Genomic DNA, 461,373 nt, shown 5'->3' with positions numbered 1-461,373 from the left:
ACTGACTTATGCTGGTAACCGTGCCAACATTGAAGAAATTCTAGGCGACCGCGTGGAGTTGGTTGTTGGAGATATTGCAGATGCAGCAATTGTTGATCAAGTAGCTAAGAATGCGGATGCAATTGTTCACTATGCGGCAGAAAGCCATAATGACAATTCGCTAAATAATCCTCGTCCATTTATCGATACGAACTTTGTTGGAACTTATACGCTTCTTGAAGCAGCTCGTAAATACGACATTCGTTTCCACCATGTGTCGACTGACGAAGTTTACGGAGACCTTCCTCTTCGTGAAGATCTTCCGGGGCATGGTGAAGGACCAGGCGAAAAATTCACCCCAGAAACCAAATACAATCCAAGTTCACCTTATTCGTCAACCAAGGCAGCTTCTGACTTGATTGTCAAAGCTTGGGTACGCTCTTTCGGTGTCAAGGCAACTATTTCTAATTGTTCAAATAACTATGGACCATATCAACACATCGAAAAATTTATTCCGCGCCAAATTACCAATATCCTTTCAGGCATTCGTCCAAAACTTTATGGTGAAGGAAAGAATGTTCGTGACTGGATTCATACCAATGACCATTCATCAGGGGTTTGGACCATTCTCACAAAAGGGAAAATCGGTGAAACCTACCTAATTGGTGCAGATGGTGAGAAGAATAACAAAGAAGTGCTAGAGCTCATTCTCAAAGAAATGGGACAACCAGCTGACGCTTACGACCATGTAACAGACCGTGCGGGTCACGACCTGCGCTATGCTATTGACGCTAGCAAGTTGCGTAATGAACTAGGCTGGAAACCAGAATTTACCAACTTTGAGGCTGGATTGAAAGAAACAATCAAGTGGTACACGGATCACCAAGATTGGTGGAAAGCTGAAAAGGAAGCTGTCGAAGCCAACTATGCCAAGACTCAAAAAGTATTAAAATAAAAAGTAACTATTGAAGTTTTGTCTTAAAAGGAGAATCATGAAACATAAAATTTTAGTAACAGGTGGAGCCGGATTTATCGGAACGCATACCGTTATTGAGTTAGTCAATGCTGGACACGAAGTTGTTATTGTTGATAATTTAGTGAACAGCAGCAAAAAAAGTGTAGAAGTTGTAGAACGAATTGTTGGTCAGAAAGTTCCATTTTATCAAGTGGACATTCGTGATAAGAAAGCCTTGTTGGAAATTTTTAAAGACGAACAACCGACAGGCGTTATTCATTTTGCAGCCTTGAAAGCAGTTGGTGAATCTACACAAATTCCACTGACTTATTACGAAAACAACATTACAGGAACCTTGACATTGCTACGTGTTATGGAAGAAGTCAATTGCAAAAATATCATTTTCAGCTCTTCTGCAACTGTCTATGGAGACCCTCATACCGTTCCGATTTTAGAAGACTTCCCTCTGTCAGTCACCAATCCTTACGGACGTACAAAACTAATGATTGAAGAAATGCTGACGGATATTTACAAAGCTGATTCAAGCTGGAATGTTGTCTTGCTTCGGTATTTTAATCCAATTGGTGCTCATGAAAGTGGTGATTTGGGTGAAAATCCAAATGGTATTCCAAATAATCTCTTGCCATATGTGACACAAGTTGCAGTTGGAAAATTAAAAGAAGTGCAAGTATTTGGCAATGACTATCCTACAGTTGACGGTACTGGTGTTCGTGACTATATTCACGTGGTAGATTTGGCAAAAGGACATGTGGCTGCTCTGCAAAAAATTGAAGGAACTGCTGGTCTAAATATCTATAACCTTGGTACCGGTAAAGGATACTCTGTTTTAGAAATTATCCAAAATATGGAAAAAGCAGTCGGCAAACCAATTCCTTACAAGATTGTTGACCGCCGCCCTGGTGATATTGCCACTTGTTATGCTGACTCTACAAAAGCAAAAGAAGAGCTTAGTTGGGAAGCACAATTTGATATTACGCGTATGTGCCAAGATGCTTGGCATTGGCAAAGCAAACATCCAAATGGATTTGATGACTAAATAAAAAATATGTCAAATAGTAGACGAGGCTGGGATGGTAGTTTCTTAGCCTCGCTTTTTAAATAGAAATAAGTCTGACGATTAGTAGTTGATTGTTCAAAACATTGCGTTGAAGTTGCGAATAATGCTTGCGAGGTAAGGTTAATTTTGTTTCCTAGTCACACTCGTAAGAAGTACCTAATCAACCTTATGGAAGTTGACTGAAATTCGCTGTTCTGATGTTTTTGCGTGATGTAGGATTTGGAAGTAAGTTTACTAAAAAAATAGAAAACCAGTTAAGCATTTTTCTGGTGGAATAATGTTCTTTGTGTTAAACTAAAAATATGGAACATCATTTTAATCATAAGGCAGAATCATTCGATTCTCCCCAAAATAGATTTATTGCCGATCTCATTCGTCAAGAGTTGGAAAAGCAAGTTGTAGATTTTTCTGACAAGCATATTTTAGATTTTGGCGGTGGTACCGGATTGGTGAGCCTGCCATTGGCAACTCAATCCAAGTCAGTCATGCTTGTTGATATTTCTGACAAAATGCTTGAGCAGGCTCATCTAAAAGTAAAGAAGCAAGCCATTAATAACGTTCATTTATTGCAGCAGGATTTACTGTCAACTCCATTAAATCAATTGTTTGACATCATTTTAGTCAGTCGTGTTCTTCATCATATGTCAAATATTGAAGAAACTTTGAATGTGTTTAGAAATCATCTTGCTGATGACGGACAACTTTTTATTGCTGATTTTGTCAAAACAGATACAAATCATCATGGTTTTCATCTTGCTGATTTGGAAGGAAAACTGTCTCAAAGCGGTTTCTCATCAGTCCAATCTCAGATTATTTATAGTGCAGATAAACTTTTTTTAGGAAATTATGCGGAGCTTTTCTTGACACTAGCACAAAATCACTCGTTTGCATGATGAGTGATTTTAGTTTGTCTTTATAGTAAATTTCTTGATTCTTTTATGGAAATAGTAGAAAATGCCGCGTGGATATAGTATAATGGGGTTATATAATTTTTAAGGAGAATGAGATTAAGTGAAATCTTCGGATTTATTGATTATTATACCTGCCTACAATGAAGAAGGCTCTATTGAGAATGTTGTCAACAATATCATCAGGAATTATTCACAATATGATTATGTGATTATCAATGACGGTTCAAAAGATAGAACATCAGCCATTTGCCATGCAAACAGTTATAATATTGTGGATTTGCCGGTCAATTTAGGATTGGCAGGCGCATTTCAAACAGGACTTAGATATGCTTATGAGCAAGGCTATAAAAAGGCAGTGCAGTTTGACGCAGATGGTCAACATTTGCCTGAGTATATCTCAGTTTTAGAAGCAAAAATGAACGAAGGCTATGAAATGGTTATCGGATCTCGTTTTGTGACAGAAAAGCGCGAAACGTCTTTGCGGATGATGGGGAATATTCTCATTAGTGCAGCCATTAAATTAACCACAGGAAAGACAATCAACGATCCAACCTCTGGTATGCGGATGTTTTCTGAAGGACTTATCAAAGAATTTGCTCTCAATATCAATTATGGACCTGAGCCAGATACCGTCTCATATTTAATTCGTCATGGTGTGAAAGTAGCAGAAGCCCAAGTGCGAATGGAAGAGAGACAAGCTGGTGAGAGTTATCTGACACTTTCTCGCTCTATTCAATATATGACGCACATGTTTGTATCTATCTTGATTATTCAGAATTTCAGAAAGAGAGGGTAGACATTAAATGACTATTTGGTTTCAAATTGTATTGATTTTTGTCTCTATTATGACTTGTGCCTTTATTTTACGTAGCATTCGAAAATCACAAGTTCAAATCAACGATGCTATATTTTGGGTATTTTTCTCTTTAATTTTATTAGTATTTAGCATTTTCCCAGGTCTAGCAGAAACTATTGCAAGTGCATTAGGAATTGTATCAGCAGTCAATTTTATCTTTTTATTTGTCATTTTCTTATTGCTCATCAATCAATTCCAACTCACTCTTAGATTATCTAAATTAGATACGAAATTTAAAAATTTAGTTCAAACAATCGCACTGAGGGAGAAAGATGAAAATAAAAACTAATCCTTCTGCTAAAGAGATTTATTTTTGGAATTTACTGGGGAATTTAGCGGCAGCGGCAGTATCAGTTATTTACCTTTTAATCGTAACTAGATTGCAATCAGCAAAAATTGCTGATCAGTATAGTTTAGCAATGTCAATTGGTAATTTATGGGTTATTATTGGACTATTTCAAGTTAGAAATTATCAAGGAACGGATGTGAAAAAACATCATTCTTTTGATAGTTATTTCTTAACGCGTATGTTGACAATACTTATAATGATTTTGACAATTATTCCGTATTTGCGTTTAGTTCATTATGATATGTCTTGTCCCTCTTTGTTAATTATGCTATTACTACTTTTATATAGAATCAGTGATGCATTCTCAGATTTATTTCAAGGGCTTTTTCAGCAAGAGGAAAGACTAGATATTGCTGGGAAATCAATGGTTTATAGATACAGTTTAAGTATTATTATCTTGTTTGTTGGTCTTTTATTTTCTAAGTCATTGATTTTTTCATTATTAATATTGGGGTTATTCAATATTTTCTTTATTATAATATATGACTATCAATTTTCAAAAAATTTTGTAAAAATAAACCTTAGTTCATTATTTGTATTAGATAATTTAAAAAATTGTTTTCAAATAATAAAAATATGTTTTCCTTTGTTTTTTTATGGATTTGTATTGAATCAAATCTTTAACGAACCACGTTTGGTCATTGCATTAGAACTTCAAAAAGGTCTTTTAAAAAGTGGCCTTCAAAGAGATTACAATATTTTATTTATGCCCGTTTTTTTTATGAGTTTGTGTGTATTGGTGATACGTCCTCTTATTACCGAATTATCGAAATGTTGGTATGAAAAGAATTTACAAAAATTTGATAGTATAGTGAAGAAACTGTTAATTATGTTATTAGGACTTGGAATAATTGTGACAACTGCAGCTTTTTTCATTGGTGTGCCCATTTTAAGTTTAATATTTGGTATTAATTTGTCTGATAATACTTTAGCATTAACTATTCTTGTTTTCTCTGGTATACTCTATTCTGTTGCTTTAGTGTTTGAAAATATTTTAACAATATTTAGAAAACATTCTTATTTAATAGTTGTATATATTTTGATGTTCATTGTTTCTAAATGTATTACAAAATTTCAAGTTGAAACGAATGGAATATTAGGAGCAGCGATAAGTTTTATGATAGTCATGTTTATTTATATGTTAGGTAGTTTTGGAATATTTATTTGGATAAGAAAAAGGAAAATATAATGACAAATAGCTATGATAACCATACATTTGTAATATGTGCTTATGGAGAAAGTTCTTATTTAGAAGACTGTATTCAGTCGTTACTAAATCAGTCACTTCGTACAAAGGTGATTTTGTATACATCTACACCAAATCAGACTATTCAAAATCTTTGTCAAAAGTATAACCTCCCTTATTATCATAAACAAGGCGGTTCAATTGGTAAAGATTGGAATAATGCTCTGTCATTTGTTGATACAAAATATGCAACTATTGCTCATCAAGATGATTATTATAATCCAGAATATATAAAGTTAGTTTTGGAAAAAGCTCTAAAAAAAGAAGATACACTAATTATTTATTCTGATTATTTTGAAGAGAAGGATAGGCAGAAGGTTGCAACAACAACTAATTTAAAAATTAAAACTGCTATGCTGACTATAATGAATTTGTTTCCTAAATCTGTATTTTGGAGAAGAAGAGTTCTTTCATTTGGAAATGCTATTTGTTGTCCGGCTGTCACTTATAATTTAGATAGATTAACTGATTTTCGTTTTGATGAGACTTTAAGAGGAAATCTCGATTGGATTGCTTGGTATCAAATCGCTCAAATGAAAGGACATTTCATCTTTGTAAATGAAAAACTGATGTGTCATCGTATTCACAGTGAATCAGAAACTTCAAAAACAATTGCAGATAACACTCGAACTAACGAAGATTTAGAGACATTAAAATTATTTTGGCCTAATTGGATTGCTAAGTTGATTATGAGATTTTATGTTAAAAGTCAAAATACTAATGTTTCTTAGAAAAGCACAATTATGATTATGTTAGTAAGAATATAGGAGAGAAAGTTGATGAAAAGAATAAAAAGATTTTTAAATATATCTAGCAATAAGTATGCTGTAGCAGTTGTTGTTTTATTGTCAGCTTCATTTATTATAGGCTTGTCATCGGTTTTTTTCCGTTATCCAATGTCGTGGTTTGACGAACAAGTGCATTATGCTAGGGTAATGACTTATGCAGACAATCCTTTGTCTATTACTAGAGGAAAAGTTACAAAGGATGAACAAACTTTTATCCAAAAGCCAATGAAAAAAATTGCTCAATCATTAGGACAACCTACGACTGAAATTATTAGCTCTGATTGGCAAAAGGAATTTGATGGATTAGGTAAACATCAAGAAAGAATTTCTACCAAAGATGCAACAGCAGCTGCTATTTATACTCCGTTTGTGTATACTCCTTACATTGTTGCAGCATGGATTGGAAAAACCCTACATTTAAATGTGGTAACAACATTTCTTTTAATGAGATTATCAGGTTTTTTGCTGGTATTTACAATGTTTATATTAGCGATTAAGAAGATACCTTTTGGAAAACTAACTTTAGCAATTATAGGAAGCTTACCACCAGTTGTTATTTCTTTTGCTGCTATTTCGGCAGATGAATTAAGTTATGGATTTAGTTTTTTGTTTATATCTTATGCTCTTTCTCTTTATTTAGATATAATTAAAAATAAAAAATTGAGTGTTAAAGATATTTGTTTATTTATTATACTTTCGTTTTGTGTTGTTCTGACTAAAATACCAGCGTTTTTAATTTTAGGATTATATTTACCAATTTTATATGCAGGATTTAAAACGAAAGCGATTAATAAAAAAGGCCTAATTACCTTGTCTGTAGTCTTATGCATTTGCGCTATCATCACTATAGGTTGGTATATGATTGTAAGAAATATGAATGGAAATGTAGAATACTATGGCCGTGAAAATGTTGACCAAGTAAGACAAATTAAATTTATGCTTTCACATCCTTTGAGAACACTGAGAATTTTTGCTGATAATATTTTGAGCTACCCATATAATAGTATGCAATTAGGGTATTCAGATTATACAAAAACAATGTCTGTTCCAGCAGGTTTGACGTTACTTCCTTTTGCTGGTTTGGTTCTTAGTATTTTTATAAAGGATAAGGATGATGAACTTAACTTTACTGACAATCAGCTAGCAATGCTTTACAATTATGTTTCTAGATTATTGTTTGTGGGGGCTATTTTATTAATATTTATCATTTTTTATCTGCAGAACTCAGAAGTAGGTTCAGATACGGTAGTAGGGCTGCAGCCAAGATACTTTTTACCGTTCTTACTGTTATTACTTCCGTTTACAAACAGAACTTTGGAATATAATGCACGATTTATGACTGGTTTAGTGATTATTTCAGCCTCTCCCTTAATTTATTATAGTGCAATTTTTATCTTTCAATTATTGAATTAATAAGACAACTATTTTTTAATTACCATTATATGAATTCTTATTTTGGATTTTCTTTAGCTTTGATTATTAAAATGTACAAAACTATTTAAAGTTAGGCTTTATTCCTAACTTTTTATTTTTATGTTAGAATATATTTAACGACATAAGGAGGCTAAAATGACAATTTCAATCATCGTTCCTTGTTTTAACGAGGAAGAGTCGCTTCCGTTGTTTTATGCGGAAATGGAAAAAATTAAATTTCAGCTAAATGATCATTTTGAATACATCTTTGTCAATGACGGCTCAAAAGATAGAACCTTAGCTATTTTACGAGAACTCAATCAGAAAAATAATAGTGTTCGTTATCTTTCTTTTTCGAGAAATTTTGGAAAAGAAGCAGCTCTGTATGCGGGTCTCAAACATGCAACTGGTGATTTAGTGACTGTCATGGATGCGGATTTGCAAGATCCTCCGGAACTTTTACTTACAATGAAATCCATGCTGGAGAAGAATCCAGATTTGGATTGTGTGGGGACACGACGGACAACGCGTGATGGAGAACCTCCAATTCGTAGCTTTTTTGCTAAGATGTTTTATAAATTGATCAATAAAATTAGTCAAGTTGAAATGGTGAACGGTGCGCGGGATTTCCGTCTCATGCGCCGACAAATGGTAGATGCCATTTTAGAAGTTTCTGAGTACAATCGTTTTTCCAAGGGAATATTTGCATGGGTTGGATTTAGAACGGAATATTTGGAATATAAGAATGTAGAACGAGTTGCAGGAAAAACCAGTTGGAGTTTCTGGCAATTATTGAATTATTCTTTAGAAGGGATTATCAACTTTTCAGATGCCCCTTTGACAATAGCTTTTTTGGGAGGTGTTGCTGCCTGTTTATTGGCATTCTTCCTTATCATGATTGTCATTGTTCGTACGTTGATTTTTGGCGATCCAACATCTGGCTGGCCTTCTATGGTGTCGATTATTCTTTTTCTAGGTGGTTTTCAGTTGTTGACAATTGGCATTCTTGGTAAATACATTGGGAAAATTTTCATGGAAACCAAAAAAAGACCAATTTACGTGATTAAAGAGAAGAGCGAGTAGAAAGCAGATTTTTTCTGCTTTTTTTGATATAATGAATTTATTGAATGTTTATTATTCAGAAAGGAATTTCAAATGATTTTAATTACAGGAGCTAACGGACAGCTTGGGACAGAACTTCGTTATCTTTTAGATGAACGCAACGAAGAGTATGTGGCAGTTGACGTGGCAGAAATGGATATTACCAATGCCGAAATGGTTGAGAAGGTCTTTTCCGAAGTGAAGCCAAGTCTAGTCTATCACTGTGCTGCCTATACAGCAGTTGATGCGGCGGAAGATGAAGGAAAAGAATTGGACTATGCAATCAATGTTACAGGAACTGAGAATGTTGCTAAAGCAGCAGAAAAGCATGGTGCAACACTTGTTTATATATCTACTGACTATGTTTTTGCTGGAGATAAGCCAGTTGGTCAGGAGTGGGAGGTAGATGATCAACCAAACCCTCAGACAGAATATGGTCGTACGAAGCGTATGGGAGAAGAACTTGTTGAGAAATATTCTAGTCGTTTCTATATTATTCGCACCGCTTGGGTCTTTGGAAATTATGGAAAGAACTTCGTTTTTACCATGCAGAATTTAGCCAAAACACATAAAACCCTAACAGTTGTTAATGATCAGCATGGTCGTCCAACTTGGACGCGTACGTTGGCTGAATTTATGACGTACTTAGCAGAAAATCAAAAGGAATTTGGCTATTATCATTTGTCAAATGATGCTACAGAAGATACGACTTGGTATGATTTTGCAGTGGAAATCTTAAAAGATACAGATGTCGAAGTTTTGCCAGTAGACTCTAGTAAGTTTCCAGCGAAAGCGAAGCGACCACTCAATTCTACCATGAGCCTAGCTAAAGCTAAGGAAACCGGCTTTGTCATTCCAACTTGGCAAGATGCCCTCAAGGAATTTTATAAACAAGGAAAGAAATAAGGTAGAAGCAGCCGAAAGGTTGCTTTTCTATTTTATGTTACACAAACGATTTATAAAGTGATATAATAGATTAGATTGCAAAATCTTGAATTGAGGGAAATCATGAAACATGTATTCATCATCGGAAGTCGTGGCCTTCCTGCTAAATATGGTGGGTTTGAAACCTTTGTTGAGAAATTAGTGGAGAACCGTATATCTCCTCAAATCCAATACCATGTAGCTTGTTTATCAGATGATGAAGCCTATCATCATTTTGATTACAAAGGCGTAGATTGTTTTACGATTAAAGCACCAAAACTTGGTCCAGCTCGTGTTATTGCTTATGATATGATGGCAATTAACTATTCTTTGAAGTTAGTGAACAATCACAAAATTGCTCAACCGATTTTCTATATTCTAGGAAATACAATCGGCGCTTTTATCGCACCTTTTGCTCGAAAAATTCACCATGCTGGTGGTATCTTTTATATCAATCCTGATGGACTTGAGTGGAAACGTGCTAAGTGGTCTAAGCCCGTTCAAAAGTACCTCAAATATTCTGAGAAAGTGATGGCTAAGCATGCAGATTTGGTGATTTCGGACAATCAAGGAATTGAAAGCTATATCCAGAAAGCTTATCCGTGGGCTAAAACCACCTTTATTGCCTATGGGACCGATTTGCGCTTGTCATCTTTAACTGCTCAGGATGAAAAAGTTCGACACTTTTTTGACACGTGGGCAAGTAAGGAAAAAGATTATTATTTGATTGTTGGGCGTTTTGTTCCAGAAAATAACTATGAAATCATCATTCACGAGTTTATGAAGTCACAGACGCAGCGAGACTTGCTGATTGTCTGCAATCATCAAGGTAATGCTTATTTTGAAGAACTACGACAAAAAACAAATTTTGACCAAGATGAGCGGATTAAGTTTGTCGGTACTGTTTATGATCAAGATTTATTGAAGTATATTCGCAATCAAGCGTTTGCTTATATCCATGGTCATGAGGTCGGCGGCACCAATCCTGGACTGCTAGAGGCACTAGCTCAGACAGATTTGAATTTGGTCTTGGGTGTTGACTTCAACAAACAGGTGGCGAGAGAGACAGCCCTCTATTGGGATAAGAAAGAAGGCAGCCTAGTTGATCTCCTTCATCAGGTAGATAAACAGTCCGACTTTTCAGACCTAGGTCAAGCTGCGAAAGAAAACATGAAAGAACACTACACTTGGGAAAAAATTGTGGGTGAATACGAGGGATTATTTTTATCATGAAAGTGACTATTCTCATGTCCACCTACAATGGTGAACGGTTTTTAGCAGAACAAATTGAAAGTATTCGGCAGCAGACCCATACAGACTGGCAGCTGTTAATCCGAGATGATGGTTCTAAAGACAGGACGCGTGAGATTATTCAAGATTTTTGTCAAAAAGATAATCGCATTCATTTTGTGAATCCTGATAGCGTTGAAAATCTTGGTGTTATCAAAAGTTTCTTTTATCTTTTGAAATATCAAGAGTCAGATATTTACTTTTTTAGCGATCAAGATGATGTCTGGCTACCTGAGAAAGTAGAAATGCAGCTAAAAGAAGCGATTAAGCATGATGACAGTCAGCCTTTACTGGTGTATACGGATTTAAAAGTTGTAGATCAAGAGTTAAATGTCGTACATGAAAGTATGATTCGTACACAGTCTGACCATGCAAACACGGAACTGCTCCAAGAATTAACAGAAAATACTGTTACAGGCGGCGTTTCGATGATTAACCAAGCTCTGGCTGACTTATGGACAGGCCAAGAAGCTCATGATCTTCTCATGCATGACTGGTATTTGGCTTTGTTGGCAGCAGCTTTTGGTCATTTAGTCTATATAGACCAACCAAGTGAATTATATCGGCAACATTCCAATAATGTTTTAGGTGCAAGAACCCTCAGAAAAAGAATGCAGAATTGGATTCGCCCGCATATTCTCTTCGCAAAATATTGGAAATTGATTCAAGATAGCCAAGAACAAGCAAGGAATTTATTAGCTTTGCCTTTGGCTACTCAAAATAAAGAACTGATTGAAAATTTTGTGACAATCATGGAAGTCCCGTTTATGGAACGCTTGCGTCGTCTTCAAAAATATGGTTATCGAAAGAATCGTGCCTTCCACACTTTTGTCTTTACAACACTCATTCTTACAAAATTTGCTTATAAGGAGTAATGATGGACTTATTTAGTCGAAAAAATATGATTCTCTTACGCGAGATGATTAAAACAGATTTTAAATTACGGTATCAAGGGAGCTTGATTGGCTATCTTTGGTCAATTTTAAAGCCCCTTCTAATGTTTACAATTATGTATTTTGTTTTTATTAGATTTCTTCGTTTAGGTGGGAATGTACCTCATTTTGCAGTAGCTCTTCTTTTAGCTAATGTTATCTGGTCTTTTTTTTCAGAAGCGACTTCAATGGGCATGGTTTCAATTGTTACCCGTGGAGATTTACTTCGTAAGCTGAACTTTTCTAAACATATTGTTGTCATTTCAGCAGTAGCAGGGGCAGCCATCAATTTTTCAATTAACCTTATAGTTGTTTTGATTTTTGCGCTTGCTAACGGGGTTCGCTTTACCATTTCTGCTTTATGGCTTCTTCCGTTATTTGTAGAATTATTTCTCATTGCAAGTGGTTTAGCCTTTATCTTAGCGACTCTTTTTGTTCGTTTTCGTGATTTATCTCAAATTTGGGAAGTCATGTTACAAGCTGGATTATATGCAACCCCCATTATTTATCCAATTAGTTTTATTGCAGATAAAAATCCTACGGCTGCAAAGCTTGTCATGATGAATCCATTAGCTCAAATTATTCAGGATATGCGCTATTTTCTGATTGATAAGGCAAATACTCCTATTTGGCAAATGATAAATAATAAGTTTATTGTAGCTATTCCATATTTATTGCCATTTCTTATCTTTATAGTTGGCTTTTTGATATTTAATAAAAATGCTAAAAAATTTGCGGAGATTTTATAATGTCAGATAAAAAAATTGCAGTAAAAGTTGATCATGTTAGCAAATATTTTAAACTACCTACAGAAGCAACCAATAGTCTTCGTACAACCTTAGTGAATCGCTTCAGGGGCATTAAGGGGTATAAAGAGCAGCATGTTTTAAAAGATATCAACTTTGAAGTTGAAGAAGGTGACTTCTTTGGGATTGTTGGTCGTAACGGTTCTGGGAAATCAACACTTTTGAAAATTATTTCTCAGATTTATGTTCCTGAAAAGGGCAAAGTCACGGTAAACGGGAAAATGGTTTCCTTTATTGAACTTGGTGTCGGCTTTAACCCAGAATTAACTGGACGTGAAAATGTTTATATGAATGGTGCACTTCTTGGTTTTAGTACTAATGAAATTGATAATATGTATGACGGTATTGTTGAATTTGCAGAACTCGAAGAATTCATGAACCAAAAATTAAAAAACTACTCCAGCGGTATGCAGGTCCGCTTAGCTTTTTCTGTTGCTATCAAGGCACAAGGTGATGTCCTGATTTTGGATGAGGTATTGGCAGTAGGTGATGAAGCTTTCCAACGCAAGTGTAATGATTACTTCATGGAACGTAAAAAATCAGGCAAGACGACCATTCTGGTCACTCATGATATGGGTGCAGTTAAGAAGTATTGTAACCGTGCGGTGCTTATTGAAGACGGTTTAGTTAAAGCCTACGGGGAACCCTTTAATGTTGCCAATCAATACAGTTACGACAATACTGAACAAGTCATTGAAGACTCTGAAACTGATGATAAGATGGAAGAAAAGGCGGTTCAAGTTGAAAATGTTAATGTTGAGCTTCACTCTCCAACTCGTATGACACCAAAAGAGAAAGTATCTTTCACCGTTTCTTATGATGTTCTTGAAGACGTTCAAACCTACATTGCTCTGTCTTTAACTGACATTGACCGCAATATTTGGATTTATAATGATAATTCAATGAATTTTCCAACATCTGGAGCAGGGCACAAGCAGGTAACTTATGAGTGTTTGTTGCCAAATGTTAACGATTTGAAAATGAAATTAGAGGTTACTGTGCGTGATAAAGCAGGACAAATGCTTGGTTTTGCTGATAGTATACAGACACCGATTATTTGGATTAACCGTGATGATATTGCGCCAGATGACAAATCTGCCTTGGATTCTGCTAGTGGTTTAATTCAGCGAAATGGAAATTGGATCTTTAATGATTAAAAGTTGAGGATATAAGCATGCCAAAAGTATCTGTTATTTGTACAAATTACAATAAGGGAAAGTGGATAGCAGATGCTATTGATAGTTTTTTGCGCCAAAAAACCAATTTTGAATTTGAAATTATTCTGGTTGACGATTGTTCTACAGATGAGTCAGTTGATATTATCCGCAATTATGGACAGCGCTATCCTGATAAAATTCGTACTTTTTTCAATTCTGAAAATCAAGGGATTGCCAAAACTTGGGTTGCTATTTGTAAGGAAGCTCGCGGTCAGTATATTGCCCGTTGTGATGGGGATGATTACTGGATAGACGATGAGAAGTTACAAAAACAGGTTGACTTGTTGGAAACTACACCAAATTCTAAATGGTCTAATACAGAGTTTGATATAGTGGATTCCTTTGGTAGAACAACACAGGCAGATGTCTTTAAAAACCAAGTTATTCCACTATTGACTTCTTACGAAGAGATGCTTGTCTTGAAGGGAATGACCATGGCTTCAACTTGGCTGGTTGACACTGATCTGATGCGAGAAGTTAATGACCTCATTGATGTTAACACTGCGGACGATACTTTTAACATCCAACTAGAATTATTTCGACGAACGACATTGAGTTTTTTGCCAGATTCGACTACGGTCTATCGAATGGATCCAGAGTCGGATTCACGTACTCAGGATGATGCCAAGCTTCAACGGCGTTTTGAGCGTTTATTACAAACACAGTTGGAATATTTAGAAAAATATCCTTGCGACTACCAGCGTGCGCTTGAGCTATTACTTAAACAAGATAATCGTTTTGAAATTGCTCTGTCTCAGAAAAGTAATCTGGTATCACAGGTTGATAAGCAGTATGTGACGATTTATTTTTCAGGTGATGATGAAGAGTTTAGCCAAGAGCGAGTGCTGGAAATCCCTATGAAGTATCAGGATAGTTTTTCATTTGATTTGCCAGAAGATACAGTGCGGTTGCGAATTGACCTTTCTGAAATTGAAAGCTTTTATAAACGTGTTTCCTTGGTTGCTAATGATTATCAAACAGAAATCCTTCCAAGTTTAACTAATGGCAAGTTAGTTGGTGACTATGTCTTTTTCAATCAACCTGATCCACAATTGATTTATGATATTTCGAAAATTAGAAAGAAAGATTTTACATTAAACTATTCAATGTTTAATGTAGATAATATTACTTCAAATGACTTTGTGGCAAAACTTCTGGCTAATGATCTTTTTAAAGTATCACAAGAACTAAAAGAACTTAGTTCTTATAAAATTCAGTTTGAAATAGTTAACCAAGAGCGTCTGCACTACAAGCGAGCTCTGGAAGAAATGGTTGTTCGCTACGATTCGGTTACCCATTCACGTCGTTGGATGATTCCAACAAAAATTATCAACTTTTTTAGGAGAAGAAAATGAAGCGTCTGCTTTTATACGTGCATTTTAATAAATATAATCGTGTGAGTTCGCATGTTTATTATCAACTGAAACAAATGCAACCACTGTTTTCAAAGGTTGTTTTTATCTCAAATAGCCAAGTTAGCGAGCGTGATTATCAGAATTTAGTTGATTTGCATTTGATAGATAATTTTATTCAACGTGAAAATGTCGGTTTTGATTTTGCAGCTTGGCGTGATGGCATGACTCATGTCGGCTTTGATGATATTACAACCTATGATGTTGTTACTATCATGAATGATACTTGTTTTGGTCCTCTTTGGGATATCAAAGATTATTATCTCAATTATGAAGCCAACGACCAAGTTGATTTCTGGGGCTTGACCAATAATCGTAGGACAAAAAAATCTCGTCAGACGCAGGGCTTTCCTGAGCATATCCAAAGTTACTTTATCACTTTTAAAAAACCAGTTATTGCATCTTCGGTTTTTAGAAATTTTTGGGAAAATGTGAAAAATCATACAGATGTCCAAGAAGTTATCAATGATTATGAAACCAAGGTAACAACGACCTTTTTGGCTGCTGGTTTCCGCTACCAGACGGTCTTTGATACAGTTAATGAAGATACAACAGGCATGCTTCATCCTGACTTTTCTTACTATAATCCAACGGCTATTTTAAATCACAAGGTTCCTTTCATAAAGGTTAAAGCGATTGATAATAATCAGCACATAGCCCCCTATCTCTTGGAAGAAATTGCTAAAAAGTCAGATTATCCAGTGGATTTGATTGTTTCACATATGTCTGAAATTAATTTCCCTGATTTTAAGTACCTTTTAGCACGCAAATATATTCAGACAACGGCCCCTACTTCTTTGTCAAACAAGAAAATTGGAGTGCATCTGCATGTCTTTTATGTTGATTTGTTAGAAGATTTCCTAAAAGCATTTGAAAACTTCCATTTTGCTTATGATTTATTCATTACGACTGATAATGATACTAAGAAATTAGAAATTGAAGCAATTTTAAATCAGAATCATAAAAATGCTCATATTTTTGTGACAGGTAACATTGGTCGTGATGTTTTACCAATGTTGAAATTGAAAAAATATCTGTCAACTTATGATTATATTGGACATTTTCATACAAAGAAATCTAAGGAAGCTGATTTCTGGGCAGGCGAATCTTGGCGTAACGAATTAATTGATATGTTAATCAAACCTGCTGATAATATCCTTGCTAATTTTGAAAATGATAAGCTAGGCCTTGTTATTTCAGATATTCCAACCTTTTTCAGGTATAATAAAATTGTAGACGCATGGAATGAACACTTAATCGCTCCTGAAATGAATGATTTATGGTACAAAATGAAGATGACTAAGCCAATTGATTTTAATACTTTTCATACTTTTGTTATGAGTTATGGAACTTTTATTTGGTTTAAGTATGATGCATTGAAACCATTATTTGATTTAGATTTGACAGATAAAGATGTTCCTATTGAACCATTACCTCAAAATTCAATTTTACATGCTATCGAAAGATTAATAGTTTATGTTGCATGGAATGAACATTATGATTTTAGAATTTCTAAAAATAAAATTGAAATAACACCTTTTGTCGATAATAAATTATACAATGAACGTGGCGATAGCGTACCACACACTTATGTGGATTTTACATACATGGGTGGCATAAAAGGAGCCTTCAAATATATCTTTATTGGACCAGCCAGAGCGATTAAATATATTATTAAAAGAATTCTAAATAAAAAGAATTGAGAGTGCTATGAAAAAAATTAAAATTGATTATATCTATTTGGCAGTTATATTTTTTCTTTTTTATATTTTAGAAAATTATAGTTTGATAAGAAGTGATCAAGGAAGTTTAATTACTCGAAAAGTAGAATTTTTTTCTGGAATATTACTTGAAAGTTTATACTATTTTTCCATTTTGATATTGGGTCTTTGTGTATTCTTTTGTAAATTTCGTAAAAAATTTTATTTCAAATTAGTACTTATTCATATTATCTATTGTATATTCTCTTATCTTGTTACCATATCAATGAATATTAATAATCCAAACTTTAATATTTGGAGCTTTAACAAAAATCATTTACTGCAATATAAAGCTTTGCTTCCAGTTCTTTTAATTTTAAGTATTTCTATTTTAAGTACATTTATTTATAGGATGATAAGTCCAGGGAAGAGAGGCAAGAAAATAATTGATGTTGATAAACTTACATTTTTATTTTCTACTAATTCACTCTATGAGAATTTTTTCCTTTCTCAATTTTTCCTTTTATTTTGTATTAATGATAGTAAAATAACTTGGGTTATTTCAAATGATGGAATCTTTAATCAGTTTGGAACGGTTTCTTATTTTTTTGAAACATCGTTAGCTATGGTTTTTGTTCTTTTTATCATATATTTGAGTATTCGTGGTATTGAAGATATTGTAAACAATAGAGGGACAGTTTATTCATCAATTGTGGTTAGTATTTTCTTTGGCTTGTTTTTTAATGTACTTATACAAATGAGTATGGGATTGGGTGTTGGTGATTATTGGGGACTTTATACGTTGCCGGGTTCGACTAGTTTTCAAATTATAACAATAGCATTACTATCTTTATTTATTTATTTTGTACTCAATAGATTTTTACTAGCTAGCATATTATTAGTTACTATACTTTCAATTTTTACTTATGCTAATTTTTTGAAATTTAGTATGCGAAGCGAACCAATTTTACCGAGTGATTTAGCTTGGTTGTTATCGCCTAAAGTGCTTTTATCTTTTGTTAGCACAAATAACATAAAATATCTTGTAATTGTATTATTAGTAGGAGCAAGTCTTTATATTGGCTTGAGAAAATTTCTTTTTAAACAAAATATTTTTTCATCAAAAAGATATCAAATAACATCATTGACTATGATTATTTTAGCATGCTTGTTTGTTCATTTAATATTCTCAAATAAAAAAGATAATAAAATTGTAAATGGTATTCCAATTTTATCTAAAATTAATAATAATCAAGATATTACATGGATGGGAAATACGACTCATGCTCATTTTAAATCTCTAAGTTTTGTTTGGCTTAATCAGCTTACAACCCAAAATATGCAATATCCCAAAGGATATAATCAAGAAAAAATTAAAAGTATTGAAAAAAAATACAAGTCTTTGACTAATATCATGAATCAATCTCGTAGTGAGGTTATTGAAAAGCAAACAGTAATTTATGTTTTAAGTGAAAGTTTTGCCGACCCTAGGCGCATAGATGGTGTATCTGTTAGTGAAAATCCGATTCCAAATACTGAAGGAATTAAAAATAACGTAACTAGTGGTCTCATGAAATCGGATGGCTATGGTGGTGGAACAGCAAATATGGAGTTTCAGACCTTAACAGGTTTGCCTTTTTATAATCTCTCTCAAAGTGTATCTGTAATCTATACTGAAGTTGTTCCAAAAATGAATAAATTTCCTTCGATTAGTGATCAATATAATAAAAGTAATAAAATTGCTATCCATTTAGAAAGCTCAACAAATTATGCACGTAATGTTATTTATGAAAAATTAGGTTTTAAATATTTTATTACACAAGATACCAAAAACATTAAATATGAAAATGAAGGTTATCATCCTAGTGATGCCTCAACTTATCAATTTGTTTTAGATAATATGAATGATAACGGCCAATTCTTTTCTGTTATTTCAATGCAAAATCATTCGCCATGGGCTGAACAAGAACCGAGTGAATTAAAGGCAAGCAACGATAGTTTCTCTAGTGATGTAAACGATCAATTAACTAACTATACTCGTTTATTATACCACACAGATGTAGCCACAAAGGATTTTCTTGATCAACTTTCAAAAATAAATAAAAAAATTACAGTTGTTTTTTATGGAGATCATTTACCAGGGCTTTATCCACAGTCAGCTTTCAAAAATAATCCAGAGAGTCAATATTTAACAGACTATTTTGTGTGGAGTAATTATGAAACACCTAAATTGGACTATCCGATTGTAAATTCAAGTGACTTCACAGCTCTATTGTTAGAACAAACCAATTCAAAAGTATCACCTTATTATGCTTTATTAACAGAAGTTTTGCATAAGGCAAGTGTTGATAAAAAAGATTTGGATGCAGAAGGGCAGCAAATTGCAGAAGACCTGAAGTTGATTCAGTATGATATGGTGGCAGGTAAAGGCTATTTGTCAAAAGATTTTTTTAAAGTACATAGTGAATAAAAAGCTGTAATAAGTAGCTCTACAAATCTCTATAGTTTGCTAAAAATTCAACTATGGAGTTTTTTCTTATGAAATGAGTTATGAATAGAATATAACAATATGTAAAATTGATTCTGTCATTACTTTTTGTCGAAAAGAATTCTTCATTTTTTTATGACATGAAAAGAAATTGGCATCAAGAACAATAAAATTTTCTTTGGTATGTTAAAAGTTAAGATGCTTTATAGATTTAAAAACAGATTTAATTACTAAACGAGTTAATTAGTTAATTCGATGATTACAACAAAGTTAGAGTTCAAAATAAAAAGAACCAAAACCAATACAGGCTTCAGTCCTTAAATCAACTATTTTAGCTTCTTTTTCAGTATTTTAATCAAAATAGAGTAAATCTTTGCTTGTACTTGTAAAGACTTCAAAGCCATTTTTGGTGACATGACCGCAGTCTTCGATACGAACGCCAACTTTTCCTGGAATATAAATTCCAGGCTCAACAGAGAAGCACATACCTTCTTCGATAACCATATCGTTTCCTTCCATGATAGATGGAAATTCATGTACGCTCATACCGATACCATGTCCCAGACGATGATTGAAATAATCACCATAACCGGCTTTTTCGATGACTTCGCGTGCTGCGCGGTCTACTTCATGAGCTGTTACTCCGGGCTTGATGAAGTCAAGAGCTGCCCGTTGAGCTTCAAGCGTTAGATTGTAAATGTCTTTTTTAAACTGATCTGGTTTTCCAACAGCAACTGTCCGTGTCATATCGCTGGCATAACCATTGACCATACAGCCAAGGTCAAATAGAAGCAGGGCATTGTTTTCGACTTTGTTTGCACCCGGAATGCCATGCGGATTAGCAGCATTATCACCTGTCAAAACCATAGTCTCAAAGCTCATCTCATAGCCGAGTTGTTTGATACCAAAGTCAATTTGAGCAATAATATCTGTTTCTGTTTTATCGAGAGAAATAGTATCAAAACCAATCTTAACAGCCTTATCTGCATATTCTCCAGCAACAAACATTTTCTTAATTTCATCGGATGATTTGATGAGACGCATACGATTGATACAAGGTGTTAAGTTTGTAAATTCAGCTTGTTCAAAAACAGTACGCAATCCATTGTATTTTGTCAAAATCAAGTTATCAAATTCAACAGCAATTTTGCGGGCGCTGTCCGCTGGCAAGGCTGCTTTGATTTTTTCCCAAGGATTTTCAGAGTCAATATAGCCCACAACCTTAAAATCAACAATCGCACTAGCACGTTCTACTTCAAGAGCAGGAACAAAGAGTAGTGGTTCATGATTTGTGAAAATAAAAAGAAACATCTGACGTTCATGAGGGTCGCTATAAAATCCTGTTAAATAATTAATCGTGACAGGATCAGAAACTACGGCAACATCTGCTTTTTCTGTTTCCAGATAAGAAATAATTTGATTTATTTTGGTCATTCTAGTACCTTCTTTCTACCCCTCTATTTTTGCAAAAAAATAGGTAAAAATCAAGAGGACAGTAAGAACTTTTTTTCACTTCAGAAATTTTACAGATTGGGTACATTTTTCTTGTAAAATCATTGGTAAAATTGCTAAAAATTTGCCTAAAAAACAAGATTTTTCAAAAAGTTATCAAAATGCTTGAAAGTGTTTCCAATAAGTGATAAAATGAGTTTGGTAGGAATGTGAAAACGATATTTTCAATATAGAAAGGAAGAAGCATGAACACAGACGATACAGTAACCATTTATGATGTCGCGCGTGAAGCGGGAGTTTCAATGGCAACCGTTAGCCGTGTGGTAAATGGAAATAAAAATGTAAAGGAAAATACAAGAAAAAAAGTCTTGGAAGTGATTGACCGCTTGGATTACCGACCAAATGCGGTAGCGCGTGGTCTTGCTAGCAAAAAGACGACGACTGTTGGAGTTGTCATTCCAAATATCACAAGCAGTTATTTTGCAACGCTTGCAAAAGGGATTGACGACATTGCAGAGATGTATAAATACAATATTGTTTTAGCAAATAGTGATGAAGATGATAACAAGGAAGTTTCTGTTGTCAATACTCTGTTCTCAAAACAAGTAGATGGTATCATTTTTATGGGCTATCATTTGACAGAAAAGATTCGCTCCGAGTTTTCTCGTTCGCGGACGCCAGTTGTGCTTGCAGGTACAGTTGATGTCGAGCATCAATTGCCAAGTGTGAATATTGATTACAAACAAGCAACTATAGATGCAGTTGAACGCCTTACGAAAAATAATCAAAAAATTGCTTTTGTAAGCGGACCTTTGGTGGATGATATCAATGGTAAGATTCGTTTAGCAGGCTACAAAGAAGCTTTGAAGAAAGCTAAACTTACTTATAGTGAAGGATTGGTTTTTGAGTCAAAATATAGCTATGATGATGGTTATCAATTAGCAGAACGGGTCATTGCTTCTAAAGCTACAGCAGCTTTTGTGACTGGTGATGAGCTGGCGGCTGGGCTGTTAAATGGTTTATCAGACAAGGGTGTAAATGTACCAGAAGATTTTGAAATCATCACTAGCGATGATTCGCAGGTAGCACGCTTCACTCGTCCAAATTTGACAACTATTGGTCAACCTTTGTATGACCTTGGTGCAATTAGTATGCGCATGCTGACTAAGATTATGCACAAGGAAGAGCTGGAAGAACGCGAAGTAGTATTAGCTCATGGTCTTATTGAGCGCCGTTCAACAAGAAAGTAAGTAGAGTTAGACAGAACTTGAAATTTTCAATTTTAAGTTTGTTGTCCAATCATTTTGCTACTCGTTTATTATGAGAGTAGTTTATGTCTGAGATACTAGTGTCTCGGACTTTTTTGTTTTCAAAAGGCTCTATACCTTTGTGGTTTTATTTTTTCTATCTTTTGGGTATAATAGAAGACATGAAAGTATTACTGTATTTAGAAGGTAAAGCGGTTTTGGAAAAATCAGGCATTGGACGAGCTTTGCAACATCAGATGAAAGCCCTAGATTTGGCTGGGATTCCCTACACGACCGATCCTTCAGGAGATTATGATGTGGTTCATATCAATACTTATGGGCCTAGAAGTTTGCGACTTTTGCACAAAGCAAAAAAACAAGGGAAAAAAGTGATTATGCATGGGCATTCGACTAAAGAAGATTTTCGCAATTCCTTTATCGGGTCAAACTTTTTTGCGGCAACCTTTGGAAAATATTTAGCTCACATGTACCAAATGGCGGATTTTATCATTACACCGTCTGAGTATTCCAAAAAGTTGATTCAGGGCTATGGCGTGACAACACCAATTGTGGCGGTTTCTAATGGGATTGACCTTCATAAATATCAAAAAGATCCACATAAAGAAGAAGTGTTTAGAAAACATTTTCATATCCAAGAAGGAGATAAGGTGGTTGTCTGTGCGGGACTTTATTTCAGACGCAAGGGAATAGAAGACTTTGTAGAGGTAGCACGCAGAATGCCAGATGTTCGCTTTATTTGGCTGGGTAGTATTAACAAGTGGATCATTCCTCGGAAAATCAGAAATCTTGTACTTTTTGATCATCCTAAAAATGTTGAATTCCCGGGTTATTTTAAAGGTGCCGTTTTTGAGGGAGCTATGAGTGGTAGCAGTCTTTTCTTTTTCCCAAGTTATGAGGAGACAGAAGGGATTGTAGTGCTAGAGGCGTTGGCTAGTCATCAACATGTCGTTTTACGGGATATTCCTGTATATGAGGGCTGGATTGATGAGCAATCAGCTGAATTGGGGCATAATGTAGATGAATTTGTAGACTCTATCCAAAAGATTTTGGATGGTAAAGTAGATAAGCGAGAAGCTGGCTATAAGGTGGCGCAGAGTCGTTCAATTGATGATGTGGCTTATAAACTTGTGGATGCTTATCAAGAAGTATTGGAGATGTAGCATGCGAATTGGTCTTTTTACGGATACGTATTTCCCTCAGGTTTCAGGGGTGGCAACTAGTATTCGCACTTTAAAAACAGAATTAGAAAAGCTTGGACATACTGTTTTTATTTTTACAACGACAGATAAGGATGTCAATCGTTATGAGGATTGGCAGATTATTCGAATTCCCAGCGTGCCGTTTTTTGCCTTTAAAGATCGGCGAATTGCTTATCGCGGTTTTTCAACGGCTTTAGAGATTGCTCGCCAATATCAATTGGATATTATCCACACCCAGACTGAATTTTCTTTGGGTCTGTTGGGTGTTTGGATTGCGAAAGAACTGCGGATTCCAGTTGTTCATACCTATCATACACAGTATGAAGATTATGTACGTTATATTGCTAAAGGCATGGTCATTCGTCCTAGCATGGTCAAATACATCGTTCGCGGTTTTATGAGTGATTTAGACGGTGTGATTTGTCCGAGCGAGATTGTTTATGACTTGCTCATGAAATACAAAGTAAAAGTAGAAAAACGTGTTATTCCGACTGGAATTGAGTTGGCTAAATTTGAACGTCCAGAAATTACTAGTGAGAATATTGCTGATTTACGGGAAAAATTAGGCATTTCAAATCAAGAAACTATGTTGCTTAGTTTGTCACGTGTTTCGTATGAAAAAAATATTCAGGCAGTTTTAGCTGCTCTACCGGCTGTTTTGGAAGAAAATCCAGATGTGAAATTGGTGGTGGCAGGAGATGGACCCTATTTGTCTGACTTAAAAGCGCAAGCCAAACGGTTGAATATTACGGATGCAGTGATTTTCACAGGAATGATTGCACCCAGTGAGACAGCCTTGTATTATAAAGCAGCGGATTTCTTTATTTCCGCTTCAACGAGTGAGACGCAGGGCTTGACGTATTTAGAAAGCCTAGCTAGTGGCACTCCGATTATTGCGCATGGGAATCCTTATCTAGACAATGTTATCAATGATAAAATGTTTGGAACGCTTTATTATGAAGAACGTGATTTGGCGGGAGCCATTTTAGAAGCTGTTATTGCAACACCAGACTTGGATGAAAAGAGTCTTGCTACAAAATTATACGAAATCTCTGCTGAAAACTTTGGACGTCGTGTCTATGAATTTTATTTGGATTTAACCATTTCAAAAGATTTCAACAATGATTTATATCCGGAGGAGTCTGTTAGTAAGCGATTAGCGAAATCTGTCATTTATCTACCCAAAAAAGCGATTGCCCTTCCTGTAAATGGATCAGCGCGAATGTTTAAAGCATCTAAACGACAAATCAAAAATATACAGAAATACCTGGAATAAAATTCCAAAACTAGCGAGGTGGGAAAATGAAACGCGATATTCCTTTTTTAGCCGTACTACTCTTTTTCTATTTGTTATTTTATGGAATTGTTTACGTGATACCGATGGACGAATTGTTACGAAAGGGATTGGTGGTGAATAATGTTTTGATATATTCACCGCTGGCAACATTCCTTGTGGCAACTGTCTATGCTGGGCTATATGGTTTTTCTTACCATTTTTTGCTTTTGGCAACGCTTATGTTCTTTGTGACGATTATGATCTTTGGTGAATGGATTTTACTGTATCATGTAGCCTATTTTATCTGTTTATTGTTGGGGACGCTGTTAGGTTATGGGATATTTCGCTGGAGAAAGACAAGTAAATAAACATCAAGCAGTTCAGAGCATTTGCTTCTTTAGAAAGTTACTACAGTAACAGTGGAAAGTGAAGACAATTCAAGTGTGTCTTGTAATTTTCAACTAAAAATTTAATGGATGGTCTAAGATTTTTGTCTTGACCTTTTTTGATATTCAAAAGCCTATCTTCACGAAGAGAATGTGTTATATTTTGAACATATTTGTTCTAAAGTTGTAAAGTAAAGAAATGATGTTTTATAGGTTAAATTAGTAAATTTTAAGGAAATTTTGGTATAATAAAAAGATAGAAAAAGGTGAATAGAATGAAAAAAATATTAGTTGTAGATGATGAGAAACCAATCTCAGATATTATAAAGTTTAACATGGTAAAAGAAGGTTATGAAGTAGTGACTGCCTTCGACGGTCGCGAAGCGTTAGAAATGTTTGAAGCAGAACGTCCAGATATTTTGATTTTGGACTTAATGTTGCCTGAAATGGACGGCTTAGAGGTGGCGCGAACGATTCGGAAAACGAGCAATGTGCCAATCATCGTTCTTTCTGCCAAAGACAGTGAGTTTGACAAAGTTATTGGTCTTGAGATTGGTGCAGATGACTATATGACAAAGCCTTTCTCTAATCGTGAGTTGCAGGCGCGTGTCAAAGCTATTTTGCGTCGCACAGATTTGACAATTGAAAATCAAGAAGCAGAAGCTGCTCCGACAGAAATTGTGATTGGAGATTTGCAGATTTTGACCGATGCTTTTGTCGTGAAAAAGCATGGCGAAGAATTGGATTTAACACACCGTGAGTTTGAATTGCTGCACCATTTGGCAACGCATATCGGACAAGTGATGACGCGTGAACATCTGCTAGAAACGGTGTGGGGTTATGATTATTTTGGAGATGTGCGGACTGTTGATGTGACAATTCGTCGTTTGAGAGAAAAGATAGAGGATATTCCTAGCCGACCAGAGTACATTTTAACGCGGCGCGGCGTTGGATATTACATGAGAAACAATGATTGATAATATTAGACAATTTATTGTATCAAAAGACTTTGTATTTGTTTTACTTATTTTAGGGTTCATCTTGGTGATTACCTTGCTTTCCTTGGAAAATAGGCGAGACAATATTCGTATTCGCCAATTGAATCAAAAAGTAAAAGATTTAATTGCAGGCAATTACTCAGAAATTTTAGATGTACAAGGTGGTCCAGAAATTACGGATATTACCAATAGTATCAATGATTTATCTGAGGTAATCCGTCTAACGCATGAAAATTTAGAGCAAGAAACTAAGCGCCTGTCGAGTATTTTATCCTATATGACGGACGGTGTTCTTGCGACCAATCGTCGTGGGCAGATTATCATGATCAATGATATGGCGACCAAGCAGTTGGGGGTCAAAGAATCCGAAGCACGAAAGATGAATATCTTAAAACTGCTAGATATCGAAGACGAATATGACTTACGAGACTTGATTACGAAAGTTCCAGAGTTGACCATTGATTCGCAGGATGAAAATGGAGAGTTTTTAAGTTTACGTGTCCGATTTGCCTTGATTCGTCGAGAATCTGGCTTTATTTCAGGGCTGGTTGCGGTGCTGCACGATACAACGGAGCAGGAAAAAGAGGAGCGTGAGCGAAGACTGTTTGTTTCGAATGTCAGTCACGAATTACGTACTCCCTTGACCAGTGTCAAGTCTTATCTGGAAGCACTAGATGAAGGTGCCTTATCAGAACCAGTCGCACCGGATTTCATCAAGGTTTCATTAGACGAGACCAATCGGATGATGCGCATGGTTTCGGACTTGCTGAGTTTGTCACGTATTGACAATGCAACCAGTCATTTGGATATTGAATTGACGAATTTTACAGCTTTTATCACCTTTATTTTGAACCGTTTTGATAAAATCAGAAGCCAGAATGATGATAAAAAGTACGAAATTATCCGAGATTATCCGATTAACTCTATTTGGGTCGAAATTGATACAGATAAGATGACACAGGTGATTGATAATATTATCAACAATGCCATTAAATATTCTCCTGACGGTGGTAAAATTACGGTCAGTATGAAAACGACGGATACCCAAATGATTTTGTCGATTTCAGATGAAGGCTTAGGAATTCCTAAAAAAGATTTGCCGAAAATTTTTGATAGATTTTATCGTGTAGACAAAGCAAGAAGTCGCGCACAAGGTGGATCCGGACTGGGCTTAGCCATTGCCAAAGAGATTATCAAGCAGCATAACGGATTTATCTGGGCAAAGAGCGAGTACGGCAAAGGCTCGACGTTTACAATCGTTCTGCCATATGACAAAGAAGCTGTCAAAGATGATGATTGGGAAGAAGATGAATTAGAAGGATAGCATGAGCGAGAAAGGATTTAAGTATAGTATTTTGGCATCGGGTTCTACCGGTAACTGTTTTTATTTAGAAACTCCAAAGAAGAGGTTGTTGATTGATGCGGGCTTGTCTGGGAAGAAAATTACCAGCTTATTGAGTGAGATTGACCGCAAGCCAGAGGATTTGGATGCTATTTTGGTGACGCACGAGCATAAGGATCATATCCACGGTGTGGGCGTTTTGGCACGGAAATATCATTTAGACATCTATGCGAACCAAGAAACATGGAATGCTATGGAAGTAGCGCTTGGGAAGATTGATGTCAGTCAGAAGCATATTTTTGAAATGGGAAAAACCAAGACATTTGGCGATATTGACATTGAAAGTTTTGGTGTTAGTCATGATGCGGTTGCGCCGCAATTTTACCGATTGATGAAGGATGATAAGAGTTTTGTTCTACTGACGGATACTGGCTATGTTAGCGATCGTATGGCAGGGATTATTGAAAATGCGGACGGGTATTTGATTGAGTCTAACCATGATATTGAAATCCTTCGTAGCGGAGCTTATCCTTGGAGTCTGAAGCAACGGATTTTATCTGACCAAGGACATTTGTCGAATGATGACGGGGCAGAAACCATGATTCGTACGTTGGGTTATCGCACTAAGAAAATCTATCTAGGTCATCTTAGCAAAGAAAACAATACCAAAGAATTGGCTCATATCACAATGATCAATCAATTAGCACAGGCTGATTTGGCGGTTGAGCATGATTTTCATATTTGTGATACATCGCCGGATACGGCGACACCTTTAACAAATATTTAGGAGAAAGAATGCGAATTTTTTACTTAATGATTGGTTTTATTTCAGTAGGATTAGCCCTTTTGGGAGTTGCTTTACCGCTATTACCGCCCCCCCTTTTTGCTGTTGGCGATTGCATGCTTTTCACGCTCTTCCAAACGATTTGAAAAATGGCTATACCATACTAAGTTGTATCAAATCTATGTGGCGGGCTTTTGCGAAACAGGTGCTATTGCTCGGGAGCGTAAAAGAAAAATTCTTATTTCCATTTATATTCTAATGGGAATTTCTATCTTCTTTGCACCTCTTATCTAGGTGAAGTTTGCTTTAGCTGCCTTAACTCTTTTTATGACGTATTATTTATTCAAAGTCATTCCAGATAAAGAATGAAAATTCATTTCATCTCTGGTGAACTTTTCCTATCAAATTCTTGGTATCGTTGGAGTATCAAGGATTTTTTTGATATAATAGTAGAGAATTTGTTTTCATTTTATATTCTGCGAAGATCTCTTCAAACTTCGTCGGATTTCACAGTCACAGTCTGGGTGACTGTGAGAGGTGGCAGAGAAGGAAAGCGAAGCTTTTGTCAACCTTGCTGTATTCTTTGTTGCTGATTTCGTTGATTGCACCAGCAACTTCAAAAGCTCAAGTAGAGTTTTTGCCTCACACGCATTTGCTTTCTAGTTCCAATTGTCTGGGAGACAGCTGAGCTGGAGGTGATTGTTAAATTTTTGATGTTCATTAAGTATTAAAAGAAAAAGTTCTTCTTGAAAGGAGAAAAAATGAGAGATTTATATAAAGTTTTGAGTCAGCAATTTGGAATTGTCTTCCAAGATGAAAAGTTGCTGGAGACAGCTTTTACACACACTAGCTATGCCAATGAGCACCGCCTCTTAAACATTTCACACAATGAGCGCTTGGAATTTTTAGGAGACGCTGTTCTGCAATTATTGATTTCAGAATATCTGTATAAAAAATATCCGAAAAAACCAGAAGGGGACTTGTCAAAACTTCGCTCAACCATTGTACGTGAAGAGAGTTTGGCTGGTTTTAGTCGAGATTGCCAGTTTGATCAATTTATCAAATTAGGTCGTGGCGAAGAAAAGTCAGGTGGGCGTAATCGGGATACCATTCTTGGGGATTTATTTGAAGCCTTTTTAGGAGCTTTGTTGCTAGATAAGGGAGTGGAAGCGGTCAAAAACTTCCTGTATCAAGTCATGATTCCAAAGGTAGAAGTTGGAGACTTTGAGCAGGTGGTTGATTACAAGACCAAGCTACAAGAACTGCTCCAAGTCAATGGTGATGTCGAGATTGTCTATCAAGTCATCTCTGAGTCCGGTCCAGCTCATGCCAAAGAATTTGCTGTAGCGGTATCTGTTGATGGCAGAACGGTTGGACAAGGTCAAGGACGCTCGAAAAAATTAGCAGAGCAGGAAGCTGCTAAAAATGCATTTGAAAAGGAAAGTCATTCATGTATTTAAAAGAAATTGAAATTCAAGGTTTCAAATCTTTTGCAGATAAGACCAAGGTAATATTTGATCAGGGAGTGACAGCAGTCGTTGGACCAAATGGCTCAGGAAAGAGTAACATTACTGAAAGCCTGCGTTGGGCACTGGGAGAGTCCAGTGTTAAAAGTCTTCGTGGCGGGAAAATGCCAGATGTCATTTTTGCGGGGACTGAAACTCGCAAACCACTGAATTATGCTTCTGTTGTTGTCGTTTTGGACAATAAAGACCGTTTTATCCAGCAAGCTGCAGATGAGATTCGTGTGGAGCGTCATATTTATCGCAGTGGGGATAGCGAGTATAAAATAGACGGTAAAAAGGTACGTTTACGAGATATTCATGATTTGTTTATGGATACAGGGCTCGGACGAGATAGTTTTTCCATTATTTCCCAAGGAAAGGTGGAAGAAATTTTCAATAGCAAGCCAGAGGAGCGCCGTGCCATTTTTGAAGAAGCGGCTGGCGTACTGAAATACAAGACGCGGCGCAAGGAGACTGAAAGCAAGCTCAGCCAAACACAAGATAATCTAGATCGGCTGGAAGACATTATTTATGAGCTCGATAGTCAAGTGAAGCCTCTTGAAAAGCAAGCTACGACAGCTAAGCAGTTTTTGAAATTGGATGAGGAACGCCGTGCTCTTTATTTGGATGTATTGATTGCTCAAATAAAGGGAAATAAAACACAGCTGAATGATACTGAAGAACGGCTTGTGGGGATTCAGCAATCTTTGTCTGCTTATTACAGCAAACGTGACCAGCTAGAGCAAGAAAATGCTCTTCTGAAAGAAAAACGTCATGATTTGCAAAAACAAATGGCAGATGACCAAGCGAGTTTGCTTGAACTAACACGCCTCATCAGTGACTTAGAACGCCAAATCGAAGTTTCCAAATTAGAATCTAGTCAAGCTGCCAGCAGTCGGAAGGAAAATGAGGAACGCCTGAAAGGATTGACAGAAAAATTAGAGGCGGTTCAAACAGAATGGCAGGGAAAAGACGAGCAGTTGACTGATTTTGCTGTAAAATTGGAACAAAATCAACAAGCGATTCATAAATTAGAAGCTGAAATTGAGGCATTTTCGGATGATCCTGACCAGATGATTGAAAAATTACGTGCTGAATTTGTCCAATTGATGCAGGAAGAAGCGGACTTGTCCAATGACTTAACTGCTTTAGAAAGTCGCTTAGCCAACGAATTACAATTATCTGAAAGCAAACAAGCAGAATTTGCTAAGTTAAAAGAAAATTTAAAGAATCTTCAAATCAACGAGCAAAGTCAACTGGAAGATTTAGAAACAGCTCGGCAGTCGGTTCAGCAGTTACTGGCAGATTATCAGGCACAGCTAAAGCAAGTTCAAACTGTAAAAACGAATTATCAGCAGAACCAAACGGCAATGTTTGATTTAATGGATGATGTAAAAAATAAGAAGGCGCGTGTTGGTAGTTTAGAAGCTATTCTGAAAAATCACAGTCATTTCTATGCTGGGGTGAAAAGCGTTCTTCAAGAAGCAGAGCGCCTGGGCGGTATTATCGGTGCTGTTAGTGAAAAATTGAGCTTTGATTCGCATTACCAGACAGCACTTGAAATTGCACTTGGAGCAAGTAGCCAGCATATTATCGTAGAAGACGAACAAGCTGCGACACGAGCAATTGAATTTCTGAAACGCAATCGAACAGGACGGGCAACTTTTCTGCCACTGACAACGATTAAAGCGCGGCATTTACCAGATCATCATCGAGCAAGCATTGAAAAAAGCACTGGTTTTCTTGGTCTAGCTTCGTCTTTGGTGCGCTATGATAAGAGTTTAGAGCATATTTTCCAAAATTTGCTAGGTACAACAGCCATTTTTGATACGGTAGAAAATGCGCGAGCAGCTGCTCGCAAAGTTCGGTATCAAGTACGAATTGTCACGCTGGATGGAACAGAATTGCGGACAGGCGGTTCTTATGCAGGTGGCGCTAATCGAAATAACAATACGATTTTCATCAAGCCGGATCTGGACGCTTTACAAAAGGAACTTTCTGAGAAGAATGTTACATTAGCCGAACAAGAAAGGCAAGTGGAGGATTTGCACACACAGCTAAGCCAAGCCAACAATCTGTTAGAAGAAATAAAAGTAAGTGGTGAGGAAGCACGATTAGCAGAGCAAAAGGCTCAAATGGCTTATGAGCAAACGCACAAACAGGTTGAAGACTTATCTGAGCTCTTAGTGCTGCAAGAAAGAGAGTTATCTCGTGAAGTTCTTCCTGATATGGCGGAGCAAAAAGAAAAGTTAGTCAATCGCCTTGCAGAAATTGAGCAAGAGAAATCCGAAACAGAAGCTGAGATTGAGCAGATTAAGTCGGATAAAGATGCTGTTCAAGCACGTTTAGACAAGCTAACAGCCCGCTTATCTGAGCTTCGTTTGGCTCGTACCGAGCTGACGGGGCATCAGCGTTACGTTCAGACGGATCTCACGCGTTTGTCCAATGAAAAATCTGAATTGGACAAAGAGATTTCAACTTTGCAATTTTTAATGGAGCAAAAGGAAGAGACCGCTTCAAAAGTGGATATTGCTGTTTTAGAAGAGCAATTAACACAGGCAGAGCAGGAAAAGACAGCTTTGAACCAAGCCAATATTCGGTGTCAGTTTGAACTGGACGATTTGGAAGGGCAAGCAGAAGATCTTACCAGTCATCTGGAACAAGCCCGCCAGCAAAATGAGGATCTGATTCGCAAACAGGCAAAAGCAGAAGCTGAAAAAGATAAGATTGCAGATGTTCTTCGTCGTCTTCTGACGAATTTAACAGATGATTATCAAATGTCTGTTGATGAAGCTAGTAAACAGGCTCGTCCACTAGAAAATCTTGCGGTTTCTGAAACTAAGGTCAAGGATTTAGAAAAAGCTATTCGGGCACTGGGCCCAGTCAATCTTGATGCGGTAGAGCAATTTGAAGAAGTCAGTCAACGACTGCATTTCCTCAATACTCAAAGAGATGACGTACTCTCTGCGAAAAATTTGCTTTTGGAAACTATCGAAGAAATGAATGATGAAGTAAAAGAACGCTTCAAATCAACCTTTGAAGCGATTCGTGAGAGCTTCAAAGTGACTTTCAGACAGATGTTTGGCGGCGGTTCAGCTGATTTGATTTTGACCGAAGGTGATCTTCTGACCGCTGGGGTAGAAATCTCAGTACAACCACCTGGTAAGAAAATTCAGTCGCTCAATCTGATGAGCGGAGGAGAAAAAGCTCTGTCAGCTTTGGCATTACTCTTCTCCATTATCCGTGTCAAAACGATTCCATTTGTCATTTTGGATGAGGTGGAAGCTGCACTTGACGAAGCCAATGTCAAACGTTTCGGAGACTATCTCAATCGTTTTGATAAGGACAGCCAGTTTATTGTGGTGACCCATCGTAAGGGAACAATGTCTGCAGCGGATTCTATCTATGGAGTGACCATGCAAGAATCTGGTGTGTCAAAGATTGTTTCCGTTAAATTAAAAGATTTAGAAAGTATGTAAAATGAATATAAAATTAGTTGCGACAGATATGGACGGCACCTTTTTAGATGACAAAGGTCAGTTTGACATTGTTCGACTGAAGCAGTTGTTGCTCCGTTTTAAAGAAAAAGGCATCTATTTTGCAGTCGCCAGTGGACGCGGTTTGCTGTCATTAGAAAAGCTATTTGAGGATGTGCGAGATGAGATAATTTTTATTGCTGAAAATGGCAGTCTGGTAGAATTTCACGGAGAAGATCTTTATGAAGCAACTATGTCCAAAGATTTTTATCTGTCAGCTTTTGAGAAATTGAAGACATCTCCTTTCATCAATACCAGTGAATTGCTTCTAACAGGTAAAAAAGGCTGTTATGTCTTGGAAACGGTTGATCCAGCTTATTTAGCTTTTAGTGCGCACTATAATGAAAACATCCAAAAAGTAGCTCGCTTGGAGGATATTACAGATGAAATTTTCAAATTTACAACCAATTTTTCTGAAGAAACAGTAGCTGCTGGTGAGGCCTGGGTCAATGAACACGTTCCTGGTGTCAAAGCCATGACGACAGGTTATAAGTCAATTGATATTGTCCTAGACTATGTGGACAAGGGCGTTGCCATTGTCGAATTGGCGAAGAAATTAAATCTTGAAATGGATCAGGTCATGACATTTGGTGACAATTTGAATGATCTACACATGATGCAAGTAGCAGGTTATCCCATTGCCCCTGAAAATGCTCGTCCAGAGATTTTGGAAGTAGCCAAAGAGGTCATTGGGCATCATGCGGCGCATTCAGTTATGACGTATATGGAGGGCTTATAATGGCAGATATAAAATTGATTGCCCTAGATTTAGATGGGACTTTACTAACTTCTGAGAAAAAAATTTCAGAGCGAAATTTGGCAGCTCTTAAGATGGCTCAAGAGCAGGGAATGAAGATTGTTTTGACGACCGGTCGCCCTCTAAAAGCAATGGAGCTTTTCTTAAACGAATTAGGCGTTGCTAATCAAGAGGATGAATACACCATTACTTTTAATGGTGGTTTGGTGCAACGCAACACAGGGGAAATTCTTGATAAAACAGTTTTTGCTTATGACGATGTGGCTCGTATTTTTGAGGAAACAGAAAAGTTAGGTTTGCCGTTGGATGCGATTTGTGAAGGAACTGTCTACCAAATCCAGTCAGATCATGAATCGCTTTATCAAACTTGCAATCCTGCTTTAATATTTGAGTCAGTTTCATTTGCAGATTTATCTAGCCAACAAACGTATAATAAATGTGTGACAGCTTATGCACCAGCTCCGCTTGATCGTGGTATTGCTCAACTTTCGTCCGATTTATTTGACAAATATGAAATTTTTAAGTCGCGCGATATGCTGTTAGAATGGTCTCCGAAGAATGTCCATAAAGCAAATGGCTTAGAAAAATTGATCGCTCATTTAGGAATTGAACAAAGTCAAGTCATGACTTGCGGAGATGAAGCAAATGACCTATCTATGATAAAATGGGCAGGACTTGGTGTAGCTATGCAAAATGCAGTAGCAGCAGTCAAAGAAGTTGCCAATGTGGTGACGCCGATGACCAATGATGAAGATGCTGTTGCTTGGGCTATAGAAAAATATGCACTGAAATAAAGGAGGGATTTAATGGGGTTATTTGATCGCCTTTTTGGTCGCCAAAAAGAAGAAAAACCAGTTGAAAATATTCCTGAAGGAGCTGTAGAAACAGCATCAGAGGATCATCAAGGAGAGAAGCTAGAAACAGCAGAGGCAGCTCCTATAGAGAATGCGCAATCAGAGAATCTAGATAAACAAACATTCCAAACAGAGCTGAAAGAACGCCTTGCTGAGGATGAAGCACGTCTTGAAACCATTCAAGAAAAAGTAGAAGAAATGGAGCCAAAGTTGGCTGATATAGTAGCAGATGCAGAGTCAGCTGAAAATGATTCGCAAGCTCCAGAAAATCATATATTACCAAATGAAGCTGTAGCTGTTCCGCAAGCTGATGAAAAAGTTCTTTCACCAAATCCAACTCACCAAGCAGGTGCTGCTACAGATTTACAGGAACGTCTAGCAGAAGCTAGAAGACAGCAGGCAGAACAAGAAAATATGAGGCAGCTGGACGAAGCGAACGCATGGTCAAGCTCAGCAGAGTCAACTACGGTAGAGAAGACTATTAGCGAATCAATTGAAGCAAGTTCATCTATTCAAAAAGAAACGGTTCAGGAAAAGTATGACCGTAGTCTTAAAAAGACACGGACAGGTTTTGGAGCGCGGCTTAATGCTTTCTTTGCTAATTTTCGTTCGGTAGATGAGGAGTTTTTTGAAGAGTTAGAAGAACTCTTGATTACGAGTGACGTGGGAGTGCAAGTCGCTTCTAGTCTGACAGAAGCCTTACGTCAAGAAGCTCGCCTTGAAAATGCCAAAAAGCCAGAGGCTCTTCGTCGGGTCATCATTGAAAAGTTAGTAGACATCTATGAGAAAGATGGTCAATTTAACGAAAAAATTAATTTACAAGACGGTTTGACAGTCATGCTTTTTGTGGGTGTAAACGGAGTTGGGAAAACCACTTCGATTGGGAAATTGGCTTATAAATATAAGCTGGCTGGCAAGAAAGTCATGTTAGTTGCGGCTGATACTTTCCGTGCAGGAGCTGTTGCTCAGTTGGTGGAATGGGGACGTCGAGTAGATGTTCCGGTTGTGACAGGTCCAGAAAAGAGTGATCCAGCTAGCGTTGTTTATGACGGTATGGAGCGTGCAAAGGCTGAAAATGTGGATATTCTCATGATTGATACAGCCGGGCGCTTGCAAAACAAAGATAATCTAATGGCAGAATTAGAAAAAATTGGACGGATTATCAAACGGGTAGATCCTGCTGCACCACATGAAACTTTCTTGGCACTGGATGCATCAACTGGCCAAAACGCCCTTGTTCAAGCTAAGGAATTTTCAAAAATTACGCCAGTAACAGGAATTGTCTTAACAAAAATCGACGGAACTGCGCGTGGTGGTGTCGTTCTTGCAATCCGTCAAGAGCTGGATATTCCAGTTAAACTGATTGGATTCGGAGAAAAAATTGACGATATTGGAGTATTTAACTCTGAAAACTTTATGAAAGGGCTCTTAGAGGGCTTGGTATAAGAAAAAAGACTTGCAATTCATTCATTTTGCAAGTCTTTTGTATATATTTACTTTACCCCAATCGTCCTTCTTTGCGATAGGCTTCGTCTGGACGCCAATTCCAATCAGCTTCAAATTGGTTAAGGAGCTCAAAGCTGGCTTCGGGTCCCATAGTACCTGATTTGTAATGATGAAGTGGAACTTCTTTATTTGCCCATAAGGCTTCAATACGGTCAATCAATTCCCAACTAGAGCGAACTTCGTCCCAGTGGCTAAAATTGGTTGAGTCATTGTTTAGCACATCGTAGATGAGCTTCTCATAAGGTTCTGGTGACGCACCAGAAGCTGTTGCATCTGTACGATAATCAAGTGTCAATGGAGCTAAGTTAAATTGCTCGCCCACCTCTTTGCCGTTCATGCTAAGAGAAAATCCTTCAGTTGGCTGAATGTAAATCGTCAGCACATTTGGTTGAAGCGAGGAGCCGAAAATGGATTCCATTTGCTTGAAGACAATGTTGACATGGGTTCCCTTGGCAGTGAGACGTTTTCCAGTACGGAAGAAAAATGGCACCCCGCGAAATCGGTCACTATCTACAAAGAATGCACCAGAAGCAAAGGTTTCTGTGGTAGATTCTGGGGCAACATTTGGTTCACTACGATAGGAAATGTACTTTTTCCCGTCCACTTTGCCAGAAGTGTATTGACCACGAATGAAGAGCTTTTTCAAATCATTATCGGTCGGCTTGTGTAAGTGTTTGAAAACCTTAATCTTTTCAGCACGAATATCATCTTTGGTAAAAGTTTTGGGTTTGTCCATAGCAAGCAAAGACAGGAGTTGAAGTGTGTGATTTTGCACCATATCGCGCAGTGCACCTGAATGGTCGTAATAACCACCACGTTCTTCCACACCTAACTTTTCAGCAAAGGTAATCTGTACATTGTCAATATAATCACGATTCCAGACATTTTCAAAAAGAAGATTGGCAAAGCGAATGGCAAAAATACTTTGAATCATTTCTTTGCCGAGATAATGGTCAATCCGGAAAATCTGTTCTTCGTCAAATGTTGCCAACAAATCGTCGTTCAGTTTGCTAGCAGAGGCAAGGTCTGTGCCGAAAGGTTTTTCTACAATTAAGCGTTCGAACCCTTTCCCGTCTACAATTTGCTCGGATTTGAGGTGTTTAGCAATCGTACCAAAAAACTGAGGAGCCATAGACAGGAAGAACAGTTTGTTATGTTCTGCTTGATATTGCTCATCAAGGCTGTTTTGTAGCTTCCTTAATTCGATATAATGTTCAGTATCTTGGACGTCATGACTTTGATAATAGAAATGGCTAGCAAATTCTTGCGCTTGCTCAGGGCTATCAGCGAGATCTGTGATAGACTCGACCACGACAGATTCAAAATATTCCTTGCTCCAAGGCCTGCGAGCTGTACCGATAACGGCAAAATGCTTAGACAGATTGCCAGATTTATACAATCTAAAAAGAGAAGGATAGAGTTTTCTTTTTGCCAAATCTCCACTGGCACCAAAAATTGTAATAATCACTTTTGAAGACATTTTGAACACCCATTTTCTAATATTTTATTTATTTTACCATAAATTGATTAAAATTTCTGATTTTTGATAACTCGAAATAAAGAGTAAAAGAGATAAAAAATAAGGATAACAAGGAAGAAAAGAAGTAGAAAGACAAGATGCACACCTGTTGTAGTATTAGGAGCTTGATTGACCATGATAGCAGCAATCGCCGTTCCTAAAGCTCCAGCAAATGTTTGAGCCATTTGAAAGAGAGCAGTGGCATCTGGCGACTTCTCACGACCAATTTGTGAAACAGACAAAGCCATCGTGTTATTGAACGCCATATTGCGCCCAATCGTGAAGAAAATATAAAAAAGGATGATGAGTGGTAATGTTAAGGCTTTTGTAAAGAATGCAAAAATAGAAACAGCTAAGAAAAAGAGGAGATTCCCACCATATAGAGAAAGTTTGGGTCCCTTGGTATCATACAATTTTCCAAAGAAAGGTGCCGAAAAAGCTCCTAACATTGTTCCAGGAAGCAGTGCAAAACCAGCGGCAGAAGTAGCCTCGTGTTTTACTAAAACTAAGAAATTAGGAATCAGAAAATTGGCTGATAAATTTGAAAATTGGTAGAGAAAGAAAGGAATAATTCCTAGTAAAATAACTGGATTTTTCAAAATACGAATATCTAAAAAAGGATGCTCTACCGTTAAACTTCGCCAAACGAAAAGGACAAGTGATAATAAAAAGATGATGACAAAAGTCCAATTAAAGCTACCTTCTTCTAAGCTAGAAATGGTCATAATAGAAAAAGTAAGCGAGAGGGTAAGGAGTAAGAAAGAAATCCATTCAAAAGGGCGTTTCTTTCTATTGGGAGTATTTTCTAAAAAGAAAAATCCTAAAATGAAAGAGATGATCGGAATCGGCATGATGAATGTGTAAATCATATGCCAATCAAACAAACTAATCATAAAGCCGCCATAAGTGGGACCAATCGCAGGAGCTAGGCTTATAACGAGTCCAGACAGTCCCATGTAAAACCCGATTTGATTGCGCGGAATACGTTCTACGATAAGATTAAACATAAGTGGCGTGGCAATTCCAGTTGCAGAACCTTGTAAAATGCGGCCTAGCATGAGTAGGGCGAAATTTGGCGCAAGCATCGCTACACCGTTTCCTACTGTAAAAATAGCTAGGCTGGTAAAGAGAATTCTACGTTCAGACCAGTTGTGTGCTAGTGTGGCTCCTAGTGTAATTGTAATGGAGACAGCGAGCAGGTAACCTGTTGTAATCCATTGCAATGTGCCAAGGTCTGTATGAAAAACTTTCATAAGGTGCGGAAAGGTGACATTCATACTGGTTTCAGACAGAATTCCAGCAAAAGCAATGAGTGCTGTAGCGAGAATAGAGAGCAAGTTTTTCCTTGAAACGGGTTGGTTTTGATGTGACATAATACCTCCTAAAAATATAAATTTCTCTTATTTTATCATAATTACTTATAAAAGAGCATAATAGGAGACCTAGAGAAATACTTCTCAGGTCTTCTTTTGCTTATTTAATGTTGTTTAAAATACGCGGTAAACATACGGATTGCTAGGTTTTTCAACTTTCTTGAAACTATCTACTTCAAGCGTTGGCAAGCTTTGTCCTAGTTGCTTATGGTAGCGAATAGTGATTTTTCCACTCGCTCTTATCCAAGTATTATTGTCAAAATGCTCTGTATTACCAGTTGTCAGAAGTCCATAAACTCCCGAATCTGCGATACAGTGGATAATACCGAAACGGAAAAGAAACTGGCTGTTTTTATCGCTTGGGTCGTTGTAGACAAAGCCAGTAAATTCCAAGCGTTTCCCTGCAAATTCATCTGGATAATCATAGAGGACTTCCATGACTTCCATATAATTTTCCGTCGTAACGGAGATGACATCTTTTTTCAGATATTTTTTTGCAGCTGCCCGCATTTCCTTCTCGTAAGCACTTTTAGTAAAATAGGTACTGGTATCAGGTTTCAGGTATTGATTAGTAGTGCCTTCATCAGCCTGAATGCTCTTTGAACTACCATCAGCTAGTGGAAAATGGTAGCCCTTAGCAGAAACGGTTGTAGAGTCCAAATTGACCGTTGGAAAGAAGAGAGCAACGATAAGTGGTACAACAAGAAAAGCAATGCTAGCAAATTTTGCTGAGCGGCTCGTCAAATGGCTGTGTACTTTCATTTTTTTCATCCAGACGATGAGCTGCACAATAGCTAGCACAAAAGAAAGTATCATGGAAATATATGCCAAATAAGAAAAATGCATGTTGATGTATTGATTGAGCTTGCCAGAAAGTTGCAAATACATGGTGATTTCAAAGTAACCAGCTAAAATTAGAAAACGAATCATAGCACCACCCCCACAAGCCAAGAGTAAATGACAACAACTAAACTAACAATTCCAATGAATTGCCAGATGAATCGTACTTTGAGGTAATTTTTCATCATGAGGATATTTTTCACATCTAGCATTGGTCCAATGACGAGAAAAGCCAGAACTGGCGCTAAACCAAAGCTAGAAATGAGCGAACTGCCGATAAAGGCATCTGCTTCACTGCAAAGTGAGAGAAGAAATGCAAGCAGCATCAATAGCAAAATAGCCATAAGCGGTGTTGCACTAATGGAAGTCAGAATGCGTGTAGGCACGTAGACTTGCACTAGACTGGCAAAGAGACAACCAAAGACTAAGTAACGACCTGTATCAAAAAATTCGTCAATAGACTGCACAAACACTTGAAATACTTTCTTTGGCTGACTTAAATGAGAGAAGTCGTGTTCATGCTGAATAACTCGATTCTCTTTTTGAATAGTTGCCGTGTTGAGAAAGCCAAAGAAAATTCCTAAGATGATTGCAACAACAATAGAGCCAAGGGCTCTGAGTAAAGCCATTTTAAATGAATTCCCGAAGGCAGAATAGGTCGCAAAAAGAACGATAGGATTGATAACAGGTGCTGTCACCATAAAAGGAACAGCTGTGTAACTTGGTACTTTCTTTTCCAAAAAGCGATTGATAATAGGGACAATTCCGCACTCGCAAGAAGGGAAAATAAAGCCAATAAAAGTACCAAAGAAAATCCGACCCCATTTATTCTTAGGCAGATAGCGATAAACTTTGTTTGGTGTAATATAAACCTCTATAAAACCTGAAATAATACTCCCAATTAGCACAAAAGGTAGTGCTTCGATAATAATGGAGAGGAAAATCGCACCAGCTTGTAGCACACTAGGTGGCAGTTGATTAAAAAAGCTCATGACTTTTTAGCCTTTTGCTCTTTCTTGGTCTTTTTTTCTTTTTCATCAGGAAATTCTACCTTTTCGATTTTAGGTAACGTTGCAAATTCTTCAAACATTTTGTCCAAATCATCTGAACGCGTAAATTTAATAGCCATAACAGCCTCCTTTTCCTTTTTAACTATTATACTATCATTTTGAAAATTATGGTGAAATAAAGTCAGCAGAATAGTAATTAGCTTGTGAAAGAAGGAGATGAATGTGGTATAATGTTCTTTATGGAAATAAATATTATCGAACTATCGCAAAGTTTAAAGATTAGTCAGAAGCAAATTGAAAAAGTATTGGAACTGACAGCAGAGGGCAACACGATTCCGTTTATCGCTCGTTATCGGAAAGAAATGACAGGTAATTTGGATGAGGTAGAGATTAAGGCTATTCTTGATTTGGATAAAAGTCTGACGAACCTCAGAGAGCGTAAGGCAACGGTGCTGGCAAAGATTGAGGAACAAGGAAAGCTGACGGACAAATTGCGTGCGGCCATTGAAGCAGCTGAAAAGTTGGCTGATGTGGAAGAACTTTATCTTCCTTACAAAGAAAAACGTCGGACAAAAGCTACGATTGCACGTGAAGCAGGACTTTTTCCTTTGGCACGACTCATATTACAAAATGCTGCCACTCTTCAAGAGGAAGCAACTGCCTTAACTAACGAAACATTTCCGACGACAGAAGCAGCTCTAGCTGGAGCTGTAGATATTTTAGTGGAAGCCATTTCAGAAGATGTACAACTGCGTGCTTGGACTTATCATGAAATGCTGACAAATTCAAGCATTGTTTCAACTTTAAAAGATCAAGATTTGGACGAAAAGCAAGTGTTTCAAATCTATTATGACTTTTCCGAAAAAATCGCAGATATGCAGGGGTATCGCACCTTAGCACTGAATCGTGGTGAAAAGCTAGGTGTTCTCAAAGTTAGTTTTGAGAATAATGTAGATAAGATTATCCGCTTCTTTGAAGTGCGCTTTAAGGTCAAAAATGACTACATTCATGAAGCAATCCAGCAAGCTGTGAAAAAGAAAATCATTCCAGCTATGGAACGTCGGATTAGGGCAGAATTGACCGAAACTGCAGAAGACGGAGCGATTCAGCTTTTTTCAGATAATCTGCGAAATCTGCTCTTGATTGCGCCACTCAAAGGACGCGTGGTACTAGGATTTGACCCAGCTTTTCGGACAGGAGCAAAATTAGCAGTCGTAGATGCAACTGGAAAAATGCTGACAACTCAGGTTATCTATCCTGTTCCACCGGCAAAAGCAGCGCAAATTGAAGCTTCTAAGCAAGATTTGTCAGACTTGATTGACCAATTTGGTGTTGAAATCATTGCTATTGGGAATGGAACAGCTAGTCGTGAAAGTGAAGCATTTGTCGCTGAAGTATTGAAAACTCATCCAAACGTCAGCTATGTTATTGTCAATGAAAGCGGTGCGTCTGTTTATTCTGCTAGCGAATTGGCGCGGCATGAGTTCCCTGATTTGACCGTTGAGAAACGTTCGGCTATCTCTATCGCACGTCGACTGCAAGACCCTCTTGCAGAGCTAGTTAAAATTGACCCAAAATCAATCGGTGTCGGTCAATACCAACATGATGTGAGCCAGAAGAAATTATCTGAAAGCTTGGATTTTGTCGTAGATACCGTTGTTAACCAAGTCGGCGTTAATATCAATACCGCAAGCCCATCTCTTCTATCGCATGTGGCAGGGTTAAACAAAACGATTTCTGAAAATATTGTCAAATATCGTGAAGAAGAAGGCGTGATTCGCTCGCGTGAGGAGATTAAAAAAGTTCCTCGTCTAGGTGCTAAAGCATTTGAACAGGCGGCAGGGTTCTTACGGATTCCCGAAAGTGATAATGTTTTGGATAATACAGGTGTTCACCCAGAGAGTTATCCAGCTGTTGAGAAATTGTTCCAAACGCTTGCAATTACGGACTTAGATCAAGCCGCTCAAGAAAAATTGCAGTCTTTAGATGTCAAAAAAGTTGCTGCAGATTTGAACTTGGGAGAAGTTACCCTCAAGGATATCATTGCAGACTTGCTCAAGCCAGGACGTGATATGCGTGATTCATTTGATGCACCAGTTCTGCGTCAAGATGTCCTTGATATAAAGGACTTACAAATTGGGCAAAAGTTAGAAGGCGTTGTCCGCAATGTTGTTGATTTTGGTGCTTTTGTCGATATTGGCATTCACGAAGATGGCTTGATTCACATTTCTAAGCTCAGCAACAGCTATGTCAAACATCCGAGTCAAGTTGTTTCTGTTGGTGATTTGGTAACCGTTTGGGTAGACAAATTGGATATAGAAAGAGAAAAGGTCAATCTTTCCTTGGTGGCACCGCGTGAATCTAACTAACTATGTCAGACAAGTCTCTTTGGAAGATTTTGGCAAAGAATTTCGACATACGGCTTCTTGGAATAAGCGTCTTCGCTCAACAGGTGGACGCTTTTTTCCAAAGGATGGTCATCTCGATTTTAATCCTAAAATCTATGAACAGTTTGGTTTGGAAACTTTCCGAAAAATTGTGCGGCATGAGTTGTGCCATTATCATCTTTACTTTGAAAAGAAAGGTTATCGACATAAGGATCGAGATTTCAAGCAATTATTGAAATCCGTGGACGGTTTGCGCTATGCGCCTACTTTATCAAGCCAATCATCTGCAAAAATGCTTGTTTATCAATGCTTGCATTGTCGTGCACAATATCATAGAAAAAGACGAATCAATACTGAGCGGTATTGCTGCGGACATTGTCAAGGGAAACTCATTTTTATCAGACAGTTGCAGTCTTAATGACTATTTTCGCGAAACAATCAGAAATCCGCCTAGGGACGGATGGCATGATGACTGAAATGTGCTACACTAGATTTAGTATCAATGAAAGAGGCTAAATGATTATGAAAACAAAATTTTATAAATTACGCCGAAATAGCGCTGTATCAGGAGTCTTGGCTGGTTTGTCGGACAAATTTGGTTTAGATGTAGGGCTTGTTCGCTTTTTATTCGTTTTATTTACCATTTCTAATTTGGGCTTAGGGATTATCATCTACATCATTTTATCATCTGTGATGCCTTACAAGGAAGACGTAGAAGAAGAAATGTATGGAACAGGACCTCGTAAGCGCAAAGAAGCAGAAGCAATCAAAGAAGATGACGGCTGGTTTTGGTGAGTGTGTTGGAAAAAGCGTTTGGTTATATATGCTAGAAAGGAGTTCGGACAATGGACTCCTTTATTTTGGGAGGAGGAGAAATGGAATATTGGGATGCTTATAATGAGCAAAGAGAGCGACAAGGAAAGTTTCTAAAGAGAGGTCAACCAATTGCGGAAGGGCAGTATCACCTCTGTGTCAATGTCTTCGTTCGTCATATAGATGGGGAATTTCTCCTGATGCACCGCAGTCCAAAAAAAGAAATTCATCCTAATTATTATGAGTTTGGTGCAGGAGGGAGTGTGTTGGCTGGTGAAGATAGCATGACCGCAGCCTATCGTGAATTGCAGGAAGAAACTGGGCTGATTCCTAGAAAAATACAACTGATTGAGCAGACGACTTCACCTAAAGATCACTGCCATTTTGATTTTTATGAGGCAATCGTCACAGAGAAAGACGTGAAATATCAAGAAGGTGAAACGGATAGCCACATCTGGCTGAAACCTAGTGAACTCCGTTATTTTATGAATCGTTATCCTTTATTTCAAAATCAAAAACAAATTGTAGAAAAAATGCTCCAGTCAGAGAAGTAGTAAATGCTATATATTATATATGGTTGCATCCATTTTCTTTGCAAAATCAAGGATGAAACTCTCCTTTAATCTCAAAATTTGCTATAATAGAAAAAGAAACTATCAAAGGGGAAGAATATGACTGTAAAGATCAAAGATCTATTAAAAAAAGTCAGATTAAATGTGGTTTATGGCGATGAGAAAATGTTGGAAAGAGAAATTACGACCTCTGATATTTCCCGCCCAGGACTTGAAATGACAGGTTATTTTGACTATTACACACCAGAACGTATCCAGCTAATGGGAATGAAAGAATGGTCTTACTTGATGAAGATGACCTCTCACAATCGCTATCAGGTTTTACGGAAAATGTTTGAACGAGACACTGTTATGATTGTGGCGCGTGATCTGAAAGTACCTGATGAGATGTTGAAGGCTGCAAAGGAAAATAAAATTGTTGTTCTCAGCAGCCGCACCCCAACGAGTCGTTTATCCGGTGAAATTTCTAGCTATCTAGATTCACGTTTGGCTGAGCGAACCAGTATTCATGGGGTTTTAATGGATATTTACGGAATGGGTGTCTTGATTCAAGGAGATAGTGGAATCGGAAAAAGCGAAACTGGTTTAGAACTGGTGAAACGGGGACATCGTTTAGTTGCGGATGACCGCGTAGATATCTACGCAAAAGATGAAATGACTCTCTGGGGCGAGCCAGCGGAAATTTTGCGCCATTTACTTGAAATACGCGGTGTTGGGATTATTGATGTCATGAGCCTTTATGGAGCTAGTGCTGTCAAGGATTCATCACAGGTTCAATTGGCTGTTTATCTGGAAAATTATGATGTCAATAAAACATTTGACCGTTTGGGAAATAATGGTGAAGAGTTTGAAGTATCAGGTGTGTCCATTCCAAGGATTCGTATTCCTGTGAAAACGGGTCGCAACATTTCGGTGGTGATTGAAGCAGCAGCGATGAATTACCGTGCTAAAGAGATGGGCTTTGATGCCACGAAGACTTTTGAGGAACGCTTGACCAATCTCATTAGTGAGAATGAGGTGTCTCATGATTAATCCAATTGCATTTAAAATAGGACCTCTAAGTATTCGCTGGTATGCGATTTGTATTGTAACAGGTTTAGTTTTAGCTGTTTATCTGGCTATGCGTGAAGCGCCGCGAAAGAAAATCATTCCAGATGACATTCTTGATTTTATCCTCATTGCGTTTCCCTTAGCAATCGTTGGAGCTCGCATTTATTATGTCATTTTTGATTGGGGCTATTATGCTAAAAATCCTGCTGAGATTTTTGCCATTTGGCACGGAGGAATTGCTATCTATGGCGGTTTAATCACCGGAGCGATTGTCTTGTATTTTTTCTCACAAAGAAAGCTTATCAATACGCTAGACTTTTTAGATATTGCGGTTCCAGGAGTGATGATTGCCCAAAGTCTTGGACGCTGGGGAAATTTCTTCAATCAAGAGGCTTACGGAGCGGTTGTTAAAAGTCTAAATTACTTACCAAGTTTTATGCGCAACCAAATGTACATTGATGGTCATTACCGACAACCAACTTTTCTTTATGAGTCGGTTTGGAATTTGTTAGGATTTGCTTTAGTGATGGTTGCGAGAAGAAAGAAAAATTTTCTCAAACGTGGGGAAATGACTGGATTTTATCTTATTTGGTATGGAATAGGTCGCATGGTGATTGAAGGTATGCGAACAGATAGTCTCATGTTTGCGGGCTTGCGTGTGTCACAATGGTTGTCTGCTGTTCTAGTGGTTGCAGGAATCATTCTCGTCATTTACCAACGCAGAAAAAAAGATACCCCTTATTATTAAAAAGTTAGGAGAAGAAAAATGCTTGAAATTGCTTATAGTCTAGTTGCCCTCGCTTTGATTGCTTTGATTGTTTATACGATTTTTTTGGTTAGGAAAATCTCAAATGTCGTTGATGAAACAGAAAAAACAATTCAGGTGTTGACGACAGATGTCAATGTGACACTTTATCAAACCAATGAATTGTTAACGAAAGTGAATGTTTTAGCAGATGATATTAATGGAAAAATGACAACCATTGCCCCGCTTTTCACTGCAGTTGCAGATTTATCTGAGTCCGTTTCGGATTTGAATGATTCTGCTCGTCATTTGAGCAAAAAAGCTGCTGCAGCAGGAAAAAATAGTGTCAAAGCTGGTGCAACTTTATCGGCTTTACGTATGGTTACTAAACTATTTAAAAAATAAGAAAGAAGGTTTATTATGGGTAAATTTTCATCTATCCTTTTAGGAACAATCTCTGGTGCGGCTGCAGCGGTATTTCTCACAAGTAAAAAAGGAAAAGAAGTGACAGCTAAGGTTTCTGATTTCATGAATGAGGTCAAAGAAAATCCAGATGATTTTAAAGATCAAGTAGTACAAAAAGCCAATCATTTCTCTAATCAAGCTGCAGAAGCAGTCAACCAAGCCAAAGAAAAGGTTGAGAGCGGAGAAATTACAGGTGAAACAATTCTTGACTCTGTGAAAGAAGCAACGAAACAAGTAGTTGACTTCTCACAAGAGAAAATGCAAGAATGGAAAGAAAAAATGACACCAGAAGGTATCTCTCCAGAAGATTTCAAAAAAACTGAGCAAGAACCAGTTGATAAAGAAACCACATCGGAGGATATTGTCATTGATTTGACAGAAGAAAACCAAGAATCGGAAAATGAAGACAAAAAAATTGAGGACTAGCACCTCAATTTTTTTAACTTTTTAACATCGATTTTACATCACAACGAATCACAACAATTCACGACAAAAATAGTGCCTGTTTGCAAGGCGCTTTAATTTCAAAACTATTTATTTCTTTTCTGACGAATAAATGCTTGCTGCATTTTAATGCAAACTAAACTAACACCAATTGCTAAAGCAAAAGCTAAGAAAGTGTTTATTTTAATAGACAAGAATAAAAAGCTAAACAAAGCTGTCAAGATACAAAATGTAGCAATATTCACGAAAAATAGTAATTCTTTCAGATTTGGATTCGTTTTTGCTTCAGGAATGTAATCTTGATAAAGGGGATATTGTTCTTGTTCTAATTCTGGATAGGTGTAGTCCTCTTGATAGGGCTGATATTTTCTTGCAGTCATGTTCTCTCTCCTTACAGTACTCTCTTATTTTATCATGATTTTAATTAGATAAATATTACATAACGGTTACAAAAAGGCTAAAAATGCTTTTCAAATTAAAAAATAGAAGAGAAATCAAAAATATGTTATAATTTTGCTATGAAAAAGATTATCATTACAGCGACAGCTGAGAGCGTTGAACAAGTAAAAGAGCTTTTAGAAGCAGGCGTAGATCGCATTTATGTAGGTGAAAAGGAGTATGGTCTTCGGTTACCCCATACTTTTTCTTATGATGAATTGCGGCAGATTGCAGCCCTTGTACATGAGGCGGACAAAAAGTTGACAGTTGCTGTCAATGCTTTGATGCATCAGGAAATGATGAATAAAATCAAGCCATTTCTTGATTTTTTAGTGGATATTCAGGCGGATTATATTACTGTGGGAGATGCCGGTGTCTTTTATGTGTTAAAACGCGATGGTTATCCGTTTAAGACGATTTATGATGCCTCGACTATGGTTGCTAGCAGTCGTCAAGTGAACTTCTGGGGGCAAAAAGCTGGCGCTTCTGAGGCTGTTTTAGCACGGGAAATTCCATCGGCAGAATTGTTTAAAATGCAGGAAGTGTTAGAAATTCCTGTTGAGATTTTAGTTTATGGTGCTAGCGTCATTCATCACTCTAAGCGTCCGCTTTTGCAAAACTATTATAATTTTACTCATATTGATGACGAAAAGAGCCGTGAGCGTGATTTATTCCTTGCAGAGCCGAGTGACCCAGATAGCCATTATTCTATTTTTGAGGACAATCATGGGACGCATATTTTTGCAAATAATGATTTGGATATGATGACGAAACTTGGAGAGTTGGTAGAACATGGCTTTACACATTGGAAATTAGAAGGCATTTACACGCCAGGACACAATTTTGTTGAAATTGCCAAACTCTTTGTGCAAGCGCGTGAGCTGATTGAGACCAATCAATTTACACATGATCAGGCTTTCCTTTTGGATGAGCAGATTCATCAATTGCATCCCAAAAATCGTTTCTTGGATACTGGATTTTATGAATATGATCCAGACCAGGTGAAATAAGGAATACAGATGGTCGCGAGTTGTGACTGCTTGTTTAACATTCACAATCTGCTATCTTTAGTTTGCTTTCAAGCCCTTTTTGCTATAAAATAAAAAGGCTAAGTATTAGAATTTAGAAAAGAGCGAGAATATGACAAAAACTTTGAAAAGGCCAGAGGTTCTGGCGCCTGCTGGAACGTTGGAAAAATTAAAAGTCGCCATTCGCTATGGAGCGGATGCTGTTTATATTGGTGGACAAGCCTATGGTTTGCGCAGTCGTGCTGGAAATTTTACATTTGAAGAAATGGAAGAGGGCGTTCAATTTGCTCGTGAACACGGCGCTAAAGTCTATGTGGCTGCAAATATGGTGACCCACGAAGGCAATGAAGAAGGAGCTGGAGAATGGTTCCGCACTTTGCGGGATATTGGTATTTCTGCTGTTATCGTATCTGACCCAGCTTTGATTGCCATTGCTTGTACAGAAGCGCCAGGTTTGGAAGTACACTTGTCAACACAAGCTAGCGCGACAAACTATGAAACATTGGAATTTTGGAAAGATTTGGGGTTGACACGTGTCGTTTTGGCGCGCGAAGTTTCCATGGAAGAATTGGCAGAAATCCGCAAACATACCGATGTTGAGATTGAAGCCTTTGTTCACGGCGCTATGTGTATTTCCTACTCAGGACGTTGTACTTTGTCCAATCATATGAGCATGCGGGATGCCAATCGTGGGGGCTGCTCTCAATCTTGTCGTTGGAAATATGATCTCTACGATATGCCTTTTGGACAAGAGCGCAAGAGCTTAAAAGGCGAAATTCCAGAAGAATTTTCTATGTCGGCTGTGGATATGTCCATGATTGATCACATTCCAGATATGATTGAAAATGGGGTGGACAGCTTGAAAATTGAAGGGCGCATGAAGTCTATTCACTATGTATCTACTGTTTCAAATTGTTACAAGGCGGCAGTAGATGCTTATCTTGAAAGTCCTGAAAAGTTTGAAGCAATCAAGCAAGATTTAGTAGATGAAATGTGGAAAGTTGCGCAACGTGAGTTGGCGACAGGATTTTATTATCATACACCGACTGAAAATGAGCAGCTTTTTGGAGCACGCCGCAAAATTCCGCAATATAAATTTGTGGCAGAAGTGGTGGCTTATGACCCTGATACGCAAACAGCGACTATTCGGCAACGAAATGTCATTAATGAGGGCGACCCAGTTGAATTTTATGGTCCTGGTTTCCGTCATTTTGATGCAGTCATTACAGATTTACACGATTCAGATGGAAATAAAATTGATCGGGCTCCTAATCCGATGGAACTGTTGACGATTTCCTTGCCACATCCAGTTTATCCAGGTGATATGGTACGTAGTCGTAAAGAAGGTTTGATAAATCTTTATAAAGAAGACGGCACAAGTGTCACAGTACGGGCATAAAAATCTACATTGAGAAGAGGTTTGAATGGTTAATTCTGCCTCTTTTCATTTGTAAAAAATATTTAAAAAAAATGAATGTAAACGCTTGCTTTTTTAAAAAAGAAGGTGTACAATATAATTAAAGAAAGATAAGAAAGGGCTGATTCCAATGGGTGTCGGAACGTTCATATTTTAAATCGTTTATGATGTATTAGTTTCTATTTGCTAATTGTTTTTCTTAATTGGAGGTATTTGATAAATATTTCTGAAGATGTCATGTAGTGGTTTGTAGAATTGCATCGCGTATAAAGAACGCAAAGTAAGAATAAATAAGAATGTTATTTGATGCAGTCGGTAGAAGCTTTTTAATGATTTTCACGCTTTGGTATAAAACCGCTATTGTTTTAGATGAAAAAACTTGTTTTTGATATATTGTGGACAAGAAAATCATTCTTTAATAAAATAACGATGGAATCATCATAAGAATCTCTTTTCAGATAATTACTTTCTGAAAGTCTATCTATCACTTATTAGCAAATAGAGACGGCTCCTAGCTTTCTGTAGGTATACAGTAACTAGGAGTTTTTTGTATGCTCTGTTCTTTGAAAAAAATCATGAAAAGTAGTATAATAAATTGGATATACAAAAGATTTGCAAAACTGTAATTCGACTTGGGATTCCAAGGACCGTTAGTAAAAAAATTTGAAAAGGAGAATCAATGAGCAATATTAAATTGATTGCTTTAGGTGGCGTACGTGAGAATGGAAAAAATCTTTACATCGCTGAAGTGGATGAATCTATTTTCGTCCTGGATGTCGGATTAAAATATCCAGAAAATGAACAGCTTGGTGTGGATTTTGTTATTCCAAATATGGACTATTTGTTTGAAAATAAGGACCGTATTGCAGGGGTCTTTTTGACACACGGGCATGCAGATGCAATTGGTGCCTTGCCTTATTTACTTGCTGAAACGAAAGTTCCTGTGTTTGGCTCAGAATTGACGATTGAGTTGGCTAAGTTATTTGTCAAAGGAAATGATACGGTCAAAAAGTTCAATGATTTTCATGTGATTGATGAAGACACAGAGATTGATTTTGGAGGTACAGTTGTATCTTTCTTTAAAACAACGCATTCCATTCCGGAGAGTTTAGGGATTGTTTTGAAAACGTCTGAGGGAAATATTGTTTACACAGGTGATTTCAAGTTTGACCAGACAGCTAGTCAGTCTTATGCAACAGATTTTGCTCGCTTGGCGGAAATTGGTCGTGAAGGTGTTCTAGCTCTTCTTAGTGATTCTGCAAATGCAGATAGTAGTATTCAAGTGGCGAGTGAAAGTGAAGTCGGCAAAGAAATCACCGATACGATTGGTGATTGGAATGGACGCGTCATAGTTGCAGCGGTTGCAAGCAATCTTTCTCGTATTCAACAAGTTTTTGAAGCTGCCGCTAGGACAGGTCGTCGTGTTGTATTGACTGGATTTGACATTGAAAATATCGTTCGTACTGCTATTCGCTTGAAGAAATTATCACTCGTGGACGAACGTTTGCTAATCAAGCCAAAAGAAATGTCCAAGTTTGAAGATCATGAGTTGATTATTTTGGAAACTGGGCGTATGGGTGAGCCAATCAATGGCTTGCGCAAGATGTCTATCGGACGTCACCGTTATGTAGAAATCAAAGAAGGCGATTTGGTTTATATTGTTACAACACCGTCTATCGCAAAAGAAGCCTTGGTGGCACGTGTAGAAAACATGATTTACCAAGCAGGTGGTGTTGTCAAACTAATTACGCAAGATTTACGAGTATCTGGACATGGAAATGAGCGCGATTTGCAATTGATGTTAAACCTCTTGCAGCCGAAATTCTTGTTCCCAATTCAAGGAGAATATCGCGAATTGGCAGCACATGCTAAAGCTGCCATGGCAATTGGTATGTTGCCAGAGAACATTTTTATTCCAAAACGTGGTAGCATTATGGAATATGAAAAGGGTGATTTTGTACCTTCTGGTGCGGTATCTTCTGGTGATGTCATGATTGATGGAAATGCGATTGGTGATGTCGGAAATATCGTTCTTCGTGACCGCAAAGTTCTGTCTGAAGACGGTATCTTTATCGTAGCTATTACGGTGAACCGTCGTGACAAGAAGATTATTTCCAAAGCCAAGGTTCATACGCGTGGATTTGTTTATGTCAAGAAAAGTCGTGACATTCTGCGTGAAAGTGCTGACTTAATCAATAAGACAGTTGAAGATTATCTTGCAAAAGATAATTTTGACTGGGGTGAACTGAAGGGAGCTGTGCGTGATAATCTTGCGAAATATCTCTTTGAGCAAACCAAACGTCGTCCAGCAATTTTACCTGTTGTAATGGAAGTGCGTTAAGAAAATAAATAAGTAAGTACATTTAACCTATAGTAACAAAAATAGTGGGGTCAGGACGTTTGTTCCAACCCCTTTCTTACATTTATATGAAAAGGAGAAAAAATGGCATTTTTTGAAATAGAGTATCATTCAGCAGTGTTGGAAATGGAGCGTCGTGTCAATGTCATCTATCCTGATGCGGATGCAGTAGCTCCCAGTCAGATAGCAGATACGGATATTCCCGTTCTTTACCTTTTGCACGGCATGGGCGGCAATGAAAATTCGTGGCGAAAACGGACGAATATTGAGCGTTTACTGCGCCATACAAATTTAATTGTCATTATGCCGTCAACAGATCTTGCTTGGTACACCAATACTGCTTATGGATTGAAGTATTATGATGCCATAGCAAAAGAATTGCCTGAGGTTATGCATCGTTTCTTTCCTAATATGAGTCGGAAACGAGAGAAAACCTTTATTGTAGGTCTGTCAATGGGAGGTTATGGGGCTTATAAAATAGCCTTGACGACAGATCGATTCTCCTATGCAGGGTCATTTTCAGGCGCTATTGGGCTCGGTTTGGATGATGTGGACATAGAAGAACTTCCTGGCGGTACGCTCAACTATTGGCAAGGTGTGTTTGGTGATTTGAAAGCAGCTGATGTCAAGCAGCATTTTTTAACAACAATGGCAAAGAAGTCAGATAAAAAGACTAAATTTTATGCTTGGTGTGGGGAGCAAGATTTTCTTTATCAAGCAAATGAAGTAGCTGTTAAACAATTGCGCGAATGTGGCTTAGATATCACCTATCATCATAATTCGGGAAAGCACGAGTGGTATTATTGGGAAAAACAATTAGAGGAATTTCTGAAATGGCTGCCGATTGATTTTGAAGTAGAAGAGCGCTTATCCTAAAGTTGCTTGAGAGATGCCCTTTTTGACAGAAATTTACATTTTTTTGTCAATATTTTATTCTTTCTTTTACAGTTCTCTATGTTAAGAAATTTTTAAGCGAATCTCATTATACTTACTCTTTACATTTGAGATTAGGAGGGAAGTATGAGGTTTATATTTCGAATATTTTCGGCGCTGTTGCGCTTGATATGGCGTTTAGTTTATAGCCTTGCATTAACAGCACTCTTTTTAGTGGGAATCTTGTATGTCATTAGTCCTTCTAAAAGCAATTTTTCGACAACACTTCAGCAAGATGTCAGTCAAATTTATCGATATGTAAGTGGACAGGATAGTCAGCTAGGTGTCGGGCAAAATGTGAAAGACCTGACCAAACAGCTATCGGACAATCATGGTCACCAAGCGTCTGGTGTCCGATGGGACACAGCGAGTGCTACGGTTTATATAGATACACAAGACGAGACATTTCGCTCAGCTTATCAGGAAGCTATTCGTGCCTGGAATCAAACGGGTGCCTTTACTTTCCAGATTGTAAATGATAAAAATCAAGCCAATATTGTAGCTACAGAGATGAATAATAGCACTGTCAGTGCGGCAGGCGAAGCAGAATCCAAAACCAATTTGCTGACCAAGCGTTTTACAAATGTAACTGTTCGACTAAATCGTTATTATCTATTAAACAGTCAATATAGCTACTCTTATGAGCGAATCGTAAACACAGCAGAGCATGAACTGGGACATGCGATTGGATTGGAACACAATGAAGAAAAATCTGTTATGCAATCCGCTGGCTCGTTTTACGGGATTCAAGCAGTAGATGTTCAAGCAGTAAAGGAGTTGTATCAAGCATAAAATGATAAGAAATATCTTTAAAATCATCAGATGTTTCCCAGAGCAAGTTTTCTTGTTTGTCTTTAATTCCAGCATTTTTGCCTGGCTTTGGCAAAGTGGTTCTGATATTGCCGATCGTATCGGTGTGACAGCTGCATGGCAAGAACATGTTCCGGCACCCATTCAGAATTTCTTTGGTCAAAGCAGTCAAGCTGTTCAAGGCTTTTTCAATCATTCAGCCGTGATGTGGTTGATTGGTTCGATGATGATCCTTTGGGTGATTCGTTTTGTAAAAGGAATCATCAAATTAGGGCTTTTTGCTTTGATTATTCTATTAGGTGTTTACCTTGTGATGCAAAATCAAGAAATTTTAAGTAGTTTTAAATGAAAATGCGGTCAAAATGAACCGCATTTTTGTTTTCTAAGATAGCAGTTAGGATAGGAATCTGCTATAATAGGTTTATGATTATTTTACAAGCAAATAAGATTGAACGCTCTTTTGCAGGGGAGGTTCTTTTTGATAATATCAACCTGCAAGTGGATGAACGAGATAGAATTGCCTTAGTCGGTAAAAATGGAGCTGGGAAGTCAACCCTGCTCAAGATTTTAGTGGGTGAGGAAGAGCCTACTTCTGGTCAAATCAATAAAAAACGAGATCTTTCCCTGTCTTATCTGGCTCAGGACAGCCGCTTTGAGTCGGAGAATACCATCTATGACGAGATGCTGCATGTTTTTGATGATTTACGTCGGCAGGAGCAGCGATTACGACAGATGGAGCTGCAAATGGGAGAATTGGCAGGAGAAGAGCTGACTGCTCTCATGACTCAGTACGATCAGCTGTCAGAGAATTTCCGTCAGGCAGGTGGCTTTACCTATGAGGCAGATATTCGTGCAATTCTCAATGGTTTTAAGTTTGATGAGTCTATGTGGCAGATGAAGATAGAAGAGCTTTCGGGCGGGCAGAATACTCGATTGGCTTTAGCGAAAATGCTGTTGGAAAAGCCAGATTTATTGGTACTGGATGAGCCTACCAACCATTTAGATATAGAGACGATTGCTTGGCTGGAGAACTATTTGAGCAACTATAGCGGAGCTCTCATCATCGTCAGTCACGACCGTTATTTCCTAGACAAGGTAGCCACTGTGACGCTGGATTTGACCCAGCACTCGTTGGATTGCTATGTGGGAAATTATTCTAGCTTTGTTCAGCAAAAGGAGCAGAAGCTCTTGACAGAGGCCAAGAATTATGAAAAGCAGCAGAAGGAAATTGCTGCTTTGGAGGATTTTGTCAATCGCAATCTGGTTCGGGCATCTACAACCAAACGCGCTCAATCCAGACGCAAACAGCTGGAAAAAATGGAGCGTCTTGACAAGCCAGACAGAGGCAGTCGTTCTGCTAATATGACCTTTCGCTCAGCTAAACCTTCTGGAAATGTCGTCCTAACGCTGGAAGATGCGGCTATCGGTTATGATAACCAAGTGTTGTCCGAGCCTATCAATCTGGATATTCGTAAATTTAACGCAGTAGCCATTGTCGGACCAAATGGTATTGGCAAAACAACTCTTATCAAGTCGCTTGTAGGACAAATTCCTTTTATCCGTGGTCAGGAGCATCTGGGAGCAAATGTGGAGCTGGGCTACTATGACCAGACCCAAAGCCGATTGACACCGAGCAATTCAGTCTTGGACGAGCTTTGGAATGATTTTAAACTAACACAAGAAGTGGAAATCCGCAATCGTCTGGGTGCTTTCCTCTTTTCAGGTGATGATGTCAAAAAGTCTGTCAGTATGCTGTCAGGTGGGGAACGAGCGCGGCTTTTACTGGCTAAGTTGTCTATGGAAAACAAGAATTTTCTGGTGCTGGACGAGCCAACCAACCACCTAGATATTGATAGCAAAGAGGTGCTGGAGAATGCCTTGATTGACTTTGACGGTACTTTGCTCTTTGTCAGCCATGATCGCTACTTTATCAACCGGGTTGCCACGCAGATTATCGAGCTTTCTGATACTGGATCTACTCTTTATCTGGGCGATTATGACTATTATCTGGAGAAAAAAGCAGAGCTGGAAGCTTTGAGAGAGGAGAAAGCTACTGCGGCAGAGCCCGCTCAGTCTCAGCTAGTCACCAACTATCAACTCCAGAAAGAAACACAGAAAGAAGCTCGAAAATTAGCTCGCCGTTTGGAGCAGCTGGAAGCTGAAATTGAAGAGCTGGAGATGCAAACGACCGAGTTGACTACAGCTATGCAGGAAACCAATGACGCAAGCGAACTCATGGAGCTTCAGCAAAAGCTAGACCAGCTGACTGAACAGCAGGAAGCAGCCATGACAGAGTGGGAAGAAGTGGCAGAACAGGTGTGAGCGAGCTATTTTTAAGTCAAGAAATTTCATCCGAAGCGAAGAAATTCTTCCCTGAGACCAAATCCCGAACGTTTCAAAAGGGGATGAGAGTTTTTTGAGCAAAAAACCTCATCCTTCATGAAGGATGAGGCAACTTTTAAGTAATTTGCCATTTTCCATATGCGGACGAGAAGTTTTAGAGGAAAATAGCTTTGTCCAGTTTTCGGAAGGAAGTTTTTGGAACAAATTCCGAACATTCTTGTTTCGGACAAAGCTTTTTTGAAAAAATAATGTCGGCCGATTTTCGGACAAGAAGATTTTGACAAAAAAAGACGTGTCCGAAAGTAAAATCCGAACATTTGAGACGGAATTACCCATATCCCATTTTTTCTAGTAAGGTTATTTTGCTCGCCCGTTTGAATGAAGGAACTTTTAGGGCGAAGAAAGAATTTGATTGACGGGGAAAGTCAGGGGAAGTGTTCCATTTACTTGCTTTATCAGTAGTCCCCAGTCTTTTGAGGGCGATATATGGAAGTAGCAATCTTTGTAGAAGAGCAGATGAAATGCCTGTTGACCTAGAGGTTCAAATACTAGATTTGAAGTAGTACAGCTTTAATGTAATATCTGAAAAGACTAAAAATTGTGAAAGGAGTTAATGGTGAAGTAATGGAAGCTTTAGGCAAGGTGTTTCGTGATTTTCGCTTAAATGGTAATTATTCTCTTGCTCAGGCAGCGGGGGATCAAGTATCAACTTCTCAGCTGTCCCGTTTTGAGCGAGGAGAGTCTGAGTTGACAGTGGATAAGTTCTTAGCGGTTCTGGATAATATTCAGGTCAGTGTGGAAAATTTTATGGATGCAGCTAGAAACTATCAACGAGCTGAAATTGTTGAATTTATGTCCCACATTGTCCCGCTCTATTATGCTAAAGATATTGAAGGTTTTCAGAAGTTGCAGCATCAGGAGAGAGAAAAAGCTAGACAGCGACAGGATAGCCTCATTCATGAGCTCAATATTATCTTGGTACAAGGACTAATTTGTCAGCGAGATAATCGTTATGAGATGAAACCGACTGACCTAGAGCGTGTGGCGGATTACCTTTTTCAGAGAGAAAATTGGGGAATGTATGAGCTGATTTTAATCGGAAATCTTTATTCGTTCTATGAGGTGGACTATGTTTATCGGATGGGTAAGGAAGTTTTAGAGCGTGAATATTTTTATGAAAATATCAACAAGCATCGTCGGTTGGTTTTGATTTTGGCTCTGAATTTTTACCTGCATTGCTTAGAGGGAAAGGATTTTGAGAAAGCAACGTATTTCAAGAACGCAGTTGCTAAAATTTTAGATAAAGAAATTAAGCTTTACGAGCGGACAATTTTTCTCTATGTCAAGGGCTTTGAAGCATATCAAAAAGGTCAGCAGGAGCAAGGTATTGCAAAAATGAAAGAAGCTATTCAGATTTTTGAGACCTTAGAATTACCCGAACAAGTTGATTATTATCAAGAACATTACCAGAAATTTATTACACAAAAAATATAAAAAGAGAGACACTTTTCCCAAATACGGGAAAAATAGTGCCTTTCTTTTTTTATTTGTTAAAATATAAAAAAAGAATTTGGAGGTTTCTTTATGAACAAACAAGCGGTACAACTCATTGCACGCGGAGCTATCAACAAGATTGGCAATATGCTCTATGATTATGGAAACAGTATTTGGCTAGCGTCGTTAGGAGTTATAGGTCAGACCGTTTTAGGAATTTACCAATTGTCCGATTTAATAACAGCTATTTTATTCAATCCTTTCGGCGGTGTTATCACCGATCGTTTTTCTAAACGAAAAGTCTTAATGACAACTGACTTGATTTGTTCTCTCCTGTGTTTAGGAATTTCCTTTATTACTCATAAACAGTTGATGATTGGAGCTCTCATTTTCGCCAATGTGGTGCAAGCTATTGCTTTTTCTTTCTCACGACCAGCAAACAAATCCTATATCACCGAGATTGTAAATAAAGAGGAAATCGTAGCTTACAATTCTCATTTGGAGGTGGTTTTGCAGTTAATCAGTGTGTCAGCTCCTGTCCTCTCTTTCTTAGTCATGAACTATGCCAATCTGCGGATTACTTTGCTTTTAGATGCACTGAGTTTTTTCCTCGCCTTTATTTTGGTTTATTTCCTACCTAACAAAGAACCAGAAATGAAATCAACTGGTAGGCTGACAATAAGAGCAATTTTGGAAGATATGCGAGAAGGAGTGCTTTATATTCGACAACAAAAGGAAATCTTCTTTCTACTCGTAGTAGCATCTAGCGTTAATTTTTTCTTTGCAGCTTTTAACTACCTCCTACCTTTCACTAATCAGCTTTTTCAGCAAAAAGGAGCTTATGCGACCATTCTGACAATGGGAGCTATCGGCTCTATCATTGGAGCACTCTTGGCAAGTAAGATTAAGGATACTATGGAGAATTTGCTAACCACCCTTTGTCTGACAGGTTTAGGAGTTGTAATAATAGGGAGTTCTGCTATTTTTCCTGTTCCTGCTTATCTAGCTTATGGCGGTAATTTTCTTTGTGAGTTATTCATGACAGTTTTTAACATTCATTTTTTCAGCCAGGTGCAAACCAAGGTTGACAATCAGTATTTAGGTCGAGTATTCTCTGCTATTTTTACACTGGCTATTCTTTTTATGCCGCTTGCAACAGCAATTGTGACATTGATTCCAAGCGTACACCTGTTTTCTTTTATTGTCATTGGCATTGGAGTGATGAGTCTGGCTGTTTTCTCAATTTTTTATCAAAAATCATTGCAAACAAAAGGAAGCTGAGACAAAAGTGCTCAGCTTCCTTTGCTTATATAGTCAGAATGATAAGACGTAGTAGTTTGGAGAAGCTCTATTGACTTTAGTCAATGTAGAGTTTCCAATGCACAATTGATTAGGCACTTTAGTGCCAATCAAACACTGCTGAGTGGACTCTAATGCGTTGATAAATCAACTTTTACATCCCCACTCTCATTTTATACCCTATTCAAACTCTGCCTTGCTCTTGACGTCGCCGTATTCTTCGGGGACTTCTTGCGCTAGAATGTCCTCGTAGTTGGCGAGTGGAGTATCTTGGCCATATTTATTCTTCAGGGCGGTTGTCACTAGGCGGTAAGCTAGATTGGCATTGCGGGATAGGATAGGACCGTGGAAGTAAGAGCCAAAGACATTCTTGTAGTGCACGCCTTCGCTTTGGTCTTCCTTGTTGTTTCCATTCCCATAAATAATTCTGCCGAGCGGTTTTTCGTCTTCAGATAGGAATGTCCGTCCTTGGTGATTTTCAAAACCATAATAGGTTTCGTCAAATTCATCGTTATGAATCTTAATGTCGCCGATGTAGCGGTTATTTTTTTGATTGAGAGTGTAATGTCCCATAATTCCAAGTCCCTCAATCCGCCGACCAGAAGCTTCAATGTAATATTGACCTAGAAGCTGAAAGCCACCACAAATAGCTAGTACCACGCCGTCATGATTGATAAATTCTTCCAAACTATCTTTTTTTGCAGGCAGATCTCGTGCCACAATGGTCTGCTCGTAGTCTTGCCCTCCGCCGAAAAACGCCAAATCATAGTAATCTTTGTCAAACTTATCTTCAAGTGAGACAATATCAATCTGAACGCGAGCACCTAGCTTTTCAGCTACATATTTGAGCATGAGAATATTGCCATTGTCACCGTAGGTATTCATGAGATTGCCATAGAGATGAGCAATCTTCAAATCATAAGTATAATCCCGATTTTCAGGAGAAGTTAGTGATGTATAAACCATTAGTTCATCTCCTTTCTGACGACTTGATGAGAAGCCAGCAATTCGCGAAACTCTAGCATGGCGGTGTAAGTAGCTAGGATATAGGCATGCTTGGTTTCTTGGTTTTTAATTTTTTCAAAGACCTGGCTTAAATCAGCTACTTCACTGATTTGTTCAGCATTATAGCCAGTCACCCGCAAGCGTCGGGCAATCTCAGAATGACGAACCCCGCCAGCAATCATATGCGGGATATCCATGTTTAAAACCTGCTCAAAATCTGCATCCCAGATCCAGCTCGTATCGATACCGTCCGCATAATTAGCATTGAGCAGAACTGACAAGCTAAATGGATAAGGAGCTAGTTTAATCATTTCTAGAGCTTGCGTAGCTCCAACAGGATTTTTAATGAGAACTAGCGTACACTCCTTGTCGCCAATCTTGAAAGTTTCCTGACGTCCGAAAACAGCTCTGCTCTTGTCAAAACCAGTCTTGATAGTAGTTGGCTCAACTCCAAAGAATTGAGCAACGGAAACGGCAGCTAAAGCGTTGTAGATATTGTAGAGGCCACCGATATTGATGTGATAGCTTTGACCGTCAATGACAAAATCCGAACTGTTGTGACGAAGACTGGTCAATTGGGTTAGTTTGTAGTCTAATTCAGGGCGCCTAAAGCCACAGTGCTCACAAATATAATCGCCTAGATTGGCATAAGTGTTGAGCTTGTATTTTAGAATGTGCTGACATTTAGGACAGAGAATACCCTCCGTATTGTAATGAGCTAGTTTTGGCTCTCCTTTTTCTGTATCAAAACCATAATATTGAACCGGATTTTTGAGAGTAACAGAGTTAAACAGCGGACTGTCTCCATTTAGCAAGACGGTTGCCGTAGGAACCTTTTGAGCAGCATCCAAAATCATTTGGTAGGTCGTGTAAATTTCTCCGTAACGATCCATTTGGTCGCGGAAAATATTGGTAAAGACAAAAAGGCTCGGTTTAATGTAGTCGCAAATGCGTGAGAGGCTAGCTTCATCAATTTCTAGTATAGCGATATTCTTGCCGGTTTTTCCTTTTTTAGCGGTCAGAAAAGTCGTCGCAATCCCGCTAATCATATTGGCTCCGCTGGGATTGGTCACAACTTCGCCAAAAGCCTCTTTGAGGATTCCAACTGTCAGAGCAGTAGTCAGAGTTTTACCGTTTGTCCCTGTAATCACCACTACTTCGTAATCACGAGCTAGTGTGTTTAAAATGTCGTTGTCAAATTTCAGAGCAAGTTTTCCAGGCAGAGTTGAACCACGTCCCAGTTTGCTTAAAACAAAATGGGAGGATTTCCCTGCAAGAGTGCCCAACATAGTATTTATCTTCATAAGAAATATTTTATCATAAAAAAGTAAAGAAGGTTACAGAAAAATATCTTGAAAAGTGATATAATAGTCAAGAACGTTTTTAGGTTGAGAAAGAGAGGACACTGAAAATGAATTTTCAGCAATTGTCCAATCTCCAATATTGGTCTAGTTTATTTTCTAGCCCTTGGAGTATTGTTACCAATATTATAGATATTGCACTGGTTGCTTGGATTTTATTTTATTTTACAAAAGCAATCGCTGGTACTAAAATTATGATTCTCGTTCGAGGGGTTTTAATCTTTGTGCTGGCTCAGATTCTTGCCAATGCCATTGGTTTAACAACGGTTTCTTGGTTGATTAATCAAGTTATCACCTATGGGGTTATTGCGGCAGTTGTGATTTTTACACCTGAGATTCGTACAGGTCTGGAGAGGCTGGGGCGTGCTACCGATTTGTTTTCTACAGCACCCATTAGCTCAGAAGAAAGAATGGTGCAGGCATTTGTCAAAGCAGTGGATTATATGAGTCCTCGGAAAATTGGGGCTCTCGTTGCTATCCAAGGTAGCAGAACCTTGCAAGAATACATTGCAACAGGGATTCCGTTGGACGCTGATGTATCTGGTGAGTTGTTAATCAATATCTTCATTCCCAATACACCGCTGCATGACGGTGCTGTCATTGTAAGAGACAATAAAATAGCTGTTTCTTGCGCTTATCTTCCGCTCACAGAAAACACAGGGATTTCTAAGGAATTTGGAACACGTCACCGCGCGGCAATCGGTCTGTCAGAAGTGTCCGATGCCCTTACTTTTGTAGTATCGGAGGAAACTGGAGGTATCTCTATTACACATAATGGAGTTTTCAAGCATAATTTGACATTAGAGGAATTTGAAGCAGAATTGCGGAAAGTGCTGATCTCAGATGAACAACCAAAATCACCATTTAGAAATCGTGTGCTAGGAGGTTGGAAACATGAAAAATCGTAAACAGATTTGGTACATCATTTCTTCCATCTTTTTTGCGGGTGTTTTATTTATTTACGCCACCACGACAAATTACCAAAATAATTCAAATGCTAGACAAACAACTTCTGAAACCTATACCAACACCTTGCCTAGTGTACCAATTGACATTAAATACGATAGTGAAAAGTATTTTATTAGTGGGTTTTCATCTGAAGTGTCAGTGGTATTAACTGGTTCTAATCGTGTGACTCTTGCTAGTGAAATGCAAGAAAGTACACGAAAATTCAAGGTTGTGGCAGATTTGACAAAAGCTACAGAAGGAACGAGAGAAGTACCTTTGGCGATTAAAAATTTACCAAGTGGGTTGACTGCGACTGTCACACCAGCTAAGATTACAGTGAAAGTTGGCAAGAAAGCAAGCAAGACAGTTGAAGTGAAAACAACTATCAGTTCAGCCCAGTTAGCAGATGGGTTGATGGTTGATCGCGTGACGGTTGGTGACAATAAGGTAACTGTTACAAGTGACGAAGATACGCTGGCTAAGGTCGATCATGTAGAAGCGGTAGTGCCAACTAGTGAAAAAATATCAGCTAACTATTCAGGAAATGCCCCACTACAGGCAGTTGATGCAAATGGCACAGTTTTGCCAAGTGTGATTACTCCTTATGAGACAACCATAAAAATTACTGTTAAATCATCAAGTTCGTCTTCGAGTTCGACGAGCTCATCCAAATAAAAGTATTGAAAGGATTTTAGAAAATGGGAAAATATTTCGGAACGGACGGAGTTCGTGGAGAAGCAAATGTGGAGTTAACACCAGAGTTAGCTTTTAAATTAGGGCGTTTTGGTGGTTATGTATTAAGCCAGCATGAGAAAGATGTACCCCGTGTCTTTGTAGGGCGTGACACACGTATTTCAGGAGAAATGCTGGAAAGTGCTTTAGTAGCTGGACTTCTGTCTGTTGGGATTCGTGTTTATAAGCTTGGGGTTATTGCGACACCAGGTGTAGCTTATCTGGTGAAATCTGAGAAAGCAAGTGCGGGTGTTATGATTTCAGCTAGCCACAATCCTGCACTTGACAACGGTATTAAATTCTTTGGTGGCGATGGCTATAAATTGGACGATGAGCGTGAATTGGAAATTGAAGCTCTTCTTGATGCCAAAGAAGACGATTTACCGCGTCCAAGTGCGGAAGGTTTAGGAACTCTTATGGATTATCCAGAAGGGTTGCGCAAATATCAACAATATCTCGTGTCCACTGGTCTTGATTTAGAGGGAATGAAAGTTGCCCTTGATACAGCAAATGGTGCTGCTTCAACGAGTGCTCGTCAGGTATTTGCGGATTTGGGAGCTAGATTGACGGTCATCGGGGAAAATCCAGATGGGCTAAATATCAACTTGAATGTTGGCTCTACACATCCTGAAAAATTGCAAGAAACAGTTCGTGAATCAGGCTCAGCACTTGGTTTGGCATTTGATGGAGATAGTGATCGCTTGATTGCGGTAGATGAAAATGGTGAGATTGTTGATGGTGATAAAATCATGTACATCATTGGGAAATATCTCTCTGGAAAAGGTTTACTAGCCCAAAATACAATCGTAACAACTGTTATGTCAAACCTAGGTTTCCATAAAGCTTTGGATCGTGAAGGTATTAATAAAGTGATTACAGCTGTTGGTGACCGTTATGTCGTAGAAGAAATGCGCAAATCGGGTTACAATCTTGGTGGTGAGCAATCAGGGCATGTCATTATCATGGATTATAATACGACGGGTGACGGTCAGCTGACAGCCGTTCAATTGACAAAAGTAATGAGAGAAACAGGTAAAACTTTATCTGAATTAGCTTCAGAAGTGACTATTTATCCGCAAAAATTGGTTAATATCCGTGTTGAAAATACTATGAAGGACAAGGCCGTGGAAGTTCCTGCTATTAAAGCTGTGATTGAAAAAATGGAAGAAGAAATGGCTGGAAATGGTCGTATTCTTGTTCGTCCAAGCGGAACAGAACCACTTTTACGAGTCATGGCAGAAGCACCAAGCCATGAGAAAGTAGATTACTATGTCGATACAATTGCAGATATTGTGCGTGCTGAAATCGGTATTGAATAAAGCAAAGAAGCTCTTGTTTGTATAACAAACAGGGCTTTTCTTTGTCTTTATATTGTAACTTGTTTTGTCAATCAATTTTTTATATAATACAAGCAATATATGAGGTGATGATGTGAAAACAAGAGGATTATTGGTACTGGATGTAGACAGTACCTTGATTAGAGAAGAAGGAATTGATTTGCTAGGTGCTGCAGCAGGAGTTGGTGAGCAAGTCGCAGCCATTACAGAACGGGCTATGCAAGGGAAATATGATTTTGAGACAGCTTTGATAGAACGCGTGGCCTTGCTCAAAGGACTTCCTGAAACAATTTTTAAACGAGTTTTTAAGCAAATTCATTTTACCAAAGGTGCTCAAGAGTTGATAGAGGAAATGCATCAGCGTGGATACAAGGTTGGCGTTGTATCAGGAGGATTTCATGAAATGGTAGACGAATTAGCAGAGAAATTGAATGTAGATTACATAAAAGCTAATCGTTTGGAAGTGAAAGACGGTAAGCTAACAGGTAGAGTTTTAGGAACAATTGTCACAAAAGAAGTCAAAAAAGTCATGTTAAAGCAGTGGGCAGAGGAAAATAATTTGACTCTGTTTCAAACCATTGCTGTAGGAGACGGTGCCAATGACCTCCCGATGATATTGACGGCAGGAATCGGGATTGCTTTTAACGCCAAGCCTCTTGTGAGAGAACAAGCGCCGTATCAAATCAATCAAACGGACTTGTATCACGTTGTAAAACTTTTAGAGGGGATAGAAAGCGAGGACTAAGTCATGCATGTTTTAATTGCACCGGATTCTTTTAAGGAAAGTTTATCAGCTCAAAGTGTTGCAGAGGCTATAAAAGCAGGTTTTTCCAAGGCACTCCCTGAAGCAACATTTGACTTGCTACCCATTGGAGATGGTGGTGAGGGAACAATGGCAGCTCTAACTGCAGCCTTGCAGTTAGACACTTATACTCACATCGTAACTGGGCCTTTCGGAGAACCTGTTTCGATGAAATATGCTCGCAAAGGCGATCTAGCTCTCTTTGAAATGGCTGATTTGGCTGGTTTAGCCTCTATTTCGCCAGAAAAAAGAAATCCTCTGAACATTGAAACTAGAGGTTTGGGAGAGTTAATTTTGTATCTAGCCAAGGAAGGTGTGCGGCAAATTTATATTGGCGTAGGGGGCTCTGCTACCAATGATGGTGGAATTGGAATGGCAGCTGGGCTGGGTTATGAATTTTTTGATAAAGACAATCATTTGCTTCAAGCAAAAGGTGCGTCTTTAGGTCGTGTGGCTCGCATTTCAGCTGATAATGTTCCTGCAATTTTGGAAAATCTGGACATTCAGATTTTGACAGATGTCACGAATCCTCTCTGTGGTGAAAACGGCGCCACATACGTCTTTGGAGGACAAAAAGGTTTGCCCGCTCTGCTATTTTCTCAAGTGGATCAGGCAATGGCGACTTTTTATAAACAGGCTAATCCAACAATTTTTTCGCTAGCTGGTGCAGGTGCCGGAGGAGGAATGGCGGCTGGTCTGGTGACATTTGCTCATGGAAAAATTGTTTCAGGAATTGACACTTGTCTTAACTTGCTTGATTTTGATAATCGTGTCAAAAGGGCTGATTTAGTCATCGTGGGTGAAGGACGAATGGATCAACAAAGTTTGGCAGGCAAAGCCCCGATTGGATTGGCAAGAAGAACACCAAGGAATGTCCCCGTTATCGCTATTTGTGGGAGTCTAAGTGATGACTTACCTGCTTTTCCAGTAGAAAACATTCAAGCTGCTTTCCCAATCATTTCTCAAGTCGAACCTCTAGCTATTATTCTAGCCAAGGCAGAAGAAAATCTCATCCGAACAGCTCAAAATATTGGAAATCTATTAAAAATGAAAATATAAGATTTAACTCTATCGGCTGAATCTTGAGAAAGTGGAATTTGACCTATTTGCATTTTCGTTGAGGCGATTATCTCTATCACATCTGCCATTTTCGACTAATTTAATAAGGGATTAGAGCTAGTATTCTTTCACTTCCTTAATTTTTTCTTTTGTTGTCCAATCTCACTCCCATTTTTCTTTTTTTTATGATAAACTATATAAGAGGGGGTGTAGACATGATAAAGATATTTGGTCAGTTGCGCTATCATTGGCAACCAGATCTTTCTCTTCTAATCATTTATTGGTCTTTATCGGTCATTCCGATTTTTATAGGTTTTGCATTTTTATTTGAGAGTTCAGAAGTTCCGTTTTTAGTTCTTTTCTCTTTCTTTCTCTTTATGGTCTTATTAGGGATTGGCGTACATAGATATTTCACTATATACGATGACGGGATTTTGAGAATTACTACGGCAAATCCATTCACACCTTCAAAGATTGAAATTTCAACAATTCGTAAAGTAGAAGTGACAAAAACTTCTATCACTCTTTTCTTTAATGGCAAAGAAAAAGGCCGTACGTTTTGTATGCGTAAGTGGCCTAAGAAGTATTTTGTAAATGCTTTGGCTTTGAATGACCATTTTAAAGGTGAAGTTGAACTAATGGACAACTTCACCCACGTAGACTATTTTGAAACCTATTATGCTCATCCTAAAAAAACTACTCTTTCTTAAGAGCTTTTGTAGGACAGTTTTTGATAGCTTCAATAACATCAGGTGTTTCAGGAATTTCTTTTTCCAGAAGTTCATCTTCTTGATGAAATTTAACAATGCCATTGTCATGATAATCAAATAGTTCAGAATAAGTTTGGCAAAGCCCGCAGGCAATGCATCGTTCAGGAATGAGTGTAACTTTCATACTCATATTGTAATCGGAATTTTAAAAAAATACAAGGAGGAAGTCATGGCAAAGGAACCATGGGAAGAAGATATTTACGACAAGGGAGAAAAAGAATTGACGAGAAGTAAAAAAACGAGCGATGTAGTGGCCAATCGTGTGTTGACAATTTTAGCGGTTATTTTTTTCATCATGGTGATTACAATTGTAGGTATGATGATTTATTTATCAACTGGCGGAAGCAGCAAAAAAGCAGCAACACAGGGCTTTTATAATACTAAGGCTACCAGCAAACCAAGTGAAAGTTCTAGCGTTCCAGAGTCTTCTAAGGCAACAAGTGATAGCAGTCAAACGCAATCATCTGAAGGAACGCTTACCGTTCAAGCTGGAGAAGGTGAGGCGGCCATTGCTGCGCGTGCAGGGATTTCGATTGCTGAATTGGAGCGTTTAAATCCTTCTCACATGACGACAGGTGCTTGGTATGCCAATCCAGGTGATGTGGTGAAAATTCGATAGGAGTGTAGAATGAAACAAATTCAAATTGCCATTGATGGTCCGGCTTCAAGCGGAAAGTCAACGGTTGCTAAGATTATTGCGAAAGATTTCGACTACACTTACTTGGATACAGGCGCTATGTATCGTGCGGCGACTTACTTAGCTTTAAAGAATGATTTATCGGCAGAAAAGTGGTCTGAAATTGTCGCATTATTAGACACTTATCCAGTTAGTTTTGGGCGTGATAAAAATGGGGAGCAGCTTGTTTTTGTCGGAGATGTAGATGTGACGCATCCGATTCGTGAAAACGAAGTGACCAATAATGTCTCTTGGGTATCTGCAATTCCAGAAGTACGAGAAAAGTTGGTGGATTTACAACGAGAAATTGCTGCTCAAGGTGGTATCGTCATGGATGGTCGTGACATTGGAACGGTTGTGCTACCTCATGCGGAATTAAAAATTTTTCTCGTAGCTTCAGTTGACGAAAGAGCTGAGCGCCGTTATAAAGAAAATCTTGAAAAAGGCATTCCGACGAACTTAGAAACTTTGAAAAAAGAAATTGCAGAGCGGGACTATAAAGACAGTCACCGAGCGGTTTCTCCTTTAAAACCAGCAGTTGATGCCATTCATTTTGATACAACGGGTATCGGAATTGCTGAAGTTGTGGCTTTTATCGAAGAAAAAGCTAAAAAAATCCTTGACAAATAATCTGAAACTTGATATTATATAAAAGTTGAGAAAAGCAGAAGTGAGAGCTTCTCGCCTTGCGACTAACGTTGTCTGGTTCTACGGATTAAGTTTCAGAAATGAAATACTATCATGTAGTGCGGGCTTGCGTTAGCAAGTCCGCTCTTGTTTTTCTCTAAAAATAAAAAAGAGGTGAAAACCATAGCAAAACAAGACTTATTCATCAATGATGAAATTCGTGTACGTGAAGTTCGTTTGATCGGTCTTGATGGTGAGCAATTGGGCATTAAACCACTTAGCGAAGCGCAAGCGATTGCTGACGATGCAAATGTGGATCTTGTTCTGATTCAACCACAAGCTAAACCGCCTGTTGCAAAAATTATGGACTATGGAAAGTTCAAATTTGAGTATCAGAAAAAACAAAAAGAACAACGCAAAAAGCAAAGTGTTGTTACCGTGAAAGAAGTTCGTCTCAGTCCAACGATTGACAAAGGTGACTTTGATACAAAACTTCGCAACGCACGTAAGTTCCTTGAAAAAGGAAATAAAGTGAAGGTTTCTATTCGCTTTAAAGGGCGGATGATTACTCACAAAGAAATCGGAGCTAAAGTATTAGCCGACTTTGCTCAAGCAACGCAAGACATTGCGATTATTGAACAAAGAGCTAAAATGGATGGACGTCAAATGTTCATGCAGTTAGCACCAATCCCTGACAAAAAGTAATCTGTCAGAAGTTAGAAAAAGGAGAAAAATATCATGCCAAAACAAAAAACACACCGCGCATCAGCTAAACGTTTCAAACGTACAGGTTCTGGTGGCTTGAAACGTTTCCGTGCTTACACTTCTCACCGTTTCCACGGAAAAACTAAAAAACAACGTCGTCATCTTCGTAAAGCAGCAATGGTGCATTCAGGAGATTTTAAACGTATCAAAGCAATGCTGACAGGTCTTAAATAAGAGACTTTGTAGCAGATTATTCTAGGAAATATTGGAGGAAATATAAATGGCACGTGTTAAAGGTGGCGTTGTATCACGCAAACGTCGTAAACGTATTTTAAAATTAGCTAAAGGTTACTATGGTGCAAAACATATCTTGTTCCGCACAGCAAAAGAACAAGTAATGAACTCTTACTACTATGCATACCGTGACCGTCGTCAAAAGAAACGTGATTTCCGCAAATTGTGGATTACACGTATCAATGCGGCAGCTCGTATGAATGGTTTGTCATATTCACAATTGATGCACGGTTTGAAATTGGCTGAAATTGAAGTCAACCGTAAAATGCTTGCGGACTTAGCTGTCAACGATGCAGCAGCTTTCACAGCTCTTGCAGATGCAGCTAAAGCAAAATTAGGTAAATAATGAAAATAGGCTGGGAGAATGTTTCCGGCCTTAAATTATACTGTGTCATAGACCAACGACGCAATGGTTGGTTGTTCAAAGAAGAGCCTTGAGATTGCAAGATAGAATGTGCGAAACAAATCTCAAGGCTATTCGTTTTTTTAACTCAGCAACTTTATAGGAGCGGGATGGGACTAAATTTTTGTTTAGTTCGATCCCACTCCTTATTTTTTTAGCTAAAACTGGAGAAAATTCGTGATTTAGGATATAATGGAAAAAAGCAAAGGAGGATGTTATGGCTTCTAAAATGTTGCATACGTGCTTGCGAGTGGAAGATCTAGAAAAATCTATTGCATTTTATGCAGATGCATTTGAATTTAAAGAATTACGGCGCAAGGACTTCCCAGAACATCAATTTACAATTGTTTATTTGGGACTTGAAGGTGATGAGTATGAGTTGGAATTAACTTATAATTATGGACACGGGTCTTATGTGATTGGTGATGGATTTGCTCATGTGGCTTTGAGTACGCCTGATTTGTTGCAGCTTCATGCTGAACACACTGCTAAAGGATATGAGGTTACACAGCCAAATGGACTTCCTGGAACAAAGCCGAATTATTACTTTATTAAGGATCCGGATGGTTATAAAGTTGAAGTGATTCAAGAAAAAACTTTATAAGTTTGTAAATAATTGCAAATGAAAGGCTTGAAACTATTTTAGCCTTTTTTAGTAGGTAAAGTCTTTTTTAAACGAAAGAGACGAGATAGAAAGGTAGTGTAGTGAAAAAAATACTTCTCATTGTCCTAAATGTCGCTTTTTTAATGATTATTATTTTTGGGAGTTTTCGGATTAGAAAATTGCTACAAGAAAGAAAATTAAATCGACAAATTTCACAAGTTCTGAAAAGGGCAGATACCAAATATCATCATGGTTCAGTACGAAAGCAGACAGGACGTGTAGGAAGTCGGCTCATTACGTCTTACTATCCATTAATAGAGAGTAAGCAAGATATTGGTGTTATTAAAGAGAAAATCAATGCCGATATTCAGAAATTTTCAGATAAACAAAGTCAAGCATCGCAATACGATAACCTTATTTTTTATGTGAGTTATTTTACAGAGACAAATTTTTCTGGAGTAAAGCAAGTTGAAATCAAGCGAATTTCTTATCCAGTATTGACTACGAAAGTTGGAAAGGCTAGAGAAGAAGTTTTGGACTCACTTTACATGTCGTCTGATAATAAATTGTTTAGCTTAAATCGACTTTTTAAAAATACTGAGCAAGCCAAAAAGTTATTGCTAGAAGAAATGCAGCAGCAAATCACCGCTCTCCATAAAACAGAAGGACAGAAGATTCTACAAGCATTTCAAACAAGAGATATCTCCCAATGGACATTCAGTTATGAAAAAGGAAAACTCAATCTATTTTATAAAAACAATGAGCGAGTTTCAAAGGTGGAAATCGCCTTACCAGCCTTATATGAGGTAATTGATGAGCATTATTTAAAGGAAGAGGATTTGGCAGCATATCAGTCCTATCAAGCTAAAAAACAGCAAAAATTAGTAGCTTTGACGTTTGACGATGGTCCTAATGCAGTAACGACACCGCAGGCTTTGGATATTTTAGCCAAATACCATGTCAAAGGAACTTTTTTCATGTTGGGGAAAAATGTAGCTGGAAATGAGCAACTTGTCAAACGTGTTCATGATGAGGGGCATGAGATTGGCAATCATAGTTGGAGTCATCCACAATTACCAACTCTTGCTCTTGAGCAAGCAAAAAAACAGATTGAGGATACACAAGCAGCACTTCGGGCTGTTATCGGAGAGAGTCCAAAAATGATGCGTCCACCCTATGGAGCTAGCAACGATACAATCCGAAATGCTGTTGATATGTCTTTTATCATGTGGAATGTGGATAGCTTGGATTGGAAAAATCGCAATACTGGGTCTATCATGGAGCAAGTGAAAAAGCAGACTTGTCCAGGATCAATCATTTTAATGCATGATATTCATCAAACAACCATTAATGCCTTGCCGAGTGTGATTGAATATTTGCAAAAGAATGGGTACACTTTGGTTACAGTTAGTGAACTTCTGAATCATCAATTGGAAGGACATCGGCTATATTACGGTGCAAATTAGATAGAAAAAAAGGATAGAAATGATTGTTTCCTATCCTTTTTATTTCACATAGAGTTCACGATCTTTTAAGATAATTTCTTGAACGTGAGCATATTTTTTTAGTGTTTTTAATTCTTCTGGATGAGTGATGAATGTAATAACATAGCCTTCTTTGCCCATACGGCCAGTCCGTCCAGCACGGTGTGTATAGATTTCAAGGTCGCGAGGTAGATCATAGTTGATGACGCACTCAAGAGAATCAATGTCAATTCCTCTAGCTACCAAGTCAGTGGCGAGTAAGAGTGTAAGCTCGTCGTTTTTAAATTGCTCCAAGAAAATCTTACGGAATTTAATGTTGACATCACTAGCCAAGGACACAGCCTGAATATGACGATATTGCAACTTCTCCTCAGCGCTTCCTAAGTCTGATAGGGCATTGAAAAAGACAAGCGCACGAAATTCTGAAACTTGAGCTAGCTTACGCAAGCATTCAACTTTGTCGCGCTGTTTAACTTGCATATAAAAATGACGAATATTATCAAGTTGTTGATTTTCTGTTTTGATTTGGATTGTATTTTCAACAATTTTATCCTGCTTAAATTTAGCAGTAGCACTCATATAAATCAATTGATGTTCACGAGGTACATAGTGAATAATTTTGTCAACAAAGTGATATTGTGAATCACTAAGCAATTGATCAAATTCATCCAGAATGATTGTATCGACAGTCATCATTTTGATTTTTTTTAGTTTAATCAATTCAAAAATGCGTCCTGGCGTCCCGATGAGAATTTCAGGGCCTTTTTTTAACCGTTCAATTTGTCGTTTTTGGCTGGAGCCAGATAGAAAGAGCTGAGCTGTTAAGCCAAGTAGTTCAGCCCATGTTTTGGTGACGTCGAAAATTTGTCCAGCTAGCTCAGTATTGGGAGCCAAGATAAGTAATTGCTGGGATTTCTTAGGCTTTAGTTTTAGAAGACTAGGAAAAAGATAGGCAAGTGTTTTTCCAGTTCCGGTAGGGCTTATCCCAAGGACATTTTCACCGTCTGTAATAGGTTGAAAGAGTTGTTCTTGAATGGGAGTTAAATACTCAAAGCCAAGTTTGGTAAGTTGATTTTGCCAACTTTGAGGGAAATTAGTTGTTGTCATGATCAGCCTCAAATCTAATACCGGCATCTTGTCGCATGCTAAACAGAGTTTTATGCACGGCAGCAGCAGCGTCTAGCCAGTTTTGGTAAATTTCTTGTTTTATCTCACCGCTCAATACTTGAGCGAATCGTTTGGCTTCTTCTGCCATGGTGTGAGAAGAGCGCACAATTTCAAGAGTCTTTTTCTCTTTATTTAAATCTTGAAAAACAGCCGAAGTAATGAATTCAATCGAATTTAAGGTCAGTGTACCGTCTGTTGTATAAATTTCAGCAGGGAAAAAACTATTGATATTTTTTCCGGTTTGGATAGTCACTTGAAATTCTGGATAGATTAAGCTTCCTACTCCATTTAGATCGACAGTATTTGGTAATTGATGAGCGGTGTAATAGGCATTTTCTGGTACTCCAAAAAGTCGGATGGCTGCATAGACAGGATAAATGCCTAAGTCCATTAGAGCACCGCCTGAAAACTTAGCAGAAAAGACGTTTGGCTCTTGTCCAGCTAACAGAGCTGGCATTTTGGAAGAATACTTGGCATAGGTGAAATGTGCCCCAAGAATCGTTTTGTTTTTGAGAAAATCTGAAATGACATCAAATGATTGCTCATGATAGTTACGAGCTGCTTCAAAGATATAAACATGCTGTTCTTGCGCCAATGCTACCAATTCGGCCCATTCTTCTGGGTGTGAAACAGCAGGCTTTTCCACAATCACATGTTTGCTTGCTAAAATAGCAGCTTTTGCTTGCGGGAAATGCAGAGAGTTGGGGCTTGCAATATAAATAATGTCTATATCACTAGTTAAAAAATTAGCCATATCTGTGTAGCAATCTACATTTTCGTAATAACTGGCAAATGCTTGAGCAGCATGTATCGTTCGTGAATATACCGCAGTCAGTTGATAGTCTTTTGTCGAATGAGCAGCCTTGACAAATTGGTGAACAATGTCTCCAGTTCCAATCGTTCCGAGTTTTAACATCGTTTTCTCCTTATTTTTTATCTTGTCATTTATTTTGATTTACCTCTTTCATTATATCATGATTTGGTGTAAAATAGATAAGATGATAAAAAATGGAGTGAATAATGCAAAATAGACCGATTATTATTGGCGTGACTGGTGGATCTGGTGGTGGAAAAACCAGTGTTTCGAGAGCTATTCTATCAAATTTTCCAAATGAAAAGATTGCTATGATTGAGCATGATTCTTATTATAAGGATCAGTCACATTTGACGTTTGAAGAGCGGATTAAGACCAACTATGACCATCCTTTTGCTTTTGATACAGATTTGATGATTGCGCAAATCAAGGAATTGTTGGCAGGACGTCCGGTAGATATTCCGACGTATGACTATACAGCTCATACACGCAGTGATAAAACGTATCGTCAAGACCCACAGGATGTCTTTATTGTAGAAGGAATTATGGTTTTAGAGGACAAACGCTTACGTGATTTAATGGACATTAAGATTTTTGTGGATACAGATGATGATGTTCGGATCATTCGCAGGATTAAGCGAGATATGGATGAGCGTGGACGTAGTTTAGATAGTGTCATTGAGCAATATTTAGGTGTGGTAAAACCCATGTATCATCAATTTATTGAGCCTACCAAGCGCTATGCGGATGTGATTATTCCAGAAGGAGCTTCTAATACAGTGGCGATTGATTTGATTACAACGAAAATTGAAAAAATCTTGCAAGAAGCAAGAGAGCAATAGAAAGGAAGTCTAGTGAGGGAGTGCTAGACTTTTTAGGTGATGATGATAAATAATGTAAAAAGAAAAAGAGAGTTTCATTCGCGCTCGAAATTTTTTGCCTGTCTGCTGACTTTTTGTGCGGGATTTATTGATGCTTATACATTTATTGAAAGAGGCGGGACATTGGTTGCGGGTCAAACAGGAAACGTTGTGTTCTTGTCAGTTGAATTGATTCATCATGAGACAGGGGAAATAGAAGTGAAGTTGGCAACGATGCTGGCTTTTATGTTAGGCATTTTTGTGTTAACCATTTTCAAAAATAGCTTTGAAAATTCTTTATGGCGCTTGTCCAGCATTCTCCCACTGATTTTGTTTTGTGGGCTTACAGGATTTCTACCAGCAACCGTGTCTAATCTTTTCATTGTTCCGCCGATTGGTTTTTGTATGGGGTTGGTGGCAACGGCTTTTGGTGAAGTGGATGGCATTGTCTACAATAATTCTTTTATGACAGGCAATATCAAAAAAACAATGGTAGCTTTTGGTACTTATGTGCGGACAAAAGAAAAAACTTGCTTAGCAGAAGGCATTTTCTTCGTTGCTTTATTAGGAAGTTTTGTGACAGGAGCGATTGTTTCCATTTATTTGATACAATTTTATTTGTTGAAAACAATCTGGCTCGTAGCTATTATTTTACTAGCATTTTTAACTTTTAGAATGGTGCAATACATTCGCAGAAGATAAATTAAAATTGCAACTCAGCTTTGATGAGAGTTGCAGTTTTTTGATAGAGTTATGGAATGTTAGTCTTTGTAAGAAACGATACCAATAATAGTATCAACGGCGCGTTCCATTGTTTGCAGACTGACATATTCAAAGCGTCCATGCATATTTTCACCACCAGCAAAGATATTTGGTGTCGGAATGCCCATAAAGGAAATCTTTGAGCCGTCTGTTCCGCCACGAATAGGTTCGATAATCGGTTTGATGTCCAATTTTTCCATAACAGCCTTTGCAATATTGATAGGTGTCATGTCTTTTTCAATGACTTGGCGCATATTGTAGTATTGATCTTTCAGTTCTAAATGAACTCGTTCACCATGTTTTTCATTCATCTTATTAGTAATGGAGCGCATGAGTTCTTTGCGTTGCTCAAAAGTTGCTGTGTCGAAGTCACGAATGATATAACTTGCTTTTGCTTCTTCGACAGTTCCTTCTACATTCATAAGGTGGTAGAAGCCCTCGTAGCCGTCTGTCAGCTCTGGGCGAGCACCTTCTGGTAATTGATTATGAAAGTCAATAGCTAATTGCAGAGCATTGATCATTTGTCCTTTTGCTGTCCCTGGATGGACATTGCGTCCTTGGAAAGTGATTTCTGCACTAGCTGCAGAGAAAGTTTCAAATTGAAGTTCTCCGAGAGGTCCACCGTCAATCGTATAAGCGAAATCTACATCGAAATCTGTCGCATCAAACTTGTCAGCTCCGACACCTATTTCTTCATCTGGACCAAAGCCAACTCGAATTTCGCAGTGCTTGATGTCAGGATGAGCTGTTAGATACTCAATCGCTGTCATGATTTCAGCAATACCTGATTTATCATCAGAGCCGAGAAGGGTTGTTCCATCAGTTGTAATCAAGGTTTGTCCCTTGTATTTTTTTAAACTAGCAAAATCAACAGGGTCAAGGTTAAAACCAGATTGCCCCAGTGGAATCACGCCACCGTCATAATTTTCAATGATTTGCGGATTGACACTTTCTGCATTGAAGTCTGCGGTGTCCATGTGGGAAATGAGACCAATTTTGCGTGTGAAACTTGGGTCATTTGCAGGAAGAGTACCGATAGCGTAGCCATTTGGTAAATAATATACATTTTCCAAACCAACGCGTTTCATCTCAGGAATGAGGATGTTATTGGCGAAATCTACTTGGCTTTGTGTGCTTGGTGTTGTCGTAGAATGTTCATCTGAACGCGTATTTACTTTTACATAAGTCAAAAAACGTTCTAAAAGAGTAGGGTAGTTCATAAGTTCTCCTTTTTGCATAGATGTAATTAGTGTATCATATTTTGAGAGGGAAGGCTATTTACAAATAGTGAAAGAATGACAATATTCTCAATAAAAATCATGAACTTGAAAAGAAGCTCATGATTCATCCTATTAGTTATTTAAAATGAGTTTTTCAATAGCTGTAGCGACACCGTTCTCATCATTGCTATCTGTAACGTAATCAGCGAGTTTTTTAACATAGTCACTAGAATTCCCCATAGCCACACCGAGACCTGCAAACTCTAGCATTTCGATGTCATTATTGGCATCACCGATTGCCATAATTTCTTGGGGGTTGATATCTAATCGTTGAGCTAATTCCTTAAGAGCAGTCGCTTTAGTAGTGCCTTTGGGCATAGCTTCGTAAATGACTGGTTGGGAACGAACACCGCTGAAATGCTGGCAAATCTGGCTTGCAAATTGCTTTTCAAAGGTGTCTAATTCATCAGGCTGTGCTAGAAACATAGCTTGGAACATGATATTCTTGCCGCTGATAGCTTCTTCGAGACTGATTTCTGTTGGGGTTGTAAAGACAAGGCTAGCGTCATAGGTGACTAGGTCGCTTGGTTTTTCGTCAACTACTAAATAGCGTTCTTCGTCAAAAAGAGTTAGTTGGGCAGGAGTCTGCTTGGCGATTCTATCCAGATAAAGCATATCCTCCGCACTTAGCTCTTTCCAATCAACAAGCTTCCAATCCTTTGTTTGATGAGTAGAGCAACCGTTGTTAATGATGACATATTCGTTTTCTCCGCTCAGTCCTAATTGTTCATAGTAAGGTTTCACTCCGACCAAGGGACGACCTGTACAAAGAACGAGCTTCACTCCGTTTTCGATAGCTTGATGAATAGCCTGAATATGTGTTTGGGGAATTTCTTTTTGACTATTTAAAAGCGTACCATCCATATCTAATGCGATTAATTTAATCATAGCCCCCTCATTTCTGTAAATGTATTTACTTTTATTATAGCACAAATGAAACGAGATATGGAATGCTTTTTCAAGACTGGTAAAAGTCACCTGCCTTATGTTATAATAAATAGAATACCCGAAAAGGATGAGAAAAATGAACTTAGATGAATTAAAAAAGCGGCAGGAGAAGATTCGAAATTTCTCCATTATCGCGCATATTGATCACGGTAAATCAACTTTGGCAGATAGAATTTTGGAAGCAACGGATACTGTATCCAGCCGAGAAATGCAAGCTCAACTTTTAGATAGTATGGATTTGGAAAGGGAGCGGGGTATTACTATTAAGCTCAATGCGATTGAACTCAATTATAGAGCTAAGAACGGTGAAACTTATATTTTTCATTTGATTGATACACCAGGGCATGTGGACTTTACTTATGAAGTATCGCGATCATTGGCAGCCTGTGAAGGGGCTGTTTTGGTGGTTGATGCTGCTCAAGGTATTGAGGCACAAACTTTAGCCAATGTCTATCTGGCTTTGGATAATGATCTAGAAATCCTACCTGTTATCAATAAAATTGATCTGCCTGCTGCTGACCCAGAGCGAGTTCGGACTGAGATTGAAGATGTCATTGGTTTGGACGCAAGTGAAGCTGTGTTGGCTTCGGCTAAAGCTGGTATCGGGATTGAAGAGATCCTAGAGCAAATCGTGGAGAAAGTTCCTGCGCCGACAGGAGATGTGACTGCACCACTCAAGGCTCTTATTTTTGACTCAGTTTATGATGCTTATCGTGGGGTTATCTTGCAAGTGCGCGTGATGGACGGAGTTGTGAAGCCAGGTGATACCATTCAGCTCATGAGTAATGGCAGGACTTTTGATGTAACTGAAGTGGGTATTTTTACTCCAAAAGCTGTTGGACGAGATTTTCTTGCAACAGGGGATGTTGGCTATATCGCAGCTTCGATCAAGACGGTGCAGGATACTCGGGTCGGAGACACGGTGACCTTAGCGGACAATCCAGCCGCAGAACCTCTGCATGGCTACAAGCAGATGAACCCGATGGTTTTTGCTGGACTTTATCCGATTGAGTCCAATAAATATAATGATTTGCGGGAAGCTTTGGAAAAACTTCAGCTTAATGATGCTAGTCTTCAATTTGAGCCCGAAACTTCTCAAGCTTTAGGTTTTGGCTTCCGTTGTGGTTTCCTCGGTTTGCTCCACATGGATGTGATTCAGGAACGTTTGGAGAGAGAGTTTAATATTGACTTGATTATGACGGCACCGTCGGTTATCTACAAGGTTAATATGACAGACGGCGAATCCCTTGATGTTTCCAATCCGAGCGAATTTCCAGAACCGACCAAGATTGATTCCATTGAAGAGCCTTATGTCAAAGCACAGATTATGGTGCCGCAGGAATTTGTCGGAGCAGTCATGGAATTGGCTCAGCGTAAACGCGGTGACTTTGTGACTATGGACTATATCGATGAAAATCGAGTCAATGTCATCTACCAAATCCCGTTGGCAGAAATTGTCTTTGATTTCTTTGACAAACTAAAATCCTCAACTCGTGGTTATGCTAGCTTTGACTATGAAATCTCAGAATACCGAAAGTCGAGTCTCGTTAAAATGGATATTCTCCTTAATGGTGACAAAGTAGATGCTCTTAGCTTCATTGTTCACAAGGAATTTGCCTATGAACGCGGAAAATTGATTGTTGAAAAATTAAAGAAAATTATTCCGCGTCAGCAATTTGAAGTGCCAATTCAGGCAGCAATTGGTCAGAAAATTGTGGCACGGACAGATATCAAAGCTTTGCGCAAGAATGTCTTGGCAAAATGTTATGGTGGAGATGTTTCCCGTAAACGTAAGCTCTTGGAAAAACAAAAGGCTGGTAAGAAGCGGATGAAAGCCATCGGATCTGTTGAAGTGCCACAAGAAGCGTTCCTCAGCGTCCTCAGCATGGATGATGAGTGATATGTACAAAAGTTATAAAGAGAGTGGAATGCTCTCTTTTCTTGTGTCGTGAAATAATTGTGAACTCTAAATAAATATGCTAAAATAAAAAGATAGGAGGAATTGGCTATGAAGAAGAAAAAGAGCTGGCTGATTTTATTTTTAGCGGTACTCCTTATCTTTATACTAGAAGCATGTAGTTCAAGCGGAGGGAATAAACCAAAATCATCACAACAGTCATCTTCGTCAAGTAAAGTATCTGCAAAAGAAAGCAGTAGCTCAAGTTCATCAAATGTTACGAAAAAAGATGTGAAGACGGAAGAAATGCAACGTGTTGGTTCGGATGATTACGGTTATATTGATATTCCTAAAAAGTGGGTGAAGTTTACTGATGTAAATGGTGGCGATAGTATTCAATATACAGATGGTTCTGCCTATAATATTGTGACCATGAATGCCTATACGAAAGAAAAAGCCAACATCAAAGAAGGAGAAGAATTTACGGCACAAACGATTGCTAATCGCATTTACTACAATTGGCAAAACAATGCAGGCGTAAAGAAAATCGGAGGCTCAAAAAGTACAGTTGCAGGTAACGAAGCCTATCAAGTCAATGTTATAATGAAATCAGGTCAATACTTGATTAGTTGGATTTTCAAAAAGGACGAGAAAGTTTATCTTATTGCACTTGAAGGCAATCGAGAAACCCTAATAAAGCTTCCTCCTTATATTGAAAAGACATGGAGTTTGAGTAAAGAAAAAACAAAAATTTAAAAGGAAAGTGGAGTTCAAATTGTGATTTTACAAGCATCGCGATTTCAATCCACTTTTTAAATAGTCTGGAAAGCTATAAGAAAGTGTTCTGTCATTATTTGGGGCTTTTTTGAAAGAATATTTTTCTTCAATTTATCGTAAATATTTGCTAAATTTGGTATAATAGATTGAGTTTTGTTTAAGAGAGAGAGAAAATGTCAACTTTAGAAATGTTAAAATCAGAATTAAACGGAATTGATATCCGTTTTGATGAACCTTTGAAACAATACACTTATACCAAAGTAGGTGGAGCTGCAGATTATTTGGTTTTTCCGCGAAATCGTTATGAATTGGCACGAGTGGTAAAATTTGCTAATCGGGAGCAGATTCCTTGGATGGTACTAGGAAATGCTAGCAATATCATCGTTCGCGACGGTGGTATTCGCGGTTTTGTGATTATGTTTGACAAATTAAACGGAGTGGCAGTAGATGGCTACACCATTGAAGCAGAGGCAGGTGCTAATCTCATTGAAACGACTCATATTGCACTTCATCATAGCCTGACAGGTTTTGAATTTGCTTGCGGGATTCCAGGGAGTATTGGCGGAGCTGTCTTTATGAATGCTGGTGCTTATGGTGGTGAAATTTCGCATATTTTACTTTCTTGTAAGGTGCTGACACGGGATGGAGAAATAAAAAATATTAGTGCTCAAGACATGAAATTTGGCTATCGTCGTTCCTATGTTCAACAGACAGGTGATGTGGTGATCTCTGCCAAGTTTGCCTTAGCACCAGGAATGCACCGTGTGATTCGTCAAGAAATGGAACGTTTGACACACCTTCGTCAATTGAAGCAGCCTTTAGAGTATCCTTCTTGTGGCTCTGTTTTTAAACGTCCGGTAGGGCATTTCGCAGGGCAATTGATTAGTGAAGCGAATTTAAAAGGGCATCGCATTGGTGGGGTAGAAGTTTCGACAAAGCATGCAGGTTTTATGGTCAATGTTGATAATGGAACTGCAGCAGATTATGAAAATTTGATTGCACATGTGATTGAGACAGTCAAAGCTCATTCTGGTGTGACTTTGGAAAGAGAAGTCCGAATTATTGGGGAGAAATGAGTGTCTCTAGCGGCAACATTCATATTATTCTCTAAAAAAATCAGTCAGGACAAGACTTTAATCTGTCAATCTATGAAAAAGAAGGAATTTATGGCAATTGAACAAACCAATTATTGAATTTAGAAACGTATCAAAAGTTTTTGAAGATAACAATACAGTCGTTTTAAAGGACATCAATTTTGAGTTAGAAGAAGGGAAGTTTTACACTCTTTTAGGTGCTTCTGGATCAGGAAAATCAACCATTCTAAATATCATCGCTGGCTTGTTAGATGCTTCAAGCGGTGATGTTTTTCTTGATGGCGTCCGAATCAACGATATTCCGACTAATAAACGCGATGTGCACACGGTGTTTCAGTCCTATGCTCTTTTTCCGCACATGACCGTTTTTGAAAATGTGGCATTTCCGTTGCGTTTGCGTAAAGTTGAAAAACAAGAAGTAGAACGTCGGGTTGCGGAAGTCCTGAAAATGGTGCGTTTGGACGGTTTTGAGAAACGCTCTATTCGCAAACTTTCTGGTGGTCAGCGTCAGCGGGTTGCTATTGCGCGTGCTATTGTCAATGAACCGCGTGTGGTTTTGCTAGATGAGCCTTTGTCTGCACTAGATTTGAAGTTGCGGACAGACATGCAGTATGAATTGCGGGAATTGCAACAGCGTCTGGGGATTACCTTTGTCTTTGTCACCCATGACCAAGAAGAAGCGCTGGCTATGAGCGACTGGATTTTTGTGATGAATGACGGGGAGATTGTGCAGTCAGGGACACCTGTTGATATATATGATGAACCTATCAATCACTTTGTAGCGACGTTTATCGGGGAATCCAATATTCTTCCTGGCAAGATGATTGAAGACTATTTGGTCGAATTTAATGGCAAACGATTTGAAGCTGTTGACGGAGGAATGCGTCCTAATGAGCAGGTGGAAGTCGTCATTCGTCCAGAAGATTTGCGGATTACACTTCCGGAAGAAGGAAAACTTCAAGTTAAGGTTGACACCCAGCTCTTCCGCGGAGTGCATTATGAAATCATCGCTTATGATGGCTTGGGTAATGAGTGGATGATTCATTCGACTCGCAAAGCCATTGTCGGAGAAGAGATTGGGCTGGACTTTGAACCAGAAGATATTCATATCATGCGTCTCAATGAAACAGAGGAAGAATTTGACGCTCGGATTGAAGAATATGTCGAAATGGAAGAGCAAGAAGCAGGCTTAATCAATGCTATTGAGGAGGAGCGCGATGAAGAAAACAACCTCTAATCTTTTTGTTGCTCCTTATATTCTTTGGATTCTATTGTTTGTATTAGCGCCTGTTGCCATGATTGTTTGGCAGTCGTTTTTCAATATTGAAGGTCACTTTACTCTTGAAAATTATAAGATCTACTTCACTTCGCAAAATCTGACTTATCTCAAAATGAGTTTGAATTCTGTTTTATATGCGGGGATTATCACAGTTGTCACTTTAGTAATCAGTTACCCAACGGCATTTTTATTGACACAACTAAAGCACAGACAGCTTTGGTTGATGCTCATTATCTTGCCGACCTGGGTCAATCTCCTTCTCAAAGCTTATGCTTTTATTGGGATTTTCGGGCAAAATGGCTCTGTCAATCAATTTTTAAGTTTTATTGGGATTGGCTCTCAGCAAATCCTGTTTACAGATTTCTCTTTTATTTTTGTAGCCAGTTATATTGAACTGCCCTTTATGATATTGCCGATTTTTAATGTTTTAGAAGACATGGACCAAAATCTGATCAATGCCAGCTATGACCTTGGTGCCAATCGTTGGGAAACCTTTTGTCGTGTCGTTTTTCCTTTATCTATGAATGGCGTGAGAAGTGGTGTGCAGTCAGTCTTTATTCCCAGTCTCAGTCTTTTTATGCTGACGCGTTTGATTGGTGGCAATCGCGTTATTACGCTAGGTACAGCCATTGAGCAGCATTTTCTGACTACACAAAATTGGGGCATGGGCTCAACCATTGGTGTTGTCTTGATTGTAGCCATGCTCGTTATCATGTGGGCAACGAAAGAAAGGGGAGAGCGATGAAAAAAACTGCTAGTATTTATTTAACAGTCGTCTTCTTAATTCTTTATTTGCCGATTTTTTATTTGATTGGCTATGCGTTCAATGCTGGCGATGATATGAACAAGTTTACAGGCTTTAGTCTGACGCATTTTCAAAATATGTTCAGTGATACTCGCTTAATGCTCATTTTAGCGCAGACCTTTTTCTTAGCCTTTCTATCTTCTTTGATTGCAACAGCAATCGGAACGTTTGGTGCCATTTATATTTATCAAGCCAAAAAGAAATACCAAGACGCCTTTTTATCGGTTAATAATATCCTCATGGTAGCGCCAGATGTCATGATTGGGGCAAGTTTCTTAATTCTTTTTACAACTATCAAATTTCAATTAGGTTTTCTATCTGTTCTGGCGAGTCATATTGCCTTTTCAATTCCTATTGTAGTTTTGATGATATTGCCACGGCTAAAAGAGATGAATGACGACATGATTAAGGCGGCCTATGATTTAGGAGCAAGCCAAGTTCAGATGCTCAAGGAAATCATGCTGCCTTATCTGACGCCAGCTATCATTGCCGGTTACTTTATGGCTTTCACCTACTCTCTAGATGACTTTGCTGTGACGTTCTTTGTGACAGGAAATGGTTTTTCAACCTTGTCGGTTGAGATTTACTCGCGGGCTCGGCAAGGAATTTCGCTAGAAATCAATGCTCTTTCTGCTTTGGTATTTCTGTTTAGTATTCTTTTGGTAATTGGCTATTACTTTATTTCTCGTGAGAAGGGGGATGCGGCATGAAAAAGCTTTATTCATTTTTAATGGGCATTGTTGCCATTATCCTTATCCTCTGGGGAATGAGTTATCACATTGAAAGTCGGACAAAAAGCGGCTCTGGTGACAAACTGGTTATCTACAATTGGGGAGACTATATTGATCCAGAGTTACTGACGAAGTTCACCAAAGAAACCGGTATCCAAGTCCAATATGAAACCTTTGATTCTAACGAATCCATGTACACCAAGATTAAGCAAGGCGGGACAACTTACGATATTGCTATTCCTAGTGAATACATGATTTCTAAAATGATGTCGGAACGCTTGCTTGAAAAATTGGACCATTCAAAAATTAAAGGGTTGGAAAATATCGGAAAACGGTTTTTAAATCAATCATTTGATCCTAAAAATCAATACTCTATTCCTTACTTTTGGGGAACGCTTGGGATTGTCTACAACACAGAATTAGTCAAAACAGCTCCTAAGCATTGGAGTGATTTGTGGCGACCTGAATATAAAAACTCTATCATGATGATTGATGGAGCGCGCGAGGTAATGGGTGTTGGGTTAAATGCTTTAGGTTATAGTCTCAATTCTAAAAATACTAAGCAATTACAAGAAGCAGTTGATAAGCTTTATACGTTGACACCGAATATCAAAGCAATTGTAGCAGACGAAATGAAAGGCTATATGATTCAAAACAATGCGGCGATTGGCGTTAGTTTTTCAGGTGAAGCACGGCAAATGTTGGAAAAGAATGACAAGCTTCGCTATGTTGTCCCAACAGAAGCCAGCAATCTTTGGTTTGATAATATTGTCATTCCTAAAACGGTCAAAAATAAAAAAGCTGCTTATCAATTTATTAACTTTATGTTAAGACCTGAAAATGCCTATAAAAATGCTTTGTATGTTGGCTACTCAACACCTAACATGCCTGCTAAGGCGATGTTGCCAAAAGAAATTCAAGAGGACAAAGCCTTTTACCCAGATGAAGAAACAATGAAGCACTTAGAGGTCTATCAACAACTCGGCGCTAAGTGGTTGGGAATTTATAATGACTTGTATCTTCAAGTGAAAATGTATCGGAAATAATGCTCCGTGAAAATTGTTTCGAGCCTTGTTAGCCACCGGACTGTTAAAGTCTGCGGATAAAGAAACTGAGGTTTCCATCAAAAACCTTCTGGAAGCCAGTTGGAGTTGTAGGACAGGATTCACGCAGTGAATCTTATTCAGACTTTTTGATTTTCATTGAGAGTATAAAATTAAATATAAAAAATAACGGAAGTTGAGCAACTCCTAGACCTTGGTCTGATTGGTTGTCTCGCTTCCGCTTTTTTAATTGCTAGAGCTTGAAGTAGTTGTATTTGTGTCGTTGTCAGTCGTTGTGCTGCTTGTCTGACTAGAGCTAGTATCGCTTGATGTATTACTAGACTGCGTGGTGTCAGAACTAGCGCTACTCGTTTCTGTCTCGCCTTGACTTGCAGCTGTTGTGTCGCTAGACTTAGCCCCGTCTGTTGTTGTTTCTTTCTGAATTTCTTTGATAATAGTTGTTTGTGTCGTCTGGCTACTTTTTGTCTTGGTATCAGATTTATTATTGTTCATGAAAGTCAAGATTGTAATTGTTGCAGTGATAATCCCAAGAATACTCCCAATCGTAGCAAGGGTCTTCTGAAAAGCAGAAAGTCCTTTTTTGATATGATGACGAGTAGGCGTTTTTTCTTCTTTTGCATTTGCCGTTTTGTTTTTCCGAGAATAATTTTCCATTGTGAGTTGATAATCTCCTTTCTCATCTTCATTATACCCTCTTTATTTAAAATTGTCTTAAAAAAATTCAAAATGTTGAAAATTTCATATAAAGCGATTGAAAATTGATTGAAAAATTACCTTTTACAAAAAATCAGCTCCATCCTTGTCTGTCCTGTTAGCAGATAGAAAGAGCTGATTCACTTATAAGGAAGGAACTAGGAAAGATGTGCTTGCGCAACAGCTAATCGTGCAGCAGGAACGCGATAAGGTGAGCAAGAAACATAAGTAATGCCAATCTCTTGGAAGAAAGGAATAGAAGCTGGATCTCCTCCGACTTCACCGCAAATGCCAATTGGAAGTTCTGGCTTCACTTGACGAGCTTTAGAAATAGCTATTTTCATGAGCTCGCCCACTCCAGCTCGGTCAATGGTTTGGAATGGATCAAATGACATGATTTCTCCCTCTTTGTAATGCTGGATAAATTTTCCAATATCATCACGAGAAAAACCATAGGTCATTTGTGTCAAGTCATTGGTACCAAAACTAAAGAAGTCTGCTTCCTCGGCTAGTTGGTCAGCGATGAAACAAGCGCGTGGCAGTTCAATCATTGTACCGATTTCATAAGGGAATGGCTGCATGTGATGTTCCTTGAAAATCTTATCAATATGCTGACAAAGAGATGTTTTGATTGAAACCAACTCCGCCTTTTCTGCGATTAAAGGAATCATGATTTCTGGTTTAATGACCATACCTTCTTTTGCTAGTCTTATAGCGCTATTAAAAATGGCTTCTACCTGCATTTTATAAATTTCAGGCTGTGTAATTCCCAAGCGGCAACCACGATGTCCTAGCATTGGGTTCGTTTCTTGTAGAGAAGTGATTTTCCGCGTTAGTGTATCAAGAGGTACTTGCAATTTCCCGGATAATTGCTCAATTTCCTGTTGTGTTTTTGGCAAAAATTCGTGCATAGGCGGATCTAGTAAACGGACAATCATCGGTTTATCTTGAATGGTTTGATACATCTGATAGAAATCTTCTTCTTGGAAAGCTAAAAGTGTCATTAAAGCAGACTTAGTTTCGATTTCATTCGTTGATAAAATCAATCTGCGCATTTCTAAAATCCGTTCCTCACCAAAGAACATGTGCTCTGTACGAGCCAGACCAATTCCCTTGGCACCAAATTGAACAGCTGTTTTCAAATCTTGAATGGTTTCAGCATTCGCTCGAACGGTTAGCTGTGCAATTTCATCTGCCCAAGAAAGGAACATCTGTAATTCGTCATTATTATCAATCATAGTGGTTGGAATGCTTCCAATGTAGAGTTTGCCGGAAGTGCCATCTACAGAAAGGATGTCTCCCTCTTTTAAGGTTACCTTACCGCATACAAGTGTTTTTCCGTCTTCGTTGATAGATAATTCTCCGCATCCTGCGACACAACAAGTGCCCATGCCACGAGCTACAACAGCTGCATGAGAAGTCATACCACCGTGACTGGTCACGATTGCTTGACTGACCACCATTCCTTCAATATCCTCGGGAGAAGTTTCTTGGCGAACCAAAATTACTTTCTTTCCAAGTGCATGAAATTCTTTGGCGCGCTCGGCGGTAAAGACAATTTCTCCTGTTGCGGCACCTGGACTAGCAGGAAGTCCCTGAGTTAAGTGATGAGCTGATGTTAAAGCTTTTTCTTCAAAAACAGGGTGAATCAGTTGGTCAATGGTAGAAGGACTGACTCGCAAGAGAGCTTTTTGCTTTGAAATCATTTTTTCATCTACTAAATCCAAAGCGATTTTTAAACTTGCTTTAGCCGTCCGCTTCCCATTTCGCGTTTGCAGAATATAAAGTTTCTCTTTTTCAATGGTAAATTCAATATCCTGCATATCTTTGTAGTGCTTTTCAAGAATCTTGGCGTAGTTGCAGAAATCCTCATAGGCTTGCGGTAAGATTCGTTTAAGAGCGTCAATGGGCTCTGGAGTCCGAATACCAGCTACGACATCTTCTCCTTGGGCATTGAGGAGAAATTCCCCAAACAGATGAGGTTCACCAGTAGCAGGATTTCTGGTGAAAACAACGCCCGTGCCACTTTTTTGGTCGCTATTGCCAAACACCATACTCTGAACATTGACGGCCGTACCTAAATCATGTGGAATGTGGTTTAGTTCACGGTAAACTTTAGCGCGTGGGTTGTTCCATGATTTGAATACCGCTTTGATAGCAGCGTAAAGTTGCTCTTTAGGGCTTTGTGGGAAATTTTGATAGTGTTCCTGATAGACTTCTTTATATTGTTGAATAAGTGATTGGTGTTCTTCTTTTGAAAAGTCATTGACCTTCTTATTCAATTGTTTTTCGGTTTTTTCTAAACATTGGTCAAATTCTTCTTTGGGAATGCCGTAAACGACATCAGCAAACATCTGCAATAAACGCCGATAACAATTGTAAGCGAAATTGGCATTTGTCGCATCTGCTAAAGTCTGAACACGCAAGTCATTTAGCCCAAGATTGAGAATCGTGTCCATCATACCAGGCATGGAAATTTTAGCTCCGCTACGGACAGAAACCAGTAGTAGTGAGGGTTCGTTCCCCATGAAAAATTTATTCGTTTTGGTTTCTAGTTTAGTAATCGCTTTCAAAATTTCCTCTTTTAAAATAGATTCAAAAAAGGAAGGAGTTTCTAAATAACGCAGACAACTTTGAGTTGTAATCGTAAATCCCTCAGGTACAGGTAGTCCCAAATGGGTCATTTCTGCCAAATTGGCACCCTTACCACCTAGTAGCGCCTTGTCTTCAGCGCGTCCTTCTTCAAAAGAATAAATCCATTTATCCATTTTTGCCTCCAATTTATTAAATGTGTGTCATAATAAAAGACAAATACATTGTAATATACGTCATATATGTTTGTCAACTGAAAAAACCAATCATAAATCGTTGACAAACGAGTTTTATTTGTTATAATATGACACATAATAATGATTTGAAATTGATATTGGAAAAGGAGTAAAAGTTGAAATTAACAAAACGACAAAAAGAGATCGTTGAAATTGTAAAGAAAGATCAACCGGTTAGCGGTGAAAAAATCTCAGAACTGCTAGATGTGTCTAGGGCAACTTTGCGCTCAGATTTATCCTTTCTAACCTTAGTGGGGATTTTAAAAGCAAGTCCGAAAGTTGGCTACACTTATGCTGGTTCGGATTTGGAAACGCTCTTTTTCTTTGATACTTTTCAGAAGAAAGTTGAAGATGTCATGACCTCACCAGTATTGGTGACGCACGATTCGTTTATTCAAGATGCCATTATTACTTTATTTATGTATGATTCAGATGTTCTCTATGTGATAGATGAAAAAAAGCAATTGCTGGGCATTTTGTCGCGAAAGGATTTGTTAAGAGCGGCGCTCAATGCCAATATTGATGTGACACCGGTAGCTGTTTGCATGACCAGAATGCCGCATATAAAAACCTGCCATAAAGATTTGAATATCCTTGAAGCTGCGGCACTTTTGCAGGATTTTGCCATTGATTCCTTGCCTGTTGTGGAGGAGCAAAATGAAGGTCATATTATCGGAACAATTACTAAATCAGCCTTGTTGGACTTTATTATCCAAGAAGCTAGAAATGCAGAAGTGAATAGATAAAAAAGGAGTTTTCATGAAACAAGAGATTACCATTTACGCCATTTCTGATTCTTTGGGAGGAACATCCCAAAAATTACTGTCAGCCGTTATGGCTCAATACCCAGATTTGATTTTTAATAATAGCTATCGGTTTCCTTTTATCAATAAAGAATCTGAATTGTTGGATATTTTGCAGGATGCTATCAAAGATGACGCAGTTGTTATCAGCACGTTGGTAGATAGCCATTTAGCTGCAACAGCTAGAGAATTTAGCAGGGTCAATCATTTATCTTATTTGGATTTGATGAATCCGTTTTTTGAGATTATCAAGGAAAAAACAGGTACTCAACCGATTGAAGTTCCGGGAGTCCTGCACCGTTTGGACACGGAATATTTCAATAAAATCTCTGCTATTGAATTTGCTGTTAAATATGACGACGGCAAGAATCCGCAAGGATTTTTGGAGTCAGACCTTGTGATTCTAGGAGTTTCTAGGACTTCCAAGACTCCGCTCAGTATCTATTTAGCTAATAAAGGTTACAAAGTGTCCAATCTTCCCTTGATTCCAGAGGTTCCGCTACCGCAAATCTTGGATAAAGTAGATAGAAGAAGAATGATTGGGCTGGTTTGTGAACCGGATAAATTGGTCAAAGTAAGAAGTAACCGTTTGGATGCGCTCGGTTTGACACAAGCTACAAGCTATACAGATGTAGAAAAAATTTATGAAGAATTGGATTATTCTAAAAAAGTATTTCAAAAATATCAAGCACATGTTATCAATATGACAGATAAATCTATTGAAGAAACGGCTTGCATCATTGAAGAACATTTAAAATCTCTAGCTTCAAAATAAGAATTAAAGCCCTAAGGTGCTGTATTTAAACGAGGTGAACGAATGGAGCAATACAAACGAATTTTATTAAAAGAGTTTGATTCCAAGCAAAAGGTCATTACAGAGTTAATCAATCTGGAAGCTATTTTAAATTTGCCAAAAGGGACAGAATTGTATCTTAGCGATATTCACGGTGAGTTTGAGGCTTTTGACTACATCTTAAGAACCTGTGCGGGGAATCTGAATGAAAAAATCAATGACTGCTTTGGAGAGGATTTATCAAAAGCGGAAAAAGACAAGCTGACCTTGATGATTGCTTACCCTCAGGAAGTTTTGAGCGATGATTTTCTTTATCCTTTGAAAGATAAAAGATGGTATGGAGAAATTATTCAAAACTTGTTGACTTTGCTAGCTTTTGTAGCAGCCAAATACACACGCTCTAAAGTAAGGAAAGCCTTGCCGCCACAATATGCTTATGTGATTGAAGAATTGCTCTATACAGATCGCAATCTGCCGGATAGTAATATTTATTTTGAAACGATTCAGAACTATTTGATTGATCTAGGCGAGGCAAGTCAGTTTATTTCGGCATTAGCAAAAGTAATTCGGCAGTTAATCATTGATCATCTTCATATAGTCGGCGATATTTTTGACCGAGGGGCAGCCGCAGATAAAGTAATGAATGAAATCATGGCTTATCATTCTGTTGATATTCAGTGGGGCAATCACGATATTATCTGGATGGGGGCTTTCTTCGGATCAAAAGAATGCTTGCTTATTCTCTTGCGAATAGCTGCTAGATATGGCTATCTTTACGATATTGAGAGAGCTTATGGTCTCAATCTAAGACCGCTCGTTCTTTTTGCCGAAAAGACTTATTCTGAAAATGCAAAGTTCAAACCAAAATTAGGAAAAAGAAGCGATAGCTATTCTCCTAAAGAAATCCTCCAGCTGGAAAAGGTTCACCAAGCACTAGCAATCATTCAGTTTAAATTGGAAAATCAACTGATTAAAAGGCGACCGGAGTTTGATATGGCTCAACATCTTACTCTTGATAAGATTGATTACTGGGAAGAGAGTATTCTAGTTGAAGAAAAGAAGCATTTTTTAGCTAATACTTGCTTTCAAACAATCAATCCTCAACAGCCAGATCAGCTAACAGCCGAGGAAGAAGAAGTGGTTGTTACTTTGCTGGATTCATTCCAGCATTCTATTCAGCTCAAGAACCACATTTCTTTTTTGATGAACAAGGGTTCCATGTATAAGATTTATAACAACCATCTCCTTTTTCATGGTTGCATTCCTTTGGAAGAATCTGGCGATTTTCAACCTTTGCAAATCAATGAAATTCGCTATACTGGCAAAGAATTGCTCGACTTTTTTGAATATCACATTCGAGAAAGTTCTAAAAATCCAGAGATTCAAGACGATTTCTCAACGGATCTTATCTGGTACTGTTGGAATGGAAAACTATCTCCCTTGTTTGGCAAGGACAAGATGACCACCTTAGAGCGTTATTTTATTGAGGATAAGGAAACGCACGTTGAAAAGGAAAATCCCTATTTCTCCTATCGGAATTCTGCTAAGATTTGCAAGTTGATTTTGGAAGAATTCGGGCTCTTTTCTGAAGATTCTAGGATTGTAAATGGGCATACACCTGTAAAAACATTGAAAGGCGAATCTCCAATCCGAGGAGAAGGCATGCTATTTGTCATTGACGGTGGGTTGTGTGAAGCCTACCAAAAGAAAACGGGAATTGCTGGTTATTCCTTGCTCAATAATTCATATGGTTTTCAAATTGTCACACACCAACCTTTTCAAAATGTGCAAAAAATGATTGAGAAGGCTGTAGATCTCTCATCATTGAAGAGAGTGATTGAACATGTCCGTGAGCGAACTTTGATAAAATCAACGACAATCGGACAAAGTCTCATCGAACAACAACAGGAACTATCTGCTCTCTTGCATGAATTTTATGATTAACCTTTACGGCTCTCCAAGCCAAAACTTGGAGGGCCTTTTCATTTCAAGTTTTGCTGTTGTCCCCATTTCTTTTTCGTGTTACAATAGGAGTATTGAAATGGAGAGGTTTAAGATGATTTATTTAGACAATTCAGCAACAACCAAGCCTTACCCAGAGGCTTTGGCTACCTATACAGAAGTTGCTTCTAAAATTTGGGGAAATCCTTCTAGTCTCCACAGTTTGGGCAATCAGGCGACCCGCTTGTTAGATGCATCTCGCAGGCAAATTGCGGAGCTTCTCGGTAAATCCTCTCAAGAGATTTTCTTTACGTCTGGAGGGACGGAAGGCGATAATTGGGTTATCAAGGGTGTGGCTTTTGAAAAAGCGCGTTATGGCAAGCATATCATTGTGTCTGCTATTGAGCATCCAGCAGTGAAAGAATCCGCTCTCTGGCTGACGCAGCAAGGTTTTGAAGTGGATTTTGCGTCTGTTGATAAAAAAGGTTTTGTAGATGTTGAAAAATTAGCTACCCTTATCCGATCGGATACGACTTTAATTTCAGTTATGGCGGTCAACAATGAAATCGGCTCTGTTCAACCAATTGCAGCTATTTCAGAACTTTTAGCGGACAAGCCAACTATTTCTTTTCATGTGGATGCGGTTCAAGCCATGGCCAAGATTCCAACGGAAAATTATTTAACTGATCGCGTAGACTTTGCAACATTTTCCAGTCATAAATTTCATGGCTTACGGGGTGTTGGTTTTGTCTATATCAAGTCTGGTAAGAAAATCAGTCCGCTGTTGAATGGTGGTGGTCAAGAATCAGACAAGCGTTCTACGACTGAAAATTTGGCGGGTATTGCAGCAACTGCAAAAGCCTTGCGCATGTCTATGGAAAATTTGGAAGTCTTCATCACACGAACGACCAAGATGAAAGAGGTTATCTTAGAAGAGCTAGCTAAGTATCCTGATGTGACGATTTTTTCAGGAATAGAAGAGTTTGCGCCCCATATCCTGACTTTTGGGATTAAAGGCGTACGAGGTGAAGTAGTGGTTCATGCTTTTGAAGAGTATGACATTTATATATCTACTACGAGTGCTTGTTCCTCTAAAGCTGGCAAACCAGCTGGAACTTTGATAGCCATGGGTGTTGAAAAATCCCTGGCTCAAACGGCTGTGCGAATTAGTCTGGATGTCGATAATGATATGAGTCAGATTGAGCAATTCCTGACAACGTTTAAACTCATTTATGAAAAAACTAGAAAAGTAAGGTAAACAATGCAATATTCAGAAATTATGGTTCGTTACGGCGAGCTTTCAACCAAAGGAAAAAATCGCATGCGTTTTATTAACAAATTGAAACGCAATATGCAAGCAGTCCTCTCTGTTCACCCAGATGTGCATGTGAAAGCAGACCGAGATCGTGCACATGTCTATCTTCACGGAACGGACTATCAACCTGTTGCAGAATCGCTTAAACAAATTTTTGGGATTCAAAATTTCTCTCCGTCTTATAAGATTGAAAAATCAGTTCCTGCTTTGGTTGAAGCGGTGCAGACAATTATGAAAGAAATTTATAAAGAGGGGATGACTTTCAAGATTGCCAGCAAACGCAGTGACCACAATTTTGAATTGGATAGTCGTGAATTGAACCAGACCTTGGGAAATGCAGTCTTTGATGCGATTCCACATGTTCAAGTCAAGATGAAAGCGCCAGATATTACACTGCAAGTAGAAATCCGCGAAGAAGCAGCCTATCTGTCCTATGAAACGATTCGTGGAGCAGGTGGTCTTCCTGTCGGAACATCTGGAAAAGGCGTGCTGATGTTGTCAGGTGGGATTGATTCACCCGTTGCAGGCTATCTAGCTCTAAAACGCGGGGTGGATATTGAAGCGGTGCATTTTGCTAGCCCCCCTTATACAAGTCCCGGTGCTCTCAAAAAGGCGCAAGATTTGACGCGCAAATTAACCAAATTTGGTGGCAATATTCAATTTATTGAAGTGCCATTTACGGAAATTCAAGAAGAAATCAAAGCGAAAGCACCAGAAGCTTATCTGATGACCTTAACTCGTCGTTTTATGATGCGGATCACGGATCGCATTCGTGAAGAACGCGGTGGGCTCGTTATCATCAACGGAGAAAGCCTTGGTCAAGTTGCCAGCCAAACGCTAGAAAGCATGCAAGCGATTAATGCTGTCACTAACACTCCCATTATTCGCCCAGTTGTGACCATGGATAAGCTGGAAATCATTGACATTGCTGAAAAGATTGATACCTTTAATATCTCAATTCAGCCCTTTGAAGATTGCTGTACCATTTTTGCCCCAGATCGTCCGAAAACCAATCCAAAGATAAAAAATGCAGAGCAATACGAAGCACGTATGAATGTGGAAAAATTAGTGGAACGTGCTGTTGCTGGTATCATCATTACTGAAATCACACCAGAAGCAGAAACAGACGAAGTGGATGAGATGATTGAGGGCTTGTTGTAATAAGAACGGATTTTGAGATTGGAAGTTATTCTGGGAAATTATTAAAAATTACTAAAAGCTACTGAGTTAGTCTTTTGATAAAAAATACTTGCCAAAGGCTATCAGAAATGCTATACTTAGAGAGTTGACTATGCACAGCCTGTGCAACCGCTCGAACATCGTCTAAGTGGTTCGTCCCACGATGCTAGGCGAGTCTTCACAAAATTAGGGGAAACCCGTAAAATTCATAGGAGGTGCATAATGAGCACATACGCAATCATTAAAACTGGCGGCAAACAAGTTAAAGTTGAAGTTGGTCAAGCAGTTTACGTTGAAAAATTGGACGTTGAAGCTGGTCAAGATGTAACATTTGACGAAGTTGTTCTTGTTGGTGGTGAAAACACTGTTGTCGGAACTCCGCTTGTTTCTGGAGCTACTGTTGTTGGAACTGTTGAAAAGCAAGGAAAACAAAAGAAAGTTGTTACTTACAAGTACAAACCTAAAAAAGGTAGCCATCGTAAACAAGGTCACCGACAACCATATACTAAGGTTGTCATCAATGCAATCAACGCTTAATTTTTAAGGAGAGCACATGATACAAGCAGTCTTTGAACGAGCCGAGGATGGTGAGCTGAGGAGTGCAGAAATTACTGGACACGCCGAAAGTGGCGAATACGGCTTTGATGTCGTGTGTGCGTCGGTTTCTACGCTTGCCATAAATTTCATCAATTCGATTGAAAAATTCGCAGGCTATGAACCAATCTTAGAATTAAACGAAGAAGAAGGTGGATTCTTACGGGTAGAGATTCCTACAGATATTCCATCTCACCAAAGAGAAATGACTCAGCTTTTCTTTGAATCATTCTTCTTGGGTATGGCAAACTTATCGGAGGACTCAGCTGAGTTCGTCCAGACAAGAGTTATCACAGAAAACTAACACGGAGGAAAAACATTATGTTGAAAATGAATCTTGCGAACCTGCAACTTTTCGCTCATAAAAAAGGTGGAGGTTCTACATCTAACGGACGTGATTCACAAGCAAAACGTCTTGGAGCTAAAGCAGCTGACGGACAAACTGTAACTGGTGGATCTATTCTTTACCGTCAACGCGGTACTCACATCTATCCAGGTGTCAACGTTGGACGCGGTGGAGATGACACTTTGTTTGCAAAAGTTGAAGGCGTTGTACGCTTTGAACGCAAAGGTCGCGATAAAAAACAAGTTTCTGTTTACCCAATTGCGAAATAAGAATTTAAAGACCCGTGCCTCTAAATGGTGTGGGCCTTTCTTTTGAAGCTGGTAATCTGAAAAGAAGAGAAAGTATACATAAAATAATTATAAATTATCTATATTCTAAGATAGCTGTAATTTTTTTGCGGCTATCTTTGTTTTGACTACATTTTTTATATGTATTTTATAATAATATTAGTTGAATTATTCGGAACAGCAAAGTATAATATAATATGTAGGTTTATTCAATTTTTTAAGGATTGATAACAGTTTTATATAGTCTGTTACCAATCCATAATAAAAAATTGTATGAATATTTCACAACGAAAGGAATGCACAAGGTGAAAAGTTTTAAACTTTATAATGGGAAACGAGATAAATTCTCTTTGCGGAAGAAGAATGTCGGTCTGGTTTCCATTGCTATTGCTACTCTAGCTCTTTATGGAATTGTAGGAGGAAGTCAAACGACTTATGCTGAAGAGCAAAACAGTACTAGCGGTCAAGTTACAAATGTCTCTGCTCCCACAGAGGATGCAAAGACAGAAAAAGTATCTACTACTACATCATCAACGGTAGCAGAAGCTTCTTCAGCTAGTAGTTTTCCAAGAGTAGAAAATACAAGTGTGGGTAGTACTCAGACTGCCTCAGAATTTCAAAATTCTAGTGCAGAAAGTGCACCGTCAGAGAATTCATCAATGTCAAGCGATGGTGGTTTGTTAACAAATGGAGAATCTTCAAAATCAGCTAAAACTCCAAATATTGAGGGAACAACTCCTGAAAACACAGCGCCAAAGTCTGACGAAACAATTGTTGAAAGCACAATACCTAAAACACGAGCAGCACGTACCCGTAGAAGTGTCGCAGAATCTTCTTCTCATATTTCAAACTTTTCAGTAACGGTTACGACGAAAGACGGAACAGTTATGAATGCGGGAGATACGAAAACCCTACCTGCTCAAGAAGTTTCTTTCGAAAAGGTTCAAATGACTTTTAAAATTAAGCAGGATGGAACGCTGAAAGCTGGAGATAAGATTCGGATTCCAGTCAAATTGGAAAATAACGCTTATGCTGCTTATTATGCAAATCTTGGCTCTGGGACAGCAGAAACGATTCCTGGTGTTGGAACTATCAAATTTGATTTTTCTAAAAAGGACAATCTTGCGTATGAGATTACATTGAATAGTGAATTTGCATCACTTTCAAATGGGCAAGAAAAAACGGTTAATGTTAATTTTAGTGCTGCAAATGGTGCCAAATTTACAGCTCAAAAAAGTAAAAATAATATTGTATTGAACATTAACGGATCAACTTTTACTTTTAAACCTGTACAGAGAACATTTCCTAAATCTGAGGGAAATTTTGCTGTGTACAACGGTGCTAGTAGTGATGCGGCAAATTCAATCAAAATAGGTACTTCAACTGGTGATGCAAACTATTATAACAACATGCTATCTAGTGATGGTCAAACACCAGGAAATACAAATATTCCCAAGGGAGATATCATCACTATTCATCGCATAAAACTAGAAAATGGTTCAAAGATTATTAAAATAAAGCCAGAGCCTCATCGCATCACTAGTACTTTAGCCATTAGTGAAGATGGTAAATACCTTGTTAAGAATGATACATCTACATCTATAGCAATTACTAACGAAAATGAAAATAAGTTAATTACTCTTCCACCTAAATCAACAGATGCAGATATTTTAAAGGCATTAAAGAAAGCAGGAAAAAATTCTTCAGTTGTCATTGATAATGGTGATGGTACCTACACTATTGCCACTAACTTAGGTAAAATGATTGGTGAAGGTGCGACGACTTATCATGATATTCATCCTGCAGATGATTATGGAACGTTTGGAGATCGATATCAGGAAGTTGATAGGACTGATGTGGTGAATGCTAAAGTAAATTCTATTTTAGCTAAAACATCTGCTATTCAGGGTACAGGGCATTCGACTTGACTTATGTTTGCGGATTCCTCGATTAATAATACGATTACTGGTAATTCCAAAAGTTATAGTGTAAATGATGATGGAACTGAAAATGAAATTAAATCAGAAAAGATTAGTGCTACTACTAAGCCGTCTAATGCACGCTCACAAGGGCAAACAAAAATAACTGTACAGTATGTAGATACAGCTGGGAACCAAATTGCGACACAAAATTATCAATATGGTTATCCAGGAGGAACATTACATACACAGTCACCTAATTATACTGCTAAACCGCAAAATATACCTGGTTATACACTTGTAACTACGCCTAAGTCAATTCCTTCTATACAAGGAACCCAATTAACAGGAAATCAATCGATAGCTTTTAATAGTTCTGATCAAGTCTTTTATTACGTCTATACTGTTAATAAATCTAACGCTAAGGTGACTTATATTGATGATGATGACAATCATAAAGTTCTTGAAACAAAAGAACTGACTGGAGATTATAATACTACGGATCCATATAGAACAGCTGAAACCATTAAGACGTATACCGATCGAAATTATGAACTTGTTTCAGACAATTATCCAGCAAATGGTGTGACTTACAATGAAACCCTTCAAACCTTTGAAGTTCATTTGAAACACAAAAAGACTTCAGTAACAGAAGAAAAGACGGTTAAGGAAACTATCCATTATACATACGAGGATGGTGCACCAGCAGCTCCAGACCACACTAGCAGCTTAAAATTCACCAGAACAGCAACAACTGACCTTGTTACAAATGTTACAACTGGTGATTGGACAGCGGAAAATGGAACAAGTTTTGCGGCAGTAACATCACCAGCAATCAAAGGCTACACTCCAGATTTAGCAGAGGTTCCAGCGGTTGATAACATTACTTCTGATAGTCCAAATATCGAAAAGACAGTTGTTTATACAGCTAATCAAGAAAAAGCCCAAGTTCGCTATATAGATGATACGACGGGTGCAACTCTTGAAACAAAAGAATTAACTGGTGATTATAATACAACGGATGATTACAGAACAACTGAAACAATTAAAAAATATACAGATAAAAATTATGAATTAGTTTCAGATAATTATCCAAGTAATGGTGTAACTTACGATACTACTTATAAAAAATTTGAAGTTCATCTACGTCATAAGGTGGTTTCAGTTCAAGAAACAAAGACTGTCACAGAGACCATCAAGTATGTTTATGAAGACAACACGCAGGCAGCGGCTACTAAGGTTCAGACTTTGAACTTTGAGCGGATTAACACCAAGGATCTGGTGACTAATAATATTGTCTATAAGGGTCCTTGGATCCCGTCTACCGGAACCTTCTCAGAGGTAGTTTCTCCAAAGGTCGATGGTTATACACCAGATAAGGCAACTGTAGCAGCCGTTGAACAGATTACGGGAGATAGCGCAGATATTGAAGAAACGGTTACCTATAAAGCAGATAAGCAAAAAGTGACTTACACCATCATTGATGATACTGCTCATAAAACGCTGAAAGATAAGGAAGTGCTGACTAGCGGAGACTCTGATACTCCTCTTTCAGATAGTGCACGAGCAAAATATGATTCAATCGTGAATGCTTATCTGGCCCAAGGCTATGAATTGGTTTCAAAAGACGAATTACCAGCTAAGTTCGACCTTGATAGCAGTCATGATCAAAACGTGACGGTTCACTTGAAGCATGGCACAACTGATATCCAAGAAACCAAGAAAGTGAGCTTGACAGTTCATTACCACGGGGCAGGCGACCAAACACCGGCAGACCATGTGCAGACAGCGACTTGGACGCGTACAGTAACGACAGATAAGATTACAGGTACGGAAGTCTCAACAACACCTTGGAAAGCGGATAAGGCAAACTATGATGCTGTTCCGTCTCCAATGATTCCTGGTTATAGCGTGGATGTCGAGACAGTACCGTCTGAAGCAGTTACTCAAGAGAATATTGTTAAGGATGTATATTACACAATCCAAACGCAAAAAGTTACTTACACAGTTGTAGATGAGACAACAGGTCAGACTCTGGAAAATCAGGTTGAATTGACAACAGGCGAGTCTGGTACTGCTCTTCCAGCTGCTACGAAAACGAAATACGACACCGTAGTCGCAGGTTATTTAGCACAAGGTTACGAAGTGGTTGCCAAGGATGAATTGCCAGCTCAGTTTGACACCGACAGCAGCGTGGACCAAAACGTGGTGATTCGCTTGAAACATAGAGTGTCAACTTCTACAGAAACCAAAACCGTTACCCAAACCATCAACTACCTCTACGAGGATGACAATACACCAGCAGCTCCAGAGAAGAAAACGGCCTTGACTTTCACTAGAGAAGTGAAAACAGATGAAGTGACGAAGGATGTTACAACAGGGGCATGGGGACCATCTACTGGCACCTTCCCAGAGGTAGTTTCTCCAACTGTTGATGGCTACACGCCAGATAAGGCTAAAGTTGACGCAGAAACCGTAACTGCTGATCAGGCGGATATCAAGGTTACGGTTAAATACAAGGCCGACAAGCAAAAAGTCACTTACACTATTATTGATGATACGACCCACACTACTTTAAAGAACAAGGTAGAGTTGACAACTGGAGATTCTGGTGCAAATCTTCCTGCTGATGTGCAGACGAAGTATGATAAAGCCGTTGATGATTATCTTGCTAAAGGTTATGAATTGGTATCTAAGGACGAGCTTCCTACTCAGTTTGACACAGATAGTAGCGTAGACCAAAATGTAGTTGTTCACTTGAAACATAAAGTGACAACATCTACGGAAAAGAAAACTGTTACTGAAACAATTCATTATGTTTATAAGGATGGTAGCCAAGCAGCAGAAAGTCATAAAGCTACACTAGACTTTGCTAGAGAAGTGAGGACTGATGAAGTAACAAAAGCTGTTACAAAAGGTGCATGGTCTCCAAGTACAAGTACTTTTGCGGCAGTCACTTCTCCAATAATTGCAGGTTACACAGCTGACAAACCAGTTGTTGAAGCTGTTGATGGTATCATAGGTGATAGTAAAGATGTGGTTGTAAAAGTCACATATACAGCTGATAAGCAAAAAGTCACTTATACAGTCATTGATGAAACGACACAAAAAACTTTGGAAAACCAAGTAGAATTAACGACTGGTGATTCGGATTCTGCCCTTCCAACAACTGCTAAAACGAAGTATGATCAAATTGTCAAAGGATATACAGATAAAGGCTATGAGTTAATCTCTAAAGATGATTTACCAGCCAAGTTTGACAAGGATAGCACGAAAGATCAAAACGTTGTCATTCGTCTGAAACATAGTACAACAGATAACAAAGAAAGCAAGAAAGTGAGCTTGACGGTTCGCTATCATGGAGCTGGTAGCCAAACACCAGCCAACAATGTGCAAACGGCAACTTGGACACGGACGGTGACAAAAGACAAGGTGACGGGCGATGTTGTGAAAACCACAGATTGGACAGCAGATAAAGCAAATTATAATGCTGTTCCATCGCCAGTAATTCCTGGATACACGGTTGATGTGGCAACTGTGGCAGCAGAAAAAGTCACGCAAGAAGATATTGTTAAAGATGTTCATTATGGTATTCAAACTCAAAAAGTGACTTATACAGTTATTGATGACACAACCGGTACGACTTTAGAAAACCAAGTAGAATTGACGACAGGTCATTCAGGTACAAACCTACCAACTGACGCACAAACGAAATACGATCGAATTGTCAAAGGTTATACTGATAAGGGTTATGAATTGGTTTCTAAGGACGATCTTCCAGCTCAGTTTGATAAAGATAGCAGCGTGGACCAAAATGTGGTGGTTCATTTAAAACATAAAGTAACAACATCTAGTGAGATTAAAACTGTCAAGGAAACGATTCATTATGTTTATCAAAACGGTAGCGAAGCAAGATCAAGTTATGGTACTTCATTGAGTTTTACTCGAGAAGTGAAAACGGATGAGGTGACAAAACTTTCCACTAAAGGCTCTTGGTCACCCGTTACAGGAACTTTCGCAGCGGTCACTTCCCCAATGATTACAGGTTATACAGCTGATAAACCAATTGTTGCAGCTGTTGATGGTATCACAGGTGATAGTGAGGATATCGTTGAAACAGTTGTTTATAAAGCTAATCAAGAAAGGGCCCAAGTTCGCTATATTGATGATACAACGGGTGCAACTCTTGAAACGAAAGAATTAACTGGTGATTATAATACAACGGATTCTTACAGAACAGCGGACACGATCTCTCATTATACAAGTCAAGGCTATGAGCTTGTTTCAGATAATTATCCAAGTACGGGTGTAATTTATAATGAAACTTATCAAAAATTTGAAGTTCACTTGAAACATGGCACAGCAGAAAGTCAAGAAAGCAAGAAAGTGAGCTTGACGGTTCGCTATCATGGAGCAGGTAGCCAGACGCCAGCCGATAATGTGCAAACAGCAACTTGGACACGGACGGTGACAAAAGACAAGGTGACGGGCGATGTTGTGAAGGCAACGGATTGGACAGCAGATAAAGCAAATTATAATGCTATTCCATCGCCAGTAATTCCAGGATATACAGTAGATGTGGCAACAGTTCCGCAAGAAAAAGTCACGCAAGAAGATATTGTTAAAGATGTTCATTATGGTATTCAAACTCAAAAAGTAACTTATACAGTTATTGATGATACGACAGGCACCACTCTGGAAAACCAAGTAGAGTTGACGACGGGAGAGTCAGATTCAGCTCTTCCAGCAGCTGCTAAAACGAAGTATGGTCAAGTTGTCAAAGGGTACACAGATAAAGGCTATGAATTGGTTTCTAAAGACGAATTACCAGCTAAGTTCGACCTTGATAGCAGTCATGATCAAAACGTGACGGTTCACTTGAAACATGGCACAGCAGAAAGTCAAGAAAGCAAGAAAGTGAGCTTGACGGTTCGTTATCATGGAGCAGGTAGCCAGACGCCAGCCGATAATGTACAAACAGTAACTTGGACACGGACGGTGACGAAAGATAAGGTAACGGGAGATGTTGTGAAGACTACGGATTGGGTAGCTGACAAGGCAACCTATGACGCTGTTCCATCTCCAGTCATTCCAGGCTACACAGTAGATGTGGCAACTGTTTCGGCAGAAACAGTCACTCAAGAGGATATGGTTAAGGATGTTTATTATACTGCGATCCCAGTAACTCCAGATAAACCAACTCCTCCAGTAGTTCCGTCAACGCCGGACAAGCCAACTACTCCGACAGTTGTACCAACGACTCCTACAAAAGCAACTCCAACGAAAACAGAAATCTTGCCAAGCACAGGTGATTCTCAAGTTGGTCCAACGCTTGCAACGCTGACGGGCGTAAGTTTACTTTTATCAGCTTTCGGTTATATTGGTCGTCGAAAAAAAGAAGATTGATGAATCTTTTGTAAACATATAAAAGTGATCTAAAGGTTGAATCATTCGATAGAAAGGATAAGCTTCACAAGCAACCTAATGTGGTTGATTTGTGGGGCTTCTTTTTTTATAAAAATATTGAAACAAGATTCTTGACAAAAGAAAAGCTTCATGGTTTAATATACCCCATAAGGGTATAAACGGAGGTGCTTATGTTTCACTTATTTACGAAAATAGATAGTATTTCTACAAGTGAATTGGAACAAAAATTAAAAGAGAAGATTCAACTGCTAGATGTACGAACACCGTCTGAATATCGGCGTGGTCATATCAAAGGCGCGAAGAATGTCCCACTCAATGAAATCGCAAGATACACGCCAGCAACAAATGAAACACTGTATGTCATTTGCCATTCCGGTGTGCGGAGCAAAATGGCAGCCAAAAAGCTAAAGAAAAAAGGCTACGATGTTGTCAATGTTCAAGGCGGTATGAGTGCTTGGACTGGAAAAGTTGTTTAAAAGTGATAAAGGAGGAAGTTGAATGAAAATTATCATTGTTGGTGGAGTTGCAGGTGGAATGTCTGCAGCGACGCGTTTAAGACGGCTAAAAGAAGACGCTGAGATTATTATTTTTGAAAAGGGGCCATTCGTTTCCTTTGCGAACTGTGGTCTGCCTTACTATGTTTCTGGAGAAATTGCTGAGCGGGAAGACTTGTTAGTGCAAACGCCTGAGAGTTTAAAGGCACGCTTTCGTTTAGATGTGCGACCTTTCCATGAAGTGACGGCTATCTCACCAGATCAACATATAGTGACGGTTCGGCATGACGGAAAGGAATTTACAGAGAGTTATGATAAGTTGATTTTATCGCCGGGGGCAAAGCCTTTTGTGCCTCCAATTGAAGGTTTGGAAACAGCTGAAAATACCTATACTTTACGTAATGTTCCTGACCTAGATGAGATTATGTTAGCTTTGGAGAAAGAACCAAAAGAAGCTGTGGTGATTGGGGCTGGATTCATTGGACTTGAAATGGCAGAAAATCTTCGTAAGCGTGGTTTGAATGTGACAATTGTTGAGAAAGCACCGCATGTTTTGCCACCGCTTGATGAAGAAATGGCTGCTTTTGTTCAGGCTGAATTGTTGAAAAACGGCATTCAAGTAGTTACTTCTCAGTCTGCTACGCGGTTTGAGGACAAGGGAAAGGTCATTGTACTGGAGAATGGGCAAAAAATTGTTTCTGATGTGACCATTTTATCTGTCGGGGTGCAACCAGAGAATGCTTTAGCACAGGTAGCAGGTATTGAGCTGGGATTGCGTGGCGGTATCTTAGTCAATGAGCGTTATGAAACCAGTCGACCTGATATTTATGCAGTCGGCGATGCGATTGTTGTCAAGCAAGAAGTTACAGGAGAAGATGCACTGATTTCATTGGCTTCGCCTGCTAATCGTCAAGGTCGTCAAGTGGCGGATGTGATTGCTGGAGTAGCTCGAAAGAATAAAGGCAGCATTGGTACAGCTATTGTTCGGGCATTTGACATGACGGCAGCTTCAACAGGGTTGAGCGAGCGCATTCTTCGTATGAATGGCCTGCCTTATCAAGTTATTCATGTCAGTGGTAAGGATCATGCTGGCTACTATCCGGGTGCGACTGATGTGACCTTGAAACTCCTCTTTGAGCCAACAAGTGGCAAAATTTATGGTGCACAAGGTGTTGGGAAAAAAGGCGTTGATAAGCGGATTGATATTTTGGCAACGGCTATTAAAGGTAATCTAACCATTTTTGATTTGCCAGAGTTGGAATTTACCTATGCACCACCGTTTGGCTCTGCTAAAGATCCGGTCAATATGCTGGGATATGCAGCCTTAAACTTAGTAGAAGGTTTGAGCGACAATATCCAGTGGTATGAATTGGAAGATGAACTAGCTGCTGGTAAGAAGTTCCTAGATGTGCGGACGGCCAGTGAGCTTCAACAAGGTCATTTGAAAGTGGATACGGTTCACATTCCTTTAAATGAATTGCGTGAGCGTTTAGGAGAGTTAGACAAGTCGCAGGATTATATCGTGAGCTGTCATAGTGGACTTCGTAGCTATATTGCCGAGCGCATTCTCAAACAAGCAGGATTTTCTGTTCAAAATCTAGACGGCGCCTTTGCCTTGTACAAAATGGTAAAACCAGAGGGAGTAGAATATGGAAATTAGTATCACTATGTCTGAATTTTATAAGAAATACCAAGCAGAAAAGCTGTCCATTATTGATGTGCGAGAGGCTTATGAGTTCGCGTCAGGGCACGTTCCGACAGCACAGAACCTGCCTTTGAGTTGTTTGGAGGCAGGCTACAAACAACTCAGCCAGCAGGAGAAATACTATGTCATCTGCCAATCTGGCGCACGTTCTGCGGCTGCGTGTCAGTTTTTAAGTGCGCAAGGATTTGATGTGACCAATGTGGCTGGGGGTATGAATATCTGGCCCGGAGAGGTAGAGTAAAGTAAAAGAAATCCCGATTAAGTGCTATCTTAATCGGGTTTATTCGTATTACAATTCAATAATATGAGCTTCGTAACCAATGGCTTCTAGGAATTTGAGTAGGTCTGTCGTGTTTAAAAAGAGTGTTTTCTCATTGGTATTGGGATGAAAACTCATTCGTTTTTCTGACATGATTTCTTTGTCAAAATAGACTTGAATGTCTTTATCGGCATTGTTTAACAATCCAAATGGAGAGACGACGCCTGCTGGCAACATCATTTTTTCAAATAGACTGTCAGCGGATGCCATGCGGATTCTATTGGCTTTTACCAGTTCTTTAAATAAGTCCATGTCCAAGCGCTTTTTGTCGTCCATGATGAGCAAGTAGTAGGCGGTTTTCTTCTTGTTAGTGAGAAACATCGTTTTGGTGCGGACACCTTCAATGCCTTCGATAAAGCTGTCTGCTTGCTCGGTCGTAAGTGCTGGTTCGTGCTCCACGATTTCAAATGGAATGTTTAACTTGTTTAAGGTTTCTTCTACTTTTGTGTATAAGTCCATTTTACTTGCCTCCTTTGATTTGTTTTATTACTCTTATTATACCATATTGAGGAGGACTTTTTTTCAATGGTTGGCAACCTGCCCCTAAAAGCAGTCCATTCCGTCGACCGGGTCGCTAGTCTGTCTTAAAAGCGATTCACTCTGTCCGCCGGGCGGACGGTTTGCCCAGAAACAAGTTTGCTTTGTCCGCCGGGCTGACGGCTTGCCTAGAAACAAGTTTGCTCTGTCCGCCGGGCTGACGACTGCCCTAAAAAGTAGTTTGTTGTGTCCGCCCAGCGGATACCCTTTTTAGAGATAATTCTGTTTATTGCTTCATTGTATTTTTTAAAAAAATGAGATGGATAGCTTGAATTGCACTAGTCGTATACCTCAAATAAAGAAACCTCAGCAGTTTTCGTCGCCTGCTGAGGTTATTTTCGTTTGATAAGGTATTGGACGGCTTTTTCCAGTCGCTCTTTTTGTGCTTTGGGGTCGTCCAAAGGGTGATTGAGACATTCAGTGAGATTTTCAGTAATCATCAATTCAATGACCCGCTCGACACTAGAGCGAACAGCAGTTAATTGGGTGATAATGTCTGCACAGTCGCGTTCTTCCTCTATCATTTTTTGAATACCTCGCAGTTGTCCTTCGGAGCGTTTCAGCCGTGTAATAAGTTTTGAGTTTGCCATGTCTTTGTCCTCTGTTTATTTTTTTACATTATATCTTGAATAGACCCCTTTGTCAAAGTTCTCGCTCCGCCCTTTTCATGGTATAATGAAAGAAATAGAGTGTCACTTACAATGGAGTTTCTATTTGAGCAGAAAGCTGCTAGTAACTGGATTTCATGGGTGTATGAAGGTTTAGTTATGCCTTGATTTATGGTATAATGATAAAACACTTGAAAGAGGATAAAAGGATGAATATTCAACAACTGCGCTATGTTGTAGCCATTGCCAATAGTGGCACCTTTCGTGAAGCCGCTGAGAAAATGTATGTCAGCCAGCCGAGTTTGTCCATTGCAGTTCGGGATTTAGAAAAAGAATTGGGTTTTAAAATATTCCGTAGAACGAGCAGCGGCACATTTTTGACACGTCGAGGAATGGAATTTTACGAAAAAGCTCAAGAATTGGTCAAAGGATTTGATGTCTTTCAAAATCAATACGCCAATCCAGAGGAAGAAAAGGCAGAATTTTCCATTGCCAGCCAGCACTATGATTTCTTGCCACCTTTGATAACGGAATTTGCCAAACGCTATCCAAAAGATAAGAATTTCCGAATTTTTGAATCTACTACGGTGCAGATTTTAAACGAAGTAGCACAAGGACACAGCGAGATTGGCATTATCTATCTGAATAACCAAAATACCAAGGGAATGATGCAGCGGATTGATAAATTGGGGTTGGAAGTGGTAGATTTGATTCCTTTTCAGACACACATTTATCTGCGGGTAGACCACCCTTTAGCAGAGAAAGATGAGTTGATTATGGACGATTTGGCAGATTTGCCGACGGTTCGTTTTACACAGGAAAAAGACGAGTATCTCTATTATTCAGAGAATTTCGTGGACACCAGTGCCAGTTCGCAGATGTTTAATGTGACGGACCGTGCTACATTAAATGGCATTTTAGAGCGGACAGATGCTTATGCGACAGGCTCTGGATTTTTGGATAGCAATAGTGTAAACGGCATTACGGTAATTCGGTTAAAAGACAATTTGGAAAACCGTATGGTTTATGTCAAACGCGAAGAAGTAGAGCTTTCACCAGTCGGTGCAGCTTTTGTTGCTGTTATGGAAGAATATTTTGCAAAAAGAGGTAAAAAATGAAACGAAAAGTGATCGTGCCGATTGTGATTGTGGCTTTGATTGCGCTGGATCAATGGGTCAAGTTTGAAATTGTCAAAAACATTCAATTAGGCGGAGTGAAGCCTTTCATTCCAAAGATTTTGAGTTTGACTTATTTGCGAAATACAGGAGCGGCATTTTCAATTCTGGAGAACCAGCAATGGTTGTTTGCGGTGATTACTTTAGTGGTGATTGGAGCTGCTATTTGGTATTTGAGCAAGCACATCAAAGGTTCTGTCTGGCTGCTATCTGCTTTGAGCTTGATTATTGCAGGTGGAATTGGAAATTTTATTGACCGCATGCGCCAAGGTTTTGTTGTGGATATGTTTCAGCTTGATTTTATCAATTTTGCAATTTTTAATGTTGCGGATAGTTATCTGACGATTGGTGTGCTTGTACTGATAGTGATGATGTTAAAGGAAGAGGGCAATGCAAGTTAAAGTAGAGATTGGCGGTGTACGGTTGGACAAGGCGGTTGCTGATTTGACACCATTATCCCGCAGCCATGCCAATGAACAAATCAAAAATGGGCAAATCTTAGTCAACGGGCAAGTCAAGAAAGCAAAGTATGCTGTCAAGGCAGGTGATGTGATTACTTATGAATTGTCCGAACCAGAAGCGCTGGAGTATGTTGCAGAAAATCTGCCACTAGATATTGTTTATCAGGATGAAGATGTCGCAGTGGTGAACAAGGCTCAAGGTATGGTGGTGCATCCAAGTGCGGGGCATACGAGTGGAACACTGGTCAATGCGCTGATGTACCACATCAAGGATTTGTCCGGTATCAATGGTGTTTTGCGCCCCGGAATTGTCCATCGGATTGACAAAGATACATCAGGATTGTTGATGATTGCCAAGAACGATGATGCGCATATCAAGCTTGCTGAGGAATTAAAAGATAAAAAATCCCTGCGGAAGTATTGGGCTATTGTGCATGGTAATCTACCGAATGACAGAGGCGTTATTGAAGCACCGATTGGACGCAGTGAAAAAGATAGAAAAAAACAAGCTGTAACGGCAAAAGGAAAGCCAGCTGTTACACGTTTCCATGTTTTAGAACGTTTTGGCAATTATACGCTGGTGGAGTTGCAACTGGAAACAGGTCGTACACATCAAATTCGTGTGCACATGGCTTATATTGGTCACCCAGTGGCAGGTGATGAAGTATATGGACCACGTAAAACGCTAAAAGGGCACGGTCAATTTTTACATGCCAGAACGCTTGGATTTACTCATCCTAAGACAGGAGAAGTCATGGAATTTACAGCAGAAGCGCCAGCTATTTTCCAAGAAACACTAGAGAAATTGAGAAAAGGAATGGAGTGAGAGAATATCTCTTTCTGCTTCATTTCTTTTTTATTTTGCTCGAAATTTTGATATAATAATGCAATATATCAGCTTTGGAGAGGGTTATGAAATATAAACGAATTGTATGTAAAGTCGGTACCAGTTCTTTAACAAATGAGGATGGAAGTTTATCGAGAGCGAAAGTGAGAGTGATTACCCAGCAGTTAGCCATGCTACATGAAGCAGGGCACGAGGTGATTTTAGTCTCATCAGGAGCAATAGCAGCGGGTTTCTCATCTTTGGGCTTTAAGAAACGCCCGACAAAAATTGCAGACAAGCAAGCGTCCGCAGCGGTAGGTCAGGGCTTGCTGTTAGAAGAATACACGACGAATCTGCTATTGAAAAAGATTGTCTCGGCTCAGATTTTATTAACACAAGATGATTTTGCGGATAAACGGCGCTATAAAAATGCACATCAGGCGATTTCTGTCTTGCTCAACCGAGGAGCCATTCCGATTATCAATGAAAATGATACGGTTTCCGTTGCTGAGTTGAAAGTCGGTGACAATGATACGTTGAGTGCTCAGGTTGCATCTATGGTGCAAGCAGATTTGTTAATTTTATTAACGGATGTTGACGGACTTTATACGGCAAATCCAGTCAATCATCCTGATGCCAAGCGCCTTGATTTGGTAGAGGAGATTACGACGGATTTGCTTGAAATGACAGGTGGAGCAGGCTCTTCTAATGGAACAGGTGGTATGCTGACCAAGCTAAAAGCAGCAACGATTGCCACTATGGCAGGGGTTCCTGTTTATATTTGTTCTTCTTTGAAAGAGCAAGCCCTCATCGAAGCCGCAGAAAATCAGGGAAATGGCACATTTTTTACTGCTTCAGCCAAAAATATGAAAACGCAAAAACAATGGTTGGCTTTTTACGCTGCCAGTCAAGGCTCTATCTGGGTGGATAGAGGAGCAAGCACAGCATTGAGTGAGCAAGGCAAGAGCTTACTTGTTTCAGGAATTTCAAAAATGTCAGGACACTTTTCTTATGATGATATTGTGACCGTCTATGAAAAGGACACAGAGCGTATTTTAGGAAAAGGACGTGTTCGTTTTGGGCAGTCAGCTTTGCAAGATATGCTGAAAGCCAATAAACCAAAGGGAGTGGTAATTCACCGAGACCATTGGATTTCACTAACGCCTGAATTGGAATTATTATTGTCAGAATTTTAAGAGGAAGTAGGATATGAATAGTACACAAGGCTTACTAGAGAAAATCAAGCAAGCAAAAAAATCAATTAACACAGCTTCAACGGCTGAGAAAAATAAAGCTCTGTCTTTGATGGCTGATTATTTAGAAGCAGCTACGGACGCAATTTTGACAGCCAATGCAGAAGATATGACAGCGGCAAAAGATCATATTTCAGATGTCATGTTGGATCGTCTGTATTTAGATGCCAATCGCATCAAAGACATGGCAGCTGGCATTCGTCAAGTGATTGCGTTGGCAGATCCCGTTAGAGACATCTTAGAAGTCTCTCATTTGGAAAATGGACTAGAAATCATTAAGAAGCGGGTAGCTCTTGGGGTGATTGGAATTATCTATGAAAGTCGTCCAAATGTGACATCTGATGCAGCTGCTTTAGCCATTAAGAGTGGAAATGCAGTTGTTCTTCGCAGCGGAAAAGAAGCGCATAAAACAGCAGCTGCCATTGTTTCCGCGCTAAAGGCGGCACTTCGTCAGACCGCGATTTCAGATGATTGCTTGCAGTTGGTGTCAGATACCAGTCGTGAAAGTGCTCAAATCTTGATGAAAGCAAAAGGCTATTTGGACTTGCTAATTCCTCGTGGGGGTGCGGGGCTGATTCAAGCGGTCGTTGAAAATGCGACGGTTCCTGTGATTGAGACTGGTACGGGGATTGTTCATATCTATGTTGATAAGGACGCTGACCAAGAAATGGCACTAGAGATTATCAACAATGCCAAAACCAGTCGTCCTTCGGTCTGCAATGCAATGGAAGTTTGTCTAGTTCATAAAAAAATTGCTTCTCAGTTTCTCCCAACATTAGAAGAACGCTTAGTAACTGTTCGTAAAGCGCGTGGGGTAGTACCTGTTCAACTTCGATTGGATGAAACAGCTCGCTCTTTCATCTCAGGGGAAATAGCAGATCCTAGCGACTTTGATAGCGAATTTTCAGATTATATCATGGCTGTAAAGGTAGTGGATTCTTTGGAAGAAGCTATCACACATATCGAGCAGCACAGCACACATCATTCAGACGCCATTATTACCAACAATGCCACTAGCGCAGCGATTTTTACAGAGCAGGTTGATAGTGCAGCAGTCTATGTCAATGCTTCCACACGTTTCACAGACGGTGGAGAATTTGGTTTGGGCTGTGAAATGGGGATTTCTACTCAGAAATTACACGCACGCGGTCCGATGGGCTTAAAAGAATTAACGAGTTATAAATATGTTGTGCAAGGTTCAGGACAGATTAGGGAGTAAAAACATGAAAATTGGATTTATTGGCTTAGGAAATATGGGTGGCAGTTTAGCACGTGTAGTGGCTAGGCAAAAAAATCATCAAATCCTGCTCGCAAATCGAGGCCCAGAAAAAGCAAAGCAGATTGCGAATGAAGTGGGTGGCGAACCTGTCACGAATGAAGTCGTCTTTGAGCAAGCAAATGTGATTTTCTTGGGTGTGAAACCCACTCAATTTGCGGATTTGTTGCAAGAATACCATGCTATTTTAGAAAAGCGCAGCTCTGTTTTACTCATTTCTATGGCTGCTGGCTTGACCTTGCAGCAGTTAGAAGCTCTTGTTCCTACACAACATCGGTTGATCCGGATAATGCCCAATACGCCTGTTGCAGTTGGTGACGGTGTTATCAGCTATGTTTTATCAGATAAAGCAACAGAGCAGGATGAAGACTTGTTGTGTGAACTATTGGATCCTGCCGGTTTGCTGGTTCATTTAAAGGAGCAGCAGTTAGATGCGGCAACTGCCGTTGCTGGATGTGGTCCTGCGTTTGTTTATCTCTTTTTGGAAGCATTGGCTGATGCAGGGGTGCAAGCTGGCTTACCACGAGACTTAGCTCTGCAATTAGCAAATCAGACCCTTTTAGGAGCAGCAGCATTAGCCAAAGAAAGTGGTCAACACCCTGCTGTTCTCAAAGATCAGGTTTGCAGCCCAGCAGGCTCAACGATTGCAGGAGTGGCGAGTCTTGAAGCAGATGCTTTCAGAGGAAACATTATCAAAGCCGTTGCTGCATCTTATAAACGCACTCAGAAACTAGGCAAATGACATAGATGGTTTCCAATGCTTGAAGTATTTTGTGACATTAAAAAAATCTATAAGAGAAAAACAAATGACTCTTTATACTTTGCAAAAATCTCCAACTTCAAAGTGTATGGCGCAATAAATCAACAACATGGTAGTTGATTGCTCAAGGTACTAGTGGATAAAGGGTTATGAAGTAAGTCACAAGGCTGTTCGTTTTTCAAATTCAAAGAGCACTTTTGACGAAAACTTTGTTACTGATTTCGATAGTTTTATCTTCAATCTTAAAAGATTTAGTAGAGCTTTTGACTCGCGTGGTTGAAACAATTTACGAAGTGAAGGTCGTTAAATCTTGTAATTTTCATTAAGTATTGAGCCAAAAAGTCTTTTAAAAATTAGTCATTTTATCTCATTTGTCAAATTTTTTATTTTATAGTAAAATAGAAAAACATGATAAATTCTAGGTGTGATATATAGAGGTTAGTGAAGGAGAAGTATGAATCAATTACCAAATTGTCCACAATGCAACTCAGAATATGTTTACGAAGACGGTTTGCTGTTAGTTTGCCCTGAATGTGCCTACGAATGGAATCCGACAGAAGTCGTTGAAGAAGAGCGTATCAGAGCAATTGATGCAAATGGGAATCAGCTTGCGGACGGAGATACCGTCACTCTCATCAAAGATTTAAAGGTCAAAGGTGCTCCAAAGGATTTGAAACAAGGGACGCGTGTGAAAAATATTCGGATTGTAGAAGGAGACCACAATATTGACTGCAAGATTGATGGTTTTGGTGCGATGAAGCTCAAATCGGAGTTTGTCAAGAAAATCTGAGGTTGATGATGAAGCGAAATGTGATTTTTTATAGCCGCATGGTATTGTTTATGTTAGGATTTATAGGAGTCTACCTTGAAATCATAAAGCATGGTGGCTTAGGAATGCTGATGTACTACACAGTTTTATCTAACATGATTGTCACAGCTTTTACGGCCTATTTGCTCTATCTAATGGCGCGTTCTGAACATCGCTGGCAAACGCAGTCGCTGTTTCGGTTAAAAGGCGGAGTGACCATGTGTATCATGATTACATGCGTCATTTATCATTTTCTGTTGGCACCTATTGCGACTGATTTTTATCGACTGGAAAATTTCCTCTGTCATTACATTGTACCACTATGGTTTTTAGCGGATACCTTGTTGTTTGATAAACGCTCACAATATCGTTGGTTTGACCCGATTGTTTGGACAAGTGTGCCTTTGATTTATTTGGCTTTTGCCTTGTTTAATGGTTTAGTCATCAAATGGCCTATTCCAGGCGCAAAAGATAGTCCTTTTGCTTATTTTTTCTTAAATATTCCAAAGTACGGTTGGCCGTATGTGTTGCAATGGTCACTCAAAATCTTTATCGGCTATTTGCTTGCCGGTTATAGTTTTTATGGAGTGATGTCTTTTTCAAGACGTCAGAAACGAAAACAGCCCTCTTAAAGTTTACAAAAAACAGATGTTGTCTGTTTTTTTCTGTATTTTGCTAAAAACTCTCTATTTGACTTATTTTTTCTTGTTAAGATGTGTTTTATTTAACTAGTTAAATAAAAGGAGAGCTATATGAAAGATAAGAAGCTTTGGGCATTGGCAGGAATTGCTTTATCTTGCAATCTTTTACTGACTGCTTGCTATTCTAACTCGTCGTCAAAAAGCAGGGATAAGGTGACGGCGAAACAAGGAGTGAAAAAGAAACATTCTAGCGCTAAAAAAGGTCAAGTACCAGGTGTAGATAAGCCGACAGATGATAGTTTTCTATTCACAAGTGAATCACAGATTAGGGCTAGAACAAGTGACGGTTTGATTTTAGACCATGATGGTCACACACACTTTATTTTTTATTCCGATTAAAAAAACAGCAAATGGGCTTACTTGATTCTGAAAAAAGGTCAAGCTCCGTCAAACCGCCGCTGCGCAGAATCTCGGTCAAGCAAGTGACGTTGATGATGGATATGTGTTTAATCCAAAAGATATTGTTTCAGAAGATGAAAATGGCTATGTTGTTCGACACGGTGATCACTATCACTATATCTGGAAATATTCATTAAGAGGTAATGGCAGTCAACCCTATCAGCCTCAAACGGTACCGTCTGGCAATGCTTCAGGTGGACAATCTCTTCCGTATGCGTAGCCAAATTACACAAACCCACCTGTTAATCCGCAGAATCTAGGTTCAAACAAACGTCAGTTTGTTGGTATAGATTATCCGACAAGTGATGGATTTTTATTTGACGGAACAGGGATTCAAGAAAAGAAATCCTATAGCTTATTAGTGAACCATAACGGTCATATGCATGTTATCCCTTATGAACAACTCATTCAGTCCAAATGGGAATATTTAATCCCAGCAGAGTATAAAAAGCTGCTGAGGACGCTTACTATGGTCGAAAAGATCAAACACCGTCCACGCCAGCACAAGATTCTTCAAAAGAAAATGAAGAAATCGCTAAGAAAAAGACCTATTTGGCACAACAGTTGGGAATTGATGAAAGTTTGAACCAAGTGATTGACAATGAAAAAGGGAAGGCTTTTGTTTATCCACATGGCGATCACAAACATTCAACTTTAATTGGCGACATTGATACGACCAAACCATTCGATCCACACGGTGATCCGCATGCTCATGATAAGGTAGGCATGGCAACATTGAAAGCCTTAGGATTTGATGATGAGATTATCGAAGATATTTTACATGCAACTGCGGATACAGAATTTCCGTCAAATGAAACGGACTTGGAAAAGATGAAAGCCTGGTTGGCAACGGTGAAATACCTAAATATTGGGCAAAGAAAAGATCCGCTGGAGCGTAAAGGTCTTAACTTGATGCTAAATATTGAAGTGCTAGGAATTGGTTTTACCAAAATTAAAGATATCGGTCCGGTGTTACAGTTTAAGCATTTGAAACAGCTTTGGATGACTAAGACAGAGGTTACGAATTATGACTTTTTGAAAGAGATTCCAACTCTGGAGGGTTTGGATATTTCACAAAATGGCGTTTCAGATTTATCTTTCTTAAAGAACTATCCAAATCTGAAAACGGTAGCGGCAGCTGGTAATAATATTCGTGACATTCGTCCGCTGGCTCAGTTGAAGAATTTAGAATCCTTAAATTTGGACTATAATGAAATTTCAGATATTTCAGCTCTGTCAAATCTTTCAAATTTACAAGCGGTTAGTCTGGAGCACAATCAACTCCAAGATGTATCAGCATTGGCTCAAAAAGTGCACCTAACACGTCTGTTCTTGTCAAATAATCCTAACTTGTATATCAATAGTTTGAAAACCTCAGCGCTTGCAGAATTGACAGTGAATGAGTCAAATATTCAAAATTTGAATTTCTTGAAAAACAATCCTGCTTTGACAAGTATTACAATGAGTGGTAATCGCCTGACTTCGTTGGCAGGGATTGAAGCAGCAAAGAATCTGACCAGCTTTACAGCAGCTTAAAATCAAATTCAGAGCTTAAATATCTCTGGAACTCAATCATCTTTGAAGGAATTGAGTTTAAGCGGCAATGCCTTGAAGAATTTGGAAGGTGTGAATCAATTTAAAGCACTTGAAAATTTAGATATATCTAACAATACCATTACCTATATTGATCTTAGTCATAATTTTATTCCAGAGTCAGAACTGGAGTTAAATGAAAATCGAATTCCAAAAACATTGGCTCAGCATTTCCCAGCCGTTAAGGGAGGAAGTATCGAAAACAATCCACTGAGCGAGGAAAAGAAAGAAGAAAAAGAGGCTTCTAAAAAAGAAGGTACTGCAAAGAAAGTAGATACCAATGAAGCTAAATCGTCTCCAGTAGAGGAACAAACTGCTGACTCAACAGACAAGGGTTCTGAAACTAAAAAAGAAGAAAAAGCGCAGCCGGATTCGAGGAAAGGATCAGATGAAGAAGCCAATAAGGTAAACAATTCTGAGAAAGAACAGACTCTGTCAGACTTGAAAGAGGCTGAAAATGAATCAAAATCAACGGCTGAAAAGACAACTTCGTCTAATGAGCAGGAATCTGTCTCAAAACAATAATGAAATTTTATTTTGAATTTCCTGAGAAGGCTGTTCAATTGAGATTTTTAGATAAAAAATAGCCTGAAAATTGTTACCTAAAGGAACTTTTTCAGGCTTTATTGCTTTTAACTGAAGAAAAGTATTTTTTGACTTTCAGGCACTGTACAGATAGCCATTTTCCGGATTTTAACGATTTTGATTTGTTCTACATCAACTTCTCCAAGCCCTTGACATACTCCCGATACAGCTGCTCTCTCAGCTTATAAATAGCTTCATAGATATGATGGTAATGAATGTCATAAAAATTCATAGAAAAGTTGATGAGAATATGTTCTGCCTCTGGAAATAAGGTTTCGAGATAAGTCGAAAGGTGCTGGTCGGCTACGATAATGCTTGTTTCCTCGTGCGTCTGCAAATCCAAGGAGGTATTCAAAAAGTCAACACCAGATATTCGTGCAATAGTAGGTGGAATATGCATGGAGAAGGCATTCTTTAAAGTTGTCAAATCAGCATTGTTACTCGTAAAAATGTAAAGCGGAATAGGAGCCATGCGGGAATAAATCAGCTCTCGCAGCTGAATGCTCACATGATAAATGTGGTACTTGTAAATCTTGCCTGTTAAGCCCATCTCTTGCATCCATTCTCTCACAAGCACCTTTAAAATCCGATAAAGCGGGTCGCGCAGACCTCTGTGGTCGTATTGAAAAATGTAGGAATTAGGCACCAAGCTTTGCAAATTGCAGAGAAAAGGCTTCAGAAAGAAAAGCATGACAATGCGAAAGGTCTGAGAATGCGTCATCTCTTCTCCAAACAAGTGTTGCAATTTCTGAATAAATGGAAGCAAAATCCCTTGATTGGTCACCATATCAACTGCTAAACGCCGGTCTTCATCGGACCATTTGTCTTTGAAAAAAGGATTGGGAGCCGTGCAATAAGCTAGAAAGAGATAATCATAGTCTGATTGGGTAAATGTTATTTCTAACGCAGATTCCACGATGTTCTTGGTCAAGGACAACAGTTTTGGATAGACAAAGAGTGTTTTGAGCCGCGTCAGTTCAGGAGATTCCGGAATATCTGCTGCAAAATCCTTTCGTTTCCACATTAAAACCATTAAAATGCAAAAGAAGCGACTTTTTTCTGTAACTTCCTCAAAAGCTTCTCTAGAGAGGTGAGCGTTGGAAGCGCTAATCAAGTTAAAGATAATCTCCAATTCTTTCTCTGTGATCGCATACAGATGAATGCCAAACTTGTACTCCAACAAAGCAATCAGAAATCGAATGCGGTATTCTGGCCCAATCACTTGGTATTTGTCTAAAGAAAGTCTAATTCCTTTTAGAAAATCCAAACACTTATCGCGGAGCCGATAACCCGTAGCTCGTGAGAGATATTCTTTTTGGATAAAACAGGCAAAACTTTCTTTTTCTTCCCGCAAGAAATAACACAAAAGACGAAGAAAAATAGAACCTTGATAAATCCGATGAAAACAGACTAGCGGATTGAGCTTTGTATAAATATCCAAGTGAACCGTGCGTTTCATGACTCGCAAACAGAACAAATCTTGAAATTCTTCCTTCAGCTCTGCCAAGTATTGATAAATGTTTTTCTCACTAAAACTGGTAATTTGTGTTATCTGCTCAATCTCTAAAGTTTGAAATTTCAGCAAAATTTGTAACACTTCTGCCTTGTTTAAAATAGCTTTTCCAAATAGTAATCTAACATCGTTCCCTCTTATTTTTCAAAATTACCACAGAAGGAAAGGGATTGTTAAGCCGGATTTTAGGGCGAGTAGAAGCAAAGTAGAAGGTTAGAAGTAGAAGCTGCTTAGATCTGAAAGAATAGGCTTTATTTGAACTTGTCTCAATTTGAGTGTTATTTTTCTGCTAAAATTGAGAAAATTAGGACTTGAGATTCAAAACCTGACGATTACTAGCATATTGTGAAAAATTTTGTTAAGATAGAAAGCAATTAGGAGGAAATTATGGATTTAGTAGAAATTAGAAAAGAAATTGATCAAATAGATGCAAATTTGATTGCCTTACTAGAAAAAAGAATGGCTTTGGTGAGTCAAATTGCTCTTTATAAACGTCAGACTGGAAAAGCTGTATTAGATACTCGGCGTGAACAAGTAATTCTTGATAAAGTTGCAAATAGTGTACATGAAAAACAGTACGAAGAAAGCATTGTTCAGACTTTTTCTGATATTTTGAAACATTCGCGTGCTTATCAAGACCAACACGTCAAATAATAAAGGAAGTTTAAATGAAACATTCGCGTGATATAGAATGGCTTGATAGTGGAAAGCGAGCAGTGGCTATTACAGTGTTATCCATTTTTATAGGTCTAGTAGTTGGGATTATTGATGCGATATTTGGGCGAACCCTTATCTTTTTAAGCGATATCCGCTCTATGTATCCACTCTATTTGATTCCTTTTTTAGCTGTTGCGGGATTAGGGATTGTATTTCTTTATCAAAAGTATGGTGGAAGCAGTAGCAAAGGGATGACCTTGATTTTTGATGTAGGACATGGTGTAGAGGAACGTATCCCAAAGCGCTTGATTCCTTTGGTTATATTGACAACTTGGATGACGCACCTGTTTGGTGGCTCAGCTGGTCGAGAAGGAGTAGCAGTACAATTAGGAGCAACAGTTTCTCATTGGTTTGGCAAGAAATTTTCTATCCCCAACACTTCAAAAATCTTTTTAGTCGCAGGAATGGCTGCTGGTTTTGCTGGACTGTTTCAAACACCGCTGGCGGCAATTTTGTTTGCAATGGAAGTCTTGGTTGTAGGAACCATGCAACTGACGGCTCTGTATCCTGCAATGATTGCTTCCTTTGTTGCTTCTTGGACATCGCATGCGTTAGGGCTTGAAAAGTTTGTACAACCAATTTCTGTGCATCTGGTATTGTCACCGACGCTTCTTATCAAATTAGTGTTTCTTGGAGTTCTATTTGGACTTTGCGGCAATTTATTTGCTTATGCTCTCTCATGGAGCAAAAAGAAAGCAGCAATTATTTTTCCAAATCCCTACAAACGGATTGTGGTGATGGGAGTTGTCTTGAGCATTGTTTTTTTACTGTTGGATAAAGGACGATACTCAGGGCTTGGAACAAATTTGATTGCAGCCAGTTTTGCTGGTCAGCCCGTCTATGTATATGATTGGCTCTTCAAATTACTTCTGACAGTTTTGACATTAGCTGCTGGCTTTCAAGGCGGAGAAGTGACACCGCTTTTTGCAATTGGTGCAAGCTTAGGTGTGTTGCTAGCGGGTTTATTTGGACTTCCAGTTGGTTTGGTTGCTGCACTAGGTTATGCTGCTGTTTTTGGAAGTGCAACCTCTACTTTCTTAGGTCCGATTTTAATTGGCTGTGAAGTATTTGGCTTTACTAATTTCCCCTATTTTTTCATAGTGTGTGCGGTGGCGTTTTCTCTACATCGTCAGCATTCGATTTATGGAGCTCAAAAAATTCGATATTAAAGCATGTTCTCCTGCGAGGTTTTGACTTGTAGGAGATTTTTATTTTGTGTTATACTAGAAAAAGCAATATTAGAAAAGGGAAATCATGACAAAAGCAGATACTATTTTTAAAGAAAATATTCGAAAAATTTTACATGAAGGTGTTTTTTCTGAAAATGCACGCCCTCGTTATAAAAACGGGAAAGTGGCTAACTCTAAGTATATTACAGGTTCTTTTGCTGAATACGACTTGAGCAAGGGAGAATTTCCTATTACAACGCTTCGGCCGATTGCTATCAAGTCAGCTATCAAAGAGGTGCTCTGGATTTACCAAGACCAATCCAATAGCTTAGATATTTTAGAAGAAAAGTACAATGTTCATTATTGGAATGATTGGGAAGTGGGAGATACTCGCACGATTGGCTTGCGCTATGGCGCTGTTGTTAAGAAACATGATATTATCAATAAAATCTTGAAACAGCTAGAAGTCAATCCTTGGAATCGACGAAATATTATCTCACTTTGGGATTATGAAGCATTTGAAGAAACAGAAGGTCTACTACCGTGTGCTTTTCAGACCATGTTTGATGTACGCCGTGTAGACGGTGACATTTATCTGGATGCAACTCTGACACAACGCTCAAATGATATGTTGGTAGCTCATCACATCAATGCCATGCAGTATGTAGCATTGCAAATGATGATTGCCAAGCATTTTGGCTGGAAAGTTGGTAAATTATTTTATTTTGTCAACAATTTGCATATTTATGATAATCAATTTGAACAAGCTGAAGAATTACTTCGACGTGAACCGACGGATTGCCTGCCACGATTAGTATTGAATGTCCCAGACGGAACCAACTTTTTTGACATTAAAGCAGAAGATTTTGAATTAGTTGATTATATCCCTGTTAAGCCACAGTTGAAATTTGATTTAGCCATTTGAGAATGAAGTGATTTTCAGATTTTCAAAATCTAAAAAATAAAGGGCTGTATCTAACTATTTTCACAAGACATCATAAAAGAACGGATTTCTTGTGCAATATAAATTGGCGCTTTGATTTGATAGTTAAAGTCAGCCTTTTTTTGTGAAATTTGATAAAATAGAAATATCAATTCAAAGGATGAGGAAATGACAAAGAAAATTGTAGCTATTTGGGCGCAAGATGAGAATGGCTTGATTGGGCGAGACAACACATTGCCCTGGCATTTACCAGCTGATCTCAAGCATTTTAAAGAAATGACAACTGGACAGGCTATTTTAATGGGGCGAGTGACATTTGATGGGATGAACCGCAGAGTATTGCCCAATCGCACGACAATTATTTTGACGAGAGACAAATCATATCAAGCAGATAATGAGCGAGTTCTGGTGTTCCATGATGTTGATTCTGTTATGAAATGGTATGAGACTCAGAAAAAAACTCTTTATATTATTGGCGGTGGTCAGATTTTTTCTGCATTTGAGCCTTTAATGGATGAATTAGTTATTACCCGTATTCATGCTCGTTTACAAGGTGATACTTATTTCCCAAAAGATTTTGATATGACGAAATTTCAGGAGCTGTCTCATCAGTTTCATGCCAAAGATGAAAAGAATGAGTATGACTTTACTGTCACAACCTTTCAGAGAAGGGAGTCGTAATGGAACGTAGTATTTTCGGATTTTTTACGGCTCTTTTGTGTGTCGTTTGTGTTATGGCGGCAATGCAAGCTTTTCGTAAAAAACGGTATGGATTATCAGTGCTCTTTTGGCTGAATGCTTTTACAAATTTGGTGAATAGTATTCATGCTTTTTATATGACCTTATTTAAATGAGAAAAAAGAATAAACAACGAATAGAATTGGAGTGAAAAATGCCTACAAATCGTACGAACGAAATGATGGTTTATTGTTCTTTTTGTGGTAAAAGCCAAGAGGAAGTTCAAAAAATTATCGCAGGAAATAATGCCTTCATTTGTAATGAATGTGTGGAATTAGCACAAGAAATTATTAGAGAAGAATTGGCAGAAGAAGTGCTGGCAGACTTGTCAGAAGTACCAAAACCGCAAGAACTACTCAATATTTTGAATCATTATGTGATTGGACAAGACCGTGCTAAGCGAGCATTGGCCGTTGCTGTTTACAATCACTATAAACGCATCAATTTTCATGATAATCGTGAAGATGAGGAAGATGTCGAATTGCAGAAATCCAATATCCTCATGATTGGGCCAACTGGTTCTGGCAAGACCTTTCTCGCTCAAACTTTGGCAAAAAGTCTGAATGTTCCTTTTGCGATTGCAGATGCGACAGCTTTGACAGAAGCTGGGTATGTCGGAGAAGATGTTGAAAATATTCTCTTGAAACTCTTGCAAGCAGCAGATTTCAATATTGAGCGTGCTGAACGTGGTATCATCTATGTAGATGAGATTGATAAAATTGCGAAGAAAAGCGAAAATGTCTCTATTACTCGTGATGTGTCTGGTGAAGGTGTTCAGCAAGCGCTCCTCAAAATTATTGAAGGAACAGTAGCCAGCGTACCTCCGCAAGGCGGCCGCAAGCACCCTCAACAAGAGATGATTCAAGTAGATACGAAAAATATTCTCTTTATCGTTGGTGGTGCATTTGACGGTATTGAAGAAATTGTCAAACAACGTCTAGGCGAAAAAATTATCGGTTTTGGTCAAAACAACAAGGCCATTGATGAAACTGGTTCTTATATGCAAGAAATCATCTCTGAAGATATTCAAAAATTTGGCTTGATTCCGGAATTGATTGGTCGTTTGCCTGTGTTTGCAGCGCTTGAGCCTTTAACAGTTGATGATTTGGTGCGAATCCTTCGCGAACCAAAGAATGCTTTAGTGAAGCAATATCAGACTCTTCTTTCTTATGATGATGTCAAATTGGAGTTTGATGATGATGCTCTCCAAGAGATTGCCAACAAAGCCATTGAACGTAAGACAGGTGCGCGTGGATTGCGGTCGATTATCGAGGAAACTATGATGGATGTCATGTTTGAAGTTCCAAGTCAAGAAAATGTGAAGTTAGTGCGGATTACCAAGGAAGCAGTTGACGGAACGGATAAGCCGATTTTAGAAACAGCATAAAGAGGTGTGCAATGGAAATTAACACACACAATGCAGAAATTTTGCTAAGTGCAGCAAATAAATCTCATTATCCGCAAGATGAGATTCCTGAAATTGCCCTTGCTGGACGATCAAATGTTGGTAAATCTTCCTTTATCAATACATTGTTAAATCGAAAAAATCTAGCTCGAACTTCTGGCAAGCCAGGAAAAACGCAATTGCTGAATTTCTTCAATATTGATGACAAACTTCGTTTTGTGGATGTCCCAGGATATGGCTATGCTAAAGTTTCTAAGACAGAACGAGCGAAGTGGGGCAAGATGATCGAGGAATATCTGACGAGCAGGGAAAATCTCAGAGCAGTTGTCAGTCTGGTGGATTTTCGGCATGAGCCAAGTGCAGACGATGTACAAATGTACGAATTTCTCAAATATTATGAAATACCAGTCATTGTCGTAGCCACGAAAGCAGATAAAATTCCACGCGGCAAATGGAATAAGCACGAATTAGTCATTAAGAAAAAGTTAGATTTTGATAAAAATGATGATTTTATTGTTTTTTCATCTGTTAATAAAGATGGTTTAGAAGCAGCTTGGGATGCGATTTTGGAAAAAATTTAGAGTTGAAGAAAGACTGAGAATCATTTTCTCGGTTTTTTATAATGAATCTGTCACCAAATTGTAACTAAGGGCTGGGAATTTTATGTTATAATCAAAATATATTATACTGGAGAATAAGCTATGAGAAAGAAAAAATTGAAAAAAAGAATTTTAACAGTTCTAGCTTTGGCGGTCGCCGCTTTATTGGTTAGTGCAGTTTTGTCTAAGCAAGTTCACCCAGCTAGTGCCAATGATGAGGCTTATCAACGTCCGTTAACTCAAACAGAGGTGTTCATTTCACAAATTGGTGAAACGGCTCGTCAATTAGGACAAGAGAATGATTTGTATGCTTCAGTTATGATTGCACAAGCCATTCTGGAAAGCCATTCTGGACGTTCTGCTTTATCAGCCGCTCCTCATCATAATTTATTTGGCATCAAAGGACAGTATGCTGGGCAATCAGCAACAATGGCTACACTAGAAGATGATGGGCAAGGAAATACTTATAATGTCAATGCAGAATTTAGATCCTATCCAAGTTATGTTGAATCTTTACAAGACTATGTGGCGATTTTAAAACATAGCCGCTACACTTATGCTTGGAAGAGTAATACGACTAGCTATATGAATGCGACTGCTGCTTTAACAGGTATCTATGCAACGGATACAAGCTATAATGTTAAGTTGAATAATTTGATTCAACAATATAATTTGACACAATACGATGTACCAAATGTGCAAGCAACCAATGTTGCAACAACTAACAAAGTCTACAATCCTTATCGCCAACAATACACAACACAAGAAGTGTTAGATTTGGATGTTGCTTGGGCAAATCGTCATCAATAATATTTTATTTGAAAGAAATTTAGTAGGGGAGAGCGACATCGTTCTTCTCCTTTTTATCTGGAATTCATCTAACAAAAATTCTCCTATAAAAATAATTGTATCCGCTAACAAATCACAGAGAAGGCTAGATTATGATAAAATAGAACTAGTTTTGTGTAGGAAAAGAGATTTCATGAAAGATTTATTGAAATATTTTAAAGGTTATATCAAGGAATCCTTGTTAGGACCGCTTTTTAAATTATTAGAAGCTAGTTTTGAACTATTGGTGCCAATTTTGATTGCAACAATTGTGGACCAAACAATCCCTAAAAAAGATAGTGCGCATCTTTATACCATGGTCTTTTTGTTGGTTGTCCTAGCATCATTTGGTGTTGTTGTGGCAGTTATTGCTCAATATTATTCTTCAAAAGCAGCGGTAGGATTTACACGTCAATTAACTAAAGATTTATATCAAAAAATCATGCGTTTGCCAAAAGCTAGTCGAGATAGCTTGACGACATCTAGTCTGGTCACTCGTTTAACAAGTGATACTTATCAAATTCAGACCGGTATCAATCAATTTCTTCGTCTTTTTTTGCGCGCGCCGATTATTGTTTTTGGCTCAATAATCATGGCGTTTTTGATTAGTCCAAGTATTACAGTCTGGTTTTTACTCATGGTTGTCATCCTAACGGGCATTATCTATATCATGTCACGCTTGGTGAATCCGCTTTACGCTAAAATTCGCCAGATTACAGATAAAATTGTCAATATGACACGCCAGCAACTGCAAGGTATGCGTGTTATCCGTGCCTTTGGGCAAACAAATAAAGAAATTCATGAGTTTAGAGATACCAATGAAATTTATAAGACCTGGCAGATAAAAACAGGAGTTTGGTCTAGCTTGATTAGCCCGTTGACTTTTTTAGTGGTAAATAGTACGTTGGTCATGGTTATTTGGCATGGGAATCTAGCTATTGGACAGGATTTGCTGACGCAAGGGAAATTAGTCGCTTTAGTCAATTACCTTTTGCAAATTTTGATAGAACTGTTGAAACTAGCTATGCTCGTCACTTCTTTGAACCAAAGTTACATCAGCGCTGGACGAATCCAAGAGGTTTTTGAACAGGAAGAGGAAGATGTACTAGTAGAACTGTCAATACGGCATTCTATTGGTGCTCAGTCTATTTCTGCTGAAAATGTTACCTTTACCTATCCACAAGCTGCTAGTCCAGCTTTGGAAAATATTTCGTTTGATTTGCTATCTGGTCAGACTTTGGGGGTGATTGGAGGAACAGGCTCAGGGAAATCAACTTTAGTGCAGCTGTTGGCACATTTGTATGAGGCAGATGCAGGTCAGTTGACTATTTTCAAAAATGGTCGAAGCCCTCAAAATCTGAAAGAATGGCGCACTTGGATGAGCTTGGTACCGCAAAAAGCAGAATTGTTTCGCGGAACGATTCGCTCAAATTTGTCGCTGGGTTTGGAAGATGAGGTGACGGATGAACAGCTCTGGCGGGCTCTTGATGTTGCGCAGGCTAGTGACTTTGTACGGGAAAAAGAAGGTCAGCTAGATGCAGTGGTAGAAACTTTTGGTCGGAATTTTTCCGGTGGTCAACGCCAACGGTTGACGATTGCGCGAGCTATCTTACAAAAAGTACCTTTTCTTGTGCTGGATGATTCTACTTCGGCACTTGATTATTTAACAGAAGCCAAACTATTGCAAGCGATCAAAGAGCAATTAAAGAACACGAGTTTGATTTTAATTTCTCAGCGAACTAATAGCTTGCGTGCAGCTGATCAGATACTTGTCTTGGATAAAGGCCATCAGGTAGCTCTTGGCGCACATGAAGATTTGCTTCAAACGAGCGCTATTTATCGAGAAATTCATCTCTCACAACATAGCAAGGAGGAAAAGCATGAAAATGAGGTATTCTAAAAGTGGTCTGAAACGCCTTGCAAGTGATTTATTGCAGCAGCGCTGGCTTTTCCTACTAGCTACAATTGGAACGATTGTTCAGGTTGCTTTGACCATTTATTTGCCGATTTTGATTGGGAATGCAGTGGATAGTGTTCTACTTCCCGATGCAAGTCAGCATTTGCTTCCAATTCTCTCGAAAATGGGTATGGTGATTGTTGCCAATACAGCGATTCAATGGATCAATCCTTTAATCTATAATCAGTTGATTTATAGCTATAGTCAGAAACTTCGGGACGCAGTTATTCAAAAAATTCATCGGCTTCCCTTGGCTTATCTTGATCGTCAAGGGAATGGTGATTTAGTGAGTCGCTTGACGACGGACGTGGAGCAGTTAAATAATGGTCTGCTCATGGTCTTCAATCAGTTTTTTGTAGGCGTGTTGACTATTCTTGTAACAATTGTGACAATGGCAAAGATTGACTTTTTCATGATGGTGTTAGTCTTGCTTTTAACTCCCTTATCTATGCTGATTGCGCGTTTTATTGCCCGTAAAAGTTATAAGTTGTTTCAAAAACAAACCACAGCTCGAGGACTTCAGACACAGCTCATTGAAGAAAGTTTGTCTCAAGAAAGTTTGATTCAAAGTTTTAATGCTCAAGAGCAATTCATTACGGATTTTACAAAGGGCAATGAGAGCTATGCGGACTATTCTCAGGATGCTATCTTTTATTCCTCGACTGTCAATCCAGCGACTCGCTTCGTGAATGCTCTTATTTATGCCATTGTTGTTGGATTTGGTGCGGTTCGTATCATTAACGGCTCTAGTTTCACAGTTGGACAATTAGTGACATTCTTAAATTATGTCAACCAATACACTAAGCCCTTCAACGACATTTCGTCTGTTATGGCTGAATTGCAAAGTGCCCTTGCTTGTGCAGAGCGCTTGTACATGATTTTAGATGAAAAAGAAGTTGTGGAAACGGGGAAAGAAGAACTTACGAGTGAGGCAGTACGGGGAGCGATTCGTTTTGAACATGTCCGTTTTGGTTATGAAAAAGATAAACCTTTGATTCACGATTTAAACATGACCGTTCCAGCAGGAAGCAAAGTTGCTATTGTTGGACCAACTGGTGCTGGAAAATCGACTTTAATCAATCTCCTCATGCGTTTTTATAATGTAGATGCGGGTAAAATTAAGTTAGACGACAGAGATATTACAGATTATACCAGAGTCTCATTTCGCCAGCAGTTTGGTATGGTTTTACAAGAAACATGGCTGAAGACAGCGACGATTCATGAAAATATTGCTTTTGGGCGACCAGAGGCTAGCCGAGAAGAAGTAATTGCAGCAGCTAAAGCTGCTAATGCTCATTTCTTTATCCAGCAATTACCACATGGCTACGATACTTATCTAGCAGATGCAGGAGATTCTTTATCACAAGGACAACGCCAGCTATTGACCATTGCGCGTGTTTTTCTAGCGGTTCCTAAAATCCTGATTTTGGATGAAGCAACCTCCTCTATTGATACGCGGACTGAAGTACTCATTCAAGAGGCTTTTAATAAGCTCATGGTAGGGCGAACCAGTTTTATCATTGCTCATCGCTTGTCTACCATTCAGAATGCAGATATCATTTTAGTGTTGGTTGACGGAGATATTGTGGAATATGGCAGTCATCAAGAGCTGATGCAAGCAAAAGGCGTTTATTACCAAATGCAGACAGCTCAAGGAAGTTTGGCTGTTTAAGATTGACTAGTAGAACAAACTTATAGCTGTTCTTTGCTGACTAGCTCTAGTCCTGTCTTAGTCAAGCGGTAGATTTTCTGACAAACTTCTTTGAGAAAGGTGCGGTCATGTGAAATGGTAATGACAGCGCCGTTATAGTCTGTAAAAAGTTTTCGTACTTGTGGCTGCGAAGTAGGAGAAAAGTTACGTGTTGGCTCATCTAATATCAAGACATTTGCTTGATCTAATACCATTTTTAGAAGCAGTAATTTAGCTTTTTGTCCACCAGATAGCTGGGAAATAGAATGTTGCACTTCATTACGCGTGAATTGCAGACTGGCTAGGTGGGTGAGGATTTTTTCTCGCTCAATAGTCTCTCCTGTGGATGTTAGAAAATCTATTGGAGAATCGGCTTCATTTAAAATATCATGATAGTTTTGAGGCATATATCCTAGTGTAATGCCTCTCTTTTCTTTCAGCAGATGTCGCAGTTCTTTGAGAAAAGTAGATTTACCGACACCATTTTTACCAATAATCCCAATCTTTTCCTGCCCTAAGAGTTCAAAATTTATATTTTGGGCTAAGGTACGTTCCTCTGTTTTCAAACACATCTGTTCGAGAATGATTATTCTTTTTGCAGATGGCAGGGGAGTGATAGTAGAAAATTGTAGATTGATAGCATCTGCCTGTGTTGGCAATTCTGTCATTTCAGCCGCTTCTCTTTCAAATCGTTTGCCTTGCGAGAGGACATTTTTCATTTTTTTAGCCACTAATCTTCCAGCCGTGCTATCGTGAGTATTGCGCAGCACGTACTCTACGCTTTGCTTGACGCGGTGATGCTTTTCCATTGTTTTTTGATATTCTTCTCGTTCTTTTTTTGCATCTTTAGTTTGCTTTTCAAATGCAGCTTGTCGTTGCTGGCTGTAATTCTCATAATCCAGATTCCTCACAGTCGTCCGAGTTTCTTGCTTTTTCTTAACCAATTCCAAATGCACGATTTTTGTTGCTGTATGACCTAAAAGACTTTCATCATGGGAAACGAAGATAACTGTTCGAGGTGTATTTTGGAGAAAATTTTCTAGCCATATCAGAGTATCTAGATCTAAATCATTAGAAGGCTCATCTAAAAAGAGAAGGTCCCAATCAGTAGAGAGGATTTTTAAAAGTTGAATTTTTAATAGTTCGCCACCAGATAAAGAGGCTAAGGTTTGCTGACTAGTAAAACGTTGACTGTCAAACTTTAATTCTTGAGCGAAGCGATAAAGTTTGTTGTAATCTAGGTCTACTTCCAAATCTCCAAAAAAATAGTCGTTGAGAGAGAGTTTTCTTTCATTTTCAGGTAAAGTTTGTGGCAAATAAGCATAACGATTATAGCTTTTTTGAATCTCTCCCGTATAACTAACATAGTCTGAAACAAGTGCGTCATTCATGAGTAGTTTGAGAAGAGTAGATTTTCCATTTCCTTCTTCCCCGATAATGGCAATTTTATCACTTGTATTAACAGTGAGTGACAAATCACTAACCATGTTTTTGAAGTCTTTTAAATGTGTAATGGTTAAATGTCGAATTTGTAGCATATATGTCTCCTTATGATGTTCATTGTCATTTTAGAGCTAAGAAAAACAGCCCTATTTACCTAGTAGAGCTGTTTTTGCTTTTGAGTTGCTAACAAATATTGCAAAGCAAGTAGTTTGCGATGGATATATTTAGCCTTGAGAAGTAAAACTGTCTTCTTTGAAAATGAGCAAGAGCACAACAAAAAATCTACTAGATAAAGTTTCCTTTAAGCAATAGATTTCTTGTACATAAGCTCCTTACCTCCGAATTTCATTGATTTTAATATAACAAAAAAGTGATTTAATGTCAAAAAAGACCTGAGTTAAGTTTTCAATTAGGAATAAATTAAATACGAATATAAAAAATCCCGAAACAATTTTCGGGATGAAGTGTTATTACACATTCAAGACTTTATCTAAGAAGTCCTTTAGACGTGGGTGCTGTGGATTATCAAAGATTTGGTCGGGTTTACCGTCTTCTAAAAACTCTCCGTCAGCCGTAAAGATAACACGGTTTGCCACTTGGCGAGCAAATCCCATTTCATGAGTTACGATAATCATAGTCATGCCTTGCTTGGCCAATTCTTTCATAACATTGAGAACATCTCCAACCATTTCGGGATCAAGAGCAGAAGTAGGTTCGTCAAAGAGCATAATATCAGGATTCATAGCAAGTCCCCGTGCAATTGCAACACGTTGTTTTTGTCCACCTGAGAGGCTATCTGGCATGGCATCAGCTTTATCAGAGAGACCGACTTTTTCTAATAGCTCCATACCGAGTTTTTTAGCTTCGGCTTGTGTCATTCGTTTGTGCTCGACAGGTGCAAAGGTGATGTTTTCTAAAACGGTCATGTGAGGGAAGAGATTGAAGTGTTGGAAAACCATACCGATATTTTCACGAACTAGATCAACATCTGTGTTTTTATTGGTCAAATCAAATCCGTCCACAGTGATGGTTCCACTTGTTACTTCCTCAAGGAGATTTAAACTGCGAAGAAAGGTTGATTTTCCTGAACCTGAAGGTCCGATGATACAAACGACGTCCCCTTCATAGAATTTGGTTGTGATTCCTTTTAGAACTTCATTTTCCCCATAGTATTTATGTAAATCATTGACATCAATTTTTAGTTTAGCCATTATTTAATCCTCTTTTCTAAGCGTTTTGCAAGTCTAGTCAAAAGAGTAATGATAATCAGATAAAAAACTGCTAGGATAGCATACATTTTGAAGCTTTGATAGTTACGAGCAATGATGATTTTACCCGTTTGGAAAAGTTCGACGAGACCGATAGCAGAGACGATTGTAGTATCTTTCAAAGCGATAACAAACTGATTGACGAAGTTTGGTAACATGATTTTTGTTGCTTGTGGCAAAATAATCTTTCTCATGGTTTTTGAGTAAGAAATACCAAGGCTTCGGCTGGCTTCCATTTGTCCAACTGGAACAGCTTGAATTCCACCACGGACGATTTCTGCAATATAAGCGCCAGCATTGAGAGAAAGAGCAATCGTGCCAGCTACAAAATCGTTAATTGGATTTTGATGACCTGTCATTGATTCAATAAGGTTTGGGATGCCCCAGAAGATAAAGGCTGCGAGAATCATAAGTGGGATTCCACGGATGACATCCACGAAGATTTCTGAGATGACGCGGAGGGCTTTGACAGGACTCACGCTGAACATTCCAAAGATAATTCCAATTACCATAGCAATAGCAAATGACAGAAGCGCAAGAGCAATGGTGATACCAAGTCCGCTTAACAATTGCTTATAGTTGTTTTGGAGAAGCCCCCAAATGGTTGTTTCATCAACTGTACTGTCTGAAGAGCTAGAAGCAGAGCTGGTTTTTTTCAAATATTTATCAAGAATTTTTTGATATTGACCGTTCTTTTTAATATTTGCCAAACCATTGTTAAACATTTGGATCAATTCAGGATTACTACCTTTTTTCACTGCAAAAGCAGTATCTCCGATAGGGGTTCCCTTGATTGGAGTTTTTAGTTTTTGACCTTGGCTAATGGAGTATTTAACAACAGGTTCGTCATCCATAACGGCGTCCAAAGAGCCAGAGTTTAAGCTATCATACATTGAAGAAGCATCAGCGAATGTTTTAATTTTGTAATCATATTTACTTTGATTTTTTGTTAAGAAAGTTTGTGAAGCAGTTCCGTTTTTAACCCCGATTGTTTTACCTTTCAAGTCTTTATAAGAAGCAATTGTACTGGATTCTTTGACGGCAAGGATAGCGTTTGCAGTATAATATGGTTCTGAGAAATCAAAGGTCTCTTTACGAGCATCTGTTACAGACATCCCTGCAATCATTCCATCGGCTTGTCCAGATTGTACCGCATTTAAAGCAGCGTCAAATCCGGGATTTGTAATTTCAATCGTGAAACCTTGGTCTTTGGCAATGGCTTTTATCAAATCCATGTCAATCCCAGTATATTTGTTATTACTATCCTGAAAAACGAATGGTGCAAAGGAAGAGTCACTCGCAATGGTATATGTTGATTTTACGGGAGTAGCTTTTTGACCAGCAGGAGTAGTGGTTTCTGGAGTAGAACTAGTTGTTTTCGTGGCTGTAGAACTTGTCCATTTTGTGATAATTTTCTCAAGAGAACCATCTTTTTTCATTTGAGCAAGCGCTTCGTTAAATTCTGTTACCAGATATTCATACTTGCTTCCCTTTTTGACACCAAAAGCAAAACTACCAACAGCTTCTCCTTTTATAGAGATTTTTAAATTTTGACCTTGTTTAATAGCATACTCAATGACTGGTTGGTCGTCCATCATGGCATCAATTGAACCAGAATTCAAGCTGTTGTAAGTCAAATCAGTTGTGTCAAATGTTTTGATAGTAAATTTGTATTTGTTTTTGATTTTTTCTAGAAAGCGTTGAGAGGCAGTTCCGTTTTTAACCCCAACAGTTTTTCCTTTTAATTGTGAATAACTACTGATTGTATTGGCTTTAGTCGTTGCGATGACAACTTTTGTATCATAATAAGTATCAGACATGGTGAAGACTTTTTCACGGTCTTTGGTCTTTGTCATGCCAGCCATAATAGCATCTGCTTGACCAGACTGAACGGTGTTAACGGCTGCATCGAAGCCAGGGAAAGTCATATTGATGTCCCAACCTTTTAGTTCAGCAACTTTATTGATGATATCTACATCAATACCTTTATAAGTTTGATCGGAATCTTTAAATTCAAAAGGTGCGTAAGCTGTATCAGATACCACTTTGATTGTATCGGCATGAATAGCTGTTACTGCAAAGAGTGGTAGTAAAGCTAACAAAAAAGTTATAATTTTTTTCTTCATGAGTCTCTCCTTTAAAGAATATTTTTAAATTATACCAGAAATATCTTCGAAAGGCAAATATTTCGCATTTTTATGTTAGATTTTATAACATGGACGATAATTTCTTTTTTGATTTGCGTAAAATAAATATGATATAATAATAAAAAATAGAAAGGGAATTTTATGTTTAAATCTCGTATGCTTGATAATGTGAAACAGTCCCGTTACATTCCGCCTATCTGGTTGGCAATTATCCTCTCGATTGTTTTTGTTTATGGAGGTGAAATTGTCGGTGGGCTTGCATTGGTTCCAATTTCGATACTGCTGGGTCTTGTGCTTGGCCTTGTTCATTCTGGGGCGGGCTTTGTAATGATACAAAAACTGATATCGCATTATATGATTTTCATTCAACTCTTCCTCTTTTTCTTTATTTCTTTGGCTCTCTTTCTTTGGGTGAAGTGCGTTGAAAAAAGACCTTTTTCAAGTCTTGGTTTTTTTAAGGAAAATTGGTTTAAAGAATTAGGACAAGGATTTTTGATTGGAGCGGCACAGTTTTCTCTCATAGTTGTCTTGCTTTTGCTGACAGGTCTAGGTAGGTTAGAACTCAACCATCTTAGTTTGGAACCCTTGCTCTTTATCATCGCCTTGATTCCGTTTTGGATTTTACAAGGCGGAACAGAAGAATTGGTGACGCGTGGTTGGCTATTTCCTACGGTTACTGCCAAGTCAAATATTTTGGTCGGTATCTTAATTTCTGCTGGTCTATTTGGTGCTCTCCATTTATTAAATCCCGGTGTAACGCTTCTTTCGATTATCAACATTATTCTTGATGGTATTTTCGCTTGTTTTTACATGCTAAAAACGGACAATATGTGGGGTCTGGCTGGTATCCACGGGGCTTGGAATTTTGTTCAAGGTAATATTTATGGTATTCAGGTCAGTGGTCAGGGAGCAGAAGCTTCTGTCTTTGCCTACAATACGAAATCCAGTGTAGATTGGCTTTCGGGTGGGTCTTTTGGTGCAGAAGGTTCTATTTTCACCAGTCTGGTGTTAATTCTCAGTATTGCCTATCTGTATTGGTCTCTTAAAAAAGAAGAAAAATTGCCTACAGCATTGCAATTTAGAAAATCAAATCTCACTTAGTTTTACTAGGTGAGATTCTTTATATCCTAAGTCAGTGATATTTTAAGAATTGTGATAAAATAAGAGAAGATTGTATAGAGGAAAAGAATAATGATAAATAGAATTACGGACAATAAATTTAAATTAGTTTCCAAGTATGAGCCTTCAGGAGATCAACCACAGGCGATTGAGCAATTAGTGGATAATATAGAGGGTGGTGAGAAAGCTCAGATTCTCATGGGAGCGACAGGAACTGGAAAGACCTATACTATGAGTCAGGTCATCCAAAAGGTCAATAAACCGACCCTAGTTATCGCTCATAATAAAACTCTGGCTGGTCAGCTCTATGGTGAATTTAAGGAGTTTTTTCCTGACAATGCGGTTGAATACTTCGTGTCTTACTATGACTATTACCAACCGGAAGCCTATGTGCCTTCTAGTGATACCTATATTGAGAAGGACAGCTCGGTCAATGATGAGATTGACAAACTTCGTCACTCAGCAACCTCGGCTCTCTTGGAGCGCAACGATGTGATTGTTGTGGCATCAGTCAGCTGCATTTATGGTTTGGGCTCGCCTAAGGAATACTCCGATAGCGTGGTCAGTCTGCGACCTGGTTTAGAGATTTCACGGGATCAACTTCTCAATGATTTGGTTGATATTCAATTTGAGCGCAATGATATTGACTTTCAACGAGGAAAATTTCGTGTGCGTGGCGATGTTGTGGAAATCTTCCCAGCTTCTCGCGATGAACATGCCTTTCGGGTGGAATTTTTCGGGGATGAAATTGACCGCATTCGAGAAGTGGAAGCATTGACAGGTCAAGTGTTGGGCGAAGTAGACCATTTAGCTATTTTCCCTGCCACTCACTTTATGACCAATGACGAAAATATGGAAATTGCCATTGGTAAAATTCAAGCGGAATTAGAAGATCAGCTAGGCTTTTTTGAAAGAGAAGGGAAGCTTTTAGAAGCTCAGCGGTTGAAGCAAAGAACGGACTATGATATTGAAATGCTGCGCGAAATGGGCTACACGAATGGTGTAGAGAATTATTCTCGCCACATGGACGGACGGAGTGAAGGTGAGCCACCTTACACTTTATTAGATTTCTTTCCTGATGATTTTTTAATCATGGTAGACGAAAGTCACATGACTATGGGGCAAATCAAAGGTATGTATAATGGTGACCGTTCTCGGAAAGAAATGTTGGTTAATTATGGATTTCGCTTACCTTCTGCCTTGGATAACCGTCCGTTGCGTCGGGAAGAATTTGAAAGTCATGTGCACCAGATTGTTTACGTGTCTGCTACACCAGGGGATTATGAGCGAGAGCAGACGGATACAGTAATTGAGCAAATTATTCGACCAACTGGACTGCTGGATCCAGAAGTTGAAGTGCGTCCGACTATGGGGCAAATAGACGATCTTTTAGGGGAAATCAATGCGCGTGCAGAGAAGAATGAGCGAACCTTTATCACAACGTTGACTAAAAAGATGGCAGAAGATCTGACGGATTACTTTAAAGAAATGGGTGTTAAGGTCAAATACATGCACTCAGATATCAAGACTTTAGAGCGGACAGAAATTATCCGCGACCTGCGGTTAGGTGTCTTTGATGTTTTAGTCGGAATTAACCTGTTGCGTGAGGGAATTGATGTGCCAGAGGTTAGTCTGGTTGCCATTCTTGATGCAGACAAGGAAGGTTTCTTACGTAATGAGCGTGGTTTGATCCAAACCATTGGTCGGGCTGCCCGTAATAGTGAAGGCCACGTCATCATGTATGCGGACACGATTACAGATTCCATGCAAAAAGCTATGGATGAAACTGCCCGTCGTCGTCAGATTCAAATGGCTTATAACGAAGAACATGGTATTGTACCGCAAACAATCCAGAAAGAAATCCGTGACCTAATCAGTGTGACAAAAGCCACTCTACCAGACAAGGAAGAAGTGGTAGATATTGAAAGTCTTAATAAGCAGGAACGCAAGGATATGATTAAAAAGCTAGAAGGACAAATGCAAGAAGCTGCTGGTCTTCTGGACTTCGAGCTGGCCGCCCAAATCCGCGATATGATTTTGGAGATTAAGGCGGTGGATTAGAAAGATAAACAAAGCAAAAAGGGAAGAAGAATGCGTTACATTCTCTTACTTCGCGGCATTAATGTCGGTGGGAAAAACAAGGTAGCTATGGCTGATTTGAAGGCCGATTTGGCGGAGCTGGGCTTTGATAATCCGGTTCATCAACAGTGGCGATCTCTTTTTTGACAGTCAGGAGAACGGGGAGAAGATTAGGGAGATTCTGACGGCTTATTTTAGTCAATCCTATGACTTTCCAATCTCTTTTGTCCTGCTCAGCTCTGCTATTCTCTAAGAAGAAGTGGCAAAACTGCCTGCTTGGTGGCAGGATGAGGCAGCCTATCGGCGTGATGTCCTCTTTTACCTGCCGAAAGCCAGTCGCGAGCAGATAAAGGAAGAGGCGAGAACCTGGGCAAATGACAGGGAGCTGCTGCATTTCGGTCAGACAGCCTTCTTTTACAGAAATAGCGACCAGACTGACTATCTCAAGTTCAACTACCACAAGAAGCTACTCAAATCTAGCTTTTACAAGTCTTTGACAATTCGCAATGTGAAAATCTTTCAGAAAATTTTGGAGTTGGCGGATACTAGTTAAAGAGGCATTATTTGTTTTTTGGAAAACTAATGACAAATTGTTAATAAATATATATGTTTGAATAAAGAAAAAGAGTTTTTACTTTTATTTTCATCATGCTGGAAACGTTCAGTAGATAGGAGAATTTATGATTGAATTTAATGATGTTACAAAAGTGTACGATGACAAGATAGCGTTGAATCATCTGAATTTAACGCTTCAGAGTGGAGAAATTGTAGGATTAATTGGCCACAATGGTGCTGGAAAATCAACAACGATTAAATCATTGGTTAGTGTAATTAATCCATCGCATGGTCAGATTTTTGTGGATGGTAAGGAATTAGCAGCTAATCGGTTGGCAATCAAGAAGAAAATTGGTTATGTAGCTGATTCGTCGGATTTATTCTTACGTCTGACAGCAAATGAATTCTGGGAATTGGTTGGAACTTCTTATGATATGAGTCCTTCAGATTATGAGAAACGTTTAACGGAGCTACTGGAATTATTTGATTTTACAGCTCATCGCTATGAAGTTATTGAATCGTTTTCACATGGAATGCGACAAAAAGTATTTGTCATTGGTGCTCTTTTGTCTGATCCAGATATCTGGGTGTTGGATGAGCCTTTAACTGGTTTGGATCCGCAGGCGGCTTTTGACCTCAAACAAATGATGCGAGAGCATGCAGACAAAGGAAATACTGTTTTGTTCTCAACCCATGTTTTAGAAGTGGCAGAGCAATTGTGTGACCGTATTGCCATTCTCAAAAAGGGAGAATTGTTGTTTTACGGTACGATTGAGGAATTGAAAAGTCAACATCCTGAAAAATCCTTAGAAAGTATTTACCTTAGTTTGGCAGGTCGTAGAGAAGAGGTGAGTCCTGATGCGTCTTAAAGCGATTCGCTCCCTCATTCATGCAAATATCATTTATACGACGCAATCAACTAGGCTTTCTAGTTATCGTAAAAAACAGCAAAAAAATCCAAAGAAAAAAGGAAATGTTGCTAGAAATCTAGTGATGAACTATCTCTATGCTGGAATTTTGTATGCTTGTATATTTGGTGTACAGGGTGCTTTTTTACCGCTTGCTCAGAATCCTGGGCTATTTTCGAATTTTGTCAGCGTCTTTTATCTTTTCATCTTTGCACAGGGATTTCTTTCCTTTTACAATGTTTTTTATGAAAGTAAAGACTTGCAAGCTTACCGACCTTATGCCTTTAGTGAGAGCGAAATTATGGTTGGGAAAGGATTTTCTGTTCTTTTAACTACTTTAATGGGAGTGTTTCCCATTGTTATTTACTTTATTGGTTTGCAAATGCAATCAGGTCAACCAATCTGGCTTGCAATCCCTATTCTGCTTATTTCGTTAGGAGTACTGTTTTCGACACTTATTTTCCTTCTTTTAGTTGGTGTTCATTTTATTACGAAAACGACTATTTTTAGGAAATATAAAAAGCTTGCCTCTAATATTTTACTGGCTCTTGCTACAATAATGGCTTTTGGTGCGATTTTATTGGTGAATTTGCAAAATAACTCTAACGTTAAAAACGCAATATTGCAAGATCAACCTGCTTATTTTCCGCCAATGACGATTTTTCATGCTTTCAGTATGCAACCTTTTGCTTTGAATTCCTTGCTGGGAATGGGAGCTTGGGTAGTCGTAGCCGCTATATTATTTATAATTGTTAAGCGAAAGGTTTTACCAGAATTTTATGAAGCTGCAATGACCACAACAGCAACGGTCAATAGACAAAAACGAACGAAAATTTTCAAGATGAATGGACTTAGAAACTTTTCGCAGTTTGTGTTGCGCTATCAATTAAACCTAATCAGTGATGGCTCTGTCTTATTACAAACTCTTTTGATGCCTAGTGTGTTACCTTACTTTATTCTAATTCCGTTAATGGCTAGTTTTATGCAGAATAGTGAAATGATTTCTCCTTATTTGACAACAAGATTTGCTTTTCCACTGATGTTGATAGCAACATTTGTAGCAAGTTTAAATACAGGTGGAGCAAATTTAACAGGAATTGGCATTTCACTTGAACGTGAAAATTATGATTATTTGAAAGTATTACCCTTTGATATGGCACGTTATCTTAAATTTAAGTTTTGGAATTTATTTGTCCTTCAATCCATTTTACCATTCATTTTATTGACAATTTTTTCCTTTATTGTCGGCGTGCAACCAGTTGCTATTGTCTTGATGATTATAGCTTGGACATTGACCTGCTTAGCATGGAGTGCTTGGGGATATCATCGTGACAAACGCCTACAAGTTACTAACTGGTCGAATGTGACGGAATTATTTAATCGTGAAAATAATTTACTAAAGATGATTTTGGGCATTGTTGCTATGATTATTTACATAATCATTATTGCAATGAGCGCTTATTTCATTTTGGTATCACCAGATTTAGTGGGCTATTTGTTAGCAGGTACCTTTCTGATTGCTCTTGCAATGATGGCATTTTTACTGACAAATCATTATTTGAAAAAAGTTCAAGCTGAAGTAGAAAATTAAGCTGAAAGTTTTTGAATACTTACTATGTTTTTATTGCTTAGCAAGAATATATTGATAAGAGTCTATAAATTTTTATGTGCGCTTTGAAACATCTATATACTAAATTTATGCTATAATAAATACTATGTATACCAAACCAACTTCTGCCTATGTACACATTCCGTTTTGTACTCAAATTTGTTATTATTGTGACTTTTCTAAGGTTTTTATCAAAAATCAGCCAGTTGATGCCTACTTAGAGCACTTGCTTCAAGAATATACTTCTTATGATATAAAGCATTTACAAACGCTTTATATCGGTGGTGGGACACCGACAGCTCTTTCAGCGAAGCAGCTGGAGTTTTTATTGGCAGAGCTGACGAAAAAGCTGGATTTGTCATTGTTAGAAGAACTGACTATTGAAGCCAATCCAGGGGATTTGGATCCGGATAAGATTGCTGTTTTAAAGGTTTCACCTGTGAATAGGGTATCTTTAGGTGTTCAGACTTTTGACGATGGCATGCTCAAGCAAATTGGTCGCAGTCATTTAGAAAAAGATATCTATGAAAACATCGCTAATCTGAAGCTGGCTGGATTTGACAATATCTCGATTGATTTGATCTATGCGCTGCCCAAGCAAACTATGGATAATGTACGAGAAAATGTAGCCAAGGCTGTTGCGCTAGATATTCCTCACATGAGTCTTTACAGCTTAATTTTAGAAAATCACACGGTTTTTATGAATCGGATGCGACGTGGAAAACTCCCTCTGCCTAAAGAAGATTTAGAAGCAGAGATGTTTGAATACATCATTGAGGAGTTAGAAAAAGCTGGTTTTGAGCACTATGAGATTTCCAATTTTTCTAAACCAGGTTTTGAGAGTCGACATAATCTTATGTACTGGGACAATGCGGAATATTTTGGTATCGGAGCTGGGGCTTCTGGCTATGTCAATGGGGTTCGCTACAAGAATCATGGTCCTATCCGTCATTACTTAGAGGCGGTTGAAAAAGGTAATGCCCGTGTGAGTGAGGAACATCTTAGCAAGCAAGAGATGATGGAAGAAGAAATGTTTTTGGGATTGCGCAAGAAGTCGGGTATTTCTAAACAACGCTTTGAGGAAAAATTTGGTGTTTCTTTTGATCGGCAGTACGGTCATGTTGTAACAGAACTGACAGAGCAAGGGCTCTTAGTACCTGACAAAGACATTGTCCGTATGACTAAAAAAGGTCTTTTTTTGGGCGATACGGTTGCAGAAAAATTTATATTGGAGTAGATTATGGGTTTAACTTATCAAATGAAAATGAAAATTCCTTTTGATATGGCAGATATGAATGGTCATATCAAACTACCTGATGTTATTTTGCTATCATTACAGGTATCAGGGCTGCAGTCCATTGATTTGGGGATTAGTGACAAATCTATGCTGGAAAAATATAATCTAGTCTGGATTATCACGGATTATGATATTGATGTAGTACGGCTGCCTAAATTTGGGGAAGAAATGACGATTGAAACAGAAGCTTTGTCATATAATCGTTTATTCTGTTATCGTCGGTTTACTATTTATGATGAAGCAGGAAATGCTATTATTAATATGTTGGCTACTTTTGTCCTTATGGATAGAGATAGTAGAAAAGTGCATGCAGTAGAGCCAAAGATTGTTGCACCTTATGAAGCAGAGTTTTCTAAAAAATTGATTCGTGGTCCGAAGTATCCAGATTTGAAAGAACCAATTAGCAAAGATTACCATGTCCGTTTTTACGATTTAGATATGAACGGTCATGTTAATAACAGTAAGTATTTGGACTGGATTTTTGAGGTTATGGGTGCAGATTTTCTCATGAAACATATTCCTAGAAAAATTCATCTTAAGTATGTCAAGGAGGTCCGACCTGGCGGACAAATTACCTCCAGCTATAATTTAGAGGGCTTGGAGAGTAATCATCAGATTTCTAGTGATGGTGATATCAATGCCCAGGCAAGTATAATGTGGAGAAGATGGGATGACAGAGCAGAGTAAATGGTTGGAATGGGCGACTCGTCTGCAAACTTTAGCACAAAATGGATTAGCCTATAGCAAGGATGAATTTGATATTGAGCGATTTCAGGAGATTCGTCAGATTGCAGCTGAAATGCTAGTCACTCCTTCTGGTATGCCACTTGAAAAAGTAAAAGATCTGTTTTGTAATGAAACGGGTTATCAAACACCGAAATTGGATACACGTGCAGCAATTTTTAAAGACAATATGATTTTGCTTGTTCAAGAAAAAAACGGACTATGGGCTTTGCCGGGCGGATGGTGTGATGTGGATCAGTCTGTAAAGGACAATACAATAAAAGAAGTAAGAGAAGAGGCAGGTTTAGAAGTTCAGGCAGACAAACTGATTGCCGTTTTAGATAAACATAAAAATAATCCAGGAAACTCTACCTCAGTACATCACATTACCAAAATATTTGTTTTGTGTACGAGCTTAGGTGGGGAGTTTAGAGCAAATGCTGAGACGATAGCTTGTGGTTATTTTGCTTTAGATGCATTGCCAGCATTATCTGAATCTAAAACGACTACTCAACAAATTGCAATGTGTTTTGAGGCGCAGGCATCCAATAACTGGGAAACCCGATTTGATTAATAAAGTATAGATTTAAAAGTTGAAATAGAAAACTATTTTCAATTTATATAGATTAGAGGAGTATTTAAGCTTTTAAATTAGAGGAGAAAATGAGTGACTTATAAAGGCTATTTAATTGATTTAGACGGAACGATTTATAAAGGAAAAGACCGAATCCCAGCGGGAGAAGCTTTTGTCCATGAATTACAGCGTCGCAACCTTCCATATTTATTTGTGACAAATAATACGACACGTACTCCTGAGACTGTTCAAACAATGCTAGCGGAACAATTCAATGTTGAAACGTCGATTGAAACGATTTATACAGCGACTTTAGCAACGGTTGACTACTTAAATGATAAAAATCTAGGCAAGAAAGTCTATGTTATCGGTGATGTCGGACTTAAGCAAGCCATTGCAGAAGCTGGCTATATCGAAGATACTGATAACCCAGATTATGTGGTTGTTGGATTAGACTGGGAAGTGGACTATGAAAAATTGTCAATTGCTACTTTAGCTATTCAAAAAGGAGCTCATTTCGTAGGAACCAATCCAGATCTTAATATTCCAACGGAGCGCGGTCTCATGCCTGGAGCAGGATCGATTATTACTCTCATTGAAGTAGCAACTCGTGTGAAACCTGTTTATATCGGGAAGCCAAATGCAATTATCATGGAAAAGGCGGTTGAGCATCTAGGACTACCGCGGCAAGAAGTGATAATGGTTGGGGATAATTACCTGACGGATATTCGGGCTGGGATTGACAACGATATCCCTACACTTTTGGTGACAACTGGCTTTACGAAATCAGAAGAAGTGCCAGACTTGCCAATCCAACCAGATTATGTACTTTCTAGCCTAGCGGAGTGGGATTTCGATGCGCATTAAACTGACCTTTTGGCTGAGTATGCTCTGCTTTTTAGCAGTAGCTATTTTGTTGACCATTTATCTGACTTGGCTGTTTTATCCTTTGGAAGTTTCTTGGTTGCATTTAGAAAATCAAGTTTACCTCAAATCTGCAACCATTCAGCACAATTTCAATATTTTGATGATTTACCTAACCAATCCATTTCAGCAAAAGCTCTCCATGCCTAATTTTCGCTCATCAGCAGCAGGTCTGCACCATTTTCAAGTCGTGAAATATCTTTTTCATCTGGCGCAAGTTGCTTTTCTGGCAACCTTACCAGCGGTTTGTTTGTTTGTAAAAAACATTATAAAAAAAAGATATCTATCTGTCTTTTCAAAGGCGATTTTAGCTATTATTTGGTTGCCTATTGTAATTGCTGGTGTGGCGCTGGGGATTGGCTTTGATGCGTTTTTCACTCTCTTTCATCAGATTTTATTTGTCGGAGACAATACTTGGCTCTTTGACCCTGCTAAAGATCCTGTTATTTGGATATTACCAGAAGAATTTTTCCTCCACGCCTTTCTTTTGTTTTTTGTTCTTTATGAAGGCTTTGCTGTGGGGTTATACTTGTGGAATCGAAAAAGCTATTTGAAGAAGGAGGAAAATTGATGCCAGTCACAGTCAATCAGCAAGTGCGAAAAGATGTTAGTTTATTTTCTGCTTTATGTCTGATTTATGTTTTCGTCATGACAATGATTAGCTTAATCTACCAAACGATTGTAACTTTGTTTCAAGCGATTCGTTATCCCGGAAATCTTGAGAGAATCCAAAAAGCAACGGAAAGTTTTATGTCACGCGATGGCAGCTATTATCTAATTGCTGTTTGTGCAGGAGTATTTATCTTTTGGTTGTATCGGGACGGAAAATTATTTAAGTCTGATTTACGAACGCAGAAAAGGGTCATGATGCCAAAAACGTTTGGGATAGTTTTATCATTCTTACTTCTGGGTCAATTAGGTTTTGTACTCTTTAATCAAATATTCGAAGCAGTGTTGAATATCTTTGGATTTAGCTTATTTAAAGCCATTGAATCAGCTTCCGCAGGCTCAGATAGTGTAACGATGTTTTTGTATGCAGGTTTTTTCGGTCCTGTTTCAGAAGAATTGATTTTTCGCGGGGCAGGCTTACGAACATTTGAAAAATATGGAAAAGTCTTTGCGATTTTGATGTCTTCCCTCATATTTGGTTTATTTCATGGAAATATCCCGCAGTTCTTTTTTGCGGCTTTTGTTGGAATTATCTTCTCTTATGTGACCTTGGAGTATTCAATTCTCTGGGCAATGGTTTTCCATGTTTTTAATAACTTGGTCATTGGAGATGGTTTAACTTATTTGTATTCGTTTTTGCCGGACGATATAGGTGGTCTCTTACACTTATTTATCCTGCTAGTCGGTGCAAGTGTCGCAGTAATTTTCCTGTTTAAAAACAAAACAGACATAAAGATGTATGTACAAGAAAATCGTTCATTTTCAGGAACCTATAAGCAAGCTTTTCGCTCTGTTTGGTTCTGGATTTTTGCAATCTTCATGTTCTTAACATCTTTGACCTTGATAAGTCATTTGTGAAAGAAGATTTTTGAAAGGACTTTCAACTTTCTTTCATTTATGATAAAATAAAGGTAACAAAAGAGGAGCGTGTCAATCATGGAACAAACATTTTTTATTATAAAACCAGACGGCGTAAAACGTGGCTTGGTTGGAGAAGTACTGAAGCGCGTAGAACAACGTGGTTATAAAATCGAACGTTTGGAAATGAGAACCAATATTTCAAATGAGTTAATTGATCAGCATTATGAAGCCCTATTAACGAAAGATTTTTATCCTTCAATCCGTGATTATATGACAAGCGGACCTGTGATTATCGGTGTTTTATCGGGAAGTCAAGTGATTTCAGGTTGGCGTCACATGATGGGCGCTACTCGTCCGGAAGAAGCTCTACCGGGAACTATTCGCGGAGATTTTGCACAAGCAGCTGAAGCTAGTGAAACGATTCGAAATGTTGTTCATGGTTCAGATTCTGAAGAGTCTGCCAAACGGGAAATTGCGCTTTGGTTTGGTAATCATTAAAACATAGTAGTATAAATTCGAGAGAGTACAGATAGCGATTGCTTTTGTTCTCTCTTTTTTACTATCCGAATTGTACTGGGTGTGTTATAATAAAAAGGAATTGGAAATGTTTTAATATACTGAAAATTGATTGTTTTATCAAGGAGGAGATATGTCAGACAAACAAATTCATTTGGTTATCGTGACGGGAATGAGTGGAGCGGGAAAGACCGTGGCCATCCAGTCTTTTGAAGATTTGGGCTATTTTACGATTGATAATATGCCCCCCACGCTGGTTCCTAAATTTTTGCAGTTAATCGAAACAACGCAAGACAACGACAAGATTGCTATGGTTGTAGATATGCGTAGTCGTTCCTTCTTTTCTGAGATTCAGAAAGTTCTAGATGAGATTGAAAGTAACGCTGGACTTGATTTTAAGATTTTGTTTTTAGATGCGGCAGATACAGAATTAGTTGCACGTTACAAGGAAACGCGGCGTAGCCACCCCTTAGCAGCAGACGGTCGTATTTTAGATGGTATCAAGCTAGAACGTGAGTTACTGGCACCGTTGAAAAACATGAGTCAAAACGTGGTAGATACGACTGAATTAACACCGCGCGGGTTGCGTAAAACCATTTCTGAGCATTTTTCAGATCAGACAAAGCTTCAATCGTTTCGTATTGAGGTGGTGAGTTTTGGCTTTAAATATGGTCTTCCGCTAGATGCCGACCTTGTTTTTGATGTACGTTTTTTACCAAATCCATATTACCAACCAGAACTTCGCAATCAAACAGGACTTGATAAACCAGTTTATGATTATGTGATGAATCATACGGAGTCAGAAGAATTTTATCAGCACTTAGTGGCTCTTATCAAACCGATTTTACCGGGCTACAAAAAAGAGGGGAAATCTGTTTTAACAATTGCGGTTGGTTGTACAGGCGGTCAACACAGAAGCGTAGCTTTTGCACAACGTCTAGCAGATGATTTGGCAAGCGAATGGACCGTTCACTCATCACATCGAGACAAAGACCGCAGAAAGGAAACGGTGAATCGTTCATGAGGAGACCAAAGATTGCTGTTATTGGTGGTGGAACCGGAATTTCAGTCATTTTGAACAGTTTGCGTAAGAAAGACGTAGACATTGCTGCTATTGTGACGGTCGCTGATGACGGTGGAAGTTCGGGGGAATTGCGAAAAAACATTCAACAATTGACACCGCCCGGTGATTTGCGAAATGTTTTGGTGGCTTTATCGGACATGCCGCGCTTTTATGAAAAAGTTTTTCAATATCGCTTTGCAGCTGAAGACGGTGCTTTAGCTGGACATCCACTTGGGAACTTGATTATTGCAGGTATTTCAGAAATGCAAGGGTCGACTTACAACGCTATGCAGCTACTGACTAAGTTTTTCCACACAACTGGCAAAATTTATCCGTCTTGTGATATACCTTTAACGCTTCATGCTGTATTTACTGATGGAAGCGAAGTCGCTGGAGAAAGTCATCTCGCAGAACACCAAGGTATGATTGAACGAGTTTATGTCACCAATACCTATAATGACCAGAAGCCGGTGGCTAGTCGCAAAGTGGTAGAGACGATTTTAGAAAGTGATATGGTTGTTTTGGGACCAGGGTCATTGTTTACCTCTATCTTACCCAATATGATGATTGAAGAAATTGGACAAGCTCTTTTAGAAACAAAGGCGGAAATCGCTTATGTCTGCAATATTATGACCCAGCGTGGTGAAACCGAGCATTTTACAGATAGTGACCATGTAGCCGTTTTGCATCGACATTTAGGAAAACGATTTATTGATACTGTTTTGGTGAATATTGAGGAAGTTCCTCAAGAGTATATGAATTCTAATAAATTTGATGAGTATTTGGTGCAGGTTGAGCATGATTTTAAAGGTTTGAAAGAGCAAGTACCTCGTGTCATTTCGTCTAATTTTCTTCGCTTGGAAAATGGCGGAGCTTTTCATGATGGTGAATCAGTCGTCGATGAACTTATGCAGATTATACAGGTGCGCAAATGAGTTTTACCATTAAAGTGAAAGAAGAACTGCTTGGCCTAGGCAAAAAAGATAAAATGGAATTATCGGCTATCATTAAGATGTCAGGCAGTTTAGGAATTTCTAGTCAAGGCTTAACATTATCTGTTACGACAGAAAATGCAAAAATCGCTCGTCACATTTATGAATTGTTGGCAGCTTTTTATCAAGTCAAATCGGATATTCGTCATCATCAAAAAGCGAATCTTCGGAAAAACCGTGTTTATACTGTTTTTTTAGACGAAGGTGTGGAACAAATTTTAGCCGATTTACACTTGGCAGACTCCTTTTTTGGGATTGAAGCAGGCATTGACCAAGCTATTTTATCAGATGATGAAGCGAGCCGATCGTATTTACGAGGAGCATTTTTATCCACGGGCAGTATGCGTGATCCAGATTCTGGGAAATATCAACTGGAAATCTTATCGGTCTATTCTGACCATGCGGAAGATTTAGCAGCTTTGATGCGAAAGTTTTTATTGGATGCCAAGACAATTGAGCGCAAAAAAGGCTCAGTAACCTATCTGCAGCGAGCTGAGGACATTATGGATTTTTTGATTGTGATTGGGGCTATGAAAGCAATGACTGAGTTTGAGTCGGTCAAGCTCTTGCGAGAGGCTAGAAATGATTTGAATCGGACGAATAATGCGGAAACGGCGAATATTGCTCGAACGGTGACAGCTAGCATGAAAACCATTCATAACATTAGCAAAATCATTGACACAGTTGGTTTAGAAAGTTTGCCTGTTGATTTACAGGAAGTTGCTTATCTGCGCGTTAATCATCCTGATTATTCTATTCAGCAGCTAGCAGATAGTCTGAATAAGCCTTTGACGAAAAGTGGTGTCAATCATCGCTTGAGGAAAATCAATAAAATCGCAAATGAGTTGTAGAAAATGCAAAGAAATGGGGATTATATATTATAGGCGGAATCAATTTGAAAATTTCCATTAAAACTTTACGGTTTTCTCTTGAAGATTTTCAAAAAGTGTGATATAGTAATAAAAATTAAATAATCCTTTAAATCTGTCCCGTGAGGCAGACAAGGAGTCAAAGTATAAGATGGTATAGTACAGTGAGGCTGTTAGCAGTTTCTCTATGCTTACCTAGATTTTCTGAAGTCTCCTTGTGAAGGAGACTTTTTCTTTTAACTTTTTATACAGGAGGTTTTCCATGAAAACAAAAGAAGTTGTTGATGGTTTGACAATGAAACGTGCCATTACACGGATCACTTATGAAATCATTGAGCGCAACAAAGAGCTAGACAAGATTGTCTTAATTGGTATAAAAACACGGGGTGTTTACATTGCACAGCGGATTCAAGAACGATTAGCGCAACTTGAAAAGATTGATGTACCTATCGGTGAGTTGGATACCAAACCATTCCGCGATGATTTTAAAGTGGAAGAAGATACAACACATGTTCCTGTTGATATTACAGACCGCGAAGTCATCTTGGTAGATGATGTCCTCTATACAGGACGCACCATTCGTGCTGCTATTGATAATCTAGTTAGCTTGGGACGTCCATCACGCGTGAGCTTGGCTGTTTTAGTAGACCGTGGGCATCGTGAGTTGCCGATTCGAGCAGATTATGTGGGCAAAAACATTCCAACTAGTCGAACAGAAGAAATTATTGTGGAAATGATAGAACAGGATGGTCAAGACCGTGTCTTGATTGCGGAGGAGTTATAAGAAAATGAGTCAAGATGTGAAATATGATGTACACGATATGCCAAAACCTGGTTTGCTTGTAGGATTGTCCTTTCAGCATTTGTTTGCCATGTTTGGAGCAACGGTTCTTGTTCCAATTCTGGTTGGAATTGACCCAGCAGTTGCCTTGTTTTCAAGCGGTCTAGGAACCTTGGCACACTTAACAGTTACCAAGTACAAAGTGCCAGCTTATATGGGGTCTAGTTTCGCTTATATTGCAGCTATGCAAATGTTGATGAAAACAGACGGTATCGCAGCAGTCGCTCAAGGTGCCATTACAGGTGGTTTGGTTTACTTCATTGTAGCTCTTATTGTGAAGTTCGCTGGGAATGCTTGGATTGATAAGATTTTGCCGCCAGTTGTTGTAGGACCAATCGTTATGGTCATCGGACTAAGCCTAGCAAGCACAGCTGTAAATGATGTCATGCTAAAAGACGGTAAATACAATTTAACTTATTTCATCATTGGAATTGTCACTCTCTTTGCAGTCATCCTCTTTAATATCTATGGTAAAAAGATTGTTGGAATTATTCCAGTGCTGTTAGGCTTGATTGTCGGATATGTCTTCGCGCTCATTCTTGGAGTGGTAACAGGAGAAGAAATTATTTCCTTTGCAAAAGTCTCTCAAGCTTCATGGTTCCATGTCCCACCTATGCACCTTCCTTTCTTAGACTATAATGTAAAATTTTATCCAAGTGCAATTTTAACAATGGCTCCAATTGCCTTTGTAACTATGACGGAGCACTTTGGTCATGTTATGGTATTGAATAGCTTGACTGGAAAAGATTTCTTTAAAGACCCAGGATTGGATAAAACTCTTGCCGGAGATGGTCTTGCACAAGTTATCGCTGGGATTTTCGGTGCGCCACCAGTAACGAGTTACGGTGAAAATATCGGTGTGATGGCTCTCAATAAAATCTATAGCGTTTATGTGATTGCAGGTGCAGCAGTACTTGCGATTGTGATGAGTTTTGTCGGAAAAGTATCGGCACTCTTACAATCCATTCCAACTCCAGTTCTAGGCGGTATTTCTATTGCGCTCTTTGGAGTCATCGCTTCTAGTGGTTTGAAAATTTTAATTGAAAAACAAACAGACTTTGATAATAAGAAAAATCTGTTAATTGCCAGTGTAATTTTAGTCGCAGGGATTGGCGGCTTAACGCTTCAACTTTCAGGTCTGCAAATTTCAGGGGTTGCCTTGTCAACCGTTCTTGGTATTGTACTCTATCTTATCTTGCCTGAACCTAAAAATTAGTTTGAATTCTTAATTTTATTGAAAGAAACGCTGTATCTAATAAAAGGAGAAATACACCATGTCATCTAATCAAATCGCTCTTAAAAACGTTGTCTCTATGGAAACTCTTACCAATGAGGAAGTCTTAAGTTTAATCAAACGTGGCATTGAATTTAAAAATGGAGCAAAAGCTCATTATGATGAACAGCATATTATCGCTAATCTCTTCTTTGAGCCCTCTACGCGAACACATAAAGCCTTTGAAGTAGCGGAATTAAAGCTAGGTTGTGACCTGTTGGATTTTGATTCAAAGACCAGCTCTATCAACAAAGGAGAGACCTTATATGATACGATTTTAACCATGTCAGCGCTCGGAGTGGATGTCTGTGTCATTCGTCATCCAGAAGTGGACTATTACAAGGAATTAGTCGAAAGTCCAACGATTACAACTTCAATTGTGAATGGTGGTGATGGCTCTGGACAACATCCGAGTCAAAGTTTGCTAGATTTGATGACCATTTATCAAGAGTTTGGGCATTTTGACGGCTTGAAGATTGCGATTGCAGGCGACTTAGATCACTCGCGCGTGGCCAAGTCAAATATGCAAATCTTGAAGCGCCTGGGTGCAGAACTTTATTTTGCAGGTCCAGAGGTATGGAGAAGTGAAGAATTTGCAGCTTATGGGCAATTTGTCACACTTGATGAAGTCGTTGACCAAGTGGATGTCTTAATGCTTCTGCGCGTGCAGCACGAACGTCATGATGATGATTCACTCTTTTCAAAAGAAAATTATCATAGATTGCATGGCTTAACTCAGGAACGATATGACAGACTGAAAGATACAGCCATCATCATGCATCCAGCTCCAGTCAATCGCGATGTTGAAATTGCAGATCATCTGGTAGAAGCTCCAAAATCACGGATTGTAGAGCAAATGACCAATGGTGTATTTGTCCGTATGGCAATTATTGAGTCTGTTTTAAATGGACGAAAAGAGCAATAGACACTAAGGTATTGCTGTAAGAACAAACGGAGGGGAAAATGGAAAAACGCTTGTTAATTCTGGAAGATGGAACAGTATTTGAAGGAGAGGCATTCGGGGCTGATATTGATGTGACCGGAGAAATCGTCTTTAATACAGGTATGACCGGTTATCAAGAATCTATTACAGATCAGTCTTACAATGGGCAAATCTTGACTTTCACTTATCCGTTAATCGGAAATTATGGAATCAACCGCGACGACTATGAATCGATCACTCCTACTTGCAAGGGAGTGGTCGTTTATGAGTGGGCACGCCGAGCGAGCAATTGGCGCAATCAGATGACCCTAGACGAGTTTTTAAAGGTCAAGAAAATTCCAGGAATTGCTGGTATAGATACACGGGCATTGACGAAAATCATTCGGCAGCATGGAACGATGAAAGCAACGATAGCCAATGTAGGCGACCAAATGGTGCATCTGCAAGATCAGTTGAAGGCGACCGTTTTACCGACTGACAATATCAAACAAGTCTCAACGAAAACGCCATATCCAGCACCGGGTTCAGGTTCTAGTATCGTGCTAGTTGATTTTGGCTTGAAACATTCGATTCTTCGTGAATTAGCGGCACGCAATTGTAATGTGACAGTTGTTCCCTATGACACAAGTGCAGCAGATATTCTCCACCTTCACCCTGACGGTGTCATGTTATCCAACGGTCCAGGTAATCCAGATGATGTACCGCAAGTGCTAGACATGATTCGAGGGATTCAAGGTAAAATTCCTCTTTTTGGTATCTGCATGGGACATCAACTTTTTAGTAAGGCAAATGGAGCGCAGACCTATAAAATGAAATTCGGTCACCGTGGTTTCAATCATGCTGTCAGAGAGATTGCGACAGGGCGGATTGATTTTACCAGCCAAAATCATGGTTATGCTGTTAGTCGGGAAAATTTTCCGAGCGAGTTGTTGATTACACATGAGGAAATCAACGACAAGTCTATTGAAGGTGTGCGACATCGGTTTTTCCCTGCTTTTTCAGTGCAGTTTCACCCTGATGCTGCACCAGGGCCGCATGATGCCAGTTATCTCTTTGATGAGTTTATGGAAATGATTGATGCTTTTAAACAACAGCATAGTTCATTTTAAGCAATGGATTAGAAATAGGAGAAAGACATGCCAAAACGTACAGATATTCAGAAAATTATGGTGATTGGCTCTGGTCCCATTGTTATTGGACAGGCTGCTGAGTTTGATTATGCAGGAACGCAGGCTTGTTTGTCTTTGAAAGAAGAGGGCTACACGGTCGTTTTAGTTAATTCCAATCCTGCAACCATTATGACAGACAAGGAAATTGCTGATAAGGTTTATATTGAGCCAATCACGCTGGAATTTGTCACAAGAATTTTACGGAAAGAGCGACCAGATGCACTTCTACCGACTTTGGGTGGGCAAACAGGTCTCAATATGGCAATGGAATTATCTAAAGAAGGCATCTTGGATGAACTGGGGGTCGAACTTTTGGGAACCAAGCTGTCGGCTATTGACCAAGCTGAGGATCGTGATTTGTTCAAGCAGCTCATGGAAGAGCTGAAACAGCCTATTCCGGAATCTGAAATTGTAAATACAGTCGAAGAAGCGGTAGACTTTGCAGCGAAAATAGGCTACCCAGTCATTGTTCGCCCAGCCTTTACCTTAGGGGGAACTGGCGGCGGAATGTGTGCCAATGAGGAGGAATTGCGAGAGATTGCAGAAAATGGTCTGAAATTATCTCCGGTGACTCAGTGTTTGATTGAGCGCTCTATTGCTGGTTTCAAAGAAATTGAGTACGAAGTTATGCGTGATGCGGCTGACAATGCTTTGGTGGTCTGCAATATGGAAAATTTTGATCCAGTCGGTGTACACACAGGCGATTCCATTGTCTTTGCACCAACGCAAACTCTTTCGGATTATGAAAATCAAATGTTGCGGGATGCTAGCTTGAAAATTATTCGCGCTCTAAAAATCGAAGGTGGCTGTAATGTGCAGTTGGCATTGGATCCACATAGCTTTAATTACTATGTCATTGAAGTCAATCCGCGCGTGTCTCGTTCGTCTGCCTTGGCTTCTAAAGCGACAGGCTATCCTATTGCTAAATTGGCTGCAAAAATCGCCGTTGGCTTAACACTAGATGAAGTTATCAATCCGGTCACAGGTACAACTTATGCTATGTTTGAACCGGCTCTGGACTATGTGGTAGCGAAGATTCCACGTTTTCCTTTTGATAAATTTGAACATGGAGAACGTCATCTGGGAACGCAAATGAAAGCAACAGGAGAAGTCATGGCTATTGGACGTAATATCGAAGAAAGTTTGCTCAAAGCCTGCCGTTCTCTGGAAATTGGTGTTGATCATAATGAAATGCCAGAACTAAATCTAGTGGCAGATGATGATTTACTGGAAAAAGTCGTCAAAGCTCAGGATGATCGTCTTTTCTATATATCTGAAGCAATCCGCCGTGGCTATGATATCGAAGAAATTGCAAAACTAACCAAGATTGATTTGTTCTTTCTGGATAAGTTACTTCACATCCATGAATTAGAGCAGGAGTTAATGACTCATATTGGAGATGCAAATCTGCTTAGGCAGGCTAAGCAAAACGGCTTTGCAGATACTAAGTTAGCTCAGCTTTGGAAAACGACAGCAGAAGAAGTACGTCAATTTCGTAAAGAAGAGCAGGTTCTTCCAGTTTATAAAATGGTTGATACCTGTGCAGCTGAGTTTGAATCAAGCACACCATATTTTTATTCTACTTATGCTTTTGAAAATGAATCAATCAAGTCAGAAAAAGAGTCTGTTCTAGTGTTGGGATCTGGACCTATTCGGATTGGTCAAGGAGTAGAATTTGACTATGCGACCGTGCACTCGGTCAAGGCTATTCAAGCAACTGGCTATGAAGCAATCATTATGAATAGTAATCCTGAAACGGTCTCAACAGATTTTTCGGTTTCTGATAAGCTTTACTTTGAACCCTTGACTTTTGAAGATGTCATGAATGTCATTGAACTGGAAAAACCTAAGGGAGTTATCGTTCAGTTTGGTGGACAAACCGCTATCAATCTAGCTGAACCATTGTCAAAAGCTGGTGTGAAAATTTTAGGTACTCAAGTGGCTGATCTTGACCGTGCAGAAGATCGTGATTTGTTTGAACAGGCTCTTAAGGATTTGAATATTCCGCAGCCACCAGGTCAGACAGCGACGAATGAAGAAGAAGCGGTAGCAGCTGCTCGTAAGATTGGTTTTCCTGTTTTGGTTCGTCCGTCCTACGTTCTAGGTGGTCGGGCTATGGAGATTGTCGAGAATGAAGCAGATCTTCGTTCTTATATGCGAACTGCTGTCAAGGCTAGCCCTGATCATCCGGTGTTGGTGGACTCTTACATTGTCGGTAAGGAATGTGAGGTAGATGCTATTTCAGACGGTCGTCAGGTCTTGATTCCAGGGATTATGGAGCATATTGAACGGGCTGGAGTTCACTCAGGTGATTCTATGGCTGTTTATCCTCCGCAAACCTTATCTGCTCAAGTGCAGCAGACTATCGCCGATTATACTAAGAAATTGGCTATCGGACTTCACTGTATCGGTATGATGAACATTCAGTTTGTCATCAAAGATGAGAAGGTTTATGTCATTGAGGTCAATCCTCGTGCTAGCCGGACGGTGCCATTCTTGTCGAAAGTGACAAATATTCCTATGGCACAGGTGGCAACTCAACTGATTTTAGGTCAAACTTTGGCGGAGCTAGGGTATGAAGACGGTCTTTATCCAGAAAGCAAACAAGTACATGTAAAAGCGCCAGTTTTTTCCTTTACCAAGTTAGCCAAGGTAGATAGCCTTCTTGGTCCTGAAATGAAATCGACAGGTGAGGTTATGGGAACAGATGCAACTCTTGAAAAAGCTTTATACAAGGCTTTTGAAGCTTCTTATCTACATCTTCCAAACTTTGGCAATGTTGTCTTTACGATTGCAGATGAAAATAAGGAAGAAGCCCTCACATTAGCGAAGCGTTTTGCAGCGATCGGATATAGCATTCTAGCAACACAAGGCACAGCGAAATTCTTTGAAGAAAATGGTGTTTTGACGCAATTGGTTGAAAAAATTGGTACAGATGATCATAATGATATTCCAGCCTTTATTCGCAAAGGTAAGGTTCAGGCGATTATCAATACAGTCGGAACAAAACGAACAGCAGATGAACACGGTCAGGCTATCCGTCAATCAGCCATTGAGCATGGAGTGCCGCTATTTACAGCACTTGATACAGCTAATGCAATGCTAAAGGTCTTAGAAAGTCGTAGCTTTATGACAGAAGCAATTTAGAGCGGTATTCTTTTTGTCATGATATTAAGTTCTATGCAAACCTTTTCAATTCGTAAAAAATCTGATATAATGAGAATGAAAAAAAGTTATTAGAGGAGAGTAGCATGTCTAAAAAAATTATTGGGATTGACCTAGGTGGTACGTCGGTGAAGTTTGCGATTCTGACCCAAGAAGGAGAAGTTCAAGAAAAATGGTCTATTAAGACAAATATTTTAGATGAAGGCAGTCATATTGTTGATGATATGATTGAATCGATTAACCATCGCTTGCATTTATTAAACCTTTCAGCTGAAGATTTCATAGGAATCGGCATGGGCTCGCCTGGCGTTGTGGATCGTGAAAAAGGAACCGTTATTGGGGCTTATAATCTCAATTGGAAAACTTTACAACCTGTAAAAGAAAAGATTGAGAAAGCAACTGGTATTTCTTTCTTTATTGATAATGACGCAAATGTAGCTGCTCTTGGCGAACGTTGGAAAGGTGCTGGTGAAAACCAACCAGATGTTGTGTTTATGACTCTTGGAACAGGTGTCGGTGGCGGTATTGTTGCGGAAGGAAAATTACTGCACGGTATAGCTGGAGCAGCTGGAGAGCTGGGACATATCACAGTTGATTTTGATCAGCCGATTCTCTGTACTTGTGGTAAAAAAGGTTGCCTAGAAACCGTAGCTTCTGCAACGGGAATTGTCAATTTAACGCGCCGCTACGCTGATGAATATGCTGGTGATGCAGAGCTGAAACAATTGATTGACAACGGCGAAGACGTTAATGCAAAAATTGTTTTTGATTTGGCTAAAGCTGGTGATGAGCTAGCTCTCATTGTTTATCGGAATTTTGCACGTTATCTTGGTATTGCTTGTGCGAATATCGGCTCAATCTTAAATCCGTCAACAATTGTCATCGGTGGTGGCGTCTCTGCAGCAGGTGAATTTTTACTAGACGGTGTTCGTAAGTTCTATGAAGAAAATTCTTTCCCCCAAGTGCGTACATCCACAAAACTTGCACTTGCAACTCTTGGAAATGATGCAGGAGTCATTGGAGCAGCTTCATTGGTTCTTCAATAATTCTACTAAAATGGAAAAAATAATCCAAATAAGGCATTTACAATTATTACAAAATTTGTTATGATATTAGTTAGTGTGTAATGGAAGCACTAGAAAACGACTAATCCGCTGTGGTCTTGAACTGTAAGATTAGTAAGATAGGAGAAGAAAAATGAATCCATTAATCCAAAGTTTGACTGAAGGTCAACTTCGTACTGATATTCCTGCATTCCGTCCTGGTGACACTGTTCGTGTTCACGCGAAAGTTGTCGAAGGAAATCGCGAACGTATCCAAATCTTCGAAGGTGTGGTTATCGCTCGTAAAGGTGCTGGTATTTCAGAAAACTATACTGTTCGTAAAATTTCTAACGGTGTAGGTGTTGAACGTATCTTCCCACTTCACACACCACGTGTTGAAAAGATTGAAGTTGTTCGTTACGGTAAAGTACGTCGTGCGAAATTGTATTACCTTCGTGCATTGCAAGGTAAAGCAGCGCGTATTAAAGAAATTCGCCGTTAATGTGGAATTAACTCTGTCACTTGGCAGAGTTTTTCTCTAGTCCCCTTAGTTCAATGGATATAACAACTCCCTCCTAAGGAGTAGTTGCTGGTTCGATTCCGGCAGGGGACATATTTCAAAGGCTTCAAACGTTGATAAATCAGCGTTTCTTTTATTTTTGTTCAAAATTTGTTCAAAATAGTTTTTACTGGCTTAAACCGTGGAAAAAGTCACGGATTTTATTGTCTTCACGGATAGCTTTTTCTTTGATTAAATGCCCGTAAGTCTCACTGATTTGCTGAATATCTTTATGTCCCATATTCTTGGCGATTGCCCAGATGTCTATATCCATTGCCAGAAGTGTGCTTGCGTAAGTATGTCTTAAACCTGTACTAGTCATATTTGAAGGAGTAATAGACAATTCAGATAGTATCTTCTTTAATTGTTTATTGACTGCTGAATTTGTAGGTAGTCCAGATTGTTTATCAAAGAACAAACATTTGTCTGGATTAGAAACTTGATGGCTTCTTAAAACATACCTTTGTTCAGCCTTTAGTTTTTGTAAAATAGAGACTGTAGTATCATCAATCGGAACGTCACGGATAGAAGTTTCTGTTTTAGCTTTTGTCCAGCGTTTTCTTGTGCAATCATAGCGTCTATATGTTTTAATGGTCTTATTTTCAATATGGATACAATCCCAAGTTAAGCCAAGAACTTCTCCAAACCGCATACCTGTTTTCAGTTGGATATATAAGAGGTATGGAATGACGGATTCTTGATAATCGAGGAGATATTCTAGATACTGACAAAGTTTTTTATAATCTTCTAAGCTATGGATATATCTTTCATTCTTAGACTTTGGTGATTCTCTGCCAGATAGTACAACCCCTTCTGTGAATAAATCTATACTAAGCTTATCTTGTCTAGCAAAAATAAGGACACTTCGTATCTCTGCATTTAGGCGGCTGACATTATCACGACAATTTGTTTCAGCGTATTTATTGATAAATGCTTGATATTGGCTGGATGTGATGGATACAGCAGGTGAATCTCCAAAGTATTTTTGAATAAACTTTCCACGCAAGCGATGCTTGTTTTGTGTAGAATCCATTTTATTGAGTGGGATGATTTTTAAATGGTACCATTTTTCCCACAGTTGAAAGAGACTGATGTTTTTATCAATGACCTTTCCTTGATGTAATTTAATTTCTTGGGTCAAACCTTCAATTTCAGCTTCTTTTTTGGTTTTAAATCCTGATTTTGATGTAATATAGTTCCCTTTTTTGTCAGTGATCCGATAAGACCACTTCCCTTTTTTCCCTCCGCGTTGCGTAATGTATAGTGACATGGTTACCTCTTTTCTAAGAAATCGATAACCAAGGTTTTATCTTGGTTATCTTATCATAATTCAAAAATTTTTGCAAAATGATCCTCGAAAAATTCTTTGGTTTTGCTTGCCAGAAAGTAATAGCGTCCGCCTTGACTATCTGGGTATTTCACAAAGCCATTGCTATTTTTATCAATGTCAATTTGCTTACGAATCTCAGGCTTATAGAGCACGTTTTCGAGTAGCCATGGACGAGAGACAGAAAGAAGCTCTAAAACCTCAGAGAGCGTTAGATAACGCCCTTTTGAGGAGATTTTTTTGAGTTCTTCATATTCGGAACGGTCAACGATAATTTTATCGGATGGGAGTTGTATCGTAATATTTTTTAAGTCAATTTGTAGGGTGGTTGGTTTCATAGGCAGTTAGTCCGTATCCATTTCTTGGTCAATGATGGTCACATCTTTGATGTGTCTGCTCTCGCGATAGCGTTTTGATTCTATAAATTTTGTAAAAAAGTAGGTATTAGTCATAATCAATGTTAGCATGCGAGAGCTGTTGTATCTGGCATAGATCACGAGGTCTTGAAATTCGGTGAAATTGTAATCGTTAATAAGGTCAATGGTTTCATTGATAAAGCGCTCAGATTGTTGTTCAACTAAGAACCGATCAAGGTCAAACCCTGCACCGCTTTCGATATCTTCGACATCATAAGGTGTTTTTTCTGGGTTTTGTGCATGAGTAAAATAATCAAACATTCCCGTTGGAGAGAAGACAATTTGCACCTTTTTAGGAGTGTTTAGATTTTCGGTAAGAAGTTCTGATACTTGCGTATAGCTCTTCAAAGAATCAAAGAAGAGAGCCCCGTGTTTATGGGCTTTTAATAGTTCACCCGTTTTTTTGTCCACATCTTGGTCATGCCATGGGCTCAAAATATAAGGGACTTGCATTTCTTCTAAAATGTCAATATAGTTTTCGGGCGCACTTTCTTTGTAGAGGAGAAAAGCCCACTTGTTAGAACGTTTTGTTAGAGGCATAATAGATCAACCTTTCTAATGATTTGATTATTGATTATTGAACTACTGGGGGTCGTAGTAACCCCAGTAGTTCCTATCGCCATTTCCCGCTTATCAGCGGGAACCGTCACCAGAATAGAAAAGACTACGCTATTTCTATTCTGCTTCCTGTTTGAAATGGGGTGCTTTTCTGCGGCTCTTTGTCTGTTCCGACAAAGCCGCAGAAGCACCTATTTTGTGCGAGTACCAATGGCTTGATAAACGCGGTAGCTTTCAAGCGTGAAATCATTAAAGCTATAAGCAGGGTCCAGCTCTGTCAAATGATTTTTAATATCGGGCAATAACTCTTTGACAATTTTCATAGCTTTATGATTGGCAGGTAACTTTATAGAAGTGATGATTTTATCTTCTTCACATTCGACTGTTAAAGACAATAGCGAGCGATTGGCAAGACGTTTATCGGCAACGCTATAAGGAATCTTATCTTGTCCGATATTCAGAGACTTTTCAGAGGTGGTATATGCAAATCTTCTGATTTTATTTGTGTAATAAAGAGATTTCCACATATTGAGTTTTTGATTTAGCAACCATTTTATCGCTGTTATCCCAAGAAGTAATAGGAACAGTCTCAATGCGAGAGCTAACAGTTTAGCAGAAAGAAAAGTAAAGATATTTGTGATGATCAAAGGTGTTTGAAAAACAACTAAGCATAATTTGAGGAGAAGTCCGCCTCCGCCTGTTAGAAGCAAGGGTATGAGTAAAATATAAAATATGTTATAAAAATTTATGGATTTGAATGAAAGTTTAAAAGTATTCATAAGAATAGAATCTCCTTTATCAATAGGTAGGCGTCAGTAGTGGCATAATGTGATTGTTGTGCTGATCATCTGTAAACTTGATGATACCCGTCCCAATGCCAGCTGGGACAACAATATTGTCAATATTTGCATGAGGCAATAAGAACTGCGTTGTATTCGTGTTGATGTCACCTAGAATAATGGCGCAATTGATTTGTTCTCGAACGGCTGTATTTCCACCAAAGGCAGTTGCGTCAAAGCGTTGAGAGATGAGAATTAAGCTGACTTGTGTCTCACGTCCTAACAGGGCAATCGTTCCAAGTAATTGAGAGAAAGTATCTCTTGCCTGCTTCGAGCTGCCTTGCACCAAGGCAAGGAGTTCATCAATTACAACGTAAATCTTTGAAAAATTTGTACTAGGATTGATAAGCAATTTCTGTTGCCGCTCGTAAATCTTGTTTATCACTCGTCCTAGAAGTTCGTTGATTTCTGTAATGAAGCTATTTAGATTAGAACCAAAAGTGGGAGATAAAACTTCTAAGTTTAGTTCTCTTCCTAGTTTGTAAATTTGAGATAATTTTGGATCAACGAGCAAGAGATGAGTAGCAGTATCAGCGTTTAAGCATCTAATTAAATATTCAGTGAATTTTGATTTTCCTGACCCCGATGAACCGCTAACGGCTAGGTGAACAATGTTGTCCATATTTAAACTGACCTTGTTTGCCATGATTGGAATGCGGTTGCTAGTTACTTCTGTAGCAATAAACTGGTCAATATTTTCAATCATTAGACGCTCTGGAATCCCGTCAATCCAAGGAAAAAAGAGGGCTCGTGCGAGGTTGGGCTCTTCGGGGTCGTAAGGAACAAAGTAAGCATTGGTCTGCGGTAACAAAGTTTTGTAAGGGTATAAAATTCCTGAACAGATTGCGTATATCTTCATATAAAGCTGATTGTCAAGGGAGTAGGAAACGGGCAGATTTGGCAGATAGAGAAAGCCGCGGTCATTGCCAGCCAGACGAATCATAAACGAATTTGTATAGCTCGTCTCACCGTTGACATCGAGGGCATTGTTTAGGTTTCGTTGAATAAAAGTGCATAACTCATGGGGGTCACGGAAGGCCCCACTAGATGCGGTTTGGTCTAGTGGGTTTCGTGACAGTTGAGCCTGCTTTTGATGTTGCATGCTCAAACTCATGATTTCACCTCATGTACTTCATCAGCACGGAAGTAGATATTGTAACGAACTTCGCAGGCTTCTAAGTTGTCAAAGCTGACGGCAGACAAGTAGCTTGGTAGCGCAATCTTTTTAGCGAATTTCACCGTAAAAGGTGGCAGCCCTTCTTGCGTGAACCAAGCGCGATAAGCTACAATCTCATCTGTACGATGATTATTTTCAAAACGATATTGCGGTTCTAGCTCTGTACTCAAGAGATAAATCTCTTTGTTTGAATCAAGTGTATGATTAGCGAGTTCTGAACTATAACCAGATTGAGTGATTTTCCTCATGGGCGGAAAACCTCCTTGTTAGTTTTTATTTTTGCAAGTGGGCCCCTTGCCTGAGTATAAGTATAGCAATCTGAGGCTGGATTGATAGGACTTGTCAAGTCGTATTTAGAGTTGTTTTGAGCATAAGAAAAAGCCTTATTTGAGAGAGTGACATCTCTAAAAGGCTTTAAATGGATATTTCAAGAGCATGACTTGAGAAGTCCAAGTTCTTGAAAAAATTTACCTAAAAAATAGAATTTCTACAGATTTTTTACAGATAAGGTTTTAAGATAAGCAGATCTTTGAGAAGAAAAATACTTGTCAGAAGTATCTTCCTTGAACACTTCACTATTAAAATATTGAAGCTCTATATCTCCGTGTGAATTTAGTTGAATATCACTTAGTCTGTCTAGATAGCTGTTACTCGCTTCAAGCAATTCAATAAGTCCTAAGATATAAGCCTCAGATTCAATGAATTTATCATAAGTATCTTTATTTTTTCCGTTTGTTAGATTTTGAAATTCTATAAATGCTTCCATTTCTAAATCTTGAATAATTAATTGATAAACCCTCTTCCCTAATGAAAATTGAATAAAATTTTTTCTATCTTCTAAAATAGGAATCAGTGTGTATTCAATAAAAGAAATTATAAATTTATCAAAATAGCGAAAATTGGCTTCTGTATACTTCACGACAAATTGTTTTTTTTCTTTACTTTCGTACCTTAGAGGTTGGTTGATTAAAAAAGAGAATTTATCAACTAAAGTATCAGAGAGGGCTAATTGACAAAAATAAAAGATAGCACCTTCAAAAGCATTGACATGTCGCTCCTTATAATGAATATCCAGTAATGTAGGAGTATATTCTCCCAACTGATACTCTATAAATTCTGCGTGAGCATCTTCCTGTGAAAAGACTTGTTCATATGCTTGATAACTAGCATAGGGGACATATTCTTGTAGTGTCTCTTCAACTAGTTCTCTTGCTTTTTCTCTATTTTCCTCCCTATCAAAACAAGCTTCTTCAAATTGATGATCTAATATATCTCGAAATAAATTTGCCAGAAAATGGAATTTCCAACTAAACATATCCATTTCTTCATCTGTTCCCCAATAAATTTCAGATACATTTAAAAATTCTAAGTTTTCTCGTTTTTCTTTTTTAAACTTTATACCTTCTTTATCTTCTTCATTTTGATAAATCACTTTATCTTCCATATATTTCATATTGAGAAGGATAGAGTTGGCAATAGCTGGAGATAAAAACTCAGAAGTAACATCAATGTCATTAGTTGTTAAGAGTTTGATAATTTTTTGAGTTTTATTTGGATATAGTTTTCCTTTGGTCAATTTAGAAACTTTTTTCCCTGCTCTTTTTTGCTCTAGACGTTTCTGATTAATAGAATCTATTCTATTATTTATTCTTTTTTGTGATTCTGAGTAGAAATAGTTCTTTAAATGATAAAACAATTTACTTCCCTCCTTTAATCGGATTTTTTCAGTTGAAATTATATCAAAAAATCTCTAGTCTGTCTTGTGAATGGTGTTGTAAAATACAATTAAGAAAGCCAGAAAGGAGGGAAGTTCCTGTGAAATCGAAAGATGACTTCAAAAAAGAGTTGGATAATTATCAAAAAATGGTACCTTGTTTACAATTGCGATTTAAAGATACGTTGACAGAATTAATGAATTATTTTCAACTTACTAATAGGAAATTAGCAGAGCTTTCCTCTTTGGGTGAAAAGACAGTCTCGCAATTAAGGAAAGGAGTAGTTGATAAACCACAGTTAGAAACGATTATTGCTATTTGTGTTGCGTTGCAATTACCAACATTTATTAGCCACTCCTTAATTGAAACAGCAGGCTATAAATTGCAACCGTATGGTAAAGACATCTATTATCAATACTTTTTAGATAAAGCTAGTCAAAAACAGATGAGCATAGAGGATTGTAATGACTTGTTAATCAAAATAAAAGAGGAACCGTTGACAAAAATGGCAAAAGAATTGATAAAAAATGAAAAATAAAAACAACTTAAAGTCTAAGTTCAAAATCTTAGTTCTAAGTTGTTTTTTTATTTATAGATTGATTTAAAACGCTCAACTCTCTAATAATACGGTAATGGCATCAATCACTTTCTTTTGTTTTTCTTGTGGGAGTGATTTCAGATGTTGCACCAATTGGGTCAAATCATCTTCTTTTTCCTTATCTGGTACCATATCAAAAAAGGTTTCAATATCAACTTCTAGGGCTTGCATCACTCTTTCAAGAGTGTTGATTTTGACATTTGGGGCAAGATGCTCTAGTTTATAAACGTAATTTGTGCCTAAATCCGCTCGTTCTTCCAGTTGTTCTTGGGTCATTCCTCTTTCTAATCTTAAAAGGCGGATTCTTTTCCCAATGTAATCTCGTAATAATTCTTTCATATCGTACCTCTTTTTCTCCATGATACCGATTTTTAGGGAGAAAGATAACTTCTCAAAAGGTTGATTAATAACTTTACAAGATTAGTTTTAGGTGCTATAATCAATCTGTTACAACTTTTTAAGGTTGGATAGGGGAACGGAACGTTTTTCTCAAAAATTTTTCAAAAATCATGCTAAATACTTGACAAAAACGCTTGTTATACTACATATAACAAGGCTTGACTACAAAGTCAAGCCTTCCTAAAAGTTAAAAAACAGGAGGAACTATGGGAAACAAGGTTATTAAAGGTACGGCAACAGGAGCTATAGCACTGGCTGCGTTTGGTGTAGCTAGTGGGGCAACTGTGCAAGCAGAAGAATTGACCAAACCGTCAACTAGTCTGTCTTCTGATGTAACAGCACCCAAGGCGCATAATATTAAAGTCTTAGACGGTGTTCTATTGACAAAGGATGGTGCTGCGATCACCACCACCCCAACAGAGAAGACGGTTGAGGAAGCGCATGGGATTAAGCAACAAGCCGATCAAGCGGTGACCGACCAAGCCGGGAAAGTAGCTGAAAGTGCTCAAATGGAAGAGAGCAGCCAAAAGGCGGTAGAAGATGCTACCGCAAAAGTAGCCGAAGCGGAAAAGAATAAGGCTGCAGCTACACCAGATGCGATTGCCCAAGCGGAAAAAGGCGTAGCTGATACGCAAAAAGAGATTGCACAAAATCAAAAAGCAAGTGATACTGCAGCTAACGCCACACAAAAAGCGACTGACGCGGCTACTACCCAAAAACAAGCGGTAGAACAAGCCCAAAAAGGGGTAGAAGCTGGACAAAAAGCAGTTGATACGGCTAAAAAAGGTGTCGATACCGCCAAAGCAGCGCTCGAGGGCACCGGGGAACAAAAAGCTCTTGATGAACAAAAAGCCGCCAACAAAGGCTTAGAAGATGCTAAAAATGCAGAAAGCGATGCCACTCAAAAATTGGCAGCCGCTAAAAAGGCAGATGCCGAACGTCATGCCCAAATCAAGGACTTGAAAAACCAAGAAACCACTCAAAGCAAAACGGCAACCGACACCGCAACCGATGCTGCTGCAAAAAAGGCAACGGATACTGCTGCTAAAGCGGATGTCAACACGGCTCAAAAGGCCGTAGAAACGGCTCAGGCAGCGCTCGATGGTACAGGTGCCCAAAAGGTCTTGGACGAACAAAAAGCGGCTCAAAAGGCTCTTTCTGCCGCCAAAACCAAAGAAGTGGAAGCCGCTCAAAAATTGGACGAAGCCAAGAAAGCAGACGCCGATCGTGATGCTCAAATCAAGAACCTAACCGCAAAAGAAGCAGATCAAACGGTCGCTAAAACGGACGCCGAAAATGCCCTTGCGGAAGCTAAGAAAAATGCCGAAGCCAAGAAAGCAGCCAAAGAAGCAGCCGAAGCCAAACGTGATGCGTTGCGGAAAGAATTGGATGCTAAGAAGAAGTTATCTACCATTAATGTGCCACAATATGTGATTGATGCGTATAAGAAGTATTTGGCATCTGATCGTGAAGAAGCCGATAAAGATGCACTTCAAGAAGTCTTCAATAAGTGGATTGCAGAAGGTGCTTACGATATTGAGCGTCATGGAAATGTACCAATTGATCCATCAACGGTTGATCCAGCTCATATGACTCGTGAACAAGCAAAAGCCTTAACCCAATATTATGCCCACTTGATTACAGCGGTTCGTCGCCAATTCTGGGGTACTAGGGTGAAAACGTATACCACCGAAGAAGCGATGGACTATGTACAAAAGGTTGCCGAAGCGTATGCCAAAGAAAACAAACCATGGTCGTCTGGTCACAGTCATGCCGCACTGGCTGCTGGTGAAAGACCTTCATCAAAATTGACGTGGATGAGTGAAAATCTAAGCACACTTCGCAATCGCACCACAACTATGACCGAAATGTATCGTTTTATTGCAGGAACCATTATTGGAATGATGGTAAACGACTACCATAGCGATTTTGGTCATATGTCTAACATGCTTGGTAATGAACAAGATGATGACGTCATCGGTGTCGCATCCAGTGTGACGCCAAACGGACTTGGTCGCATGCACTATGTGGGATTCAGTGATAAATATGCTGGTCAAGCCCTACCAGACCCATATGACACGACGCAATTGGAAAAAGACTTGGCTCAAGCCGAAAGTGACTTTCAAGCAGCACTCACAGCCTTCAATGAAGCCAATGGGGTTCTGACTGCTAAACAAGCTGCTTCTGATGCAGCTCATCAAGCACTGAGCACAACACAAAGCGAATTGGCTACTGTACGCAACCAAGCGCTTCAAACACCTAGCGCTGAAATGGCACACCGTGCAGCAGTTGCAACGCGTACTAGCGCAGAAACCCGCAAAGCGAGTGCAGACAAAGCGGTTGCCAACCTCAACGCATCGATTCAAGAAAAACAAGTTGCATTGCAAAAAGCGCAAGCGGTCTTGGCTGCCAAAGAAGAAGCGGCTCAAAAGGCTGCAACCGCCCTTCGTGAAGCAGAAAGCAAAGCAGTGGAGGCGCAACAGATGCTCAACGCTACCAAAGCCAAATTGGCAGCACTCACCGGGGTGAAAGACGCTACACCAGCGGCTAGTGAAGCCCTTGAAAAAGCAACGACTGCTCGCAAGGATGCACAAGCTCGTAAAGATGCGGCAGACAAAGCGGTTGCCAACTTGAAAGCATCTATCAAAGAAAAACAAGTGGCACTTCGTACCGCAGAACAAGCCTTGACGGCAGCTGAAAACAACTTGGCTGTGTTGAAAGCAAGTAAAGCAAATGAAGATGCCAAATTGGTAGCTGCTGAACAAGCGGTGGCAGCTGCTAAAGCCGTGGAAGCCAAATTGGTGGCGGAACGTGCAGTGCTGGAAGACAAGTTGAAAGACCAACAAAACTTGCTGGCCATGTATAAGAATGCGGATAAGTTGCTTGGTGAAGCGGTAGCTGAGTATGAAGTAGCAAGTGCGAAGCATAAGGAAGCCGTTGCGAAGACGTTGGAAGCACGTAGCAAGTTGGCGGAGCTGTTGAAAGACCAACGGGATGCAAATAGCCAGTATGATGCGGTGAAGAAGGCGTATGAGGAGTGGGTTACCTCTAAGAAAGCAGCAGAAGAAAAAGCACAAGCTCTTTCAATGCGTCATGCTACCAAACCAATGACCACAAGCAAAAAGATTCGCCCAATCATTCACTCAAGTTATATTTATAGCCGAGCTGACAAACAACTCCCACAAACTGGAGAAAAAGGTTCATGGCTGGCATTGATAGGTATGGAAATCTTAGCAAGTCTTAGCTTTGGTGTACGTAGAAAACTTGGAAGAAAAGGATAAGGGAATATGGCGGAAGGAAAGTTAACTATTAGTGATTTTAATAGAGAAGAATTGCTTGATATTTTGAGTTTGCTTTATGTACAAGGAGACAGAATTATCGTTCTTAATAATAAGATGCAAAAAGCAATTAAAGCAAATCGTCAACTTCGATTAAAACAAGCAACTAAAAGAAAAAAGAACAGAATAGCTAATATAGCGGGTCTTGTTTTTGCTGCAGCAGTATTCCTCTCCGATCCTACTTTTGCTACTATACGACAATCACCAATCGCATACTTAGCGGGACAAGTATTTACGAGACTTTTTATGATTAGTTATAGTCTAAAAAAAGCAGAAGCTGAGAAAGTATTAGAAGAAGCAACTCTTGAGGTAACAAATACAACGCAGTATCAATCGGATAATCAAGAAAAACAAGAGTTAGAAAGCGATCCAACCTTCTCATATTTCATTTCTCTTATTCCTGATAATTTTTGTAAATTAGAAGACTTTGCAGGAATGATTGTTCTTTTAAAAGATTATCGTGCAATGAATTTTCAAGAAGCGGCTAATCTATGGCGCACAGAACAACATCAACAAAAAATGTTACAACAGCAAAAACAATTAGAGAGACAGTTACGTCAAAATCATAATCAAGTCATGGCAGAGGTTCGCGAATCTACGAATCGCCTACGGCAAGACATGCAAAATGCTCGAAATGAATCTTCAAAAATCAATAGAAACCTTGAAGATATTAGACGCAATGGGGTAGGTATTAAAGCAAGATGATATAGCATGTAAAATGAAGCTGACTTAGAATTATTCCACATGTGGGAAAAGTCAATAAAAAAGCTCTAGTTTTAAAATACTAGGGCTTTTATAGTATAATAAAAATCAATTAAGGCAAAATTCTTTTTTCAGCAATCTTATAGATTTCAGAATCACTCCGTTTGCCAATCGCAATGACTTCTATAATCTCAATTCCGTTGCTCGTTTCTCTAAAGATAACTCTTAAACCTAATTTTCTATGTTTTAATTTGCGATAGCCTGCTAACTTACCGTGGAGAGCTTCACCGACTTTAGGACCATTTTGTTCTAGTTTGAGTAAAGATTTTCTAACATGAATGATTTGACTGTTATCTAATTTAGCTAAATCATTTTGAGCATCTGGAGTTAATTCAACTTGGTAGGTCATTCCCAATCGTCCTCAATTTCGTCTAAGCCGTCTCTCCAATTTTTCCCAAAAATTTCATCAACAGTCAAATTTTTACGAATACTAATTTCAAAAGGTATTTTTTGCTCAGTTAAAATTTTTCTGAAATAGATATTGATAGCCGTTGTGTAGTCTAGTCCCATTTCTGATAAAATTTTCCCTACATTTTCTTTTAGGTCGGAATCAATATTCAAATTTAATCTTGACTTATTTTTTGTGAGAGCCATTTTTGCACCTCCTTTTATATCATGAGTATATTATATACCTAATGTCTTCATCTGTCAATTTGATATAAAAGCTGATATTAGCCAATGTTAATGGTGAGTTTTTGATTCAATGCAAAAGCAATCTTGCTCATGTTGAGAATTGATAGTTTACAAAGTTTGTTCAAAATCTGTTCAAAAAATTGTTTTTTTATATTCTAAAGCAAGTGATAAAACCTTGATTTCATGCGATTTCTGTTTTTTATTTTAACTTAATTTAACGTAATTTTACTGGCAGGGGACATAACGTGCCCTCAAAAGTCCTTATTATTGAAGGGCTTTTGTGTTTTTTGAGTTCAATATTTGCTTGTTATTCTCAATAAAATATAAAAGTAAAGTTTGTTTTGGAAACATCTGACTGAAAGGATAAGAATATGAAGGCTTATTTTATTGGAGGACTAGGCTGCAATTGCTATTATCCCCAGGACTTTTTTAATGCACTGTCTTTTCCAGTTACTTATCTAGATAGTTATGATTCTAGGTTGGAAGAGCAACTGATTTCATTACAGGCGTTGAAAGATTGGTTTATGGCACAAGTTGATATGGATGACGATATTCTGTTAATAGCCCATTCTTTGGGAGCAGATTTAGCAGTTTATCTAACAAGTGTCTATGATAAAATTACGCATCTCGTCTTATTAGATGGTGGATACATTAATATGGATAAAATTTGCCCTTTGAATGTAGAAATTGAAGATTCTCTGAATTATCTTCAAACGAATGTTTATGAGAGCCTAAAGAAAGCTGTTATAACTGAAAAACAAAGCTCTGCTGTATGGTCAGAAAATTTGGAGAGGGCGGCAAAAGAAAGTTTTGTTTTTGATAAAGTTCAAAAACATTGGTATTTAAGCTTATCTGAAAAGTTAATGACTCATTTATTGACAATAAGACGGCAAGCTTTTAGAAATTTGTCCTTTTTGAAAAATAAAAATGTAATTTTGTTCATTCCAGAAATAAACAAGGAAACACCAATTTGGAAAAAGAGGGCTATACAGACCATCCCGAACTTTCTAAACCTCATAGAAATGACTAGCTGTAGTCATTCATTGTATATGGAAAAACCGAAAGAAATAGCAGCATTACTTGAGGATAAAATGGAAATTAGGTCACTCTTTTGAGAAAAGAGACTTTGCTCTTTGCCTTTTCTAGGACAAATTTTATGAGATAATCTTCTAAACTAAATTGGAATATTCTGATTTAGTTTTTTCTTTTTATATTTTGTGTATCATTTTACTATTTTCTCTCTTTATTTTTAGTTTCTTTTAAGAAAAAATTCAGTCACTTTTAAGAAAAAGTAGATATGATAGTTCCATTCAAAAGAAAGGACGTGATGAGATGAAAAACTCAAAGTTAAATTTGTTTGTCTGATAAATCTTGGCATCAAAGGAGTTATTGTGGCAATACTCTTTGGAATGCAATCTCTGATCGCTTAAAAATAGAAAGAAGGAATTTGACAAAAATGAAACAAGAGAACACAAGTAAGAAAGAGAAGATGATCATGGTTGAAAAAAGTACCAAATGGTGGATGACTGTTGTAGCAAGCGGGGCACTCGCTGTTGGTCTTCTCGGTGGGCTAGGCATTGGCTCTTTAGCGACAAATGCACTCAATCAGCAGGCAAGAGTACAGACAAGCACAACAACTCAGGCACAAAATAATCAACAACAGGGAAATTCGCAGCCAAATCAAGGTGGTCCGGGAATGCCCCCAGGTGGACAAAATGGAAATAATCAAGGCGGTCCAAACGGAATGCCACCCCAACAAAATGACGAACAAAGTGACAATAGTAACAGCCAAAATGGCTCAGGAAACAGTAATAACTCAAAGAAAAAAGCTCCATCAAATGCTGACGGTTCAACCAAATCAGATAAGAATAGTAGCACGACAGAAAATAATGATTCAAATACAACAAATTCTTAATATTTCAGAGAAAGTCATGATATAATAGAATCAGAATAATAGAAAGTCAGTAGATTGATTTTTGGCAAGACAATGCGAAAGCATTACTTAGTTCACGATGAAGGGAGCGGGCAGAACTGAACATTCAAAATGTTTTTTAGTTCGTGGCCTTATCCCATTAAGCCTCAAAGTACTGTTTTGAGCAATCAGCTACTGCATCGTTAGTTTAGTGCATAACGAATTTTGAAACTGGAGACTTTTGTCCCAAACTCGTATTTTAGAAGGAAAAGCATATGATTAAGATTCTATTAGTGGAAGACGACCTCGGTCTATCTAATTCAGTATTTGATTTTTTGGATGATTTTGCAGATGTCATGCAAGTTTTTGACGGTGAGGAAGGATTGTACGAGGCTGAGAGTGGCGTGTACGACCTTATCTTGCTTGATCTGATGTTGCCAGAAAAAGACGGTTTCCAAGTATTGAAAGAATTGCGTGAAAAAGGCGTTACCACACCTGTTTTGATTATGACAGCCAAAGAAAGTTTGAATGATAAAGGACATGGTTTTGAACTGGGAGCTGACGATTATTTGACCAAACCATTTTATCTGGAAGAATTAAAAATGCGGATTCAAGCTCTCTTGAAGCGTTCTGGCAAGTTCAATGAAAACACCCTTTCTTATGGCGATGTCACTGTTAATTTATCAACAAACACTACACTTGTAGACGGAAATGAAGTAGAATTGCTCGGAAAAGAATTTGACTTGCTGGTGTATTTCTTGCAAAATCAAAACGTTATTTTGCCTAAGACACAGATTTTCGATCGCTTGTGGGGATTTGATAGTGATACAACGATTTCAGTTGTAGAAGTTTATGTCTCAAAAATCCGGAAAAAATTGAAAGGTACGACCTTTGCGAACAATCTTCAAACGCTTCGTAGTGTCGGATATATTTTAAAAGATGCTGAATAAACTAAAAAAAACATGGTATGCGGATGATTTTTCTTATTTCATTCGCAATTTTGGTATTTTTACTCTCATTTTCTCAGCCATGACTTTGATTATCATTCAGGTGATGCGCTCAAGCCTTTATACAACGGTCGATAATAACTTGAAAAGTCTCAGTCAGGATTCCGCTTCTGTCATCAATTTGGCGCTCGCTCGGAGAGTGGGGATGGAACAGAAGTCAGACAACGGAGAGCCTAAAACCGATACGGGTGACAAAGAGCTTACTGATAAACCAAATGTCAGTGCCAATACGGAAGTTATTTTATTTGATAAGAATTATAAGCCAATCATTACAAGCAATAATTTTCTGGGACTTAATAAACTTTCCTTTAATAGCAAGCAATTGGATCGCATTCGGCAAGTCCAGGTTAAAAGCAATTATGGTCGACAAGAAACCTATCGGATGATTTTATTTGAAGTGAAAATCCCAAATTTGGAAACCAATGTCAAATATGCAGCGGTCTTTATCAATATCAGTCAGTTGGAACAAACTAGTCAAAATCATGAGCAGCTGATTGTAGTTGTGATGATTAGTTTCTGGGGAATTTCCTTGATTGCCAGTGTCTATCTGGCTCGAGTTAGTGTTAAACCTTTGTTGGAAAGCATTCAAAAGCAAAAGAGTTTTGTCGAAAATGCCAGTCATGAGTTGCGCACGCCTCTAGCTGTTTTACAAAATCGTTTGGAGACTTTGTTTAGAAAACCAGAAGCCACCATTATGGAATCAAGCGAAAGCATTGCTTCTAGTTTGGATGAAGTGCGGAACATGAAAATGTTGACGACAAATCTGCTTAATCTAGCACGGCGTGACGACGGGATTAAACCAGAAATTGGCGATGTCGAGCCAAATTTCTTTAATACGACCTTTACCAACTATGAAATGGTTGCCGCAGAAAATGGGAAAACTTTCCGATTTGACAATAGGATTCACCGCATGATTAAAACAGACAAGACCTTGCTGAAGCAATTAATGACGATTCTGTTTGACAATGCTCTGAAATATACAGATGAAGACGGTGTGATTGAATTGACAATCTCTGCAAATGATCGAAATTTGTTTTTAAAGGTTTCAGATAATGGTCCGGGGATTAGTACGGCAGATAAGAAAAAGATTTTTGATCGTTTTTATCGGGTTGATAAAGCACGGACTCGGCAGACAGGTGGTTTTGGTCTAGGCTTGTCGCTTGCAAAGCAAATCACAGAAGCCCTTAAAGGAACTATTACGGTGAAAGATAATAAGCCGAAAGGAACCATTTTTGAGGTGAAGATTGCCATTAGAACGGACAATAGAAAGAAAAAATAAGTCAGGAATAACCTGTATTCATAGGGAAGGTTGTTTCGGAAGATGAGAAAAAACACGAACAAAGTCAGGATTAGTTGTTAGCTATCTTGATCTGTTCGTGTTTTTATCTTGTTTAAAAGCAGAGTTGAATGGTTGAGGCTGGGGAATGTCAACATCATTTTTTCTTACTTCCGTCTGCCGGGCGGATGAGTTGTCTGACTTTTGGTTTATGCTGTCAGCTAGGCGGACGAGTCGCCTGAGTTTTAGTTTATACTGTCATCCTGGCGGACGGACTGCCTAAGTTTTAGTTTATACTGTCAGCCGAGCGGACGGACTGCCTGAGTTTTAGTTTATACTGTCAGCCGGGCGAACGGGACTCCCAGCTTTTGGTTTGCTTCGTTGCCCTAATCAACAAAGAGAATGAGTTTAAGTTTTCCTCTTGTCTCTGTCATAGAATAGAAAGTGATTTGTGGTTTGGTTCTATCTGTATTCCTTATTTTATTGTGCAGACCAGACACTAACCGATTTTTCTGCAACTGGGAAATCTGCCCAGCCGTCTTTTTTGATTGTCACGGTTGATGAGCTGTTTCCTAAGTAATCTTTGAATTTCTTACCAGCCCAATTTTTACCGACATACATGCGTTTTGAACTGGCTTGATCGTTTGTTAAGATGACAGCAATCGGCTGTCCGTTGTCTTTGCCTGAACGGGTCCAAGCAATGCAATGCTCGTCGTCAAAATAATCAGTCTGTTCACCATAGGCTAAGTTGAGCCGAATATCTAATAATTTATCAAGAACTGTTTGGAAGCTATCTTGAGCGAATTCGCCGTTGATGCCATAGTAATCTCCGTAGAACACACAAGGAAGCCCAGCTTCACGCAACAAAATGAGAGCGTAAGCAGCTGGTTTAAACCATTCTTCAACAGTTGATTCCAGCGCTTGTCCACGTTGTGTGTCATGATTATCGACAAAAGTAACAGCCGATTTAGGGTGGTTTTTGACAAGCGTTTGTTCAAAAATATTTCTCAAATCATAGTCCGCCCCAGCGCGGCTAGCATCAAATAAGTTGTGGTGCAGTTTGACATCTACTAGATCAAAACGATAGTCAATACTTCCTAAATAATCGTTATTTGCAGTTTCATCACCATTCCAAAACTCTCCAAAGACATAGAAATCTTCTCCATACTTCTCCATAATGTCGCGGATAAAATTTCCCATAAAGAAAGAGTCAATATGCTTAATAGCGTCCAACCTAAAGCCATGAATGCCGGTTATTTCGATAAACCAATCTGCCCAATCATAAAGGTTTTGAATGACTTCTGGGTGCTTAAAATCAAGGTCAGCGTACATGAGATAGTCGAAATTTCCATTTTCATTGTCCACTAAATCATCGTCAGCCCAACCTTTGTTGTCCCCTTGAATGAGGTAAATCCCTGATTTATTTCGCTTAGCATCATAATCAGTCCCAGTAAAGTGATACCAATGCCACTCAAAATCATTGTATTTTTTGTGGCGACCTGGGAACGTGAATTTAGTCCAACCTTTAATTTCAAAAGGTTCAGAGAGTGCAACTGTACGATCGTTTGGGTCAACTTCAATAACAGTAAATCTCTCTTTGTAATCCGCTGCCGCCTTGTGATTTAAAACGATATCTGCAATGGGTTCAATTCCATTTTCTTTGAGTTCCTTGATTGCGTTCAAATAGTCTTCCTTAAAGCCATACTTTGTCCGAACCGTTCCTTTTTGGTCAAACTCGCCTAAGTCAAATAAATCATAAATGCCGTAGCCGACATCGTTGGAACTAGTGGCTTTAAAAGCAGGTGGCATCCAAACCTTGCGAATGCCTTTAGAAGCTAGATGTGGAGCGTCTGTTGCCAAACGATTCCAATGTTGTCCGTCATTTGGTAGATACCATTCAAAATATTGCATCAATGTTTGATTTTCCATACGAGATACTTCTTTCTTATCTTGTTGGCTATTATTTTAGCAAAATAATCTTTACAGCGCAAACGTTTGCGTAAATTTTATAGAATCAGAGGATGAAAAATAGATTGAAACGATGATTGTTGAGGTATATAATAAGGCTAGCAAGCTATTTTTATAAAAAGTTGAAGGAGCCATTGATGAAAAATAGGATTCAAGATATTTTTGACAAGAGTATGGCAATTGAGAGTTTCACCCATACGAGTTCAGAAAGAAATATAGAAAATTTTCTCAATCACTATATTGGCAGTCTGCTGTATTTTCAGGAGCATTCAGATTATTTTGGCACCTATCAGATTCCGGATGATATTTACCAGCGTAGTGTTAATTGGGCTTTGGTAAAAGGTCATTGTGCAGATACAGTGATTTTGTTTCATCACCATGATACGGTAGATATTGAGGATTTTGGAAATTTAAAGGAATTTGCTTTTGATAATGTTGCTTTGAAAAAGGCTTTAGCAAGTGCTTCACTGGGTCAAGATGTGTTAGAAGATATAACTTCTAACGAATGGCAGTTTGGTCGCGGGTCATGTGATATGAAAGCAGCGTTGGCTTTGCAATTGGGAGTAGTAGCAGAATATGCGAGCAAAGCAGAAGGAGAAGTGAATCTTCTTTATTTATCAGTTGGAGATGAGGAATCCTATTCTCAGGGAATGCGAGCTGCGGTAGGTTTGCTTGCTGATCTGAAAAAGAAATTTCATCTGAATTATATCTTGGCGATTGATTCAGAACCATTTGAAAGCAATTCTGTTCAAGAAAAAGTATTGCATGTTGGAACAGTTGGGAAAATGATGCCTGTCGTGGTCACGCAGGGTATTCTTTCCCACATGAAAGAGCCTCTCAAAGGTATCAATGCTGTTTCACTCCTCGCAAAAGTAGTGGAAAAAATTGACCTTAATTCCCGCTTGTCGGATTCGATTTATGGAGAGCAGGCTCCTTTGCCTTCGTGGTCTTACATGCGTGATTTGAAGGAAAATTATGATGTGTCAACGGTTTTAAGAGCAGCAGGTTATTTTAGTGTTCTTTATTTAGATAAAAGTCCGAAAGAGCTGATGACGACGATTCAACAACTCTGCCAAGAAGCCGTTGATGAGTTTTATGAGCGTTATCAGGCTTTGCAGGTGATTTATAAAGAGGATAAAAAAGTCACAAAACCTCATGTATTGACTTATGAAGAATTAATCCAGTTATGTCAAAAGAAGGCTGGATTTGAAGAATTTATGCACAAGGTAAACCAATTTGCTTATAAAGCATTTCAAGCGGGATCAAGCTATCAAGAAATAACCATTGCAACTGTTCAAAAGGTGTTAGATTTCTATGATAAAAAGGAAGCATTTGTTGTGCTGGCTATCGCACCACCTTATTATCCTTCCATGAATTGTCGGCATCTGAAAAATAGCGTGGTTGATATTGAAAAACTCATTGCATTTTATAGGGATTACTTGGTTGAACAAGGAGCTAGTCGTTTAAAAGTCGAAGAATCCTTTATGGGAATCTGTGACATTAGTTACTGTGCTTTAGAAAAATCTGTTAAAGAGTATCAGAAAATTATCGAGAGTATGGCTGTTCCTGAACATTTATATTCGATTGATTTTGAGAAAATTCAGGACATCAATGTTCCTGGCATCAATCTAGGACCCTGGGGAAAAGATTTACATCAGTTGACGGAACGCGTCTATGAAAAGGATATGTTGGAGACGATTCCTCAATTTCTGTTATATTTGCTAGAACATATTGACTGTATTAAAAAATAAAAAAAACAAGAGCTATCTTCAGTTCAGTTAAGAATATAGCTCTTGTTTTTTATGAAAATTGCGCTAAAAAGTTATCTAATTCTTTTTGATTGTGAAGGGTTATCCATTTATAAGAGTACGTTTTTTGAAGTTTTTCATATTGTTTCTGAATGTTAGCAGTTCGTCCGTCATGTAAAATCCAGCGGATAAATTCCCAATCAAACTTTTCTGGACAACCTTGTGCCATACTGTCTCTGACCTTACCTCTGTTCTTGGAATGACGCTTTGCAGCCCGTAAAAGACAGCTCCAACGCGAGAAATTTAAAAAGATAATTTGGTCTGCTTGCTCCATTCTCTCTTCATAGCAGCAGGAGCTGTAGTTTCCGTCTATCACCCAGCTTTTTCTGGCTTCTAAAAAATCCCTAACTTGCTCTTGCATCCAGCAGCGGTCACTCATTTCCCAATTGGGTACAAATTGTAGCGTGTCCAAATGAAGCAGTGAGATGTCATAATGTTTTGCTAAATATTTAGCAAGTGTAGACTTTCCAGAGCCGGAGTAGCCGATAATTGCGATTTTCATATCTAGCCTTTCTGTTTTCAGCAACAAAAAAAGCTCCTTTGAGCTCTTTTTACGTTATGCAGATTATTTTGCAAGTTTGCTAGCAAGGCGTGCTTTATCGCGGCTCGCTTTGTTTTTGTGAATCAAACCTTTAGTTTCTGCTTTATCGATAGCTGAGCTTGCAGCACGGAAAAGTTCTTCAGAAGGATTTGCTTCAAATGCTTTAATTGCAGAACGCATAGCTGATTTTTGAGCTGAGTTTTTTTCGTTTTGTTTAACGTTTAATTCAGCGCGTTTGATAGCTGATTTAATATTTGCCAATGTTTTCACCTCCAATGATATACTAACTATTTAATTATATATGAAAAGTTGAGATTTGACAAGCCTTTTTATTTTTTTAAGTAAATTTCATCAATCTCATGATTTTCTGTTTTATGAAGAATAACTTCAGCTCGGTTGCGTGTGGGTTCGATATAATCTTGCAAATTCACAAGGTTAATCGACTTCCAGACATTTTGAGCGAATTCCATAACTTTGATTTCTGGCTGAGAAGTGAAAGGATGATAATAGTTATTTGGATCTTCTTTTGCTAAAGTGAGCAATTTTTTAAAGCGGTCCAGATACCAAGTTTCGATATTTTCAACTTCTGCATCCACGTAAATCGAAAAATCAAAGAAATCCGTCATATAGAGGCGTTCATTTTGTGGATTTTGGAAAACGTTGATACCCTCAACAATGACAAAATCTGCAGCTGTAACAGACTGTTTTTTATCAGGAACAATATCATAAATTTCATGTGAATAAACGGGAATCTGATAGTCTTGTCCATTTTTGATGTTGTCAAGGAAATCAAGCAGCAACTCCATGTTATAACTTTCTGGAAATCCTTTGCGCTTGAGGAGATTTTGCTCTTCCAAATGAGCATTAGGATAAAGAAATCCATCTGTTGTTACCAATTCAACAGTTGCATTTGAAAATGTCCGAGATAAAAGTATTTGCAACAGCCGACTAGTAGTAGATTTTCCAACAGCGACACTTCCAGAAACACCAATGATGAACGGTTGCCGCTTGCTTGCTTTCTGTAAAAAAATCCCTTTCGAGAATGCCAAATCCTCTTTTGAACGCTTGTAAATCTGAATAAGATTGGTTAAAGGGAGATAAACGTCTGTCACATCTTGAAGGCTAATCTTATCATTGAAACTTTTGATGGAATTTAGCTCTTTTTGAGTCAAAGGTGGGGTTGTTTTGCGATGCAGATTTTGCCAAGTTTTTCGACTAATTTTTTCAAAATGAATAAATTCGTTGGTCATTATGTACTCCTATTAGTTGACAAATAGTATAACATAATTTTAAACGAATTGTAAACGGTTTACAAATAAAAGGTCTTTATGTTAAAATAGTTTTATGGCTAAAATGTATTTCGCAGAAAATCCAGATGCAGAGCATGATATTCACGAATTGAAGGTTCAGCTTCTGGGTCAAAAGATGACTTTCTTGACTGATGCAGGAGTCTTTAGTAAGAAAATGATTGATTATGGCAGTCAAGTTCTTTTAAAGTGTCTTGATTTTCATAAGCAAGAAAGCGTATTAGATGTTGGTTGTGGCTATGGAACATTGGGACTGACTTTAGTCAAAGCTAAAGAAGTCGAAGCGACGCTTGTTGATATAAATCAGCGCGCTCTTGATTTGGCGCGTCAAAATGCTGAGCGCAATCAAGCCCTAGCTACGATTTTTCAATCTAATATTTATCAAAATGTAGAAGGGAGATTTCATCATATTATCAGTAATCCACCGATTCGAGCAGGGAAACAGGTCGTTCATGAGGTGATTACAGGAAGTTATACGCACTTACTAGACGGTGGGGATTTAACCATTGTTATTCAAAAAAAACAAGGTGCCCCAAGTGCCAAAGCCAAGATGGAAGAAGTTTTTGGAAACTGCGAAATTCTAAAAAAAGATAAGGGATATTATATCCTTAGAAGTAGGAAGGAAATATGAGAGCAGTTGATGTGATTCAGAAAAAGCGAGACGGCTTAGAATTAACCAGCGATGAAATCAAGTGGTTAATTGAAGGTTATGTTGCTGGAACTGTGCCAGATTATCAAATGTCAGCTTTTGCAATGGCAGTGTATTTTAAAGGCATGACCACTCGTGAAATATCTGATTTGACCATGACCATGGTAGGGACAGGTCAGCAAATTGATTTGTCAGCTATATCTGGAGTTAAGGTTGATAAGCATTCAACCGGAGGCGTAGGAGACAAGGTAACGCTTGTATTGGTGCCTTTGGTAGCTAGTTTTGGAATCCCTGTTGCTAAAATGAGCGGTCGTGGACTCGGTCACACAGGGGGAACGCTTGATAAATTAGAGTCCATTAAAGGATTTCAAATTGAGCGCAGCCAAGAAGAATTTATTAAGCAAGTACAGGATATTGGACTATCCGTCATTGGTCAGTCTGATCAGTTGGTGAAGGCAGACAAGTTGTTGTATGCTTTGCGTGATGTGACGGCGACTGTTGATACTATTCCTTTAATCGCAAGTTCTGTTATGAGTAAGAAAATCGCAGCTGGTGCAGATAGTATTTTACTAGATGTGACAGTTGGTGAAGGCGCATTTATGAAGAATTTGGATGATGCGCGTGCTCTAGCTCGCACTATGGTTGATTTAGGAAAGGCAGTTGGGCGTAGAACAACTGCTGTTATCACCGATATGAGCCAACCTTTAGGAACCAGTATTGGTAATCGTTTGGAAATTCTGGAAGCTTTGGATATTTTGCAAGGAAAAGGTCGGGAAGATGTGACTGAATTTATTTGTGAATTAGGTCAAATCATGCTCGGGTTAGCAAATGTCGAAAAAACTGTAGACGAGGTTCGAGAACATCTATTTAATGGTTCAGCTCTTCAAAAATTTGAAGCCATGGTTGCAGCGCAAGGTGGCGATTTAGAAGATTTGTACCGCCCTTCTTCAGCAAAATACGTTGTAGAAGTAACTGCAGATGAAGCTGGTTATATTTCTGAATTACCAGCTATGGAATTTGGCCTATTTGCTATGCGACTGGGTGCTGGCCGAGCTGTGAAAACGGACGCCTTAGACTTTGAAACAGGAATTGTTTTTGAAAAGAAAGTCGGAGAATCAGTCGAAATTGGTGAAATTGTCGCAAAAGTTTATGCAAATGAAAAAATTTCACAAGAACTAGTTACAGAATTCAAAAAAAATGTTAAAATAAGTAATGAGCCGAAAAAAGTTCAAGAGATTATTGAAGTAATCGCTTAACTTACAGGAGAACCGAAAATGAAGTTGAATAAATACATTGATCATACGCTTTTGAAACCAGATGCTCAACAAGAGCAAATTGAAAAATTGATTGAAGAAGCAAGAGAATATGATTTTGCAAGTGTCTGTGTCAACCCAACTTGGGTCAGCTTTGCAGCAGAAGGATTACGAGATACAGATGTTAAGGTTTGTACGGTTATTGGTTTCCCTTTGGGTGCAAATACACCTGCTGTAAAAGCTTTTGAGGCAAAAGATGCCATTAAGAACGGAGCAGACGAAGTAGACATGGTTATCAATATTGGTGCTTTGAAATCTCAAAATCTGGTGTTGGTAGAAGAAGATATTGCTGCTGTTGTGGAAGCAAGCGGTGACACACTTGTAAAAGTAATTATCGAAACTTGTTTGTTAACTGATGAAGAAAAAGTTGTAGCGTGTCAGTTAGCCCAAAAAGCTGGTGCAGACTTTGTAAAAACTTCAACTGGATTTTCAACTGGAGGCGCTACTGTTCATGATGTGGCTTTGATGAGAAAGACAGTGGGTCCAGATATGGGTGTCAAAGCTTCAGGAGGCGCTCGTTCGTATGAAGATGCAGTTGCATTTATTGAAGCAGGCGCAACGCGTATCGGAGCTTCTTCTGGTGTAGCCATTATGAAAGGAGAAAAAGCTAGTGGCGACTACTAAGTTGATTGATCTAGCTATTGAGACAAGTAAAAAGGCCTACGTTCCTTATTCTCATTTTCCAATTGGTGCCGTACTAGTAGCAAAAAATGGTCAGATTTTTACAGGTGTGAACATTGAAAATGCTAGTTTTGGTTTGACAAATTGCGGGGAACGCACAGCTATTTTTAAAGCGGTTTCTGAAGGTGTTACAGATTTTGAGGAGTTAATCGTCTACGGTGAAACCGAACAGCCTGTTTCTCCATGCGGAGCTTGTCGACAAGTAATGGCAGAATTTTTTTCTAAGGATTTAAAGGTAACGCTTGTTGCCAAAGATAAGTCGACGGTCGTGATGACGGTCAGGGAATTACTTCCATATTCTTTTACTAACTTAGACTAGTTAGTAAAAAAGGTCATTTGACCATAGTTAATCTTGCAACGTTGTTGCACATCTTATTTAGGAGGTTCAGAGATGAACAAGAAACAATGGCTAGGCCTTGGTCTAGTAGCTGTCGCAGCAATTGGACTTGCTGCATGTGGTAACCGTGCATCTAAATCAGATAATAAAGATGCAAAGACGGATTTGAAAGCTGCAATTGTTACAGATACAGGTGGTGTAGATGATAAATCATTTAACCAATCTGCTTGGGAAGGTTTGCAAGCTTGGGGTAAAGAAAATGGATTGACAAAAGACCATGGCTTTACTTACTTCCAATCTACAAACGAATCTGAATACGCTACAAACCTTGAGCAAGCTGCTTCTAGCAATTACAAATTAGTATTTGGTATTGGATTTGCTCTTCGTAATGCAGTAGAATCTGCTGCAAAGGATCACTCTGATATTAACTATGTTATTATTGATGATGAAATTAAAGGTCAAAAGAATGTAGCTTCTGCACTCTTTGCAGATAACGAAGCTGCTTACCTTGCTGGTGTGGCTGCAGCCAAAACAACTAAAACAAAAATGATTGGTTTTGTTGGTGGTATCAAAGGTGCTGTATTAACTCGTTTTGAAAAAGGTTTTGAAGCTGGTGTGAAATCAGTAGATCCTTCTATTAAGATTGATGTGAAATACGCTGAAAGCTTTGGAGATGCTTCTAAAGGGAAGACGATTGCAGCAGCTCAATATGCAGCTGGTGCAGATGTTGTTTATCAAGTAGCCGGTGGTACTGGTGCTGGTGTATTCAACGAAGCGAAATCTATCAACGAAACTAGAAATGAATCTGACAAAGTTTGGGTTATCGGTGTTGACCGCGACCAAAACGATGAAGGTAAATACAAATCTAAAGACGGCAAAGAATCTAACTTTGTTTTGGCATCTAGCTTGAAAAAAGTTGGTGGTACTGTAAAAGATATTGCTAACAAAACAGCAAAAAATAAATTCCCAGGAGGAAAAACTACAACTTACGGTCTGAAAGACGGTGGAGTAGATTTGACAACTAAGAACTTATCAGATGATGCTAAAAAAGCCGTTGAAGATGCAAAAGCAAAAATCCTTGACGGAAGTATTAAAGTTCCTACAGAATAAATAATAACCTGACACTCAAGAAGCGACCTTCGTGGGCCGCTTTTTTGAGATTGAGACAGCTTTTGTCTCAGTAAAGCTGGCTAATCTTTTAGTGAGTTTTACTGAAATAAAATAATTTCTGAAAGGAATCAATCATATGGCACATGAGAATGTCATTGAAATGCACGAAATAACCAAGATTTTTGGTGAATTTGTCGCAAATGATAAAATCAACTTAAATCTAAGACGCGGTGAAATTCATGCACTTTTAGGAGAAAACGGAGCGGGCAAGTCTACTCTGATGAATATGTTGGCTGGCTTGCTTGAGCCAACAAGTGGTGAGATTACTGTGAATGGAAAATCAGTGACAATTGATTCTCCATCGAAATCAGCATCTTTAGGAATTGGAATGGTTCACCAGCATTTCATGCTGGTAGAGGCTTTTACGGTTGCTGAAAATATCATTTTGGGTAGTGAAACGACCAAAAATGGTGTTTTAGATATTCGAAAGGCAATCAAAGACATCAAGGAACTATCCGAAAAATATGGTTTAGCTGTGGATCCGACTGCAAAAGTTGAAGATATTTCAGTTGGTGCGCAACAACGTGTTGAAATCTTGAAAACATTGTATCGTGGTGCAGATATCTTGATTTTTGACGAACCAACAGCAGTATTAACTCCTTCAGAAATTGAAGAACTAGAACATATCATGAAAAATCTAGTCAAAGAAGGAAAATCCATTATTTTGATTACACATAAATTGGATGAAATCCGTGCTGTTTCTGATCGTGTAACTGTCATCCGTCGCGGTAAGAGTATTCAAACCGTTGAAATTGGTGGCGCAACGAATAAAGATCTTGCTGAAATGATGGTGGGACGTTCGGTATCCTTTACAACGGAAAAAGAAGCTTCAAATCCAAAAGAAGTTGTTCTATCTATTAAGGATTTGGTTGTGAATGAGAATCGTGGTGTGCCTGCTGTTAAAAATTTATCTTTGGATGTACGAGCTGGTGAAATTGTTGGGATTGCCGGGATTGATGGCAATGGACAAAGCGAGCTAGTTCAAGCAATCACAGGTCTTCGGAAGGTGAAATCAGGTAGCATTACCATTAAGGGGAAAGAAGTCGTTGGCCTATCTCCGCGGAAAATTACCGAAATGCAAGTTAGTCATGTGCCGGAAGACCGTCATCGTGATGGCTTGGTTTTAGATATGATGTTGTCTGAGAATATGGCTCTGCAAACTTATTACAAGGAGCCATTAAGCAAAAATGGAATTTTGAATTACAATAATATCACTTCTTATGCACGAAAGTTAATGGATGAATTTGATGTTCGGGCTGCAAGTGAAAGTGTTCCAGCATCTGCTCTTTCAGGAGGAAATCAACAAAAAGCCATTATTGCTCGTGAAATAGACCGCAATCCTGACCTTCTAATCGTTAGTCAGCCAACTCGTGGATTAGATGTTGGAGCGATTGAATACATTCATAAACGTTTGATTGAAGAACGTGACAAGGGTAAAGCAGTGCTTGTGGTCAGCTTTGAATTAGATGAAATTCTGAATGTTTCAGACCGTATTGCTGTTATTCATGATGGTAAGATTCAAGGTATTGTAACTCCAGCAGAAACTAATAAACAAGAGTTGGGTATCTTGATGGCTGGTGGTGAAATTAAGAAGGGAGATTCAAATGACTAAGAAAACACAGCAAATTGCGGTGCCTTTGATTTCCGTTGTTCTTGGAATTTTACTCGGTGCCATTATCATGTGGATTTTTGGCTATGATGCTATCTGGGGTTATGAAGAGCTGTTCAAAGCTGCTTTTGGTACTATCCGTAGTATTGGTGAAATTTTCCGTGCAATGGGTCCACTTATTTTAATTGCTCTTGGATTTGCAGTGGCAAGTCGGGCTGGGTTCTTTAATGTCGGCTTGCCGGGACAAGCTTTGGCAGGTTGGATTTTGAGTGGCTGGTTTGCGCTTTCATTTCCTAATCTTCCTCGCCCAATTATGATTCTTGCTACGGTTGTCATTGCAGCAGTAGCTGGTGGGATTATCGGTGCTATTCCTGGTATTCTTCGTGCTTATTTGGGAACAAGTGAAGTTATCGTTACGATTATGATGAACTACATCGTTCTCTACGTTGGAAATGCAATGATTCATAGTTTCCCAAAAAGTGTTATGCAAAGTATTGATTCAAGTGTTAAGGTTGGAGCTAATGCAACCTATCAAACAGAATGGCTGCGGGCATTGACCAATAATTCACGGATGAATATCGGAATCTTCTTTGCGGTCATTGCAGTTGTCCTTATCTGGTTTATGCTAAAAAAAACAACGCTTGGATTTGAAATCCGTTCTGTCGGGCTAAATCCAAATGCGAGTGAATATGCAGGGATGTCTGCTAAACGGACGATTATTCTTTCAATGATTATCTCAGGTGCCCTTGCCGGTGTCGGAGGTGTTGTTGAAGGACTTGGAACTTTCCAAAATGTCTATGTACAAGGAAGTTCCCTAGCTGTCGGCTTTAATGGTATGGCCGTTAGCTTGCTGGCAAATAATTCACCAATTGGTATTCTCTTTGCAGCATTCTTATTTGCCGTGCTTCAAGTCGGAGCTCCAGGTATGAACACCGCAACGATTCCAGCGGAACTGGTAAATATTGTAACAGCATCAATTATTTTCTTTGTAAGTATTCATTACATCATTGAACATTTTATCAAACCAAGAAAACAAGCAAAAGTAAAGGGAGGAAAATAAGATGAATTTTGTAACAATGTTAAGTCTGTTAGTTTCCTCTATGCTGATTTATGCAGCACCTTTAATCTTTACTAGTATTGGTGGTGCCTTCTCAGAGCATGCTGGGATTGTTAATGTCGGACTTGAAGGTATTATGGTTATGGGAGCTTTCTCAGGAGTTGTCTTTAACCTTACTTTTGTGAATACCTTTGGAAGTTTAACGCCTTGGTTAGCACTTTTAGTCGGTGGTATTGTGGGACTAATTTTCTCACTCATTCATGCTGTAGCAACTATCAATTTCCGTGCGGACCATGTTGTTAGTGGTACAGTGCTCAATTTGATGGCGCCTGCGTTAGCGATTTTCTTGGTAAAAGCTTTCTATAATAAAGGGCAAACAGATAATATTCAAGTATCATTTGGTAAATTTAATTTTCCACTATTATCAGATATTCCTGTCATTGGAGATATCTTCTTTAAACACACCAGTCTAATGGGGTATATTGCAGTTGCATTTGCTTTCCTAGCATGGTTCATTATGTTTAAGACGAAATTTGGGCTTCGTTTGCGTTCCGTAGGTGAACACCCACAAGCGGCAGACACCCTCGGTATCAATGTTTATCTCATGCGTTATTACGGTGTGATGATTTCAGGTTTTCTTGGCGGTGTCGGTGGAGCGATTTATGCACAATCTATTTCTGTAAACTTCGCTGCGACAACCATTATCGGACCAGGGTTCATCTCGCTGGCTGCTATGATTTTTGGTAAATGGAATCCAATTGGCGCTATGCTTTCAAGTCTATTCTTTGGGCTATCTCAAAGTTTAGCCGTTATCGGAAGTCAATTACCATTCCTATCACATGTACCAGCTGTGTACCTACAAATTGCACCTTATGTATTGACTATTGTTGTGTTGGCAGCATTCTTCGGAAAAGCTGTTGCACCAAAAGCAGACGGTGTCAATTATATTAAATCAAAATAAACTATTGCAAAAAGCCAAGTTACTGTTCAAAGTAGCCTGGCTTTTTTGATAAAAAAACAATCATTCTGCTAAGAAGAGTGACTTAGAGAACGATTGTTTTTAAAATGTTTTACATAAAATAGACAATAGCAAGATATTGAAGTGCAGAAGCAGCTAGGATAAAGAGGTGCCAAATCATGTGGAAATATGGTTTTTTCTTAGCATAAAATCCTGCACCAACAGTATAACAGAGTCCTCCAGCTAACATCAATCCCCAGAAAATAGATCCCGTTTGACCAATGATTTGCGGAATAATCAGAATCACTAACCAGCCCATAATAAGATAAAGTGCCAAGCTAAATTTTTCATTAACTTTTTTAGCAAATATTTTATACAAAATACCAAAAATGGTCGTTCCCCATTGAATTATGATAATAAGATAACCCAACCAATTGTTCATAAGGGATAGTACGACTGGCGTATAACTTCCCGCAATAGCAATGTAAATCATTGAATGATCGATGATCCGTAGAATATACTTATGCGTAGAACCATAGCTCATTGAATGGTAAATCGTTGAAGAAAGAAACATCAGAAATAAACTGATGACAAAAATTGAAACTCCGACAGCAGCAAGCATACCATGTTCTTCATAGCTATAAATGGCTGAGATAGGAAGCAGTACTAACATAACCACAGCCCCGACAGCGTGAGTGACAGCATTGGCAATTTCTTCCCCAAAGCTAAGTTGTTTGCTGAGTTTAAGCGTTTGATTCATTTTTTTTACCTCCTTCTAAGGCTAGAGCTAATTTCTTTGTTTGATGAAATAATTTCACCGTTTGGCAAGCTGCCTCAATAGCAGGTGCGACTGTGTCAGCTTTTTCTTCTCGCATGCAATTAACGAATTCATTATAAAGAGTAGCCGAATCTTTTTCGTCTACCAGAAGTTGAATCGTCTTGATAATATCTGGTATTGGAAAGACAGGTTTTAACGTCGTCAGTACAATCAGACGAGCAATCTGTACGCGATTGTATTTTTTCTTAATTGGCTTTGGAATGTGGGCGTGTTTCACATAATTATTGACCATAGCAGCCGTTAAAGGCTTATCTGTGCTATGAAATGCTTGTTCGTTGACACCATTCACATAGAGGAGAACCTGGTCAAGATAAAGATCTAACTCTGGTAGTTCTTCCCAAGTTGGGAATTTTGTGATTTCCAAAATATCCACCTCTTTCTTATCTAGTCTTAATAACTAGATTATATGATAACAATTGTCTAATGTCAAGAGAAAAATCATTTGTTCTGCAAAATAACTTTTGATACAATAAGATTATGAAAATTTTAATTCCAACTGCAAAGGAAATGAATCTTAGCCTTAAGCCTCATGGCAAGTGTTTTCTTTCAGAGCAAACAAAAACAATTGTAGCTAGTCTATCACAGTATTCTATTGAAGAATTAGCAGATTTCTATCATATTAGTCTGGAACGTGCAGAAGAAGAGTATATTCATCTTCAACAATTAAAAAATGGGCAAGCTCTTACTTACCCAGCTTTGCATTTATTTGATGGTCTTATGTATCGAAACATCAGAAGAAGTCATTTAACGAAGCAAGAGTTGAGTTATGTAGACAAGCATTTGTTCATCACTTCTAGTCTATATGGTGTTATACCAGCTATGGCGTTGATTTCACCTCATCGATTGGATTTTTCAGTGAAATGTACTATTTCTGGCAAAAGCCTGAAAAATTATTGGCGCAATGATTATGATGCAGCTATTTCAGATGAGGAAATGATTTTGTCTCTGTTATCAAGTGAGTTCGAGACGGTGTTTTCCAAATCTGTGCGCGATAAGATGCTTCGGTTTAAATTTTTAGAAGATAGAGAAGGAAGTTTGAAAGTTCACTCAACTATTTCTAAAAAATCTCGTGGTCAATTTTTAACAGCTTTAATTGAAAGCCAAGTAAGAAGCAAAGAAGAAATCAAACAATTGCAATTTGCAGGCTTTGCTTTCCGAGAGGATTTGTCTACGATAAATACCTATGTCTTTGTTAAGGAGTAAAATAAAAATGGAATGATGTAAAAGTGTCATTCCATTTTTTGCTTATTTTAATAGATAGCTGCCAATAATGCTTCAGCTTGAGCTGCGAGTTCAGCTTGTTTTTCTTCGGAAACTGTCAGTTGACCAGTTCCCCAGGCTTCTGGGTTTACAGCAACACCAGTAAATGGTTCAACAACTTTCATGCGAATAAATGGAAGAAGGCTGCGATAATGTTTGAAAACTTCATCTGGAGAAGTTCCATTGGCTACTGAGGAAACTGTTACAAGTTTTTCATTAAGAGCAGAAGGCCCTGATGGGTTTGAAAGGTCAAGTGCACGTGATAGCCAATCTAAGAGATTTTTAACAACTCCTGGAATTGCCCAGTTATAGGTTGGTGAGAAGAGCCAGATAGCATCAGCAGCGAGAATTTCTTCACGAGCTTTGGCAACAGCCGCAGGAGCTGGGCTTTCAATATCCTGGTTGAAAAATGGAACATCTTTGAAATCAAGATAAGAAACTTCAGCTTTGTCAGCAAGAATGTTTTCAGCCTGAGAAGCTAACTGATGGTTGAATGAGCCTTGGCGAAGAGACCCGACGATAAATAGTACTTTTTTAGACATATAAGTCACTCTCCTTTTCTTTTGTACCTTTTTATGTTACAACGAATATCACTAGTTAGCAAGAAATTAGCTCAAATTTTTAAATTTCTTTAAAATTCGAATCAAATCTTCTTTATCTTGCTCTGTTAAAATCCTTAATCCTTGCTGGATATTTTGAATATGCTCTGGAAGAACCGCTTCAATTTTACTACGTCCTTCTGGTGTCAATCCGACTAAAAAAGAACGTCGATCAGATGGGTCACAGGTACGAAAAATCCAACCGTCCCGTATCATATTTTTGATGACAACGGTCATATTTCCAGATGTCGCAAGCATTTTATCAATTAAGTCTTGAATGCGTAAGTTCCCTTTGCTATAAAGGGTTTCTAAGACTGAAAATTGAGTTGGAGTCAATTTGTGTTGCTTTGCCGCTTGATTTTCAAAAGGTCGAATCGTGCGAATAGCTTTATTTAAAACAATCATTGTTTTTAAATCAAGACGATTTTCTTGAAAAAGTTTTGTTAGTTTGTCCATATCTGTATTTTATCAATAAGTAGTAATAAAATCAAATTTTAGAAAAAGATAGAAAAAAGTCCTTATTTATAGTATAATGGACGAGTGAAAAATAGAAGAAAAAATGATAGAAATTTCATTATTTGGCAATATATTATCGGAAGTGTGATAGTTTTGGCCGTTCTCACTTTTTCTTTCCTTTACATTTTAAATCTATCTATGGATCCTTACCAATCAGCTAAGGTAACGGCTAGTAGAATTGCTCGTCAATATGCAGATTTGGATAAAGTGGATCGCTTTGCTATTTATAACGGTGAAAAAAGTTATTACAGTCTTTTGGGGAAAAATCGTAAAAAGACGCAGCTTGCTGTTTTGATAGAAGCAGATAGTGATAAAATCTATACTTATGAGTTGTCCAAAGGGATTAGTCAAGAAAAAGCAAAACAAATCGCTAAAGAGAGTGGTGCCAAACAAATTGATAAAGTGACATTTGGCTATGTAAAAGAGCAACCAATCTGGGAAGTCAAGTCTGGAACAACTTATTATAATGTTGGATTTGAAACAGGAACATTGCTCAGCAAGGAGGGACTATGAGATTATCAAATCGTGTTTTAAATATGGAAGAAAGTGTAACTTTAGCAGCAGCAGCGCGCGCAAAAGCTTTAAAAGCACAAGGTCGTGATATCCTTTCGCTGACTTTGGGAGAGCCAGATTTTCCAACTCCGAAGAATATTCAAGATGCTGCTATCTCTGCAATAAAAGACGGTAGAGCTAGCTTTTATACGGTTACCAGTGGTCTGCCTGAATTAAAGGAAGCAATTGTAGCATATTTTGCAAAATACTATGGTTATACGATTAAACCAAATCAAGTGACCGTTGCGACGGGTGCAAAGTTTTCCCTTTATACCTTTTTTATGAGTGTCATCAATCCAGGTGATGAAGCAATTATTCCGGCACCGTGCTGGGTTAGTTATGGCGACCAGATTAAGATGGCAGAAGGAATACCAGTTTTTGTTCAAACGACGGAAGCCAATCATTTCAAAGTGACCGTTGAGCAATTAGAGGCTGCTCGGACAGAGAAAACGAAAGTTTTGGTGCTCAATTCTCCTTCCAATCCAACGGGAATGATTTATACTGCCGAGGAGTTATTAGCGATAGGTAATTGGGCTGTAGAGCATGATATTCTCATTTTGGCAGATGATATTTATGGCCGCTTGGTTTACAATGGAAATGAATTTACACCGATTTCGAGCTTATCTGAAGCGATCCGCAAGCAAACAATTGTTATCAATGGTGTATCTAAGTCGTATTCGATGACTGGTTGGCGGCTGGGTTATGCTGTTGGAGAGCCTGAAATCATTGCAGCGATGAGTAAAGTGGCTGGACAAACGACTTCTAATCCAACCGCTGCTTCCCAATATGCGGCGATTGAAGCTCTAAAGGGCCCTCAAGACACTGTTGAAATCATGCGTCAGGCTTTTGAAGAACGTCTCAATACCATTTATCCTTTGCTTGCAGAAGTTCCCGGCTTTGAAGTGGTGAAACCACAAGGAGCGTTTTACCTCTTTCCAAATGTTAAAAAAGCAATGGAGCTGAAAGGCTATTCAGATGTGACAGAGTTTACAACAGCTATTCTAGAAGAAGTAGGTGTCGCTCTTGTAACAGGTGCTGGCTTTGGTGCGCCAGAAAATGTTCGTCTTAGTTATGCGACGGATATGGATACCTTGAAAGAGGCCGTTCATCGTATCAAGGCGTTTATGGAGAGTTAAAAAACGATCGATCATTTTAGCCTTAAGGTAAAGAATTTAGAAGTTTCTAAAGCTTTCTATCAAGCCACTTTAACTCCTTTAAATTATCACCTTCAATTTGATACGGGGCAGGTCGTTAGTTTCACAGAACCGCGAGATGTGGATCCAGGTGGTGATTTTTGGCTAAATGTTGGTCAACAAGAGCCGATGCATTTTGCTTTTAGTGCTCAAACTTGTCAAGAAGTAGATGCTTTCTATCAAGCAGCTTTGGCTACTGGAGGAAAGGATAATGGTGCACCTGGCGAACGTAAAAATACTATGCGGCCTTTGTGATAGACCCAGACGGGAACAACATTGAGGCTGTTTATCATAAAAAATAAAATAGAAAAGAGAAAAAACGTGTCAACAAAATATACTTCAATTATGGATGTTAAAAATCATGTCGGAGAAGAAGTGACGATTGGTGCTTGGGTTGCCAATAAATCAGGAAAAGGAAAAATTGCTTTTCTGCAATTGCGTGACGGTACAGCTTTTTTTCAAGCTGTGGCTTTCAAGCCAAATTTCCTTGAAAAATTTGGTGAAGAAGAGGGTTTGAATAAATTTAATATCATCAAACACTTGAACCAAGAAACAGCTGTTTTGGTAAAAGGAATCGTCAAAGAAGATGAGCGCTCAAAATTTGGATATGAATTGGACGTGACGGATATTGAAATCGTTGGAGAGTCCAATGATTATCCTATCACACCAAAGGAACACGGAACAGACTTTTTGATGGATCACCGTCATTTATGGCTACGTTCACGCAAGCAAATGGCAATTATGCAGATTCGCAACGCAATTATCTATGCTTCCTATGAATTTTTTGACCGCAACGGCTTTATCAAATTTGACAGTCCGATTTTATCAGGAAATGCAGCGGAAGATTCCACAGAGCTTTTTGAAACAGATTATTTTGGAACCCCTGCCTTTCTAAGTCAATCTGGGCAACTTTACTTAGAAGCAGGTGCTATGGCACTTGGTCGTGTATTTGACTTTGGTCCTGTTTTCCGTGCCGAAAAATCCAAAACACGCCGCCATTTGACAGAATTCTGGATGATGGATGCAGAATATCCATTTGTTACTCATGATGAGTCGCTTGATCTTCAGGAGGCTTATGTGAAGGCTTTGATTCAAGGAGTTTTGGATCGTGCACCACATGCGCTTGAAGTGTTGGAACGTGATACTGATCTTCTTAAAAAATACGTGGCAGAACCATTCAAACGTATTTCTTACGATGAAGTCATTGATCTCTTACAAGATCATGAAAACGATGAAGATGCAGAGTATGAACATATCGAACGTGGAGATGATTTTGGGTCACCACATGAAACTTGGATTTCAAACTATTTTGGTCTACCAACTTTCGTCGTGAACTACCCTGCTAGCTTTAAGGCTTTCTACATGAAACCTGTTCCTGGTAACGAAGAACGTGTGCTTTGTGCAGACCTTTTAGCACCAGAGGGCTATGGAGAAATCATAGGTGGTTCTGCTCGTGAAGAAAGCTATGAAAAATTATTAGCGAAGATTGAAGAAAATGGTCTGAACCCTGATGACTATGCTTTCTATCTAGATCTTCGTAAATATGGTTCAGTTCCTCATGCTGGATTTGGACTTGGCTTGGAGAGAATGGTGACATTTGTTGCAGGAACGAAACACATCCGTGAAGCCATTCCATTCCCACGTATGCTCCACAGAATTGAGCCTTAGGAAATGTGAGAGTGGGATAGAAATCAATCATTCGAAGAATTTGATTTTTCAGCAAGTTCTAGTTTCTAGTTGCTGACCTAAAACAGTCCACTGGACTGTTTTACTTCCACCTCCGCACAAGTTGGTTAGGATAGCCGTTATCACCGGTATAACAAGGGATAAGGATATCCAACCAACCACTGCGTTTTGCAAGCCAAACTATAAAATGCATGAGGTTGGGAGCTTATGTCCCAACCTTTTTAAAATTGAAATATTATGAAAAATGAATAAGTTAGAAAACTGAACGGGAAGTTCGGTTTCTTCTTAGTAAAGGAAAAAGTATGTTTAGGAGAAGTTACAAAAGAAATATTCCTCTTATGACAGGAGTGGAATTCTTAGGATTTCTAGGTATTACGAGTTTTTGGATTTTATTTCTCAGTCAAAATGGTATGTCTTTACTGCAAATTGGGCTGTTAGAGAGTATTTTTCATGCAACAGGCATTGTTTTTGAAATTCCGTCAGGCATGTTGGCAGATCGATTTTCTTATAAGACCAATCTGTACGTAAGCCGCTTGACTAGCATTTTATCATCTATTTTAATGTTGACAGGGCAAGGGAATTTTTGGATATATGCAATGGCAATGATAATCAATGCTTTGTCTTATAACTTTGATTCAGGAACGAGCTCTGCACTGCTATATGACTCTGCTGTTGAAGCTGGTTTAAAAGACCGTTATTTGAAAATATCAAGTTTGATGTCAGGTGTTTCTGAGGCAGCAATCTCTTTAGGAACGGTACTAGCGGGGTTATTTGTACATGGATATTTGTATATTACTTATTATATCATGATTGCGGTTTCTATTATTGTTTTAATTCTGATTTGGTTGATAAAAGAACCGACAATGAAAAAGAAAAATGACGAAGTGTTGACGATGAAAAAAATTATCTTGATTGTGAGAGAAGAGATGAAAAATAATCCCAGTCTTTTTACATGGATGATGATTTTTCAATTTGTTGGAACAATAATGTGCATGTTTTACTTTTACTATCAAAAACAATTGCCAGACTTGGCAGGATGGCAGATTTCAACAGTTATGTTGATTGGTAGCGTCTTAAATATTTTGGCAGTTTCTTTTGCCAGCAAGATTGGGAAAACGTGGCATTCTTTTCGGATTTTTCCAGTAGTTGTCAGTTTAACAGGAGCAGTTTATGCACTGTCATTTTTGGGAACGCCATTTATGTATATCCTTGTTTATTTGACGACAAATGCTTTGTATGCTATGTACCAACCAATATTTTACAATGATTTGCAACAGTATTTACCAAGTTCAGCCAGAGCAACTATGTTAAGTGTTGCTTCAATGATGTTCAGTTTAAGCATGATTATCATTTTTCCGATTGTTGGTTGGCTGATTGACAGTTTTGGCTTTGATCAGACTTTTATTGGATTAGGGCTAGTTCTTATCTTACTAACGTCGCTTTTAGTGATTGTTTTTCAAATGATTCGTAAACAATTGAAATCAATCAAAAATTAGCTCATTATTTATTATCTGCAGTAGTGATTTGTATCTAATTTTTAATGAATGCAACCAGTTGTTGCTGCTTATGATAAAAACAGCAAATATAAGGAAAATTATATACTTATTTTTTACACAACTACAAAATATAATTATCAAATTTAGGAAAATCTTGTTTAAAAATACTATATATTGTAGTTAGTATAAACTGCTATATAATTCCTTAGTGTTATAGAGATGATAGGAGGAAAACTTATGCGCGATAATCATCTTCATACTTACTTTTCTTATGATTCAGATGCTGATTTCAGAGATTATTTGGAACATTACGATGGTGAAATCGTAACGACTGAACATCTGGATTTATCTAATCCCTATCCGTATGATGCAGGTTCTCCTCACGATGATATTCCTGATTATGAGTCTTATTCTAGAAAAATAGCTGCTCTCAATCGGAAATATGGAAATCGAATCAAAAAAGGAATTGAAATCGGATATTACAGACCACGAAAGAACGATATTTTAGCTTATTTGGAGAATAAAGATTATGATTTAAAACTGTTGTCTGTTCACCATAATGGAAAGTTCGATTACTTAGAAGAACCTGCTTTGCAATCTGATAAAATGAAGGTGATTCCAGCTTATTTTAAAGAAATGGAAGAAGCTATTGAAAGTATTCCAGCTGATGTTTTGGCTCATTTTGACTATGGTTTTCGCAAGTTCAATGTAACGGTTGAAGAATTGAAAAATTTTGAACCTCAACTTCGTACCCTCTTTCAAAAAATGATAGAGCATAACTTGGCTTTTGAACTGAATGGCAAGTCTATGTATCTCTACAATCATGAAGATATTTATATCTATGCTTTATCTTTGGTGAAAGAATTGGGAGGAACAAAGTATTCTGTTGGCTCTGATGCTCATACGTTAGAACATTTTCGCTTGAATTTCGACCGAATCCAGCAAATCCTAACGGAATTTGGCATAGACGAAGGAATGTTGCTATAAAAAAGGGGTTAGAACAAAAAGTTCTTAACCTCCCATTATATTTGTTTTAGATTACAAGGTGTAGTAGTTGTCGGATATGGAAACATCATAACAAATATTCATATTCTCTGATAATTAAACCATTTTCAAACTCAAAAATATCACAGGATAGTTGACCAAAATCGTTTTTGAGAATAGTAACAATCCGATTTTCATTAGTTGAAAAAGTATGCAAGCAGGAAAATTGAACGTTGCTATGATGATAGGCTTGCTGAATCTTCAGAAGATAATCGTCTATTCCATGAATGGTTGAAACTTCTTGCCCGTGCAATTCCCAGATAACTTCAGGATGTAAAAAATTTTGGTAAGTTTCCCAGTCTCTTTGATTTTCTGCTTGAAAGAACAAGGTTAGTTTTTCTGAATTTGGCATCAATCGTCCCTTTAATGAAACAACTTTTCCCAAAAAGAAGGTTTCTTTTCTGCTTGTTGGGATAAATCTGATTGGAAAAGTTCAGAAAATTGGATAAGGATTTCTTTTTCGGTAATCTCTACTGGATGATCGCTATGAATGACCAAGCCAAATGGAGAATTCTTGTAGTTACTAGACACAATTGTTGCTTTGCAGCCAAGATCTTTTGCTATTTTTAAGTAAAAAATTTGATATTGACTGGTAATCTCAGGAGATATTTTCACAGTCACAGGCTGATAGTCCAAGATAATCTTTTGTAAAATTTCTTTAAAGTGGTCGTGGATGGGAGCGCTGTTAGCTTCATCAATACTACATTCTGCAATGACCCGCTCTTCAAATGTTTCTAAAAATTTTCTTTGCTCATCGGGATTTAATTTTAATCCCCCTTGAGATTTTTCCATTATTGTTTTATTTATATCTGTCATAAAGTTAGTATAGCATACTTTTTTTGAAATTTATCCAAGAAACATTCGGAAATATAAAACGCTTACATAGAAAATTATCGTAAATTTCATAGAAAGGCACGATTTTTCCTTGAAAAAAACTGATTTTTAAGGTATGATAGGAATGTAAATAAAATAACTCAAAGGAGAGTAAAAAATGTCAATTATTACTGATGTTTACGCTCGCGAAGTCCTAGACTCACGCGGTAACCCAACACTTGAAGTAGAAGTTTATACTGAATCAGGTGCTTTCGGACGTGGTATGGTTCCATCTGGAGCTTCTACTGGTGAACACGAAGCAGTTGAACTTCGTGATGGTGACAAATCTCGTTACGGCGGTCTTGGTACACAAAAAGCTGTTGACAACGTAAACAATATCATTGCTGAAGCAGTTATTGGTTATGACGTTCGCGATCAACAAGCTATTGACCGTGCAATGATTGCACTTGACGGTACTCCAAATAAAGGTAAATTGGGTGCAAACGCAATTCTTGGTGTATCTATTGCTGTAGCACGTGCTGCTGCTGATTATCTTGAAATCCCACTTTACAGCTACCTTGGTGGATTCAATACTAAAGTTCTTCCAACTCCAATGATGAACATCGTCAACGGTGGTTCTCACTCAGATGCTCCAATCGCTTTCCAAGAATTTATGATTGTGCCTGCTGGTGCACCTACATTCAAAGAAGCTCTTCGTTGGGGTGCTGAAATTTTCCACGCTCTTAAGAAAATCCTTAAATCTCGTGGTCTTGAAACAGCTGTTGGTGACGAAGGTGGATTTGCTCCTCGTTTTGACGGAACTGAAGATGGTGTAGAAACTATCCTTGCTGCCATTGAAGCTGCTGGTTATGTTCCTGGTAAAGATGTATTCCTTGGATTTGACTGTGCATCATCAGAATTCTACGACAAAGAACGCAAAGTTTATGATTACACTAAATTCGAAGGTGAAGGAGCTGCAGTTCGTACAGCTGACGAACAAATCGAATATCTTGAACAATTAGTTGATAAATACCCAATCATCACTATCGAAGATGGTATGGATGAAAATGACTGGGAAGGTTGGAAGAAACTTACTGAACGCCTTGGTAAGAAAGTACAACTTGTTGGTGATGACTTCTTCGTAACAAACACTTCTTATCTTGAAAGAGGTATTAACGAAGGATGTGCTAACTCAATCCTTATTAAAGTTAACCAAATCGGTACTCTTACTGAAACATTTGATGCTATCGAAATGGCAAAAGAAGCTGGTTACACTGCCGTTGTATCACACCGTTCAGGTGAAACTGAAGATTCAACAATTGCTGATATCGCAGTTGCAACTAACGCTGGACAAATTAAGACTGGTTCATTGTCACGTACTGACCGTATTGCTAAATACAACCAATTACTTCGCATCGAAGACCAACTTGGTGAAGTTGCTGAATACCGTGGTTTGAAATCTTTCTATAACTTGTCAAAATAATTCAGTTATAATATGAATCGGCTAGTTCTGCTAGCCGATTTTTTCTTTAATAATATTGGTAACTTTTAGGAGGGCGATATGGACAAGATTGAAGAACTGGCTCAGATCATTCAAAGTAGCCAAAATATTGTATTCTTTGGTGGTGCAGGTGTTTCAACTGAATCTGGTATTCCGGATTTTCGCAGCTCAAATGGTATTTACAATATTGAGTTAAACCAGCATTTTTCAGCAGAGCAACTAGTTTCACATACGATGTTTGAACGTTATCCAGAACATTTTTTTGACTTTTACAAGAAATATCTTATTTATCCTAACGCTAAGCCAAATGTAGCCCATGAATATTTAGCTTATCTAGAAAAGCTAGGGAAATTAAAGGCAATTGTTACCCAGAATATTGATAGTTTACACGAGATGGCAGGAAGCAGGAACGTATTAAAAATTCATGGTAGTGTGGACCGAAATTTTTGTACCAATTGTCATCGTTTTTATGACTTAGAGGATTTTTTGAAATTGTCAGGAATCATTCCTTATTGCGAGACTTGTGGTTGTGTAGTTAAGCCAGATGTGACTCTTTATGAGGAACCGTTAAATATGGAAGTTTTTTCTCAAGCTATTCAGGTTATCAGTCAAGCTGACCTACTCATCATTGGCGGAACATCGCTAGTTGTTTATCCAGCTGCTAATTTGGTTCATTATTTTCAAGGACGGCACTTAGTTGTTATCAATAAAAACAATGTACTACAAGATAGTCAAGCTGACTTAGTCATCAAGGGCAAGATTGGAGAAGTGCTGGGTAAGACATGGAAAGTAATGGGGTAGTCATTTTCAAATCAAATGATGGTTTCAATCATGTGCTTAGCTGTATTTTTTAGAGATAGTAGATTAAAAAATGTCCTCCATGACGGAAATTTTGGAAAATGTCCTTTATAATGGAAATTTTTTTAAATTTCCATTATAATAGACAAAAAGGGGTGAGAAGATGATGTACGTTGCTCTTATTGGAGACGTTATTGAATCAAAAAAAATACAAGATCGAGCGCAGGCGCAACAGAAATTGTTGCAATTGATGAAAGAGTTGAATCAGCAATATCAGAAATATTTAGTTTCTCCCTTTACGGTCACAGCTGGCGATGAATTTCAAGCTTTGTTTTTACCAAATTCGGATATGTTTCAAATCATGGATCAGCTTTCTATGGCATTTGCTCCTTATGAAATTCGATTTGGGATTGGTGCTGGAGACATGATTACAGAAATTAACAAAGAACAAAGCATTGGTTCTGACGGTCCGGCGTATTGGCTCGCGAGAGAAGCGATTAACTATGTTCATGATAAGAATGACTATGGCATCAATCACATTTCGGTTTCTTTGGCAGACGAAGAAGTCGGTCAGACAATCAATGCTATTTTAGCTGCGTGCTCTTTTATTCAGTCCAAGTGGACAGATATCCAATATGATGTCCTCAAACAATTACTAGCTGAAAATATATACGATGAAACATTTTCTCATAAAGAAATGGCAAAACTACTTGGTATCACTCCGAGTGCTTTCAACAAACGTATCAAGGCGAGTGGGTTAAAAATTTATCTCAGAAATAAACGAGTTGCGATGAACTTGATGTTAAATGCGATAGAGAAGGAGGCGAAACATGTCTAATTTGTGGGGATTTTCAGACTATTTTGTACAACATCCAATCTTGTTGTTAACCTTATTAGCGCATGTTTTAGCTGATTTTCAATGGCAAAGTCAAAAAATGGCAGATTTAAAATGTTTAAAATTGCCTTATTTATTGCTGCATTTAGCCATTGTTTTTCTTCCGTTGCTGATTTTGAGTATCTTTTTCCCGAAAGATATTATTTACTTTGTCGCTGTTTGGCTTAGTCATGTAGTTATTGATTTCTTGAAATACAGGCTCAACACGTTTATAGAAATAAAGAAACTCACAAAGCAAGTTTTCATCATTGACCAAGTCCTTCATTTGATTTGTATTTTTCTATTTTATGCTTTATTAGCTAATAAAATCAACCCACAATGGCTGAAAAATGGAGCGTCAGTTACTCAAACCCTTCTTTTCTTGGCAATCGTTGGAAAGCCTGTTAATATTTTATTTAAGCTTTTCTTCAATAGGTATCAGTCAAAGGGAGATAACCAAGACACTATAGCAGGTGCAGGGGCGATGATTGGGATTTTAGAGCGTTTTATTATGGCTTTGTCTCTTATATTTGGGCAGTTCGCTTCCGTTGGCTTAGTCTTTACTGCTAAGTCAATCGCACGGTATAACAAAATTTCTGAAAGTCAGTCCTTTGCAGAATACTATCTCATTGGCTCACTTTTTAGCATGATTAGTGTGTTAATTGTTTTTGGTTTGCTTTATTTGTAATATGAAAACTGTAGTTTAGTGATTGACTACAGTTTCGTTATATTATTGAATTTCATAGCCCATGAGGAGACCATTTTCTTCAGCATAAAAGCTACAAAGTCCAGAAGTCGGGATGACTTTAATAACAGCTTGTGGGAATCTTTCACGAACCATTTCGGAAAATTGCTGGCAAAACTTGGGATTATTTCGATGAGCAATAATGATTTGTCCACCGGCATAGCCTGCTTTGATGAGTTCATCAAAAGCTGCGACTAGTGATTTTTTAGCACCACGCGCCTTTTGAAGCAATTCCAACTTGCCGTCTTGACTGGCTTCGCCGACCATACGAATATTCAGTAATCCTACAACAGCTCCAAGTAATTTGCTCAGCCGTCCGTTTTTGACTAAATTGTCAACTTTTGCAAGAACGAAAAGCAATTTTGTCTTGGTTTGATAGGTTGTAATTTCTTTTATGACTTCTTCATAACTTAAACCTTGACCGATAAGAAGATTAAGCTTTTTGATAATCAAATCATTTTCACCGCCAGCAGAAAGAGTATCAATAATGTGGATATTCACGTCAGGATGGTCTTCAAGATAGAGTCTTTTAGCCACTTGTGCGCTATTATAGCTTCCTGATAGGGTTCCTGTAATGGTGACCACAAAAATATTTGAAGCTCCATCAAAAGCTTTCATATAGTCATCTGGACTAGGGCAAGCAGACTTTGAAGCCGAAGAAGTGGTATACATTTTTTCCATCATATTATCAATATTGAGCTGAGCATTATCTATAAAGATTTCATTGCCCACTTGAATGGTCAGAGGAACACTTTCAAATAAGGTGTCAACAGCAAGGTTTTCGATAGTTCTATAATCACAGCCTGAATCAGCTACAATTTTCCAAGTCATTCAATTCTCCTTTAATGGGATGATCCCTTAATTAGACATTGACAAAAGGTTTGCCTTTTTTTACAATTATATCATGAAAACACCGCTTTAGAAAGCCTTTACAGTCGGTTGTTACATGTAGAAAGAAAATGTTATGTCGGAACGTAAAATATCGAAAAAATCTTTAGAAAATCTAAAAATATCAAATCGGGAATCTAACCGAATTACAAAAGAATCATTGGAAATTTCTTTGTTGCAATTATTGGAAAAGAAAGAGTTGGCAAAAATTACCATTTCTGAATTAGTAGAGAGAGCTGGTGTCTCGCGCGCAGCTTTTTATCGAAATTATGATTCAAAAGAAGAAATTTTACAAGAGATTTTCCAACGAACAGTACAAAAGATTACTGATAAATTGGAACAATTCAATATGAGAACCGAGCTTTATCAAGTGTGGCTGTTCTTGTTTAAAGAAGTCAAAAAAGAAGCACGAATCCTTAGCTTAGCAGTGGATTATAATTTAGAAAAACTGTTGACAAGTGCTGTGTTTGATTTCTTGGAAAAACAAAATAGTTCCAGAAAAGAAGCTTCAACTTACATGAATTCATTTTGGAGTTCGGCGGTGGTTTCTGTTTTAATCAAATGGACAAAAGACGGCATGAAAGTTCCAGCAGAGAAGATTGCATCGCTCGGACTTCCGCTTTTTCCACATCGAAAAAATGATAAACTGAGTGATAAGTAAGAAAAGAAGGTGACAATATGGCGACAAAAAGATTGGCTTGGGACGAATATTTTGCAGCACAAGCGCTCTTGATTGCAAATCGCTCAACCTGCAAGCGAGCAAGTGTTGGTGCAGTTATTGTAAAGGATAATAAAGTTATATCAACAGGATATAATGGATCTGTTTCAGGAACGGAGCACTGCATCGATCATGAATGCCTGATAGTTGACGGGCATTGTGTGAGGACTTTGCATGCAGAAGTAAATGCAATTTTGCAAGGTGCAGAGCGTGGAATCCCAAAAGGATTTACTGTTTATGTCACACATTTCCCTTGCCTCAATTGTACAAAGCAGCTCTTACAAGTTGGTTGCAAGCGAGTGGTTTATATCAATCAATACCGTATGGATGATTATGCGCGCTATTTATATAGCGAAAAGAAAGTTGAGCTAGTACATTTGCCAATTGAAAAAGTAAAAGAAGCAATCTCGGAGACTGATTTGATATAATTTTTAAAGTGTGACTTTTGTTTTCTATGAATAAAAGGAGAGAAATTATGACAGAAGAACAACTTCAAAAAGCCTGGCAAGCATTGTTTGACGGGCAATATCAGCTTGCCAAGCAATTCGTTTATCAAATAGACCAAGATAGTTATAGTACGCTGAATTTAAAAGCTTATATTGCTTTAGAAGAAAAGGATTTTCAGTTGGCTCGTCAGTTTTTAAAAGACTACTATGCTCAGGCTATGTCTGAAAAGAATCTAGAAGAACAACATATAGGCTTGCATCAATTAGCTATGGTCGAACGAGAAGAAGAACATTTTCAAAAAGCTTATGACTTGATAATGACAGAAGCTGCAATTATTACAGAGCATTTCCCCAATGATGTCCTAAAGAAATCAGTCAATTTGTACGAACAAGGATATTTACAGTTCAAACTTGGAAATATTCATCTTGCAGAAGAGCTTTTGCAAGAAACACTAAATTTAGCATTGCAGACAGATGATTTAGTCAACCATGCTTGTGCTTATCGCGCCTTGGCTGAGGTAATGTTAGCTAAGAGAGATATAAAAAGAGCTAAGCTTTATGCACAAAAAGCACTGGCGTGTTTTGAAAAAGCAGGTGACGGCGTTGGAGCAGCAGGACTGAAGGACTTAATGACACAGATAAACTCACAAGATAGAAGTTTATAAATAATGTTTGTGAAATAAGATATTCTAATGTAAAAGTTAGAATATTTTTCTTTTTAGAACAATTTTAGCGAACGATAAGATAAAGGTTGCTAAATAAGGTTTTATTTTACCAGAAAATCTTGTATAATAGAATCAAAAAAGAATAAAAGAGGATTGATTATGAAAAAGAAAAAATAAATGTTTCTATTTTGTCGACATTGCTTAGTCTTAGTGCATTATGTCAATGGTGCATGTCTTTTCCAAGTTTCTACGATTGTTGATAAAGACAAGAATCTTGAAGGTGATGAATTTGTGGTTATTGATATGACGTCGCCAGAAATTATAAAAAAGACACTCACATAATATTCAAGGTGTTACGTTTAAAGATTCAATTTCAGAAATCGATAAAGTCAAGGCTAAATAAAAATGGAAGAATATTACTTCTTCCGTTTTTATTTTTAAAATTACATACTTGTTTACACAGAAATAAATTATTATTATCAAATTTACAAAAATCTTGTTTTAAAATGCTGCTTATTGCAGTTGGTGTAAACCGCGCTATATAGAGTTCCCTTTATTTCTGTTTAGGTTGTTGTTTTGTGATATTCAATCCGAAGGGAATGAGGTTTTCTTGTTTCATCCGAATTCGCTGGATATTATCTTTATGTCGGACGATAATGATGAGCGCTAATGCGAGTACAATTACGGTAAAGAGTACATCATAACGTGGTAAAAGAAAGCCAAATAGTGGGAAAATTAAGACTCCCAGAATAGCGGAGGCAGCAGCTGTCACACTTGAAAAGGAAATCATACTAGTCAGGTACAAGCAGCTGAAAAAGATGACAGCTAAATAAGTGAAGAAAGTCGGTGAAAATCCAAGAATGACGCCTGCGCTAGTTGCTACGGCTTTACCACCTTTAAATTCAGCAAAAATGGGGAAGGTATGCCCAAGAACGGCTAAAAGTCCAAAAACGAGAGGAGAAATACCGTTGATATGAAGGAAAAATGGCAATAGTGTCGCAAATGTCCCTTTAAAAAAGTCAAAAATAAAGGTGATGATGCCTGCTTTTTTTCCAAGGACACGAAAGGTATTGGTCGTCCCTGTATTTCCGCTGCCGTGTTCGCGGAGATTTTTCTTGTAAAATACTTGTCCAATCCAAAGCCCGGCAGGGATTGAACCAATCAAATAAGCTGCTATCAATGTAAAAACTATCTTTATCATGCTTTTATTATACCATGAATTTTGATTTTGATAGTTGAACGACCAGAAATATTTTATAAAATTTGTCTAGGCTGAAAAAATGGTGGTGAGAAGCAGAAAGAATACACTATTTCTAAAAATCTTTGCAAAATTTGCTAAAAACTTGTAAGATAGAAAGGATGAATGATTCAGGAGGTTCCTTGTGGCAAAAAAGGAAATCAATATTAACAATTACAATGATGATGCCATTCAAGTATTAGAAGGATTGGACGCGGTTCGTAAGCGTCCTGGTATGTATATCGGATCAACGGATGCAACTGGGCTTCACCATTTGGTCTGGGAAATTGTTGACAATGCAGTTGACGAGGCTCTGTCTGGCTTTGGTGATAAGATTGACGTGACCATTCACAAAGACGGGAGTTTGACTGTGGCAGACCACGGTCGGGGAATGCCAGTCGGTATGCACGCTATGGGCATCCCAACAGTAGAAGTCATCTTTACAGTGCTCCACGCTGGGGGTAAATTCGGTCAGGGTGGTTACAAGACCTCTGGGGGGCTGCACGGTGTGGGTTCTTCTGTGGTCAATGCGCTGTCTAGCTGGCTGGAAGTTGAAATCACACGTGACGGTACAATTTATAAACAACGTTTTGAAAATGGTGGAAAGCCAGCAACAACTTTGAAGAAAATTGGGACAGCAGCTAAGTCCAAATCTGGTACGAAAGTGACCTTTATGCCTGACGACACGATTTTTTCAACGATAGATTTCAAATACAATACCATTTCGGAGCGGCTCAATGAATCAGCCTTTCTCTTGAAAAATGTTCACCTTTCTCTGACAGATGAGCGAACGGGCGAGTCTGTTGATTTTCATTATGAAAATGGGGTGCAGGACTTTGTCAGCTATCTGAACGAAGACAAGGAAACTTTGACACCAGTTCTTTATTTTGAAGGAGAAGAGGGCGGTTTTCAAGTGGAAGTGGCTCTCCAGTACAACGACGGTTATTCAGACAATATCCTTTCTTTTGTCAATAACGTCCGCACCAAGGACGGCGGAACGCACGAGACGGGGCTTAAGTCTGCTATTACCAAGGTCATGAATGACTATGCAAGAAAGACTGGTTTGCTGAAAGAAAAGGACAAAAATCTGGAAGGCTCTGACTACCGTGAGGGCTTAGCGGCTGTTCTTTCTATCTTAGTGCCAGAAGAGCATTTGCAATTTGAAGGGCAGACCAAGGACAAGCTGGGCAGTCCGCTTGCTCGTCCTGCGGTGGATTCGATTGTGTCAGACAAGTTGACTTTCTTCCTCTTGGAAAATGGGGAATTGGCATCTAATCTCATCCGCAAGGCAATTAAGGCGAGAGATGCGCGCGAGGCAGCCCGCAAGGCGAGAGATGAAAGCCGAAGTGGCAAGAAGAACAAGAAAGACAAGGGGCTTTTATCTGGAAAGCTAACGCCAGCTCAATCCAAAAATCCAGCTAAAAACGAACTCTATCTGGTCGAAGGCGATTCAGCGGGCGGCTCTGCCAAGCAAGGACGCGACCGCAAGTTTCAGGCGATTCTGCCCCTACGCGGTAAGGTCATCAATACCGCCAAGGCTAAAATGGCGGATATTCTCAAAAATGAAGAAATCAACACCATGATTTACACCATTGGTGCAGGTGTCGGATCGGACTTCTCCCTAGAAGATGCCAACTACGACAAGATTATCATCATGACCGATGCGGATACGGACGGTGCCCATATCCAGACGCTCTTGCTGACCTTCTTTTACCGCTACATGCGCCCACTCGTAGAAGCGGGGCATGTCTATATCGCCCTGCCTCCGCTCTATAAAATGTCCAAAGGCAAAGGCAAGAACGAGGTTGTCGAGTATGCTTGGACGGACGGCGAGCTAGAAGACCTGCGTAAGAAATTTGGCAAAGGTGCCATGCTGCAACGCTACAAAGGGCTTGGGGAAATGAACGCCGACCAGCTTTGGGAAACCACTATGAACCCTGAAAACCGCACCCTCATTCGCGTCACCATTGACGACTTGGCTCGTGCCGAGCGCCGCGTCAATGTCCTCATGGGCGACAAAGTCCCACCCCGCCGTAAATGGATTGAAGATAATGTCAAGTTTACGCTGGAGGAGAGTGGAGAAGTTATTTTTTAGGAGAGTAAAGAATATAAATTGAAGAAGGTGAAAAATGGGTAGAAATAAAAACAAGAAGAAAAAAGGTAAAGGAAGAATTATCAAGCTATTTAGAAATTACGGATATATTTCTACTGATAGCTTTGGTCAAGAAGGAGAAGAGCTTCCATTTCAATTTACTTCTGAGATGATAAAAGAAATCGATGGTATTGAATACATTGAATATAGTGAAGAAGTGGAGTTTAATATAAAAAAGGGAGTGTCTCTTAGAGATAAGATAATTAGAGAAGCTGTTGAGTTGAGATTTGATTCCCGAAATCTAGTCCAGAAAAAGCGGGGAGGATCAAAATCTTATTTGAATCAAGTGAAAGAGAAATTTGATTTATTTAATATTCAACTGCCATCCAAAATTCATATGGAGAAAGAAATTAGAGAACCAGAATTGATAAACGATAAGTTTATTGCTTCTAAGTTAAAACATTTTTATGATTTTGTTTTGGTGGACGATGATGCTATTTTATATGAATATCTGAAAAAAATAGGCTTTCAACCTTATATGTTAGATTATCTTGTTAATGGTCTTTTTATCGAAAAAAACTTAGGTAATTTAAAAAAAATTGATGTAAAACATATTGTGAAAATTAACGATATTGATAAAGTATTTAGAGAAAAGATATTAAGATGGATATTAGGGATTGAAAATTCATACAAAAGCTTATTAAGCAGGTTATCTACTCAGAGAGAAGGTGGGGATGATATCGCTGCTAAAGTTGTAAGATATTGGAAAAATTCAACCGATGATGTTAAGAAGGGGCAATATAAGAGAGCTCAAGATCGATATAAGTATCTAAGTTACTCAGATAAATTTGATTATATTAATTGCGATATAATACCATTAGATGACTTAATGGATCAAATGGATTTGAGTACTTTAGAATCTTTGCTTGTTAAGTTTGATGATTTTTCAAAAGAAAGTATTTCTACAGGGGGACGTTTATTAACTCCTTTTGTCAGAGATATTGTTTTACATAAAACAGTACTTTCAGATTTAAGAATTATAAGAAATGCAGCGGCACATGGAAGGTTTGTGATTCCAACTATAGTAAATCCTGATTATAATCCTAACTGGGATTTAGAGTTTGATAACCCTCTTGAAAGAACTAAAATTAAAGATTGGTTCATATTTGGTTATTTAAAACAGGTACTGATGTCCCAAGGATTTGACGAGCTTATGTCAGTTAAGGTTGCACAAACCATTTTTGGTAATCCCTACAGAAAAGCTTGGTTTGAACTTAATTTTATTTATCATCGATTCATTAGTCTTTTTGATGATAAAATGTATAATGATTTTAAAAACGAATCGAATTATTTCTTAGATTATGACAGTGATTATGATAGAAATGAACAAGAAAAAAATGTCAATCCCATTTTAAAAGATATTGGAGACTTAACAATGTTTGAGTCAGATGCACTTCTTCAGTATTTTCCTCCAGCATACAAAATAATAGCAAATGAAGCATCACTTGCAGAGGAAACAGCAACACTCCATTTTAATAAAACAAGAATGGATTTGCAGAGGTATTTTTGATTTTTACTATTTTAAAACACTATCCCACACAAAGAATCAACTTTCCCAACTCTAAAACAAGAAATTTCACATGAAGAATTTCTTGTCTAGGAGTAAAAAAAACAAATCACACATGTGTGATTTGAATTTTTAGAGCAAAAGACGAACATTTACATATGTTCTGAGCGATTTTAAAGCAAAAAACTAAAAAACACGCGAAGAAAGAGGAGTTTATGACAAAAGAATACGGAATCATTAGTTTAACGGTACGCAATTTGGAGAACAACGAATTTTCCCAGCTCATGACCGAATCGAAAGAGGCGATTGCTGCTTTTAACAAGGCACACAAGGTTGAAAGTATTTATACGAGCAAGCTGGAAGAGATGAGCCAGCATTTGGCTAAGTTTCAGGAGGGGCTTCATCAGACGAAAGCTAGTCGCTTGGTGACCAGTTTGGACCAAGCCGACCGCGAGCGAGACGATGCTTTGGGGACGCTGACTGCTTTGGTGCGGGCATTTTCACGGGTCAAGGAGACTGCGACCAAAGAAGCCTACGATACCTTGGCAGGCTTGCTGAAAAATTACGCAGGGATTGCGGCTGCCAACTATGAAAAAGAGACAGAGGGCATCAACCACCTGCTCCAAGAGCTGAAGAAATCAACCTATCAAACGGCGCTGGCAAAACTGCACTTGGAAGCTCATGTGGAAAGTTTGATGACTGCACAAAAGCGGTTTGAAGAAGCCTATAAGGAGCGCTTGACCGAGTTAAAAGGCAAAGTGCCTAGCCAAAGCAAGCAACTCCGCATTCAGCTACAAGAAATCTACGATTTCCTGCTGGATTTTACCGCTATTATGACCTATGCCTACCCAGAAAGAAGCCACTATGCAGATCTTCGCGACCACCTCAATACCATTCGCAGCCGCTACAAAAAACGTAAAGCGGTTAAGAAAGTGAAAGAAGCGATCTAGCAAAAAGGTAGGTACTTCCATGAGAACTGAAAGTGAAATGTTGGATTTGATTTTGCAAACTGCAAAAGTGCTAAAAGTCGATGCTGTTGCCATGTCCGGCTCACGGACAAATCCAGATGCTCCCAAGGACGAGTTTCAAGACTATGATGTGGTCTACATTGTGGATAATTTGGATAGACTGGTAGCTGACCTTGCTTGGTTGGAGCAGTTTGGGGAGCGCATTATTGAGCAGCATAATGTACTTGCGCATCGCCGGCTCTACTTGATGCTCTTTGAAGATGGTAATCGGATAGATTTGACCCTTTGCCCTAAGGAGCATATCAAAGAATGGGTGGATAGCGAAGCAGACTTTATGGTGTTGGACGACCCACAGGGACTTTTTCGACCCTATACCCCCACTCCCAAACGCTATTGGACAAAACCAGCAAGTGCGGATGATTTTGCAAAATCGTGCAATGAATTCTGGTGGGTTTCAGCCTACGTTGTCAAAGGCATTCAGAGACAACAATTTGTGTATGCGGTGGATCATCTCTATGGTATCTGTCAGAAAGAATTGCTCAAGCTTCTAGCTTGGCAAGTGGCAGCGAACAAGGGAGTGATTGATGTCGGCAAGAACTATAAGTATCTGTTTCAGTATTTGCCCGCGGAGAAGGAAGAAGAATTTGCCACTTTGCTTGATTTTTCCAACAAAGAAAGCCTCATCCAGTCTTTACTGTCTACGCAGCAATTTTTTCACAAAGAAGCTCAGGCTTTCTCTCTCAAGACTGGTTTTCCTTATGATAAAGAGACTGCAGAAAAAATGATTCAGTACACTAAAGAAAAACTGAATCTAAGAAAGTGATAATCCACTTTGCTCATTCATAAGAGATGCCTCTTACATCAGGAAGCATTAAAAAAGAAAATTACAGAAAGGATAGTTTGGTTGTATAGCAACTGAACACGGGACTAAGACTTAGAAAAAAGATAAATCGATTGGAGTTCATCGAACCCTGCATCGATTTCCTATTTTTCTACAGAAATTTTCGGCAAGCCGAAACGTCCCTTTGTATCTTATGAGTAACATTCAAAATATGTCCTTAGAGGACATCATGGGAGAGCGTTTTGGGCGCTACTCCAAATACATCATTCAAGAGCGGGCTTTGCCCGACATTCGTGACGGACTCAAGCCTGTGCAGCGTCGGATTCTTTATTCGATGAACAAGGACGGCAATACCTTTGACAAGGGCTACCGCAAGTCAGCAAAGTCTGTCGGAAATATCATGGGGAATTTCCACCCGCATGGTGACAGCTCTATCTACGACGCCATGGTGCGTATGTCTCAGGACTGGAAGAACCGTGAGATTTTAGTGGAAATGCACGGAAATAACGGTTCTATGGACGGCGATCCGCCAGCCGCTATGCGGTACACCGAGGCTCGCCTGTCTGAGATTGCGGGCTACTTGCTCCAAGACATCGAAAAGGACACCGTGCCTTTTGCTTGGAACTTTGACGATACGGAAAAAGAACCGACCGTATTGCCTGCTGCCTTTCCAAATCTTTTGGTAAATGGGGCAACGGGGATTTCTGCTGGGTATGCGACGGACATTCCGCCTCACAATCTGGCGGAAGTCATCGATGCGGTGGTGTATATGATTGACCACCCCAAAGCCAAGGTTGACAAACTCATGGAGTTTCTGCCGGGCCCTGACTTTCCAACGGGAGCTATTGTGCAAGGGCGTGATGAGATTAAGAAAGCCTATGAGACTGGAAAGGGGCGCGTTGTCGTGCGTTCTCGGACGGAGATTGAAAAGCTCAAAGGCGGCAAAGAGCAGATTGTTGTCACTGAAATTCCTTATGACATTAACAAAGCTGTTCTGGTCAAGAAGATTGATGACGTTCGGGTCAATAATAAGGTAGCTGGCATTGCAGAAGTGCGGGATGAGTCTGACCGTGACGGGCTTCGTATTGCTATTGAGCTGAAAAAGGATGCCAATACCGAGCTGATTTTGAATTATCTCTTTAAATATACGGATTTGCAGGTCAATTACAACTTTAACATGGTGGCTATTGACAATTTCACGCCGCGTTTGGTAGGGATCGTGCCGATTCTGACTAGTTACATCGCCCACCGAAGAGAGATTATTCTGGCGCGTAGTCGTTTTGACAAAGCGAAAGCAGAGAAGCGCCTGCATATCGTGGAAGGCTTGATTCGAGTGATTTCTATCTTGGATGAAGTGATTGCGCTCATTCGTGCGTCGGAAAATAAAGCTGACGCTAAGGAAAACCTCAAGGTCAGCTATGATTTCACCGAGGAGCAGGCAGAGGCTATCGTCACTCTCCAACTTTATCGCTTGACCAATACAGATGTGGTGATTTTGGAAGAAGAGCAGGCGGAATTACGTGAGAAAATTGATATGCTTTCTGCCATTATCGGCGATGAGCGGACCATGTACAATCTCATGAAGCGCGAACTCCGCGAGGTCAAAAAGAAATTTGGTAATCCTCGTCTTAGTGAATTGCAAGATACGGCTAATGCCATTGAGATTGATACGGTTAGTCTGATTGTGGAAGAAGAAACCTATGTCAGCGTCACTCGTGGCGGCTACCTCAAACGCACCAGTCCACGTTCTTTCAATTCATCAACGGTTGACGAGGTCGGCAAGCGCGAGGACGACCGTCTGATTTTTGTCAGCTCGGCGAAAACCACTCAGCACCTTTTGATTTTTACCAATCTTGGCAATGTCATCTATCGACCGGTCCATGAATTGGCAGACATTCGCTGGAAAGAAATCGGGGAGCACCTTAGCCAGACCATTACTAATTTTGAGACGAATGAAGAAGTACTTTATACAGAATTAGTTGATAATTTTGACGAAGGAACTTATTTTGCGGTAACAAAACTAGGACAAATCAAGCGAGTAGAGCGAAAAGAATTCAGTCCTTGGCGCACCTATAAGTCCAAGTCTGTTAAATTTGCTAAATTAAAAAATGAAGACGACCAAATTATCACACTTTCTCCAATCAAGTTAGATGATGTTATGCTAGTGACCAAGAACGGTTATGCCTTGCGGTTTAATATTGAAGAAGTGCCAGTTGTGGGTGCTAAAGCAGCAGGTGTCAAAGCTATCAATCTCAAAAAAGATGATGTCTTAGCAGCGGCTTTTATTGCCAATACTGATTCACTTTATATCTTGACCCAGCGCGGAGCGCTCAAGCGAATGGCAGTTGCAGATATTCCTGTGACGAGCCGAGCAAATCGTGGTTTGCAAGTGTTGCGCGAGCTGAAGTCCAAGCCACATCGTATTTTCCAAGCAGGTCCTGTCTTTGGAGAGCAACCTGCAGAACTAGACCTCTTTAGTTCAGATCATCCAACAGCAGAAGAAGAGCAGATTCTTTCTATTGTTTCTAACAAAGGAACGACTTACCAAGTGAATCTTGCTGACCTCGGTCTGTCTGAAAGAACCAGCAACGGTAGCTTTATCTCTGATACTATTTCTGATGAAGAAGTGTTCTCTGCGAATATTAAATAATTGAAAATCAGTCCAAGCGGCTGATTTTTTGTTCAGGTATAAACTGAAATTAAAAAATTTTCAGAATTTTGCAAAAAACTATTGAAAATATCTAAAAATAGTGTAAAATAAAAATCATAAAATTAAAAAGGAGAATGTTATGTCAGTAAATCTTGATTGGGAAAATCTTGGCTTTTCCTATATGAAATTGCCTTATCGCTATCTTGCCTATTATAAAAATGGTCAGTGGGAAAAAGGAGGATTGACTGAAGATGCAACTCTGCACATGTCTGAATCTTCTCCTTGTCTTCATTATGGGCAACAAGCTTTTGAGGGAATGAAAGCCTATCGCACGAAAGACGGAAGTGTACAACTATTTCGTCCAGATCAAAACGCGAAACGTCTACAACGTACCTCAGACCGTCTCTTGATGCCGCAAGTTCCGACTGATATGTTTGTTGATGCTGTAAAGCAAGTGGTTCGTGCAAATGAAGAATACGTTCCGCCGTACGGAACGGGAGGAACCCTTTATATTCGTCCGCTATTGTTAGGTGTTGGTGACATCATCGGTGTTAAACCAGCAGATGAATACATTTTCACCGTGTTTGCCATGCCTGTTGGAAATTACTTTAAAGGGGGCTTGATTCCAACAAACTTTATCGTTTCTGACAAGTATGACCGTGCTGCTCCTTATGGAACAGGTGCTGCTAAAGTCGGCGGTAACTACGCAGCAAGCTTGCTTCCAGGACAAATGGCGCATGAAAGGAAATTCTCTGATGTCATTTATCTAGACCCAGCTACTCACACGAAGATTGAAGAAGTGGGATCTGCAAACTTCTTTGGAATTACCAAAGACAACGAATTTGTAACGCCGTACAGCCCATCTATCCTTCCTTCTATCACAAAATATTCTCTTCTATACCTAGCAGAACATCGTTTGGGCTTGAAAGCTATCGAAGGAGATGTGCCAATTGATGATTTGGATCGTTTTGCTGAAGCAGGGGCTTGCGGTACAGCAGCGGTCATCTCTCCAATTGGTGGTATTCAGCACGGTGACGATTTCCATGTCTTTTATAGTGAAACAGAAGTTGGACCTGTCACTCGAAAACTCTATAATGAATTAACCGGCATCCAATTTGGCGATGTTGAAGCACCAGAAGGTTGGATTGTAAAAGTTTAAAAATTTTTGAAGCTATCTCTCGATTGAGGTAGCTTTTATTTTCACGTAGCACTTGCTAGTTTTCCTATTTTTTTGTAAAATAGAGACTTGAAAGAGGTATATGATGAGTAAAAAAGATAAAAAGATTGAAATCCAATTGGCAGATAGCAAAGTTAAAATAGGAACTGACCAGTACGAAGGTTATGTTTTATCTATTGGTAAAAAAGTCATTGGTCAAATTGCTGAGTTAGACGGGCAATTTGCTATCATAAAAAATGAAAATGTTGATAGTTTTTATAAAAAACTTGAAAATGCCGTGGAAAAATTGATTGAAACCTATAATTTGAGTAAATAAATGCTTGTATTTTCTTTTCATCAATGGTATAATGAATACTGTTGATTATACAGGAGAGGTAGCGAAGAGGCTAAACGCGGCGGACTGTAAATCCGCTCCTTCGGGTTCGGGGGTTCGAATCCCTCCCTCTCCATGAGCGTACTTAGTTTTTAATGGTATGACCACGTTCTTTTTGGGGTATAGCCAAGCGGTAAGGCAAGGGACTTTGACTCCCTCATGCGTTGGTTCGAATCCAGCTACCCCAGTTCTTAGGTAATATATCAGATAAATGGTAAAATATCTTAGGGTATTTTATTTCTTTATAGGGTGAGAAACGTTAAAGATAGTTCAATGTCATTGCGGTGCTTAGGAAAAATATTATAAGTATGTCAAGCGAGAAATGCTTGATTGTTGGAGGATTTTTTTAGATGAATGAATTTGAAGATTTGCTAAATAGTGTTAGCCAAGTTGAGCCAGGCGACGTCGTTACTGCTGAAGTATTGACTGTTGATGCGAACCAAGCTAATGTTGCAATCGCTGGAACTGGTGTAGAAGGTGTGTTGACCCTTCGTGAATTGACAAATGATCGTGAAGCTGACATTAACGATCTTGTAAAACCAGGTGAAACACTTGAATTGCTTGTTCTTCGTCAAGTAGTTGGTAAAGATACTGATACAGTTACTTACCTTGTATCTAAAAAACGTTTAGAAGCTCGCAAGGCATGGGACAAGTTGGTTGGACGTGAAGAAGAAGTTGTTACTGTAAAAGGTACTCGTGCTGTTAAAGGCGGTCTTTCAGTAGAATTTGAAGGACTTCGTGGATTTATCCCTGCTTCAATGCTAGATACTCGTTTCGTTCGTAACACTGAACGTTTTGTTGGCCAAGAATTTGAAGCAAAAATTAAAGAAGTGGATCCAAAAGAAAATCGTTTCATTCTTTCACGCCGTGAAGTAGTAGAAGAAAAAGCTGCAGCAGCACGTGCTGAAGTATTTAGCAAATTAGCTGTTGGTGACATCGTGACTGGTAAAGTTGCACGTATCACAAGCTTTGGTGCTTTTATTGACCTTGGTGGTGTTGACGGACTTGTTCACTTAACTGAATTGTCACACGAACGCAATGTTTCACCAAAATCTGTTGTATCAGTTGGCGATGAAATTGAAGTAAAAGTTCTTGATTTGAACGAAGAAGAAGGACGCGTATCACTTTCTCTTAAAGCTACAACGCCTGGACCATGGGACGGTGTTGAACAAAAATTAGCTGCTGGTGATGTGATTGAAGGTACAGTTAAACGTTTGACAGATTTCGGTGCTTTTGTTGAAGTATTGCCAGGTATTGACGGACTTGTCCATATTTCACAAATTTCACACAAGCGTGTTGAAAATCCAAAAGATGTGCTTAAAGTTGGTCAAGAAGTAACCGTAAAAGTTCTTGATGTAAATGCTGATGCAGAACGCGTATCGCTTTCTATCAAAGCTCTTGAAGAACGTCCGGCTCAAGAAGACAGCCAAAAAGAAAAACGTCAATCACGTCCTCGTCGTCAAAAACGCCAAGAAAAACGTGACTTTGAACTTCCAGAAACTCAAACTGGATTCTCAATGGCTGACTTGTTTGGTGACATTGAATTATAAGCAAAATAAAGGGATTGGAATTATGTTTTCAGTCCTTTTTTACTTGTTATTTTTTCATTTTTTGTGTATACTATAATAGTTGCCACCCTTAGTGTAATGGATATCACGTAAGATTCCGGTTCTTGAGATGGGGGTTCGATTCCCTCAGGGTGGATAATTGTTATCTGCTTATAAATCTTGTTATATGCAAGGTTTTTTATTTTTACAAGGGAGATTACCAATGCCTGTGAAATTGATTGCTCATGCTCTAATTGAAAAAGATGGAAAATATTTGCTTATTAAACGAAGTAAAATAAAACGTGGTTCTCCAAACATGTATCCCGAATATTGGGATATTCCAGGAGGTAGCGTGGAAGAAGACGAATTGCCAAGAGAAGGAGCTGTGCGTGAAGCAATGGAAGAAGTCAACCAAAAGGTACAATTAAGTTCGATTCTTCATGAGGATAGCTGTTATGATAATACAAAGGGCATTGTTTTTACGCGTCTAGTGTATAAGGCGAAATTGCTGGAATATAGAGAGATTAAACTTGATTTGGAAGAGCATACAGCGTTTCGCTGGATTCGGGCGCTGCCAGATATGAAGGATGAAAAGATTGTTCCTTATTTAAAAGATATATTGAAATAAATTGATAAATATGTTTGATAAAGTAAGATTATATAAAATAAATGGATACGATAAAGCTGATTTGCACGGCATTATGACTTTATCGTATCCATTTTAGATATGAAAAAACTCCTTGATAAAACAAGGAGTAAGAAAGGAAATTCTTTAGTTTTTAGCTGCTGAAGCAAATTCTTCTTTGGAGAAGGCATCATTGATGATGTCTTTTAATTGTTTAGCAGAAGCTTGCATTTTTTGTTTTTCAGCGTCATTCAACGGGATATTTACTGGACGTACGATACCATGTGCGCCAACAATAGCTGGTTGTCCAATGTAACAATCTGTAACGCCAGGATATTGACCTTCTTGGAATACTGAAAGTGGAAGAACTGAATTTTCGTCATCAAGGATAGCTTTTGTGATACGAGCTAAGGCAACTGCGATACCATAGAAAGTTGCACCTTTTTTATTGATGATTGAGTATGCAGCATCACGGACACCTTCAAACAAGTCAACTAATTCAGCAGCATTGAAGTTTTCTACGTCTTGAAGATAATTTTCAAGGTTGACACCTGCAACGTTGGCGTGTGACCAAACAGCGAATTCTGAATCACCATGTTCTCCCATGATGTAAGCATGGACAGAACGAGCATCTACATCTAATTTTTCAGCAAGTGCTTGACGGAAACGTGCTGAATCAAGAGAAGTACCTGAACCAATGACACGTTCTTTAGGGAATCCAGAGAATTTCCAAGTTGAGTAAGTCAAGATATCAACTGGGTTAGCAGCCACAAGGAAAATACCGTTAAATCCTGACTCAACAATTTTGGTAACAACATCTTTATTGATGCGGAGGTTTTTTTCAACTAATTGAAGACGAGTTTCACCTGGTTTTTGTGGTGCACCAGCAGTCAAAACGACAAGATCTGCATCGTGCGCATCAGCATATTCTGCTGAATAGATTTTCTTAGGTGAAGTGAAAGCAAGAGCATGGCTAAGGTCTTCAGCATCCCCTTCCGTCTTTTCTTTGAAAATATCAACAATACCAAGTTCTTGAGCGATACCTTGGTTGACAAGAGCAAATGCGTAAGAAGAACCTACAGCACCGTCACCGACAAGGATGACTTTTTTATGTTGTTTAGTAAGAGTCATTTTGCTAAACATCTCCTTTATTTTATTGGGGAACGTTTTCCCTTTACACATCTATTCTATCACTTTTGTAACATTTTGTCACGAATATAATACATATCATCTTATGTAAACGTTTTTATAACAAGGGATGTTTACTGAAAAAAATCCCAATTTATGTTATAATGATATGGTCATATAAATTGAAGAGAGGCATTTTTTAATGCAGGATAATAATTTAGTAAATGTGAATTTAACGAGCGAAATGAAGACGAGTTTCATCGATTATGCCATGAGTGTCATTGTTGCTCGTGCTCTTCCGGATGTTCGAGACGGTTTAAAGCCTGTTCATCGTAGAATATTGTATGGGATGAATGAGCTGGGGGTGACTCCTGACAAACCACATAAGAAATCTGCTCGTATCACGGGTGATGTTATGGGTAAATATCACCCGCACGGAGATTCCTCTATCTATGAAGCTATGGTGCGGATGGCGCAATGGTGGTCTTACCGCCACATGTTAGTAGATGGTCACGGAAACTTTGGTTCTATGGACGGAGACGGTCCTGCGGCACAACGGTATACAGAAGCTCGGATGAGCAAAATATCGCTTGAAATGTTACGCGATATCAACAAAAATACAGTTGATTTTGCAGATAACTATGATAGCAGTGAGCGTGAGCCATTAGTTTTACCGTCACGTTTTCCTAATTTGCTGGTCAATGGGGCGACAGGTATTGCTGTGGGAATGGCAACAAACATTCCTCCTCACAATCTTGGTGAGACCATTGATGCTGTAAAATTAGTCATGGATAATCCAGATGTGACCACACATGACCTTATGGAAGTGTTGCCTGGTCCAGACTTCCCGACAGGCGCTTTGGTTATGGGGAAATCAGGCATTCATCGCGCTTATGAAACTGGGAAAGGTTCCATTGTTCTACGTGCTCGGACGGAAATCGAAGAAACAAAATCTGGTCGTGAACGAATTGTGGTTACTGAATTTCCGTATATGGTCAATAAAACCAAAGTTCACGAACATATTGTGCGGTTAGTCCAAGAAAAACGTATTGACGGCATTACAGCGGTTCGTGACGAATCTAACCGTGAAGGGGTTCGTTTTATCATTGAAGTGAAGCGGGATGCAAGTGCGCATGTTATTTTGAACAATTTATTCAAATTAACGCAAATGCAGACGAATTTTAGCTTCAATATGCTGGCGATTCAAAATGGAGTGCCAAAGATTCTGTCTTTACGCGAGATTTTGCTTGCTTATATTGAACACCAAAAAGAAGTGGTTACACGCCGGACAGTTTTTGATAAGGAAAAGGCGGAAGCTCGTGCACATATTTTAGCTGGTTTGCTGATTGCACTAGATCACATTGATGAAGTGATTCGCATCATCCGAAACAGCGAGACAGATGCAGAAGCGCAAGCAGAGTTGATGGCACGCTATGAATTATCCGAACGTCAAAGTCAGGCGATTCTGGATATGCGTCTTCGCCGTTTAACGGGATTGGAACGGGATAAGATTCAATCTGAATATGACGACTTGATGAAATTGATAGCAGATTTAGCAGATATTTTAGCTAAACCAGAACGAGTTGTTGCGATTATCAAGGAAGAATTAGAAGAGATTAAACGTAAGTTTTCTGACGAACGTCGTACAGAACTAATGGTTGGTGAAGTACTGGCTCTGGAAGATGAAGATCTCATCGAGGAAGCAGATGTTTTGATTACACTTTCCAATAAGGGTTACATCAAACGGTTGAACCAAGATGAATTCACTGCGCAAAGACGTGGTGGTCGTGGTATTCAAGGAACAGGTGTAAAGGATGACGATTTTGTCCGTGAATTAGTTTCTACCAGCACACATGATCGCTTACTCTTCTTTACCAATAAAGGTCGCGTTTATCGTTTGAAAGGCTATGAAATTCCTGAATACGGTCGTACAGCGAAAGGTTTGCCGATTGTTAATTTATTGAAATTGGACGAAGGCGAAACAATCCAAACGATTATCAACGTTCAAGCCGAGCATGATAATAATTCCTACCTTTTCTTTACAACGCGCTATGGTGTTGTGAAACGGACAAGCGTAACAGAGTTTGCTAATATTCGTCAAAACGGTCTGAAAGCTCTGAATTTAAAAGATGAGGATGAACTCATCAATGTCTTTTTGACAAATGGTCAAGCAGATATCATTATTGGAACAAAAATGGGTTATGCTGTACGTTTTAATGAAAACCAAGTCCGAAATATGGGACGGGCTGCAACCGGCGTGCGCGGAGTGAATTTGCGTGCGGGTGACCATGTTGTAGGAGCAAGTGTCATTTCGAATGATCAAGAAGTGTTAGTCATCACTGAAAAAGGATATGGCAAGCGTACTTTAGCTAGTGAATACGCTACGAAAGGACGTGGCGGAAAAGGGATGAAAACAGCTAATATTACTGAGAAAAATGGTCCATTAGCAGGTTTGATGGCTGTGAATGGTGATGAAGATTTGATGATTATCACAAATACAGGGGTCATTATTCGGACAAATGTTGCCAATATTTCTCAAACAGGACGTGCAACTTTGGGTGTTAAAGTAATGCGACTAGATAAGGGAGCGCAGATTGTCACTTTTACAAGCGTTGCAGCGGATAGCGAAAAAGAAGAGGATGAAGAATAAATTAGATAAAAGGAAATGTTATGTCATCAACAAGAAAAAAACATAATAAAAGAAAAAATATTCTGATTAACATTATTGCGACATTGTTAATCATTGTTGCACTTGCACTTATTTTCAACTCTTCTATTCGAAATATGATCATGGTTTGGCATACCAATCGGTATCAAGTGAGCAATGTCTCCAAAGATAAAATCAATCGAAACAAAAAAGCCAAAACCAGCTTTAATTTCGATAAAGTTAAATCGCTGTCTACCGAAGATGTGATTAACGCGCAATGGAAAGCACAGCAATTACCAGTTATTGGTGGAATTGCTATTCCTGAACTTTCGATGAATTTGCCGATTTTCAAGGGCTTAGACAATGTGGGTCTTTATTATGGCGCAGGCACGATGAAAGAAACGCAGCAAATGGGGAAAGGGAATTACGCATTGGCTAGCCACCATGTATTTGGGATTACAGGTGCAAGCAATATGCTCTTTTCTCCTTTAGATCGTGCTAAAGCCGGAATGAAAATTTATCTGACAGATAAGGAAAAAATTTATACTTACTCCATTACTTCAGTTGAGAATGTAGCACCTGATAGAGTAGATGTGATTAATGACCGCGAAGGTGTCAATGAAGTGACTTTGGTGACTTGTGAAGATGCTGCAGCTACGTCACGAACGATTGTTAAAGGAACGCTAGAAGGAGAGACTTCTTATAAAGACGCACCAAAAGAAATTTTGAATGCATTTAGTAAAACGTATAATCAAATGCAGCTATAATAAAAACGAGGTGGGGACGATAATATCCCAGCCTCGTTTTTATGATGGAAATAAATAGTCACGCGATACTTGAGCAAGCTTTGCAAGAGTGAGAGAACGGGCTAAAAATTTTTAGTTTTCAGCCCTATCCCACTTTTATTTTTTTGTTGAATGAAATCAAAATGGTTTATGACAATATTTTTGTCAAAATACAGAAGTCGTGACTAAATCGCAAATAAATCATTAAGATTTTCAGCTAGAGTTGGATGAGTAAAGATTTGTTTTGTGAAATAAGTATAAGGAATCTTATTGTCCATAGCTACAGTTAGAATGTTAATGATTTCTTGAGCACCTTGTGAGAAGATAGTAGCGCCAAGAATTTCTTTAGTTTCTGTATTAACAACAGCTTTAAACGTCCCTCTAAGATCCGCATTGACATGTCCGCGTGGCATGGCTGCAACTGGAATTTCTTTGGTTGCATAAGGCAGGCCTTGTTCTTTAGCTTGAGCTTCTGTCAAACCAATTTGTGCTAGTGGAGGAGTGATAAACATGGTAGTTGGTACATGATTGCGATTTTCAAGTGTGTAGGAGCCATCACCGGCTAAGTAATTGAAAACGACACGAAAATCATCTAGCGAAACATAAGTAAATTGTAGTCCACCGTTGACATCACCAACAGCAAAAACGCCAGGAACAGTTGTTTGGCAATGCTTATCCACTTGGATAGCACCGCGGTCTGTAACTTGGATATCTGTATTTTCAAGTTTTAATGGTTCGATATTTGGTTTACGACCGGTAGCATAAAGCAAAGCGTCAAAGCGAAATGTTTCGTTTTTAGCAATGACAAGCACCTCTTCACCGTCATTTTTCACTTCTTGAGTGTAAATATTTTGAAGAATTTCAATACCGTCTTCCGTCATATATTGTTTAGCCAAAGTGGCAATTGAGGGCTCTACACGTGGCAAAAAAGTATCAGCAGCATCAAGGACAGTAACCTTGCTTCCTAGCTTATTGAAAAGTCCGGCAAATTCAAGACCGATATTTCCACCACCGAGAATACCAAGACGTTTAGGTAATGTAGAAAGATTTTGAATGCCTGTTGAGTCATAAACATTTTTTGTTGTAGTAAGTCCTGGAATTGGTAGAATGTTAGAGACAGCGCCCGTATTGATGACGATATTTTCAGCTGTTAGCTCTTGCTTTTCGTCGCCTGCTACAATTTCAATTATTTTGTTAGACAGAAAATGAGCTTCTGCATCAATAATATCTACTCCAGCACTACTAATGGCTGCGTAATTTTTCCCATTAAGTCGGCTAATAACCGCGTTTTTCTCAGCCATTACTTCTTCAAATGATAGTCCTTTTTCTGCGGCGACTAATAAGGTTTTGGTTGGAATACAAGCGATATTGATACAAGTACCACCGTACATAGCTTTGCTTCGTTCAATTAAAGCAACCTTTTTTCCTTGGGTTGCCATTTTTGCTGCTAATGTTTTACCAGCTTTACCAAAACCAATAACAATTAAATCGTATGTTAACATGATTTTTCCTCCGTTTTTATAAGCATTGTAACATATTCATTTTGCAAATGCTCGCATTTTGCTCTGGAGGATTGAGGAAAAGAATTTCTTTGAAATTAGAGAAAATATTTTTAGAAATTCAATTATTTTTACAAATAAATTTTTAGATTTTGCAAAAATTCTATTTGTAAAATCTTGTCTTTATCCTTTGAAAAGTCAGTAAAATCAATATGTATAATAGAAACTTATGGGACGATTAATTTTTCTTAAGTAGACACAAGATCATATCTGATATAAAATGTAAGCGTCAACAAATACTGAGCCTTGAAATGAAAGCGCTCTTATAACTTTATTATAAAGGAGTCCATACTATGGCAACTAAAGAAGAAATTTTACGTGAATTATATCCTGAAGATCTTTTTCACTATGCAGACGGTTTGACACTAGGAGAAGCAGAAGTCTTACAAGAAACTCGTCGTTTGATTGAAAAACATCTTCGTCCTGTGATCAATGAACATTGGGAAAAACCTGATTTTCCATTTGAACAATTTTACGCAGTTGCCAAAGGCGCGCAAATTATGAACAATCCTAAATTGTTTGAGGGACGTGAAGGCAGCTACAAACCATCAGAACTTTATATCGCATTCCTTTACTTGGAATTGGCTCGCTTTGATACATCAATGGCTACATTCTATACTGTGCATGGTGGACTTTGCTATAACACAATTTTACTCGGTGGTGATGAACGCCAACAAAAAGAATTTCTTCCTAAATTAGCAGCATTTGATTGGCAAGGATGTTTTGCTTTGACAGAACCACTTTCTGGTTCAGACATTGCAGGTGGGCTTGCAACAACTGCTGAACGTGTAGGAGACAAGTGGATTATTAACGGTGAAAAACGTTGGATTGGTGGTTCAGATACAGCTGATGTTATTCCAGTGTTTGCTCGTGACGTTGCAGATGGCAAAATTAAATGCTTTATCGTTCGCAAAGGAGCTCCTGGTTACGATGTAGAAGTTATTCAACATAAAATTGCACTTCGTTGTGTTCGAAATGGTCATATCACAATGACAAATGTTGAAGTTCCAGACTCAGATCGTTTGGTAAACATCAATGGTTTTGAAGATGTAGCTCGTATTCTTACATTTACTCGTGCTGATGTTGCTCATATCGCTATGGGAATAACTTGTGGTTCATTTGTTGCAGCATTAAAATATACTACAAACCGTCAACAATTTAAACGTCCAGTTGCTAAATTCCAAATCATTCAAGAAAAATTGGCTAGAATGCAAGCGAACGCTGTGGCAGCTATTGCTTACTCAGTTCGTCTTGCTGAAATGCAAGAAGCTGGCAATGAATTAATGTTAAATTCTGCCCTTGCTAAAATGCATAATTCACTCGTTATGCGCGAAACTGTTGCCCTTGCTCGTGAAGTAGGCGGAGGGGATGGAATCACTCTTGAAACAGATGTTGCCCGTTTCTTTGCAGACGCTGAGGCTGTTTATACTTATGAAGGTTCTCATGAAGTCAACGCTTTGATTGTTGGTCGTGAAATTACTGGCTTAGGTGCATTTGTATAATGACAAAGCAGGAACGGTTGAAGAGTATTCATCATTCAATCGTTCCTATTCTTTCATTTTAAACTTTATAATGTTAATATTAGATAGGAGAGAAAATTGAATATTTCAAAAGTGATGATCATTGGGTCAGGTCAGATGGGAAGTGGTATTGCACAAGTCTTTGCCCAATCAGGTTTTACAGTGTATTTGAATGATATTAAAGACGAATTCGTTGAAAGAGGAATCGGGAATATCACCAAGCAATTAACACGTTCTGTAGAGAAAGGGCGTCTGTCAGAAGCTGATAAAAATAGTATTTTGAGTAAGTTGATTCCCTCAACCTCATACGAAGATGCAAAAAATGTTCAGTTAGTTATTGAAGCAGCTACTGAAAACCGAGACATTAAGTTGAGTATTTTTAAACAATTAGATGAATTAACAACACCAGAAACAATTTTAGCGTCAAATACATCATCTTTGTCCATTACAGATATTGCAGTTGCAACTGTACATCAAGAACGAGTTATTGGTATGCATTTCTTTAATCCTGCTCCCGTTATGAAATTGGTCGAAGTGATCAAAGCACTTCAAACATCAGAAGAAGTAGTCAAAACTGTTCGTGAATTGACTGAAAAAATCGGTAAAACAGCAGTTGATGTGAAAGATTCTTATGGTTTTGTTGTAAATCGAGTGTTAATTCCGATGATAAATGAAGCTATTTTCATTCTTGGAGAAGGAGTAGCATCGGCTGAAGAAATTGATGAAGCGATGAAGCTAGGAGCTAATCATCCTATTGGACCATTAGCATTAGCTGATCTGATTGGTTTGGATGTTTGCTTGGCTATTATGGGAGTGTTGAATAATGGATTTGGTGATCAGAAATATCGTCCTGCTCCATTGTTGAAAAAAATGGTTGAAGCTAATAAACTTGGACGTAAGACCAAGGAAGGTTTCTTTAAATACTAAGATGAGGAGCAAGAAATGAAAGAAGCAGTTATTGTATCAGCAGTTCGTACACCATTAGGTTCTTTTGGTGGAAGTTTGAAAAATATTTCAGCTGTTGATTTGGGAAGTTTGGTTATCAAAAGCGCGCTGGAACGAGCAAATTTGAAGGCTGAACAAGTTGATGAAGTGATTATGGGAAATGTTTTAGGGGCAGGACTTGGTCAGAATGTGGCACGTCAAATGAGTGTCAATGCAGGTATCCCTGTATCTTCTCCAGCATTCACAGTCAATAAAGTATGTGGTTCAGGACTGAAAACAGTTCAATTAGCTGCACAAGCTATCCTTTGTGGAGATGCTGATATCATCGTAGCGGGTGGTGCAGAAAATATGAGCCAAGCACCATATGTGCTGCAAAATCAACGTTGGGGCTCTCGTATGGGAGACTCTAAAGTTGTTGATACTATGTTGCGCGACGGTCTGACTGACGCCTTTAATGATTTCCACATGGGAATCACAGCTGAAAATGTTGCTGCACAGTATGATATTTCTCGTGAAGTTCAAGATGCTTTTGCTGTGCAATCTCAACAACGTGCTGTGGCAGCTATTGAAGCTGGACGTTTCAAAGAAGAAATTGTTCCAGTGGTTATTCCACAAAGAAAGGGTGAGCCAATTATTTTTGATACGGATGAATTTCCAAGAAAAGATGCCTCGTTAGAAGGTTTGGCTAAATTGCGTTCTGTCTTTAAAGAAGGTGGAACTGTCACGGCTGGTAATGCTTCTGGTATCAATGACGGAGCAGCAGCAGTTGTTGTCATGAGTTCAGAAAAAGCAAAAGAATTAGGCATCCCCGTTTTAGCAACTATTAAATCATATGCTAGTGCGGGCTTAGATCCAAAAATCATGGGTTGTGGGCCAATTTATGCCTCTCGTAAAGCACTTGAAAAAGGTGGTTTTACAGTTGAAGACCTTGATTTGATTGAATCCAATGAAGCCTTTGCAGCTCAAGCGTGTGCTGTTGGAAAAGAGTTGAATTTTGACCCAGAAAAAGTAAACGTCAATGGCGGAGCCATTGCACTTGGTCATCCAATTGGAGCATCAGGCTGCCGTATTCTGGTTACTTTGTTGCATGAAATGGAAAAACGCGATGTTAAACGTGGTCTTGCAACTCTTTGTATCGGAGGCGGAATGGGCACAGCAGTCATTGTAGAACGTTAAAAATAATTACCTACTAAATTTAATTTACAATTTGATTTTTTTACTCTGTAAAACAAATTCTATCTAAGACGTTTATCTTAAATGATTCTTAGTAGAATTTGTTTTTTTATTTTGAAAATCAAAAAGTCTTAGTATTTTTTATAACTCTATAAGTTAAACTTATAGAGTTATAAATTAAGATTAAGTAGACGAGAGTAGAAAAATGAGATATCATAGCATTGTAAGCTCTTACATTTTGGGTTCAAGTATTTGTTGACATTATACTTAATAATTCAAATTTTATAAGTAGGAGCATTAAAATGAGTAAAACTGTTTTACTAGAAGTAAAAAACAGCATCGGCTACATTACGATCAATCGTCCTGAAGCATTAAATGCTTTGAGTTCTCAAGTATTAACTGATCTGAATGATGTTCTTGATCAAGTTGAACAAAGTGAAGAAATCCGTGTTGTGATTGTAACAGGGGCAGGAGAAAAGGCATTTGTAGCTGGAGCTGATATTAAAGAAATGGACGTGATGTCGCCAATTCAAGCTTTTGAATATATGACATTTGCAAATAATACTTTTACTCGACTTTCTGACTTACGTCAACCAACAATTGCAGTGCTCAATGGGTACGCACTTGGAGGTGGAATGGAGTTAGCGCTTTCGGCAGATATCCGTATTGGATTTGAAAAAACAGTCGTTGGCTTTCCAGAAGTTGGCTTGGGCATTATTCCGGGATTCGCTGGTACTCAACGTATGTCTCGTTTGATTGGAACAAGCCGTACGAAAGAATTGATTTTCACTGCTCGTACAGTGAAAGGTCAAGAAGCCTACGAACTGGGAATTCTTAACAAGTTGGTTTCAGCTGAAGAACTGTTAACTTCAGCTGAAGAATTGGCTGCTGCAATTATGAAAAATGCACCGTTAGCAGTAGAGAAAGCTAAACATGTTATTCAGGTTGGTTCTGAACTTCCACTTAAAAATGCTATCAGGCTCGAAACTGAAGCAGAAGCATTATTATTCTCTACAGAGGACAAAGTAGAAGGGATGCGTGCTTTTGTAGAAAAGCGCAAGCCTGTTTTTAATCGTAAGTAAATAAGTGGAGATATTGGTATGCAAATTGTAACATTATCAGAAGCAATTTCTAACATTAAATCTGAAGATATTGTAGGTATCTCAGGTTTTCTTGGAGTGGGTGAGCCGTTTGAACTCATTGAAGAATTGGTTCGACAAAATCAACAGAACTTAACAATAGTATCTGTTGTTACCTCACAACCGGGTAAAGAGATTGGCGTTGGTCGCTTGTGTGAAAATCACCAAGTTAAAAAATATATCGCAGCTCATGTGGGAACTTCCGCTGCCGTACAACATGAATATTTTAGTGGCGATATGGAAGTTGAATTCACACCAATGGGAACCGTGGTTGAACGACTTCATGCTGCGGGTGCTGGTTTGGGAGCTGTTTTGACTCCGACTGGCGTTGGGACTATTTTGGAAAAAGATTATGAAAAAGTAGCTCGCAACGGCAGAGAATATCTTGTTTATGACCCTTTGAAAATTGATGTTGCTTTGATTAAGGCTACCAAGTCAGATAAATATGGCAATTTATATATTGATGGGACAACTAAAAATATTTCATTGCAGCTGGCTCTTGCAGCTGATACAGTGATTGTTGAAGCCAATGAAATTGTTGAAGTTGGGGAAATTGATCCTAACGATGTATATATTCCCGGAATTCTTGTAGACTATGTTGTTAAAAGCTTGACTTCTAAAGAACATCATGAAATGATGGGCGACCTCTGGATAGAGACTAAAAAATTGGCAGGGGTAAATTAATATGAAATCAAAAGAAATTATAGCAAGACGTGTAGCTCTTGAATTTAAAGATGGAGATGTCATCAACCTTGGATTTGGTATTCCGAATGCCTCTGCTGATTATATTCCTGAAGGTGTGAATGTGATCCTTCAAGCAGAAAATGGTGCTCTTCGTTTTGGTGAGACACCAACAAAAGAAAACTACAATGCGAATCTGGCCAACTCTGGTGGAGCACCCATCACTCTTTTACCGGGAGCATCTTTATTTGACCTTCAAACGTCGTTTGCCATTATTCGTGGAGGCCACGTTGATGCTACAGTTTTAGGAGCGTTAGAAGTTAGCCAAGATGGTAGTATTGCAAACTGGATTATCCCCGATAAGTTTGCTCCAGGAATGGGGGGAGCTATGGATCTTCTAGTTGGTGCCAAAAGGGTTATCGCAGCCATTCAACATACTACCGTTGACGGCAAATCAAAACTGCTGAAAGAATGCACACTGCCCTTATCAGCTAAAGGAGCTTTGGATTTGGTCATTACAGAATTAGCAGTATTTGGTTTTCAAGATGGGAAATTCCTTTTGAAAGAATTAGCTCCTGGTGTCTCTTTGGAAGAAGTTCTTGAAAAGACAGAGGGAGAAGTAATCGTGTCAGATGACTTAAAAACAATGTCTATCTAGTTAAATTATCAAGCAAATATAGCTACTGTTTGCCATAAAGTGTGTTACTATATGCTTATAACGAACTTTATCGATGATAAGTTTTTAATCAACCTATTAGCAACTGATCATCTATATTAAAAAGATCAGTTGCTATTTTATTCCTGACAAATTATATTACAAATATTGAAAGATAGGAGACGATGAACATGGATATTATTCAAATGACTTACTTTATCAATATCGTCGAATGCGGATGTAATCTTTCGATTGCTGCTAAAAAAATTCATATTAGTCAATCTGCTTTGAGTCAATTTGTCACAAATTTTGAGGCGACTGAAGGACTGCAGCTTTTTAATCGTAGAAATGGAAGATTAGAAAGTCTGACAGAAGCTGGTGGGAAAATTTATCGTTTTGCTACGGAAATTGTCAATCGTCATGAAGAAATGCAATCCATGATTCATATGGAAGCGCAAAAACAAAAAGGAACTATTAATTTAGGCATTCCTTCTCTGATTTTGCGTGTTTATTTTGCTAGTGCTCTTCCTAAATTTTTCAAGGATAATCCGCACATTAATATTCAAGTCGTAGAGGGAGGCAGTAAGGATTTACGCCAAAAATTTCTTGAAGGTGATTTAAATTTTGTTTTATTGATTGAGCCGACTAATTTAGATGCTAAAAAGTACGAGCAATATATTATACAAGCCGATGAATATGCAGCTTATATGGATAAAAATCATCCTTTAGCAGATAAAGAATTTCTTGAATGGAAAGACATCGCTGCTTATGATTTAGCAACATTTAATAAATCATTTACTACTTATGAATTAGTAGCTGAAAAATTAAAAAATAAAAAGATAGAGACAAATTTTACATATTTATCATCAGCATGGGATTTTTTAACAGAGTCTACGTATAAGAATGATATGATTGCTATTTTACCTCGTCCAGTAGAATATTTTGTGGATAAAAATAAGTTTAAAGCTGTTCGTTTTAAAGATCCGATTCCATTTAATATCTGGTTCTGTAGGCCGTATAAAGCAAATTATAATGAAGTTGAAGCATACGTTTATGAAGAACTTTTGAAAGGTTACTATCAGCCTATTTCGAGCCTTGATACCTAACAAAGGAGCAAATCGATGTCAAAAATTAGCACTACAGCAGCTATGATTGATTCATATACGAATACAGCAATCAAAAACTATGTAAAATCACATGATGAATCAACTTATTTTCCAAAGGAAATGTGGGATGAGTTGACGAACGAAATGGATATATTTTTGCCCATTTTATCTGAAGAGAATCACACTTTAAGTTCTGATTTCATCACATTTATCCGAAAAATTGCTAATGAATTTGCTGCTCTTTCAGCTATTTTATTAACACAAGGTTGCTATGGAATTTATTCTATTTTGAATTTTGGGACAGCAGAGCAAAAGGAATTATATCTTGAAAAGTTACTAAAAGGTCAGTACATAGCTGGATTAGGATTTTGCGAGTATAAACATCTAAAGGGGCTAGAAGATCTTGAAACGTATGCGACAAAGACTGAGCAGGGATGGTGTCTCTCAGGGAAAAAGGCGATGATTTCCAATAGCAGCGTTGCAGATATACTACTGGTTTTGGCAAAAGTAAAAGAACAAGGCAAGGTGGAGAAGTACGGACTCTTTATTGTTGATCCAAAAGATTCGGATGTGCTAATTGGTGAACAGATTGAAAAACCGGGCTTGATAGGTCTTCCTTTGAGTTCAGTCACGCTGAAAAATGTCTTGCTCCCGGAAAACGCCTTATTGGGAGACGAATTAGCTGGGGATGTCCAATTTGCTAACATCATTAAAAATATGCAACTTGGCTTAAGTGCTATTGCATTAGGTGTTGCTGAGGGGGCTTTCAATAAAGGTATTGAATTTGCAAAGGTGAAGAGAGGATTTGGAAAGCGTTTGATTGATGTGGAAATTCATCAAAATAAATTTGCTGATTTATACAATAAATTATGCTCTGCAGAAGCTTATTTTGATTCTTATCCTAGTCAAATTGAAGAAGATGCAAAATTTGTTTCTCGAATAAAACTGTACACGACGAAAGTTGCCATTGAGATATCCGATGAAATCCTTCGACTAATTGGTCCCTTACAAAAATTCGACAAGGTTAATATCAAACGTTATTTAAAGGATGCAAAAACTATTGAAAACTATGGAAGATCTGGAAATTCTATCAGAAGAGAAATTGCCGAAAGGTGGCTAAAGGAGTAAGAAATGACAAAACTCGCTCTACAAGAGTATCAATTTGGAGACATGAAATTAATTTGGTTACGTGGAGTTGACAAAATGACAGATGCAGGCACTTTATTTGGTCCTGTACCAAAAGTTGTTTGGTCACGCTATTATCCAACAACTGAAGAAAATATGATGGTTGAATTAACCGATCCAATATTGATTCAATACAAAAATAAAAATTATTTAATTGATGCAAGTTTTAACACTGCGAAACTATCTGATAAACAAAGACGAAATTTAGGGATTTTATCTGAAAGCAGAATTGAAGAGAGCTTGGAACTTTTAAGTTTGACTCCTGAAGATATTTCTTATGTGTTGATGACTCACATGCATCACGATCACTCTGGTGGATTGACAAAATTAAATGAAAATCATCAGTTGGTTTCAACTTTTCCCAATGCTAAGATTTTTGTAAATGATATTGAATGGTACGAGATGATGAACCCAAATAATCGGACTAAAGGGACTTATCTCAGAGAAAATTGGGAACCTATTCAACATCAAGTTGAGACATTTACGGAATACTTAAATGTCATACCAGAAATTCAAATGGTTCATACTGGTGGTCATAGCAATGGTCATAGTATCATTTTGCTGAAACAAGGAAATGAAACCATGATTCATATGGCAGACTTGCTCTTAACTCACGCGCATCGCAAGCCTGTATGGGTCGCTGCTGTAGATGATTACCCCATGCGTTCCATTATTGCAAAAGAAAAATGGCTCAAGGAAGCATTTGAAAATCATTATAAATTTTTCTTTTACCACGATCAATTTTTTGCTGTTGTGGAATTTGACCATGAAGGAAAAGAAATTGTTGATTATGTGAAACGGATTCGCGAACCAAGACTTCCGTTTACCGATAAGCAGGATAGAAAGCCTGTTTTGTATCATTAAGATTCAAAAATTGCCTTTTGTTTTTGAGAGGTGATTTTTTGTTGCATGATTTATCAATGCGGATTAGCTAAAATTCTGGTATAATGAAGATGTTAAACTAGTGTAAGAAAGAGGTTTTCATGGCTACTATTCAATGGTTTCCGGGACACATGTCCAAGGCTCGGAGACAAGTACAAGAAAATATCAAATTTGTGGATTTTGTGACAATTTTAGTAGACGCGCGTTTACCATTGTCCAGTCAAAATCCCATGCTGACTAAAATCGTGGGAGAGAAGCCTAAGCTCCTCATTTTGAATAAAGCAGATTTGGCTGACCCGACTTTGACGAAGGAGTGGAGAAATTATTTTGAAAAGCAAGGCGTCAAGACTTTGCCAATCAATTCTAAGGAGCAATCAACTGTTAAAAAAGTCACGGAAGCAGCTCAGTCTTTGATGAAAGAGAAAATCGCTCGGCAAAAAGAGCGCGGAATCCAAATTGAAACATTGCGAACCATGATTATCGGGATTCCTAATGTCGGAAAATCCACACTGATGAATCGTTTAGCCGGAAAAAAAATTGCTGTGACTGGAAATAAACCAGGTGTTACCAAAGGGCAGCAGTGGCTCAAGTCGAATAAGGACTTGGAAATTTTAGATACTCCAGGGATTCTCTGGCCTAAGTTTGAAGATGAAAAAGTTGCTTTGAAACTCGCTTTAACAGGAGCGATTAAAGACGATTTGCTTCCAATGGATGAGGTTACTATTTTTGGAATCAATTATTTCAAAGAACATTATCCAAAGGAGCTTCAAGAACGGTTCAAGCAAATGAACTTGGAAGAAGAAGCACCTGAAATCATTATGGATATGACACAAAAATTAGGATTTCGAGATGACTATGACCGCTTTTATCGTCTTTTCATAAAAGATATTCGCGATGGCAAGTTAGGACGTTATACTTTGGATACTTTAGGTGAGATACATGGCGACAATTAAAGAGATTCAAGAAATCTTATCTGAAATAACAGACATAGAGAGTCCTGTTTTTGAGCAATTTCGAGATGATAGTCGGGCTGGTGTCCACAAGCTCATTATGAAGCGTAAAAAACAAATCCAAGCTGAATTGGACGAAGACTGTCGTTTGGAGCAAATGCTACGATATGAAAAGGAGCTTTATGCTACTGGTTGCCAATATATCGCTGGGATTGATGAGGTTGGTCGTGGTCCCTTAGCAGGTCCTGTTGTGGCAGCAGCAGTTATTTTACCTAAAAACTGTAAAATCAAAGGTCTCAACGATAGCAAGAAAATTCCCAAGAAAAAGCACGAAGAAATCTATCAAGAAGTGCTAAAACAAGCCGTTGCAGTTGGTATTGGTGTCAAGGATAATCAAGTGATTGATAAGGTGAATATCTATGAAGCGACGAAATTAGCCATGTTAGAAGCTGTGGGAAATCTTGAAATCTCTCCGCAACATCTCTTGATTGATGCCATGCAGTTAGATGTTCAAGTTTCGCAAACGTCTATCATCAAAGGAGATGCTAATTCACTGTCTATTGCGGCCGCTTCGATCGTAGCCAAGGTGACGAGAGATCGCATGATGACTGATTATGAGCTAACTTATCCAGGCTATGACTTTGCACACAATGTTGGTTATGGAACCCAGCATCATTTAGATGGATTGAAACGAAAAGGAATCACTCCTATTCATCGCAAAACTTTTGAACCAATTAAATCCATGCTTGAAGAAGTCGAGGACAAGGGATGATTATTTCTAAAGTTTTAAATAATAATGTGGTCATTTCTGAAGAAAATCACCAAGAAGTAGTGTTGATGGGACGCGGATTGGCTTTTGGATGTAAAGCAGGAGATGATATTCGGGATAATCTGATTGAGAAAAAGTATGTCTTGTCAGAGAACAAGCGTGAATTAATGTTAGAATTACCTGCTGACATCATAGAAATGGCTGATAGAATTATCACTTACGCACATGCAAAAATAAATAAAACATTGCAAGATGGTGCCTTTTTAGCGATGGCTGACCACCTGTATGGTGTGGTTTTACGTATCCAAGATCATTTCTTTATGAAAAATTTCCTCATGTGGGATATTAAGCGATTTTTCCCTGACGAATTTGAAGTTGGCAAGTATGCCAATCAATTGTTGGGTGACTATTTAGGACAAGAATTACCTTTGGATGAAGCAGGCTTTATGGCTTTGACCATTGTCAATGCTGAATTAGATAGCGAAAATGTAGCCGCTCAAGATTTAACGCAACTAATGGAAGAAATCATGACAATCGTCAAATACAGCTTAGAGATCTCATTAGATGACGAGGATATTTATGTTCAACGCTTTATTACGCATCTGAAATTTTTTTGCGAACGTGTTTTAACGGACACCGGACATCAGGAGTTAGATGACAACGATATGTTTGATTTACTGAAAATTAAGTATCCATCAGCTTATGAAACGGCAACAAAGATTACCCAATATCTCAAGCAGACGCGAAATTATCAGACGTCTAATGATGAACAAATGTATCTAACCATTCACTTATCAAGAATGAAAAGGAACGTCAATGCAAACTGAATATGAAAAAATGATTGCAGGAGAATTATACAATCCGCAGGATTCCGAATTACGAAAATTGGTAACACGTTCTCGTCAATTTCAATACGCATTTAATGCAGAACAGGACGGTAAAAAAAGAAGTAAACTCGTAAAAGAATGGTTTGGCTCAACTGGTGAGAACATTTCGATGAAACCAAACTTTGTCTGCGATTATGGTATCAACATTCACTTAGGAGAAAATTTTTATTCTAATTGGAATTTGACCATGCTTGATGTTTGTCCGATTATTATTGGAAAAAATGCATTGTTTGGACCAAATTGTCAACTTCTGACTCCTCTTCATCCTTTAGATGCACAAGAGCGCATATCAGGCGTAGAGTACGGTGCACCAATTACCATTGGCAATAATTTCTGGGCGGGTGGCGGTGTAACGATTTTGCCTGGAGTAACATTGGGAGACAATGTCGTCGTTGGAGCAGGCTCGGTTGTTACCAAATCTTATGGTGATAATGTTGTTTTGGCTGGAAACCCGGCTCGAATTATTAAAGAATTAGATAAAATGTGAAAAGCGAGAAATTCTCGTTTTTTTAATTCCTTTTACGAATAATATAAGTGAAGTGTAATTAAAAAGTAAAAGGAATGATAAAATGGATAATTTTGATATTTATAAATTAAAAGAAGCTGGCTTGACCAATCAGCAGGTCATCAATGTTCTCTCGTATGCTGAGATACAAGAAAAAGAATTATCGGTAAAAGATATGGCAGTTGTTTCGGAATGCCGTAATCCTGCTCTTTTCATTGAAAAATATCTGCAGCTAGATGATGATTTATTACGTCAAGAATTTGAAAAGTTCTCATCCTTTTCTATCTTGGATGATGTGTATCCTTGGGATTTGAGCGAAATTTACAATCCGCCCGTTCTTCTTTTTTATAAAGGTAATTTGGATTTGCTAAAATTACCTAAAGTAGCTGTTGTAGGAAGTCGGAATAGTAGCCGAGTAGGCAGTCAATCCGTTCAAAAGATTATTAAAGAGCTAAGCAATGAATTGGTTATCGTGAGTGGTTTAGCACGCGGAATTGATACCTCGGCTCACATGGCAGCATTGCAAAATGGTGGTCGAACAATTGCAGTTATCGGAACGGGTCTAGACGTTTTTTATCCAAGGGCGAATAAAAAACTCCAATCGTATTTGGGAGAACATCATCTAGTACTTAGTGAATATAGTTCTGAAGCAGAGCCATTAAAATTTCATTTTCCAGAGCGTAATCGGATTATAGCAGGATTGTGCAGAGGGGTTATTGTTGCTGAAGCCAAAATGCGCTCAGGAAGTTTAATTACTTGTGAGCGCGCAATGGAAGAAGGACGAGATGTGTTTGCTATTCCAGGGTCAATTTTAGACGGCAGAAGTGATGGCTGTCATCATTTGATTCAAGAGGGTGCAAAGTGTGTCACATCAGGCGCTGACGTACTTTCTGAATTCCAATTTTAAAACAAGTTCTCCTATAAGAGAATGTTACTAGTTGACATCTTAAAAAAAATAGTTTAAACTCTATGAGGTTTATTACTTTTAGAAGGTGTTTACATTGGTAACAAAAACAAAGAAAAAAACAGCAATGAAAAAAAATCTGGTGATTGTAGAGTCGCCAGCTAAAGCAAAAACAATTGAAAAATATTTAGGACGGAACTATAAGGTTTTAGCCAGTGTTGGACATATTCGAGATTTGAAAAAGTCTACCATGTCCATCGATTTTGAAAACAACTATGAGCCAGAATATATCAATATTCGCGGGAAAGGTCCTCTTATCAATGATTTGAAAAAAGAAGCTAAAAAAGCGAAACAAGTCTATCTTGCAAGTGACCCGGACCGTGAAGGAGAAGCTATTTCTTGGCATTTGGCTCATATCTTAAATCTGGACGAGACAGATAAAAATCGTGTTGTTTTCAACGAAATCACGAAAGATGCAGTAAAAAATGCTTTTAAAGAACCGCGCCAGATTGACATGGATTTGGTAGATGCTCAACAAGCGCGTCGTGTCCTTGACCGTATTGTGGGGTACTCTATCTCTCCAATTCTCTGGAAAAAGGTCAAAAAAGGATTGTCAGCTGGACGTGTGCAATCTGTCGCCTTGAAGCTCATCATTGACCGTGAAAATGAAATCAATGCTTTTAAACCAGAAGAGTATTGGACGATTGACGGAACTTTCAAAAAAGGGGCTCGTCAATTTCAAGCAAGCTTTTACGGCATGAATGGCAAGAAGATGAAGCTTGCTACCAACGATAATGTAAAAAACGTTCTTTCTCATATTGAAGGTGATGAATTTACTGTCGAAAGCGTTGAGAAAAAGGAACGCAAGCGCAATGCTCCGCTGCCTTATACCACATCATCTATGCAGCAGGACGCTGCCAATAAAATTAATTTCCGAACTCGTAAGACCATGATGGTTGCTCAGCAACTTTATGAAGGAATTAATATCGGATCTGGTGTGCAAGGTTTGATTACCTATATGCGTACAGACTCCACTCGTATTAGTCCAGTGGCTCAAAACGAAGCTGCAACCTTTATTACAGACCGTTTTGGTGAGAAATATTCTAAACACGGGAGTAGAGTCCGAAATGCTTCTGGCGCACAAGACGCCCATGAAGCGATTCGTCCGTCAAGTGTGTTCAACACACCTGAAAATATCGCGAAATATCTAGATAAAGATCAATTGAAGTTATACACGCTGATTTGGAATCGTTTTGTGGCTAGTCAAATGACTGCAGCAGTATTTGACACTATGAGTGTGAAGTTGGAGCGAAACGGTGTTCAATTTGCTGCAAATGGTAGTCAAGTTAAATTCGACGGTTATCTAGCTATTTACAATGATTCTGATAAGAATAAAATGTTGCCTGATATGGAAAAGGGTGATACAGTGAAACGGGTCAACACCAATCCTGAACAGCATTTCACACAACCACCTGCTCGTTATTCTGAAGCGACCTTGATTAAGACATTGGAAGAAAATGGTGTCGGTCGTCCGTCAACTTATGCACCAACAATCGAAACTATTCAAAAGCGCTACTATGTCAAATTAGTTTCTAAGCGCTTTGAGCCAACTGAATTGGGAGAAATCGTGAATTCTCTGATTGTTGAATTTTTCCCAGATATTGTCAATGTGAAGTTTACCGCTGATATGGAGGCTAAACTAGATGATGTCGAAGTAGGAAAAGAACAATGGCAAAAGGTAATTGATGAATTTTATAAGCCATTTGAAAAAGAAGTTGCAAAAGCAGAAACTGAAATGGAAAAAATTCAAATCAAAGATGAACCGGCTGGATTCGACTGTGAAGTATGTGGAAGTCCTATGGTTATCAAATTGGGTCGCTATGGTAAATTCTATGCATGTAGCAATTTTCCTGACTGTCGTCATACTCAAGCGATTGTCAAAGAAATCGGTGTAGAGTGTCCTAAGTGTCACAAAGGGCAAATCATTGAGCGCAAAACCAAGCGCAATCGGCTTTTTTATGGTTGCAATCGCTATCCAGATTGTGACTTCACCTCTTGGGATAAACCGGTTGGTCGCTCTTGTCCGAAATGCGGTCAGTATCTTGTAGAAAAGAAAGTTCGTGGTGGAGGCAAGCAAGTTGTCTGCAGCAACGGGGATTACGAAGAAGAAAAAGTAAAATAAGTTAAAGATGTTTACGTAATTTATTTTATGTAAACTTTCTTTATATATAGCAAAGGAAACTGTATGAAAGAGAAATTTGATGAATTTTTAAAGATTGCAAAGGAATTGAACGGAATTGGAATCATTCCTTTGCTTATGGGTTCACTAGGGCTTGAACAGGTAACTGACCACGACTGGCAAGCACGAGATATTGATATCCATGTTCCAGGAGATCCTAGGGGATGGGACGCACCTGATGAGGTACGAATTTATGATTTTAAAAAGATTGAAACGATTATGAACCGGCTTGGCTACCAATTAGTAGATTTGCACGAGCACGAATTTCAAAAAGGAAATCTATCGGTTGAGTTTGGTAGCATGAATACTTTGGAAAACTTTGCTGGGATTCCTTTAGATGAATTGGTAAAACATGAAACAGCAGGGGTAATTTATTTTCTTCCTGATGTTGAACAATATCTTAAGATTTACACAGCATCTTCGCAAGATTCCTATCGAAATGACCAAAATAATGATAAGGATTTTGTTAAAATTGCTTATCTGGAAAAAATGTTAAAGAAATAGATACATGACCAATCATTATATTCTTTACACCAATGTTTGAGGATGGATACTAATAAGTTAGTGTATTTGCATTCTAGAAAGTCTCACTCGTCAGTAGGGGCTTTTTCTGTTATAATGGTTAAGAATAATTAGAAAGATTTGTGGGAGTCTCCTCCCAAAGAGGTATTTGTTTCATGTCTCAATCTTACATCAATGTCATAGGAGCTGGTCTTGCAGGTAGTGAAGCAGCCTATCAAATTGCTAAACGCGGTATTCCTGTTAAGCTGTATGAAATGCGAGGAGTGAAATCTACTCCACAACATAAGACTAGTGATTTTGCAGAGCTAGTCTGTTCTAACTCTCTACGGGGGGATTCGCTAACGAATGCGGTTGGTCTCTTAAAAGAAGAAATGCGCCGTTTGGATTCCATCATTATGAGAGCAGCAGAAGCTACGCGTGTTCCTGCTGGAGGAGCATTAGCAGTTGACCGTGACGGTTTTTCACAAATGGTGACTGATGAGGTGACAAACCACCCTTTAATCGAAGTTATTCGTGAGGAAATTACCAAAATTCCTGATGATACGATTACTGTTATTGCGACGGGACCTTTGACAAGTGATACACTCGCCGAAAAGATTCACGCGCTAAATGGTGGAGCTGGATTCTATTTTTATGATGCAGCAGCACCGATTGTAGATGTCAATACAATTGACATGGAGAAAGTTTACCTCAAATCTCGCTATGACAAGGGAGAGGCTGCTTATCTCAATGCTCCTATGACTAAGAATGAGTTTATGGCTTTTCATGACGCTTTGGTAAATGCCGAGGAAGCACCGTTAAATAGCTTTGAAAAAGAAAAATACTTTGAAGGCTGTATGCCGATTGAGGTGATGGCAAAAAGAGGAATAAAAACCATGCTCTATGGACCTATGAAGCCAGTTGGTTTGGAATACCCGGATGACTATAAAGGACCCCGTGACGGTGAATTTAAGACACCCTATGCAGTTGTGCAGCTTCGTCAGGACAATGCAGCTGGAAGCCTTTATAATATTGTTGGTTTCCAAACACACCTAAAATGGGGTGAACAGAAGCGCGTTTTTCGGATGATTCCGGGATTAGAAAATGCAGAATTTGTCCGCTATGGAGTTATGCACCGCAATTCTTACATGGATTCACCAAATCTCCTGACACAGACGTTCCAGTCTAAAAAACAAGAGAATATCTTCTTTGCAGGTCAGATGACCGGTGTAGAAGGGTATGTGGAATCCGCTGCATCTGGGCTGGTAGCCGGTATCAATGCAACTAGACTTTTCAATGGAGAAGAAGCTCTGGTCTTTCCAGAAACAACTGCTATTGGAAGCTTACCTCATTATATCACGCATGCTGATAGCAAACATTTCCAGCCAATGAATATCAATTTTGGAATTATCAAGGAGTTGGACGGTCCACGCATTCGAGACAAAAAAGAACGCTATGAAAAAATAGCAAAACGAGCGCTACAAGCTATCAAAAATTATCAAAATCTCTAGTTTTCTTTTGGAAAAGATAGAAATAATGATGATTTGTTATAAAAGTATTAAAAAAGTTAGGAATTCCCTAACTTTTTTGCATATTTTATGATATAATAGATAAAAATTTTGAAAATAGAAAGTTTTCTGACAATGAATCAATCCTATTTTTACCTTGAAGTAAGGGAACATGCATTAGAAGTGCCTTATAGCAAACAAAAGCGCCGTGTTCGAGTGCTACTTCCTAGAAATTATGAGCAAGATACTCAAAAATCCTATCCTGTAGTTTATTTTCACGATGGTCAAAATGTCCTTTATAGTAAAGAGTCTTTTAGTGGACATTCTTGGAAAATCATTCCAACGATTAAGAGAAATCCCGACATTGAAAAAATGATTGTGGTGGCGATTGACAATGACGGTTTTAATCGAATGAATGAGTATTCTGCATGGAAATATCAAGAATCAACTATTCCAGGTATGCAATTTGGCGGCAAGGGGACAGAGTATGCGGAGTTTGTCATGGAAGTTGTTAAACCCTTTGTTGACGAGTATTATCGTACCAAGTCAGACCGAGCGCACACGGCTATGGTTGGTTCTTCTTTAGGCGGAAACATTACGCAGTTTATGGGAATTGAATACCAAGAGCAAATTGGATGCTTGGGTATTTTCTCATCTGCAAACTGGCTGCACCAGGAAGCGTTCAATCGTTATATAGAACGCCATAACTTATTAGCAGATCAGCGGATTTATATTTATGTTGGAACAGAAGAGGCAGATGACACCGATAAAAGCTTAATGGCTGGCAATATCAAGCAAGCTTATATTGATTCGTCATTAACCTACTTCCGTCAGTTAATTGCGGGCGATTTAGATTTGGAAAATCTGTTGTTTCATATCCAAGCTGGAGCAGAACACAATGAAGTAGCCTGGGCTGAGCATTTACCTGATTGTCTTCGCTTCTTTAGCGAAAAATGGTAAATAAATTAATTAAAAATATGAGGAGAGAGTATTTATATGCATGTTGAATTTTTAAGTCATTGGAGCGGTCATTTGAATCGTGAAATGTATGTGAATCGTTATGGACACGCTGGGATACCTGTAGTCGTTTTTGCTTCATCGGGAGGCAGTCACAATGAATATGCAGATTTTGGTATGATTGAGGCTTGCTCATGGTTTATCGAAACAGGAAAAATTCAATTCTTCACTTTGAGTAGTGTAGATAGTGAAAGCTGGCTGGCTGATTGGAAAGCTCCTCACGACCGCGCGGAAATGCACCGAGCTTATGAGCGCTATGTCATTGAGGAAGCCATTCCTTTTATCAAGCATAAAACAGGTTGGTTTGATCCAATGATGACGACAGGTTGTTCTATGGGAGCCTATCACGCTGTTAATTTTTTTCTCCAGCACCCCGATGTCTTTAACAAGGTCATCGCCCTCAGCGGAGTTTACGATGCCCGCTTCTTTGTCGGTGATTGTTTAGATGATGAAGCAATTTATCAAAATTCACCAGCAGATTACATTTGGAATCAAAACGATGGTTGGTTTATTGACCGCTATCGCAATGCTGATATCATTGTCTGTACAGGACTTGGTGCATGGGAGCAGGACGGACTACCTTCTTTCTATACCTTAAAAGAAGCCTTTGAGCATAAGAATATTCTTGCATGGTTTGCTGAATGGGGATATGATGTTTCGCATGACTGGATTTGGTGGCGCAAGCAAATGCCGTATTTTCTAAGTCAATTAAACTTATGATTAGAAAGGAAACAATATTATGAACTATATCGTTATTTCACCTTATTATCCACAAAATTTTCAACAATTTACCGTTGAACTTGCAAATAAAGGAATTACTGTTTTGGGCATCGGGCAGGAACCTTATGATCAACTAGATCAACCTTTGAAAAATGCTTTAACAGAATATTTTCGTGTGGAAAATCTAGAAAATCTCGATGAAGTTAAACGTGCTGTAGCTTTCCTTTTTTACAAGCATGGACCAATTGACCGCATTGAGTCACACAATGAATATTGGTTGGATCAAGACGCTCAACTACGTGAACAATTTAATGTTGTAGGACCAAAACCAAAAGACTTGAAAAAGACAAAATTTAAGTCTGAAATGAAGAAACTCTTTAAAAAGGCTGGAGTTCCTGTCGTTCCTGGTCAAATTGTAAAAACCTTGCAGGCAGTTGACATGGCTGTCAGTAAAATTGGACTTCCGATGATTGCAAAGCCAGACAATGGAGTTGGCGCAGCAGGAACTTATAAATTGGAAACCACTGAAGATGTTGAACAATTTAAACAAGAGTGGGATAAGCAAACCGTTTATTTCTTTGAAAAATTCGTTGATTCTGGACAAATTTGTACGTTTGACGGATTACTGGATTCAAAAGGAAATATTGTGTTTTCAACAACTTTTGATTATGCTTATACCCCTTTAGATTTAGTTTTGAATCATTATGAAAACTCATATTATATTATAAAAGATATGGATCCAAAATTACGTCAATATGGGGAAGTTATCATTAAAGCGTTTGGCATGAAAGAACGCTTCTTTCATATTGAATTTTTCCGTGACGGAGATGATTATATTGCCATAGAATACAATAATCGTCCAGCAGGTGCTTTTACGATTGATTTGTATAACTTTGCTCACTCCATTGACCTTTATCGTGGATATGCAGATATTGTGAATGGCGAACCTTTCCCACAACCTCAAGTCGAAGCACAATATGGCTTGGTTACTTCACGCCGTTCAACCTCAAATTATGTGTATTCAGAAGAAGAATTGCGTGCAAAGTACGGCGATAAATTAAAAGCAGTCAAAATCATGCCAAAGGCATTTGCAGACTTACAAGGAGATGTTCATTATATTTTGACAACACCAAGTCGTTCGGAAATCGATCAAATGATAGAGGATTTTGGGAAAAAGTAGAAAAATCTATTTGTGAAATTTTTATTTAGTCAATTCAAATCAGCTTGCCAGCAAGGTTAGCTGATTTTTCTTTGTGAAATTGTTCAAGCATAAATTTTGACAGTATTTTTTAGTTTGGATAGAATGAAATTATAGAATTACACTCATAGAAAGGCTCGACTATGTCAACTTTAGATAAAAATCTTTTGCTAGAGATGTTTCGTAAAATGGAAGAGATCCGTCGGATGGACTTAAAAATTGCCCAACTCGTAAAAAAGGGGAAAGTTCCAGGAATGACTCACTTTTCTGTTGGAGAAGAAGCAGCTAGCGTTGGAGCTATGCTGGCCCTCAATCCTGATGATTTGATTACTTCTAACCACCGTGGTCATGGTCAGGCGATTGCCAAAGGAATTGATCTGAACGGCATGATGGCAGAAATCATGGGCAAATATAACGGAACCTGCAAAGGAAAAGGTGGCTCCATGCACATTGCTGATTTGGATGCCGGAAACTTAGGAGCAAATGGTATCGTTGGCGGAGGCATGGGAATTGCAGTCGGTGCCGCCCTCACTCAGCAAATGCACCAAACAGATAAAATCGTGGTTTGCTTCTTTGGTGACGGAGCAACGAACGAAGGTATTTTTCATGAAGCGGTTAATATGGCTTCTATTTGGAATTTGCCAGTGATTTTCTATTGTATCAATAATGGCTATGGTATTTCTGCGGATATTAAGAAAATGACCAATATAGAGCACATTCATGAGCGGAGTGCTGCCTATGGTATTCCTGGCATCTTTATCCAAGACGGGAACAACGTTATTGAGGTCTATGAAGGTTTTCAAAAAGCTGTTAAATACGTTCGAAGTGGTAAAGGGCCTGTCTTGATTGAAAGTGTTACTTATCGCTGGTTAGGACATTCTTCTTCTGATCCTGGTAAGTATCGAACGCGCAAAGAAGTAGAGGAGTGGAAGAAAAAAGACCCAATCGAAAATCTTCGTAAATACTTGCTAGCAAATCAGATTGCAAGCGACGAAGAGTTAGAAGCTATCCAAGCAGAGGTTAAAGAAGCAGTGGAAGCATCTGTAAAATTTGCAGAGGAAAGTCCATTCCCACCGCTTGAGTCAGCTTTTGAAGATATTTACGCGGACTAAGAGAGGAGATAAAATGGAAACAAAAACAATGTCCTTCCGTGATACCATTATCCTTGCTATGTCTGAGGAAATGCGTCACGATGAAAATGTGTTGTTAATGGGAGAAGATGTCGGTATTTTCGGAGGAGATTTCGGAACATCTGTCGGAATGTTAGAAGAATTCGGTCCAGAACGAGTACGTGATTGTCCAATTTCTGAAGCAGCTATTTCAGGAGCTGCAGCAGGATCGGCCATGACTGGACTACGCCCAATTGTAGATATGACTTTTATGGATTTTTCTGTCATTGCCATGGATGCAATTGTCAACCAAGCTGCTAAAACGCGTTATATGTTCGGTGGTAAAGGTCAGGTTCCGATGACAATTCGCTGCGCAGCTGGAAATGGTGTCGGATCAGCTGCTCAACACTCACAATCTTTGGAATCTTGGTTTACCCACATTCCAGGTTTAAAGGTCGTGGCACCTGGCACTCCTGCGGATATGAAAGGGTTGCTAAAATCTTCTATCCGCGACAACAATCCTGTTATTATTCTTGAGTACAAGTCAGAATTCAACCAAAAAGGCGAAGTTCCGCTTGATCCTGATTATACAATCCCTCTCGGTGTTGGTGACATCAAAAAAGAGGGAACGGACGTGACAGTTGTGACCTATGGAAAAATGCTCCGTAGGGTTATGCAAGCAGCTGAAGAATTGGTAGAAGAAGGCATTTCAGTAGAAGTGGTTGATCCTCGTACCTTGGTGCCTCTGGACAAGGATATCATTATCAACTCAGTCAAAAAAACAGGAAAAGTCGTTCTAGTCAATGATGCCCACAAAACTAGTGGTTATATCGGTGAAATTTCTGCTATCATTTCCGAATCAGAAGCATTTGACTATTTGGATGCACCAATTCGCCGTTGTGCTGGCGAAGATGTTCCTATGCCCTATGCTCAGAATCTTGAAAATGCTATGATTCCGACAGTTGAAAGTATCAAAGAGGCTATCCGTAAGACTTATCATAAAGAGTAAACTGGAAATAAACGGCAAATTTAGGTTTACATAACTTTAATTATGTAAAATAATTTAAAGTTTATCCCCGATTTTTGCTAATATTAACAGTAGAAACTTTGTGAAAACAAAGAAATAGGGCAAATATTGCCTCAACCAATGAATTATTTAAGAATGAGAGAGAACATGGATGACAAAAAATTAAGAGCGACCCCTGCTGCTAGAAAATTAGCAGATGACTTGGGTATCAATCTCTATGACGTATCTGGTACTGGTGCAAAGGGACGCGTTCACAAAGAAGATATTGAAAGTTATCGAGAATCCAATATTATGAAAATTACGCCCCTTGCAAAACGTATTGCAGAAGAAAATAACATCGCTTGGCAGGAAATCCAAGGGACAGGCGTGCACGGCAAGATTATGAAAAAGGATATTCTGGCTTTGCTGCCTGAAAATGTTGAGTCAGACAGCATCAAGTCACCTGCTCAGATTGAGAAAGCGGAAGAAATATCTGACAACATCACTCCTTATGGAGAAATTGAGCGCCTTCCAATGACGCCAATGCGAAAAGTCATTGCCCAAAGAATGCTTGATTCTTACCTGACAGCGCCAACTTTCACTCTCAATTATGATGTAGATATGACAGAGCTGCTGGCGCTGCGTAAAAAGGTTTTAGAGCCAATCATGGAAGCGACAGGAAAGAAAATCACGGTCACAGACTTGCTTTCTATGGCAGTTGTTAAAATCTTAATGAAGCACCCTTATCTCAATTCGTCTCTGACAGAAGATGGGCAAACCATTATCATGCACAAGTATGTCAATCTGGCTATGGCTGTTGGGATGGACAATGGGCTTATGACACCAGTGGTTTACAATGCTGAAAAAATGAGTCTGTCTGAGTTAGTCGTTGCCTTTAAGGATGTGATTGAACGGACTTTAAATGGAAAATTAGCACCAAGCGAATTGCAAAACTCAACTTTTACGATTAGTAATCTAGGAATGTTTGGTGTTCAATCGTTCGGCCCAATTATCAATCAACCCAATTCAGCGATTTTGGGCGTTAGCTCAACCGTTGAAAAACCAGTCGTAGTGAACGGAGAGATTGTTATTCGACCAATTATGAGTCTTGGATTAACCATTGATCACCGAGTCGTGGACGGTATGGCAGGTGCTAAATTCATGAAAGACCTAAAAGAACTGATTGAAGACCCAATTTCAATGTTGGTATAAGAGAAAGTTTAAATGAGAGGAAAATAAAAACATGGCCTTAGAAGTAATTATGCCAAAAGCCGGCGTTGATATGACAGAAGGACAGATTGTTCAATGGAATAAAAAAGTTGGCGAATTTGTAAAAGAAGGAGAAATCCTTCTAGAAATCATGACAGATAAAGTCAGCATGGAGTTAGAAGCAGAGGAAGACGGCTACTTGATTGCTATCTTGAAAGGAGACGGTGAGATTGTTCCTGTAACGGAAGTTATCGGTTATCTGGGCGAAGAAGGAGAAAATATTCCGACTACTGTGGCTGCTTCAGATGATAGTCCAACACCACCAACTGCAACCACAACTTCTAACGATGATAATAAGAGTGATGACGCTTATGATATTGTGGTTATTGGTGGCGGACCAGCTGGTTATGTGGCGGCGATCAAAGCCACTCAATTAGGAGGCAAGATTGCCCTTGTTGAAAAATCTGAATTAGGTGGAACCTGCCTCAACCGTGGCTGTATCCCGACTAAGACCTATCTTCACAATGCGGAAATTATTGAAAGTCTAGCCCATGCAGCAAATCGTGGTATTATCATTGAAAATCCAAACTTTACTGTCAATATGGATAAAGTTTTGGAAACCAAAAACAAGGTTGTCAATACACTTGTCGGAGGCGTTGCAGGTCTGCTTCGCAGCTACGGCGTTGATGTTTACAAAGGAATTGGTACCATTACCAAAGATAAGAATGTCTTGGTGAATGATGCTGAACTTCTTGAGACCAAGAAGATTATCTTAGCTGGTGGATCAAAAGTCAGCAAGATTAACGTTCCAGGCATGGAATCATCACTTGTTATGACTAGCGATGATATTCTGGATATGAAGGAAGTTCCAGAAAGTTTAGTAATCATTGGTGGTGGCGTTGTTGGTATTGAGCTAGGACAGGCTTTCATGACCTTTGGTAGCAAGGTGACGGTTGTCGAAATGATGAATCGGATTGTTCCAGCTATGGATGCAGAAGTCTCTAAAAACCTTCGGCTCATTCTTGAGCGCAAGGGGATGACCATTTTGACAGAGACCAAGCTGGAAGAAATTGTCGAAGAAAATAGCAAGCTCTGCATCAAAGTTGCAGGAAAGGAAGATATCATAGCTGATAAAGCTTTGCTTTCTATCGGACGCGTGCCTGATTTGGAAGGCATTGGCGAGGTTGACTTTGAACTAGACCGCGGTCGTATCAAGGTCAATGAATATATGGAAACTTCTGTTTCAGGAATTTACGCACCTGGAGACATTAACGGTACCAAGATGTTGGCGCATGCAGCTTTTCGTATGGGAGAAGTAGCTGCAGAGAATGCTCTCAAAGGCAATCACGTAGTTGCTAAATTAAATCTAACTCCAGCAGCTATTTACACTTTGCCAGAAGTTGCGGCAGTCGGTCTGACAGAAGAACAAGCTCGCGAAAGATACGATGTAGCTATCGGTAAATTCAACTTCGCAGCAAACGGACGAGCTATTGCATCGGATACTGCTCAAGGATTTGTCAAAGTGATTGCTGATAAGAAATACGGAGAAGTTCTCGGTGTTCACATCATCGGTCCCGCTGCAGCCGAGTTAATTAATGAAGCCTCTACTATCATCGAAATGGAAATCACGGTGGAAGAAATGCTCAAGACCATTCACGGTCATCCGACATTCTCAGAAGTTATGTACGAAGCATTTGCAGACGTACTCGGCATGGCTATTCATGCTCCTAAGAAAAGATAAGAGGCACTATGAAATACATTATCAATAATAGTAACGATACAGCTTTCAATATCGCTCTTGAGGAATATGCTTTCAAGCATCTCCTTGATGAAGATATGATTTTCTTGCTTTGGATCAATAAACCCTCTATCATTGTCGGACGTCATCAGAATACTATTGAAGAAATCAATCGTGACTATGTCCGAGAGCATGGCATTGAGGTGGTTCGTCGTATCAGTGGAGGTGGAGCCGTCTATCACGATTATAACAATCTTAACTACACCATTATTTCCAAAGAATCTGAGAACAAAGCCTTTGATTTTAAGAGCTTCTCTATTCCGGTCATCAAGACCTTGGAAGCATTAGGTGTAAAAGCCGAATTTACAGGGCGCAATGATTTGGAAATTGACAGTAAAAAGTTCTGTGGGAATGCACAAGCCTACATCAATGGTCGAATCATGCACCACGGTTGCTTGCTGTTTGACGTAGAGTTATCTGTCTTGGCGAATGCCTTAAAAGTTTCCAAAGATAAGTTTGAGTCCAAAGGCGTCAAATCTGTCCGTGCCCGCGTGACCAATATCGTGGATGAGCTGCCTGAAAAGATTACTGTAGAGCAATTTCGTGACCTCCTGCTAGACTACATGAGGAAAGAATATCCAGCAATGACAGAATATATCTTCTCCGATGCTGAACTAGCTGAAATCAACCATATCAAGGAAACTAAATTTGCTACTTGGGATTGGAACTATGGCAAATCGCCAGCATACAATGTTCGTCGTGGTACCAAGTTTACTAGTGGTAAAGTCGAAATCTTTGCCAATGTTGTTCAGTCAAAAATCGAAAACATCAAAATTTACGGAGATTTCTTTGGAATCGAAGATGTAGCAGCAGTAGAAGAAGTCCTCAAGGGTGTTAAATATGAAAGAGAAGATGTTTTAAATGCTCTTGAAAACCTGGATATTTCTCGCTATTTCGCTGGAATTAGCCAAGAAGAAATTGCAGAAGCAGTGGTTGGCTAAATCACAAGACTATAACAAAATAAAAACATTCTTACATTTATTTAACTAAGGATGTTTTTTCTATAGTTTGAAGAAGTTGGTTATCAGAATGTTCAGATGCTTCTGGGATACACCACAGCCAATAATCGCTTGGAGAATATCCGTTTTGGAGCAAGTTCCTTATTATCGAACCCTACAGAAATTATTGGATAGATTTTTTATAAAGAGGACGAAACATCATAGCAAATGCGAGGTTTTCCTTCATTATTATATTGACAAGCAACTAGAAAAGTACTAGACTAAAGTTAGAAATACATCATAAAATGTCACAAAAATCTGTCAAACTTCTTCGTTTTAGAAAGGATGGTTACTATGGCTAAATTAGATGGAAAAGTTGCTTTGATTACTGGAGCTGCTGTCGGTCTGGGTCAGGGCATTGCCTCAGTCTATGCCAAATATGGCGCCAAGCTCTGCCTTTTCGATCGAGACCCTCAAGTAGAAGCAACTGCTCAAGAACTTCGTGACAGCTACCAAATAGATATTATCAGCTATATCGGTGATGTCAGTCGTCTAGAAGATTTGGAAGCGGCTGTCTCTCAGACTATCCAAGCCTTTGGGCATCTTGATATTGCCTGCTGTAATGCTGGTATCTGCAAGCTGGCGCCCTTTGAAGAAATGACAGACCAGATACGGGATCAACATATTAATGTCAATATCAAGGGAGTTTGGAACACTTGTCAGGCAACCATCAAGCCCATGTTGAAACAGAGAGCAGGCGCTATCGTCATCGCATCATCTGTAACAGGCGATTTGGTTGCTGATGCTGGAGAAGCAGCTTACGCGATGACCAAGGCAGCTCTGGTCGGCTTAACCAAGGCCTTGGCAGTAGAATATGCCGATCGCAATATCCGAGTTAACTGCAGCCAGCTAGGCTATGCTCGGACACCGATGGTCGAAAAAATGGCCCTGGAATCCAACCCAGAACATCCAGAAGTTCCTATTCAAGATATTGCGGTCGCTGTTCCAATGAAAAGATTAGCTAAACCGCAAGAAGTAGGGGAACTCTTTGCCTTTTTAGGTAGTGATGAATCCTCCTATCTTACAGGATCTCAAATTGTCATTGACGGCGGTAGTACCCTACCAGAAACTATGAGCATGGGCACAAACTAGCAGCATTTAGCTCAATTCAAATAAAAAGTTTGCATACCTTAAATTATGCAAACTTTTTATTTTATAAATTATCCAATGCATTTTTTTGTTCGTCATTAACAATATGGGTGTAGAGATCTGTAACTTGAGTACTGGCATGTCCTAGCTGATGACTGACCAAAACTTGAGATTTAGTAGCATCATAAAGTCGAGTAGCCAGCGTATGGCGGAGTTTGTGAGGTGTCACTCGAACTTTGAAATCTTCAGAATACTTAGCAACCATCTTTTCTACACTAGAAGCATCAATCCGGTTAGGAACACCTCTATATTCTGTCAAAAAGAGGGCAGTGTCTGATTTTTCAGCTTTATAACGTTTAGAGCGAACCTCCAGGTACCTTTCCAAATAAGCTTTGGCAAAAGCTGCAACATTGACAGAATCTCTTTTCCCGCCCTTACGAGTAACTTCAATGACCATCATTTTGAGATTTAGGTCTTTCAAATCAAGATTTACTGCCTCGGATAGACGAACACCAGATGCAAGAAGCAGTGCTATGATTGCCAAATCTCGCTCTTTATTTTTGTCAAAAGAGGAGAGAGCCCGATTTGATAAATTTTTAGGGTATTCTTCATCAATATAATTCAAAAATTGTTCAGTTTCTTCGCCCAAAAAGAGTTTTTGCTTGATGTTTTCAGCGCGCGCAGCTAAAGTCTCTCTCTTTTTCTTAGTAGACACTTTTTTCATGACATTACGATAGAAATAAGGTTCCCCATTCTCGTTTTCCACCTCTTCAGTTAAATATTTATAAAGGCTAGAGAGAGCAGAAAGAGTTCGATTAATGGTGGTTTGCGATACTCCGTTTTGCGTAGTATTAGCATTAAGCAATGGACGCTCCCGTAAGTAAAGAATAAACGCTTCCATATCTTTTTTAGTCATATTTTCCAATACTGACAGAGGAATTTCTGCAATCTGCGGCCCATCAGCAATTCCAGAGTCTAAAATCCAATGAAAAAAGCGATCATATTCTTTGAGATATTCATATAAGGTTGTAAAACTGTATGGAACAGTCAATTTAGACTGATAGTATTCCAAAACGTACCAAGGCATGATGGCCTTTAGTTTTTCAATTCTTTCTAACAATATTTCGCGTTTCATTAAGATATTCTCCATCATTTTCTATAAATAGAAGTATAGCACACTCCTGTATTTTTTTCAAGAAAATTATAGTTTTTCGGAAAGATGTATGTAAGGGGCTATTGAAAGATTCGTTTCTTTACTTTGTAACAGATAATACACAATACAAAATAAGATCGGTTGGAATCACTGAATTTTATACAACTGATCTTGTTATATTATCAATATCGTTATCGTTTTGAATATCTTGGTTTTGTTTTTTTATATTTTCTAGTTCAGTAAGTATTTTGCATAAAGACAATTCGGTTGGCGTAAGCTGCTCTATCATGAGTGACTAAAACAATAGTCACACCTTTTTTGTTGATTTCTTTAAAGCTTTCCATCACTTTCTGGCTGATTTTTGAGTTTAAAGCACCTGTAGGTTCATCAGCAAATAAAAGTTCTGGTTGATTTATCATAGCACGACGCACGACAGATACCTGCGCGTTGTAATTGTCCTCCTGAAATTTCTCGAATTACACGTTTATCATCAAATGTCAATAGTTTTTCCAAAAAAATAAAACAGCCCACCAAATTGAACTGCTTTATTCCAATCATCATTTACTACAAAATATGTTTATTTTCGTTTTTTCTTAGCCTTTTTCATTTTATTTGCCATACGTTTCATGGCTTGTTTGGTTGCAAATTCGCCGATTTTTCCTTTAAGTCCGCCACCAAATATCTGGCTCATATCAGGATTACCAGCTCCCCCTAAAGCGGACATATCCATGTTTTGAAGTGCTGACATATCCATCCCGTTCATATTTGGCATATTTTTTGGTAAATTATTAGGGTTGAGCCCCATCTGCTTCATCATTTTATTCATATCACCAGACATGACACCTTGCATGACTTGCTTTGCTTGGTTAAAGTCTTTGATAAATTTGTTGACTTCGACAAAGCTATTACCAGAACCTGCAGCAATCCGACGGCGACGACTTGGATTAAGAAGGTCGGGATTTTCTCGTTCAGCTGGTGTCATGGATGATACAATGGCACGTTTGCGAGCAATTTCATTTTCATCTACCTTAAAATTCTTCATGGCAGGATTATTGGCCATACCAGGAATCATCTTTAGTAGATCCTCCATTGGACCCATATTTTGAACCTGATCTAGTTGGTCAATGAAATCATTAAAATCAAAGGTATTTTCTCGTATTTTTTCAGCCATCTCAAGTGATTTTTGCTCATCGTACTCCTGAGAGGCTTTTTCAATTAGGGTCAGCATGTCTCCCATGCCCAAAATCCGACTAGACATCCGATCTGGGTGGAAAGTTTCAATGTCTGTAATTTTTTCCCCAGTACCAGTAAATTTAATCGGTTTACCAGTAATTTGGCGGACGGATAAAGCGGCACCACCACGTGTATCGCCATCAATCTTAGTCAGAATAACTCCAGTTACTTCTAACTGAGCATTGAATTCACGAGCTACATTGGCAGCTTCTTGCCCAATCATGGCATCGACAACCAAGAGAATTTCATTTGGTTGAGCAAGTGCTTTGACATCACGCAGCTCATTCATGAGTTTCTCATCGATTTGCAGACGACCAGCTGTATCAATCAACACATAGTCATTGTGATTAGCCTTGGCTTGCTCCAGACCTTGACGAACAATCTCGACTGCTGGTACTTCTGTTCCTAACGAAAATACTGGCACATCAATTTGTTGACCAAGAGTTTTGAGCTGATCAATAGCTGCCGGACGATAAATATCAGCAGCAATCATCAAAGGTCGAGCAGCTTCTTCTTTCTTAAGTTTATTGGCTAATTTTCCTGCAAATGTAGTCTTACCAGCCCCTTGGAGACCGACCATCATGATAATGGTCGGAATTTTAGGAGATTTGATAATTTCTGCTGTATCAGAACCCAATACAGTGGTCAATTCTTCGTCAACAATCTTGATAATTTGTTGAGCAGGATTTAATGTATCAATAACTTCGTGTCCGACAGCGCGCTCGCGAACTTTTTTGATAAAGTCTTTGACAACTGGTAAAGCTACATCGGCTTCCAAGAGTGCCATACGAATTTCTTTGGTCGCTTCTTGGACATCACTCTCTGAAATTTTTCCTTTTCTTCGTAGATTTTTAAAGACGTTTTGTAAACGTTCAGTTAAACTTTCAAATGCCATAAATTTTATTTCTCCTAGTTAATTTCTATGTTATTGGTTATTGAATTTTGTGTTTTTTGAGTCAACAATTCACTACTCTCGATTGTCAATACCAGATAAAATCGAAATTTGCTCTTGTAAATAGGTGTCATCTGCATACTTTTCCATTATTTGATCAAAAATCTGACTTCTGACGATATAATCTGAATACATGTGCAGTTTCATTTCGTAGTCTTCGAGAATCTTTTCTGTTCGTTTGATATTGTCATAAACAGCCTGACGACTAACTTGAAATTCTTCAGCAATCTCAGCTAAACTATAATCATCCGCATAGTAAAGCTCGATATAATTCATTTGTTTATCTGTTAAAAGCGCTGCATAAAACTCAAAAAGAGCATTCATTCGGTTGGTTTTTTCAATTTCCATAAAGATTATTATATCAAAAAATACAGATAAACTCTACTAGTGAAGAGCTTTACTCACTAAAAAACACTCTTAAATCACTAAGGGTGTTTACGTATATTAAATTATGTACTTTAAATCAGTTATTTTCCAGATAAAATTCAAACCGTTCACCGACATACTGACTTTTAACATATTCAAAAGCGGTGCCATTGTCAAAATAAGAAATCTGTGTCAAACCAAGAATGGCGTGTCCTCTAGGAATTTCTAAGTACTGCGCAATCTTTTCTTTTGCAAGACGAGCATAAATGGTCTGTTGAGATTTTCCGATTTTATAGCCATGTTCTTGTAAGGTTTGAAAAAAATGCTTCGTAATTTCTTCTTTATTAAAATTTTTGATGAATTTCTCTGGAATTGAAGCGACTTCATAAACTACAGGAATGTGATTAGCATACCGTACTCGTTCCATACGAATGACGTTTTCCGTCTTCTCAATTCCTAATTTTTCGACCTCTTCTTTACTTGGCAGTGTTCGACGGTAAGAAATCAATTGACTTGAAGGTGTCTTGCCTTGGGATTTGATGATTTCTGTAAAGCTGGTTGTGCCGCGCATCTTTTCCTGAACCCGTGTACTGGCTACAAATGTACCGCTACCCATACGGCGCTCTAGCACTCCTTCTTCGACTAAAAGAGTGATTGCCTGACGAAGTGTCATGCGGCTAACCTCAAATTGTTCAGCTAAATCGCGCTCACTTGGCAGACGTTGCCCGATTTTCCAGATTTCCTCGTCAATTTCTTTTTTTATTTGATCGTGAATTTTAATATAAGCTGGAAGCATAGTAACCCCTTTCAAGAATGGTTTCCTCTCTTCATTGTATTATCAATTGAAATAAAAGTCAATCGCTACTTAATGTTATTGGAAAAAGTCTTTATTTTGTGTTAGAATAAACAAAGAAAAGTCTTTTAAGAAAGGGAAGAAATGACAACTACAACTGAATTGCAAGATGTCGAAAGAATTATTGTACTGGATTATGGGAGCCAATACAATCAGCTTATTTCACGCAGAATCCGCGAGATTGGTGTTTTTTCTGAGCTGAAAAGCAATAAAATCACAGCTGCTGAGGTTCGTGAGATAAATCCAGTCGGAATCATTTTGTCAGGTGGACCAAAGTCTGTATATGAAGCAGGAGCATTTGACATTGATCCTGAAATTTTAGAATTGGGTATTCCAATTTTGGGAATTTGCTATGGAATGCAGCTTTTGACTCACAAATTAGGTGGGAAAGTTGTACCTGCTGGAAATGCCGGAAACCGTGAGTACGGTCAATCCGAGCTCACTCATACTGTCTCTAAACTGTTTGCAGGAACTCCTGAAAAACAAATCGTTCTCATGAGTCACGGAGATGCTGTCACCGAAATTCCTCAAGGATTTGTACGTACTGGTACTTCTGCCGACTGTCCATTTGCAGCTATTGAGCAACCTGAAAAGCAGATTTATGGCATTCAATTTCACCCTGAAGTACGCCACTCTGTTTATGGGTATGATATTCTACGCAATTTTGCTTTGAATATTTGTGGCGCCAAAGGCGACTGGTCAATGGATAACTTTATTGAAATGCAAATCAAGCGAATTCGAGAAACGGTTGGCGATAAACGTGTTCTTCTCGGGCTTTCAGGCGGTGTTGATTCATCCGTTGTTGGCGTTCTCCTTCAAAAAGCTATCGGAGACCAGCTTATCTGCATCTTTGTAGATCATGGATTGCTCCGTAAGGGCGAAGCAGATCAAGTCATGGATTCCCTTGGAGGAAAATTCGGTCTGAATATCATCAAAGCAGACGCTGCCAAACGTTTCCTTGATAAATTAGCTGGTGTTTCTGATCCAGAGCAAAAGCGTAAAATCATCGGCAATGAATTTGTCTACGTCTTTGATGATGAAGCAAGTAAGCTGAAAGATGTGAAATTCCTCGCACAAGGAACACTTTACACAGATGTCATTGAGTCTGGTACAGATACTGCCCAAACAATCAAATCACACCATAACGTTGGTGGACTTCCTGAAGACATGCAGTTCAAGCTGATTGAACCTCTGAACACCCTCTACAAAGATGAAGTTCGCGCGCTTGGTACAGAACTTGGTATGCCAGATGAAATTGTTTGGCGTCAGCCATTCCCGGGTCCAGGACTTGCTATACGTGTCATGGGGGAAATTACAGAAGAAAAACTCACCACTGTACGTGAATCCGACGCCATTCTCCGCGAAGAAATTGTGAAAGCTGGACTCGATCGTGATATTTGGCAATACTTCACTGTGAATACTGGTGTTCGTTCGGTAGGTGTCATGGGAGATGGTCGAACTTATGACTACACTATTGCAATTCGTGCTATTACTTCTATTGACGGAATGACCGCAGATTTTGCTAAAATTCCTTGGGAAGTATTGCAAAAAATCTCTGTTCGTATCGTCAATGAAGTAGCTCATGTTAATCGTATTGTCTACGATATTACTAGCAAGCCACCAGCAACGGTTGAGTGGGAATAAGTCAACTATAATATTTAAATATTTTTTATTGGTTTTACAAGGATTGACACGTTATTTCATATACTTACCGCAACTTTTAGTTAAGTTATTCCCTGCCCATATCCCTGCTTTTAACCCCCAACGCTAAATTTTATGCGTTGGGGGTTAATTTCTATATTCATTTTTTCTTAATTACTTGGTTACCTTTAAACTTTACTTTACTCTCAACACCATATTTGATATCAATATCGCCTTCTATAGCTTGTGCAACACTTTCATCATTCCTTGACCATAGGTGCGCATAGTGTTTTAGTGTTATCTCTGGGCTTGAATGCCCTAGTCTTCGAGAAATAACTAAGACATCAATATTATGCTCATTGATAAGATAACTTGCATGGCTATGTCTTAATCCTTTGGCCTGTATTTGATGGACACCGCTGATATCAGCATGACGCTTAATAATTCTATTAATTGTTGAACGGTGTAGTGGTGCTTTTGAATAACTGATGATGAACGGACCTATATATTGCTTTTCTTGTCGCTGTTTCCATTTAACCAACAGTTGAATAGTTGTATCATCTAAGGAAATAGTACGCTGACTACTAACAGTTTTTGTATAACTCTTTACTCTATAATTTGCTTTACCTCTCATTTCTAATGTACCGTGTATTCGCATTTTTTTATTTTCTAAGTCTATATCCGCCCATTTTAATGCTAATCCCTCAGATACTCTAATTCCAGTCATATAATATAACCAGATTGCGATAAACGACATATGCTCATAAAGATCATCTATGTAAAAGCTTGTCAGTACCTTCTCAAACTCTGCCTTAGTCCAGTAAGCTACTGTTGTTCGTCCTTTAGAAATTGCATCCGTCTGTTTAGAAAGGTTCGTTTCAAGATATTGTATTTTTACCGCATAATCTAGAGTCTTTCTAAATACTCCATATATCATTGACGCATAGCTCTGTGAGTATTGGTTATGTGTCAAAAGATATACTCTGAATTTTTCACAATCAGTAAGAGTGATGTTCCTTAACTTTATTTTTCCAAATATCTGAACTAACAAGTTTAGTGCAGGCTGTTTAGAAAGCCATGTTCCTTGTTCTACGCTTTTTTCATACATTGGCAGATAATTTTCTTTCATAAATCGTTCATAGGTTATATCATAATCACTATAATTCTTCACTTTATGATACTCCAGTTTTATTTTGGTAACCTCCTCATACGCTTCTTTAGCTGTACGGAAAGGATTGCCTTTTGCTGACTTAGAGGATTTTTTCTGAATTCGTTTTCCTGTAATTCTGTCTACACCCAGTTCTACACTGTAGTAATAAAATCCAGTTTTATCATTTTTATATACACAAGGATATTTTGTTTTACCCATTACAACTGCCCCCTTCAATTTTAATTCCTATTATTTTTTCTACAGCATAGGTTGGAACAACTCCACAACGTTTATTGAGATAGAATTCATACCCGTTTTCAACAAGCCAACATTTAGCTTGTCTAATAATATTTTTGGCTGTATGTTGTCTATACCCCAATTTAATGAGTGCAGTGTAATCTATCGTTTCCATTCTTAATACCCCCTTATTATCTCTGCCTCTATTGCAAAATTTCTCCAGTGCATTGGTAACTCTAAGCAATACATTGCGATTTTATGATTTTCATAGGTTACATATTTTACACTTCGCCTCTTATCCGCTATCCATTTATTCTGACTTATTAACAGTTGGATGGCTTTTTCAACGTTAGAAATAGAGAATTCTTTTTTCAACATCTTGACGAACTCCTCTCTGAAGAAATAGACTCTATACGTTCCTTTCTGAGCTTTAATCATTCCTATTTTCTTTCCACCTATCGAGTATCCCTCCTTGATGTTGAATAGTCCAGCGTGAGATAAAGTATAATCCACTATCTTATCATATAAATCAGAAGGGATTTCACCTCTTTTATCTAAAGTTTCTTTCTCTGTCTTTATTAAAAACTCGCAAACCCTCTTTTTGTCGATATCTATGTCTAGCAATTCCTTAACCAGAATTGCAGAACTATAAATAATGGCATATAGTGTGCATATTCGGGTCTTAAAGTTACTTTCTGGAAGTTTCTCTAGTAGTTCAGTATAAGCTGTTTGATACACTTTTTTTATGTATCCAGTTCCCTGTTCATGTTTAAAAATTTTTTCCATGAATGCATCACTAGCTACTCCATAGTGCTGAGAACATCTTAGTTTGATATCATCAGCAATAGCTCCATTTTTTGTCCAAGCTTCCTCTGAAGAAAGTTCTATATATCTCATATGCAATCCTTGATTTGAATTAAGGTAGTTTGCCATCGGTACCTCCGAGGTTGTAGCGATTACAGTATTGAATCGTAGCTGTTCAGATAGCGTAGAAGAGGAACTTAGCCGTAAGCGACTTCGACCTTGTCCGATTTGATACAATAGTTCCGATAGGTCTGTACTTCTTGAAGCTGACAACTCGTCAATTGTAGTCACTACTCCTCTATTTTCATTCAAAATAGCAAGTAAAGCATTCTGAGTAGCACTGAATGAATACATGTTATTTACTGGACTAGAGTAAATACTATTAATTAAATGCAGTGCTGTTGTCTTACCGCTTGTTGATTGCCCGTAGAAATTGACGATTAAGCTTCCGATATCAGGCTTATCAGTGATTGCTAGGTATCCTAGTACGATTGAACTAAAACCCACACATAATGCAATCTCCATATTGCTATCAAGTACATTATCAAGGACCATTTGTCTCCATTCTTCAAATGTTCCTCGTGACGACAAATTAAAGAGAGAGTTATCTACTAGTAGACTTACTTCTGTATCTCCATAATTTCTATCCAACCTGAAAGTTAATGTGTCTGAATCGTTTGTTTTCCACCCGACATATGAATGGATATTCTGAATAGGGACTGTTTTTAACTGATAATTCAGATATTCAATAACTTTCTGAGGTGCTGATGCTAAAATAATACCGAATTTTGTTAAATCAGAAATCTTATAAGGTGATAGAGTGATTCCTAATATTTTTTGGGTATTCTTTTTACCTTGAATTAGATACTGAAACTCATATTGAAAGTGGTTTGTGTCAATATTGAAGAAACTTTTGGAAATAAAGAATGGAGTGGATGATATGATTTCAGTCTTTTTATCAGAGATTTTATATATACCAGATTTACTAACTTCGTAATCTCCAAAGTTGTATCTCTTCCCATTAATTAAATCCTCTAGAGTTGGTACCTCTTTCCTACTTGTCGAAGATTCTTTTAATAAGAATTCCTCGGGGCATGGATATTTAGATATGAAATCATTAATAGTTTTACTTGAGCAACTAGCATGGAGACACTTAAACCTACATCTTCCATATTTAGTTATGGTGAAACATGCTCCACTATCAGTATTTGAATGCTCTTTCATTGGGCAAGTTTTGAATGGATATAATTTAGTGCCATGTTCATCTTCTTTATATGAATGAAACTCTAAATTATAATATTTTAGCCATTCTTCACCTTTCGCTAATATATAAGGTTTCTCATTAACCTGTTCCCCATTTTTAGCTGTTGTTTTGTTTTCTTGCTCAGGAAGTGTCTCTTTTAATTGAGAAATTAGTGAATTTAAATTTTCTTCCGTTAAACCATCTGATGTCTCGTTGGGAACATAAAGCAGTTTACTTTGACGGTACGGTCTTTCAGAAGTATTCTCTCCCTTACAATTCAGTGTTCCGTATAAGCGAGTAATGCGACTAGGGTTATATACTGTAACATCAATTTTAGACTGTTTATTTGAAAATTTTTGATTTAGTAAATTTAAAATTAATTTTATTTTATCTTTAGTCGTAACTGATGAGAGGAAGTTTAACGGTATTAATAAGTGAATGCCATTTCCTGAATCTGCAATAATTATATGATGTATTGTTATTCCATTAACTTCGAACCATTGTAGAATATTATCGGCCACGGTTATGGCAGATTGCTTTTCTTCCTTTGTAGCACACACCCCGCTCGGACGCTCAGGGTCAATATCTATCAACATAAATCGGTACGAAGAAATATCACTATCTTTAATTGCTACATTTCCTGTCTTACAATCATCATGAATTTTATTAAACGTAGTATAGTAAGCATATTTTGTATCAATTGACACACCTGTAGACACATCAAATTCATCAATTTGACACACTTGATTTTTAGGTGATTTTTCACCTAAAAAACGCAAATTAATTTTTTGAATGCCATAATTACTTAATACTCCTAATGTTCGTCCTACTTCTGAAACAATTGCATCATTGGATATTTCATTTTGACACACTTGACACACTAAATCATTGATAAAGGTACTACTCATATTTAGATACCATCCTTTTTTTAATATATAATTTCTCTTGCGCAGGAGATGGTTATATTATATGACGTATCTTAAATAAAAAATCCCCCAACTCAAAACAGAGATAGGGTTGACATTTATTGGATTTTATGTTAATGGAAGAAAGGTTTTAATTTACAAGATATATTTTTATTTTCAAGGATATTAGCGATTTCTTCGTCTATATAGCGGTATATTTGTTCTAGAGGCTGAAGCTTTTGATATTCATTTAGGTTATTAAAACCATCTTTTCTTGATTTATTAAGAGCATCAGGTAAAGAAATCTTCTTACTAGTGACCCACTCCTCTAGAATTGACCTGTTAGCTATTTCTTGTTTTAACTTATCTGAAATTTCAAATACAAATAAACTTAATATTAATTTCTCAGTATCCTCTCTCTCTTCATCTGTCATTTCATTTAAGTAATCGAATAACTTGTTATTTTCTAATATCATTTTATCTTTCTCTTCAATCAGGAACTTTTCCACATCAATACTTCTATATAACTTAGAGGAAACATTTAGCTCCTTGCTTTTAATCACTTGATGATAAAATTTTTGCTTTTCTATGTATTTATCTTGAAGTGACTCAAAGTACTTTTCGGAGTTCTCACTTAATTCCAATTCATCAAGACCAAAAATAAGCATATTTAATAAGAAATCGTCTTTTATTAAACTATCCCAATCTTGGATTTCTAATTGTTGTTTTTCATATGTAAAGGTACGATTAAATATCAAATAAAAATCATTCAATAGATTATTTAGGTTATAGAATGAAATAAGGAAAAATAAAAGATAAACGACCGGTTTACTAGAAATTTCTATATTATCTATTCTGTTTCCATTAAACTTCATATATTTGTCTATGCTTCGCAAACTATTCAAAGAATCAGGGAAATCAACCTCCTCAATTATATCTCCAAAAATATTTGAATAGTATTTTGGAAATTCTTTAGAATGTTTTAAAATGATTATACAAGCAAGTAGCCTACGATAGAAATATTTCTCTATTTTATTATCAAATATACCTACTCGTACTTTTCTTCCTTGTTTTTCTCCAGAATCACTATCCATAAGCTTGCTTTGATATTCATAGACATAAAAAATATTTTCTTTTATCTCTCTTATCGTAATATTTCCATTATTGTTCACCATCTAGCTTACTCCTTTTTTACTAACATTATACCACTTTTTCCTTACTTGACTAGCCAATGGATGAAAACAAAACTCTTGATGTTCGTCTGTTAAATACCTTATTTTATCATCTAATTGATTATTTTCGAGCAAATGATACAGGTTATCAAGTCGGTAAGCTACTTGTTTATTTTTTAAGGGTAATGAGCCATAAGCAAATATTATTTCAGATGATTTTTTCACGCATTCCAATATATGGTCGTCGTTATCTACATTAGTTGCTTTCAAATAGTTTTTCTTATCAATATCATACTTAGAAAATAAGTTTACACTATAAAAGCCACCATACCCCAGCTTATAAACATTTTTAGTAATTAACATCATTGTCATATCATCTCCTACCAAATTACTAGAATTAGGGTATAAAGTTAGCACTGTAACCATAGGCTTATTATTCCATTGTTTACTAAGAACATATCTATGCTGTCTATTGCTAGACTCTATAATTTCTATTTTGATATTAGCATTTGACTGTTTTTTTGCCATTATATGCCTTCTTTTTCTCCTTTCTATTTTGCTGTAACTCATTTAAATACGAGGTTGTTATCAATACAATAATATCTAGTGTTAATTTTTTCCAAAACATATTTACCTCCTTCTAATTTATAATATATGCTTGTAATTTATTTTCGACCAATAATCCAGTTATAATCGGAATATCTGTTCTAATATGAGTTATGACATATACAATCAATTCATCATAAGCATAGTAATATACTCTTACTTTGTCATCTATCAATAATTTATCACAATTTACAGGTAACAGCCTTCTATCTAATTCAGATACAAATAATTCATAACTTTCGCTGGCTATCTGTGAATAATCAATAGGAGTTTGAGATTCTAAGCGTTGCAATATTTCTTTAACTTTTTCTATATGTTCCATTTTAATAGTTTTTCTTTATATATTTTACTGTAAATAATAAAAGACACAGCACCTTTTTCAAAAAAGTACTATGTCTTTTATTGTTAGAATTGTGTTCTACTATTTCTGATTAATAAAATCGAACAATATACTCCAATCTTTCGGTAATTGTTCTCCATATTTCTCTTTTCTATAGTATAGATAGTTCGCCTTACGTCCAACTAGGATACCAAAAACTACAGATAACGGTATTCCGACAAAAGGGATGAGATAAATGACGGCATCAATTATTGCTAGCTGCCACATACCTTTCGTAAGTGACCAAATTGTTGTGAAGAAAAATGCCACCAAGTTAAATTTCCCTTGATATTCTTCATTACTTTTTTCTATAGCAGAAAATTCGTTTTGATAATATTCTGAATATGACTTATATGAAGAGTCTGAAGTCGTATATTTAGAAGATTCTCTATTTCTTGCTTTACCACTAACCCTTACGCCGCATGATGTACAAACCTCTTGCTCAGCTGTAGTTGTAGCTCCGCAATTTTGACAATAATTATGTCCGTTTAACGGATTAATACCACAAGATGTGCATATTTCGGCTTTTTCATTAACTTTACTTCCACAACCTTTACAGAACGCTTTTGCATCATTACTGTCGGCATTACGTGATACATTTTTTTCAAGATTAACTCCACACGCAACACAAACAACTTGTTCTGGATTTGTGTTTACTCCACAATTATAACAATACGCATTTCCGGTTTGTGGATTTACCCCACAGTTTAAACAAAATTCAGCATTTTGATTTACTTCTTTTCCGCATGTTTTACAAAACATATATAACATCCTCCATTTACTTACTACTACTTTTTTCTTGTACTACTCTATTAATATGCCTAACAGAATACCCGTATTTTTTTGCAATATCTCTTGAATTATTTCCATTAAATTCGGAATAAACTATTCTTTGTAATCCCTCCTTTGATAACAATCTCATGGGAAAATTAATATAAGCTCCTTTATAATGAGTGTATAACAGAATAGTATTTTCTTTTCCTATCAATGAAGCCAACTCCATATAAATTTTATTCCAATCACTAGGGTGTGTTTGTTCTAATGCCATTTTTAAATAATCCCCCCTACAATAAATTTAACTACCCTTTCTAAGACAAATCAACTGCTAAATGACCTAGACAAAATCAACAAAAAGACCATTGATTGCAATTAAGAACTACTCTTTATCTAATTCTTTTCTGAATAATATACACTGTCTGTCTTGATATACCATTTTCCTTAGCTATTTGGGTAACAGGAATTTGTTCATCAAGCATTCGTTTAACGTTTTGGTATATTAATCTATCTGTAGCATTTTTAGCATGTTCATGATATTGGATAGGGCGGCCTTTATAAACACCACGCTGTTTAGCTAACTGGATGCCTTGGCGTTGTCTTTCTAAGATTTTTTCACGTTCGTTTTGCGCTATGTAGCCTAATAAGGATAGGAACATATCAAACATAGCTGTATCTAGTGTATTGTTTCCTGTATTGAAATTTAAAAAAGGCGCATCAACTATAGTTAATTTAATGCACCTTTGTTGTAATTGTCTGACAATCTCTTTTATGTCTTGATAGTCTCTACCTAATCTATCAAGAGAAGCTACTATAATTTCATCACCTTCTCTTGCAAATTCCAATAAATTTTTTAATTCTTTACGGTTCATATCTTTACCGCTAACTTTTTCACTGAATAACTTTTCAACGCACTCTTGTTTCATCATTTCAATCTGTCTAGCTAAGTTTTGGTCTTTAGTTGATGCCCTAATATATCCTATTTTCATTGCTTATCCCCTTTTTTGTCATGTATTTTTTATAACTCAGATAAATAACTTATATCGCTTGTCATTGTCAATTATAGATACACCTATTTTAGACAGATTACTTTTTTCTCTTTAACTCATTCGAAACAGATTTAGCTACTAAAGCTATTACTTCTAAAACTAAGATTAAACCAAACATCTTACTTACCTTTCTTTAAGAAATTTATATTCTAACAGCTGGCGTTCCTTTGACACTCCCAGTAAACTTCCTATTTGAGGAGAATCTAGTAAACTTATGAAGTAAATATATACTGCATCATACATGTAGATATCTACTTTGACTATGTTTCCTTCAAAGACTTTTTGATACTCACTAGGAAGTAGTTCTTCATCTAATTCTATATAGTCAAAAACATTGCTCTCGTAACTGATATTGTCAAATTCAATGTTCTCTTCAACATGCTTAGATAGATAATCTATCGCTATTAATTTTTGATTCATGAAACACTTGTCCTCTTTTAAAATCCCCTGCCAAATTCCCTGCCAGACTCTGTATTACTTATTAGTAAATCAACCACACGGAATGTCTTTATAATTATCGAGTGGGAGTAAAAACAAAAAAGCCAAACTTTTTATTTCTTGAAGTTTGGCTTTTAAATTTGTCAGCTTATTTTCCCCACAAAAATTGAATCAGTATTTTATCTACTTCTGGATTTTCATGTAATTGGCTATGTTGTGCTAATTTACCTATGATTTTCTTTTCTTGGTAAGATTTTGCATTATCGACAACCAAGTATTTCAGGCTACGAGATGAAGCGTTTAAAACAGAACCGTCTGATCCGTTTTTATAGTCACCGTAGATATTCAAAACGTCAATTTGATTTTGTGGAAAAACTTCACGTAATGGCAATAATCTTTGGAAAGTTTGTGTGACTTGATTTGGTTGCCCTGTCGTTTTATCTACTTTTACATCAGATGATAAGCCCATAGCTTCTAAACCGGCAGCGAAATTTGCGATATTCACTTGTTTTTGCAGCTGTGGCAAGTTCTCATCTTGAGCATGTTCTAAAAGATAATACAAAATCGACATATTCCCTAAAGAATGACCTACCATATTCATTTTTGTAAAGCCATACTTTTCCTGTAGCTTGCTGACGACAGCTTTTGCATATCGTCCAACATCAATAGGATTGCGATTGTCTTCGTAATTCACTTCTACGATTGGATTGATAGCGCCTTTGGGAATGTCTCCCCTCAACGTAACTGCACCATTTCTATCAACATTTGCTCGAATAACTGTTTTTGTTACTCCTGCTTTTTTTGCTGCATTCGTCATGTGTCGCTCAGCATTGGCACTACTTCCATAACCATGAAAGAAAAGGGTTGGCGTAGTGGATTGCACATAATTCTTTTTGTCTAATTTACCGTCTGCTTCAACGTTGTAAAATAAAAAAGCAGAAATAGCAATCAGAACTGTTAAAAGTCCTGTAGTTAGGACCGCTTTTTTCGTCATTTTTATCGCTTCTTTCTGTGAGATATATTTTTAAGTATAACATGTAACGATATAAATAACAATTGATTTGTTTGAAAAACCCTAGTAGAAATAAGCTACTAGGGGTGATGTTATTAAAACCAATTCATCACTTTCATGATGTGCATATTCATCTGAACTTGTCGGGAGTAATAATAATTCCCACCATTGATATAGAGTTTAGAACCATGTAGGAGGGCGATGGGGTGGTAATAAGAATAGGTTTTGCCGGTCACATTTCCTAAACTTGGTGCGACAACATTTTTGGAGTATTTTTTTGCCAAATCAAGGGTATTTTCACCACCGTGTTTTGCAATATAATCAATGTAAGCTCGACCAAAGTTATAGGCTTGTACAGCGGTCCAAACATCTACTTTCTTTTCTTGAGCTACATTTAGATTCGCAGATAAAGTCTGAACACCTTGACGAATGCTTTCTTTATTATCTAAAATAGAGTTTTTCTGACCCGTCGCACTTTCACTAGATTGCATGACATCAGAAACTTTTCCTTTTGTTTCTGTGTAAATCATAGCAAGGACTAGTTCCTCATTGGCCGCAGTATCTTGCTCGTCTAGCACTTCTCTTACTAAGCTACGGTAGTTCATCACTTGCTTGACATCATGATGAACTTGAACAAGCTTGTAACCAACAAAGATTAAAAGAATGAGAAGGATCAATTTTCTAAGAATTTTAAACATTATTTACTTTGGATATCTTCTATGTTTTTGATGAGAATGGAATAGGTTCCATTCTCGTTTTGTATGAATTCTACGGATTCCGCATCTTGATAGATGTTATTGGGGACAATAAGCTCAATTCCATTTGAAAGGGAGAGCTTTTGGTTTTCAAATTTTTTCTTCTGACGACTACTATCAATTTCATCAAATTTAACAGTTTCTGGAATTATTTCCTTAACCTGATCAATAAAAGTCAAACGAGCTGTCAGATTGTTATCGAACAAGTCATCTGCTAATTTTTCTGGTGATAATTCATCATTTTCTTCTAAATTTTTGAAAATAGACGATTTAACCTTGGATTGAAATTGAAAATCATCTTGATGAAAGCTCTCTGCAACTTTTTGAGCCGTTTTTTCTAAGGCTTTAATAGATTTCTTGGGAGAAATTTCAGGATGGACTTGTAATAGATTATCAGAAAAATAATTGAGAAAAGCACCATTGTATTTAATCCGTTTTTCAATCAAATGGTATTTACGCGATTGAAGATTGATGACCAAGGCTTCATCAGCACCTGTACCAAATCCCGGCAAGTTGTTCTGGGTAATCTTGATAGGATTTTCTACTTCTCCACCTAAATGGGTGAGGGTTTCCCGCAGAGCGATACGCAAAAAAGCAAAATGCTCTACTCCTTCCTTGTCAAATTGAACAAAAATCAAATCGTTGGTTTTCTGATTTTCGCTCACCGAAAACTCCTCTTTCCAGAGGTTGGCAATACTGACAGAGGTTTCTAAAAAGTCTTTTGTAATATGTGATAAAAAGACATTATCTTCGGTAAAAATGCCCGTTTTGGCCTCATCTGAATAGACACGTTCAATCTTCTTGCGAAGATATTCTTCAATTTTTGGAGTAATATTAAGATATTTATCTGCTAAAAGAAGGTCGGTGTCTGATGGACTAAATTGATGAATAATAGCTTTTTTTACGTAAATGTCCATTTCAGTCCTCATATAGTGGAAAGGCATCGGTCAATTCTTTAACTTCTGCACGGACTTGCTCTAAAACAGCTTCGTTGTTTGCATTCTCTAAAGTTTTGATGATCAATTCTGCTACTTTAGTACTTTCAGCTACCCCAAAGCCACGAGCTGCAATAGCTGCAGTTCCAATACGAATGCCACTTGTTTTAAATGGAGATAATGTTTCATAAGGGATAGAATTTTTGTTGAGAGTGATATGGACATCATCCAAAAGGTTCTGAGCGACTTTTCCATTTTCAACGACTTTGGTCACATCCACAAGGAAAAGATGATTCTCCGTACCGCCTGAAATAACACGGAAATTACCATGTTGTTGGAATACTTGAACCATTGCCTTAGCGTTATCCAAAATTTGCTGAGCATAAACTTTGAAATCTGGATCCAATACTTCTTTGAAAGCAGCTGCTTTAGCCGCCACGACATGCTCTAGCGGTCCTCCTTGAATCCCTGGGAAGATTGCGGAATTGATCTTTTTCGCCAACTCTTCATCATTGGTCAAAATTAAGCCGCCACGAGGTCCTCGAAGGGTTTTATGAGTGGTAGTTGTCGTAATATGTGCATACGGTACTGGACTTGGATGCAAACCAGCAGCAACTAAACCGGCAATATGAGCCATGTCTACCATGAGTTTGGCTCCGACAGTATCTGCAATTTCACGAAATTTAGCAAAATCAATAATATGTGAATAGGCAGAAGCACCTGCAACAATCAATTTAGGTTTGACTTCTTTAGCCTGCGCCAAAATAGCATCAAAGTCTAAAAGTTCCGTTTCAGGATCGACATTATAAGGCACAAAGTTATAGGTTTTCCCAGAGAAGCTAACAGCTGCGCCATGTGTCAAATGTCCGCCTGCTGCAAGATCCATTCCCATTACTGTATCACCTGGCTCAATTAAGGCCATATAAGCCGCACAATTCGCCTGACTGCCTGAGTGGGGTTGGACATTGGCAAATTGTGCTCCAAAAATTTCTTTAGCACGTTCAATTGCTAATGTCTCAATCACATCCACAACGTCCGTACCACCATAATAGCGACGACCTGGATAACCTTCGGCATATTTATTGGTTAAAATAGAACCTTGTGCTGCCATAACAGCTTTTGAAACAACGTTTTCTGAAGCAATCAATTCAATATTGTTTTGCTGACGTTTTTCTTCTGCAGCAATGGCTTCCCAAAGCTCAGCGTCATATTCTTTATAGTCTTTATGGTTAAAAATCATAAGAGTCTCCCTTCTCTTAAAGCGGGGCTAAAACCTATTTAGTCAAGGTTTAGAAGTGAATTTCTGGAATTTTAGTGAGAATTTCTTCGCAAGTGACAGCACCTTGGCGTAGAATATATGCTGTTTCACCAGATAAATCCAAAATAGTTGAATCCTGTCCTGTTAGAAAAGCATCATCTTCTATACCAAGAACTTCGTGATTGAAATCGGTCATAATTTGCTGGAAGTGTACTCCGCTACTCTTTCCAGATAAATTTGCGGACGGACCAATGAGAGGTCCAAATTTTCTAATCAAGTCCAATGTTTTAGGATGACTAGGGACACGAAAACCAATTGTTTTCATACCTGAATTTACCCAAATCGGAACTTGTTCATTAGCTTGTAAAATAATGGTCAAAGGACCGGGTAGAAAGGCTTGATAGAGCTTTTTTAAATACTGAGGCTGATGTTTGGAAAATTTATAAATTTCTTCTAAGCTTGAAACATTTAAATTCAAGGCCTTTTCGCGAGGTCTGCCTTTTAAGTCATAGACATGACTGACGGCCTGCTCGTCCAGTGCCTTACAAAATAAACCATATACAGTCTCTGTTGGCAGCACAACCGCTCCTCCGCTGCTCAGTATTTCCTCAATTTTATCCATTATCTACCACTACCATTCTATCTTTTCCGAATTGATCTTGCAAGACGCGAATTCTCATTTTTGGAAATGCAGACTCAAATAATTTTTTTACATGTTCCCCTTGCTTGTAGCCAATTTCGAGATAGATTTTACCTTTTTCTGTCAAATGTTTTTGGGCGTTCTCAGCAATTTTTCGATAAACAGCATACCCGTCTTCTTCAGCAAAAAGAGCAAGATGAGGTTCTGAAGCAAGGACATTTAGTCCTACTTCTTCTCTGTCCGTCTCTGAAATATAGGGCGGATTGGATACAATAATATCATACTTTCCTGTAATCGCCTGAAAGCAATCAGACTGAACAAAATCAATCGCTACATCAATTGCTTCCGCATTTTCTTGCGCCAAATCCAGAGCATCTTGGGAAATGTCGGAAGCCGTGACCTGCCAATTCGCACGCTCAGCAGCCAAAGATAGAGCAATTGCTCCACTTCCAGTGCCAATATCCAAAACTTTCAGACTGCTATTTTGATTTTCAGACAAGATAAGGTTGACCAATTCTTCGGTTTCTGGTCGGGGAATTAGCACTCGTTCATCTACTTTGAACGAATGTCCATGAAATGCTGCGTTCCCAATAATGTATTGGGCAGGTCTATGAACTAATAATTGAGATTGAATCTTTTTCAGTAATTCTATATCATCTTCTGTTGCTTCTGCTTGCATTTTCAGCACAAATTGGGTGAAGGATAAGTTTCTCAAAACTCGAAAAGTAAAGGAGAGGCTTTCAGCTTCTTCGCCAACTGCTTCAAGCTGTTTTTCCATTTCAGCAAGAATTTGAGCTAATTTCATTATTTATTCAATTCTTCTAGTTTTTGTGTTTGGTCATACAATACCAAGGCGTCCACGATTTCATCTAATTTCCCAGCTAAAATCGTATCTAGCTTTTGCAGCGTTAAACCGATACGGTGATCTGTCACACGATTTTGTGGAAAATTATAGGTACGAATCCGCTCCGAGCGGTCTCCAGTACCAATAGTTGATTTCCGCTCGGCATCTTGCTCGTCTTGCGCAATTTGCGCAAAATGATCTGCTACGCGCGCACGAATGATCTTCATAGCTTTGTCGCGATTCTTTTGTTGGGTTCGTTCTTCCTGCATTTCAACCTTAATATTTGTCGGCAAATGAACGATCCGAACGGCTGTTGCAACTTTGTTGACATTCTGACCGCCAGCACCAGAAGCGTGATAAATGTCAATCCGAAGATCTTTTGGATCAATATCATATTCTACTTCTTCAACTTCAGGCATGACTAAGACTGTTGCTGTCGAAGTGTGAACTCGTCCTTGACTTTCTGTTACTGGGACACGTTGTACACGATGAGCACCTGATTCGTATTTTAGTTTGGAATAAACGGATTGACCAGAAACCATAGCTACCACTTCTTTGAAGCCACCGACTCCATTCATAGAGGCTTCCATAACCTCGAATTTCCAGCCTTGCGATTCGGCGTATTTTTGATACATTGTCAGAAGATCACCGGCAAAGAGCGAGGCTTCGTCACCTCCTGCTGCACCACGAATTTCTAAGATGATATTTTTATCGTCGTTTGGATCTTTTGGTAAAAGAAGAATTTTCAATTTTTCCTCGTATTCTTCTTTTTCAGCTTTTGCGTCTTTGAGCTCTTGCTTTGCCATTTCTTCCAAATCAGCATCGCCAGAAGCGTCTTTGATCATTTCCTCAGCATCTGTGATGTTTTGGAGCACCCTTTTATATTCACGATAAGTTGCTACCGTATCGCGTGTACTCGCTTCTTCTTTGGACAATTCCATAAAACGCTTGGTGTCACTGACAACATCTGGGTCACTCAGAAGTTCCCCCAGCTCTTCGTAACGATCCTCAACGGCTTGTAGTTGTTCATAAATATTCATCGTTTGCTACACCTCTCCTTAACTCTTCATTTCGTCAATTTCTGGTTTAAAATAATGCTTCCGACAGACAGGAATATATGTTTCATTCCCACCGATTTGAATTTGCTCCCCTTCATAGATCGGCTTACCATTCGTTGTTCTTAATACCATGGTTGCTTTTTTGGAGCAAAATTGACAAATCGTTTTAATCTCATCAATTTTATCTGCTAGAAGCAGGAGATATTTCGAGCCTTCAAATAACTCATTGCGAAAATCATTTTTCAAGCCAAAAGCCATAACTGGTACATTTAATTCGTCAACTACTCTCGCTAAGTCATAGACATGACGGCGAGATAGGAACTGCGCTTCATCAATCAATACACAATAAGGCTTTTCGGGCATTTCCTGAATAAAGTGGAAAATATCAGTATCTTCTGCTATTGCAATTGCTTTTCGCTTCATTCCGATACGACTAGAAACAACGCCGAAACCGTCACGTGTATCAAGTGCGCTCGTCATAATGACAACACCTTTGCCTTGTTCTTCATAGTTGTGTGCTACTTTTAAAATTTCGATTGTTTTGCCCGAATTCATCGTGCCATATTTATAATACAACTGAGCCATTTTCTTTAATTCGTTCCAAATTCTCCAATTTTTAATACTTCTTATTTTACCATATTCTGACACGCTTTAAAACCTAATTTATGATAAAATAAAAATATCAAAGATAAAAAGGAGATATAACATGCCATTTGTCAGAATTGATTTATTTGAAGGACGCACGTTAGAACAAAAGAAAGCTCTTGCAAAAGAAGTTACTGCCGCTGTCGTGAAAAATACTGGCGCGCCACAATCTGCTGTTCATGTCATCATCAACGACATGCCTGAAGGGACTTATTTCCCACAAGGTGAAATGCGTACAAAATAACAAAAAAAGAATCTTGGATAAAAATCTGAGATTCTTTTTTTATTCAGAATGATAAATGGTGTAGATGCAACATTTAAGCTAATTTCTTTTTTGAATATGATTAAGACGAAGTTGGTATAAAATGCCACTAACGACCAGACTAGAGATTAAACCAATCCAATAAGCAAAGGGACCTAAATTTGTCGTGTGATCCAATAGTAATCCAACTGGTAGCGACATCCCCCAATAGCCAATCAAGCCTAAATAAAATGGAACTTTTGTATCCTTGTATCCGCGTAAAATCCCTTGAAGTGGTGCTGCGAAAGTATCTGCTAATTGAAAAAATAAACTGTAAGTTAAGAAAATGGACGTCAAACGTATAAATTCCTTGTTGGTTCCATACAATGAAGCGACTTGATAACGGAAAAGATATAAAAATGTCAGCGTGAAAACAGCGAACCCAAGCGCAGTCAATCTTCCCAAAACACAATATTTTCTGACATAGTCTAGACGCTTTGCGCCAATTTCGTAAGAAACGATAATCGCCATAGCATTAGAAATGCTCATAGGAAAAGCATACATAAGATTGGAAAAACTAATAGCCGATTGGTGACTGGCAATGATTAACGAAGAAAACTTAGCCATGAGCAAACCTACGACTGAAAATATCACAACTTCTGCAAAGACAGTCCCGCCAATAGGAAAACCGAGACGAATCCCTTCCTGCAATCCTTCTTTATCCAAAGGTCGAATTTTCCATAATTGATATTTTTTTATTCTAGGATGTCTTTTGGAAACTACCACCGAAAGGACTAACAGCACCCAGTAAGCCAACGAAGTCCCTAGCCCCGCTCCTGCTCCGCCCATTTCTGGGAAGCCAAATGCTCCATAAATTAAAATGTAGTTAAAACTGGCATTCAACGGTAGCAAGAGCAACATAAGATACATGGATAATCTTGTCAATCCTAATGCGTCTAATAAAGAGCGTACAACACTAAATAAAAGCAAAGGGATAATACCAAATGCCAAATACCAGAGGTAGTGTATAGAGACTTCTGCTACTAATGGTTCTAATCCAATATTGGACAAAACAAGCGGTGCACCTAGAAAAACGAGCCCAAACAAGAGAAGAGACAAGCCGAGAGATAAATAAATAAACTGATAAAAATCAGAAGCGATTTTTTCTTCCTGTTTTTGTCCTAGATGATGTCCAATAATCGGAACCAAGGCTGAGACAATACCAGTCAAAAAAGTAAAAAACGGACTCCATAAGCTAGTCGCCATTGAAACTCCCGCCAAATGCAACGTATGGTATTGCCCTGTCATGGTTGTATCCACAAACGAGGCTGAAAAATTGGCCAGTTGATAAATCAAAATTGGCAAAAAAATCGAAATAAATAGGGTCATTCGCTCTTTTAAATTGCGCGCTTGGTACATACAATCTCCTCAAACAATGCTTTCTCTCTTAACTATACTATAAGCGCTCAAAATAGTCAAAAAAGCTAGGAGAAAATCCTCCCAGCCTCTTGTCGAGTTTTATTTTTTCTCACGATTTAAAATAAGGTTCAATACAATCGCAATGACGCTCGCCATAACAATTCCATTTGAGAAAAACATTTGTAAGCCAGTTGGCAAACTGTTAAAAAGATTGCTTCCATTTAGACCGACTCCTGCGGAAATAGATACAGCGGCAATCAAGAAATGGTGTTCATTGTGTTCAAAATCAACTCGCGCTAGCATTTGCATTCCCTGAACAGAAACAAAACCAAACATGACAAGCATAGCACCACCGAGTACAGGACTTGGGATGATTTGTGCCAAAGCTCCGAATTTCGGTACCAATCCTAACAAGACTAAGAATCCTGCTGCATAATAGATTGGGAGCCGTGTTTTAATTCCAGAAAGTTTGACCAAACCAACATTTTGTGAAAATCCTGTATAAGGGAAAGTGTTAAAAATACCGCCAAGAAGCACTGCAAGTCCTTCTGCACGATAACCATTTCGCAGACGAGTGCTGTCTAACTTTTCGTTTGTAATATCTGAAAGTGCAAAATAAACACCTGTTGATTCTACCAAAGAAACTGTTGCGATAATACACATCATGACGATGGATGAAAGTTCAAACTTAGGTATTCCAAAATAAAACGGTGTCGGAACATGTACAAGAGGAGCTTGAGTTACTGGCGCAAAATCTACTAAGCCCATAAAGCTGGCAATAATCGTTCCAATAATTAAGCCAATCAGAATGGAAATGGATTTTAGAAAGCCTTTCGCAAAGATATTTACTAACAGTATAATTAAAATCGTGACAGCAGCCAACAGCAAACTTTGTGCAGTTGGTTTTTCACTATTATTTCCCATATTGCCAATCGCAACAGGAATAAGTGTCAAACCAATAGTTGTAATCACTGAGCCCGTCACAATTGGTGGAAAGAAATTAGCAATTTTAGAAAAAATGCCTGCAATCAAAAGAACGTAGATACCGGAAACGATGAGCGCTCCAAACATAGCTCCGCTTCCATGTTTTTGACCAATCATAATCAGAGGTGCAACCGATTGAAAAGCAACGCCAAGTACGACTGGCAAGCCAATTCCGAAATATTTATTGAGTTGCAATTGCAAAAATGTTGCCACACCACACATAAAAATATCTGTAGAGATGAGATAGGTCAGCTGTTGGCTCGAATAACCTAGCGCACCAGCAATCATAATGGGTACAAGGATTGACCCTGAGTACATTGCTAATAAGTGCTGCAAACCTAAGACAGCCGCCTGTGAATGTTTTTCTTCTTTCAGTTCCATTATGCATCAGCCTCCATAAATACAACTTTTCCATTTTCAAATTTTTGAATACGAGCCAAAGAAACGACTTTTCGCCTATCTTCTTCTAGCAACTTTCTTCCTTCTTGAAATGATTTTTCAATCACAATGCCAATCGCTTCCACATGGGCACCTGATTGTTCAATGATATTAACCAGCCCTTTAGCTGCTTGCCCATTTGCTAGAAAATCATCGACAATAAGCACTTTATCATGATGATTTAAAAATTTCCCTGCAATTGAGACCGTACTTGTCACTTGCTTGGTAAAAGAATAGACCTCGGTCGTCAAAATACCTTCTGTCATAGTGATGTTTTTTGATTTTTTCGCAAAAATCATCGGAACGCCCAATGCTTCTGCTGTATAGATAGCAGGTGCTATTCCAGATGCCTCAATTGTCACAACTTTTGTAATACCAGCCGAGCGAAAATAGGTTGCAAACACTTTACCAATTTCTTTCATCAAGTTGAAATCGACTTGGTGAGTCAGAAATGAATCCACTTTTAAAATATTTTCTCCTAAAACATTTCCGTCTTTTAGGATGCGTTCTTCTAATAATTTCATAAAATCTCCTTTTAGAAAAAACAAAAGACTTGCCAAAAGCAAGCCTAAAACAATTGGTTAACCAACTGAATACAAAATCCCTTACTAAAACACAGCAGGAAAGTTGAAGACTTACTTATTGTTAGACATTAGGTGCCTTGTAGAAACATTACGCCAAATTCGTAATATAAATAAGTAATTATTTTATTGTTAATGAGCGTCACCATTCCAAATGGAATTTTTCACAATGACGTAATCTACGTGCTTAAGACCAGCTAAATCTCTTCCGCCGGCATAGGAAATAGCACTTTGCAAGTCCTGCTCCATTTCAACTAAAGTGTCAGCTAAATGTCCTTTAACTGGTAAAAGAATTTTCTTTCCTTCCACATTCTTATAAGCACCCTTTTGGTACTCTGAAGCTGAACCATAATACTCTTTAAATTGTTCACCATCTACTTCGACCGTTTGACCTGGGCTTTCGATATGACCTGCAAATAGGGAACCAATCATTACCATAGTAGCACCAAAGCGAATGGATTTGGCAATGTCGCCGTGCGTACGAATGCCACCGTCCGCAATAATCGGTTTGCGTGCAGCTTTTGCACACCAACGAAGAGCAGCTAATTGCCAACCTCCTGTACCAAAGCCAGTTTTTACTTTTGTGATACAAACTTTTCCTGGTCCAATGCCAACTTTTGTTGCATCTGCTCCAGCATTTTCCAGCTCACGAACAGCTTCTGGTGTCCCGACATTTCCTGCAATCACAAAAGTATCAGGGAGTTCTTTTTTGATGTGCTGAATCATATCAATCACACTATCTGAATGCCCATGCGCAATATCAATCGTGATGTATTCTGGAGCATCTCCTTTCAACTGGCTAACAAAATCATATTCATAATCTTTCACACCAACCGAAATAGACGCAATCAGTCCTTGCTCATGCATGCGCTTGACGAAAGGAATGCGGCCAGCTTCGTCAAAACGGTGCATGATGTAGAAATAGCCACTTTTCGCCAATTTTTCTGCTACATCTTCATCCAGAATTGTTTGCATATTAGCTGGAACAACAGGAAGTTTGAAGGTGTGTTTCCCAAAAGTAACGGTCGTATCTGCTTCTGAGCGACTTTTGATGATACATTTATTCGGAATCAATTGGATATCTTCATAGTCAAAAATAGGAAATTCGTTCAGCATGTCATTCTCCTTTAATTTTATGCTAAAAATGACCTACCTATGCTTTCGCATCGCTACGCCTTTCCTGACGTTTCCTTTAGTATTATAACACAAGGTACAGAAATTACAATATAATGACTTATAATATTTTTTATCGTTCGGAAATTGCGAGTTGTTCTTTCAGATTCTAAAAAAAGAGGTCTCCCTCTTTTACAAGAGTAAATCTTTAATGCGTCCAATATCTGATTTTTTCAATACCACATAAATCATATCTCCTAGATACAGGCGCGTGCTGCCATTCACTGTTTGGTTCTTTCCGTTGTGATGTTGCATGGTAATTAGAATATCTCTTGGTAATTCCAACTCATGAACTTGCTTACCCGCTATTTTTTCAGAGACTGGAATTTCGATAAGGGTTGTCTCGCCCTCATCTACCACGTTATCTGGTAGCATTCGCTCTAGCATAGCTTCATACACGGGTGCTCCGCCCAATAAATCCATTACAACGTATGCCACTAAAGTCACTAAACCAAGAGGCATGAGGTTTCGTATATCACCAACCATCTCAGTCACCAAGATAATTGCTGTCAATGGAGCTTTAGAAATTGCACCAAAGTAGCCGCTCATACCTAAAATAATAAAAATAGGAAATTGCTCTTGTGTTGCAAAGCCTAATTGCACACAAACGACACCAACAATTGCTCCCAAAAGAGAGCCAAGAGCTAAAATGGGGAGAAAAATACCACCAGGAAGCCCACTACCATAACTAATCATACTCCAGATAAAGCGAATAACGAAAAACATCACTAATGTTAATAGCAGATAGTGTTGACTGGTTAAAGAGAGAACCAGTTGATTGCCACCGCCTAAAAGCTGTGGAAGGAAATATCCTACTGGCAAAATGAAAATAAAAGCTATAATAGGATAATATTGCGGAGAAAGGTGCAAAACTTCTCCAATCATATCATAAATGCGAGGCATAGCTAGAACAACTTTTTCATATAAAAATCCTGAAAAACCAAGAAAAATTCCTAACAACAAATAAAGCCAATATTGCCTCAGTCCCATCAGAGGAATATTATCTGGCATATTTAATACAGGGGTCATTCCAAAAATCATAAGCGAAACAAAATTCGCCGTTAAACTTGCCGCCAAAGACGAGACCCAAAAGAAACGTGAAAAATGATGATAGACTTCTTCAATAACAAACAGTAAACCCGCAATCGGAGCATTAAAAGCTGCTGCCAGCCCTGCTGCCGCTCCACTAGCAATCAAAGAACGCTCTTCTACAGGGCTTAAATGAAGATGTTTGGCAATTCCTTTTCCACCCATTGCTCCCAGCTGGATACTTGGGCCTTCACGTCCTAATATTAAGCCACTTGCAATGGCTAAAACACCTAGAATATACTTTTTCCAGAGGACACTCCACCATGACAAGCTCATCAGTCCTTTCAGCTCTGCTTCCACTTGCGGAATTCCAGAACCTTTAATATTCTTTTCTGAAAGCGTTAATTTTGCACTTATCCAAATCACGCAAGCATAAAACAGCAGAATGAAAACAAACCAAATGGTATTGCCATGACCTTGTTGATAGAAATGTTGAACAATATAAAATCCTTTTTCAATCAAAAAACGAAAAGAACCGACAATTGCACCTACAATAATCCCGACTAAAATTCCTCTTGAAACTTGCAGAATAACCGAACTAGATGTAAACGCAAATTCTTTCTTGGTATTTGATGTTCCCTTTTCTGTCTGAACAGACATCATTACCTCCCAATATGTTCTCCTTCTATTTTAGCATAATTTTTCTTATTGCTTATAGAAATTATTTTAGAAAATGAAGTCTAGAGAAAAAATCAAACCAGCTTCATGCGAAACTGGTTTATGATAATATCCTTATTAAATCTCTACACTGTTTATTTGCCGATCATTAATTGTATAACAATTACGATAAATCTTCGCTTTCTTCTTGTTTTTTACTATAAATGAGATTAAATAAATCTCTTTTTAAGCTGTCTAACTGCTAAGGTATAGAAGACAAAAATATAAGCACCATTGACAACTAAGAAAAGGATAAATTCAGATAAGGTAAAAGGGACTAAAGAACGAGCTCGATCACCAACAGCAATCTGAGCATAAGGGAAAATGCTAAAAAGACCTTGTCCAATAAATAGGGTCATAAGCCCTGCTATAGCCAAAATGGCTGATATAAGAATAGGCACTGCGAAATTTTTTAAGCGAATACTAAGAAAAATTTGAATGGTGACAATAGTAATGGTTGCTATCCAACCTGTGATAGACCAAAGCAAAAAGTCCAGTAGATAATTTGCAAAAGGTACCTTCAAAACCAAAGCGCTGATAATATAAAAGAGAAGAACTATCAGTTGACTAATAGCCATGACTAGTGATAAGCTGGTGATTTTTGATAAAATGATACGATTGGCTTTAACCGGAATACTTAATAAGCGCTGCCAGTTTTTATTACTTTCCTCGAATTGACAACTGATGGAACAGATAATCCCGATCAGAATAGGAGTAAATATCTGCGAGGAATAGAAAACTGTTTGTCCCCAAAGGACGCGAGCTTGTGTACCATCTAGGAGCACCTTTCGATTGAGAGCGTAAATCATTGCTCCCAATAAGGACCCAACAAGGTTAAAGAAGATTAGCGTTATCGGAATAGCACTTTTTTTGATTTTTTTAAATTCAAAAATAATCATAATAGATCCGCCTTTCCAATGAGTTTTTTACTGACAAAGATGCTTAAAAAAATGATAAGCAATAATGTGACTAATTTAAAGGGATAAGCATTATCATATTGAAAAAGATAAGTGTTAGTTCCAGCCACCCGTTTAGCGATTCCCATCATAGAGAAATATTGCCAAGGAATGAAAATACGAATAGGAAATGGTAACGCACCGATACCTACAAATGACAGGAAGGAACCAATTAAGCCTGTTACCACTGTCACACTTGGCTTTGGATAGATAAAAGCTAAGCAAAGATGTAAACAAGACAGAAAGAGACAAACCAAAAAAGTTGTGAACAAAAAGAGACTCAATGAAACAGGTGTCACACTGACCTGCATGCCTTGAATAATAAATTTCAGAAAAAGCGTTTGAATCAAACTGACAACAAAGGCAAAAATAGCCATCACAGTCAATTTAGCCTTAAAAAGTTGCCAAGGACTTTCGTTACTGGTTTGCAAGAGTTTAAAAGTTTTGCCTAGATGTTCCAATTCCAGTAGTCTAGACGCTAAAACTGCAATGAAAAGTGGCAAAATACAATCATTCAAGTAAGTCATGGTATAAATGGCATTATAGGCCTCATGCGTTTTAGGTAATTCATATTTGATAACAACGCCACTCCAAATCAAGCCCACTGCTACAATAGCAATCAAAGATAGCAAGAAAGAACGTCTTTTTAATTTGATAAATTCTAATTGTAAATTTAGCATTACAAAACACTTCCTTCCCGTCCTGTCATATCAAGGAAAACATCTTCCAGCGATCGACGAATCATACGAACTTGATAAATATCAACATCATTTTCAACTAAGAGTCGAATAGCAGTGGCTATATTAACTTTATCGTTATCGTTGACAATCAATTTTTTGTCATCATCCAAATTAAAACCATTGAACATTAGTATTCTTTTAGCAGTTACATCATCACTGGTCTCAAACAGATATTTTTCATCTTCTTCAAGGTCAGATAGGTGACCTTCAAAAAGTAATCGACCATGATTAATAATACCGACAGTCGTAGCCATCTGTTCAATTTCTGAAAGAATATGGCTAGAAACGATGATAGTCATATCGTATTTTTGTGGTAATGACTTGATGAGCTCACGAATTTCTTGAATACCAGCAGGATCTAAACCATTAGTTGGCTCATCCAGAATCAGTAATTTAGGAAATTTAACAATGGCTAGCGCAATTCCTAGACGTTGTTTCATGCCTAGTGAATAGTTTTTAACTAGCTTGTCTTTTTGATCGAAAAGTTTGACAATCTTTAAGACTTCATCAATATTTCTTTTTGGTAATTTAAGTAATTTTTGGATAATTTCAAGATTTTCATAGCCGGTCAAATTAGCATAGTAAGAGGGCTCCTCAATAAGGGAACCTACATTTGAGAGGAGTGATATTTGATTGCTATTAAAGGTTTTGCCAAAGAGCTTAATGGAACCATGGGTTGGTTGCAACAATCCCAAAAGCATTTTCATAGCAGTGCTCTTACCAGCACCATTTGGTCCTAAAAAACCATAAATTTCATTTTTTCTAATATGAATAGAGAGCTGATTAACGGCTACTTCACCTGAAAAATCCTTACTTAATTGGTTGGTTTCAACGATATAATTGTTCATTTGTTTTCTCCTTTAAAAATCTTAGAGTGATGTTATATCCTTTCGCTATTTTTATTATAATGAAACTCCTTTATTTTAACCTATTCATTACCTTAATTCTTCCTTAATTTTTACTTTAAAGTCCTTGACCAAGGAAGCAATGTGTTATACTAGTCTTATTGAGGTAATAGTATGAATTATAAAGAAAAGAAGATCTTAATTTTAGACGATAATCCAGAAATTTTAGAAATGGTGCAAGAATCATTGAACATTGCTGGTTTTAGCAATCTAACAAGTGTACAATCACAAAAAGAAGCTTTGGAGCAATTTGAAGAAAAATCTTTTGATTTAGTTATTTTAGACATTATGCTGCCTGAAGGATCAGGATTTGAAGTTTTAAAAGGTATCCGTAAGACTTCAACGGTTCCTGTTTTGTTTTTGTCGGCAATCTCCGATATAGAAAAACAATATCAGGGCTTTGAGTTAGGGGCAGATGACTATATTATCAAGCCTTTCCGCCCAAGAGATTTGGAGTTGCGTATTCTTTCCATCTTAAAAAGAGCCTATCCCGAAAAGGAAGATACCCTTGTTTTGCCTGCTTGCCAGGTGCATTTTAGCCAAGCCTTGATTACCAAAGGAAAACTAGAGATTCAGCTGACAGCTAAGGAATACAGTATTCTTAAGGTCTTATATGATAATAAGAATCGCATTGTTACTTTTGACCAACTCTTAGAAAAAGTCTGGGGCTTACAATACCAAGGCTATGATAATACCCTAATGGCTCATATTCGTAAGATTCGACAAAAGATCGAAGCCAATCCATCTAAACCAGAAAGCTTAATAACGGTTAAAGGTTTGGGTTACAAACTAAAGGTGAATTAAATGGATACCGTTAAATTTTTTACTAAGTTATTAACCAGGTATGTTCTATTACTCTTGGCTTTAATCATAGGACTTGTTTTTGTTTATGGTTTGGTTTTCTCATCCTATTTTAGTTTCTATGGAAAGGAAAAACCGGAACTACTTTACACTAAAATCGCTCAATCGAGTCAACAGAATAATTTTAATTTTGATAAAAGCAGCAAAATTGAAATGGATAAACAAAATACTTGGGCTATGGTACTGAATCAAGATGGCAATATTGTCCAATCTTATCATTTACCTAAAGGACTCAAAAGGCATTATACGAATACTGATATGGTTAAATTTTCACGCTGGTATTTAGAAGATTACCCTGTTTTCTCCTATGTACGAGGTCAGCAAATTTTAGTTTTGGGCTATCCTAAAAAGCATTCTTTAGCAAAATTTAATTTCTATGCTAATACGCAATTTATTAGGAATTTTCTCAGTTTGGGACTTGTTTTCTTGGGTATTATTCTTTTACTTATTTTTATTCTTTTGAGCCGATCAAAGTTGCGCATTAAAAAGGAGATGGAGCCGATTATTACTGCTGTCACTTCTTTGTCTCAAGGTCAAAATATCGCTCTTAATGAAAAGGGAAATTTCTCTGAAATTAAGACAGCTCTCAATGAAACCTCTCATATTTTGGAAGAAAGCAACACGATGAAAGAGCAATGGATTAGAGGGGTCAGTCATGATTTACGCAATCCTCTTATGCTCATATCAGGTTATAACAGTCAGCTAGAGCAGCAATATGGTAAAGGAAAGCAGACGGAGGAAATTGAAAATCAGATTCAAACTATGAAAGAAATGATTTCTAATCTCAATATGAGCTACTTATTGGATAATCAAAAGCATCACTCCGAATTTTCGAGTCTTGATTTGGTTGCAGTCCTACGAACAGTAATTGCCGATATATTGAATAATTATGAAACAATTACACTTCATTTTGATTTGCCTACCGAGGCAGTGTTGGTAAAAGGAGAGGTAACTTTACTAGAAAGAGCTTTTAGAAATCTCTTGCTTAATAGTATCATACACAGCGGTTCTAACCAGATTGATCTGACTTATCAATTATCTGATAATAAAGTGCTCATCATCATTGCGGATCAAGGAGATATTACAGCTCAAAAAATTACTGAGCTAAATCAAAAATCGACTAATTATGAATCACATGGTATGGGAACGGTTATCACTAAACAAATTATTAAATTACATCAAGGTGAAATTGTTTTTTTAGACAATCAGCCAGGCTTAAAAGTCATCATTTCTTTACCTTTAGTAAAGGACTGATGACCTACCTAAGAACAAGCTTACACTCAGAAAACTAACCATTTGGAGCATCGCAACACATTATTTATCTTCTAAATATTTCTAAATGCTATTTTTGGGGCAAAGTATTCTTTCGTCTAATCATCGTAAATTTTTGATAAATAAGTAGCAATACTATTCTATTTATCAAAAATTTTTCTGTTATACGCAAAAAAAGAGTGCACAAATAAAGTTGCACTCTTTTAATGTTGAAATGCTTTGTCAACAACTATATACGAATTGTATTAAAAACGCTTTATAAACTCAATATTTTATCTTTATTTTTCGGCTGTCAATGCTGCCATTGTGATGTAGTTATAAGGTTTGTTAAAGTGTGGCAGGAAGAAAATATCTGTCAATGCCAATTTATCAATGGTCACTTTTTCTTGGATTGCGAGTGAGAAGAGATGAATGCCCATTGAAATATCTTCGTGCGAAGCCATTTGTGCTCCAAGGATGACACGTGTATCTTTATCAAATACGATACGAATAGCTACTTCATGGTTGTTGTGTTTGATAAATTCTGGCTTTTGAAGGTCGTTAAATCCTGTTTCAACCGCATTGTAGCTAGCAGCTTTTGCTTTTTCTAAGGTCAAACCAGTTGAAACCATTTTAAGGTCGTAAATGTTGATACCGTTTGAACCTTGCACACCAATGCCTTCTAACTCATGACCAGTAGCATTGTAAGCTCCGACAATACCTGAACGAACAGCATTCGAAGCAAGGGCGATATAACTCATATCATCTAGAGCATTGTCATAAATCGTTGCACAGTCCCCAACTGCATAAACTCCTGGAATGCTTGTTTCTTGTTTTTTATCAACAAGGAAGGCACCATTACGGAAAAGTTCAATCTTGCCAGCGCCGAGAGCTGTGTTTGGTCGGAAGCCAACAGCCATAATGACCATATCTACGTCAAATGTTTCTTTATCTGTTACAATACGTTCAACTTTGCCTTCCCCTTCAACTGCTTTCACAGTTTGACCATAAGCAAGTTTGATGCCATGATCTGCCAAGTTTTTACTCATCAAGTCAGACAATTCACGGTCGTAGTAACCAGCAAGGCAAGTATCTGCAACGTCAATCAAGATTACTTCTTTTCCAAGGCGTTCAAAAGCTTCTGCGAGTTCAACACCAATGTAGCCGGCTCCAACAACAGCGACCCGATTGATGCCTTCGTTGTTTTTCAGCTTTTCAATCACTTCAGCAGAGTTTTGATACAATTTTACAAACTGAACGTTTTCTAGGGTCGCTTTAAATTCACGATTTCCTTCTACAAGTTCAACACCTTTGATTGGCGGGATAATTGGTTGTGAACCAGTCGCAAAAATCAATTTGTCATAAGATTCAACATGTTCCTGACCATTTACAAGTGCGATCACTTCTTTTTTGTCATAATCAACTGACAAAACAGGACTTTCCATATAAACTTTTGCACCTTTTGCTTCAAGTTTTTCTTTATCTGAATAGAACAATCCTTCTGGGCCGTCAATTTGCTTACCAATCCAAAGCGCCATTCCGCATCCTAAGAAGGAAATGTTTGAATTTTGGTCAAACACCACAACTTCGTTTTCATTTCCGAAGTTGTCTAATATCGTATTGATACAAGCTGTACCAGCATGGTTGGCACCAATAACAACAATTTTACTCATAGAGCAATTCCTACCTTAATTTTTAATTTACTAAAACATTATAACATTACGTGTTAGCGTTTACAATATATTTGCTCATAAAACTGAAAAATATTACATTTTCTATCAATTTAAAAGAACTTTTCATGAATGATTTCATTTCTAATCTCAATGTATTCAAATTTTAAGTTTCTAGTTAAGACCATTCTATATGAAAATGATATGAAATTGTCGGAAAATTTTCTACAAAAAAGTTTGTGAAAACGTTATCTATCTGTTATAATAGATGTGTGTATTTAATCTATAGAAAGGAGGTAATGTGGTGGACTTCAGCTCTCGTTCCATTCAATTAATGGGAACGACGATTACGATTTCAATTCTGCATCCGCAAGCAGGTCTGCTACTTGACGAGGTTATTCAACTACTTTTTCTGTATGAGAAACGCTTTAGTGCAAATGATGATGATTCGGAGTTGATGAAAATCAACCATCAAGCTGGAAAGCAATGGGTTCAGGTACATCCTGATTTGTTTGAGCTAATTGAGCTAGGAAAACAGCATAGTTTAGCTCTAAATAGTCACTTAAATATTACTATCGGCCCACTTGTACAAACATGGCGAATTGGTTTTCCAGACGCCAAAGTGCCTCAGCCGGAAGAAATCAAATATTGCCTTTCTTTAATAGAACCTACTTTTATTAAACTCGATTCTGCTTCTTCTAGTGTTTTTTTAGCAAAAGAAGGAATGAAAATTGACCTTGGAGCACTTGCAAAAGGTTATATTGCTGATAAAGTGATGGAGTTCTTAAAAAATAAAGGCGTGACTTCTGCTCTCATCAATCTAGGCGGGAATGTATTAACCCTAGGAATCAACCAAGTTTCCAAGCGTCCTTGGCGGATTGGGATTCAACATCCAAAATTAACACGCGGAAATAATCGGGCTATTCTTCCTATCGTAAATCAATCCGTTGTGACTTCAGGAATTTATGAGCGAACCCTTGAAAAACAAGGGCAAACCTATCACCATATTCTTGATGGTAAGACAGGTTATCCTGTGGAGACAGATGTCGCTAGTTTAACGATTGTGTCTAATCGCTCTGTAGACGGTGAAATTTGGACAACCCGATTATTTGGCGAAAGCCCATCGTCTATTCTAGAACAAGTCGAAAAAGAAGAACAGATTGAAGCGTTAGGGATTACAAAAGAAGATCAATTATTCTATTCTTCTGGTTTAAAACCAGAATTGCTATTTTAATATCGGAAAGGAAATAATTATGTTAAAACTCATCGGTTTAGTTGGCACAAATTCAAAACGTTCCACCAATCGCCAACTATTACAATATATGCAAAAACATTTTGCGGATAAAGCAGAAATTGAACTAGTGGAAATCAAAGATATTCCCATTTTCAATAAACCCGCAGACAAAAAACTTCCAGCTATTGTAACGGAAATTGCTGAAAAGATCGAAGCGGCTGACGGGGTCATTATCGGAACGCCTGAATACGACCACTCTATCCCAGCTTCGCTCATGAGTGCTCTGGCTTGGCTATCTTACGGCATTTACCCATTGCTCAATAAACCCGTAATGATTACAGGTGCTTCCTTTGGAACCTTGGGTTCGTCTCGTGCACAGTTACAGCTTCGCCAGATTTTGGATGCCCCTGAGTTGAAATCTTCCGTCATGCCTGGCTCTGAATTTTTGCTGTCGCACTCTCTGCAAGCATTTGATAAAGATGGCAATCTCATTGACCTTGAAACTATTCAGAAATTGGACGCACTCTTTGATGATTTCCGTCTTTTTGTGAAAATTACCGAGAAGCTATCTAGTGCGCAGGAATTATTGCACAAAGAAGCTGAAAACTTCGACTGGGAAAACTTGTAAGTAAAGGAGAATGACGCAATGAAATTTGTAGGAATTGTAGGCTCAAATGCAGAGCAATCGTATAATCGTAAATTACTGGAATTTATCAGAAGGCATTTTAAACTAAAATTTGAATTGGAAGTCTTGGAAATTGATGAAGTTCCGATGTTTAATCAAGACGAAAAATGGGACGAATCTTTCCAGCTTCGCCTCCTATACAACAAAATCACCCGTGCAGACGGAGTCATTATCGCAACACCTGAGCACAACCATACCATTACCGCCGCTCTGAAAAGCGTGCTTGAGTGGCTGTCATTTGAAGTTCATCCATTTGAAAACAAGCCTGTCATGATTGTGGGCGCTTCTTACTACGATCAAGGAACTTCACGCGCACAGGTCCATTTACGCAAAATTCTTGACGCACCAGGTGTCAATGCTTATACTCTTCCCGGAAATGAATTTCTGCTTGGAAAAGCCAAAGAAGGCTTTGACGATGAGGGAAATATTACCAACGAAGGAACCGTCAAATTCCTTGAAACCTGTTTGGATAATTTTATGAAATATGTAGAGGTCGTTTCAAAATTGAAAAAACCAAAACCAATTGAACCAGAAGATTTAGATGTTACCAAACCTATCGCAACAACGATTCAAGGCATTGACCCAGATGATCCTGAATGGGTTGAAAAAGCCGCTGCCATGGTGGGCGCTGTCTCAGGAGATACCTATGTAAAACTAGACCACGGTATTTTAACGGTGGATCAGATCAATATGTTCTTGAAATCCATGCCCTTTGAACTGACTTACGCCGATGACAACAACCAATTCCTCTACTACAACAATGCACATCAAGACCCTGATACCATGCTGGCAAAACGTGTACCATCTCAGTCAGGAAACCGCCTATCAACGGTTCACAATTCACTTCCGGCTGGCAGAATGAAAAATGTAGAGTGGGTGGTCGGAACCTTGCGTAACGGCAATCAAGAATATGTCCGCACCCTGATTCCAAATCCGCATTCACCAGTTTTAAATACACACAATTATCAGGCCATGTACTATCCAGACGGCTCTTACGCTGGTATCAATGAAATTGTCTTCAATTTCAGACCATGGCTGGAATGGTACTTGGAAACAACTGGTCAGCAGCTGGTTGGCGGAAGCGGTCCATTCGCTCCTGCAGGAGGACAGGCTAAAGCTGATGCTACTTCCGGTGCTTCTGATGCAGGCAGCCACAGCGAGAGCACGAGTGAGGCAGATGCTACTTCTGCTGCTTCCAGTCATTGATCTAAAGAAATCAAAAAAAGGTTGAGCAATTTTGTCTCATCCTTTTTTCTGTGTAAAAGATCATTCCATAAGATTCACTTGCACAGATTTCGTGAACTTGTTATAATAATGAATATACGCAAACGTTTTCTGCCACAAGGAGATAATGATGATTGAAGCAAATCAATTATATAAGACATATAGTATTGTCGAGAAAGAATTAGGTCTTAAAGGTTCTATCAAAGCCTTTTTTCGCCCTAAGAAAAAACAAATTCATGCTGTACAGAATATTTCATTAACGGTTCAAAAAGGTGAAATTATTGGTTATATTGGTTCGAATGGAAGCGGAAAATCCACGACTATAAAAATGCTGACAGGTGTTCTTTATCCAGATCGAGGCAGTGTTAAAATTAATGGACTTACCCCACAGAAACATCGGACAGCAGTCAATAAGCAGATTGGCGTTTTATTCGGACAAAAATCACATTTACGTTGGGATATTCCTGTGCTGGAATCTTTTATTTTGCATGCGAAAATCTATGACGTTCCTGATAAAGTTTTTGAGGAACGCTTGGAGCAATTAATTGACCTGTTGCAGCTAGGAGATTTTATTCACCAGCCTGTTCGTAATCTTTCGCTCGGGCAACGAGTTCGCTGCGAATTTGCTGCTATATTCATTCATCAACCTGCCGTTGTTTTCTTGGATGAACCTACAATCGGTCTTGATGCCAGTGTAAAAGAAACCATCCGCTCTTTCATTCGCTTTATGAATAAAGAGTATCAGACAACTTTCCTCATTACGTCTCATGATATGCAGGATATTGAGTCGCTCTGCAAACGAATTTTCATTATTGATAAGGGCAAAAAGGTTTATGACGGAAGTCTGACGCAATTAAGAGAAAAGTTTTCAACAGTTAAAACCATTTCTTTCAAAACGCAAACGCCAATAGAAGAGCTATTCCAAATCAATGGTTTTAGTTTTGAGAAAATTGACTCTTATCATTTCAATATTCATTATCAGACGGATATTTATACTAATGCCCAAGTTATCAATCAGATTTTTGAGCATTATTCAATCGAAGACCTGGCTATCAAAGAATTGACAATTGAAAATATCGTCAAACAAATTTATGAGGAGGGGCTTGATGAGTAAATATATTCATATCACACGATTAACTCTTATTACGCAACTTCAATATAAATCTTTCTTTGTCGCGACCCTGATTCGTACTTTCATACAAGTTCTAGTCTCTATTTTCGTTTGGAAAACCATTTTTTTCACCCAATCTCAAGTCAATGGTTATACTTTAGAAACTTTCACAACCTATATTATCTTTGCAAATCTACTGGGAAATCTAAATAGTTTTAGCATTGGACGGGATTTGTCTATAATGATTGTTGATGGGAATATTACTGGTGAGCTACTCTATCCTTATTCCCTCATTACTTCTCTCTTTTTCCAAGACTTTGCTGTCAAAATCGTTGAAATTATCAAATTCATTCCAATTTTATTAGTTATCCCTTTGCTTCAAGGACAGCTTTATCTTCCAAATTGGCAGACAGGATTGCTTTTCCTATTTTCTAGTTTATTAGGAATGTTTATCATCCTCCTGTTAGATTTAGGATTTAGCTTAACAGCCTTCTTCACGGCAAATACTTGGGGAATTTTGATTCTCAGAAACGGGCTTTTTTCACTCGCTTCAGGAGCGCTTTTGCCACTAAGTTTTTATCCAGAAAATATTGCAAACATTTTGAAACTATTACCTTATAGCTTTGCTGTTAATTTTCCGGTCAATATCCTTTTGAAAAGGCAGGTTAATTTTGAGCTCTTCTGGATTCAATTGGCTTGGATTCCGATACTTTCAGCTTTCATTGCTTTTCTTTGGTATCAAGCTAAACGTCGTTTAGTCATTTTAGGAGGTTGAAGATGAAATACATCAACATTTATTTTTATAACCTCAAAGCTTACTTGATTGCTAGTATGTCTTATAGGTTGGACTTCTTTATTGGACTTATTTCTTCTTTGATTGAACAGATTGTTTATTTAATCTTTTTAAATGTATTATTTGCAAATATCAAGGAAATTGCCGGATTCAACTATGGACAAATGCTATTTATTTATGGAATGGCAACTATCGGACGTTCAGTTCACCTGATTTTCTTTGACAATCTTTGGATGTTTGGAAGCCGCTATATTCGCAAAGGTGAGTTTGAACGCCTGCTTATCATGCCCATCAATCCTCTTTTTCAGCTAATTTGTGAACGTGTGCAGCTACAAGGATTTGGCACAACACTAATGGGAGCTATTGCAACTTATCAAGCCTATCATTTACTCGGACTGCATTGGAACATTTTTCATCTACTTCTCTTTGTCTTTATCTGTATTTGTATTGGTTTACTCTATGCTGCTATTCAATTAGGACCTACTGCTCTTGCTTTTTGGATTGTCGAATCTTTCCCTATCACAATGGGGATTTTCTCCCTCAATCAAATGGCACAATACCCTATCAAAATTTACCCAACCTTTATCCAATTGATACTAATTTTTGTATTTCCTTATGCTTTTACTTCTTTTTTTCCAGCTCTTTATTTTTTAAATCTAAGCTGGATTGGTTTGCTACTTCCTTTAGTCCTACTTGTTATTTTTACTATCAACTACGCTCTATTCAAATACGGCATGAAAAAATTCTCCAGTGTTGGGAATTAAATATTAAAAACCAACTGAAATCTTTCATCAGTTGGTTTTATTTGCCCTTGGAAAATAGAGACGAATCTCCGTATAAGTATTTTCTTCAGATTTAATTTCCATGTGATAGGATTTACCAAATTGTAATTGCAAACGCTGATTAACATTCTTCAAACCGACACCACCCAAGCGAACGAGTGTAGCATTTGTAGTTTCGCTGGCGACAAAGCCACGACCATTGTCATAAATTGAAACGATGAGCTGCGTGTCATTTTTAGAAACGCTAACTCGAATCATCCCTTGACGATTCATTTCTTTGATACCATGGTAAATGGCGTTCTCAACCAAAGGCTGCAAAATTAATTTTGGAATCTGATAATTATCATAAGCACTTAACTCATCAATTTCATACTGTAATTTCCCTCCATACCGCTGTTTTTGAATGAACAAATATTGCCGAACATGATCAATTTCATCCTTGAGAGAAATTTGTTCATGTCCTTGGTTCAAAGCTAAACGGAAATACTTAGCCAGTGATTTTGTGACTTCTACCACACGCTTGCTGTCATTAAATTCTGCCATCCATACAATTGTATCCAACGTATTGTACAAAAAATGCGGGTTGATTTGGCTGGAAAGCGCCTGCAATTCATATTTTCTGACATTCTGTTCCTCTTCTTTGACTGCAATCATCAATTGATCAATCCGGTCTAACATAATATTAAATTGTCTTGCCAAATCAACTAATTCAGGAGAGCCGGTTTCATTAGCCCTCAAATCTGAATGCCCGCTTCCAACCTTTAAAATGGTTGCTTGTAAATCTCGCAAAGGCTTAATCCAAAGCCGAAGCACAAACCAAATCCCTATTAGACAAACACCCAAAGCAAACAACCCTGTTCCAATAAAAGACCACAAAATCTGTGTTTGAACTGCATGCAATTGTTCCATTGAAGAAACCCCAATCAATGTCCAACCACTATTTGGAATTTGATATTGAGATACATAAGCTTGTTTTGATTTGACATAGCCATTTTTGACAGAAAGATAGGGCGCCATCGCTTTCATTTCAGCGTGAGAAGAATAAACTTCTTTTTTAGGATGATAGACAAAGTCATGATTGGCATCGACGATAAAGGTAAATCCCTCTTTTCCTAACTGTAGTTGATCTAAATAAGCTTCCAACGTCTTGTATCCAACATCTAAGCGAACAACCCCTAGATTTTTACCATCTTTATCTACAACTTCCTGCATGATTGAAATCACCCATTTTTCACCAGTTGTATGACTGACGGTTCTTCGTGCTGGTGTCAAAATCGGCATAGCACCTTTATGGATAGCATCCTGATACCATTTTTCTTTCATCATATCAGCGGATGTCTTCATGGTTAATTCAGGATCTGTTGAGATGAGATTTCCGTCTTTTGTTACCAAAATAGCAGATACCAAATCCGAATCTGTTTTTAAAATCGTTGCGAATAATTGCCGAAGTTGTTCAGCGTTTTCTTGGCTTGGTGTTTGTGCATATGTCTTTATTTTCTCATTTTCAGCCAAACTACTCGTTGTCTGTTTAACTTTTTGTAAATAAGAAGTGATAAACTGACCACTTTGCTGAATGGTCTTGCGTGTATTTTGCTCAGTTGTCTGGCGAATAGCAACCGAACTAGTCTGATAATAAATCCCACCGACAATTCCCAAAAGAGCTAATATCATAATAAAAACATAAATCACTAACTGAATCAGAAGCGAATAACGTTTCATTGCCCTTCTCCTCGTTTAAATTGCCGCGGTGTCACTCCAACGACTTGTTTGAAGCGTTGAGAAAAATAGTTCATATCTTCAAAGCCTACCTGCTCTGCAATTTCATAAACCTTTAAGTCAGTTGTCAAAAGCAGTAATTTTGCTTTCTTCATCCGTTCTTGAATTAAGTAATCCTGAAATGGCAAGCCCAGCTCTTTTTTGATGAGAACACTCAAATAAGACGGACTAAACCCTAGTTGAAAAGCGAGTGATTTAAGAGATAATTCTGTATCGGTTAAACGATCATGAATTGCTTGTTCTAAATCAGAAAATTCTGCTTGCTCAACCAGTTCATGAACTTGCTGCTGCTTTCGCTCCTTGTCCAATTTTTCTTTGACTTTAAACAACATCGTTTCCACATCTTCCCGCGAAAACGGCTTTAGTAAATAATCGTCAGCACCTAATTTTACTGCTGATAAAGCGTAATCGAAGTCATCATAGCCCGTTAAAAAGATAATATGAACAGAAGGATATTGTTCTTTGACTAATTGAGCTAGTTTAATCCCGTTTATATGTGGCATATTGATGTCTGTCAAGACAATATCAGGCTGTGCAAGCTGTATCTTTTCCCAAGCATCCAAGCCATTTTCAGCCTCGCCCATGACTTCCATATCAAATGTTTCAAAATCTACTAAAGACGAAATACCTTGCCGAACAAGGTATTCATCTTCTACAATCATAATTGAATACACTAGCGCACCCCTATTATTTATTAAACTTATTATAGCAAATTTCTGTGAAAACTGCTGTTACACATAGTTTAATAAATAACCGTAGCCTTTACTTTCCATTTGGTCTTTCGGAATGAAATGAATGGCTAAACTGTTGATACAGTAGCAAAGTCCGCCCTTATCTTTTGGTCCGTCCGTAAAGACATGCCCTAGATGAGAATTTCCAATACGGCTTCTAACTTCCGTCCGTGTCATATTAAAACTATGATCTTCCTTATAAGTTGCGACATCTGGGCTGATTGGACGGGTGAAGCTAGGCCAGCCACAACCAGACTCAAATTTATCTTTGGAAGAGAAAAGTGGCTCACCTGTTACAACATCTACATAAATACCTGCATCAAACTTATCCCAATAGCGATTAGAAAAAGCACGCTCAGTATCATTTTTTTGTGTTACAGCATATTCTTCATCGGATAGTTTCTTTTTAATCTCTGCATCACTAGGCTTTTTATATTTGGAAGCATCAATAACTGGATAAGAAGCCTGCTTAACATTGATATGGCAATAGCCATTTGGATTTTTCTTTAAATAATCTTGGTGGTACTCTTCAGCCTTAATAAAATGTTTTAATGGTTGTTTTTCGACCGCCAACGGCTCTTTAAATTTTTCTTTCTGCTCGTCAAAGACTTTGTTAATCGTTTCTACATCAGCCTGATCTTTATAATACACGCCTGTACGATATTGCACTCCACGATCATTGCCTTGCTTATTTTTGCTGGTTGGATCGATAATTCTAAAGTAATGTAGCAAGATTTCTCTTAAAGAGATTTTATTGGCATCATAGGTTACATGAACCGTTTCTGCATGTTTTGTCTGCGAGATTAGTTCGTATTTCGTGGTTTCGCTAGTGCCATTAGCATAACCAGAGACTGCGTCAACCACTCCATCTACACGCGAAAAATATTCTTCTACACCCCAGAAACAACCTCCTGCCAAATAGATATGCTTTAAATTTGCATTTTTCAGGTCCGCTTTCTTTTGCTTGACCGGTTCAGCCTGGCTAACAGCTGCTTCTTTAATCTGATTAATAGCAGATTGATTTTTAAGGGTTGGCATCATGCGACTTCCTAGCACAAATAAACCTAAAACCAGCAGGACTGCTCCACCAAATAATAACCATTTCATTTTATGATCCATCATCCTCCCCTCCTATTTAATGCTTTTAAGAGTTGATTCAATTTCTGCTTTTTTAATAAGTCCAGGACGAGTTTTTACCAATTTTCCATCGCTTCCAATAAATGCAGCTGTCGGATAGGAACGAACACCATATTGTTCCAATAGTTTACCACTAGGATCTAGTAAAACAGGTAAATGTTTATAATTTAATTTCTCATACCAGTTTTTAAAATCTGCTTCAGATTTTTCACCAACATGCCCCGGTGAAACAACCGTCAAAACTACATAGTCTTTCCCAGCATTTTTAGCTAACTCATCAGTATCCTTTAATGTAGATAAGCAGATAGAACACCAAGATGCCCAAAATTTGAGATAAACTTTCTTTCCTTTGAAATCTGACAATTTATAAGTTTTCCCGTCAACTCCTTTTAGTTCAAAATCAGGAGCTGCTTCGTCTTGATTCAACTTTGTAGCTGTCGTTTTATTTGTAAATTGTCCGTGTCCAGACTTAGTTCCACTAGCTGATTTTTGATTTCCACAGGCACCCAACAGAGCAACACAAACAAGACCTGTGATGACTAACATTGTTTTTTTCATGAGATTCCTCCTTTTATCCACCAAATATTGAAGCTAGAACATTAAGATTTCCCAGCATAAGTAAAATTCCCATCAAGATGATAAGTAACCCGCCAATTTTCTTTAGTAGTCCCATATAAGGTTTTATTTTCCCAAAATGGCGTAAAACAATAGAAGAGGCAAGCGCCAAAATGAGAAATGGAATAGCAAGACCAAGGGTATAAACTAACATGAGGAAGCCACCTTGTACTGCTCCATTACCACCAGAAGCTGCAATTGCGAGAACAGAACTCAAAACAGGACCTACACAAGGTGTCCAACCAAAGCTAAAGGTCACACCTAGCAAGAAAGCATTGTAAAAATCATTTCTATTTTTATCTTTTTTTAATTGAACACTTTTCTGTCGTTGTAGTAGCTTAAAATTGATCAGTTCCATTTGATGAACACCGAGAAAAATAACAATTGCTCCTAATACATAGCGGAACCACTCTGTATAGAGAACTTTTCCCAAAAAGCCAGCGCCATATCCAAGAATTAAAAAGACTACGGATAATCCTGCAATGAAACATAGTGTTTTTATAATTCCATACCAAGCAATCTTCTTTCCAAAAATAATGATTGTTCTTGGTTCATCTGTATCCAATAAAATACCAACATATACAGGAAGCAATGGCAATATACAAGGCGAGAAAAATGATAAAATTCCCGCTAGAAATACAGAAATCAAAAACACAATAGATATCATTATCTTTTCCTCCTCATTTTCTTTCTAAGAAAAGTATACACTGGTTCACTATCTAAAAATAGAGGATACGATTTGTAAAAACTTGAATTTGATATGGTCATAAAAAAGGGAGTGGGACAGAACTAAAAATCGAAAATTTTTAGTTCGTAGTCCCACCCCCGCAAGGGTGATTAGGTGCTCTTCTGAGCTTGAAAAGCGAATGAAGAGTCCAATCACCTACTGCGTTATTCGTTTATTACTAAATCTAATAGAAGCTGAGCACTTTTGTCTCAGCTTCTTTTTTATCATTCCATTTCAAATGTGTCACTTTTTTGTTTATTTGGCAAAAACAAAGACAACACAATCCCAACAATCGTCGGTACCAGCCAAGGGATTGAAGCTTGCGCAAATGGCAAAGCATTGATTAAATTACTCACACTAGTCAATTTAAATTGCGAGCCAATAATATTCGCAAAGGCAATAATTGTTACAACTGCGACTGTTAGCTGCATTCCAATCTTAGATAAGGCAACAAACTTATTGACAATCACAATCATTACAATCGCAATGGTAATCGGGTACAAAATTTGCAAGACAGGAACTGAATACTGAATAATCGCTCCCAAACCAAGATTTGCAATTGCAAATCCAATCAAGGTAAAGACTGTTGCAAAAGTTTTATAGCTGATTTTAGGAAAGGTTTTATTGAAAAATTCTGATGTTGAAACAATCAAACCAACCGTAGTTGTGAAGCAGGTCACTGTTACCATGGCTGCAAGGAAAATCTGTGCTGTCGGACCAAAAATAGCTTGTGTAGCTTGAGATAAGACATAAACTCCTTTATTGGCATCAGACGCCATTACATCAGTCGGAATTGGGAAATGATTTCCAAGAAATCCTAATCCAATATAAAGCGCACTAAATCCCAATGCAACAACAATTCCAACAATCCAAATCGTTGAGATATATTCTTTTTTATTAGCAAAGCCGAGTTGGTTCAATGTTTGCACAGCGATAACGCTAAAAGCAACAGAGGCAAGTGCATCAAGCGTATTATATCCTTCAAGAAAGCCAGTCCCAAAAGCTGCTTTTGCGTATTCCGTGCTAGCATCTTGCGGTGCAGCTGCTCCATATTTTATCGCCCCTAAAATGACTAGAATGACAATCAAAATGGCAAACACAGGAGTCAAAATCCGACCAATCCGATCCAAAATTTTGGAAGGATTTAATGAAATCAAGTAAGCAGCCACAAAATACAAGATTGTAAAAATAATAAGTCCTAATCCAGTCATATTACTCGAAAGCAATGGTGCAATCCCAACTTCATAAGAAGTCGTTGCCGTCCGAGGAATGGCAAAAAATGGACCAATCGCTAGATACAGAACCACCAAGTAACTGGTCGCAAACCAAGGAGAAATCTTTTTAGAAATTTCGTAAACATAGCCTTTGGGATTTAAAGTACCGATAATCAATGTTAAAATAGCAATTCCAACTCCTGAAAGCACAAATCCTGCAATCGCTGACCAGAAGTGTTCGCCAGACAAAGCTCCTAAAGTTGGCGGAAAAATTAAATTTCCTGCGCCGAAAAATATTCCAAACAATAGTAATCCTGTCAGTGCTCCTTTTTTAATCATCTTCTCTCCCTTTTCTAAAATTCAGTATGTTCAACCATTATAACAGATTCTTACAATACTTCAAGTGATATAAAGTATAAAGTTAAAATATTGCACATATTCTGAATGTTTGAGCAAAACAAAAGCAGCATAATCAAGTCATGCTGCCATATTCTTATTTAATCCCTAGGGCGATGCGTGCGTAGCGACTCATTTTATCCACAGTCCATGCTGGATACCACACCAGCCTCACTTCTACTTTGCTCACTTCAGGTACATCTGACATCGCATCATGAATCTGATCAGTTAATAAGTCAGCCAGTGGACAGCCCATTGTTGTTAAGGTCATATCAATCTGCGTCTCACCATTTTCACCATTGAACCGAATTTCATAAATCAAACCAAGATTTACAATATCAATTCCTAATTCAGGGTCAATAACTTGTTCCAAACTTTCCAAGATACGATTTTTAATATCATCAATTTGTTCGTTTGTGTATGCCATGGTGCCTCCTTTTATTTACTAGTCCTCAATAAAATCGCGAAGTGGCTTGCTGCGACTTGGATGACGCAATTTGCGTAGGGCTTTGGCCTCAATTTGTCGAATCCGTTCACGAGTCACGTTAAAGACTTTTCCAACATCTTCCAGCGTACGCATTTTACCATCATCTAGACCGAAACGCAAACGTAGTACATTTTCTTCACGGTCTGTTAATGTATCAAGAACCTCGTCTAATTGCTCACGTAGGACAATACGTGTTGTGTAATCAACTGGATTTTCAATCACTTCATCCTCAATGAAATCGCCAAGATGACTATCATCTTCTTCTCCAATTGGAGTTTCAAGAGAGACCGGTTCTTGCGCAATCTTCAAAATTTCACGGACTTTATCCGGTGTCATATCCATGCGCTCCGCAATTTGCTCTGGCGTTGGATCTTGTCCCAATTCTTGCAAAAGATTTCGTTGCTCCCGCACTAATTTATTGATTGTCTCAACCATGTGAACCGGAATCCGAATCGTACGCGCTTGGTCAGCAATCGCACGAGTAATCGCTTGACGAATCCACCAAGTGGCATAGGTCGAAAATTTGAAACCTTTGGTATAGTCAAACTTGTCAACGGCTTTCATCAATCCCATATTGCCTTCTTGAATCAAGTCAAGAAACTGCATGCCGCGTCCAACATAGCGCTTAGCAATAGAGACAACCAACCGCAAATTAGCTTCTGCCAAACGTTGTTTCGCTTCTAAGTCGCCTTGCTCCACAAGAACAGCTAATTCTTGCTCTTCTTCATTGGTCAATAACGGAACAACACCAATTTCCTTTAAATACATACGGACAGGGTCGTTCACTTTAGCAGAATTGCTACCAAGCAACTCCTCATCTGTTAATTCAGCTTCTTCTTCCTCTGTATTTAAAACCCGTTCACTTGGGTTGCCCTCTTTATCCGTAATAGCAATCCCTGCGTCCTGAATTCGTTGAAGAAGATCCTCAATACCATCAGCATTTAAAGTAAATGGAATAACTAATTGATCATTGATCTCATCATCGGTTGCTGTACCAGTTTTTTTATGGTTGCGAATAAATTCTGCAACTTGAACATCAAAAGTTGTTACTTCTTTTTGTTTTGTAGCCATTCTTACTCCATTCTCCTTTTTTGAGCAATAAATCGCTCTAGCTCTTCTAATGCCGTATCTGCATCCCCACTATGAGATGCTTCACGGACTTTTTTACCAATCAATTGATTTTCTTTGCGAAGCAATTCCTTATCTCGCGTTTGCTCCACTTCAATCAGTTCCTGCTCAGAAACTTCCTCTGGTAGATTTTCTTCTAAGACCCGATACCAAGCTTGCTGTACCGAATCATTTTGCTCAGACAAATCTTGTGGCGTTACCTCGCCATTTGTTTTTAAAATATCGTACAAAGTCTGCAATTCTACTGTTGCGAAATGAAAATCTTTCCTCAAACGATAATCATTTAAAATTACAGGATTATCAATCATCCGCTGCAGAAGATGACTCTCTGCCTTAATTAGCCGTGATACTTGCTGTGTTACCGGAATGTCAAGTCTTGACACCTGTTGATGCGATTGCTGTTGTTGCTCTCTTCTATTTACTAAACGATGATTATTAACAGCTTGCTCTACCTGCTGGTAGTCAAAATCAGGTAACAATTCAGCTAACATATAAATATAGGAATTTTGTGCAGTGATTGATTGAACCTGTGCAATCAGCGGAGACATTTGTTCAACAAATTCAATTTGAGCTTGCAAGTTTTCGATATTATCTGGCTTCAGATAGTTCAAAAGAAACTCTATATCACTAATTCGTGTTTTAGTCAGTAAATTTTGTAACTCATCAGCAGAATTTTTTTTGATAAATTCATCCGGATCCATATTATCAGGAATCCTGACAATTTCAACTGATAAATTATGCAATTCATTCAGAGCTTTTGCTGTCGCTGCTTGTCCTGCTTTGTCACCATCGTACGTTAAAATAATTTTCTTTGCGAACTTACGAAGATGCTCCACATGCTCATGCGTCAATGCTGTTCCCATAGACGCTACAGCATTTTCAATTCCAGCACGATAAGCGGCTATAACATCCATAAAGCCTTCCATTAAGTAAATTTCGTGACTTTTCTTAATAGTCGGTTTGGCTTTGTCCAGATGATACAACTCATAACTTTTATTGAAAATCGGTGTACCTCGGCTATTCTTATACTTAGCAACTTTCTGCTCTATATCGCTTGCTTGCCAAATACGACCTGAAAAAGCAATGACTTGCCCAGTATCATTTGTCAATGGAAACATAATCCGATTTTGAAAAGCGTCATAAACCAAATTGTTATCAGCTAAGTTGAACAAACCAGAATTCATAATGACTTGCTCGTCAAATTTCCCACTAACACTTTTATAAAGATAATTATTTTCATTGGGCGCTAAACCAATTTGAAAATGCTTGATAACCTCATCTGTTAAGCCACGTTCATAAAGATAAGAACGTGCTTCTTCTCCTATCTTTGTTGTCATCAATACTGCATGGTAAAACCTTGCAGCTTCCGCATGAATGTCATAAAGTGCTTGATGAGGATGTGTATGTGTTGACTGCTCTTTTCTACTATGCTCTATTTCTAATGGAATCCCTGCACGATCTGCAACAATTTGTACAGCGTCCATAAAAGAAACACCACGATAATCTTCAATAAATTTAAAGACATCACCTGACTTTCCACAGCCAAAACAGTGATAAAATTGTTTTTCTTCTACTACATTGAATGATGGAGTTTTTTCCCCATGAAAAGGACAAAGCCCCAGATAATTCCTTCCGGCCTTTGTTAGAGCAACGACTTCTCCTATGATTTCGACGATATTGACGCTATTTTTAATATCAGAAATGATTTCTTTATCAATCAATAGACAACACCCCCAATTTATCATAGAATAACAACTTACATTTTATAATAAATTTACCAAAAAGTAAAATATTCACTATATTTTTTAGACATTTTATTGACTTTCCCCTTTTTTTAGATATAATATAGTTTAGTATTTTGAAAGGAAAAAGAAAATGTTAAAGGACCTTAAAGAGTTTTTGCTTCGCGGCAATGTAATTGATTTGGCAGTCGGTGTTATCATTGCCAATGCTTTTGGAGCTATTGTGACTTCGCTTATTGGAGATGTTATTACTCCACTCTTTCTCAATCCAGCTTTAAAAGCTGCTGGTGTAGAACAAATTGCTAGTTTAAAATGGAATGGAATTGCATACGGCAGTTTCTTAAGTGCTGTTATCAATTTCCTCGTCATCGGAACAGTTCTCTTCTTCATCGTCAAGTCTGTTGAAAAAGCGCAAAGTCTTACTAAAAAAGAAGAAGACACTGCTGAAGAAGCTGCAGGACCAACTGAATTAGAAGTTCTTCAAGAAATCAAAGCATTGCTCGAAAGCAAATAATTATGAAAAAATTCACTGATGAAACTCAGTGTTTTTGTTTACTCTCGCGGTTTCTTGATATTCTGTTTGCCTTAACCTGCCCCTCCAGCTGCTACTTCTATTAAACTTGCGGTGGAGTTTTGAGATGACAGATAATGTCCATACGGTAAAACTGCTAAAGCTATTGGTTTTTATTGAATACGAGTTCGATTTTATCTAAATAGAAACAAAAAACAGACCGAAGTCTGTCATTTTGCTCAATTAGAATTTTTTACGTTTACGAGCTGCTTCTGATTTACGTTTCCGTTTTACAGAAGGTTTTTCATAGAATTCACGTTTGCGTGTTTCTTGAAGAGTACCAGCTTTAGTAACCGCACGTTTAAAACGACGAAGAGCATCGTCAAGGGATTCATTTTTACGTACTACTGTTTTTGACATTTTTTTCACTCCCTTCAAGCTTAAAATCTTTTAAATTTTATCATATTAAAATACACTTGTCAAGTCCCAGAAATCAAGGGAATGTGTAAACTTTTGTAGAACAAGCAATATTATTAACTTAAAAGAGAGTTGAATTTTAGCAAATTTTTCAAAAAAATCTGCCAACTACTTCATTCTGTAATCTAGGCTGTAAATTTATTATCGAATTTGTTCAAAATGCAAATGGACTGCGATATGATCGCCATAACCGTTCCGGTCTAAATCACGTTGCAAGCGGTAGGAAATATAATGTTCGGCAATAGTGATATAACCAGCACCTAGCAGGCGATTTTCTACCATAGATTGGATCATACTGATAGTAGCTCGTTCAACACCAGCTTCCTCCAGATCTAACACTACTTTTTTAGTCACAAGCGCTAAATTTTGACGTAAATCGTCTGTCAAGACATAAACCGTTTGTGCTGCTTTCAAAATAGCTTGATAAATTTTATCTGGATTAAAATCAGTAACTTCTCCATTACGTTTGATAACTTGCATAGGAAACTCCTTTAAACTTGTTAGTTTTGTGTACTTAGTACAGTAAAAACATTATACTATTTTTCCACCAATTCTCAAAATGATGGATACTATGGGAGAGTTGGTAGACAAAAGCTACGGTTTTCAATGCTTGCTTTTGATTGTATTGATTAAAAAAAAGACAAACACTCAAAAACAGAGTTGTTTGTCTTTGGGGCGAAAGATTAGACTTTTTCTAAAATCTTCAATTATTTAATCTTCGTTATTTCTTTTACGACGGCGAGCACTAGTTAGAGTTCCTAAACCAAGTAGCAATCCTAATGCAGCAACCTGATCTGCTTTAGTACCTGTAGCAGGCAGAACTTTTTGACTAGTATTTTGTTGTCTAACTAACAATGGTTTTGGTTGGTAAGTTCTGGATAAGTGTAAGTTTTGTACTTTTCTACCTGTTTCTTTTTGAGCCTTCGGAGGAAGTTGACTTTTCAATTGCTCATAGTTTTCTTGTAACTTGGTATAAATTGAACGAGAAATCTCTAGTTTTGCTTCTTCATCTTTTAACGTTTTAACCTTAGAGGCATAGTCAGCTTGTGCAGCTTGAAGAGCCTTTTGAGCTGCTTCAAGTACTTGTGGTGCATTTTGTAATTTTTCCAAGTTATCTTGTGCTTCTTTTAGCTTGGTTTGACTAGCTTGCAAAGCATCTTTTGCTTTAGCAACATTCAATTCTGCTGTAATTAAGGCTTTCTTTAGTTCTGCTAACTTATTTTTAGCGGTTTCTAGTAATCCTTGTTCTTTTGCTAATGCTGCTTGTTTTGGCGCCAACTTGGATGCAATAGCTGCAGTTGCACGCTTCAAAGCTGCTTCTTTTGTCACAACATTTTGTTTCGCTTTTGTCAAAGCCGCTTCGGCTGTAATCACTCCAGCATTCGCAGTAGCAAGAGCAGCCGAACGATTCGCAGCTAATTTTTGAAGGTCTGCTAATTTTGCCTTTTGGATATTTAAAGTAGATACATAACCCGTTCTTTGAGCTCGCAACACACCTAATTGATTCTTGGCTGCTGTTGCTTGTGCATTTGCGGCTTTTGCAGTACCAGCAAAATTACGGATTGCTTGCTCATAAGCATCTGCGCTAAGAAGAGTACCGTTATTGAAGCGTTCATTAGATACTGTGTGGAAACCAACTTCATATAAATTATTATATGGATTTGGATCACTACAATATGCTGCTGAAATCGAATTAAAGTTTTTATCCATCATTTGAAGATAGTGACCAACTTTGTAGAAGAAATCAAGCTGACCTCGCTTGTAAAGAGTAGTATAAATTTTATTGGAATCAATGTCTCGCTCATTTGTTGTTAGCCCATACTTAGCTGCCTCAGCCATATATAAGGCTTTTTCTTTATACCAGTAGTCAACCGCTCCTCTTACAGAGCTATTAATGGCCACGTTTTCATTGCCAAAATATTTGCCCATATGCCAATTTGCTCTTCTAAAATAAAGAGTTTGGACTTGGCTGGCTGGATTTTTGTAAGGATCAATCAACAGTTCTTTTAATCCAGCTTGTCTACGGTAAGCATTGATTGCCCTAACCAATTCAATCGCTTTTAAATTATTTTCCAAAGTTGCTGGACTTGTTGAATCAGAACCAACTGTAATACCGTCTTCATGTTTAGCTCTTTCATAAGTCGCTAGAGCTTCAGCAGCTGCATTACGAATCGCTTGGTTGGCTCCATTTGTTTTAGCATGTTGCAAAAATTCACCATAGGTTGCCTTGTTTAAATCAACATTTCTTCTATTGGTAGCTGACTGTTCAGCACGGGCTACTTCAGCGGCTTTTTGATCAATAGCCGCTTGATTTTCTGCAACTTTTTGCTCACTTTGCTTGACTTGCTCAGTCGCTGAATTGATTTCTTTAGGAAGATTAGCGATTTCTTCTTTCACTTTAGCAAGATCTTTTTGCTTTTCTGCCAAATTCTTTTCAGCTTGTTTTTCTTCTTCCTTTGCGCGGTTAAGATCTTGTTCTTCATTGGCAACTGGAGCTTTAGCTGTGTCTAATTCGCGTTGTGCAACGTCAACAAGTGATTGTTGCCCTGCAACAACATTTTCTTGATTTTTAACAGCTTCTTTTGCCTTTGTTTCAGACTGTTCTGCTGCTTGAACTTTATTTTCCTCTGTTGTAACCGTCTTCTCTGATGTCGCCACTTCTTCTTTTGCGGTTTCAATAACTTCTGGAGTTGCTTCTTTCTTTTCTGCCTCAGCATTTGCAACAGCTTTTTCGCTATCTGCCACCGCGTCCTTTGAAGTATTTACATCTCCTTTGACTTGCTCTACAACTTTTTGCTGAGCATCTGTTTGAACCTTTGCAGCATCGGCTTGCAGCTTTGCTGATTGAACATCTGTTTCTGTAACTGGTTTGGTGATTTTTTCAGATGTCTTTGGCTCAGTAGATTGTGTTTTTACTTCTTCGGCATTTACTTGATGTGATAAACTGCCTGAAATAATAGTGGTTGCAGCTAAACCGGTCGCAACTACCGATTTTTTAATTTTTCTCTCCATTAGACGGCCTCCTAATATACTTGCTACCTTTCATTATAAACCATTTCAGCCTAAATTACAATTCCGCTAATGTATTACTCAGATAACTATTTCATTAAATTTCTTTTACATTAATTATTGGTAGGGAGAAATCTATGGGGGAATCCTACACAATCCAAACTATCATTTCCTGATTGTAAAAGATTTCAAAATACGCTACAATAAAGAAAATTTCTTCTGTATGGGGACAGTTAAGATGATAAAACCTAAGTATCAATGTATTGTAGATCAGATTAGCCAAGATATTAAAAGCGGGAAATTGTCCAAGGGACAAAAGATTCCTTCTGTCCGTCAGCTGGCAGAATACTATCGCTGTAGCAAGGATACAGCTCAAAAGGCGCTAATGGAATTGAAATATCAAAAGTATATCTATGCGGTTCCTAAAAGTGGCTACTATGTGTTGGAAAATAGTCTGGAGGATCAGCAGGACATGGAGCTAACCGTCAGAGATGACCACTACCAAATTTATGAAGACTTTCGACTTTGTCTCAATGAAACGCTGATTGGACGTGAGAATTATCTTTTTAACTACTACTCGCAACAAGAGGGGCTAGAGGATTTGCGACAATCTGTCCAGCAGCTGCTTCTAGATTCAGCTATCTACACCTCTGCTGATAGACTCGTTCTGACATCTGGTACCCAGCAAGCTCTTTATATTCTTTCGCAAATTGCCTTTCCAAATGAAAAATATGAAATTCTAGTTGAACAGCCTACCTATCATCGGATAAATGATTTGCTAACTGCCCAAAAACTTCCTTATCAAACAATTGAGCGAACTCCAGAAGGAATTGATTTAGGAGAATTGGAGAGGATTTTTCAATCTGGTCGTATCAAATTCTTCTATACTATCCCACGCTTTCATTATCCCTTGGGGCATTCTTACAGTCGAAAGGAGAAGGAAGAAATCATTCGTCTTGCTCGGCTTTATGATGTTTATATCATAGAAGATGATTATTTGGCTGACTTTGACAGCAAACGCGAACTAACCTTTCATTACTTGGACGACAGCCAGCATGTCATCTATATCAAATCTTTTTCTACTAGCCTCTTCCCTGCCCTTCGGATAACAGCTCTGCTATTTCCTCCAGCTATTCAGCCCACTTTTATAACCTACAAAAAAGCAGTAGACTACGACAGCAATCTCATCATGCAGAAAGCTCTATCCCTTTATATTGACAATCTCATGTTTGAAAAAAATCGTCTTTCTCTTCTCAATCAACAAGAAAAAGAATTGACGAGAGCTAGAAAACTTTTAAGCCAAAATCAGCTCAAACTTTCCTACTTTCTCAATAGAGATGGTATCTTACTAGATCTACGTGGACTTAAATCTATCAGTTCCCTCAAACATAGCAATCTGCCACTGGATTTTTTTGAAGCGAGTTATATACAGGATTGCCCTTATCAATACGCAAAAATTAAATACGAGGATCTAGAAAAAGTCTTACAACATTTAAATGAATATTTATAAGGGAGTGGGACAGAACTAAAAATCGAAAATTTTTAGTTCGTAGTCCCACCCCCGCAAGGGTGCTTAAACAGTTATCAAGCTGTTTAAGGTTGCAGATGAAGAAAACGAAGTTTTCGCCAAAAGCGCTCTTCTGAGCTTGAAAAGCGAATGAAGAGTCCAATCACCTACTGCGTTATTCGTTTATTACTAAATCTGATAGAAGCTGGGACACTTTTTGCCCAGCCTCCTTCTTTAACATATCACTCTTCTTTCATCATTCCAGCCTGCAATTGATACATTTTATAATAAGTCCCCTTAAGCGCTAGAAGCTCTTCGTGTGTGCCAGATTCAATGATACGGCCTTGTTCCATGACATAAATGCAGTTAGCGTCCTGAATGGTAGACAGACGGTGAGCAATGGCAATCGTTGTTCGTCCTTGGCGCATTTTTTTTAGCGAAGTTTGGATAAGTTCTTCGGTCTCTGAGTCGATATTAGCGGTTGCCTCGTCCAAAATCAAGATTTTGGGCTTGGTAGCGATTGTTCGAGCAAAAGCTAGCAATTGCCTTTGTCCACTTGAAAAAGTCGCACCTCGCTCAGTTACTGGACTGTCATAACCTGCAGGAAGCTGAGTGATAAAGTCGTGAGCATCCACAAACTTAGCAGCTTCTACAATATCTTCTCGACTCATATTTTCCTGATACATTTGGATATTAGAAGCAATGGTACCGTGATAGAGGAAAGGATCTTGAAGAACTAAACCAATATTGCGGCGTAATTCAGCTTGACTGTAATCCTTAATGTTTTGATTATCAATTAAAATTTCTCCTCTTTCAAATTCATAAAAACGCAGAAAGAGATTGATGATCGAAGACTTGCCTGAGCCAGTCGCACCGACAAAGGCGATTGTTTCCCCCTGCTTGACTGAAAATGAAATATCTTTCAGAACATCACGCTTGCCGTCGTATGAAAAGGAAACATGACGAAATTCAATATTCCCAGCTGTAATTTCCAATGGAAGATTAGCTTGATTGGGCTCATAGTCTCTGCGGTCTATGATTGCAAAAACACGGTCTGCAGCCACCATAGATGTCTGTAAAACAGAGTAATTCTGCATCAAATCAATCAGAGGATTAAAAAGTTGATTGACATATTGTATAAAAGCATACATAACCCCTGCTGTCACTCCTGCAACCTGCCAAGTAAAGCCAAAGTAAGCTAAAATAACTGCATAAGCTAAAATTTTCAGCAAAGACATAGCTGGACGCAGAAAAAGGCTATTGATATTGAGATAGCGAACTGTATACTCCAAATGCTCGCCGTTAATCGTTTCAAATTCATTTATCAGGCGTTTTTCCTGACCAAACGCCTGAATAATTCGCATCCCCTCAATACTTTCAGAAAGTTTGACATTCAAATCGCTCAGTTTGCTTCGGACGAGTTTGAGGAGACGATTAGATAAGCGTTGATAAAGTAAAATGGAGCCCAGCATGACTGGTAAAAAGAGTACAATAAGTCCTGTCAAGCGCCAATTCAAGGTGCACATCGTCACTACTGTTACAACAAGAATAAAAATGGAACTTATAAAGCTTGAGAAGATGCTACTAAACATATCTGCTACCGCTTGTGTATCATTCGTCAAACGGGAGACAATCGCTCCTGCAGCCGTTTGATCAAAATAAGCCATACGTAACCGCTCAATATTTTCAAAACTCTCCTGACGCAGATCGCGAACAATGCTATATGCCACACGGGCAAAAGAATACTGTCCTAAGAAAGTAAATAGCACCCTCAACAGAAAGAGAGCATAATAGAGAATCAGAATATAAAATCCCGCCATAATCTGATGACGACTGATAAAATGGTCAATGAAATACCGAGCCAAAAGTGGCAAAGCTGTCGTTACCAAAGTTGTTGCAAAGATAAAAGTAAGTGCCAAAATGCTCACCCATTTATAACGCCACATATAAGTCAGAAGGCGATGAAAAGTTGCTTGTTTTTTCATAATCACTCCTCCTTCAGACTTTCTGCCAATTGCTGATTATGATAAGTGCGCGCATACCAACCGTTTTGAGCCAGCAATTCTTGGTGTGTGCCTCGCTCTTTAATGCGCCCATTTTCCATAACTAAGATCAAATCTGCATGAACAACTGCTGACAGTCGGTGAGCAGTAATAATAGTTGTTTTACCATCTCTTTCTCCCTTAAGGTTTTCTAAAATCAAATGCTCTGTTTTAGCATCAACAGCAGACAAAGAATCATCTAAGATTAAAATATCTGGTTTCAGAACGAGTGCACGACTCATCGCTAAACGTTGCTTTTGGCCTCCTGAAAGTGACACTCCACGTTCACCAACAATCGTATGAAAGCCTTCCGGCATGGCAATAATATCCTCATAAAGGCCACAAAGTTTACTAGCTTGAATCACTTCGTCATCTGACAAGTCTGGATTTGCAAAACGAATATTGTCCGCAATTGACATCGCAAAAAGAATCTGCTCTTGTGGCACGTAACCAATCAAGCTCCGCAAATCATTTAAGCTATAATCTCGAATATCATGATCATTCAGATAAATAGCACCTTCTTGAATATCCTGTTCTCGCATGAGCAGGCGTAATAGTGTTGTTTTGCCAGAACCTGTTTGTCCAACAATTCCTAGCGTCTGCCCTTTTTCTAATGCAAAATGAATATTGGATAAAGTGGTTGCTTTCTCGTAAGAAAAACGCTGAATATCATAAAGCAAACGACCATTTTGTATAGGGGAAACGGGATTGTTGGTCTCTTTGACATCCGACTTTTCTGTCAACAGTCGCTCAATCCGCTCATAAGAAACCATTCCTCTCTGGCTAATATTAAAGAGATAACCCATCGCCTGCAAAGGCCATACCAGCATATCTAGATAAGTAATAAACGTCACTAACTCCCCAACTGTAAATTGCCCTCTAGAGATGAAGATTCCTCCAAAAATCAAAGTTAACGCATAAGATAAGCCAATGAAAATCAGAACCATAGGGTCGAAGAGAGAATTGTATTTAGCAGCGAGAATATTCTTCTCATAGACATCCTGATTTGTCCTAGCAAAAGAGTGACTTTCTGCTTTTTGATAGCCAAAAGATTTCGTTACTTTAACCCCTGAAACGCTTTCCTGTACCTTGTTATTCAAGTCAGAAAAAGCCTCCTGAGCTGCTTTAAAGCTCTCATGATTTTTTCGTCCAATTAAACTGGTTCCCCAAGAAAGAAATGGCAATGGCAAAATAGCAATCAAAGTCAAGCGCCAGTCTAAAACAAAAAACATAGTCAACAGCGTTACCAGTGCTGTAATAGAGGCGTCTACCGCCGACATGACACCCCCACCTGCCACACTTACAACTGCGTTAATGTCATTCGTTGCATGCGCCATCAAATCTCCCGTTCGATATTTTTGGTAAAAAGACGGTGCCATTTGGGTAAAGTGCTCAAAAAGCTGAGAACGCAAAAGTCGTCCCAAATGATTTGCTGTACCAAAAATATATAGACGCCAAAGATAACGCAGACCATACATAATAAAGGCTGAAGCAACCAAAAGTAAAAGATTTAAAAGCAACTGGTCTGACGTTAGATTTCGGCTAGCAATGCGGTCAATCACCACGCCGATTACTCTAGGAGGAATTAAATTAAAAACACTAACCAAAGACAAGGCTAGAATTCCGATAATATAACGTTTTTTCTCCAGTTTGAAAAACCAGCCCAATTTTCTAATAAGATTCATGCTCTCTCCTCTGCTATTACTGATTACCATTATACACTATTTTGTTGCATTATCTGTAAAAATAAAACGCAGCTAGCGCAACCTAACTGTGTTCCTCATTTCTTTTGGGTCAATTCAAAGCTCTTATCCAAAAGGGAAAAAAGTTCTGTATCTGATAAAGTATCATCCAAGGGCAGGCTCAGCCAATATTTTTTGTTCATGTGAAATGCTGGGTAAATCCCTGTTTTTTTAAGTAAATCAGACACTTGATTGTTTTTGACATTCAGCACTTCTATTTGACCAGTTTTGCCATTTTCAAACTTCGACCAGTCTATCGTCATAAAAATACCATACCATTTTTTAGTATCCTGATGTCGAAAAACACCAGCATGAAGATTGCCATTTTTTGAAGAATTCTCCCAGAGATATTCCAGTCGTCCGCCATAGGTCTTCGCTACATAATCCTGCAAGCGGCTGCTCTGTTCATAAAGAAAGCCAACTTCCTCAAAACAATTAGCTCGAATCATCAAAAAAATCTCCTGACAAGCTTCACGGACTTGACCGACAAATTCACCTGTCATAGTCCTCATTTTGACTTGCACGTATTCATCACCAGTCTCTTGGTCAAACACTTGATAGTCCAGCTTCTCACCCTGAAGTTTTAGCTGTAACAGAAAATCACCATTCATTATTTCCTGAGAATAAACAAACTCTTCTCCTCTTTTTTCAAAACCAAATACCTGTAATTTTTCTGGATTTGCTTGATATTTCTCAAATAAGTCTAACATGATCTTCACTTTCTAAAATACAATTTTGGTACCATGAAGTTGATTGACGCCGAGCTTTGCAACAATTTCATCACGATTATCAACCGTAATACCGCCTCCTGGTAAAATATCAATCCGACCAGCTGCATGATTTATCAATTCATATAACCAAGAAAAATGCTCTTGAATCGGCTCTTCTGCCAGTCCACCGTGAGTTAGAATCCGTTTCACGCTATGTTCCATTAGCCAGTCCATTTCACTAAATTGATGTTCTCTTGGAGTAGCGTCAAAAGCCATGTGAAAGACGACTTCCAGCCCTTGCGAGGCTTTTAATAATTTTTCCATTTTTGGATAATCAATTTTATTAGCAGTTGTCAAAACACCAAAAACAAGTCCGTGTGTCCCAGCGCTGCGCGCCATTTGAATGTCTTCTAGCATGATTTCCATTTCCAAGTCATTGTATACAAAGTCTCCCCCGCGTGGACGAATCATCGTCATAACGGTCACATTGTAAGGTTTTGCTAGCTCAACAGCCGCTTTTATGACACCGTAACTAGGCGTTGTTCCGCCAACTGCTAGATTATCGCAAAGTTCAATTCGTCGAGCACCAGCCTGCATGGCTTTTTCCAAATTAGTCACATTTTCTGCACAAAATTCATAAATCATTTTTGACCTCTTCTATGTGAAAGTGTTTTCTTGTTTATTATAACATAATCACTATTTATTCTTCAAAATCTTTCGCGACTCGCTGGCACCAATCCAACCATTTTTTCCTATGATCCGACTCAGACAAGATACGATTTTCTAAATCTTTTATCGTAAAAATTCCTTTTTCTTCACAAGTTTTAAGGCAATAGTAATAGAAATCCCAATTCAAATTGTCCTCTTCTGCATAAACTGGAATCTCTTCAAAACCAGCTTGATAGGCTATAAATGCTCTGCTGTGGCCATCAGTGAAAAAGATTTTATCTTTCAATCGCTTAATTGGTAAAGGCTTTAAAGCGTTTATGTCCTTTGTATCAAACCATGCCTGTACTTGCTCTAATTTCTTTTTAGAAAGATAAAATTGACTTGATTGAATAGCTGACAAAGAAAGCGTCAAATCCAAAGCATAGCGATGCCCATTTTCAGTCTTTTCCAAAGGATAAAACCCTACTAACTCAAACATCTTCTTAGAAGCTTCATTGTCATCATAGATTTCTTGAACATACAAGCGCTTATAACCCAACTTGCGTCCGCGTTCAACCAATGCCTGAACAACTGTCCTCCCGATTCCCTGACCACGATAAGCTGAATTGCCAATAACAATCGGCATGTCCTCTTGCCAAAAACTCACATCACCAATCGGCTGCCAACCTGCATTTGTCAAAACTTCAATAAAATACACTTCTCCACGCTGAGTAAGATAGTCATACATTTTCTTGATTCGTTGAAGCGTGTAAGGCTCTCGACTACCATCTATCAAATGAATCACCTCAGGGTCTTGATACCAAAAAAAAGCGAGATGAGCTTGTCCATCATACTTTCGCAAACGTAAGGAAGAATCAATGGAAATATACTCTGGTTGTTTCTTTACATCTATCATAATATTCTCCTCTTACTGACATTCTAACAGAAATGACACAGATTGTTTAGGAATTCTGTCCTATTCTATCAAAATTTTCTCTTGACATTATCTGAAAAAACAGTATACTATACTTGTGTATATACAGTAAAAAGGAGAAAATTATGAAACCTAAAACAAAAAATCAATTTATAACTCTTACAGCTCTCTTGACTGCACTAGCTATTGTTATTCCGATGGTTATGCCTGCAAAAATTATTATTCCACCTGCATCCTACACTTTGGCAAGCCATGTTCCCATCTTTTTAGCCATGTTTATCTCGCCGTTAATGGCTTTGATCGTTATTCTAGGATCTACTTTTGGTTTTTTAGTAGCTGGTTATCCCATTGTTATCGTTCTTCGCGCCCTGTCGCACATATTCTTCGGCTTGGTAGGCGCTCTTTATCTAAAAAAATATCCTAAAGCTTTAGATAAACCAATCCAGACTTGGATTCTTAATATTGTCCTTGCCTTTATTCATGCAATTGCTGAAGTCCTTGCTTGCCTCATCTTTTACGCCTCAACTTCTTTTCCAGCAAATATGTTTTATCTGCTTTTCATCCTCGTAGGAGTTGGAACTATTATTCATAGTATCGTTGATTTTATCATTGCACAATTTATCTATAAAGCTCTACAAAAAATCCGCTAAATCTTGAATATTTAACAGATTTATTCTACAATGAATTTATGATAAAACAAAGAAGAACAGATTTATTACAGCTTTTAAAAACTGCGGAAACTCCCTTAAATGGACAAATTTTAGCAGAGAAATTCCATGTTACTCGACAAATCATTGTACAAGACATTGCCGTTTTACGAGCAGATGGCGCCCCTATTATTAGTACAAATCGAGGCTATATTTACAAAACGAATGATACTGCTAAATATTATCACCAGCTTTTTAAAGTTAAGCATACGATTGAAGATATTGAAGTGGAATTACTGGCAATTGTAGATAACGGTGGACGAGTTCAAAATATTATGGTAGAGCATCCCGTTTATGGGGAAATTCAAACCTATCTGAAATTAACTTGTCGCAGAGATGTTCAGCATTTCATTCAACAAATTCACGAGACCAATTTCCGCGGTTTATCTGAATTGACAGACGGTGTCCATTATCATCTAGTAGAAGCTGATTCGCAACAAGATTTAGACTATGTCGAAAAAGCATTAGAAGAATTGGGATTTTTAATATAAAATTCAAACATGCTTTCTATATAGATTTTAAAAAAATAGAGCCTGAATGGCTCCATTTTTATTTTTCATCAATAACAATTCTGACTTTTTTATCTTCGGTTGGGACAGAATAAACAATCGTTCTTATCGCAGAGATCGTGCGACCTTTACGACCGATTACACGTCCAACATCACTAGGGTCAAGATCTAAATGATATTCCAAAAATTCTGGTGTATCTTCAATCTTGATAGTTAAAGCATCTGGTTGTGAAATCAAAGGTTTCACTATCGCAATAATAAGATTTTCAATCGTGTCCATAGTCAACCTGCACTTCTATTATTTAGAGTATTTAGAATCGTGGAATTTCTTCATTACGCCAGCTTTTGAAAGAATGTTACGAACAGTATCAGAAGGTTGAGCACCTTTTGACAACCAGTCAAGAATACGATCTTCTTTTAAAGTTACTTGGTTTTCAGCAACAAGTGGATTGTATGTTCCAACTGTTTCAATAAAACGTCCGTCACGAGGTGAACGTGAGTCTGCTACGTTGATACGGTAGAAAGGTTTTTTCTTAGAACCCATACGAGTTAAACGGATTTTAACTGCCATTTTAAAAATTTCTCTTTTCTCTTTTTTATTTTTAGGAATAGCAGAGCTACTCCCAACATACTCTATCTTATCACAAGAAAGAAAAGGTGTCAAGAAAAAATCTTGACATCTTTTGATATTACCATTCTACGACTTCAAAGACTGTAGCTGTCAGATCTTCAACAAAAGAATCGCTAACTTGACGACTATTTCCAGCTACAAGTTTCAAATTTCCAATATCTTCAATATTGTATCTATCACCACTTGCGTTAAAAATAACGAGGTAATAATTATCATCTTTCACTTCAAAAATGACAATTCCGCTTCCGGAATGCGCCGAATGTACAAAGGCATGCTGGTAAATGTCATCATAATGCTGGTAAGAAAATTCTTTTGTTGTCGTTTTTAAACGAATCATCTGTTTGATATAGTTGATACTTTCTTGATGATGAGCTAATAAATCCCAGTCTACTTGATTGACAGCATCGGGAGCGTTATAACTGTTCATAGCACGCTTATAATCTGCCTGAATGGCATTCCCATTTGCTCCAGTTGCCACTAGTTTGCTACGTGAAAATTCCTGTCCCAACTCCATAAAACTCATGCCTTGCAAGAGGAGATTCATCGCAGTTGCTAATTCAATCCGCTTAGTACGAGTCAATTCATCATCATCTGGGTGCAGTTCAGCTAACAAATCGTGCAAATTGTAATTATCATGCGCTTCTACATAATTAACGACTTGTTTTGGCTCCAGATAGGTTCCTAGTTCACTACTTCCTAGAATTGCCTTGGCAACAATTGATTCTGTCGCTTGACCACTTACAAAGCCAGCTTTCAAACCACCATAAACCTCTGCGCCTTTGATAGCATCACGTTCAGTATCGTTGAAAAATCCGATATTAGGTAATTCAAAGGCATTATCTTTTTTGGCTTTGTCAAGCGGAAGCAAGCCTGTCCCCATATCCCAACCTTCACCGTATGTGAGAATTCTCGGGTCAATTTTATCTAACGCTTCCCGAATTTGACGCATCGTTTCAATATCATGAATGCCCATTAAATCAAAACGAAAACCATCAATATTATACTCTTTTACCCAATAAAGGATAGAATCAATCATGTATTTACGAAACATTTCATGCTCGCTGGCTGTCTCGCTCCCCACACCTGTTCCATTTTGGAAAGATCCGTCTGGATTCATTCGATAGTAATAATCAGGCACTGCTTGTTGAAACGGTGAATCATGAGTCGAATAAATATGGTTGTATACAACATCTATCACTACGGAAATGCCCGCATCATGATAGGCTTGAATCATCGTTTTTAAATCCCGCATTCCTTGAGACGGGTTTGCTGGATCTGTTGAAAAACTCGTTTCAGGAGCATTGTAATTTTGAGGGTCATAGCCCCAATTATACATTACATTTCCGTCTTGATCATACTCTTTGTGTCGATCAGAGATGGGCTGCAATTGTATGACATTGACACCTAATGACTGAATATAATCAAATCCTGTCGCTTGACCTGTTCTATTTTTTGTTCCTTTTTGACAGGCGCCTAAAAAGGTACCTCGATGTTTTTTAGATACACCAGAACTACTAGATTTCGTCAAATCTCGTACATGCATCTCATAAATAACAGCTTGACAAGGATTCTCTAGACGCCAAATTGCCTGTTGCCTTTGTTTCGCTTGGAAATGTTTTGGATTTCGCTCCGCAGGCGATAAAATGACAGAACGCTTTCCATCTTCCGTTACGGCTTCCGTATACGGATCGCGTGTTACTGTTTTGTGATGTTCAAACTCTAGCTGGTACTGATAGGCTTTATTTGCCAAGTCATCCGAAATCACCCGAGACCAGACTCCGATTGTATTTTTAGCATGATCTTTGGAAAAATCTTTTCCTCTTTGTAAGTCGTAGACCTTCCAGATTTTCGCTTTGTTAGTGCTATTCTTGTAGACTACTAGCTGAACTTTTTTTGCAGTCGGTGCCCAAAGTTTAAATTCAGCTTTTTTACCATCATACCGACAACCTAGCCAACCTTGATAGCCCCAATGTTGATCAAAACGTTTGTTATCTAATGCCATATCAAAAGCATGAGGATCTTGCTTTGCATAATACGGACTAGTCATAGCAGCCTGCCTAGAATAATAAACTTGACTGTCTCCTTCGATAATCCAAACCTCAGTCACTAAATGAGGCGGTAACAACTGGATGGAATAGTCAACCGACTGGTGAGACCAATCGGTTGTTTTTACAATGACATGGACATTATTCAAAGCTTGTTCGCTTTTATAGGACAAGGTCCCTTGAATCCCGAAATCATCATACTGGGAAAAAGTACTCTCTTCTCCCCATTTATTCATTTGCCATTTCCACATATTATAGGCTGCATAATTTCCTAATTGATTATGGTAATGGATTAAGACACGATAGTCTAACATCACATTCTCCTGATTATTCTTTATTCTCCAATGACAAAGCACTATCGCTAATCTCATCAATATTTGCAAAAAATTCTAAATGGTTATGAAGAACTTCCAATTCAACAGGAGTATCTCCACCATATTCGCCATCCAGATTTAACATGAATGGGGCTTTTTTGTCTAAAACTTCTAACTTTAACTTACTTGTTTTTAAATATTCTACATTCACATCTGTCACATGTTGACCACCATTGATTGCTTGAATCATCAACGCCAACATATCAAACAACCGAGCAGTTTTCACCAAAATTAAGGTGAAATTACCGTCATCTAGCACTGTATCTGGCGCTAATTTTTCAAAACCGCCGATTGAATTTGTCAAGGCAACAAAGATTAAAGAGACCTTGCCTTCAAACACACCGTGGTCGTGCTCAATATGTACTTTACGTAATTTAGATTTTGGCAGCATTTCTGCTCCTTTTGCGACATAGGCAAGGTAGCCTAGACGTGACTTGACTTCACTTGGAACACTATAGGTCAATTCTGTCAAAGTTCCCGCTGCAGCAATGTTAATAAAATATTTTTTCCCATAAGCCTGACCAATATCCATTTTTATGGTTTGATTTTTTTCAATGATACGAGCTGCTGCCACTGGATCCCCCATTGGAATCTTGAGGGCGCGTGCATAATCATTGGTCGTACCAGTTGGAATAAACGCCAACTTTGGACGATTTTCCAACGGTGCTACCCCATTGACCACTTCATTGATTGTCCCATCGCCACCAGCTGCAACAATTAAATCAAATCCCACTTTGGCTGCTCTCTCTGCTTCATTTTGAGCTGATAAAGGAGCTGGCGTCGTCTGATAAGCACTTGTTTCATAGCCTACATCTTCTAAAACGTCTAAAACTTCTGCGATATTTTTTTTAATAATTTCCTGACCAGAGGTCGGATTATAAATCAATCGTGCTCTTTTTCTAGCTGTTTCCATACAAACCTCTATAAACTCTCAAGCCAAATTTCATCACGAATGTCAATTCCTAACTCTTGAGCTTTTGTTAATTTACTTCCTGCATCTGCTCCGGCAACGACTAGACTTGTTTTCTTAGAGACCGAGCTCGTCACCTTTGCACCTAAACTTTCTAATTTCTTTTTCGCCTCTGAACGATTGAGACGTTCCAATTTTCCTGTTAAAACAACGGTCAATCCAGAAAGCGCTGCATCTGCTGCCACTTTTTCGCCAAGGTAGGTGAAATTTAACCCCGCTTCTTTTAATTCCGACAATAAAATATGAGTTCCTTCTTGTGCGAAATAGCTGGAAAGACTCTCAGCAATCACCATTCCTAGACTATCCAGCGCAGCAATTTCTTCTCTTTTTGCTTTTGCTAATTGCTCCAAATCATGAAAATGCTCCAACAAAATCTGACTGGCTTTACTTCCAACATGGCGAATGCCCAAGCCAAATAATAATTTCTCAGCAGAATTTTCCTTGGAAGCCTGAATAGCAGTATACAACTTATTAGCTGATTTTTCCTTAAAATTTTCCAATTGCAGCAAATCTTCGACAGTCAAGCGATAAATGCCAGCCACATCATTTACCAACTGCTGATCAAATAACTTTTCTACAACAGCAGGACCAAGACCAGTGATATTCATGGCATCGCGACTAGCAAAATGAATCAAGCCTTCTTTGATTTGTGCAGGACAACGTGGATTGATACAGCGCAAAGCAACCTCATCTTCAAAGTGAATCAACTCGCTGTTGCAACTTGGACAATTCTTTGGAATCTCCAATTTCTCTTTTGATTGGCGCTTGCTTTCAACCACTCGCAAAACAGCCGGAATAATGTCGCCCGCCTTATAAACGATAACTGTATCGTCTTTGCGAATATCTTTTTCAGCAATGTAATCTACATTGTGCAAAGTGGCTCGGCTGACCGTTGTCCCTGCTAATTGCACAGGCATCAAGTTGGCGGTCGGCGTAACAACTCCAGTCCGCCCAACCGTCCAGTCAACTGATAAAAGCTGCGCTTCTTTTTCCTCGGCTGGAAATTTGTAAGCAATCGCCCATTTAGGTGCTTTTACGGTAAAACCAAGCTCTTCTTGTACCGCCAAATCATTTACCTTGATTACAACACCGTCAATATCATACGGTAACTGGTCGCGTTCTTGAGCGATTTGTCCAATAAACTGCCACACTTCATCCATCGAATGTGCCAAAATATGCCGCTCATTCACGCTGAATCCATTTTTAGATAACTGATTTAAAACAGCTTCTTGGCTCGTCGCACTTGTTGGACTGGCTTCTTGATAGAGAAAGGTTGCAAGATTTCGCTTGGCAACAATCGCCGTATCCAACTGACGCAATGTTCCTGCCGCTGCATTTCTCGGATTAGCAAATTCTGGTTCTCCGTTTTCCTGGCGTAGCTGATTCACCGCGTCAAAAGAGCTACGTGGCATATAACATTCACCACGGACAGTCATATCAACTTCGCTTGGCAACTTTAAAGGAATATCTTTCACTCTTTTCAGATTTTCTGTGATATTTTCCCCAACAGAACCGTCTCCGCGAGTGGCTCCTGCAACCAAAATCCCATTTTCATACATAAGAGAAATGGAGAGACCGTCAATTTTTAGTTCACATAGATAGCTAACATCTGGAAAATCTTTCCGAATCCGTGCATCAAATACATCTAACTCTTCACGTGAAAAAGCATCCTGCAAACTATAGAGCGGATACTGGTGTTGGTATTTTTCAAAACCTTCTAAAACCTTACCTCCCACACGATGAGTTGGGCTATCAGGCTGAACGAACTCTGGATACTGCTTTTCTAAATCTAATAATTCATGATACAGCTTATCATATTCACTGTCCGATACGCTTGGATTATCAGTCGTATAATATTCATGAGCATACTGATTGAGCAACTTCACCAGTTCTAACATTCTGTCTTTCATATTTCTATTTTATCATAATTCATGCGTTTCTACAGCATTCTTACCTATATTCTTTACAAAAAATTAGACAAAAATGTAAAATAACAGAAAAATAATCGTTACTGTAGCAAATATTATAAATTTTAAAAATTTAATTGATTAAAATACATAAAAGAAGTAAAATATACTATAAATAAAAAAGCTAGGAGAATTGTTAGTATGAATATTACAATTGCAGGTGTCGGTGCCATGGGTAGTCGCTTTGCTTTGATGTTGCATCAAGCAGGACATAAAGTGACTTTAATAGATGGTTGGGAAGAGCATGTCATAGCTATCCAAAAAAATGGCTTACAAGCGAACTTAAATGGCGAAGAAGTTGTTGCTAAATTACCAATCTACTTTCAAAGTGAAGTAGATCCAACCTTATCTAATGACTTAATTATTCTGTTTACAAAAGCCATGCAGCTAGAAGCAATGTTAGCAGATATTCAGCCTTTAATACGAGACAATACAGCTGTTCTCTGCCTATTGAATGGGATTGGTCACGAAGAAGTCATTGAAAAATACGTCCCAAGAAATCAAATTATGATTGGAAATACCATGTGGACTGCTGGTATGGAAGAACCTGGACGTGCAAAATTATTCGGAAACGGCTCAATCGCTTTGAAGAATTTAGTCGCAGATCCAAAAGCCGAACAAGCAGCTTATAAAGTCATTGAAACCTTGAATTCTGCCGGATTAAATGCGCAATACACAGAAAACATCTTATACGCCATTTATAAAAAAGCTTGTGTCAACGGAACGATGAATAGTTTGTGTACCCTTTTGCTTGCTAATATGGCAGACTTTGGAGACACTACTCCTGCACATAATATTGTTGTGAAAATTGTTAGCGAGTTTGCAGAAGTTGCAAAACACGAAAATGTAGACTTGAATGTCACAGAAACCGTGGACTACATTGAAAAGAATTGTTATAATCGTGATACAATTGGCTTGCATTATCCGTCAATGTATCAAGATTTGAACGAGCACAATCGTTTAACAGAAATCGATTATATCAACGGAGCTATTGCACGAAAGGGACAACAATATGGTGTAGACACGCCATACTGTGCCCTTATAACTGAACTCGTCCATTGTAAAGAACAATTATTAGGTGCAAAATAAACTTAGCTAGAAAATTCATTGTTTTTACAAAAATCATAAAACGATATGGTCTTATATTTTTTAATTTCTAAATAAACAAAAATATGCCGAAGAATTTTTGGGCATATTTTTTATTGAATCTAATATTAACGAAAATTATTTTCCTAAATCAATCCGCTTATTTAGCTTGTCCATTAAAATTCCACCAATGATGAGTGAAGCAAACTCTCCTACTGCTGTCGTAAACCAGGTCAAGAAAAACGGTGCTTTAGCAACAATGTATAATTCAGCTGCAATGGTCACCATAGAAAGTGAAAAGAAAATCGCAAAATAAAAGAAAGCTTTATTGATTAGTCCATTAAACAAGTATTCATTCATGTATTTTCTAAAGAAATACACACCTAAGCTCAAAAAGACCAAGGTTGAACCACCACCGACAAAGACATCGATGATTCCAAAACTAAATAAATTTGCAATCATACACCCCAACGTGACTCCGATGATGTACTTTGGTTTATAAAAAGCCATAAAGTTCATCATTTCAGAAATCCGAAATTGGTAGGCACCGTAGCTAATAGCATTCAGGGGCGGTGTCATTGTCAGAGCAACGTAAATCGCAGCAACGAGAGCAATCTGAGCCATATCACGAACAGTAATTTTTTCCATATTTTCTCCTTTAGCGGCTAAACCGCGTGTAATATGCTTGACGAAAGGGAACTAAGCGCCAAGGGCTGTATTGACAAAACGAATACAGCTTTTCAAGTATAGCACATTTTTTGCAAATATGATAGACTAAATCTATGAAAAATTATATAAAACGCTTTTTCAATAACGAAATCTTATCCTATTTATTTTTTGGTGTTGCTACAACTGTTGTTGCAGTTCTTACACGTATGCTTTGTTATGCTTTGACGAGTAATGAATTACTTGCTACAGCTTTAGGAAATATCGCTGGTATTCTTTTTGCTTTTGCGACAAATGATACGATCGTTTTTAAACAAGAAAGAACGGGCTGGGGCGCTCGTTTTGTCAAGTTTGCTCTTGCGCGACTCTCTACTTTTCTGCTGGACATGGGACTCACACTCATTTTTGTCACAACATTTCCTAACATTATTGGTCAATTTGTCCACAATGACATCAAAGCAGTTAATACTATTGAAACTTTATTTGCTCAAATCGTTATTATTGTGCTCAATTATGTTTTTAGTAAAGTCTTTGTATTTAAAAATAAATCAAAGAAATAAAAAAACAAACCTGCCCAAAATGGTGGTTTGTCTGCAATCTCAAAGAGCTTGAAGGCTCTTTTTTTCTTAAATGTCTACACTTGGATTATCAATTGTTAGATGAGTGATTTCTCCTTTGACTCCAAAATAATCTTCAACTAAACTTTGCAATTCCTGCATAGCTGCTTGCGCGCGTTTAGCGTGGTCTTCATTGATTGCTTCGATGACTAATACTGCATCCGTTGTGCCTTCAGTCAGCATTGTCCGTTGCGCTTCCCTCCAGTTAAAACAACGACAAACAGCTCCTTCATCATCATAATAAATAATTTCCTCTGGAAGAGCTGGTGCGTCTGTCTCTGCACCAAGTGGAAAGAAAGGTTCGCCTCCTTGCGCTTTTCCAAGATGCAAGCCTCCTTGAATCTTAGCAATATCTTCACCACCACAAGGAACAGCATAGGAAAGTGACACACTGTTATAAATATCCACCAATGGATTGATTGGATTGAACTCACGACCTTGACTTACCCTTTTTAAAAGAGCTTCAATAGAAGAACGCGCACCTTTTTTAGTTTTAAACTTACTAAAAGCACCACGCCATTCTTGAATCACGTCATTTTGCGTAAAGATTTCATCTACGATAAAATCTTCTGCACGCTTGCTTCCCTTATCTAACAAAGATTTAAAATAAGGGTCTTTGCTTTCGTCAACGCTATTATCCAAACCTTTAACAACCATAATGCTAATTTGCGCTTGAGGGAATAATTCCCAAAATTCATTTTCAACTGTGACTTTCATTTTACACCTCTCAATAATTTCTTTTTTGTCCTTTTTTAACCAATTCCCAATCATCAGTAATATTCTGTCGCACCTTTTCTAACATGTCTTCTAACAATTGAGCGTCTTCTTTGGAAAATCCTGTCAAAGCCTGCTGCTCAGAATAAGTGTGCTCTGCTAAGATAAACGGATAAAGTTTTTTTCCTGTGTCTGTCGCAAAAAGCTCTTTATTTTTTAAATTTCCAGCTGCACTTCTTCTTTCAATCAAACCTTTACTCTCTAATTTTTTGACGGAGCGAGCAACAGTTGACCGATCAACTTTCAGCAAATCAGAAAGCTCTTCTTGAATAATACCGGGACTTTCTACGATACGAACCAAATAAAGGTACTGCCCTTTGGCCAAATCAACATGGCGAAATTCAATATTCGCCATTGAATCCAACGCTCGAGCGATAATACCAATCTCTCGCAAAATCATCATATTGTCTCCTTTGACAATTATTATAAACTATTTTTATTGCAAATGCAATAAAAATATCATAAAAAATAATCTTTAAAAATATTTAACATGTTGCTTAGCTCTATCATGAAGTGTTTAGATGTATGCTTGCATATTAGATAAAATATAAAAAAAGGAGTACCTCACTCCTAAGTCTCTTCAGATATGACATTTTTATCCCATTTGAGTGTATGATGCGTATCACGATATTTTTTAGGTGTAATACCTACTGTTTCCTTAAATTGTTGGATAAAGTGACTTTGTGATGAAAATGACAGGTGGTTTGCAATTTCAATCATAGAATAGTCGCTAAATTTCAATAAATCTTTAGCTACTTCCATTTTTTTATTTCTGACATAGGAACTCACTGAAATACCAACTTCTTTCTTAAACAAGCGTGATAAGTAACTTGATGAAACACCGTATTCTAAGGCCAATTGTTCGACAGTAATCCGTTCTTTAATATGACAGTAAATATAATCTTTACAAGCAGCAATGTGCTTAGAAGTTATATCTTTTTGAATACTACGACGCATTTTTTCGGTATAATCAATAACCATTTCATCATGCAAATTTTGGACTTCTTGAACTGTATGGAGATCATCCAATTTTTGAATATAAAAATCACTAAGGCGAAAGGCTTGCTCAAGTTCCATACCATTTTGTCCACACATCCGTGTAACTAGAGCGGTTGTGATAACGAAATGATATTTTAAGTTAGTTACAGGGTTTCGCGATAATTTCCCAACACCTTCTTTTTGTGTAAACCTTTCTTGTTCACAATTTTTACGAACGGTTTCAATATCTCCATTAGCAACAGCTTGATAAAAGAGAAACTCTTCGGTTAATGGGCGATGCTCTATTTCATCAGCATTATCGCTTGCAGCAAATAACTTCCATTCATCTTTGTAATTCATAAATCCTCCAACTATAAAATATAGGTTAACACTTAGCTATTTTGCAACAAATTAGAGTTCAAAATGCTATTTCTAAAAAAGTGATATTTAACTTTATTATACCACATCTGTTGTTTCCTTATTATAAATAAGAAAAAATCTCCAAATTTGGAGATTTTGAAACTTACTTAATCTCTTTTGCTTCATCGTAAGTAATCCAATTATAATAACCACAAAGCGGCGTTTGCCCATTATAGGCATCTAACCAAGTGTCTACGCCAATACCCGGCCAAGCATTCATCATAATTTTTCCAGGAGTTTCTGGAATATTTTCAGTTACTGTGTAAACAGCTTTGCCATCTACATACCAAGTAATGTTAGCTTCTTGCCAATCAAACCCATAAGTATGAAAATTCTCAGAAGCATCATACCCAAGATCAAATAGATATTCATGTCCTCCTTTGCCATCTGTAAAATAGTTAAACTGAACTTTTGTAGTATCTTTACCCAAAAATTCAATGTCAATTTCATCCCATTTTGTTTCGTCACTTGGACCTGTGTAAGTAAAGAAAGACGTAATAACACCTGGATTTTTAATCGGTTTCATTGAGACTTGATAAAAACCATAGCTGAAATAATCTCTAGTACGCCATTCCCCTCCAGTATAACCGCCTTGGCCATCACTATCAATCTTTAGAGACATAAGTCCATCTTTAAAAATCACATTTTCTGGCTTCCAGATACAATTAAACATGTCTCCATTTGCTCCGTTTCGTAGTTCCATATGACTAGCTTCATATTGTTCAAATTTTGTTTCATAATGAGTTAGTTTATTTTTCATTGTTAATGACTTCATGCTTTCTTCACTATTTTTTAATAAAGAGCTACTTCAATAAATAAATTGAAGAAGTTCACATTTTTATTCAAATATTTTAATGATAATTTTTCCGAAAAAGCAATACCATATTGCTTAAAATAATAAGGACAAGTCCAATTAAGCTAATTAAGGCACTGTCTTTTGTACCTGTCTTAGGAAGCTTACCAACTATGCTCCTCTCTTCTGTTTGTTGTGCAGCTTGATCTACATTAATAGCTTTTTTAGTGGCCACTTGTTGAATATCATTCGTATTTTTTCTTTGTTCTGATTTGTCTGTTTGCATAGGAACTGTTTCATTTTTCTCTGGTTCAACTGATGTTTGATCATCATCATTATCATTAGGTATTTTAACATCATCCTCTATTTTAGGAGTATCCTCTTCTTTAGCTGTAGTTTTTTTGTAAAAAACCCAATCATAAGTTGCTACCAATGGGGTCTTACCATCGAAAGGCTGTAACCAGTCATCTACCCCAATACCCGGCCAAGCATTCATCATGATTTTCCCTGGTGTTGTCGGAATATTATCAGTTGCTGTATAAACCGCCTTACCATCAACATACCAAATGATTTTATTTTCCTGCCATTCAAAACCGTAGGTATGAAAATCCTCAGACGCATCGAATCCCAAATCATGCATGTATTCGTGATTGCCTTGACCGTTAGTATAATAGTTGAACTGTACTTTCGTTGTATCTTTTCCTAAAAATTCAATATCAATTTCATCCCATGGATTATCGTCACTTGGACCAGTATAGGTAAAGAAAGAGCTAACTACACCAGGATTTTTAATGGCTTTCATGCGTACTTCAAATTTTCCAAAACCAAAAAACTGCCGTGTACGCCATTCTCCTGAATTATATTCTCCCTTACCATTCTCATTTAGCGTTAAAGTCAATTTTCCATCTTTAACACGAGTATTTTCTGGCACCCAACGACAGTTAAATGGATTCCCATTTGACCAATCTGATCGTTCCATTGTCGTATCGTCATAAATATCAAAATCTGTATGATACTGAATAGGTAGAACCTTTTTGGCAGCTACTTCTGACTGAGGTTTTTCAGTAGGTTCCGTGGCATCACTTTGTACTGCTACACCAACAGCATCTGTAGCTTTAACGTGGTTAGTGTCTGTTTCTGAATCAGGTATGTCGTTAGTTTGAGAATCTTTTGATTCCGAATTAGTAGGAGAAGCATCTTTACTAGTTGAGGTTTCCTCGCTTGTAGTTTCAGAAGTCACTAATTGCTTTGAATTGAATGTAGAATCTGTAGATGTCGTTACATTGATATCTGACTGAGTAGTTTCTGTTGCTCTCCCATCTGCGGAAGCCACTACTAAACCTGCTTGAAAACTACATACAACCGCTGCGTAACACATATATTTTAAAACTGTTTTCTTAGTCATAAAAAATCCTCATATTTAATTAAGTGATAATATTAAAGTCAATTAAACAAATATTACAAAAGTACCATTACTCTTTGACACCACCAAGAGTAACGCCGGCAATGATATATTTTGAAAGAAAGAGATAAACAATAATGATTGGAACAATGGCTACTAAAATCATTGTATAAATTTTGCCCATGTCAAAGTTCATATAGTCAGCACCACGTAAAGTTGCAATAAGAATTGGTACTGTCATCTTGGATTTTGATTGGATAACCAAAGCTGGAATGAAATAGTTATTCCACGAACCAACAAAAGTAAAAATGGCCTGAACAGCAATAGCTGGTTTCATGATGGGAAGAACGATCGTATTAAAGGTGCGAAATTCGCTAGAACCATCGATCCTTGCAGCTTCTACTAAAGAAACCGGTAGAGAAGCTTGCAAGTAACTGTACATGAAATAGAAAACAGCTGGCGATGCAATACTTGGAATAATTAAAGGTAACAAACTGTCATACATTCCCATATTAGTAATCAGACGAAGGAAACCCATTGATGTAACTTGAGTTGGCATAACTAGGATTGCCAAAATAAAGGTAAAGGCAATTTTCTTTAATTTGAAATCATAGACATAAAGTCCGTAAGCAGTTAGTGCTGAAAAGTAAGTACAGATAGCTGCTGTACAACCAGAAATAATTAAACTATTGAGAATGCCTCGAAGCATTGGGAAACTGCCATCGTTAGCAACTTTTGAAAGATTACTAAATAAAGAACTTCCCGGTAAAGCTGAAAAGCCTTTTTGTAACTCGGCATGTGAATGAGTTGCATTGATTATTAAAATGTAGAAAAAGAAGAGGCACATAAAAGATAAAGTTATCAATACGAAGTGTGCCACAATGATGCGTAGTCGATTTTGTATTTTTGTTGACATCGTAATCACCTCACTATGCCTTTCTAGCCTTTTGTTTCATTTTATGTTTTGTCATTTTTAGCTCATTATTAGTCATCTTGTAGACAAACCAACAAAGAATAGCACTCACAACAAATAGGTAAACTGACAATGCACCCGCCATACCATAGTTTTTACTCTTTAAATGATTATTCAAAAACATAATGAGTGTCGTAGACGTACGGTCTGGTGCCCCTTGACCATTGGTCAAAATTTGCGGTACATCAAACATTTGAAGCCCACCTATAATAGACGTAATTAACGTATAGGCAAGAATTGGTCGAATCATAGGAAGAGTGATATAAAAGAAACGCTGACGACTGTTACAACCATCAATTTCAGCAGCTTCAAAAATATCTGGATTTATTCCCATAATGGCTGCCATAAGCATGATAGTTGTATTACCGAACCACATCAAGAAGTTCATAACGCCAATCAATGAACGTGTTCCAAAAGCTGTGCCCATAAAGTCAATTGGTTCTTTAATCCATCCAAGAGTTTCCAAAATAGAATTGATAGGTCCGTTAGTTGAGAAAAGTGTAAAGAAAAGCATAGCAAATGCTGACGCCATAATTAGGTTTGGAAGATAAATGACCACCTTGAAAAATTGTTTACCACGAATTTTCAAGCGTGCATCTACAAACCAATTGGCTAAAAGCAAAGCGATAACGATTTGCGGAATAAAACCAATCAGCCACAAAATCATAGTATTCCCTGCATATCTCAACATATCTGATTTAAGTAAGTTGATATAATTTCCCAATCCTACAAAAGTCGGCCCAATTTCTCTAATTCCTGATTGGTAATATTCATAAAAGCTATAACGCACCGTGTCAATTAGCGGAACAAAAGAGAAAATAAAGAAACTCAGGAAGAAGGGGAGTATGAAAATATATCCCCATTTTCCATAATTGATGTGTTTGCGTTTTTGTCTCATCTTTCTTACTCCTTTGCCTATCCGTGATGTCTATCAACACTGCGGATAGTATTTTCTATTTTGGCCATTTAATATCTGTAATTTCTGGATAACGTTCTTTAATGGCTGTTTCAAAATTTGATTTGGCTTTATCAAAGCTTACTTTTCCTTGAAGATAGTCATTGAATGAATTTTGGAAAACTTCGACGCAACCTTGATCATAAGCTGATAATGGTGCCATTTTAATCTTTTCAGCAACTGGTGCGAAGTATTTAAAAGGATTTTGTCCGCCAAGAAAATCTGAAGCAAATTTGTCATCTTTTGCCGCTTCTTCCATACCGCTCTTGGTGTTAGTAAAGTCTGAATAGTCTTTAGAAATCTTCAGAAGGTTTTCTTTATTACCCGTTAAAGCTAAAATAATATCTTTGACGTGTTTTGGATTATCAGTTCCTTCTGCACCATGGATGTAAGATCCGCCCCAATTATATTCTTGGGGTGGATTCGTCACAGCCCATGTACCTTTAGCACCGTCCCAGTTTGGTTTCAAGGTAAAGTCAATACCCCAAGCAGGGAATAAGAAAGCAAAAACATTTGATTTAGAACTCATAGCTTTGTTCCAATCGTCTGTCCATTGTCCTTTAACAGTTTTATTGAAGTATCCAGCGTCAAGCCATTCTTTAGAATCTTTCACCCAATTCATCACTTCTGGTCCAACATTGATAGTTGTTTCACCAGCTTTAACCCAAGGTTTCTTAATATTATTACCATATAGACGGAAAGTATCTGCATAAGAAGCAAAAGTCAAATAACCTTTATCTTGCAATTCTTTAGACGTGGCTTTCATAGTAGCCCAATCTTTAACCTTTTCGCCAATAATTTTTGGATCATCTGTTCCAAAAACAGCCTTAGCAATATCACGACGGTAAACAAGGACACCTGGACAAGTTTGCCATGTTGAGCCACGTTGAACACCATCTTCGTCAGAAGCAGTAACTTTTGTAAAATTGTATTGGTCAGCTAAGTCTTTCTTAGGATCGATGCCCAAATCTTTCAATGGCATAGCAGCGTTCGCTTTTTTAGAAGAATACTTATTAACATAGTCTGTTTCAGATAAGAAAAGGTCAATTTTATCATCAGCAGATGCTGATTTTTGTTTCAATAAAGCTTCATCTAGCTTTTGTTGATAGACACCGTCTTGATTAGGATTAATAATCCAATGAATCTCCGTACCATCTTTAAGTTTTGTGATGGTACCATCTTTTGAAGTTTCTTTAACTTCTGGATAAACTGCTTCTACACGTTGACGGAATTCATCGTTCCAAGAATAGATATTAATAATTTTCCCTTCTTTTCCAGATGTTGAAGAATTGGATTTTGCAGAACAACCAACCATTGTTCCAGCCGCAAGAGCAATCGCGATAAAAGCGCTTACTTTTTTGTTCATAAAAAGTTCTCCTTTATTTGTCTGAGGCTTTCCCTCATGTATTTTGTACTTGCATTATACTCTGAAAATCGAAGTCATTATATTATATTTTTTCAAAAAATATCAAATTTCTGTCCTCATTTTACTTTTTTTATTTCTCTATTCTTAAATAAAAAAAGGTATTTAATGGAAATATTTTTTAAAAAATATTCTAATAAATGGGGAATTTTTTCTATATCATCAGCGATGCAAAGCGCCTGATTGTCATTAATCTCAGTTAGTTTCTATCTCTAAAAATTTGGCAGTTCATTGAATAATTAATTTCATGTCATATTTATGATATTTTTCTCTCCTTTTTTATTTTTTATTGAAAACCTTTTCTCTAAAATAAAAAGTATAAAAACATCATTGAAAAGGAGAAATCATGAAGCAATTGAAATTTATTAATGATACTGGAGAATTTACCATTCATCAACCTGAAAATATCAATTCCTTGTACTTCCCACTTGCTTCAGAAGTTGGATTAAAAAGTGCAATTAGTCCTAATCTGGGAGGCGATGCTAAAATTGATCAAGAAACCTTCTTATTAGAGCCAATCAGTATTGATAATCTACATAACAACCGCTCCACTCGAAATTTTTGGATTAAAAATCAGAATGGAGAAGTCGCTTCAGTAACAGGAAATTCTGCTAAGCAAGAAGCACAAAAATTTAGCATTGATCAAGAGGAAAGCCAGCTAACAGCTGGATTTATGTGGCAGAAACTAGAGCGTCATCTCAAAAATCTATCTTTAAAAGCAAAGGTAACGTCTTTCATTCCTCATAATGAAAATGTTGAAATCATGCAAGTAGACATCACAAACACTTCTGATGATACTCAAACGCTTACTGCCTATGCAGCTATTCCAATTTTTGGACGTAGTGCAGACAACATTAGAGATCACCGTAATGTCACCTCTATGCTACACCGTATCAAGACAACTAAATCCGGTGTTCTGGTTTGCCCAACTATGTCTTTTGATGAACGCGGTCATCGCGTCAATCATCAGATCTATTATGTCCTTGGTTTTGATGAATCTGGACAAGTACCTCAAGCCTTCTATCCAACTGTTGAATCTTTTATTGGCAAAAGTGGAAGTTTCATCCAGCCAGCTGCAATTTTCAACAATGAAAAAGGCATATCTGCTCATGCTAAAATTAATGGTCGAGAAGCCATGGGAGCCTTTCGTTTTGCCCCTTTTACTTTAGAAGCTGGTCAAAGCAAGAGTTTCATCATTCTTATGGGAATTGAAAACGACGAAAAAAATATTGATACTATTTCTGAAAAATATCGTAACCTAAAAACAGTTCAACAAAGTCTGACAGTCACTAAATCCTATTGGCTAAATAAGGTCGGAGTTGACTTCCACACCAAAGAAGCTGAGTTCGATAATTTTATGAAATGGGTATGCTTTCAACCATTTTTACGACGTATTTTTGGTTGTTCCTTCTTGCCTCACCACGATTATGGACGTGGGGGCCGCGGATGGCGTGACTTATGGCAAGATTGCCTCTCTCTACTTCTCATGGAACCTACTGAAGTTAGAAATATGATTATTAATAATTACAAAGGTGTCCGTCTTGATGGAACGAACGCTACTATCATCGGTCAAGGTGAGGGAGAATTCCTTGCTGACCGTAATGGTATTAGCCGTGTTTGGATGGACCATGCTCTCTGGCCATTGATAACAACCAAACTCTATATTGACCAGACAGGCGACATTGATATTCTTATGAAAGAAGTCTCTTATTTTAAGGACGCTCATGTCAAGCGAGGGACAGCTATTGATAACCTTTGGAGCGAAGATTACGGCAATAAACAACGATCTACTGATAATGATATTTACACAGGCAGTATCTTAGAACATTTGCTCATCCAACATTTAACTGGATTTTATGAAGTAGGTCAACACAATATTTACCGTCTCCGAGGTGCCGACTGGAATGATGCTCTTGATATGGCAGACGAAAACGGTGAAAGTGTCGCCTTTACCGCAGCTTATGCTGGGAATCTCATGGAATTAGCAGCACTCATTCGCTTGCTCGAAAGTAAAACACAAACTAAATCTGTTGAGATTTTAGAAGAAATCGGTCTTCTGCTGAAAAATGACACCGATATTTATGAAAAAGTTGCTCGCAAACATCAAATCTTAGATGCTTATGTTAAGCAGTGTCAACATAAGGTCAATGGATTCAAAGTTCAAATGAGCTTGTCAGAAATTGCTCTTAATCTTATTCAAAAAGCTACTTGGTTGCGTCAACATTTACAACAAAAAGAATGGATAGATCTCAATGAAACAGAAGGCTGGTATAACAGTTACTACGATAATAATGGCAGAGCTACCGATGGTTACTATAAGGACAAGAGCCACATGATGCTAACAGGACAAGTTTTCCCAATTATGAATCATGTAGCAACCGATGATCAAATCCATAAGATTATCTCCAGCGCCGACCATTACCTTTACCGCCCAGAAATTGGCGGTTATCGCTTAAATACCGACTTTCAAGAAGTTAAAACTGATCTTGGTCGTATGTTTGGTTTTGCCTATGGCGAAAAAGAAAACGGTGCGGTCTTCTCTCATATGACTGTCATGTATGCTTATGCTCTCTATCGTCGTGGCTTTGCTACAAAGGGCTGGAAAGCTCTCAAAGCGCTAGCTGATACATCTTTGAATTTTGAAACTAGCTGCATCTATCCAGGTATACCCGAATATTTCCGAACTGACGGTCGAGGCGTTTACCACTATCTAACAGGAGCTGCTAGTTGGTTCATGCTGACAATGGTTACTGAAGTCTTTGGAGTTCAAGGAAAATCAGGAGATCTTGTGCTTTATCCTAAACTTCTGGCAGAGCAGTTTGATAATAATGGCCAAACTTCTATTGTAGTTCCCTTTGCAGGTAAAAATTTCCATATCACCTATAACAATCCTCACTATAAGGATTTCGGTGATTATGTTGTAGCATCAGCTAACTGTGACAATCAACCTTTAAATATCACAGATGCTGCTTTTGTATTCTTAACCAAAAAACAACTAGAACTACTCAATAATGAGAACATGCACAATATCACTATTACACTAAATTAAGATAATAACTCAATACACGTAAAATAAATATCTAACAATTTAAAGGAGATTTTCATGAAATATGGTTATTTCGATGATGTCAATCGAGAATATGTGATTGATAAGCCTAATACCCCCTTACCTTGGGTCAACTATCTCGGCTCACCAGAATATGGTGCTATTATTTCTAACAATGCTGGCGGTTACAGTTTTGCCAAGTCTGGTGCCAACGGACGTATCCTTCGTTATGTTTTTAACAATTTTGATCAGCCTGGTCGCTACATCTATTTGAGAGATGATGACAGCAAGGAATTTTGGTCAGCCTCTTGGCAACCTGTTGGTAAAGATTTAACGGATTACCACAGTGAATGTCACCACGGTATGGGCTATACTAAAATGATGGCCGATTATGACAGCATTCATTCAGAAGTAACTTATTATGTTCCAAAAGGTCAAAGTTACGAAGTTTGGGCTTTAGAAGTGACTAATCGCTCTAATGATACCCGCAACCTAACTCTGACAGGCTATGCTGAATTTACTAATCACGGTAACTATGAACAAGACCAAGTCAATTTACAATATTCACTCTTCATCACACGCACTCTCTTTAAAGACAACCGTCTTATCCAACAGATTCATGGTAATTTAGACACACTAGACGATGATGAACAGGTTGATGAAAAAAATGTAACCGAACGTTTCTTTGGCTTAGCAGGAAATCCTGTCGCTTCCTTCTGCGGTGACAAAAAAACTTTTCTTGGTCGCTATAACGGTTATGATAAACCTACTGGTATCAGCACAGGGGATTTAGGCAATCTGACAAGTTACAATGAAAATGCCTGTGGAGCTTTAGCCAGTAAAGTTACGCTTGCCCCAAACGAAAGCAAAACTCTTGTCTTTATTCTTGGTGAAAAATCATCTCCAGAAGCGCAAGCCATTCTAAAAAATTATGATAAACCTAAAGAAATAGTCAAAGCAGAAGTCAATGATCTACGCTCTGAGTGGGAAGAACGCCTCATAAACCTACAGGTTCAAACACCGAGTCCTGAATTTAATACTATGATTAATACATGGAATGCTTACAACTGCTATATGACCTTTATCTGGTCACGTGCAGCTTCACTCATCTACTGTGGCTTACGAAATGGTTACGGATATCGAGATACAGTACAAGATATCCAAGGAATTATCCACCTCAAACCCGAAATGGCTGTCGAGAAGATCCGCTTCATGCTATCTGCCCAAGTAGATAATGGCGGTGGATTGCCACTAGTTAAATTTACTCATAAGCCCGGCCATGAAAATACACCTGATGATTCTTCTTATGTTAAAGAAACAGGTCACCCAGCTTACCGTGCTGATGATGCTCTCTGGCTCTTCCCAACTATCTATAAATATATAGCAGAGACGGGAAATATTGCCTTCCTTGATGAAGTCATCCCATATGCCAACAATGGAGAAGCTACTGTTTACCAACACTTGCAGACCGCTATCAAATTTTCCCTAGATCATTTAGGACCACATGGCATGCCCGCCGGACTTTATGCTGACTGGAATGATTGCCTACGTTTAGGTGCTCAAGGCGAATCTTCCTTTGTTGCTCTGCAATTCTACTATGCCTTGAAGATTCTCAAAGATTTCGCTAGTTATAAACAAGACGATGATTATCTTTCCTTCCTTGAAAAGATCAAAGCTGATATGGAACAAAAAATCCAAGACTTCTGTTGGGATAATGATCGTTTTATTCGTGGTTTCACTGAAAAGGGGGAACTCATCGGAGAAAGCCAAGCACCAGAGGCTAATTTCTGGCTTAACCCTCAAAGCTGGGCTGTTATAAGTGGTTTAGCAAGCAAAGAACAAACTGATCTTGTCATGGACAATATTTATAATCGTTTGAATACATCTTATGGTGCCGTACTCATGGATCCTCCTTACCATGGCCATGCCTTTGAGGGAGCACTAGCCGTTATCTACAACCAAGGGAATAAAGAAAACGCTGGTATCTTCTCCCAATCTCAAGGTTGGTTGATTTTAGCCGAAGCACTTCGTGGTCAAGGAGAACGAGCCTTCACTTATTTTATAGAAAATGCTCCTGCTGCACAAAATGATCAAGCTGACATTCGACAACTAGAGCCATACTGCTATGGACAATTCACAGAAGGCCCAGCTAGTCCTCACTTCGGACGCTCTCACGTTCACTGGTTAACAGGAACAGCTTCCACCATTATGGTTGGTTGTGTTGAAGGAATTCTTGGATTGCGTCCTGACCTGAAAGGTCTGAGACTCAGTCCTGCTATTCCAAAAAATTGGGATAGCTTCATTGTGGACAAGAACTTCCGCGGTAAACACCTTCACATCACTGTCCAAAATCCTAACCATAAAGAATCAGGCTTCACGAGACTCTGCCTCAACGGGAAAGAGTTGGCTAGCCCGTATCTTCCCGAAGAAATTTTATTAGAAAAAAATAACGTGACTCTAATCTTGTAAAAATAAAATTAACCATCGAAAGTTTACTTACGATGGTTTTTTCTGATACTTGGAAATTTAGTTTCAATATAAAATTTCTCATTAGATTTAGAAACTTGCATTGTTCACACTACAGAAGAAGTTTTATTCTTGATAGCTTGTAAAGAAACTTATCATGAACAAAAATTATTATCTTCTTTTTTCATTTTTTGTTTTTTTGATGAGTCGCGCGGTCAGTTGTTTATGTCTCGTTTCAAATTCTTTTTCGTGACATCCTTGGTAACTTGCATTTAAGATTGCCCCAATAATCATAATTTGGGCAATGAGGGTAAACCAAATCATGACGACGACAACAAAAATGGAACTAAAAAATCGGACATCCATTAAGTGATTTACATAAGTGTCCAAATAAACGGAAAATAAATTTAACAATACCCCAATCGTAAAAACTACAAAAATCGTTCCCGGCAGAACATAGCGAATTTTCCTGATTTTTACATTGGGTAAAAAGTAATAAAGCATCAGTAAAGAAAGAAACAGCAAGGTGTAAATAGTTGGCTGGGTCATTCTTTGCAAACTGGCATATAGTTGATCATCAAACTCCCAAAAGCTATGAAGCAAGCGAAGCGACATTCTCCCAAACATTGTCAGTAAAAGAGACAAGGCAAAGAGAAATTGCAACCCCAAGCTAATGACTAAACTAAATAATCTATGTGATATCAGACCTCTATCTTTTGCAACACCATAAGCTTTATTAAATGCTTTTTGCAAAAATGACATTGATTGTGAAAATGCCCATAGAGCCGAAAGGATAGAAAAACTCAACAAGCCAGAAGAAGGCTGAGTTAGCAAATTTCGGGTAACCTTTGCAACGACTTCATACAGCGATTCAGGCAGAACATCTTCCATTGCTTCCAAAAATTCTGTTATCGGAATTTGAAAATAAGGCAATATATTCACAACAATCAATAGCAACGGAAAAATCGAAATCAGCAAATAATATGCCACCGCAATGCTTGTCAAATCAATCTCGGATGCTTGATAAAATTTAAAAAAGGATTGTAAAAACGGGTTCTGTCCAATCTTAGAAACAAACTTTTTCATCTCGTCTCCTACTAGAATACAGAGCAAAAAGCCCCTTTCCATTCTTATTTTTAATAAGTTCCTTCTTCTCCTTGGCTGGTTAAGATAACAGGACCATCTTTGGTAATCACAAATTGATGTTCGTATTGACAAGAAAGTCCACCGTCCAGCGTTTTGTGAGCCCAACCCGTTTCAAAATCTGTGTCAATCTCCCAAGTACCTGTTGAAATCATTGGCTCAATTGTCAAAACCATGCCTTCACGAAGACGCAATCCGCGTCCAGCGCGTCCGTAATGAGGCACCATTGGCTCTTCGTGCATGGTTGGTCCAACACCGTGTCCTACCAAGTCACGAACGACACCATAGCCATGACTTTCCGCATACTCTTGAATCGCTGCACCAATGTCACCAATTCGATTGCCAACTTGAGCAGCTTCAATTCCACGATAAAGGCATTCTTTTGTCACGTCCATCAGTTGGTGCACTTCTTCACTCACTTGACCAACTGCATAAGCCCAGCAAGAATCCGCAACACCTCCACGGAAATTTTCTGTATAGTGTTTCATCTGCTCTACATTGTTGAAATCGAGTTTAGAAACATCCAATTCTGCTTTATCAACCAAGCCAACAACCATATCTACTTTAATTAAGTCACCCTCAACCAATTTTTGATGACGTGGAAAAGCATGTGCCACTTCATCATTCAATGAGCAGCAAGTGGCATAAGGGTAGTCCATGATGCTCCCTTCTACGCCAATTTGAAGCGGAAGAGCATTATCCTCCTTACAACGTCTGCGGACGTATTCTTCAATTTCCCACATGTCAATACCTGGCTTAATCAAATCCCTTAAACCGATATGAATACTGGCGAGAAATGCGCCGCTTTTTTCCATTAAATCAATTTCACGTTGTGATTTTAAAGTTATCATTCTTTCTCCTTAATATCTGAGGTATTAGTTTATCTTTACTGTAATGGTCGCTTTTGCAACCAATTGAAGTTTTAAATAAATATCGTAATCCAAAATAGCAGAGTGCCTTGTTTGTCGAACAATTCTTGGTCGAAGTGTCAAACTTTCATCAATCTGAACAGCTTGCAAGAAATAAATCATCATCTGTTCAATAATAATATTTTTCTTGCCAGATGTCATGTATTGATGCGTTGCTGTCGTTAAAATCTCTGTTAGAATCCCATTAGACAAAACACCGTTACTTTCTAACATAAAAGGTTCCACAACAAAAGAAAATTCATTGTTGATATGACGAAGTTTTTGAGAGACTTGGTCACCAAAAGTTGGTAGGCTGGAGATTTGTTCCCGACTCATTTTTTCCATGACATCACGACGCGTAATGACTCCAAGAAGAGTTTGATTGCTCCGAATGACTGGCACCATTTCAAAGTCTTCTGTAATCATGCGCTGGCTAACATTGGCAATGCTGGTGTTTAAAGTAACGGCATAGATATTTTTCGTCATGACTTTGTCCAAAATAGTGTGAGGAGACTTGTCACCAGTATCACGCATAGTCACCACGCCAACGACCATATTATGCTGATTAACAACAGGAAAACGACTGCTACGGTTTCTTCGAACCAAATCCATAAAATCACGAACGGTATCTGTATCTTTTAAGAAACCATACTCATGACTACCACGATAAACCTGTTCCACGGTTAAAATATCTGTTTTGATCTGCATGTTGGACAGGGCACGATTGATAATCGTTGCAACTGTAAAGGTATCATGTTGGGATCTTAGAACAGGAATGCTTAAGCGGTTCGCCAATTTTAAAACATCAGAACTCACTTCTAAGCCACCTGTCACTAAAACAGCATTTTCATACTTCAAAGCCAATAACTGAATACGGGTGCGGTCTCCAATAATCAAGAGACCTCCTTCCGTTAAATAACGTAAGAGATTCTTCTCGGTCATTGCCCCGATTGAGAATTTACTGAATTCCTTTTCAAGTCCATCTTGACCAGCTAATACTTCTGATCTCGTAATTTCAGCAATTTCTTTAAATGTTAAGTGCTCCAGCTCTACTTTGGGAGATTTTACGCGAATAGTGCCACTACGAGGACGCGTTTCAACCAATCCACGGTTTTCTGCTTCTTTAATTGCACGATAAGCAGTCCCCTCGCTTACTCCTAAATAATTGGAAATGCTGCGTACACTAACACGCTTTCCTACTGGTAATTCTTCCAAATAAGCGATAATTTCTTGATGTTTACTCATGAAAGTCTCCTTTTTCATAGCAAAACTCTAAATAATCCCGCATTTTACGTGTATAACGGTCGCTCCCCTTGAACTGCCGCCTACAAAAAAATCCTGTCTTCTCGGCAACTCTTTGGCTGGCTTTGTTTTCCAGATGAGTTATAATATAAAGTCGCTTCAAATCAAACTGTGTAAATGCCAAATAAACAATATTTTTGACGCACTCAGTCATCAGACCATGTCCCCAATAATCATGCCGAAGAAAATAACCAAGCTCTGCTTCGCCCTTGATTTCGTCTATCTTTTCAAATTTGATAGATCCGATCATTTTCTCAGAATCTTTATCACAAATCGCCCAAATTCCAAGAGGATGTTTCATAAAATAATTAGCCAATACATGTTGGCTTTCTTGTAAATTAGCCTGCACAGGAAAAATGAAGCGTAGATTTTCAGGATTGGAGGTAATTTTATAAAAATCTTCACTATCCATAAAGGAAAATGGACGCAATACTAAATGTTCTGTTTCTATAAAGGCAAACTCTGCCAATTTTGTCCACAAATTCATATCTTACCTCTAAGATAAAGCTCAGCTGGCGTACCAACTGAGCTATCTCACTTCATCGTGCCAACGTTATTTTAGAGTTATTCTTCAACAAGCTGAATGTCTGCTCCTAAATTAGTCAACTTTTCAATAATATTTGAATAACCACGCAAAATAAATTCTACATTTGTAATCTCAGTTTTTCCGTGAGCTAACAATCCTGCAATTACAAGAGCTGCTCCTGCCCGCAAATCAGTTGCTTTGACCGCTGCACCTTGCAATTGATTAGGTCCTTCATAAGCAATATGATTGGCACTCGTTGAAATCTTACCTGCCATTTTTGCTAACTCAGGGACATGATTTACTCGCTTTTCATAAATCGTATCAATAATTAAGCCACGTCCTTTAGCTGTCAATAAAAGTGGCGTAATAGGCTGTTGCAAGTCTGTAGCAAAGCCTGGATAAGGAGCCGTCTTAATATTGATTGCTTTCAAGTCATGTTGCTTTTCGACATACACACTATCTTCAGAAACGGTCATGCGAACTCCCATTTCTTCTAATTTCGCAATAAAGCCTTCTAAGTGTTCATAAAGGACATTGTTGATTTGCACGCCTTCACCAATTGCAGCAGCCATTGAGATATAAGTTCCTGCTTCAATTCGATCTGGAATGACTTGATGACGAGTACCATGAAGTTTGTTAACACCTTCAATGACAATAATATCCGTACCAGCTCCTCGAATGTGTGCTCCCATATTATTCAAAAGTGTCGCTACATCAATGATTTCAGGCTCACGAGCTGCATTTTCAATAACGGTGCGCCCTTTTGCTTTTACTGCCGCAAGCATGGTGTTAATGGTCGCCCCAACACTTACCGTATCCATGTATATACTAGCTCCGTGGAGATGTTTACCACCTGTCGAAAGGTTCATGGAATTCCCCTCGTAAGACATAGTAGCCCCCATGGCTTCAAATGCTTTCAAATGCAAGTCAATAGGTCGTGGACCCAAATCACAGCCACCAGGCAAACCAACTGTTGCTTCGCCATAGCGGCCCAGCAAGCTACCATAAAAGTAATAAGAAGCACGCAAGCTATTGATTTTACCATAAGGCATGGGCATATTTTTTATACCACGAGGATCAATTCTCAGTGTATCATCTTGGCGCTCAACAGTAGCTCCCATAGCTTCCATAATGTCAATCAAACTCACAACATCAGAAATATCTGGCACACAGTCCAATGTCACGATTTCATCAGATAAAATTGTCGCCGGAATTAAAGCGACTACGCTATTTTTAGCACCACTAATAGTCACCTCTCCTTTTAAGGGGCGACCACCATTAATTACAATTTTTTTCATTTTCAGCTCTTTCAAGGAATTTCTAATCAAATATACTGCACTTTATTATAACACAGTTTCTGGGAAAATCCTATCCTTTTAAAAAAATCTCTTTTGACTTGTCATTCTTGTTATATAACGATTACAGAGCCATTTTATTTTTGTAACATTAAAAAAGGAGTGAGATCGAACTAAAATTTGAAAATTTTTAGTTCGTAATCTCATCCCCGAAAGGTTGCTCAACAATTTCCTAGACTGTTGAGAGGTAAAAGTTTTTTATCAAAAGTACTCTTTTCTGAGCTTGAAAAACGAATAGTCTTGAGACTTGCTTAGCACAAGCTCTGTTCGCTATATCCAAGTTCTGCTTTGAGTAATCAGCCAACTGCGCTACTGGTTTATTTTGAAACTAAAGATTTTTGGTCTAAGCGACCTACTTGTTATTTCACAGCTGCTTTCAAAGCATCTACTTTATCAAGTTTTTCCCACGGCAGGTCAATATCCGTACGTCCCATGTGCCCATAGGCAGCAGTCTGACGGTAAATTGGTCGTTTCAAATCAAGCATTTGAATAATACCCACTGGACGAAGATCAAAAATTTGTCGAACTGCTTCTTGAAGCTTGCTTTCTGAAACTGCACCTGTACCAAAAGTATCAATGCGGACTGATACTGGATGTGCAACTCCGATAGCATAGGCTAGCTGAACTTCTACTTTCTTAGCTAATCCTGCTGCAACAATATTTTTAGCAATATAACGCGCTGCATAAGAAGCAGAACGATCGACTTTTGTGGCATCTTTTCCTGAGAAAGCCCCACCTCCATGGCGTGCATAACCGCCGTATGTATCAACGATAATCTTACGTCCAGTTAAACCAGAATCTCCTTGAGGTCCGCCAATAACAAAGCGGCCGGTTGGATTGATGAAAAACTTACTTTTTTCATCCAAATACTCTGCTGGAACTACTTCTTTAATGACCTTTTCAATCACATCTTGATGAATCTGCTCATTGCTTACTTCTGGGTCATGTTGTGTAGAAATAACGACAGCATCCACGCGCACTGGTTGGTCATTTTCATCGTATTCAACCGTTACTTGAGATTTTGCATCCGGACGAAGATAGGAAATTTCTCCAGACTTGCGAAGCTCTGCTAAACGACGGACTAATTTGTGACTGAGAGAAATAGGCAACGGCATTAGTTCAGGTGTTTCATCTACAGCAAAACCAAACATCAGCCCCTGATCACCGGCACCAATCAAATCAAGCGGATCTTGTTCAGCATTTCCACGAATTTCAAGGGCTTCATTCACCCCTTGAGCGATATCTGGTGATTGCTCAACAAGCGACGGATGCACCCCCACTGTTTCTGCTGAAAAACCATATTCAGCTTTTGTATAACCAATCTCTGCAATTGTATCGCGAACTATGCGGTTAATATCCACATAAGCATTTGTGGATATTTCCCCAAAAACATGGACAGAGCCTGTATAGACAGCTGTCTCAGCAGCCACATGAGCTTCTGGATCCTGCTCCAAGATAGCATCTAAAATAGCATCTGAAATTTGGTCTGCAATCTTATCTGGATGTCCTTCAGATACAGATTCAGACGTGAAAAGTTTACGTTCTGACATATTCATGTCCCCCTTTTAATGAAATATTCCCTCCTAAAAATTCTATTATTGCTAGGAAGTTACTTGAAAATCTGTAAACAGACTTACGTTAAAAAGTTACAAAGCACTAGTCTCTATGGTTAATATTTAACCTTTGACTACCTTTTCGGGACTATTTTAACTTCTCTATTGTATCATTTTTTATCCTAATAAACAGAAAATTTTCTAAAAATTATAAGAAATTTAAAATACAATAAGGTTGAAAAACACTTCCAACCTTATGCTTGTTATGATGATTTGCCTCCATAGACAATTTGTCCATCACAGATCGTATAGTGAACAACACCTTTTAATTTTTCACCGATAAATGGTGAATTAGCTGCTTTTGAGGCAAAATCTTCTGTTATCATGCGTTCAGCATCTGCATCGAAAATGGTGAGATCTGCTGGCCCATTCTCAGCAAGATAACCCGCTTCAAAATCATAGAGTTGCGCTGGGTTAATTGTCATTTTTTCCAGCAACTGCATGAGTGTCAAATGACCTGCTTCCACCAAATACGTCAAGCCAAGCGAAAGTGATGTCTCTAGACCTGTCATGCCAGATGGTGCTTTGGTGATGTCTTTTGCATTCTTTTCATCAGCGTGGTGAGGTGCATGGTCTGTCGCAATGACTGAAATAACTCCAGACTTAAGTCCTTCAATGACAGCTAAACGATCTGATTCCAAACGAAGGGGCGGGTTCATCTTGGCATTGCTTCCTTTTAACAGCAATAGCTCTTCTGTCTTAGAAAAATGCTGCGGCGCTGCTTCTGCTGTTACGTGAGTGCCCAATTGCTGAGCGAATTCCACGACTTTCACACTTTCTGCTTTTGATAAATGCTGGATATGAATATGAGTATTGGTTGCATGAGCAATCATCACGTCACGCGCAATCATACTATATTCAGCGACCCCAGTCGCACCGCAAAATCCAAAATGTTCTTTGGCAATCTGCTCATTAAACCCAAGGATACCATTGAGTTCTGGGTCCTCTTCGTGAAGGCAGATAAATGTACCATTTTTGTCAGCTTCTTCCAAAGCTTCGCGTACCACTTTTGTACTTTTTAATGGAATTCCGTCATCTGAAAAACCAATAGCTCCCGCTTCCAAAAGCGCTTTGAAATCTGTCAAATGCTGTCCATCAAAATTCTTTGTAATGGTTGCAACAGACTTAATATGAATGTTTTCATGATTGGCAGATTCTAATACTTCTTTCAACGTCTCTACTGTTGAAATCGTTGGAGTGGTATTTGCCATCATGACAACCGTTGTAAATCCACCCGCTGCCGCAGCTAAAGCACCCGTATGAATATCTTCTTTATGCGTCTGACCAGGTTCACGAAAATGAACATGAATATCAATCAGCCCTGGCGCCACCACCAATCCAGTCGCATCAATCACCTGAGCGTTTTCTGCCTTCAAATCCTGACCAATTTTAAGAATTTTTTTATCCTTAACCAAAACATCGCAAATCTGATCTAAACCAGACTTAGGGTCCATGACACGACCATTTTTAATTAACAACATGTACTTTTCTCCTTATTCTCCATAAAAATCAACATGACTCTCCACCAACTTCTCTCCTTTGTAAGAAAATTTAGCCGAGAAGAATGGTTTATCTTCTAAAATCCAAGATAGAAACGTATGATCTCCCTCCCAAGTTGGTTTGGACAAAACTTGTTCATAAGGCACCCATTCCAAAGTCCCCTCATCGCAGTCAATCAAGTCTCCCTCAAACTCCGTCACTTTAAATACATAGGTATACCAATCATGGTTAGGTGTAAAATCTGGAAACGTGATAATACCTTTTAATACTGGCTTATTGACCCGCAAACCTGTTTCTTCAAAGATTTCTCTTACAGCGCACTCCTGCGGCGTTTCACCTTTCTCTAATTTACCCCCAACACCAATCCACTTACCAGCATGAACATCATTAGGCTTTTTATTTCGATGTAGCAATAAAAATTCTTTGCCGTTGTCAATATAGCAAATCGTTGCTAACTTAACCATTTTTCTCCTTTCGAAAATACCACTATATAAAACTACTTATAATAACCAATTTATCGGCTCTATCCCTTGCGCTGTTAGAAAGGCATTGGTTTTAGAAAAAGGTTTGCTGCCAAAAAATCCACGATGAGCGGATAAGGGACTCGGATGAGGAGATTCTAAAATGAGATGTCTAGGATTAGTTATCAAGGCTTTTTTCTTGCGTGCATAAGAGCCCCAGAGTATAAAGACAACAGGTGTATCTTTTTCATTGACAACCTTAATCACAGCATCCGTAAACGGTTCCCAGATTTGACCGGCATGTCCATTTGCTTGCCCAGCAGGAACAGTCAAACTGGCATTCAGCAGCAAGACTCCTTGCCGTGCCCATGGTGTCAAATCATGAGATTCTTTGATGCCAATGTCATCTGCTAACTCTTTCAAAATATTTTGAAGAGAAGGCGGCGCTGTAATATCATCTGGTACTGAAAAGCTCAGCCCCTGCGCTTGACGCGGACCATGATAAGGGTCTTGTCCCAAAATCACTACTTTTACATCTGCTAAATCCGTCGTTTGTATCGCATTAAATACTTTTTCACGCGGCGGATAGATTGTGCCTGATGAATAAACCTGATTTAAAAAATAATTAATTTTACCAAAATAACCATCAGGTAATTGTTGCTTAATCAAACTATGCCAAGCTGAGTGTTCCATTGTTTCTCCTGTTCTATATCGTTATTTTTCTTCCTCTGGATAAGTCATGCCCCACTCTTTTCGCAAATCCGTCATGATTTTCATGACATCACGACTATAATCCAAATACATCTCATTTTTGTCACCAGCTACTGCTTCTTCCATATCAAGAATTTCATACATTAAAGCATCACTCGTCTTTCCAGCTTCAATGATTTCTTGATGCCCGTCCCCCGTATAGGTAATAACCGCCTTTTGTCCTCGAGGATATTCATATATTTCAATATAGCCTTTATCATAAGCAATTGTTCCTCGCTTAGGCTGTTTAGCGTGGAGACTCAAGGTCAAAGTTGCCATTTCTCCTTCAGCATTCGTCAGAAGAACCCCCGCCTGCTCATCAACGCCCGTTGGTGCAAATTTCACTTGTGAAAGAATTTGATTGGGTCGAGATGTCATAAACCACCGAACAAATGACAAGGCATACACGCCAATATCTAACAGTGCACCGCCAGCAAGCTGACGATTAAAGAAACGATTTGTCATATCATATTCTTTGTAGCTACCAAAGTTCATTTGAATCATTTTTAAATCACCTAATTGACCACTGGAGATGATGTTGTTCAATTTTCGATAGATTGGCATGTGGTAAATCGTCATCGCTTCTGCCAAAACGACATGTTCTTGTTCGGCTAATAAAACTGCTTCTTCCAATTCTTCTGAATTGAGCGTAATGGACTTCTCACATAAAACGTGTTTCCCGTTTTTTAATGCTTTTCGTAAAAAATCAATATGCGTATTATGTGGTGTGGAAATATAGATAATGTCCACATTTTCGTCCTTAAATACATCATCAATCTGATCATAAACTTTTTCAATACCATATTTCTGTGCAAAATCCACACCTTTTGCATACGTTCGATTGGCAACAGAATAGAGTTTTCCACCCAATTTCTCCAAGGCCTGTGCCAATTCATTAGCAATCACACCTGTACCTAAAGTTGCCCAATTATAGCGTACCTTATTTTCCATGGTCATTCTCCTAGCTACATAATTATCTTTATCATACCAAATTTTCCTTCATTTAGCTGACTTTTTGTGTAGAGACATCCCTTTTGACAAAATCCTATGAAATCAAACTATGCTTTTCTATCTAAACAATCGAATAAAATCAAGGATTACAATTATTCAGAATATTCCTTTATGTTATAATAAATTGAGAAGGGAGCAATTTTATGTGGTCTTGGTTTATTGTATTTTTACTTTTGGTTATTGCTTTATTTTACTTTTCAAATATCATAATAAAAACTATTATCGGATTTGGATTATTTATTTTTGCGATTGCTATCATTTGCTTTATCATTGATTATCACAACGATCCAAATAAAGACTAAAAATTAGCTTAAATAGGTCATTTTTCTAATGAGATAAATGAGATATAAGATTGGCTTATTCAGGAATAAATTCATAAAAATGATATTAAAAAAATCGTCATTTCTAAAAAATACCCCAATATATTATTGGAGCATTTCTAGTTTAGTTATCTTCAGAGATAGCTGAGTCCAACTCTTTCTCATCTGATTGAACAACTTGTTCTGGAGTTTCAGTTGTAGTCGCAGATTCTTGTTGAGGTTGATTTGGTGTTGTTTCAGGTTCAACTGCTTATTCTTGTGGTTGAGTAAATTGTTGTGCTTGAACAGGTTGTTGCTGAGGTTGTGCTTGTTGTGTCGTAAATTGTCCTTGGTGAACCGTAGATGTTTTCACTTCTTTAGTTGGCATACAAAGTAGGACAATTAGAGCGATAGAACATGGTAACATAGCAACGGCAGCCAAAATATTTAAAATTGGAACCCACATCAAAAGCATAGGATCTGCATATAAAAAGATAAATGCCCAATGATAGCCAGCATCCCGCAAACGACGCACAATAATCGCCAAATTTGGGACTAAAGTTGCTATCCCAAAAACACTCAATAAAATAATGATAAAAAATTCGGAACCTAAACTACTTATAAAAATACTTGGATCAAATCCTCCTTCATAATCATAATAAGTCGCTTGCTGTACAACATTGAAGATTGCAACCAAAATTGACCCAAAAGCCATAATACCAAATGGAAGTGTAATCAAAACATTGTACAAAACAGACCACCAATAGTCAGATCTAGTTGATTTTCCTTCAAAATCAGCATAGTGAGTCCAAAACTTTTTATAAGCTGTAAACATCATAAATCTCCTAACATTTTAATTTCTAATAGGAATATCATACTTTTCCTAATAAATCAACGGAATCTCCATTTTAGAACTCTGGCTATTGAACTGTTTCTAATTGCCATTTTGTCCATCCTGAAAGTTTGATAGCGCCTTGTTTATCCGTTCGATAAATCTTCGCATTGAAGCGATTCAATCGCTCTATCGTCTCTTGATTCGGAGATTTGGATTGGTTATTTTTCCCAACAGAAATGAGTGCAACTGCCGGTTCTATTTGCTGTAAAAATTTTGAATGTGATGAATTTTTGGCTCCATGTTGCCCAACCTTCAAGACATCTGTTTTTAGCTTTGGATAAAGTTGCATTAGCTTTATTTCATCCTCTTCTGTTAAATTGCTCATAAATAAAAACCTTGTACGAAAAAATTGACCATATAAAACTAGCGATTGATCATTCTTATTCGTACCAGAAAGAACTTGCAAATGATGATCAAAAATAGGAAGTTTGTCTCCTTGTTTTACGACATGAACAAACGTCCTTGTCTCCTTTAATTTATTTAAAAAGTCTGCATCATTCAAACTACTTCTGGAAATAAAAATTTTCTTTACCGCAAACTTTTTAACCACTTTTAATACATCTCCTGCATAATCTGGATTAGGATTTGTTAAGACTAAAGTATCAATCGTATCTATGCCACGACTTTTTAGGTAAGGAATCAAAGTTTTCTCTGCATTTGAGCTAGTTGCTCGTTTTTGCCAAGCTTCTTTTATTCTAATTTCCTCACGTCCACCAACATCAATCAATACATTATTTCCTTTCCAATCTCTCAGAAAAATACTATCTCCCTGTCCGACATCAACCATTGTGATCTCGTTTTGCAAAGGAAATTTATTTATGAAAAATAGTAATGAAAGAAACAGACTAAGAAATATTACCCACTTTTTATTTTGCCGAATATCGTACAAAATAGCTAGTACAAGTAACATGACAATCAGCAAAAGCGGACTGGGCTGCCCAAAAACGATTGGTTTACCAAAGACACTTGCTATCCAACGAATACTATTTTCTAAACCTTCAAATAAAAGATTGACTTGAGTCAGCTTTATCAAAGGCGAAAAAAGAAAAATAAACATCAAGCCTGGCAGCATCATTGTATCGAAAATTAGTGAAAAAACAAATGTCAACAAAATAGACCAAGGTTGAAATTCACCAAAGTAAAAGATTAGAATTGGTAAAACACCAAGTGAAATAACGCTACTCTCTACAACAACTTTTCGCCAAGAAGTCAGACTTTCAAAATCTATCACACTAATGACAAAAGCATAAGCACAGGAGAGAACTCCTCCTGCCGACAAAAGAAAGGACGGCATAATCAAGGACAATATCATCATCGTTAAAGCAAAATTATCTAACTTAGTGATACCATGTTGCGATAATAATTTCTGAACTAAGCTCCGTACAACGGATACTGAAAATCCAGTCATTCCCGCATAAAAGAAAGAAAATGGATATTGGCATTTACGAACCATTTCTTGTGTAAACCCCAGCCTTAACAGTAACTTGCGAAATCCCTCCATAAAAAAGCCAACTTGCATGCCAGACAGCGCAAATAAATGAATAATTCCCAAGCTAGAATAAAGATTGCTCATTTCGTCAAAGGATGTATCCAAGGCACCAAATAAGAGTCCTGTCATGTAATTACTCATCGGATTTGGAAAATGGTTCTTGATAAATACCAGTGCTTTTCTTCGCCAGCTAGAAAGCCACTCAAAAGGGTGCAAGCTGATTCTATCTTGGCTCGATAAAATGGTATCCACTTTTAAAATTCGATAAATCCCTTGCGTTTTTAAATAGGATTGGTAATCAAAACCAGCAAAATTACGCTTCTTCTCAGGGATTTCAAATTCCCCTTCAACGGTCAATGTAACCAGACTAGAGAGATTTTGAAAAGCCAACTGTTCTTCCTTTGATTTCAATTTGTAGTAAACTTGATAAGTCTGCCTATTAGCTTTACCACGAAAAGAAAGCGAATCACCATTTACCTTAATCGTGTCAGGTAGAACTGCCACTTGTCTTATGGGAGAAGGTTCTACTTTCGTCTTCTGCTCTGCTATTTCCCTACGAACAAAGAAAAAACCAGCAAAACAAGAGAGGATCATGAAGGTCATGAAACATTCTTTCGGTGAATAAAAGCGAAAAAGACAAATCACCAGAAAGATAAAACCCAACCAGCCTAACCAGCTACTTTGATAGATTGCAAAATACAACCAGACGAGCAAAAAAGCAATGTAAATCGGCTTAATCGGAAATCTTTTAATCCACTGTGACATATTCTTTCAATTTCTCTAGTGTTTTAGCACCTACTCCTGATACATTTTTCAGGTCATCAACGGAATTAAATTTCCCGTTTGCCTCCCGATAATCTAAAATATCTTGCGCGCGTTTTTGACCAATACCAGAAATGGTCTGCAACTCAGATAAATCAGCTGTATTTAGATTGACCTTATTCCCTTTTTGCGATGCGACTTCACTAGTTCCTGACGTTGAAGATTGTCCTGTATTGCTTGAAACACTCGCCGCATTCTCACCCATAGTTGCCACATAAACAACAGCTTCATCCGTTAGTTTCTGCGCCAAATTGATAGACTTGCTGTCAGCGTCTGTCATTAAACCACCTGCTTTTTGAATCGCATCATTGATACGGCTAGTCTTTTTCAGTTGATAAATACCTGGATTTTTGACTGCACCCTTGACATCTACGGTTAAAAATTCTGATTCTTCACTGGAACTCGTTTGAGGCTCTGCTTTTTCTTTCTGTGAGTTTTTCTTCGTTCCAGTTGAAATTTCTTCTAATTCTGCCTCCGAACTCGTAACTGTTTCCTGTGCGAGCTCTGCTACATTTGATCGTCTACTAGATTGACCATTTATCATAAAAAATCCTGCTATTATCAAACCAATCAAACTTAAACCAATCAAAATTTTATACTCTTTCATCTTTTCAATGATTGTCTCTAACATCTTTCCTCCTAAGTTGAATGAAAATTTGCTTTATCTATTTATTCGTAAAACAAATAAAAAGCTGAAAAAATTTCTCAGCTTTTGCCATGTTAGAAAAGGGGTTTTGATAAAAATTAACTGATAAAATATTTCAAACTACTGAAAAATCGGAAACAACTTCCGATTTTTATATCTTGTACATTATCTCACATTATAAGCCTTAATCGTCCGAGCAATATCTCTATTTCGCTCACGAAGTTTAATGGATTCACGCTTGTCATAGTCGTGTTTCCCTTTAGCCAATCCTAAAAGTAACTTGGCATAACCGTCCTTAAGATAAACTTTAAGGGGAACCAAAGTCATTCCAGTTCCTTTGGTTTCCTGCTCTAATTTCTGGATTTGTTTTTTATGCAATAGCAATTTTCTCCTACGTTCAGGATCTTGATTCCAGATATTGCCCTCCTCATAGGGAGCGATGTGAACATTACTGAGCCAGACCTCTCCGTTTTTGACTTGAGCAAAGCCGTCTTTCAGGTTAATTCGTGCAGCCCGCACACTTTTGATTTCAGTTCCGGTCAGAACCATGCCCGTTTCAATCGTATCAACAATCGTATAGTCGTGTCGTGCTTTTTTATTTTGCGCTACGACCTTTCCTTCTCCCTTTGCCATTCTTGCTTCCTTTCTTTACCACTTCTTTATAAAAGGGTCTCTTGCCCTTGTTTTTCTTTAATTTCTTATCCCTAGGAACTTTTCCTTTTGGAGATTTGTCTCTTCGTCCTCTGTTATCTTGATGCGACTGTTGACGCCTATCACGATTGGATTGCTTTCTTTTTTCAATCACGTCATATTCACTAGGTAGGTATTCAAAGTCAATCTCTCCCGTAGCCTTATCAGCCCGAACTAGCTTAATGTGAATCTGTTGACCGACACGGAAAACAACACCTGACTTTTCACCCTGTAAAGTTAGATTGCGTTCATTGTAGTGGAAAAATTCTGGCAGGTTGGTTACATGAATCAAACCTTCAACTGTGTTTGGAAGTTCAACAAAAAGACCGAATTTAACAACGCTTGACACAATACCATCAAATTCTTCTCCCACAAATTCTTCCATAAACTCAGCCTTTTTCATAGCTTCTACTTCTCGCTCTGCTTCAATAGCTCGCCGTTCCCTGCTGGAAGACTGACTGGCAATATCTGGAATGACTTGTTCAAAATGCTCTGCTATTTCTTTAGAATGCCCATAATCGCGCACCATACGGTGAACCAGAAGGTCTGGGTAACGGCGAATCGGACTAGTAAAGTGAGTATAAAACTCGGCTGCCAAACCATAATGACCGTGGTTGTGCTCTGAGTAACGAGCCTGCTGCATGGAACGCAAAAGCATCATAGACAGCACTTCTTCATAAGGCTGACCTTGGACTGCTTTCATAATATCCTGAAGGGCAGATTGGCTCATAGAATTAGCCGTTCCGTAGACCCGAACGCCAAAAGTAGAAGCATAATCAATAAACTTCTGCACTTTCTCAGCCTTAGGCTCTTCATGAATCCGATAGATAAAGGGCAGGTTTAACGTAGCAAAATGCTCTGCCACTGTTTCATTGGCCACCAGCATAAAGGACTCAATCATACGCTCCGCAAGTCCCCGCTGACGTAAAATAATATCTACTGGACGTCCAGTCTTATTGACCAAAATTTTAGCTTCTTTCGTATCAAAATTAAGAGCTCCACGTTTGTATCGCATCCGCTCAAGAATTGTATGAAGTTCCACCATTGCTTCAACACTCGGTAAAATCACTTTAAAAGCTGCTCGTTTTTCCTCATCTCCTACAATCATGTCATTCACATCGCTATAGGTCATACGAAAAGTAGTTTTAATGATTGTTTGAGTAATAGTATGCTTGACAACTTGACCTTTTTGGTCAATCTCCATGATAGCCGATTGCGTCAGCCGATCTACATTAGGATTGAGCGAGCAGATGCCATTGGACAGGCGCTCAGGTAGCATAGGCACCACTCGGTCAATCACATAAACCGATGTCGCTCGATTGAGGGCTTCCTTGTCCAACTCAGATCCTTCTTTGACATAGTAAGAAACATCTGCAATGTGAACTCCTAGTTCAAAATGGCCGTTTTTCAGCTTCTTGATATGAACTGCATCATCCAAATCTTTCGCATCCGCCCCGTCAATGGTAAAGGTAATTTCATTACGCAGATTTAAACGTCCTTCAAAATCCTTTTCAGACAGCGTCTCTGGAATCGCTGATGCTTCCTTCAAAACTCTTTCTGGAAACTCAGACACAATGTCCATAGACTCCAAAACTTCCAGAACATCAATCCCTGGATCATCCTTATGACCGACCACATCTAAAACATTAGCTACAAAAAAGTCATGCTTTTTAGTTGGATATTTATCAATCTCTACTTTTAAAATCTCTGTTCCATCCAAAATCAAAGCAGGCTTCTTAATATAAATAGGTTGACTGATTTTCTGATTTTTTGACCGAATATAGCCAGCATACTTAGGCTTCTCTTCGTCTAAGATAAGCTGACCCACTGCTGTTTTCAAGCTGTGTTCCAAAACATCAATAACCTTGGCTTCAGCAGATGTTCCCTTGCTGCGATCTGCAACCTTAGTGATTGCAACTTCTACCGTATCACCATCAATCGCATAGTTGACATCATTGCGACCAATAAAAAGATCATCCTCTTCTTCATTTAAGGTAACAAAACCAAAGCCATTTTTATGGGCGTGAAAGATTCCTTTCAAGGTAAGCATTTGCTTTTCTTTGCGAAGCTGGATTTTCCCTGCATCGCTAAAGGCCAGCTGACGTTTTCGCTCCATTTCAGAAATCGTTTTGACTAGGTTTCTAAAGTCTTTCGCCTTTTCTTTCCCTAATCCCTGCGCCAGTTCATCCATACTAGCTTCTTTTTTTTCTCTTAAATAGCTTAAAATTTCTTCTTTCATTCTTTCCTTTTTTCTTATGTTTTCTAAACTTTAAGTCGCCTTTACTCATCTACTACAGAAAAAATAGGCAAAGACAAAGTCAAAGCCCATTTTATTTACTAGATAAGATTGTCAGCATTAATGCAATCAACAACCAAAAGAAAACCATCACTCCCGTCAAACGCTGCATAACTGCTTCAAATCCTCTGGCTTTTGGTCGTTCAAACAAATCTCCTGCACTTGCGTCAAATACATTACTTGATTGATTTTTTGTAGGTTGCATAAAAATTGCGATTAAAATAAATACTGATAAAATTAATAAAATGGTTAATAATAAATTATACATATCAAACTCCTTAAAATCTCATTTATTTTACCATAAAACTTATTTTGATTCAAGATGTAAGGTCACTTTTCTTTCTTTGGGACAGTATTTTAATACCTCAACCTTTTCTGGATGTGTTTTCATATTTTTACTCGTTAAATAATTCTGACTGCCGCAAGAAGAACACTTTAAATTAATTTTTACTCGCACTGATTTCCTTTGCTCCTAAATATTTTCTAAAACTAAACAATAAAAAGAAGAAGTTCAATAAAGCTAAACCTGCTGTGCTATAGAAAACCCAATGATAGCCAAAATGAACAGAAATAGCTGACCCCATTAACGGTCCAATAACGCCACCAATATAAAAGAAGGTTTGATTGTAACTGAAAATCCGTGAAATACCTTCTTTAGGTGTGATTTTATTCAGTAAAGAACTAACTCCGGGCAGAAGAGCTCCAGTGCCCAATCCAAATAGAAAGCGATAAATTCCCAATTCAAGTGGCGTACCAGCCCTCGCACAGAAAATATAAATTACAAAACTATACAAAAGAGCCAGCAGAAGCAAACGGTGATTTCCCATTTTATCTCCTAATTTTCCCAGCCAACTAGATGAAAATATGCTTGAAACTCCCATAGCTGAAACGATTGCACCAGATACCAATAACAAATTTTCTTTTTGTCCTAAAGAGCGGATATAAAGTGTCAAAATAGGGGAAATGGACTGTCCAATCATCTGAATTACCATGCTAGTAATGAACAAACCAAAAAGGATTGATTTTTGAGGAATTCGCTGAAATAGTTGCTTGGTCGAAACTTCTTTTCCTTTAGAGACAGGATGAAAATCTTCTTTTATCCCAAAAATGGTCCACAAAGTAACAACAAACAAGAAAAATCCAACCAAAAGGAAAACATTTCTCATTCCCAAACTTTGAGCTACCATTCCTCCTAAGAGTGGTCCCATCAGAGTCCCCGCTACGACACCTGTTGACAATGTTCCCAAGGCATATCCAGAATGTTTTTTGGGTGCTTGGCTGGCAATCAAAGCCGTGCTATTCGGGACATAACCAGAAAACACCCCATTTAACAGTCTCAATACAATGAGCCAAAATACATTCGGTACAAAAGCCAAGCCTCCCATCGTAAAGGTCATTGCAAAAGCTGCCCGAATCATCATTGGTTTGCGACCGTACCTATCAGCTAAACTCCCCCAGACAGGCGACAAAAGTGCGGCTGTCAAAGCTGTACTCGAAACCGCCAAGCCTGAATAAAATTCAACCATAGAGCCTCTGGCGCCTAATTCTTCCACGTACAAAGACATAAAGGGAACAACTAGTGACAGGCTAGCACCTATAAAAAAGTTCCCCAGCCAAGCAATCCATAAATTCCGTTTCCAATTCACTTGATTCTTAATAAAATCATCTTCTTTCTTTGTCTAAAAGCGCCTGCACCTGCTTTAAAGTATCCGAAAGCGCACCGTTATTATCAATCACAATCTCAGCTCTTTGTCTTTTATCTGCCAAAGAAAGCTGAGCTGCTATGCGTTGTTGAGCCTCTTCTTGACTAAGATTGTTTCGAGCCATCAAACGTTCTAGCTGAGTGCCTTTGCTCACATCTACTAGCCAAACCTCATCAAACCAGTCTGCATAATCCTGCTCAAATAAGAGCGGAATATCCATAAAGAAAGTCTCCTCAATCTTAGCCAGTTGGTCGCGTCGATTGGCTAACTCTTGCCGAATTATATCATTTTGTAGCCGGGAAGATTTCGCTAAATTTTCTTGGCTAGAAAAAATGAGCTGAGATAGTTTAGGACGATCAAGCTCACCTGCTTCGTTCAAGATAGCAGACCCTAGCCAGCTGACCAATGCTTGATAGAGTTTACCGCCTTTCGCCTGCAATTCATGAACCACCTGATCCGCATCAATGACCTGATAGCCCTTTTGCCTGAGATAATTTGTGACTGTCGATTTGCCAGAAGCAATACCGCCTGTAATTCCGATTATTTTTGCCATGTCCTACCTCATTTTTTGACAATGTGGACAAAGGTGAGTTCCACGACCAGCTAATTTGATTTTTTCAATTTCGTGACCGCATCTAGTACAAGGTTGGCCTGTTTTTCCATAGACTTGTAGGAAATCCTGCATGGTTCCGTCTTCTCCCAAAGCATTGCGGTAGGTGCGAATGGTTGAACCGCCTTTTTCAATACCTAGCTGCAAGACTGCAATAATCTGCTTGCGTAATTTCTCTGCTTCTCCAGCAGTCAAACTTTGAGCTGCTCTTGCCGGATGAATCTGCGCCCGCCATAATACTTCATCTACATAGATATTGCCAAGACCAGCTACTAAAGTTTGATCCAACAGGTAAGGTTTAATCAATTTCTTAGATTTTTTCAGAGCAGCTTTAAATGGTGGTAAATGAAAATCTGATTCAGTCGGTTCTGGTCCTAGTCTTCGCTTAGTAAAATAGGATTCTAATTGCTCTTTTCTCAACAACTCCATCGTGCCAAATTTCCGAACATCCTGATAAACGAGGCTGCTGCCATCTGTAAAATGAAAAATTACATGAGAATGCTTCGTCAACTGGACCTCTTCAGGATAGAAAAGATACTTTCCTTCCATTCGCAAATGCGAAATCAGCACCCAATTCGTCAAATAAAAAATCAGATACTTGCCCCGACGCCCAACAGCATTAATGCTTTGCCCTGGTAATTCTAAGACAAAAGGATCTGCCCCCGTTCCAATCATCTTGGCATAACGGACATCTACCTTTTCAATCTCTTTTCCTTTAACCAGCCGCTCTAAACCACGGCGTACCGTTTCTACTTCTGGTAATTCGGGCATAAAATCTTTATCCTTTCTTATCCAAATGTAACATATAATGAACAGTTCGACTTATTTCTTCAAATCCCGCACTCTTGTGAAAAGCTTGACTGACTGCATTGTCCATATCACAATCTGAAGCTAGCTGGTACACTCCTTTTTCTTTCGCCCACGACTGTGCAAACTCTAGAAGTTGATGAGCGATGCCATTTCTTTGAAAAGCAAGTGCTACCGCTATGCCTTCAATATATGCGATAGGAAGTTGCTCTGCTCCTTCCACATACTCCGAACGCATAGATAAGCTGATCCAAGCAACGGCTTCTCCTTCTATGTAGTACAAAAATTCATTAGGAAATTTGCCTTCAGAAAATGCTGCTAGTAATTTCTTTTTCTCTGTCTTCCAAGCTAAATGAGCAAAGTAAGCCCAGTCAGCTAGATGAGATTTTTCGACCGCTCGAATTTCCCCTACCATTACCTTTTTCAATCTTCTCTTCCTAGCAGGCGGCGAGCATAGATTGCCTGACCTGAATGCATAGCAGCATCGTCAATGATCGATACTAAGCGATTCCCACGCTTAACAGCTGGAGTCCAATTCTCATCAATAACATCGTCCAGACTGGCTTCATTCACCTCTGATAAATAAGCAATTGTTGCCGCAACCGCATCAGACAGATAGTCTTTGAGCAACTCAATATCTGTCACCACAACTCTATGCGCTTCTTGAGGAGTATGGTGCCAATCTTCCGTATCATCTGGCAAATCCAAGGCAAACTTTTTCTTCCAACCTTTAGAGAACCAGACTGGCTCGGTCTTAGCTAAATCAGCAATCTGAAAATCCAGCTCCCGCGCCGTATGCCAAGTCAACCAAGTCACAGACTTAATGGACGGAACTGTATCCGCAACCGGAAAAGCATTCGCTTCTTCCACAGATAAATTAGTCAGCACCGACAAAAAACGCTCCTCGGCTCGTTCCACATTTTCCACTAAAAGATTTACAAATTCCATTGCCCCACCTCCTTAAAAAATAAATTAATCACGGATTATATGTCAATCTCAACTCAATGTCCCATCGCAAAGTTGTCATCAAAATACTCAGCTAACATCAGGCGATGCTTACTACTCACAGATTCTAAATTCTCAATTTCTTCCTTAGAAAAGAAACGCAGGCGTAGAGTTTCTTCATTGTGAAAATCTGCAATATTCACTGATGAAACCGCCGCCAGCTCATAGATGAAGACAACCGTCTGCACCGCATCACCATTCGGATAAACTTCCTCGAAATTACTGTAAACATTGAGAAAACGAGTAGCTTCTACTTCAATGCCAGTTTCTTCAAAAAATTCACGCTTAGCAGTATCAAGAGTGGATTCGCCAAGCTCCATTGCACCACCTGGAATAGCCCATGTTTTCTTATCTCCGCGTAGTTGCAACAGCACGCGTCCCTTGTCATCTGCTAAAATACCACCAGCAAAGGTCAGGATAACTTTATCATGCCTAACTTTTGAGCGAATGTAGGAAATGTAGTCCATATTTAGAAACCTTTTAATTTATCTGGAAATGCTCCGTCTTGAAAAAAGTAGCGGAGTAATTGTATATGCGTGACAATATCACTAAACAGCCACGCATGCCCTTTATTTGGATAATAGGCACTATCACTCAGTCTGTTTTTTCTTACCTATTCTTTATGAGATTCATGAATTGACTTCGATTCTTTACCGCCCGAAACAAAGAAAACAGGATTGTCAAAATTTGCAGTAATCCTCAGCAGATTTGCCTGTAACATTGCTCGGCGAAATGATTTTCTGGATGCTCTTTGCAAATCATCAATAAAGCCTCGGCAATCCTCTTCAGCGACCCCATCATCCTGCATTATTTTTGTCATAAAGTTGACCAATTAGCTTAGTGTTTTTTAATAGCGACATGATGTAAACAACGGCAATGACTTTACCATGCCCATTAATCGGTTCATGATTAGCAACGTCAACAATCGCTCTATCAAATAAATCAGCATGTTTTTCCAACAATTTAAGAACGAGACCGCCTCCCAACGATAGTCCAACAAGGTGCGGCTTGCCGTGAGCCCTGTTTTTGATAATATCAGCAATCATTCTGTAACATCATTAAAATTTGTCCACCCAATGTCGCGGCTAGAAGCATGTCCAGGCAAATCAACAGCTATACAGTGAAAATCATTTTTTAACTCAGCGATATGATATGCCCACATCTGACTGCTAGAACCAGAAGCATGCAAAAAGACAATACTCTTATCATTTTGCTGTCCTTTTTCTGCGACAAATAACGACCTCATCTTCCTCAGCCTCTAATACTCCTTTTTGTTATATCCAAAATCTGCCAAGTCTAGCTTTTTGTCCCGCCAGTTTTTCTTGACCTTAACCCAAGTTTCAAGAAAGACTTTATCACCTAGCATGAGTTCAATGTCGCGGCGTGCCAAAGAGCCGATTTTCTTAAGCATAGAGCCGCCTTTGCCGATGATAATGCCCTTTTGACTGTCTCTTTCCACCATAATGGTAGCACGGATATGCACTTTATCAGTCTCCTCATCCCGCTTCATACTGTCAATGACTACCGCCACCGAATGCGGAATTTCTTCACGTGTCAGCAATAAAACCTTTTCCCGAATCATCTCAGAAACCAAAAAGCGCTCAGGGTGGTCGGTAATCTGTTCAGCTGGGAAATATTGGAAACCTTCCTCTAAGTTTTCACTTAAAATATCAACCAGATGCGAAACATTATTGCCTTGAAGAGCAGAAATTGGCACAACTTCCTTAAAGTCCATCTGCTTGCGGTAATCATCAATCTGACTCAGCAGCTGATTCGGGTGTACTTTATCAATTTTATTGATGACCAGAATAACAGGAACTTTAGCCACTTTTAAACGCTCCATGATCATATCATCACCCTTACCGCGTTTTTCATCGGCAGAAACCATAAAAAGAACTGTATCCACTTCACGCAAGGTACTGTAAGCGGATTCTACCATAAAGTCGCCCAAGGCAGTCTTTGACTTATGAATCCCTGGCGTATCAATAAAGACAATCTGCTCCTGATCTGTCGTGTAAATCCCCATAATCTTGTTACGAGTCGTCTGAGCCTTATCACTCATAATAGCAATCTTTTGCCCCATAACGTGATTTAAGAAAGTAGACTTTCCAACATTTGGACGTCCTAAAATAGCAACAAATCCTGATTTAAAGGTCATTTTTCACCTCGTTTATTCCTTATTAGTCTAATATAAGAAAATCGGAAAGGATTCTCCGATTTTCATGTTAAAAAAGTAAATTCCAAATTTTCGGAACGAAAATAATCACTCCTGTTATAACCGCAAAACCGGAAACAACCAAAACAGCTCCTGCTGCCATATCCTTGGCATTTTTAGCTCGCATGGAGAAGTGATAATCACTAGCTAAGTCTACCACATTTTCAATAGCAGAGTTCATAATCTCAAAAGAAATGACTAGAAAAATACTCAAAAAGAGAAAGAGCCACTCTATCGCAGATACCCGAAAAAGCAATCCTGCAAGCACGACCGCAACTGCTGAAACAGCATGATTGCGCATATTGCGCTCTTCTTTGATTGCTGTAAAAATCCCTGTCAGAGCAAATTCTAAACTCGAAATCACATCTCGATTTTTCCATTTGCGTTTATTTGTATTATTGTCTTGTAAGTCCATAAGCAGTCAAAATTTCTTCCTGTAAACCAAACATTTCCGCCTCTTCTTCCGGCGTATAGTGATCGTATCCATTGATATGCAGAAAACCATGTACTGCAAGAAAACCCATTTCCCGCTCAAAGCTGTGACCATATTCTTCTGCTTGTTCACGCGCCTTATCTATGGAAATAAAGAGTTCTCCGATATAGGCATTAAAATCCTCTAACATTTCCGCCAACTCAGGATTTTCTAGTAAATCCTCCTCGTCAATGGCAATGTCCAGCTCAGGCTTGTACTCCAAGCTGATAACATCTGTCGGACGATCTGTATTTCGATATTCCAAATTCAGCTCATGGCTGCGCTCGTTGGTAACAAATGTCACTGCCATTTCTTTTTCTTCTTTGCCAATCTTTTTAGCAGCAAATTCCAGTATATCATGTGTTTGCTTGATGATTTCTTCTGAAACTTGCCCTGTCTCGTCGACCATTTCTATATACATATTACACCCACTTTATTAGTATCACTTCATTATACCATATTTCAGATAGGGATGCCTGATTTATAAATCATTTACTATTTCGTTCTGCTCTTTATTTCATATTTTTTCTTTCAAAACTTATACTTGTTGCTGGAGGCGGCTCATTTGCGCATAGATGCCATTTTGTTTTACCAATGTATCATGTTGCCCTCGCTCCACAATCTTTCCTTCAGAAATAACCAAAATTTGGTCTGCCTCTTGAATGGTGGATAAACGGTGAGCAATGATAAAAGTCGTTCTCCCCTCCTTGACCACAGCCATTGCTTTTTGAATCATTTCTTCGGTTTCTGTATCAATATGAGAAGTTGCCTCATCCAATATTAAAATTTGAGGATTAGCATAGAGAGCTCGAGCAAATGAAATCAGTTGACGTTCACCGCTTGAAAATGCTGCCCCTTTATCCCTTACAGGCTCATCAATTCCTTCTTTACAACGAGCCAGCAAGTCCCCTGCACCGACTTTTTCTAAAGATTCCAAAACTTTTTCACGATTGATGCCTGAATGAGTCATCGCTACATTAGTTGCTAGTGTTCCTGTGAATAGATAAGGATCTTGCAAAACAATCCCCATGTGACTACGAAGACTTTCCCGAGAATATTGTTGGATGTCTTGTTGATCAATATATATTTTCCCTTTTTGGGGATCATAGAAACGATAAAGTAGGTTCATGATAGAAGATTTTCCAGAGCCGGTATGTCCCACCAAAGCAATTGTCTCTCCTTGATTTGCCTTAAAGCTAATATCATACAGAATAGTCTTTTCTTTCTCATATGCAAAGCTCACATGTTCAAACACAACCTCACCTTTATTGACTATTAACTGCGTTTTCTCATCCGCTTCCTGAGGTTGATCTAGCAATTCTAAAACTCGTTTTCCTGTTTCCAACGATCGTTGTACATTCGGGAAAAGTCGAACCAGAAAACCCATCATATCAAATAAATCAATAATATAATTGAGATAGACAAACAGTACACCTGCGGTAATAACGCTATGACCGCCTAAAAATTGCTGACCAACTATTGTCAAAATAACAGCAAGCACTGCATTTTTCAAAAATTCCGTTAACGGCCAAGACGAAAGAGCGCTTACCCATACAATTTGTTTATCAGCTTGGCTCATTTTTCGGGCAGTTGCATCAAATTCTGAAAGAACTATTTTTTCCTGATGATATAGCTGTATCAGACTAGCTCCATGCATCAATTCATTCACTTGATTATTGATGTCACTCCGTGAATCATAAAAGTCTTTCATCGGCTTGTCCGTTAGTTTTTTATAAAATACCTGAATTCCATAAAAAGCAGGAAGTAATAGCAACAGCACTGAGGCAGCAAGCGGACTAAGGTAAAACAATAGAGCGTAGGTAAAAACAATCCGAAGAACTTGAATCAAAACACTAACCAAACTAGCATAAAATTGTCTTCGTAAGGTTTCCGTATCATTTACAATTCTGGTCGCAATCTTCCCTGCCGGCTTATCATCAAAGTAAGAAATCGGCAAATTTTGCATGACTTGATAAGCTTCATTTCTCAGATGTTCGGCTACTTTGTTGCCACAATGCGCTAAAAGTCGATCGCCTAAGTAAGTCAAGGCACTCCCAAAAACTACAGCAATTAGGTATAATCCAGCTAATTGCAAAAGCTGAACCTGACAATCTTTTCCGTTTCCAATCTGTGTAAGCGGTCCGTCTATCATATTTCTCAAAAAGAGAGGGGACAGTTGACTAGTCACCGTTGCTAAGACAGCAATTCCAACCGCAAGAAAAAATGCAATTCGAACAACTTTTAGTTCTTTTAATAAACGACTAATGATACTCATTCGCTCCCTCCTTTCTGATGTTGCTGCCGCTGATATTGTTCGGCGTACCAACCTCCTTTATTAAGCAACTGGTTCGGAGTCCCTTCTTCAACAATTTGTCCATCTTCTAAGACAAGAACCCAGTCTGCCTGCTGGATAGCTGACAAACGGTGTGTCACAATGATCGTTGTTTGATTAGCTCGCATATCCTGAAGATTTTTGATAATTCGACGCTCTGTTTGAGCGTCAACTGCTGACAAAGAATCATCCAAAATGAGGACTTCTGGTTGTCTAATAAAAGCACGTGCCAAAGAAATTCTTTGTTTTTGACCGCCAGATATTGACACTCCCCTCTCACCAATAAGAGTTTCCAGTCCGTCTGGCATTCGTTTTAAATCTTCTGAAAATGCCGCTGTTTCAATAGCCCGCTCAATATCACTTAATGTCGCATTCCTCTTGCCAAAGACAATATTGTCTTTGACGGATTTTGAAAATAAAATATGTTCTTGTGGGACATAGCCAATCATCGCTTCAATCGACTGACGTGAATAGTGACCAACAAATTTTCCATTTATCTGAAATTCACCTTGTCCAATGGGATATTGCTGAAGAAGCTGACGAACTAAGGTTGTTTTACCAGAGCCAGTTTTTCCAACAATACCATACGTTTTTCCTGCTTCGATTTGCCAAGCTATGTTACGCAAACTGGGGTTTTCTGCTTGTGGGTAAGTAAAATAATAATCCTGAAAACGAATAGAGATAAGATGTTGCAACTCCTCTTTTCCACTCATTTCCATATCATCTGTCGTTTCAATCAATTCTGTGACCTTTTTAAAAGATGTTTTCCCTGTTTGATAGACCAAAATAAAGTCCGACAACATCCAAAAAGGTTCAATCAGGCTAATCATATACAATTGAAGAGCGATCACTTGCCCAATTGTCAACTGTCCCGTTTTTATAAAAGCAACACCAATAAGAAGCACAATAATCGTTGATAAAGCAATAAAGACCGAGGAGAGCGGTGCGTAAAAATACTGAATGCCGGCAATTTGATCGCCAACCTTAGATAAAGCTTTCGTGCGCAATTGGAACTGTTCTTTCTGAGTTGTTTTCTTGCTATAAGCACGCGCAACTCGGACTCCCTCTATCGTTTCCAATACCTCATCATTCAAAGATGCCACTGCTTCACGATTATTTTCAACTAATTTATCTTGTTTTTTACCAAGAACATAAATCCATATCATCAATATCATAAGCGGAAGCATAGCCAGTAAGCTAATTTCCCATGAGATAAAAAACATGGTCGGAACGACAAAGGCAATCATGCCTCCTGCGTATAAGAGAATGACAATCCCATAGCCAGCCATCTCCATCATTCCCTCAACATCCGTTGAAAAACGCGTTAGAATATCGCCAGAACGAAATTTTTCGTAGAAAGGCGTTCTCATAGCTACCAATTTCTCAAAAGCCCTTCTTTGCATGAGAAACTTATAGTCAATGGACGACTGATATATCTTTAAATGCCAATAGTAAGCCGACAGATAGTTGCAAATTGTCACCAAAGCTAACAAACCAACGTCTCTAATTAAATTCTGCTGTGTCAAACTATGATGCGACAGATGATCTACCAAACGCTGAATCACCTGTGTTGGAATCAACATGGTAAAATCATACAATAGTAAAACCAGAGCAATGGATAAATATAACCATTTATGCTCTTTTATATATCCAAACAAACTTTTAATCATCCTAATCCTTCCCGAAACGCACAAAAAAGCCCAAGACAGAATAAACCTGTCCTGAGCTTACTTGTTTTATTTATTTTTTCATCAAAAATAAATTACAGTGCTGTGCTAGAAAGGAGTTCTGTCGTATGATATACCTGAGTACTGTTTTGTTTTACATCATTCATGATACATTCTCCTTTCTACTTTTAATTAGTTAATACTTTAACATTAAAAGAAATGCTTGTCAAGAATATTTACAAAAAATCCTCCCAAAACTGAGAGGATTTCTACCTAAAAATCAAGATTAACATTTCTCTGCAATAGCGGTTTCGGCTGCGATACGTCCAAAAGTGAAAATATCAGTAAGGGAATTGCCACCTAAACGGTTTCCGGTATGCAGTCCACCAGCTACTTCTCCAGCTGCATAGAGACCTTGGATAGCTTGTCCTTGTTTATTGATAACATGCGTTTCCGTATCAATCTTAAGACCGCCCATAGTGTGGTGAACGGCTGGTTTTCGAGGAGTGGCATAAAACGGCGCCTTTTCAACCTTGAGGTCGAAAGCTCCCTTTTCAAATTCAGGATCATAGCCCGCATCAACATAAGCATTATAATCTGTGATCGTCTTGACAAAGACTTGCGGATCCATTTGTAGCTGTTGAGCCAATTCTTCCAAACTATCTGCTCGGTAGAGTGTTCCGTTCGCTACCTGCGCATCAATTTTTTCTTGACTGGTATTATAAGCTGTTTCTTTGATATTTTCATCTGCAATCAGATAGAAAAGACCACCGTTGTCAATCGCTGCCTGAGCCAATTTATCCCGACTACCATACTCATCTACAAAACGTTTTCCTTGAGTATTGACCATGATAAAGTTAGCTGGAGGTACCTGTAAACCGGAGAACAAAGCGCCCGTAATTGGGTCAGAAACCGGCATCATTTGAGAGAAGCCCATACCGACTAAGTCTGCACCGACACTTTGACCTAGGAGAATACCGTCGCCTGTAATAGCTGGTGAATTGGATGTCTTAATATCGTCATCAATGTGCGTCCAGTATTGATTGTATTGCTGCAACATCATAGGATTAAGATACAAATTAAAAGCGTTGATATGATTAGCTTTAAAATACTCTTTCAACAAAGAAATCATTGATGTTTCTTAATTATTCTATTAGAATGTGAAAACAATAACAATATTGATTTCTGTTTTTATAATGCAAAAAAGCCCATTAAAATTGGGCTTTTTCCTGTTTTTCATGCTAATTGCCGGGATCGAACCGGCGACCTCATCCTTACCATGGATGCGCTCTGCCAACTGAGCTAAATCAGCAGTACCTATCTACTATATCATGCAGACAGATTCTTGTCAATAGATTTGAAAAATGTTTTCATTAAAAGAAAAAAATTTTGCTAGAACGTTCCAAAAAGAACCTAGTCACCATTGAAATTTCCTATAAATCTCACATTCACATCAATATTTTTTAAAATAATCTTCCTTTGTCAAACGATAATAAGCTCTCTGAAAAATTCGACCTTCTTTATGTAAATCCAAGGCAGCATACGGATCTATGTGAGAAAAGTTCATACCAGCTTTTTCCATAACCCGTCCTGAAGCTGGATTTTCCACATCATGGAGAGCCACCAACATATTCATATTCAAACTTTCAAAAGCCAGCTGGATTATTTCTTTCAAAGCTTCCGTTGCCAAGCCCTGATTCCAGTAATTCTTATGAATCACATAGCCGATAGCCGCCTTTTTGAGGACCGGATCTAGCTTGTGTAGGTCAATGCTGCCAATCAGTTTTCCATTTTCTTTTAACTCAATTCCCCAATTCCCAAGTGGTCTCCCCATAAATAAACGAGCAATAATATTTTTAGTTTCTTCCAAATCTTTATTAGGTAAAAAAGTGTAGCGAGTATTTTCTTCATCAGAGGAATATTCAAACATATCCTCAGCGTCATCTAAGGTCACAGGCCGCAAGAGCAGGCGCTCTGTTTCCAAAGTTCGGTTTTCAGCTAGCTTTAGATAAATACTTTCCATTTTGCACGAACCTCCTATTTTGCCTCATAGCATAACACAAATACTCACCGAAATCAATGTTTTTTGATTTCGCCTTGATTTTTAAAGCGTTTTCATATACAATAAAAACATCTCAAAAAAAGGAGTAAATCTATGTTAATCGGTATTCCAAAAGAAATTAAAAACAATGAGAATCGTGTTGCTTTAACACCAGCTGGCGTTCATAGTCTTGTCCAAAAAGGTCATCAGGTTTTAGTTGAAACCAAAGCCGGCCTTGGTTCTGGATTTACAGATGCTGACTATAAAGCACAGGGAGCGACAGTTGTTGCAACTGCAGCCGAAGCTTGGGCGGCTAATCTAGTTGTCAAAGTCAAAGAGCCCTTAGCTGCTGAATACAGCTTCTTACGTGATGACCTCTCGCTTTTCACTTATCTGCACATGGCTGCTGCGCCTGAATTGGCCGATGCGATGATTGTGGGTAAGACAACAGGGATTGCTTACGAAACTGTTCGTGACCAAGAAGGAAAACTCCCTCTGCTCGTTCCTATGAGTGAGGTCGCAGGGAGAATGGCTGTGCAGATTGGAGCTCACTTTTTAACCAAACAAGAAGGCGGTTCTGGCGTGCTACTAGGCGGGGTTCCTGGTGTTCCTAAAGGAAAAGTCACTATCATCGGAGGTGGAGTTGTTGGGACACACGCAGCTCGCATCGCTTTAGGACTGGGAGCACATGTCACTATTCTTGATATCAGCGCTAAACGACTGTCAGAACTAGAAGACCTTTTTGGTCATCAAATCCAGACCCTTATGTCTAATTCTTTCAATATTGCTGAAAGCGTCAAAGATGCTGATGTAGTGATTGGAGCCGTGCTAATCCCTGGTGCCAAAGCACCTAAACTCGTTACGGATGATATGGTCAGCCAAATGCGTCCAGGTTCTGTCATCGTTGACGTAGCCGTTGACCAAGGTGGAGTTGTTGCAACTGCTGATCGTGTAACCACTCACGATGAACCTGTCTATGAAAAACATGGTGTACTTCACTATGCCGTTGCCAACATACCTGGCGCTGTTGCTCGCACATCAACTCTTGCCCTGACAAATGTAACACTTCCTTACATTGAAGCTTTGGCTGACAAAGGTTTTGAACAAGCTATAGCAGATGATTTGGGGCTACAACAAGGAATGACTACTTATAAAGGTTATCTCACTAGCCGACCCGTCGCAGAAGGGCTTAATCGTGACTACACCGATATCAATGATTTAGTATAAATTTTGAAAAGAAAAGGGTGACTTCGCAAGTCCTACCCACTGTGCTTTGTGTCATCAGCTACTGCATCGTTGGTTTATTGTACTGTATACTTTGCAACTGGAGACTTTCGTTCCAGACTCAATTGTGCATAAGAAACTCTAAATTGAATAAAGTCAACAGAGTTTCGCCCAACCACTGCGTCTTGTAATGACAACTATATAAACCAAAGGAAGCTGAGCTCTTTCGTCTCAGCTTCTTTTTATATATAAAGTTTTGCCCGTGCAAAGACAGGGCCTTAGCAGGCTTCTTTTTTGCTTCGTTCACCTTTGCTTTTTCTTTTTAGGTTTGGGTGTTGGCAGTTGATCATACATAGCTAAAATCAGGTCATCTAGAAACATCTTATTATCAAGGTCTTCCACTAAAATCATTTCTTTGGAACCTTCGTATGGAAACTCAAAAGAAGGTTGGTCAATCTTATCTAAGACTGCTTGCACGGGTTTAACTAAAAAGCGATTATCATAAATGCCGCCAATAATCTTGCCACGGAAGTAAAGAATATACTCTCCCATCATGGAACGGTAAGTCACATCATCTAATTCTGATAATTGCTCCAAAACAAATTCCAAATAGTTCTTACTTGATGCCATTTCTAATCTCCTAAGCTCTGTTCAACGATAACAACCGTATAGAGTTCTTGCTTAACCTTGCATCCAATTGGTTTAAAGCCCTGCTTTTCCCAAAAATGCCGAGATTGAGGATTTCCCTTAACATAAGCCAAACGTGCTTTTCGAAAGTTCTTAGTAAAATAAGCTAGTGCTTCTGTCACAATCTGACTGCCAATCCCTTTCCTCTGATAGGCTTGATCAACCATAAACAAACCAATAAAAACAGTCTCCTCATCAGGATATGCATAGACAAAATCCATAACAGCCACAAGGTCAGAGCCATTCCAAAATCCAACATAAAACTTATCAGCCTTAGCTTTACCTTCAGGTAGACGAAGCATGTCCTCTTTTACACTTGCCAAATTTGGCTTTGGTGGACAATACTGAAAATATAGAGGATTGCTTTCATATAAAGATAAAATACTTGGAATATCCTTTTCAGTTAGTATTCTACAACTGTAATACTTAGATAGTTGGTCAATCATTTTTTAATTCTTACTTTCTGTGTCCTGTGATCATGACATAGGAAGATGCATTGATAGTCATCAGTCACGTAGCAGATTCTTTTGCAAGCGTACTTCCTCAAAATCAGTCGTGTGCAACTTGTCCAGATTAGTCAAGAGATATTCCTTCATCATCTTCCAACTCCTTGACTGGCTCGCTGACGATTTCGTGACTAACTAAAGTAGAATTTTCTTCTTTAGAAAAATGATGATGCACCACTTCAGTAGAATGTTCATAGGCTTGGATAATCTCTGCAACCACAGGATGACGAACAACGTCCTTGGCTGATAAGTAAACAAAATCAATTTGCTTAATATTTTTCAATTTCTCTGTCGCATCAATGAGACCTGATTTACTATTCTTCGGCAAATCAATCTGGCTAATATCCCCATTGACAATCATCTTTGAATTAAAACCAAGTCGTGTCAAAAACATCTTCATCTGCATAATAGTCGTATTTTGCGCTTCATCTAAGATGACAAAAGCGTCATCTAATGTTCGTCCACGCATGTAAGCCAAGGGGGCTATCTCTATGATTTCTCGCTCCATAAGGCGCGTTGTTTGATCCTTGCCTAAAATCTGATACAATGCATCGTAAACTGGTCGTAGATAAGGGTCTACTTTTTCTTTTAGATCCCCTGGTAAAAATCCTAGACTCTCACCAGCTTCAACCGCCGGACGAGTCAATATAATCCGTTTGACCTGCCCTCGCTTCAGCGCTGTCACAGCCAAAGTTACGGCAAGAAAAGTCTTACCTGTTCCTGCTGGTCCAATCCCAAAGACAACATCATGGTTCTTAATGCTATCGACATACACTTTCTGCCCTAGGGTCTTGACACGAATAGGCTTGCCATAAGAATCTTTGATAATTTCTTCCTCATACAGAGCCACAAACTTATCAATTTCACCATTTTTGACCATTGTAATAGCTGTCACTACATCTGGCGTCCCAATCGTCATCCCGCGATTCACCAAAACTAGCAGAGCTTGAAGCACCTGGCGAGTCTCCTCACAAGCTGCTTCGCTACCGATAATCTGGACAACCTCCGTCCTTGCATGAATGGTTACCTGTAACTCCTGTTCCATTAAACGCAAGTGACGTTCATTGGAACCAAAAAGATGAAAAGCATCATCCGGATGCTGTAAGGTAATTTCTACTGAATGTTCTTGCAAATAAAGAACCTCTTTCTTCACATTATTTACTATTATTATAGCAAAGTAACTCGGAAAATTCTATCATTTCTCCGAACTAATGAGCCTGATATTCTTCCCAAATCGCATCAAAATCGCTAAGATTAAAGGAAAAGTCAGCATGTTCTTCCAAATAACGGCTAACTTCATCAAAATCATCCGTGTGCTTAGGGAAATTTGTTTCATGAAACACCAAGTCTGCTAAAATCGCCTTCGGTGCTTTGCTTTTGGGATTGCGCTCCGTCATCAACCAAGTGTAAAACGATTTTCTCATTTTATCTTTTCTCCTTTCTCGCTTTTTAACCAATCCGGTAAATATTTAGTCAACCCTAATGCAGACAATATGATAATTTGCGGTAAAAATTGTATTAAATACCGCGTCTTTCCACCTTCAAAAATGAGCAAAAACAACAAACCACCAAAGACTGCAAGACTGAGCATATTGAGTTTATCATCTGCACGATATTTCCACAAGGCAAAAACAAGACCCAGACTCATCACAATCCAAATAACCTGCTTCACAATCTCATAATACCGATACTCATTCTTATCGACACTCAGAAAATAAGTTCTGATAAACTGCGCCACAGGATTCTTTTTTGTATAAGGATAAAGAGGAGAAATATAGGGCGTTTTTTCATATTCCACATCTCGATACAACCAGCCTAGAGTTCCTTCTGAAACAGTTAATGAATGCTTATAGTAAAGATGATTGAGAAATCCAAAAAACGAATACTCTTTTAAACGTCGTTTGATTTCTTTTTTTACATTTTCTTGCTTAAACATTCCATTATTATACTGTTCTCTCTGATCCACATCAATGTATTGAAGCAAACCCTCTTTCATGTCTTCTTGATCGTGTCCAATAAAAGTCAACCCTAAGTCAATAAAGAGCAGAGGACTTTTAGACAATCCTTTCTCTTGTATCAATGTCACTTCTCTTTGCGTCGCTTTCAGATAGTTTCCGCTGATAGAAGCTACGCCAAATGATAAGAGAAAGGTGAAAAAGATTAGGATAAATTTCTTCCATTCCTTTTTGAAAAATAGCAACATAAAACCTGCCATAATGACAATCAACACAGTTGGTCGAATCAAAACTGCAAGACCACTTATCAAGCCCAATCCGATTGTCTTTATGAAGAGTCCTCTCTTATCCTGCCATTGAAGTTCAAATAAATCAAAAAGTAAGAATATTTGTAAAGCAATGAGCGGAAGAAGGCATATATCCGTGTACATCGAATAAAAATAAGGTGAAAAGCCAACTAGCAAGACATACAAACTAAATGTCATATCAGCAGCAGACTTGCTCACATGTTTTTTCATTCCCTTGTACAAAATGAGAGCCGTTATATCGGCATAAAATATATTTAACCCTTGCAAAATCCATAAAGCTGAACTTCCAAAGATATTATAAAAAAAGCGCTCATACAAAAAGAGAAACAGATTATTCGGATTGCGTGTCAAATAGCTGGAAATAGAAGATTCTTTTAAATATTTGAAAGCACCGTTGAAAACAACTGCTGCATCTCGCCGAATCAGCAACTGAGCAGACAAAAGCATTGCTAACTGAAATATAATTACCGCTATCATAATAGCAACTTTGTGCTTCATCAGGTAGTGGTAGCATTTTTTTAAATTTTCTAGATAACGATAAGCTAGAAATACTAGTATGACTGTTCCAATCAAAGCAAGACTTGAAATTGTCCCTAGATGAATAATCGCAGTAAAAAACCAATGCAAGCCAATCAGTAACATAATTTTTTGCAAAGCCGAAAAGAAAAAAGAATACATTTTTAACATAGGGATATTATAACAAAATCTACAGTGTTTCGCTATTTTAAAAAACAACAATCGTCAGATTGCTGCTTAACGTCTAATTACTTGCTACGTCCGTTTTCTTCATTGTCTAAAAGATAATCTTCTAAAACAGTAAAAATTTCTGTAACAACCAAACCAGACTCTGAAAATTCTAATCCTTCTTCTGGCAAGGTTTTACGCCAATAATCACCAAAAATAGTCTGCCAATCTCTTAAACTACGATTGCCTTCCCCTTCTAAAAAAGCTTCTTCTGCTGTCACTTGATGAAAGGGACGAACAAGAACTTTTTTTGTCACCATAACCAAGGCTCGACTAGGATTCTCCATTCTATCTAGCATGATGGAGACTTCTCCAACTTTAGGTAACGATACCTTGTCTTTTTCATACTCTTCAAACCAAGAACTTGTCGCTTGCTTAATTCCTCTCAATGTCAAATCATATAAGTCTGGAAATTCATCTGGATGTGCCCAAACTTCTGCCTGAGGATACTTCCTACTTAGTTCTATTAGATTCATCTTTCTTATCCCTGCCAATTTTCTTGATCATGCTTAAATTTCTCAAGTAGAGCCAAACCTTCTGCTGAAACATAGCCTTCTTGTTCTGCCAGATTGATCAATTCAGTGTAGTTAGATAAGGTTACTAATTTCACACCTGCATCTGAAAAATTCTTTTCTGCTCTAGGTAATTCATAAGTGAAAATAGCCACTACTCCAATGACATCTGCACCTTCCCGCTTCGCTGCTACAACAGCATCCAAAACAGAACCACCAGTTGAAATCAAATCCTCAACCACGACCATTTTTTGACCTGATTTTACCCGACCTTCAATCTGATTTCCAGCCCCATGATCTTTTGGTTTGCTACGAATATAGGCAAAGGGCAGATTCATCTTGTCTGCAATAATAGCACCATGAGGAATACCCGCTGTCGCTGTTCCAGCAATCACTTCTACTTCTGGAAATTCAGCCTTGATTTTCTCTACAAAGCCATTTTCAATCAACGTCCGCGTTTCTGGATAGGCTAAGGTCACACGATTGTCTGTATAAATTGGAGACTTGATACCGCTCGCCCAAGTGAAAGGCTCTTCCGGTTTCAAGTAAACAGCCTCAATTTTCAGTAAGTCACGGGCAATATCTTTTGCTAAAGTCATGATTTCTCCTTTACAATAATTCAATAGTGGAAGCAAAATATTGTTCCAAAAAATATGTCTTTTCTTTAATATCTTCTATGGTAATATTCTCATTTGTAGAGGTCAGTACCCACTTATCCTCCACATCATTTTGTCGGTGAATAACAGTAATCAATTCTCCTTCAAAAGATTCCAAAGGTTCTCGTATTTTTTCCGAAATGATATAAACATCTTGTTCTTCGCCGTCTCCAACAAATAAATCCGGAATATAACCATAGTTGATAGGATAACAATTGCCAAAGTTGTCTTTGTAACCTATTGGTCTGTCAATGATTGCTCGATACATTTTTCTAACCATTCACCCATTCCGCCTTTATAGCTCGGTAAGCAGCTACTGGATCAGTTGCTCGTGTGATTGGACGTCCAACCACAATGTAGTCACTACCAATTTGATGAGCTTCTTGTGGCGTCATAACCCGTTTTTGATCCCCGATTTCAGAACCAGCTGGTCGAATACCTGGAGTGACGCACAGAAAATCTTCTGATGTTGCGGCTTTAATCAGCTTAACCTCCTGAGCCGAACAAACAACTCCGTCCAGTCCAGCTTCCTTAGCTTTGCAGGCATAGTTGACAACAGATTCTGAAACAGTTGTTTGGATATTTTGGCAATCCCGCATATCTTCCTCACTGGTAGAAGTCAGCTGAGTCACTGCTACTAGCTTTGCCTGATTACCTAAAACCTTCTTGGCTTCTCGCATCATTTCCACGCCACCTGCCGCATGAACCGTCACCATATCAATCCCAAAGGTTCTCAAAACTGACATGGCAGAGCGCACTGTATTTGGGATGTCGTGCAATTTCAAATCTAGGAAAATGCTATGTCCCAAACCTTTCAGATAATGCACAATTTCCGGCCCAATGGCATAGAAAAATTCCATACCGATTTTGACATATAACTTTTCGTCTTCTGGAAAATGCTCTAAAAACTCCTTGACATCATCAAATGACGGAAAATCAAGGGCAATAATAGGACGTTCTTCACGCATGGATTCTTCTCCTTTTTTATAGGCTTTTCGCCATTTTTAACCTTTTGACAGAATCTATAGCTCTGCCACCTTTCAATACTGACTATACTACATCAAACGGTGAAGTTGCTTAGTAGCACTAGCTAATCATCAATAGCTCTAAATTTGCCTTATTACGAGCTATAGAAAAACCTTGCCCGAGGCAAGGTTACACGAAAATTGGCAGCAACTGCCATTTTAACCGTATCTTCCTTAGTAGCCTCTCTGGACTTCTTTAAAGGTTTTATTTCAATTATTTTATAATTTACTTTATCTCTTGTCAAGTAAAACATCAATTAAGCAAGAAAATTTTCTCTAACTTCTGCTCGCAGACTTTCCAAACTTTCAATGCCATACTTATCCATAACTTTAGGTAGGTTCTCAATGATATTAGGACACGCATAAGGGTTTGTAAAATTTGCTGTCCCAACACCAATCGCTGATGCTCCCGCAATAAACATTTCAATGGCTGCTTCTGCTGAGTTTACTCCACCCATACCAATGATTGGTAAACTACTAGATTGTGCTACCTGACGAATCAACTTCAAGGCAACTGGAAAAATTGCCGGCCCCGACATGCCACCTGTTCCGTTTGCAATAATCGGCTTTCTGCTCTTTGAATCAAATCGCATTCCAACTAAAGTGTTAATCATGGTTAAACCAGAAACTCCTGCATCTTCAACTGCTTTCGCTATTTGTGTAATATCTGCTACACTAGGTGTCAATTTTACATAGACTGGCACTTCCGACACGTCTACCGCTGCCTTAGCAGCCTGATATGCTAAATCTGGCACCTGACCAATTAGCAAGCCCCCATTACCATGATCAACATTGGGGCAGGAAATATTAAGTTCAATAGCCTTGACGTTTGGAGCTTTAGATATTTTTTCTGCAACAAAAGCATATTCTTCGTTAGAAAATCCCGCAACATTAGCAATAATCGGAAGATTAGGATAATGGTGAGCCAGCCAAGGAAGTTTTTCTGTCAACACCACATCTACCCCAGGGTTTTGTAGTCCAATAGCATTGAGCATACCAGCTGGTGTTTCTGCCACTCGTGGCGTCGGATTGCCAAAACGAGGGTACTGCGTGGTCGCCTTAATCATTATGGAGCCAAGTACATTGAGATCATAATATTTGGCATATTCCTGACCAAAACCAAAACACCCCGAAGCTGGAATAATTGGATTTTTCAGTTCCAAACCAGGAAGAGAAATTGCTAAACGACTGTTAGACATATCAACCTCCTACATCACGATTGTACCAGTCTCAAAAACTGGACCGTCTTCACAGACACGCTTATTGACTGATTGATCCTCACCAGCCACATGAAGTACGCAAGCATAGCAAGCCCCCATTCCACAAGCCATTCGTGACTCCATAGAAATGTAAGCTCGTGGATGACTACGAAATGTTTCATCAACATATTTGAGCATACCAGGGGCACCGCAAGCATAAACCGCAGTAAAACTTTCTGGCAACTCATTCACAACAGAGGAAACATAGCCTTTGCGACCATAAGAGCCGTCATCTGTTGTTACGATGACACGACCGTATTTTTTCATCTCTTCTTCCAAAATAACGGCGGCTTTTGTTGCAAATCCAAGAACTGAAGTGATCTTGACCCCTTTGCTATGTAATTCTTTTGCTACCTGCAGCAAGGGCGGAACACCAATACCGCCTCCTATGATTAAGGCTGTATCTTCAATGTCCAAACCAGATAAATCAAACCCATTTCCTTGAGGACCCATGACATCCAACTGAAAACCCTTCTGCAATTTAGAAAAAATTTCTGTGCCTGCCCCTTCTATCCTGTAAATAATCCGACAAATTTTTCTCTCTTTATCAATCTCTGAAATTGAAATAGGTCGCCGTAGAAGCTTTGTATCATCTGGGACTCGAATATGTAGAAACTGCCCAGCCTTCATCTGGCTAACCATTTCCCCTTGTAAATCCATAGCAAAAATTCGCGGAGCAATTTCCTCTTGATGCACAATGTTCATCTTCTCCAACATGATTTTTCCAAATCTTTTCTTACACGAACTACTTACCATTTCTACCTCATTTCTTTACCAAAAAAGACCTCGCATACACACGCAAGGTCTCACGAAAATAGAGAGCAGACTTGTTCCCACTCTTCCTTCACCTGAAACCTTGGAAGCCTCGCTGGACTTTCTTAAAGGTTAAATTTAACATATTTTACAACTTAACAAGTGTTTTGTCAATGCTAATGTGATAAAATAGGCTTATGAGAATTCAGCAATTACATTATATTATCAAAATCGTCGAAACGGGCAGTATGAACGAAGCTGCCAAACAATTATTCATCACCCAGCCAAGTCTGTCTAATGCTGTGCGTGATTTGGAAAATGAAATGGGTATTGAGATTTTCATCCGCAATCCCAAGGGCATTACCTTGACTAAGGACGGCATGGAATTTCTTTCCTATGCTCGTCAGGTAGTAGAGCAAACCCAGCTGCTGGAAGAACGTTATAAAAATCCCGTTGCTAACCGAGAACTTTTCAGCGTTTCCTCACAACACTACGCCTTTGTGGTCAATGCTTTCGTATCTCTGCTCAAAAAGAGTGACATGGAAAAGTACGAGCTCTTCCTGCGGGAAACCCGAACTTGGGAAATCATTGATGACGTCAAAAATTTCCGTAGTGAAATTGGTGTTCTATTTCTCAACAGCTACAACCGCGATGTCCTCTCCAAAATGCTAGATGACAATCACTTGATTGCCACTCATCTCTTTACCGCACAGCCCCATATCTTTGTCAGCAAGAGCAATCCTCTAGCAAAGAAAAAACTGGTGCAATTAGCTGATCTAGAAGATTTTCCTTATCTGAGCTATGACCAAGGCACCCACAATTCCTTTTACTTTTCAGAAGAAATCCTATCCCAAGAACACCATAAAAAATCCATCGTTGTCAGTGACCGAGCAACCCTTTTCAATCTTTTAATCGGTCTTGACGGTTACACTATCGCAACTGGTATTCTCAACAGCAATCTCAACGGTGACAATATTGTTTCCATTCCGCTAGATATTGATGACCCTATTGAGCTAGTTTATATCAAACACGAAAAAGCTAGCTTGTCTAAAATGGGGGATAAATTCATTGAGTACCTGTTAGAAGAAGTTCAATTTGATAAGTAAATCATAATCATCTGTTCCACTCTTATATGTGATAAACAATGAAATTTTTATGCTATATTTTCTCCTGTCGCTTTACAATAGGCTTGAACACCTTTATTGTATCGCGTTGGGAGTTTTTCTAGCATTTTCATTTCTCTGTGTAGCGATAAACTGTTATCCTATCATTTAAAATGGAATAAAATCATGCAATTAAAAATAGCACAAACTTTCTTACCATAGGTTTATGCTATTTTCTTTAATACATAGGTCTATCGCCGTCTGTTCTTGGCTTTGAAATGCCTAGACTAGCATAACTGTGTAAAGACGGTTCTTTTATGATACGAACAATCAAATCCGCAATACTTACTCTTGAAATGATTGTTCCCTTGTAAAACTCCCCTTTTTCTGTTAATTCTCCCACCTTAGCAAAATCATTGTTAGACAAATAAGTCAAACGAGAAACTTGATTTTCTTCCATTGCTTTAACAATATTTGCTACCATAGGCTCAAACTGTCCACCGAGATTGGCGTAGACAATATCTTGACCTTTCATGGCTCTTGTCAAGGCTGCAAAATCATTGACATCCCCTTCAAGAACATCCACTCGCTCACTTTCAAGTGACTGTAAACGAGCACTTTTTCGCAAATAAAGCGTCAAATGTACATCTGTTTCCTGTAATAATCTTGGAATCACCAAACGAGCAATTTGCCCATTGGCTCCTAAAATAAGAACTTTTTTCATGCTAACAGTAACTTTCTAATCTTTTAATTGATTATATTCCTCGTCTGAAACGGCTTCACACCATTCATTTGACAAATCTTCCCCATGAACACCAAGCGCTATATGACTGAACCAAGAATCTTTTTTCGCACCATGCCAATGTTTTACATTAGCTGGAATAACAACCACAGAGCCTTCAGATAAACTAACGGCTTCTTTTCCTTCTTCTTGGTACCAACCTTCACCAGCCGTACAAATCAAAATTTGTCCACCACCCTTGCTAGCATGGTGAATATGCCAATTATTTCGACAGCCAGGCTCAAAAGTAACATTATGAAGAGCGATTACACCATCTTTTGTTGCACCGAGGGCATTTAGATACGATTGACCGATAAAGTATTGAGCATAAGCATCATTTGATGCACCAAGTCCGAAATGATTTGCCTTATCAAAGGCTTCTTTTGTTTGATATTTCATTTTTCTACTTCCTTTGTGATAAATTTACTGTTGTGCATTTGCAACTTCGTTGATACAACTAAGCGCATTGAGAGTACGCGGATAACCGATATAAGGGATACAGGCAAAGATGACTGCAATTAACAACGTTTTATCATTTCCCAAGCAAAGATTGGCTGCAATATGTCCCTTCAACTGCGGTTCACAGCCCCCTTGAGAATAAAGATAACAGAATGTCAATAATTCACGCTCAGCATAATCAAGGCTAGAGCGAGTATAGTAATCACCGAAACAATTATCGACTAACCATTTGTTGATATGGCGTACATCCGGCTCTCCCTTTGTCGCAAAACCCTTCATCTGGTCGCCAAAAATTGCAATCTGAGCTTCTTCACCAGCTTCTAAGCGAGTTTGATTTTTCGTATTTTTTTGACTAGCCAAAGGAAGAGAAGTTCCTTGATTGGTAAAAATCGTATTCGTAGGTGCGAAAAAGGCATAAACCCGACTAAGACCTAGATAAGCAACCGCTTGATACAGCAATTCTTTGACTTCCACGGCTTTCACCCCATTGTCCAAAGCAACGGGAAGAATCTCTTTATAGGCTTCAAGCCCTTGACTGCCAACTAAAACAGCTAAAGTGGCTAAGTAATATCTTCTTTCATCTAATGAGAAGGGGAGGTCTTTCGGCACTTCCTGAAAAGCGAATTGCTTAAAAAGTGCAACAAATTCTGGATCCGTTTCAGATAAGCCTAGCAAATCCGGAAAAGAGACTTTATTATCAATATCCATGATATTTCCTCACTTTCTTCTTTACATTTCTTATTGTACGGCTTTGCTTTTGACAAATCAATTTGAATTACAAGAAAAATCAGATAAGAAAAACTTATCTGAAATAACGTTTAGCAATTTCTAAAAAATCTTCTGTGTAAGGATGAGCATGCTCCAAATGATAAAAAAGAAAATAGTCTCGCTCTATCGGTTGCTGATTCTGCAAAAGAGGAAATTCGCAATATTCGCAATAAAGGTTTGAAGTTGCCTTAGTAGTCATTTTTTCAAAAGTAAAATAAGCAGTAGAAACCATGAGTTGCAATGCTGCTTCTTCTGGAGAATAAGCAAAATTAAATTCCGACTGAAAACCAAGATTGTCACGATAATAATCAGATTCTATCTTTTCCTGTCCTTTCACAGCTAATAACAAAGCTGGATAGACCTGCAAGTCTTTCATCTGAACAGATTTTGATTGGGATAAAGGATGAGTATGTCCAACTCTGATATAAAGCGGGAAAGAAGTTAAGCAAATATTCGCATAATTGCCAGAAAATGCTTTTCGCTGGTCGCTAATGGTCATATCCAACTTTTGCTGGCGCAGTGCCGTGCCAATCTCTTCATGACTTCCTACCATGATCTCCAACTGAACACTTGGAAAACGCTCTTTGAATTCAGCTAAAATCTGGGGCAGTACGCTTTCTGTCATTCCCCACAATAGACCTATCCGCATGGAAACTGGCTGTGTTCCTGTCAAAACTTGTGTATCAGCTACCAAGCCATTATAATCTTCTAGCAACCGTTGACTTTTTTGATAAAAAATTTCTCAGCTCTCGTTAAATGAAATCCGCGATTCTTGCGCTCAAAAAGGGTCACACCAAGTTCCTCTTCTAATGATTTCATCTGCTGGGACATGGCTGATTGCGAAATAAAATTTTCTTCTGCTGCTTCTGTAAAACTCCTGTACGAACAATATCCTGAAAATACGACAGCTGTTTAAAATTCATCCCATTTCCTCCTATACTTGCCTGATTTCATTATATCATGAAATGCAAAAAGCCTGTCATTCAAATGAACAGACTTTCATTAAAACTTGGTATATTACGCTTCTTTTACGACTAATTCTTCTCCTAATTGTGAGTAACGTTCTGCTTTTAAGTTCCTAATCGTCCACAAGGCAGCAAAGCTAATCAAATAAAGGCTTGCTAGGAAAATCATTACCATTGAGACACTTGAAACATCTAAAATTTTCCCAATAATTACAGATGAGAAGCCTCCAATTGCTCGTCCGACATTTAAGATGACATTATTAGCCGTGGAGCGAATGTGAGCTGGATACAATCTCGTAATCATCGCGCCATAACCCGCAAACATTCCATTTACAAAGAAACCAACAATCGCACCACCGACAATCATGGCTGGCATTGAATTGGCGAATTGGAAGAGGTAAACACACATAGAAGAAGCTAAAAGAAAGATTGAATAAACAAATCTTGGTCCCCATTTATCAAGGATTTGACCGAAAGTGAGCATTCCCAGACACATTCCCAAAATCGTTGAGACCATCCAAAGTGAGGAATCTTTTACAGAAATATGCAGGCTTGTTTGGATAATGGTTGGAAGCCAGTTCATCATCCCAAAATACCCAGCAATTTGTACCGTCGTCATGACCATTAGTGCTACCGTCTGAGCTGTTAGAGCTGGTGTTTTAAACAATTCGCTCATTTTAACAGACTGGCGCCCTTCTGCTTTTAATGTCACATTGCCATTATCTCGGATATGATCATCATCAATCGCTAACATCATCCACAAAACCAAGGCAATAGGCGCAAGTCCAAAGAGGAAAAGGCCTTTCCAGCCAAGTGCCGGCGCTAACCAACCTGCTAAAAGTGCTGAAGTAATAGAACCAACTTGCCCTGCAATTCCGTTCAGAGATGAAATACGTCCCATTTTTCCAACAGGAACAATTCCTGCCATAATCGCAATGGCAACTCCATACTCTCCGCCAACACCTATCCCAGCAATGAAACGCATGAGATAGAGATAATAAATATTTTGTGTAAAGTAAATCAGTCCTGTCGCCAATGAAAAAATAACAATCGTCCATTTAAAGACTTTGAACTTGTGATAACGGTCAGCCAGTATGCCAAAGAGCAAACCACCAACCAACATTCCTAGATTGGTAATCGTCGCAATCCAGCCCCCTTGGGCTCCTGTAACGCCCAATTCTGAAATGATAGACGACATCGAAAAAGCTAAGAACATGACATTTAAGTCGTCTGTTCCTGATGCAACAATCGCAGCAACTAATGCTCGCTTATTATTTTTGTCTAAAGACATGCACATTCTCCTTAATCGTAGCTCACAGACTACATTTATTAATTGAATACAGCCCTAAAAATCAAAAAGCTCAGGAAGTCCTGAGCCAAAAGTTTACAGTAAAATAGTAGATTAGCATACTAATCCATTTTAACGATTACTTTTATGCCTCACGGGACATGATTAAAGTTGTATTAATTGTATTAAGTATAAGATAGATAAATAGATTTGTCAAGAGCTTTTAAAAAATAGTTTTGAACGACTTGTGCTGCTCTCTGCTCTCATTTTACAAGATAAATGAAAAATTGTACAATAACGATAGATGATACTGGTATTCATTTTACCTATAGTCAAAGCTGTCCAACTCATTGATCAAAAAGGAGACATCATGCTGAATTTACAACACTTGGAGCAACTCATTGTTTTCTCACAGGAGGGAACCTTGTCTAAAGCAGCCGAAGTCCTACTCATCTCTCAGCCATCCTTAACTCGAAATATGCAAATGCTGGAAGATGAATTGGGAGTTATTTTTTTTGAGCGAAGAAAAAATAAATTAGGTTTCACGGAAACCGGTCATCAAACAGTTAAACTAACCAAAAAATTTCTGAAACAAAAACAAAAGTTTCTCGATGATGTACAACATTTTGCATTAAAAGAAAATACTATTTTTGGTGGTGTTAATGCACCGGAAGCCATCTTTGAACTGGAAAGTCGTATAAAAAAAGGCTTGGAGCAACACATTCAAATTGAGCAAAAGACGAATGACGAATTGGAAAAAGCTCTGGATGACGAAAACGTTCACTTCATTGTAACGGACTATCCTATCAAAAAGAGCATATTCTTTCCATGGAGCTTTTCATGGAGCAACTTTACTTATCCGTTCCTTTGACTCACCCGTATGCCACACGAAAAGAGATAAAACTTGCAGAATTGCTAATTTGACTATGCTGCTGCGCTCGAATCTAGGCATTTAGCAGCCATTAGTCAATCAACTGACGCAAACAAAGTTTATTGTTCAAAAAGATCGGGCAGCCTTTGTTGATTTAGTAAATGCTTCTGCATTACCAACTTTTTCTACCAATATTACTCAACAAAACACTGAAGAATCCACTGTGAATAGCCAACGTATCCAGATTCCTATCTCGGACAAAGAAGCTACCAAGACTTTCTACATTTCCGTTTCGAAGAAGAACAAAGCTATTTTACAGGAGTTGGTGAAAACTAAATAGTCCATACTCATGAAAAAAACAAGATATATTCACTATAAAATAAGATTATTAATCAACTCAATATCGTTCTAATATTAAAACTGAATAAGATGAAAAAGCCCAACTCAATCAAAATAAAAAGTTAGGCTTTTTCTTGGTACTATTGTTACTATTGTATTGTAAAATAAGATGATTGGTTAAAATACTTGCCCTTTATATACAGACCTATCACCAAAATATTTTCTAATAGAAATATCACAAATACGATTAATTTAACATATTTGTTTGGAAATAACAATGCAATAATTGGTAAGATAAAATAGCTAGCAAGAACAAATAGACTAAATTTTGGAGTTAACATTAGATAACCTTTCAAAAATTATAATAAAGCATTCTTTACATCCGATTACTTACATATATAATAATCTTTTTCAAACGAAAATCAAGTAATTATACCCAATTGTTATTAAAATATTATCTGAATAAAAAGTAACATAGTTATTTTCTGAAATCAAACGAAAATCCTGTTCTCATTTTCTCCCCAGAAATCCTAAAAAGAGATCTACTGTGCTGGCTTCTTGATGATTAAAGAAAAGGCTGGTTTGGGTGTCCATACTTGCAATCTTTGTCATATCTTCTGCACTGAGTTCAAAGTCAAAAACATCAATATTTTCCTTCATTCGCTCAAAACGTGAAGACTTAGTCAAGCAAACAATTCCCCGTTGAACTTGCCAGCGAACCATGACTTGTGCAGTGGATTTACCATGTTTATCAGCAATACTTTTGAGAATTGGATTGTTGAAAATGTCACCACGACCTTCTGCAAAAGTAGCCCAAGATTCAATTTGTACCTTATTTTTTATCATATTTTCTTGTGCGAATATCTGTTGATTCAGTGGGTGAGTTTCCACTTGATTGACTTGTGGTGTAATCTCATTGAAAGCTACAATGTCGCTGAGACAATCTGGATAAAAATTAGACACACCAATCGCTCGAAGTTTTCCTTCTTTGTAAAGTTTTTCCAAAGCACGGTAGGTACCATAATAGTCACCAAAAGGTTGGTGGAGCAACATAAGATCCAGATAATCTAACTCCATTCTGCCAAGAGATTCTAAAACCGAGGCATAAGCCTTGTCGTATCCATAGTTGGATAACCAGACTTTACTAGTGATGAAAAACTCTTTGCGGTCAATCCCAGACTCTCGAATCGCCTCGCCTACTTCCTTTTCATTGGCATAGGCTTGAGCAGTATCAAAATGACGATAACCTGCCTTGATAGCATTTAGCACAGCACTCTTGGTATCTTTGGGAGCAATTTAGTACACTTCAAAACCTAAAATTGGAATTTCGACACCGTTGTTTAAGATTATATTTTGCATGTGATTTCCTCTTTTCGCAATTTTTATCATAAGTATAACGCTCTTTTCAGAAAAAGTACAATAGCAAAATTGCAGAGTGGTATGCAAAAAATGAATAGCAATTATCGTCCGATTCATAATTTATAACAACAAAAAGAGGAGATTAGGATAGATGACCATGATTGTGTCAGCAGCCCTAGGCGTCTGTCCTACTCCTTCTCAATTTCTTTGATTTCGCTGGTTTTGTCTATCTACAAGGCGCTCTTGAACTAAGAAGACAACCTCATCATTGGTTGGCAAGTCCGAGTGCTGGGCATCCGCACCTGTGACTGTGGTTTCAGTATAGTGCGCCGCTTGTCCTTGATAAATATATTTCCCTGCACTCACGCTCGTATCTGGTACCAATTCGTCTGAATCATAAGTAATGGTTCCTGCAACAGAATACATAGCTAAAGTGGTCGGAATATTTTCACGATTTTTAATGAAATCAGCTAACATCTCAGTTTTATTGTTGATATTGGTTTCAGTAAAGTTATAAGGCGTCCCGATTGTCATCAACTTCTTCAATTCCACATCATAGCTGCCGAGGTAATTTTCAATAAAAGCTGTGTAAATTAAACCACCGTTTGAGTGACCCAAGCCCTTAAAATTATTGAAATTGTATTTTCCTTGGAGATTTTCAAAGGCAGTGTCAACCATTTTGGCTTGTTTTTTGATGTTACTATAGCCATCTTTATTATTTTCAAAACCAATCACAATAATTGGCTCATTATCATTCGCTGCGATAGATCCGCTATATGTAATTCGTCCGTCATTCCAGACCTTAACTTTGAGCAAGCTATGCTTCACGCCGCGACGTCTTTGATTGAGCTTTTGAACCAAGCCATCAAAGCGGTTTTCCGTAGCAGAACTACCTGGTATCATAATGATTGGCGACATCCGAGCATTATAAAATTTAGCAATTTGATCAATATTTTTTCTCGTCCAACTATAAGAGGGAACTGCTAGTCCTATCAAAAAAATTAGAACAATTAGTAGCACTATTTTTACCTTTTTAGTCATGTTCGCCTCCTTTCTGATCCATTTGTCTGAGTTCCTCATGAATCCGGTCATTAAATCTCACAAAGGGGATATAAAGGAGAACATCAATAATAAAAATGAAAATTCCTACTGCTAATGCTCGCAAACTTCCACCTGTCCCAATAAAAGCATAGAGTACACTTGGCGTTCCGCTAGGAACTGGATAAACAGCCGGAGGCATTATTCTAAAATATAGAAAAATACTAGCTACAAAGACATTCAGCATGGGTACGAGGATAAAAGGGATTAAAAATAGAAAGTTGAAAAATATAGGAATCCCAACCATAAAGGCTACACCATGGTTGAAAAGTGAAGGAAAAATACTTTTCAAACTCACATCTCGGTCTTTGTCACTTCGAGATTTCCAGAGAATAGCTACGAGAAGAGCTAAAACTCCGCCCAGACCTGAAAACGTTCCATAAGCATCATACAGATTGGTCGTTGAAAAGAGATAAGGTACCCCTGTTGTAGTATGATGTTTCAAAGCATAATTGAGATTATCCAAGGCAGAGGAGTCATTGACAAACGGCAGGTCATTAAATGAATTACTATTTCCAATCCAAGCACTAAAAGTCCGTAAGGCAGTATTCATTTCAATGACAAAGATATTGTTTCTATTGACAATTAAGCCTGACAAAAAATTTGCAATTGTTGAAAAAACATTGTGTCGATTGCCCAGATTAATGAGAAAACTAACCAAGACAGCCAGAGCAAACGAGCAAAAGATAGGGCGCAACGTTTTAGGGTAATAAATAAAATGCTCATCTACAATGTGGTCATCATTCGGACTTGAAAATCGAAAAATTTGTCCCACCACATAACCAATCAATATCGCAACAATTAGATTGATATTGACAGGAAGATTGATTTTCGTCAAAGCGCCGTCATTTAAAACCACCGAAAATAATTCGCGCGAATTAACTAATAAGCTAAAAATAAAGGCTGTAATCCCAGCTGTCCCCGTACTACGACCATAATAACCAGCTGTGTATTTTGCACTAAAATAAGTCGCTAATGGTCCTGCCAATCCCCCTATCAGATAGGTGAAATTTGTCGTGACTAAGCTAATAGTTGAAAAATGAGGAAACCAAGAGCGAACGCTGAATAGGTTGTTAATATAACCATTTACTGAAAAAACCGACTCTGACAAAACCATTGTTGTCGTTGTTAGCAAGAAAAAAGGAAAGAGCGATACCAATGTTTCTTGTGTAATTTTAATGAAACTCATTTGCCGAAAGGCAATCATTTTTTTTATTAAGTATTGATCTATACGACTTTTTCTGGTTAATTTATTGAACATCATAGCTTGATTGTAGCATAGTTGAGACGACAATTCAATTAGACTAAGTAAAAATAACATGCTAAATATTTTGATGAATAACCATAGCAAATATTCAATAGTTTGTAAGTTAAATCTAAAAAAGCTCAGATGAAAATCCAAGCCTTAAAATATTTAAACTTACCCTAATTTTCTTGTAAGATATTTCTGTGATTGTGCGGAAAGAGCACTGATAATCGTTCCCACAGCCCCAGCACCTGTGAACAATAATAGCAAACCAAGATTTGTCCAATAAGAAATATGTACTTCATTGCCATTTAAGATATAATTTGTCAGATAAGTAAAAGCGGTAAAAACATCTGCTCTTTCTGCTTTTGCAAGCTGAATTGCATAGTCAAATTGGTGCGCAACCAACATCATGATAAGCATAAAAACAACACTAATCGCGATACCAACTTTAGACAACTTTTTACCTAACAATTCGTACCCTTTTACTGTACAAACTCCCATGACAATTCCTGAGACAACAGCTACATAACCAAGTTGAGCAATCACTAAGATAACAATTCCCCCTATCAAGCTTCCCAGAAATGCCCCTACTGTACCTGCTAAGATACTTTCTTTTTGATGATCATAAGCTTGATTGGCGATAGACAAATCCGAACTTAATTCCTGAAAGGCTTCTGGTGAAAGAAGCAACAAATTTCCTCCTACCTGATAAACATCCACTTGCCCTGCTTTTCCGGTCTGCTCGCAAACATTCGTCAGATTTCTTTCTTTCAAGAACGCGATAATGTCTTGTAATCCCTGACGAATATGCTCACGTGTTTTTCCTTTGGTCATACCTACTTTAATATCAAAGCTTGATTTATACAAATTAACTTGATAGGTTTTCAATGCCTTAGAAAATTTCGTCAACTCTTTAAATTCTTCCAAAGAAGGCAACGCTTCGCCATTTTTTACCGAACAACAAATACGGTATTGATTTTTTTGATTCATTTGTTCAATATAGAAAGTATAACCATCTTTTTGACCAAAAATAACAGATGAAGTCTCATCAAATTGCAACCCTAACTCATCCGCAAGTGCCTGCAAATCAAGTTTATTCATAGCCGGACTCCTTTATATATTCTTTATTTATTATAGCATACATTTGAATAAATAGACAAGAGGGAATTTTTTGTAAGAATATTAAAAGAGGTTAGGACAAAAATTCCCAACCTAAAAGCATACTATGTAATAAATCAACGATGCAGCGACTGATTGCTCAAAGTACTGCCTTGAGGTGGCAGATAGAGCTTTCCAAGCGGTTCACTTTTTCAAGCTCGGAATGACACTTTTAGCGAAAACTTCGTTTTCCTTATCTGCCACCTCAATAGGTGCTCAGACTATTGAGCAACCTTGTGAGGGTAAGATTACGAACTAAATTTTTATTTCATTTAGTTCTGTTCCACCCTCTTCACTCTTCTCATTTTTCTACTCGAACGCCTCGGCAATCAACCTGAAGCTCAAAAACTTGTCCTTTAAATTGTTGCTCTTCTATTTTCTCTTTTATCATATTCGACTGGTCTTTTGGTGCTAGAACCATCACAGTAGGTCCTGCTCCTGATAGATAAGTCGCATACGCACCGTTTTTCTTTGCCAACATCTTAATTTTTGGAAATTCCTTAATCAAACCTTGGCGAAAATGCTCATGAAAACGGTCGGACTCAATAGCACGCCCCGCTGTTACCATATCGCCCTTCATTAAAGCGGCAATAGCCACATTCGCTACAGAGCTTGCAGTGACAGCTTCACGATAAGATAAACCTTTTGGAAGAACGCCACGGCTGTCTTTAGTACGCAATTCATAATTTGGAACATAGGCAATAAAGCTTACTTCTGGAAATTCCGTCACTACAGTTGAAACTTTCTCGTTTAAATAACTAGAAATCGTCAAATTACCATAAATAGCAGGTGCTACATTATCTGGATGTCCTTCAATTTTCGTCGCAAGATTCAATTTTTCAGCATTTGACAACTGCAAATTTGCCAATTGATTTGCAAGTTCAATTCCTGCAACAATAACGGAACTAGAAGAACCCAGACCACGCGCTAAAGGAATATCACTTGTCATTTTTAAATGATGAGGTTGAATAGCTGGAGCAATTCTGCGCGCCACTTTAATCAATAAATTGCGTTCATTTGAAGGAATACGCCGCTCCAAATCATGCTCAATTAGCCAACGGTCGCTTTCTCCCAAAACTTCAATGGTTAGATATTTACTGACAGCTACACCAACCGAGTCAAATCCTGGACCAATATTCGCGCTCGTTGCAGGTACAATAATTTTCATTTTATTCTCCCAATACTTTGAAGGTGTTCAATAATTTAAAATCAGAAGTTGCCTGCAATTTTCGAGCGACATTTTCTAGCTGTATTTTATTGACAGCATGGGTAATAATTACGACTCGTGCGGTATTTCCGTCTGTTTCTTGTTGCAGAATTTGTTTAAAGGAGACATTTTCAGCATTAAAAATTTCTGCTAAGCGTAAAACTTGTCCTTTCGCATCAGGTGCCAATATCGAAAAGTAGTACGGGCTCTTACTATCTTCTGGTTTAGCCAGAACTAATTCACGCCGAAACTCATTAAAGGCTTTTCCAACGGTTCCTTCATTAATCCGTCGAACAATCCGAATAATATCTACAACAACACTTGTTGCGGTGGGTTTTTGTCCGGCACCTGGACCGTAATACATTGACTCACCAATACCGATAGATTCCACAAAGACTGCATTCATCACGCCATTCACACTAGCAAGAGGATGAGTTTTTGGTAAAAAGGTCGGTGTGACTTCTGCAGCGAGACCTGATTCCGTTTCTTCAATGGAACCAACTAATTTGACAACATAGCCTAATTGCTGCGCAACTGCTACATCTTCTGGTGTAATATTGCGAATGCCTTGGTGGGCGACATCTTCAAATTTAACCGTCATTCCAAAGGCAAATTGACTTAAAATAACCATTTTATATGCAGCATCAATTCCGTCCACATCATTGGTTGGGTCACTTTCTGCAAATCCAAGTCGCTGTGCTTCAGCAAGTGCCGCCTCATAAGACCAACCTTCTTCTACCATTTTGGTCATCATGAAGTTGGACGTTCCATTGACCACACCGAGAATACGCGTAATTTTATCAGAAGCTAGGGAATTAACAAGCGTGCGTAAAATCGGAATTCCTCCCGCTACTGCCGCTTCATAGTAAAGAGCCACCTTGTGTTTTGCAGCAATCTCAAGCAACTCAGCGCCATGAACTGCCAGCAAGTCTTTATTTGCAGTGACAACATGTTTACCTGCTTCTAACGCTTGAGTGATGAAAGTTTTTGCAGGTTCAATACGCCCCATCAATTCAACGACAATCGTTACTTCATTATCATTTACAATTTCATCAATCGTCGTGACAAAATTAAAATGATTTCCTGCTGCTAACAAGCGTTCTTTTTCAGCATCATCTTTTACCAATACTTTCGCAATTTCAATTTCTGAATGAGCTGCTTGCACAATCTTTTCACTATTTTCTTTCAATAAAAATGGAACACCACTAGCAACTGTCCCAAAACCAAGTAAAGCAATTTTAATAGACATGACTACTCCTTGAGCTTTTATTCTTTTTATTATAGCAAATAAACTCGTTTTTTTCTAGTAAGCAGACTTCAGGATTTTTATAAAAATAATAGAAATCTATTTTAAAAAAATTGTGAACGGTTAGTCAGAAATATGGTAAAATATACATAGTGATTTAAAAGTAAAAGGAGTTCCACATAATGGGAAAACATTCTGGTAATCGTTCTGTACGAAATCGTATTCGTAAGAGGAGACAACGGCGTGCTATTATAAGCTTCATCTTATTGGTTGTTCTAGTGATTGCAGGAACATTTATGTGGAAACGCTCTGGAACAAATCTGGCTAATAACCATACAAGAACTGCCACTTCACAAGTGAGAAAATCTTCTACTTCTCAAGCAACTACTAAAGAAACATCTGGATCTAGTGAAAAAGTAAGCAAAGTGAAATGGATAAGGCAAGATCAGCCTGTTAAATTCCCTATTTTGATGTACCATGCGATTCACAATATGGATCCTTCTGAAGCAGCAAATGCTGGTTTGATTGTCTCGCCTGAAACGTTTGAAAGTCATTTGAAAGCTCTAAAAGACGCTGGCTATTATACTCTCACGCCAAAGGAAGCCTATAAAGTTTTGACTGAAAATGTCCTTCCGAAAAATAAAAAAGTCGTTTGGTTGACCTTTGATGATAGTTTGAGAGATTTTTACACCAATGCTTTCCCACTTCTTCAAAAATACCAAATGCGGGCAACCAATAATGTCATTACTGGTTTTGTCGAAAATGGACGCGAGGATATGCTGACGCTTGAGCAAATCAAGGAAATGAAGCAAAAGGGAATGTCTTTTGAAGATCATACCGTTAATCATCCAGATTTATCCCTTGCAAATGCTGAAACACAAACGACAGAATTGCAAGTTTCTAAGCAATATCTAGATAGCAACCTCTCCCAAAATACAACGACGGTTGCTTATCCTTCAGGACGTTATAGTGAAACAACGACACAAATTGCTGAAAGCCTCGGCTATAAAATGGGATTGACAACCAACAACGGACTAGCTTCTCTTAATGACGGACTTTTAACCCTCAACCGTGTTCGTGTCAATCCAACAACGACTGCACAAGACTTATTAAATGAAATTGCTACAAATTAAAGAATAGGACTTGGCTCAAAAATGAGCAAGTCCTATTCTTTTTTCTTTTGTGCTAATTTCTCACGTTCCAAGCGAAATTTTCGGTTCGGATTGAGTTTGTTAAAAAGTTTTTCGAGTTTTTCTTCATTCCAAACGTCAGCTGCAGAAACGAAATTGCCATTTTTATCACGAAAGGATATTGGTTTATCACCCATAAAATCGCTCCTTTTTAGTCTACAAATTCAAATTCAAACTTGCCGATGCGAACTAAGTCACCATCCTTAGCACCACGCGCCCGCAATGCTTCATCTACCCCCATACCACGTAGTTGCCGTGCAAATTTCATGACAGCCTCCTCACGGTCAAAGTTCGTCATGGTAAAGAGTTTTTCCAACTTATCACCAGATAAAACCCAGGCAGCATCATCATCGCGTGAAATTTCAAAAGCTGGAGCATCTTCATCAAAGCCATAATAGGCTTCCTCTTCCATTTCAGACTCATCATAAAGCAGAAATTCAGGTGTTTTATCAAGCAATTCTGCAGTTGCATCCAAAAGCGTTGACAAGCCTTGTTTCGTCAAACTTGAAATTGGAAAAATCTGTGGCAGTTCATCAAATTCATCATAATTTGCTACTAATTTTTCTTTAAAGACTTTTAGATTCTCTGCACTTTCAGGCATATCCATTTTATTAGCGACAATAATCTGTGGACGCTCCATTAAGCGAAGATTGTAGGATTCCAATTCCTTATTGATAGCAAGATAATCCTCGTAAGGATCACGTCCTTCGCTAGCTGACATATCAATGACATGCAAGATGACACGAGTTCGCTCAATATGGCGAAGAAATTGTGTTCCAAGTCCTACACCTTGGCTGGCTCCTTCAATCAAGCCAGGCAGGTCTGCCACAGCAAAGGATTCACCGGACTGCGTCCGAACCATTCCAAGATTAGGTACAATAGTTGTGAAATGATAAGCGCCAATTTTCGGCTTAGCAGAAGTGATGACACTCAAAAGTGTGGATTTTCCAACAGACGGAAATCCAACCAAACCAACATCTGCCAAAATTTTCAGCTCCAACTGGAGTTCGCGTTCTTGACCCGGTTCACCATTTTCAGAAATTTCTGGTGCTGGATTTTTAGGCGTCGCAAAGCGAATATTGCCACGACCGCCACGACCGCCGTGAGCTACGACGAACTTTTGCCCATTTTCAATCAAGTCTGTCAGGATTTTCCCTGTTTCAGCATCACGAACGGTTGTCCCTTGTGGTACGTGAACAATCAAATCTTCTGCACCACGACCGTGCATTCCCTTGGTCATTCCCTTCTCACCAGACTGAGCCTTAAAATGACGATTGTAGCGAAAATCCATCAAAGTGCGAAGCCCTTCATCTACGACAAAAACAACATTGCCGCCACGACCACCGTCACCGCCCCAAGGTCCACCATTTGGGACATACTTTTCACGGCGGAAAGCTACCATGCCATCACCGCCATTGCCAGCCTTGACTTTTATCTTAGCTGTATCCAAAAACATACTCATATTTTTCTCTTCTCTCGTTTTTCACTCTAAAAAAACGCTCTTTCAAGCGTTTGAGGATTAGAAATTGCTCAAAGCACCAAGTGCACTTGCAAAGATTGCTCCAACCGTTACCAATAACATGATAACAACTACAATCAAAGTCAATTTTTCAAATCCTGTTTTTTTCCGTTGTCCATTATCACCAAAAGCCACGATATTACCTCTATGTATTTAATTTACTCTTCTAATTGTAACATGAAGAAGATAGTTTTTCAAATGATAGCTGAAATAAAAAGATTACAACTGAAAATTCCCACAAAGTAAAAATCCAACAGGTTTCCTGCTGGATTTCAATGTCAATCAGCGTAACCATTTGGATGGATCGAATGCCATTTCCAAGCTGTTTCGATAATCATCTCAATATTGTCAAATTTCGGTTGCCAACCCAAGACCTGACGTGCCTTGTCAGACGATGCAACAAGTGTATCCGGATCCCCTGGACGACGACCTGCGATTTCAAGTGGAATGGGGTGTCCTGTCACCTTTCGTGCTGCTTCAACGATTGCCAGATTAGAAAAACCAGTCGACGAGCCTAGATTAAAAGCTGAAGACTCATTGCCCTTTCGAAGGTAATCAACTGCCAAACTATGAGCATCTGCTAAATCGAACGGATGTACATAATCTCGAACATTTGTACCGTCTGGTGTATTGTAATCATCTCCGAAAATAGCAATCTTTTCTCGTTTTCCTTGAGCAACTTGAAGAACAATTGGTAAAAGATGTGTTTCCGGTCCGTGGTCCTCACCAATAGAACCGTCTGGTTTGGCACCAGCTACATTAAAATAACGCAAAGCCACAAACTTGATACCATAAGCCTGATCTGCCCACTTCATAATCGTTTCCATCATCAGTTTGCTTTCACCATAAGGATTGATTGGTTTTTGCGGTGTCGTTTCCAAAATAGGGATTTCTTCAGGGATACCATATGTTGCAGCAGTTGATGAAAAGACAATTTTCTTAACACCAACTTCATTCATGACTTCCAGAAGCGCAATCATACCAGCTGTATTGTTATCAAAATATTTAAGCGGATCTGTCATAGACTCTGCTACCAGCGAGAAAGCTGCAAAATGAATCACTGCATCAATATCAGGATGTTTTGAAAAGACACTTCTCATGAAATCCTTATCTGCCAAATCCCCTTTATAAAAAACAGCAGCTGGATGAACCGCAGCTCGGTGCCCTGTGACCAAACTATCTACAACGACGACTTCTTCCTGTCCTGCTTCAACCAATCGATCAACCATGTGGGAGCCGATATAACCAGCTCCTCCTAATACTAAAATTGCCATAACCATTCCTTCCTATTTTTTATATCATATCATAAAAAGGGCGCTATTTCTTAAGACCAACTGATTCAACGAAACGCATAAAGGCGATTTGACCTTCTTTTGTGTACTTGTAAACACCTGCATCTTCCAAGACACGTTTGAAAATCTGACCGACCGAAGCACGCACAATTGATTGAGCTGATTCTACCGTTATATTTGAATGGCTAGCTTTTAACTGTTCAGCCCACACTTGATGATAAGGAGCCACTTCTTTTATTTGCCCCAAAAGAAATTCTTCAACTTCTTTTAACTCATTTTTCAAACGAGATGGGAGAATTGCCAAGCCCATGACCTCAATCAAGCCGATATTTTCTTTCTTGATGTGTTGAACATCTTTATGCGGATGATAAATACCATCTGGATATTCTTTTGACGTTTGATTGTCCCGAAGAACCAAATCTAACTCAAACTTACCATTTTTTTGACGTGCTATTGGAGTAATCGTATGATGTAGTTCACCATTTGACTCAGCTAAAATCTGAACAGTCGGATCGGAGTAACTGCGCCATTTCTGTAAAATTTTATCCGCCAAATCTACCAATGCGGATTTATCAGTTGATTGCAACCTTAAAACCGACATGGGCCAGTTGACAATACCAGCTTCTACATTTTCAAAACCTGCAAAGATGAAAGTTTTGTCCAGCTCTGCCTTTTCCATAGGAAAAGTATGTCGTCCACCTTGATAATGGTCGTGAGTGAGAATGGAGCCTCCTACGATAGGAAGATCCGCATTGGAGCCTGCAAAATAACCTGGAAAAGTCTCTACAATGTCCAAAAGACGTTCAAAAGTAGCACGACTGATAGCCATAGGAGTATGCTTGCTATCTAAAAAGATACAATGCTCATTAAAATATGCATAGGGAGAATACTGAAAGCCCCATTCTCGTCCGGCTAAGTCAAAGCGGATAATTCGATGATTCGCTCGCGCCGGATGATCTAGCCGCCCTTGATACCCCTCATTTTCAAAACAAAGCTGGCAAGCTGGATAGTAGCTCGTCTTGGCTTTCTTAGCTGCTGCAATTTCCTTGGGATCTTTTTCTGGTTTAGAAAGGTTGATTGTAATCTCCAAATCACCATATTCAGTCGGTGTTTGATAGGCAATATTCTTAGTAATGGCTTTGACCTTGATATAATCATTGCGCTTACTAAGCTCATAAAAATCAGCAATAGCTCGTTCAGGATCTTGTTCATAAGTCTGCCAAAATTGCTGATTGAGCTGACTAGGTGCTGGCGTGACTAAATTCATCAACTCTGCCCCAAGAATATCCTGTTCTGCAAGAGTTGAGCCGATTTTTCCAACTGCTAAAGCAACTTCTAGTAAATCATCTTTGAGATCAATTAAGCTGGTTGCTGCTGTCTCTTGCTTTGCAGCCTCTTCTCCAACCAGACTCATGACGCGATTTGTCAAATAAATTCGGTCAATTTCTGTAAAAGAGCTATTTGCTATGACCTCTGTTACAAAGGCATTCAGTAAATTTCGTGCCATTGATTTTCCTTTCTTTTATAGAAAGGGCTGAAATCCTCGTCAGCCCTTATTACTATTATGTAAAACGCTCGCTTAATCCAACACACGGCTGCCACCAGCGATTTCAGCAATATAGAAGCTCGGTGCATAACCTACGACTTCTTCATATTTTTGCCCAACATTTTTTTGAAAAGCTTCCACTGCATCTTTGCGAACCAAAGCAATGGCACAACCGCCAAATCCTGCTCCTGTCATGCGAGCGCCCAGCACTCCTTCTTGCTCCCATGCAGTATGAGCCAAGGTATCTAACTCTAATCCTGTGACTTCATAATCATGTTCAAGTGAGACATGAGACGCATTCATTAAGCGACCGAATTTTTCCAGATTGCCAGCTTGCAAAGCAGCTTGAGCTTGAAGTGTCCGTTGATTTTCCAATACAGCGTGACGAGCACGTTTGAGTCGATTTTCATCTTGAATTAAGTAGCTGTATTCATCAAAATCCCACTCATTTAATTCACCCAAGGTTGCAATAGAGAGTTTTTGCTTTAATTCCTCGACTGCTTTTTCACACTCTGCACGGCGTTCATTGTACTTGGAGTCTGCTAGTTCACGACGCTTGTTTGTATTCATGATGACAACCATATTGTCTTTGAGATCAAGCGGTACCAAGTCGTATTCGAGCGTGTTCGTGTCTAAGTAAATTGCCCGTTGATCCGCTCCCATACCAATGGCAAACTGATCCATGATACCAGAGTTAACTCCGATAAATTCATTTTCTGTTTGTTTACCAATTTTTACTAAATCTAAACGTTCCAATTTTAAATCAAACAATTTCTCTGCAATAATTCCTGTCAATAGCTCTAAAGAGGCAGATGAAGAGAGACCTGAACCATTTGGAATATTCCCAAAGATATAGACGTCCATTCCTTTGTCAATGACATGCCCCGCTTTTTGCAATAAATGAAGTACCCCTTTTGGATAATTCGTCCAATTATGCTCTTTTTCAAAACGAAGATTTTCTAAAGGCACCTCAATAATCCCTTTGTCTTCAAAGTTCGCTGAATAAAAACGAAGTAAATTATCGTCACGCTTGCGCGCCGCTCCGTAAGTTCCCAGCGAAATAGCCGCAGGAAAAACGTGACCACCATTGTAGTCTGTATGCTCACCAATCAGGTTAATGCGTCCCGGTGAAAAAAATGTGTGATCTGCTTCTGCTCCGAAAATTGTTGCAAAGTCTGAACGCAATTGTTGAATTGAAAGAGTCGTTGACATAAAAGTCTCCTTTTGTAATCGTTTTATTTACTTCTATTATATCCCTTTAAGGAATGAAAATCAATAACTTTACTAAAATTTTACTCACCATTTTACTTTTTGTAAAAAATATATCCGAGAGTCAAAATCTTGCCTCATTTCTCTATACTCATCATATAAAGCTTGTCCAGATGATGCATCTGTCAAACTAAATCCAACTATATCAAAGAAAACCTTACAGCTGAATTAGTTTATAAGATACAGTTTTAGAAGTTCGAAAGTTTATTTTTATATCTATTCAAAGGTGACGGCCCGTCCGTTTTCTGTCGCACTGTAGGTCAGGTCCTTGAGATTGATGACCACTTGGGCTGTCACAGACTGGTCTGCATTGCTACGGACAATCCGGAGGCTATTTTCATCCAGTAGATTCACTTCAATAGTGCCATCTAGGTCAAAGGCAGCAGACTGGTTGCGGTAACTGAAAAGTTTGAGCAAGGCTTGCACAACTGGACGCTTGACTTCTTCAGCAATCTCCTCATTACTGTAATAATGACGGTTGATATTGCGGCCTTCCTTAGTGTTTTCTAGCAGCTCAAGGTCATTTTTCCCAGCTAAGAAACCAACATAATAGACCTGTGGAATTCCTGGAGCAAAAGCCTGAATCAGACGACTAATGAAGTACTTCTTGTCGTCATCGCCCAAGGCTGAATAGTAAGTCGAGTTAATCTGGTAAATGTCCAGATTATTGTACTCAGCTGAGGAATACTTACGCTTGACATTAGCCCCAACCTTATATAGTTCATTGGTTGCAAAGTCAATTTCTTTATCAGTCAGAATATCCTTAACATCAACAACCCCAATACCATCATGAGTATCCAGTGTTGTGAATTGCTTCATAGGACTCATCTCAAGCCACTTGACTAGACGCTCAGCTTTACCACTGTATAGAGAATAAAGAGTTACCATCGGCAGCGCAAAATCATAGACAAAGTAGCCATGCTCTGCAATCTTGAACTGGATAGAATAATGCTCATGAATTTCTGGTAAAATATCCGTCCCAAACTCAGCAGCTTGCTGCTGGACTTTTTCTAAGAGATCCCAGATTTCTGGCTCAACAAAGAAATCATTGGTATCTAACTTTTTGACTGCATAGGCAAATGCATCTAAACGAATCAGATCACAGCCATGCTCTGATAGTTGACGCAATGTTTTCTTGATGAAATCATTAGTTACCTGACTGCGAACATCTAGATCAATCTGCTCTTCACCAAAGGTGTTCCACAGATACTCGGTGCTTCCATCTGCAAAGACGATTTCCTGCTTAGGCGCCCGATCCTTACGTTTATAAATCAAATCAACATCAGCTTGCGTCGGACGATTTTCTGGCCAAAACTTATCCCAGCTGAGAAAGAGGTCACGATACTCACTCTGATCCTTCTTTTCCTGAAAATCCTTATAATACTTGGACTGGCGTGAAATGTGGTTAATCATAAAGTCAAACATGAGATAATATTTCTCGCCCAGCTTTACTACATCCTCCCAGTCACCAAAGGCTGAATCAACCTCTTCATAGTCTACTGGGGCGAATCCCCGGTCACCAGTTGATGGGAAGAAAGGAAGCAAATGCACTCCTCCAACCGCATCCCCAAAATGCTTTTCTAAATTGTCATATAAATCTTTTAAATTCTCCCCCAAGCTGTCTGAGTAAGTAATCAGCATGGTCTTATTTTGAATAGCCATAGTCTTCTCCTCTAAAATCTTGTCTTATATACTCTTTCCCGTGCGCTGAATAGAACACGCCCTAAGCTCTGTGCGAAAGATGAATCTTCCAAGATGCTGAAGCTTCTTTTTCAGATTCCCTATTTTCCACAGCCGTTACTAATTCTGTAGTTTACGGATGTGGTTGCCTTTGTATACATTGTGAGCTTTTTACAGTCTTTGTATCTTGAACTTACTTCACTGCTCCGTTGCTCATTCCAGCAATAATGTTGCGCTGGAAGATGAGATAGACGATAGTTATGGTGATAATCCCAACAACATAAGAAGCAAAGCTTGGTCCATAATCATTAAAGTATTGACCTGTGTAGTTATATTGGAAGAGTGGCAGAGTCCACATCTTGGAGTCTTTATTGAGTACCAAGAGAGGAAGCATGAAGTCATTCCAGAACCAGAGGGCATTGATAATCATGGTTGTCGCATGCATGGGTTTCATCATAGGAAAAATAATCTTAAAATAAGTTGTAAACTTTCCAGCACCGTCAATTTCTGCTGCCTCATCCAGACTGTCCGGAATGGAAATCTTAATGTAACCTACATAGAGAAAGAGAGTCTGTGGAACAGCGTAAGCCAGATAGAGGATAATTAATCCCCAAGTGTTAGCTAGACCTAGCTTACTCATCATAACTGTAATAGGAATCATGATAACTTGAAAAGGAACGAAAATCCCTAAAATCAAGAGCGTATACATAATACTAAAAGCTTTTCTCTTAGACATATTACGTGCTATAGAGTAAGCAGCCATGGGAATAAAAATCATGACAACAGCCAAAGATACAACCGTGATTACAATTGAATTCCAATAGTAGCCTCCGATACCATCAGCCAAAAGGCGTTGAAAATTCTCTAAGGTCGGTTGAGTCGGAAATCCGAAAAAATTATTAACGATGTCTTTGGTAGACTTAAAGGAACTAAATATTGTTGCTAAGAGTGGAATTAAAATGATAATAGATCCCAGTGTTAGCAAGATATATTTACTGAAATTAGCTTTTCTTTCTGCATTTTTCATCAGGTTTCTCCTCTTAGATTTCAAATTTCTTAGATACTCTCAACTGGATAATAGAAATAACCGCAATCAAGAGGAACAAGATAACTGCAATGGCATTGGCATAACCAAATTGATTGCTCTTAAAGGCATAGTTGTATACCAGAAGTCCTAGAGAGGTGGTCGCATTATTCGGACCGCCGCCTGTCATGGCAAAGACCTGGTCAAATGCTGTCAAACCACCTTTTAGAGCCAAGATAAATACCATGGAAACGCTTGGTAGGAGATAAGGAAGTTCCACCTTCCAAAAGATTTGTTTGCTACTAGCTCCATCAATTCGAGCTGCTTCTGTTATTTCAGCAGGAATTGACTGTAGACCAGCTAGAAAGATGATAATAGGCATAGCTACCCCTTGCCAAAGCAAGACGAAGATTGCTGCAAAGATTGCGCCACCATTTGTTCCTAGTAGGCTGGTTTTAAGAAATTCAATTCCTAAGGCATTCCCTATAGCTGGCAACCCGTAGTTAAAAAGTTGCTTAAAGATAAGAGCCACAGTCAATCCAGATAGGACAGCGGGGAAGAAAAACCAAGCTCGGAAGAAAGTTTTTCCCTTTATCTTCGAGTTGAGAGCTCGCGCTATCCAGATTCCCAGCATAATCTCACCAACCACCATACAAATAGTAATGATCAATGTAAATCCTATCGCGTTCATAAACTTAGGATCGCTCATGAGGAGCATAAAGTTATTGAGTCCGACAAACTTATAATTATAGGTCAAACCAGTCCAGTTTGTCAGGCTGTAGAAGGCACCCTGAAACATGGGCACATAAAAGAATACAGCCTGTAGTACAAGGGGAACTATGACAAAGAGCCAGCCCCAATATTTCTCAATCAATTTTTTCATAGTAGATCTACTCCTACTCTACGTCTGCTTTCATCGGATTGAAGAAGGCATTTAGTGCTTTCGCCATATCCTCTTTGTTTCCAGTTGTAATATAGTTCCCGGTCAAGGTATAAAAATCACTTTCACTGGTCCAGTCTTGAGCTAGCCAAACGAGGTGTCGGTCTGTAAATGCTAATTCAGCAAGACCAGCTAGCGGTGCATCTGAACCTGCTTCCTTGACACCTTCAATAGCTGTTGGTGAGCCGTCCACATCATAATATTTCTGCATAACTTCTGGACGTGACATATATTCAACAAAAGCATTGGCTTCTTTCTTGTGCTTACTACTTGACGAGATAGACCAAGCTAGGTCTCCCGCTCCAATGGTCAAGCTTTGTCCTTTTTGCTTTCCAGGGAAAGGGAAAGTTCCAACATTAAACTTAGGATCTTGCGCATTGATTGCTGTGATAGCCCAAGAACCATTTGGAGTCATCAGGGCATCGCCTCTAGCAAAGGCACCGACAACATCAGTATAGCCTGCTCCCTGCCAGTTGGTCTGCATGGCCCCTTTTTTGCGGAATAAATCTAACAGCCTGAAATCATCTTTAAGCACTGAATCTGAAGACTTGATGGCATTTGGCTTGGAAAAACGTAGGTAATCATTCGCTTCCTTACCACCTCCTGTAGAAGTGGCAAGAGCTAACTGATGATAACCATTCAAGGTCCAAGTATCTGCTCCTGCAATGGCAAAAGGTGTTTCCCCTTTTGCTATAATCTTATCAACTAATTCCTCAAATTCCTCCCAAGTCTCTGGAACTTTCAATCCCAGTTCTTTAAATTTATCTTTGTTGTAATAGATACCGTATGCATTAGCAGTATAAGGAATATTGTAAATCTTTCCATCTATCGCATATTTATCTGCGTAATGATTCTTAACTCGCTTAATATAGTCTTTGTCAGATAAATCTTCAAAGTACCCAGCCTTAGCCCATTCTTGCAATTCGATAGACTGGGGATAGATATTGACAACATCTGGGATATCTCCAGCCAGAACGCGCGTTTTGAGTACTTCCCCAGCATTAGGGACGTTTACCACTTTCACATGCACATTCGGATTTTCTTTTTCAAAGTCTTTAGCAATCTCACGAAGGGTATCAACCATTTCACCCTTTTGATTAAAGTACTCAATCGTTACCTTACCATCTGTCGACTCCCCTTGGTTGCCGCAAGCTGATAGACCCAGAAGGGTTAGTCCTGCTGTTACTAAGAGACCAATTTTTTTATACCATTTCATTATTCCTTCTCCTTATTGCTTTTTAACAAAAACATACTGTTTACTGAGGAAATCTCCTTGAGGGAGAACAACGGTCAAACCAGCATACATCAACTCTGCACCTGAATATAGTTGATTGGTACCATCCAGTGAATAGAGCGCATCCTCTTCTAATCCTTTGAGTTTTAGTGTGGTTTCTATCTCTTCGACAGTTGCTAAAACCCTTACATAAGTTACAACCGAGTGTTCTTTGTAGTTGAACTGCACCGCTGATTCGTTGGAACCTTGACTCGGATTAATTAATCGAAATTGCTGACCGAATTGAATAATTCTGCGAATAGATTTATAATGAGCAACTTGAGCTGCGATTTCATTCAACTCTTCTTGAGGAAGACTGGTCAGATCCAATTCATAACCCAGATTTCCCATCATAGCAACGTTACCTCGTGTTTCAAGAGGTGTAATCCGTCCCATCTGATGATTAGGTACAGCTGACACATGGGCACCCATTGAAATAGTCGGATAAAGATAAGAAGACCCATATTGGATTGACAAGCGAGCTATGGCATCGGTATTGTCACTAGCCCAGACTTGAGGGAAATACCGCATCATACCAAGGTCATTTCGGCCACCGCCACCTGAGCAGGACTCAAAGAGAATATTCTCATATTTCTCTGTCAAATATTTTACAATTTCATAAAGCCCCAAGATATACTTATGCGACTGCATTTTGGTCGCCAGATAGTTAGTGCCATTCCCAAGATTGGTAATATTACGATTCATATCCCATTTTATGTAGTCAATATCGTGCTGACTCAACAGCTGATCCAGTGTTCCTTTGATATAGGCTACCACATCTGGATTAGCATAATCCAATACGAGTTGATTGCGAGAGTAGGTATGATCCCGATCAGGCACTTGAATAGCCCAGTCTGGATGTGCCCGATAAAGCTGACTGTCTACGGAAATCATTTCTGGCTCAACCCATAAACCAAATTGCAATCCTCTACTATGAACTTCTGCTATGAGCTCCGTCAAACTGCCACCTATCTTATCTTCATTGACAAACCAGTCGCCCAAAGCCCGATTGTCATCAAAACGGTTGCCAAACCAGCCATCATCGAGAACAAAGAGCTCAATACCAACTTTCTGTGCCTCATCTGCTAACTCTAGCAACTTCTCTTTTTTGAAATCAAAGTAAGTTGCTTCCCAGTTATTGATTAGAATTAGCCGCTCTCGCTTCGCAAAAGCTTTAGGAATGATATGCTCTTGAACAAAAGCTTGGCTCTCATGACTAAGACCAGTCAAACCCTGAGCCGAATAATTCAACAGAGCAACAGGACTATAGAAAGTCTGCCCCGCTTCCAGTTTCCAAGCAAAGTTATCTTCATTGATACCGATACCTAGCCGAACTTCACTCAACTGATTTTGCTGAATCCAAGCTTCAAAGTTTCCGCTATAAAGGAGCTGAATTGCCCAAACTTGACCGGCCTCTTCCGTCGTTTCACTGTCACAAAGGATAAGGCTTGGAGTCTGCGCGTGACCAGAAGCTCCTCGGTTGGAAGCTATTTTGAAAATCCCCTGTTCTAGCTTGTGACGACGAACTGTTTTTTCCCTAGCATAAGCTCCCTGTAAACTAATCACATCATAAGCACCTGCCGGCAAATCTGTCATTAAGCTCAAGTTCTTATGTATGACTGCTGTCTCTCTACCGATATTTTCCAGCTTAGTAAAGGTTGCAATGGTATTGCTATCCTCAAAAGCTGTGTAATAGAGAGTGAGGCGTAAGTGAGCTACTGTATCCTCTAAAATAAAGGCCAGTGTTTCTGCATCTTCTGTACTGTGAGGGCTAGGCAGTCCTGGAACTTCCAAACCTCCCTTAATCAGCTGACTTTCAACAAACCGAAAATCTGTTACTTCATTATTAGCATGTTGGACTTGCAGAGAAGGTTGCCGGAAGTCTCCTAAACCATGCTGCCCCAAAACCTGCCGCTGGGTATCTAAGCTAAAACTCCGCTCATTCGACCTCGGATTACCAGAAAAAGCATGATCTCGCTCAAATACTGTATTGGAAAAATGATAGGATTCGATTTTTCTGCCTAAGTGTTTAAGCAAAAGGTAGCCATCCCTTTCCTCGATGATAAGACTGGAATCTTTTGTATTGATGTAGAATAGATGCTTGTCTATTTTGATAGCCATTTCTGAACCTCCATATTTACTAATATTTTACCTTTTGAAATCGCTTCCTAAAATAGAATTATGTTAGGGAAATATGGTAAAATGTTAGGTGACAATAAAAAATACAATACTATTTCTAATGTACGGAGATGTAAAAAGTATGCTTATATTTTCTGAATACCAGACGGGAACAATTGATTTATTATTAGACTTTTACGGCTATGAGGATTGCCAGCCGAACTATTCTTTCGGGCCTGCTATTCGTGACGGTTTCGTCCTTCATTTTATTACAAAAGGCAAAGGTGTCTTTCACTATAAAGGAGAACAAATTTTCCTGAAAGCTGGTGATTTATTTCTACTAAAACCAAACGAACTAACTTACTATAAAGCAGATTTTGAGGATCCTTGGTCCTATTATTGGCTCGGAATTAGTGGAACAAAGGTTTCGGATTATTTTAACTTATCAGAAATTGGCAAAACAGGATTTCTAAGAAATTCAAGTACTAGTCCTACTGATAGTTTGGGAAAGTTTATTATAGATATTATTCAAGAAGCTGAACATTCCCAATCTACTATGTTAAGTCATTTACAACTTCTCGCCATGCTCTATGAACTACTATTTAAACTGGGGAAACTCGCACCAAACCAACAGCTCCTGAAACAACAAAATTCCACTTATCAGTTGTATATAGATACCAAACGTATTCTAGAAACTCGCTATCCGCTTGAACAACTGAGCATTCAAGGTATTGCTAATGAACTAAATGTCAATCGCAGCTATTTGACAACCATTTTTAAAGAATACAATGGACTCTCTCCCAAAGAGTATCTGCATTATATACGCATGCATCGAGCTAAACAACTCCTCGAAAGCACCCGTGAGCCTATCCAATTTATCGCCTATTCTGTCGGTTTCTCAGATCCCCTTTACTTTTCAAAGGCTTTTAAAAAATATTTTGGCTTTTCACCCAGCTCATTTCGAGAACAAAGTTAAGTTTTACTAAACTTAACTTTGATATTTACTATTTTTTGAGTTATAATTTATGTAGACAGTAAATTAAAAAGGACCAAATCAAATGGCTACGATTAAGGATATTGCTCAGGCTGCTGGGGTCTCTCCCGCTACGGTCTCTCGCGTACTCAACTACGACCCTGCCATGTCAGTCAGTGATCGCACCCGAAAAAAGATTTTTGATATTGCAGAAGAATTAGAATATAAAAAGACAAAGCGAAGAGACAAACGATATTCCCAAAACCGCAGAATTGCGATCGTAGAATGGTACACAGAAGAGGAGGAACTAGACGACCTCTACTACTATGCCATTCGTCTTGGGGTAGAGAAAAAAGCCCAAGAGTTGGATTATGATGTTATGCGCTTTTTCAATAATGAAACATTAAATCATCTTGAGCAAATTGACGGCATCATCGCGATTGGAAAATTCAGCCCTCAAAAGATAAAGGAGCTGGAACTCCACACAGAGCAGCTTGTTTTTATTGATAGCAATACACTTACCTATGGACATAGCTGCGTTACGACAGACTTTGAAAATTCCGTTACAACTGTTTTGAACCACTTCTTAGAAAAGGGACACCGACAAATTGGGCTGTTAGTGGGGCAAGAACAAACTTCTGACAAAACCACTACCTTATCTGATCCACGCTTGGTAACCTTTAAAAATTATCTAACCGAAAAACAACTTTATCAGGAAAAATACGTTAAAATAGGAAACTTTTCATCTGAATCAGGTTATTCTATGATGAAAGAATTGATTGAAAATTTAGGTGACCAATTTCCAACTGCATTTTTCATGGCAAGTGACGCCTTAGCTGTTGGCGCCCTTCGAGCACTTCAAGAAGCGGACATCCCTGTACCAGATCGTGTTAGTTTGATTGCTTTTAACGATACATCTATTGCAAAGTACGTCTATCCACCACTCAGCACGGTTACTGTCTTTACAGAAGAAATGGGCAGACAAGGCTTGCAACTGCTGCACGAGGAATTTCAACATCCTGGCTCGACCATTCCACGCATGGTAACACTTGCTACCACCCTAACCCTTAGAAAGAGCAGTTTATAGAAATGAAAACATACGAAATTTTATTTGACATTTTAAGTCGAGAATCTGACTATATCAGTGGTGAAAAATTAGCACAGGAGTTAGGAATTTCACGCACTTCTATCTGGAAAGCCATTCAACATTTGGAAAAAGAAGGCATTCATATTGAATCGATAAAAAATAAAGGCTATAAGCTCCTTTCAGGTGATTTATTGATTGCTAAAAAAATCGAAGAAACTGCTCCCATTCAAGTTTCCTTCAATCCAAACTGCAAATCCACTCAACTTGATGCCAAAGCAGGAATTGAAGCTGGTAATCCTGCCAACACGCTCTATCTGGCTTCTTCTCAGACAGCCGGGCGTGGACGCTTTGGCAGAAGTTATTTTGCTCCAGATCAAGGTGGGATTTATATGTCTCTTCACTTGAAACCCAATCTCCCTTTTCAACAAATTCCCGCCTATACTATCCTGACTGCTGGAGCCATTTATAAGGCTATTAAAGACCTCACTTTAATGGAAATGGACATTAAATGGGTCAATGACATTTGCTACAAGGGCAAGAAAATAGCCGGAATTTTAACCGAAGCTATTACTTCTGTCGAGACGGGCTTAGTCACTGATGTGATTATTGGAGTGGGCATCAATTTCGCAATCTCTGATTTTCCGAAAAAGTTAAAAAATAAGGCTGCCTCTCTCTTTCACGAAAAGCAACCTATCACGCGCAATGAACTCATTGCTGAGATTTGGAAAGATTTCTATGAATGTGAGCCAGACGAGCTGATTTACCTTTACAAACAACACTCCCTTGTCTTAGGTCGGACGGTCACTTTTTTCCAAAATGACAAAGACTACAAAGGAATTGCCAAGGAAATATCAGATAGCGGTCAGCTATTAGTTCAATTAGATACTGGACAAGAAATGTGGCTAAATAGCGGTGAAGTTTCTTTAACAAGTTGGTAAATAAAAAAAGGAGATAAATTGAGTAAACATCAACTTGTCTCCTTCTTTTTCAGCACAAAATCAATGACCTTTGTGCTTTTCTTTGCGTTTTTGCTGTTTTAGTTGGAATTTCCTATTTTGTACATATTCTTTTTGAGCTTTCAATCTGGAACGTTTAGCTTGTTTATCTAACTCTTGTTGCAGTTTTAGTGCATCTTGTGATTTCGTTGAACGTTTTTCACGCTTCATTTCTTTTTTTGCTAATCGCTGCAACCGTTTAGGATTTGCACAATGTCTTTTTTTCTTTAGTGCAACAGCCGGGCTAAATTGTAGTTGTGAAAACTTCTGATTAACAAATTCCAAAACCTCGTTCATTTGGGGCTCAACTCCAAATGTCACCCGACAAACGGACAAACCTTGAGCATTTTCTTGCTCAAATAGGCCATAATAAAAGCCATTTTCAAAGTATATGGTCAATTCTAATGAAACATGTTCCATACAGCATCCTCCTTAAATACATTACAAAGAAGGGACAACCAAGGAGGAGGGTTACTGATAGTCGTGACCTACTTCAATTGTCATTAGAAAAACAAATCTAGCCTGTCACGAATATGTTCGGACTACCAACCGAAACTGTGTTTTTATCTTTGCACTTTTATTTTACAGCAAGTAGAATATTTTTTCAAATTGAAAAGAAAAGGTTGAGGATTTTTGCCCCAACCTTTCTTGTTATTTTTTACGTTTGATATGTTTGTCAATTTCGTCCACTATTTTTCCCATGACATAGCTCACCTGTAAATTACGAATCACTAAAAGTGCCCAGAAAACAGCGAATAAATAGTGTCCTGACATCATTGCTTCGTTAAAAAAATACGTTTCAATTGCTGTGAAAAAAGCTGTTGTAAGAAATTGTTGTCTTGTCATGATTCTATTATAGCATGAAACAGCAGAAAAATCTAAATTCAGTCCTCCTGAACGGTAATTTTTTCCGCTAAGAAATCAAATCCTTCTGGAATGACTATATTCTCTTTTTCTTCAGCTTGTGGTGCATTTTCTCCACGCGCTTTAGCCGAAAATTCAGCCCGAATCTCTGTCCAATCTGTCATAGAAACCGCCAAGATGTCTGGTGAAAATCCAGCAGCATTGCTTAATAAATTCCCAAATATGGTGTTGAGATTTTCCCGTTTCATGGTCTGTTCTGCATTAAAGCTTGACTCAAATGCAAGAATAGCGTGGTTTTCGTTAGCTGCGACGGGTTGTGAGCCGACTAAAAGTGCCTTATCTGCTCCGGCTAAACTTTCAATAATTTCTCCCCAAGCATTCTGCAACTTGGTTAAATTACTGCGAGCCAGGCTAGGATTTTCAACTGCTTCTTGCAGAATGGCATTCACTTTATGGCGGTCTACTCGATAACCCTTGCTTGTTTTGGCTGAGCGTGTTGGCTGTACTGGCTTACTAGGTGCAGAACTTGACTGCAAACTTGCCAATTGATTCTTAAGCTGGTTGATTTCTTCTTTGAGCGTTTCTATCTCGCCTGCTATATTGGAGGGTAATTCTGCTTTATCTTGCCCTTCAGCCAGTCGAATGGTCATCATTTCTGTATAAATCTTGGGTTGCAAGCTGTTCTTGATTTCCGCAAGGCTCTTCGTTGCAATCTCAATCAACTCAAACAATCTTTCCTGCGGAGTCTTGAGGTTTTCTAAAAAGCTTTCACTCGTATGCGTATTTTCTCCACCCGTTTTAACAATGAGCAAATCTCTAAGATATTGTAACAGGTCAGTGACAAAACGAGCCATATTTTTGCCGCTGTCGAATATGACATCAAGATTTTTTAATGCCACTGATGTATCATGCGCTAATACAGCTGCTACATACGCATCTAGTGCTTCTAAACTGATAGAACCCGTGATTTCCTCAGAAATAGCCGTCGTCAGCTGATTGTCTTGAGTCAAGCTGAGAGCTTGGTCCAAGATAGATAGGGCATCTCGCATACCGCCTTCTGCTCGTCTTGCGATAATCTGCACCGCTTCATTTTCAAAGTCAATATTTTCTTGCTGCAAAATCCACGCAATGTGCTCTACAATATCTTTGGTTTTAATCGACTTGAACTCAAAGCGTTGAACGCGCGAGAGAATGGTTGCTGGTATTTTATGCAGCTCCGTCGTTGCTAAAATAAAGACGACATTTTCTGTCGGCTCTTCCAAAGTCTTAAGAAGCGCATTAAAAGCGCCCGTTGAGAGCATGTGAACCTCATCAATAATATAAACCTTGTGCTTCGCTAGACTGGGAGCGTAAGTAGATTTATCACGAATATCTCGGATTTCGTCCACACCATTATTGGAAGCCGCGTCAATCTCGATGACATCTTCTAGGCTTCCTTCGGTAATGGCTTGGCAAATATAGCACTCATTGCAAGGCTCGCCACCCTTTTGGTTAGGACAATTCATCGCCTTAGCGAAAATCTTAGCTACGCTGGTCTTCCCAGTTCCTCTGGGACCTGAAAAGAGATAGGCATGACTGATCTTATCTTGTTCAACTGCCTGCCGCAAGGTTGTCGCCACAACCTCCTGACCGACTAGCTGACCAAAGGTTTGGCTTCTATATTTTCGATATAAAGCTTGATACATTAGGCTTTGTCTCCAAACATTTCAAAATTCCAACTTGTTTTCTCTAGTAAGAGAGCCACAAAATTTTCCAGATATTCTCGGTCAATCTCATCATAATCTGCCACCAGATGAGAATCCAAATCCAACACCCCTACTAGGCTGTCGTTTTTGACCATTGGTACTACAATCTCGCTGCGAGCTCTGCTATCACAGGAAATGTAATTGCCATGTTGGGTCACATCTTCTACAATCATCGTCTGCCGTTTGGCTGCTGCTTCACCGCAGACTCCTTTTCCTAGCGCAATATGTACACAGGAGACACCACCTTGAAAAGGTCCTAAAATCAACTCGTTTCCGTCATAAAGATAAAAGCCAGTAAAGACAGAATGAGGCAAGGCTTGGTTTAGCAGGGCAGAGCTGTTTGAGAGATTCGCCAACGCATTGCTTTCGCCCTCTAGTAATGCTTCAAGCTGCGCTAAAAGTAATTGATAATTTGAAATTTTTTCTGATTGATTCATACTTTCTATTATATCAAAAAAACAGCCTCGCGACTGTTTTTTCGCAAGTGGACAAATCATTCTTCTTATTTCCCTTTCCAATACATAGAAATATCATCCCAAAAGTTCTTTACTAGCTGCTGGTGATAGACTTTAGGAGCGGTTGAATGTTTCACTTTCTGCCAAAGAATAGCAGCAACTTTTAGTTTTGGCTGGAAAGCAGCATTATTCTCATCAGCACAAAAGTCTTTGAGAAATTGATTCCATTGGCAACTAGCATTATCGTATTTTGCGTAAGTTGATTGTCCCTGATAAATGGCTAACATGTCTCGCAGAGTAAATCGGTCATTTCCCTCAGCTTTTACCTTTCGCCAAGCTGCCGCCATGTCCGCTGTAAACTTGAATGAACTGCTACCCGTCTGCTGAGCGAAAAACTCCCGAAATCGGGTATTAAAGGCAAAACCACAAGTAAGTAAGGGCGTGTCTAAAGTAAGCTCTACATCTTTCTCTTTCTTAGTCTTTAAACGGACTTTCTTTTGAGCAACATTCCCTGCAAAATATTGTTTGATTTGTGCTTCTAGCTCTTTTTTGACCCCTGAATGCTCCTTCCCCAATCGTTTGCAAATGTCTGCCAATTCTGCACGATACCAATAATATTGAGAAAACTCTTGATAAGTCTTTATCGTTGTAAAATCCGGTCTATCCCGCATGATGTGTTTCCCTTCCCTCTTTTTCATAACCTATTATACCACCAATAAAGTCGTTCCTCAAAAATGATAGATTTGTTAGTTTATAAAAAGTCGTTCGAGGGTCGGACGAAGTGAATCAATTTTGGTTGAGACAATCCGACCCTCGGATGGAGTGAATCTCTTTTGGTTGAAGTAATCTGACCCTCGGACGAAGTGAATCAATTTTGGTTGAAGTAATCCGACCCTCGGACGAAGTGAATCAATTTTGGTTGAAGCAAGCCGACCCTCGGACAGGATAAATTAGTTTTGGTTTGTTCTATCCGCTCGGCGGACAGAATGAATTCCTTTTGGTTTGTCTTGTCCGCTCGGCGGACGGTGTGAATCTCTTTTAGTTTATCTTATCCGCCCGGCGGACAAGATAAACTTCCCTTTATAAACATAGAACAACAAAAGAGCTGGAAAATAAATTTCCAACTCTTGAGGGGGGCGTTGTTAAGAAACCAATTCTCCTGTGAGTACATTGATAGACTTGACAGCACCTGTTGTATCAGTATAGCTGACCGTCTTGTTTTCAGGATGATAGGTAAACTTTTCTAAGCTCAAACCATATTTAAAAGCAATTTTAATCATTTTTGCTCGGAAATCTTGCAGAGACAATCCATAGCTTGCTGCGCGTGCCTTTTCAGCTTCTTCTTCAGCATTAACTGTTGGTTTTTCAGTCCCTTTTGAATTTTCCTTTTCATCATCTACCTCTTTACTTGCAGAGTCGTCTTTCTTATCTTCTGGCTCTTCATTTGGTGCATAGTTCTTTCCGTTATCTGATTGATTTTTCTTACCATGCTGACTAGAATTACCAAAACCATTGTCAGAATGCGGACGGTCTTCTGGATGAGTGACGTAATATTTCACGGTCGCAAGGAAATCTTCCATGCTGTAGCCGTCAGGTGCTTTGTAAAGTCCTTGATCAAACCAAGAAAGAGAGATATTATGATAATGGTCATGATGCGGAATGATGAGCTGACCGTTTTTCATGTCTACAACATAGGCTGTGTTATAAGGCATCGCTTCAACTGGCACCTTTTTAGCTGGGGTTACACGATTGTAAATAGACAAAGCTGTTTCCTTATTTGGATTCGTTTGGTTATCTTCAGATTTTTGAGGCTTTTTATTCTTCATATAAGCTTCTGCCGCCTGTCTTTCTGACTTGGACAAATCGCTCTTAGGAATATAATGACTGTGATTCATGTGCGGAGCTGTATAGCCATCGCCTTGGTCTTCCGTCAAATCATGTGGATCAAAGATATAACCGTCCGATGTTGCATAACGACCTGCAGCTTTAGCTAATGCTACTTCATCAGCCGTATAAGCAATTTGCGAATTTGCTTTGCCTGCGCGGTCAGGGTGCTGTACCTCACTTGACAATTTCAAAACCTTATCCAATAAGGCAAGCTTATCCACATTCGGATTGGCAGCCTGTTGCATGAGGTCTTCAACCGTTGCCAGTTGTGCTTTATCCCCTTTGCTTTCAAGCGTTTGACGAATTGGTGTTAAGACTTTCTTGAAAGCAGCAACGATTTCAGCATTTTTCTTTGTCAGTCCCGCTTGTGTTTCCGGATCAACCGCCTTGACGATTTCAGACAACAAATCTTTCACTTTTTGAAGCACTGTTGCTTTTTCTTCTGTTCCAAGAGTGAAGCCAGATTTGATACCAGCGAGTTGCTCTTCAAAGTTTGCCTTTTGACTAGCATTTGTCACCTTACTTATCAAACTTTCAGCCTTATTGATAAAGGTTTGAATCTGTTCATCTGTCACTTCTGTCTCAGATGGTTCTTCTTTTGGCTTTTCAGGCTCTTTGCTTGGCTCAGTTTGCTTGCCATCATTAGGTTTGCTTGGCTGTGTTTGATCCTTGCCCGTATCTTGGTTCGGTTTACTTGGGTTTGTCTGTTGATTACTTTGACCAGCTAGCTTTTTCGCTTCTGAATAGTCCGTACCAGGAACAATCATCCGCGAAATTTTTTCTTCTAGTGGCGACATTTGACTATAGTAAATGAAATGATAATGATTACCATGTGGCACTGCCACCCCACTAGAAGATTTTTTAGTAATCTGTGCCGGGTCAAATATCAAACCATCAGATTCCACATGACGTTGGTTTAACGGCATCAAGTACAGTTGTTTTAACAGATTGATGATTTCTTGATGAGCAGATGGAGTATTCTGATGACTTGGTTGTGATGGCTGCGCATGATAATTATTGCCCTGATGGGTCTGTGTTCCCGGCGTTGATGGTTGGTAATGGATAGAAGGTAGTGTAGTTCCGCCATTTGATGGTCTTGATGGCGTTGGACTTGGACTCGGAGTTGATGTCGTACCGCCAGATTTGTGTTTGTTGTCCCAATAGCTCTGAGCAGCAGCTAACTCACTAGGAGACAAATCTTTCTTTGGAATATAATGGAAATGATTACCATGCGGTACGATGAAGCCATCTCCAGTATCTTCTATCACATCTGTCGGATTGAAAACATAGCCGTCATCCGTCGTATAACGACCTTGTGCACGAGCTTCTTTGACAGCTGTTGTTACAGCACCACCTTTCGCTCCCTTATGGCCTTTGCCGCTATACTCTGCCCTTTGGCGAGCAATTTCTTCTTTTGTACGAACATTACTGGTATGATTTGGATCTTTCAAGTAAAGGTAATATTTCCCATTTACCTTGATAATGTAGCCATCTTTCACTTCATTGATAATATCAGACTGCTGCAAGGTATAGTTTGGATCCCGCATAATCAGCTCTTCACTGATAATGGCATCATAAGGGACTTTCCCATTATAATAATGATAATGATCACCGTGAGAAGTTACGTAACCTTGGTCTGTAATTTTGACAACAATCTGTTCCGCATTGATTCCTTCTTTTGCACTCACTTCATCAGGCGACAAATTCTCTGCTTGCTTGCCCTTGTTTGCTTTAGATTTTCCATTTACATAAGCAACACGGTTATTTTCCTTGCTAGATACTGTCTGATGACGCCCTAGCTCATAGCTACACAAACTTAAGACAACAACTGCAACAGAACCGATAAGATATTTTTTCTTCATGATTCTCCTCATTTTTTCAATTCTTTTGCCAATACCGCTAGATTGGCTTCTAGATTTTCAAGATAAGTATGATTATTTTGCGGATCAGCTTCCAAAGGGTTTAATTGTTTTAGTTTAACGCCTGTAGATTTGACCAAAGTTTTCGCAACTTTTGATGACGCATTGCTTTCCACAAAAATTGTCTTGACCTTGTATTGTTTCACAAACTCTTCAATTTCCGTCAGCTGACGTGGACTAGGCTCTTGCTCTGGTGAAATCCCAGCAATCCCCAATTGGGTCAATCCAAATCGCTTTGCCAAGTAAGAAAAGGCCGTATGCTGCGTCACAAATGTTTTTTGTTTCGCCACTTTGAAAATCGGTTGATATTTTTTAGTCAACTCTTTTGCCTTATCTACTAGTTCTTTCGCATTTTTTTGATAGGTTTCTTTATTTTTACTATCAATCTTCGAAAGTTTATCAGCGATAATCTGTGCTTCTTCTGCCACTTTTTCTGGGTCTAACCATGTATGTGGGTCGTAAAGAGTCTTTTCATCCACTCCCTCACCAGCAGCTACATCTTCTAATCCCGGCACACGCTCCAGCTTCATCCCTTCTGAAGCTTCAAGTACCTTCACTTTGGATTTTTTTAGATTTGGATCTAATTTCCCTGCCCACGACTCCAAGGTATGAGAGTGGTAAACAAAGACATCCGCATCGTAGATAGCAGCTACATCATTCGCCGACGGCTCAAATGAATGAATCCCACTACTTGATTGAATCATCCGAACATCATTTAAATCGCCTGATACTTCTTTGACCATAGCATAAATCGGATAAAAACTTGTTACAATTTTCAGACCTTTACTCTGTTTTTTTGGACTTGTTCCACACGCTGTCAACAACAAAGTCAATCCTACCACAAAAATAGAAAATAGATATTTCTTTAATTTCATAAACCACTCCTTAACTAGTGTTTAACCAGTTTATTAACTGGTTAATATGATACCATGATAGAAATTAGCTGTCAAGAATTTTTTATCTGTTTTTTTAACAATAATAAAAAAGCTTTCTAAATAGCATTAGAAAACTTTTACTCTTACCAATCGCTTTTTTCTTTACGAATCTCTTCCAGCATTTCAGTTTCTTCTGCTGTGAACTCATATTTTTCTAGCAAATCTGGACGACGCTCGTAAGTCTTTTTCAAACTCTCATACAGACGCCATTTTCGGATATTTTCATGATGACCACTCATCAAAATATCTGGCACAACCATTCCACGAAAATCATACGGGCGAGTATATTGAGGATATTCTAAAAGCCCTGATGAAAAACTATCATCAGTATGACTGGCTTCCTTACCAAGAACTTCAGGAATCAGCCGTACCGTCGCATCGATCATCGTCATGGCAGCCAATTCTCCACCGGTCAAAACATAGTCTCCAAGCGAGATTTCGTCTGTCACCAAACTTTTAATCCGCTCATCATAACCTTCATAATGTCCACAAATAAAAATCAATTCTTCTTCTTGGGAAAGCTCTTCCGCATAGGCTTGATCAAACGTTCGACCAGCGGGATCTAACAAAATAACCCGTGGCTGTTTTTTCTCAATCGCATCATAAGCATCAAAAATTGGTTGCGCTCTGAGCAACATCCCTTGACCGCCTCCATAAGGCTCATCATCAACATGTCGTGATTTCTCTGCATTTTCCCGAAAGTTATGATAGTGAATCTCTAACAATCCTTTTTCACGCGCCTTGCCAACTATTGAATGCTCCAGCGGGGCAAACATCTCCGGAAATAATGTTAAAATGTCAATCTTCATCATCCAGTCCTTCCGGAATTTCCACATCCACTCGACTATTTTCAAGATCAATATTCAACACAACAGGCGGAATATAAGGCAATAGTAAATCACGCTTGCCTTTGCGCTTTACCACCCAGACATCGTTGGCACCCGGCTGCAAAATTTCTTTAATTGTTCCAATCAAAATATCCTGTTCATAAACATTCAAGCCAATAATTTCATGATAATAAAATTCGCCCTCATCTAAATCCGATAAATCTTCTTCAGCCACTTTCAAAGTAAAATCACGATATTTCTCAATGTCATTGATATGGTACATTCCTTTGAATTTGATAATATCAAAATTTTTCATCTTACGATGACTGGAAATTTCCACATTCATGACAAAATTATCTTTCTTATCAAAAAGGGCCAACATACTTCCCTTTTTAAAACGTTCCTCTGCAAAATCCGTCACCGATAGTACACGCATTTCACCTTGCAAACCTTGCGTATTCACAATCTTTCCAACATTATAATAGTTCATTTTCTCTCCAAGTACTAGCATTATCTTTTTTATTTTATCATGAATAAAGGGAATTCTCAAGAAAACAAAAACCCACCCACGCCATGATGTGATATACTCCCTTATAGTGGACAATGAAAAAAACAAAAATTCACTAAAACTATAAGGGGAGTTTTCCTATACTTTCTATAAATTAGCTCAAGCGTATTATATATAGCTTGGAGCTTCTATCACAAAAAAAGAGCTATCAAAAATAGCTCAATATTTTCCTAAGTCTAAAATTTGATTATATCTACTTTCATCCTCAATATGGTGAGCAATTTCTAGCATCATAACAGGTAGAGAAAACAGTAGATCACGCACCATCTTGCTGTTTTCCTCGTCCAAGGCAGCAGTTACCTCATCTACTAGTAAAACATCCTTTTTACGCAGAAGAAATCTTGCCAGTTCAATCCGAACCCTCTGACCACCCGAAATATTGTCACCATTGTTACTGACAACAAAGTCCAACCCTTCTGTTAATTCATTGTCGAGCTTGACTTGTTTTAAAACAAACCACAAATCTTCATCAGAAAAGACTTGTCCCAAAGTCAAATTATATCGAACTGTGTCATTAAAAAGGAATGGATGCTGGCTAATAATACCAACACTAGATACAAAATGAGATGTATAGTTATTAGTTGTTGTCACACCAGTAATCTGACCTTCATCAGCCTGCTCCTCACCAATAATTATCCGAAACAAGGTCGATTTCCCACAGCCACTCGGTCCCTTGATTAAAACTTTCTGACCAGTTTGGATGTCCAAATTCAGATGGGTAAAAAGCTGTCTGCTACCATAAGATTTACTTAAATTTTGGATGTGCAGGGCACGAAGTTCTTGCATATCATCTTTCGCCAGTTGTTTATCATCTTTACTGTCTAATACTCCATAAATCTTGTCCGCAGTCGTTTTTGCCCCTTGTATATCTACTGTATCATACATGATTGTCTGGATAGGACTCACCAACTGACCAGCTGCGATATACATGGCGACAAGACTAGCGACAGATACCCTATGACCATTCATGGAAAAGAAGAAACCTAACACAAGCGGTAAAACCTGACTCAGAAATACCATAAAGCCATTACAAAAGAAGACGATATTATGGGTGAAGCAAAATTTTTGGATAGCTCGTTGATATTTCCAATTCACATTCCATAATTTTTGTCTATTTTCCAGAATCGCTTGATTCATGAGCAGAGTCTGCGCTCCTCGGATGCTGTCAGATACCTGATTATGAACCTCCACTCTGCCTTGAGCCATATCGTCACCAGTATGTTTGAGCCTTTTGTTCATTAAATATTGAGGAATAGGGCGTAAGATAGTAAAGAAGACAAAAATACTCCCCAGTAACAGATTTTGCGTAATAATATAAATTGCTGTTAGTAAAGCAACAAATCCCCAGCAAATTATGTTAATGTACTTTTCTAAATAATTATCCCCCAAATACTCCATATCCTGTGTGAGCATGGTGATTTTTTCATCTTCACTATAATCCTTATTTGTCATTAACTTACCAAATAAATCTGCTCTCATATTCATCTGAATCTCACGTCGAAATACGTTATGCGTGTGATTGCAAAAGAGCATCAAGCTATACAAGACAAAGTAGACTGTAAAACCAAAAAGAGCAAATTGCACTATCTTAAAATAGGTTAGTTCTCCTTGGTTTAAGGACAAAGCTCGAGATACTACTAAAGGTTGAGCAAGAGCCAATCCTCCATTTGCCAGTGCCCCGATGACAGTATAAAATTTCGTTTTCTTATCCAGATAGTGAAAAATTTTATTCATAATGTCCTCCTGGAAAAATAGAGAGGCTAGCACTCCTCTCCATATTATCATTTCTAATCTATTAACTGCAAATATTGCATTGATTGGTTATAGTTTCCGATCTCTTAGGAAGTTCTTTGTTTTTCTCTAAATACATTATACATCTATTAAAATAATGATTCAAGTAAAACTCAGAAATCCATTTTGTGTCAGGTCTGCTGTATAAAGTTCAGGTTCTGTAAAGAGAAGATAGAATCCATAAACCTCTGTAAAAAGAATAGCACAAGCCAGTCCTATAAAAAACACACCACTGTCTAGGATTAAGAGCTTCCAGAGAATCAAGGCAATCATGCCCACCACCATGAGGATAAGAGGAAGAATCAGAAAATCTGTCATAACCCTCCTACCACTCTACCATGCTACGATAAAAGACTGCGTCCTTGGAATCAAACTCTTCTAATTTTTGAACCAATTCCAGATAATCTTCTTTTTCAGGGTATTCAAAGTCCACTCCATGTTGCTCTTGGAGGGCGATTTCTAGTTGACTAGTGATTTCTCTCTTCGAGAAGAGTCCCCCAGTCGCTTCCTCGTAATGTTCTTTGAGTTCCTTATAAGTTTAGTATCCCTTTTGTCGGACTAGATAGAAAATCACGATGTAACATGACAATTGTATTTCCTTCTACATGCTTCCTCCTTAAATACAAAAAAGCGAGAATTATGAAAACAGTTCTCACTTGAGATAAATAATTCTTTAAAAAAACAAAAATCCCTGCCAAATAAATTTTGACAGGGATGTTTAGCAGGGAATCAAATGATTTAACCTGTTTTTTTTCATTTGCTTATCGCAATCAAAGACTGGTAAATCGGGATTCCGCTCTCAAATTGCTATGTGCTTCTTATTTAAGAGTAACTGAAGCTCCAGCTTCTTCCAATTTAGTTTTGATTTCTTCAGCTTCTGCAGTTGCAACGCCTTCTTTAACAACAGTTGGTGCTCCGTCAACAAGTTCTTTAGCTTCTTTAAGACCAAGACCTGTGATTTCACGAACAGCTTTGATAACGCCGACTTTCTTGTCGCCTGCTGCAGTCAATTCAACGTCAAATGAATCTTTTGCAGCGGCAGCTTCACCAGCACCAGCAGCAGCTACAGCTACAGGAGCAGCTGCAGTTACACCAAATTCTTCTTCGATAGCTTTTACAAGGTCGTTCAATTCAAGGATTGAAGCTTCTTTAATTTCAGCAATAATATTTTCAATGTTCAATGCCATTGTTATTTCCTCCAAATATGTTTTCGTTATTTATTATTAGTTTGTAGCATAGGCTACGCGCAACTTAAAATTAAGCTGCTTCTTCTTTGTTGTCTGCAACCGCTTTGACTGCAAGAGCAACATTGCGAACTGGTGCTTGAAGCACAGATAGTAGCATAGATAGAAGTCCTTCGCGATTTGGAAGAGTTGCAAGAGCAACGATTTCTTCTTTAGATGCAACAGCACCTTCAATAGCTCCACCTTTAATTTCAAGTGCATCAGCTTCTTTAGTAAAATCATTGATGATTTTTGCTGGTGCTACAACATCTTCATTTGAAAATGCAACAGCAGATGGTCCAACAAATGCATCAGCAAGACCTTCAAGTCCAGCTTTTTCAGATGCACGACGTAAAATTGAGTTTTTAATAACTTTATACTCAACTTCGCTTCCACGAAGATTACGACGAAGAACTGTGTCTTGTTCAACTGTAAGACCACGAGCATCCACAACAACGATACTTGCAGCTGCTTTCATTTTTTCAGCAACTACATCAACTAGTTCCGCTTTTTTAGCAATACTTGCTTCACTCATTTAGTGTTTCACCTCCGTAATTATTTTGCTTGGGAAATTTTTCCAAAAGAAAAACGCGCCCAAACCTAGACACGAAAGTACAATACGTTTCTTTTACATGATCCGTTTTGTCCTCGGTAGGATCTTTATGAGTCGAGCTCCCCTACTGTCTTAGGCAGTTTTTTCAAACCAATGATTATTGTAACATAAGAAAAAAAAGATTGCAAGAGTTTTTAATAATTTTTATAATTAGAACGAAAATCTATTCTTTTTAGTTAGCAGATTTATTAAATTATTGGAAAAATAAAAAAGCAGACCATAAAGATCTGCTCTAACTATCTTATATTTATTATGCTTTTACAATTGGAATCCAAAGTTCCATTTTGTAGTCTTTGCTATCCATATCCCCTTCATAATAATATTCAAAGTCAGGTTTTCCTGAATGAACATAACCATGTTCTGGAAAAAATACTTCCATTGCATATTTCCACCCATTATGAATGCAATCCGGAACACTTCCTGTTAACTCTACAATGGCATATTCTGCTTCTTCAACTTTCAAAACATCTAAGCCCATACTTTTTGCTTTATCTACATCTGTAACGATATACCCTGCTATGTAATTAATAGTACTTGGTTGTTCTACATTGTAACAAACACCGACACTTTGACCTTCTCCCAATCTTGCTAATTCATCATGACGATATTCTCCATATAGTTTATTCCAAACACTCGGACATAATGATGAATTGATATTTTGTTCATTCCTACCTGCAACTGTAAATGAATTTTTCTTTTGAATTGTGATGTTCATACTTCTTCCTCCTCTTACACTTAGTGCTAGCTGCACTCGTGAAACTATTTTGAATGGTTTTCCATTTCTTACCTCTGAAGGTGTAAATCCATGAAATTTTTTGAATGCAGTCCCAAATGAATCAGATGATTCATATCCATACTTCATCGCTATATCAATAACTTTAATATTGGTATCTCTCAGTAAAACAGCCGCTTCTGTCAACCTTCGACTTCTAATATACTCTGACAATGTTGTATCTGTTAATATAGAAAAGAGTCTGCTAAACATAGGATAAGAATAAGTGGATAAATGGGTAATTTTATCTTCATCTATTTCGCTATCCAGCACGCTTTCAATGTAGTTAATTGTTTCATTAAAAAATTGAATTATCTGCATATTTTACCTCTATTCATTTTTCTATCCTATGTAAAGATACCAAAATCTCTAACTTCTTTACCTTTAGTACAATAATCTTTCAGAGTTTTATCCCTTGATACATTGAAGGCACAAATCCCTAAACTGTCCATCCAATTGGGCAATCTCCATCAGGGTATCTGCTAAAGAACTATAGGCTTCCTGCCTGCTGTCCAGATAGGCTTGGCTAAAAAGCATAGCAATTTTTTCCTTCAAGTCTGCTCTGACAGGATCATAACCTTTCAAAAATTGACTCAAGTAAAGACTTCTAACGGCTGCCAAACGAAATGAAAAAAATTGATGAAGTTGTTTTTGTTCCGCATTTAAGCCGTTTGCTCGAATAGTTTTAGCATAGTCCTCAATTATACCAACCTCACCATTTTCATATCGTTGTTTCATGATAATAGAGACACTGTGATAAATCTCCTGACTTGTTGGAAGCTTATTTCTTTGCAAATTTCCCCACATGGAATAAGCTCCTCTTTTATAGTCAATCGCTTCTGCTTTCCACGCTTTACAAAAATCACGAAAATCCATTTTCACACAAGGATAGCCTGCCGGATCATGGAAATAAATCCAATGCTCATCCATGTCATAAACTGAAACAAAATGATCCACACCTCGTAGATGGCTATGATTGAGATTATAAGTCAGATATCCCATATCCAAAGGACCTACAATAACAGATCCATGGTCTAGATATGTCTTGAGTTTTTCTTTTAGTTCTATCACATTGACTGGCTCTGAAGAATCACAGAAAAACTCCTCATAGTCAAATCCAAGAATTTGTAAACAATGACTAATGGACTCATCTGGCATGCCATTATCAAAGAAAACCAAAGGATGTCTGTCGTCTTTTTTCACAAGGGTAGCTCCATTACCCATGACCATGATCGCTTCTAGGTAGTCCGAGCGAAAATCATAGCCCGCAGCCTGTAAGGCCATAGCCGTCGAATGAGAATAACAAATCGGAATATCACCAAAGTATAAATTCATCTTCCTACCTCCTTGCCTATAGTATAAACGATAGGAAAATTTATCCCCCATCAAATTTGTACGGAATTTATAGGTTTGCGCAGAAGAAAGAAATTTCACATGTTTTATTGTAAATCAAAAAAGCTATTAAAAAATGAAACTATTGTCTAAAAACATCAAAGGCTAAGCTTTTACTGCACTAATTTTACAATTTTTTCTAACTATTAACAATCGTAACATAAGAAAAAAATTACAAGACTTTTTGATCATTTTTTATAATTGGAGTGAAAAGCTATCCCTTTTGATTCGTAGATTTATTAAATTGTCGGAAAAAGAGAAAATGGTAAGAACTAATACGAAAAGACGATAGAATGTTTCATTCTACCGTCTAATGTGTTTTTATTCCTTGTTCAGTTCGACACTGGTTTTTTAATCTTCCCAAAATCAACGGTAATCTATTAAAGTCTTTTCTTTTAGAATGACAGGTATGTTAAAAGCTATGATTTCCGCTAGTACAGTAGCAAGCGCATCGTATACGTCAAATACTACACTAGTATTACCCAATGGTAATAACTCATTAATAAAAGACATCAGTACAACCACTATACATATATACATAAGTGTCTTTTTAGAAAATTCAATAGTTGAGACTTTATTTACACTGAATGTTGGACTAAAAGGTTGTTTTAGCATAGCTGTTCCAATCCATGCTCCTCCAAAACTAGGGTGTGACATAAAATATAGGAACAACTGAATTAATTGAATAATATTTTCTTAAAAATATTGTGAGTAGCCAAATTAATAATCCTAAAATCGCCATAATTTCAATGGAACTGATTCTCAATTTTCTTTTCTTCATATGCTCCAACTTCTCATCAACTTTCAATTTATCCATTTCTATTATACTAAATATCCCACTCTTATCTTATCATAACAGAAAATATGACAATCTAGTAATATCAGTCTTTCCATTCAGCTTAGTTTTGTCTTTTCAAACATTTCTTCTTGCAGATTTAAATGCTAAAGTCCTACGTAATAAAAAATTCACTAGTTCATCGTAAATGTTCCCAACATTTTACAAATCTAAAATGGTTATTTCAATCTTCAAAAAATGGAAGAATAGAGGCTTTTTCTTGCTCTGTACAAGCAACCAATGGAAGGCGGAGTGGTCCGACTTCAAACCCTTGAGAATTTAGCACAGCTTTAAGTGGTGCTGGGCTTGTCACAGAAAAGAGAGCTTCTATTTTTGGTAACAGCTGACGTTGAATCTGAGCAGCTTTTTTCAGCTTACCCTCATCTAAAGCAGCAAACATTTCATAAAAGTCATCTCCATTAGTATGAGCCGCAACAGATATAACCCCCTGTGCTCCGATTGCCTTTGCATGAAAAGCTTGTCCGTCTTCCCCAGTATAAATTAGAAAGTCCTGTGGAGCGTTTTCAACCAAATGGGTAAGAGCATCTATGCCTGTACAATCTTTGATTGCAATAATATTTGGCAATTGTGCTAAGCGCAAGGAAGTTTCTACTGTCAAACCAGCAACCGTTCGGCTAGGAACATTATAAACGATAACTGGCAGATCTGAAGCTTCCGCAATCGCTTTATAATGCTGATATAGACCTTCTTGAGTCGGTTTGTTGTAATAAGGGGTCACTGCAAGTCCGGCAGCAAAACCACCAAATTTGTCAACTTCACGCGCGAATTCAACTGAATCTCGAGTATCATTCGTACCAATTCCAGCTATCAACGGAACTCGCCCTTTTACAATCTTTTGAACCGCTGCAAATAATTCCAGCTCCTCTTCATGCGTTAGAGTTGGGCTTTCGCCTGTCGTTCCTGCGATAATCAGTCCTTCTGTATGATGCGCTAGAAGGTGTTCAATCAGCTTAGGAAGAGCTTCAAAGTTAATACTACCGTCCTCTTTAAACGGTGTTACAAGTGCTGTTATGATTCTTACCTTTTTTAAATCTTCTATAGACATAAACTTCATCCTTCCTCTCCTAGCTTGCAAAGTACAATAATATGAATGCTATCTCATACTTCATTTCATCTCAAAAACAACTTCTGCTATTGGATGCACCAAGCCACGTTCATGCAAGGTCTCAGCGATTTGAACAGAATTCCAAGCAGCACCTTTAAGCAGATTGTCTGAAACCACCCACATATGGATGCCTTTTTCAGCGTCCAAATCCTTGCGAATTCGTCCCACGAATGTCTCACGTTTTCCGACAGCATTAACAGCCTGAGGGTAGATTTGATGAGCAACATCATCCTCTAATACTGCTCCTGGAAAGTTCGCAATAGCTGCTTTGACCTCTGCGATGGGTGCTACTTCTTTTGTCTCGATGTAGACAGACTCTGAGTGCGCTGAAAGAACAGGGATACGAACACAAGTAGCAGAAACCGCAATCGTGTCATCTTCCATGATCTTCTTGGTTTCATTGGTCATCTTCATCTCTTCGTAGGTGTAGTCATTGTCCGTAAAGACATCAATTTGAGGAAGAGCATTAAAAGCAATCGGATAGTGCTTCTTGTCACCGCCGGAAGGCAAAATCTCAGCCTTAACATCACGCGGATTGACACCGTCATTTAAGACCTCACGCAGTTCACGCTGAGTTTCAAGAATAGCTCCCATACCAGCTCCGGACACGGCCTGATAGGTAGATACGATGATGCGCTCTAAGCCCCATCTCTGACGAATCGGCTCCAAAGCTACCATCATCTGGATAGTGGAGCAATTTGGGCAGGCAATAATTCCGTTATGAGCATCAAGTGCATGTGCATTGACCTCTGGTACAACCAAAGGAACATCAGGATTCTGACGGAAATGAGAGGTATTGTCAACGACAACCGCTCCTGCCTTGACAGCGTATGGAGCATACTTGGCAGACGTTGAGCCGCCTGCTGAAAAGAGAGCGATATCTACACCTTCAAAGGCAGTCTCCGTTGTTTCTTCAATTGTGATGTCTTGGTCTTTGAACTTCAAGACTTTCCCAGCAGAACGAGCTGAAGCCAAGTAGCGTACTTTCTCAATCGGAAGAGTTGATTCTTCCAGCATTTTAATCATTTGAGCTCCAACGGCACCTGTAGCACCTACCACAGCAACTGTGTATCCCATAACATACCTCTCTGAATTTTCAAAAAATTTGTGTATTGCTGGTATTATACTACTTTTATAAAGAATTGAAAAGACTTATAAGAAAAAAATCCCCACTAAAAAGTAGGGATTGAGGGCACTTACGTGTGATGAGCAGGTTCACACAACTCATCAAGGTCCGCTCCTGCGTATATGACCTCCCATGCTCAATATGTGGCTTGCGCCACCTATCGACTCATCGCATATCTAGCATTCTACTATAGAGAATCCTAAAAGTCAAACTATTTTTTATGAGAGATTTTCTAGCTTATCCATATTTGAAATTGGTGCCTTAAAAGAGTAAAATAGTTTTTAGGAGGATAAAGTTATGGATACTACGAAACAGCCTGTCCCCATGCCTCAAGATAGGCGAACAATGGCTATCTTGCTAGGAGCTGTGGGTGGTTGCCTAGACGTTTTTTCGCATATACAATTTAGTACACTAATCGCCACTCAGACAGGGAATATTATTTTAATCGTAGCCGACTGGGATGGTCCAACCGTAAAGACGGCTTACCGTATCCTTTCGCTTGTCTTCTTTACCTGTGGCTTTATCCTTGGTATTCTACTTAAGGAACGGGCGCAAAGCTCACATTGGCGTACTTGGGGAGTCTTACCATTGACTCTCACGACTTTCCTCTTTCCTTTTTTTCATTCTCATTATTTTATCTGGGTGATATTGCTTGCAACCTCTACAGGCATGGTCATGCTAACTTATACAGGCTCAAAAATCGAGTCTTATCCCTACATGATTATGATGACTTCAGGAAACTATCGGAGAATGGTCACTGCTTGGTATGAATATATTCGTTTTAAAGACCGCAGACATATTATTAGAAGGCAAGCGGCTAATTACTCTATGATTGTCGCTAGTTTCATCGGCGGTGCTATTTTTACTGGATTTCTCACACGTTTCATTCATCAATATGCTATCTGGACAGTCACTACTATTTTGACGATTATTATCATTCATTATACTAGATACAATCATATACATCACTTAGAGCAAAAAAATATCTAACACTTAATGAAAATCGAAAGCAAACTAGGAGCTAAGTAAGAAAAAAACCGAACCAATCCTCTTGGGTAATGCTCACAAAGAGAATTGGTTCGGTTTTTGCTAGTTCATCAATACTTGCCTGCGATATTTCATTTATCGATCCTCTTCATCAGTTTTTAACTACTGATAGAAAAACTTCCTCATCTATCAATCTCACAAATACTTGCTTCCTTCTTTAATGCTGAATTTGCTCAGCCTGTCTTTGTATTTTTCAATAAACTCCAGCACCCAGTCGGGATTGGTCTTGGAGTAATCTCGCAGAGCCCAGCCAATAGCCTTATTGATGAAAAACTCGGTCTGGTCAAGATTATTAACCAAGATTTGTTCCAGCAACTGGACATCTGTTTCTTCTTTTTGAAGCAATTGTTGTTCAATGGCAAGGCGCCGCAGCCAAAAATCTTCATCCCTGCTCCACTCCAACACAAATTTCTTTGTCTCAGGATAATGCAAACTAATATAGCCTACCGAGCGACACAAAAAGTCAATCGTGTCCCACCAAGGCTTTGTTTGCGCCAATTTCTTTACCTTTGTTAAATCGTTTGAGGCTAAAGATGTTTGTTTTAGTTGTAAATAATCCAGCACCACATATTGCATTTCACGATAGGGATTTTCCCAAGCCTGATTGATAAATTTCCAATCTATCGTAGACTTGTGACTTTTCTTAAAAAATATTTTAGAAATTTGCCGCCTAATAGGTGTTTTGACCCCTAAAAACTCGAACTGGTCTTTCATGTATGCTTTCATGTGAATAGCATCTTCAGGGTTTGCTACTTCTTTTAATCCTTGGAAAATATCTTCTACTTTCATATTACCATTCACTTTCAACATTCATATCTTTGAATAATTTAATTGGTCTTGCTGGTTTATCTAAACTCTTCTGCAACCAAACTGTATCATACCAGCAGCCAAATTTATAGCCGATTTTTGGGAAATGCGCTACTTGCTGATAACCACGTTTTTTATGGAAAGAAATACTGGCGTCATTCGGCAGAGCAATACAAGCTAGAAAATGAACAAAACCTTGCTGTTCAAGAATTTCTTCCAATTTGTCATAAAGCTGCTTCCCAATCCCTCTGCCACGATTCTCATCAGCTACATAGACCGATAGTTCAACAGCCCAGTTGTATGCCTCTCGACCATAATAAGTCGAAGCATAAGCATAACCCAGAATGACTCCCTCTTCTTCAGCCACCAGATAAGGATACCTTTCCAAGGTCTTCTCAATCCGACCAGAAAATTCCTCCATCGACGGAACATCATACTCAAAAGTAATGGCTGTTTTCTCCACATAAGGTGCGTAAATAGCTACAAGAACAGCGGCGTCGTTTTTATTTGCTAATCTGATGTTCATCCGAACGTTCCTTTCTTCTTATTACTTTCATAAAAATGAAGTATATCACCATGTATATTTTACCAAATTCAAAAAGAAAAGGCTCTCTCGAACCTTTTTCGTTTTAAAATAGTCCAATAGCTGTACCATCTGGTGCAACATCCATATTGAGGGCTGCCGGGCGTTTTGGCAGACCGGGCATCGTCATAACATCACCAGTTAGGGCGACAATAAAACCTGCACCCAATTTTGGAACTACTTCGCGAATAGTGATTTCAAAGTTTTCTGGCGCTCCCAGAAGATTTGGATTATCTGAAAAACTGTACTGGGTCTTGGCCATACAAATTGGCAGCTTATTCCAGCCGTTCTTGACAATTTGAGAAATTTGAGTTTTTGCTTTCTTTTCAAAATTAATTTTTGTTCCACGATAGATTTCCTTGACAATTTTCTCGATTTTTTCTTCAACTGTCAGATTATTATCATAGAGTCGAGTGTATTTGGCAGGTCTCGTTTCAATCGTTTTGACCACAACTTCCGCAAGAGTCAATCCACCGTCAGCACCATCTGCCCAGACACTAGCCAATTCCACAGGTACATCAATTTGAGCACAAAGTGCTTTCAACTCAGCAATTTCAGCTTCTGTATCAGAAACAAACTCATTGATTGCTACAACAGCTGGAATGCCAAATTTACGGATATTTTCCACATGGCGTTTGAGGTTGGCAAAACCTGCTTTAACCGCTTCAACATTCTCAGTTGTCAGATCTTCTTTGGCGACACCACCGTTCATTTTCAATGCTCTAAGAGTTGCAACAATAACCACTACATCTGGAGCAGTCGGCAGATTGGGCGTTTTGATGTCTAGGAATTTTTCAGCCCCTAGATCCGCACCGAAGCCAGCTTCAGTCACCGTGTAGTCCGCCAGATGCAGAGCTGTTGTCGTCGCCAGAACAGAATTACAGCCATGGGCGATATTTGCAAACGGTCCACCGTGAACGAAGGCAGGGGTTCCATAAATAGTCTGTACTAGATTGGGCTTTATAGCGTCTTTCAAGATGAGAGCAAGAGCCCCTTCTACTTCCAAATCTCGAACATAAACAGGCGTCCGATCATAACGGTAACCAATAACAATATTAGCTAGACGTTTTTTCAAGTCCTCAATGCTTGTCGCTAAGCACAGAATAGCCATGATTTCAGATGCAACCGTAATATCAAAACCATCTTCCCGCGGAATTCCATTAACCGGACTGCCCAGACCGACGGTCACATGCCGCAAAGCACGGTCATTCAGATCTACCACGCGCTTCCAGATAATGCGACGTTGGTCAATTCCTAGAGCATTTCCTTGATGTAAATGATTATCAATCAAAGCAGAAAGGGCATTGTTAGCAGTGGTAATCGCATGCATATCTCCTGTGAAATGCAAATTGATGTCTTCCATTGGTAGAACCTGTGCATAACCACCTCCAGCGGCTCCGCCTTTGATTCCCATGACAGGACCTAGAGACGGTTCACGAATCGCAATCATAGTTTTCTTGCCAATTTTGCTAAGAGCATCTGCTAAACCAATGGTAATAGTTGATTTTCCTTCGCCGGCCGGTGTTGGGTTGATGGCTGTTACCAAAATCAGCTTACCAACTGGCTTCTTTTGCAATTCCTGAATCTTGTCAAAAGATAATTTCGCCTTGTATTTACCGTAAAGCTCCAAATTATCGTAATCAATTCCAACTTTCTTCACTACATCAGCAATCGGCTGCAAGTCAACACTCTGAGCAATTTCTATATCCGTTTTCATTTGGAATCCTCCAGTTTTGATAGGATTATTATACCAAAAAATAAAGAAAACAAACACTTTCAAAGCTAAAATTCTCAAAAACGTTCGGAAAAGTCTTTTCTATTTACGAATTAACTTTTTTTGTGTAAAATTTAGTTATGAAACTATTGATTACTTCTGGCGGAACGAGCGAAAAAATCGATCAAGTTCGTTCTATTACGAATCACTCAACAGGAAAGCTTGGTGCTCTTATTGCGGAGAGTTTTTTAGCACAAGGTGATCAGGTCACCTTAGTCACTACACAGAATGCTGTCAAGCCTGCTGCTCATCCAAATTTAACCATTCAAATCATTGAAAATGTTCAAGATTTGCTAGAAACAATGCAGTCTTTGGTCAAAACTCATGATGTTTTGATTCATTCAATGGCTGTCTCTGACTATACTCCTATTTATATGGCAGGATTTGACCAAATCACTGCTTCGCAGGATTTAACAGAGTTTTTGAACAAAACAAACGTCCAAGGGAAGATTTCATCACAAGATGATTATCAGGTGCTCTTCCTCAAACAAACACCGAAAATTATCAATCAAGTCAAAAAATGGAATCCCAATATCCGTCTAATTGGTTTTAAACTCTTAGTTGATGTTTCTAAAGAAGAATTACTGACAGTTGCTCGTGCCAGTCTTGCTAAAAATCAAGCTGAAATAATTGTAGCAAATGACTTGTATGATATTTCCAATAATCAACATCATGCTTACTTAGTCAAAGAAAATTCTGTCATAGAAGCCAACACAAAAGAGGAAATCGCTCAACAACTCGTAACACACATTCACACAAAGGACAATTTATGAAACATATTACTTTAGCCGTCACAGGAAGCATTGCCGCATATAAAGCTGCTGACTTGACCAGTCAATTGACAAAAGACAATCAAAAGGTGACTGTTCTGATGTCTCAAGCAGCTACAAATTTCATTACACCGCTGACTTTGCAGGTATTGTCGAAAAATTTAGTGCATACAGATGTCATGGAGGAGCCTGCGCCAAACAAGGTCAATCATATTGAAATTGCCAAGCAAACGGATCTTTTCTTAGTTGCACCTGCTTCCGCCAATACGATCGCTAAATTAGCTAATGGCTTTGCAGACAATATGATAACCAGTACCGCACTTGCTCTGCCATCAACAGCCAAAAAGGTATTAGCCCCAGCTATGAATACTAAAATGTATGAAAATCCAATCACTCAAGAAAATCTATCTAAACTAGAAAAATACGGCTGGCAAATGATTCAGCCTAGAGAAACCGTCCTAGCCTGTGGTGACCACGGAATTGGCGCCCTTGCTTCTGTAGAAACAATTATAAAAAAAGTAAAGGAAATGATTTATGAAGAAACAATCTAATATTGCTCAAATTGCTATCTTTTTTGCGATTATGCTCGTCATTCATCTATTGAGTTCAGTAATATTTAACCTTTTTCCCGTCCCAATCAAACCAACGATTGTCCACATTCCCGTTATTATTGCAAGTATTTTATATGGACCAAAGGTAGGCGCTATTTTAGGGGCGCTAATGGGTATCATTAGTCTGGTTACGAACACACTTGTTCTCTTGCCAACCAGTTACTTGTTTAGCCCGTTTGTCCCTAATGGGAATATTTATTCGCTCATCATTGCCCTCGTTCCGCGAATCTTAATCGGAATTACTCCTTATTTTGTTTATAAATATCTTAAAAATAAGACCGGACTTATCTTAGCTGGAACAGTCGGTTCATTGACAAATACTATTTTTGTTTTAGGAGGGATTTTCCTACTATTCTCCAAAGTATATAACGGAAACATTCAACTACTGCTTGCTTCTGTCATTTCAACCAATTCCATTGCTGAAATGATTATTTCTGCGCTTCTGACAGTTACCATTATTCCAGCTCTTGAAAAAGTTAGAAAATAATCACGTGAAATCGTGATTTTTTTATGAAAAAATGCTATAATGAAAACGGTTAAACAATGCAGAAAGCTGAAAAATTGAGAAAACTGGATATGCTCACTCCTTTATTAAATAGGTAATGACATTTCCTGTTTTCACTGATTTTTCATAAGCTTCCCTATTTTAAAAAGGAGATTTCGTAATGACTTACCAAGAAAATTTCAAAAAATGGCTTGATTTTGCAGAACTTCCAGACTACCTTCGTAAAGAATTGGATTCGATGGACGAAAAGACAAAAGAAGATGCTTTTTATACAAATCTTGAATTTGGTACTGCTGGTATGCGTGCCTTGATTGGTGCAGGTACGAATCGTATCAATATTTATGTCGTTCGTCAGGCAACTGAAGGTTTAGCACATTTGATTGATGAAAAAGGTGAAGATTTCAAAAAACGCGGTGTCGCTATCGCTTATGACTCTCGTCACTTCTCTCCAGAATTTGCCTTTGAATCTGCTGCTGTTTTAGCAAAACATGGCATTAAATCTTATGTATTTGAAAGTCTCCGTCCAACACCAGAACTGTCATTTGCGGTTCGCCATTTAGGAACTTTTGCTGGAATTATGATTACTGCTAGCCACAATCCTGCTCCATTTAATGGTTATAAAGTTTATGGTGAAGATGGGGGGCAAATGCCACCTCATGACGCTGATGCTCTAACAGCTTATATTCGTGCCATTGAAAATCCATTTACTATTGAAGTAGCTGATGTTGAAGCCGAAAAAGCATCTGGATTGATTGAAATCATCGGTGAAAACGTTGATACTGAATACCTTAAAGAAGTAAAAGACGTGAATATCAATCAACAATTGATTGACGAATATGGCAAAGACATGAAAATCGTCTACACTCCGCTTCACGGTACAGGTGAAATGTTAGCACGCCGAGCATTTGCCCAAGCTGGTTTTGACTCTGTTCAGGTTGTTGAAGCTCAATGCGTGCCAGATCCAGACTTCTCCACTGTCAAATCACCAAATCCAGAAAACCAAGCTGCTTTCTCTCTCGCTGAAGAATTGGGACGCAAAGTTGGTGCGGACGTCCTTGTCGCAACAGACCCAGATGCTGACCGTGTAGGTGTTGAAGTTCTCCAAAAAGATGGTAGCTATCGCAATCTTTCAGGAAATCAAATTGGTGCAATTATGGCCAAGTATATCCTTGAAGCGCATAAGACTGCTGGAACACTTCCTGCAAATGCAGCACTTTGCAAATCCATTGTCTCTACCGATCTTGTAACCAAGATTGCTGAAAGCTACGGCGCTACCATGTTTAACGTCTTAACTGGTTTCAAATTTATCGCTGAAAAGATTCAAGAATTTGAAGAAAAACACAATCACACTTACATGATGGGCTTTGAAGAAAGCTTTGGTTACTTGATTAAACCATTTGTGCGCGACAAAGATGCTATCCAAGCTGTATTAGTTGTTGCAGAATTAGCTGCCTACTACCGCTCTCGTGGCTTGACTCTTGCAGACGGAATCGAAGAAATCTACAAAGAATATGGTTATTATGCTGAAAAGACTATTTCAGTTACTCTATCTGGTGTTGATGGCGCGGAACAAATCAAAGCTATTATGAGCAAGTTCCGTGACAATGCACCGAAAGAATTCAACGCTACTGCTGTTGCAGTCACAGAAGATTTCAAAGTACAAACTGCTACTGATTCTGACGGTAATGTAAGGAAATTAACAACTCCACCAAGCGATGTATTAAAATACACACTTACTGATGGTTCATGGATTGCTGTACGTCCTTCAGGAACTGAACCAAAAATCAAATTCTACATTGCTGTTGTCGGAAATTCTAGCCAAGACGCTCAAGCAAAAATTGCAAAAATTGAAGCAGAAATCAATGATTTTGTAAAATAAGCAAAAAGTAAGAAGGCTTTGAGTTCTCATTCTAACTTCCACAATATTCAAACTTCGAGTCTGGGACAATAATATCTCAGGCTCGAACTGCTTTTATAATAGAAAATAATATTTTCTCTGCTTACAACTTCAAACAGTCTAGCAGACTGTTGTCCTGTTTCACTTCTCTTTCAATATTTTACATTTCATTTCAAATCTCTGCATTATTTTCCTATTTGTGGCATACTAGAATGAACAAAAGAAATGAGGTTATTTTATGGATAAATTTACACAAGATATCAAAGATTTAGAAGTCACGACTGTTGAACGTGCCCGACAAGCCATTGCAAATAAAGAAAACGCAACTTTTTTCATTGGGCGTAAAACGTGCCCTTACTGTCGTAAATTCGCCACTACGCTAGCTAGTGTTGTCGCTGAAACCCAAGCACATATTTTCTTTATCAATAGTGAGGAACCTAGTGAACTGGAAGAGCTCCAAGCTTTCCGTTCCGAATACGGAATCCCAACTGTACCAGGTTTCCTACACATAGAGAATGGCCAAGTAGCTGTCCGTTGTGACTCTTCTATGACGGCTGAGGAAATCAAGTCATTCGCTAACTTATAAAAAAATGAAGCTGAGATAAATCACCAACTTCACAGCATATTATAAACCAACTAGACAGTGGCTTTTACAATCACAAAGCGAGGCAGGGAGCATGTTATCCTTGCCTCTTAACATTTAATTTCCTTTTAATTTGCCTTCCTGAAAGGCTTGCCACATCTTCTGCTGAGGTTTCGCAAACGGATAGTCGGTAAAGTCATCAGGATGCAGCCACAGAACTTGTTCCTCTTTTTGATTTTTTGTCATATTTGCTACTCGACCGTAAAGCAAACGAATCTGCCACTTGCGATGACTGAACACATGTTGAATTGTCGGAAAAGCTTGCTCCTGCCAATTCACTACCACATCATAGTCCTGCTCAAAGCTTTCTTGCGGAGATAATTCAAATGCAACTTGATTTTCTGCCACTTCAAAAAAGGATAACTGTTCACCGTCCGGAAATTCTTCCACTTCAATCAAAGGAAAGTGCCAAAATCCTGATAAAAGACTGCTTGTTTCATTTTTCTCTAAAAGAAATTCTCCTTGATTATTCTGGATAATCAAACCATACAAATAAACTGGAACTGGTTTTTTCTTAGGAGCTTTGATAGGGTATCTATCCATTGTTCCATGTAAGTAAGCAGCGCTAAATTCCCTTACTGGACTGTCATCAGGTCTAGGGTTGATAGGTGCTTCAATATCTGAGCCTAAATCCATCAAAGCTTGGTTGAAATCTCCCGGTCTTTGGGGGTCAATCAGAATTTCCATCATCGCTTGAAAAACCTTTCGGTTAGCAGGGACACCAATATCCAAATTCACTTCAAATAAACGGCTCAGGACCCGCATAACATTCCCATCAACCGCTGGCTCAGGCAAACCAAAAGCAATACTTGCAATAGCTCCTGCTGTATAAGGACCAATTCCTTTCAGACTAGAAATCTCCTCGTAAGTGTGAGGAAACTCGCCACTAAAATCTGTCATAATCTGCTGAGCAGCCTGTTGCATATTGCGTACTCGCGAGTAGTAACCTAGCCCCTCCCAAGCTTTAAGCAAACGTTCTTCTGAAGCCATTGCTAAATCTTTGATTGTCGGAAACCAGGCTAAAAAGCGCTCATAGTAAGGAATAACCGTATCTACCCGTGTTTGCTGAAGCATAATTTCTGAAATCCAGATATGATAAGGATTACTGCTTCTCCGCCAAGGCAAATCACGTTTATTCTCATCATACCAAGCTAATAATTTTTGGCGAAAGGAGGCAATTTTTTCATCCTCCCACATCTCAATTCCATATTTTTTCAAATCTAACATAACTTTAGTATAACACAAAATAAAAAGAGAACCCAGAACTTGAATTCTGGATTCTGTCTTGGCTTTCTAATAATGACCAACTGCTTGGCTGGCAGTAATCAATGTTAATTTATAAACATCATCAGCGTTGCATCCACGTGAAAGGTCGTTTACTGGATGATTCAATCCTTGCAAAATAGGACCGACTGCTGAGAAGCCACCGAGACGCTCTGCCATTTTATAGCTGATATTTCCAGCTTCAATACTAGGAAATACAAAGACAGTCGCTTGACCAGCTACATTGCTGCCTGGAGCTTTTAATTCTGCTGTTTTAGGTACAAATGCCGCATCAAACTGTAATTCTCCATCAATAGCAAGATCTGGTCGCATTTCTTGCGCAAGTTTTGTTGCTTCGACGACTTTATCAACCTTTTCACCAAATCCAGAACCTTTAGTTGAATAACTCAGCATAGCCACTTTAGGGTCAATGTCAAAGATTTGCGCGGTCAAGGCAGAGTTAATAGCAATTTCTGCTAATGTTTTAGCATCTGGATCAATATTGATTGCACAATCACTGAAAACATAGCGTTCATCACCGCGAACCATGAGAAAGGCACCAGATGTGCGAGAAACCCAAGGAAGTGTTTTGATAATTTGAAGAGCTGGGCGAACCGTGCTTGCTGTAGAATGAATCGCACCAGAAACCATACCTTGTACTTTACCAAGATAAACAAGCATGACACCAAAATAATTGACATCCTCTTTCAATAATTTACGCGCTTCGTCTTCTGTGATTTTTCCTTTACGACGTTCTACAAAAGCTTCAACCATTTCTTCAAAGCATGAACAATTTTGAGGGTCAATGACTTCATAACCTTCTGTCACACCTTCAATTTCAAGGTAAATACGAATTTTTTCAGGATTCCCCAATAAAACAGGTGTGATACTTGTTTCCTTTACCAAACGTTTAGTAGCTTGAAGAATACGTGGTTCTTCACCTTCTGGTAAGACAATCTTCACTTCTTTGTCTTGCAATGTTTCACGAATTGTTTCAAAAATTTTCATGTTTTACTCCTTAATTATTGCTTAATTTTTGAATAACTGTTTTAAAATCTTCCGGAAGAGGACTTGATTTATTCACAACTTCCTCATGGAATGGATTGTAAAAACGCAATGAATGACAATGAAGCGCTTGCCGCGTTATTCCGTCAGTCATGCTTCCACCATATAAGTCATCTCCCAAGAGCGGAAAACCAATATAAGAAAAATGAACCCTAATCTGGTGTGTTCGTCCTGTATGAAGATGAATATCCACGAGATAAATATCATCATACTGCGCTAAAACTTTATAACTCGTATGAGCATATTTTCCATTTTTTGCCACACAGCGAGTAATGATACTACTATCTTCACGCGCTATGGGAGCAATAATATCTCCTTCTGGCTTTAACGGTGCCGAACCCTTGACCAAAGCATAATAATGCTTCTCAATGACTTTCTTTTGCAATTGTTTATCTAATCTTGCATGAGCATAACCGTGCTTTGCAAACAACATCAGACCACTCGTATCACGGTCTAAACGAGTCACAATATGAATTTGCTGATTTTCATAATGATTTGCAATGTAGTAAGCTTTTACAAAATTGGCCATTGTATTGGAATGATTCACACTAGGAATGCTAGCTACGCCTGCTGGCTTGTTCAAAATCAGAAAATGTTCATCTTCGTAGACAATTTCTAAATCTTTCTCTACAGCTTGCAAACTGCCAAAACCTTCTTCTGCAGGAATATCGACGGCAACTTTGTCGCCAATATCTAACAAATAAATGGCATTTTGCTTTTTGCCATTCACCTGAATATCCCCACCAGAAAACTTTATTTTCGCAAGCAAAGTTTTAGAAATTTCATGTTTTTTTAGAAAGGTTTTGACTTTCACATGCTCATCTGCGATAAATTCAAACCTCATTCCTCCACCTCGCCGATAAAGGCATCTTTGACACGATTCCAGAAGCTCGTATGACTCGGTGTAGCAAGAAAGTTAATCTTATGTTGATCGATTTGAAATTCAATTTTAGAAATATTGTTTATCATAAAATTTTGATTATCAATCGAAATCGCATGTCGATCATTCCAAGTCGGCACAATTTCAATTTTATCTTTCTTAGGGACGATAATTGAGGAGCCCAAGGTCCGAAACACACGATTGTTCAAACTTGCAACTTCTGCAATCTGAAGAGCTTCGATGGTTGGATGGAGAACAGCACCACCCAACGATTTATTGTAAGCTGTGCTTCCTGTCGGAGTTGATACTGAAATGCCATCACCACGAAAGCGCTCAAAATGCACTTGATTGATAATGATATCAGCGACCATTGTTCGTCCAGAACGCTTGACTGTCGCTTCGTTTAATGCACGCTTTGTACAAATTTCATTATTTCCATGGAAAATTTTCACATTCAAAATCGGATAAGACACCTTTGCGCCCGTATCTAATTTTAAATTATCAATTAGTTTGTCCAACTCAAAATCTCGATAATCTGTATAAAAGCCCAAATGTCCTGTGTGAACACCAACAAAGCGAACTTTGTCTAGCTGATCTTCATATTTGTGAAATGCTGACAAAAGCATCCCGTCGCCACCAATTGAAATGACAATATCAGGATTATTATCATTCAAAATAAAATGATTTTGCTTTAATTTTTGTTTTAATTGGCGACAAAGTTCTTGACTTTGCCGTCTGCGATTACTGATAATCCCTATTCTTTTACCTGTATTCTTCATCTGTATCGTCACTATTTCCTACGCCATCATTTAATTTACGACTAATTGGGTCAAATAAAGCTTGTGCCTCTTGAATATCATCGCGAATTTTTCCCATTTCTTCGTCTAATTGATAGGCGATTTTTGCTGTAATTTCCAAACGTTTCTTAATCTCATCTGGAAATTCTCCTTTATACTTATAATTCAGAGAATGTTCAATCGTTGCCCAAAAATTCATGGACAGAGTACGAATTTGAATTTCTGCTAAAATGATTTTATTACCATTAATTGTATCAACAGGATATTCAATAATGACATGGTAGCTTCGATAACCACTAGCCTTACGGTTTTTAATATAGTCTCGCTCCTGGATAATCCGCATGTCGTGGCGCTTTCGCAAAACATCCAAAACTTCTTCTACGTCATCCACAAATTGAACCATTACGCGCAAACCAGCTATATCTTGCATATCTTGCGCTAGATTTTCCTCTTTAATCCCACGCAAAGCCATTTTTTCTTTGATACTTTCTATCGGTTTTACACGACCTGTTACAAATTCAATCGGAGAATGTTTTTTTTGTTTTCGATACTGTTTACGAATCCCACGCAGTTTGATCTTTAATTCACCAACCGCTTGAATATAAGGATCCAGAAACTCTTCCCACTCTAATTGCATACACTCACCTTGTCATTTTACTTATTTTTTTATAAAATAAACACAATACTTATTATAACATAAATCGCTTTCAAACAAAAGAAAAGGATTGGAAAATGAACCACCTAGAAATTGAATACAAAACACTTTTAACAAAAAATGAGTACCAACAGCTGTTACCACTGTTTTCAAAGATAAAAGCTACCAAGCAGATAAACTACTATATTGACACAGCCGACTTTTCAATTCGAGATGCAAAAATGGCACTTCGGATTCGTACTTTTGAAACTCGTGCCGAATTAACTTTAAAAATTCCGCAGCAGGTCGGTAATATGGAATACAATCAATTTCTCACTTTAGAAGAGTCTCACACTCTCATCAATACATGTGTGCTACCTGAAGGAGAAATACACACTCTGCTGACTCAGGCTGCTATCAACCTCGAGAAATTAAAGATTCTAGGGAGCTTGACAACTATTCGCTATGAAAAAGAGACTGCTATTGGCTTGATGGCACTTGATGAAAATCATTATTTTGACAAAACAGACTACGAATTAGAGCTAGAAGTAACAGATGCTAAAATTGGAAAAGAACAATTCAATCACTTTTTACAGGCTCATCATATCCATTATAAATATGCAAAACCTAAAGTTGCAAGATTTGCTCAAAACTTATGAATAAAAAGCTGAAATTTTGCTTATTTTTTGATAAAATGGAGTGTAGAAATCAAAAGGAGTCTTAATAAGTTATGATGGATATACTGACGGATAAAGCACAGATGAAGTTGTTTGCACTAAATTCCAATCACGATATTGCCGAAAAAATCGCTAAAGCTGCTGGTGTGCCTCTTGGAAAACTTTCATCACGTCAATTTTCAGACGGAGAAATCCAAGTAAACATCGAGGAAAGTGTGCGTGGCTTTGATGTATTTATCATTCAATCAACAAGTTTTCCTGTCAATAATCATTTGATGGAACTTCTCATCATGGTGGATGCTTGCAATCGCGCCAGCGCTAATTCTGTCAATGTTGTGATGCCATATTTTGGCTATGCTCGTCAAGACCGAACGGCCGCTCCTCGCGAACCAATTACAGCCAAGCTCGTAGCAAATATGTTGGTAAAAGCAGGAGTTGATCGTGTTCTAACCCTAGATTTGCATGCTGTCCAAGTTCAAGGCTTCTTTGATATCCCTGTTGATAACCTTTACACCGTTCCTCTTTTTGCCAAACATTACTGCGAAAAAGGCTTGTCTGGCGAGGACGTAGTTGTGGTCAGTCCCAAAAACTCTGGTGTTAAACGTGCTAGAAGCTTAGCAGAGCATTTAGATGCTCCGATTGCGATTATTGACTATGCACAAGACGATTCTCATCGTAACGAAGGATACATTATCGGAGATGTCGCTGGCAAAAAAGCTATTCTCATTGATGATATTTTAAATACCGGACGTACCTTTGCGGAAGCTTCAAAAATCGTTGAACGCGAAGGTGCAACAGAGATTTATGCAGTTTCTAGTCATGGTTTATTTGTTGAGGGAGCCGCTGAAAAGTTAGATAACTCTCCTATCAAAGAAATCCTGGTTACTGACTCAGTTGTAACGAAAGAAAAAACTCCGAAAAATGTTCAATACATTACTGCAAGTGGGCTAATCGGAGATGCAATCGTTCGTATCCATAAAAGAAAACCAGTCAGTCCACTGTTTGCTTACAATAAAAAGAAATAAGGAGAAATCTTGATTTATTTCGATAATGCAGCAACAACTCCCATGTCAAAAGCTGCTATTACTGCTATGACACAGGTTATGGAAAATACCTTTGGCAATCCATCTAGCATTCATAGCCACGGAAGAGCTGCTAGTAAAATTCTTCGCAAAGCCCGACAAGAGCTTGCTGAACTGCTTCATACTAATAGTCAACATGTCATCTTTACATCTGGTGGGACAGAAAGTAACAATACAGCCATAAAAGGATATGCCTTAGTCCATCAAGATCAAGGAAAACACATTATTACAACTGCTATTGAGCATCATTCGGTTCTTGAAACGATTGAATATCTGGTGGATAAATTTGGCTTTGAAGCGACTTATATCCAACCTAAAAATGGAGAGATTACGGCTCAACAGATAAAAGAAGCCCTTCGAGAAGATACAATACTTGTCTCAACCATGTATGCCAATAATGAAACAGGCTATATGCTTCCAGTCAAAGAAATTGCTGACGTTGTGAAACATCATCCCGCTGCTTATCATGTGGATGCTGTGCAAGTTATAGGCAAATTACCTGTCTATCCTGACGAGCTAGGAATTGACTTTATGAGTGCATCGGCTCATAAATTTCATGGTCCAAAAGGCATCGGCTTCTTGTACTTCAATCATGTAAAATTTGACAAATTTTTACATGGTGGAGATCAAGAGGATAAAAGACGTGCAGGAACTGAGAATTTAGCGGCTATTGCCGGTATGGTTGCGGCTCTAAAAGAGAGCCTCAATTGCTACCAAGAAAACATAGAACATGTTGAAAGTTTGAAACAGCAACTTCTCTCTGAACTTGACGGAATCCATTACTATATAAATAATGATTCACACACACTTCCCTATGTCGTAAATCTTGGCTTTCCAAAGCAGGCTAACGATTTATTGCTCATGCGTTTAGACTTATCTGGAATTTCTATCTCAACTGGCTCTGCTTGTACAGCAGGAGCTATCGAACCCAGTCATGTGCTTAAAGCTTTTTATGGTAGCGACTCAGAACGCTTAAGGGAATCTATTCGCATTAGTTTCTCGGAGCAAAATACTTCAGAAGAAGTTCGACAATTTACTACAACATTAAAAGAAATTTTAGGAGGATAAAATAGATGGCTTTTCAGACCACTATTCACTTAAAAGACTGCCCCTACAGTTACTCTCTTGGAGAAAATGTAAAAAAATTTACTTTGCGTGATAACACATTTGCCGAAACAAAAGTCGGAAATTACGAATTAACACGCTTATTAGAAAATGTTCCCAATAGTGGAGACGGCTTTTTGTTGAAAATCATTATCAATAAAGACCTTTCAGGTGTGAAAATCAATATCACAGACAAATCTGGCCTTCGGTTAGTGAATATTTTTAAATCAGAAGACAATCACATCATTCAAGAAAAGTTTTATTTCTTAATGGATAGCTTGGTAGAACGTGGTATTTTCACTAAACAAGAACAATAAACAAATAGCTTAAAAACTCATTTTTAAATCATCAGTAAAACAATAAAGAGTAGGAAACAAGCCAAAAATCTTTGATTTTCTTGATTTTGTCCTACTCCTTTTCTATTTTTATCAAATAAGTTGATTTTTTCACAAACTTTCTATAAAATAGTCTTTGAAAGGATGTGATTTTGTGAAATCTGAAAATAATACAACCATTCCACGCGCAACTGCTAAAAGGCTCTCTCTGTATTATCGGATTTTCAAACGATTTAATTCCGAAAAAATCGAAAAAGCCAATTCAAAACAAATCGCAGATGCGATCGGGATTGATTCTGCAACTGTCCGTCGAGATTTTTCTTATTTTGGCGAATTAGGTCGTCGTGGATATGGTTACGATGTAAAAAAACTCATGAATTTTTTTGCTGACTTACTTCATGACAATTCCATTACCAATGTGATGTTAGTTGGTATCGGTAACATGGGACATGCTTTGCTCCACTACCGTTTCCACGAACGGAACAAAATGAAGATTGTTATGGCATTTGATACAGATGATCATCCTGAAGTTGGGACTACTACAAATGACGGGATTCCTATTTATGGCATTTCACAAATCAATAACAAATTAAAAGGTGTGGATGTTAAAACAGCTATTTTAACAGTTCCTAGTGCAAAAGCGCAAGAAGTTGCAACTGTTCTTGTGGAGGCTGGTGTAAAAGGTATTCTCAGTTTTTCTCCTGTTCACTTAACCGTTCCAAAAGATGTTGTTGTTCAATATGTTGATTTGACAAGTGAGCTACAAACACTCCTTTATTTTATGAAAAAAGAGCATTAAGTAATTAGAAAGAGCAGACATTTATTTATGAAGAGACCTATTATCGGCATTACTGGAAATGAAAGACCAAACCCTGAAGATGAATTTGCCATCATGAGTTATGCTGCTAAGGGATTTGTAGAGGGCGTAAAAGAAGTTGGTGGAACTCCTATCATATTGCCGATTGGAGATGCAGATATGGCACGGCGCTACATCCAGATGATTGACAAACTTATCCTAACGGGTGGACAAAATGTATCACCACAATTCTATGGCGAAGAAAAAACAATTGACAGTGATGATTACTATTTGGAACGTGATTTGTTTGAATTAGCCTTAATCCATGAAGCTATCCAGCAACAAAAACCAATTTTTACCGTTTGCCGCGGTACGCAATTGTTTAATGTTGCAATGGGCGGAACTCTTTATCAAGATATTGAGCACCATTGGCAAGACAGTTCTGCTGAATATACTACTCAAAAACTAGTCACTAAATCCGGTTCTGTTTTGGAAAAAATTTACGGCGAAGTATCTCATATCAACTCTTTCCATCATCAGAGTATCAAAGATTTAGCAGAAAATGTCGAAGTCATTGCCCGTGATCCGAAAGACAACACCATTGAAGCCATTACAACAACTGATGAAATCGCTTATCTGGGAGTCCAGTGGCATCCAGAATTCTTATTTGAAACACGTCCTAAAGATCGAATGCTGTTTGACTATGTTGTCAATAGACTTTAAATCAAGTCTGTTTCTTCGCGATAACTATAATAATCTTTCTCTGCGACGATGAGATGATCCAGTAAGATGAAGCCCATTAGCTCACACGCTTCTTTTACATGTTTGGTCACTTCATCGTCATTTTTGCTTGGCAGTACAGCTCCTGATGGATGATTGTGCACCAAAATAATGGATGTCGCCATGTGTTTCACAGCATAATGCAGAATTTCTCGTGGTTCTGCAATACTGCGTGACACACTACCAATAAAAATCGTCTGCTGATGAATGATTTTGTTTTGAGTATTCAAATATAAAGCTACAAGGTGTTCCTGCTTCTTATGCCCCAATTCCTGTTGCATTTTTTTCGCTAACTTTTGACTACCTAAAATTTGCTCTTGCGTAATCAATTCTGCCTTACTGACTCGCTGGCCTAATTCAATCATAGCTTGTAATTCAATAGCCTTGATACGACCAATTCCAGAGATTGATTGCAATTCTTGTAGCGTCATATTGCGCAAATCATTCAAACTAGAAATAGTTGATAAAATTCGTTGAGAAACTTGAAAAACAGTTTCTTTTTTATTTCCTGTGCGGATAAGAATGGATAACAATTCTTGATTGCTCAATTGTTCTGCACCTTCTGCAACTAAACGTTCCCTTGGCAACAAAGAATCTTCCTGAAATGAAATACTATACATAAAAAACCTCCTCATATTCTTATTCGGAAAAAGAAGAGGAAAATAAAAAATCTGAGAAATGATTCTCAAATTTTTTAAGTTAGTATCTACATTTCAACAATTTTACCTGTTTCAAAGTAAACAACCCATTCACAGATATTTTTGGCGTAATCACCAATACGTTCTAAGTACGAAATAACTTGGAAGTAATCACGACCTGTAACAATCAAATCTGGATTTGCCTTAATTTCTTGTGTAGCTAAATCGCGAATATCATCAAAATACTGATTGATTTTCTCATCCATAGTTGCTATTTCGTAAGCCTTGTCCACATCGCCATTGAGGTAAAGATCAAGTGCTGCTTCCACAAAATTTTTGACATCGCGTCCCATTTTGCTGATTTCTTCCTCAACAGACTGGATGCGAACTTCTCCTTTCATGCGGATCGTCGCTTGTGCAATGGAAACGGCATGATCCCCCATCCTTTCCACATCACTACTTGCCTTCAAAACTGTAATAACGGTTCGTAAGTCTTGTGAAACTGGCTGCTGCAAAGCAATGATTTCCAGAGATTTTTTCTCCAATTTTACTTCATATTCATTCACTTCTGCGTCTTCTTCAATTACTTCTTTTGCTAATTCGCGGTCGTGGGTCACAAATGCGCGAACTGTGCGATTAATCTGTGACAAAACTTCATTTCCCATTGCATAAAATTGGTTATGGAGTTTTGCTAAGTCTTCTTCAAATTGTACTCTAAGCATAAATTTTCCTTTCCTAAGATCTAAAGAATTTTATACGAAAATCCATCTTTTTACATAATTCTTGTCTACAAGCATATGTGCATTTATATATAAATATATAGAGAAACAGCAGTCTCCAAAACATTGAAGATAGCCACAATATTGTAGTGAGTAATTACAATCTCTATCCAAACTTGCCTGTGATATAATCTTCCGTTTCCTTATGAATCGGACTGAGGAACATCTCTTTCGTGGCATTAAACTCAATCAAATCGCCATTTAGGAAGAAAGCTGTCTTGTCCGAAATACGACTAGCCTGTTGCATTGAGCGGGTCACGAGTAACATTGTATATTGAGCTTTCAGCCCATGAAGTGTTTCTTCAATTTTTCCTGCAGAAATAGGATCAAGTGCTGATGTTGGCTCATCTAAAAGGATGATTTTCGGACTTGTCGCCAAAACACGAGCCACACAGACACGTTGCTGCTGACCACCGGACAAGCCAATCGCTGAATCATTCAAACGATCTTTCACTTCATCCCAAATGGATGCCCCTTTTAATGATGTTTCAACTACTTCATCTAGTATCTCTTTGTCTTTAACGCCATTGATTCGCAAACCGTAAATAACATTTTCATAAATCGTCATTGGAAATGGATTGGGCTGTTGAAAGACCATTCCAATTTCTTTGCGAAGCTCCACCGTATCTGTCCGTGGACTGTAGATATTCTGCCCATTATAAATCACAGTACCTGTCGTTGTCACCTCGGGATTTAAATCACCCATGCGATTAATTGCTTTTAAGAGGGTTGATTTTCCCGACCCAGAAGGACCAATCAAAGCTGTAATCTCATGAGGCAATACATCCAACGATACACTATTAAGAGCTTTCTTTTTGTTATAATAAACCGACAAGTCCTTGATTTGTAAAATAGGTTCTGTCATTTTGATAATCCTTTAATAAATTCTAATTAAGCAGCAATTTTCTTAGCCAAAATGACCAGAAACATAGTCATTTGTAGACTGTAACTTAGCATTTTGGAAAATATTGGCTGTTTCATCATATTCGATTAAATCACCAAGATAGAAGAAACCAGTATAATCGCTCGCACGCGCCGCTTGCTGCATGCTGTGGGTCACGATGATAATCGTATAGTTCTTCTTCAATTCTAACATCGTTTCTTCTAACTGTGCTGTTGCGATTGGATCAAGTGCAGAAGCAGGTTCATCCATTAGAAGTATTTCTGGCTTCACGGAAATGGCTCTGGCAATGCAGAGACGTTGCTGCTGACCGCCTGATAACATCAAAGCAGATTTATGAAGGTCATCCTTTACTTGTTCCCACAGAGCCGCTTGTTTTAGAGATGTTTCTACAATTTCATCTAAGATCTTCTTATCCTTAACACCGGCACGTTCATGCGCAAAGGTGATGTTGCGGTAAACAGATTTGGCAAAAGGATTTGGTCTTTGAAAGACCATTCCGATATGTTTCCGCATTTCATAGACATTGATATCTGGACGGTTAATATCAATTCCTTCATACCAGATCTCACCAGTAACCTTAGCAATGTCAATCGTATCATTCATCCGATTCAAGCTGCGAAGATAGGTTGACTTACCAGAACCTGAAGGCCCGATAAGAGCTGTAATCTTATTTTTCTTAAACTGCATATCAACCCCTTTAATGGATTCGTTTTTACCATAGTAAACATGCAAATTCTTCGTTGATAAAACAACCTCTTTCTCAGGAAAAGTAACGATATGTTTTTCATTCCAGTTATATTCTGTCATTTCTTCTCCTTTTAGGCAGATGTTAATTTCTTATGCAGGTAACTTCCGAGCTTACGAGCTCCAAGGTTAAAGATTAAAATAAAGATAAGAAGTACTGCTGCTGATCCAGCTGACACTTCTACTGCATCAGGAATCGTTCCTTCACTATTGACTTTCCAAATGTGAACAGCCAAAGTTTCAGCCTGACGGAAAACAGAAATTGGGCTAGTTACACTGAAAATATTCCAATTTGACCAGTCAAGTGCTGGGGCAGACTGACCTGCTGTATAGATAAGCGCAGCGGCTTCCCCAAAAATACGCCCAGAAGCTAGGACAATCCCCGTCACAATACTTGGTAACGCTTCTGGAACGACGACATGGACAATCGTTTCCCAGCGAGAGATGCCAAGTGCAAGCCCAGCTTCGCGCTGTGTATGATGCACATGCTGTAAGCTATCTTCGACACTACGTGTCATTTGTGGCAGATTAAATACAGTCAAAGCCAAAGCACCAGAAATGATTGAAAAACCATATTGAAATTGAATAACAAAAATCAAATATCCAAAGAGACCCACAACAACAGAGGGCAGGGATGATAAAATTTCAATACAGGTTCTGACAAAATCTGTTACCGGACCTTTTTTTGCATACTCAGATAAGTAAATCCCTGCTCCCATTGATAGAGGAATGGAAATAATCAAGGTGATAACTAACAGAAACAATGAATTATAGAGCTGAATTCCAATTCCGCCGCCCGCTTGGTAGGAAGACGATTGTCCCGTCAAGAATTTCCACGAAACATGAGGTAAGCCCCTTACTAAAATGTACAAAATCAAGGAAGCAAGAATAGCAACAATGATTCCTGCAATGGTATAGAGGACGCCTGTTGCTAATTTATCCATCTTTTTAGCGTGCATAGTTCTTCTTACCTCTTTCCTTTGTAATCAATTTAATCACAGTATTGAAGGCTAAACTCATCAAAAGCAGAACCAGAGCAAGCGACCACAAGACATTGTTATTAACGGTTCCCATAACGGTATTTCCAATGCCCATTGTTAAAATAGAGGTCAAGGTTGCAGCAGGTGTTGTCAGAGAAGTTGGGATAACCGCTGAATTTCCGACAACCATTTGAATCGCCAAAGCTTCACCAAAGGCACGAGCCATTCCAAAGACAATAGCCGTAAAAATACCTGAGCGAGCTGCTTTTAGCGTCACACGCCAAATCGTTTGCCAACGAGTCGCTCCCATTGCCATACTAGCTTCTCGATAATGCCGCGGTACAGCACGCAGGCTATCTGTTGTCATAAAGGTCACCGTTGGTAAAATCATGACAAAAAGAACAAAAATTCCTGATAAGATTCCAAAACCTGTTCCACCAAAGATACTGCGAACAAAGGGAACAACTACCTGTAATCCAATAAATCCATACACAACCGATGGAATTCCGACTAGAAGTTCAATAGCTGGTTGTAGAATTTTTGAGCCTTTAGGGGAAACCTCCGTCATAAAAACAGCTGCTCCAATTGCAAATGGTGTTGCCAATAAAGCTGATAGGAGAGTTACGAGGAAAGAGCCCAGAATCATTGGTAAAGCACCGAATTCCTTACCGGATGGATTCCACCTTGTTCCAAAAAGAAAACTGAAGATGTTTACTTTATTAACAAAGAAAGTCGAAAGTCCTTTCTCCGCTACAAATAATAAAATCATTGCAACGACAAAAACAATTAAACTCATGCAAAGAAAAGTAATGGTTTTTCCAAATGTTTCTAAACGAGAGTTTTTTGACTTTGTCAGCATTTTTTTTGCTACTTCGTTCATGTTATTCCTAAATTCTTTCTTTTACTTTGAGCTGATAGTTCCGTCAAGACTACGAGTAACCTTCATATCGTTGATAGGAATGTAACCCATTTTACCAACAATATTATTTTGGACTTCTGCTGTCATCATATACTCTAGAAATTTTTTAGCTAATTTGTTAGGTTCTCCCTTAGTATACATGTGCTCATAAGACCAAATAGGCCAGTTGTTCGTTGTCACATTCTTCTTCGTTGGCTTGTAGCCATTCAAGTTTAAACTTTTCACACTCGTGTCCACATAAGAAAAAGCTAAGTAAGAAATGGCACCTGGAGTCTGTGAAACAATTGTTTTGACCATTCCGTTAGAATCCTGCTCCTGCGCCTGCTTGGCTTCTTTGCCATTCATAATAACACTATCAAAAACTGCTCGACTACCAGAACCAACGGCACGGTTGATGATGGTAATTTCCAAATCTTGACCACCAACTTGCTTCCAATTGGTGTATTCTCCGGTAAAAATTTTACATAGCTGCTCTGTGGTTAAGTTGTTTATCTTAATCCCTTTATTTGCTATGATAGCAGTACCTGCAACAGCGACCTGATGATCAACTAAAGCCTTAGCATTGATACCACTTTTTTCTTCTGCAAATAAATCGCTATTTCCAATATCTACTGCACCGGATTGGACTTGTGATAATCCAGTTCCCGATCCTCCACCTTGCACATTTACAATTTTTTTCGGATTTTCCTCGGTGTATCTATCCACAACTGCTTCAACCAACGGTTGTAGAGCTGTTGAGCCAACTGCTGTTATCGCCTCACCGCGGTTAATCCAGGAAGAACAGGCTGAAAGACCAATGCTGCAAATCACGAGAGTGACTGCCCAAAGTATTTTTTTGTGTTTAATCACATGAAACTCCTTTTCAGATGTGAAAGCATTTTCATTCTAAGATTTCCCTAATCTTTTCACATCTAATCTCACTATAGCATATCTTTAGACATTTGGAAAGATTTTTTATTGAAATCTCAGGCCTTTTGGAAAATAATTTTTCAGAATATTTCCAGTCACTTTTGCAAACCCTAAACCATTACCTTGGACAACAACTTGATACCAACCATTTGCAGTGTTCTGATGGAGATTGACTGTCTCCCCAGCAACGTACTTTTTAAACTGCTCTTCATCAATTTCAATTATGTGCTTTACTTCACTTGGTTTTAAAGTCAGTCCCAAAGCAAAACTCGGTTCAAATCGTTTTTTCTTAAAAACACCTAGGTGCAAACCATTTCTGGCAATTTTAAGTTTCGATAGATCTGGAAGACCTGGTGGCAATAGATATAAATGTTCACCAAAAGTCTGTAACTCTCCAGTTAGCTCTATGGCAAGATGTTCTCTTTGAAACTCTTTCCACAACATCTTCTGCTCCGATGTCAAACAGCTTTTTCTTGTCTTTGTCTTTTTAGCTGACTGCTCACCACAAAAACGAAATTTTGCAACAAATTGCCCTTCCCCTTTGAAATGGTGAGGATACATGCGTGCTGTTTCCGAAAACTGAATACCAGCCACCATGCCATTGATTTTTGGAATTTCAACTAATTCAAGTGGATAATTTTCTAACAGCCAGTCAACTATTTTTTCATTTTCTTCTGGTGCCCAAGTACAAGTGGAGTAAATCAACTCACCATTCGTCGCCAACATTTTTATCGTATCTTCCAATATCTCACGTTGAAGCTGTGCACATTGAGCAGGATAAGATTCACTCCAATACTCCATTGCCTCTGGCTGCTTTCTAAACATTCCTTCACCAGAGCAAGGTGCATCTAAGACAATCAAATCAAAATAACCTTGAAAAACTTGGCTTAACCTATCAGCAGATTCATTTATCACCACAACATTTCTCGCTCCAAATCGCTCAATATTTTCTACTAACACTTTAGATCGTTTTGGATTGATTTCATTGGAAACAAGAAGGCCTGTGTTGTTCAAGTATGACAATAGATGAGTGGATTTTCCACCCGGCGCTGCTGCCAAATCAAGTACTTTCATATTCTGTTGTGGCGCTGCAGCTTGGGCAACCATTTGTGCAGCAGGTTCTTGTGAATAGACTAATCCTGTGACATGCTCTATTGATTTTCCAGAAACTTTTCCATAATAACCCCAGTTCGTATTTGGAATAGGATTTGGAAAAGTTTTTTGCTGCTCTTTTAATGGATTGACCCGAAAAGCGGAAACTGGCTCCTCATCGAAAGTTAGAAAAAAAGAGGGAGCCTCCTCTCCCAAAAGATTGTTGTACTTTTCTTCAAATCCTTTTGGAAAATTCATCTAATCCTCTCGCTTTCGATATATGTATTTTTTAATTTCGTCCAATTTCATAGTTGGAATCATCATAATCCCCTGACGGCTTTTAAAATCAGGTTGCTCACCAGCAAATGTCAAAGTAGTATAGCCCAACTTATCGCCCATAATGGAAGCAGCAGCATAATCCCAAGGCCAAATATAGGAAATATAGGTCAACAGTTGACCTGACAAAACCTTACTAAAGCTGATTGCAGCACTTCCGTACACTCGAACTCCTAAAGTTTCTTTCGCCAAATCCGCAATTCCCCAATCATTGCGCTCAAAAATCCCAGCATTTGATGCCATTAAAAATTGATTTAAAGGGCGATCTTGGTAAGGAGGCAATTTCTGCTCATTGCAATAGACATCAAATTGACCACCGCCGTGATACAACTTATCTCCTATCACATCATAAATGATACCAAATTGACCAATTCCATTTTCAAAATAAGCCAGAACAACAGCAAAATCTGCTTTTTGTGCTACAAAGTTATTCGTGCCGTCAATAGGATCAATGACCCAAACATTGCCATCTGAAATAGAATGTCGTAAGCCATTTTCCTCAGCTAAAATGTGATCTGCAGGATAAGCTTCTAAAATCCAGGTTACTAAATTATCTTGAACTTCTTTGTCCATTTGAGTTACCAAATCAGTCGGACTGGACTTGGTCTCAATTTGCAACTGATCATTCAAATGCTCTTTGATATAAGAAGCCGCATTCAGTACAATTTGCTTGGCAAAATTAAATTTCTTTTCCAAGAGAAAACGTTCCTTTCTCCTTTAGTTTTGCAGCTTGAACAACTCGATAGAGAGAATAGCCACTAACTGCTTCAAACTCACGTCCGATACGCTTTTCTTCAGCCTTGCTTGGAACAATTTTTTTGAATTGTTCATAAGATGCCAATATCTTTTCTGCTGCTATTTTCGCTTCATAAGCCTGCTCAACATCATTCAAAAAAGAAAGCACTGAAGCAAGCTCTTCAGTGCTCCACGACATGTCTAGTGGGTAACGATAATTTTTATTCATATTATTCAATCTCAGCTCTCAAAGTTGCATCGCGCAATTCTTGTTTACGATAACCACGAGGCAAAAACGCACGGATTTCGTCTTCGTTAAATCCAATTTGCATTCGCTTGTCTTCCAGAATAATCGGGCGACGTAAAAGACTTGGATTTTCCTCAATTAGACGAAGCAATTCGGAAATTGATAAACTTTCAATATCTAAATTTAATTTTTGAAAAATTTTTGAACGAGTTGAAATAATGTCATCTGTCCCATTCTCCGTCAGAGAAAGGATATGTTGCAATTCTGGTGCAGACAGTGGGCTAGTCATGATATTGTGCTCCTCAAAAGGAACTTCATGATTGGATAGCCATGCACGCGCCTTGCGACAACTTGTACAACTCGGTGATAAAAATAGTGTAACCATGCATTTCTCTTCTTATTATTTGTAACTGTTATCATTATACTAAATTTTATGTAAGATTACTAGGTATTTTTACAAATTTTCTCCTATTTTTTTAGGAAAAATAAGAAGCTTAATACATGATTTAGTGGTTATCATTTTCAGGAATCCAATATCTTGCGATTTCCTCATCTGCTTGCAATTGTTTGACTAGTTCGTCCACATTGTCGAATTTTACCATATCTCGAATTTTATCCAACCAAAAAATACGAATAGTATCACCGTAAATATCTTGTGAAAACTCAAAAATATTGGCTTCAAAACGAAGTTCATCTCCTTCAAAAGTGACATTTTTGCCGACGCTAGCCATCCCGCGATACATCTTTCCATCGTGTTCCACATCAACCACATAGACACCATCGGCTGGTAAAATAACCCGATCTAGCGGAGCAAGATTTGCTGTTGGATAGCCAATCGTTCGCCCTCTTGCATTGCCATGAACGACAATTCCTCTAGTGGATAACGAATAGCCTAACAATTGATTGCTTTCGGCGACATTTCCTGCTAGTACTGTTTCTCGAATGCGAGTTGAACTAACTTTTTCTCCATTGAAATTTACAGAAGGAACTACGATAACTTGTCCGTCAAATAGTTTCTCCAAATCTTCTGCATTGCCTCGATCTGAACCAAAATGGTAATCAAATCCCGCAATGACAACTTTTGCTTTCAAACGCGAGACGTATTTTGTAAAAAATTGTTCAGCCGTATTACGAGCAAACTGGCTGGTGAAATCAATCAAATAAAGGTAGTCTACACCAAGATTTTCCATTTGCTGCAAGCGATCTTCTGGACTAGTCAAATGAAGCATTAAAGAAGGCTGGTAGCGTACAAAGGCCAATTTGGGAGATTCTGGAAATGTCAGCACTGCAATCTTCAAATGCTTTTCTGCTGCCATTTTTCTCGCTTCAGCAAACAAAGCTTGATGTCCTTTATGTAACCCGTCAAAATACCCTAGCACTAATACTGTGTGTTCAATTTGCTGAATGTCTTTTTCATTTTTAATTCTAATCGTTTTCATCATTTATCTATTTTATCACAAAATTTTAAAGAAATACTTTTCTAGGTTTATATTCTTTGTCGCGCTTTTCTAAAATGGCTTGTAATTTCTCTTGATAAAAGCCAGCCACCTGTTCTGCCTTGGTATCTATATGAATAAAGCGTCCAAATCGCACTTCTTCAACCTGCTCTTCCGTAAGGTTTACCTTAGGTAAATCTCCTATGCCAAATTCAATGGGCTGCAAAAATGAAAAGTCTCCTTTATTCACCTTCTCATCAATTTCTGCTAAAGTCAAAGCTTCTTCCAAAGCCATGCCAGCTGCAGAAGTGCGAGTCAGTTGAGACATGTGGGAAGCATATCCTAATTTCGCTCCTAAATCAACTGCCAACGTTCGCACATAAGTCCCCTTGCTGCATTTAACTCGAAAAGGAAAACGTGCCAAGTCACTTTCATAGACAATAGCTCCTGTCCGCTCAAAGTTGTAAATTATCACCTGACGCTTCGGTCGCTCTACTGTCTCTCCAGATCGAGCATACTTATAGAGTTTTCGCCCATTGACCTTGACAGCCGAGTACATAGGCGGCACTTGAGTCTGTTCTCCAACCATACTGGCAATGACTTGATCCACTAATTTTTCATCCAACATTTCCGTCACAGGACTGAAAGCCACCTGTTCTCCACTGGCATCCTCTGTCGTTGTCGAAAAACCTAAAGTAACTTCTCCCTCATAGATTTTGCCTTCATCCTGCATAAATTCTACTAATCGCGTTGCCTTTCCGACTGCAATGGGCAAGACACCCACCACATCTGGGTCCAAAGTACCACCATGACCGATTTTTTTAGTTCCTAAAATTTTGCGCAGCTTAAATACCGCATCATGCGAGGTCATCCCCGCTTCCTTTTTTAAATTAATAATTCCGTTCATTGATTCCTTATTCTGCTAAAAATTCTATTAGTAGTTGATTAAATTTTTTATTTCTTTCAGCCCCACAAGAGCCGTAATGAAGCTGTATTCAAATATCTAGTCAGACTAGAAGCAGTCGTCGGATAGCCTAAATCTTCATAGAGGGGGAGCAAGGCTTCTATGTCTTTCAAGATTGCTTGTCGTATCTGCATCGTTTCCTCCTAGTCGTTCTTCAACGCCTCAAACTTAGCTTTCATAGTTGGATTTTTGCGGGTCAGTTTCTTAACGGAGACGTCATCCAGTTTATTGTTGGCGAGGCGCAGTTGATTGTCTGATGTCTGAAGTGCCTGTTTGACTGCTTCCATTCGCTTAATGGCTTTGTCAATTTCTTCGATTGCCTTATTGAAATTCTTAGAAGCTGAATTATAATTTTTAGCAAAGGCTACTTTAAAGGTTTCTAAATCATCTTCAAAGTGGGTAATGTCAATATTTTGCTCCCGAACCAGAGCCAGCTCCTGCTTGTATTTAAGAGAATTGAGCGCAGCATTTCGTAAAAGCCCAATGAGCTGGATAAAAAATTGAGGACGAACCACATACATTTTTTCATACTCATGGCTAACATCAACAATGCCAGTGTTGAAATAATCATTATCTGCTTCTAGCATGCTTACCAATACAGCATACTCGCATTTCTTTTCCCTGCGGTCCTTATCCAATTCTTTGTAAAAATCAGCGTTTTTATGCTTCTTCTCCGTACCGTCCGCTTCATTTTTCATTTCAAACATGATAGAAATGATTTCTACTCCGTTTTCATCACACTCACGGAAAATGAAATCCCCTTTGGATCCTCGTGCAGAAACCTGATTATCCTTCTCAAAGTAAGCATTTGGAAAGGCAAAACTGCGAACCTTGTTAAATTCGCTTTCAGCGTAGTGTTCTAAGCTCTCTCCAATCGCCTTAGTAGACTGTTGTGCTTTAAAGTTCTTGTAAAATTCTACTTGCTCATTGGCCGTCTTAAGTTGTGCTTCATAATTTTGTTTAACAGATGCAAGGGATAATTCATTTTCTTTCTCTTGCAACAAAAGCTGGTTTTGGATTTGGTCGCGTTCTTTTTCAATATTTGTCAGCGAAGCTTGCAGTTCATTTTGGTGTTCCAGTCGAAGACGGTCTAGTTGGGCTTGTAGCTCTACCAATTCTTTTTCTTTATCCGATAGTTTTCCAGACAAAGCCTGCTCTGTATTCTTTTTGATTAGCTCTTTTTGGGATTCAAAATTGGAAATAGTCGCCTTGAGTTCCTGGATTTCAGATTCTTTCTGACTTAAGACCTGCTGTTGCTCATTCTGTGCTTTTTGTTTTTCTAAAGCTAACGCCTGCTCAATTCGAGCATGGATTTCCTTGTCAAATTCTGTCGTCCGCACCTGAGCCAGAAGCTCGCTGTACTGACTTTCGTTGACTGTAAAGACTTCCCCGCAGTTGGGACATTTGATTTCGTTCATGGATACCTCTTCATTGATCGTTCTTTATAACATCTTATTATACCATTTCTTATGGTTATTTTAAATCAACAGCTTAAATATAAAAAGACCGTTGCATATTTGAACAACGATCTTTTTTTAAATTAAGTCTCTATCCGCCAACTGGCAGCACTGCGTCTTTCCTGAATAAATCTACTGTACAAGCCTTTTTTGGCAAGCAGCTCTCGGTGTTTTCCTTGCTCAACAATGCGTCCTTTATCAAGAACAACAATTTGATCGGCACGTTCTACCGTTTTTAGTCGATGAGCAATCATAATAATAGTCTTATCCTTTGTCAAAGAATGAATAGCCTGCATGAGTGCTTCTTCATTTTCAGGGTCGACATTAGCTGTTGCTTCGTCCAAAATGATAATTGGAGCGTCCTTGATAATGGCACGAGCAATGGAAATCCGCTGCCGTTCTCCACCAGAGAGACTGGCTCCGCCTTCACCAATCTTAGTCTGATACCCCTCTGGCAAAGACAGGATAAAGTCATGACAAGCAGCCTTTTTCGCAGCAGCGACAACTTCTTCATGACTGGCATCTGGCTTTCCAAATTTAATGTTATTTTCAATGGTACCTTCAAACAGATAGACCGTTTGAAAAACAAAACTGAAATTACGAATAAGGCTGTCATAGCTGTATTCTTTTACATCATGACCATCTAAGCTGATGCTGCCATTTTCTATATCCCAAAAACGAGCAATGAGATTGCAAAGAGTTGTCTTTCCAGAGCCAGAGGGTCCCACAAGAGCTGTCGTCGTCTTTTCTGGAATATCCAACGATACATCATCAATAATTTTCTTACTCTCATAGGAAAAATTGACATGATTCAGCTTGATATTGCTGGTTTTTGACTGCAAATCTTTTCCGCTAATATCCATTGGTTTAATCGACAAAACTTTATTGACCATATCAACTGACAAATCAACAATTCGAAGAAGAGAAGAAAAGCTACCAACTCCATCCAGACTTTCATAAATCATGAAAGCACTGATGAGCATCATGATACAAATCAAAAGGTTCATACTGCCTTTTAGGTAAAAGTAAATAGAGAACGCTCCCATAATCGTTCCAGTCAGCTTGGTAATTATCCCTTGCAGGGCGATATAAGGCGAGGTAACCCAAGTCAACTTTGTATCTAAATGCCTTTTATTCTCAATAGCATGCGATAGCTTTTTAGCAGATGATTGAACAATATTATAGTTCTTTACTTCCGCAATCCCTTGACTGTATTCCAGTACAATTGCTACCAAATCTGTATCAGCTTGTTGTTTAGCTTCTGATACATTCCCAGCTTGCCAACGCATCAATCCATTTGGCAAGAGAAACAGTATCAATCCTGCCAACAAGATTAAACCAATTCGCCAATCGTAGATAAATACAAAAACCGTAATAGTTCCTGCCGTTAGGAATCCTTCCAACGTCATCATAACAACCCGAGTAGCAACATCTGCTAGACTTTCAAGTGTATTGGTTGTAACGCTGGTAATTTGTCCCAGACTATTTTGATTAAAATACCCCATTGGCAGGTAGCGCATGTGTTCAGCAATTTCAATCCGCTTATGAGTACATGTATGATAGCCCGCTTCTGTCTGCAACATCGTAACTTTCAGGCTAATCAAAATATTAAGAATAACAGACAAGAGCATCATTCCAAGAGAGAGCCCTACAGTCTGCATAGAAACATCATTGTTAATGATAGCCATAACAACCAACCCAATAGCTGGAATCCGAAAAGCAACGATAAAGGCTTTTAAAACCCCTAAACAAACAGAAGTATAGAATTTTTTACGATCTTCTTCCGTACAAAAATCAAAGAATTTTTTCAATGTACTAAGCATCTGCCAATCCTCCTTCCGTCATTTTATCGCTATCTTTTACTGCTATATGAGCTTGCCACATAGAAGCATAAAGCGGACAAGTCTTCTGCAAATCTGCATGTTTTCCTTTTGCCTCAATACGTCCGTCATTAACTACGACAATCTGATCTGCACTTGCAATCGTTGAAAGACGGTGAGCAATGACCAGAAGCGTACGACCTTCTATCAAACGAGCTAAACTAGACTGAATGAGAGCTTCATTTTCAGGATCGGTATAAGCCGTTGCCTCATCCAAAATAATGACTGGTGCGTTTTTCAGCATAGCTCGTGCAATTGCAATCCGTTGTCGTTCTCCACCAGATAAATGATTACCACCAGTTCCAACACGGGTCTCAAAACCATTTTCTAAATTACTAATAAAATCATAGCAGCCGCACTTGCGAGCAATGTCAATCACGTCTTCGTCTGAAGCAGCGGAATTACCCATACGAATATTTTCCATAATCGTTTCATCAAAAAGGTAATTATCCTGTGTGACATAAGCAATCTGACGACTGTAATAATCAAGAGGTAGGTTTCGAAGATCTACGCCACCAAAGGTAATACTACCAGAATTGACATCCCAGAAAGAAGCTATAAGTTTAGCAATCGTAGATTTCCCTGAGCCAGAAGGGCCGACAAGAGCAGTTACTGTATCAGGCTCAATCGTTAAGGAAATACTATGCAATACTTCTTCCTTATCTGAATAACCAAAGCTAACATCTGTCATTTGAAGTTCTGTTCCTTTTGGAATGTCCGTTAATTCTGTCGGACGAGGCAAATCAGGTTTTTCCAAAATAGCAATCACTTCACCAAAGATTGTCGCAATTTTCCGTAAATCATCCATATAGGAAGCCACTAAAATAAACGGCGTCAAAAGGCTAAGAGACAGAATGATTAGTAAAATAAAGTTACTAGCTGTTAGGCTACCTTGAAGGTAAAAGAGAGTTCCAAAAGGGAGTAAGAAAAGCAAACCAGACGGCAAGAAAGCTGTAACAATGCCCATTTCAACTACGCATTTACGCATCCATTCAATAAAGCAATCAGCTCCTTCTTTGGCAGCCCTGACAAATTTATCGTAAGAAAATTTCTCTTTTCCAAAAACCTTGATGACTTCAATCCCATTGATGTATTCTACTGCTGTATCATTGAGTTTCTTTGTTTTCTCGACTGTATTTTCAAAATCACCTTCGCTCTTGCGTAGCATATTCCCATAAGCTAAGATAACAATCGGGATTGTCAGAAGCGAAAGCATGGTTAGGCGCCAATCAATCACTAACATGGCAATTAAGATAATAAAGGGACCAAATAGCCCAGATGTAAACTCAGGAATTAAGTGTGCCAAAGTTACTTCTGTGGCATCCACTCGCTCAACAATGATATTTTTGTAAGTTCCAGAAGATTGATTTAAAACCGTTCCCAGAGGCAATTTTGCCAATTTCTCTGTCAGATGATAGCGCATTTCTGCTAAAATCTTAAAAGTTGCTGTGTGAGATAAGAGCGTCGAAACCCCATGAAAACCCCAATGCGCAATCCATGCCAGTCCTATCCAAATGGACTGAAGGACATAAAAATTCCAATCTCGATTGCCTTGTAAGAGCTGATTGATGATATTTCCTACAAAAAAATAAGGCAAAAATCCGTATAAAACAGATAAAAAGGCAAAAACAAGACTAACAATAAAATAAAATTTATGAAGAGAGACAAATTCCAGTATCCAAGATACAACCGACTTTTTCTTCATACAAATCCCTTCTTTCTCCTAAAAAACGAATAAAGAACCCTAGTCAAACAATTCATGATATGCTGACACTGCTGTTATTTAATTTATACTTATATTATAAATTCTGACAATTCTAATGTCAAACAAAAATAAAAAAGTGAGACAGAAATCAGTAGTTTCGTAGAAACTTGATTTCATCGTCCCACCTCCGCATAGCTCGAAAGGTTTGGGGAACCTTTCGAGCTTGGAATGAAGCTTGACGTCAAAAGAGCTGTAAAACTTGATTTATCAACATATTTGAGTCCACTCAGCAGTGATTGATTAGGCACTTTAGTGCCAATCAATTGTGCATAGGAAACTCTACATTGACGAAAGTCAATAGAGCTTCTCCAAACTACTGCGTCTTATAATTTTGACTATATAAACAAAGGAGGCTGAGCACTTTTGCCCCAACTTCATTGTAGCTTGAAAAAATAGACACTGCTATCAGTTTTTATATTTTTGTGCCATACGTTCAATCATTTCTGTTATTTGCTCACGAATCTTTGTTGGCTCCAGCACTTCCACATTGTCTCCAAAAGAAAAAATATAGCAGTACAGACTATAGTCATTCGGAATTTCTATCTCTGCGTACAAGTTTCCTTGCTCATCTTCTTTGACTGGACAATCCAGTTCATCATATACTCTAAAAGCAACTTTTTTATTAAATTTCAGCTTGACTCGTACGACCTCTTCTAATCGCGCTTCTTTTCCCAAGCTAACATTGTCAAAGTTATCTGCAAAATGTTGTGGTAAAAGCTTTAGCTGGCTTATGCGAGAAAGTTTAAAATAACGAAAATCATTTCGGACTAAGCAAAATGCATAAAGATACCAGGATTGTCCTTTAAAAAGCAGGCGGACTGGTTTTGCTTGACGCTGGGTGCACTCTTCTTTGTTGCTAACATACGAAAAGGAAATCACTTGCTTTCTGATGATTGCATTTTTCAAATTCTGAAATAGCTCTTCATATTTCTTGCTATTGGACCAGCTGGTAAAATCTACTTCTATCCAGTTTGGTTGGTTCAATTTAAATAAAGCCGATAGTTTGGTCAAAAGCTCGTTTTCATGCAGAAGACCCGTAACCCCTAATCCTTGTAAAGCAACCAACAGTTGCTCTTTTTCCGATTGATTAAGCAAAGAACTATTTAGGACAAAATCCTCCGTCAGTCGAATGCCTCCGTCTCTGCCTTGTGTCGTGTAAATTGGAATACCTGCGCTGCTAAGTCGGTCAACATCTCGATAAATCGTTCTAACAGATACTTCAAATTGTTCTGCCAGCTCCTTCGCTGTAACGTTATCCCTTTCTAAAAGAACATACACTATTCTAAATAATCTACTCTCTGTCATAGACCGTGCCTTTCCATGAACACCTTATCTCAATTTCTCTAAAATCTTTTGAAAAGTCTCTTGATTGCTCTGCCAGTATAATATATCAGGCACCTTTTTAACTTCTGTCCACATAAAATCAATGTGCTCATCAGAAATACGAATATCTTTTTGCTTTGTTTCCACAAGAAAAAGTGTTTTAAAAATGGTCAAGTCTTCATCAATAACAACTGTGTGATGACCGACTTGCAACAGTTTTGTTAGCTCGATTTCCAGTCCAGTTTCTTCAAAAATCTCACGAATACAAGCTATTTCAGAACTTTCACCATTTTCAATGCCACCAGTAATCGGTTGCCAGAAAGAAAGTTGTTCAGTTTTAACTTTTAAGAGCAAAATTTCCTTAGCAATCGGGTTATAAATCCAGGCTTCAATGGAATATTTCATCGCAGTAGTCCCTTAGATTTCACTTTTTCTCAATTGGTGCAACACTTGCCAACAGTTTCTTTAATCCAACCTCTGGGAAATTGATTTTCAATTCTTGGCTACTATCGCTGCCTGACACTTCCAATACCGTTCCGTCTCCCCATTTTTTATGGTGAGCAATATCACCGATAGCCCAATCAATAGTCGGCTGATTAGCAGCTACATTCTTACCAAATGGCAACTGGCTAGAGGAAATGCTGCTCGGTGCAGCTTGCCGCTTGCGTTCTTGTAATGCTTGAGCGAGACTCATTCCTTGACCAAACTGAACAGCTTTGCCATTCACATAGGAAGCTTTAAAGGATGTATTAGCAGGTCGAGCCAAGCCTTGATAATCTAGCAAGCTTGAGCTAATTTCATTGAGAAAACGAGTTGGACGATTGTAGTTGGTTTTTCCGTATAGTAGGCGCGAGTTTGCATTGGTTAGGAACAAGACTTTTTCAGCACGAGTAATTCCAACATAAGCCAATCGACGCTCTTCCTCTAGCTCGTCTTCATCTTCAGCCGCGCGACTAAGTGGGAAGACATTTTCTTCCATACCGATAATGAAAACCACTGGAAATTCTAACCCCTTGGCAGCATGCAGTGTCATAAGTGTCACTTCCGAACTTTCCTGATCACCATCATCTGTATCCGCAATCAAAGCCAAATCATTGAGAAAACGGCTAAGTCTGTCTAAACCAGTCTCTTCAGTATCATTTTCTGAATCTTCGTCAAAATTCTTAGTAACAGAAAGAAATTCTTCGATATTTTCAATCCGAGCCTGACTTTCCAGCGTAGCTTGAGCTACTAATTGCTCGGTGTAACCAGTCCTTTCAAGCACCAGCTCTACCAATTCTGTCACGGTCAATTCGTCCAATTGCTCGCGCAGATTCAAAAT

General features: G+C 38.4%; 440 protein-coding genes, 5 tRNA genes, 9 pseudogenes, 2 riboswitches and 3 other annotated features (2 of these 459 cut by a window edge). Of the genes and pseudogenes, 232 read left to right on the top strand and 222 right to left on the bottom strand.

Annotation, left to right across the window (positions count from 1 at the left end; genetic code table 11):
* The 17 genes from rfbB to EL079_RS04165 form a co-directional block, all read left to right on the top strand.
* Positions 1-934: the 3' portion of a dTDP-glucose 4,6-dehydratase gene (gene rfbB / locus EL079_RS04245; RefSeq protein ID WP_003030502.1), read on the top strand. Its footprint begins 113 nt before the window's first position; the window shows 934 of its 1,047 coding nt (coding positions 114-1,047); the start codon falls outside the window, past its left edge; its stop codon occupies positions 932-934.
* Positions 935-971: 37 nt separating this feature from the next.
* A complete protein-coding gene (gene galE / locus EL079_RS04240; protein ID WP_003030453.1) occupies positions 972-1,991 on the top strand; it encodes a UDP-glucose 4-epimerase GalE in 1,020 nt (339 codons plus the stop codon).
* Between the two features lie 323 nt (positions 1,992-2,314).
* Complete coding sequence (locus EL079_RS04235) at positions 2,315-2,905, top strand: class I SAM-dependent methyltransferase (protein ID WP_003030481.1); 591 nt, start codon at positions 2,315-2,317, stop codon at positions 2,903-2,905.
* Positions 2,906-3,023: 118 nt separating this feature from the next.
* Positions 3,024-3,719, top strand: coding sequence for a glycosyltransferase family 2 protein (locus EL079_RS04230; protein WP_003030449.1), 696 nt, complete (start codon positions 3,024-3,026; stop codon positions 3,717-3,719).
* A gap of 7 nt (positions 3,720-3,726) precedes the next feature.
* Complete coding sequence (locus tag EL079_RS04225; RefSeq protein ID WP_003030468.1) at positions 3,727-4,068, top strand: DUF2304 domain-containing protein; 342 nt, start codon at positions 3,727-3,729, stop codon at positions 4,066-4,068.
* Positions 4,052-5,317 (top strand): lipopolysaccharide biosynthesis protein, encoded by a 1,266-nt coding sequence (locus tag EL079_RS04220; RefSeq protein ID WP_018543450.1) that lies wholly within the window; start codon positions 4,052-4,054, stop codon positions 5,315-5,317. Before EL079_RS04225 ends, EL079_RS04220 begins: the two co-directional genes overlap by 17 nt.
* On the top strand, positions 5,317-6,105 hold the full coding sequence (locus EL079_RS04215) for a glycosyltransferase family 2 protein (RefSeq protein WP_003032768.1): 789 nt from the start codon (positions 5,317-5,319) through the stop codon (positions 6,103-6,105). The genes EL079_RS04220 and EL079_RS04215 overlap by 1 nt, the downstream gene beginning before the upstream one ends.
* Positions 6,106-6,153: 48 nt before the next feature.
* Positions 6,154-7,575 (top strand): DUF2142 domain-containing protein, encoded by a 1,422-nt coding sequence (locus EL079_RS04210; protein ID WP_003032691.1) that lies wholly within the window; start codon positions 6,154-6,156, stop codon positions 7,573-7,575.
* A 156-nt stretch (positions 7,576-7,731) separates the two neighbouring features.
* Entirely contained in the window at positions 7,732-8,658 is a 927-nt protein-coding gene (locus EL079_RS04205) for a glycosyltransferase family 2 protein (RefSeq protein ID WP_003032753.1), read from the top strand.
* 72 nt (positions 8,659-8,730) lie between these two features.
* A complete protein-coding gene (rfbD, locus tag EL079_RS04200; protein ID WP_003032745.1) occupies positions 8,731-9,582 on the top strand; it encodes a dTDP-4-dehydrorhamnose reductase in 852 nt (283 codons plus the stop codon).
* Between the two features lie 102 nt (positions 9,583-9,684).
* Positions 9,685-10,833 (top strand): beta 1-4 rhamnosyltransferase Cps2T, encoded by a 1,149-nt coding sequence (gene cps2T / locus EL079_RS04195; RefSeq protein WP_018543451.1) that lies wholly within the window; start codon positions 9,685-9,687, stop codon positions 10,831-10,833.
* A complete protein-coding gene (locus EL079_RS04190; RefSeq protein ID WP_003032717.1) occupies positions 10,830-11,765 on the top strand; it encodes a glycosyltransferase family 2 protein in 936 nt (311 codons plus the stop codon). The genes cps2T and EL079_RS04190 overlap by 4 nt, the downstream gene beginning before the upstream one ends.
* A gap of 2 nt (positions 11,766-11,767) precedes the next feature.
* A complete protein-coding gene (locus EL079_RS04185) occupies positions 11,768-12,571 on the top strand; it encodes an ABC transporter permease (RefSeq protein ID WP_003032679.1) in 804 nt (267 codons plus the stop codon).
* Positions 12,571-13,785, top strand: a complete 1,215-nt coding sequence (locus EL079_RS04180; protein WP_018543452.1) for an ABC transporter ATP-binding protein — start codon at positions 12,571-12,573, stop codon at positions 13,783-13,785. The genes EL079_RS04185 and EL079_RS04180 overlap by 1 nt, the downstream gene beginning before the upstream one ends.
* Positions 13,786-13,802: 17 nt before the next feature.
* Positions 13,803-15,200: a glycosyltransferase family 2 protein gene (locus tag EL079_RS04175; protein ID WP_003032741.1), complete on the top strand. Its 1,398-nt coding sequence runs from the start codon at positions 13,803-13,805 to the stop codon at positions 15,198-15,200.
* Positions 15,197-16,960, top strand: a complete 1,764-nt coding sequence (locus EL079_RS04170; protein WP_003032759.1) for a rhamnan synthesis F family protein — start codon at positions 15,197-15,199, stop codon at positions 16,958-16,960. Before EL079_RS04175 ends, EL079_RS04170 begins: the two co-directional genes overlap by 4 nt.
* A 7-nt stretch (positions 16,961-16,967) precedes the next feature.
* The gene (locus tag EL079_RS04165) at positions 16,968-19,427 is read left to right on the top strand and encodes an LTA synthase family protein (RefSeq protein WP_018543453.1); all 2,460 of its coding nucleotides are present in this window, start codon (positions 16,968-16,970) and stop codon (positions 19,425-19,427) included.
* 369 nt (positions 19,428-19,796) lie between these two features.
* Here the strand turns inward: EL079_RS04165 and EL079_RS04160 are convergent, their stop codons facing one another.
* The gene (locus EL079_RS04160) at positions 19,797-20,879 is read right to left on the bottom strand and encodes a M24 family metallopeptidase (RefSeq protein ID WP_003032737.1); all 1,083 of its coding nucleotides are present in this window, start codon (positions 20,877-20,879) and stop codon (positions 19,797-19,799) included.
* Positions 20,880-21,142: 263 nt separating this feature from the next.
* Between EL079_RS04160 and ccpA the strand changes: the two genes are divergently transcribed.
* The 13 genes and pseudogenes from ccpA to ftsY all read left to right on the top strand — a co-directional run bounded on the left by ccpA (position 21,143) and on the right by ftsY (position 36,248).
* Positions 21,143-22,147 (top strand): catabolite control protein A, encoded by a 1,005-nt coding sequence (ccpA, locus tag EL079_RS04155; RefSeq protein ID WP_003032767.1) that lies wholly within the window; start codon positions 21,143-21,145, stop codon positions 22,145-22,147.
* Between the two features lie 179 nt (positions 22,148-22,326).
* On the top strand, positions 22,327-23,325 hold the full coding sequence (locus EL079_RS04150) for a glycosyltransferase family 4 protein (RefSeq protein ID WP_022524413.1): 999 nt from the start codon (positions 22,327-22,329) through the stop codon (positions 23,323-23,325).
* A 1-nt stretch (position 23,326) separates the two neighbouring features.
* Positions 23,327-24,640 carry a glycosyltransferase family 4 protein gene (locus EL079_RS04145; RefSeq protein ID WP_003032712.1) on the top strand — a complete coding sequence of 438 codons (1,314 nt, stop codon included), beginning with the start codon at positions 23,327-23,329 and terminating at the stop codon, positions 24,638-24,640.
* A 26-nt stretch (positions 24,641-24,666) separates the two neighbouring features.
* Positions 24,667-25,008: a hypothetical protein gene (locus EL079_RS04140; RefSeq protein WP_003032667.1), complete on the top strand. Its 342-nt coding sequence runs from the start codon at positions 24,667-24,669 to the stop codon at positions 25,006-25,008.
* Between the two features lie 293 nt (positions 25,009-25,301).
* Positions 25,302-26,003, top strand: coding sequence for a response regulator YycF (yycF, locus tag EL079_RS04135; protein WP_003025150.1), 702 nt, complete (start codon positions 25,302-25,304; stop codon positions 26,001-26,003).
* A complete protein-coding gene (gene vicK, locus EL079_RS04130) occupies positions 25,996-27,348 on the top strand; it encodes a cell wall metabolism sensor histidine kinase VicK (protein WP_003032751.1) in 1,353 nt (450 codons plus the stop codon). Before yycF ends, vicK begins: the two co-directional genes overlap by 8 nt.
* A gap of 1 nt (position 27,349) precedes the next feature.
* Complete coding sequence (locus EL079_RS04125; RefSeq protein WP_003032665.1) at positions 27,350-28,153, top strand: MBL fold metallo-hydrolase; 804 nt, start codon at positions 27,350-27,352, stop codon at positions 28,151-28,153.
* Between the two features lie 8 nt (positions 28,154-28,161).
* Positions 28,162-28,519: pseudogene (locus EL079_RS04120) on the top strand (YbaN family protein).
* A 392-nt stretch (positions 28,520-28,911) separates the two neighbouring features.
* Entirely contained in the window at positions 28,912-29,610 is a 699-nt protein-coding gene (rnc, locus tag EL079_RS04115; protein WP_003032757.1) for a ribonuclease III, read from the top strand.
* Positions 29,601-33,134: a chromosome segregation protein SMC gene (smc, locus tag EL079_RS04110; protein WP_003032703.1), complete on the top strand. Its 3,534-nt coding sequence runs from the start codon at positions 29,601-29,603 to the stop codon at positions 33,132-33,134. Before rnc ends, smc begins: the two co-directional genes overlap by 10 nt.
* A 1-nt stretch (position 33,135) precedes the next feature.
* On the top strand, positions 33,136-33,930 hold the full coding sequence (locus EL079_RS04105; RefSeq protein WP_003032723.1) for a Cof-type HAD-IIB family hydrolase: 795 nt from the start codon (positions 33,136-33,138) through the stop codon (positions 33,928-33,930).
* The gene (locus EL079_RS04100; protein ID WP_003032687.1) at positions 33,930-34,742 is read left to right on the top strand and encodes a Cof-type HAD-IIB family hydrolase; all 813 of its coding nucleotides are present in this window, start codon (positions 33,930-33,932) and stop codon (positions 34,740-34,742) included. Before EL079_RS04105 ends, EL079_RS04100 begins: the two co-directional genes overlap by 1 nt.
* 12 nt (positions 34,743-34,754) lie before the next feature.
* A complete protein-coding gene (ftsY, locus tag EL079_RS04095) occupies positions 34,755-36,248 on the top strand; it encodes a signal recognition particle-docking protein FtsY (RefSeq protein ID WP_003032673.1) in 1,494 nt (497 codons plus the stop codon).
* Positions 36,249-36,300: 52 nt separating this feature from the next.
* Here the strand turns inward: ftsY and zwf are convergent, their stop codons facing one another.
* From zwf to EL079_RS04070, 5 genes are all read right to left on the bottom strand, one after another.
* Positions 36,301-37,788, bottom strand: a complete 1,488-nt coding sequence (gene zwf, locus EL079_RS04090) for a glucose-6-phosphate dehydrogenase (protein ID WP_003032763.1) — start codon at positions 37,786-37,788, stop codon at positions 36,301-36,303.
* A 47-nt stretch (positions 37,789-37,835) separates the two neighbouring features.
* Positions 37,836-39,200, bottom strand: a complete 1,365-nt coding sequence (locus EL079_RS04085) for an MFS transporter (protein ID WP_003032710.1) — start codon at positions 39,198-39,200, stop codon at positions 37,836-37,838.
* A 114-nt stretch (positions 39,201-39,314) separates the two neighbouring features.
* Positions 39,315-40,130, bottom strand: coding sequence for a TIGR03943 family putative permease subunit (locus EL079_RS04080; protein ID WP_003032772.1), 816 nt, complete (start codon positions 40,128-40,130; stop codon positions 39,315-39,317).
* Positions 40,127-41,032 carry a permease gene (locus tag EL079_RS04075; protein WP_003032699.1) on the bottom strand — a complete coding sequence of 302 codons (906 nt, stop codon included), beginning with the start codon at positions 41,030-41,032 and terminating at the stop codon, positions 40,127-40,129. Before EL079_RS04075 ends, EL079_RS04080 begins: the two co-directional genes overlap by 4 nt.
* Entirely contained in the window at positions 41,029-41,169 is a 141-nt protein-coding gene (locus tag EL079_RS04070) for an SPJ_0845 family protein (RefSeq protein ID WP_003027644.1), read from the bottom strand. Before EL079_RS04070 ends, EL079_RS04075 begins: the two co-directional genes overlap by 4 nt.
* Before the next feature lie 120 nt (positions 41,170-41,289).
* Here EL079_RS04070 and EL079_RS04065 point away from each other — a divergent pair, with 120 nt between their 5' ends.
* From EL079_RS04065 to EL079_RS04030, 8 genes are all read left to right on the top strand, one after another.
* Positions 41,290-43,419, top strand: coding sequence for a Tex family protein (locus EL079_RS04065; protein ID WP_026248157.1), 2,130 nt, complete (start codon positions 41,290-41,292; stop codon positions 43,417-43,419).
* Positions 43,406-43,855: a SprT family protein gene (locus EL079_RS04060; protein WP_003032681.1), complete on the top strand. Its 450-nt coding sequence runs from the start codon at positions 43,406-43,408 to the stop codon at positions 43,853-43,855. Before EL079_RS04065 ends, EL079_RS04060 begins: the two co-directional genes overlap by 14 nt.
* Positions 43,856-43,959: 104 nt before the next feature.
* Positions 43,960-44,232 carry a PspC domain-containing protein gene (locus EL079_RS04055; RefSeq protein WP_025271868.1) on the top strand — a complete coding sequence of 91 codons (273 nt, stop codon included), beginning with the start codon at positions 43,960-43,962 and terminating at the stop codon, positions 44,230-44,232.
* A 50-nt stretch (positions 44,233-44,282) separates the two neighbouring features.
* Complete coding sequence (locus tag EL079_RS04050; protein ID WP_003025120.1) at positions 44,283-44,804, top strand: NUDIX hydrolase; 522 nt, start codon at positions 44,283-44,285, stop codon at positions 44,802-44,804.
* A 117-nt stretch (positions 44,805-44,921) separates the two neighbouring features.
* Entirely contained in the window at positions 44,922-45,854 is a 933-nt protein-coding gene (gene hprK, locus EL079_RS04045; protein ID WP_003032689.1) for an HPr(Ser) kinase/phosphatase, read from the top strand.
* Positions 45,847-46,620: a prolipoprotein diacylglyceryl transferase gene (gene lgt, locus EL079_RS04040; RefSeq protein WP_003025115.1), complete on the top strand. Its 774-nt coding sequence runs from the start codon at positions 45,847-45,849 to the stop codon at positions 46,618-46,620. The genes hprK and lgt overlap by 8 nt, the downstream gene beginning before the upstream one ends.
* 18 nt (positions 46,621-46,638) lie before the next feature.
* Positions 46,639-47,022 (top strand): DUF948 domain-containing protein, encoded by a 384-nt coding sequence (locus EL079_RS04035; protein WP_003032761.1) that lies wholly within the window; start codon positions 46,639-46,641, stop codon positions 47,020-47,022.
* A gap of 15 nt (positions 47,023-47,037) precedes the next feature.
* Positions 47,038-47,508 carry a YtxH domain-containing protein gene (locus tag EL079_RS04030; protein WP_003032705.1) on the top strand — a complete coding sequence of 157 codons (471 nt, stop codon included), beginning with the start codon at positions 47,038-47,040 and terminating at the stop codon, positions 47,506-47,508.
* Positions 47,509-47,612: 104 nt separating this feature from the next.
* Here EL079_RS04030 and EL079_RS04025 read toward each other — a convergent pair whose 3' ends face one another.
* Complete coding sequence (locus EL079_RS04025) at positions 47,613-47,906, bottom strand: DUF3270 domain-containing protein (protein ID WP_003032701.1); 294 nt, start codon at positions 47,904-47,906, stop codon at positions 47,613-47,615.
* Positions 47,907-48,044: 138 nt separating this feature from the next.
* On the opposite strand from EL079_RS04025, the gene EL079_RS04020 reads away from it, so the two are divergent.
* The 9 genes from EL079_RS04020 to EL079_RS03980 all read left to right on the top strand — a co-directional run bounded on the left by EL079_RS04020 (position 48,045) and on the right by EL079_RS03980 (position 59,629).
* The gene (locus EL079_RS04020; protein WP_003032770.1) at positions 48,045-48,974 is read left to right on the top strand and encodes a peptidase U32 family protein; all 930 of its coding nucleotides are present in this window, start codon (positions 48,045-48,047) and stop codon (positions 48,972-48,974) included.
* 130 nt (positions 48,975-49,104) lie between these two features.
* Entirely contained in the window at positions 49,105-50,391 is a 1,287-nt protein-coding gene (locus EL079_RS04015) for a peptidase U32 family protein (protein ID WP_003032731.1), read from the top strand.
* A 697-nt stretch (positions 50,392-51,088) separates the two neighbouring features.
* Positions 51,089-52,750 (top strand): ribonuclease J, encoded by a 1,662-nt coding sequence (locus EL079_RS04010; protein WP_003032685.1) that lies wholly within the window; start codon positions 51,089-51,091, stop codon positions 52,748-52,750.
* 102 nt (positions 52,751-52,852) lie between these two features.
* Positions 52,853-53,644: an alpha/beta hydrolase gene (locus EL079_RS04005; protein ID WP_003032697.1), complete on the top strand. Its 792-nt coding sequence runs from the start codon at positions 52,853-52,855 to the stop codon at positions 53,642-53,644.
* Positions 53,645-53,788: 144 nt separating this feature from the next.
* A complete protein-coding gene (locus EL079_RS04000) occupies positions 53,789-54,493 on the top strand; it encodes a matrixin family metalloprotease (RefSeq protein ID WP_003032719.1) in 705 nt (234 codons plus the stop codon).
* A 1-nt stretch (position 54,494) separates the two neighbouring features.
* Positions 54,495-54,860, top strand: coding sequence for a hypothetical protein (locus EL079_RS03995; protein WP_018543455.1), 366 nt, complete (start codon positions 54,495-54,497; stop codon positions 54,858-54,860).
* A 74-nt stretch (positions 54,861-54,934) separates the two neighbouring features.
* Entirely contained in the window at positions 54,935-56,833 is a 1,899-nt protein-coding gene (locus tag EL079_RS03990) for an ABC-F family ATP-binding cassette domain-containing protein (RefSeq protein WP_003032678.1), read from the top strand.
* 645 nt (positions 56,834-57,478) lie between these two features.
* The gene (locus EL079_RS03985; RefSeq protein WP_003032758.1) at positions 57,479-58,348 is read left to right on the top strand and encodes a helix-turn-helix domain-containing protein; all 870 of its coding nucleotides are present in this window, start codon (positions 57,479-57,481) and stop codon (positions 58,346-58,348) included.
* A 90-nt stretch (positions 58,349-58,438) separates the two neighbouring features.
* A complete protein-coding gene (locus EL079_RS03980) occupies positions 58,439-59,629 on the top strand; it encodes an MFS transporter (RefSeq protein ID WP_003032715.1) in 1,191 nt (396 codons plus the stop codon).
* Between the two features lie 198 nt (positions 59,630-59,827).
* Here the strand turns inward: EL079_RS03980 and gatD are convergent, their stop codons facing one another.
* Together gatD and murT are read right to left on the bottom strand one after the other, a co-directional pair.
* The gene (gene gatD / locus EL079_RS03975) at positions 59,828-60,613 is read right to left on the bottom strand and encodes a lipid II isoglutaminyl synthase subunit GatD (protein WP_003032749.1); all 786 of its coding nucleotides are present in this window, start codon (positions 60,611-60,613) and stop codon (positions 59,828-59,830) included.
* Complete coding sequence (gene murT, locus EL079_RS03970; RefSeq protein WP_026248158.1) at positions 60,613-61,956, bottom strand: lipid II isoglutaminyl synthase subunit MurT; 1,344 nt, start codon at positions 61,954-61,956, stop codon at positions 60,613-60,615. The genes gatD and murT overlap by 1 nt, the downstream gene beginning before the upstream one ends.
* A gap of 107 nt (positions 61,957-62,063) precedes the next feature.
* Between murT and cdaA the strand changes: the two genes are divergently transcribed.
* From cdaA to EL079_RS03940, 6 genes are all read left to right on the top strand, one after another.
* Complete coding sequence (cdaA, locus tag EL079_RS03965; RefSeq protein ID WP_003032693.1) at positions 62,064-62,921, top strand: diadenylate cyclase CdaA; 858 nt, start codon at positions 62,064-62,066, stop codon at positions 62,919-62,921.
* Complete coding sequence (locus EL079_RS03960; protein ID WP_003032661.1) at positions 62,908-63,636, top strand: CdaR family protein; 729 nt, start codon at positions 62,908-62,910, stop codon at positions 63,634-63,636. The genes cdaA and EL079_RS03960 overlap by 14 nt, the downstream gene beginning before the upstream one ends.
* A 23-nt stretch (positions 63,637-63,659) precedes the next feature.
* Positions 63,660-65,012: a phosphoglucosamine mutase gene (glmM, locus tag EL079_RS03955; protein ID WP_003032683.1), complete on the top strand. Its 1,353-nt coding sequence runs from the start codon at positions 63,660-63,662 to the stop codon at positions 65,010-65,012.
* Positions 65,013-65,124: 112 nt separating this feature from the next.
* On the top strand, positions 65,125-65,775 hold the full coding sequence (gene serB / locus EL079_RS03950) for a phosphoserine phosphatase SerB (RefSeq protein ID WP_003032671.1): 651 nt from the start codon (positions 65,125-65,127) through the stop codon (positions 65,773-65,775).
* Positions 65,776-65,778: 3 nt separating this feature from the next.
* Entirely contained in the window at positions 65,779-66,891 is a 1,113-nt protein-coding gene (locus EL079_RS03945; RefSeq protein ID WP_003032725.1) for a glycerate kinase, read from the top strand.
* Positions 66,892-67,106: 215 nt separating this feature from the next.
* On the top strand, positions 67,107-67,601 hold the full coding sequence (locus EL079_RS03940; RefSeq protein ID WP_003032886.1) for an EbsA family protein: 495 nt from the start codon (positions 67,107-67,109) through the stop codon (positions 67,599-67,601).
* On the opposite strand, the gene EL079_RS03935 is transcribed toward EL079_RS03940, so the two are convergent.
* Complete coding sequence (locus tag EL079_RS03935) at positions 67,588-67,785, bottom strand: ferredoxin (protein ID WP_003032851.1); 198 nt, start codon at positions 67,783-67,785, stop codon at positions 67,588-67,590. The genes EL079_RS03940 and EL079_RS03935 overlap by 14 nt on opposite strands.
* Before the next feature lie 45 nt (positions 67,786-67,830).
* On the opposite strand from EL079_RS03935, the gene EL079_RS03930 reads away from it, so the two are divergent.
* From EL079_RS03930 to EL079_RS03900, 7 genes are all read left to right on the top strand, one after another.
* Positions 67,831-68,280 (top strand): SAG1386/EF1546 family surface-associated protein, encoded by a 450-nt coding sequence (locus EL079_RS03930; protein WP_003032880.1) that lies wholly within the window; start codon positions 67,831-67,833, stop codon positions 68,278-68,280.
* A 9-nt stretch (positions 68,281-68,289) separates the two neighbouring features.
* Positions 68,290-68,967 (top strand): (d)CMP kinase, encoded by a 678-nt coding sequence (gene cmk, locus EL079_RS03925; protein ID WP_003032869.1) that lies wholly within the window; start codon positions 68,290-68,292, stop codon positions 68,965-68,967.
* 26 nt (positions 68,968-68,993) lie between these two features.
* Positions 68,994-69,123 (top strand) — a sequence feature (ribosomal protein L20 leader region).
* A 15-nt stretch (positions 69,124-69,138) separates the two neighbouring features.
* Positions 69,139-69,669, top strand: coding sequence for a translation initiation factor IF-3 (gene infC, locus EL079_RS03920; protein WP_003025051.1), 531 nt, complete (start codon positions 69,139-69,141; stop codon positions 69,667-69,669).
* Between the two features lie 33 nt (positions 69,670-69,702).
* On the top strand, positions 69,703-69,903 hold the full coding sequence (gene rpmI / locus EL079_RS03915; protein ID WP_003025048.1) for a 50S ribosomal protein L35: 201 nt from the start codon (positions 69,703-69,705) through the stop codon (positions 69,901-69,903).
* Between the two features lie 46 nt (positions 69,904-69,949).
* Entirely contained in the window at positions 69,950-70,309 is a 360-nt protein-coding gene (rplT, locus tag EL079_RS03910; protein ID WP_000124834.1) for a 50S ribosomal protein L20, read from the top strand.
* Between the two features lie 274 nt (positions 70,310-70,583).
* The gene (gene gloA / locus EL079_RS03905) at positions 70,584-70,970 is read left to right on the top strand and encodes a lactoylglutathione lyase (RefSeq protein ID WP_003032876.1); all 387 of its coding nucleotides are present in this window, start codon (positions 70,584-70,586) and stop codon (positions 70,968-70,970) included.
* A gap of 101 nt (positions 70,971-71,071) precedes the next feature.
* A complete protein-coding gene (locus tag EL079_RS03900; RefSeq protein WP_003032888.1) occupies positions 71,072-72,436 on the top strand; it encodes a polysaccharide deacetylase family protein in 1,365 nt (454 codons plus the stop codon).
* Between the two features lie 39 nt (positions 72,437-72,475).
* Here EL079_RS03900 and EL079_RS03895 read toward each other — a convergent pair whose 3' ends face one another.
* Positions 72,476-73,561, bottom strand: a complete 1,086-nt coding sequence (locus tag EL079_RS03895) for a DEAD/DEAH box helicase (protein ID WP_003032883.1) — start codon at positions 73,559-73,561, stop codon at positions 72,476-72,478.
* The gene (locus tag EL079_RS03890) at positions 73,548-74,537 is read right to left on the bottom strand and encodes a Gfo/Idh/MocA family protein (protein ID WP_003032872.1); all 990 of its coding nucleotides are present in this window, start codon (positions 74,535-74,537) and stop codon (positions 73,548-73,550) included. The genes EL079_RS03895 and EL079_RS03890 overlap by 14 nt, the downstream gene beginning before the upstream one ends.
* Positions 74,538-74,641: 104 nt before the next feature.
* On the opposite strand from EL079_RS03890, the gene udk reads away from it, so the two are divergent.
* Both udk and EL079_RS03880 read left to right on the top strand, forming a co-directional pair.
* A complete protein-coding gene (gene udk, locus EL079_RS03885; RefSeq protein ID WP_003032866.1) occupies positions 74,642-75,277 on the top strand; it encodes a uridine kinase in 636 nt (211 codons plus the stop codon).
* 39 nt (positions 75,278-75,316) lie between these two features.
* Entirely contained in the window at positions 75,317-75,997 is a 681-nt protein-coding gene (locus EL079_RS03880; protein ID WP_018543458.1) for a YoaK family protein, read from the top strand.
* Between the two features lie 59 nt (positions 75,998-76,056).
* Here EL079_RS03880 and pepT read toward each other — a convergent pair whose 3' ends face one another.
* Positions 76,057-77,277 carry a peptidase T gene (gene pepT / locus EL079_RS03875; protein ID WP_003032884.1) on the bottom strand — a complete coding sequence of 407 codons (1,221 nt, stop codon included), beginning with the start codon at positions 77,275-77,277 and terminating at the stop codon, positions 76,057-76,059.
* Between the two features lie 132 nt (positions 77,278-77,409).
* Positions 77,410-78,225: a Cof-type HAD-IIB family hydrolase gene (locus tag EL079_RS03870; RefSeq protein ID WP_003032864.1), complete on the bottom strand. Its 816-nt coding sequence runs from the start codon at positions 78,223-78,225 to the stop codon at positions 77,410-77,412.
* Positions 78,226-78,361: 136 nt separating this feature from the next.
* Here EL079_RS03870 and lepA point away from each other — a divergent pair, with 136 nt between their 5' ends.
* From lepA to EL079_RS03835, 7 genes are all read left to right on the top strand, one after another.
* The gene (gene lepA / locus EL079_RS03865; protein ID WP_003032853.1) at positions 78,362-80,185 is read left to right on the top strand and encodes a translation elongation factor 4; all 1,824 of its coding nucleotides are present in this window, start codon (positions 78,362-78,364) and stop codon (positions 80,183-80,185) included.
* 108 nt (positions 80,186-80,293) lie between these two features.
* Positions 80,294-80,938 (top strand): hypothetical protein, encoded by a 645-nt coding sequence (locus EL079_RS03860; RefSeq protein ID WP_003025017.1) that lies wholly within the window; start codon positions 80,294-80,296, stop codon positions 80,936-80,938.
* Between the two features lie 194 nt (positions 80,939-81,132).
* Positions 81,133-82,035: a UDP-N-acetylmuramate dehydrogenase gene (gene murB, locus EL079_RS03855; protein ID WP_003025014.1), complete on the top strand. Its 903-nt coding sequence runs from the start codon at positions 81,133-81,135 to the stop codon at positions 82,033-82,035.
* 97 nt (positions 82,036-82,132) lie between these two features.
* Positions 82,133-83,290 (top strand): ABC transporter ATP-binding protein, encoded by a 1,158-nt coding sequence (locus tag EL079_RS03850; protein WP_003032878.1) that lies wholly within the window; start codon positions 82,133-82,135, stop codon positions 83,288-83,290.
* Positions 83,271-84,077, top strand: coding sequence for an ABC transporter permease (locus EL079_RS03845; RefSeq protein ID WP_003032881.1), 807 nt, complete (start codon positions 83,271-83,273; stop codon positions 84,075-84,077). The genes EL079_RS03850 and EL079_RS03845 overlap by 20 nt, the downstream gene beginning before the upstream one ends.
* Positions 84,074-84,847 carry an ABC transporter permease gene (locus EL079_RS03840; RefSeq protein ID WP_003032848.1) on the top strand — a complete coding sequence of 258 codons (774 nt, stop codon included), beginning with the start codon at positions 84,074-84,076 and terminating at the stop codon, positions 84,845-84,847. Before EL079_RS03845 ends, EL079_RS03840 begins: the two co-directional genes overlap by 4 nt.
* The gene (locus tag EL079_RS03835; RefSeq protein WP_003032877.1) at positions 84,844-85,914 is read left to right on the top strand and encodes an ABC transporter substrate-binding protein; all 1,071 of its coding nucleotides are present in this window, start codon (positions 84,844-84,846) and stop codon (positions 85,912-85,914) included. Before EL079_RS03840 ends, EL079_RS03835 begins: the two co-directional genes overlap by 4 nt.
* 243 nt (positions 85,915-86,157) lie before the next feature.
* Here the strand turns inward: EL079_RS03835 and EL079_RS03830 are convergent, their stop codons facing one another.
* Together EL079_RS03830 and ppdK are read right to left on the bottom strand one after the other, a co-directional pair.
* A complete protein-coding gene (locus tag EL079_RS03830; protein ID WP_003032874.1) occupies positions 86,158-86,586 on the bottom strand; it encodes a DUF6556 family protein in 429 nt (142 codons plus the stop codon).
* Positions 86,587-86,783: 197 nt separating this feature from the next.
* A complete protein-coding gene (ppdK, locus tag EL079_RS03825; RefSeq protein WP_003032891.1) occupies positions 86,784-89,393 on the bottom strand; it encodes a pyruvate, phosphate dikinase in 2,610 nt (869 codons plus the stop codon).
* Positions 89,394-89,569: 176 nt separating this feature from the next.
* On the opposite strand from ppdK, the gene EL079_RS03820 reads away from it, so the two are divergent.
* The 13 genes from EL079_RS03820 to EL079_RS03760 all read left to right on the top strand — a co-directional run bounded on the left by EL079_RS03820 (position 89,570) and on the right by EL079_RS03760 (position 106,497).
* Positions 89,570-90,199, top strand: coding sequence for a CBS domain-containing protein (locus tag EL079_RS03820; protein WP_003024999.1), 630 nt, complete (start codon positions 89,570-89,572; stop codon positions 90,197-90,199).
* A 13-nt stretch (positions 90,200-90,212) separates the two neighbouring features.
* Positions 90,213-91,031, top strand: a complete 819-nt coding sequence (locus EL079_RS03815; RefSeq protein WP_003032860.1) for a pyruvate, water dikinase regulatory protein — start codon at positions 90,213-90,215, stop codon at positions 91,029-91,031.
* A 42-nt stretch (positions 91,032-91,073) separates the two neighbouring features.
* Complete coding sequence (locus tag EL079_RS03810) at positions 91,074-92,993, top strand: fructose-bisphosphatase class III (protein WP_003032855.1); 1,920 nt, start codon at positions 91,074-91,076, stop codon at positions 92,991-92,993.
* A gap of 112 nt (positions 92,994-93,105) precedes the next feature.
* Entirely contained in the window at positions 93,106-94,248 is a 1,143-nt protein-coding gene (locus EL079_RS03805; protein ID WP_018543459.1) for a cysteine desulfurase family protein, read from the top strand.
* A gap of 3 nt (positions 94,249-94,251) precedes the next feature.
* Positions 94,252-95,466 (top strand): tRNA uracil 4-sulfurtransferase ThiI, encoded by a 1,215-nt coding sequence (thiI, locus tag EL079_RS03800; protein WP_003032857.1) that lies wholly within the window; start codon positions 94,252-94,254, stop codon positions 95,464-95,466.
* A gap of 135 nt (positions 95,467-95,601) precedes the next feature.
* Positions 95,602-95,672: a sequence feature (ribosomal protein L21 leader region), on the top strand.
* A gap of 34 nt (positions 95,673-95,706) precedes the next feature.
* Entirely contained in the window at positions 95,707-96,021 is a 315-nt protein-coding gene (rplU, locus tag EL079_RS03795; RefSeq protein ID WP_003024987.1) for a 50S ribosomal protein L21, read from the top strand.
* Between the two features lie 16 nt (positions 96,022-96,037).
* Positions 96,038-96,382 (top strand): ribosomal-processing cysteine protease Prp, encoded by a 345-nt coding sequence (locus tag EL079_RS03790; protein WP_003032850.1) that lies wholly within the window; start codon positions 96,038-96,040, stop codon positions 96,380-96,382.
* A 17-nt stretch (positions 96,383-96,399) separates the two neighbouring features.
* The gene (rpmA, locus tag EL079_RS03785) at positions 96,400-96,693 is read left to right on the top strand and encodes a 50S ribosomal protein L27 (RefSeq protein WP_003032879.1); all 294 of its coding nucleotides are present in this window, start codon (positions 96,400-96,402) and stop codon (positions 96,691-96,693) included.
* 323 nt (positions 96,694-97,016) lie between these two features.
* Positions 97,017-98,639: a YSIRK-type signal peptide-containing protein gene (locus tag EL079_RS03780; protein WP_003032584.1), complete on the top strand. Its 1,623-nt coding sequence runs from the start codon at positions 97,017-97,019 to the stop codon at positions 98,637-98,639.
* A gap of 3 nt (positions 98,640-98,642) precedes the next feature.
* Positions 98,643-104,036 (top strand): mucin-binding protein, encoded by a 5,394-nt coding sequence (locus EL079_RS03775; RefSeq protein WP_003032582.1) that lies wholly within the window; start codon positions 98,643-98,645, stop codon positions 104,034-104,036.
* A gap of 191 nt (positions 104,037-104,227) precedes the next feature.
* Positions 104,228-104,533: a rhodanese-like domain-containing protein gene (locus EL079_RS03770; RefSeq protein ID WP_003024970.1), complete on the top strand. Its 306-nt coding sequence runs from the start codon at positions 104,228-104,230 to the stop codon at positions 104,531-104,533.
* A gap of 22 nt (positions 104,534-104,555) precedes the next feature.
* The gene (locus tag EL079_RS03765; protein ID WP_003032588.1) at positions 104,556-106,211 is read left to right on the top strand and encodes an FAD-dependent oxidoreductase; all 1,656 of its coding nucleotides are present in this window, start codon (positions 104,556-104,558) and stop codon (positions 106,209-106,211) included.
* Entirely contained in the window at positions 106,201-106,497 is a 297-nt protein-coding gene (locus tag EL079_RS03760; RefSeq protein ID WP_003032587.1) for a rhodanese-like domain-containing protein, read from the top strand. Before EL079_RS03765 ends, EL079_RS03760 begins: the two co-directional genes overlap by 11 nt.
* Positions 106,498-106,545: 48 nt before the next feature.
* Here the strand turns inward: EL079_RS03760 and EL079_RS03755 are convergent, their stop codons facing one another.
* Together EL079_RS03755 and EL079_RS03750 are read right to left on the bottom strand one after the other, a co-directional pair.
* Complete coding sequence (locus EL079_RS03755; protein ID WP_003032586.1) at positions 106,546-107,034, bottom strand: prolyl-tRNA synthetase associated domain-containing protein; 489 nt, start codon at positions 107,032-107,034, stop codon at positions 106,546-106,548.
* 410 nt (positions 107,035-107,444) lie between these two features.
* Positions 107,445-107,702 (bottom strand): metal-sensitive transcriptional regulator, encoded by a 258-nt coding sequence (locus EL079_RS03750; RefSeq protein WP_003032262.1) that lies wholly within the window; start codon positions 107,700-107,702, stop codon positions 107,445-107,447.
* Positions 107,703-107,929: 227 nt separating this feature from the next.
* On the opposite strand from EL079_RS03750, the gene EL079_RS03745 reads away from it, so the two are divergent.
* The 9 genes and pseudogenes from EL079_RS03745 (at position 107,930) to EL079_RS09925 (ending at position 117,497) form a co-directional block, all read left to right on the top strand.
* Entirely contained in the window at positions 107,930-108,838 is a 909-nt protein-coding gene (locus EL079_RS03745; RefSeq protein ID WP_003032257.1) for a LysR family transcriptional regulator, read from the top strand.
* Positions 108,835-109,296 (top strand): signal peptidase II, encoded by a 462-nt coding sequence (gene lspA / locus EL079_RS03740; RefSeq protein WP_003032263.1) that lies wholly within the window; start codon positions 108,835-108,837, stop codon positions 109,294-109,296. Before EL079_RS03745 ends, lspA begins: the two co-directional genes overlap by 4 nt.
* The gene (locus tag EL079_RS03735; protein WP_003032254.1) at positions 109,286-110,182 is read left to right on the top strand and encodes an RluA family pseudouridine synthase; all 897 of its coding nucleotides are present in this window, start codon (positions 109,286-109,288) and stop codon (positions 110,180-110,182) included. The genes lspA and EL079_RS03735 overlap by 11 nt, the downstream gene beginning before the upstream one ends.
* 86 nt (positions 110,183-110,268) lie before the next feature.
* On the top strand, positions 110,269-111,378 hold the full coding sequence (gene proB / locus EL079_RS03730; protein ID WP_003032245.1) for a glutamate 5-kinase: 1,110 nt from the start codon (positions 110,269-110,271) through the stop codon (positions 111,376-111,378).
* A gap of 13 nt (positions 111,379-111,391) precedes the next feature.
* Complete coding sequence (locus tag EL079_RS03725) at positions 111,392-112,654, top strand: glutamate-5-semialdehyde dehydrogenase (protein WP_003032261.1); 1,263 nt, start codon at positions 111,392-111,394, stop codon at positions 112,652-112,654.
* A gap of 4 nt (positions 112,655-112,658) precedes the next feature.
* Positions 112,659-113,453 carry a pyrroline-5-carboxylate reductase gene (proC, locus tag EL079_RS03720; protein WP_003032266.1) on the top strand — a complete coding sequence of 265 codons (795 nt, stop codon included), beginning with the start codon at positions 112,659-112,661 and terminating at the stop codon, positions 113,451-113,453.
* 472 nt (positions 113,454-113,925) lie between these two features.
* Entirely contained in the window at positions 113,926-114,261 is a 336-nt protein-coding gene (locus EL079_RS03715) for a zinc ribbon domain-containing protein YjdM (RefSeq protein WP_003032271.1), read from the top strand.
* Between the two features lie 8 nt (positions 114,262-114,269).
* On the top strand, positions 114,270-114,911 hold the full coding sequence (locus EL079_RS03710; protein ID WP_022524409.1) for a Pr6Pr family membrane protein: 642 nt from the start codon (positions 114,270-114,272) through the stop codon (positions 114,909-114,911).
* Between the two features lie 120 nt (positions 114,912-115,031).
* Positions 115,032-117,497, top strand: a pseudogene (locus EL079_RS09925) (pneumococcal-type histidine triad protein).
* A 187-nt stretch (positions 117,498-117,684) separates the two neighbouring features.
* Here EL079_RS09925 and EL079_RS03700 read toward each other — a convergent pair.
* Complete coding sequence (locus EL079_RS03700; RefSeq protein ID WP_003032244.1) at positions 117,685-119,142, bottom strand: helix-turn-helix domain-containing protein; 1,458 nt, start codon at positions 119,140-119,142, stop codon at positions 117,685-117,687.
* A 315-nt stretch (positions 119,143-119,457) separates the two neighbouring features.
* On the opposite strand from EL079_RS03700, the gene EL079_RS03695 reads away from it, so the two are divergent.
* The 10 genes from EL079_RS03695 (at position 119,458) to EL079_RS03650 (ending at position 129,098) form a co-directional block, all read left to right on the top strand.
* On the top strand, positions 119,458-119,724 hold the full coding sequence (locus EL079_RS03695; RefSeq protein ID WP_003032250.1) for a chorismate mutase: 267 nt from the start codon (positions 119,458-119,460) through the stop codon (positions 119,722-119,724).
* A gap of 14 nt (positions 119,725-119,738) precedes the next feature.
* Positions 119,739-120,956 (top strand): chloride channel protein, encoded by a 1,218-nt coding sequence (locus EL079_RS03690; RefSeq protein WP_003032253.1) that lies wholly within the window; start codon positions 119,739-119,741, stop codon positions 120,954-120,956.
* An 85-nt stretch (positions 120,957-121,041) separates the two neighbouring features.
* Positions 121,042-121,881, top strand: a complete 840-nt coding sequence (locus tag EL079_RS03685; protein WP_003032264.1) for a thymidylate synthase — start codon at positions 121,042-121,044, stop codon at positions 121,879-121,881.
* A gap of 186 nt (positions 121,882-122,067) precedes the next feature.
* A complete protein-coding gene (locus tag EL079_RS03680; RefSeq protein WP_003032260.1) occupies positions 122,068-122,580 on the top strand; it encodes a dihydrofolate reductase in 513 nt (170 codons plus the stop codon).
* Positions 122,580-122,753, top strand: coding sequence for a hypothetical protein (locus EL079_RS03675; RefSeq protein ID WP_003032252.1), 174 nt, complete (start codon positions 122,580-122,582; stop codon positions 122,751-122,753). Before EL079_RS03680 ends, EL079_RS03675 begins: the two co-directional genes overlap by 1 nt.
* Positions 122,754-122,791: 38 nt before the next feature.
* A complete protein-coding gene (gene clpX, locus EL079_RS03670; RefSeq protein ID WP_003027977.1) occupies positions 122,792-124,024 on the top strand; it encodes an ATP-dependent Clp protease ATP-binding subunit ClpX in 1,233 nt (410 codons plus the stop codon).
* An 11-nt stretch (positions 124,025-124,035) separates the two neighbouring features.
* The gene (yihA, locus tag EL079_RS03665; RefSeq protein ID WP_003032247.1) at positions 124,036-124,623 is read left to right on the top strand and encodes a ribosome biogenesis GTP-binding protein YihA/YsxC; all 588 of its coding nucleotides are present in this window, start codon (positions 124,036-124,038) and stop codon (positions 124,621-124,623) included.
* A gap of 120 nt (positions 124,624-124,743) precedes the next feature.
* Complete coding sequence (locus EL079_RS03660) at positions 124,744-125,451, top strand: glucosaminidase domain-containing protein (protein ID WP_003032270.1); 708 nt, start codon at positions 124,744-124,746, stop codon at positions 125,449-125,451.
* Positions 125,452-125,623: 172 nt separating this feature from the next.
* Complete coding sequence (locus EL079_RS03655; protein WP_003032265.1) at positions 125,624-127,369, top strand: ABC transporter ATP-binding protein; 1,746 nt, start codon at positions 125,624-125,626, stop codon at positions 127,367-127,369.
* Entirely contained in the window at positions 127,350-129,098 is a 1,749-nt protein-coding gene (locus EL079_RS03650; protein ID WP_003032246.1) for an ABC transporter ATP-binding protein, read from the top strand. The genes EL079_RS03655 and EL079_RS03650 overlap by 20 nt, the downstream gene beginning before the upstream one ends.
* A gap of 20 nt (positions 129,099-129,118) precedes the next feature.
* Here EL079_RS03650 and EL079_RS03645 read toward each other — a convergent pair whose 3' ends face one another.
* The 3 genes from EL079_RS03645 to EL079_RS03635 all read right to left on the bottom strand — a co-directional run bounded on the left by EL079_RS03645 (position 129,119) and on the right by EL079_RS03635 (position 133,953).
* Complete coding sequence (locus EL079_RS03645) at positions 129,119-130,654, bottom strand: ATP-binding cassette domain-containing protein (RefSeq protein ID WP_003032268.1); 1,536 nt, start codon at positions 130,652-130,654, stop codon at positions 129,119-129,121.
* Positions 130,655-131,029: 375 nt separating this feature from the next.
* Entirely contained in the window at positions 131,030-131,770 is a 741-nt protein-coding gene (locus EL079_RS03640; RefSeq protein WP_003032251.1) for an amino acid ABC transporter ATP-binding protein, read from the bottom strand.
* Entirely contained in the window at positions 131,770-133,953 is a 2,184-nt protein-coding gene (locus EL079_RS03635) for an ABC transporter substrate-binding protein/permease (RefSeq protein WP_003032255.1), read from the bottom strand. Before EL079_RS03635 ends, EL079_RS03640 begins: the two co-directional genes overlap by 1 nt.
* A 162-nt stretch (positions 133,954-134,115) precedes the next feature.
* On the opposite strand from EL079_RS03635, the gene EL079_RS03630 reads away from it, so the two are divergent.
* The 23 genes and pseudogenes from EL079_RS03630 (at position 134,116) to EL079_RS03515 (ending at position 157,779) form a co-directional block, all read left to right on the top strand.
* Entirely contained in the window at positions 134,116-135,075 is a 960-nt protein-coding gene (locus tag EL079_RS03630) for a CPBP family intramembrane glutamic endopeptidase (protein ID WP_003030658.1), read from the top strand.
* 90 nt (positions 135,076-135,165) lie between these two features.
* Positions 135,166-137,154 (top strand): excinuclease ABC subunit UvrB, encoded by a 1,989-nt coding sequence (gene uvrB, locus EL079_RS03625; protein ID WP_003030651.1) that lies wholly within the window; start codon positions 135,166-135,168, stop codon positions 137,152-137,154.
* A gap of 30 nt (positions 137,155-137,184) precedes the next feature.
* Positions 137,185-137,725, top strand: a pseudogene (locus EL079_RS09790) (DUF1697 domain-containing protein).
* Positions 137,726-137,852: 127 nt separating this feature from the next.
* Positions 137,853-138,596 carry an ABC transporter ATP-binding protein gene (locus EL079_RS03610; RefSeq protein ID WP_003030627.1) on the top strand — a complete coding sequence of 248 codons (744 nt, stop codon included), beginning with the start codon at positions 137,853-137,855 and terminating at the stop codon, positions 138,594-138,596.
* Complete coding sequence (locus tag EL079_RS03605) at positions 138,586-140,226, top strand: hypothetical protein (RefSeq protein WP_003030632.1); 1,641 nt, start codon at positions 138,586-138,588, stop codon at positions 140,224-140,226. The genes EL079_RS03610 and EL079_RS03605 overlap by 11 nt, the downstream gene beginning before the upstream one ends.
* 124 nt (positions 140,227-140,350) lie before the next feature.
* Positions 140,351-141,481 (top strand): radical SAM family heme chaperone HemW, encoded by a 1,131-nt coding sequence (gene hemW / locus EL079_RS03600; RefSeq protein ID WP_003030655.1) that lies wholly within the window; start codon positions 140,351-140,353, stop codon positions 141,479-141,481.
* Between the two features lie 3 nt (positions 141,482-141,484).
* Entirely contained in the window at positions 141,485-142,228 is a 744-nt protein-coding gene (locus EL079_RS03595) for an acyl-[acyl-carrier-protein] thioesterase (protein ID WP_003030665.1), read from the top strand.
* Positions 142,212-142,838 carry an NUDIX hydrolase N-terminal domain-containing protein gene (locus tag EL079_RS03590; protein ID WP_003030635.1) on the top strand — a complete coding sequence of 209 codons (627 nt, stop codon included), beginning with the start codon at positions 142,212-142,214 and terminating at the stop codon, positions 142,836-142,838. Before EL079_RS03595 ends, EL079_RS03590 begins: the two co-directional genes overlap by 17 nt.
* Positions 142,839-142,931: 93 nt before the next feature.
* Positions 142,932-143,705: a TIGR01457 family HAD-type hydrolase gene (locus tag EL079_RS03585; protein ID WP_003030638.1), complete on the top strand. Its 774-nt coding sequence runs from the start codon at positions 142,932-142,934 to the stop codon at positions 143,703-143,705.
* Positions 143,695-144,333 carry a TIGR01906 family membrane protein gene (locus EL079_RS03580; protein ID WP_003030630.1) on the top strand — a complete coding sequence of 213 codons (639 nt, stop codon included), beginning with the start codon at positions 143,695-143,697 and terminating at the stop codon, positions 144,331-144,333. The genes EL079_RS03585 and EL079_RS03580 overlap by 11 nt, the downstream gene beginning before the upstream one ends.
* Complete coding sequence (locus EL079_RS03575) at positions 144,333-145,289, top strand: CPBP family intramembrane glutamic endopeptidase (RefSeq protein ID WP_003030640.1); 957 nt, start codon at positions 144,333-144,335, stop codon at positions 145,287-145,289. The genes EL079_RS03580 and EL079_RS03575 overlap by 1 nt, the downstream gene beginning before the upstream one ends.
* Before the next feature lie 78 nt (positions 145,290-145,367).
* Positions 145,368-145,790, top strand: a complete 423-nt coding sequence (ndk, locus tag EL079_RS03570) for a nucleoside-diphosphate kinase (protein WP_003030661.1) — start codon at positions 145,368-145,370, stop codon at positions 145,788-145,790.
* A gap of 151 nt (positions 145,791-145,941) precedes the next feature.
* The gene (gene rapZ, locus EL079_RS03565) at positions 145,942-146,832 is read left to right on the top strand and encodes an RNase adapter RapZ (RefSeq protein ID WP_003030653.1); all 891 of its coding nucleotides are present in this window, start codon (positions 145,942-145,944) and stop codon (positions 146,830-146,832) included.
* Positions 146,829-147,806, top strand: coding sequence for a YvcK family protein (locus EL079_RS03560; protein WP_003030625.1), 978 nt, complete (start codon positions 146,829-146,831; stop codon positions 147,804-147,806). The genes rapZ and EL079_RS03560 overlap by 4 nt, the downstream gene beginning before the upstream one ends.
* Positions 147,803-148,714 (top strand): DNA-binding protein WhiA, encoded by a 912-nt coding sequence (gene whiA / locus EL079_RS03555; protein WP_003030645.1) that lies wholly within the window; start codon positions 147,803-147,805, stop codon positions 148,712-148,714. The genes EL079_RS03560 and whiA overlap by 4 nt, the downstream gene beginning before the upstream one ends.
* Positions 148,715-148,994: 280 nt before the next feature.
* Complete coding sequence (gene pyrR / locus EL079_RS03550; protein WP_003024846.1) at positions 148,995-149,516, top strand: bifunctional pyr operon transcriptional regulator/uracil phosphoribosyltransferase PyrR; 522 nt, start codon at positions 148,995-148,997, stop codon at positions 149,514-149,516.
* Positions 149,517-149,520: 4 nt separating this feature from the next.
* The gene (locus tag EL079_RS03545; protein ID WP_003030641.1) at positions 149,521-150,789 is read left to right on the top strand and encodes a uracil-xanthine permease family protein; all 1,269 of its coding nucleotides are present in this window, start codon (positions 149,521-149,523) and stop codon (positions 150,787-150,789) included.
* A 58-nt stretch (positions 150,790-150,847) separates the two neighbouring features.
* Positions 150,848-151,771: an aspartate carbamoyltransferase catalytic subunit gene (locus EL079_RS03540; RefSeq protein WP_003030623.1), complete on the top strand. Its 924-nt coding sequence runs from the start codon at positions 150,848-150,850 to the stop codon at positions 151,769-151,771.
* A gap of 38 nt (positions 151,772-151,809) precedes the next feature.
* On the top strand, positions 151,810-152,898 hold the full coding sequence (locus tag EL079_RS03535) for a carbamoyl phosphate synthase small subunit (RefSeq protein ID WP_003030647.1): 1,089 nt from the start codon (positions 151,810-151,812) through the stop codon (positions 152,896-152,898).
* Between the two features lie 27 nt (positions 152,899-152,925).
* Positions 152,926-156,105, top strand: a complete 3,180-nt coding sequence (gene carB / locus EL079_RS03530; protein ID WP_003030643.1) for a carbamoyl-phosphate synthase large subunit — start codon at positions 152,926-152,928, stop codon at positions 156,103-156,105.
* Between the two features lie 104 nt (positions 156,106-156,209).
* The gene (locus EL079_RS03525; protein ID WP_003030959.1) at positions 156,210-157,169 is read left to right on the top strand and encodes an ROK family glucokinase; all 960 of its coding nucleotides are present in this window, start codon (positions 156,210-156,212) and stop codon (positions 157,167-157,169) included.
* A gap of 151 nt (positions 157,170-157,320) precedes the next feature.
* Positions 157,321-157,668: a 50S ribosomal protein L19 gene (gene rplS, locus EL079_RS03520; RefSeq protein ID WP_003024326.1), complete on the top strand. Its 348-nt coding sequence runs from the start codon at positions 157,321-157,323 to the stop codon at positions 157,666-157,668.
* Between the two features lie 39 nt (positions 157,669-157,707).
* A tRNA-Arg gene (locus tag EL079_RS03515) sits at positions 157,708-157,779 on the top strand.
* A gap of 73 nt (positions 157,780-157,852) precedes the next feature.
* On the opposite strand, the gene EL079_RS03510 is transcribed toward EL079_RS03515, so the two are convergent.
* The 7 genes from EL079_RS03510 to EL079_RS03480 form a co-directional block, all read right to left on the bottom strand.
* Complete coding sequence (locus EL079_RS03510; protein WP_022524408.1) at positions 157,853-158,995, bottom strand: site-specific integrase; 1,143 nt, start codon at positions 158,993-158,995, stop codon at positions 157,853-157,855.
* A gap of 53 nt (positions 158,996-159,048) precedes the next feature.
* Entirely contained in the window at positions 159,049-159,390 is a 342-nt protein-coding gene (locus EL079_RS03505) for a DUF771 domain-containing protein (RefSeq protein ID WP_003041917.1), read from the bottom strand.
* Positions 159,391-159,396: 6 nt separating this feature from the next.
* Positions 159,397-160,008: a replication protein gene (locus EL079_RS03500; protein ID WP_003032274.1), complete on the bottom strand. Its 612-nt coding sequence runs from the start codon at positions 160,006-160,008 to the stop codon at positions 159,397-159,399.
* Positions 160,009-160,217: 209 nt separating this feature from the next.
* On the bottom strand, positions 160,218-160,805 hold the full coding sequence (locus EL079_RS03495; RefSeq protein ID WP_003032278.1) for a hypothetical protein: 588 nt from the start codon (positions 160,803-160,805) through the stop codon (positions 160,218-160,220).
* 19 nt (positions 160,806-160,824) lie between these two features.
* Positions 160,825-161,979 (bottom strand): helicase HerA domain-containing protein, encoded by a 1,155-nt coding sequence (locus EL079_RS03490; RefSeq protein WP_003032275.1) that lies wholly within the window; start codon positions 161,977-161,979, stop codon positions 160,825-160,827.
* Positions 161,976-162,290: a hypothetical protein gene (locus EL079_RS03485; protein WP_003024337.1), complete on the bottom strand. Its 315-nt coding sequence runs from the start codon at positions 162,288-162,290 to the stop codon at positions 161,976-161,978. Before EL079_RS03485 ends, EL079_RS03490 begins: the two co-directional genes overlap by 4 nt.
* Before the next feature lie 239 nt (positions 162,291-162,529).
* Positions 162,530-163,738, bottom strand: coding sequence for a hypothetical protein (locus EL079_RS03480; RefSeq protein WP_018543461.1), 1,209 nt, complete (start codon positions 163,736-163,738; stop codon positions 162,530-162,532).
* A 119-nt stretch (positions 163,739-163,857) separates the two neighbouring features.
* Between EL079_RS03480 and EL079_RS03475 the strand changes: the two genes are divergently transcribed.
* The gene (locus EL079_RS03475; protein ID WP_018543462.1) at positions 163,858-164,295 is read left to right on the top strand and encodes a helix-turn-helix domain-containing protein; all 438 of its coding nucleotides are present in this window, start codon (positions 163,858-163,860) and stop codon (positions 164,293-164,295) included.
* A gap of 72 nt (positions 164,296-164,367) precedes the next feature.
* On the opposite strand, the gene EL079_RS03470 is transcribed toward EL079_RS03475, so the two are convergent.
* Positions 164,368-164,694: a helix-turn-helix domain-containing protein gene (locus EL079_RS03470; protein ID WP_003031298.1), complete on the bottom strand. Its 327-nt coding sequence runs from the start codon at positions 164,692-164,694 to the stop codon at positions 164,368-164,370.
* A 266-nt stretch (positions 164,695-164,960) separates the two neighbouring features.
* Here EL079_RS03470 and EL079_RS03465 point away from each other — a divergent pair, with 266 nt between their 5' ends.
* Both EL079_RS03465 and EL079_RS03460 read left to right on the top strand, forming a co-directional pair.
* The gene (locus EL079_RS03465; RefSeq protein ID WP_003031300.1) at positions 164,961-168,035 is read left to right on the top strand and encodes an SEC10/PgrA surface exclusion domain-containing protein; all 3,075 of its coding nucleotides are present in this window, start codon (positions 164,961-164,963) and stop codon (positions 168,033-168,035) included.
* Positions 168,036-168,041: 6 nt separating this feature from the next.
* Positions 168,042-168,797, top strand: a complete 756-nt coding sequence (locus EL079_RS03460) for a hypothetical protein (RefSeq protein WP_003031299.1) — start codon at positions 168,042-168,044, stop codon at positions 168,795-168,797.
* Positions 168,798-168,906: 109 nt separating this feature from the next.
* Here the strand turns inward: EL079_RS03460 and EL079_RS03455 are convergent, their stop codons facing one another.
* Both EL079_RS03455 and EL079_RS03450 read right to left on the bottom strand, forming a co-directional pair.
* Complete coding sequence (locus EL079_RS03455) at positions 168,907-169,203, bottom strand: type II toxin-antitoxin system RelE family toxin (RefSeq protein WP_003024343.1); 297 nt, start codon at positions 169,201-169,203, stop codon at positions 168,907-168,909.
* Positions 169,200-169,448 (bottom strand): type II toxin-antitoxin system RelB/DinJ family antitoxin, encoded by a 249-nt coding sequence (locus EL079_RS03450; protein WP_003029583.1) that lies wholly within the window; start codon positions 169,446-169,448, stop codon positions 169,200-169,202. Before EL079_RS03450 ends, EL079_RS03455 begins: the two co-directional genes overlap by 4 nt.
* Before the next feature lie 410 nt (positions 169,449-169,858).
* Here EL079_RS03450 and EL079_RS03445 point away from each other — a divergent pair, with 410 nt between their 5' ends.
* From EL079_RS03445 to EL079_RS03430, 4 genes are all read left to right on the top strand, one after another.
* Positions 169,859-170,602 carry an alpha/beta fold hydrolase gene (locus tag EL079_RS03445; protein ID WP_003032183.1) on the top strand — a complete coding sequence of 248 codons (744 nt, stop codon included), beginning with the start codon at positions 169,859-169,861 and terminating at the stop codon, positions 170,600-170,602.
* Between the two features lie 341 nt (positions 170,603-170,943).
* The gene (locus EL079_RS03440; protein WP_003032188.1) at positions 170,944-171,402 is read left to right on the top strand and encodes a hypothetical protein; all 459 of its coding nucleotides are present in this window, start codon (positions 170,944-170,946) and stop codon (positions 171,400-171,402) included.
* A gap of 272 nt (positions 171,403-171,674) precedes the next feature.
* The gene (locus EL079_RS03435; RefSeq protein ID WP_003024352.1) at positions 171,675-172,349 is read left to right on the top strand and encodes a response regulator transcription factor; all 675 of its coding nucleotides are present in this window, start codon (positions 171,675-171,677) and stop codon (positions 172,347-172,349) included.
* Complete coding sequence (locus EL079_RS03430; RefSeq protein ID WP_003024354.1) at positions 172,339-173,685, top strand: sensor histidine kinase; 1,347 nt, start codon at positions 172,339-172,341, stop codon at positions 173,683-173,685. The genes EL079_RS03435 and EL079_RS03430 overlap by 11 nt, the downstream gene beginning before the upstream one ends.
* A 477-nt stretch (positions 173,686-174,162) precedes the next feature.
* Here the strand turns inward: EL079_RS03430 and EL079_RS03425 are convergent, their stop codons facing one another.
* On the bottom strand, positions 174,163-175,611 hold the full coding sequence (locus tag EL079_RS03425; RefSeq protein ID WP_003032171.1) for an alpha-amylase: 1,449 nt from the start codon (positions 175,609-175,611) through the stop codon (positions 174,163-174,165).
* 176 nt (positions 175,612-175,787) lie between these two features.
* On the opposite strand from EL079_RS03425, the gene EL079_RS03420 reads away from it, so the two are divergent.
* On the top strand, positions 175,788-177,401 hold the full coding sequence (locus tag EL079_RS03420) for a M20/M25/M40 family metallo-hydrolase (protein WP_003032194.1): 1,614 nt from the start codon (positions 175,788-175,790) through the stop codon (positions 177,399-177,401).
* A gap of 49 nt (positions 177,402-177,450) precedes the next feature.
* Here EL079_RS03420 and EL079_RS03415 read toward each other — a convergent pair whose 3' ends face one another.
* The 3 genes from EL079_RS03415 to coaA all read right to left on the bottom strand — a co-directional run bounded on the left by EL079_RS03415 (position 177,451) and on the right by coaA (position 179,249).
* Positions 177,451-177,960 (bottom strand): DNA topology modulation protein, encoded by a 510-nt coding sequence (locus EL079_RS03415; RefSeq protein ID WP_018543463.1) that lies wholly within the window; start codon positions 177,958-177,960, stop codon positions 177,451-177,453.
* Positions 177,961-178,023: 63 nt separating this feature from the next.
* Positions 178,024-178,275 carry a 30S ribosomal protein S20 gene (gene rpsT, locus EL079_RS03410; protein ID WP_020999623.1) on the bottom strand — a complete coding sequence of 84 codons (252 nt, stop codon included), beginning with the start codon at positions 178,273-178,275 and terminating at the stop codon, positions 178,024-178,026.
* 53 nt (positions 178,276-178,328) lie between these two features.
* Entirely contained in the window at positions 178,329-179,249 is a 921-nt protein-coding gene (gene coaA / locus EL079_RS03405; protein ID WP_018543464.1) for a type I pantothenate kinase, read from the bottom strand.
* A 94-nt stretch (positions 179,250-179,343) separates the two neighbouring features.
* Here coaA and EL079_RS03400 point away from each other — a divergent pair, with 94 nt between their 5' ends.
* The 8 genes from EL079_RS03400 (at position 179,344) to EL079_RS03365 (ending at position 187,083) form a co-directional block, all read left to right on the top strand.
* Positions 179,344-179,937, top strand: coding sequence for a class I SAM-dependent methyltransferase (locus tag EL079_RS03400; RefSeq protein ID WP_018543465.1), 594 nt, complete (start codon positions 179,344-179,346; stop codon positions 179,935-179,937).
* The gene (locus EL079_RS03395; protein WP_018543466.1) at positions 179,934-181,211 is read left to right on the top strand and encodes a pyrimidine-nucleoside phosphorylase; all 1,278 of its coding nucleotides are present in this window, start codon (positions 179,934-179,936) and stop codon (positions 181,209-181,211) included. Before EL079_RS03400 ends, EL079_RS03395 begins: the two co-directional genes overlap by 4 nt.
* 18 nt (positions 181,212-181,229) lie before the next feature.
* Positions 181,230-181,892 carry a deoxyribose-phosphate aldolase gene (gene deoC / locus EL079_RS03390; protein ID WP_003032193.1) on the top strand — a complete coding sequence of 221 codons (663 nt, stop codon included), beginning with the start codon at positions 181,230-181,232 and terminating at the stop codon, positions 181,890-181,892.
* A complete protein-coding gene (locus EL079_RS03385) occupies positions 181,879-182,268 on the top strand; it encodes a cytidine deaminase (RefSeq protein ID WP_003032191.1) in 390 nt (129 codons plus the stop codon). The genes deoC and EL079_RS03385 overlap by 14 nt, the downstream gene beginning before the upstream one ends.
* Positions 182,269-182,340: 72 nt before the next feature.
* Positions 182,341-183,396, top strand: coding sequence for a BMP family lipoprotein (locus EL079_RS03380; RefSeq protein WP_003032189.1), 1,056 nt, complete (start codon positions 182,341-182,343; stop codon positions 183,394-183,396).
* 136 nt (positions 183,397-183,532) lie between these two features.
* Positions 183,533-185,068 (top strand): ABC transporter ATP-binding protein, encoded by a 1,536-nt coding sequence (locus EL079_RS03375; protein WP_003024370.1) that lies wholly within the window; start codon positions 183,533-183,535, stop codon positions 185,066-185,068.
* Entirely contained in the window at positions 185,061-186,125 is a 1,065-nt protein-coding gene (locus tag EL079_RS03370) for an ABC transporter permease (protein WP_003036657.1), read from the top strand. Before EL079_RS03375 ends, EL079_RS03370 begins: the two co-directional genes overlap by 8 nt.
* Before the next feature lies 1 nt (position 186,126).
* A complete protein-coding gene (locus EL079_RS03365) occupies positions 186,127-187,083 on the top strand; it encodes an ABC transporter permease (RefSeq protein WP_003024372.1) in 957 nt (318 codons plus the stop codon).
* Positions 187,084-187,192: 109 nt separating this feature from the next.
* Here EL079_RS03365 and trhA read toward each other — a convergent pair whose 3' ends face one another.
* Both trhA and EL079_RS03355 read right to left on the bottom strand, forming a co-directional pair.
* Positions 187,193-187,840 (bottom strand): PAQR family membrane homeostasis protein TrhA, encoded by a 648-nt coding sequence (gene trhA, locus EL079_RS03360; protein ID WP_018543469.1) that lies wholly within the window; start codon positions 187,838-187,840, stop codon positions 187,193-187,195.
* Entirely contained in the window at positions 187,824-188,282 is a 459-nt protein-coding gene (locus EL079_RS03355; protein WP_018543470.1) for a DUF1836 domain-containing protein, read from the bottom strand. Before EL079_RS03355 ends, trhA begins: the two co-directional genes overlap by 17 nt.
* 113 nt (positions 188,283-188,395) lie before the next feature.
* On the opposite strand from EL079_RS03355, the gene yaaA reads away from it, so the two are divergent.
* Positions 188,396-189,121 carry a peroxide stress protein YaaA gene (gene yaaA, locus EL079_RS03350; protein WP_003032190.1) on the top strand — a complete coding sequence of 242 codons (726 nt, stop codon included), beginning with the start codon at positions 188,396-188,398 and terminating at the stop codon, positions 189,119-189,121.
* 47 nt (positions 189,122-189,168) lie between these two features.
* Here yaaA and EL079_RS03345 read toward each other — a convergent pair whose 3' ends face one another.
* Together EL079_RS03345 and EL079_RS03340 are read right to left on the bottom strand one after the other, a co-directional pair.
* A complete protein-coding gene (locus tag EL079_RS03345; RefSeq protein WP_003032187.1) occupies positions 189,169-189,720 on the bottom strand; it encodes an NADPH-dependent FMN reductase in 552 nt (183 codons plus the stop codon).
* 66 nt (positions 189,721-189,786) lie between these two features.
* Positions 189,787-190,233, bottom strand: a complete 447-nt coding sequence (locus EL079_RS03340) for a MarR family winged helix-turn-helix transcriptional regulator (RefSeq protein ID WP_003029623.1) — start codon at positions 190,231-190,233, stop codon at positions 189,787-189,789.
* An 84-nt stretch (positions 190,234-190,317) separates the two neighbouring features.
* Between EL079_RS03340 and EL079_RS03335 the strand changes: the two genes are divergently transcribed.
* The 6 genes and pseudogenes from EL079_RS03335 to EL079_RS03310 all read left to right on the top strand — a co-directional run bounded on the left by EL079_RS03335 (position 190,318) and on the right by EL079_RS03310 (position 196,207).
* Positions 190,318-190,806: a cell wall elongation regulator TseB-like domain-containing protein gene (locus tag EL079_RS03335; RefSeq protein WP_003032174.1), complete on the top strand. Its 489-nt coding sequence runs from the start codon at positions 190,318-190,320 to the stop codon at positions 190,804-190,806.
* On the top strand, positions 190,803-191,981 hold the full coding sequence (locus EL079_RS03330) for a pyridoxal phosphate-dependent aminotransferase (protein WP_003032169.1): 1,179 nt from the start codon (positions 190,803-190,805) through the stop codon (positions 191,979-191,981). Before EL079_RS03335 ends, EL079_RS03330 begins: the two co-directional genes overlap by 4 nt.
* 6 nt (positions 191,982-191,987) lie before the next feature.
* Positions 191,988-192,340: pseudogene (locus tag EL079_RS03325) on the top strand (VOC family protein).
* A 19-nt stretch (positions 192,341-192,359) separates the two neighbouring features.
* The gene (gene asnS, locus EL079_RS03320; RefSeq protein ID WP_003032178.1) at positions 192,360-193,706 is read left to right on the top strand and encodes an asparagine--tRNA ligase; all 1,347 of its coding nucleotides are present in this window, start codon (positions 192,360-192,362) and stop codon (positions 193,704-193,706) included.
* Between the two features lie 320 nt (positions 193,707-194,026).
* The gene (locus EL079_RS03315) at positions 194,027-195,220 is read left to right on the top strand and encodes an MFS transporter (protein ID WP_003032168.1); all 1,194 of its coding nucleotides are present in this window, start codon (positions 194,027-194,029) and stop codon (positions 195,218-195,220) included.
* A 237-nt stretch (positions 195,221-195,457) separates the two neighbouring features.
* On the top strand, positions 195,458-196,207 hold the full coding sequence (locus tag EL079_RS03310; RefSeq protein ID WP_003032185.1) for a PHP domain-containing protein: 750 nt from the start codon (positions 195,458-195,460) through the stop codon (positions 196,205-196,207).
* A gap of 85 nt (positions 196,208-196,292) precedes the next feature.
* Here EL079_RS03310 and EL079_RS03305 read toward each other — a convergent pair whose 3' ends face one another.
* Positions 196,293-196,616 (bottom strand): nuclear transport factor 2 family protein, encoded by a 324-nt coding sequence (locus EL079_RS03305; protein WP_003032172.1) that lies wholly within the window; start codon positions 196,614-196,616, stop codon positions 196,293-196,295.
* Positions 196,617-196,627: 11 nt separating this feature from the next.
* Positions 196,628-197,080, bottom strand: coding sequence for a DUF1694 domain-containing protein (locus EL079_RS03300; protein ID WP_022524404.1), 453 nt, complete (start codon positions 197,078-197,080; stop codon positions 196,628-196,630).
* Between the two features lie 175 nt (positions 197,081-197,255).
* Between EL079_RS03300 and eno the strand changes: the two genes are divergently transcribed.
* From eno to EL079_RS03280, 4 genes are all read left to right on the top strand, one after another.
* Positions 197,256-198,560 (top strand): surface-displayed alpha-enolase, encoded by a 1,305-nt coding sequence (eno, locus tag EL079_RS03295; protein WP_003029634.1) that lies wholly within the window; start codon positions 197,256-197,258, stop codon positions 198,558-198,560.
* A gap of 78 nt (positions 198,561-198,638) precedes the next feature.
* Entirely contained in the window at positions 198,639-199,379 is a 741-nt protein-coding gene (locus EL079_RS03290; RefSeq protein ID WP_003031049.1) for an NAD-dependent protein deacylase, read from the top strand.
* Between the two features lie 160 nt (positions 199,380-199,539).
* Positions 199,540-200,214 carry a SatD family protein gene (locus tag EL079_RS03285; protein ID WP_018543474.1) on the top strand — a complete coding sequence of 225 codons (675 nt, stop codon included), beginning with the start codon at positions 199,540-199,542 and terminating at the stop codon, positions 200,212-200,214.
* The gene (locus tag EL079_RS03280) at positions 200,207-200,938 is read left to right on the top strand and encodes a DUF3307 domain-containing protein (RefSeq protein ID WP_003030333.1); all 732 of its coding nucleotides are present in this window, start codon (positions 200,207-200,209) and stop codon (positions 200,936-200,938) included. Before EL079_RS03285 ends, EL079_RS03280 begins: the two co-directional genes overlap by 8 nt.
* Positions 200,939-200,980: 42 nt before the next feature.
* Here EL079_RS03280 and EL079_RS03275 read toward each other — a convergent pair whose 3' ends face one another.
* The gene (locus EL079_RS03275) at positions 200,981-201,826 is read right to left on the bottom strand and encodes a DegV family protein (protein WP_003030326.1); all 846 of its coding nucleotides are present in this window, start codon (positions 201,824-201,826) and stop codon (positions 200,981-200,983) included.
* Between the two features lie 133 nt (positions 201,827-201,959).
* Between EL079_RS03275 and EL079_RS03270 the strand changes: the two genes are divergently transcribed.
* The 4 genes from EL079_RS03270 to EL079_RS09685 all read left to right on the top strand — a co-directional run bounded on the left by EL079_RS03270 (position 201,960) and on the right by EL079_RS09685 (position 204,054).
* Entirely contained in the window at positions 201,960-202,544 is a 585-nt protein-coding gene (locus EL079_RS03270) for a TetR/AcrR family transcriptional regulator (RefSeq protein WP_003030328.1), read from the top strand.
* Between the two features lie 17 nt (positions 202,545-202,561).
* Entirely contained in the window at positions 202,562-203,029 is a 468-nt protein-coding gene (locus EL079_RS03265) for a deoxycytidylate deaminase (RefSeq protein WP_003024408.1), read from the top strand.
* 47 nt (positions 203,030-203,076) lie between these two features.
* Positions 203,077-203,712, top strand: coding sequence for a tetratricopeptide repeat protein (locus EL079_RS03260; protein ID WP_003030330.1), 636 nt, complete (start codon positions 203,077-203,079; stop codon positions 203,710-203,712).
* 177 nt (positions 203,713-203,889) lie between these two features.
* Positions 203,890-204,054 carry a hypothetical protein gene (locus EL079_RS09685; RefSeq protein ID WP_003030322.1) on the top strand — a complete coding sequence of 55 codons (165 nt, stop codon included), beginning with the start codon at positions 203,890-203,892 and terminating at the stop codon, positions 204,052-204,054.
* Positions 204,055-204,265: 211 nt separating this feature from the next.
* On the opposite strand, the gene plsY is transcribed toward EL079_RS09685, so the two are convergent.
* Positions 204,266-204,913, bottom strand: coding sequence for a glycerol-3-phosphate 1-O-acyltransferase PlsY (plsY, locus tag EL079_RS03255; RefSeq protein ID WP_003030309.1), 648 nt, complete (start codon positions 204,911-204,913; stop codon positions 204,266-204,268).
* Between the two features lie 181 nt (positions 204,914-205,094).
* On the opposite strand from plsY, the gene parE reads away from it, so the two are divergent.
* The 12 genes from parE to EL079_RS03195 all read left to right on the top strand — a co-directional run bounded on the left by parE (position 205,095) and on the right by EL079_RS03195 (position 216,792).
* The gene (gene parE, locus EL079_RS03250; protein ID WP_003030311.1) at positions 205,095-207,044 is read left to right on the top strand and encodes a DNA topoisomerase IV subunit B; all 1,950 of its coding nucleotides are present in this window, start codon (positions 205,095-205,097) and stop codon (positions 207,042-207,044) included.
* A 34-nt stretch (positions 207,045-207,078) separates the two neighbouring features.
* A complete protein-coding gene (locus tag EL079_RS03245) occupies positions 207,079-208,611 on the top strand; it encodes an Abi family protein (RefSeq protein ID WP_018543476.1) in 1,533 nt (510 codons plus the stop codon).
* 212 nt (positions 208,612-208,823) lie between these two features.
* Positions 208,824-209,558, top strand: a complete 735-nt coding sequence (locus tag EL079_RS03240) for a DUF6261 family protein (RefSeq protein WP_003030313.1) — start codon at positions 208,824-208,826, stop codon at positions 209,556-209,558.
* Positions 209,559-209,577: 19 nt separating this feature from the next.
* Positions 209,578-210,399 (top strand): aminoglycoside 6-adenylyltransferase, encoded by an 822-nt coding sequence (locus EL079_RS03235; protein WP_003030323.1) that lies wholly within the window; start codon positions 209,578-209,580, stop codon positions 210,397-210,399.
* A gap of 211 nt (positions 210,400-210,610) precedes the next feature.
* The gene (gene parC / locus EL079_RS03230) at positions 210,611-213,067 is read left to right on the top strand and encodes a DNA topoisomerase IV subunit A (protein WP_026248160.1); all 2,457 of its coding nucleotides are present in this window, start codon (positions 210,611-210,613) and stop codon (positions 213,065-213,067) included.
* A gap of 121 nt (positions 213,068-213,188) precedes the next feature.
* Positions 213,189-214,226: a branched-chain amino acid aminotransferase gene (locus tag EL079_RS03225; protein WP_080559874.1), complete on the top strand. Its 1,038-nt coding sequence runs from the start codon at positions 213,189-213,191 to the stop codon at positions 214,224-214,226.
* 103 nt (positions 214,227-214,329) lie between these two features.
* Positions 214,330-214,560: a DUF2969 domain-containing protein gene (locus EL079_RS03220; protein WP_003030304.1), complete on the top strand. Its 231-nt coding sequence runs from the start codon at positions 214,330-214,332 to the stop codon at positions 214,558-214,560.
* Positions 214,561-214,612: 52 nt separating this feature from the next.
* Positions 214,613-214,693: transfer RNA gene (locus tag EL079_RS03215), tRNA-Tyr, on the top strand.
* A 40-nt stretch (positions 214,694-214,733) separates the two neighbouring features.
* A tRNA-Gln gene (locus tag EL079_RS03210) sits at positions 214,734-214,805 on the top strand.
* Between the two features lie 162 nt (positions 214,806-214,967).
* On the top strand, positions 214,968-216,167 hold the full coding sequence (gene rpsA / locus EL079_RS03205) for a 30S ribosomal protein S1 (RefSeq protein ID WP_003024424.1): 1,200 nt from the start codon (positions 214,968-214,970) through the stop codon (positions 216,165-216,167).
* An 82-nt stretch (positions 216,168-216,249) separates the two neighbouring features.
* Positions 216,250-216,321 (top strand) — tRNA-Arg (locus EL079_RS03200).
* Positions 216,322-216,387: 66 nt separating this feature from the next.
* Positions 216,388-216,792 (top strand): NUDIX hydrolase, encoded by a 405-nt coding sequence (locus EL079_RS03195; protein ID WP_003030317.1) that lies wholly within the window; start codon positions 216,388-216,390, stop codon positions 216,790-216,792.
* Between the two features lie 144 nt (positions 216,793-216,936).
* On the opposite strand, the gene EL079_RS03190 is transcribed toward EL079_RS03195, so the two are convergent.
* Positions 216,937-217,920, bottom strand: coding sequence for an L-lactate dehydrogenase (locus EL079_RS03190; protein WP_003030242.1), 984 nt, complete (start codon positions 217,918-217,920; stop codon positions 216,937-216,939).
* 199 nt (positions 217,921-218,119) lie between these two features.
* Between EL079_RS03190 and gyrA the strand changes: the two genes are divergently transcribed.
* Both gyrA and EL079_RS03180 read left to right on the top strand, forming a co-directional pair.
* On the top strand, positions 218,120-220,567 hold the full coding sequence (gene gyrA, locus EL079_RS03185) for a DNA gyrase subunit A (protein ID WP_003030248.1): 2,448 nt from the start codon (positions 218,120-218,122) through the stop codon (positions 220,565-220,567).
* A gap of 20 nt (positions 220,568-220,587) precedes the next feature.
* On the top strand, positions 220,588-221,331 hold the full coding sequence (locus EL079_RS03180) for a class A sortase (RefSeq protein ID WP_003030284.1): 744 nt from the start codon (positions 220,588-220,590) through the stop codon (positions 221,329-221,331).
* 203 nt (positions 221,332-221,534) lie between these two features.
* Here the strand turns inward: EL079_RS03180 and EL079_RS03175 are convergent, their stop codons facing one another.
* Positions 221,535-222,851 (bottom strand): FAD-containing oxidoreductase, encoded by a 1,317-nt coding sequence (locus tag EL079_RS03175; RefSeq protein WP_003030279.1) that lies wholly within the window; start codon positions 222,849-222,851, stop codon positions 221,535-221,537.
* Between the two features lie 350 nt (positions 222,852-223,201).
* Here EL079_RS03175 and fadE point away from each other — a divergent pair, with 350 nt between their 5' ends.
* The 26 genes from fadE (at position 223,202) to ucpA (ending at position 250,604) form a co-directional block, all read left to right on the top strand.
* Positions 223,202-224,410 (top strand): acyl-CoA dehydrogenase FadE, encoded by a 1,209-nt coding sequence (gene fadE / locus EL079_RS03170; protein WP_003029666.1) that lies wholly within the window; start codon positions 223,202-223,204, stop codon positions 224,408-224,410.
* A gap of 96 nt (positions 224,411-224,506) precedes the next feature.
* Positions 224,507-225,355 carry a 3-hydroxybutyryl-CoA dehydrogenase gene (locus EL079_RS03165; protein WP_003030233.1) on the top strand — a complete coding sequence of 283 codons (849 nt, stop codon included), beginning with the start codon at positions 224,507-224,509 and terminating at the stop codon, positions 225,353-225,355.
* Between the two features lie 15 nt (positions 225,356-225,370).
* Complete coding sequence (locus EL079_RS03160; protein WP_003030254.1) at positions 225,371-226,549, top strand: acetyl-CoA C-acetyltransferase; 1,179 nt, start codon at positions 225,371-225,373, stop codon at positions 226,547-226,549.
* A 299-nt stretch (positions 226,550-226,848) separates the two neighbouring features.
* Complete coding sequence (locus EL079_RS03155) at positions 226,849-227,628, top strand: enoyl-CoA hydratase/isomerase family protein (RefSeq protein ID WP_003030235.1); 780 nt, start codon at positions 226,849-226,851, stop codon at positions 227,626-227,628.
* 18 nt (positions 227,629-227,646) lie between these two features.
* Positions 227,647-228,369: a CoA transferase subunit A gene (locus EL079_RS03150; RefSeq protein WP_003030281.1), complete on the top strand. Its 723-nt coding sequence runs from the start codon at positions 227,647-227,649 to the stop codon at positions 228,367-228,369.
* A 1-nt stretch (position 228,370) separates the two neighbouring features.
* Positions 228,371-229,024, top strand: a complete 654-nt coding sequence (locus EL079_RS03145) for a 3-oxoacid CoA-transferase subunit B (RefSeq protein ID WP_003030244.1) — start codon at positions 228,371-228,373, stop codon at positions 229,022-229,024.
* A 188-nt stretch (positions 229,025-229,212) separates the two neighbouring features.
* The gene (locus EL079_RS03140; RefSeq protein WP_003030251.1) at positions 229,213-230,127 is read left to right on the top strand and encodes a LysR family transcriptional regulator; all 915 of its coding nucleotides are present in this window, start codon (positions 229,213-229,215) and stop codon (positions 230,125-230,127) included.
* Between the two features lie 15 nt (positions 230,128-230,142).
* Positions 230,143-231,255 (top strand): acyl-CoA dehydrogenase family protein, encoded by a 1,113-nt coding sequence (locus tag EL079_RS03135; protein ID WP_003030286.1) that lies wholly within the window; start codon positions 230,143-230,145, stop codon positions 231,253-231,255.
* A gap of 3 nt (positions 231,256-231,258) precedes the next feature.
* The gene (locus EL079_RS03130; protein ID WP_003030263.1) at positions 231,259-232,176 is read left to right on the top strand and encodes an MBL fold metallo-hydrolase; all 918 of its coding nucleotides are present in this window, start codon (positions 231,259-231,261) and stop codon (positions 232,174-232,176) included.
* A 119-nt stretch (positions 232,177-232,295) separates the two neighbouring features.
* Positions 232,296-233,147 carry a ribosome biogenesis GTPase YlqF gene (gene ylqF, locus EL079_RS03125; RefSeq protein WP_018543478.1) on the top strand — a complete coding sequence of 284 codons (852 nt, stop codon included), beginning with the start codon at positions 232,296-232,298 and terminating at the stop codon, positions 233,145-233,147.
* Complete coding sequence (locus tag EL079_RS03120; protein ID WP_003030264.1) at positions 233,134-233,916, top strand: ribonuclease HII; 783 nt, start codon at positions 233,134-233,136, stop codon at positions 233,914-233,916. Before ylqF ends, EL079_RS03120 begins: the two co-directional genes overlap by 14 nt.
* A complete protein-coding gene (locus EL079_RS03115) occupies positions 233,913-234,740 on the top strand; it encodes a PRD domain-containing protein (protein ID WP_003030277.1) in 828 nt (275 codons plus the stop codon). The genes EL079_RS03120 and EL079_RS03115 overlap by 4 nt, the downstream gene beginning before the upstream one ends.
* Positions 234,730-235,287, top strand: coding sequence for a sugar O-acetyltransferase (locus EL079_RS03110; protein WP_003030231.1), 558 nt, complete (start codon positions 234,730-234,732; stop codon positions 235,285-235,287). Before EL079_RS03115 ends, EL079_RS03110 begins: the two co-directional genes overlap by 11 nt.
* Positions 235,288-235,369: 82 nt before the next feature.
* On the top strand, positions 235,370-236,212 hold the full coding sequence (dprA, locus tag EL079_RS03105) for a DNA-processing protein DprA (protein WP_003030240.1): 843 nt from the start codon (positions 235,370-235,372) through the stop codon (positions 236,210-236,212).
* Positions 236,213-236,297: 85 nt separating this feature from the next.
* Entirely contained in the window at positions 236,298-238,391 is a 2,094-nt protein-coding gene (gene topA, locus EL079_RS03100; RefSeq protein WP_108720863.1) for a type I DNA topoisomerase, read from the top strand.
* A 63-nt stretch (positions 238,392-238,454) separates the two neighbouring features.
* The gene (locus EL079_RS03095) at positions 238,455-238,952 is read left to right on the top strand and encodes a hypothetical protein (protein ID WP_003030245.1); all 498 of its coding nucleotides are present in this window, start codon (positions 238,455-238,457) and stop codon (positions 238,950-238,952) included.
* Between the two features lie 173 nt (positions 238,953-239,125).
* On the top strand, positions 239,126-240,460 hold the full coding sequence (trmFO, locus tag EL079_RS03090) for a methylenetetrahydrofolate--tRNA-(uracil(54)-C(5))-methyltransferase (FADH(2)-oxidizing) TrmFO (RefSeq protein WP_003030238.1): 1,335 nt from the start codon (positions 239,126-239,128) through the stop codon (positions 240,458-240,460).
* Positions 240,461-240,592: 132 nt separating this feature from the next.
* Positions 240,593-241,417, top strand: a complete 825-nt coding sequence (locus tag EL079_RS03085; protein ID WP_003030272.1) for an alpha/beta hydrolase — start codon at positions 240,593-240,595, stop codon at positions 241,415-241,417.
* A gap of 36 nt (positions 241,418-241,453) precedes the next feature.
* Positions 241,454-242,194 carry an esterase family protein gene (locus tag EL079_RS03080; RefSeq protein ID WP_003030268.1) on the top strand — a complete coding sequence of 247 codons (741 nt, stop codon included), beginning with the start codon at positions 241,454-241,456 and terminating at the stop codon, positions 242,192-242,194.
* 19 nt (positions 242,195-242,213) lie between these two features.
* Positions 242,214-243,374, top strand: a complete 1,161-nt coding sequence (locus EL079_RS03075) for an ATP-grasp domain-containing protein (RefSeq protein ID WP_003030259.1) — start codon at positions 242,214-242,216, stop codon at positions 243,372-243,374.
* Positions 243,375-243,535: 161 nt separating this feature from the next.
* Positions 243,536-244,504 (top strand): thiamine pyrophosphate-dependent dehydrogenase E1 component subunit alpha, encoded by a 969-nt coding sequence (locus EL079_RS03070; RefSeq protein ID WP_003030266.1) that lies wholly within the window; start codon positions 243,536-243,538, stop codon positions 244,502-244,504.
* 13 nt (positions 244,505-244,517) lie between these two features.
* On the top strand, positions 244,518-245,510 hold the full coding sequence (locus EL079_RS03065; RefSeq protein ID WP_003030236.1) for an alpha-ketoacid dehydrogenase subunit beta: 993 nt from the start codon (positions 244,518-244,520) through the stop codon (positions 245,508-245,510).
* Positions 245,511-245,675: 165 nt separating this feature from the next.
* Positions 245,676-246,719 carry a dihydrolipoamide acetyltransferase gene (locus tag EL079_RS03060; RefSeq protein WP_003033188.1) on the top strand — a complete coding sequence of 348 codons (1,044 nt, stop codon included), beginning with the start codon at positions 245,676-245,678 and terminating at the stop codon, positions 246,717-246,719.
* A 31-nt stretch (positions 246,720-246,750) separates the two neighbouring features.
* Positions 246,751-248,457 carry a dihydrolipoyl dehydrogenase gene (gene lpdA, locus EL079_RS03055; RefSeq protein ID WP_003033187.1) on the top strand — a complete coding sequence of 569 codons (1,707 nt, stop codon included), beginning with the start codon at positions 246,751-246,753 and terminating at the stop codon, positions 248,455-248,457.
* Between the two features lie 8 nt (positions 248,458-248,465).
* Complete coding sequence (locus tag EL079_RS03050; protein ID WP_003033190.1) at positions 248,466-249,455, top strand: lipoate--protein ligase; 990 nt, start codon at positions 248,466-248,468, stop codon at positions 249,453-249,455.
* Between the two features lie 351 nt (positions 249,456-249,806).
* The gene (ucpA, locus tag EL079_RS03045) at positions 249,807-250,604 is read left to right on the top strand and encodes an SDR family oxidoreductase UcpA (RefSeq protein ID WP_003033189.1); all 798 of its coding nucleotides are present in this window, start codon (positions 249,807-249,809) and stop codon (positions 250,602-250,604) included.
* 61 nt (positions 250,605-250,665) lie between these two features.
* Here the strand turns inward: ucpA and xerS are convergent, their stop codons facing one another.
* The 5 genes from xerS to EL079_RS03020 all read right to left on the bottom strand — a co-directional run bounded on the left by xerS (position 250,666) and on the right by EL079_RS03020 (position 255,101).
* Complete coding sequence (gene xerS / locus EL079_RS03040) at positions 250,666-251,736, bottom strand: tyrosine recombinase XerS (protein ID WP_018543480.1); 1,071 nt, start codon at positions 251,734-251,736, stop codon at positions 250,666-250,668.
* 254 nt (positions 251,737-251,990) lie between these two features.
* The gene (locus tag EL079_RS03035) at positions 251,991-252,173 is read right to left on the bottom strand and encodes a P-loop NTPase family protein (RefSeq protein WP_126438393.1); all 183 of its coding nucleotides are present in this window, start codon (positions 252,171-252,173) and stop codon (positions 251,991-251,993) included.
* A gap of 158 nt (positions 252,174-252,331) precedes the next feature.
* A complete protein-coding gene (gene ffh, locus EL079_RS03030; RefSeq protein ID WP_003031052.1) occupies positions 252,332-253,882 on the bottom strand; it encodes a signal recognition particle protein in 1,551 nt (516 codons plus the stop codon).
* Positions 253,883-253,954: 72 nt separating this feature from the next.
* Positions 253,955-254,287 (bottom strand): putative DNA-binding protein, encoded by a 333-nt coding sequence (locus EL079_RS03025; RefSeq protein WP_003031055.1) that lies wholly within the window; start codon positions 254,285-254,287, stop codon positions 253,955-253,957.
* A 115-nt stretch (positions 254,288-254,402) separates the two neighbouring features.
* The gene (locus tag EL079_RS03020; protein ID WP_022524397.1) at positions 254,403-255,101 is read right to left on the bottom strand and encodes a GntR family transcriptional regulator; all 699 of its coding nucleotides are present in this window, start codon (positions 255,099-255,101) and stop codon (positions 254,403-254,405) included.
* A 141-nt stretch (positions 255,102-255,242) separates the two neighbouring features.
* Between EL079_RS03020 and guaA the strand changes: the two genes are divergently transcribed.
* A complete protein-coding gene (gene guaA / locus EL079_RS03015; RefSeq protein ID WP_003033031.1) occupies positions 255,243-256,802 on the top strand; it encodes a glutamine-hydrolyzing GMP synthase in 1,560 nt (519 codons plus the stop codon).
* Between the two features lie 157 nt (positions 256,803-256,959).
* Here the strand turns inward: guaA and EL079_RS03010 are convergent, their stop codons facing one another.
* From EL079_RS03010 to EL079_RS02925, 18 genes are all read right to left on the bottom strand, one after another.
* Positions 256,960-258,168 carry a tyrosine-type recombinase/integrase gene (locus tag EL079_RS03010; protein WP_003033026.1) on the bottom strand — a complete coding sequence of 403 codons (1,209 nt, stop codon included), beginning with the start codon at positions 258,166-258,168 and terminating at the stop codon, positions 256,960-256,962.
* Positions 258,161-258,361 (bottom strand): DUF3173 family protein, encoded by a 201-nt coding sequence (locus EL079_RS03005; RefSeq protein WP_003033034.1) that lies wholly within the window; start codon positions 258,359-258,361, stop codon positions 258,161-258,163. Before EL079_RS03005 ends, EL079_RS03010 begins: the two co-directional genes overlap by 8 nt.
* A gap of 2 nt (positions 258,362-258,363) precedes the next feature.
* Positions 258,364-261,141: a DUF927 domain-containing protein gene (locus EL079_RS03000; protein ID WP_018543482.1), complete on the bottom strand. Its 2,778-nt coding sequence runs from the start codon at positions 261,139-261,141 to the stop codon at positions 258,364-258,366.
* A 131-nt stretch (positions 261,142-261,272) separates the two neighbouring features.
* Entirely contained in the window at positions 261,273-262,313 is a 1,041-nt protein-coding gene (locus EL079_RS02995; RefSeq protein ID WP_003033194.1) for a hypothetical protein, read from the bottom strand.
* Positions 262,314-262,838, bottom strand: a complete 525-nt coding sequence (locus EL079_RS02990) for a DUF1643 domain-containing protein (RefSeq protein WP_018543483.1) — start codon at positions 262,836-262,838, stop codon at positions 262,314-262,316.
* 112 nt (positions 262,839-262,950) lie between these two features.
* Positions 262,951-263,238, bottom strand: a complete 288-nt coding sequence (locus tag EL079_RS02985) for a hypothetical protein (protein ID WP_003033100.1) — start codon at positions 263,236-263,238, stop codon at positions 262,951-262,953.
* A 99-nt stretch (positions 263,239-263,337) separates the two neighbouring features.
* Positions 263,338-264,057 carry a DUF2628 domain-containing protein gene (locus tag EL079_RS02980; protein WP_003033105.1) on the bottom strand — a complete coding sequence of 240 codons (720 nt, stop codon included), beginning with the start codon at positions 264,055-264,057 and terminating at the stop codon, positions 263,338-263,340.
* Between the two features lie 16 nt (positions 264,058-264,073).
* On the bottom strand, positions 264,074-264,343 hold the full coding sequence (locus EL079_RS02975) for a Mor transcription activator family protein (protein WP_018543484.1): 270 nt from the start codon (positions 264,341-264,343) through the stop codon (positions 264,074-264,076).
* Between the two features lie 115 nt (positions 264,344-264,458).
* On the bottom strand, positions 264,459-265,058 hold the full coding sequence (locus EL079_RS02970) for a recombinase family protein (RefSeq protein ID WP_003033123.1): 600 nt from the start codon (positions 265,056-265,058) through the stop codon (positions 264,459-264,461).
* A gap of 183 nt (positions 265,059-265,241) precedes the next feature.
* Positions 265,242-265,538 (bottom strand): hypothetical protein, encoded by a 297-nt coding sequence (locus EL079_RS02965; RefSeq protein WP_003033115.1) that lies wholly within the window; start codon positions 265,536-265,538, stop codon positions 265,242-265,244.
* A gap of 166 nt (positions 265,539-265,704) precedes the next feature.
* Complete coding sequence (locus tag EL079_RS02960; protein ID WP_003033108.1) at positions 265,705-266,550, bottom strand: alpha/beta hydrolase; 846 nt, start codon at positions 266,548-266,550, stop codon at positions 265,705-265,707.
* A gap of 113 nt (positions 266,551-266,663) precedes the next feature.
* Positions 266,664-267,266, bottom strand: a complete 603-nt coding sequence (locus EL079_RS02955; RefSeq protein WP_003024552.1) for a lysozyme family protein — start codon at positions 267,264-267,266, stop codon at positions 266,664-266,666.
* On the bottom strand, positions 267,266-268,240 hold the full coding sequence (locus EL079_RS02950) for a nucleoid-associated protein (protein ID WP_003033120.1): 975 nt from the start codon (positions 268,238-268,240) through the stop codon (positions 267,266-267,268). Before EL079_RS02950 ends, EL079_RS02955 begins: the two co-directional genes overlap by 1 nt.
* Before the next feature lies 1 nt (position 268,241).
* Positions 268,242-269,498 carry a serine hydroxymethyltransferase gene (gene glyA / locus EL079_RS02945; RefSeq protein WP_003033097.1) on the bottom strand — a complete coding sequence of 419 codons (1,257 nt, stop codon included), beginning with the start codon at positions 269,496-269,498 and terminating at the stop codon, positions 268,242-268,244.
* A 49-nt stretch (positions 269,499-269,547) separates the two neighbouring features.
* A complete protein-coding gene (locus tag EL079_RS02940; protein WP_003033113.1) occupies positions 269,548-270,138 on the bottom strand; it encodes an L-threonylcarbamoyladenylate synthase in 591 nt (196 codons plus the stop codon).
* The gene (prmC, locus tag EL079_RS02935) at positions 270,131-270,961 is read right to left on the bottom strand and encodes a peptide chain release factor N(5)-glutamine methyltransferase (RefSeq protein ID WP_018543485.1); all 831 of its coding nucleotides are present in this window, start codon (positions 270,959-270,961) and stop codon (positions 270,131-270,133) included. The genes EL079_RS02940 and prmC overlap by 8 nt, the downstream gene beginning before the upstream one ends.
* Positions 270,961-272,040, bottom strand: coding sequence for a peptide chain release factor 1 (prfA, locus tag EL079_RS02930; RefSeq protein ID WP_003029728.1), 1,080 nt, complete (start codon positions 272,038-272,040; stop codon positions 270,961-270,963). The genes prmC and prfA overlap by 1 nt, the downstream gene beginning before the upstream one ends.
* Positions 272,041-272,058: 18 nt before the next feature.
* Entirely contained in the window at positions 272,059-272,643 is a 585-nt protein-coding gene (locus tag EL079_RS02925; protein ID WP_018543486.1) for a thymidine kinase, read from the bottom strand.
* A gap of 103 nt (positions 272,644-272,746) precedes the next feature.
* Between EL079_RS02925 and EL079_RS02920 the strand changes: the two genes are divergently transcribed.
* Positions 272,747-272,947 (top strand): 4-oxalocrotonate tautomerase, encoded by a 201-nt coding sequence (locus EL079_RS02920; RefSeq protein WP_223349564.1) that lies wholly within the window; start codon positions 272,747-272,749, stop codon positions 272,945-272,947.
* Positions 272,948-273,025: 78 nt separating this feature from the next.
* Here the strand turns inward: EL079_RS02920 and EL079_RS02915 are convergent, their stop codons facing one another.
* The 8 genes from EL079_RS02915 to EL079_RS02880 form a co-directional block, all read right to left on the bottom strand.
* A complete protein-coding gene (locus EL079_RS02915) occupies positions 273,026-274,363 on the bottom strand; it encodes an MATE family efflux transporter (RefSeq protein WP_003031374.1) in 1,338 nt (445 codons plus the stop codon).
* Between the two features lie 99 nt (positions 274,364-274,462).
* Positions 274,463-275,728 carry a nucleobase:cation symporter-2 family protein gene (locus tag EL079_RS02910; RefSeq protein WP_003031355.1) on the bottom strand — a complete coding sequence of 422 codons (1,266 nt, stop codon included), beginning with the start codon at positions 275,726-275,728 and terminating at the stop codon, positions 274,463-274,465.
* Positions 275,728-276,309 (bottom strand): xanthine phosphoribosyltransferase, encoded by a 582-nt coding sequence (locus EL079_RS02905; protein ID WP_003031369.1) that lies wholly within the window; start codon positions 276,307-276,309, stop codon positions 275,728-275,730. Before EL079_RS02905 ends, EL079_RS02910 begins: the two co-directional genes overlap by 1 nt.
* 98 nt (positions 276,310-276,407) lie before the next feature.
* Positions 276,408-276,503, bottom strand: a riboswitch (purine riboswitch).
* A complete protein-coding gene (gene guaC / locus EL079_RS02900) occupies positions 276,499-277,482 on the bottom strand; it encodes a GMP reductase (protein ID WP_018543487.1) in 984 nt (327 codons plus the stop codon). It overlaps the preceding riboswitch by 5 nt.
* A 189-nt stretch (positions 277,483-277,671) precedes the next feature.
* On the bottom strand, positions 277,672-279,228 hold the full coding sequence (locus tag EL079_RS02895; protein WP_003031372.1) for a ClC family H(+)/Cl(-) exchange transporter: 1,557 nt from the start codon (positions 279,226-279,228) through the stop codon (positions 277,672-277,674).
* A gap of 227 nt (positions 279,229-279,455) precedes the next feature.
* Positions 279,456-280,184 carry an ABC transporter permease gene (locus tag EL079_RS02890; protein WP_003024584.1) on the bottom strand — a complete coding sequence of 243 codons (729 nt, stop codon included), beginning with the start codon at positions 280,182-280,184 and terminating at the stop codon, positions 279,456-279,458.
* Positions 280,181-280,921, bottom strand: a complete 741-nt coding sequence (locus tag EL079_RS02885) for an ABC transporter permease (RefSeq protein ID WP_003024586.1) — start codon at positions 280,919-280,921, stop codon at positions 280,181-280,183. Before EL079_RS02885 ends, EL079_RS02890 begins: the two co-directional genes overlap by 4 nt.
* On the bottom strand, positions 280,921-281,829 hold the full coding sequence (locus EL079_RS02880) for an ABC transporter ATP-binding protein (RefSeq protein WP_003031366.1): 909 nt from the start codon (positions 281,827-281,829) through the stop codon (positions 280,921-280,923). The genes EL079_RS02885 and EL079_RS02880 overlap by 1 nt, the downstream gene beginning before the upstream one ends.
* Positions 281,830-282,000: 171 nt before the next feature.
* Between EL079_RS02880 and EL079_RS02875 the strand changes: the two genes are divergently transcribed.
* Positions 282,001-282,690 (top strand): response regulator transcription factor, encoded by a 690-nt coding sequence (locus EL079_RS02875; RefSeq protein ID WP_003024592.1) that lies wholly within the window; start codon positions 282,001-282,003, stop codon positions 282,688-282,690.
* Positions 282,691-284,001, top strand: coding sequence for a sensor histidine kinase (locus EL079_RS02870; RefSeq protein ID WP_003024595.1), 1,311 nt, complete (start codon positions 282,691-282,693; stop codon positions 283,999-284,001). It begins immediately after the preceding gene.
* Between the two features lie 296 nt (positions 284,002-284,297).
* On the opposite strand, the gene nox is transcribed toward EL079_RS02870, so the two are convergent.
* Positions 284,298-285,671 (bottom strand): H2O-forming NADH oxidase, encoded by a 1,374-nt coding sequence (gene nox / locus EL079_RS02865; RefSeq protein WP_003031379.1) that lies wholly within the window; start codon positions 285,669-285,671, stop codon positions 284,298-284,300.
* A gap of 301 nt (positions 285,672-285,972) precedes the next feature.
* Between nox and EL079_RS02860 the strand changes: the two genes are divergently transcribed.
* From EL079_RS02860 to EL079_RS02835, 6 genes are all read left to right on the top strand, one after another.
* Positions 285,973-286,902, top strand: a complete 930-nt coding sequence (locus EL079_RS02860) for an FAD:protein FMN transferase (protein ID WP_026248161.1) — start codon at positions 285,973-285,975, stop codon at positions 286,900-286,902.
* 19 nt (positions 286,903-286,921) lie between these two features.
* A complete protein-coding gene (locus EL079_RS02855; protein WP_003031350.1) occupies positions 286,922-287,530 on the top strand; it encodes an NADPH-dependent FMN reductase in 609 nt (202 codons plus the stop codon).
* An 18-nt stretch (positions 287,531-287,548) separates the two neighbouring features.
* Positions 287,549-288,793 carry an NAD(P)H-dependent oxidoreductase gene (locus EL079_RS02850; protein WP_003031357.1) on the top strand — a complete coding sequence of 415 codons (1,245 nt, stop codon included), beginning with the start codon at positions 287,549-287,551 and terminating at the stop codon, positions 288,791-288,793.
* 148 nt (positions 288,794-288,941) lie between these two features.
* On the top strand, positions 288,942-289,925 hold the full coding sequence (locus EL079_RS02845; RefSeq protein ID WP_003031377.1) for an ABC transporter ATP-binding protein: 984 nt from the start codon (positions 288,942-288,944) through the stop codon (positions 289,923-289,925).
* Complete coding sequence (locus EL079_RS02840) at positions 289,918-290,697, top strand: ABC transporter permease (RefSeq protein ID WP_003031348.1); 780 nt, start codon at positions 289,918-289,920, stop codon at positions 290,695-290,697. The genes EL079_RS02845 and EL079_RS02840 overlap by 8 nt, the downstream gene beginning before the upstream one ends.
* Before the next feature lie 2 nt (positions 290,698-290,699).
* The gene (locus EL079_RS02835) at positions 290,700-291,479 is read left to right on the top strand and encodes an ABC transporter permease (protein ID WP_018543488.1); all 780 of its coding nucleotides are present in this window, start codon (positions 290,700-290,702) and stop codon (positions 291,477-291,479) included.
* A gap of 27 nt (positions 291,480-291,506) precedes the next feature.
* On the opposite strand, the gene EL079_RS02830 is transcribed toward EL079_RS02835, so the two are convergent.
* The 9 genes and pseudogenes from EL079_RS02830 to dnaG form a co-directional block, all read right to left on the bottom strand.
* Positions 291,507-293,216: a cache domain-containing sensor histidine kinase gene (locus EL079_RS02830; protein ID WP_003032345.1), complete on the bottom strand. Its 1,710-nt coding sequence runs from the start codon at positions 293,214-293,216 to the stop codon at positions 291,507-291,509.
* Positions 293,213-293,947, bottom strand: a complete 735-nt coding sequence (locus EL079_RS02825; protein ID WP_003032342.1) for a response regulator transcription factor — start codon at positions 293,945-293,947, stop codon at positions 293,213-293,215. Before EL079_RS02825 ends, EL079_RS02830 begins: the two co-directional genes overlap by 4 nt.
* A 57-nt stretch (positions 293,948-294,004) precedes the next feature.
* The gene (gene msrB, locus EL079_RS02820; protein WP_026248162.1) at positions 294,005-295,123 is read right to left on the bottom strand and encodes a peptide-methionine (R)-S-oxide reductase MsrB; all 1,119 of its coding nucleotides are present in this window, start codon (positions 295,121-295,123) and stop codon (positions 294,005-294,007) included.
* Between the two features lie 12 nt (positions 295,124-295,135).
* Positions 295,136-295,546 (bottom strand): annotated as a pseudogene (locus EL079_RS02815) (redoxin domain-containing protein); the annotation flags it as partial.
* A 166-nt stretch (positions 295,547-295,712) separates the two neighbouring features.
* The gene (gene ccdA2 / locus EL079_RS02810; protein WP_018543489.1) at positions 295,713-296,423 is read right to left on the bottom strand and encodes a thiol-disulfide oxidoreductase-associated membrane protein CcdA2; all 711 of its coding nucleotides are present in this window, start codon (positions 296,421-296,423) and stop codon (positions 295,713-295,715) included.
* 284 nt (positions 296,424-296,707) lie between these two features.
* A complete protein-coding gene (gene brnQ / locus EL079_RS02805) occupies positions 296,708-298,036 on the bottom strand; it encodes a branched-chain amino acid transport system II carrier protein (RefSeq protein ID WP_018543490.1) in 1,329 nt (442 codons plus the stop codon).
* 154 nt (positions 298,037-298,190) lie between these two features.
* The gene (locus EL079_RS02800) at positions 298,191-298,520 is read right to left on the bottom strand and encodes a metal-sulfur cluster assembly factor (RefSeq protein WP_003024629.1); all 330 of its coding nucleotides are present in this window, start codon (positions 298,518-298,520) and stop codon (positions 298,191-298,193) included.
* Between the two features lie 18 nt (positions 298,521-298,538).
* Positions 298,539-299,651: an RNA polymerase sigma factor RpoD gene (gene rpoD, locus EL079_RS02795; RefSeq protein WP_003031450.1), complete on the bottom strand. Its 1,113-nt coding sequence runs from the start codon at positions 299,649-299,651 to the stop codon at positions 298,539-298,541.
* A 2-nt stretch (positions 299,652-299,653) separates the two neighbouring features.
* Complete coding sequence (gene dnaG, locus EL079_RS02790; RefSeq protein WP_003031452.1) at positions 299,654-301,429, bottom strand: DNA primase; 1,776 nt, start codon at positions 301,427-301,429, stop codon at positions 299,654-299,656.
* A gap of 154 nt (positions 301,430-301,583) precedes the next feature.
* Here dnaG and mscL point away from each other — a divergent pair, with 154 nt between their 5' ends.
* Positions 301,584-301,964, top strand: coding sequence for a large conductance mechanosensitive channel protein MscL (mscL, locus tag EL079_RS02785; RefSeq protein ID WP_003031453.1), 381 nt, complete (start codon positions 301,584-301,586; stop codon positions 301,962-301,964).
* 240 nt (positions 301,965-302,204) lie between these two features.
* Here the strand turns inward: mscL and rpsU are convergent, their stop codons facing one another.
* The 3 genes from rpsU to EL079_RS02770 form a co-directional block, all read right to left on the bottom strand.
* Positions 302,205-302,381: a 30S ribosomal protein S21 gene (rpsU, locus tag EL079_RS02780; RefSeq protein ID WP_000048054.1), complete on the bottom strand. Its 177-nt coding sequence runs from the start codon at positions 302,379-302,381 to the stop codon at positions 302,205-302,207.
* 198 nt (positions 302,382-302,579) lie between these two features.
* Complete coding sequence (locus EL079_RS02775) at positions 302,580-302,918, bottom strand: ATP cone domain-containing protein (protein WP_003024641.1); 339 nt, start codon at positions 302,916-302,918, stop codon at positions 302,580-302,582.
* Between the two features lie 231 nt (positions 302,919-303,149).
* Positions 303,150-305,450 (bottom strand): CAP domain-containing protein, encoded by a 2,301-nt coding sequence (locus EL079_RS02770; RefSeq protein ID WP_003032788.1) that lies wholly within the window; start codon positions 305,448-305,450, stop codon positions 303,150-303,152.
* 220 nt (positions 305,451-305,670) lie between these two features.
* Here EL079_RS02770 and EL079_RS02765 point away from each other — a divergent pair, with 220 nt between their 5' ends.
* Complete coding sequence (locus EL079_RS02765; RefSeq protein ID WP_003032791.1) at positions 305,671-306,957, top strand: aminotransferase-like domain-containing protein; 1,287 nt, start codon at positions 305,671-305,673, stop codon at positions 306,955-306,957.
* A gap of 239 nt (positions 306,958-307,196) precedes the next feature.
* Here EL079_RS02765 and EL079_RS02760 read toward each other — a convergent pair whose 3' ends face one another.
* The 5 genes from EL079_RS02760 to EL079_RS02740 all read right to left on the bottom strand — a co-directional run bounded on the left by EL079_RS02760 (position 307,197) and on the right by EL079_RS02740 (position 313,012).
* The gene (locus EL079_RS02760; protein WP_003032790.1) at positions 307,197-308,939 is read right to left on the bottom strand and encodes an ABC transporter ATP-binding protein; all 1,743 of its coding nucleotides are present in this window, start codon (positions 308,937-308,939) and stop codon (positions 307,197-307,199) included.
* Positions 308,940-308,941: 2 nt separating this feature from the next.
* A complete protein-coding gene (locus EL079_RS02755) occupies positions 308,942-310,681 on the bottom strand; it encodes an ABC transporter ATP-binding protein (protein ID WP_018543492.1) in 1,740 nt (579 codons plus the stop codon).
* Positions 310,682-310,776: 95 nt separating this feature from the next.
* Positions 310,777-311,448, bottom strand: a complete 672-nt coding sequence (locus EL079_RS02750; RefSeq protein ID WP_003033209.1) for an MmcQ/YjbR family DNA-binding protein — start codon at positions 311,446-311,448, stop codon at positions 310,777-310,779.
* Positions 311,449-311,460: 12 nt separating this feature from the next.
* Entirely contained in the window at positions 311,461-312,093 is a 633-nt protein-coding gene (locus EL079_RS02745; RefSeq protein WP_003024673.1) for a copper homeostasis protein CutC, read from the bottom strand.
* Between the two features lie 55 nt (positions 312,094-312,148).
* Positions 312,149-313,012: a GNAT family N-acetyltransferase gene (locus tag EL079_RS02740; RefSeq protein WP_018543493.1), complete on the bottom strand. Its 864-nt coding sequence runs from the start codon at positions 313,010-313,012 to the stop codon at positions 312,149-312,151.
* Between the two features lie 143 nt (positions 313,013-313,155).
* On the opposite strand from EL079_RS02740, the gene EL079_RS02735 reads away from it, so the two are divergent.
* On the top strand, positions 313,156-313,680 hold the full coding sequence (locus EL079_RS02735; RefSeq protein ID WP_003033204.1) for an ECF transporter S component: 525 nt from the start codon (positions 313,156-313,158) through the stop codon (positions 313,678-313,680).
* A 38-nt stretch (positions 313,681-313,718) separates the two neighbouring features.
* Positions 313,719-314,228, top strand: coding sequence for a transcription repressor NadR (locus tag EL079_RS02730; protein WP_003033213.1), 510 nt, complete (start codon positions 313,719-313,721; stop codon positions 314,226-314,228).
* A 58-nt stretch (positions 314,229-314,286) separates the two neighbouring features.
* On the opposite strand, the gene kphA is transcribed toward EL079_RS02730, so the two are convergent.
* The 5 genes from kphA to ligA form a co-directional block, all read right to left on the bottom strand.
* A complete protein-coding gene (kphA, locus tag EL079_RS02725; protein ID WP_003001620.1) occupies positions 314,287-314,526 on the bottom strand; it encodes an RNA-binding protein KphA in 240 nt (79 codons plus the stop codon).
* 18 nt (positions 314,527-314,544) lie between these two features.
* Entirely contained in the window at positions 314,545-314,817 is a 273-nt protein-coding gene (gene rpsP / locus EL079_RS02720) for a 30S ribosomal protein S16 (RefSeq protein ID WP_003024685.1), read from the bottom strand.
* 118 nt (positions 314,818-314,935) lie between these two features.
* A complete protein-coding gene (gene pulA, locus EL079_RS02715; protein ID WP_018543494.1) occupies positions 314,936-317,236 on the bottom strand; it encodes a type I pullulanase in 2,301 nt (766 codons plus the stop codon).
* Between the two features lie 13 nt (positions 317,237-317,249).
* On the bottom strand, positions 317,250-318,209 hold the full coding sequence (locus EL079_RS02710; protein WP_003030800.1) for a diacylglycerol kinase family lipid kinase: 960 nt from the start codon (positions 318,207-318,209) through the stop codon (positions 317,250-317,252).
* Positions 318,210-318,217: 8 nt separating this feature from the next.
* Positions 318,218-320,176, bottom strand: a complete 1,959-nt coding sequence (ligA, locus tag EL079_RS02705; RefSeq protein ID WP_003030782.1) for an NAD-dependent DNA ligase LigA — start codon at positions 320,174-320,176, stop codon at positions 318,218-318,220.
* A 198-nt stretch (positions 320,177-320,374) separates the two neighbouring features.
* Here ligA and EL079_RS02700 point away from each other — a divergent pair, with 198 nt between their 5' ends.
* A complete protein-coding gene (locus EL079_RS02700) occupies positions 320,375-321,322 on the top strand; it encodes a 2-dehydropantoate 2-reductase (protein ID WP_018543496.1) in 948 nt (315 codons plus the stop codon).
* A 135-nt stretch (positions 321,323-321,457) separates the two neighbouring features.
* On the opposite strand, the gene EL079_RS02695 is transcribed toward EL079_RS02700, so the two are convergent.
* A complete protein-coding gene (locus EL079_RS02695) occupies positions 321,458-321,967 on the bottom strand; it encodes a QueT transporter family protein (RefSeq protein WP_018543497.1) in 510 nt (169 codons plus the stop codon).
* Positions 321,965-322,073, bottom strand: a riboswitch (PreQ1 riboswitch). It overlaps the preceding gene by 3 nt.
* Before the next feature lie 28 nt (positions 322,074-322,101).
* On the opposite strand from EL079_RS02695, the gene EL079_RS02690 reads away from it, so the two are divergent.
* Positions 322,102-322,545, top strand: a complete 444-nt coding sequence (locus EL079_RS02690) for a GtrA family protein (RefSeq protein WP_003030785.1) — start codon at positions 322,102-322,104, stop codon at positions 322,543-322,545.
* Between the two features lie 66 nt (positions 322,546-322,611).
* Here the strand turns inward: EL079_RS02690 and EL079_RS02685 are convergent, their stop codons facing one another.
* From EL079_RS02685 to EL079_RS02650, 8 genes are all read right to left on the bottom strand, one after another.
* Positions 322,612-323,319, bottom strand: a complete 708-nt coding sequence (locus tag EL079_RS02685) for a B3/B4 domain-containing protein (RefSeq protein WP_003030803.1) — start codon at positions 323,317-323,319, stop codon at positions 322,612-322,614.
* Between the two features lie 10 nt (positions 323,320-323,329).
* Positions 323,330-323,779 (bottom strand): MarR family winged helix-turn-helix transcriptional regulator, encoded by a 450-nt coding sequence (locus tag EL079_RS02680; RefSeq protein WP_003030798.1) that lies wholly within the window; start codon positions 323,777-323,779, stop codon positions 323,330-323,332.
* 167 nt (positions 323,780-323,946) lie between these two features.
* On the bottom strand, positions 323,947-324,714 hold the full coding sequence (locus EL079_RS02675; RefSeq protein WP_003030780.1) for an AraC family transcriptional regulator: 768 nt from the start codon (positions 324,712-324,714) through the stop codon (positions 323,947-323,949).
* Between the two features lie 163 nt (positions 324,715-324,877).
* Positions 324,878-325,549, bottom strand: coding sequence for a beta-glucanase (gene bglS / locus EL079_RS02670; protein ID WP_223349561.1), 672 nt, complete (start codon positions 325,547-325,549; stop codon positions 324,878-324,880).
* Positions 325,550-325,625: 76 nt separating this feature from the next.
* Positions 325,626-326,972 (bottom strand): beta-glucanase, encoded by a 1,347-nt coding sequence (bglS, locus tag EL079_RS09920; RefSeq protein ID WP_003030771.1) that lies wholly within the window; start codon positions 326,970-326,972, stop codon positions 325,626-325,628.
* A 67-nt stretch (positions 326,973-327,039) separates the two neighbouring features.
* Complete coding sequence (locus EL079_RS02660; RefSeq protein WP_003030789.1) at positions 327,040-327,885, bottom strand: carbohydrate ABC transporter permease; 846 nt, start codon at positions 327,883-327,885, stop codon at positions 327,040-327,042.
* 13 nt (positions 327,886-327,898) lie between these two features.
* Complete coding sequence (locus EL079_RS02655) at positions 327,899-328,840, bottom strand: carbohydrate ABC transporter permease (RefSeq protein ID WP_003030795.1); 942 nt, start codon at positions 328,838-328,840, stop codon at positions 327,899-327,901.
* A 55-nt stretch (positions 328,841-328,895) separates the two neighbouring features.
* Positions 328,896-330,263 (bottom strand): ABC transporter substrate-binding protein, encoded by a 1,368-nt coding sequence (locus EL079_RS02650; RefSeq protein WP_018543499.1) that lies wholly within the window; start codon positions 330,261-330,263, stop codon positions 328,896-328,898.
* A 403-nt stretch (positions 330,264-330,666) separates the two neighbouring features.
* Here EL079_RS02650 and EL079_RS02645 point away from each other — a divergent pair, with 403 nt between their 5' ends.
* The gene (locus EL079_RS02645) at positions 330,667-333,369 is read left to right on the top strand and encodes a GH36-type glycosyl hydrolase domain-containing protein (protein WP_003031696.1); all 2,703 of its coding nucleotides are present in this window, start codon (positions 330,667-330,669) and stop codon (positions 333,367-333,369) included.
* 54 nt (positions 333,370-333,423) lie between these two features.
* Positions 333,424-335,835, top strand: coding sequence for a GH36-type glycosyl hydrolase domain-containing protein (locus EL079_RS02640; protein WP_018543500.1), 2,412 nt, complete (start codon positions 333,424-333,426; stop codon positions 335,833-335,835).
* Positions 335,836-336,003: 168 nt separating this feature from the next.
* Here EL079_RS02640 and EL079_RS02635 read toward each other — a convergent pair whose 3' ends face one another.
* From EL079_RS02635 to EL079_RS02480, 32 genes and pseudogenes are all read right to left on the bottom strand, one after another.
* Complete coding sequence (locus EL079_RS02635) at positions 336,004-336,918, bottom strand: YihY/virulence factor BrkB family protein (RefSeq protein WP_018543501.1); 915 nt, start codon at positions 336,916-336,918, stop codon at positions 336,004-336,006.
* A gap of 50 nt (positions 336,919-336,968) precedes the next feature.
* Complete coding sequence (locus EL079_RS02630; protein ID WP_003024703.1) at positions 336,969-337,826, bottom strand: methionyl aminopeptidase; 858 nt, start codon at positions 337,824-337,826, stop codon at positions 336,969-336,971.
* A gap of 24 nt (positions 337,827-337,850) precedes the next feature.
* Positions 337,851-339,128 (bottom strand): CBS-HotDog domain-containing transcription factor SpxR, encoded by a 1,278-nt coding sequence (gene spxR, locus EL079_RS02625; RefSeq protein ID WP_003031698.1) that lies wholly within the window; start codon positions 339,126-339,128, stop codon positions 337,851-337,853.
* On the bottom strand, positions 339,121-339,672 hold the full coding sequence (locus EL079_RS02620) for a GNAT family N-acetyltransferase (RefSeq protein ID WP_003031700.1): 552 nt from the start codon (positions 339,670-339,672) through the stop codon (positions 339,121-339,123). Before EL079_RS02620 ends, spxR begins: the two co-directional genes overlap by 8 nt.
* A 77-nt stretch (positions 339,673-339,749) precedes the next feature.
* Positions 339,750-341,009: a UDP-N-acetylglucosamine 1-carboxyvinyltransferase gene (locus EL079_RS02615; RefSeq protein WP_003031684.1), complete on the bottom strand. Its 1,260-nt coding sequence runs from the start codon at positions 341,007-341,009 to the stop codon at positions 339,750-339,752.
* Positions 341,010-341,425: 416 nt separating this feature from the next.
* Positions 341,426-342,616 carry a methionine adenosyltransferase gene (gene metK / locus EL079_RS02610; RefSeq protein ID WP_003031681.1) on the bottom strand — a complete coding sequence of 397 codons (1,191 nt, stop codon included), beginning with the start codon at positions 342,614-342,616 and terminating at the stop codon, positions 341,426-341,428.
* A gap of 266 nt (positions 342,617-342,882) precedes the next feature.
* Entirely contained in the window at positions 342,883-344,160 is a 1,278-nt protein-coding gene (locus EL079_RS02605; protein ID WP_018543503.1) for a dihydroorotase, read from the bottom strand.
* Between the two features lie 12 nt (positions 344,161-344,172).
* Positions 344,173-344,643 carry an NUDIX hydrolase gene (locus EL079_RS02600; RefSeq protein WP_003031692.1) on the bottom strand — a complete coding sequence of 157 codons (471 nt, stop codon included), beginning with the start codon at positions 344,641-344,643 and terminating at the stop codon, positions 344,173-344,175.
* A 36-nt stretch (positions 344,644-344,679) separates the two neighbouring features.
* Positions 344,680-345,333 carry a uracil-DNA glycosylase gene (locus EL079_RS02595; RefSeq protein WP_018543504.1) on the bottom strand — a complete coding sequence of 218 codons (654 nt, stop codon included), beginning with the start codon at positions 345,331-345,333 and terminating at the stop codon, positions 344,680-344,682.
* Positions 345,334-345,354: 21 nt separating this feature from the next.
* Positions 345,355-346,341: a Gfo/Idh/MocA family protein gene (locus tag EL079_RS02590; protein WP_003024723.1), complete on the bottom strand. Its 987-nt coding sequence runs from the start codon at positions 346,339-346,341 to the stop codon at positions 345,355-345,357.
* A 630-nt stretch (positions 346,342-346,971) separates the two neighbouring features.
* Positions 346,972-347,538 carry a DUF805 domain-containing protein gene (locus EL079_RS02585; protein ID WP_223349562.1) on the bottom strand — a complete coding sequence of 189 codons (567 nt, stop codon included), beginning with the start codon at positions 347,536-347,538 and terminating at the stop codon, positions 346,972-346,974.
* Positions 347,539-347,620: 82 nt separating this feature from the next.
* Complete coding sequence (locus EL079_RS02580) at positions 347,621-349,849, bottom strand: DNA internalization-related competence protein ComEC/Rec2 (protein WP_003031687.1); 2,229 nt, start codon at positions 349,847-349,849, stop codon at positions 347,621-347,623.
* The gene (locus EL079_RS02575) at positions 349,833-350,537 is read right to left on the bottom strand and encodes a helix-hairpin-helix domain-containing protein (RefSeq protein WP_003031685.1); all 705 of its coding nucleotides are present in this window, start codon (positions 350,535-350,537) and stop codon (positions 349,833-349,835) included. Before EL079_RS02575 ends, EL079_RS02580 begins: the two co-directional genes overlap by 17 nt.
* 180 nt (positions 350,538-350,717) lie before the next feature.
* A complete protein-coding gene (smpB, locus tag EL079_RS02570; protein WP_003031704.1) occupies positions 350,718-351,185 on the bottom strand; it encodes an SsrA-binding protein SmpB in 468 nt (155 codons plus the stop codon).
* On the bottom strand, positions 351,148-353,481 hold the full coding sequence (rnr, locus tag EL079_RS02565) for a ribonuclease R (protein WP_018543505.1): 2,334 nt from the start codon (positions 353,479-353,481) through the stop codon (positions 351,148-351,150). Before rnr ends, smpB begins: the two co-directional genes overlap by 38 nt.
* 91 nt (positions 353,482-353,572) lie before the next feature.
* Complete coding sequence (secG, locus tag EL079_RS02560) at positions 353,573-353,806, bottom strand: preprotein translocase subunit SecG (protein WP_003024744.1); 234 nt, start codon at positions 353,804-353,806, stop codon at positions 353,573-353,575.
* 39 nt (positions 353,807-353,845) lie between these two features.
* Positions 353,846-353,995: a 50S ribosomal protein L33 gene (gene rpmG, locus EL079_RS02555; RefSeq protein ID WP_003024746.1), complete on the bottom strand. Its 150-nt coding sequence runs from the start codon at positions 353,993-353,995 to the stop codon at positions 353,846-353,848.
* Positions 353,979-355,184 (bottom strand): multidrug efflux MFS transporter, encoded by a 1,206-nt coding sequence (locus EL079_RS02550; RefSeq protein WP_003032823.1) that lies wholly within the window; start codon positions 355,182-355,184, stop codon positions 353,979-353,981. The genes rpmG and EL079_RS02550 overlap by 17 nt, the downstream gene beginning before the upstream one ends.
* Before the next feature lie 16 nt (positions 355,185-355,200).
* The gene (gene coaE / locus EL079_RS02545; protein ID WP_003032818.1) at positions 355,201-355,794 is read right to left on the bottom strand and encodes a dephospho-CoA kinase; all 594 of its coding nucleotides are present in this window, start codon (positions 355,792-355,794) and stop codon (positions 355,201-355,203) included.
* A 3-nt stretch (positions 355,795-355,797) separates the two neighbouring features.
* Positions 355,798-356,622, bottom strand: coding sequence for a DNA-formamidopyrimidine glycosylase (gene mutM / locus EL079_RS02540; RefSeq protein ID WP_003032837.1), 825 nt, complete (start codon positions 356,620-356,622; stop codon positions 355,798-355,800).
* 7 nt (positions 356,623-356,629) lie between these two features.
* On the bottom strand, positions 356,630-357,073 hold the full coding sequence (locus tag EL079_RS02535) for a GNAT family N-acetyltransferase (protein ID WP_037582500.1): 444 nt from the start codon (positions 357,071-357,073) through the stop codon (positions 356,630-356,632).
* Between the two features lie 8 nt (positions 357,074-357,081).
* Positions 357,082-357,606, bottom strand: a complete 525-nt coding sequence (locus EL079_RS02530) for a DinB family protein (RefSeq protein ID WP_003032811.1) — start codon at positions 357,604-357,606, stop codon at positions 357,082-357,084.
* Between the two features lie 53 nt (positions 357,607-357,659).
* On the bottom strand, positions 357,660-358,130 hold the full coding sequence (locus EL079_RS02525; protein ID WP_003032820.1) for an NUDIX hydrolase: 471 nt from the start codon (positions 358,128-358,130) through the stop codon (positions 357,660-357,662).
* 2 nt (positions 358,131-358,132) lie between these two features.
* Positions 358,133-358,909 (bottom strand): annotated as a pseudogene (locus tag EL079_RS02520) (alpha/beta fold hydrolase).
* Positions 358,910-358,921: 12 nt separating this feature from the next.
* Positions 358,922-359,821, bottom strand: a complete 900-nt coding sequence (gene era, locus EL079_RS02515) for a GTPase Era (protein ID WP_003032801.1) — start codon at positions 359,819-359,821, stop codon at positions 358,922-358,924.
* 67 nt (positions 359,822-359,888) lie between these two features.
* On the bottom strand, positions 359,889-360,293 hold the full coding sequence (locus EL079_RS02510) for a diacylglycerol kinase family protein (RefSeq protein WP_003032808.1): 405 nt from the start codon (positions 360,291-360,293) through the stop codon (positions 359,889-359,891).
* Positions 360,274-360,771 carry an rRNA maturation RNase YbeY gene (gene ybeY / locus EL079_RS02505; protein ID WP_003032841.1) on the bottom strand — a complete coding sequence of 166 codons (498 nt, stop codon included), beginning with the start codon at positions 360,769-360,771 and terminating at the stop codon, positions 360,274-360,276. Before ybeY ends, EL079_RS02510 begins: the two co-directional genes overlap by 20 nt.
* Before the next feature lie 117 nt (positions 360,772-360,888).
* The gene (locus EL079_RS02500) at positions 360,889-362,625 is read right to left on the bottom strand and encodes an ABC transporter ATP-binding protein (protein ID WP_003032828.1); all 1,737 of its coding nucleotides are present in this window, start codon (positions 362,623-362,625) and stop codon (positions 360,889-360,891) included.
* Positions 362,622-364,352, bottom strand: coding sequence for an ABC transporter ATP-binding protein (locus EL079_RS02495; RefSeq protein WP_003032830.1), 1,731 nt, complete (start codon positions 364,350-364,352; stop codon positions 362,622-362,624). Before EL079_RS02495 ends, EL079_RS02500 begins: the two co-directional genes overlap by 4 nt.
* 283 nt (positions 364,353-364,635) lie before the next feature.
* Positions 364,636-365,418 (bottom strand): annotated as a pseudogene (locus EL079_RS02490) (FAD-dependent oxidoreductase); the annotation flags it as partial.
* A 170-nt stretch (positions 365,419-365,588) separates the two neighbouring features.
* Positions 365,589-365,661: transfer RNA gene (locus EL079_RS02485), tRNA-Thr, on the bottom strand.
* A 141-nt stretch (positions 365,662-365,802) separates the two neighbouring features.
* Entirely contained in the window at positions 365,803-366,372 is a 570-nt protein-coding gene (locus tag EL079_RS02480) for a GNAT family N-acetyltransferase (protein ID WP_003032814.1), read from the bottom strand.
* A gap of 132 nt (positions 366,373-366,504) precedes the next feature.
* Here EL079_RS02480 and ald point away from each other — a divergent pair, with 132 nt between their 5' ends.
* Positions 366,505-367,617, top strand: a complete 1,113-nt coding sequence (gene ald, locus EL079_RS02475; RefSeq protein ID WP_003032812.1) for an alanine dehydrogenase — start codon at positions 366,505-366,507, stop codon at positions 367,615-367,617.
* Positions 367,618-367,917: 300 nt separating this feature from the next.
* Here the strand turns inward: ald and EL079_RS02470 are convergent, their stop codons facing one another.
* The 11 genes from EL079_RS02470 to EL079_RS02420 form a co-directional block, all read right to left on the bottom strand.
* Complete coding sequence (locus EL079_RS02470; protein ID WP_003032802.1) at positions 367,918-368,244, bottom strand: TfoX/Sxy family protein; 327 nt, start codon at positions 368,242-368,244, stop codon at positions 367,918-367,920.
* A gap of 2 nt (positions 368,245-368,246) precedes the next feature.
* On the bottom strand, positions 368,247-368,747 hold the full coding sequence (locus EL079_RS02465) for a GNAT family N-acetyltransferase (RefSeq protein WP_003032822.1): 501 nt from the start codon (positions 368,745-368,747) through the stop codon (positions 368,247-368,249).
* Positions 368,748-368,874: 127 nt separating this feature from the next.
* Positions 368,875-369,939, bottom strand: coding sequence for a PhoH family protein (locus EL079_RS02460; protein ID WP_003032826.1), 1,065 nt, complete (start codon positions 369,937-369,939; stop codon positions 368,875-368,877).
* Positions 369,940-370,015: 76 nt separating this feature from the next.
* Positions 370,016-370,231 (bottom strand): YozE family protein, encoded by a 216-nt coding sequence (locus tag EL079_RS02455; RefSeq protein ID WP_003032832.1) that lies wholly within the window; start codon positions 370,229-370,231, stop codon positions 370,016-370,018.
* A complete protein-coding gene (locus tag EL079_RS02450; RefSeq protein WP_018543509.1) occupies positions 370,228-371,757 on the bottom strand; it encodes a glycosyltransferase family protein in 1,530 nt (509 codons plus the stop codon). Before EL079_RS02450 ends, EL079_RS02455 begins: the two co-directional genes overlap by 4 nt.
* 77 nt (positions 371,758-371,834) lie before the next feature.
* Positions 371,835-372,290 (bottom strand): ASCH domain-containing protein, encoded by a 456-nt coding sequence (locus tag EL079_RS02445; RefSeq protein WP_003024806.1) that lies wholly within the window; start codon positions 372,288-372,290, stop codon positions 371,835-371,837.
* A gap of 5 nt (positions 372,291-372,295) precedes the next feature.
* Positions 372,296-372,925, bottom strand: coding sequence for an orotate phosphoribosyltransferase (gene pyrE, locus EL079_RS02440; RefSeq protein WP_003024810.1), 630 nt, complete (start codon positions 372,923-372,925; stop codon positions 372,296-372,298).
* Between the two features lie 10 nt (positions 372,926-372,935).
* Positions 372,936-373,262, bottom strand: a complete 327-nt coding sequence (locus EL079_RS02435; RefSeq protein ID WP_018543510.1) for an inorganic pyrophosphatase — start codon at positions 373,260-373,262, stop codon at positions 372,936-372,938.
* Positions 373,255-373,950, bottom strand: coding sequence for an orotidine-5'-phosphate decarboxylase (pyrF, locus tag EL079_RS02430; RefSeq protein ID WP_004224883.1), 696 nt, complete (start codon positions 373,948-373,950; stop codon positions 373,255-373,257). The genes EL079_RS02435 and pyrF overlap by 8 nt, the downstream gene beginning before the upstream one ends.
* 314 nt (positions 373,951-374,264) lie before the next feature.
* Positions 374,265-375,206, bottom strand: a complete 942-nt coding sequence (locus EL079_RS02425) for a dihydroorotate dehydrogenase (protein ID WP_003033065.1) — start codon at positions 375,204-375,206, stop codon at positions 374,265-374,267.
* A gap of 9 nt (positions 375,207-375,215) precedes the next feature.
* Positions 375,216-376,022: a dihydroorotate dehydrogenase electron transfer subunit gene (locus tag EL079_RS02420; RefSeq protein ID WP_022524367.1), complete on the bottom strand. Its 807-nt coding sequence runs from the start codon at positions 376,020-376,022 to the stop codon at positions 375,216-375,218.
* A gap of 194 nt (positions 376,023-376,216) precedes the next feature.
* Between EL079_RS02420 and EL079_RS02415 the strand changes: the two genes are divergently transcribed.
* Entirely contained in the window at positions 376,217-377,125 is a 909-nt protein-coding gene (locus EL079_RS02415; protein WP_004224921.1) for a LysR family transcriptional regulator, read from the top strand.
* A gap of 235 nt (positions 377,126-377,360) precedes the next feature.
* Here the strand turns inward: EL079_RS02415 and EL079_RS02410 are convergent, their stop codons facing one another.
* From EL079_RS02410 to EL079_RS02390, 6 genes are all read right to left on the bottom strand, one after another.
* Entirely contained in the window at positions 377,361-377,846 is a 486-nt protein-coding gene (locus tag EL079_RS02410; RefSeq protein WP_004224915.1) for an NAD(P)H-binding protein, read from the bottom strand.
* Positions 377,847-377,861: 15 nt separating this feature from the next.
* Entirely contained in the window at positions 377,862-378,302 is a 441-nt protein-coding gene (locus EL079_RS02405; RefSeq protein ID WP_004224913.1) for a cupin domain-containing protein, read from the bottom strand.
* A 24-nt stretch (positions 378,303-378,326) separates the two neighbouring features.
* On the bottom strand, positions 378,327-379,070 hold the full coding sequence (locus EL079_RS02400; protein ID WP_004224918.1) for a carboxymuconolactone decarboxylase family protein: 744 nt from the start codon (positions 379,068-379,070) through the stop codon (positions 378,327-378,329).
* A gap of 94 nt (positions 379,071-379,164) precedes the next feature.
* Positions 379,165-379,845, bottom strand: coding sequence for a LysR substrate-binding domain-containing protein (locus EL079_RS02395; RefSeq protein ID WP_022524368.1), 681 nt, complete (start codon positions 379,843-379,845; stop codon positions 379,165-379,167).
* Positions 379,839-379,961, bottom strand: a complete 123-nt coding sequence (locus tag EL079_RS09775; protein WP_003033067.1) for a LysR family transcriptional regulator — start codon at positions 379,959-379,961, stop codon at positions 379,839-379,841. Before EL079_RS09775 ends, EL079_RS02395 begins: the two co-directional genes overlap by 7 nt.
* A 186-nt stretch (positions 379,962-380,147) precedes the next feature.
* Complete coding sequence (locus EL079_RS02390; protein ID WP_004224860.1) at positions 380,148-381,386, bottom strand: MFS transporter; 1,239 nt, start codon at positions 381,384-381,386, stop codon at positions 380,148-380,150.
* A gap of 367 nt (positions 381,387-381,753) precedes the next feature.
* On the opposite strand from EL079_RS02390, the gene EL079_RS09770 reads away from it, so the two are divergent.
* The gene (locus EL079_RS09770) at positions 381,754-382,254 is read left to right on the top strand and encodes a LysR family transcriptional regulator (RefSeq protein WP_022524369.1); all 501 of its coding nucleotides are present in this window, start codon (positions 381,754-381,756) and stop codon (positions 382,252-382,254) included.
* A gap of 849 nt (positions 382,255-383,103) precedes the next feature.
* Here the strand turns inward: EL079_RS09770 and EL079_RS02375 are convergent.
* The 6 genes from EL079_RS02375 to EL079_RS02350 all read right to left on the bottom strand — a co-directional run bounded on the left by EL079_RS02375 (position 383,104) and on the right by EL079_RS02350 (position 389,913).
* Positions 383,104-383,889, bottom strand: a complete 786-nt coding sequence (locus tag EL079_RS02375; RefSeq protein WP_223349566.1) for an aldo/keto reductase — start codon at positions 383,887-383,889, stop codon at positions 383,104-383,106.
* Between the two features lie 261 nt (positions 383,890-384,150).
* Positions 384,151-384,993, bottom strand: coding sequence for an alpha/beta hydrolase (locus EL079_RS02370; protein ID WP_003036768.1), 843 nt, complete (start codon positions 384,991-384,993; stop codon positions 384,151-384,153).
* Positions 384,986-386,314 carry a PTS sugar transporter subunit IIC gene (locus tag EL079_RS02365; protein ID WP_022524370.1) on the bottom strand — a complete coding sequence of 443 codons (1,329 nt, stop codon included), beginning with the start codon at positions 386,312-386,314 and terminating at the stop codon, positions 384,986-384,988. Before EL079_RS02365 ends, EL079_RS02370 begins: the two co-directional genes overlap by 8 nt.
* A 156-nt stretch (positions 386,315-386,470) precedes the next feature.
* Entirely contained in the window at positions 386,471-387,400 is a 930-nt protein-coding gene (locus EL079_RS02360; protein WP_004224878.1) for a hypothetical protein, read from the bottom strand.
* A gap of 358 nt (positions 387,401-387,758) precedes the next feature.
* On the bottom strand, positions 387,759-388,625 hold the full coding sequence (gene thrB / locus EL079_RS02355) for a homoserine kinase (RefSeq protein ID WP_004224872.1): 867 nt from the start codon (positions 388,623-388,625) through the stop codon (positions 387,759-387,761).
* A 1-nt stretch (position 388,626) separates the two neighbouring features.
* Positions 388,627-389,913 (bottom strand): homoserine dehydrogenase, encoded by a 1,287-nt coding sequence (locus tag EL079_RS02350; protein WP_004224861.1) that lies wholly within the window; start codon positions 389,911-389,913, stop codon positions 388,627-388,629.
* Positions 389,914-390,092: 179 nt separating this feature from the next.
* Between EL079_RS02350 and EL079_RS02345 the strand changes: the two genes are divergently transcribed.
* Positions 390,093-391,043 (top strand): polysaccharide deacetylase family protein, encoded by a 951-nt coding sequence (locus EL079_RS02345; protein ID WP_004224910.1) that lies wholly within the window; start codon positions 390,093-390,095, stop codon positions 391,041-391,043.
* Between the two features lie 32 nt (positions 391,044-391,075).
* On the opposite strand, the gene EL079_RS02340 is transcribed toward EL079_RS02345, so the two are convergent.
* The 11 genes from EL079_RS02340 to EL079_RS02290 form a co-directional block, all read right to left on the bottom strand.
* Positions 391,076-391,237 (bottom strand): hypothetical protein, encoded by a 162-nt coding sequence (locus EL079_RS02340; protein ID WP_003033070.1) that lies wholly within the window; start codon positions 391,235-391,237, stop codon positions 391,076-391,078.
* 14 nt (positions 391,238-391,251) lie between these two features.
* Positions 391,252-392,562 carry a GTPase ObgE gene (obgE, locus tag EL079_RS02335; protein ID WP_004224904.1) on the bottom strand — a complete coding sequence of 437 codons (1,311 nt, stop codon included), beginning with the start codon at positions 392,560-392,562 and terminating at the stop codon, positions 391,252-391,254.
* A 57-nt stretch (positions 392,563-392,619) separates the two neighbouring features.
* The gene (locus EL079_RS02330; protein ID WP_003024272.1) at positions 392,620-392,754 is read right to left on the bottom strand and encodes a DUF4044 domain-containing protein; all 135 of its coding nucleotides are present in this window, start codon (positions 392,752-392,754) and stop codon (positions 392,620-392,622) included.
* Between the two features lie 143 nt (positions 392,755-392,897).
* Positions 392,898-393,893: a UDP-glucose 4-epimerase GalE gene (gene galE / locus EL079_RS02325; protein WP_003033068.1), complete on the bottom strand. Its 996-nt coding sequence runs from the start codon at positions 393,891-393,893 to the stop codon at positions 392,898-392,900.
* Positions 393,894-393,936: 43 nt separating this feature from the next.
* Positions 393,937-395,418 carry a UDP-glucose--hexose-1-phosphate uridylyltransferase gene (gene galT / locus EL079_RS02320; RefSeq protein ID WP_004224874.1) on the bottom strand — a complete coding sequence of 494 codons (1,482 nt, stop codon included), beginning with the start codon at positions 395,416-395,418 and terminating at the stop codon, positions 393,937-393,939.
* Positions 395,419-395,490: 72 nt separating this feature from the next.
* Positions 395,491-396,669 (bottom strand): galactokinase, encoded by a 1,179-nt coding sequence (locus EL079_RS02315; protein ID WP_004224880.1) that lies wholly within the window; start codon positions 396,667-396,669, stop codon positions 395,491-395,493.
* Between the two features lie 273 nt (positions 396,670-396,942).
* Positions 396,943-398,388: a sucrose phosphorylase gene (gtfA, locus tag EL079_RS02310; RefSeq protein WP_004224865.1), complete on the bottom strand. Its 1,446-nt coding sequence runs from the start codon at positions 398,386-398,388 to the stop codon at positions 396,943-396,945.
* A gap of 211 nt (positions 398,389-398,599) precedes the next feature.
* Positions 398,600-399,433 (bottom strand): carbohydrate ABC transporter permease, encoded by an 834-nt coding sequence (locus EL079_RS02305; RefSeq protein WP_004224864.1) that lies wholly within the window; start codon positions 399,431-399,433, stop codon positions 398,600-398,602.
* A 13-nt stretch (positions 399,434-399,446) separates the two neighbouring features.
* The gene (locus EL079_RS02300; RefSeq protein WP_004224901.1) at positions 399,447-400,313 is read right to left on the bottom strand and encodes a carbohydrate ABC transporter permease; all 867 of its coding nucleotides are present in this window, start codon (positions 400,311-400,313) and stop codon (positions 399,447-399,449) included.
* A 13-nt stretch (positions 400,314-400,326) separates the two neighbouring features.
* Positions 400,327-401,586, bottom strand: a complete 1,260-nt coding sequence (locus EL079_RS02295; protein ID WP_018543512.1) for an extracellular solute-binding protein — start codon at positions 401,584-401,586, stop codon at positions 400,327-400,329.
* 12 nt (positions 401,587-401,598) lie between these two features.
* Entirely contained in the window at positions 401,599-403,764 is a 2,166-nt protein-coding gene (locus EL079_RS02290; protein ID WP_003031195.1) for an alpha-galactosidase, read from the bottom strand.
* A 139-nt stretch (positions 403,765-403,903) separates the two neighbouring features.
* Between EL079_RS02290 and EL079_RS02285 the strand changes: the two genes are divergently transcribed.
* From EL079_RS02285 to birA, 3 genes are all read left to right on the top strand, one after another.
* Positions 403,904-404,737 (top strand): AraC family transcriptional regulator, encoded by an 834-nt coding sequence (locus EL079_RS02285; protein WP_003031194.1) that lies wholly within the window; start codon positions 403,904-403,906, stop codon positions 404,735-404,737.
* An 82-nt stretch (positions 404,738-404,819) separates the two neighbouring features.
* Complete coding sequence (locus EL079_RS02280) at positions 404,820-405,821, top strand: LacI family DNA-binding transcriptional regulator (RefSeq protein ID WP_003031199.1); 1,002 nt, start codon at positions 404,820-404,822, stop codon at positions 405,819-405,821.
* A 2-nt stretch (positions 405,822-405,823) separates the two neighbouring features.
* Positions 405,824-406,759 carry a bifunctional biotin--[acetyl-CoA-carboxylase] ligase/biotin operon repressor BirA gene (birA, locus tag EL079_RS02275; protein ID WP_003031197.1) on the top strand — a complete coding sequence of 312 codons (936 nt, stop codon included), beginning with the start codon at positions 405,824-405,826 and terminating at the stop codon, positions 406,757-406,759.
* A gap of 60 nt (positions 406,760-406,819) precedes the next feature.
* On the opposite strand, the gene EL079_RS02270 is transcribed toward birA, so the two are convergent.
* From EL079_RS02270 to EL079_RS02185, 19 genes and pseudogenes are all read right to left on the bottom strand, one after another.
* On the bottom strand, positions 406,820-407,236 hold the full coding sequence (locus EL079_RS02270; RefSeq protein ID WP_003031187.1) for a YjdF family protein: 417 nt from the start codon (positions 407,234-407,236) through the stop codon (positions 406,820-406,822).
* Between the two features lie 231 nt (positions 407,237-407,467).
* A complete protein-coding gene (locus tag EL079_RS02265) occupies positions 407,468-407,662 on the bottom strand; it encodes a DUF3272 family protein (RefSeq protein WP_003024260.1) in 195 nt (64 codons plus the stop codon).
* A 38-nt stretch (positions 407,663-407,700) separates the two neighbouring features.
* Positions 407,701-409,365: a DNA polymerase III subunit gamma/tau gene (gene dnaX, locus EL079_RS02260; RefSeq protein ID WP_003031191.1), complete on the bottom strand. Its 1,665-nt coding sequence runs from the start codon at positions 409,363-409,365 to the stop codon at positions 407,701-407,703.
* Complete coding sequence (locus tag EL079_RS02255; protein WP_003031196.1) at positions 409,365-409,862, bottom strand: GAF domain-containing protein; 498 nt, start codon at positions 409,860-409,862, stop codon at positions 409,365-409,367. The genes dnaX and EL079_RS02255 overlap by 1 nt, the downstream gene beginning before the upstream one ends.
* Before the next feature lie 65 nt (positions 409,863-409,927).
* Positions 409,928-410,551 (bottom strand): SAP domain-containing protein, encoded by a 624-nt coding sequence (locus EL079_RS02250; RefSeq protein WP_026248167.1) that lies wholly within the window; start codon positions 410,549-410,551, stop codon positions 409,928-409,930.
* Between the two features lie 471 nt (positions 410,552-411,022).
* On the bottom strand, positions 411,023-413,629 hold the full coding sequence (locus tag EL079_RS02245) for a pneumococcal-type histidine triad protein (RefSeq protein WP_003031190.1): 2,607 nt from the start codon (positions 413,627-413,629) through the stop codon (positions 411,023-411,025).
* A gap of 8 nt (positions 413,630-413,637) precedes the next feature.
* Positions 413,638-414,561: a metal ABC transporter solute-binding protein, Zn/Mn family gene (locus EL079_RS02240; protein ID WP_003031188.1), complete on the bottom strand. Its 924-nt coding sequence runs from the start codon at positions 414,559-414,561 to the stop codon at positions 413,638-413,640.
* 143 nt (positions 414,562-414,704) lie between these two features.
* Entirely contained in the window at positions 414,705-415,430 is a 726-nt protein-coding gene (gene trmD / locus EL079_RS02235; protein WP_022524372.1) for a tRNA (guanosine(37)-N1)-methyltransferase TrmD, read from the bottom strand.
* Positions 415,420-415,938 carry a ribosome maturation factor RimM gene (gene rimM / locus EL079_RS02230; protein ID WP_003031189.1) on the bottom strand — a complete coding sequence of 173 codons (519 nt, stop codon included), beginning with the start codon at positions 415,936-415,938 and terminating at the stop codon, positions 415,420-415,422. The genes trmD and rimM overlap by 11 nt, the downstream gene beginning before the upstream one ends.
* Before the next feature lie 237 nt (positions 415,939-416,175).
* Positions 416,176-417,750 carry an ATP-binding cassette domain-containing protein gene (locus EL079_RS02225; protein ID WP_003031192.1) on the bottom strand — a complete coding sequence of 525 codons (1,575 nt, stop codon included), beginning with the start codon at positions 417,748-417,750 and terminating at the stop codon, positions 416,176-416,178.
* A gap of 159 nt (positions 417,751-417,909) precedes the next feature.
* Positions 417,910-418,125 (bottom strand): DUF5966 family protein, encoded by a 216-nt coding sequence (locus EL079_RS02220; protein ID WP_003024228.1) that lies wholly within the window; start codon positions 418,123-418,125, stop codon positions 417,910-417,912.
* A gap of 7 nt (positions 418,126-418,132) precedes the next feature.
* Positions 418,133-418,342, bottom strand: a pseudogene (locus EL079_RS09720) (DUF5962 family protein); the annotation flags it as partial.
* A gap of 283 nt (positions 418,343-418,625) precedes the next feature.
* On the bottom strand, positions 418,626-418,994 hold the full coding sequence (gene rplL / locus EL079_RS02215) for a 50S ribosomal protein L7/L12 (RefSeq protein ID WP_003024225.1): 369 nt from the start codon (positions 418,992-418,994) through the stop codon (positions 418,626-418,628).
* A 70-nt stretch (positions 418,995-419,064) separates the two neighbouring features.
* Positions 419,065-419,565, bottom strand: coding sequence for a 50S ribosomal protein L10 (rplJ, locus tag EL079_RS02210; RefSeq protein WP_003024222.1), 501 nt, complete (start codon positions 419,563-419,565; stop codon positions 419,065-419,067).
* A gap of 38 nt (positions 419,566-419,603) precedes the next feature.
* Positions 419,604-419,738, bottom strand: a sequence feature (ribosomal protein L10 leader region).
* Positions 419,739-419,893: 155 nt separating this feature from the next.
* Positions 419,894-420,736, bottom strand: coding sequence for an AraC family transcriptional regulator (locus tag EL079_RS02205; protein ID WP_003032536.1), 843 nt, complete (start codon positions 420,734-420,736; stop codon positions 419,894-419,896).
* A gap of 87 nt (positions 420,737-420,823) precedes the next feature.
* Complete coding sequence (locus EL079_RS02200; protein WP_003032547.1) at positions 420,824-421,750, bottom strand: hypothetical protein; 927 nt, start codon at positions 421,748-421,750, stop codon at positions 420,824-420,826.
* Between the two features lie 423 nt (positions 421,751-422,173).
* Complete coding sequence (locus EL079_RS02195) at positions 422,174-422,464, bottom strand: hypothetical protein (protein WP_003029374.1); 291 nt, start codon at positions 422,462-422,464, stop codon at positions 422,174-422,176.
* Positions 422,465-422,826: 362 nt separating this feature from the next.
* Entirely contained in the window at positions 422,827-423,708 is an 882-nt protein-coding gene (dapA, locus tag EL079_RS02190; protein ID WP_026248168.1) for a 4-hydroxy-tetrahydrodipicolinate synthase, read from the bottom strand.
* A 60-nt stretch (positions 423,709-423,768) separates the two neighbouring features.
* Complete coding sequence (locus EL079_RS02185) at positions 423,769-424,845, bottom strand: aspartate-semialdehyde dehydrogenase (protein ID WP_003032505.1); 1,077 nt, start codon at positions 424,843-424,845, stop codon at positions 423,769-423,771.
* 346 nt (positions 424,846-425,191) lie between these two features.
* Between EL079_RS02185 and EL079_RS02180 the strand changes: the two genes are divergently transcribed.
* The gene (locus EL079_RS02180) at positions 425,192-425,884 is read left to right on the top strand and encodes a YoaK family protein (RefSeq protein ID WP_018543517.1); all 693 of its coding nucleotides are present in this window, start codon (positions 425,192-425,194) and stop codon (positions 425,882-425,884) included.
* Between the two features lie 192 nt (positions 425,885-426,076).
* Here EL079_RS02180 and EL079_RS02175 read toward each other — a convergent pair whose 3' ends face one another.
* From EL079_RS02175 to EL079_RS02165, 3 genes are all read right to left on the bottom strand, one after another.
* Entirely contained in the window at positions 426,077-426,730 is a 654-nt protein-coding gene (locus tag EL079_RS02175) for a DNA alkylation repair protein (RefSeq protein ID WP_003032531.1), read from the bottom strand.
* Between the two features lies 1 nt (position 426,731).
* Entirely contained in the window at positions 426,732-427,274 is a 543-nt protein-coding gene (locus EL079_RS02170; RefSeq protein ID WP_003032532.1) for a GNAT family N-acetyltransferase, read from the bottom strand.
* A gap of 103 nt (positions 427,275-427,377) precedes the next feature.
* Positions 427,378-429,048, bottom strand: coding sequence for a formate--tetrahydrofolate ligase (locus EL079_RS02165; protein WP_003032545.1), 1,671 nt, complete (start codon positions 429,046-429,048; stop codon positions 427,378-427,380).
* Between the two features lie 137 nt (positions 429,049-429,185).
* On the opposite strand from EL079_RS02165, the gene EL079_RS02160 reads away from it, so the two are divergent.
* The 5 genes from EL079_RS02160 to EL079_RS02140 all read left to right on the top strand — a co-directional run bounded on the left by EL079_RS02160 (position 429,186) and on the right by EL079_RS02140 (position 433,474).
* Positions 429,186-429,878: a phosphopantothenate--cysteine ligase gene (locus tag EL079_RS02160; RefSeq protein ID WP_003032499.1), complete on the top strand. Its 693-nt coding sequence runs from the start codon at positions 429,186-429,188 to the stop codon at positions 429,876-429,878.
* Positions 429,875-430,426, top strand: a complete 552-nt coding sequence (gene coaC, locus EL079_RS02155) for a phosphopantothenoylcysteine decarboxylase (protein ID WP_003032506.1) — start codon at positions 429,875-429,877, stop codon at positions 430,424-430,426. Before EL079_RS02160 ends, coaC begins: the two co-directional genes overlap by 4 nt.
* Positions 430,410-430,973 carry an ECF transporter S component gene (locus tag EL079_RS02150; protein ID WP_003032517.1) on the top strand — a complete coding sequence of 188 codons (564 nt, stop codon included), beginning with the start codon at positions 430,410-430,412 and terminating at the stop codon, positions 430,971-430,973. The genes coaC and EL079_RS02150 overlap by 17 nt, the downstream gene beginning before the upstream one ends.
* Before the next feature lie 178 nt (positions 430,974-431,151).
* Positions 431,152-432,870: a phospho-sugar mutase gene (locus EL079_RS02145; RefSeq protein WP_003032501.1), complete on the top strand. Its 1,719-nt coding sequence runs from the start codon at positions 431,152-431,154 to the stop codon at positions 432,868-432,870.
* 256 nt (positions 432,871-433,126) lie between these two features.
* Entirely contained in the window at positions 433,127-433,474 is a 348-nt protein-coding gene (locus tag EL079_RS02140) for a thiol reductase thioredoxin (RefSeq protein ID WP_003032503.1), read from the top strand.
* 114 nt (positions 433,475-433,588) lie between these two features.
* Here the strand turns inward: EL079_RS02140 and mutY are convergent, their stop codons facing one another.
* The 5 genes from mutY to EL079_RS02115 form a co-directional block, all read right to left on the bottom strand.
* Entirely contained in the window at positions 433,589-434,758 is a 1,170-nt protein-coding gene (mutY, locus tag EL079_RS02135; RefSeq protein WP_003032524.1) for an A/G-specific adenine glycosylase, read from the bottom strand.
* A 66-nt stretch (positions 434,759-434,824) separates the two neighbouring features.
* Positions 434,825-435,802 carry a phosphate acetyltransferase gene (pta, locus tag EL079_RS02130; protein ID WP_003032533.1) on the bottom strand — a complete coding sequence of 326 codons (978 nt, stop codon included), beginning with the start codon at positions 435,800-435,802 and terminating at the stop codon, positions 434,825-434,827.
* 10 nt (positions 435,803-435,812) lie between these two features.
* On the bottom strand, positions 435,813-436,703 hold the full coding sequence (locus EL079_RS02125; protein ID WP_003032537.1) for an RluA family pseudouridine synthase: 891 nt from the start codon (positions 436,701-436,703) through the stop codon (positions 435,813-435,815).
* A complete protein-coding gene (locus EL079_RS02120) occupies positions 436,700-437,518 on the bottom strand; it encodes an NAD kinase (RefSeq protein WP_003032530.1) in 819 nt (272 codons plus the stop codon). The genes EL079_RS02125 and EL079_RS02120 overlap by 4 nt, the downstream gene beginning before the upstream one ends.
* Positions 437,502-438,173, bottom strand: coding sequence for a GTP pyrophosphokinase (locus EL079_RS02115; RefSeq protein WP_003024184.1), 672 nt, complete (start codon positions 438,171-438,173; stop codon positions 437,502-437,504). Before EL079_RS02115 ends, EL079_RS02120 begins: the two co-directional genes overlap by 17 nt.
* Before the next feature lie 95 nt (positions 438,174-438,268).
* On the opposite strand from EL079_RS02115, the gene EL079_RS02110 reads away from it, so the two are divergent.
* The 6 genes from EL079_RS02110 (at position 438,269) to EL079_RS02085 (ending at position 442,887) form a co-directional block, all read left to right on the top strand.
* Positions 438,269-438,829, top strand: coding sequence for a CYTH domain-containing protein (locus EL079_RS02110; protein ID WP_003032512.1), 561 nt, complete (start codon positions 438,269-438,271; stop codon positions 438,827-438,829).
* Between the two features lie 83 nt (positions 438,830-438,912).
* Positions 438,913-439,872, top strand: a complete 960-nt coding sequence (locus tag EL079_RS02105) for a ribose-phosphate diphosphokinase (protein WP_026248170.1) — start codon at positions 438,913-438,915, stop codon at positions 439,870-439,872.
* A 9-nt stretch (positions 439,873-439,881) separates the two neighbouring features.
* Entirely contained in the window at positions 439,882-440,997 is a 1,116-nt protein-coding gene (locus EL079_RS02100) for a cysteine desulfurase family protein (protein ID WP_003032538.1), read from the top strand.
* A gap of 5 nt (positions 440,998-441,002) precedes the next feature.
* Positions 441,003-441,350: a DUF1831 domain-containing protein gene (locus tag EL079_RS02095; RefSeq protein ID WP_003029329.1), complete on the top strand. Its 348-nt coding sequence runs from the start codon at positions 441,003-441,005 to the stop codon at positions 441,348-441,350.
* A 172-nt stretch (positions 441,351-441,522) separates the two neighbouring features.
* Positions 441,523-442,167, top strand: a complete 645-nt coding sequence (locus EL079_RS02090; protein ID WP_003032500.1) for a redox-sensing transcriptional repressor Rex — start codon at positions 441,523-441,525, stop codon at positions 442,165-442,167.
* 27 nt (positions 442,168-442,194) lie between these two features.
* Complete coding sequence (locus tag EL079_RS02085) at positions 442,195-442,887, top strand: gamma-glutamyl-gamma-aminobutyrate hydrolase family protein (protein ID WP_003032527.1); 693 nt, start codon at positions 442,195-442,197, stop codon at positions 442,885-442,887.
* Here the strand turns inward: EL079_RS02085 and radC are convergent.
* The 20 genes and pseudogenes from radC to pcrA all read right to left on the bottom strand — a co-directional run.
* Positions 442,884-443,564, bottom strand: coding sequence for a RadC family protein (radC, locus tag EL079_RS02080; protein WP_003024167.1), 681 nt, complete (start codon positions 443,562-443,564; stop codon positions 442,884-442,886). The two genes, EL079_RS02085 and radC, sit on opposite strands and share 4 nt — an antisense overlap.
* A gap of 86 nt (positions 443,565-443,650) precedes the next feature.
* Positions 443,651-444,304 carry a phosphate signaling complex protein PhoU gene (gene phoU, locus EL079_RS02075; protein ID WP_003032560.1) on the bottom strand — a complete coding sequence of 218 codons (654 nt, stop codon included), beginning with the start codon at positions 444,302-444,304 and terminating at the stop codon, positions 443,651-443,653.
* Positions 444,305-444,467: 163 nt separating this feature from the next.
* Complete coding sequence (gene pstB, locus EL079_RS02070; RefSeq protein WP_003032522.1) at positions 444,468-445,226, bottom strand: phosphate ABC transporter ATP-binding protein PstB; 759 nt, start codon at positions 445,224-445,226, stop codon at positions 444,468-444,470.
* 42 nt (positions 445,227-445,268) lie between these two features.
* Positions 445,269-446,072: a phosphate ABC transporter ATP-binding protein PstB gene (gene pstB / locus EL079_RS02065; RefSeq protein WP_003032498.1), complete on the bottom strand. Its 804-nt coding sequence runs from the start codon at positions 446,070-446,072 to the stop codon at positions 445,269-445,271.
* Between the two features lie 11 nt (positions 446,073-446,083).
* The gene (gene pstA, locus EL079_RS02060; RefSeq protein WP_003024156.1) at positions 446,084-446,968 is read right to left on the bottom strand and encodes a phosphate ABC transporter permease PstA; all 885 of its coding nucleotides are present in this window, start codon (positions 446,966-446,968) and stop codon (positions 446,084-446,086) included.
* Positions 446,958-447,869 carry a phosphate ABC transporter permease subunit PstC gene (gene pstC, locus EL079_RS02055; RefSeq protein WP_003024154.1) on the bottom strand — a complete coding sequence of 304 codons (912 nt, stop codon included), beginning with the start codon at positions 447,867-447,869 and terminating at the stop codon, positions 446,958-446,960. Before pstC ends, pstA begins: the two co-directional genes overlap by 11 nt.
* 21 nt (positions 447,870-447,890) lie before the next feature.
* Positions 447,891-448,757 carry a phosphate ABC transporter substrate-binding protein PstS family protein gene (locus EL079_RS02050; RefSeq protein ID WP_003032534.1) on the bottom strand — a complete coding sequence of 289 codons (867 nt, stop codon included), beginning with the start codon at positions 448,755-448,757 and terminating at the stop codon, positions 447,891-447,893.
* A gap of 105 nt (positions 448,758-448,862) precedes the next feature.
* Positions 448,863-450,167, bottom strand: coding sequence for an RsmF rRNA methyltransferase first C-terminal domain-containing protein (locus tag EL079_RS02045; RefSeq protein WP_003032521.1), 1,305 nt, complete (start codon positions 450,165-450,167; stop codon positions 448,863-448,865).
* Positions 450,168-450,941 carry an inositol monophosphatase family protein gene (locus tag EL079_RS02040; RefSeq protein WP_003032523.1) on the bottom strand — a complete coding sequence of 258 codons (774 nt, stop codon included), beginning with the start codon at positions 450,939-450,941 and terminating at the stop codon, positions 450,168-450,170. It abuts the gene before it with no gap.
* The gene (locus EL079_RS02035; protein ID WP_026248171.1) at positions 450,925-451,209 is read right to left on the bottom strand and encodes a UPF0223 family protein; all 285 of its coding nucleotides are present in this window, start codon (positions 451,207-451,209) and stop codon (positions 450,925-450,927) included. Before EL079_RS02035 ends, EL079_RS02040 begins: the two co-directional genes overlap by 17 nt.
* Position 451,210: 1 nt before the next feature.
* Entirely contained in the window at positions 451,211-451,612 is a 402-nt protein-coding gene (locus EL079_RS02030) for a Spx/MgsR family RNA polymerase-binding regulatory protein (RefSeq protein WP_003032553.1), read from the bottom strand.
* A 121-nt stretch (positions 451,613-451,733) separates the two neighbouring features.
* Positions 451,734-452,666, bottom strand: a complete 933-nt coding sequence (locus EL079_RS02025) for a bifunctional riboflavin kinase/FAD synthetase (protein WP_022524375.1) — start codon at positions 452,664-452,666, stop codon at positions 451,734-451,736.
* Between the two features lie 25 nt (positions 452,667-452,691).
* Positions 452,692-453,570: a tRNA pseudouridine(55) synthase TruB gene (truB, locus tag EL079_RS02020; RefSeq protein ID WP_003032496.1), complete on the bottom strand. Its 879-nt coding sequence runs from the start codon at positions 453,568-453,570 to the stop codon at positions 452,692-452,694.
* A 49-nt stretch (positions 453,571-453,619) separates the two neighbouring features.
* Positions 453,620-453,761, bottom strand: a pseudogene (locus EL079_RS09915) (GNAT family N-acetyltransferase); the annotation flags it as partial.
* A gap of 9 nt (positions 453,762-453,770) precedes the next feature.
* Positions 453,771-455,045: a DUF2130 domain-containing protein gene (locus EL079_RS02015; RefSeq protein ID WP_003032529.1), complete on the bottom strand. Its 1,275-nt coding sequence runs from the start codon at positions 455,043-455,045 to the stop codon at positions 453,771-453,773.
* A gap of 122 nt (positions 455,046-455,167) precedes the next feature.
* Positions 455,168-456,907, bottom strand: coding sequence for an ABC transporter ATP-binding protein (locus tag EL079_RS02010; protein WP_003032526.1), 1,740 nt, complete (start codon positions 456,905-456,907; stop codon positions 455,168-455,170).
* Complete coding sequence (locus EL079_RS02005) at positions 456,900-458,669, bottom strand: ABC transporter ATP-binding protein (protein ID WP_018543520.1); 1,770 nt, start codon at positions 458,667-458,669, stop codon at positions 456,900-456,902. The genes EL079_RS02010 and EL079_RS02005 overlap by 8 nt, the downstream gene beginning before the upstream one ends.
* A gap of 465 nt (positions 458,670-459,134) precedes the next feature.
* Entirely contained in the window at positions 459,135-460,034 is a 900-nt protein-coding gene (locus tag EL079_RS02000; RefSeq protein WP_018543521.1) for a helix-turn-helix transcriptional regulator, read from the bottom strand.
* Between the two features lie 24 nt (positions 460,035-460,058).
* Positions 460,059-460,457, bottom strand: coding sequence for an NUDIX hydrolase (locus EL079_RS01995; RefSeq protein WP_003032515.1), 399 nt, complete (start codon positions 460,455-460,457; stop codon positions 460,059-460,061).
* Between the two features lie 19 nt (positions 460,458-460,476).
* A protein-coding gene (gene pcrA, locus EL079_RS01990) for a DNA helicase PcrA (protein WP_003032568.1) crosses the window boundary here: on the bottom strand, positions 460,477-461,373 show its final stretch. 1,386 nt of this gene lie beyond the right edge of the window; only the last 897 of its 2,283 coding nucleotides appear in the window; its start codon lies beyond the right edge, outside the window; its stop codon occupies positions 460,477-460,479.

The organism is Streptococcus anginosus (genome assembly GCF_900636475.1).
Taxonomy (GTDB): Bacteria; Bacillota; Bacilli; order Lactobacillales; family Streptococcaceae; genus Streptococcus; species Streptococcus anginosus.
The sequence above is the reverse complement of the archived record's forward strand: the minus strand, read 5'-3'. Positions and strand labels throughout refer to the sequence as shown.

What these genes read in the sequence shown, in the direction of transcription:
- pepT (WP_003032884.1), bottom strand. Translation starts at nt 77,277, where the DNA reads ATGAACTACCCTACTCTTTTAGAACGTTTTTTGACTTATGTAAAAGTA.
- eno (WP_003029634.1), top strand. Translation starts at nt 197,256, where the DNA reads ATGTCAATTATTACTGATGTTTACGCTCGCGAAGTCCTAGACTCACGC.
- EL079_RS03115 (WP_003030277.1), top strand. Translation starts at nt 233,913, where the DNA reads ATGATTATTTCTAAAGTTTTAAATAATAATGTGGTCATTTCTGAAGAA.
- EL079_RS02305 (WP_004224864.1), bottom strand. Translation starts at nt 399,433, where the DNA reads ATGAAAAATGCAGAAAGAAAAGCTAATTTCAGTAAATATATCTTGCTA.
- lpdA (WP_003033187.1), top strand. Translation starts at nt 246,751, where the DNA reads ATGGCCTTAGAAGTAATTATGCCAAAAGCCGGCGTTGATATGACAGAA.
- EL079_RS03735 (WP_003032254.1), top strand. Translation starts at nt 109,286, where the DNA reads ATGCAAGTTAAAGTAGAGATTGGCGGTGTACGGTTGGACAAGGCGGTT.
- EL079_RS02350 (WP_004224861.1), bottom strand. Translation starts at nt 389,913, where the DNA reads ATGTCTATTAAAATTGCTTTACTTGGTTTTGGGACAGTTGCTAGTGGT.
- EL079_RS02445 (WP_003024806.1), bottom strand. Translation starts at nt 372,290, where the DNA reads ATGAATCTAATAGAACTAAGTAGGAAGTATCCTCAGGCAGAAGTTTGG.
- yihA (WP_003032247.1), top strand. Translation starts at nt 124,036, where the DNA reads ATGGAAATTAACACACACAATGCAGAAATTTTGCTAAGTGCAGCAAAT.
- EL079_RS03315 (WP_003032168.1), top strand. Translation starts at nt 194,027, where the DNA reads ATGTTTAGGAGAAGTTACAAAAGAAATATTCCTCTTATGACAGGAGTG.
- EL079_RS03195 (WP_003030317.1), top strand. Translation starts at nt 216,388, where the DNA reads ATGCCTGTGAAATTGATTGCTCATGCTCTAATTGAAAAAGATGGAAAA.
- EL079_RS02750 (WP_003033209.1), bottom strand. Translation starts at nt 311,448, where the DNA reads ATGTTAGACTTATTTGAGAAATATCAAGCAAATCCAGAAAAATTACAG.
- EL079_RS04070 (WP_003027644.1), bottom strand. Translation starts at nt 41,169, where the DNA reads ATGGCTATTAAATTTACGCGTTCAGATGATTTGGACAAAATGTTTGAA.
- EL079_RS03860 (WP_003025017.1), top strand. Translation starts at nt 80,294, where the DNA reads ATGAAGAAGAAAAAGAGCTGGCTGATTTTATTTTTAGCGGTACTCCTT.
- trmFO (WP_003030238.1), top strand. Translation starts at nt 239,126, where the DNA reads ATGTCTCAATCTTACATCAATGTCATAGGAGCTGGTCTTGCAGGTAGT.
- mscL (WP_003031453.1), top strand. Translation starts at nt 301,584, where the DNA reads ATGTTAAAGGACCTTAAAGAGTTTTTGCTTCGCGGCAATGTAATTGAT.
- EL079_RS02175 (WP_003032531.1), bottom strand. Translation starts at nt 426,730, where the DNA reads ATGAAAGTAGAAGATATTTTCCAAGGATTAAAAGAAGTAGCAAACCCT.
- fadE (WP_003029666.1), top strand. Translation starts at nt 223,202, where the DNA reads ATGGCAACTAAAGAAGAAATTTTACGTGAATTATATCCTGAAGATCTT.
- EL079_RS03130 (WP_003030263.1), top strand. Translation starts at nt 231,259, where the DNA reads ATGACAAAACTCGCTCTACAAGAGTATCAATTTGGAGACATGAAATTA.
- EL079_RS04000 (WP_003032719.1), top strand. Translation starts at nt 53,789, where the DNA reads ATGAGGTTTATATTTCGAATATTTTCGGCGCTGTTGCGCTTGATATGG.
- mutY (WP_003032524.1), bottom strand. Translation starts at nt 434,758, where the DNA reads ATGTTAGATTTGAAAAAATATGGAATTGAGATGTGGGAGGATGAAAAA.
- EL079_RS02710 (WP_003030800.1), bottom strand. Translation starts at nt 318,209, where the DNA reads ATGGAAACAGCTAGAAAAAGAGCACGATTGATTTATAATCCGACCTCT.
- EL079_RS02180 (WP_018543517.1), top strand. Translation starts at nt 425,192, where the DNA reads ATGGATACTACGAAACAGCCTGTCCCCATGCCTCAAGATAGGCGAACA.
- EL079_RS03980 (WP_003032715.1), top strand. Translation starts at nt 58,439, where the DNA reads ATGAACAAACAAGCGGTACAACTCATTGCACGCGGAGCTATCAACAAG.
- gtfA (WP_004224865.1), bottom strand. Translation starts at nt 398,388, where the DNA reads ATGGCTATTCAAAATAAGACCATGCTGATTACTTACTCAGACAGCTTG.
- proB (WP_003032245.1), top strand. Translation starts at nt 110,269, where the DNA reads ATGAAATATAAACGAATTGTATGTAAAGTCGGTACCAGTTCTTTAACA.
- EL079_RS03845 (WP_003032881.1), top strand. Translation starts at nt 83,271, where the DNA reads ATGAAGAAAACAACCTCTAATCTTTTTGTTGCTCCTTATATTCTTTGG.
- EL079_RS02615 (WP_003031684.1), bottom strand. Translation starts at nt 341,009, where the DNA reads ATGAAAAAAATTGTAATTAATGGTGGTCGCCCCTTAAAAGGAGAGGTG.
- EL079_RS03560 (WP_003030625.1), top strand. Translation starts at nt 146,829, where the DNA reads ATGAGGAGACCAAAGATTGCTGTTATTGGTGGTGGAACCGGAATTTCA.
- metK (WP_003031681.1), bottom strand. Translation starts at nt 342,616, where the DNA reads ATGTCAGAACGTAAACTTTTCACGTCTGAATCTGTATCTGAAGGACAT.
- EL079_RS03070 (WP_003030266.1), top strand. Translation starts at nt 243,536, where the DNA reads ATGTCAACTTTAGATAAAAATCTTTTGCTAGAGATGTTTCGTAAAATG.
- pulA (WP_018543494.1), bottom strand. Translation starts at nt 317,236, where the DNA reads ATGTTAGACTATCGTGTCTTAATCCATTACCATAATCAATTAGGAAAT.
- ccdA2 (WP_018543489.1), bottom strand. Translation starts at nt 296,423, where the DNA reads ATGATATCTATTGTGTTTTTGATTTCTGTATTTCTAGCGGGAATTTTA.
- rplJ (WP_003024222.1), bottom strand. Translation starts at nt 419,565, where the DNA reads ATGAGTGAAGCAAGTATTGCTAAAAAAGCGGAACTAGTTGATGTAGTT.
- EL079_RS03710 (WP_022524409.1), top strand. Translation starts at nt 114,270, where the DNA reads ATGAAGCGAAATGTGATTTTTTATAGCCGCATGGTATTGTTTATGTTA.
- EL079_RS02160 (WP_003032499.1), top strand. Translation starts at nt 429,186, where the DNA reads ATGAAACTATTGATTACTTCTGGCGGAACGAGCGAAAAAATCGATCAA.
- EL079_RS02015 (WP_003032529.1), bottom strand. Translation starts at nt 455,045, where the DNA reads ATGAACGAAATCAAATGTCCCAACTGCGGGGAAGTCTTTACAGTCAAC.
- EL079_RS03760 (WP_003032587.1), top strand. Translation starts at nt 106,201, where the DNA reads ATGGAAATTAGTATCACTATGTCTGAATTTTATAAGAAATACCAAGCA.
- EL079_RS02125 (WP_003032537.1), bottom strand. Translation starts at nt 436,703, where the DNA reads ATGAGGTTTGAATTTATCGCAGATGAGCATGTGAAAGTCAAAACCTTT.
- parC (WP_026248160.1), top strand. Translation starts at nt 210,611, where the DNA reads ATGAGTAACATTCAAAATATGTCCTTAGAGGACATCATGGGAGAGCGT.
- EL079_RS03725 (WP_003032261.1), top strand. Translation starts at nt 111,392, where the DNA reads ATGAATAGTACACAAGGCTTACTAGAGAAAATCAAGCAAGCAAAAAAA.
- rnr (WP_018543505.1), bottom strand. Translation starts at nt 353,481, where the DNA reads ATGAAAGAAGAAATTTTAAGCTATTTAAGAGAAAAAAAAGAAGCTAGT.
- EL079_RS03540 (WP_003030623.1), top strand. Translation starts at nt 150,848, where the DNA reads ATGTCATCTAATCAAATCGCTCTTAAAAACGTTGTCTCTATGGAAACT.
- EL079_RS02835 (WP_018543488.1), top strand. Translation starts at nt 290,700, where the DNA reads ATGAAATACATCAACATTTATTTTTATAACCTCAAAGCTTACTTGATT.
- lepA (WP_003032853.1), top strand. Translation starts at nt 78,362, where the DNA reads ATGAACTTAGATGAATTAAAAAAGCGGCAGGAGAAGATTCGAAATTTC.
- EL079_RS03285 (WP_018543474.1), top strand. Translation starts at nt 199,540, where the DNA reads ATGATGTACGTTGCTCTTATTGGAGACGTTATTGAATCAAAAAAAATA.
- plsY (WP_003030309.1), bottom strand. Translation starts at nt 204,913, where the DNA reads ATGATAAAGATAGTTTTTACATTGATAGCAGCTTATTTGATTGGTTCA.
- EL079_RS02855 (WP_003031350.1), top strand. Translation starts at nt 286,922, where the DNA reads ATGTTAAAACTCATCGGTTTAGTTGGCACAAATTCAAAACGTTCCACC.
- EL079_RS02410 (WP_004224915.1), bottom strand. Translation starts at nt 377,846, where the DNA reads ATGAAAAAAGTTCTTATTTTAGGAGCCAATGGGCAAATTGCTCGTTTG.
- EL079_RS02645 (WP_003031696.1), top strand. Translation starts at nt 330,667, where the DNA reads ATGAAGCAATTGAAATTTATTAATGATACTGGAGAATTTACCATTCAT.
- EL079_RS04030 (WP_003032705.1), top strand. Translation starts at nt 47,038, where the DNA reads ATGGGTAAATTTTCATCTATCCTTTTAGGAACAATCTCTGGTGCGGCT.
- EL079_RS03935 (WP_003032851.1), bottom strand. Translation starts at nt 67,785, where the DNA reads ATGAAAGTTACACTCATTCCTGAACGATGCATTGCCTGCGGGCTTTGC.
- EL079_RS04050 (WP_003025120.1), top strand. Translation starts at nt 44,283, where the DNA reads ATGGACTCCTTTATTTTGGGAGGAGGAGAAATGGAATATTGGGATGCT.
- smpB (WP_003031704.1), bottom strand. Translation starts at nt 351,185, where the DNA reads ATGGCAAAGGGAGAAGGAAAGGTCGTAGCGCAAAATAAAAAAGCACGA.
- EL079_RS09770 (WP_022524369.1), top strand. Translation starts at nt 381,754, where the DNA reads ATGCTGAATTTACAACACTTGGAGCAACTCATTGTTTTCTCACAGGAG.
- EL079_RS02895 (WP_003031372.1), bottom strand. Translation starts at nt 279,228, where the DNA reads ATGTCTGTTCAGACAGAAAAGGGAACATCAAATACCAAGAAAGAATTT.
- prfA (WP_003029728.1), bottom strand. Translation starts at nt 272,040, where the DNA reads ATGAATATTTATGAACAACTACAAGCCGTTGAGGATCGTTACGAAGAG.
- radC (WP_003024167.1), bottom strand. Translation starts at nt 443,564, where the DNA reads ATGTATAGTATTTCATTTCAGGAAGATTCTTTGTTGCCAAGGGAACGT.
- EL079_RS02650 (WP_018543499.1), bottom strand. Translation starts at nt 330,263, where the DNA reads ATGAACAAAAAAGTAAGCGCTTTTATCGCGATTGCTCTTGCGGCTGGA.
- EL079_RS03610 (WP_003030627.1), top strand. Translation starts at nt 137,853, where the DNA reads ATGATTGAATTTAATGATGTTACAAAAGTGTACGATGACAAGATAGCG.
- EL079_RS03830 (WP_003032874.1), bottom strand. Translation starts at nt 86,586, where the DNA reads ATGGAAAATTATTCTCGGAAAAACAAAACGGCAAATGCAAAAGAAGAA.
- EL079_RS02870 (WP_003024595.1), top strand. Translation starts at nt 282,691, where the DNA reads ATGGATACCGTTAAATTTTTTACTAAGTTATTAACCAGGTATGTTCTA.
- pstB (WP_003032522.1), bottom strand. Translation starts at nt 445,226, where the DNA reads ATGACAGAACCTATTTTACAAATCAAGGACTTGTCGGTTTATTATAAC.
- EL079_RS02850 (WP_003031357.1), top strand. Translation starts at nt 287,549, where the DNA reads ATGAAATTTGTAGGAATTGTAGGCTCAAATGCAGAGCAATCGTATAAT.
- EL079_RS02425 (WP_003033065.1), bottom strand. Translation starts at nt 375,206, where the DNA reads ATGTCTAACAGTCGTTTAGCAATTTCTCTTCCTGGTTTGGAACTGAAA.
- EL079_RS02435 (WP_018543510.1), bottom strand. Translation starts at nt 373,262, where the DNA reads ATGGTTAGAAAAATGTATCGAGCAATCATTGACAGACCAATAGGTTAC.
- EL079_RS02110 (WP_003032512.1), top strand. Translation starts at nt 438,269, where the DNA reads ATGAACCACCTAGAAATTGAATACAAAACACTTTTAACAAAAAATGAG.
- EL079_RS04010 (WP_003032685.1), top strand. Translation starts at nt 51,089, where the DNA reads ATGAGCAATATTAAATTGATTGCTTTAGGTGGCGTACGTGAGAATGGA.
- EL079_RS03680 (WP_003032260.1), top strand. Translation starts at nt 122,068, where the DNA reads ATGACAAAGAAAATTGTAGCTATTTGGGCGCAAGATGAGAATGGCTTG.
- EL079_RS02115 (WP_003024184.1), bottom strand. Translation starts at nt 438,173, where the DNA reads ATGCAATTAGAGTGGGAAGAGTTTCTGGATCCTTATATTCAAGCGGTT.
- EL079_RS04185 (WP_003032679.1), top strand. Translation starts at nt 11,768, where the DNA reads ATGGACTTATTTAGTCGAAAAAATATGATTCTCTTACGCGAGATGATT.
- EL079_RS02890 (WP_003024584.1), bottom strand. Translation starts at nt 280,184, where the DNA reads ATGATTATTTTTGAATTTAAAAAAATCAAAAAAAGTGCTATTCCGATA.
- EL079_RS02240 (WP_003031188.1), bottom strand. Translation starts at nt 414,561, where the DNA reads ATGAAATTAAAGAAATATCTATTTTCTATTTTTGTGGTAGGATTGACT.
- EL079_RS03445 (WP_003032183.1), top strand. Translation starts at nt 169,859, where the DNA reads ATGAAGGCTTATTTTATTGGAGGACTAGGCTGCAATTGCTATTATCCC.
- rapZ (WP_003030653.1), top strand. Translation starts at nt 145,942, where the DNA reads ATGTCAGACAAACAAATTCATTTGGTTATCGTGACGGGAATGAGTGGA.
- EL079_RS03270 (WP_003030328.1), top strand. Translation starts at nt 201,960, where the DNA reads ATGTCGGAACGTAAAATATCGAAAAAATCTTTAGAAAATCTAAAAATA.
- EL079_RS03300 (WP_022524404.1), bottom strand. Translation starts at nt 197,080, where the DNA reads ATGACAGATATAAATAAAACAATAATGGAAAAATCTCAAGGGGGATTA.
- EL079_RS02875 (WP_003024592.1), top strand. Translation starts at nt 282,001, where the DNA reads ATGAATTATAAAGAAAAGAAGATCTTAATTTTAGACGATAATCCAGAA.
- EL079_RS03990 (WP_003032678.1), top strand. Translation starts at nt 54,935, where the DNA reads ATGATTATTTTACAAGCAAATAAGATTGAACGCTCTTTTGCAGGGGAG.
- deoC (WP_003032193.1), top strand. Translation starts at nt 181,230, where the DNA reads ATGAAGTTGAATAAATACATTGATCATACGCTTTTGAAACCAGATGCT.
- EL079_RS04160 (WP_003032737.1), bottom strand. Translation starts at nt 20,879, where the DNA reads ATGACCAAAATAAATCAAATTATTTCTTATCTGGAAACAGAAAAAGCA.
- EL079_RS03380 (WP_003032189.1), top strand. Translation starts at nt 182,341, where the DNA reads ATGAACAAGAAACAATGGCTAGGCCTTGGTCTAGTAGCTGTCGCAGCA.
- EL079_RS03275 (WP_003030326.1), bottom strand. Translation starts at nt 201,826, where the DNA reads ATGACTTGGAAAATTGTAGCTGATTCAGGCTGTGATTATAGAACTATC.
- EL079_RS03330 (WP_003032169.1), top strand. Translation starts at nt 190,803, where the DNA reads ATGAGATTATCAAATCGTGTTTTAAATATGGAAGAAAGTGTAACTTTA.
- EL079_RS09685 (WP_003030322.1), top strand. Translation starts at nt 203,890, where the DNA reads ATGTTTCTATTTTGTCGACATTGCTTAGTCTTAGTGCATTATGTCAAT.
- EL079_RS02990 (WP_018543483.1), bottom strand. Translation starts at nt 262,838, where the DNA reads ATGGCAAAAAAACAGTCAAATGCTAATATCAAAATAGAAATTATAGAG.
- cmk (WP_003032869.1), top strand. Translation starts at nt 68,290, where the DNA reads ATGAAACAAATTCAAATTGCCATTGATGGTCCGGCTTCAAGCGGAAAG.
- EL079_RS03020 (WP_022524397.1), bottom strand. Translation starts at nt 255,101, where the DNA reads ATGCTTCCAGCTTATATTAAAATTCACGATCAAATAAAAAAAGAAATT.
- EL079_RS03260 (WP_003030330.1), top strand. Translation starts at nt 203,077, where the DNA reads ATGACAGAAGAACAACTTCAAAAAGCCTGGCAAGCATTGTTTGACGGG.
- EL079_RS02005 (WP_018543520.1), bottom strand. Translation starts at nt 458,669, where the DNA reads ATGAAGAAAAAGTCGGTTGTATCTTGGATACTGGAATTTGTCTCTCTT.
- EL079_RS03995 (WP_018543455.1), top strand. Translation starts at nt 54,495, where the DNA reads ATGATAAGAAATATCTTTAAAATCATCAGATGTTTCCCAGAGCAAGTT.
- EL079_RS03010 (WP_003033026.1), bottom strand. Translation starts at nt 258,168, where the DNA reads ATGGGTAAAACAAAATATCCTTGTGTATATAAAAATGATAAAACTGGA.
- EL079_RS02290 (WP_003031195.1), bottom strand. Translation starts at nt 403,764, where the DNA reads ATGGCTATCAAAATAGACAAGCATCTATTCTACATCAATACAAAAGAT.
- EL079_RS03025 (WP_003031055.1), bottom strand. Translation starts at nt 254,287, where the DNA reads ATGGAAATTGAAAAAACCAACCGAATGAATGCTCTTTTTGAGTTTTAT.
- EL079_RS02265 (WP_003024260.1), bottom strand. Translation starts at nt 407,662, where the DNA reads ATGACAAGACAACAATTTCTTACAACAGCTTTTTTCACAGCAATTGAA.
- pstA (WP_003024156.1), bottom strand. Translation starts at nt 446,968, where the DNA reads ATGCACGCTAAAAAGATGGATAAATTAGCAACAGGCGTCCTCTATACC.
- EL079_RS02590 (WP_003024723.1), bottom strand. Translation starts at nt 346,341, where the DNA reads ATGGAAAATAAGGTACGCTATAATTGGGCAACTTTAGGTACAGGTGTG.
- mutM (WP_003032837.1), bottom strand. Translation starts at nt 356,622, where the DNA reads ATGCCCGAATTACCAGAAGTAGAAACGGTACGCCGTGGTTTAGAGCGG.
- EL079_RS02980 (WP_003033105.1), bottom strand. Translation starts at nt 264,057, where the DNA reads ATGTTTTGTAAAACATGCGGAAAAGAAGTAAATCAAAATGCTGAATTT.
- EL079_RS02345 (WP_004224910.1), top strand. Translation starts at nt 390,093, where the DNA reads ATGGGAAAACATTCTGGTAATCGTTCTGTACGAAATCGTATTCGTAAG.
- EL079_RS02000 (WP_018543521.1), bottom strand. Translation starts at nt 460,034, where the DNA reads ATGACAGAGAGTAGATTATTTAGAATAGTGTATGTTCTTTTAGAAAGG.
- pta (WP_003032533.1), bottom strand. Translation starts at nt 435,802, where the DNA reads ATGAAAATTTTTGAAACAATTCGTGAAACATTGCAAGACAAAGAAGTG.
- gloA (WP_003032876.1), top strand. Translation starts at nt 70,584, where the DNA reads ATGGCTTCTAAAATGTTGCATACGTGCTTGCGAGTGGAAGATCTAGAA.
- EL079_RS02910 (WP_003031355.1), bottom strand. Translation starts at nt 275,728, where the DNA reads ATGGAACTGAAAGAAGAAAAACATTCACAGGCGGCTGTCTTAGGTTTG.
- EL079_RS02480 (WP_003032814.1), bottom strand. Translation starts at nt 366,372, where the DNA reads ATGGAAAGTATTTATCTAAAGCTAGCTGAAAACCGAACTTTGGAAACA.
- EL079_RS03770 (WP_003024970.1), top strand. Translation starts at nt 104,228, where the DNA reads ATGTTTCACTTATTTACGAAAATAGATAGTATTTCTACAAGTGAATTG.
- uvrB (WP_003030651.1), top strand. Translation starts at nt 135,166, where the DNA reads ATGATAAATAGAATTACGGACAATAAATTTAAATTAGTTTCCAAGTAT.
- EL079_RS03660 (WP_003032270.1), top strand. Translation starts at nt 124,744, where the DNA reads ATGAGAAAGAAAAAATTGAAAAAAAGAATTTTAACAGTTCTAGCTTTG.
- rimM (WP_003031189.1), bottom strand. Translation starts at nt 415,938, where the DNA reads ATGAACTATTATAATGTTGGAAAGATTGTGAATACGCAAGGTTTGCAA.
- EL079_RS03510 (WP_022524408.1), bottom strand. Translation starts at nt 158,995, where the DNA reads ATGTCACTATACATTACGCAACGCGGAGGGAAAAAAGGGAAGTGGTCT.
- EL079_RS03840 (WP_003032848.1), top strand. Translation starts at nt 84,074, where the DNA reads ATGAAAAAAACTGCTAGTATTTATTTAACAGTCGTCTTCTTAATTCTT.
- EL079_RS03095 (WP_003030245.1), top strand. Translation starts at nt 238,455, where the DNA reads ATGAAAGAGAAATTTGATGAATTTTTAAAGATTGCAAAGGAATTGAAC.
- prmC (WP_018543485.1), bottom strand. Translation starts at nt 270,961, where the DNA reads ATGAAATTAGCTCAAATTCTTGCTGAAATGGAAAAACAGCTTGAAGCA.
- ald (WP_003032812.1), top strand. Translation starts at nt 366,505, where the DNA reads ATGTTAATCGGTATTCCAAAAGAAATTAAAAACAATGAGAATCGTGTT.
- EL079_RS03960 (WP_003032661.1), top strand. Translation starts at nt 62,908, where the DNA reads ATGAAAAATCGTAAACAGATTTGGTACATCATTTCTTCCATCTTTTTT.
- EL079_RS02700 (WP_018543496.1), top strand. Translation starts at nt 320,375, where the DNA reads ATGAATATTACAATTGCAGGTGTCGGTGCCATGGGTAGTCGCTTTGCT.
- ylqF (WP_018543478.1), top strand. Translation starts at nt 232,296, where the DNA reads ATGGCTACTATTCAATGGTTTCCGGGACACATGTCCAAGGCTCGGAGA.
- EL079_RS03245 (WP_018543476.1), top strand. Translation starts at nt 207,079, where the DNA reads ATGGGTAGAAATAAAAACAAGAAGAAAAAAGGTAAAGGAAGAATTATC.
- galT (WP_004224874.1), bottom strand. Translation starts at nt 395,418, where the DNA reads ATGGCACGAAATTTACTGAATGCCTTTGTAACAGAGGTCATAGCAAAT.
- EL079_RS02730 (WP_003033213.1), top strand. Translation starts at nt 313,719, where the DNA reads ATGATAAAACAAAGAAGAACAGATTTATTACAGCTTTTAAAAACTGCG.
- EL079_RS02025 (WP_022524375.1), bottom strand. Translation starts at nt 452,666, where the DNA reads ATGAAAACGATTAGAATTAAAAATGAAAAAGACATTCAGCAAATTGAA.
- ligA (WP_003030782.1), bottom strand. Translation starts at nt 320,176, where the DNA reads ATGAAAGACAGAATGTTAGAACTGGTGAAGTTGCTCAATCAGTATGCT.
- EL079_RS03440 (WP_003032188.1), top strand. Translation starts at nt 170,944, where the DNA reads ATGAAACAAGAGAACACAAGTAAGAAAGAGAAGATGATCATGGTTGAA.
- EL079_RS03430 (WP_003024354.1), top strand. Translation starts at nt 172,339, where the DNA reads ATGCTGAATAAACTAAAAAAAACATGGTATGCGGATGATTTTTCTTAT.
- EL079_RS03120 (WP_003030264.1), top strand. Translation starts at nt 233,134, where the DNA reads ATGGCGACAATTAAAGAGATTCAAGAAATCTTATCTGAAATAACAGAC.
- dprA (WP_003030240.1), top strand. Translation starts at nt 235,370, where the DNA reads ATGGATAATTTTGATATTTATAAATTAAAAGAAGCTGGCTTGACCAAT.
- EL079_RS03545 (WP_003030641.1), top strand. Translation starts at nt 149,521, where the DNA reads ATGAGTCAAGATGTGAAATATGATGTACACGATATGCCAAAACCTGGT.
- EL079_RS03415 (WP_018543463.1), bottom strand. Translation starts at nt 177,960, where the DNA reads ATGAAAATCGCAATTATCGGCTACTCCGGCTCTGGAAAGTCTACACTT.
- lspA (WP_003032263.1), top strand. Translation starts at nt 108,835, where the DNA reads ATGAAACGAAAAGTGATCGTGCCGATTGTGATTGTGGCTTTGATTGCG.
- EL079_RS03675 (WP_003032252.1), top strand. Translation starts at nt 122,580, where the DNA reads ATGGAACGTAGTATTTTCGGATTTTTTACGGCTCTTTTGTGTGTCGTT.
- secG (WP_003024744.1), bottom strand. Translation starts at nt 353,806, where the DNA reads ATGTATAATTTATTATTAACCATTTTATTAATTTTATCAGTATTTATT.
- smc (WP_003032703.1), top strand. Translation starts at nt 29,601, where the DNA reads ATGTATTTAAAAGAAATTGAAATTCAAGGTTTCAAATCTTTTGCAGAT.
- gatD (WP_003032749.1), bottom strand. Translation starts at nt 60,613, where the DNA reads ATGGTTTATACATCACTAACTTCTCCTGAAAATCGGGATTATACTTAT.
- EL079_RS03650 (WP_003032246.1), top strand. Translation starts at nt 127,350, where the DNA reads ATGAAAATGAGGTATTCTAAAAGTGGTCTGAAACGCCTTGCAAGTGAT.
- EL079_RS02760 (WP_003032790.1), bottom strand. Translation starts at nt 308,939, where the DNA reads ATGAAAAAACAAGCAACTTTTCATCGCCTTCTGACTTATATGTGGCGT.
- EL079_RS03645 (WP_003032268.1), bottom strand. Translation starts at nt 130,654, where the DNA reads ATGCTACAAATTCGACATTTAACCATTACACATTTAAAAGACTTCAAA.
- EL079_RS02150 (WP_003032517.1), top strand. Translation starts at nt 430,410, where the DNA reads ATGAAGAAACAATCTAATATTGCTCAAATTGCTATCTTTTTTGCGATT.
- EL079_RS02655 (WP_003030795.1), bottom strand. Translation starts at nt 328,840, where the DNA reads ATGAGACAAAAACGCAAACACATCAATTATGGAAAATGGGGATATATT.
- bglS (WP_223349561.1), bottom strand. Translation starts at nt 325,549, where the DNA reads ATGAAGTCATTAACAATGAAAAATAAACTAACTCATTATGAAACAAAA.
- EL079_RS03485 (WP_003024337.1), bottom strand. Translation starts at nt 162,290, where the DNA reads ATGAGGAAAATCACTCAATCTGGTTATAGTTCAGAACTCGCTAATCAT.
- rplL (WP_003024225.1), bottom strand. Translation starts at nt 418,994, where the DNA reads ATGGCATTGAACATTGAAAATATTATTGCTGAAATTAAAGAAGCTTCA.
- EL079_RS04175 (WP_003032741.1), top strand. Translation starts at nt 13,803, where the DNA reads ATGCCAAAAGTATCTGTTATTTGTACAAATTACAATAAGGGAAAGTGG.
- gyrA (WP_003030248.1), top strand. Translation starts at nt 218,120, where the DNA reads ATGCAGGATAATAATTTAGTAAATGTGAATTTAACGAGCGAAATGAAG.
- EL079_RS02500 (WP_003032828.1), bottom strand. Translation starts at nt 362,625, where the DNA reads ATGAGTATCATTAGTCGTTTATTAAAAGAACTAAAAGTTGTTCGAATT.
- EL079_RS02845 (WP_003031377.1), top strand. Translation starts at nt 288,942, where the DNA reads ATGATTGAAGCAAATCAATTATATAAGACATATAGTATTGTCGAGAAA.
- EL079_RS03395 (WP_018543466.1), top strand. Translation starts at nt 179,934, where the DNA reads ATGAGAGCAGTTGATGTGATTCAGAAAAAGCGAGACGGCTTAGAATTA.
- kphA (WP_003001620.1), bottom strand. Translation starts at nt 314,526, where the DNA reads ATGGACACGATTGAAAATCTTATTATTGCGATAGTGAAACCTTTGATT.
- EL079_RS04055 (WP_025271868.1), top strand. Translation starts at nt 43,960, where the DNA reads ATGAAAACAAAATTTTATAAATTACGCCGAAATAGCGCTGTATCAGGA.
- udk (WP_003032866.1), top strand. Translation starts at nt 74,642, where the DNA reads ATGCAAAATAGACCGATTATTATTGGCGTGACTGGTGGATCTGGTGGT.
- EL079_RS03160 (WP_003030254.1), top strand. Translation starts at nt 225,371, where the DNA reads ATGAAAGAAGCAGTTATTGTATCAGCAGTTCGTACACCATTAGGTTCT.
- EL079_RS02965 (WP_003033115.1), bottom strand. Translation starts at nt 265,538, where the DNA reads ATGAATCAAAAATTAATAGCGATAGATTATCTATCTAAGCATGTTGAA.
- EL079_RS02580 (WP_003031687.1), bottom strand. Translation starts at nt 349,849, where the DNA reads ATGTCACAGTGGATTAAAAGATTTCCGATTAAGCCGATTTACATTGCT.
- xerS (WP_018543480.1), bottom strand. Translation starts at nt 251,736, where the DNA reads ATGAAACGCGAAATATTGTTAGAAAGAATTGAAAAACTAAAGGCCATC.
- truB (WP_003032496.1), bottom strand. Translation starts at nt 453,570, where the DNA reads ATGAACGGAATTATTAATTTAAAAAAGGAAGCGGGGATGACCTCGCAT.
- EL079_RS02950 (WP_003033120.1), bottom strand. Translation starts at nt 268,240, where the DNA reads ATGGACATTTACGTAAAAAAAGCTATTATTCATCAATTTAGTCCATCA.
- EL079_RS03690 (WP_003032253.1), top strand. Translation starts at nt 119,739, where the DNA reads ATGAAACATTCGCGTGATATAGAATGGCTTGATAGTGGAAAGCGAGCA.
- ppdK (WP_003032891.1), bottom strand. Translation starts at nt 89,393, where the DNA reads ATGGATAAATGGATTTATTCTTTTGAAGAAGGACGCGCTGAAGACAAG.
- EL079_RS02225 (WP_003031192.1), bottom strand. Translation starts at nt 417,750, where the DNA reads ATGAATAAAATTTTTCACTATCTGGATAAGAAAACGAAATTTTATACT.
- EL079_RS02205 (WP_003032536.1), bottom strand. Translation starts at nt 420,736, where the DNA reads ATGCAGATAATTCAATTTTTTAATGAAACAATTAACTACATTGAAAGC.
- EL079_RS03745 (WP_003032257.1), top strand. Translation starts at nt 107,930, where the DNA reads ATGAATATTCAACAACTGCGCTATGTTGTAGCCATTGCCAATAGTGGC.
- EL079_RS03145 (WP_003030244.1), top strand. Translation starts at nt 228,371, where the DNA reads ATGAAATCAAAAGAAATTATAGCAAGACGTGTAGCTCTTGAATTTAAA.
- EL079_RS03880 (WP_018543458.1), top strand. Translation starts at nt 75,317, where the DNA reads ATGATGATAAATAATGTAAAAAGAAAAAGAGAGTTTCATTCGCGCTCG.
- EL079_RS02680 (WP_003030798.1), bottom strand. Translation starts at nt 323,779, where the DNA reads ATGATGATTTTGCGAGAGATTGGTATTATCGCTCGAGCGTTGGATTCA.
- thiI (WP_003032857.1), top strand. Translation starts at nt 94,252, where the DNA reads ATGCAATATTCAGAAATTATGGTTCGTTACGGCGAGCTTTCAACCAAA.
- EL079_RS02280 (WP_003031199.1), top strand. Translation starts at nt 404,820, where the DNA reads ATGGCTACGATTAAGGATATTGCTCAGGCTGCTGGGGTCTCTCCCGCT.
- EL079_RS04165 (WP_018543453.1), top strand. Translation starts at nt 16,968, where the DNA reads ATGAAAAAAATTAAAATTGATTATATCTATTTGGCAGTTATATTTTTT.
- EL079_RS02170 (WP_003032532.1), bottom strand. Translation starts at nt 427,274, where the DNA reads ATGAACATCAGATTAGCAAATAAAAACGACGCCGCTGTTCTTGTAGCT.
- EL079_RS03470 (WP_003031298.1), bottom strand. Translation starts at nt 164,694, where the DNA reads ATGAAAGAATTATTACGAGATTACATTGGGAAAAGAATCCGCCTTTTA.
- EL079_RS02595 (WP_018543504.1), bottom strand. Translation starts at nt 345,333, where the DNA reads ATGGAACACTCAGCTTGGCATAGTTTGATTAAGCAACAATTACCTGAT.
- EL079_RS02735 (WP_003033204.1), top strand. Translation starts at nt 313,156, where the DNA reads ATGAAACCTAAAACAAAAAATCAATTTATAACTCTTACAGCTCTCTTG.
- EL079_RS02840 (WP_003031348.1), top strand. Translation starts at nt 289,918, where the DNA reads ATGAGTAAATATATTCATATCACACGATTAACTCTTATTACGCAACTT.
- carB (WP_003030643.1), top strand. Translation starts at nt 152,926, where the DNA reads ATGCCAAAACGTACAGATATTCAGAAAATTATGGTGATTGGCTCTGGT.
- pyrF (WP_004224883.1), bottom strand. Translation starts at nt 373,950, where the DNA reads ATGCGTGAAGAACGTCCTATTATTGCCCTTGATTTTCCGTCATTTGAT.
- EL079_RS03370 (WP_003036657.1), top strand. Translation starts at nt 185,061, where the DNA reads ATGACTAAGAAAACACAGCAAATTGCGGTGCCTTTGATTTCCGTTGTT.
- EL079_RS03870 (WP_003032864.1), bottom strand. Translation starts at nt 78,225, where the DNA reads ATGATTAAATTAATCGCATTAGATATGGATGGTACGCTTTTAAATAGT.
- EL079_RS03220 (WP_003030304.1), top strand. Translation starts at nt 214,330, where the DNA reads ATGAGTAAAAAAGATAAAAAGATTGAAATCCAATTGGCAGATAGCAAA.
- obgE (WP_004224904.1), bottom strand. Translation starts at nt 392,562, where the DNA reads ATGAGTATGTTTTTGGATACAGCTAAGATAAAAGTCAAGGCTGGCAAT.
- EL079_RS03085 (WP_003030272.1), top strand. Translation starts at nt 240,593, where the DNA reads ATGAATCAATCCTATTTTTACCTTGAAGTAAGGGAACATGCATTAGAA.
- EL079_RS03005 (WP_003033034.1), bottom strand. Translation starts at nt 258,361, where the DNA reads ATGGAAACGATAGATTACACTGCACTCATTAAATTGGGGTATAGACAA.
- EL079_RS03945 (WP_003032725.1), top strand. Translation starts at nt 65,779, where the DNA reads ATGCATGTTTTAATTGCACCGGATTCTTTTAAGGAAAGTTTATCAGCT.
- EL079_RS02095 (WP_003029329.1), top strand. Translation starts at nt 441,003, where the DNA reads ATGGCTTTTCAGACCACTATTCACTTAAAAGACTGCCCCTACAGTTAC.
- EL079_RS03790 (WP_003032850.1), top strand. Translation starts at nt 96,038, where the DNA reads ATGATACAAGCAGTCTTTGAACGAGCCGAGGATGGTGAGCTGAGGAGT.
- EL079_RS03755 (WP_003032586.1), bottom strand. Translation starts at nt 107,034, where the DNA reads ATGGACTTATACACAAAAGTAGAAGAAACCTTAAACAAGTTAAACATT.
- EL079_RS02765 (WP_003032791.1), top strand. Translation starts at nt 305,671, where the DNA reads ATGGGGACAGTTAAGATGATAAAACCTAAGTATCAATGTATTGTAGAT.
- EL079_RS02885 (WP_003024586.1), bottom strand. Translation starts at nt 280,921, where the DNA reads ATGCTAAATTTACAATTAGAATTTATCAAATTAAAAAGACGTTCTTTC.
- rplS (WP_003024326.1), top strand. Translation starts at nt 157,321, where the DNA reads ATGAATCCATTAATCCAAAGTTTGACTGAAGGTCAACTTCGTACTGAT.
- EL079_RS02185 (WP_003032505.1), bottom strand. Translation starts at nt 424,845, where the DNA reads ATGGGATACACAGTTGCTGTGGTAGGTGCTACAGGTGCCGTTGGAGCT.
- EL079_RS03605 (WP_003030632.1), top strand. Translation starts at nt 138,586, where the DNA reads ATGCGTCTTAAAGCGATTCGCTCCCTCATTCATGCAAATATCATTTAT.
- EL079_RS03460 (WP_003031299.1), top strand. Translation starts at nt 168,042, where the DNA reads ATGGCGGAAGGAAAGTTAACTATTAGTGATTTTAATAGAGAAGAATTG.
- yycF (WP_003025150.1), top strand. Translation starts at nt 25,302, where the DNA reads ATGAAAAAAATATTAGTTGTAGATGATGAGAAACCAATCTCAGATATT.
- EL079_RS02120 (WP_003032530.1), bottom strand. Translation starts at nt 437,518, where the DNA reads ATGAAGAATACAGGTAAAAGAATAGGGATTATCAGTAATCGCAGACGG.
- EL079_RS03035 (WP_126438393.1), bottom strand. Translation starts at nt 252,173, where the DNA reads ATGATAAATCAACCAGAACTTTTATTTGCTGATGAACCTACAGGTGCT.
- EL079_RS02530 (WP_003032811.1), bottom strand. Translation starts at nt 357,606, where the DNA reads ATGGAATTTGTAAATCTTTTAGTGGAAAATGTGGAACGAGCCGAGGAG.
- EL079_RS03805 (WP_018543459.1), top strand. Translation starts at nt 93,106, where the DNA reads ATGATTTATTTAGACAATTCAGCAACAACCAAGCCTTACCCAGAGGCT.
- EL079_RS03290 (WP_003031049.1), top strand. Translation starts at nt 198,639, where the DNA reads ATGGACAAGATTGAAGAACTGGCTCAGATCATTCAAAGTAGCCAAAAT.
- EL079_RS03400 (WP_018543465.1), top strand. Translation starts at nt 179,344, where the DNA reads ATGGCTAAAATGTATTTCGCAGAAAATCCAGATGCAGAGCATGATATT.
- EL079_RS04190 (WP_003032717.1), top strand. Translation starts at nt 10,830, where the DNA reads ATGAAAGTGACTATTCTCATGTCCACCTACAATGGTGAACGGTTTTTA.
- EL079_RS04035 (WP_003032761.1), top strand. Translation starts at nt 46,639, where the DNA reads ATGCTTGAAATTGCTTATAGTCTAGTTGCCCTCGCTTTGATTGCTTTG.
- EL079_RS04205 (WP_003032753.1), top strand. Translation starts at nt 7,732, where the DNA reads ATGACAATTTCAATCATCGTTCCTTGTTTTAACGAGGAAGAGTCGCTT.
- EL079_RS04015 (WP_003032731.1), top strand. Translation starts at nt 49,105, where the DNA reads ATGACAAAAACTTTGAAAAGGCCAGAGGTTCTGGCGCCTGCTGGAACG.
- EL079_RS02285 (WP_003031194.1), top strand. Translation starts at nt 403,904, where the DNA reads ATGCTTATATTTTCTGAATACCAGACGGGAACAATTGATTTATTATTA.
- EL079_RS02975 (WP_018543484.1), bottom strand. Translation starts at nt 264,343, where the DNA reads ATGGCATTAGAACAAACACACCCTAGTGATTGGAATAAAATTTATATG.
- EL079_RS03240 (WP_003030313.1), top strand. Translation starts at nt 208,824, where the DNA reads ATGACAAAAGAATACGGAATCATTAGTTTAACGGTACGCAATTTGGAG.
- rnc (WP_003032757.1), top strand. Translation starts at nt 28,912, where the DNA reads ATGAGAGATTTATATAAAGTTTTGAGTCAGCAATTTGGAATTGTCTTC.
- EL079_RS03595 (WP_003030665.1), top strand. Translation starts at nt 141,485, where the DNA reads ATGGGTTTAACTTATCAAATGAAAATGAAAATTCCTTTTGATATGGCA.
- pstC (WP_003024154.1), bottom strand. Translation starts at nt 447,869, where the DNA reads ATGAACGAAGTAGCAAAAAAAATGCTGACAAAGTCAAAAAACTCTCGT.
- EL079_RS02465 (WP_003032822.1), bottom strand. Translation starts at nt 368,747, where the DNA reads ATGATTGACCAACTATCTAAGTATTACAGTTGTAGAATACTAACTGAA.
- EL079_RS04140 (WP_003032667.1), top strand. Translation starts at nt 24,667, where the DNA reads ATGAAACGCGATATTCCTTTTTTAGCCGTACTACTCTTTTTCTATTTG.
- EL079_RS02755 (WP_018543492.1), bottom strand. Translation starts at nt 310,681, where the DNA reads ATGAATCTTATTAGAAAATTGGGCTGGTTTTTCAAACTGGAGAAAAAA.
- EL079_RS03050 (WP_003033190.1), top strand. Translation starts at nt 248,466, where the DNA reads ATGAAATACATTATCAATAATAGTAACGATACAGCTTTCAATATCGCT.
- EL079_RS03140 (WP_003030251.1), top strand. Translation starts at nt 229,213, where the DNA reads ATGGATATTATTCAAATGACTTACTTTATCAATATCGTCGAATGCGGA.
- EL079_RS03435 (WP_003024352.1), top strand. Translation starts at nt 171,675, where the DNA reads ATGATTAAGATTCTATTAGTGGAAGACGACCTCGGTCTATCTAATTCA.
- EL079_RS02925 (WP_018543486.1), bottom strand. Translation starts at nt 272,643, where the DNA reads ATGGCTCAGTTGTATTATAAATATGGCACGATGAATTCGGGCAAAACA.
- EL079_RS02605 (WP_018543503.1), bottom strand. Translation starts at nt 344,160, where the DNA reads ATGTTGTTAATTAAAAATGGTCGTGTCATGGACCCTAAGTCTGGTTTA.
- EL079_RS03525 (WP_003030959.1), top strand. Translation starts at nt 156,210, where the DNA reads ATGTCTAAAAAAATTATTGGGATTGACCTAGGTGGTACGTCGGTGAAG.
- yaaA (WP_003032190.1), top strand. Translation starts at nt 188,396, where the DNA reads ATGAAAATTTTAATTCCAACTGCAAAGGAAATGAATCTTAGCCTTAAG.
- EL079_RS03420 (WP_003032194.1), top strand. Translation starts at nt 175,788, where the DNA reads ATGAAAAATAGGATTCAAGATATTTTTGACAAGAGTATGGCAATTGAG.
- cps2T (WP_018543451.1), top strand. Translation starts at nt 9,685, where the DNA reads ATGAAACATGTATTCATCATCGGAAGTCGTGGCCTTCCTGCTAAATAT.
- EL079_RS04105 (WP_003032723.1), top strand. Translation starts at nt 33,136, where the DNA reads ATGAATATAAAATTAGTTGCGACAGATATGGACGGCACCTTTTTAGAT.
- pstB (WP_003032498.1), bottom strand. Translation starts at nt 446,072, where the DNA reads ATGACAGAATATAACTGGAATGAAAAACATATCGTTACTTTTCCTGAG.
- EL079_RS02085 (WP_003032527.1), top strand. Translation starts at nt 442,195, where the DNA reads ATGAAGAGACCTATTATCGGCATTACTGGAAATGAAAGACCAAACCCT.
- EL079_RS04100 (WP_003032687.1), top strand. Translation starts at nt 33,930, where the DNA reads ATGGCAGATATAAAATTGATTGCCCTAGATTTAGATGGGACTTTACTA.
- rpoD (WP_003031450.1), bottom strand. Translation starts at nt 299,651, where the DNA reads ATGGCTACAAAACAAAAAGAAGTAACAACTTTTGATGTTCAAGTTGCA.
- EL079_RS03065 (WP_003030236.1), top strand. Translation starts at nt 244,518, where the DNA reads ATGGAAACAAAAACAATGTCCTTCCGTGATACCATTATCCTTGCTATG.
- ccpA (WP_003032767.1), top strand. Translation starts at nt 21,143, where the DNA reads ATGAACACAGACGATACAGTAACCATTTATGATGTCGCGCGTGAAGCG.
- EL079_RS03505 (WP_003041917.1), bottom strand. Translation starts at nt 159,390, where the DNA reads ATGAAACCAACCACCCTACAAATTGACTTAAAAAATATTACGATACAA.
- EL079_RS02640 (WP_018543500.1), top strand. Translation starts at nt 333,424, where the DNA reads ATGAAATATGGTTATTTCGATGATGTCAATCGAGAATATGTGATTGAT.
- phoU (WP_003032560.1), bottom strand. Translation starts at nt 444,304, where the DNA reads ATGCTTAGAGTACAATTTGAAGAAGACTTAGCAAAACTCCATAACCAA.
- EL079_RS03305 (WP_003032172.1), bottom strand. Translation starts at nt 196,616, where the DNA reads ATGCCAAATTCAGAAAAACTAACCTTGTTCTTTCAAGCAGAAAATCAA.
- EL079_RS02600 (WP_003031692.1), bottom strand. Translation starts at nt 344,643, where the DNA reads ATGGTTAAGTTAGCAACGATTTGCTATATTGACAACGGCAAAGAATTT.
- glmM (WP_003032683.1), top strand. Translation starts at nt 63,660, where the DNA reads ATGGGAAAATATTTCGGAACGGACGGAGTTCGTGGAGAAGCAAATGTG.
- rpsU (WP_000048054.1), bottom strand. Translation starts at nt 302,381, where the DNA reads ATGTCAAAAACAGTAGTACGTAAAAATGAATCCCTTGACGATGCTCTT.
- EL079_RS03150 (WP_003030281.1), top strand. Translation starts at nt 227,647, where the DNA reads ATGCAAATTGTAACATTATCAGAAGCAATTTCTAACATTAAATCTGAA.
- EL079_RS02415 (WP_004224921.1), top strand. Translation starts at nt 376,217, where the DNA reads ATGAGAATTCAGCAATTACATTATATTATCAAAATCGTCGAAACGGGC.
- brnQ (WP_018543490.1), bottom strand. Translation starts at nt 298,036, where the DNA reads ATGATTAAAAAAGGAGCACTGACAGGATTACTATTGTTTGGAATATTT.
- EL079_RS04080 (WP_003032772.1), bottom strand. Translation starts at nt 40,130, where the DNA reads ATGATTCGTTTTCTAATTTTAGCTGGTTACTTTGAAATCACCATGTAT.
- hprK (WP_003032689.1), top strand. Translation starts at nt 44,922, where the DNA reads ATGACTGTAAAGATCAAAGATCTATTAAAAAAAGTCAGATTAAATGTG.
- spxR (WP_003031698.1), bottom strand. Translation starts at nt 339,128, where the DNA reads ATGAGTAAACATCAAGAAATTATCGCTTATTTGGAAGAATTACCAGTA.
- thrB (WP_004224872.1), bottom strand. Translation starts at nt 388,625, where the DNA reads ATGAAAATTATTGTACCTGCAACGAGCGCGAATATTGGTCCAGGATTT.
- hemW (WP_003030655.1), top strand. Translation starts at nt 140,351, where the DNA reads ATGTATACCAAACCAACTTCTGCCTATGTACACATTCCGTTTTGTACT.
- EL079_RS03495 (WP_003032278.1), bottom strand. Translation starts at nt 160,805, where the DNA reads ATGAATACTTTTAAACTTTCATTCAAATCCATAAATTTTTATAACATA.
- EL079_RS04210 (WP_003032691.1), top strand. Translation starts at nt 6,154, where the DNA reads ATGAAAAGAATAAAAAGATTTTTAAATATATCTAGCAATAAGTATGCT.
- EL079_RS03265 (WP_003024408.1), top strand. Translation starts at nt 202,562, where the DNA reads ATGGCGACAAAAAGATTGGCTTGGGACGAATATTTTGCAGCACAAGCG.
- EL079_RS04170 (WP_003032759.1), top strand. Translation starts at nt 15,197, where the DNA reads ATGAAGCGTCTGCTTTTATACGTGCATTTTAATAAATATAATCGTGTG.
- EL079_RS09775 (WP_003033067.1), bottom strand. Translation starts at nt 379,961, where the DNA reads ATGTCCCAGCAGATGAAATCATTAGAAGAGGAACTTGGTGTGACCCTT.
- ucpA (WP_003033189.1), top strand. Translation starts at nt 249,807, where the DNA reads ATGGCTAAATTAGATGGAAAAGTTGCTTTGATTACTGGAGCTGCTGTC.
- trhA (WP_018543469.1), bottom strand. Translation starts at nt 187,840, where the DNA reads ATGAATCAAACGCTTAAACTCAGCAAACAACTTAGCTTTGGGGAAGAA.
- rplU (WP_003024987.1), top strand. Translation starts at nt 95,707, where the DNA reads ATGAGCACATACGCAATCATTAAAACTGGCGGCAAACAAGTTAAAGTT.
- EL079_RS03930 (WP_003032880.1), top strand. Translation starts at nt 67,831, where the DNA reads ATGGCAAAGGAACCATGGGAAGAAGATATTTACGACAAGGGAGAAAAA.
- EL079_RS03715 (WP_003032271.1), top strand. Translation starts at nt 113,926, where the DNA reads ATGAATCAATTACCAAATTGTCCACAATGCAACTCAGAATATGTTTAC.
- EL079_RS02470 (WP_003032802.1), bottom strand. Translation starts at nt 368,244, where the DNA reads ATGGCATCAAGTAAGAACTATTTGGAATTTGTTTTGGAGCAATTATCA.
- pyrE (WP_003024810.1), bottom strand. Translation starts at nt 372,925, where the DNA reads ATGACTTTAGCAAAAGATATTGCCCGTGACTTACTGAAAATTGAGGCT.
- rplT (WP_000124834.1), top strand. Translation starts at nt 69,950, where the DNA reads ATGGCACGTGTTAAAGGTGGCGTTGTATCACGCAAACGTCGTAAACGT.
- EL079_RS03575 (WP_003030640.1), top strand. Translation starts at nt 144,333, where the DNA reads ATGCCAGTCACAGTCAATCAGCAAGTGCGAAAAGATGTTAGTTTATTT.
- murT (WP_026248158.1), bottom strand. Translation starts at nt 61,956, where the DNA reads ATGAAGATAAATACTATGTTGGGCACTCTTGCAGGGAAATCCTCCCAT.
- EL079_RS04075 (WP_003032699.1), bottom strand. Translation starts at nt 41,032, where the DNA reads ATGAGCTTTTTTAATCAACTGCCACCTAGTGTGCTACAAGCTGGTGCG.
- EL079_RS03455 (WP_003024343.1), bottom strand. Translation starts at nt 169,203, where the DNA reads ATGACCTACCAAGTTGAATTAACTCCAGATGCTCAAAATGATTTAGCT.
- EL079_RS02195 (WP_003029374.1), bottom strand. Translation starts at nt 422,464, where the DNA reads ATGTCACACCCTAGTTTTGGAGGAGCATGGATTGGAACAGCTATGCTA.
- EL079_RS03080 (WP_003030268.1), top strand. Translation starts at nt 241,454, where the DNA reads ATGCATGTTGAATTTTTAAGTCATTGGAGCGGTCATTTGAATCGTGAA.
- EL079_RS02830 (WP_003032345.1), bottom strand. Translation starts at nt 293,216, where the DNA reads ATGAAACGTTATTCGCTTCTGATTCAGTTAGTGATTTATGTTTTTATT.
- coaE (WP_003032818.1), bottom strand. Translation starts at nt 355,794, where the DNA reads ATGGCAAAAATAATCGGAATTACAGGCGGTATTGCTTCTGGCAAATCG.
- EL079_RS03635 (WP_003032255.1), bottom strand. Translation starts at nt 133,953, where the DNA reads ATGAAGAAAAAAATTATAACTTTTTTGTTAGCTTTACTACCACTCTTT.
- cdaA (WP_003032693.1), top strand. Translation starts at nt 62,064, where the DNA reads ATGAATTTTCAGCAATTGTCCAATCTCCAATATTGGTCTAGTTTATTT.
- EL079_RS02250 (WP_026248167.1), bottom strand. Translation starts at nt 410,551, where the DNA reads ATGCGGGATAGACCGGATTTTACAACGATAAAGACTTATCAAGAGTTT.
- pyrR (WP_003024846.1), top strand. Translation starts at nt 148,995, where the DNA reads ATGAAAACAAAAGAAGTTGTTGATGGTTTGACAATGAAACGTGCCATT.
- EL079_RS03365 (WP_003024372.1), top strand. Translation starts at nt 186,127, where the DNA reads ATGAATTTTGTAACAATGTTAAGTCTGTTAGTTTCCTCTATGCTGATT.
- EL079_RS03985 (WP_003032758.1), top strand. Translation starts at nt 57,479, where the DNA reads ATGGAAGCTTTAGGCAAGGTGTTTCGTGATTTTCGCTTAAATGGTAAT.
- rfbD (WP_003032745.1), top strand. Translation starts at nt 8,731, where the DNA reads ATGATTTTAATTACAGGAGCTAACGGACAGCTTGGGACAGAACTTCGT.
- EL079_RS04025 (WP_003032701.1), bottom strand. Translation starts at nt 47,906, where the DNA reads ATGACTGCAAGAAAATATCAGCCCTATCAAGAGGACTACACCTATCCA.
- dapA (WP_026248168.1), bottom strand. Translation starts at nt 423,708, where the DNA reads ATGTCTATAGAAGATTTAAAAAAGGTAAGAATCATAACAGCACTTGTA.
- EL079_RS03060 (WP_003033188.1), top strand. Translation starts at nt 245,676, where the DNA reads ATGGATGACAAAAAATTAAGAGCGACCCCTGCTGCTAGAAAATTAGCA.
- EL079_RS02745 (WP_003024673.1), bottom strand. Translation starts at nt 312,093, where the DNA reads ATGATTTATGAATTTTGTGCAGAAAATGTGACTAATTTGGAAAAAGCC.
- EL079_RS02360 (WP_004224878.1), bottom strand. Translation starts at nt 387,400, where the DNA reads ATGAATAAACTTGATTTGCAGGCACTTGCGGATGAGTTAGGGTTGCAA.
- EL079_RS02220 (WP_003024228.1), bottom strand. Translation starts at nt 418,125, where the DNA reads ATGACAGATTTTCTGATTCTTCCTCTTATCCTCATGGTGGTGGGCATG.
- EL079_RS03655 (WP_003032265.1), top strand. Translation starts at nt 125,624, where the DNA reads ATGAAAGATTTATTGAAATATTTTAAAGGTTATATCAAGGAATCCTTG.
- EL079_RS03895 (WP_003032883.1), bottom strand. Translation starts at nt 73,561, where the DNA reads ATGACAACAACTAATTTCCCTCAAAGTTGGCAAAATCAACTTACCAAA.
- murB (WP_003025014.1), top strand. Translation starts at nt 81,133, where the DNA reads ATGTCAACTTTAGAAATGTTAAAATCAGAATTAAACGGAATTGATATC.
- whiA (WP_003030645.1), top strand. Translation starts at nt 147,803, where the DNA reads ATGAGTTTTACCATTAAAGTGAAAGAAGAACTGCTTGGCCTAGGCAAA.
- era (WP_003032801.1), bottom strand. Translation starts at nt 359,821, where the DNA reads ATGACCTTTAAATCAGGATTTGTTGCTATTTTAGGACGTCCAAATGTT.
- EL079_RS02270 (WP_003031187.1), bottom strand. Translation starts at nt 407,236, where the DNA reads ATGGAACATGTTTCATTAGAATTGACCATATACTTTGAAAATGGCTTT.
- galE (WP_003033068.1), bottom strand. Translation starts at nt 393,893, where the DNA reads ATGGCAATTTTAGTATTAGGAGGAGCTGGTTATATCGGCTCCCACATG.
- clpX (WP_003027977.1), top strand. Translation starts at nt 122,792, where the DNA reads ATGCCTACAAATCGTACGAACGAAATGATGGTTTATTGTTCTTTTTGT.
- EL079_RS04215 (WP_003032768.1), top strand. Translation starts at nt 5,317, where the DNA reads ATGACAAATAGCTATGATAACCATACATTTGTAATATGTGCTTATGGA.
- EL079_RS04085 (WP_003032710.1), bottom strand. Translation starts at nt 39,200, where the DNA reads ATGTCACATCAAAACCAACCCGTTTCAAGGAAAAACTTGCTCTCTATT.
- EL079_RS02365 (WP_022524370.1), bottom strand. Translation starts at nt 386,314, where the DNA reads ATGATGTTCAATAAATTAACCAGAAAAAGTCGTATAGATCAATACTTA.
- EL079_RS03630 (WP_003030658.1), top strand. Translation starts at nt 134,116, where the DNA reads ATGTTTAAATCTCGTATGCTTGATAATGTGAAACAGTCCCGTTACATT.
- EL079_RS03810 (WP_003032855.1), top strand. Translation starts at nt 91,074, where the DNA reads ATGGAGCAATACAAACGAATTTTATTAAAAGAGTTTGATTCCAAGCAA.
- EL079_RS02955 (WP_003024552.1), bottom strand. Translation starts at nt 267,266, where the DNA reads ATGTTTAAAATTCTTAGAAAATTGATCCTTCTCATTCTTTTAATCTTT.
- EL079_RS02390 (WP_004224860.1), bottom strand. Translation starts at nt 381,386, where the DNA reads ATGTCTTTAGACAAAAATAATAAGCGAGCATTAGTTGCTGCGATTGTT.
- EL079_RS02775 (WP_003024641.1), bottom strand. Translation starts at nt 302,918, where the DNA reads ATGCAAGTTATCAAACGTAATGGAGAAGTTACTGATTTTAATCCAGAT.
- EL079_RS04225 (WP_003030468.1), top strand. Translation starts at nt 3,727, where the DNA reads ATGACTATTTGGTTTCAAATTGTATTGATTTTTGTCTCTATTATGACT.
- msrB (WP_026248162.1), bottom strand. Translation starts at nt 295,123, where the DNA reads ATGGATCATAAAATGAAATGGTTATTATTTGGTGGAGCAGTCCTGCTG.
- EL079_RS01995 (WP_003032515.1), bottom strand. Translation starts at nt 460,457, where the DNA reads ATGAAATATTCCATTGAAGCCTGGATTTATAACCCGATTGCTAAGGAA.
- EL079_RS02585 (WP_223349562.1), bottom strand. Translation starts at nt 347,538, where the DNA reads ATGATGTTTACAGCTTATAAAAAGTTTTGGACTCACTATGCTGATTTT.
- EL079_RS03815 (WP_003032860.1), top strand. Translation starts at nt 90,213, where the DNA reads ATGAAACAAGAGATTACCATTTACGCCATTTCTGATTCTTTGGGAGGA.
- EL079_RS03465 (WP_003031300.1), top strand. Translation starts at nt 164,961, where the DNA reads ATGGGAAACAAGGTTATTAAAGGTACGGCAACAGGAGCTATAGCACTG.
- EL079_RS02255 (WP_003031196.1), bottom strand. Translation starts at nt 409,862, where the DNA reads ATGAATCAATCAGAAAAAATTTCAAATTATCAATTACTTTTAGCGCAG.
- EL079_RS02685 (WP_003030803.1), bottom strand. Translation starts at nt 323,319, where the DNA reads ATGAAAGTCACAGTTGAAAATGAATTTTGGGAATTATTCCCTCAAGCG.
- EL079_RS02740 (WP_018543493.1), bottom strand. Translation starts at nt 313,012, where the DNA reads ATGATAGATGTAAAGAAACAACCAGAGTATATTTCCATTGATTCTTCC.
- EL079_RS03235 (WP_003030323.1), top strand. Translation starts at nt 209,578, where the DNA reads ATGAGAACTGAAAGTGAAATGTTGGATTTGATTTTGCAAACTGCAAAA.
- EL079_RS03340 (WP_003029623.1), bottom strand. Translation starts at nt 190,233, where the DNA reads ATGGACAAACTAACAAAACTTTTTCAAGAAAATCGTCTTGATTTAAAA.
- EL079_RS02340 (WP_003033070.1), bottom strand. Translation starts at nt 391,237, where the DNA reads ATGGGTGATAAACCAATATCCTTTCGTGATAAAAATGGCAATTTCGTT.
- EL079_RS03940 (WP_003032886.1), top strand. Translation starts at nt 67,107, where the DNA reads ATGATAAAGATATTTGGTCAGTTGCGCTATCATTGGCAACCAGATCTT.
- EL079_RS03835 (WP_003032877.1), top strand. Translation starts at nt 84,844, where the DNA reads ATGAAAAAGCTTTATTCATTTTTAATGGGCATTGTTGCCATTATCCTT.
- EL079_RS02165 (WP_003032545.1), bottom strand. Translation starts at nt 429,048, where the DNA reads ATGAAAACGGATATAGAAATTGCTCAGAGTGTTGACTTGCAGCCGATT.
- EL079_RS02770 (WP_003032788.1), bottom strand. Translation starts at nt 305,450, where the DNA reads ATGGAGAGAAAAATTAAAAAATCGGTAGTTGCGACCGGTTTAGCTGCA.
- EL079_RS03695 (WP_003032250.1), top strand. Translation starts at nt 119,458, where the DNA reads ATGGATTTAGTAGAAATTAGAAAAGAAATTGATCAAATAGATGCAAAT.
- EL079_RS02140 (WP_003032503.1), top strand. Translation starts at nt 433,127, where the DNA reads ATGGATAAATTTACACAAGATATCAAAGATTTAGAAGTCACGACTGTT.
- EL079_RS02675 (WP_003030780.1), bottom strand. Translation starts at nt 324,714, where the DNA reads ATGAATTACAAAGATGAATGGAAGTTATTTGCTGCAAGCGATAATGCT.
- coaC (WP_003032506.1), top strand. Translation starts at nt 429,875, where the DNA reads ATGAAACATATTACTTTAGCCGTCACAGGAAGCATTGCCGCATATAAA.
- EL079_RS03075 (WP_003030259.1), top strand. Translation starts at nt 242,214, where the DNA reads ATGAACTATATCGTTATTTCACCTTATTATCCACAAAATTTTCAACAA.
- dnaX (WP_003031191.1), bottom strand. Translation starts at nt 409,365, where the DNA reads ATGTATCAAGCTTTATATCGAAAATATAGAAGCCAAACCTTTGGTCAG.
- guaC (WP_018543487.1), bottom strand. Translation starts at nt 277,482, where the DNA reads ATGCTGAACGAATTTCCTATTTTTGACTATGAAGATATCCAATTGATT.
- guaA (WP_003033031.1), top strand. Translation starts at nt 255,243, where the DNA reads ATGACAACTACAACTGAATTGCAAGATGTCGAAAGAATTATTGTACTG.
- EL079_RS03180 (WP_003030284.1), top strand. Translation starts at nt 220,588, where the DNA reads ATGTCATCAACAAGAAAAAAACATAATAAAAGAAAAAATATTCTGATT.
- EL079_RS03775 (WP_003032582.1), top strand. Translation starts at nt 98,643, where the DNA reads ATGTTTGCGGATTCCTCGATTAATAATACGATTACTGGTAATTCCAAA.
- galE (WP_003030453.1), top strand. Translation starts at nt 972, where the DNA reads ATGAAACATAAAATTTTAGTAACAGGTGGAGCCGGATTTATCGGAACG.
- vicK (WP_003032751.1), top strand. Translation starts at nt 25,996, where the DNA reads ATGATTGATAATATTAGACAATTTATTGTATCAAAAGACTTTGTATTT.
- EL079_RS02915 (WP_003031374.1), bottom strand. Translation starts at nt 274,363, where the DNA reads ATGTACCAAGCGCGCAATTTAAAAGAGCGAATGACCCTATTTATTTCG.
- EL079_RS03000 (WP_018543482.1), bottom strand. Translation starts at nt 261,141, where the DNA reads ATGAGTAGTACCTTTATCAATGATTTAGTGTGTCAAGTGTGTCAAAAT.
- EL079_RS03450 (WP_003029583.1), bottom strand. Translation starts at nt 169,448, where the DNA reads ATGGCTCTCACAAAAAATAAGTCAAGATTAAATTTGAATATTGATTCC.
- EL079_RS03490 (WP_003032275.1), bottom strand. Translation starts at nt 161,979, where the DNA reads ATGAGTTTGAGCATGCAACATCAAAAGCAGGCTCAACTGTCACGAAAC.
- EL079_RS02455 (WP_003032832.1), bottom strand. Translation starts at nt 370,231, where the DNA reads ATGAGAAAATCGTTTTACACTTGGTTGATGACGGAGCGCAATCCCAAA.
- EL079_RS02420 (WP_022524367.1), bottom strand. Translation starts at nt 376,022, where the DNA reads ATGGTAAGTAGTTCGTGTAAGAAAAGATTTGGAAAAATCATGTTGGAG.
- EL079_RS02295 (WP_018543512.1), bottom strand. Translation starts at nt 401,586, where the DNA reads ATGAAATGGTATAAAAAAATTGGTCTCTTAGTAACAGCAGGACTAACC.
- birA (WP_003031197.1), top strand. Translation starts at nt 405,824, where the DNA reads ATGAAAACATACGAAATTTTATTTGACATTTTAAGTCGAGAATCTGAC.
- EL079_RS02315 (WP_004224880.1), bottom strand. Translation starts at nt 396,669, where the DNA reads ATGTCAACGACTCTTTCAATTCAACAATTGCGTTCAGACTTTGCAACA.
- rpmA (WP_003032879.1), top strand. Translation starts at nt 96,400, where the DNA reads ATGTTGAAAATGAATCTTGCGAACCTGCAACTTTTCGCTCATAAAAAA.
- EL079_RS03110 (WP_003030231.1), top strand. Translation starts at nt 234,730, where the DNA reads ATGCAAACTGAATATGAAAAAATGATTGCAGGAGAATTATACAATCCG.
- EL079_RS02800 (WP_003024629.1), bottom strand. Translation starts at nt 298,520, where the DNA reads ATGGCATACACAAACGAACAAATTGATGATATTAAAAATCGTATCTTG.
- EL079_RS04150 (WP_022524413.1), top strand. Translation starts at nt 22,327, where the DNA reads ATGAAAGTATTACTGTATTTAGAAGGTAAAGCGGTTTTGGAAAAATCA.
- ndk (WP_003030661.1), top strand. Translation starts at nt 145,368, where the DNA reads ATGGAACAAACATTTTTTATTATAAAACCAGACGGCGTAAAACGTGGC.
- EL079_RS03590 (WP_003030635.1), top strand. Translation starts at nt 142,212, where the DNA reads ATGACAGAGCAGAGTAAATGGTTGGAATGGGCGACTCGTCTGCAAACT.
- EL079_RS04145 (WP_003032712.1), top strand. Translation starts at nt 23,327, where the DNA reads ATGCGAATTGGTCTTTTTACGGATACGTATTTCCCTCAGGTTTCAGGG.
- EL079_RS03500 (WP_003032274.1), bottom strand. Translation starts at nt 160,008, where the DNA reads ATGCCTCTAACAAAACGTTCTAACAAGTGGGCTTTTCTCCTCTACAAA.
- EL079_RS02635 (WP_018543501.1), bottom strand. Translation starts at nt 336,918, where the DNA reads ATGAAAAAGTTTGTTTCTAAGATTGGACAGAACCCGTTTTTACAATCC.
- EL079_RS03345 (WP_003032187.1), bottom strand. Translation starts at nt 189,720, where the DNA reads ATGTCTAAAAAAGTACTATTTATCGTCGGGTCTCTTCGCCAAGGCTCA.
- EL079_RS02660 (WP_003030789.1), bottom strand. Translation starts at nt 327,885, where the DNA reads ATGTCAACAAAAATACAAAATCGACTACGCATCATTGTGGCACACTTC.
- EL079_RS04020 (WP_003032770.1), top strand. Translation starts at nt 48,045, where the DNA reads ATGAAAAAGATTATCATTACAGCGACAGCTGAGAGCGTTGAACAAGTA.
- EL079_RS04220 (WP_018543450.1), top strand. Translation starts at nt 4,052, where the DNA reads ATGAAAATAAAAACTAATCCTTCTGCTAAAGAGATTTATTTTTGGAAT.
- EL079_RS02695 (WP_018543497.1), bottom strand. Translation starts at nt 321,967, where the DNA reads ATGGAAAAAATTACTGTTCGTGATATGGCTCAGATTGCTCTCGTTGCT.
- ybeY (WP_003032841.1), bottom strand. Translation starts at nt 360,771, where the DNA reads ATGTATATAGAAATGGTCGACGAGACAGGGCAAGTTTCAGAAGAAATC.
- coaA (WP_018543464.1), bottom strand. Translation starts at nt 179,249, where the DNA reads ATGACCAACGAATTTATTCATTTTGAAAAAATTAGTCGAAAAACTTGG.
- EL079_RS02940 (WP_003033113.1), bottom strand. Translation starts at nt 270,138, where the DNA reads ATGGATAAAATTGAGGAAATACTGAGCAGCGGAGGAGCGGTTGTGCTG.
- EL079_RS03175 (WP_003030279.1), bottom strand. Translation starts at nt 222,851, where the DNA reads ATGTTAACATACGATTTAATTGTTATTGGTTTTGGTAAAGCTGGTAAA.
- EL079_RS04180 (WP_018543452.1), top strand. Translation starts at nt 12,571, where the DNA reads ATGTCAGATAAAAAAATTGCAGTAAAAGTTGATCATGTTAGCAAATAT.
- zwf (WP_003032763.1), bottom strand. Translation starts at nt 37,788, where the DNA reads ATGTCTTCAAAAGTGATTATTACAATTTTTGGTGCCAGTGGAGATTTG.
- rpsA (WP_003024424.1), top strand. Translation starts at nt 214,968, where the DNA reads ATGAATGAATTTGAAGATTTGCTAAATAGTGTTAGCCAAGTTGAGCCA.
- EL079_RS03310 (WP_003032185.1), top strand. Translation starts at nt 195,458, where the DNA reads ATGCGCGATAATCATCTTCATACTTACTTTTCTTATGATTCAGATGCT.
- trmD (WP_022524372.1), bottom strand. Translation starts at nt 415,430, where the DNA reads ATGAAGATTGACATTTTAACATTATTTCCGGAGATGTTTGCCCCGCTG.
- ffh (WP_003031052.1), bottom strand. Translation starts at nt 253,882, where the DNA reads ATGGCATTTGAAAGTTTAACTGAACGTTTACAAAACGTCTTTAAAAAT.
- ftsY (WP_003032673.1), top strand. Translation starts at nt 34,755, where the DNA reads ATGGGGTTATTTGATCGCCTTTTTGGTCGCCAAAAAGAAGAAAAACCA.
- EL079_RS03580 (WP_003030630.1), top strand. Translation starts at nt 143,695, where the DNA reads ATGCGCATTAAACTGACCTTTTGGCTGAGTATGCTCTGCTTTTTAGCA.
- EL079_RS02620 (WP_003031700.1), bottom strand. Translation starts at nt 339,672, where the DNA reads ATGAATTTGTGGACAAAATTGGCAGAGTTTGCCTTTATAGAAACAGAA.
- EL079_RS02035 (WP_026248171.1), bottom strand. Translation starts at nt 451,209, where the DNA reads ATGAATAAAAATTATCGTTACCCACTAGACATGTCGTGGAGCACTGAA.
- EL079_RS04235 (WP_003030481.1), top strand. Translation starts at nt 2,315, where the DNA reads ATGGAACATCATTTTAATCATAAGGCAGAATCATTCGATTCTCCCCAA.
- EL079_RS02405 (WP_004224913.1), bottom strand. Translation starts at nt 378,302, where the DNA reads ATGAAATATCAAACAAAAGAAGCCTTTGATAAGGCAAATCATTTCGGA.
- EL079_RS03750 (WP_003032262.1), bottom strand. Translation starts at nt 107,702, where the DNA reads ATGGCAAACTCAAAACTTATTACACGGCTGAAACGCTCCGAAGGACAA.
- EL079_RS02045 (WP_003032521.1), bottom strand. Translation starts at nt 450,167, where the DNA reads ATGAATTTTCCAAAAGGATTTGAAGAAAAGTACAACAATCTTTTGGGA.
- bglS (WP_003030771.1), bottom strand. Translation starts at nt 326,972, where the DNA reads ATGACTAAGAAAACAGTTTTAAAATATATGTGTTACGCAGCGGTTGTA.
- EL079_RS03135 (WP_003030286.1), top strand. Translation starts at nt 230,143, where the DNA reads ATGTCAAAAATTAGCACTACAGCAGCTATGATTGATTCATATACGAAT.
- EL079_RS02960 (WP_003033108.1), bottom strand. Translation starts at nt 266,550, where the DNA reads ATGACGAAAAAAGCGGTCCTAACTACAGGACTTTTAACAGTTCTGATT.
- EL079_RS03890 (WP_003032872.1), bottom strand. Translation starts at nt 74,537, where the DNA reads ATGTTAAAACTCGGAACGATTGGAACTGGAGACATTGTTCACCAATTT.
- EL079_RS02010 (WP_003032526.1), bottom strand. Translation starts at nt 456,907, where the DNA reads ATGCTTAGTACATTGAAAAAATTCTTTGATTTTTGTACGGAAGAAGAT.
- EL079_RS03190 (WP_003030242.1), bottom strand. Translation starts at nt 217,920, where the DNA reads ATGACTCTTACTAAACAACATAAAAAAGTCATCCTTGTCGGTGACGGT.
- EL079_RS02300 (WP_004224901.1), bottom strand. Translation starts at nt 400,313, where the DNA reads ATGAAAAAATTGATTGAGAAATATTGGGGCTGGCTCTTTGTCATAGTT.
- EL079_RS02400 (WP_004224918.1), bottom strand. Translation starts at nt 379,070, where the DNA reads ATGGATATTGATAATAAAGTCTCTTTTCCGGATTTGCTAGGCTTATCT.
- EL079_RS03375 (WP_003024370.1), top strand. Translation starts at nt 183,533, where the DNA reads ATGGCACATGAGAATGTCATTGAAATGCACGAAATAACCAAGATTTTT.
- EL079_RS02030 (WP_003032553.1), bottom strand. Translation starts at nt 451,612, where the DNA reads ATGGTTACACTATTTTTATCACCGAGTTGTACAAGTTGTCGCAAGGCG.
- EL079_RS02630 (WP_003024703.1), bottom strand. Translation starts at nt 337,826, where the DNA reads ATGATAACTTTAAAATCACAACGTGAAATTGATTTAATGGAAAAAAGC.
- rpsP (WP_003024685.1), bottom strand. Translation starts at nt 314,817, where the DNA reads ATGGCAGTTAAAATCCGTTTAACTCGTATGGGTTCTAAGAAAAAACCT.
- lgt (WP_003025115.1), top strand. Translation starts at nt 45,847, where the DNA reads ATGATTAATCCAATTGCATTTAAAATAGGACCTCTAAGTATTCGCTGG.
- EL079_RS04005 (WP_003032697.1), top strand. Translation starts at nt 52,853, where the DNA reads ATGGCATTTTTTGAAATAGAGTATCATTCAGCAGTGTTGGAAATGGAG.
- EL079_RS04065 (WP_026248157.1), top strand. Translation starts at nt 41,290, where the DNA reads ATGGAAATAAATATTATCGAACTATCGCAAAGTTTAAAGATTAGTCAG.
- EL079_RS03640 (WP_003032251.1), bottom strand. Translation starts at nt 131,770, where the DNA reads ATGGCTAAACTAAAAATTGATGTCAATGATTTACATAAATACTATGGG.
- EL079_RS02495 (WP_003032830.1), bottom strand. Translation starts at nt 364,352, where the DNA reads ATGATTAAAAGTTTGTTTGGATATATAAAAGAGCATAAATGGTTATAT.
- EL079_RS02450 (WP_018543509.1), bottom strand. Translation starts at nt 371,757, where the DNA reads ATGTTAAAAATGTATTCTTTTTTCTTTTCGGCTTTGCAAAAAATTATG.
- rpmI (WP_003025048.1), top strand. Translation starts at nt 69,703, where the DNA reads ATGCCAAAACAAAAAACACACCGCGCATCAGCTAAACGTTTCAAACGT.
- EL079_RS02575 (WP_003031685.1), bottom strand. Translation starts at nt 350,537, where the DNA reads ATGTTAGAGACAATCATTGAAAAGATGAAAGAGTATAAAATTTTGATT.
- EL079_RS02995 (WP_003033194.1), bottom strand. Translation starts at nt 262,313, where the DNA reads ATGGTGAACAATAATGGAAATATTACGATAAGAGAGATAAAAGAAAAT.
- EL079_RS02690 (WP_003030785.1), top strand. Translation starts at nt 322,102, where the DNA reads ATGAAAAATTATATAAAACGCTTTTTCAATAACGAAATCTTATCCTAT.
- glyA (WP_003033097.1), bottom strand. Translation starts at nt 269,498, where the DNA reads ATGATTTTTAACCATAAAGACTATAAAGAATATGACGCTGAGCTTTGG.
- EL079_RS04125 (WP_003032665.1), top strand. Translation starts at nt 27,350, where the DNA reads ATGAGCGAGAAAGGATTTAAGTATAGTATTTTGGCATCGGGTTCTACC.
- EL079_RS02200 (WP_003032547.1), bottom strand. Translation starts at nt 421,750, where the DNA reads ATGAATTTATACTTTGGTGATATTCCGATTTGTTATTCTCATTCGACG.
- EL079_RS02370 (WP_003036768.1), bottom strand. Translation starts at nt 384,993, where the DNA reads ATGACTAAAAAGGTAAAAATAGTGCTACTAATTGTTCTAATTTTTTTG.
- EL079_RS02245 (WP_003031190.1), bottom strand. Translation starts at nt 413,629, where the DNA reads ATGAAGAAAAAATATCTTATCGGTTCTGTTGCAGTTGTTGTCTTAAGT.
- proC (WP_003032266.1), top strand. Translation starts at nt 112,659, where the DNA reads ATGAAAATTGGATTTATTGGCTTAGGAAATATGGGTGGCAGTTTAGCA.
- EL079_RS02535 (WP_037582500.1), bottom strand. Translation starts at nt 357,073, where the DNA reads ATGGTAGGGGAAATTCGAGCGGTCGAAAAATCTCATCTAGCTGACTGG.
- EL079_RS02970 (WP_003033123.1), bottom strand. Translation starts at nt 265,058, where the DNA reads ATGAAAATAGGATATATTAGGGCATCAACTAAAGACCAAAACTTAGCT.
- EL079_RS03765 (WP_003032588.1), top strand. Translation starts at nt 104,556, where the DNA reads ATGAAAATTATCATTGTTGGTGGAGTTGCAGGTGGAATGTCTGCAGCG.
- nox (WP_003031379.1), bottom strand. Translation starts at nt 285,671, where the DNA reads ATGAGTAAAATTGTTGTTATTGGTGCCAACCATGCTGGTACAGCTTGT.
- EL079_RS02880 (WP_003031366.1), bottom strand. Translation starts at nt 281,829, where the DNA reads ATGAACAATTATATCGTTGAAACCAACCAATTAAGTAAGGATTTTTCA.
- EL079_RS02145 (WP_003032501.1), top strand. Translation starts at nt 431,152, where the DNA reads ATGACTTACCAAGAAAATTTCAAAAAATGGCTTGATTTTGCAGAACTT.
- EL079_RS03155 (WP_003030235.1), top strand. Translation starts at nt 226,849, where the DNA reads ATGAGTAAAACTGTTTTACTAGAAGTAAAAAACAGCATCGGCTACATT.
- EL079_RS03535 (WP_003030647.1), top strand. Translation starts at nt 151,810, where the DNA reads ATGGAAAAACGCTTGTTAATTCTGGAAGATGGAACAGTATTTGAAGGA.
- EL079_RS03685 (WP_003032264.1), top strand. Translation starts at nt 121,042, where the DNA reads ATGACAAAAGCAGATACTATTTTTAAAGAAAATATTCGAAAAATTTTA.
- EL079_RS02525 (WP_003032820.1), bottom strand. Translation starts at nt 358,130, where the DNA reads ATGGACTACATTTCCTACATTCGCTCAAAAGTTAGGCATGATAAAGTT.
- EL079_RS02905 (WP_003031369.1), bottom strand. Translation starts at nt 276,309, where the DNA reads ATGAAATTATTAGAAGAACGCATCCTAAAAGACGGAAATGTTTTAGGA.
- EL079_RS03280 (WP_003030333.1), top strand. Translation starts at nt 200,207, where the DNA reads ATGTCTAATTTGTGGGGATTTTCAGACTATTTTGTACAACATCCAATC.
- EL079_RS03425 (WP_003032171.1), bottom strand. Translation starts at nt 175,611, where the DNA reads ATGGAAAATCAAACATTGATGCAATATTTTGAATGGTATCTACCAAAT.
- EL079_RS02985 (WP_003033100.1), bottom strand. Translation starts at nt 263,238, where the DNA reads ATGGAACATATAGAAAAAGTTAAAGAAATATTGCAACGCTTAGAATCT.
- EL079_RS02510 (WP_003032808.1), bottom strand. Translation starts at nt 360,293, where the DNA reads ATGGACTTACAAGACAATAATACAAATAAACGCAAATGGAAAAATCGA.